Genomic DNA, 461,373 nt, shown 5'->3' on the forward strand with positions numbered 1-461,373 from the left:
CCGTCCAGACCGGCGCCGGATGGTGGTTCGTCAATCCTCAGAACGCCGTCTGTCGGGGAACCATCTCGGTCGTGCCCGGTAGGTGACCCGGACCCATCCCGTCTGATCGGTAGTCGCTAGACGCGGACCTGGCTTGCGTCCGATCCACCCGCCCGATCACGGTCGGGACCGCTGTTCACGAATGTGTCTGGAGCACCATGTTTCTTCCCGAGTTCCGTCGGTCGATCGCGATCAGTGGACTGGTGCTGGCCGGGATGTTCGCCACCAGCAGCCCTGCTGCGGCGGATCAGACGCAAGACCGATGGGTGTACATCCCGGACACGGTGACCGCCGCGGACGGAGTCGCCTGCGGCGGCCGAATCGGGGGAGTCACCGTCGCGACGGACAGGCTGCCCGGGCTGGTCTACGTTCGGCTGAACGCGACGTTCGTCGGGATGTCGACGACGCCTGGTGTGCTGTGCTCGGTATCCGCAACGCTGCACTGGCGAAACGTGGATACCGGAGCAGTCGGAACGTGGTCCGCCGAGGTCAGTGGAGGGCTGATCGATTTCCCGGCGGAACCGTGGGCACACCTCGAGACCGGATCCGGTCGCGTCGAGGTCACGCTGACCACCGATCGTCCGCATATTCCCAGCGCCACCGACATCAACGTGTACTGAGCGGGTTCCGGAGACCCTTGCGCGAGGGGACGTCTGCACAGCGTGCGCGAGTGTCGTGGTCGGGGTCCGCACGGCGGTAAATGTGATGCTCACGCGCGTTGGTTGTTGTTACCGTCGGAACATGCACATTCGCTACCACGTCACCTCGGTCCTGAACCGTGCATCCATTTCGCGACACGGCCTGGACTGGAGCCGAATGGGCGCTGCCCCCGGTATTGCGGGAAGCCGTCGTCCGGAGCAGGAGGGCTGCTTTCTCGCGGCCGACGAGTTCGAATGCGACTGGTTCGTGCGGATGAACAACACGGGCGGAGCCGTGGACGTGTGGGAGGTCCGAAGCATCGACGCTGACGACCTGATCCAATCTCCGGAGGGCTACTACTACTTTCCCGGCGTCATCGCAGCCTCCGATCTGCGGTTGGTGCAACAGGATCTGCCGCCGGTTCACCACCATGCCTGACTCTTCACTGGGGGCGAATCGGATTGCAGCCGACGCTGACATAGGTGACGATCCCCTCTTGGAGTCCGCAGGTCGTGAAGGCGCCCGTCGCACCTCCGACCTCCCACCACGGGGCGCCGACCCCGCCGATGCACGATCCGGTCGACGGTATCCCGGTCGGTGTCCACATGCCCTCGCGGCGATATCCCTGGATCCACGGAATGTGCGAAACACCGCCGGGTCCGGGAATCGCCCGTGGCGTCAGCCCGAAGCACTCGACGGTTCCGATGTGGACCGCGGTCATCCCGGCGGGCACCCCGTGCGCCGTGCAATGAGACGCGCCGGAAGTGGGTGTGGTGGTGGTGTGACAGTCCGCCGACGGTTCGGCGTGGGCGGGTGCTGCGCCCCCCGCGACCACCGCGGCGGCGAGAGCGGACGATGCGGCCGCTCCGGCGAGGACTCTGCGGATCCTGTGGGTCATCGGATACTCCTCTGGGTCCAGCGGAACCCTCCTGATGGTGGGGTCCGTATGTGGTTGTGTCGGTTCGGCACCGGATTCTGTTAGCCGTGGGTGACGGCAACCTCTCCGTCGAGATACCGTGCCAGTGCTGTCCGTTACGGTGTCCCGGTGCCCATGATCGACCCCCGTCAGAGCCTTGCCCGTCGTCCACGGCGAGTCCTCGTCGCAGGAACCTCCGGCGCCGGCAAGACGACACTTGCCGCGCGCATCGCCACGCAGCTCGGTATCGAACATGTCGAGATCGACGCCCTGTATCACGGATCGAACTGGATACCGCGCGATCAATTCCTCACCGATGTGGAGGAATTCAGCTCGCAGCCGCAGTGGGTCACCGAATGGCAGTACGGCACTGTACGCGACCTACTCGCCGACCGTGCTGATCTGCTCGTCTGGCTCGACTTGCCCCGCGCCACCGTGATGCGCCAGGTCACCGCCCGCACCATTCGGCGGCGACTACGCCGCGAGGTGCTCTGGAACGGCAACATCGAGCCGCCCCTGCACCGATTCCTTCTCGACCGAGATCACATCGTGCGCTGGGCCTGGACCACCCACCACAAGAGCGAACTCAGAATCTCCGCACTTGCACAGCGACGACCCGATCTCCCCATCGTCCGGATCCGCAGCCGCGCCGATGTCGAACACTGGCTCGCAGGACCGCTTGTCGGCACTTTGGCGAACAACTCCGACAGGAAGTGATCGCTGTAGCCGGCGCCCGTTCGAAACTTGTTTCATTGGAAGATGTTTCGTGCTCGGCGCCAGACCTGCGTCGGGGGCTCGACATCAACTGCCGGCCGGCAGGCGATACACCCGCCGGGCGGTGTCGCCGAAGAACAGCGCTTGCTCTGTCGCCGACACGTCGCCGAGGGCCGCCTGGACGGTGGATACCATCGTTCGGCTGTCCCACAGCAGGTGGTCGATCGGGTAATGAGAGGCGAACATGCATCGCCGGGCACCGAAGATGCTCAGCGCCGTCCGTACCCATTTTCGGATCGCATCGAGAGATGTTCCGAATATGAGGGCAATTCCCTGCAACTTCAGGACGACGTTCGGAAACTGACTCACCGCCGTGAGGCGTTCTTCCCACCGGGAAAAGCCCTCGGCGGTGAGCTCGACCGGCCAACCGGCCGCCTCCAACACGAAGGTGGTGTCCGGAAAGGCAGCAATGAGTTCGTGTGTCGCGGGTAGCTGCTCGTCATAAACAAGAAGATCCCAGACCAGCCCCGCATCGGCGACCTGCTCGAAGCCGCGCAGCCAAGCCGGGTCCGACAGGTAAGTGCCGGATCCGCCCAGCCGCTTGACAGGGTCGGCCGCCCAGTACAGCGGCTGGCGCACCGCCCGGACCACGGGCAGATCCCGATACCGCGCGAGGGCATCGGCTACCTTAGGTGAATCGAGCCGCACGGCCGCGATGAAGGCGGATGGAATGCCGAAGCGGTCGGCGCAGTGCTGAACCCACACAGCTTCCGCGACACCGTCTGCTGCCCCGAATTCACATGCGACCGAGGCCGTGATGGGCGTCCCGGCAACCTCTGCGCGATAGTCGCGCGGCAGATACGGGCGCGCAGCGTCATAGTAGTTCGGCAGCAAAGCGGTCAGCGCGGGCGGGCGACTGTCGATCCATGGGTACTCGAGGTCGGGAAGGTTGATGAAATGGTGATGAGCATCGACAATGTCCACCTCAGACAGCGTATTTCACTTCGGCGGGTGGGTGAGCGATTTCGTCCTGGAGGTTCGGCACGGTGCACCCCATCGACGATGATCGTGGGCATGGAAAACACGAGCGCGCAACGAATTGATACCGTCCGAGCGTCCTACTCGGTCCGATCCCGGGAATACGTGGATCTCTTCGGCTCCATGGCCTCGACACACCCGTCCGATCGGGCTCTGGTGAGTGCCTGGGCCACCACTCTCACCGGTCCGGTGCTCGACGCTGGATGTGGTCCCGGACAGTGGACGGACTTCCTGGCCGAGTGCGGACTGGAGGTGAGGGGGATCGACCTGGTGCCCGAGTTCGTGAATCGAGCTCGCACGCAGTATCCGCACCTCGTGTTCGACGTCGGCGGCTTCGAGGCGCTGGACGCCGCAACAGGATCACTGGGTGGTGTGTTGTCCTGGTACTCGCTCATCCACCACGATCCGCACGAGATCCGGACTCCGCTCGCGGAGTTCGCGCGCGTCCTTCAGCCGGGTGGGGGGTTGTTGGTGGGCTTCGCCGAAGGAGCGACCGTGGGGACCTTCGACCATGCCGTCACCACGGCCCACCGATGGCCGGTTGCCGAACTCAGCCAGGTGTTGCTCGAGGCCGGCTTCGAGGTGCTCGAGGCACATACACGCACAGGGAGTGGCCACAGGCCGCATGGGGCAATCACCGCGCGCAGGCGAAGCGCCCGGTGATGGACGTCCCCGGCCCGCCCGCGGTCACGTCACATCCTCAGCCCTTCGGCGGCGTGTCCCTCGCAATGGACAGGGACCTCCGTATTGTCGAGTGTGGCGGTCGACGCGGATCGCTGTCGGTGCATGATGAGGAGTCGACGATGTTGCTGCGCATTCCCGGGGTGTATCCGCCGCAGGAAGATACCTGGCTTCTCGCCGACGTTCTCGACCGTCACGGGCTCGCGCCGGGGAGAAGCGTTCTCGACTTGTGTACCGGCACGGGCGTACTGGCACTGCGCGCGGCGCAGGCCGGTGCCCACTCCGTGACGGCGGTCGACGTCTCGCGCCGGGCACTGGTCACCGCATGGACCAACGCGCGGCTGCGCGGCCACCACATTCGGGTGCTGCGTAGCGACCTCGTTGCAGGGGTGCGCGGCGAACGCTTCGACCTCGTGGTGTCCAACCCGCCGTATGTGCCGGCGGCCGACGACGAGCTGCCCGACACCGGGATCGCCCGGGCCTGGGATGCGGGCAAGGACGGGCGGGCACTTCTCGACCGGATCTGCGTCGAGGCACCCGAAGTTCTCGGCGAGTGCGGAACACTGCTGCTCGCTCAGTCCGCATTGAGCGGGGTGGAAAAGACCCAGACGATGCTCGAGGAGCAGGGCCTGTCCGTCGACGTGGTGGCCCGCACCGAGATCCCGTTCGGCCCGGTCCTCGCCGCGCGGCGGGCCCTGTTCGAATCCAGGGGCCTCATCGCGCCCGGGCAGCGCACCGAGGAACTGGTGGTCATCCGGGCCGTGCGGTAGCCGCGCACGACGTCGGCGTCGGCCGTTCAGTCTCCCGGAAGGTACGGCTCGGCTTTCAAGGCACGCGCCAGGTGCGCCGCATTGCGCGCCAAGGTCGCGGTGGTCGACGCCACCGCCTCCGGCACCTCGTCGAGGTCGTTGTAGTCACCGGGTGTCATTGCCTCACCGTTCCAGTACGTGCAGCCCTGTGCGGGAATGGTGAAACCACAGTCGTTGAGGGCCTGGAACAGGTCGGCGACAATCGCGTGGGCCCCGTCCTCGTTGCCGACGACGGCCGCGATCGCGACTTTGTCGAACAGGATGGGACGCTGCCGCTCATCGGTCTCGGACAGTTCTGCGTCCAGCCGCTCGAGCGCCCGTTTTGCCACGCTCGACATCTGGCCGAGCCACGTCGGTGTCGACACGAGAAGGATGTCGGATTCGAGGATGCGTGTGCGGACATCCGGCCACTGATCGCCGTTTCCCATGTCGGTGCCGACTCCGGGGCGGATGTCGAGATCGACCAGTCGCACGGTGTCCCCGGTCACCCCGTGCTTGCCCAGCTCGGCGAGGACCTGCTCGGCCATCAGTTGACTACTCGAGGGTGCCGGAGAGGGTTTCAGCGAACAGGTGAGGGCGAGTGCGGTAAGAGGAGTCATGACAGCGAAGTACCCGGGCCCCCGCCGGGGTACGCACCTCCCGGTCGCCCGAATTCCTACCGGTCGGTTCCGCTGCCCGCGTGCTCGCTGGGGCTGTCGGTCGGTTGAGTAGTGCACTCCCTGGGTACGCTGCCGGAAGTCGAAGATACCGACGACAGACGTGGAGTGCAGATGGCCGAGGTCGACGAGGTTACGCAGATGAAAACGAGATCGGGTGTGCCCGTGGTGCTTCGTGTAGCGGCGGAGTTCGAACAGTTGCCCGTGGTGCGTGCGGTTGCAGAGACCCTCGCCGTCCTCGGTGACTTCACCCTCGACGACGTGGCCGATGTCAAACTCGCGGTCGACGAGGTGTGCTCGGAACTGATCGCGGCAGCGCAGCCGAGTTCGGAGTTGACCTGCTCCTTCGCGGTAGCGGAGAACGCTCTGCACGTCACCATCGGTGGGTTCCTCACCCGGGCCGGTGTGCCCAACCGGGAGAGCTTCGGCTGGCACGTCCTGGAAACGTTGATGGATACGGTGTCGGTGACCGAGGGCCCCCGTGACGACGCGATCGGTGTGCGAGGCGTCACCGTCGACCTCGTCAAACACCGGGGCACCCTCTAGTGTCGCCCGTGTCGGAACGCAGCGAGCGGCGCCGTCCCGGCAGAGATGACTACAAGGACGTGGCGCCGACCCTTGCGCGCCTCGGGGCGCTCGAGAGTACGTCCGCCGAGGCATCGGTGCTGCGCGACGATGTCATCACCCGGTGCCTGCCGCTGGCCGAGCACATCGCCCGCCGGTTCGGTGGCCGCGGTGAGGCGCACGAGGATCTGTTGCAGGTCGCGCGCCTCGGATTGGTGAAAGCGGTCGACCGTTTCGATCCGGACCGCGGCTACGACTTCGTCTCCTACGCCGTGCCCACGATCATGGGGGAGGTGCGGCGCTACTTCCGCGATGTCGGATGGTCGATGCGTGTGCCCCGGCGAATGCAGGAGATGCATGCACTGATCACCAAAGCGGTCGACGAACTGTCCCAGGATCTGGGTCGTTCCCCGTCCGCCAGCGAAATCGCGGCGGAACTGGACCTCGACGTCCGCGAGGTGTCGGAGGGGCTGCTCGCGAAGAACGCGTATCAAACCTTGTCGATGGATGCGACCATGGGCGACGATCCCGATGACCTTCCGCTCGCCGAGACACTCGGCGAGGAGGACCCCGAGTTGGCGAATGTGGAAAGTCATGCGGCGGTGCGGCCGGCCCTCGAGAAGCTACCTCCACTCGAGCGCCGTGTGCTGATGTTGCGGTTCTTCGGCTCGATGACACAGACCGAAATCGCGCAGCGGGTCGGCGTCTCCCAGATGCAGGTGTCCCGGATCCTCGCCCGGACTCTCGCCGGGCTGCGGGAGCAGCTGGGAGACGGCTGAGCAGTGGCCGTTCACCCGCCGAGCGACGCCACCGTCGACTCGAGCTCGGCGGCATGGAATTCGAGGTCACTGTCGCCGTAGTCCCTGTCTTTCGGAAGCCGATCGCGCAGGTCGTCCCGGGTGACGATGACGAACGGCTGCGCCTCGTCCTCGAGGTCCGCGGAGCCGACCACCCGAGGAGTCCCGTCGACGAGAATCAAAGTCGCGTCGGGCAGTGACGAGTCGAGCAGTTCGCGTAAGAGTTTCACCGTCACGTGGGTGTTCATCAGTCGCCTTCCCTCGGTTGGACAATCGATCCCGTCTCCTGCGTACCCAGAGGCTCGGGGGACGAATCTCCCGTTTCCCGGGAAGTGGTTGCGGGAACGCTGCAACGTATGGGTAAGAACATTTTTATTCTCGGCCTTACCGACCTGCAACGCGAAGAACTCGGCACCGTCCGTGACGCGGAGAGTTACCGATTCCACGGCTTGCTCGACTACCACACCCTGGTCGCCCCGGACGAGTACGTGTTCGAGGATCTCCTCACCAGGTGCCGCGAGAAACTCGACGCGTTTCCCGGAACCGTCGACGCGATCATCGCCCACTGGGACTTTCCCACCAGCGTTCTGGCACCCATCCTGGCCGCCGAGCGAGGCATTCCCGCGCCGCCCCTGCGCAGTGTGCTCGCCTGCGAGCACAAGTACTGGAGCCGGCTCGCCCAGCAAGAATCCGTGCCGGACGCGGTGCCCCGGTTCGCCTCCTTCGACCCGTTCGACGACCATGCCCTCGATTCCATCGGGCTCGAGTTCCCGTTCTGGGTGAAGCCGGTGAAGTCGCATTCCTCCCAACTCGGGTTCGAGATCGGTGATGCGGCCGCCTTCCATGAGGCAATCGCAGAGATACGCGAGAGGATCGGCCTGGTGGGGCATGCGTTCGATGAAGCGCTCCGGCGCGTCGACCTCCCCGAGGCGGTGCGGGGAGTGTCGGGCACGACGTGTCTCGCCGAGCAGGTGATCACCGGAATCCAGGCCGCCCCCGAGGGCACGATGTTCAACGGCGAGTTCTCGGTGCACGGGGTCTTCGACATGCACAAGGACGCCACGGGGCACAGTTTCGACCGGCTGGACTATCCGGCGAGCACGGTGCCGCCCGAGGTGCAGCAACGGATGATCGACATCACCGAGCGGTACCTGCGGCACGTCGGATTCGACAACGGCTGCTTCACCTCCGAATTCATGTGGGACGAGAAGGAGGACAAACTCTGGCTGATCGAGGTGAACACCCGCATCTCGCAGTCGCACAGTGACCTGTTCGCCAAGGTGGACGGCATGTCGAACCACGAGGTGGCGATCGACATCGCGCTCGGCACACCACCGCGCCTGCAGCGGCGGCACGGCACATTCGGCGTGGCCGCGAAATGCATCATCCCGCACTACGAGGACGGCATCGTGACGAGGGTGCCGAGCAATGAGGACATTGCCCGCGTGCAGAAGGCGGTGCCCGAGACGAAAGTCCTCATCGATGTCCGGCCCGGCGACCGCCTCGCCGACCTGCCGAACCAGGACGCCTACCGCTATGTGCTCGGGACCATGTACATCGGCGCCGACGACATCGCCCAGTTGGAAAAGCACGTCGACCGCGCGCTGGCGGAACTGCCATTCGAGTTCGAGCCGGTCCCGAACCAGCACTGAGAGGACGGTCCTTTTCATGCAGACGGTCACCGCGTTCCCCCGCGAGGTCCGCGCCATCGAGAACACCTTCATCACCATGCCGGACGGAGCCCGGCTCGCCGCCCGGATGTGGTTGCCGGTCGGTGCGGACACTGATCCGGTCCCGGCGGTGCTCGAATACCTGCCGTACCGCAAACGTGATTCCACCCGTGGGCGGGACGCCCTGAACCACCCCTATATCGCCGGCCACGGTTACGCCTGCGTGCGCGTCGACATGCGCGGCAGCGGCGACTCCGACGGCGTCCTGCAGGACGAGTACCTTCCCGCCGAGCACGACGACGCCTGCGAGGTGATCGCATGGCTGGCCCGGCAGCCGTGGTGCGACGGGAACGTGGGGATGATGGGCATCTCCTGGGGCGGTTTCAACAGCCTGCAGGTCGCCTCCCGGCGCCCACCCGCCCTCAAGGCGATCATCAGCGCCTCGGCCACCGAGGACCTCTACGTCGACAACATGCATTACATGGGCGGGTGCCTGCTCTCGGACAACCTGTCCGAGGCCACCGTGATGTTCGCCTTCAACAGCCTGCCACCGGATCCGGCGATCGTCGGAGACAGCTGGCGGGAAATGTGGTTGGAACGGCTCCGGGGCAGTGGATTGTGGATCGAGAACTGGCTCGAGCATCAGCATCGGGACGACTACTGGAAACGTGCCTCCGTCAACGAGGACTACAGCGCTGTGCGCTGCCCGGTTCTGGCGGTCGGGGGATGGGCGGACGGATACACCAACGCGATCTTCCGCCTGATGGAGCATCTCGACGTCCCGCGCAAGGGCCTGATCGGGCCGTGGGGCCACAAATACCCGCACCTCGGTGTGCCCGGTCCGGCGATCGACTTCCTCGCCGAGGTGGTCCGCTGGTGGGATCACTGGCTCAAGGGAATCGACAACGGTGTCATGGACGAACCGATGGTGCGGGCATGGATGCAGAACAGCGTGGAACCGAATCCTTCCTACGCGCAGCGGCCGGGCCGGTGGGTCGCCGAACCGTCCTGGCCGTCGCCCCACGTCGAGCAGCGCCGGTACACCTTCGGCCGGCACATCCTCACCGAAACCGGTGCGGCCGCCCAGGAGGGCGACGAACCCCGCCCGCTCTTCCTCCAATCGCCGATGAGCGTGGGCATGTTCGCCGGCAAGTGGGCGTCCTACGCGGCCACCCCCGATCTGCCGTCGGATCAGCGTGAAGAGGACGGCGGCGCACTGGTTTTCGAAACCGAATCGCTCGACGAGCCGCTCGAAATTCTCGGGCTACCGGAAGTCGAACTCGAGGTGTCGTCCGATACCCCCGTCGCCATGCTCGCCGCCCGCCTGTCCGATGTGGCCCCGAACGGCGAGGCCACCCGCGTCACCTACGGTGTCCTCAACCTCACGCACCGGGACGGCAGCGAACATCCCGCCCCCCTCACGCCGGGACGGAACTACCGGATCCGGTTGCCGCTCAACGGCGCAGCCCAGGTTTTCCCGGCCGGGCATCGCGTGCGGCTGTCACTGTCCACCTCGTATTTTCCGTTGGCATGGCCCCCACCCGAACCGGTGACCTTGACGGTTTCCACGGGCGGAACCCTCGTCCTGCCCGTCCGCCCGCCCCGCGACGAGGACGACGCCCGGTTGCGCGACCTCGGTGAACCCTGGGCCGCCGAAAAGCTGGCGGTGACCCGGCTTCGCCAGGGGGAGCACCACTGGCGCACCATTCGCGACCTCGAGAGCGGCACCTCCACGCTCGAGATCGTCGACGACCAGGGCTCGTTCCGCATCGACGAGATCGGGACCGTCGTCAGCAGGGCGACGCGGGAGTGGTTCAGTTTCCGCGGCAACGATGTCAATTCGGCGCGCGGCGAAACGCAGACCGTGCGCCGATACGAGCGGGACGACTGGCGGACCGAGGTCCGCACCCGCACGGTCCTGACGTCGACGGCCACGGATTTCGTGATCACCGCGGACCTGGACGCGTTCGAACTCGATGCCGCGCAAGGGGACCGACGGGTCTATTCGCAGAACTGGCACCGACGGATACCGCGTCAGCTGGTGTGACGGGGGGCCGGTTTCGCAGACCGGATGCCGGGCACACGAGAACTGTCGTACACGTGGATTGGAGAAGACTGTGCACGCCGAACGTTTCCACCCCCTGATCTCCGCGGAGGGACCCTTCGCCTCGGTCTACTTCGAGGACTCGCACGACACCGAGGACGCCGCCAAGCAGCTCGAGCTGAGATGGCGCGGCCTGCGCGAGCAACTTCGCGGTGACGGGGCGCCCGACCCGGTGCTCGACACCCTCGAGGAGGCCGTCCTCACCGCCTCCCCGGCGGTGGGTCGCAGCGGCCGCGGACTGGTCGCCGACGCCACCCGGGTCTACCTCGACGAACACCTGCTCCGGCCGCCTGCCGCCACGGTCTCTCGGTATTCCGAGTTGCCGTACCTCGTGCCGATCGTCGAGCACGGAGCCACCGGATCGCCCTACCTCGTCGTCGCCGTCGATCAGGAGGGTGCCGATCTGTCGGTGTACGACCCCCAGGGGCGAGCCGTGTGGTCGGAGACGGTGTCCGGCGCCGACGAGCCGGCACAGGCGGCCGCCGGGGCCGACACCCGCCGTTCCGGGGATCCGCAGCCGCCGGAAGAGGAAGCCGCGCGGCGGACCCTGTCCACCGTGGCCGATCGGTTGACCGTTCTCGCCGACAAACATCACACGGAGCCGATCTTCGTGATCGGGGAGGTGCAATCGCGCACCCAGTTGTTGGCCACCCTGCCCGAACGCTCCCGAGCGGCGGCGGTGGCCCTGGAATCGGGTTCTCGGTCCGCCGGCGCGGGCACGGTGGACGTGCACCGTGCCATCGACCAGGAACTGGCGCGCCGCCGACTGGCGGTGATCGACGACGCCGCCGACCGGGTGCGGGCCGAGAGCGGCCGAGCGTCGGGCCTTGCCGCCGAGGGACTCGATGCGGTGACGGCGGCGCTGCGCGCCGGACAGGTCGAGACGCTCCTCATCGGCGATCTCGAGAACCGCACCGTGCTGGTCGGGGACACCCCGACCTGGGTGGCTACCAACGCCGACCAGCTGTCCGAAATGGGCTCGACCGTGGAAGTCACGCGGCGGGCGGACGAAGCGCTGCCCTTCGCCGCCGTCGCTACCGGTGCAACCCTGATCCGGACCGACGAGCGGCTGACGCCCGCGGACGGTTGCGCGGCCCTGCTCCGCTACACGTGAGGGTGTTCCGCCGCCATCGCACGTGGAGGTCGGACGCCGATCGCGGCACCGTCCTGATCCAGGCGGTCAAAGCGGCCACGGCCGCCGTCCTGGCATGGGTGCTGGCAGCCGTGGTGTTCGCGCTGCCTCAGCCGTTCCTGGCGCCGTACGCGGCGGTGTTCATGATCGAGGCGACGGTGTCCCGCTCGCTGCGGGTGGCGGCCGAACAGCTCGCCGCCGTGTCCCTCGGGGTGGTGCTGGCCGCCGCCGTGGGAGCACTCGTCGACTCGATCACCGTCGGGGTCGGGATCGCGGTTCTGGTGGGCCTGCTCCTCGGGCGCTGGCGCCGACTGGGTTCGAGCGGCATCTGGGTGGCCGTGACGGCACTGCTCATGGTGACGTACGGCGCCGCCGAGGACCCGGATGTGCTCGGCTTCCGCATCGTGGAGATCGCCCTCGGCGCGGCAACCGGGGTCGCGGTGAACGCCCTGTTCCTGCCGCCGCTGTATGTGAAGCGGTCGCAGCGCGCGGTGACCGGGGTGGGGGTGACCGCCGCGAATCTGCTGGCCGAGGTGCCGGAGGAGCTGAAGGGCGGGGCCAGCGGCCGGGCAGCTGAGTGGAACGAGCGGTCGGCGCAGGTCCGCTCGCAACTCGACGAGGCGCTCGAGGCGGTGGCCTGGACCGAGGAGAGCGCCCGCGGCAACCTCCGGTCGGCCGCCTCCCCGGCGCTCGCCGCCAAGGAGCGGTGGGGCAGCGCCGTGGTCGCCCTGTCCGAGGCGTGGCCCCAATGTGCCGAGATTCTGCGCGCCGCAGAACTGACCATCGACCCGCACCCGCCGTTCGACCCTCTGCCGCCGCCGATCGGTACGGCGGCGGCCGAGTTCGTGCAGGCCCTCGCCGAGGTGATCCGGACGTCCTTCGGTGTCGACGCCGAACAGTGCGACCGGGCCGCCGCCGTGCGCACCGCTCGGCAACGCTTGCGCCGTTTCGAGGAAGTGGTCGCCCGGCACGACAGTCAGACCACGGGTTCCTCGATGAGCGCCGGAAGCCTCCTGCGGCCGTGCGGACCGGCGTTGAACTCGCTCGCCGGCGGGGACGACCAGCGGGTTCGCTGACCGGTGTGGGCGGCGTCCCGGCTGCGGGTATCGGTGGGCAGGAGGACATCCGCGGTCGAGTAAAGTCATCTCGACGGTAGAGACAGCTGCTGCGTTCGTTCAGTGGGTGTCCGTTCGGTTACACCCGGAATTTGAGGTGTATCCGAGAATGGTCGAGACTGCTGGTGAGTTTCCCGGGTCGATGCCTCCTACCCTCGACGGTGCCACGGTAGCGGCCCAATTAGGTTCCCTGGCAGTCGCACTCGACGAGTTCAACAGGAACTGCGGATCCGAGGTGGAGATGGACGTTCTCCTCCGGCGGGTGTGCGAGCAGGTGGTCGACGCGATCCCCGACGCCGACCTGGCGGGGATTTCTCTCGTGCGGGACGGCGAGGTGGTGACCGTCGCCTCGACCGGCGACGCGGTGCGCGCCGTCGACCCCCGGCACCTGGTACAGCACCGACCGTCCGCTCCGGCGGACGGTGCCCCCACCGCGGCGGCGAGGAAGGTTCTGCGGTTGCGGCTCGTCGACGCGGCCGTGCAGGCACCCACCCTGGCCGAGGAGCTCGCGCAGGCCGGGATGCGCAGTGTCCTGTCGGCAGCCCTCACGGTCGAAGAGAGCGTCGCCGGCACCCTCGACCTCTACGGGCGCGAAGACCACGGTTTCAGCGACTTCGACGCCGTCGTCCTACTCGTGTACACCACGGCGATCGAGGGGCTCCTCAGGAGCGCGAACAGCGTGACACAGGCCAGGAACGAGATATCGGGCCTGACCAAGGCGATGGAAACCCGTGCCGTCATCGAGCAGGCCAAAGGCATCGTGATGGCCCTACAAGGTGTGTCCGCCGATCAGGCCTTCGAGATCCTCGTCGTGCAGTCCCAGCAGGAGCATCTCAAGCTGGCCGAGGTGGCGCGTCGCATCGTCGAATCGGTGACCACTCCCACCGAGTGAGATCACCGCGGCACCCACCGCAACTTCGCCGCGTCGTAGTCGATCAAGCCGAGGGCCTCGAACGCCTCGAGCCATCCCCGCATCGGCCACCATCCCCACCTGCGGTGGAACAGGTGAGCATTGGCGAGGATGTCGCCCAGGTGCTCGACGGGCGGATCGGACACCGGATGGTGCTGGTGGAACGCGTCTGCGCCGCCGACCCACCGCAGACCGATGCCGGCCTCGGCCGCGGAACACGCGAAGTCGGTGTCCTCACCTCCGTATCCGCGGTATTCGGTGCAGAAACCGCCGATGCGGTGCCAGGTCTCGTGGCTCACGGCGAACGACAGAGACCAGAAGAGGGTGAAGTCGGTCCCGGTCAGGACGGTCCCGTCCTCGGGGGCGGGACGGGCGGGATGCGGATTCCGCAGCTCGGCGAGGCGGTCCAGGTCGTAGCCACCCGGCCCGGGCGGCGGGAGGTAGGTGACCGGCCCGCACAGCAGGGTGGAGTGGTTGCGCGGATGGTCGGCGGCCACCCGATATCGCCGCAGCAGCGCCGGGCCGGCGAGGCAGTCGACGTCGAGGAAGACGATCAGGTCGGCGCCGGCCGCCAGGGCAGCATCGGCGCCGAGATTGCGGGCAGCCGCCAGGGGGAGGGGACCGCCGTCGTGTTCGCACCACACACTGCGGGCGCCGCCGACCTCGGACACCACCTCGGTGGTTCTGCGGTCGCCGATCGCGACCACCACGTGATCGCCCACCCGCTCCGTCATCTGCCCGACGGAACGCAGATGCTGCCGGAGGTGGTGTTCGCGCCGGGCGGCGATCGTCACGACCGCCGTCTTCATCGCAGTCCCCCCGCCCGCTTGGCCACACTGTCGATGACCGCGGCGGCGCGGGCCGCCGCACCGGACGTCTGCCAGCGGACCCATCGCTCGCCGCCCAGTGCGAGCGCACGGTCGACGAGCTGCGGCCACTGCGACGTCTCCGGCCATCGGGGTATCGACACGGCGAGTCCCGCGTTCCCGAGGGCGCGTGCCGTCTCCACCTGCTCGTCGAACGGTCGTGGCTGACCGATGATGATCGCCGGACGACGCGCCGCGGCGATGTCGGCCACCGCGTTCTGCCCGGCATGCGAGACGACCACGTCGCAGCCGCACAGGTGCGGCCACGGGTCCTCGGCCCACGGCGCCCCCGGAATGCCGAGCGCCTGCCACCGGTAGTTGCGGTGCTCGTGTGCGCAATGCCGGATGTCGTCCATCGTCAGGGACGTTCCGCCCGCCCCGCTGAGTACGAGGATGCGGGTCTGCACGGACCGGTCGGGTGCGGTGACGGCGCGTCCCTCGAACCGGCTGATCCCGCCCACGAAGGTCGTCTTGTGGGCGAACTCGCGCAACCACCGGGGGTCGTACAGGTTTTGCGGCCATGCGGCGATGATGTGGTCGGCCAGTTGGTAACCGAGATGGTGCGGTGCGTCGGTGCGCTCGCCGGGCATGGCGATCAGCACGACCGGGACACCGAGCAACCGTACGAGCGCTGCCACCTCTACCGATACGTCCACCACCACCAGATCGGGGCGGGTCGCGTCGATCCAGGACACGATCCGGGCCATCCGTGTCCGCAGCCCGGTGTCGTGTGTGGGCGCCCAGTGCAGCGCGCCGTCGGCGGTGGGGTTGACGGGATCACTGCCGCGGTCGTCACGGGCCAGCGCGATGCTGTCGGCGAAACGTCCCGCGGGCGGTGGCGGCGCCGACGACAGCGTGGTGACCGGCGACTGCAACTGCGCGGAGATATTCGATGCCCGCATCCGGTGACCATGACCGTGATGGTGAATGTAGTAACCGATCACGGTGCGGCCTTCCCCTGCGCCCGGGGGCGGGTGTGGCCCCGCGCCAGTCGGTGGTACAGGCCGACGTACGTGTCGACCATCCTGCGCTCGGAGCACCGTTCCCTGGCGTGGGCGCGCGCCGCCGCACGCGAGCGCCCGACGACGTCCGGGATCGCCCGGGCCAGGGCCTGGACGTCGCCCGCGGCGACGAGACTGCCGCAGTCCGGGGTGAGTACCTCGGGGATCCCACCGCGGGCGAACGCCGCCACAGGCGTTCCACACGCCAACGATTCTGCGACCACCAGCCCATACGGTTCGTCCCACAGGGGAGTCACCAGTGTCGCCGCCGCCCCGCCGATCGCCGCCGCCAGCTCGGGCTGTGCCAGATGCCCGAGATAGGTGACCTCCGATCCCAGCCGAGGCCGGATCATCCGGTCGAAGTACTCGGCATCACTGATCGGACCCGCGAGCACGATCGGGAAACCGGCGCGCCGGGCGGCGTCCACCGCGACATGGGCGCCCTTCTCCGGCACCAGCCGGCCGAACCAGATGAGGTGCGGCCCACCGCGACCTTCGGGCCAGCTGTCCAGATCGACCCCGTTCGGCACCACCTCGATGTCATCGACGGCGTGCTGCCACGCCGCCGCAGTGTGTCTGCTCACGGCCGCGAAATGTGCCCCGGCGCCCGGACGCACTGCGAGCGCCGATTCCAGCCACGGAGTGGGCGGGGTGTGCAGCGTCGACAACACGGGTGCCGGAACGGCAGATGCCATGGCGACCGGCAGATAGTGCAAGCTGTGGTTGTGGACCACGTCGAACGACTCGGCGAGTGGGCCGGACAGGTCGAGCATCAGCTGCAGATAGGCGTGATGCTCCTGCATGAACCACATCGACGGCATCGAAACATCCTGCCGCGCAGCATGACTGACATCCAACGTCCGCACCTGCAGGTGAGCGCAGCCCAGCGTGCGGTCCGAACCCGGGCCCGCGAACAGGGTGACGTGATGACCGTCGCCGCTCAGGGTACGGGCGAGATACCAGACGTGCGATTCCAGACCCCCGGGGAACGGCTGGCGGATAGGGTAGCGACTCGATGCGATGAGGGCGATCCGTAGCGGGTCGGCCGTCACGGCAACACCCGCCAGGAGAGCGCCCGCTCGTAGAGTTCGTAATGAGCCCGTGCCAGGTTTCGCCGCTCCTGTTCGCGTTCACCCCAGGTGGCCCGCAGGTTCGACTGCTCGTAGAGGCCCTCGATGCAACGCTCGAGCGACGAGCCGTCGTAGGCGTTTTCATCGAAATCGTAGCTACCGCAGCGTTTTTGCTGGGCATAGAACCCGCAGGACGGCGCGGCCACCGCGGTGCCCAGGTCGTAGCAGGCCTCGAGCCAGCCGGAGTGGGTACCGAACCGGTACGGCAGCACGGACACCGACAGGGACGACAGATAGTCCCACAACTCTTCGTCGGAGAAGTAGGGGTGTACTCGCAGGTCGACGCAGTCCGACTCGGCGTAGCTCAGCAGCCGGGCTCCGGCGTCGGGGGCGTACCAATGGTTGGCCGGATCGAAAATTTCGTCGTGGACGTCGATCTGCAGGCGCGCCCCGTCCAGCGCCGATACGGTTCGGGTGAGGGTGTCGAGCACCGGGAACGGATCCATGTTCGCTCGAAGACTCTTCACGTGGACACCGACGACGAAGGCTCCCGAAGCGGGCCGAGCGCGTTCGATGAGGGGCCGCTCCACGACGTGCGGATGCGGAAGGACGGTGGCTGTGCGGGCCCAATTCGACTCGATCACCGCGGCCGCACCGGGAGTGAGGGTGACCAGCTCGGTGGCGGCGGGTACCAGCACGTCCAGAGCTTCGAGGTGCGGTTCGGGGTCAGGATGATGTGGGTTACGCAGGTCGTGGACCGTGTACACCAATGGTTTCCGCCGCGACGACAGCTCGTGCACGATGTCCTTCATCAATGCCGGTTCGATGGCGTCGAAACCGAAATGAATGTGGAAGACATCGAAACTTCGGTGATTTCTGCTGATCCATTTCGGGTCGAGCATCAACGGCGGCCACCACCCGCCGGGAACTTTCCGTCCGTCTGCAGGCACCGGATCCGGGAGTCGAACAACGGTGTCGTTGCCTCCCGGATCGGTCAGATGGCGAACGTACACATGAGACGCCGGTACGGAGGCGACCCGAATCACTCATTACTCCTTCGTCCGTGGGCGAGCGGTGCATCATGGTTCGGCGCCCTGTCGGCGCGCGCCGGATCACGGTGGCGTCAGCGCGCCCAGGAACGACTCGGCCCATCGATGCACATCGTGCTCGACAACCTGCTCGTGCAATTTCGTCATACGACGCCGCCCCTGCTCGGGGTCCTGTTCGAGGGCTTCGAGGATCGTGTTTTTCACACCGTCCAGATCGTGGGGGTTGACCAGATAGGCGCCGCGCAGTTCGGCGGCGGCTCCGGCGAACTCGCTGAGCACCAGCGCACCACCCAGATCGGTGCGGCACGCTACGTACTCCTTTGCCACCAGGTTCATCCCGTCCCGCATCGGCGTCACCAGCATGACGTCCGCGGCAAGGTAGAGCGCGATCAACTCTCGGCGGTCCACCGGCTGGTAGAGGTAATGCACCACAGGCTTGCCGATCTGACCGTGATCGCCGTTGATGTGGCTGACCTGCTCCTCGATGGAGCTGCGCATCTTCATGTAGTGCTCGACGCGTTCGCGGCTCGGGGTCGCCAGTTGCACCATCACGGTGTCGGATGGATCGAGACGACCCTCGTCCAGGAGTTCACCGAGCGCTGCGAGGCGCAGGTCGATTCCCTTGGTGTAGTCGAGGCGGTCGACCCCGAGCAGCACCTTCCGCGGGTTTCCCAGTTCGCGCCGGATCTCCGCTGCCCGCGCGACGACGGCAGGATCGGTCGCATCGTCGATGAGTTGCCGGGCGTCGACGGAGATGGGGAAGGCCCCCACCCGGACGACCCGATCGTCCAGCCGCACTTCACCGAGCCCGCTGCGAAGTCCGCCGCCCGCCGCGGTGGTGTCGAGCCCGAGCAGGCGCTCGGCGAGGAAAAGGAAGTTGTTGGCGCCGCCGGGGAGGTGGAATCCGATGAGATCTGCCCCGAGCAGTCCTTGCACGATCTCCTTGCGCCAGGGCAACTGCATGAACAATTCCACGGGCGGGAAGGGGATGTGCAGGAAGAAGCCGATGGTCAGATCGGGACGCATTTCGCGCAGCAGCCGCGGAACGAGCTGCAACTGGTAGTCCTGCACCCACACGGTCGCACCCTCGGCCGCCGTGCGCGCGGTCTCCTCGGCGAAATGACGGTTGACGTCCACATAGGTCTGCCACCAGCCACGATCGAACACCGGCGCGACCAGCACGTCATGGTAGAGCGGCCAGAGGGTGGCGTTGGAGAAACCCTCGTAGTAGCGGGTCACCTCGTGCGAACTGAGCTCGACCGGATACAGATGAAGTTTCCCCGACACGATCGGTTCGACCTTGGTGTCGGGGACACCCGGCCAGCCCACCCATGAGCCGCTCTCCCGATCGAGAATCGGTTCGAGGGCCGTCACGAGTCCCCCCGGGCTCCGCTTCCACCGGGTGGTCCCGTCGTCGAGTGTCTCGAGATCTACCGGGAGCCGGTTCGCCACGACGACGAAGTCGGATGTGCCCTGCGGCGTTTCATCGTTCACGCCGAAATCCCGTGGGTAGGGAGCCCCTCTGCGACAAGCCTGCATGCGTCGTCGAGGGAGGTGGAATACGGCACCACCGTGTCCAGCTTCATGGCGGTCAGAGGCCGGCGGACCGCGGTGTTTCCGGTGACCGCCCAGGGCAGGCCCAGCCTGCGGGCGCGGCCGGCGATGATCTCCAGCACCGAAAGTGCTGATGCGCAGAAGAACTGAACGTGGGTCAAGTCCAGAACGAACGGCAGGCGTTCGTTGATCGCCTCGTCCAGGTGAATACCGAAGAGAGGAACGGTGGTGACGTCGATGTCACCGGAGATACGGACGACCAGGACGCCGCCGGCACCGGGGGTGCACTCGACGGTGAGCTTGCCGTGCTCGGGCTCGGCGGCCCAACTGAAAAGCATGGTGTTTTCTGCAGAATCGTGGTGTCCCGAATGTGCACTGAGAACAGATTTCATGTCGGACTCCTCACGGTCGTAGCGACGAGGGAGACAGGCACGGGAACGGTGTGCGAACCCAGCCCGTCCTTTGCGGCTGGGGGCTCAACCGTGCAGGACACTGACGTTACCCCATCCTGTCAATTCCGGCCTCACCTCCTTCCCGGTGTGCACGCTGCCCGCGACGGCGGCGGGGTGCATAGGTTCCGGGAAGCCGGGTAAACGGGGGCTATGGAGCTCATTGCACTGGTGATACTGGTGGCTGTCGTACTGTTCGTCGTCGCACGTCAGCGTGCGAAGAAGCGGAACCAGGGCTGATTTCTCACGATGCCGCCGACCACGCCGCCATGGGGCAGACGACGATGACCGAGCGCGCATCCGACCTGCGCGCGAGATTGCAGGCGACGGCGCGGGACACATTCGGCTGGGACACCCTGCGCCCCACACAGCTCGAGGCGATGCAGGCGTTGATGACCGGCCGCGACGCGCTCGTCGTCATGGCCACCGGGGCGGGTAAATCGGCGATCTACCAGGTCCCCGCCGTCCTGCTCACAGGGACGACTCTGGTCATCTCCCCACTGATCGCGTTGCAGGAGGATCAGATCGCCGGCATCGACTCGGCGGGCGCACCCCGAGCGGTGGCGATCAACTCCACACGGTCCGCACGCGACCTCGAGGCCACCTGGCGTGCCGTCGAGAAGCAGGAGGCCGAGTACGTGTTCGTCGCCCCCGAACAACTGGCGAACAGCGACGTGATCTCCCGATTCGAGGCAGCGAACGTCTCCCTCATCGTGGTGGACGAGGCGCATTGCGTCGCCGCCTGGGGCCACGATTTCCGTCCCGACTACCTACGCATCGCCGATACCGTGCGAAGGCTCGGTCACCCACCCGTCCTCGCGCTGACCGCCACGGCGCCGCCCCCGGTCCGGCAGGAAATCATCGACCGGTTGGCGCTCGATGATCCCGCGGTGGTCGCAACGGGCTTCGACCGCCCCAACATCACCCTCGAGGTGGACCGCTACGTGAGCAGAGCGGACAAGGAACGCGCCGTACTCGACCGGGTACCGGACCTTCCGCAACCGGGATTGCTGTACACGGCGACCCGCAAGGACGCCGAATTCTATGCCGAAGAGCTGTCCGACCGCGGGCTGCGGACCGCCGCCTACCACGCCGGAATGAAAAAATCCGAGCGGGAAAACGTACACGAACAATTTCTCGACGGCCGCTTCGACGTCGTGGCTGCGACCTCCGCCTTCGGAATGGGTATCGACAAACCCGACGTGCGCTTCGTCGTCCACGCCTCCGTTCCCGACTCCCTCGACAACTACTATCAGCAGCTCGGACGGGCGGGCCGCGACGGGGAGAGCGCGTTGGCGCTGCTGTTCTACCGGCCCGAGGAGCTGTCACTCGGCAGGTTCTTTGCGTCTCACCGAGCGGACGGGAATTTTCTCGCCCAGGTGTTCGAACTGCTCCGCAGCGGTGGCCGCATGAAGATCAAGGACCTCCGCGCGGCACTCGACGCCGGGAGCCGCAAGGTGACGGCAGCGATCAACCTGCTCGAACAAGTCGACGCCGTCGCCGGAGAAGGAAGAGGCTTCACTGCCCGCGACCTGAGCACCGACGAGGCCCTGAGCCGGGCAACCGACCGTGCCGCCGCGGAGGAACGCCTGGCACGGTCGCGTGTCGAGATGCTGCGCGAGTACGCCGACAGCCGCAACTGCCGTCGTAGCTTCCTGCTCGGCTACTTCGGCGAGGCCTTCGACCCGCCCTGCGGCAACTGTGACCGATGCTGCGCGGCCGAGTCCACCGCACACCCGGAGCCCACCGGCGAGGCCGCCGCCTCCGACCAGGACGCACCCTGGCCAGTCGACACCGCGGTCGAGCATTCCGAATGGGGCCCGGGAACCGTCATGAGCGCCGCACCCGACCGGATCACCGTCCTGTTCGACGACCACGGCTACCGGACCCTCTCCGTCGCCGCCGTCGAAGAGTCCGGTGTGCTGCGGTCACGCTGAGCGGCGCACCGACCTCCTCTCCCTCGGCCGGCTGTTTGCGGTGCGCGGCCCCTCGGGTACCACTGCGGGGTGACCTCGAAGACGACCGTCGTGATAGTGACGCACAACCGGGCGACGAGCCTCTCGCGCACCCTCCTCGAATTGTCGAAACTTCGGCCCATACCCCCGATCGTCGTCGTCGACAACGCGTCCACCGACGACACCGCGAACGTCGTCGATGCGGCGCGCAGCGTCATTCCTGCCCTGACCACGATCACACGAACCCGCAATGAGGGCGCCGCCGCTCGCAACTACGGTGTGTGTGCCGCGGCGACGCCCTACATCGCGTTCTGCGACGACGATTCCTGGTGGGACCCTGACGCACTGCCCCTCGCGGAGAAGGTGCTGGACGAGCATCCCGCCGTCGCGCTGCTCGCCGCCCGCACCCTCGTCGGCCCCCAGGCCCGCAACGACCCGCTCAACGACCTCTTGGCCTGCAGTCCGCTCGGAACACGGCCCGGTGCCCCCGGCCCCTCGGTGCTGGGTTTCCTCGCCTGCGCGTCGGTGGTGCGACGATCCGCATTCGAAAACGTGGGGGGCTTCTCGCACGTGCTCGAGTTCGTGGGGGAGGAGGCGCTACTCGCACTCGACCTCGCCGCGCAGGGGTGGGAACTGTGCTACATGGAGGACCTCGTCGCCTACCACCATCCCTCCCCGGTTCGCGCGAACGCGAGCCGCCGACGCAACCGCGAGATCCGCAACGACACCCTGACCGTCGTGATGCGGCGACCGGTGCCGACCGTCGCGAGTGCCCTCATCTCCCTCATATTCGCGGCGGTCCGGACACCGTCCGCGGCGCCGGCGTTGTTCGACACGATCCGCAAGCTTCCCGCCGCGGTCGCACACCGGCGGGTTGTGCCCACTCACCTCGAACGCCGTCTCGAAGAACTCGAGAGGAGCCGGCCGTGAGCGTCGCCGAACCGCAGAAGCCGTCGCCGGTCACGGTGGTGGTCATGACCTACAACCGGTGCGCCGAGCTGCGCAAAACCCTCGCCCACATGACCACCCTGCCCGACCGTGCACCGATCATCGTGGCGGACAACGGCTCCGGTGACGGCACCACCGACATGGTGCGGCGCGAATTCCCGCAGGTCCGGCTCCTCGCGTTGGGGGACAACCTCGGCGCCGTCGCCCGGAACCGGGCCGTCGAGCTGGTGACGAGCCCGTATGTGGCGTTCTGCGACGACGACACCCGCTGGCAACCAGGTGCCCTGACCGTCGGCGCCGCGGTCCTCGACGCGCATCCGACGATCGGATCCGTGACCGGCAAGTGCTTGGTGGCACCCGACCTCGTCGAGGACCCGATCACTCCCGAGTTCCGGGACTCACCGGTACCCGGGCCGTCGTGGCTGCCGGGTCCGGCTGTCCTCGGCGTGATGGCCGGCCTCACGATGTTCCGGGTGGAGGCATTCCGTCAGGTCGGAGGCTTCTGCGAGAAGATGTGGCTGGGCGGCGAGGAGGAACTCCTCGCCCTCGATCTCGCCGCCGCCGGCTGGTGGACGATGTGGAACGAGGAAATGGTGATCCACCACGAGCCCTCGGTGAGCCGGGACGCCACCCGCCGCCGGCAACTCGGTATCCGCAACACACTGTGGACCCTCTGGTTGCGGCGTCCGGTGCGAAGCGCGGCGCGCCGCTCGCTGGTGATCCTGCGTAGCGCCCCGAAAGACCGCGCTACCGCGGCTGCCCTGCTCGAGGCCCTCAGGTCGACCCCGTGGGTTCTGCGTCACCGGCGCGTGGTGCCCGACACCGTGGAAGCCGGACTGGTGCTCCTCGAGGAACCGCAGTCCCGGTCGAAGGCGCGCCGATACATCGGCTGACCGAGCCTTGTCCGCGTCAGTCGGAGTCGCCATCACCGGCGGCGACGGTCTCAACCACCTCGTGCGCCACGGTGACCAGCTTGAGGTTCCTGCGCTGCGAGTTCGTCACCAGCATCCGGAACGCCTCGTCGGCCGAGATCCGCTCCGCCGCCATGAGGATCCCCTTCGCCTGCTCGATGACACCGCGCGTGACCATGGCCTTCTTCAACCCGGCCACCTCGTCGTGGGCTGCCGCCGCCTCACGCGTCATCCTGGCCACCACCTCGGCGAGACTGGTGAAAATCCTCAGCATCGCCACATCGAGATCGCCGAATCCATGGCTGCCGAAACTGTACAAATTCAGTGCACCGGCGTGCGCCTCACCCAGCCGCAACGGCACCGACAGGTAGCTGGCAGCACCGATGTCGTGCACGTCGGCCGCGAACGCCGGCCACCGTTCGACAACCTCGTCGACCCGCACCTTGACGATCTGCCCCGTGGTGGCCGCCTCCAGGCAGGGGCCCTCACCGTTGCGGTATTGGTTCAGGTCGATGTCCACTGCGCGCCGATCGGTGCACGCCGCGGTCTCGGCATGCCCATCCTCGTCCACCAGGGTCACACCGGCCATGTCCGCTTCGACAATCGTCGACACCACACAGTCGCACAGTTCCTGCAAGAAACCCTGCAGCTGCGCGGGGGTGGCCAGACGGCGCTGCAGGTTGTCCAGCGCTCTCGCAACTGCGTCGACACGTGCGGTGGTGTCGACGTCGGCACGGGGGTGCCGCAGAGTGTCGTCGGCACCGAGATCCTCGGGCAATGGCACTACTCTCCCTATTTCAGGCGAGCGAGTACCCATGCACCCGCCGCCACTTCAGCGGTATGGCAGGTGTCTCTACCGAACAAACATCCGAATAATACCGCCTCGCCGCGCCTCCTCCGATTCGAGACCGCAGTCGCAGCATCCGGAATGTCGTCACCGCTGGTGACGCGGTGGGAGGACCTCCTGGGCCTTCATCTTCGCCCCCTGTACGACGAGGTGCCATGCGTTCGCGTCACCCGCGAGTACCGCCTCCGCCGTCGACTTCATCTGCTCATAGGTGGCGTGCGGGGGAATCGGTGGAACCTCGGGGTCACAGCGAACATCGAGGACCACCGGCACGGAGGCGGACAGAGCGCGATCCCAGGCGGCGCCGAGCTCGTCGGGCGAGCCGACGGCCACGGCCTCGAGTCCGATGGTCCGTGCCAGGTCGGCGTACGACACGTCCGGGAGAGTCTGCGATTCCTCGAACTTCGGTGCGCCGCCCATCGCGCGTAACTCCCAGGTGACCTGATTGAGGTCGTTGTTGTGGAAGATGCACACGATCAGGCGGGGGTCGGTCCACTCCCGGTGGTAGCGGGCGATGGTCAGGAGTTCGGCGAGCCCGTTCATCTGCATCGCCCCGTCACCGACGAGCGCGACAACCGGACGGCCGGGATGCGCGAACTTGGCGCCGATAGCGTAGGGGACACCCGCACCCATGGTGGCCAGCGTGCCGGACAACGATCCGCGCATGCCTTCCCGCAACCGCACGCACCGCGCATACCAGTTGGTGGACGACCCCGAATCGGCGGTGAGAATGGCACCTTCCGGCAAGCGCTCCGACAACTCCCACGCCACCCGCATCGGATTGACCGGCTGCGCCGACACCATGCACTGGCGCTCGACGGTGTCCCACCACCGCCGAACACCCCGTTCGATCTCCTCCCGCCACGACCGGTCGACCTTGTGTTCGAGCAACGGGATCAGCGCCGCCAGAGCAGCTTTCGCGTCGGCAACGATATTGACCTCCGTGGGGTACCGCATCCCTATCCGGGTGCCGTCGATGTCGATCTGCACGGCCCGCGCCCGGTCGAATGCGGGCAGGAACTGTGAGTAGGGAAAATTCGACCCGACGATCAGCAGCGTGTCGCAGTCCCGCATCAGCTCGTAGCTGGGCCGGGTGCCGAGCAAGCCGATCGCGCCGGTGACGAACGGCAGATCATCGGGAAGCACATCCTTCCCGAGCAGCGCCTTCGCCACGCCCGCACCGGTCCGGTCCGCCACCTCACACACTTCGGCAGCGGCGCCGCGTGCGCCCTGTCCGACGAGAATCGCCACCTTCGTCCCCGCATTGAGAATGCGAGCGGCACTGTCGATCTCTTCGGCCGCAGGCTCCACCCAGGATCCGCTCACGCCAGGCGGACTGGACGGCACCTGCTTGAACTCGTGCGCCGGGGGAGTGTATTCCTCCTCCTGCACATCAGCGGGGATGATGACCGCCGTCGGCGCCCGCCGTGCCAGAGCGGTGCGGAACGCCCGGTCGAGAGCGTTGGGAATCTGAGCGGCCACATTGACCTCGACGAGATAGTCGGCGGCCACATCCTTGTACAGCGACTGCAGGTCGACCTCCTGCTGATAGCTGCCGCCCATCGCGCTGCGCGATGTCTGGCCGACGATGGCCACGACCGGAACATGATCCAACTTGGCGTCGTACAAGCCATTGAGCAGATGGACCGCACCCGGCCCGGACGTCGCCATGCACACACCGACCCGGTCGATGAACTTGGCGTAACCCGTCGCCTCGAACGCAGACATCTCTTCGTGCCGCGCCTGTACGAAACGAGGGTCGTTGCCGGAGCGACCGAACGCCGCGACCAACCCGTTGATGCCGTCCCCGGGATAACCGAAGACGTACTCGACGCCCCATTCCCGTAAGCGGGACAACACCTCGTCGGCAACCGTGCGAGACATACCGTTCTCCTTCGTCGCGGGCACTCGTCGAAATACCCAGCACTGCGAGACCGAATCCATCCGTTCCGCTTCTCATCGACGTCGACGAAAAGCGAAGGCTGATCGGGTCGTTTAACGCCTACAGTTTCCGAGCCGAGGCGTTCGACCCACTCGACCAACGGCTGATGACGCTACTGACAGCAGCCGCGGCCACCGCAATCAGCAACGGGTGGCGGTGGCAGAATGCCCGGGACCACATCGAACAGATGAAGCTCGCCCTGACCTCCCGCGCCGAGATCGATCAAGCCAAAGGCGTGCTCATGGCCCTGCACGGAATAGACAGCGACGAGGCATTCCGCCGGCTGGCGCACATCTCGCGACACACCAACACGAAGCTGCACGACGTGGCCCGCGACCTCCTGCGGTCCTGCACGGGCAACCTCTGACACCGCGGTTCGCGCGCACCACGGACGGTCGTCGACCGGCATCCACGCGGGGCTGGCGTAGCGCCGCAACAGAGAGGACCGTGGAGTCATGAGCAAGGAATCCGACCTGACGCGTGTGCTCGCCGCAGCGGGTCGCATCCGCGAGGCAGTGCGATTGCGCGCCGTCCGGGGGGAGAGCGTCGGCATCCTGCAGGCGTGGGGCGGATGCACGACGGCACAGGCCGGCCGCGCCTTCGATCAGAATTCGAGCGCAGACGGATGTTCGGTGGAGGCAGCGCGGCTGCGGGAGCTGGTGGATTCGGCGGCCAACGGCCGAAACGATCCCGACTGGGATTGACTGCCGCCGTCAGCTTTGTCGGACGAGCAGTTCTGCCGGCCGGACTGAGCCCTCGGTGATCCGGCGGGCAACATCTCGCAACGCGACGCCGTTTCCCTGTGCGTAGTCCTCGAGCGCGGCGCGTGCCGCCGCCGGGGCAATGCCCAGCGTGCCCGCGACCAACCCGGTGGCATGACCGACATGCACCCGATCGTTGAGCAACGACATGGTCCGCTCCGCCAGGCGCCCCGTACGCGGTTCACCACGCTCCTGAGTGAGGCCGAGAACCGCCAGCCGGGCCAGAATCACGGACAGCCCGCGGTCGTGGGCTGAAATGGCCTCCGTCTGCGTGTACAGCAAATTCAGTCCGCCTACCGTGCGCCCGTCGAGGCGCATCGGTACGGCGAGCACCGACCGGTACCCCGCCTCGAGTACGGCGGAGGTGAAGTCCGGCCACCGACCGGTGAACTCACGCAGATCGCTCGCCTCCACCATCTCCGAGGTTCGGATGCAGTCGATGCACGGGCCCTGGTCGATCTGAGTCTGCAGCAACTCGACCAGCCTGGCGCGCTCGTCGGACGCGGCGACCACGGCGACGCCGCCCCGCGGATCGACGACCATGATTCCGGCGGCATCGGCATCGAGCACGTTCACGCAGGTGCCGGCGATCTGATACAGCGTTGAACCGCTGTCAGAGGAATCGTCGACGAGTTGCGCTGTGATCGCGGAAAGCGCGTCGACCAGATGAGAAGTCGCGTCCGGCACATCTTCGAGCATACGGTGTCACCTCCTCATGGTGCGGAATCGTCAGTCGTTGAGGTCGTCGACACTCCTCAGTCGTTGAGGTCGTCGACACTCCTCAGTCGTTGAGGTCGTCGACACTCCTCAATCGTTGAGGTCATCGACACCGATGCGTTGCTCCAGCACGTCGCGCGCGACGTCCAGGACGGACCGGTTCTTCATGAACGCGTGCCCGCGCAATCGCACGAACGCATCGGCCAGGCTGATGTGCAACCGGGCCGCAAGGATCCCTGTGGCCACGTTGACATCCTGATACGAACCGTCCCGGCTCCAGAGTTCACCCGCCGCAGCATCCCGTTCGGTGTGTTCGAGCAGCGCCACGGTAATCAAGTCGGCCAGCACGGCCGCATCACCGAGAGTGCGCGGCGTAAGCCCACCCACCCGGCGGCGGTAGAGGTCGAGGGTGCCGAGCATGATGCCGCCGATTTGTAACGGAAACGCGAACACCGCGGCCGCCCCGACCGCCCGCGCAGCCTCCGAGAAGCCCGGCCAACGATCCTCGTCGACACTGAGGTCGCTGACGAGTACGGGGGAACCCGAGGCGAAGGCGAGCACGCCCGGACCCTCACCCAAGGTGTACTGCTGATCGTCGAGGGTCCCCGCCCATTCGTCGCTCGCCCCGAGCATGTCCTGGGCCGAGGCGGTCGCGCGGATGGTGAGCGCCGCCGAGTCGATTCCACCAAGCAGTTCGACCGCCGCGCAGCACACAATCTCGGCCCAAGCGCCCTTCCCGCGCACCTCGGACGCCGCGGCGACCGCACGCCACAACGACCGCCGTCGCTGCTCGTCCACGACCTACCCCTCACCGCCGTCGATTGCCTGTGGTGTCCAGCCTACGAGTTCCACCGTCGTACGGGTGTCACCCCAGCAACATGACACGTCGCGTGAACGGGTTTGGCCCGCGCAGTCCGGGGCATAGCTACAACAGTGGGTCCGTCGAGGACACACGCTTCGCAGCGCTGTCGAGGAGGAATCATGGGTACCGAACCAGGCGAGCAGCTCCAAGAGGAGCCGCAAGCCGAACGGGGTCCCGTCGGCTCACGCGACTCGGGTCCGGACGAAGCCGGGGCGGGTCCGTCGGACCGGGAGCCGGGAACTTTGGATCAGGAGGAAGTGGCCACGACGGGTGAAGGCCCCGATCCCGGTCGGGAACACGTCGCCGGGCCGGCCGGCGGCTCCACTCCACCGGGAGACGCCCAGCCCGCAACACCGCCCTACGACGGCCGCACCACCAGCACGGCCGAGGGCCGTCCGGAGCACGACGAGCACGTCGACGCGAACCGGCTCCAGGACAAGGATCCCGACGACACCGCCCGCGGAGCGGTAGCGTCACCGTCGGAGGAGAAGCCGGCGGCCGACACCGAGCAGGCGGAGTCGAGCGACGAGGGCGTCGGACCTGCACACGAAACTGGTGTCGGTAAGGGCGAAGACAAGAAGTGAACCGGGCCGCCGCCTCTACGGACGGCGGAGTTTCTTCTTGTGGGAGCTGTCACAAAAGGGCGCAATGCCGGTTCTTCCACACCGGCACAGCGCCACCGTGGCCCGGTTCGACGGTAACGGGTTACCGTCGGTATCGAACAATTGCGCCGAACCGCGGACGAGAAGTGGCCCATCCGGGCACACCGTGATGGTCACGTCGGATCCGTCGGTTCCCGTTGTGAAATTGGAGTCCATATGACCACCTTGCACTCTCGGTCGTTGTCGGAGACAGTGGCCCCTTCCGGATCCGCGATGCCGTTTCCTGCATCGCGCGGCCCCGTGAGTGAGCTCTTGTTCTCCATTCTGCGCGGAGACGTCGAGGACAGCGAATCGTTGGTGACGGCGGCGCGTTCCCTCGCAGAGACTTCCGCGGACACGACGGTCGACGGGCGTCCCGCCATCCTCTACGACGAGGACGCCCAGATCTGTCTCACCGCCCTCTACGAACTGCATCTGCAGGGCATTGCGGGCGTCGGAGACGACTGGGAGTGGAACACCGATCTGCTCGCGGCGCGGGAAGCTCTGGAGGTTCCGTTCGAGGCGGCCATCCGGATCGTCGCGAACCCGCCGACCGATACAACAAATGTGGTGGCGGAACTGTGGAGAATGACCGCACCCACCGCCGGACCCGGTCTGTCCACCTTCATGGCACGCGACGCCGACCGCCAGCACTTCCGCGAACTGCTCGTCCACCGCTCACTGAACCAGCTCCGCGAAGCCGACGTGCACACGCTCGGCATCCCGCGACTCGCCGGCGCACCGAAGGCGGCGTTGGTCGAAGTGCAATCGGACGAATACGGCGGTGGCCGCCCCGAACGCATGCACTCCGCGCTGTTCGCTACCACCATGCGGGAACTCGGGCTCTCCGACCGCTACGCCCACTACATCGACGCCGTTCCGGCGATCACCCTGGCGTCCCTGAACGCGCTCTCGCTCTTCGGTCTTCACCGCCGCCGTCTGGGTGCATTGGTCGGGCACCTCTGCGCGGTCGAAACCACCTCGGCGTTGCCGAGTAAGAAATACAGCGCCGGACTGACCCGGCTCGGCTTCGGCAAGGCCGCCACGCTGTTCTTCGACGAGCACGTCGAAGCCGACTCCGTGCACGAGCAGATTGTCTGCCGCGACCTCGCGGGCGGTCTGGTGTCCGCGCGCCCGTCGACCGGCGACGACATCCTGCTGGGCGCCGCGGCGTGCCTCGCGTTCGACGACCTCGTCGGTGACCACGTGACCCGATGCTGGGAACAGGGCATCAGCTCACTGCGGCAGGCGATCGAGTAGACGCCGAACCGCGCCTCAGGTTCCGGATGCCGCGACCGCGCTCTCGAGGTCACTGAGCGACGTCTCGAGATGCGTGATGATGCGCTGCAGGTGGGGGACCGCGTGACGGTCGCCGACCACGCCGACATCGAGTTGCCCCGCCCGACTGGTGACCGTGATGCTCAGCGCCTGACCGCCGAGGATCGTCGGCACCGGATACACGGCGTCCAGGCGGGCGCCGTTCCAGTACCGCGGCCTCGACGGGCCCGGCATGTACGAAATCATGACGTTGAACGGCGGGGGAGTGTCGTCGACGAACCTCCGCACCGGTTCGAGCAGTATCGGACTGATCGCGAGCGCGCTCATCAGCTGGAACTGGTTGTGGCTGAGCGCACCGAACACCCTGTGCGTGTGTTCCATGGCGTCCGTGATGCGCGCCAGACGCGCTGCCGGACTGCGTTCATCGGTGGCCAGGCCCACGACCATCGCACCCACACCATGATCCCGCCCGCGCGGTCCGATCGCAGGACCGCCGAGGTCGAGTGGCACCGGCAGCATCGCCGTCAACGGCGCATCCGGTAGGGCGTAATTCTCGAGCAGATAGCTGCGGAGCGCGCCCGAACACATCGCGAGAACGACCGTGTCGATGGTGGTGCGGGCGGCCGATGCGACGGCCAGCAGGCGACGAATCGGCCACGAACGCGCCGCCACCTTCCGGGCCCGGCCCACCGGCACGTTCAGCATGGTGGGGGGCGACTGCAGGGGGAGGGTCAGATGCTGTTCACGGAGGCCGTCCAAGGTGGCCTTCGCGGCCGCCGGGACCACACCCACCAGGCTGGTCGCCGCCCGCCAGCCCGCACGGACGGCCGCCACCGGGAAGGGTGAGGTGCGCTGTGACATCGCCGCGACACCGGGTGTCCACGGCGCCGGGCAGTTCGTGTCGTCGGGCTCACTCGACAAGGCATGATGGAGCAACCGCAAACCCGCCGGACCGTCCATCAGCGACAGGTGAATCTTCGAGTACACGGCGGTCCGCCCGTCGGCAAGTCCTTCGATCACATGCATCTCCCACATCGGATGCTGCGGATCGAGCGGTATGCCGTGCATTTGGGACACCAGAGACAGCAAATCGTCCATCCGTCCGGCGCCCGGCACCGCGCTGTGCCGCACGTGATACCCCAGATCCAACCGATCGTCGACCGACCACCACGGATAACCGACTCCTCGAAGCGGGCGAACCGCCCGCTTACGGAACAGCTGGGACGACTCCTCCTGGGAAGTCAACGCCTCGAACATCGTCCGAGCGTGGTCCGCACCGGCCTCGGCCGGCGGATCGAACAGTTCGAGCGCCCCCACGTGCAGCGGATGGGACGGTGTCTCGAACAGCACGAACAGCGCCTCCATGGGGCTCATCACCAACATCCGCACCCCCGTTCGGGCGACCACGAGCCGCACTGGCACGTCGACGTGTCCATCGATGGGATCCTGCTGATCCGGACCGGACGGCAGAGCCCCACACCACGGCAGTAAGCAGACCACGAAAAGGCTGTCGCCATGCCCATTTCGGTGCCGCCGATTCGAAATTCCGTCACCACCGCACACCGCATACGGCCCGGAACATGCCCGGCAACGGCCACGAATGTGGCGATGATTCGACTGCTACCGCCTCGGGTATGCGGTCAGCACGTCGCAGTCATACCCGGGTACGACTTCGGCCAGGTCTTGTCGGTTGAGCCCTACAGCCGACGAGGCCGTGCTTCGGCACGACACCGGTCTTCCGGGTCGGCGGACGCGGCGATCAGGGACGCTTCACCACCCGGTCGCGGCGCCCGCGCCAGGCAGTCTCCGTACCGATCCGCGAACAACGATCGTGTTCTATCGACGAAAGGCTCTCTGCGGTACCACGGTTCGGATCGGAGTCGTCCATCTGCGTCGGCGTCGACCGGAAGTATCCGTCGATCAACTCGAGGGCGCGGTCCGAACACAGCGCGGGCGGTGGGGTCCGCCCGATCCCGAGTCCCTCGATGACGACGATGCTGCCGCGCCCGACCCCCTCCGCACCGAGCGACCACCCGAAGCGCCGGTTCCACACCAGAACCGCATTGCGCCCCGGCAGGTAGCGCAACCGCAACGGCAGGACCAGAACGACATCGACGCCCTCGGAGTCCCACCAATCGATCGAATCGGCATGAACGCACCGGGCGACCGCGTTGATGTAATCCCGAACAGTTCGCCCGTCGGCAACACCTGTTCCAGTTTTCATCGTTCACCGCCTCAGCTGTAGAAACACGACATACCCTGGCCGGTTGCGGTTGAAACTTCACGCACAGCCCGTCTATTCGACGGGTGCTCGCCGCCGCCGTTGGGTAGCCTCGCGGCATGCCTTACTTGGAGCGGTCCGAAGACGTGTTCGTTCTCTACCTGGGCGAGCGGGGAAGTCGCGACAGCGAAAATGCCTTCCACCCGGACTGGCTCGAGCAGGTCGCGGATCTGCTGGACGAGGTCGAAAGCACGGACGGTCCCGGCGCGCTCGTCACCACCGCCGTCGGCAAGTTCTATTCCACCGGCCTCGACACCACGTGGGTCGTGCAGAACACGGACAAGCTGAACTCCTACATCGACCGCGTGCAGGAACTGTTCGCCCGGATCCTGACGTTCCCGCTGCCCACCGTCGCAGCCCTACCCGGACACACTTTCGGTGGCGGCGCCATCCTGGCCACCGCCCACGATCACCGGATTATGCGCGAAGACCGCGGCTACTTCTGCCTGCCCGGGATCAGCATCGGCGCCAGCTACGCGCCCGGCAGCATTGCCCTCCTCGCGGCGCGATTGCCTGCGCCTGCGGCGCACACCGCCCTCGTCACCGGTCACCGCTACGGCGGTGCCGAAGCGCACGCCGCGGGCCTCGTCGACAACGTCGCCGCCGAGGACGTCGTCCTCCCCAGAGCAATCGAACATGCCCGCGGGCTGGCCGCCACCCGCGGCCGCACCCTGCGCGAGATCAAAACCACCCTCTACTCCGACGTCGTCGCATCCCTGCGCACCCCTGTGCAGAATCTCCAGGCTCAGGAGGCACTCAGCGCAGACTGACGCCCGTGGATGTGCCGGATCGGCGGGTGCGTGTCCACTCGTCGAGGAGGAACCCGAGCCCCATCCCGAGCATCCATACGTCCTTACTGACCGCTAACCCGTTCTCGTTCGGCCAGATACTTCCCGGGTTACGCAGTCCTGGTGTCCGCGCATACATCGCGACCAGACCACTGGAAAAGGCGGTGAGTGCCGCGCCGGCCAGCGCGGTCGGCACGAGCGGCACCAACAGTGCGGCACCGGTGCCGATCTCCGCCACCGACAGCATCTTCAGAAATCGTGCCGGCGGCACTCCGTTCAGAAAGGGAAAGGCGCCCGCGGCCATGCCATGGATACCCGCGGCCGTCTGCTCGTCGCCGGGCCACTTCTGAAGTCCCGAATGCAGGATGAAACCTCCGGTCGCTATCCGTCCGGGCAGCTGTCCGAGTGTGGGAAGTCGCATTGGTTATCTCCTGCCGAGTACGAGGAAACGCCGGAATGGCTCCCTTCAGCCTCCCATCCGGCCGCCCGGCCGGGGAAGCCTCGGCCGGACCCTCGAGCGGGTGCAGGGTGTGCGGAGACGAAGTCGTCGATGATGCTGACAACCTCACCAGGCGCCTCCAGATGCGGATAGTGGCCGACACCATCGAGGACGGCGAGCCGACTGCCCGGCATTGCCTCGTGCGCCGCATAGGCGTGAGCGACGGGAATGATTCGGTCCGAGTCGCCCCAGATCAACTGGGTGGGCCGGTCGGCGTTCAAATAGAGGCGGCTCAGCGCACTGACGGCCTGACCCCGGTAGTCGACGACGGCGCGCAAAGTACGCAGAAATGCCTGCCGCGTATCCGGATCAGAGAGCGATGCGTAGGACTGCCACATCTCGTCACCCCGCACCGACCGCAGACCCGCCGCCCCCAGCCACGAGCGCACTGTGTTCCCCGCCTCACGCACGACCCCCGGCGCGATCAGAGGCAGGAGAAACTCGGCTCCCGGCGCAGCCAGCAACCGGAGCGTCCAATTGACATCGCGTCCCAGCCCACCGCTACCGATGAGCACCAACCGATTACACAGTTCCGGATGCTGGTAGGAAAATTGCATCGCCACTCCGCCGCCCAACGACTGCCCGACGACCGTCACCCGTGGGATGCCGAGTTCGTCGAGGAGATCGCGCAACCACGCGGCGAATGCGCCGAGGGAGTAGTCACCGCGCGGTTTGGCGGACCTGCCGTGGCCCGGCAGGTCCGGCGCCAGAACCTGATACCGGCGCGAGAGCTGGGGGATAACCGCACGCCAGGTGTCGGAGCTGCCGGCCATGCCGTGTATCAGCAGGAGCGTCTCACCCTCACCGGAGAGGTGATAAGCAGCTTCGTCCCCGTGCAGTTCAGTGCGTTGGAGGCGAGACATCAACGCAACCTTCCCTTCGAATGGCGCCGAAGGTCGTATGGTACCCAACCTCGCCGAAGCCGCAAGGTCTCCGCGCTGGCCTATCCGCGTGATGGAATGCAGGTCAGGGCAGGTCGAGGCGTGCCTGCTCCGGCGCAGCGGCGTTGTCGACGACACAGAAGAGGTTGCCCTCGGTGTCGGCGAGGACCACGAAATCGGAGTCGTCGGGGTAGCGGTCCCAAGGCACCCGTCGTGCGCCGAGCCCGACGAGTCGTTCGATCTCGGCCGCCTGGTCGTCGCTGTCCCTGGCATAGAGGTCGAGGTGCATTCGCGGTTCGGGCTCGGCATCGTGGTCGCTCTGCTGGATCGACAGCAGTGGCCGCCCGTCGGGCAGATACAGGTTGGTGAAGCCGTTGCCGCCGAACGGATCGCCGGCGGTCAGCCCGAGTGCCCCGGCCCAGAACGCGGTTGCCCGGCGGATGTCGCGTGCCCCGATGACAGTGGTCCCGAAAATCAGCATGCGCAAAATCTATGTCGATCGTCCCCGTCCTGTGGCCACGTTCGCCCGAAGAGCACCGCTCAGTCGGCGACGTCGCGGTGTGCCAGGACCTTCCCGATCCGCAGGCGTACCAGCAGTTCGCCTGCGACGCCATTGCGTTCGCCGAACTCCTCGGCTCGGTCGACTCCCATGTACCGGCCACCGAGCCGCGCCGCCCACCGGCGCAGCTCGGCAGGATCCTCGGACACCTCGGCTGTGCCGGTGATCACAACGTACGCGAACGGTGGACGGTCGTCGTCGACACACAGCGCGGCACGCCCGTCTCGGAGGAGGTTGCGTCCTTTGACGGTGGTCTTGCCGGTCGTGAACACGGGGTCGTCACCGTCCAGGACGAACCAGATGGGGGCCACGTGGGGGCTGCCGTCGGCGCGGACGGTCGACAATTTGCCCGTGCGTGTTCCCGCCGAGACGAAGATGCGCCATTCCTCGTCCGACATCCGTTCAGCCATTCCGTCATTCTCACACCTGAACCATCCCGGCAGCGGTACAACGCGACGACGCGCGTGCGAGCGCGAATGCTAGGCCATGGGTTGACCACAGTGGACGCCGTACCACTGGCCGCCATTACGTCACAGTGACGAAATGCGGTCAGGTGGCTGGAAGTTCGGGCGCACGGGGCAGCGGGGTCTCAGGCTCGCACGGGCACGTATGCGGCCGACTCGTCGCAACCCGTCCACATATCGGGACGCTCGCTGGGGCTGCATATTATCCAACGGCATGAATCATCCGGACGTTCCGGCGAGCGCCGGTTCGGATGTCTCGCGAGTGCGCTCCAGCGCAGGTGTGCAAGTCCGGCCAGACAAACGGGAGGCCGACCGACAGCCGGCCGTGAGAGAAAGCGTCCACAGGTATACCTGCAGACCACTTCGGGCGACGTGAGTGGTAAAACTCCAGGTGGAAAATTTGCCGATAATCGACATTATGTCAACTAGCGCGCGGACGGGGCACCCCCGGCGTCCGTTGTCGCGCTCCCCGTCGGCAACCCTTCCGGCTCACTGCGGGTTCACCGACGAATGATGATGGGCGATCAGCCACTTACCCTCTTCGTACCGATACACCCACGTCACCCTGGCTGCCGCATCTTGGCCATTGGCATTGATGACCCAGCGACCCACGTCGTACGCGAGATTGCAATCCGAGTATTTGACGCTTTCCTCCATGCGGATCTTGGGATCGGCTTTGATCAGGTTGGCGAAATACTCCGTTATCTCCCCCGGAGCATCTGCGATGGGCACCGACAGTGTCGGCAGCAGCACCGCGTCCGACCGGTACAACTCAGCCACCTTGCGCTGCCTGCAGATGCAGAACTCCCACAATGGAATGCTTCAAGCCTGAGTCGCGGCGACCGACTGCCGTCAACACATGCTGACGGTGGCGCGACGGCCTTGGTTCTGAACGGGTCGACCTCGTTCTATCGCGATGTCGCAGTGGGGTTCGGAACAGCCGGTTTCCGATGACGTCTCCGGTACCAGGCGTGGGCGGATTGTTTGCTCATCCCGAGAACACGTCCGATGTCGGACCAACTGGCTCCCTCAGCCAATGCGCGCCTGACGACGTCGAATCGCGCGTTGTGCAGTTCATTTTCGAGGTGGATGCTGATCGCCAGGGCGTCGAGATGACTGGGCGCCGGCGATCGCAGCTGAGCCCGTTCTGCGAGTTCCCTCCGCCGGGCAGCAGTTTCCTCGTCGCCCCGTTCGGCCGCCGCCACGGCTGCTTCGCTCATGTTCTGCACACTGTCGTAGTGAACCCACAGCGCTGAGAGCCCCTCGACTCCCCTGACGCCCTGCTGTTCGCCGCTTTCCACGCCGTCAGCTTAAGCTGACGGCGTCGTCGGCGGTGCAATCGACCAGGCGGCTCGTGGCGAGAGACGGCGCATGCGATACCAGGGTGGCCGACCAGCACCCTGCGGTGCCTATTTCCTGTGTCGGGGATGGCGCAAGCTTCTAGTAGCGGCACACAGGCCGCCAACAATCAAGGAGCAGCATGATCCGAACGACGACAGCCCGCGCCACCGTTGCCGCCCTCGCCGCGCTCGCGATCTCACTGACCGGCGCCGCCGGATTCGCCTCCGCCAAGCCTGCCTCGCCCGGATCCGGGCCCAGCACCGTCTCCCCCAGCCAGAACGTCGAAATCCCCGGCCAGTGGGTGTGTTTCCCGGATGGCGTCTGCATCTGGGTTACTTCGAAGTAGGGTGACGGTGCCCGCCAGTGCGCCTCTCGGCAAGTGGTCGCTCGCAGCGACAATATTGATGTGGTACCCGGGGCATTGGGTCGAACACCGTCGGACTCTTCAACCCCGCCGGTCCCCCGCATATTCCCGCACTCCTGCACACGCGAAGGTGTGAGGCCGGCCACAGCTCGGTCAACCTCGCCGAGCGGAGCGCTGCTACTCACCGAGTCGGCACAGTCCTGCGCGAAGGTGGCCACCGCAGGATTACAGCAACTCGGTGAGCCATGAGGATGCATGATCGAGGGGTGTTATTTCATCTCTGCGCCACGTGCGGCGTCGAACAGGACCCCACAACGCCCCTTCCCGACGAATGCGCAATCTGTGCGGACGAACGCCAGTACATCCCGCTGGGTGGTCAGGAGTGGACGACCGCCGAGGACCTCACCCGTTCCGGTCACCGCATTGTCGAGCGCGAACTCGAACCCGGGCTGCGCGGACTGTCGGTGGAACCGAAGGTCGCGATCGGCCAGCAGTCACTGGTGCTGAGCACCCCGGCCGGATCGCTGCTGTGGGATCCGATCGGCCATATCGACCCGTCCGCGGTCGAGGCCGTGGCCGCCCACGGGCCCGTACTCGCGGTCGCGGCGAGTCATCCGCACATGTTCGGCGTCCAATCCCAGTGGTCGGAGGCACTCGGAAATGTTCCGATCCTCGTGGCCGACGCAGATCGTGCATGGCTGGCGCGCGCCGACGGCCCGATCGAGTTCTGGTCCGGCACCCACGAGGTCGCGCCGGGGCTGACGTTGCATCAGATCGGTGGGCACTTCCCGGGTAGTGCCGTGGCGCATTGGCGCGACGGCGCGGACGGGAAGGGTGTTCTACTTACCGGGGACGGTGTCTTCCCCAATCCGGACCGCCGCACGGTGTCGTTTCTACGCTCGTATCCCAACCGACTGCCACTCTCGGCCGCCGTGGTCAGGAGGATCGCCGACCAGCTGTCCCAGCTCGAATTCGACCGCATCATCGGCAATTTCGACAATTCCATCGACACCGATGGTCGGGCGGCGCTCGAGTACTCGGCCACCCGCCACTGTGCCTGGGTGAATGGCGAGTTCGACGACCTGACGTGACCGCCACTCATGACGTCGGAGGTAATGGCCGCGACCACCCCGCCACCCTAGGCTGGCCTGCATGACGACCCTGGACGATCGGCATACTTCGCACGTCGGCATCCACTTGCGAACCTGGCGGGAACGCCGCCGGTTGAGTCAGCTGGAGCTGGCGAATCGGGCAGAGGTCTCGGCGCGGCACGTCAGCTTCATGGAGACCGGGCGATCCAAGCCGACGCGGGTGATGCTGCTGCGGCTGAGTGAGCATCTGGACATTCCCCTGCGCGAGCGGAACGAACTGCTGCTCGCGGGCGGATTCGCTCCGGAGTTCCCCGAGCACCGCCTGTCGGATGTGTCGATGGCGTCGATTGCGGACGCGATCGAGAAGATTCTCACCGCGCATTCGCCGTATCCGGCGGTGGTCGTGGACCGGCACTGGAACATGGTCGACGCCAATGACGCGGCGGCGATCTTGACGGACGGCTGTGCGCCGTCGTTGCTGGAACCGCCGGTCAACGTGCTGCGCCTCAGTCTCCATCCGGGCGGGATGGCGCCGCGCATCGTGGATCTGGCCCAGTGGCGCGGGCATCTTCTGCATCGGCTCGCACACCAGATCGCGGTGACCGGCGACGACCGGCTCCGGGACCTGCTCGACGAGTTGAGGGGCTACCCCGGCGGTATATCGGAAGCCAATGACCCAGCCGGTTCCCTCGTCGTACCGCTCCGTATACGCCACCGCGGCGCCGAGCTGACCTTCCTCAGCACAACGACGATGTTCGGCACCCCACTCGACGTGACCGTGGCGGAACTCGCCATCGAATCGTTCTTTCCCGCTGACGCCACGACAGCGGCTACCCTGCGCAGTAGCGTGAGCAGCGACTGAGGAGGTGCGTCCGATGGACTGGGCAGCAATAGGTGTGGGATTCGGTTACGTGGTGGTCGTGCTGACCATTCTCGTGGTGGTCGTGGGCGTCATCGCACTGTTCGTCTACTCGATCAAGTCGGATTACATCGTGCCGACCGACGAGAAATCGCGGCCGACGCGGCGGATCGAGCGAGCGCGGTAGTTGCGTCAACCGCACAGGCGGGTGGTTCCCTCGGCGAGGGAACCACCCGCCTGTCGCTGTTCGCGGGCACCGGCCGGTTCTCTGGATCGATTCCGTCCGAAGCAAGCCTTACTGAGACGCCCGTGGGCAAGACGACTACCGTTACACACGTCGCCTAGATTCGAGGAGCACGGAATGAGTATCCAGTCGGTTGAGTCACGCCGCCATCGCGTCGTGGTCATTGGATCCGGCTTCGGTGGTCTGTTCGGCACGCAGGCCCTCAAGAAGGCCGACGTCGACATCACCATGATTGCGCGCACCACTCACCACCTGTTCCAGCCCTTGCTGTACCAGGTGGCCACCGGCATTCTTTCCGTCGGCGACATCGCGCCCGCCACCCGGCTCGTGCTGCGTAAGCAGAAGAACGCTCGGGTGTTGCTCGGCGATGTCGAGTCGATCGACTTGGAAACGAAGACCATCACGTCCCGCTTCCTGGACCGGACCACCATCACTCCGTACGACAGCCTGATCGTGGCGGCGGGGGCAGGCCAGTCCTACTTCGGTAACGACCATTTCTCCGAGTTCGCGCCCGGAATGAAAACGATCGATGACGCGCTCGAGTTGCGTGGTCGCATCCTGGGCGCCTTCGAGCAGGCGGAGCTGTCCCACGATCCGGAAGAACGCGCCCGGCTGCTGACGTTCGTGGTGGTGGGTGCGGGTCCGACGGGTGTCGAGTTGGCGGGGCAGATCGCCGAATTGTCGCGCCGCACTCTGTCCGGCGCTTTCCGGAACATCGACCCGCGCGAGGCCCGAGTGATTCTCCTCGACGGCGCCGGGGACGTGCTGCCGGTGTATGGCGGCAAGTTGAGCCGCAAGGCAGCCGAGCAGCTCGAGAGGCTCGGCATCGAGATTCAGCTGGGCGCGATGGTCACGGACGTCGACGTCGACGGACTCGTGGTGAAGGACAAGGATGGAACCCAGCGGCGCATCGAGTCGCAGTGCAAGGTGTGGTCGGCCGGTGTGCAGGCAAGCCCGCTGGGTAAGCAGATCGCCGACCAGTCCGAGGCCGAGGTCGACCGGGCGGGCCGGTTGCTCGTGAACCCCGACCTGTCGGTGCCGGGTCACCCCGAGGTCTTCGTCATCGGCGACATGATGTCGCTGGACAAGCTGCCGGGGCTGGCACAGGTCGCCATGCAGGGCGGTAAGTACGCGGCCAAGCAGATCATCGCCGGCTTACACGGTCACAAGCCCGAGGATCGCCCGCCGTTCAAGTATTTCGACAAGGGCAGCATGGCCACGATCTCCCGGTTCAGCGCCGTCGCGAAGGTGGGCAAGCTCGAGATCAGCGGCTTCATCGGCTGGGTGGCCTGGCTGGCGATCCACCTGATGTACCTGGTCGGCTTCCGCAGCCGGTTGTCCACTCTGCTGTCGTGGACGGTGACGTTCCTCGGTCGTGGACGCGCACAGATGGCGTCCACCGAACAATGGGTGTTCGCCCGCAATGCCATGGAACAGCTGGAACGCCACGAGCGCGAGAAGCAGGCTTCGATCGAACCGTCGACCGCTACAGGGCAGCGCAAGGCCGCGGGCTAGTTCCCGACCACAGCGAACACAGGCGGAGGGCACCCGGCTACTGGGTGCCCTCCGCCCGTTCGTGTCACTGAATGGTCCGCTGGTTCATCCACGGTGATGGTCTGGCCGAGCCGCCAGCTTGGGATGTCGTTCTGACCTCGGGCAGGATCGCCTCGAGCGCCGGGTAGCCGGTGATCCCGCGCGGAAGTGTCGACCCACTCCGCTGTACCGGATTAGACTCGCGGGTTGGAAGGTCATTTCTTCGGCATCCCACAGCACCCGGAGAGCGCCAGTATCGGGCTGGCGGACTAGTAGGCGCGCATGAACGACGCGAGAGTACTGGCACATCGGTACCGCTTGGACGCGGTGCTCGGCATCGGTGGAATGGGTCGCGTGTACCGCGCGTGGGACTCTGTTCTGGACCGTCCGGTGGCGGTCAAAGTGCTACGAACCGAACTTCTCGAAGAGGATCCCACGGGGAATTGCCTGGAGCGATTTCGTCGGGAAGCGCGAATTGTTGCCAGCTTCGACCACCCAGCGATCGTCCATGTGTACGACCTGGGTGAGGATATGCTCGGCGGCGAGCGAGCGCATTTCCTCGTCATGCAACTCGTTTCGGGGACGACCTTGCAGCAGCGTCATCGCACGGATGGCCCGCTTGCGCTGCCTCTCCTCGTCCACGTCATGGGTGACGTGCTGAGTGCGCTGCAGCACGCTCACGAACGCGGAGTTGTTCACCGAGATGTGAAGCCGGCGAACGTTATGCTCACTGATTCCGGAGCGGTGAAGGTGATGGACTTCGGGATTGCGCACCTGAGGGGTTGCAGTAACCTGCTGACGGGAACCGGCAACATTATCGGCACCGTCGCCTATCTGGCACCTGAGCAGGCTCGCGACAGCCGACTCGTCGATGCGCGCTCCGACGTGTACTCCGTCGGATGTATGTTGTATCACCTCCTCACCGACCGGCTGCCCTTCCCTGGTGATAACCCGTGGCAGATCCTCGCCTCGCAGCTGGAGCGTCGTTACGTTCCGGCTTCTGAGGTGAGACCGATGCTCGGCACCGTCTTCGACGACGTGCTGAAGCGGGCCCTTGCCCTCGAGCCAGACCATCGCTACTCCAGCGCCGCCGAAATGTGTGTGGAGCTGCTCGCCCTGAAACCCAGCCTCTCGGCCGAACCGGGCCAGTTCGCGTCCGACCGCACCTCGGCCACCGCATCCGCATCCGTGACGATGTTGTCGGGACCGGACGACACCGAAACGCAGGTTGCGAACCTGCCCAGCGAATTCCACTCCAGAGCGCCGGCTTCGGGACCCGTAGGTTTGCAGACCGGATCGTCGCCGGAAGTGCGCCATCCGTCCTTCGACAGTCTGGGGCCGCCACCGCTCACACCGGCATCTCCGCCGACGGATCAACCGTTGGTCGGCAGAACCGGGCCGAGCCGCCGGGAAGTCCTGGCCGGTTTGGGTGCAGGGGCAGTGCTTGTGGCCGGTGGGGCCGCGATCTGGTTGTTCACGTCCTCCTCGGACGGGAAGTCCTCTTCTCCCACGCTTTCCGGTCGACCCGGAGCGGTGCTGTGGACTGCTTCGGCTGGCACCGTGATCATCTTCTCGGCGCCGACCCTGGGTGCCGGCCTCGTCTACATAGGCGGCTACGACAACAACGTGTACGCGTTGGACGCAGCGACCGGGGTGGAGCGCTGGACAGCTGCCACCGGGGACCGGGTCAGGCCGTCGCCGGTCTTCGCCGACGGACTGGTCTATGTCGCGAGCTGGGACGGGAACGTCTACGCACTCGAGGCGAAGACGGGAGAAGAGCGCTGGAAGACCGCACCCGGCAACCCGGGCGACACGTTCCCGGTTTCACCGGTGGTGTCCGACGGGACGGTGTACTTCGGTGCTACCGACTGGTACGTCTACGGGCTCGACTCGGCCACCGGTGCGATGCGCTGGAAGACCCGCACCAACGGTGCCGCCGCCGCGGCCCCAGCGGTCGCAGATAATGTGGTGTACCTCGGAACCGAGGGGTACGTGTACGCGCTGGATGCCCACACCGGCACGGCGCACTGGGCAAGCCAAGTGGGGGGCCAGGTCTGGTCGTCGCCGGCCGTTGGGGACGGACGCGTCTACCTCGGCAACGAGGACTTCGCGGTGTATGCGCTCGACGCCGGCTCCGGCGAAGTCCGCTGGAGGACCCTTACCGGCGGCGAGGTTTATTCGTCGCCGGCGGCAGCGGGGGGCCTGGTTTACGTCGGCAGCTACGACAAGAACGTGTATGCGCTCGACGCCGGCTCCGGCGAAGTCCGCTGGAAGACCCTTACCGGCGGTCAGGTTCATTCGTCACCGGCCGTGGCAGACGGCGTGGTGTACGTCGCCAGCTGGGACGGCTACCTCTATGCCCTTGGCGCGCAGGACGGCGCGGTACGGTGGAAAACTCCTATGGGCGGGCAGGTCTGGTCCTCGCCGACCGTCTCCGACAATCTGGTCTACCTCGGCAATGACAACGGGAAGGTATACGCCGTCGAGAGATGACCGCGGTTACCTCGGTACGTACTCCTCATGCCAAACGATCTCGCGGGTGGCGTAACTGACGTTGCCGAGCAGCGGCAGGTAACGTTCGTACCGCGTGCGATCGGCGAAGACCGCTGCGGGATTCGCGTTGTCCGCTATGTAAGTGTCTACGCTGCCTGGCGAATCGAGCACGATCGGTTTTGCCACGATAACCCGCGGGATCTGCTTGCCCTCGATCCAGTCGGCGGCGAATTGTCCCAGACCGTATCCCATCAGGTGCCACGGGAACGCAATGCTGGCGCGGTAGGGTCCGTCGTTCTTGACGAGTGCCAGCGCCTCCTTATCGCCGTCGACACCGGAGAAGTACATGTCGTCGGCAAGCTTGCCGGACTGATCCAATGCCCTGTAGGCGCCCACCACCAGGGTGTCACCACCGAGGATGATCCTGATGTCGGGCTGCTCCGCGATGACGGTGCTCATGATCGCGGCACCATTGGCGGTCGAGATGTCGGGCGCATCCACATCGCTGACCACACTCAAGCCACTGCCTGCGCTCCGCAGGCCATCCAGTACGCCGGCGTGCCTCAGCTGCAGCTGCGGTGAGGCGGAATCCAGGTTGAAGTAGTGCACTTTCGCGTTCCCTTGGAGGCGCGCGGTCGCGAAATCCGCTGCTGCCTTACCCTGCGTGAAACCGATGTCGTACTGGTTGGCGGCGACCTGGAGCGTGCTCGGCTGAGTGATGATGCCTTGCACGCAGACGCCTTGCCGCAAGGCGGCATCGAGGATGGGCCGTTGAATTACCGCGTTGAGCGGTTGGAATGCCAGTGCGCCGACGCCACGCGCAAGGAACGTTTCGAGCTGGCGGAGATTTTTCGTCGGGTCGTCGCCAGAGAAGGCGGTGAGGTATTGCAATCCCCGTTCCCCCGACGCGGCTTCCACCCCGGCGCCGAGGGCGAGGAAGAATTCTGCGGCCGCGGTGCTGGCCCAAGCGGCGCGCCGGGGTAGTCCAGTGGGCGGTCCGCTTGGCAACGAGGGATCGAATTGGCCGAGTTCCTCCGGCGGCGCAGGCGATGTTGGGCGGCCGGTCTCCGAATTGCCGTTCTTCGACGCACACGCCGCCGAGAGCGCGGCGCCGGCCATGCCAGACCCCGCCAGCGCCCCTAGTCTGAGCAGGTCACGGCGGCTCAGTCCGGGCAGGTGCCGCTTCGCGAACGGCATGGCTCGACGATAGCAAGCGAATCAGTTCGTGGCGATCGAGATGGCGTTGCCCGGTTGACGGATGCGCGAGTTGTCGGCGGACCCCACCCGCACCGAGCCGACTAGTCGAGCTCGGTCACTTGCCCAGCGAGGCTGTGTCCGTGATGTTCGCCAATCGGACCTGACCCTTCGAGACCAGCCGATCGCTCTCGTCGGTGATCCGGACCTCCCACAATTGCTGGGTGCGGCCGCGGTGAATCGGGCTGGCCTCGGCGGTCAGCGTGCCGTCGCGTGTGGCGCGGAGAAAGTCAGTGTTGTTGTTGACCCCCACCACGTGTCCCCGACCGCCCAACCACATCATTCCGGCCGTGCTTGCCACCGATTCGACGACCGCGCAGTACACGCCGCCGTGCTGAATTCCGGCGGGCTGTTGCAGGTCCGGGGTGACCGTCCACTGGGCGCACACGCGATCCGGACCGAGTTCGGTGTACTCGAGACCGATCACACCATCGAATCCCTTGCCCAATCGCTGAAGCATCGCGTCGGTGCCGATCTGACCGTCGCCGTTCGTGGCCTGCCGTTCGGGGGAACCCACCATCACACACTCCATTGGATCACTGGGCGCTGTCGCAGCGCATTCGTTTCTCCTGCCTACACGACGTCGGTGTGGGAGCGGGAAGCAGGTGGGCCGAAAACAGATCGGCGGGCCCCACACCCTTCGGTGTGAGGCCCGCCATGAGTGGACCGGGAGTCGCTGCAGCCCTCAGGACTCCGGTACGGTCCGGCAGTTCGGCTCGAAATGTTCGTGCTTGCCGACGTGGCCCCTTGACTATAGGCAAGGCTGCCCTAATTTCGCAACCGCTTCAGTGGATCCGTGTCAGCCGGGTCTTCCACCGGACCGGCGCACCGGCGGCCACGAAGGCGTCCAATATGCCCTGACCGCGGCGCTGAGCGGCCGACTCCCCCTCGCCTGCGAGGATCGGCACGTATGTCGAGGCGCCGAGTACTGCTTCCCCGACCAGACCCCAGAAGCGGGAGGCGTCGATCGGCGTGCACCGCGCGATCGCGTCGAAAATCGCGTGTAGCGATGTGAGGCACCGGTGAACGGTCCAGACCAGGAGTGCTCGTTCGCACGGCACTGTCACCGTGCCCCGCGTGCCGGCCCACGGATCGTCGGGTAGAACCCGCATCGTGTCGTCGGCGAGCCCCGCCCAATCGATGCCGCCGTCGCTGTCCATGTGAATCCACAGATTCTCGAGGCCCGGGTCCCAGGCGCGCCCTTCGAGGACGACGAGCGCGGTGACTCGCCCGACCACGGCGTGGATGAGCGAGGTGGCGACCTGCATCGCGGCGACGTCGGGGTCCGGAACGTCTTCGAGGGAGCGGGCCCACATACGCGGAACGCGGTCACCGTCCAGATCGTCTGCGAGCGACCACCACCGCCGTTTTCCCTCGTCGGCCATCGATGCGACGGCATACATGCGCGGATAGTCGGGATTCAGTGAGCGAAGGCGCGCGCAGGACGCGTCCAGAGCGGTCGCGGGGGCAGACAGGGTAGAAGTCACCGTGCACTCCAATCGGTCGGGGTGGAACCCTTCTCAACATAGGTGAGCCTAACCAAATTACAAGAGTTGCTTTCCTGTGATGTAGAGCACCCACTGCAGCGCGCCGGAAGTGGACATACCGCCCGGAGGAACATCAGAGATAGGGTTCCGTAACCTAAGTAGTTGAATCGGTGCAGATTCGGTTCCGGTGCACACACGTCAGGAGCTTTTCCCGCAGTGACGACGACGCGACAGTTCGGCAGCGACTTCCCGCACCTGCCGACCGACGAGGAGTACGGGAAGCGCGACATTCCGCGCGGTCCGGCTCCCCTGCCCCTGCGGGCACTCGCAGGATTCCTGGATGCGGTCGTGGTAGCCATTCCCCTGGTTCTCGGCTGGTACCTCGTCGATGCGCTCAGTGACAGCAACGGCGGCGGTCAGGCAGACCGGGTCGTCTTCGGTGGTGCAACCGTCGCAATTGCCGTCGGACTAGCGGTCTGGAACAAAGGGTTTCGGGAGGGCAACACCGGGCAGAGCTCGGGCAAGGGGTGGGTCGGTCTCGTGACCCGGGATGCGACGAGCCTCGGCGCGATCGGCCCGAAGCGCTCGTTGCGGCGCCTGGTTCAGCGGTCCGGTACCGAGGTGGTCCGCGACCGTACAGCGGACGACGAGGGATTCGTGGCCCGCGAGAAGGACGGGTCCGTCGCCGCGATCCGCCGCCGCCGGCTGATCGGACTGGGCGTCCTCGTGGTCTTGCTCGGGCTCGTGCTGCTCGCCAGCATCGCGGTCGGGGCGCGCCCCCTCTCGTTCACGGAGATCTTTTCCGCGCTGTTCGACGCGGACGGGTCCCAGGCAGACATCATCGTCCGTACGTTGCGTGGCCCCCGCACGATCCTCGGCCTCGTCGTCGGAATGGCACTGGGGGTTGCGGGTGCGCTGATCCAGGGTCACACCCGTAATCCCCTCGCGGACGCGGGCCTTCTCGGCCTCAACGCGGGCGCCGCGTTCCTGGTCGTCCTCTCGATGTACCTGTTCGGATTCAGCGCCCCGAGTGAGTACCTCTGGTTCGCCTTCGCCGGATCGTTCCTCGCGAGCGTGGTGGTGTTCGGCCTGTCATCGATCGGCAACGGAGCCGCCAGCCCGTTGAGCCTCGCCCTGGCCGGGGCCGCGGTCGCCTTCTTCCTGCAGGCGATGACCAACGCGATCATCATCGTCGACCAGGCCAGCCTCGACTCCTACCGGTTCTGGGTGGTCGGTTCCGTGGCCGGACGCGGATTCGATGTGCTCTGGCAGGTGCTGCCGTTCCTCGTGATCGGTCTGCTGCTGGCCCTCGCCAGCACCCCGGGCCTCAATGTGTTGAGCCTCGGCGAAGACGTGGCCCGCTCCCTCGGCACCAACATCGGTGCGAGCCGCGCCCTCGGCATCGTGGCGATCACCCTGCTGACCGGGGCGGCGACCGCCGCCTGCGGTCCGATCGCCTTCATCGGGCTCGTCGTTCCGCACGTGGCACGCGCGATCACCGGCCCCGACTACCGCTGGCTGGTGCCCTACGCGGGACTCCTCGGCGGCGTGATGCTGGTGACCGCGGACGTCATCGGACGTGTTGTCGTGCGCCCCGGCGAACTTCAGGTCGGGATCGTCCTGGCTGTCTTCGGAGCCCCATTCTTCATTGCGTTGGTGCGGCGCAGAAAGCTGGCAAGCCTGTGACCGTCGACGACCAGACCCGCCCCGATCCGGTCGCGCCGGCGAAGTCCCGGGTCCCGGCACGACCGCCTTTCCGGCTCGGTCCGCTTTCCCTCGTCCTGCGTCCCCTCGGCATCGCGGTGAACGTTGCGCTCCTCGCGACGCTGTTCCTCGTGCTGTGCCTGAACATCGGCCGCGGTGACTACCCGCTGTCCATTCCCGAGGTCACCACGGTCCTCTTCGGCGGCGGCACCAAGGCGCAGAGCTTCATCGTCATGGATTTACGACTGCCGCGGTCGCTGACCGGGGTGTTCATCGGCATGGCCCTCGGACTCGCCGGCGCGCTGACCCAGTCGATCGCCCGCAACGCGCTGGCCAGCCCCGACATTCTCGGGATCACCTCGGGTGCGAGTGCGGCCGCGGTCGCCCTCATCGTCCTCGGCGGAGGCGGCAGCTTCGTCGGGCTCCTCGCCACCCTCGGAATCCCTCTGGCCGCGTTGTGCGGTGCACTCCTGACCGCGCTGACCATCTATCTCCTCGCGTGGCGCGGCGGGGTCGAGGGCTACCGGCTGATCCTCATCGGAATCGGCATCAACGCCATGCTCATCGCCGTCACCGGGTGGCTTCTCATCTCCGCGGACATCAACGACGCCTCCCGCGCCCAGGTGTGGCTCAACGGGTCACTGAACGGTGCGTCGTGGAGTCAGGTGTGGCCGGTGATGGTCGCGGTCGTCCTCGTCGGCGGTTATGCGATCGGATCCTCGTTCACGATGGGTGCGCTGCGCCTCGGCGACGACAATGCCGTGTCGCTGGGCGTGCGACTGCAGTGGTCGCAGGCCCGGTTACTGCTCATGGCGGTGGCCCTCGCCGGAATCGCGACAGCGGCGGCAGGCCCGGTCGGGTTCGTCGCACTCGCCGCCCCGCAGGTGGCGCTGCGGTTGGTGCGGTCGGCCGGGCCACCCCTCATCGCGTCCGCGTTGACGGGTGCGGTGCTCGTGGTCGGCAGCGATGTGATCGCGCGGACGATCCTGCCGGTCGAGTTGCCGGTCGGTATCGTCACCTCGGCCCTCGGTGGGCCGTTCCTGCTCTACCTGTTGGTTCGCAACAATCGGAAGGTTTCGGCATGACCGTGCAGACCGACTCTCGGCTGAGTGCCGAGGACCTGAGCCTGGGATACGGCGACCGCATCATCGTCGAGAACCTGAATCTCGAGGTGAAGACCGGGGTGATCACCACCGTGATCGGCCCCAACGGGTGCGGAAAGTCCACCTTGCTGCGGGCGCTCGGCCGGCTCCTGAAACCTCGGTCCGGTTCGGTGGTCCTCGACGGCAAGGCGATCGGTTCGCTCCGCACCAAGGATGTCGCCCGCATCCTCGGGATGCTCCCCCAGGCGCCGATTGCGCCGGAGGGGCTCACCGTCGCCGACCTCGTGGCCCGCGGACGGCATCCGCATCAGTCGTGGATTCGGCAGTGGTCGTCCGACGACGAAGGCGAGGTCGCGGAGGCGCTTGCGTTGACCGGAGTCTCCGAACTGGCCGACCGCCCCGTCGACCAGCTGTCCGGTGGGCAACGCCAACGCGCCTGGATCTCCATGGCGTTGGCGCAGGGCACCGACATTCTGCTGCTCGACGAGCCCACCACCTACCTGGATCTGGCGCATTCGATCGAGGTGCTCGACTTGGTGGACCGGATGCACGAGGAGATGGGCCGCACCGTCGTAATGGTGCTGCACGACCTCAACCTGGCGATCCGATACAGCGACCAGCTGATCGTGATGCGTGACGGCAAGGTCGTCGCCGCCGGCGCACCGAAGGACATCATCTCTGCCGAACTCCTCCTCGAGGTGTTCGGGCTCGAAGCGGCGGTGATCGGCGACCCCGTGTCCGACCGTCCGCTGGTGGTGCCGATCGGCACCCGCCACGTGTACGGCGCGGTGGGCGGCCCGGAGCGGGCCTAAGTCACCGCCCGGGTCGGCGACCACCGATCATCGTGCGCACCAACCGCACACCCTGCCCCAGAGACACGGTGGGCAGGTACGCCCGTCCGACGGCGTTTCCGATGCTCGGCAAGGCGGCCGGGTCCGCGAAGGTCATGTGCATCGCCACGTAGCGGGGCTGGAACTTCGACTTGAATGCCAGGAGCGATCGGAACCCGTACACCGGTTCGAGGGTGCGCCCGAGGAGATCGAGCACGCTGTCCATGACGGTAGACAGACTCGACGATTCGGCCTGTTCCGCGGCGTCCGCGTCGCGGTCGGGTTGTTCGACCTTCGCGAGTGGAGCGCCGGACAGGCTGAGGAATTCGGCTCTCTCCACTTCGAGTTTCAGCGCGGCAGACGCGATGAGGAACTCCATTGCCGGCCGGAATCCCTCGGAGCGGCGGCGCATGAAGTCGAGGGTCCAGCCCACCACCTTCCCCTCCCGGTACACCGGCAGCCACGAGGTGACCCCGTGCACGGTGCGGTCGCAGTCGACGGCGATCAGGCAGCGCACCTCGGGGTCGTCGACCTCGTCGAGGCCGCCGAGGGTGAATCCCATTTCGGGCATCCCCTTGTCGGCCACCCATTCTTCGGATATCGCCGTGATTTGATCGGTGATCGACAACGGGGCGCTGGGGAAGCTGACCCATTCGGCGGTGATGCCCGACTTTTTCGCCTTGTTCAGGGCGGTGCGGATGTCCTGGAAGCGTTTGCCCGTGAAGGCGATGGTGCCGAGGTCGAGCACCGTCTCCTCCGCGACTTGGATGCCACTCCAGCCGAGGTCGTCGGTGACGGCGCGCACGGCGGAGGTCACCGAGTAGAAGCAGGGAATCCACCCGTTGGCGGAGGCGAATTCGGCGAACCCGGTGACGGTGTCCCGTAGCCGTTCCGGGGGGCCGACCGGATCCCCCGTGGTCAATGCGACCCCGGCGATGACGCGGTACGCGACGTAGCTGGTGTCGTCGGGGGCGAACCAGTAGTTGTTTCCCCGCCACGTCGTCATCCAGGACAACGGACTGCCACTCCCCGACTTCAGCAGGGCCCGCGCGCGGGCGGCGGCGTCCGAGTCCGTACCGAGCGCCGGTCGCAGGAAGGTGGCCGCCACCAGTCCGCATGCGGTCAGCCAGAACACCACCCCGGTCCATTCGTACAGCAGGGTCGCGGGAACGTTGACCGGTAGCAGGCGTGGGTCGAGCCACTGCAGATAGACGGGTGGGATCAGGCGCTCCGGGAAATTGGCGAGCAGGGTGGTGGCGGAGGGCCGATGATCGAAACCGTTCCGGGCCCACAGGCCGCCGACGACGTAGAGGACGGCGAGCCCGACCGTCACCGCCGCCAGCGTGACAGCGAGGCGGCGGTAGGTTCCGGCGGGGGCGGTGACGTCGAAGAATCGCCGGGTGGCGAGGAGGACGATCAGGATCACCAACGGGGTCAGGAACGGCACCAGCGTTCGATACAGGTTGGGGTCCGCCAGCCCGTAGAACAGCGATTCCTCCTCGAACGAGCCGATGAACCGGACGGCGAAGTTGAGCAGGGACAGCACCAGCAGGACCACCTGCGCGACCACCGCCCCGACCCAGGCGAAGCGTCGGCCGCGCCGCAGTCCGTCGCTGAGGGTGAGCAAAAACAGCGACGGCATGAGACTGAGCAGTGTCGGCCCGACCCCGGACAGTCGCAGTTCCAGTAACCCGCGGCGGCATTCGGGGTCGGCGGCGTTCACCTCGCAGAGGTCGCGAACCTCGGTGGCGGTGTACGGAATTCCCCGGAACAGATCTCGCAGCACGGCCAGGGGTCCGACCGCTTCCGCCGAGAGCGCTGCGATCATCGGTCCGACGGCGCTGGCGGCCACCACGATGGCAACGAGCACCCGGCCCTCTCGCTGGGTGCCGGCGATCCGCTCGCCCCGCGCCGAGCGGCCGACGATCCAGGGTCCGGCGACCAGGCCCACGACAGCGGCGGCGAGCCGGACCACGTCCTGCAGGGATCCGCTGAACAGGGCCAACGTGATGGTGAAGGCGAGCACGCCGACCCGGATTCGACGGCGCCACAGGGTGCCCATGTCGGAACTCGCCACCATGGCCGCACCGATGATCCAGGTGCTCGGCCCGACCGCCATACCTACATGGAGCCGGAAACCCCAGTCCGCGTCCACAACCTTCGCGACGGCGGCGACCGCCAGCGCGAGCAGCCCACCGACCACCTGTGTCACCACTGCCGCCAGGGCGAACCGCGCCGAACCCATCCGGCGCTCCAACGGCGCCGCGGCCAGGAAGACGAGAACGGTGGTGGTCAGATAGGCAAGGATGTCGTCGCCCCACAGCCCCGCCGACAGCAGGGTCCAGACCCATCCGTGCTCGAACGCCCGGATGCCGAGGGCCACGTGCTGCGACAACGCGTGGGAGGGTCCGCCGATCACACTTGAGGTCGCGAACGCCACCAGCCAGATCGCAACCAGGAGGGCGATGCTGACCGGTGCGCCGGCCACGCCGAAGCGCACCCATTCCGCTACCCGACCCGGTGCCCCGCTGACCTTCGCCGCCGCACTGTCCCCAGTGACTGCATTGCCGTCGATACTCATCCGCCAGGTCCCCACTCTCCCGCGATGTCGAGAACGAAAGCCCGCCCGGCGACACAGCCGCCGAAGTCGACGGCCGGTGGCCGTCCACCGACCGTAAACCACCTGTTCGCGCTATGACCATTACCACACGACTTCGCGCGGTTTTACTACTACTAGTAGTACGCATCCGCGTCGTTGTATCCGTAGAATCGGACCATGGCTGGACTCGGCGAACTCGAACGCGCAGTGATGGATCACCTGTGGTCCACTTCGGAACCGCAGACGGTGCGGCAGGTGCACGAAGCTCTGGCAGAGCGTCGCGAACTCGCCTACACCACCGTCATGACCGTGCTGCAGCGACTGGCGAAGAAACACCTCGTCATCCAGCAGCGCGATGATCGCGCCCACCGGTACCTGCCCGTGCATCAGCGCGAAGAACTGGTCGCCAGCCTCATGGTCGACGCCCTGCAGCAGGCCGACAAGTCCGGCAGCCGGGCCGCAGCCCTCGTGCACTTCGTCGGCCAGGTCGGTGCGGACGAGGCGGACGCTCTCCGGGAGGCACTGGCTGCGCTCGAAGCCAAGGAACGGTCCGGCGACGGCAACGAGACGGGAACCGTTCGCGCCGTCTGACGTTCGTCATGCATGATGAGTGGGACATGGACGCCACCACCGCGCTGGTATTCGGCATACTCGCCCTTCTTCTCGCAGGACCGGTTCCTGCGTTGCTCAGCCGTGCCCGGTTGCCGCACCGGGCTCCGCGGGCAGCGCTCGTGCTGTGGCAGGCGATCGCCCTCGCCGCCGTCCTGTCCGCCTTCAGTTCCGGCCTCGCGATAGCCAGCCAGCTCCTCGTGCCCGGTCCGGACGGACGGCCCACCACCGCGCCGGTGGAAGAGATCGACGCGCTCGGCCTTCCCCTCTGGCTGCTGTACGTGGTGGTGTTCGCCCTCACCCTGCTGGTCGGCGCCAAGCTGATGTTCGCGGTTGTTCAGGTGGGGTTCCGCACCCGGCGCCGACGTGCCCGGCACCGCATGCTCGTCGATCTGCTGGACCGATGTGACTCGACGTCCCCGCTGGCCCGTACGCCCGACCTGAGAATCCTCGACGTCACCGAACCCATCGCGTACTGCCTGCCCGGCCTGCGTCAGCGGGTCGTGTTGAGCCAGGGCACGTTCGCCAATCTCGACGACGCCGAGATCACCGCGATCCTCACCCACGAACGTTCGCATCTGCGCGCCCGCCACGACCTGGTCCTCGAAGCGTTCACCGCGGTCAACGCCGCGTTTCCCACCGTGGTCCGCAGCAAGTCCGCCCTCGGCTCCGTGCAGTTGCTCGTCGAGATGCTCGCCGATGATTCGGCGGTGCGTGCCACCGGGCCGACAGCCCTCGCTCGTGCGCTCGTCGCCTGCTCCGGCTCCACGGCGCCGAAGGGCGCGATGGCTGCGGGCGGTCCGAGCACGTTGCTGAGGGTGCAGCGACTCGCCTCCTCCGAATCGGCCGTGCCGGTCGCCATCGCCGCCTACACGGCGTCGGTGGCCATCCTGGTGGTTCCGACGGTCGCGGTGGCAGTTCCCTGGCTCACCGAACTGAGCCGCCTGTTCTCGGCGGCGTAGTCACTCACGTCACAACTCCGCCGGTTCGGTATCCGGGCGCCCGTCCCGTACACTGGTTCACGGTCGCCACTGCGGCCCATCAACACTGAAACGGCACACAGCCCAATTCCCCGCACTTCCGCGAATGGATTGACCAGGTGACATGTGCCCTGGCTCGTCCCTTTGTGCGTGCTGCATGACAGCCCCGCTCCGCGACGCGCCCTAATGCCCGGAGAGGTATCCCGCGTGACCAACGCTGTGCAAATGACCGCTGTCCCAGTGACTGCTGTCCCCATGACGTCTGCAGAAGACGTCAGCTCTGTTTCCGAGGAGAACACCACCGAGACGGTGACGTTCGCCGAGATCGGCCTTCCCGAATCCCTGGTGCAGGCTCTCCTCCGGAATTCCATCGCCACCCCGTCGCCCATTCAGGCCCTGGCCGTTCCGGACGCGCTGGCAGGCAAGAACGTTCTCGGCCGTGCACAGACCGGATCGGGTAAGACGCTGGCCTTCGGCCTGCCCATGCTCACCCGTCTCGCCCGCCACGAAGACCGGCCGGCGCCCAAGCGTCCCCGCGCCCTGGTTCTCGTTCCCACCCGCGAACTCGCCTTTCAGGTCGTGGATTCCCTCAACTCGTACGCGGGTGCGCTCGGTCTGACCGTGCGCCCGGCGGTCGGCGGCACCCCGTTCACCAAGCAGGTCGACCAGCTGCGCCGTGGCGTCGACATCCTCGTCGCCACCCCCGGGCGCCTCGGTGATCACATGCGTCAGGGCACCTGCGTCCTCGACTCCATCGAGATCACCGCGCTCGACGAGGCCGACCAGATGGCGGACATGGGCTTCCTGCCCGAGGTGCGTTCCATCCTCGGTGAGACCCCGGCCGACGGTCAGCGGCTGCTGTTCTCGGCCACCCTCGACCGTGAGGTGCAGTCGCTGGTCCGGCAGTTCCTGCCCGACCACGTGCAGCACTCCACCGAGGACGGGCGCGCCAGCGTCGACACGATGGCGCACTACGTCCTCCTCGTGGACCGCGGTCAGAAAGACAATGTTCTGGCGGAAATCGGTGCGCGCGAAGGCCGCACCATCATGTTCGCCCGCACCAAGCTCGGCTGCGAGGGCATCACCGACCGGTTGCGTGCGGTCGGGATCGCCGCGGAGTCGCTGCACGGCGGCAAGGCGCAGAACCAGCGGACCCGCGTCCTCGAGCGTTTCAAGAACGGCCGCACCCCTGTGCTCGTCGCGACGGACGTTGCGGCGCGCGGTATCCACGTCGACGGTATCGACCTGGTTGTCCACGTCGATCCGCCTGCCGATCACAAGGATTACCTGCACCGTGCCGGGCGCACGGCCCGCGCCGGTGAGAAGGGCACGGTCGTCGCGATCGTGCTTCCGAATCAGAAGCGCACCTTCCGGAAGCTGACGGGGATGGCCGGGGTCGACGCCACGGCAGTGCCCGTCGCGCCCGGATCCGAGGTCCTCACCACCATCACCGGCGCGAAGGTCCCTACCGGGCAACCGGTGAAGGATCCCGCCTTCCGCAGTGACCGTGGTGGCGACCGCCGCTTCGGCGACCGCGGACCCCGCCGTGAAAGTGGGTTCGGCGGCCGAGACGGTGGCTACCGCGGAAACCGCAGCTCCTCCGAGGGACGCGGTGACCGCCCCTCCGGCGGCCGCAGCTTCGGTGACCGCCCGTCCGGTGGCCGCAGCTTCGACGACCGTGGACCCCGCCGGGACCAGTCGGACACCCGCTCCGGTGGTTACCGGGGCGACCGCCCCCAGCGCGACGGCGACAACCGTGGTGGCGACAACCGGAGCAGCGGCTACCGCGGTGACCGGGACAACCGCACGTTCGGCGACCGGGCCCCGCGCAGGGACTTCGGGGACAGCGCGCCGCGCCGCGAGTACGGCGGCAGCAGCAGTGGCGCACCGCGCCGCGACTACGGCGACCGCGGTGAGAGCCATCGCGGCACCGGTGAGCGGAGCTTCGACCGCAGCGCACCCCGCCGCGACTTCGCGGACCGCGACAACCGTGGTGGCGGATTCCGCCGGGACGATCGCCGTCCCGCGGCCTCACCGGACCGGCGTCCCGCCGCAACCGGTGGTGGTTTCCGTAGCCGCACCGACCGCCGCTCGTACGACGGTTTCGACGGACCCCGTCGCGAACAGCGCAGCTGAGCGGTGCGTGCAGGACACAACTGAACATCGACTTCGTTGACACGAGGCCGGCCCGCGCGAATGCGCGGGCCGGCCTTCGTATGTGTGTCTGGGACGGCTCATTCGTCATACGCCGATTTCACAACCGCCGAGCGAGAGGGAATGCTGTATTCATGACTATCACCAACGAGGGCGCCCGCGCCCAGATCGGCGTGACGGGACTGGCCGTCATGGGCTCGAACATCGCCCGCAACCTCGCCCGGCACGGGCACACCGTGGCTCTGCACAACCGCAGCATCGCCAAGACCGATGCGCTCATCGCGGAGCACGGCGGCGACGGCGACTTCGTCCGCACCGAAACGGTCGAGGAATTCGTGGCAGCGCTGCAGAAGCCGCGCCGCGTGCTGATCATGGTCAAGGCCGGCGACCCCACCGACGCGGTCATCGAGGAGCTCGCTGCGGCGATGGAGCCGGGTGACATCATCATCGACGGTGGCAACGCCCTGTACACGGACACCATTCGGCGGGAGGCGTCGCTGCGCGAGCGCGGCCTGCATTTCGTCGGCGCCGGCATCTCCGGCGGTGAAGAGGGGGCGCTGAACGGCCCGTCGATCATGCCGGGCGGCCCCAAGGAGTCGTACGAGGCTCTGGGACCGCTGCTCGAATCGATTGCCGCGCAGGTCGACGGGACCCCGTGCTGCACCCACATCGGCCCCGACGGCTCCGGGCACTTCGTGAAGATGGTCCACAACGGCATCGAGTACGCCGACATGCAGCTGATCGGTGAGGCGTACAACCTTTTCCGTGACGCACTCGGGTACGACGCCGACAAGATCGCCGAGGTGTTCACCGAGTGGAACTCCGGCGATCTCGAAAGCTATCTGGTGGAGATCACCGCCGAGGTGTTGAAGCAGAAGGACGCGAAGACGGGCAAGGCCCTCGTCGACGTGATCGTCGACGCCGCCGAGCAGAAGGGCACCGGCCGCTGGACCGTCAAGTCCGCTCTCGACCTCGGTGTGCCCGTCACCGGGATCGCCGAGGCCGTGTTCGCGCGCGCCTTGTCCGGCTCCCGGGAGCAGCGCAAGGCCGCTGTCGGTCTGGCGTCCGGTCAGCTCGCCGACAAGCCCGCCGATGCCGCTCAGTTCACCGAGGACATCCGCCAGGCGCTGTACGCGTCGAAGGTGGTGGCTTACGCGCAGGGCTTCGACCAGATCGCTGCGGGCAGCGCCGAATACGACTGGGACCTGCACCCCGCCGATCTGGCCACCATCTGGCGCGGCGGCTGCATCATCCGGGCACGTTTCCTCAACCGCATCAAGGACGCGTACGACGAGAACCCGGCGCTGCCCAGCCTGATCCTCGCGCCTTATTTCCGGGACGCCATCGAGACCGCCATCGACAGCTGGCGTCGGGTGGTGTCCACCGCGACCCTGCTCGGTATCCCGGTCCCGGCGTTCGCCTCGTCGCTGTCCTACTACGACGCCCTGCGCGCGGAGCGGTTGCCCGCGGCGCTGACTCAGGGGCAGCGTGACTTCTTCGGCGCCCACACCTACGAGCGGACCGACGCCGAAGGTAAGTTCCACACGCTGTGGAGCGGTGACCGCAGCGAAGTGCAGGCCTGACATTCCTCCGCCTCGGCCGTGACGCAGTGCGCTGACGTCGCGGTCGAGGCGTCGGGCGTGCCTTCTCGCAGGCGGTAGCCTTCTGGGCATGCCCGAACACGAGAACACCTCCGCACCGGTGGGTGAGACGTTCCTCGGGCTCGGTGTGCCCGCGGTCATGACCCATGCCCTCGACCGCAGCGGCATTCGCGCGCCGTTCCCCATCCAGGCTGCCACCATTCCCGACGCCCTCGCCGGCAAGGATGTGCTGGGCCGCGCCCCCACCGGGTCCGGCAAAACGCTCGCGTTCGGGTTGCCCATGCTGGTGCGCCTCGCGGGTGCGGCCAGTCGCCGCGGATTTCCCCGCGGGATCGTCCTCGTTCCCACCCGGGAACTGGCATTGCAGATCGAACGGGCGCTCGACGAACCGGCACTGTCGATGGGACTGCGGGTGGCAACGGTGGTCGGCGGCATCCCGATCAAGCGCCAGGTGGAGGTGTTGTCGCGGGGAGTCGATCTTCTGGTCGCGACACCCGGGCGCCTCGCCGACCATCTCGGTCAGGGTTCGGTCTCCCTCGACGACGTTGCCGTGGTGACGGTCGACGAGGCCGACCACATGGCCGAGATGGGTTTCCTCCCCCAGGTCGTGCGGATCCTGGACGAAACACCTCCGGGAGGGCAGCGACTTCTGTTCTCCGCCACCCTCGACGGTGAGGTGGACAGCCTCGTCCGGCGCTATCTGCGCGACCCGGTCACCCATTCGACGGCGCCCGCCTCGGCCGCGGTGACGACGATGGTCCATCACCTTCTCTACGTCGACCGGGACGACAAATATTCGGTGGTCGCACATATCGGTGCGCGGTCGGGGCGCACTCTGATGTTCGTGCGCACCAAGCACGGGGTGGACCGGGTGGCGAAGGAATTGCATGCCGCCGGCATCTCGGCGGGCGCCTTGCACGGCGGCAAGACCCAGAACCACCGCACCCACACCCTCGCATCGTTCGCGGACGGAACGACCCCGGTGCTGGTGGCCACGGATGTCGCGGCCCGCGGCATCCACGTCGACGACATCTCCCTGGTGGTCCACGTCGACCCGCCCGCCGAACCGAAGGCCTACCTGCACCGCGCCGGGCGGACCGCGCGGGCCGGTGAGGCCGGGGTGGTGGTCACCCTCGTGACGGAGGACGAACGCGCCGCCGTCGAGCAGATGACGCGCACGGCGGGGATCGACGTGGCGGGGGTGCAGGTGCGCCCCGGCGACCGGCTGTTGACCGAACTCACCGGCGCCCGCCGCCCCAGCGGTAAACCGGTGCCCGCACCGGACACTCGGGCACCCGCCCAGGACACCCCGAAGAAGGGTCGCCGGGCCGCCGATACCGGCGATCGCCCGTCCCGGCGCGGCCGCGTCGGTGAGGTGCCGGCCCGAGCCGGAAGTCGGCGTGGGCGCAATCCCGGACATGGCTCAACTCCGCACGGACACCGCAGTCGCGGAGCACACTGAGAGGCATGTCCCTGCCGCTCGCGTCGGTCCTGTGCGCATTGGTCGCGGCCCTGCTCTTCGCGTGTGCCTCGGTCGCGCAGCAGAGCGCCGCGTCCGCGGTCCCCGAGGATGCGGGCCTGATGACGTCGCTGGTGCGCAGCCCCCGGTGGTGGGCCGGTGTCGCCGGTGACGGTGGCGGCTACATCATGCAGGCCGTCGCCTTGGCGCTCGGGTCGGTGCTCGTCGTGCAACCTCTCCTCGTCACCGCCCTGCTGTTCGCGCTCCCCCTGTCGGCGAAATTCTCGGGCTACCGGCTCAACCGGACCACCTGGGTTCTGGCCGTCGCCCTGGCCGCCGCTCTCGCACTGTTTCTCGTCGTCGGTAATCCCACCGAGGGAAACATCGACGCCCCGTTCCGGGAATGGGTCATTCCCCTGGCGATCGTCGTGTCGGTGGTGGCCGTCGCCGCGGTCGCCGGGATGACGAAGATCGACCCGGGGTGGCGGGCCCTCCTCCTCGGCGCCGCCAGCGGCATCCTCTACGGTGTCGCGGTCGCGTTCACCAAGTATGTGGTGGAACTCGTTCCCCGCGGACTGTGGACGGTCCTGAGCAGCTGGCAGACGTGGTCACTGGTCGCCGCCGGACTCGTAGGGGTGTACCTGCAGCAACGCGCGTTCCAGGTGGGCCCGCTGTCGGCGTCCCTGCCGGCGCTGACCATCGCCGAACCCCTCGCGGCCGTCTTCCTCGGCATGACGGTCCTCGACGAACGCCTGCGCGTCGACGGGCCCGGACTGATCGTGGTCGGGTGCGCGGTCGCGGTGATGCTGATCGCCACCATCGGGCTGTCCCGGTCGCAGGCGCAGCGCACGGCAGGCACCGCCGCAACTTCCCCGGTATCGTCGTGAGACGTGCAGTTTCTCGACGGGCAACGCCCTCCCTATGACCTGACGTACGACGACGTGTTCCTGGTGCCCAGCCGCACCGAGGTCACCTCCCGGTTCGACGTCGACCTGTCCACCTCGGACGGCACCGGGACCACCATTCCGATCGTCGTGGCCAACATGACCGCCGTCTCCGGCCGCCGCATGGCCGAAACGGTGGCGCGCCGGGGCGGTCTCGTCGTACTTCCGCAGGACCTTCCGATCCCGGCGGTCGCGGAAACCGTGTCGTTCGTGAAGAGCCGGCATCTGGTGGCGGACACCCCCGTCACCCTCGGTCCGGATGCCGCCGTGTCCGACGCCCTCGCGCTGCTTCCCAAACGGGCCCACGGCGCGGTCGTCGTCGTCGACACCAACCGGCCCGTCGGCGTGGTCACCGAGGCAGCCTGCTCGGACGTCGACCGATTCGCCCGACTGCGGTCCGTGGCGCTCACCGACTTCGTCACGGCCCCGGTCACCGCCACCCCGCGCGAGGTGTTCGAACTGCTCGAGGGCCGGCACGATTCGCTCGCCGTGATCGTCAACCCCGACGGCACCCTGGCCGGGGTCCTCACCCGCACCGGCACGATCCGGGCCGGCATCTACCAGCCCGCGGTCGACGAGGCCGGGCAGCTGCGCATCGCCGCCGCCGTCGGCGTCAACGGAGACGTCGCCGCGAAGGCCCGCGCGCTCGTCGACGCCGGCGCCGACCTCCTCGTCGTCGACACGGCGCACGGTCACCAGCAGAAAATGATCGACGCACTCGGCGCCCTGAAGAAGGCCGACCTCGGTGTGCCGCTCGTGGCGGGCAACGTCGTCTCCGCGGCCGGAACCCGTGATCTGATCGACGCGGGCGCGGACATCGTCAAGGTCGGTGTCGGACCGGGCGCCATGTGCACCACCCGGATGATGACCGGGGTGGGCCGCCCCCAGTTCTCGGCCGTCGCGGAATGCGCCGCCCAGGCCCGGGCGCTGGGTGCACACGTCTGGGCGGACGGAGGCGTCCGCCACCCCCGTGACGTGGCGCTTGCGCTCGCCGCGGGCGCGTCGAACGTCATGATCGGATCCTGGTTCGCCGGCACCTACGAGTCCCCCGGCGACCTGCACGTCGACCAGGCCGGCAACGCGTACAAGGAAAGCTTCGGGATGGCGTCCAAGCGTGCGGTCGCCGCGCGCACCGCCACCGACACCGCCTTCGACCGTGCCCGGAAAGGACTGTTCGAGGAGGGTATCTCCAGTTCCCGGATGCGGTTGGACCCGGAACGCCCCGGAGTCGAGGACCTGATCGACCACATCTGCTCCGGGGTGCGCAGCACCTGCACCTACGCCGGCGCCCGCACCCTCGAGGAACTGCACGCCCAGGCGGTGCTCGGGGTGCAGTCGGCGGCCGGATTCGCCGAGGGCCGCCCCCTTCCGGCCGGTTGGTGACCGCAGCGCCGTGAGGTGCCGGTGGATGTCCTGTTCCACGGAACCGGACATCCACCGGTATCATGGGTCGCTGAACCACACCAGTTCTCGGTGCCGGACTTCTCCGGACGCCGAGGCCGAACGGAAGGACTCCGGTGCCCGCGGCACCCACACACGCAGCAAGCGCTCCACCTGTCATTGCCTCAGCAGAATCAGATTCTGATTCCGCCGGTTCGGAGGGCTCCTCTAGCGAGCCGGGCGACAAACCCGGCGGCCTCCCCTCGCTTCCCTGGTGGCGATGACAGATGGACATCGCACTCAGCATTCTCGCTCTGCTCGGCTTCCTCGCCTTGACCGCAGGCACCGCACTGTTCGTCGCAGCGGAATTCTCCCTCACCGCACTCGAACGCAGCACCGTCGATTCGCAGGCCCGCGACGGTGACCGGCGTTCGAAGCAGGTCCAGCACGCCCACCGCACGCTGTCGTTCCAGTTGTCGGGCGCGCAGCTCGGCATCACGATCACCACACTCGTCACCGGCTACCTGTCGGAACCGGTCCTGGCCCGGTTCATCACCCCGGTGCTGTCCGCGGTCGGGTTCAGCGAATCCGCCGCCGCGGCAACGTCGTTGGTGATCGCCCTGGTCCTCGCCACCTCGTTCTCCATGGTGTTCGGGGAACTGGTCCCCAAGAACCTGGCCATCGCCCATCCCCTGCCCACGGCACGTGCGACGGCAGGCATGCAAGCGGCGTTTTCCCTGATCTTCAAGTGGGCGATCAACGGGCTCAACGGAACGGCCAACTGGCTGGTCCGGCGCCTCGGCATCGAGCCTGCAGAGGAATTGCGGTCGGCGCGGTCACCGCAGGAACTCGGTTCCCTGGTCCGCACCTCCGCCCAGCGCGGCGCCATCGACAAGGGAACAGCGTTGCTGGTCAACCGCTCCCTGCGATTCGGTGAACGCACCGCCGAGGAATTGATGACACCGCGGGTGAAAATCGAGTCGCTGGCCACCACCGACACGGTGGCCGATCTGATCGACACCGCCGCCCGCACCGGGTTCTCCCGATTCCCCGTCGTCGACGGCGACCTCGACGACTCCGTCGGGATCGTGCACATCAAGCATGCGTTCGCGGTGCCTGCCGGGCGTCGCCGCACCACCCGCCTCAACACCCTCGCGCAGAAGGTCCCGGTGGTGCCGTCGAGCCTCGACGGTGACGCCCTCATGGAGCGGATCCGTTCCGACGGAATGCAGGTGGCGCTGGTGGTCGACGAGTACGGCGGCACCGCGGGCATGGTCACCATGGAGGACCTGATCGAGGAAATCGTCGGTGACGTCCGCGACGAGCACGACGAACCGGAGATCGACGTCCAGCGCATCGGTGACGGCTGGTCGTGCTCCGGTCTGCTGCGTATCGACGAGGTGTCCGAGACCACCGGCTACACGGCACCGGAGGGCGAGTACGAAACCCTCGGCGGCCTGGTCCTCACCCATCTGGGCCGGATTCCGGTAGACGGCGACAAGGTGGAACTGCCCGTACCCGACACGGCGCTGTACCCCGATGGCCGGTGGATCGCGACGGTGACCCACATGGACGGACGGCGTATCGACCGGGTGCTGCTCACACCGGTTCCCGTGGAGACGGACGAGGAGGAGGCCGACGATGAGTGATCTTTTCGGAATGCTGCTCACCTTCGTGCTGCTCGCCGGCAACGCGTTTTTCGTCGGCGCCGAATTCGCCCTCATTTCCGCCCGCCGTGACCGCCTCGAGGCGCTCGAAGCGCAAGGAAAGAAACGTGCCCGGACGGTGATCCTGGCCGGCGAGAACCTGTCGCTGATGCTGGCGGCCGCCCAGCTCGGCATCACGATCTGCTCCATCCTGCTCGGCAAGGTCGCCGAACCGGCGATCGCGCACCTGCTCGAAGTGCCGCTCCATGCCGTCGGCCTGCCCGACGGATTGCTGCATCCGGTGGCGTTCACCGTCGCCCTGGCACTCGTCGTGGTGCTGCACATCCTGCTCGGGGAGATGGTGCCGAAGAACATCGCTCTCGCGGGACCTGAACGGTCCGCGATGCTGCTGGTGCCCGTGCATTTGATGTTCATCACTTTGGCCCGGCCGCTGATTTCCTTCTACAACCTGTGCGCCAACGCCACGCTGAGGTTGATGCGCGTCGAACCCAAGGACGAACTCGACGTCACCGTCTCGGCCGTGGAGTTGTCGGAAATGATCGGCGAGTCCCGCTCGGAGGGACTGATCGACGCGGAGGAGCACCGTCGGCTCACCCAGGCGCTCGAGACGACCGACCGCACGGTCAGCGAGGTGATGATTCCTCTCGACAAGGTCCGCACGGTGCCGCTGTCGGCGGGCGGCACCCGCCTCGGCGCCATCGAGGAAGCGGTGATCGAAACCGGGTACTCCCGCTACCCGGTCCGCGCCGACGACGGTTCCTTGTTCGGGTATTTGCACCTCAAGGACGTTCTCGACGACATCCTCGACGAGGACGCCGGCCCGGACACCGTGATCCCCCGCTCCGATATTCGTCCGCTGCCGCGCATGGCGACCACCACACCGCTCGCCGAGGCACTCGCGGGTCTGCGCCGGGCCAGTTCCCACCTCGGTGCGGCCGCGGACCCGTCGGGCCGGATCGTCGGGATCGTCGCACTCGAAGACCTCGTCGAGGAGTACGTGGGCACCGTGCGTGACGGCACCCACCGGGTGAACGGGATGAACCCGGGGCAGCGGACGAGTTGACCGTGCGGCCCCCCGACAACACGGTCACCGGAGGCCCGCTCGCGGTGCTGGCGTCCGGTGACTGGACGGCTCGACGGACCCGCCACCGCGATCGGGTGGCACGAATCGTCGAGCCGTATCAGGAACGCAAGGCGGCCGGAATCAGCCATCCGGTGCACGACTTCCTCTTCACTTACTACAGCTTGCGCCCCAACCAGTTGCGTCGATGGCACCCGGGTTACGGGACGGCGCTCACCGGTCCCGGGTCCGACGACTACCTCCGCTACACCGGTTACCGGTCGCAAGCCGTCGACGGAGACCCTGTTGTCACCGTCGACCCCGCGGTGCTCGAGCATCGCCGAAGCACCGTCGAATTCGTGGCCGGTCTTCTCGAGGCCACGGAAGCCCGCACTCCACGCCTGAACTGCTTCGGCCTGCACGAATGGGCGATGGTCTATCGGGGCGGCGCCGAGGCGATCCGCCACCAGAGGGTGCCGCTGCGCCTCGGGTTCGACGGCACCGACGCGGTGGTCGAATCGATGCCTTTGCGCTGCACCCACTACGACGCGTTCCGGTTCTTCACTCCTGCGGCGGTGACCCGCAACGAGTCCGCACTCGACCGGGACGGCCAGATCCGCCGCGAGCAACCCGGCTGCCTGCATGCGGGCATGGATCTGTACAAGTGGGCGTACAAACTTGGGCCGCTCGTCGACTCGGACCTGGTGATGGACTGTTTCGAGCATGCACTCGCCGCACGCGAACTCGACATGCAGGCCAGCCCGTACGACTTGTCCGAGTACGGATACGCCCCCGTGCCCATCGAGACTCCCACCGGGCGTGCAGAATACGTACGACGGCAGCAGCACCTCGCGCAACGGGCCGCCCCGCTGCGCGCCGGCCTGCTCGAGCGGTGCCGTCAACTGCTGTCGTAGAGTTCGCCGTTCGAGGCTGGGGGGTTCGGTGACCGGGTTTCGACGGCTGCTGGGCGAGTACGAGCGCAATGTCGGTGTGCCGCCCGGCTCCCACCGCATCGAGTGCCCCGACCCGGGCGCCTTCCTCGCCGCTCGGCTTCCCGTCTTCGACCTGGCGGCGGGGTCGCTCGCGGCCGTCGCTACCGCCGTCGACAGATACCGGGTGTCCTGCGGGTGGGGTCCGCGGTCGTGGCGGCTCGACCCCGAGCGGATCGCAGCAGCATTCTCCAGCGACCGGCTGTTGCGGGTGGCGGGGGAACCGGTGTCCGGGTTCGCTGAGCTGTCCGGCTTCTTTGCTGTCTCCGACGGTTGGGTGCGTACCCACGCCAACTATCCGCACCACCGTCGCCGGCTTCTCGGGGCGATCGACCTCGCCGAGGATGCCGGCCGGGAGGCGGTGGCCGGCCGGCTCCGCGAATTCACCGCGGCCGAGGTCGAGGAACGGGCGTTCGCCGCGCAGGCCGTGGCGTCGGCCGTCCGCACGCAGGAAGAGTGGGCGGCCACCCCGCAGGGCGCGGCCGCGGCAGCGGGAGACCTGGTCCCCACCGTCGTACATCCCGCTCATTCGCCGGGGGCGCTGCGGTCCGGGCAGGCCTCCGCGACGACACCCTTGAGCGGGATCACGGTTCTCGATCTGACCCGGGTGATCGCCGGCCCCGTCGCCACCCGCACGCTGGCGCTCCTGGGCGCCGAGGTCCTGCGCATCGACCCGCCGTTTCTCCCCGAAATTGCCGTGCAGCATCTCGATACCGGGCAGGGTAAACGGTCGACGCTGCTCGATGTGACGTCGGTGGCGGGCCGCAGGCGGTGGGAGGAGCTTCTTGCCGACGCGAATGTGGTCGTCACCGGCTACCGTCCGGGCGCCCTCGACACCCTGCTCGATCGCGCACCCGCACAGGTGGTGCGGGGCAGGGTGAGTGCGTGGGGCCGCACCGGCCCCCGGGCGGGTCGGCGGGGCTTCGACAGCATCGTCCAGGCCGCATCAGGTATCTTGCTCGTCGAGGGTGGGCACGCCCCCGGCGCGCTGCCCGCGCAGGCTCTCGATCACGCCAGCGGATACCTGCTCGCCGCCGGCATCGTCGACGCGCTGACCCGCACCGATCCGACGGCTGCGGCCGGACCGTCGACGTCTCCCTCGCGCGCACTGGTGCGTGGTTGCTGAGTGCACCCGGCCGGTCCGCCGACCCGCCGGCCGCCGCCGTTCCCGGACCGAACTGCGTAGTGTCCCAAGGAACTTCGGTTACCCGCCGCCCGGCACTGGCCGAGTACGACGACTACCCTTTCCCTGCCCGCCCGTGGGGCGAGGATCCAGCGGTGTGGGCAGCAACCACCTGACCGGTCCCGTGGAGACAGACCACGGTCCACGCGCACGGTCCTCGCCGTGCACTATGGACGCGTGAAGACACATCACTACTCCCTGGCTGTCACCTGGACGGGCAACCACCGCCCCACCGTCCGCGTCGCCGGATGAGCGCCCCCGCGCAGCGCCTGATCGTCGACGTCGACACCGGCATCGACGATTCGCTGGCCCTGCTGTATCTGCTGGCCAGCCCGGAAGCGGAGATCCTCGGGATCGCCAGCACCGCCGGGAACGTGCCCGTCGAGCAGGTCGCAGCCAACAATCTGAACTGGCTCGGGCTGTGCCGTGCACCCGACATCGAAGTGGCCCTCGGTGCGCGGGTGCCGCTCGACTGCCCGTTGCGGACCACCGAGGACACGCACGGGCCGCAGGGCATCGGGTACGCCGTCCTCCCCGACTCCGGCCGGTCCCTGTCGGAGCGGGACGCGACCACGATGTGGGTCGAACTCGTCCGCGAGCATCCCCGTGAGGTCACCGGACTCGTCACCGGACCGCTGACCAATCTGGCGCTGGCGATCCGCGCGGAACCCGAACTTCCCCGACTGCTGCACCGACTGGTGGTGATGGGCGGCGCCTACAACCATCCTGGCAACACCACCCCCACCACCGAATGGAACGTCTCCGTCGACCCCGAGGCCGCGAAGGAGGTGTTCGACGCGTTCTCCGGGCTCCCGGAGGGCCGGCGTCCCATCCTCTGCGGGCTCGACATCACCGAGACCATCGAAATGACACCGGACCATGTTCGCCGTCTCGCCGAAGCGGCGGGAAGTGTTCCCGCCGAAGTGATCTCACCGGAGGATGCACCGCACATTCGGTCACGCACCAGCAACCCGGTGATCCGTCACCTGTCGGACGCCATCCGGTTCTACATGGATTTTCACCGCAGCCACAACCAGGGCTTCATCGCACACATGCACGACCCGTTCGCTGCGGCGGTGGCGTTGAACCCGGATCTCGCCCGGACACGTCCGGCCACCGTCGACGTCGAACTCCAAGGAACGCTCACCAGGGGCACCACCGTCGCCGACTGGGTCGGCCACTGGAACCGGGAACCCAACGCCGACATCGCGGTGAGCACCGACCCCGCCACGTTCTTCGACGACCTCGTCGACCGGGTCGGCCGCTACGCGAAATCGGTCGGCTGACACCGACGGCCGCGTCTTCCCGACTCGCGACATCTCTGCCGCCAGAAAAGGGGGTGCGCGCCGGCCCGCGGGCGCGCAGACTGGTAACAGGAGGTCATCATGCGCTTACTCAATGGCCTGCTCGGCGTGGTGACGGGGATTCTCACGGCCCTGCTCGGCACAGTACTGGGAATCCTCGCGGCCGTAGTGTGGCTCGTCGGTGGGGTGCTCTGTGTGACGGTCATTCTGTTGCCGCTCGGAATCCCCGTTCTGAAGCTCGGCCGTCGACTGTTCACTCTTGCCGGGCAGCTGATGCATCTTCCCTGAGCGACCGCCGCCGCGACGCGGTGATTCTGCGACCGATGACGCCGTGACGAGGCGCGAAAAGGTACGCCAGGGCGAACGCTGCACCCTGGGACAGCACGACCATGCCGCCGCTGGCAGTGTCGAGGTGATAGCTCAGGTACAGCCCTGTGACGGCGCAGACCGCCGAGATCGCGGGTGCGATGATCAGCATGCGGTGAAAGCTGTCGGTGAGCAGGTAGGCCGTGGATCCGGGGATGATGAGCATGGCCACCACCAGAATCACACCCACCGCTTGCAGGGCCACCACAGCGGTGAGCGCGAGTAATCCCAGGAGCGCGGCCCCCAGCAGCCGGGGATTGAGACCGATGGCGTGGGCGTGGGTGCGGTCGAAGGCGTAGAGCGTGAAGTCGCGGCGTTTGACGATCAGAGCGATGAAGACGACGGCCCCGAGGATCGCGATCTGGATGAGATCGGAGCGGCTGACGCCCAGCAGGTTGCCGAAGATGATGTGGTTGAGGTCGGTTTGGCTCGGAGTCACCGAAACCAGGACCAGGCCGAGGGCGAACAAGGTGGAGAACACGATTCCGATCGCGGCGTCTTCCTTGACACGACTGGTGTCGCGGACCACCCCAATCAGTGCCACGGCAAGGAATCCGAAGATCACTGCGCCGAGGGCGAAGGGGGCGCCGACGATGTAGGCGAGGACGACGCCGGGCAGGACGGCGTGCGAGACGGCATCGCCCATCAGCGACCAACCGATCAGCACCAGCCAGCACGACAACACCGCGCACACCACCGACGCGATCAGAGTGGTGATCAGTGCGCGGACCATGAAGTCGTAACGCAGCGGGTCGACGAAGAAGTCGATCACGTTCATGGGGTGTCAGGTCCTTGTCATCACGTCGAGGCCGAAGGCCGACGCCAGGTTCGCCGGTTGCAGAACGAGCGTCGGGTCGCCGTGCGCGAGCACCGTGCGCATCAGCAGGATCGCCTCGTCCGCCAGCGCCGGCAGCGCGTGTAGGTCATGGGTGGAGACGAGGATGGCCGCACCTGCACCGGCGAGTTCCCGCAGCAACGTGGTGATGGTGGCTTCGGAGCGTTTGTCGACCCCGGCGAACGGTTCGTCCAACAGCAGGATCGTTGCCTCTTGGGCGATTCCCCGGGCCACGAAAGTACGTTTCTTCTGGCCGCCGGACAATTGCCCGATCTGCCGGTCCGCCAAGTCGGTGAGTTCCACGCGTTCGAGGGCGTGGTCGACGGCCGAACGATCAGCTTTCCCGGGCCGCCGGGTCAGGCCCATGCGACCGTAGCGGCCGGTCATCACCACATCTCGCACGGACAGTGGAAAGGCCCAGTCCACCTCCTCGCTCTGCGGAACATAACCCAGGACACCGGTTTTGCGCGCGGTGGCCGGGGCCTGGCCGTTGATGCGGACCGTGCCGGTATCGGGTTTGACCGTTCCCATGATCGTTTTGAACAGTGTGGATTTGCCGGAGCCGTTCATCCCGACCAGCCCGCACACCCGTCCTGCCTGCAGGGAGAGGGAGACCCGGTCGAGGGCAAGAACGTCACCGTAGTGGACGGTGACGTCCTGCACCTCGACGGCCGGCTGGGGAGTCACGGCCGTTGTCCGTTCAAAGCGGACGTGAGGGTTTCGGCGTCGTGCCGGATCAAATCAAGGTAGGTCGGCACGGGTCCGTCCTGCTCCGACAGCGAATCGACGTAGAGGGTTCCGCCGAAAGCGGCGTCGGTGGCTTCCACCACGCGTTGCATAGGCGCATCCGACACCGTCGACTCACAGAACACCGCGGGTACCCGGTTCTGCTTGACGAACTCGATCGTCGACGCGATCTGCTGGGGGGTGGCCTGCTGTTCGGCATTGACCGGCCAGATGTACTTCTCTGTCAACCCCGCATCGCGCGCAAGATACGAAAACGCTCCTTCGCACGTGACCAGCGCCCGTTCATTGACCGGCAACGCGCTCAACTCGGCAACCAATTCGTCCTGCACCTGCTGCAGTCGGGCCTTGTAGGCATCACCGTTGGTGCGATAGTCGCTCGCGTGTTCGGGATCGAGGTCGCTGAACGCGGTGACCATGTTGTCGACGTAGATCTGCACATTCAGGGGTGACATCCACGCGTGCGGATTCGGTTTGCCCGCGTAGGCATCTTCGCCGATGCCGATCGGCTCGACCCCGTCGCTGGCGACCACATGCTCGACCTCCAGCCCCTCGACGAATTGGGCGAACCAGGCCTCCAGATTCATCCCGTTGTCGAGGATCAGGTCGGCCTCGGCCGCCTTCCTGATATCGCCCGGTGTCGGCTCGTAACCGTGAATTTCCGTACCGGCTTTGGTGAGCGACTCCACCGTCAGGTGCTCCCCCCCGACGTTCTCCGCGATGTCGGCGAGAACAGTGAAGGTGGTCAGCACCACCGGTTTGCCGTCGGCGGGCCCGGCCGCACCCTCGGCGCACCCGGACAGCATCAGCGTCGCGGCGAGAGCTGTCAGTATCGCCGCGACCGTGGTTGCCCGTCGCCGCCTGCCCACCCCGAGGTCCGTTGTTTTCACAGTCGAATCATAATGTTCGGTCTTCCGAAACTACAAGTGTGGGTCATCCCGCCGCGGTAGGTACGCGGCTGAGCGCCGATCGTCACTGCGCCGAGCCGCGCACCGTGAGCGGTCCCGAGATGTTGCACCTGACGTAGCGTGAGGTTCTACGGTGGCCTGCATGACCGCGAACGACCCGGAAACATCAGCTCTCACGCAGAAACACATCATTGCGGTGGCTCTCGAACTGCCTGGGGTCACGGTGGTGACGGCCAGTGAAGAGGGCGGCGCTCCGCCGAGTTCCTGGGGAGACACCTTCTTCTCATACAACCCTGATGGCGACCCGCCGGCGGAGCAGCGTTTCCCGTTCGCCACCATCGTGACGAACGACGTCGAGGGGTGGGACACCTCCTCGAACATGAACCGGCAGGGCGTATTTCGTCTCAATGTCTCGGTCGGCCGGGACCACTTCCGCGAACTACTCGGCTTCTCACCGGCCGAACATGCGCCGCGCAGCAGCGGCATCGATTACAGTGCACTGGACCGACTGCTCCCTCACCCGAACTACGCAGCCCAATCGTGGATATCGATCCTGAACCCGGGAGCGGCGACGGCGCACTCCGTGCCGGGTCTACTTGCCCTCGCGCACGGACGAGCGAGGGCCCGACACTTCCGGCGAAGCGCACGATGAACGCCGTCTTCCCTCCGAGTTCGCGCACGCCCCGCTGCGACGATGCATGATCGCGAGATGGACGGGTACACAGTCGGACAACTGGCGGCGCTGTCGGGCATTTCCGTCCGTACCCTCCATCATTACGACAGCATCGGCCTCCTGAAGCCGCACGGGCGCAGCGCGGCCAACCACCGCGTGTACTCCCCCGACGACGTGCAGCGTTTGCGGCTCATACTCTTCTATCGAGAGCTGGAGTTCGGGCTCGACGAGATCGCCGACATCCTGGCCGAGCCCCACGCCCGCGTCGACGATCACCTCCGCCGACAGCACCGCCTCCTGCGGCAGCGTCAGGCACGCACGGACGAATTGCTCGACGCCATCGAGAAGGAAATGCGCGCTCGCCACATGGGGGTGGCACTGTCCCCGGAAGAGCAGCTCGCCATTTTCAGCACCGACAGTTTCGGTGAACGACTACGCGAGGCCGAGCAGCGGTGGGCCGAGTCGAATCAGAACCAGGACCTACCGCGGCGAACCGCCGCCTATACCAAGGACGACTGGGTGGCGATCAAGGCAGACGCCGATGCCAACATCCAGGAATTCGTCGACGCGATAGCCGCGGGTGAGCCGGCCACCGGCGCAGTCGCGATGCAGGCGGCCGAAAACCACCGTGCCCACATCGCACGGTGGTTCTTCGACTGCACCCACCGACAGCACCGGGACGTGGCTGCTCTCTACCTCGCCGACCCGGCGGCGGCCGCGCACTGGAACGAGATGGCACCCGGGTTCGCGCAATACGTTCACGACGCGATAGTGGCGAACGCCGACCGCGCCGGCTGACGACCCGACGACCACAGGACTTCTCGGTTGCTCAGGAACCGTTGACCAGTAGGTCGAGGATCCACACCAACCACGGAATCCCACCTTCGATCGGCAACTCCCACATCGTCGACACCCCCTGCTCGCATCCACTGTCCGGACGTCGCCATTGTGCACGACTGCGCGACATGTGCCCGCCAAAGCGCTCACAACCCGACTCGAACCGGCGTGTCGACGCACGGGAGGAGTTCGGCGGTCAGCCGGAGGAAGCGCCGAACCACTGGGGCAACTGACTGAGCAGCTCCTGCTGATCATCACCTACCCATGCCACGTGGCCGTCCGGCCGCAGCAGCACGGCGGGCACGTCGAGTTCCTCGCTGACATCGACGACGTGGTCGACCCGGTCGGCCCAGCCGGCCACCGAGAGCCGGCCCGTCTGGTCGAGCAGGAGTCCGCGGCCACCATGCATGAGCGCGTAGAGGCGCCCCCGCTTCAGCTGAATGTCCCGCAACCGCCGGCCGAGCAGTGGGTGCCCCTCCCCGAAGTCGTAGCGAACCCCGATCGCGGTGACCTTCTCGGTCAGGTACCGGTTCACGTCGTCGATGTCCATCAGTTCCGACAGCAACCGGCGCACGGCCCGCGGACCCGGCTCGGTGGACATCAGTTCCGACTGCACGCGGGTGTTGTTCAGCACGTCGGCGGCTACCGGGTGCCGTTCGCTGTGGTAGCTGTCCAGCAGCCCCTGCGGGGCCCAGCCGCCCACCTCGGCGGCCAGCTTCCAGCCCAGATTGAACGCGTCCTGGACGCCGAGGTTGAGGCCCTGCCCGCCCAGCGGTGGGTGGACGTGCGCCGCGTCGCCGGCCAGCAGTACCCGGCCGACCCGATAGCGTTCGGCCAGCCGGGTGGCATCACCGAAGCGGGACAGCCACCGCGGTGAATGCACGCCGAAGTCGGTGCCGGCGAACACGCGGAGCTGTTGCTTGAATTCCTCGAGGGTCGGCGGGACCGACCGGTCTTCGGCCACCCCCTCGGCGGGCACGACGACGCGGTACACCCCGTCCCCGGTGGGACCGGCGCCGAAATTCTTGTGGGTCTTGCGGACCTCGCTGATCACGGCGTCCAGTGTCTCGGGCGGAGCGGTCACCTCCATTTCGCCCAGCAGCGACTCGACCCTCGTAGGTTCGCCGGGGAAGCCGACCCCGAGCAGCTTGCGCACCGTGCTGCGGCCGCCGTCGCAGCCGACGAGGTAGCGCGAGCGCAGCTGCGTGCCGTCGGCCAGCTCGATGGTCGCCCCGTGGTCGTCCTGGCTCAACCTGACCAGTTCGCTGCCGCGGCGGATCGGGGTGCCGAGTTCCGTGGCGTGCTCGGTCAGCAGGCGTTCGGTGACGGGCTGCGGAATGCCCAGGACATACGGATGTGCGGTGTCGAGCCGGTCGGGTTGCGGCTTGGTGATGCCGGCGAAAAAGCCGCTGAGCGGATACTGCTTGCCGTGCGCGAGAAACCGTTCCAGCAGACCGCGCTGATCCATCACCTCGATGCTGCGCACGTGCAGGCCGAGCGACCGAACATGCCTGGTCGGCTCCTCGTCCTTCTCCAGCACGAGCGCGTGTACGCCCTGCAGCCGCAACTCGCAGGCCAGCATCAACCCGGTCGGTCCGCCCCCGGCAATGATGACGTCGAACATGACACTCCCCCATTTCGCCACAGTGGTTTTCGAAGCCGGCCGCTCCGCTCGTGCACACGAGAGCGCACTTCGCAATTTCCGCAGGTTGCGGCTTCGACCGGAGATTCTGCAGCACTACCCGGGTCTTGCCGCAAGGCCCCTTGTGCGTTATATGTTGGAAGTGGCAAGGAGTGAACGACTCCTTGCCGTTCTCAGGTGTACAGCCGGTGCGGATGCCGGACGTCGAGTCAGGTCATACGTCGGCGAGAAGCATGGTCACGAAACTGCGGGTGCTCGCCGTCTGGGGTCGACCGGCGACCTGGACGAGCGAAATGGTGCGTTCGACCGTCGGCTGGAGCGGTATGTGGACGAGACCGGCGAACGAGATCATGGGAAGCACGAGTTCGGGTACCGCAGTGACACCGAGCCCGGCCGCCGCCAATCCCGCTACCGCGCCGATGTTCTGCGCCTGCATGACAGGTCCGAGTTCGATGCGTGCGTCCTCGACGGCCCGGCGGACGGGCGCCGCGATGCTGCTCTCGGGTCCGAACGCGATGAACGGCTGTCCGGCGAGATCCGACCACCGGAGTACTTGCCGATCGGCGAACGGATGTGTCGGCGCGACGGCGCAATAGAAGGAGTCGCTCGTCAGAACGTCCTGTTGCAGGCCGGGCAGAATTCCCGAGGTGGTGACCAGGGCGAGGTCGACCGTGCCCGAGTACACGGCGTCGAGAACCTCCTGACGTAGTCCGTCCCGGATCTGGAGGCGCACGTCGGGGTGCTGCTCGCGGAAGCTCACCACGTACGGAGGAAGGAACGTGGCCGCGAGCGAGGGCAGGCATGCCACCGTCACGATTCCGCGGTCACCGGTGACGAATCGTTCGATCTGCGTGAGCCCGTCGTCGAAGTCGTGGAGCATCCGCCGGGCGTGTTCGATGATCTCGTGCCCGTGCGTGGTCAGCTCGACACGGCGCGTGGTGCGTTCGAACAGTGTGATGTCGAGCCTGCGCTCGGCCTCGGCGACCGAGCGGCTCAGCGAGGACTGAGACACGTCGAGTGCGGAGGCCGCCGCGGTGAAGCTCGCGTAGTCGGCGATGGCGACGATGCTCCTCAGGTGAGAAATCCCGAGATTGATGCTCATGCGCATCAGTATGGCCGGTATTCAGGGCCTATTCATGATTTCCACTCATCAATAGATCAGGTATTGATATTTGACGCGCAAATGTGAGGGGCGCGACACTGAGACTCCATTTCGAAGGAGGTCACATGGTTGCCGCGCTCGGGTTCGCCACGATCGCTTGTTTCCTGGCGCTGGCGTTCAGCCGTCGGGTCTCGGTGCTGGTCGCCCTGATCCTTGTTCCCGTCGCGTTCGCGATCGTGGGCGGATGGGCGCCCGACCTCGGGGAGATGGTGGGCGACGGTCTGCTGAAGGTCGCGCCCGTCGCCATCATGATCGCCTTCGCGGTCCTGTATTTCAGTCTGATGGTCGACGTGGGACTGTTCGACCCGGCGATCCGCCGGATCGTCCGCTGGGCGGGTGGCAATCCCACCAAGATCGCCGTCGGAACCGCGGTGCTGACCCTGCTCGTCGCGCTCGACGGCGACGGAACCTCGACCTTCCTGATCACCATCTCGGCGTTGCTGCCCATCTACCAGAAACTCGGCATGCGCCCGGTCGTCCTGACCGGCATCGTCTGCCTGGCTGCGGGACTGATGAACATGATTCCGTGGGGCGGCCCGACCGTCCGTGCGATGGCCGCACTCGACCTGACCAGCGCCGACATTTTCACGCCGGTCCTGCCCGCGATGGGCGCCGGGATTCTGTGGGTCCTGTTCGCCGCCTACATGATCGGCCGCACGGAACGTAAACGGCTCGGTGTCACCGAACTGGCGTTTCCCGGTGGCGGTGGTCCCGGCACGCCGCATATCGCCGATGCGCCGGTGCGTACCGGTCGCCAACGGGCGGTGATGGCGTTCAATACCGTGCTCACCCTCGTGCTGATCGTGATCCTGCTGTTCCAGCTCGTGCCGCTGGAGGTGGCATTCGCCATCGCATTCGCACTCGCGCTCGCCGTCAACCGCCCGAAGTGGGACGACCAGCAGGCCCTGTTCGCCAAGCACGGCGGCAACGTCACCATGGTGGTGGCGATGATCCTCGCGGCAGGCGTGCTCACCGGAATCCTCAACGGGACCGGGATGATCACCGCGATGGCGCAGACCTTCGTCTCCTGGATTCCGCAGTCCGCCGGTTCCCTGATCCCCGTCATCACCGCCGTCACGTCGATGCCGCTCAGCTTGGTCTTCACCCCGGACGCCTACTACTTCGGTGTCGTGCCGGTGCTCGCGGAAACCACCGCCTCATTTGGAGGCGACCCCGCGGAGATCGGCCGCGCCGCCATCCTCGGCCAGATGACCACCGGATTCCCGCTTAGCCCGTTGACCGCCGCGACGTTCATCCTGATCGGACTGAGCAAGGTGGACCTCGGCAAGCACCAGCGGTTCATCTTCGGCTGGGCCTTCGGGACCACGATCGTGATGACCGTTGTAGCGCTACTCACCGGCGCCATCTCGCTGTAATCGTCCGCGCCGCCACACACCACACGTCGAACAAGCAAAAGGATTTTGAGACCGTGACACCATCGAGCACCCGCGGCAGCGCCTCGCGGAGCGTGCGACTCGGCGCCGGATCCGGGTTCTCCGGGGATCGCATCGACCCCGCCGAGAAACTCGCCCGGCAGGCCGATCTCGACTACCTGATCTTCGAATGCCTCGGCGAACGCACCGTCGCCGCCGGAAACGCCCGCCGACTCGAGAACCCGGACGACGGATACGATCCGCTCCTCGCCGCACGCATGCGCGCGGTTCTCCCGCACACGCTCGCGTCCGGAACCACGGTGATCACCAATGCCGGTGCCGCGAACCCTCTCGCCGCGGCCGAATTGGTCTCCGGCATCGCGTCCCGGTCCACCGACCGGCAGGTGCGCGTTGCTGCCATCACGGGCGACGCGGTGCTCGAGCAAGTGCTGCGCCACGACCCCGTCGTGTGGGAAACCGGGAAACGCCTGTCGGAGCACGACGAGGAACTCGTCTCCGCGAACGCGTACATCGGCGCGGAGGCCGTGATCCCCGCGCTCGAACTGGACGCCGACGTCGTCGTCACCGGGCGTCTGGCCGACCCCTCCCTCTACGTCGCCCCACTCGCCCACCACTTCGGATGGGACCTGGCCGACCACGACACCATCGGCGCCGCAACCGCGATCGGGCATCTGCTCGAATGCGCCGGACAACTCACGGGCGGATACTACGCGGACCCCGTCACCAAACCGGTGAAGGGAATGGCCGATCTCGGCTTCCCGTTTGCCGACGTCCTCGCCGACGGATCGGCCACATTCGGCAAACTCGACGGATCCGGCGGGATACTCACCGAACGAACCTGCGCCGAGCAACTCCTGTACGAGGTGGGAGATCCCACGTCGTACCTCACCCCGGACGTCACCGCGGACTTCGGCAACGTGTCGTTCACCAGCGTCGGACCCGACCGGGTCGCCATCACCGGTGCAACGGGGCGCCCCCGCCCACAGCAGCTGAAGGTCACCCTCGGATTCCGTGGCGGCTGGCTCGGTGAGGGGCAGATCAGTTACGCGGGACCACGCGCCTACCCCCGTGCCCAGCTCGCCGCGGACATCGTCACCGAACGTCTCGTCGAGGTACACGGTTTCGCCGAGGGCGCCGTCTCCGTCGAATACATCGGCGCCGGTGCCGCTTTCCGCGGACTCGACACCGACACCGCTGCCCACGAAGTGCGCGTGCGGGTCACTGCCCGCGCACGCACCCGGGAGGAAGCCGACCTCGTCGGCTGGGAGGTGGAAAGCCTGTACACCAACGGACCGGCCGGCGGAGGCGGCGCCCGGCGCTCGTCGACCGAGGTGCTCGCGATCCGCTCGTGCACCCTCCCTCGCGACCTCGTGTCCACCCGGGTGCATCTCACGGAGGTTTCGACATGACCACACCCGCAGCTGTTCAGAAGATCGACACCCTCGCAGACGTCCGCGCCGGCGACAAGGGAGACACGCTCATCCTCGCCGTGCTGGCCAGGGACCGGGCCGCCTACCTGCTTCTCACGCAGAGACTGACCGAGGACGTCGTCGCCGCCCACTACGGTGAGCTGGTCACCGGACCGGCCCGGCGCACCTGCCAGCCGAACCTCATGGCGATGGTGTTCGAGTTGCCCGGCGTCCTCGGCGGCGGGGTCACAGGCTCACCCGCACTCGACGGACACGGCAAGACGCTGGGCTACCACCTGCTGAGCCTCGAAATCTGACCGGCTACGCGGGATTTCGGTCCCGCGACGCCGACAGGGTGGCGGCGAGCGTCCGCCGATCGAGTTTGCCGCGCGGGGTGCGCGGCAAACTGTCGACCGCGAGTACCTGAACCGGCATGCTCGGGCTGGGCAGCGTGGCGCGCAGATGCCGCCAGATCTCGCTGGAACTCGGCCCGCGGCCGTCGACCACGATCGCGGCGGCCGGTGCCTCGCCCATCCGGCTGTCCGGTACACCGACGCACGCAGCCTCCGTGATCCCGGGAAGCGCGGTCAACGCCGCCTCGATGGCCGCGGGTTCCACATTGAGTCCCGCCCGGATCACCGTGTCGCTGTCGCGGCCGAACAACTGCAGGCTGTTGCCTGTCACGCGGCCGCGGTCCCCTACCGTCATCCACCCGTCGGCGGGGCCGTTCACCACGCCGTCCTCGGTGAGGTAGCCGTCGAACAGCATGTCGCTGCGCACGTGAACGAGGCCCGCGCGCATCTCTGCGTCGACGCCGTCGAACAGTTCGCCTGCCGCATGCTCGTCGGCGGCGCCGAGACCCCGGTCGAACGATACGAAGCTCAGTTCGGAGGCGCCGTAGAAGTGCACGAGCGATGCGTTGGGCAGCACCTCCTGCAATGCCTCACGCCCGGTGCGCGGCCACCGGGCCGCCGAGGACAGCACCTCGCGGACGCTGCCGACCGGACCGATCCCCGACCGCACCACATCCCACGCGATGGTGGGTACCGAGTACAGATGTGTCGCCGCGTCGCGCAGCGAGTGCGTGACCGGGCGCAGATCCACCGTCGCCCCGCGGGTGAGGCCGTGCAGCGCGCCGTACAGGAAATGGGTGTGGTCGAGGACTCCGGGCACCGCCACACGATCCCCGCGACCGATGTCGAAGGTCGCGTCCGAGCGGTCGAGGGTGGTGGCCCACGATCGCTGGTTGCGCACGAACAGTTTCGGCTCACCGGTGGTGCCGGACGTGATGCCGACCAGCAGTTCGGTGTCGGGACGCGCCCGGTCCGCGGCGCCGTCGGATTCGAGGCTCTCCGCCGTCTCGACGGTCCCGTCGAATCCCAGTCTCCGCAACCTGGCGTGCTGCTGCGACGCGGCCACCACGGCACCGGGTTTCGCGAGCTCGAGCACCCGCGTCAACTGCGCGGGCAGGAGGTGGCGGTGCAGCAGCACGACGCTGACTCCCGCGTGCATCGCCGCCGTCACCGCGACCAGCGACCCCACATCCGACGTCGGCAGCACCGCCACCCGGTTCATGCCGTCGAGCCCGGCGGCGGTGCGCGTGACCCGCGACCAGAACCGGCCGTAGTCGACGATCTCGCGTGCGGACACGACCGCTGTCGTCTCCGGGTTCTCGGCGGCCCGTCGAGCGACACGCTCGGCGAGCAGTTCAGTCATCGTCCACTCCCCGTGCGACGAGGGCGTCGCCCATCGCATCCGCGGTCCGGAGTGCACGCACCAGAACCGGTGTGGCCAGCGCCGTCATCGACCATTGCAACCCGCGTGCCTTCCGCGCCTGCGCCACCTCCTGCACGATCCCCGTCAGCAGCGGGATACACCGGATTGCCAACGCGAGCAGAAGCCCGATCCGGTCCGGGTCGACCCCGAACCTCCGCAACGGCCCGAGTGCGCGCGACACCGTGTCGAGCATGTCGGTGACCCGGGTGGTGAGCGTGACCAACGCGGCGAGCGCCACCGAGATCAACAGCACCCCGCACACGACGACCGCCCGCGCGGGCGACGTGATCAGCACCTGAAAGATGGCGATGATCACCAACATCCACACCACCGGACGCAACTGCGCCACGGCGACCCGCCACGGAATGGAGGCCACCGCGAACAGCAGGCCCACCACCAGGACGACGACACCGACCTCGAGCGGGGTGCGCACGAACACGGTGGCCGCGACGATCGACGCGATCAACAGCAGCAGTTTCAGCCCTGCGGGCATCTTGTGCAGGAGTGAGTCGCCCGGGCGGTACAGGCCGATCATTCGACCAACTGCCGGTACGCGGGAACGGCGTCGTCCGGACTGCCGTCGAACGCGACGAGACCGTCGTCGATGACGATGACGCGTTCGAAGCTCTCCAGCAACGCCAGTTGGTGGGTCACGACGATCACCTGCTGGTCCATCGAATCGAGTGCTTCGGCGACGACGCGGGCGTTCCGCAGATCCAGCAGTGTGGTCGGCTCGTCGGCGATGACCACCTCGGGCCTGCGGATGAGGACGGCACCGATGGCGAGCAGCTGCTTCTGGCCCCCGGACAGCAGGTGCGCGGGGTGATCGGCGTGCTGGTCGAGCCGGAACCGCACCAGGATCTCCTCGACGCGACCGGCGATCTCCTGTTTGCTCAGACCGGAGCGGCGCAGCGAGAACGCCAGGTCCTCGGACACCGTGGGCATGACGATCTGAGTGTCGGGGTCGGTGAACACGAACCCGACCTTGCGTCGCACCTGCGCGCCCTTTCTGGCGGCGTCGACACCGTCGACCGTGACGGTGCCGGAGGTGGGCTTCAGCAATCCGTTGATCATCCGCGCCAGCGTCGACTTGCCGGAACCGTTGGAACCGATGATGCCGACCCGGCGCTCGGAGAAACGCAGGTCGACGCCGCGCAGCACCGGACGGTCCCCGAAGGCGTGGGTCACCGAATCGAAGACGATCTCACTCACGACACACGCTCCACGAGCATCGCGATGCCCTGTCCGCCGCCGATGGCGCAGGCCGCGAGCCCGAGCGTGGGTCCGCCCTCGCGCAACATCTGACTTGCCAAGCGCACCAACAAGATCGCACCCGACGCGCCCCACGGATGTCCCATGGCGATGGCGCCGCCCTGAGGGCAGATCACCGACTCGTCCAGGCCGAGTTCGTCCGACACCGCCAGCACCACCGACGCGAAGGCTTCGGTGATCTCGACGACGCCCAGATCCGCCACGTCGTATCCGGTTCTGTTCAGAAGTTTGCGGATCGCGGGAACCGGTCCGAGTCCGGGCAGCGCCGGGTCCGATCCCGCGACGGCGGATCCGAGGATTCGCAGCGCAGGCAGTCCGGCGGCCAGCGACTCCGTCGTCACCGCCAGCACGGCGGCGCCGTCCGAGATGCCGCAGGAGTTGCCCGCCGTGGCCGTTCCGCCGGCACCGAAACTGGGGCGCAGCCGCGCGAGCCTGGTCTCGGTCATGCCTGCGCGAATGCGCTGGTCCCGCACGATGTCACCGATCGGGACGATTTCCGACGAGAAGTCGGCGGCGGCCGCGAGCGTGTGCGACCGCGCCGCGTACGCGTCCTGCCGTTCACGGCTGATGCCGCGCACCCGCGCGAGATCGTCGGCGGCCGCTCCCATGTCGGGGTCGGGAAAGCCTTGCGGCGCAAAGGGAGCGCGGGTGTACCGCACCGGATCGGCGCCCACCACCGGCGGCCAGAACCGCCACGGCGCCGTGCTTGCCGATTCGACTCCTCCCGCCAGGATCAGCTCGTCGGCGCCGCTGCGCACACGGAGCGCTGCCTGCATCACCGCGTCGAGGCCGGAACCGCACTGCCGGTCGACGGTAACTCCGGGAACTTCCACACCCATCCCCGCCTGCAGCGCCGCGACCCGCGCCGGGTCACCGCCCGGTCCGAGGCAGTTGCCGAGGACGACATCGTCGGCCTCGGCATCGATGCCCGACTCCCGTAGCGACGTCAGAACCTCGCGCAGCACTGGGGCCGCCAGATCAGTGGTGGTCAGATCGGCGAACCCGTGCCCGGCATTGCCGATCGGCGTCCGACGCGGCGCCACCAGAACAGGGTCAGAGCTCATGCCAGCCAGTCTCTCACTCGGCCTCGGGCGACCTTGCCACTGGCGGTCCGCGGCATCGACTCGATCGGCACCCAGCGGCGGGGCAGCGCTTCCTTCGTCAGCGTGCGGCGCGCGCGGGAACGGATCTCCCCGATCTCCGCAGTGCCGTCGAGTTCTACCACGGCGGTGACGGTCTCGCCGAGCACCGAATGCGGCGATCCAACGACGGCGGCCGCGGCGACACCGTCGAGCGTCTCGAGGATGCGCTCGACATCCTCGGCGACCACCGTGGTGCCGCCGACGTTGATCGCGGATTCGCCCCGGCCGCGCACCGTCAGCTCACCGTTGTCGCCGAGTTCGGCCAGGTCACCGACGCCGAACCACTCCGGGACTCCGATCACGCAGTACGGCGACCGGACGTAGAGCAGACCGTCGCGGATGTCGGCGTCGACGCCGTCGAGCAGCCGGAGCGGTTCGGGCACCCGGCGCGCCGCAACGAGGGACAGTTCCGCGGCGCCGTAGTACTCGACGATGTCGATGCCGTCCGCCACCGCGCGGGCGCCGTCGTCCAGGGCGGTGCCGGCGACGATCGCCGTGCGGAGTTTGGGCGCCTTCCCGACCACGTCCCGCAGGACGGCGGGAACGGCGTGCACCACCGTCGCCCGGGATGGGTCGTCGGTGACGCACGCACCTCGCCAGAGTGCGTGCACTGCGCCGAACAGGTGCATCGTGGCGTGCAACGGGCCGGTGATCAGCACATAGTCGGTCGCGTCGATGCCGGTGATCGCCGTGAATGCCGGAAAGCTGTCGAACCAGGATGCCGCGGTGCGCGCGAGCGGACGCGGCCTGCCGGTGGAGCCGGACGTCGCGACCAGCAGAAAAGCGGACAGTGGAATCACCGAGCGGTCCGGACGCGCCTCGGGGTCCTCGACGATGACTGCCGTCCCCTGCCGCGCCGCCGCGCACACGCAGATCAGCGCATCCGGGACCGGCAGCGTCGACGCGTCGTACGCAGGCGTACCCGGGCCGTGCTCGAGGATCCATCGGTCGATGGCACGGTCGAGTTCGGCGTAGGTGTAGGTGCGGTCTTCGAAGTCGAGAGCTGGCTGATCGCCGGAGCCGCCGAGCTCGAAACTCACGTACGGATGAGGCCGGGGTACGCGCGATGCACGCTCTTGGCGACCACGGTCGCGACGACGACCTTGAGCAGGTCACCGGGGATGAACGCGAAGTTGGTGGTGATCGCGGCGCCGACACCCAGATCGGTGCGGAGCAGAAGTCCGACGGTGCCGAAGACGTAGATGACGACGATCCCACCGAGGGCGTTGATCAGAAGGCCGAGCGCGATCGGATACTTCGGGAGGATCCGGGCGGTGAGGAGGCCGATGACCAGCGTCGCGGGAATCCAGCCGACGAGGTATCCGGCGCTGGGGCCCGCGAGTGCGGTCAGTCCGGTGCGGCCACCGGACAGCAGGGGCAGACCGATCAGGGTCAGTGCGATGAAGACCGCGACCGCGGCTGTGCCCTTGCGCGCACCGAGCACCGCGCCGGCGAGGATGACACCGAGTGTCTGCAGTGTGATCGGCACTCCGCTGAAGCCGACCGTGATGGCGCCGGGCAGTCCCAGTGCCGCGATCAGCGCGGCGAACACCGCGATCTGCGCCATGTCGCGCGCTGAAATACCCAGCCTCGACACCCGAGCACTTCCGACATCCGTCATGACGACTCCTCCACCTGAACTTGAACGACGTTCAAGGTAGCAGGTCGACGCGGGCAACGATGCGGCCGGCTCCCCCGACCCGGATGCGGCGTCGCCCGGCGCATGCGTCGTCCACCGTCATCACAGACATGCGGGGCTGCCGGCTACCGCTTGGCGTAATCGGCGACGCCGGTCCAGTCGATGAACACGCAGGGCTCATCGCCGAGAATCCACGCGTCGTGACCTGGCGGGCAGACCATGAGATCACCGGGACCGAACTCCATGTCCTCGCCGTCGTCCATGACGATCTTCATGCGACCCGAGATGACGTAACCCATGTGAGCCGCTTGACAGCTGTCTGTCTTTGCTATCGGTTTGACGTGCTTGGACCACTGCCAGCCGGGCTGGAAGGTGGCCCTACCCACAGCGCCGGAAGGGACGTTGACGAGTTCGAGTTTGCCCTTGTCATCCTCGAAGGGGCGGGTTTCCTCTGGTGAATCGAGACTCTTACGGATGAGACCGGACATCATTGTCCTCCCACGTCGTTGTGGCGGCACCCGCGATGCGGCGGACCTTCGCCCTGGCAAACGCAGGGAACCATAGGTGAAGCGGATTCCTGGCACTTTCAATTCTGAGCGGCGATCCGGGTTCACCGCAATATCGAGCGACCGCGTCCGCTCGGATCAGCCCTCTCGCCTCCGCCTTCTCGCATACGCCGAGTGGGCGTCAGGGGGTCGACGGTACCGAGGTCTCGGTATCCGGTTCGCTCTCGTCGGTGGGAGTGGGTTCCGGTGTTTCCGGTGCTGCGGTCGGGTCGGGTTCGGGCTGTTGCGTGGTCGGATCGGGGGTGACCGGCGGCTCTGGATGCGACGCCGGCTTCGGGCCGAACGATGATGTTGACCCGGCGGTGCCGCCGTGGTGCTGGTCGTGCTGTCGGAGTCATCTTGGTGGGCATCTGCAGGGGCAGCAAGGGCGGCGGGCACTACCGCGACCGGTGCGCGGACGATGACCGGGACGACCGCCGCGAATCCATGTTCCGGCAGCACGGGTTCCTCCACTGCGGCAGGAGGGGTTGATGCGTCGCGGGTCATGCGCCGGGGCGCCACGTGCGGTCGTGCGCTCGGGTGCGGCGCAACGCGGCCGGGCCACCGAGCGCCTCTTCAGCTAAGACGGTGGTCAGCCATTCCACCGTGGCCTGGTGTGCGGTGATCAGCCGGAACGCGAGATTTTCGATGTCTTTCCTGCCGGCGGCGGTGGCGAGGGCTTTGATGTAGCGGGTGCGGTCGAGGAGTTGGTGTTCGAGGGCCAGGTCACCGAGTAGCGCTTCGTCGAACGGTTGGGCCTGCTCGACCACCGTCTTCACCGCGGCGGCGGCACGTCCCAGGAACGGCCCGATCAGCTCGGGGATTCCGCCGAGGTCGCGGATCGCGGCGTCGATGGCCTCGGCCCGGCCGCGGGCGTTGTCGGCGTTCTCGAGCAGTTCCCGCCGGACTGCTTCGATTCTGGCCTGGGCGACCCGGGTCTCGGCGACCTGGATCTCGGTGTTGGTCAGGTCCAGGATGGTGCGCAGCCGCGCCAGCAGTGTGCTGGTGTCGGTTGTGCTCATACGTGTTCACCTTCGACGTGGACGATATCGGTCGGCGCAGGGTGCACCGCCCGTGACTACCCCGCCCTACCCTCCGGCAACCCGTCGCGCGTGTCGGATCGTTCGGCGCTGGTGCGGGTCAAGCCCGGAAACACGAGTGCGAAGCTACCGGCGCCTGTGACCGGTAGCCGTGGGTGCGACGGTAGCGGTGGGTGCGGGTGCTGGTCCGCTGTCGTGGGGCACGAGTGGTCCCCCGTGTACCGATGGGCCATCGCCCTCGGCGACGGACGCCTGGCCTTCGCCGACCCCGAGGACCTCACCCTCGATCCCGGCACACCGGCACACCGTAATCCGGGCCGCGTGCGACGTGCCGCTGACCAGCTGGCCACAGGCTATGCATCACTCTGGAGGGGAACGCCCGTCTTCGCATCGAGCGAGGGTGTCAACCAGACGGTGTCACTTCACGGTTTCTATCCCGATGAAGAAGAACGGCGTCTTGGTGGTCGCGTCTGGGCGGTTGTTACTGCGTGCCGCGGTAGGCCTCGGTGTGGCGAAAGCGGGTTCTGTGGGTGGTCGAGAGTCCTAACCCACGATCAGCAGCATCCCGACGGCCGCGACCACGAGAACAGAGCCAGTGATACAGACCGCAAACGCCCGTACCGCGACTCGGTGCCAGTCCCGAACACGGTCAACCACCTCGATGGTCAGCAGCGGGGGCTTCGAGTCTGAGGCCGCAACCTCGACCCCGTCCGGTCCGTGCCTGCGTCGAGAGATCGCATCCGCGGTGACCGCCGCAGCAAGAGACACAGCGACCACGAACAGCGTGGCCTCGAGGACCGCGATCACCCAAAACATGTTCATACCGAACTCGACCTTCCTCGTATTCGGGCACCCGTCACAGTCGGCGATTTCGCAGCCCCATCGGTCGGCCCACCATTCTTGCGGTTTGTTCCGTTTACCTGAGATATCGCTCGAGCAATGGAGTACCAGTATCCATCGACGGGAGGGTCTGAGGCCGACGGTCGACGACTTTGGGTTGCTTCGTTAAATTGATCAGTTGTCCAAATTCATTCCGCTCTTGTCCCCATTGATTTGGGCGTTTGTTCAGTACGCGGCTATTCCAATTCTCGGGCTACGCGCGCAGTGTCTGGTGGACACGAGTTTCGGCGCCCCGGAGACTCCGGGGCGCCGAAACGCTCGGGCACCTTCTATATCCCTGGTCAGCCCACGCCGATGTCGATCCCGAGCGCGATGCTGAGGAACTTGAGGAACGCGTCGATAGCCACACTGAAGTCGATTCCTGCAGAACCCATATCGGGTCACCTCTTTCCGTTGAACGTTGTTCTCTGTGGATCCCCAACCTATTGCGTCTATCGCCATCAACAGTCCCGGACGTTTCACCTTTCGGCGAATACATTCGAAGTAACTTTCTTGAACACTCGCCCAAATTTACTGGACGTCCGACTGGGTGAAGGCGCGGAAATACGCGGTTCCAGAAACAGCAAATATGTGTTTAATCTCGTGTTTACAGGGAAATTCGAGAATGTCATGCGAGCGGTGGGAGGCCCCGAAATGAAAACACTCGGGGTCGTTACTCGCTCGCCCCGGAGTCGGGGATGTGCGAGACGAGGTGGGCACGATGAGGAAGATGGCAGTGCGGACGGCTGTGGCGTCGGCCGTGATCGCTCCGGTGATGGCATTCGGGGTGGGTACCGCTACGGCGGTACCGACCCTAGGTGCGGGAGTCGCCGGTGAAGTGACGGTGGTGGTGCCGGCCGGGGAGAGCTGGACCTGTTTCGGGTTCGACTCTGCCTTCAATTTCAAGACCGGTGCGTTCGGGGCGGGACCCGGAAAGCTCAGCGGTTTCGCGAAAGGCAATGCCACCGTGTTCTGCTTCGGTAATGCGGCGCCGTTCTTCTTCACTGGGAGCGTGATGGTCAAGTAACCCAGATCGCACTGCACCGTACGTTGATGGCCGGCGGTTGGTGATTCCGGCCGTCAACGGGATCGGTCCGGGGCAACACCGACGAAGCAGTCTGCTCGATATCTCCCCCTTGCGCGTGCCCCTCGTCGAGGTGTCGTGCCCACGAGGTTCCTCGAGTAGGGTGCAGATACTGGTCATCATCACCCCGCCCAGTTGATGTCACGACGGTGCGAGGTCGCACAGGAGGCCGTCATGATCGAGGTTGAGGACAGCATCGTTATCGCGCGTCCGATCGGCGAAGTGTTCACCTTTGTAGCGGACCAGACCAACGCACCCCGATGGCAAGAGGGACTGTCGGAGGTCCGCCGAGTTACAGAAGGACCGCCGGGGGTGGGTACCAAGCATGTTGTTGTCCGCAAATTCATGGGGCGGAAGCTCGAGCTGACGAACGAGTACGTCCACTATGAACCGAACACGAAGATCACCTTCACTGGGGCTTCGGGACCGAGTCGTTTCGAGGCGGAGTATCGGGTCCAGGCAACTGCCGAGGGAACCCGATTGACGTGTCACATGCAGATGGAGCAGAAAGGCCTCTTCAAACTCGGTGACCCGCTGGTCGCGGCCAGCCTCCGCCGAGAATTCGCCGCGAACCTCCACAAGCTCAGGGTCCTTCTCGAAACCACGGCAGATTAGCGCGCGAATGCCCGGACCCGCACGACAGACGCGATGATGCCCGCTCAGCGTTTGGCAAAAACGAATCACGAAGGAAGAGAGGGGCGTACGGCAGGATTGCTCAGCTCGGCTCGTCAGCTGAGCGGTGGTGAACGACGACAGCCGAAAGCGCCCGTGTCCGGCCCGGGTGTCGAGGACATCGACCAAAGGCTGTCGCGGTCACGCTCAGTTGATCAACGAGCTGACTGAGCCGGTGGTCTTACCTGCGGCGACGTTCCGTAGAACCCGTAAATGGTCTGGTATGTGGTACCGAGCAGCTTGTTTGATGCGTCATACACCTTGCAGGATTCTTCCCGGTTGTTGCCGACCTTCTTAGCAGCGTGAACGCCGAGCACCGCCCCACTGGCATATGCCCCGGGATGGGCGACGCATGTTTCCTGGAATGTTGCTGCCTGGGCGGCGGGCGCGGTCACGGCCATCGAGCCGACTGTCGCGGCGGTGGCGATCAGGGCGCTCGCCGCGACTCGACGCCAACGTGAGGAGGAGGTGTTGGCGGCGGTACGGACGGTGATGTTGGGGATCATGTGGTGGCTCCGTAGGTTCGGCGGCCATGTGGTCGCTGCAGCAAGCATGCGGCACACTCGGTAGCTGCGACAGGTACCCGAGGGTGACCGTCGCGCACCCTACGAAAGGCCTAGGAATGTCACCGCTGCGCCTGCTCGACTGTGGGCATTCACGCGAGCTCACGTAGGCGGGAGGCCGCCCAGTGATGGATCGGCGACATCGGCGCCGGCCCAGAACTCCTACTGCCGTGCGGCCGGATCTATGGGACCAGGGAGTCGGCCGACACCTGACGGACCCGATCATGGGCCGATTCGAGGCGTGGAATACCCGTCATGTCGACCTCTTCACATGAGGGCGCATCGTTCGACGAGTTGTATGCCGTTGTGCCAGTTAGTGTTTGCTCGTCACCGTCTCGGGATGTCTTTCCGGGTGTGCCGTTGTCCGCGGGCGGCGGAAAGGCGGCGGCGAGTTGGTCTGCGTCATATAGGCGGCGTCGGCGACCACGAAGGATTTCCCACAGTTTGTCGACGAAGCGTGATGTCGACATGCCGAAGTGGTGGAATGTCTCGTCGGCGGGGGCTCCACCGTATGGCGCCCAGATTCGGGCGAAGCGGAGGATCTCTTCAACCTCCCGATCGAGCGGTGGTGGTGACGCTGAGCTGATCGGCCATCGACGATGGCTGCGCGTGCTGCGATTATGGCGATTGTCGGCCACTGTGTCGTGTGGCTGGTTGGGTGATGGGTGTGGTCGGGGGTGTGGGTTCACTGCGGTTCCTTCCTGGTCCGGTTTCGGGCTGTCTCTGCCCGACACGTTCTTCGGTGGTGTAGCCGCGTCACCGCCCTATCGGTGTGTGCGCAGCCAGACGGCGGTGTCCGGTGGCAGATAGCCGACATCGGTCAGGTCGGCGGAGGCGAGCAGGACGGTGGTGTCCGGATCGATTGCAAGCGGTTGTCGAGACAGGTTCACGACGCATCGAAACGACGGCCCGCGGTCGAAGGCGAGGACATCGGTGGGCATCGGTCGCCAGGCGAAGCAGTCGCCGCGTAGGGCGGGCAGTGTGCGTCGGAAGTGAAGTGCGGTGCGGTAGAGGGTGAGCATCGAGTCGGGGTCGTTGGATTCGGCGGCCACGGTCTTCGATTTCCAGATGTCGGGCTGCGGAAGCCACGGTTGGGTCCCGCTGTTGCAAAATCCGAAGGGTGGGAGGTCACCGTCCCACGGCAGCGGGACCCGGCATCCGTCGCGGCCGCGGATGGTGTGCCCGGAGCGTTCCCAGGTGGGGTCCTGCAGCAGCCCTTCGGGGAGATCGGTTACTTCCTCGAGGCCGAGTTCTTCGCCCTGGTAGAGGTAGGCGCCGCCGGGCAGGGAGAGCATGAGAAGTGCTGCGGCGCGGGCGCGTCGGGTGCCGAGAACGAGGTCGGAGTCGGTGCCGGCGATCAGGGTCATGGGCAAGGTGCTGGTGTCGGCGCGTCCGAATCGGGTGAGGTGGCGGGTCTCGTCGTGGCTCGACAGCACCCAGGTGGCGGGCGCGCCGACCTCGCGGAGCGCGTTGCGGCTGCGGTCGATGGCCTCGCGCAGCGCTGCCGGGTTCCAGCCCGCTCGGGGAAAGTCGAAGTTGAAGGCGGTGTGCAGTTCGTCCGGGCGCACGTAGCGGGCGAGGCGCTCGGGGCTGCGGACGATCGCTTCGGCGACGAACATGCGGTCGGGCCCGTATGTGTCGGCGATGATGCGGAATTCGCGCAGGATGCTGTGAAGTTCGTCGACGTCCCAGTGTGGGTTGTCGACCCATGTGCTGGATTCGAATCGGGCTCCGGGCGGGTGGCCCGCGTCCGGGAGTCCGGGGACCTTGGCCATGGCCGATACGGCGTCGATGCGCATGCCGTCGACGCCGCGGTCGAACCAGAACCGCAGGATGTCGGTGAATTCGGAGCGAACCTCAGGATTGGTCCAGTCGAGGTCGGGTTGTTGGGGTGCGAACAGGTGTAGATACCACTGGCCAGGTTGTCCGTTGGGTCTGGTGGTGCGGGTCCATGCCGGTCCGCCGAAGGCGCTGATCCAGTCGTTCGGAGGAAGTTCGCCCTCGTTGCCGCGCCCGTCGCGGAAGAAGTACCGGGCGCGCTCTCGGGAATAGGGAGCGGTGTGCAGGGCGTCCTGGAACCAGGGGTGCATGTCGGACGTGTGGTTGGCGGGAAGGTCGATGATGACGCGGAGTCCGGCGGCGTGGGCGGCGGCTACCAGGGTGTCGGCATCGTCGAGGGTGCCGAAGAGCGGGTCGATGTCGCGGAAGTCGGCGATGTCGTAGCCGCCGTCCGCCATCGGTGATCGGTACCAGGGGGTGATCCATACGGCGTCGACGCCGAGGTCGACGAGATAGGGCAAGCGGTTCTGGAGGCCTTTGATGTCTCCAATCCCGTCTCCGTTGGCGTCGGCGAAGCTGCGCAGGTACACCTGGTAGATGACGGCGTCGTGCCACCACTGACGTGCTGTGGGCATGATTTCCCCTGAAGGTGTTTGTGGGAGTGGGCGTTCGAAATCCGGAGGTGGTCAGCCCTTCACGGCGCCGGCGATCATCGCCTTGACGAAGTGGCGCTGAAACAGCAGGAACACCACGACAGTTGGTGCCATGATCAGTAGCGATCCAGCGTTGAGGAGGACGACGTCGGTGGAGTATTGGCCGACGAAATTCTGCAGTGCGCCCGCCATGGTGCGTTTGCTGGGGTCGTCGATGAGGACGATGGCCTGGAGGAAGGTGTTCCAGGTCCACAGGAACAGCAGTAGGCACAGTGAGGCCAGCGCCGGGACGGCGAGCGGAATTTGGATGTGCCGGAAGGCCTGCCAGGGGCCCGCCCCGTCGAGGTCTGCGGCCTCGGTGAGCTCTTTCGGCATCGACAGGAAATGGGCACGCATCCAGAAGACGGCGAACGGCATGAACGTGCCGATCAGCACCAGGATGAGTCCGAGTCGGGTATTGAGCAGGTTCATCTCGCGCAGCTGGTAGTAGAGGGGAACGATCGTTGCTTCCTTCGGGAGGGTCAACCCGAGCAGCAGGAGCAGAAAGACGACGCTGCCGCCGGGGATCTTCAGCTGGCCGAGCGCGTAACCGGCCATGGCAGCGAACAGAGCTGCGACCGGGACCACGCCGGCGACGAGGATGATGCTCGAGACCAGAAGGGGGGTCACCTCGGCGACGCGCCAGGCGTCGAGGAAGTTGTGCCATTGCGGGTTCGCCGGCCACGACAGCCCGAGTGGGACGGTGCCCTGGGGCTGCAGTGCCGCCGTCAGCATGCTGAGCAACGGCAGGATCGAGAAGATCATGGTGCCGAACAGCAGGACGAGTCCGGGTATGCGTTCACGAACGGAGGTTTTCATGATCATTTCTCTCTGAAGAATCGCTGGATCGGCAGGATCACCAGCAGAATCAGCCCGGTAAGGACGACGGCGAGTGCACTGGCGAGTCCGACCCGGGATTCGGTGAAACCGAGTTGGTAGACGAGGACACCGGGAACGGTGGTCGCGTAGCCGGGTCCGCCCTGGGTGGACATGAACACGATGTCGAAGCTGGCGAGAGCGGCGATGATGGTGACGGTGACGCAGACGCCGATTTCGGCGCGGAGGGCGGGAACAGTGACGTATCGGAAGGTGCTGAAGAAGCCGGCGCCGTCGATCCGGGCGGCTTCGTAGATCGAGATGTCGATTTTACCGATGCCCGCCATCAGCAGGATGGTGCAGAAGCCGAGTCCCAGCCAGGTGCCGATGATCCCGACGGCGGGCAGTGCCCAGTCGAAGTCGCCGAGCCAGGAGCGGGTGAGTCCGCCCAGACCGACGGCGGAGAGCAGTTGGTTCACGGTGCCGTTGCTCGAGAACATCCACACCCAGGCAACGGCCGCGGCCGCGCCGGGGATGATCTGCGGCAGGAAAAGCATGGTGCGGGTGAGGGTTCCGAGGCCGCGGATGCGGATTTCCTGGAGCAGAGCGGCGACGAGAAGGCCGCCGATCACCGGAAGGACTGTGAAGAATGCGATGAGGAAGAACGCGTGCCCGATCGAGGACAGCAATTGCGGGTCGGTGAGTACCCGGCGATAGTTGCCCAGCCCTACCCAGCTGCCGACAGATATCCCATCCCAGTTGTAGAGGGAGTACCAGATCGTGGTCAGCAGCGGACGGAGCACGAAGACGGTGTACACCGCCGCGGCGGGCAGGACGAACAGCCATCCGGTCAGTGCCCGTTTGGCGTGGGAGTCCCGCCTTGCCCGGGTTGCTGCACGGTGCGGGAACGCCCTGGCAGGGGCTGCCTGGGGGGTATGTGCTGTGGAGGTCATCTCAGGAGGTCCTGCTCGTAGGCGGATTGGACGGCGGCCATCATCTCGTCGGGCGTCGTTCGTCCGGCGACGAGCATCTGGACCTGCGGTAACCAGGTGCCAGACATGCCGTTGGTCGCGTTCTGGACGAACTGCACCTGACCGCCGGAGGCGACCAACCTGCTGAAGGCCACCTGGATCTCGGAACCCAGCGAGCCGGGTGCGGTGGCCGGGACGTCGCCGGTGCCGGACGGGGCGAAGCCGGCGTCGACCGCGACCTGCCGGCCGGCGTCGGAGCGGAGGAAGTTCAGGAAGGCCGCTGCGGCATTCTTGTCGTCCGACCCCGCGGGAATCGCGAAGTTCGACACCGGGTCGGACATGGCAAGGACGGGTGCCCCGGCAGGCGCGGGTGGGAGGGTGAAGCCAACGTTCTCGCCCATCTTCGTCTGCAGGGTCGCGGCATCCCAGTTCCCGGAGACGTAGAACAGTGCTTCGCCGGCGGCGAAGCGTCCCGCGGCGGTGGTGGCGTCGGTGCCGTTGGTGTCGCTGGGGAAGTAGCCCTTCGCCGCCCAATCGGCCACGACCGCAGCCGCGTCGACCCCGGCGGGGGTGTCGAGGGTGGCGCCGGGAGCGTTGAAGACCCAGTCGTTGACCGTGTCCTGACCGAGGGCGCTGTTCAGCATCATCTGCACCAGGAATGTGACCTGCGCGCTCTTGTTGCCGGCCATGACAGGGATCAGTCCGGCAGTCTTCGCCGACGCCAGAGCCTGCTCGAATTGCTCGACGGTGATCGGCGGTGAGGTCATTCCGATGCGGGTCGCGAGGTCCTTGTTGTAGTAGAGCCCCGTCAGAGTGAACCCGCTGGCCATCGTGTACTGCGGGCCGGTGCCGCGCACACCGTTCGCGCCGACGCGGTACATGGCCATCTGCTCCTCCGGTAGCTCGTTCCAGCCGTAGGCGTCGGCCCACGGATCGAGTTCGGTGAGCTGGTGGTTGGCCACCGCGGCGGGCAGCGCGATGATCCGCGCGATGTCCGGCGGATTCTCCGACGCGAGCACCCGCGGGGCGTTGACGGCCTGAACCTCGTCTGGGTCGTAGCGCGCCGTGATGGTCACGTTCGGATGGCGTTCGGTGAACGCCGCGATCATCGCCTCATCGATCTTTTTCAAGCCTGCCCCGTCGTACAAGGTCAACTCGATCGGGTCGGTGCCGAGATCGATATTCACCGGTATCGGGTCGGTCGGTGCGGTCACGGTGTTGCCGCTGCCCGGCGGCGCGCACGCCACCACAGTCGGCAGTATCGCAGCGCCCGCGAGGGCGACGAACCTGCGCGCCCACCGGGGCCGGGTCGAGTGGTGTGAGTCCATAACTCCTCCGCATTGAGACGCGCATCACATTTCGGAAGCGCTTCCGCAGCATATGTCGGAAGCGCTTCCGAAATCAAGGTCGTTCGCGCTACCATCAGCCTTGTGTCCGAACGACCTGCACCTTTGAGCCTCAGTGACGTCGCCCGCGAAGCCGGGGTCTCGCTGACCACAGCCTCACGCGCCCTCAACGACTCCTATGGCGTCTCCGCGGCCACGAAGGCGAAAGTTCTCGCCACCGCCCGCCGCCTCGACTACGTCATCTCCCCGGACGCGGTGCGCCTGGCCGGTGGCCCGACGCGGCGGGTGGCGTTGGTCGTTCCCCATATCGAGCGCTGGTTTTTCGGCGAGATGGTCAATGGAATCGAGAGTGTGCTCGCATCAGCAAACTTCGACCTGCTGCTGTACCAGGTCGGCGGACCCGAGGATCGCCAGGACTTCTTCACCCGGTTGCCCGCTCGGCGGAAGGTCGACGCAGTAGTGGTGGTCGCGTTTCCAGTCGACCAACGCGAACGCGAACGGCTCGCACTGATGGGCGTCGGTATCGTCGCCGCCGGCGGCCAGAACGCCGACTACCCCTACGTCTGCATCGACGACAACCACGCCGGGCGGCTCGCCGTCGACCACCTCCTGGAGTTGGGCCACCGGCGGATCGCCATGATCGCCGCCCATGATCCCGATCAGCCTGGGTGGCCGGCACGTTCGGGTCGATCGGACGCGTATGTCGACGCACTGACCGCCGCGGGCATCGCTGTGGACCACGCGCTCGTCCGCGACGTCGACTGGGGCGGCATCAACGCCGCAGAGGCGATGGCCGACATCCTCGAGGCCGCCCCGGAAGATCCCCCGACCGCCGTGTTCGCGCACAGCGACGAACTCGCCCTCGGAGCGATCCGAACACTGCGCCGCCGAGGCCTGCGGATTCCCGAGGACGTCTCAGTCGTCGGAATCGACGACCATCCGCTCGCCGCACTCACCGACCTCACCACCGTGCACCAATCCGTCCGCGAACAGGGCGAGATCGCCGCCCGACTCGTCCTCGACACCCTCGCCCCCACCCCAGGCGGAGACGCCCCCACCGCCGTCACCGCACCGACCACACTCGTCGTCCGCGGCAGCACCGGACCCGCACCGGATCACGCTCGGTCACTCGCGGCTTCTTCCGACGACCCACACCCCGAACGTTCCGGTCGCCGCCCCGCGGTTCCCGCGCACCCCAAGGAGACATGATGCGACTCGCCCTTCCCGATCACTGGGTCTGGGACAGTTGGATGACCGACGACGGCACCGATTACCACCTGTTCTTTCTCCGCGCCTCACGCGCCCTCCAGGACCGCGAACGCCGCCACTACCGCGCGACCATCGGTCACGCGACGTCTCCGGACGGCGAGGCATGGACCCTCACCGCCGACGCGCTGGTGCCCTCGGATGCCCCGGCCTTCGATGACCTTGCCACCTGGACCGGCTCCGTCGTCCGCGGCGCGGACGGGCACTGGAGCATGTTCTACACCGGGGTGAGCCGGGCCGAGAACGGCCTCAAACAACGCATCGGCCGGGCGACCTCCACCGACCTGCTGAGCTGGACCAAGGACCCCGACCTCGTCCTCGAGGCCGACAGCCGCTGGTACGAACTCCTCGGCGAGGGCACCTGGCCGGACGAAGCGTGGCGCGATCCGTATGTCTTCGAACATGCCGGTCAGTGGCACATGCTGATCACCGCCCGGGCCGGTGTCGGCGATCCCGAGGGCCGCGCCGTCGTGGGCCACGCGACCAGCGACGACCTGAGCCACTGGCGCATCGAACCCCCACTCTCGACTCCAGCCGGGTTCGGCGAGATGGAAGTCCTGCAGGCGCACACCGTCAACGGGAAGCCGATCCTGCTGTTTTCCTGCGCACCCAAGAACACCAGCCTTCACGCGGGGCACGATGCGGGGACCTGGATCGCCGAGGGACAGTCCCTGCTCGGACCGTGGACAGTCACCGACGCGACGAATGTCGATACCGCGGACCTGTACGCGGTGCAGATGCGGCGGACACGAAACGGCAGCTGGATGACCTGGGGATTCGACAACGCCGACGGGCCGCAATTCGGCACCATCACGTCCTCGCGCTACTCGCCGCACACCGACACAGAAAGCCCGACACCGGCGACCTGACACCACCCATACCCCACGCGCTACAGGCGCACCAACCCACCTCACTCACTCGGATCGTCCGGCACGTTCCTGCCGGTGGAGGGATTCATTTCTCATGGCAACAATCACCTATGACCGCGCGACCAGACTCTTCCCCGGGTCCGACGTCCCCGCGGTCGACCAACTCGACCTGCATATCGAGGACGGCGAGTTCCTTGTTCTCGTCGGCCCGTCCGGCTGCGGCAAGTCCACGTCGCTGCGGATGCTCGCAGGCCTGGAGGAGGTCGACGGCGGCCGGATCCTGATCGGCGGCCGCGACGTCACGAATTCCGAACCCAAGGACCGCGACATCGCGATGGTCTTCCAGAACTACGCGCTCTACCCGCACATGAGCGTCGCCGAGAACATGGGTTTCGCCCTCAAACTCGCCGGCACAGACAAGTCCGAAATCCGCAGGCGGGTCGGGGAAGCCGCCGACATGCTCGACCTCCGCGACTATCTGGACCGCAAACCCAAGGCGCTGTCGGGTGGGCAGCGGCAGCGAGTTGCCATGGGGCGAGCCATCGTTCGCCAGCCACAGGTATTCCTCATGGACGAGCCGTTGTCCAACCTCGACGCCAAGCTGCGCGTACAGACCCGCACCCAGATCGCACAGTTGCAGCGGCGTCTCGGCACCACCACCGTCTACGTCACCCACGACCAGGTCGAGGCGATGACGATGGGTGACCGGGTCGCCGTGCTCAAGGGCGGCATCCTGCAGCAGTGCGCGAGCCCCCGCGAGTTGTACCGGCGCCCGGTGAACGTGTTCGTCGCCGGATTTATGGGCTCTCCCTCGATGAACCTGTTCACGTTACCCGTTACCGATGGGGGAATCAGCTTCGGCGATCAGCTCATTCAGGTGCCCAGGAACACGCTGGCGGCCGCAGGCCGGGAGGTGGTCCTCGGGATCCGACCCGAGCACATCGAACTCGCCGACTCCGGGCACGAAATCGAGATCGACGTAGTTGAAGAACTCGGCTCGGAAGCCTTCATCTTCGGACGCACTCGGGTGGGCCGACGGCACGAACCAATTGTGGCCCGAGTCGACTGGCGCAACCCCCCGGAGAAAGGCCAGGTCGTGCACGCCCGCATCGACGCCTCCCACGCCCACGTCTTCGCTACCACCCCCGACGGTGCACGGCTATCGCAATAACAGACGCCGCAACTGAGGGCTTCATGCCTCCTCGTCACACACGCCATCGACTACCTGAGCGGCACCGCGGGCGGCCAAGTATCCGACTCCCGCAGTGACCTTCGCTGACCAGTCGATCTCCCCGGCGGGCGGCCCCTGCCGCCCGCCGGGGCATCAGACCGAGGTGGAGTCTCACGACGCCGACTTCCCGAACTCGATAGGGATCGTCAACGACCGTTGGGTGGGACGGCGACGGGCCCAGGCCAGCAGGTGAAGGACGGTCTTTGCCAGACTGTCTTCATGAATGCTGTCTGGCCGATGGTGCATGCGGAGCGTGCAGCGCTGATCGATGACCTCACCGCCCTCACCGACGACCAATGGGCCCTGCCCTCGCTGTGCGGCGACTGGACCGTGCACGACGTCGCCGCACACCTCATCAACAACGCGAAGACCACCCGACTCGGCATCGTGCGCAACATGGTCCGAGCGCGTTTCGACTTCGATCGCCAGAACGCCCAGGGCGTCGAACGTGAACGCGGCGCCACACCCCAGCAGACGCTCGCCCGACTTCAGCAGGTAGCCAACTACACGTCGACGCCGCCGGCACCGCTGGACAGCAGACTGGTGGAAGAGGTCGTCCATGGCGAAGACATCCGACGGCCGCTGGGCATCAACCGCACGTATCCGTCGGAGGCGGTCGTCAGGTCGTTGCAGTACCAGGCGCGGACCCCGGTGTCCCTGGGCGGTGCGAAACAACTCATTGCCCCCGTCCGATTGCGGGCCATCGACGCAGACGTGTCGATCGGTGATGGCCCAGAAGTCTGTGGCCCGGCACTCTCCCTGCTGTTGGCGATATCGGGGCGCAAGTCGGCGCTGGGTGACTTGGACGGACCCGGAGTACCTGCGCTGGAGTGATCACGCCCGTGGCGTCCCCAGTACAAATCCGCTTGCGGAACAACCCGTCCGCGCGCGCAAAGTCGGCCTGGTTGCCCCACTGATGGTTCCGGACCAATTCCTTTCTCAGTCAGAGCGTTTCGGCTGAATGACGGCTGCGGGTGCTCGTGGGCATTATCGTTGCTCGCGTGGGCAAGCTGATCTATTCGTTCCTGGCGTCGCTCGACGGCTACATCGCCGACCTGGCCGGCGCCTTCGATTGGGCCGTCCCCGACGAAGAAGTACTCGACTTCATCAATGTCGCCGAGCGGGAGGTAGGGACCTACCTCTACGGCCGCACTATGTACGAGATGATGACCGGCTGGGAGAATGATCCGGCAGTGGCCGCCCAGTCACCCATGAGCGCAGAGTTCGCCCAGATCTGGCAGGCGGCCGAGAAAGTCGTCTTCTCGCGTAGTCTCGATTCGGTTTCCACGACACGCACGCGGATCGAGCGCACCTTCGACCCGGGCTTGGTCCGGGACCTCAAGGCCAGTACGGCGCAGGACCTCAACGTGTCCGGCGCCACCCTTGCTGCCTCCGCATGGAAGGCACAGCTGATCGACGAGTGCCACCTGTACCTTGCGCCCATGCTGGTCGGGGGCGGTAAACGGATGTTCCCGGACGACATCCGACATTCGCTGGAACTGCTCGACGAACGCCGATTCGGCAACGGCATGGTCTTCCTCCGCTATGCCGTACAGACCTGAGTCAGCGCTGAGGGTTCCATGCCATGTGGTGACAAATTATGTCGAAGCCGTTGCGCAAGTACGATTTGTGAGCCGTATGCCGGGTGTGCCCGGCGTCCAGGTGCAGTTGGGGGCAGCCACGAAGGCCGGTTCGTAAAAGGAAAGGCGCTCCCCCGCCCACGCTCATCCGAGAATCGACCACCCCTTGCACATACAACCGATCGGTTGTATATTTCGGGTGTGTCAGAAACAGACGAGGACCAGGCCGATGCCCTGTTCCACGCGCTATCCGACCGAACGAGGCGCGACATCATGCGTCGCGTACTGGCCGGCGAGCATTCCGTCTCGGCACTCGCAGCGAAGTACGACATGAGCTTCGCTGCGGTACAAAAGCATGTAGCCGTCCTCGAGAAGTCCGGTTTACTCGTGAAACGACGCAGTGGCCGTGAACAACTCGCCAGGGGCGATGTCGAAGCAGTGCGCGCGGTGTCGTCCATGCTCGCCGAGCTGGAACAAGTCTGGCGTGGGCGGATCGCACGCATCGACGAACTGATCGCAACGCAACCTCAACGGAAGGAATGAACGATGCCTGTCACCAATGTCAGCCACGACATCGATGCACTGACCCTGACCATCACCGCCGAGTTCGCGGCGCCTCGGGAGCGAATCTGGCAAATCTATGCCGATCCTCGCCAGCTCGAGAAGATTTGGGGTCCGCCGACGTACCCGGCAACGGTGGTCGACCATGAGTTCACCCCGGGCGGTCGGGTCACCTATTACATGACCGGCCCCGAGGGCGACAAGCATGCGGGCTACTGGAACATCATCTCCATCGATGAGCCGACCGGCTTCAGCTTCACCGACGGATTCGCCGATGCGGATTTCACCCCGATCGAATCGATGCCAGTGTCCACCAACGAGTTCTCCTTCCGTGAGGAGCACGGCAGCACCATCGCCACCTACGTGAGCACCTACGCAACTGCCGAAGGTCTCCAGCAGGTGCTCGACATGGGCGTGGTCGAGGGTGCTTCGCAGGCGATCGGCCAGATCGACGACCTCATCAAAAGTTGAGCTGCCTGGTCACCACAGTGGCCGATCTCGTCGCCTCGCCCTTCGCGTGCGAGGCGACGAGCCGGCACGACGAGTTGCATCGTTCAGGTCGCACGAACCTCAGATGCGGCGCATCACCGATACCACCTTGCCCAGGACGACTGCGTCGTCACCGTCAATCGCGGCATAGGCGGGATTGCGGGGCTCGAGGAGGACGTGGCCGTCGCGGCGCCGGAGCACCTTGACCGTGGCCTCGCCATCAATCATCGCGGCGACGATCTCGCCGGAGTGGGCTTCGTCCTGGCGGCGCACCACGACGACATCGCCATCGCAGATTGCGGCGTCGACCATCGATTCGCCCCGTACCCGCAACCCGAAGACGGTGCCTGAGCCGACGAGCTCGCGAGGGAGTGTCAGTGTCTCGTCGGCGTGCTCTTCCGCGAGGATCGGTGCGCCGGCGGCGATGTCGCCGACCACCGGTACCGTCACATTGTTGTCGGACGAGCGACCCTGCTTCGCCTCGGTGAGGAACGGGCGTACGTCCAATTGCCGAGCCATGGCCGAACCGCGGCGAAGAAAGCCCCTCTCCTCGAGACTTTTCAGATGCTTGGACACCGACGACGTCGACCGAAGGCCCACCGCATCCCCGATCTGCCGGGTGCTCGGCGGGCATCCATGTGCAGCCACCCAGTCCCGGATCGTTGCCAGGATCCGCTGCTGGCGGGGTGGCAGGGTGGAGGCGTCAAGGCCGCCGAACATGTCGAGATCGTCGTAATCGGTCACCGGAGAATGGTAGGGGGTGGCCACTGATCGTCGCGAAGGCCACTACTTCTCTCCCCGATCGCTCCGGCCGCATTTCCACGCCGGACAGCGGCTAACGTGAACCAATGAGCCGTGCCGCCGGACCGCCCATTCGCGCGCAGAGTGACGTCAAGTTGAACAAGCCTCCCGGACCGATCCATCTGGCCGTGACCGCTGCCTCACTGCTGATTCTGGTGTGTATCTACTGCGACTGGTGGCCCTCTCGCTACGGCAGCTCGAGTTGGGCCGATCCGATGTTGTTCGGTGCAGCGGCGCTGCTGATCCTCGCCGTCCAAGCGCTGGTGTGGGCAGTGAAGACCTTGTATGTCATCGGCCAAGACCGGCGGTGGTCATGGTGGATCGCGGCTGCGCCGGCGGTCCTACTCGTCGCTGTCGCCACGGTGATGCTGGCGCCACGGCCGTCATTCGACGACATCCGCGCAGAGTTCGAGCGGGTGGCGCTCGAGTTGCTGGCAGATCCGGAGCCGCTCCACAGCCACCTCGAGATCGGCCGGTTCGATATCCGCACCGCCATGTCAGGCGACGATGGCGTGGTCTACTTCATCGAGGACGGCGGACTCGGACTGACGGTGAGCAGCGGGTGGGCCTACAGCCCGCACGGTGTGCCCGCCGGGTTCGATGATTTCACTGCGACTCACCTAGGCGGGCCGTGGTACGAATTCATTTCAGTGTGGCGAACTTGACCGCCCATCCTGTCCCATCGTCTTCCGGGCCTCGCGACGAAGATTCGCCGGGATGACCACTTCCCGACGTCTCCGGCAGGTAGCGTCCGAACGACGGTCACCGTGGCACCTGCCCGGCTTCGACAGCATCGGTGGCACACCACGACACCGGAGCGGTCACACTGGTCGCATGAGCATCACACGGTGTGTCGATGTGTCGGCTGCGCGCTGGCTCGAACAACGAGACGAGGAGTGGTCGCGGTTGGCGGCTCGGGGGCCGGTCGCCTTCGACAAGTACGCGCGCTTGCGGTTCATCCCGGACCCCAGCAATCCGGGCCAGAGGGAAGGCGATGCCCAACGCGATCCGGAGGGGCGGTCCGACAACGAGCAACTCGGCGTCGTGCTGGCCGACCTCGCCCCCTACACCGGCACACCTGACGACTGCTATTTCTGTATCTGGGACGGGTGGCCGAATTTCGCAGCCGACGATGCGTTTCCCAAGATCTCGATTCCGAACCGCGACTACTTCCTGTTCCACGGAACCGTTGGCGACTGCGCCGACTGGGATGCCCAGCTCGAGACACTGTTGCAGGACATCGGCGCACCCACGCCCGCGTTCGTGTGGCCTGCCGATTTCGCATGGTGCGTGACCTGCGACATCGATCCTCACTTCGCGTCGATCGGTGCCGGCTCGGATGCCATCGATCGGCTCCTGGTCGACCCGCGGGTCGACGTCGTCGTCGATGATCCCGACCGGGAGCCCCCGTACTACTCCTGAATGGACCGCGGACCCTTTCAAGCATGCAGGGTGGGCCGGTAGATGAGCTCTTGGATGTTGCCGTCGAGCGTCCGGCTCTCGATCAGCTCGAGGTCGAAGTCGGCCGCACCCTGAAAGATCGGGTCCAGCCCGGTCTGACCGGTAATGACGGGGAAGATCGTCACCTGGACGCGGTCGACCAAACCGGCGGCCATCAGCGCTCGGTTCATCGAGAGACTGCCGTGTGAGCGCAACGGCACCTCGGACTCCTCCTTGAGCAGGGCGACGACGTCGACGGCGTCACCGCTCACGAGGGTCGCGTCTGGCCAGTCGAGCCGTCCTTCCAGGGTGGTCGATACCACCGTTGCCGGCAGACTCCTCATCCGGGTGACCCAGGGATCACGAACCTCGGACTCCTCCGTGCTCGAAGCCAACATCTGCGCGAACGCGCGGTAAGTGTTGGCGCCGAATACCATCCGCTGCTCGGTGCCGTACAAGGCGAGGCGGTGGTCGAGCAGTTCGGGGCCTTGCTTGCCCCAGTAACCGGTCCAGTTGCCGCTGGCGGCGCCGAAGCCGTCGAGGCTGGAAAAGACGTCGAAGGTGTAGGTGGCGGTCATGATGCTCTCCTCGGGTGCGGTCGATCGGGTATGTGGATACAGACTGGAACTTTCGGCGAAACTCATCACGCTCTGTCCCGCGGGAAGTCCGAGCTTCGACGTTATTCCGTCCAGCCGACCGATGAATTCCGGTTCGTGTTGCAGTCTGCATTGATGAAGGTTCCTTCCGCACCTGCGGGACGCTCGAGACTGGTGACAAGGAGCGTGCACACCGTGGACCGAGAGAACGTCTGCGCCACCGTGGCCGTTGCCGCACCCGCCACCAGGTTGTTCGCGCTGCTGGCCGACCCGAGGACCCATGCTGCGATCGACGGCACCGGGTGGGTGCAGGACGCTGCCGACCAGGCGCCGCTCACCGAGGTGGGACAGATCTTTCGGATGGACATGTATCACCCCCACCACCCGAACGGTGACTACAGAGTGGCCAACCAGGTCCAGGTGCTCGACCCGCCACGGGCCATTGCCTGGCGGACCGGGCAGGAGAAGGAAGACGGTCAGCTGGAGTTCGGCGGCTGGGTCTGGCGTTACGACCTGGTGCCGCTCGGTCCGTCCGAGACCGAGGTCACGCTCACCTACGATTGGTCGGCGGTGCCGCAGTTCATCCGGGAGTACCTTCAATTCCCGCCGTTCGGTCCCGATCATCTCACCAACTCACTCCATCACCTGGCAGAGCTTGCGGCACCTAGGGGTTGCGGTAGTCCTGGCCGAGAATTGGGCGGATATGCCTGGGAGACGTTCGGAATACCGCGCGGTGCAGGTCGCGTCGTCAATCGTCCGTCGGACGAGGCGGAGCGCGGAAGCATGCTGTGCAATGCAGCGGAGCTGAGCGGTTCCATTGCCATTCGGGATATCGGCGTAGAAGGTAACTCGACTGTTCCAGCTGCTGGACCCTAGCGAGCACCCGACACCGCCCCGTAGAAGTTGATGGCAAAGGTGGACGAGGAGTCCCTCGGGGAGTTCGGCGTCTGCCAACGCAATCGGCACGACGTGCCGATCAGGGCAGGCGCGGGGCCGGTGGTGAACATCCCCTACGGCGGGCCGCGTCGCTCATCATGCCTGCTCCTCGAGAAACTGCTGCAGAGGCTGAAAATTCGGGCCGCTGCTCGACGGAGTCCTCATTTGCTGGTGAATCCCGCATCAACGGGGAGCGTCACACCGGTGATGTATCGTCCGGACTCACCCGTAAGATAGAGCACTGCCTCGGTGATGTCGGAGACGTCGACCATCGCGACGGGCATCGGATTCGACATGGTCGTACCCCGCTGAGGGTCGGCAGCCACCCACTCCATCATCTCAGCGTGCTCGACCATCGCAGTGTGCACACCCGTTGGGTGAACGGTGTTGACTCTGATCGAGTGGGGAGCCAGCCAAGCCGAGAAGGATCGCATCAAGCCGACGACACCGTGCTTGCTTGCCGTGTAGGCGCTTGCTGCACCGGACCCGTCGCCCCCGCGTCCGATCAGGCCCTGGGCGGAGCTGGTAATGACGATCGCTCCCCCGTCGCCTCGGGTGATCATCATCGGCGCGACGATGCTGATCGTGTTCCAGACCCCCACCAGATTCGTTTCAATCGTGTCGAGGAATACTTGCTGAGGATCCGGCTCGGTTGCACGCTGAGGGGAGATCCCGGCGTTTGCGAGAACGACGGTAGGCACGCCGAGTCGCGCCACACCCTCGGTGAGTGCTTTCTCCAGCGCAGCCCGATCGCGGACGTCCGCAACGGTCGCGTAGATTTTTCCGCCAAGGGCTTCCACCAGATTCACGGTCTCACGGAGATCGTCCTCGGACGCCATTTCGTACGGTACAGAGGCTATTTGTCCGCAGATGTCGACCGCAATGATCGACGCGCCTTCGGCCGCGAGGCGCACCGCGTGGTTGCGTCCTTGGCCGCGGGCAGCTCCGGTGATGAATGCAACGTGACCTTCGAAACGTCCAGTTCTCATGATTCCTCTACTCGTGGGGGACCAGGATCCGACACTGACAACCGGCAAACCAAGGCAGGTTGCTTTCTTCGAATCCGTAACGTCTGGGTCGCTCTCAGCACTACCCCGGTTGAATCAGACAGGTACCAAGCAACCGCTTGGTGAATTCACACTACGAGGCTGCGGGCAGAAGTCAAGATCTTGTTTGATCCGCCCCGTCACCGCACGTATCACAAGCGACCCGAAAGGAATCCCATTGTAGGCGGCAGTGTCCAGACTTCGTCGACCATGCCTAGCCGGCTCCGCTGTAGAGGACGCGCAAGCGCAGGCCGTCGCTCAGTTGCGGGCCCAGGAAATCCGCACCTGGTCAGATCTGGTCCTACAGGCGGTCTGACCACCGATTCGCCCGGCATCAGCGGGTGCGTCCTCGCTTAATCTGTCGATGATCGCCGCACCGGTGCGTGCCGGTGTCGACCCGTGAAGCACCCAGCAAACTTGGAAATCCGGGGACGGTGGTGCCGGGGACTGTCCGGTAATTGGTGGGTTGAGTCTGGCCGGGACACGCCGAGTTTTGCTTGGCGGGAAGCGGAATCATGAGGCGTCAGAAGCTTGATCTTCAGTCAGCTACCGGCCTGCAGTGGGCAACTTGATTGCCAGCGCAACCCGGAATGTCAATGCTACGCTGCAAACAAGCAAGCGTTTGGTCAGAAGGGTGGATCGTGCAGACTATTTTGATAACAGGGGCAAGCAGTGGGTTCGGGGCACATGTCGCCGCCAAGCTGGCGGCGCGTGGGTGGCGGGTGATCGCGTCGATGCGCGACACGACGAAAACGAAACAACTTGACGAGCTAATGGGAGGCGCCGGCACGAACACAGCACTCCTCGAGATTATTCGCCTGGATGTCGCCTGCGACGAGTCCCGCGCCTCGGCCGTGGACTACGTACGCGACTCGACTCCAGATGGCTTGACGGCCGTTCTCCATTGCGCGGGCTACACAACCGCAGGCTTCTTCGAACACCTCGCTCCGCAGACGATTCGAGATTTGTTGGAAGCCAACTTCATCGGTGCAGTCGACCTTACACAGAGACTCCTTCCAACGATGCGCTCACAGGGGCACGGAACCATCGCCGTTATCTCCTCGAACGCTGTTAACGTTGCCCATCCGATGTACTCCATCTATGCCGCAGCAAAGTGGGCGCTCGAGGGCTGGGCTGAAGCCATCGACATTGAACTGGCACCGTTCGGCCTCGACGTGAAGATTCTGCAGCCGGGCAATCACGACACCCCATTCGGGAGCAATGTACAGCCAGTGCTGCCGCATGACAGCCCATACGCGCCGTTAGCAGCGAAGGCCCTGCCAAGGATGACCAAACTCGGACATAGAGCTCGACCGACGGAGAAGGCTGCGGTTGAAATCTGCGACGCATTGGAATCGGATTCGCATCAACTGAGAATTCGACTCGGCAACGACGACAAAGTCATGGCAGCACTATCGCGTTGGGCGCCATACACGGTCAGGCGCCGTATCGTCGAGCGAATTACTGGAATCGATAGGATGACGCTATCTCCTGCCCGATGATTCTTTGGGGAGGCACCCTTTCCCAGGCGCCGGTTGAGCACCGTCTGTTCGCCGCGGCGCGCGCAGGCTTCCACGCGATATCGGTAGCACCGATGGATTTCGGGCCTCCGGACCGTATTCTGCAGCGGGCGGACTCCGTTGCGGAGTTAGCGAACAGACTCAACATATCTGTTGCCTGCATTGATCCGGTGACGTCGTGGCTACCGCTCCCCTTACAGGCGGGATCAATCCCCACAGCGAACCCGGCGCAACGGCGTTACGGGGATCTCTTCGGCCGGTATTCGGTGAGCGAATGCCTCAGACTGGCGGAAAGGCTGGGTTCGACAACAATCTCCGCCATCGAACCGTACGGAGTCGATTTCGGCCATCAACTTGTCGTCGACTCGTTTGCCGCACTGTGCGAGAGTGCCGCTGACCGTGGCCTTACCATCCAGCTAGAGCCGATGCCATTCAGTTCGATCTTCGACCTCGCAACGGCGCACCGCATAGTCGCCGACTCCTCTGCAAAGAACGCAGGGATAGTGTTCGACACCTGGCACTTCGACCGTAGTGAAGGTACTCGAGACCAGCTGCGAGCGCTGCCCCGGGGAATCGTCACATCGATACAGCTCAATGACGGTCGCAGGTCCGAAGCCGAGGACTTGTGGGAGGAGGCGTCGACGCAACGCCTGCTACCCGGTGAGGGGTCGTTTGGTATCGCAGAGTCGATCGATGCCCTGGCCGGAAAGCTCGCTGATGCGCCTTTGATCGGTCCAGAAGTAATCTCTGCCGATCACTCCCTCTCGCCGGTCGACTACGTGGCACAGATCGCCTATACTGCATGCCTTCCGTACGCACAGCGAGCGGGACTCGATATCGGTCCGGTCTAAAATGCCCCGAGCCCGCGCCGCGGCAGGTTCTGTTTCTCGTTGAATGGGAGTCCGAAGAGGCGTTCAACAGCTTCCGAGGCGATCCCGCCTTGGCCGATTTTCATCCGCTGAGAGAGAGCTCGACGGCATCTTATATCTGGCAGACGTTCGATGGCCTCGACATGAACGACCCCAACCTTCCGCTCGACGATGTTCTGAAGGTCCTCGAGCCTCGAGTCTTCCAGTAGCGTGTGCGGGTTGAACATGCCAGGTGGGTAGATCGTCAAACGGTCGGGGTCGTCTTCCACGTTACCGAGCACCCGGGCGCCGAGTGTGACACCAAGCCCTGATCGGAGTGGTAGAGGCCGGCGCCCGGTGTGCCGTGATCAGGTAGGGCGCTTATGCAGTGTCGGCTTTTTCGACCGCGTCACGAGTGAGATCAGTGAGTTTTCCGAAATTCTCGGCATTAGCCGGGTAGCCGGCCGAGGTCACGCCGATGACGTACTCGCCTGCGAGGGCGCCGTATCCGATGTGCGTTTCTTCACCCTGCGTGACGGTGCCGGCGAACGCCTTCTCCCCCACACCGGATGGTGTCGATAGCGCTACGAAACCCTGAACAACTTCGCTTTTGTCGATCGCTTGCTCGAATGCGGTCGATGCCGAGTCGGGGCTGGAATACTGATCGACCGACACGGTGACCCGCCTGCCGTCAGCGCCTTCGTAGATCACCATTCTCGTCGCCTCGGGGACACCGGCGGCACTGGCGTTCGCACTTGTCGTGGCCTGTCTATCTATCTCCGGGAAATACTTCTGAACGACTTCCAACCCGACCAGGACCTCCTGAGGCACGAGGTTCGTGGTGGAGGTCGTCGCGTCCTGCTGCGATTCCCCACCAGGCTCCGTGCGTTGTTGTCCACACCCGCCCGCCGTCAACGCTCCGATCACAACGATCGAGAGAATGGCGAGAGACGCGCGACGGCCGATGCGGCGCGGCCGGTATTTCTCCGTTGGTTGCGCCACGCCGGGAATAAGCATGACACCAAGTATCACCGCTCCCCCGTCCTCGGACCGCGATTCGTTGGACGAACGCTCAAATTCGGTGCCAATGCGATTGCGGTCGGAAGGTCTCTTTGGAAACCTCGAAGAACAGGTGTCGACCGAACAACGTGGAAGGTGACCTCCGATTCATGACGCTGTCGAATGCCTGTGAGCTGTATCGAGGCACAGGCTTCATCGGTCAGCCGGCGGCCGCTGTCACCAGCCTGGCCTTCGTGGTTGCCGGCGTCGCGGTGATCGCGCGCCGTCGGAACGGTGCGCCGACCGTGATCTACGGCCTGCTCGTCGTCGCTGTGGGTGCCGGGTCACTTGTGCAGCACGGACCCAACCCGTCGTGGCAGGCCTACGCACACGACCTGCCGATCGCGACTCTGCTCGCCTACGTCGCCGCCGAGGCCGCGTCCGACCGGTTCGGCCGTCGGGCGTCGCCCGGGTGGTGGCTCGTTGTTCCGCTCGCGATGGTTCCCACCGTGGCTGCCGGATCGACCGTATCCACGATCGTGCAGGCAATGCTCGCCGCGCTGGCTATAGGACTGAGCATGGAACGCGCGCGCGTCCATCCGCAGTTGAGGCGGGCGACGGTCGCCGCAGCAGTACTTCTGGCGTCCGGCGCTCTGCTCGGCGCCATCGGTGACCGGACGTCGATCTGTCGGCCGAGCAGTGTCGTTCAGGGACACGCGCTATGGCACGTTCTGGCCGCCGCCGGATTATGGCGACTCGCGTCCACGATCGGTGCATCCGCCGAAAAGGCGCCGAGGCGCCGGGCGCCGGATTCGCCGCCGACCAGTTCCGACGGCACGTTTCGTCGACCGCCGACGTGACGGGCGTCGCCCCGCGAGTGAGAGAAAGGCGCGGTGGATCAGGACTTGACGAAGACGGCGTTGATCACGACACGGGTGGCGAGGCGCGAGCCCTTCTTCGTGTAGGTCATGCCCCAGTTGCTGCGGTCGAGGTCTATTTCGGCGCTGACCGTGGCGGTGTCGTCGGTGGCGACAACCTCTGCGGGCACGGTGAGCGGTCGAGTCTGCCCGTGAACGGTCAGGGCGCCGTCGAGATGTACGTGTCCCGGATCGGCGGGTCGCGCTTCTGCCGCGGTGAAGACAATGGTGGGGTACTTCTGGACATCGAAGAAGTCAGCGGAGCGCAGGTGCTCGTCGCGTTTACCGTTCTTGGTATTCAGCGAGGTGGCGTCGACGACCAGCCTTCCGGTGATACCTCCGTCGTCACCGACCGTTGCGGTGCCCTCGACCGCGTGGAAGCTGCCGGTGACCCCGAAGATCCACAATCCCTTCGTGTGGAAGGTGATCGAGGTCCGGGAAGGGTCCAAAGTCCAGGACCCGGCGAGCGTAGACAGTCGCGGGACGGACTCCATGGGCGATGTCATGTGTACCTCCGGTAGGTGATGATCGGTAGCCAGACACGGTTTCGAGAGAGCGCGGGGGACTCCATCCCCAACGGACACCCTCTGGCAAGCATGGTAGTTGCGGGGCCGGCTGTCTCGTGGAAGTTCTGGAGGTAGCCGCAACCGAGTGCCGACTGAGACCATTACGTGTGTCCTACGAGAGGAGACGAACGATGACAGCGTCCGATCCACAGGTCACCACCCGTGAGCAATGGCTCATCGCGCGGCGTGAGCTACTCGCACAGGAGAAGGAGCTGACCCGACACCGCGACCGGGTCAACGCCGCCCGACGCGCGCTACCCATGGTCGCGATCACCAAGAAATATGTATTCGACGGTCCCCACGGCAAAGTTGAACTCGAGGACTTGTTCGACGGCCGCAGTCAACTCCTCATCTACCACTTCATGTTCGAACCCGACGCCGACGAGGGTTGCCCGTCCTGTTCGTTCACGATGGACAATGTGGGCGACCTCCGCCACCTGTACGCCCGGGACACCTCGTTCGCGGCCGTGTCACGCGCACCGCTGCTCGAGCTCGAGCGCTACCGGCAGCGGATGGGTTGGGCCCTCCCCTGGTACTCCTCGCACGGCAGCGACTTCAACTACGACTTCCACGTCACCCTCGACGCGGCGGTCGCACCGGTGGAATACAACTACAAGGATCAGGCCGAGCTGGAGCGGATGAACCCCGCCTGGAAGGGCTGGTCCGGCGAAGAGCACGGTGTCAGCGCCTTCCTCCGCCACGGTGAGCGAATCTTCCACACCTATTCCGGCTACGCGCGCTCGACCGAAACGCTCCTCGGTACCTACCAGTGGCTCGACCTCACCGCCCGCGGCCGGCAGGAGGACTGGGAACAACAACCCCGCCGCGGCGACGACCCCGCCATGAGTTGGCTGCGCCGCCACGACGAATACGACGCAGACGTGATCGCAGGAGCGAAGAGCCCGGAGTGACCTGCCCGGTCATTCCTCGGAGGCGTCGGAACCGTCGAAGGCGTCGAGGATCTGGGCCGCGGCCAACGCCGCTGTCAGGGAACCGTCACGCACCTGTTGCTCGACCTGCCCGCGAATGTCCTTGACCCGCGGGTTGGATGCCAGTCGACGCAGCAGCTGATCGTGGACCATGGTCCACGTCCAGTCGACCTGCTGGCGACGACGGTTCTCCTCGAACCGTCCGGCCTCGGTGAGCACCTCACGGTGATGCTGGACGGTGTTCCAGAACTCCTCGAGCCCGACACCTTCGAGACCGCTCATCGTGATGACGGGCGGCTTCCAGATGGCGTCGTGGGGGTAGATCAGCCGCAGTGCACCCGCCAATTCGCGGGCAGCTCCCTTCGCTTCGCGTTCGTGCTTGCCGTCGGCCTTGTTGACGGCGACGAGGTCGGCGAGCTCGAGTACACCCTTCTTGATGCCCTGCAACTGGTCACCGGTCCGGGCGAGCGTGAGGAAACAGAAGCAGTCGACCATGTTCGCCACCGTCACCTCGGACTGCCCGACCCCGACCGTCTCGACCAGGATGACGTCGAATCCGGCTGCCTCGAGGAGCACGATGGTTTCCCGGGTCGCCTTCGCGACACCGCCGAGGGTGCCCGAGGTCGGCGACGGCCGGATGTAGGCGTCCTTCTCCACGGTCAGCCGCGCCATGCGTGTCTTGTCGCCGAGGATCGACCCGCCGGTGCGCGTCGACGACGGATCCACCGCGAGGACCGCCACCCGATGACCCTTCCCGATCAGGTACATCCCCAGTGCGTCGATGAACGTCGACTTGCCGACGCCGGGCACACCGGTGATACCCACCCGGTGCGCGTTGCCCGACTCCGGAAGCAGTTCGAGGAGCAGACGCTGCGCCGCCTCCCGGTGGTCGGTGCGTGTCGATTCGACCAGGGTGATGGCCTTCGCCAGGCCGGCGCGCTGATTGGCGCGCACGGCCTGGGCGAGGGCATCGATGTCGACTGGAGGGCGCCCCATGCTATTCCGGGGTGCCCGTCAGGTCGTGCCCGAGCTGGGCGGCGAGCTTCTCGAGCAGACCGGTGGCCGCCTCGGCGATCACCGTGCCGGGTGGGAAGATCGCGGCGGCGCCCGCCTGGTAGAGCTCGTCGAAGTCGCCGGGCGGAATGACACCGCCGACCACGATCATGATGTCGGGACGCCCCACCGCCGCGAGCGCATCCCGCAGTGCAGGCACCAAGGTGAGGTGACCTGCAGCCAACGACGACACACCGACCACGTGGACGTCGTTGTCGGCCGCCTGGTTCGCGACCTCTTCCGGGGTCTGGAACAGCGGTCCGACGTCCACGTCGAAGCCGATGTCGGCGAAGGCGGTGGCGATCACCTTCTGTCCGCGGTCGTGCCCGTCCTGGCCCATCTTCGCGATGAGGACACGCGGGCGGCGGCCTTCCTCCTCGGCGAACTTCTCGACGAGTTCCGTTGCGTTACTGATGTTGTCCACCTTCCCGGCCTCGTCCCGGTACACCCCGCTGATGGTGCGGATCTCGGCCTGGTGACGTCCGAACACCGTCTCGAGTGCGTCGGAGATCTCGCCGACGGTGGCGTGCGCACGGGCAGCGTCGATGGCGAGTGCGAGCAGGTTGTTCTCCATGCCGCCCTCCGACGAGGCGGCGGCGCGGGTGAGCTCGGCGAGTGCCGCCTGCACCGCGACGGGGTCGCGTTCCTCACGCAGGCGTGCGAGCTTCTCGAGCTGTTCCTTGCGGACCCGCGAATTCTCGACCTTGAGGACCTCGATCTTCTGATCCTCTTCGGCCCGGTACTTGTTGACACCGATGACCGGCTGACGACCGGAATCGATGCGCGCCTGAGTGCGGGCGGCGGCCTCTTCGATGCGCAGCTTCGGGATGCCCTCGCTGATGGCCTGCGCCATGCCGCCGGCCTCCTCGACCTCGGCGATGTGCGCCCGGGCGCGGTTCGCCAGCTCGTGAGTGAGCCACTCGACGTAATGGGAGCCGCCCCACGGGTCGATCGGGCGGACCGTCCCCGATTCCTGCTGCAGCAACAACTGGGTGTTGCGGGCGATGCGGGCGGAGAAGTCCGTCGGCAGCGCCAGCGCCTCGTCGAGGGCGTTGGTGTGCAGAGACTGGGTGTGCCCCTGCGTGGCGGCCATGGCCTCGACGCAGGTGCGGGCCACATTGTTGTAGACGTCCTGGGCGGTGAGCGACCAGCCCGAGGTCTGCGAATGTGTGCGCAGCGACAGCGATTTCGCCGACTTCGGCTCGAACTGGGCAACCAGTTCACTCCACAGGAGACGACCGGCCCGCAGCTTTGCGACCTCCATGAAGAAGTTCATGCCGATGGCCCAGAAGAACGACAACCGCGGCGCGAACTTGTCGATCTCCATGCCGGCGTCGAGGCCGGCGCGGAGGTACTCGACACCGTCGGCGAGCGTGTACGCCAACTCCAGATCGGCTGTGGCACCGGCTTCCTGGATGTGGTACCCGGAAATGGAGATGGAGTTGAACCGCGGCATCTTCGTGCTGGTGTACGCGAAGATGTCCGAGATGATGCGCATCGACGGCTTCGGCGGATAGATGTAGGTGTTGCGGACCATGAACTCTTTCAGAATGTCGTTCTGAATGGTTCCGGCCAGCTGTTCCGGAGCGACACCCTGCTCCTCCGCCGCCACCACATACAGGGCCAGGATCGGCAGAACGGCACCGTTCATGGTCATCGACACACTGACGCTGTCGAGGGGAATGTGGTCGAACAGCTGCCGCATGTCGAGGATCGAGTCGATGGCCACACCGGCCATGCCCACGTCACCGGCGACGCGCGGGTGGTCGGAGTCGTAGCCGCGGTGGGTGGCCAGGTCGAACGCCACCGACAGACCCTTCTGCCCCGCCGCAAGGTTGCGGCGGTAGAAGGCGTTGGACTCGGCGGCCGTCGAGAATCCGGCGTACTGACGGATGGTCCACGGCTGGTTGACGTACATGGTGGGGTACGGCCCACGCACGAACGGCGCGGCACCGGGGAAGCTGCCCACCGGGTAACCCTCGGACTCGGCCGCGTCGCGGTCGGCCTTGGTGTAGACCGGTTTGACGTCGATTCCCTCGGGGGTGGACCACACCACCTGTTCCGGGGTGTAGTGGTTCGCCGCCGCGGCGGCGGCGATCAATGCGTCCGTCTGTTCCGCGGTCGGTGCGGCCGGCTGCGGAAACTGAGGATCCTCCAGCGGCACGTCGGCGAAGCTGCCGATCGTGTGCTTGACCTCGCGAGTAGTCACTTCTTGCTCCCTGTGTCGCCCGAGGTGTTCCCCGCGCTCTCGATGATGTCGAGCAGATCGGACAGGACCGAGACTGCATCGATGCGTGCTGTGACGAATCCGTCGGGGCGGGCAGCCCCGTCCACGTCGGCAACGACCTTCTCCGGACCCGCCAGGAGAACGGTGCCCACACCCGCAGCGCGCAGTTCCTCGACTGCGGCCGCGGCGTCGGCGGTGTACCGCTTGTCGGTACCGCAGATCACCGCGATACCGGCCCCGGACTGTGCCGCTGCGGCCGCGATGCTGCCGTCACCGACCGCGAGGGGTCCGGGATTGACGGCAGCGATGCCACCCGATGCCAGCAGGTTCGTGCTGAAGGTGGTGCGCACGTTGTGTTCGGCGACCGGTCCGAGCGGAGCCAGGAACGCGGTGGGCCGGACCCCGTGAACCGCCAGATAGGTGTCGGAGCGGTCGCGGAGCCTTTCGAAGGCAGCGGCGTACCGGGCCACCCGTCCGGCGTCAGCGGCACCGGGAGGCAGTGGCGCCTCTTCCAGATTCGGATACTCGTTGACCCCGGTGACCGCGGTCTTGCGGTGCGCGATGTCCGATTCGCGTTGCGCCCGCGTCGAGTTGATCCGCTCGGTGATCTGTCCGGCGCCCAGGCCCGCGAGATACCCGCCGGCCGACTCGATCTGCTGGAAGAATTCCCACGCCTTCTCCGCGATCCGCTGCGTGAGATCCTCGACGTACCACGATCCGGCGGCGGGATCGAGTACGCGGCCGAGGTGCGATTCCTCGAGCAGCAACAACTGGGTGTTGCGGGCGATCCGATCGGCGAAGGTCTGCGAGACCCCCAGCGCCCCCGCGGGCAGCGCGGCATCGAACGGCAACACCGTCACCGCGTCGGCACCGCCCACCCCGGCGCCGAACGCGGCGAGGGTCGTGCGGAGCATGTTCACCCACGGATCACGCTGCGACATCATCGCGGCGGACGTGACCGCATGCTGCGGCGCGCCGCCGAAGTCGGAGGCACCGCACACCTGGGCGATCCGGGCCCACACCAACCGGGCGGCGCGGAACTTGGCGATGGTCTGGAACTGGTCGTCGGTCGCCGCGAACCGGAAATCAATCTGGCCGAACGCTTTTCCGATCGGCAGCCCACTCGCGGTGAGCGCCCGCAGGTACTCGAGCCCGGCGGCGACGGACGCACCGAGCTCCTCCGAGTCGGAGGCACCCGCGTCGTGGAAGACGGTGCCGTCCACGGTGATCGCGCGCACCTGTTCCGGTCGGGTCGACGCCTCGGTGGCCAGTGCCACCGCGTCACCGAGATCGATATCCGTCACACCGGCGAAGGCGCTCGTCAGCGGCGCCGCACCGAGGTGGACGCGCACCGTGGTGCGATCGGTGACGCCGTCACCGGCCGACGCACGCGCGTCGAGCAGTGCGAACAATGCGCGGGCCGCGGCTGTCACCTCGGTTCCGGCGTCGAGGGTGAGCGGGGCGAGGTCGAGCAGCACGCCGTCGAGCGCCGTCTCCAGCGACCTGACGGGCAGCGTGTTCTCACCGACGGTGAGCCAGACCGCGCTGACCCCGTTCTCCAAGGCGTCGAGGATGGACCGGTTGACGTCCGCCGGATCGGCGCCCGCACCGAACCGGGCGCTGACGAGCCAGCCGGAGTTGACGTCCCGAGTGGCGTCGACGCCCCGAACGTAAGGGAACGCGCCGGGAAGCGGCTGCTCGGGACGCTCGTCCCGGGGGCTGTAGAGCGGCGCGACGGTGACACCGTCGTAGGTGGTGGTCTCGAGGAGCTTCTCGGGTTCCGGACCGAGGTCTGCCGCGTCGACTCGCCGCGATTTCGCGAGGACTCCCGCCACGGAGCGCTGCCAGTCGGTATATGCCCGCGCAGCTTCCTCGGTTTCTGAAGCTAATGACACGGTGTCCGCTTCCTCTCCCTGCATGGCCCTGATGAGCGATCGATCAATATGTTGTGTTGGTGTGATGCTAGCCGCAGACTCCGCTCTCCTATCGTGAGGATCACCACATGATGGATAACCTCAGGTCATGAGCATGACGCCGGAACCGTTCGGCGCCCGGGGCGCCGTGACTCAGCGGTTCTTCGGGCTGACCGTGCCCGTCAGGGGAAATCATTTTCCGCGGCGAACTACTCCATCGTAGGAGGATGGCCGCCGCCGCGCTGGCCCGAATTCTCGGCCCGCGGGCCGGGGTCGCGCCTGGGCGGCCGCGGTGTCCGGATGAGACGGTCTCCGCTACGACCGTGCTCTCGACGGTTTTCCTCGCACGACTCTTCGCGGTCCGGCCGGGTAGCCTGGTGCCCTGTGAAGAGACGCCTGGGGAACCGCAGGGTCGTCGGCGTCGCCGCACTGGCAATCGTGCTGGTGGTCGTCGCGGTGGTGGCACCCCATCCGTCCGTTCTGCAGATCCGGGAATGGGCGCAGTCGGTGGGCCCGGCCTTTCCGCTGGTCTTCTTCGTCGCGCATGCGCTGGTGACGATATTCCCGTTCCCCCGCACCGTGTTCACCTTGAGTGCCGGGTTGCTGTTCGGGGCCTGGCTCGGCATCGCGATCACCGTCGCGGCCGCAACGGTCAGCGCGGTGCTGGCTCTATATCTGGTGCGCGCCATCGGCCGGGACGTCGTGTGGCAACGCATCTCCAGCCCGACGATCCGGCGGGTGGACGAGCGGATCGCCCGACGGGGGTGGCTCGCCGTCGGCTCTCTCCGGCTGATCGCATTCGTCCCGTTCTCCGTGGTCAACTACTGCAGCGGCGTCTCCTCCATCCGGCTGCTCCCCTACGTGCTCGCCACGGTCGTGGGCATCCTCCCCGGAACGGTGGGGATCGTGGTTCTCGGGGACGCCCTGAGCGGTGAGACGAATCCAGCCCTCCTCCTGCTGTCCGGTGTGTGCGTCGTCGTCGGCATTCTCGGGTTGATCGTCGATTCTCGGCGGCCCGTCGATCGATCCGACGCCGAGGAGTTGCCGCTGACCGAGGGTGTGTCTATCCCTCGTCCTTGAACACAGGATGTCAAGTTCTGAGTCTTGACAGGAAAGTTTCCAGGTTCTAGCCTTGACGAATGTTCGTCCTCACCGTCGATCAGCGCGGAAGTCGCCGTGACATCGACCGTGTCGGCGACCTGATCGCCGAACTCGGCGATCACCGCCTCGTCCGCCCGTTTCAGCGCACGGCCGGCGACGAGATGCAGGCGGTCGTGGCAGATCCCGCGACCGTGGTGGCTCTCGCCCTCGACCTCGTCGGTCGCGAACACTGGAGCATCGGCATCGGTGCCGGAGCCGTGGAAGAACCGCTCCCCGACGAGACGCGGGCCGGCCGAGGACCGGCGTTCGAACTCGCCCGCGTCGCCGTCGAGCGTGCGAAAAGTGCCCCGGGCCGGGTTGCGGTGGAGGGTTCCGACACCGACTTGTCCGCGGACGCCGACACCGCTCTCACCCTCGTCGCCGTTCTCCTCACCCGCCGTACAGACGAAGGCCGCGAAGCCGTCGCGCAGATGCGGCGCGGGCTCACCCAGACGGAGGCGGCCAAAAGCCTGGGCATCAGCAAGCAGGCCGTCTCGCAACGCCTCGCCACCGCGGGGTGGCAGGTCGAGACGGCAGGCCGCCGACTGGCCGAACGACTCCTACAGAAGGCGGATTCATGACGGCGGTCGCGCTCCTCGCCCTCGGCGTCGCGGCGCTGGCACCGTTGGTGCTTGCCACGCAGCGTGTTCCCCGCTGGGTGTCCCAGTGGGCGGCCCCACTCGTCGGGCTCGCCGCCCTCGCTACGGCCGCGGTCGCCGGCTCCGCCACCACACCGGTGAAGGGATTCGCACTGGGTGCGACGCTCGTGCTGTGTGCGGCGGCGGCCACCACCGGTGGGGCGCCGATGGTGCTCGCCGCCTTCCGGATCGCCCGGCGCCAGCCCGATTCCGGTGCCGACCCCCGCCCCGAGGCGGGCCCGTTGCGAGGCGGCCGGGTGATCGGACTGCTCGAGCGTGCCGCCGTCGCCGCTGCGATCCTCGCCGGGTGGCCGGAGGGTATCGCCGTGGTCCTGGCTGTCAAGAGCTTGGCCCGCTACCCCGAACTGCGCGAACCACACGCCTCCGAGCAGTTCATCATCGGCACGTTCACCAGCGTGCTCTGGGCCATCGCCGTGTGCGGCGTCGGCCGGGCGCTCATCACCTAGCCCCGGTCCTCATCGAAAAATCCTGCGGCACAGAAAGATAAACCTCCCCGAGGCACTCCAATACCCGGTGACACTGCCCATCCCACGGTGATGCGCGACCAACCGGAGGTGGGGGTGATTCCACCCCTGGGGTTGATGGAATCCCCCGGCGATGCGGACGAGAGTAGGAATCGTCCACTTCGAGGGAGAAGATCAAGTGCATTCCGACTTCGTGTCACACGTTCGAGCCCAGGCCGCCACCTACGGTGAGGAACGCTCCTACACCTACCATCGCGAGGTCGGCCGCGAACTCGTCGAAGAGGTTCTCACCTACCGCCAGTTGGACCAGGATGCGCGGGCGATCGCGTCGTGGTTGTCGACGCGGCCCGAGGCCCACCGCCCGGTGATGCTGCTGTACGTCGACGGCATCGACTTCCTTCGCGCATTCCTCGGCTGCCTGTACGCCGGTGTCGTCGCAGTACCGGCCCCCGTGCCGCACGACGCCCGCAGCATGGCGCGGGTGGCCACGATGTTCGAGGACGCCGACGTCGGTCTGGTGCTCACCACGTCCGCGATCGAAGAACTGCTGACGGCGTGGATCGGCAACTCCGGACTCACCGGCACGGTCACCGTCGCGTCGACCGACGCCGCCGAACTCGGCGACCCCGACGAGTGGCAGATGCCCGAACTGGACGGCGACACCCTCGCCTTGCTCCAGTACACCTCGGGATCCACCAGCGAGCCCAAGGGCGTGATGGTGACTCACGGGAACCTCCTGCACAACGCCGCGGCCATGGTCGAGGCCATGTCTGCGGCCATCAGGGACGGCGAGGCAGGCAGCGTTGTGGGCTGGCTTCCACACTTCCACGACATGGGGCTGATCGGCATGCTGCTGCTCCCCCTCTACGCCGGCAGCAACCTTGCGTTCATGTCGCCGATGACCTTCCTCAAGCGCCCGGTGCGCTGGTTGCAGTTGATCGATCGCTACCGCGCCGACATCACCGTCGGCCCGAACTTCGCGTACGACCTTCTCGCCCGACGGATCCCCGACGACCAGTTGACCGGCCTGGACCTCTCCTCGGTGCGGGTCGCTCTCAATGGGGCAGAACCGATCCGCCCCCGTACCCTCGAGGCCGTCCTCGACCGGCTCCGGCCCTACGGGTTCCGGGCGGACGCGTTCTTCCCGGCTTACGGAATGGCCGAGGTGACGTTGCTCGCCACCGCCGGAGCCGTGGGCAGCCCGCCGGTGTACCTCGACGTCGACCCGGCCGCACTCGAGCGCAACGAGCTCACTCCGATGGCCGGTGGCACCCGACTGGTGAGCAGCGGCCGCGCATTCGGTGTGGACATTCGCGTCGTCGATCCGGACACCACCGACGAGCTGCCCGAGGGCCGGGTCGGGGAACTGTGGATCCGCGGGGGCAGCGTCACCGCCGGCTATTGGAATCGGCCCGAGGACACCGAGGAGAAGTTCCACGCCACCACCCTGGGCGGGGACGGGCCATTCCTGCGCACAGGTGACCTCGGCGCTTCCGTCGGCGGTGAAATCTTTGTCACGGGCCGGCTCAAGGACCTGCTGATCGTCAACGGACGCAACCTGTACCCCCAGGACATCGAGGAGGCGGTGCGCGACCTGCATCCAGCCCTCACCGGATCGGCCGGAGTGGTGTTCTCCATGGACACCGGACGCCACGAGCGCCTACTGGTGATCCACGAGGTCAAGACCGGGTTGCTCGATCACGGTCACGGAGAGAACGACACCGTGACGATCTCGGACCTCGCCCGAAAGATCAAACTCTCCGTCGCCCGGGCCTTCGACGTGCCGGCGCCGAGCGTCGTCCTGGTCGACCGGCACGGGGTGCACCGCACCACCAGCGGAAAGGTTCAACGCCGATCGATGCGCGCGTCGTTCCTCGAGAACCGGGTGGATGCGGTGCTGCACGAAGAAATCGATCCGGCGGTCCAGGGCCTCCGCAGCCGAACCGCCACACCTGCACACGCCTGACCTCCACCCCCACCCCCGCCGACAAGGAAACGTCCCCATGCCTGCTTTCGTGAACCCCACCCGCGACCTCACCCCGGCTATCGACTGGCTCACCCGAAGGGTGGCATTCTATACAGAGCAGCCGGTGCACAATGTCGACCCCGACATCCCGCTCGCCGAGCTGGGAATCGAATCGGTGTCTGCGGTGAGCCTGTGCGGCGAGATCGAAGACCAGTGGGAACTCGAACTGGACCCCACTGTGGTATTCGACTACCCCACCATCGCCGAGATGGCTGCCTTCATCGCCACCGAAGTCGAGGACCGGTACGAGAGGGCCGCATGACCGACATCGCCATCGTCGGCCTCGACTGCCGATTCCCGCAGGCAACGGACGCCGACGCGCTCTGGAGGCTGCTGATGGCCGGCGGCGACGGAATCGTCGACGTCCCCGAAGACCGGTGGCATGCGAACGACTTCTACAACGAAGCGGGTGGACCGGGCGCGATCAACAACCGTAGCGGCGGATTCCTCAGCGACGCAGACGCTTTCGATCACGAGTTCTTCGGCATCGCCCCCCGCGAGGCCCAGGCGATGGACCCGCAGCAACGCCTGCTCCTGCAGACGGCGTGGCGTGCCCTCGAGGACGCCACCCTGGATCCGCGGGGCCAAGCCGGTTCGAACACCGGCGTATTCGTCGGCGTGATGGCCAACGAGTGGAATCTGCAGATGAGCGACCTCTCGCGGATCACGCCGCAACTCGGAAGTGGCAACGGCTACTTCATGACCGCCAATCGAATCTCGTATCAACTGGACCTCGAGGGCCCGAGTATCGCCGTCGACACCGCGTGTTCGTCGTCCCTGGTCGCCGTCCACCTGGCCTGCGCGGCGCTACGAGCCGGCGAGTGCGACCAAGCGCTCGCCGGCGGCGTCAACATCGCCCTCACCCCCGCCCTGAACGTCTTCTACACCCAGGCCGGGCTGTCGGCACCGGACGGACGGTGCAAACCGTTCAGCGCCAAGGCGAACGGGATCGGCCGGGGCGAAGGTGCCGCCGTGCTCGTGCTGCGCCGGCTCGCGGACGCGCAGGCCGAGGGGTTGCCGATCTACGCGGTGATCAAGGCGAGCGCGGTCAACAACGACGGCCGCAGCAACGGAATCACCGCACCCAACCGGTGGGCCCAACAGCAGGTCATCGGCGAAACCTATCGGCGCGGCGGGGTGACGCCGGACCGCGTCGCGTTCGTCGAAGCGCACGGCACCGGAACCGTGCTCGGCGACATGATCGAGATCAAGGCACTCGGTCACCTCCACGGCGTTCCCCGCCCGCAGCCGTGCGCGATCGGATCGATCAAGGGCAACCTCGGTCATACGGAGGGTGCGGCCGGGGTGGCCGGGGTGATCAAAGCAGCGCTGGCCCTGCACCACCGTGTGGTACCGCCCACCCGCTGCGCGGAGGACGAGAACCCTCGACTTCGACTGGCCGACAACGGGCTTCGTCTCGCAAAGGAGCCGATGAGCCTGCCCGACGGCGACGTCTACGGTGCGGTCAGCAGTTTCGGGCTCGGCGGCACCAACGCCCACCTGCTCCTGGCCGCCGCGCCCGCCGACGAGGCCGTCCCGGTGGGCGTCGGCGGCGGCGGCGTACTTACCCTGGCGTCGAACAACAGGGAGGGCCTGCGACGCAACGCCGCCGTCCTCGCCGACCATCTCGCCACCCGCCCCGCTACCGAACTGGCCAGGGTGTGCTGGACCTCCAACCGGGTGAAAGCCTCCGGACGCCACCGCCTTGCGGTGCCTGTACAGGACCGCGACGACACAGTGGCCGCCCTGCGCAACCTTGCGACCGACCCCAGCCTGCTCGAGGTGTCGTCCGGAACCGCACGGCCGGTGAGCACCGGCTGGCTCTTCACCGGTCAGGGCGCACAGTACCCGGGAATGTCGCGTCAGCTGCACGAGCAGTCGGCGCCGTACCGACTCGCATTGGCGGACGTGGACGAGCAGATGGCATCACATCTGGGCCGATCGGTCCGCGCGCTGCTGCTCGACGCCGGCGGCGACGACATCCGTCGAACCGAGTTCGCGCAGCCCGCTCTCTTCGCCGTGGAGTACGCGCTGGCGCGAGTGCTCACCGAGATCGGCATCGAGCCCGCGTGGCTGGTCGGCCACAGCGTCGGCGAATACGCGGCCGCGGCGCTGGCCGGGGTATTCGACCTGGACGACGCGTGCCGCCTCATCACCGCCCGGGGGCGGCTCATGCAGCAGTTGCCGGAGGGTGGTGCGATGCTGGCCGTGCGCGCCGCCCGGGAGGAGGTCGCCGATCTCCTCGCCGGTGAACCGTCGGTCGCGTTGGCAGCGGTGAACGGGCCACGGGACCTTGTGTTGTCCGGGTCGGCGGGCGCACTCGAGGCGATTCGAAAGTCTCTGGCCGGGAGGGGTTTCGCGGTCCGGCCTCTCGCCGTCTCCCACGCGTTCCACTCGCCGCTGATGAGGCCCGTGTCGGACGCCTTCGCCGAGGTCGCGGCCGGCTGCACCTACCGGCCATCGACCATCCCGATCTTCTCCACAATGCACGGACGGCTACTCGACGTGGACGAACCGATGGATGCCGCCTATTGGACCGACCACATCGAGGCGACCGTGCAGTTCGCGGACGCGGCGGCCGCCGCGGTGGCGTCCGAACCGACGCATCTGATCGAGGTGGGACCCGCACGGGTCCTGGCGCCGATTCTCACCCGTGCTCATCCCGAACTCGCCGCGAAGTACCTCCTACCGTGCCCCGGCCCGGCGGCCACCGGTCACGAGCTCACCGACACCGTCGCTGCCCTGTACCGGGACGGTGTCGACCCGAACTGGGATGCGCTCTACGAACCGGGCGCGCGTGTGCGCCGACGACTGCCCGGTTACTCCTTCGCAACCACCGCCCGCTTCTGGACGTCGGTTTCCGCCACTGTCGGGGCGACCCCAGTGACCGAGGCGGCCGATACTCAACCGCCCACCACGCCGACCGCCGACGCACCGAAAGCGGAGGACCCCACCATGGAGCACCTGATTGCACTGTTCCGGGAGCAGGCCGCCGTCCTCGCCGCCGTCGCTCATAACGGCGCCGACATCTCGACGCCCGCACCGATGACGCCCCACGCCGACACCGCCACCCGGGAACGCGTTTCCGGAGAGATTGCCGAGGGAATCCGCGGCGAGGCGGCGCGTGTCAGCGGGTTTCCGGCCGGGTCGTTGCGGACCGCACACACCATCGTCGGCGACCTCGGATTCGACTCGATCATGGTCGCCGACCTCTTCAGCGGGCTGAGACGAACCTTCCCGGAACTCGTCATCGACCCGGAGTGGTTCTCGCCGTCGAAGACCCTCGGCGACCTGATCGACCACGTGAGCACGCGATTGCAACCCGCAACGTCGCCGGCCGCTGCCCCGACCCCCGAACCTGCGGTGGCATCGGCGGGCCCCGCAACCGCCCCCCGCATGGTCCGGCCCGAGTACCGCATCGCCGACTTCCCTGAGGTCAAGGCACTTTCCGAGCGCCTGACCATGACCGAAGGGTTCGGCGTCACCAACCCCTACTTCCTGATCAACGACGGGGTCACCCGCGACACCTCGATCATCGGCGGGAACGAAGTTCTCAACTTTTCGAGCTACAACTACCTCGGCATGTCCGGCCATCCCGCCGTGGTCGCCGCCGTACAGGACGCCGTCGCCCGCTACGGCAGCTCGTGCTCGGCCAGCCGGCTGCTCTCCGGTGACAAGCCGGTCCACCGCGAGCTCGAGACCGAACTCGCCGCACTACTCGGCACCGAGGACGCCATCGTCCTGGTCAGTGGGCACGCCACCAACGTGACCGTGATCGGGCACCTCGTCGGTCAAGGTGACCTCGTCATTCACGACAGCCTGGCGCACGACAGCATCCTGCAGGGCTGCACACTGTCCGGCGCCACACGCCGCCCGTTCCCCCACAACGACCACGACGCGCTCGACGCCCTGCTCACCGCGATCCGTCCGCAGTACCGGCGGGTCCTCATCCTCATCGAGGGCGTGTACAGCCAGGACGGCGATATCCCCGACCTTCCGGCCATGATCGCGGTGAAGAAGAAGCATCAGGCGCTGATGATGATCGACGAGGCGCACAGCATCGGGGTGCTCGGGGCAACCGGCGGCGGTGTCGGCGAACATTTCGGCGTCGACCGCGGTGATGTCGAGTTGTGGTCCGGCACCATGTCGAAAGCCTTGGCCGGCTGCGGCGGATACGTCGCCGGGAGTTCCGAGCTGATCCAGTTCCTCAAGTACACCACCCCCGGCTTCGTCTACAGCGTCGGCATGACACCTATGAACGCCGCGGCGTCGCTGGCAGCGATTCGTCAGATGCGCGCCCAGCCGGAGGTGCTCGACCTTCTGCGACACAATGCGCAGCTGTTCCTCTCGCTGGCCACCGAGGCCGGCATCGATACCGGTGACACGCGGGACACGCCTGTCATTCCCTGCATCGTCGGTGACTCGCTGAAAACACTGAAGTTGTCGAACAGGCTGCTGGAGCGCGGAATCAACGTGAACCCCATTCTCTATCCCGCCGTGCCCGAGGATTTGGCGCGGCTGAGATTCTTCGTCACCTCATGCCACTCCGAGGACCAGATCCGCTACACGGTGAAGACCCTGGCCGAAGAACTCGCTGCACTCCGGGACGGCGACTAGTGCCATGCGCAGCCGCTATCTCGACCGGCCCGGGGCCGACGCGGCACTACGCCTGTTCTGCTTCCATCACGCCGGTGGCGGGTCGTCGATGTACCGCCCCTGGCATCGTGCACTCCATCCCTACGCCTCGGTGTGGCCCGTGCAGCTGCCCGGGCGGGAGGACCGCGCCGGGGAAACTCGATTCGTCGACCTCGAGTCACTCCTCACCGACCTGGAGTCCGAACTCGACGACGCCCTGACGGTTCCGCATCTCTTCTTCGGACACAGCCTGGGCGCGCTCGTGGCCTATCGGCTGGCCTGCCGGCGTCGATCCCGGCATCGTCTTGTGCCCCGGGCCCTGCTGCTGTCGGGGTACGGGGCGCCGCACCTTCCCGCACCGTTCCCGCCGGTCGACAGCCTGGACGACACCACCTTGATCCAGTTCCTCCGCGATGTGGGTGGTGTGCCGCCCGAGTTCCTGGACTGGCCCGATTGGGTGCGGCACTGGCTTCCGGTGGTGCGCGACGATCTGCGCGTCTGTTGCAACTACGTCGACCCCGGTGACCCACCGCTCGCATGCCCGATGCATCTCTTCGGGGCGGACGCCGATCCGCTCGTCAACGAACACGACCTGCACGCATGGAACCGTCACACCACACAGCCGTGCGAGGTACAGATTCTCGCGGGCGACCACTTCTACCTCACGCAGTCCCCCGAACAGCTGTTCCGTCTGCTGCGGCCGTTACTGCGGCGCTACGCCCCGGTGACCGGCCGTGACGAAGCGGTAGCGTCGTGCTGAGGCGCCTCGCCACCCTCATCGTGTCCTTCCCGCGCCGCGTCCTGGCTGTCGCGGTGGCCCTCCTCGTACTGTCCGCAATTTTCGGGGCGGGGGTGTCCGAGCACCTGAAAGTGGGCGGTTTCGACGACCCGGGCTCCGAGTCTGCGCAAGCGGAGCGATTCCTCGAGGCGGAGTTCGGCACCGCGAGTCCGAATCTGGTGCTCCAGGTCACGGCGCGCAGCGGCGACGTGAACACCCCGGACGTCACCGCAGCGGCACAACAACTGCGGCGGTCGATCACAGCGGAACCGGACATCACCGAAGTGGCCTCCTACTGGGTGGCGAATTCCCCCGAGCTCCGCAGCAACGACGGACGCTCGGCCCTGTTGCTGCTGCACGTCGGAGGCAACCCGGAGCACGCGGCGCGGCGCACCCACACGCTCGTCGAGGCACTACCCTCCGACGACCCCTCGGTCGAGGTGGTGGCCGGCGGCAAACTGGGCCTCGCCGACGCCATCGAGCAGCAGGTCGCCGACGATCTCCTCCTGGCCGAATCGATCGCCGTTCCGGCAACACTCGTCCTCCTCGTGGTGGCGTTCGGCAGCGTGGTGGCCGCGCTCCTGCCGTTGACCCTGGGTGTCATCTCGATTCTCGTGACGATGGTGGTGCTCTTCGGCCTCGCCCAGATCACCGATGTCTCGGTGTACGCGCTCACCGTGGCCACCGCGTTCGGGCTGGGCCTGGCGATCGACTTCGGATTGCTCCTGGTCTCTCGGTTTCGTGAAGAACGAGCCGCCGGCAGCGATCCGCAGAAATCGGTCGTCGACACGGTGACGACGGCCGGGCGCACCATCGTGTTCAGCGCCGCGACAGTCATGGTCGCGATGACCGGAATGCTGGTGTTCCCCACCTACTTCCTGCGATCAGTCGGTCTGGCCGCGATGGCGGTGGTCGCCGTCGCGGCGTTGGGCGCCGTCGTGGTGTTACCCGCGCTGCTGGCTGTGCTCGGAACCCGGGTAGACCGGCTGACGGTGCTCCGACGAAAGAAGACACCGGCGTCCGACTCGCTGTTCTGGCGGCGAACCGCGGCTGCCGTCACCCGTAGACCGGTGCGAACAGCGCTTCCCGTCGTCGCACTCCTGCTGGTGCTGGGAATCCCGTTCCTCCACGCGCAGTATGCGACACCGGACGAGCGCGCCCTGCCCAGCGGGTCGGCGGCCCGCCAGGTCACCGTCGACATCCGAGAGAACTATTCCGCCGGCGGCGCCGACGCCGTGACGGTGACAACCCTTCAGGACGGAACGTCCCTCGAGCCACTCGCCCGGGAGATCTCCACCATGACCGACGTCGCCCGGGTAGACGGCGTATTCGGCCGCTACGAGGAGGGGAATCTCGTCCTCGGCCCGGGACCTGAGAGCGCTCGGTTCGCGGCGGGAGAGGCCGGTTTCCTGCTCGTGCAGCCCTCGGTCGGCGCACAGTCGGACGCCGCCCAGGACCTGGTCCGCGCGATCAGAGAGCTGCCCGCGGTAACCGGAGACCACCTTGCGGTAGGCGGACCCACCGCCACGCTCATCGACAGCCGCACCGCCATCATGGACCGGCTACCCCTGGCCATCGGTCTGATGGCGGTCGCGACTTTCGTGCTGTTGTTCTTGTTCACCGGAAGCGTCATCCTGCCGCTGAAGGCGTTGGTGCTCAACGTGTTCACCCTGTCGGCCGTCGTGGGTGCGATGGTGTGGGTGTTCCAGGACGGCCACCTCGCCTGGCTCACCGGCGCGACACCCGCCCCATTGAACATCGGCATGGTGGTGCTGTTGTGCTGCATCGCCTTCGCGCTGTCCGTGGACTATGAAATCTTCCTACTCAGCCGCATCAAGGAAGCCCACGACACCGGCGCGAATACCACCGAGGCGACCATCGAGGGACTCGGCCGCGTCGGTCGCATCGTCACCAGCGCGGCCGCACTGCTCACCGTGACGCTGCTGTCGTTCTCCACCGGTCTGACCTTCATGCAGATGTTCGGGATCGGCACCGCGCTCGCCATCATCGTGGATGCCACACTGATCCGCGGTGTCCTGGTACCGGCGTTCATGCAGATCGCCGGCGACCTGAACTGGTGGGCGCCGCGCCCGCTGCGGTGGGTGCATGCCCGCATCGGGCTGAGCGACACCCCGGGGTCCGGTCCGCCCGAGGTCACCGATCCTGCGGCGGCACCGGCGGCGGAAGCTGTCCCGGCGCCGCACTCGACCCGAGCGAATGTTCCTCGGCCCCACCAATCTTCGTGAGCGGACCGTCGACGGGCTGACGCGCCTCCACCTCTGCGGCGCGCACCGCCTGGGCAATGGCCGGGTCGGACTTGGTTTCGAACCACTCGGCGACCTCGTCGGAGTCGTCCTCCGGCTTCGGTAGATCCTCGTCCGCCGTGGACGGCTCGTACCGGAACACGCCGTCCTGGCCCTGAGCTCCGAGGGTCTTCGCGAATCCCTTGAGCGCGTCGCCGAAGTCGCTGGGCACCAACCACACCTTGTTCGCGTCGCCCTGCGCCATCTGCGGCAGCGTCTGCAGATACTGGTACGCCAGCAGCTCGGGGGTTGGTTTGCCCGCCTTGATCGCGGCGAACACCTTCTCGATGGCCTTCGCCTGACCCTGCGCCTGAAGGTATTTGGCCGCCCGTTCACCCTGGGCGCGCAAGATCCGGGACTGCCGCTCCCCCTCGGCGGTGAGGATCGACGCCTGCTTGGCGCCCTCCGCGGCGAGGATGCGGGACTGCTTGTCGCCCTCGGCGGTCTTGATGGCCGACTCGCGGTGTCCCTCGGCGGTCAGAATGGTGGCCCGCTTCTCGCGGTCAGCCTTCATCTGCTTTTCCATCGACTCCTGAATCGAGGGTGGCGGATCGATACTCTTGAGCTCGACTCGGGCCACCCGAAGCCCCCATCGGCCGGTGGCCTCGTCGAGCACACCCCGTAGCTGCCCGTTGATCGAGTCCCGCGACGTCAGCGTCTCTTCCAGAGTCATGCCACCGACGACGTTGCGGAGCGTGGTGGTGGTCAACTGCTCGACACCGACGATGTAGTTGCTGATCTCGTACACCGCGGCCTGCGGGTTGGTGACCTGGAAGTACACCACCGTGTCGATGGACAGGGTCAGGTTGTCCTGGGTGATCACCGGCTGCGGCGGGAACGACACCACGCGCTCGCGCAGATCCACCTTGGCCCGGATGCGGTCCGCGAACGGGATGAGGAACGTCAGCTGTCCCGACACCGTCCTCGAATACCGGCCGAGCCGCTCGATCACTGCGGCCTCGGCCTGCGGCACCAGTGCCACCGATTTGGCCACCACCAGGGCGACGAACAATACGAGCACGACCAACACGATGAGTGCTGCCATCTACGGTCCCCTCCACACGACGGCGGTAGCGCCGTCTATTTGCATCACCGTCACGGTCGTTCCCGGTGGATATACCTCGGTGCTGTCGAGCGGCCGCGCAGTCCACACGTCACCGCCGAGCTTGATCTGTCCCGCGTGCTCCGCGACTTCCTCGAGAACCAGCGCCTGTTTTCCGGTGAGCGCCTCGATCCCCATCGGCGTCGACGGCGGGGTCGCGAACTTACGCAACAACACCGGCCGCACTCCGAGGATCAGCACGAGAGACAGAACGCCGAACAACACCGCATCGACCCACACCGGGAAGTCGGTGACTGCGGTGACCCCCGCCGTGGCGAGAGCACCCCCGGCCAGCATGAGGAGGAAGAAGTCCCCCGTCAATGCTTCCGCTGCAGCGAGCAGGACACCCGCTACCAGCCAAATCAATGCAGCCACAACACCATCTAACCAGAACCCGGGTGTGAGGCGGTGACGAAGTCGACCAGCTGTTCGACCGCCCCGATCAGCGGGGCTTCGAGGTCACGGAAACTGTCGACCGCCGAATAGACCCGACGCCAGCCGTCGCGCGGCGTGCCCCAGCCCAGCTCGCGGCACACCCCGGTCTTCCAGTCCTCACCGCGCGGGATCTTCGGCCATGCCTCGATCCCGACCGCGCTGGGGCGCACCGCCTCCCACACGTCGATGAAGGGATGCCCCGTCACGAGCACATTCGGGCCGAGTCCCTTCGTCAGCTGTGTTTCCTTCGACCCGGTCACCAGATGGTCGACCAGAACGCCGACACGCCGGCCGGGCCCGGGCCGGAACTCTGCCAGCCGTTCCGCGAGATTGTCCAAGCCCTCGAGATGCTCGACGACGACACCCTCGACGCGCAGGTCGTGGCCCCACACCCGCTCGACGAGTGCCGCGTCGTGGACGCCCTCCACCCAGATCCGGCTGGCCAGCGCGGTGCGGGCCCGCAGCCCTTCGACTTTGGTCGATCCCGATGCGGACCTCGTTCGCGCGGGCCCGGCCGGTTTCGCCGCGGGCCGCACCAACGTGACCGGCTTCCCGTCGATCAGGAAGGCGGCTTCGCGCATCGCGAACAACCGGGTACGCCGCGCTCCGTCCTCCAGCCGGACGAAGTCACCGTCGTAGGTTCGCTCGAACCCCACCACCGCCCCGCAGAACCCGGTGCCCGCGTCCTCGACCACCAGATCGCGTTCGGCGGCCACCGTGGGCGTCACCGGCTTCCTGGTCCGCGGGTGTCCGGAAAAGATGTCGCCGTATCTGTCGCCTCCGCTCACGGGCGCTGACGCTATGCCAGAGGTGCCGTTACACACACCCCGCCACGCCGACATATGCTCGTTTATCGTGACTTCACCCAGCGCCACTCTCACCGTGTGGGCCAGTGCCTGGCTCGCCGGGAACAGTGCACCCGACGACGTCATCGACGCTCTGCATGCGTGGGCGCCGATGCATCTGGTCTGCGCGGGTGACCATGTGACGGCCGGCCGCACCGGCCTGCCCTGGCCCGACCCGCAGGACCGGGGTGCCGCGGCGTTGTTGCAGACGATCCGCCGCGCCGTCTCCGAGCCGGACACCGAGATCCGGCTCGTTCTACCCGGCCCGGGCGACGTGCGCGGCATTCCCGCGGGAACCACCTTCGCGGCCGCAGCGGTCAGTGCCGGCGAAGGCATCCTCATCGGGCCCCAGGGCCGTCCCGGGACGGGTCTGGTACCCCACGTGGAAGGACCCGACGTGCTGCGCTGGACCGTCTCCTGCCTCGAACAGCTCCCCGTCGACGCTCATCACACCGGTCTCGGCGAGGCCGAGTTCACCATGCGGGAAACGGTGCGCGACGCCGCGGCAGCGCTCGAAACCCTGCACATGCTCGATTCCGGCTTCGGCGCCGACCCGCGTGCCCTCATCGCGGATGCGTTGGCCGAGTCGGCGCTGCACCGGTACCCGGCCACCATCCCGGCCCGCGCCCTCCGAATCCTGGACTCCGCGGATCAGGTGGCCGCCATCCTCACCGTCGCCGAGCAGATGGCGCCGGCCCGGACCGTCACCGCATCGGCCGCAGCCTCCCTCGAGGACCTGCTTCGCCCACTGCGTTCCGCCGTGCGTTCGGCCCGAACCGCCGCAATCAATGCGTGTGCGCGGGACGCCCGGCCGGCCTGACCATGGCCTTGCAGCAGTCGGCAGCACAGGACCTGCCGTCGGAAGTGGAACCGAGGAGCGGTTCGGTACCGAGACGCCGGGCCTGTCTACCGTCGAGGTGCTCGCCCATCAGCTCCAGCACGAGTTCAGCGAAACGAGGATCCGTACCCGGAGTGGCCGCGCGCACGAAGTCGATACCCACGTCGGCCGCCCTTTCGCGGGCCTCGGTGTCGAGGTCCCACACGACCTCGAGATGGTCCGAGACGAAACCCACGGGGCAATTGATGACCGAACGCACTTCCTGGGCGGCCAGAGCCTCGAGGTGATCACAAATATCCGGCTCGAGCCACGGCACCTGGGGTGGGCCGGACCGGGACTGCCACACCAGGTCGAAGTCGCCGAAGCCGGCGGCGTGCGCGATCAGGCGCGCCGCCTCGGCCACCTGCCTGCTGTACAGATTGCCGCCCTCATCGGGAGGGCCGGCGTTGGCATCCGCGGCGGCAGGTACCGAATGCGCCGTGAAGACCAGACGGGCGCCGGCGCGGGTTTCGGCCGGAAGCTGCGTGGTCGCCTCCCGCACTGCATCGGCGAACGCGTCGATCAGGAGGGGATGGTCATAGTACTGGCGCAGTTTCACCAAGTGAGGTGCCGCGTCCCCGAAGGCGGCGCGCGCCCGCGCGATGTCCTCGTGATACTGACGGCAACCCGAATACCCGCCCCACGCGGACGTGGGAAACACCAATGCCGACCGGACACCGTCCGCAGCCATCTGCGCCACCGTGTCCTCGACCATCGGATGCCAGTTGCGGTTCCCGAAATAGACGGGCAGATCGACACCGGCTTCGGACAGCGCCGCCTCGACCCGGGCGATGATGTCGCGATTGAGCGCGTTGATCGGCGACACACCGCCGAAGTGAAGGTAGTGCTCGGCCACCGCGTCTAGCCGCTCCGGTGGCACTCCCCTTCCCCGGGTCACATTCTCGAGAAAGGGGCGCACGTCCTCAGGCTTCTCGGGACCGCCGAACGACAACACGAGAAGGGCATCGAACTGTGTTTCCCGTTTCTGGACCATGGTGCCAATCCTGCGCGCTGCCGTCGGTGACCCTTACTGCGGGTCCTGTTATCCGGCCATCGCGTGGGCGCCGCCGTCGACGTAGATGATCGACGCCGTGGTGCCGGGCAGCCAGTCGGACAGGACGGTGCACACGGTCTTCGCGACCGGCTCCGGATCGTCGACGTTCCAGCCGATCGGCGCCCGCTCGGACCAGGCGGTGTTCAGCTTGTTCATCTCTTCGGCCGGTCCGGTGGCGGTGCCGGCGATCGCCTTGGCGGCGAGCGTCTTGATCGGTCCTGCGGCGACCAGGTTGGAGCGAATCCCGCGCTCGCCCACCTCCTTGGCCACATAGCGGTTGACCGACTCGAGCGTCGCCTTCGCCACACCCATCCAGTTGTAGAACGGCACGGCGCGCGCCGGGTCGAAATCCATGCCGACGATCGAAGCGCCGTCGTTCAGCACAGGAAGCAGCGCCTTCGCCACCGACGCGTACGAGTAGGCGGACACCTCGAATGCGACCCCGACGTCCGACCATGGTGCATCGAAGAACGGGCTGCCCAGGCAGGACCGCGGCGCAAAGGCGATGGAGTGCACCACACCGTCGATGCCCTCCGGGGCGAGTTCGCGAACCCGGTCGGCGAGCGACTCGAGGTGAGCGGGGTCCTGCACGTTCAGTTCGACGGCCGGCGGCACCGGCTGCGGCAGGCGTTGCGCGATGCGGTCGATCAACCGGAGACGGTCGAACCCGGTGATGATCACCTTCGCGCCCTGCTCCTGCGCCACCTTCGCCACGTGAAAGGCGATGGACGCGTCGGTGATGATGCCGGTGACGAGAATGGTCTTACCTTCGAGCAATCCGCCCATGAGGTGTCCTCCTGTAGGAAAAGTCCGGGAAGTGAAGTGGGTGGGTCAGTGACCCATGCCCAGGCCGCCGTCGACGGGGATGACCGCGCCGGACACGTAGGCCGAATCGTCGGACGCCAGGAAGCTGACCACCGCGGCCACGTCCTCCGGCTGGCCGACGCGCTGCAGCGGGATGGCCTGCACGGCCATGTCCCGGTACTTGTCCTCCATCGCTGCCGTCATGTCGGTGTCGATGAACCCCGGGGCGACCACATTTGCGGTGATCGATCGAGAACCCAACTCGCGGGTGAGGGACCGCGCGATGCCGACCACACCGGCCTTGGAGGCCGCATAGTTCACCTGGCCGGGTCCGCCCGCGAGACCGACGACGGAACCCAGGAACACGAAACGGCCCCAACGCGCCCGCAGCATCGACCGGGTAGCCCGCTTGGCGACCCGGAAGGCCCCGGTGAGGTTGGCGTCCACGACGCTCGTGAACTGCTCCTCCGACATCCGCATGATGAGGGTGTCGTCCGTGATCCCCGCGTTCGCGACCAGTACCTCTACCGGACCCTGATGCTCCTCCACTTCCTTGAAGGCGCGATCGATCGACTCGGCGTCGGTGACGTCGCACTGGACGGCGAAGAGCCCGTCGGGCGCACCCGAACCGCGGTGCGTGACGGCGACCTTGTGGCCGTCCGCCGCGAGACGCTGCGCGACGGCGAGACCGATCCCGCGGTTACCGCCGGTGACCAGCACCGAGCGAGGAGAGGACACCGTCCTTACCGACGAGTCAGTAGATTCTGGGTTAGACATGGGGAACAACCTATCTGTTCGAAATCGCTGGAAGAAAACGCCGGTCCGAATCGAACGTCAGGGCAGGCGTTGACGCAGAACAAGTGCAAGGATCAGCCCGGCGGTCGCCGACAGGACCCCGAGCACCAGCCAGGGCCGGCTGGCATCGCCGCGGGTGGTCTCGAATCCGATCTGTTCCTCGAGGGTGTCGTAGACGTCACGCAACTCCTCGAGGCTGGACGCGGTGAAGAAACTTCCCCCGGACAGGGAAGCGATCTCCCGCAGAGATGGGTCGTCGACCGGCACCGGAATCCGCTCGTCCTCGATCTCGACCTTGCCGTAGCTGGTCCCGAAGGAGATGGTCGAAATCGGCACGTCCTTCTCCTTGGCCTGACGCGCCGCAGTGAATCCACCGCGGGGATCGTCCGGATTCTCGGGCACCGTCTGCTTACCGTCCGACAGCAGCACGATGCGGGCCGGCGGGGCCTGATCGCTGCCGCCGAGCACCGCTGCCAACGTCTCGATCGACTGCAGCGACGTGAAGATCGCCTCCCCCGTCGCGGTGCGCTCACTCAACTGCAGATTGTCGATGGCAACCTTTGTCGCTTCCCGATTGGTCGTCGGCGAGACGAGCACCGACGCCGTACCCGCGAAGGCGACGAGACCCAGGTTGATGCCCGGGGTCAGGCCGTCGGCGAACGACTTCGCCGCATCCTGGGCGGCGGCCAACCGGGTCGGTTCCACATCGGTTGCCTTCATCGAGAGCGAGACGTCGATGACGAGAATCACGGTGGCCCGGTTACGCGGAACCCGTTTGTCCTCGGTGGGTCCGGCGAGCGCGACGCTGAAGAACACCAGCGCCAGCACCATCAGCAACGCCGGAACGTGGCGAATGCGGCCCGGTCTGGACGGCGCCACCTTCTCGAGCAACGCGAAGTTCGTGAACCGCAGGGTGTGCTTGTGCCGTTGCCGCTGCACCCACACGTACCCGGCCACCAACGCAGCCACGACGAGGAGGAAAAGCAGCCACCAGGGCGAGGTGAATTGAGAAAGGCTCACCGGCGAGCCCTCTGCGTCGTCGCGGTTCCGAAACTGTGCTTACGCGCCGAGACGAACCGGACGACGTCCGCGATCCAGTCCCGGTCCGTCCGCAGACTGAGCACCGGTGCGCCGCAACGTCGCAACGATTGCTGCACCTGCAGGCGATGTTCTTCCGCGGCCCGCGCGAAATCGGCGCGCAGCTGCGGTGTGATCGAGAATTCGCGGGTCCGTCCGGACTCCGGATCGTGCAGCACCACATCCCCTATGTCGGGTAGTTCCAGATCTCGCGGATCGAGCACCTCCACGCCGAGGACGTCATGGCGACCCGAGATTGCCCGCAGTGACCGTTCCCAGTCGATCGGCCCCAGAAAGTCGCTGATGACGACGGCGAGGCCCCGGCGCCGCTGAGGCCGGCGCAGCGACTCCACCGCGCTCTGCAAGTCGCCCCGGACACCGTCCGGGGCGTGCGGGGTGGTCGCGATCTGCCGCAACATGGCCTGGGCGTGAATGCGGCCACCGCGTGCAGGGATGCGGGTGGTCTGTGCACCGGTGGCCACGATGGCACCGACCCGGTTGCCCCCACCACTGGTCAAGTGGGTGACAGCCGCAGCAGCGGCCACGGCGAGGTCCCGTTTCTCGCACCCGGCCGTGCCGAAGTCGAGGCTCGAGGACAGGTCGATCACCATCCACGTCTCGAGTTCGCGGTCGGCCACCGACTGGCGAACATGCGGATGCGTGGTCCGTGCGGTGACCGACCAGTCCATCTGGCGGACGTCGTCGCCGGGCTGGTATTCGCGGGCATCACCCGGCTCGGAGCCCGGCCCGGGAATCAGACCGAGATGATCCCCGTGCAGTACCCCGTCGAGGCGTCGACGAACGGTGAGCTCCAAGGTTCGCAGCGCGGCGGACAGTTTCGGGTCGCGCAGCTCGCCGGAACGAAAGGACGGCGGTGGGCCGGCGCTCTGCGCGCCGGCAGTACGCGCACTCACCGTGGCTGGCTCATTGCCGTCGGTCCGGGCACCGACGCAACCGGACCGGGTCCGGGATGCCCGGCCGGAGCGACCTGCGCGGTGGGCTGAGCGGCGATCTGCGGGAGCCCCACGGTCTGCAGAACCCGTGAGATGACGTCGTCCGGGGACACCTCGTCAGCCAGGGCGTCGTAGGACAGAACGAGGCGGTGACGCAGCACGTCCGGAATGACCTCCAGAACGTCCTGCGGCACGACGTAGTCACGCCCCCGCAGAAGTGCCAGTGCGCGCGCCGACGAGATGATGCCGAGAGTGGCACGGGGCGAAGCTCCGTACGCGATCCAGCCGTCGACATCGGCGAGGCCGAACTGTGCCGGGGTACGGGTGGCCGCGATTACCCGGACGACGTAGTCGACGAGCGCATGATGCACGAACACACCACTGGCCACCTTCTGCAGACGGACCAATTCCTCGGGATCGAGTACCTGTTGCGGCTCCGGCGCCGCGACACCCATGCGGTAGACGATTTCGCGCTCCTCCTCCACCGAGGGGTAGTCGACGAGAATCTTGAACAGGAACCGGTCGCGCTGCGCCTCCGGCAGCGGATAGACACCCTCGTTCTCGATCGGGTTCTGGGTGGCCATCACCAGGAAGGGGTCCGGCATGTGGTACCGCTTGCCACCGATCGAGACGTGCCGCTCCGCCATGACCTCGAGAAGGGCCGATTGCACCTTCGCAGGCGCCCGGTTGATCTCGTCGGCGAGTACGAAATTGGCGACGACCGGACCGAGTTCGGTGTCGAATTCCTCCCGGCCCTGCCGGTAGATGCGCGTACCGATGAGGTCGGTGGGCACGAGGTCGGGCGTGAACTGGACGCGCGAGAAGGAACCGCCGACCACCTTCGCGAACGTCTCGACGGCGAGCGTCTTCGCGACGCCCGGCACACCTTCGAGGAGCACATGCCCCTTGGCGAGCAGACCGACGAGGATTCGCTCCACCAGCCGGTCCTGACCCACGATCACCCGCTTGACCTCGTAAATCGCGCGTTCCAACGTCTGAACGTCCGCGGCGAGGCTGGGCGCGACGGCGTTTGCCGCAGTCTTCGGGGCGGCGTTCTGCACGGATGCACTCGCCGCGCCGGGAGCGGTCTGGGGGCCCGACCCATTGGCCGTGCCACCATTCTTCACTCCGTCCGGCGACGCTTTCGCGAGCGTCTCCTTCCGGGCTGCGCCCTCCGATACCGCATCATCACGTGAGGTCACCAAGAATCCACCGCTTTCACCTAGATCGTTCCGCCCGTTCACGTACTTGCTCAACTATTCCAGGTGCAAGCAACCCCCGCCGCAACCAAGCACGATCCGCACTGCGAACTACTTCGTCGACACCATGGCTTACGAGACCATACGCACAGCGTAGGGGGTCATGCCATCCCACCGCACGGGCGAAATTCGGACGGTGGATCCGGACTGCGGAGCCTCGAGCATCTCGTTGTCACCGAGGTACAGGGCTACGTGCTGACTGGCGTTGGGGCCGTAGAAGATCATGTCCCCGCGCTGCATCTCCTCCGAGGGCACTTGTTCACCGGCCGTGTACTGATACCCCGTGTAGTGCGGCAAAGAAATTCCGATGCCGGCGAAGGCGTAGATCATCAGACCCGAGCAGTCGAAACCCACCTTGTTGAAATCGCCGTAACTGTCGGCGACACCCCCGTCGCGAATGCCTTTCGTCGGCCCGTTCTCGTCACCGCCGCCCCACGCGTACTCGACACCGATCTGGGAAAGCCCCCGGTCGATCACCGTCTCGATCGCGGCGCTGCCGGTAAGGCCGGAGCCACTGTTCGACGACTCGCTGTCGGACTCGTCAGTCGTGGTCTCTTCGTCGTACTCGCCGGTCGACGTCTCGTCGTCGGCGGAGTAGTCCTCGCCTTCCTCGGTCGAGTCCTCCTCGATGGCGGTATGCGCCCGCTGACCGGCGGCGAGGGCCGCTGCGCGTTCGCGCGCCGCTTCGTTAGCCGCCACCCGGGCGGCGGCCTGCGCGGCCGCCTCACGGGCCGCCGCGGCGACAGCTGCCCTCTGAGCTTCCTCGGCCCGCCGCTGCTCGTCCCACGCCGCGTAGGCCTCACGCTGGCCTTGCAGTCCCGTGACGTTGCCGCGAGCCGCTTCCAGCTGGGCCTGCGCGGATGCTCGTTCGCTTTCGATCTGCGCCTTCTTGGCTGCCTGATCTTGCAAGGCCGCCCGGGCGATGGCGATGGCCTGCTCGGCGAGTGACTTCTTCGTCTCGGCCTGCTTGGCTGCGACATCCGCCTGCTGCTTCGCCTCGCGGGCCGAGGAGTCCCTGTTCGCCTGCTCCGTCCGCGCCCTCTGCAGTCCTTCGAGTACGGCGTTCTGGCTCGCCGCCAGAAGCTTCAACACCTGTGCACGGTCCAGGACGTCGCCGGGCCCCTTCGCCCCGAGATAGGTCGAGATCGACGAGACGTTGGTGCCCTGGGTGTAGCTCGACCGGGCGTACTTGTCGAAGTCCTTCTGGGCGAGCTCGATCTGCGCGCCCGCGTCGCGCAGTGCCTGCTGTGACGCCCCGACGACCCGCGCCGCAAGGTCGGCGGCACCACGCGCGTTCTGCAAATCCACGAGAGCGCGATTGACGTCTTCCCGTTTGATCGCCACCTCGTTGTCGAGCTGGGCGAGTTGCTGGTCGGCAGAAGCCACCCGGTTGATGAGATCGCTCACCTGCCCGACGCCCGCGGCTACTCGAGCGCCGGCCTGGGCGAGGTCGGAATCGGACGGATTGGGCGGCGGAGGAGGAACAGCGGCCGCCAAGCCCGGAGTGCTTCCCACCAGCGCCGCGACGATGCCCAGCCCGATGAGGAGGCGTACAGCTCGATGTCGCCTGCGGGAGAAGCCACGGTGCCCCAGTCCACCTCGTGCTTGTCGCTTCACAACTCTCTCCCTCGGTTCTGCACCGAACACGCAACCGCGCTCCACGCGAAGTGGCGCGCCGCGCCGTGCTCGTTGGGGGGAAGGAGATCCGGCAAGCCACATCGTTTCCGTGACTCGGACGACACCGATCGACACGAAAATTGCCGTCACCAATGACGTCAATGCACCGCCTGCGACACTTCTTCCCCAAGAGCGCCAAATGCACCGTACGACACTTGCGGACTCTATGGAAACTTTAGTCACAAATAACACATGGGTAATTTGACCAGCGGAAATGTGGAAAGAACGCGATCGGGGGCTGCTGTCGGCCATCGGTGCAGGCAGAGACGATCGGCGCCGAAGCGGATCGAATGCACCGCCGCGAACAGGTGAATCTATGCGTCGGTCACGGTTTCGGATGCTCTACAGGTGCGGACGTCGACGCGGCGGCGCCACTTCGGTCCCGCGGCGCCGAGTCCGGCGAGGCGCGCCGGCGTGATTTCGCGTAGAACGTCGCTGCCGCGGCGACAGCGACAACGGCCACGATCAGTGCCGTCATCAGCGCCCACGGCGGTCCGGGCGCGACGATCTCGTCCACGAATTGATCGGCCGCCACCACCGAGTCGCTGGTATAGGTGCGGTCCTGGCCTGATTCGAGCAAGACCCGGCTGATCGAGTCGCTGTACGTTCCGACCCAGCTAGGACTCAGAACGAGAACGGTGCCGCCTTCTTCCTGACCGACCTCGGTTGCGAGGTCGCGTAGTTGCGAGACGCGTTCCGGATCCTCGTCCAGAACCACGATGCTCAGCTCGATGCCGTGATCGGCGGCACGATCGACGACAGCGACGAGGTCGCTCACTTCGTCGGCCGGCGCCGAGACACCGTCATCGGACACATCGGTGACCACGTCCGCCACATCGAGGTCTTCCGGAAGATCCGCTGACAACGGCAGAGCCGTCGGAGCGGGAAATGCGGCACTGGAGGGAAGCACGGTGGCGACTGGGGCAGACATCTCTCATCCGGGTTTGCTGTAGGAACGTGGAGCCTCGCGTGAACACTACGTGAGGACAGGGCGATGTTTCGTTCCATCCGGCTGCACGGCTCGGCGGTGTCTGCTGAGATCGGGAGGTGACGGGAGTTTTCCCGCCCCGAATTCTCACAGGACAAGCGTACTGTTAGACTATCGGAGGTACCGCGGTATCAGCCGAGTCCGTTCATCGCTAGCACCACAGCGCGCCCGGATCAGCCTGCCCGCAGTGCCTCCAGCCGTCGACACAGCCCCGTCGGCGGCGACCCTCATAGACGAGTGGAGCTGACGTGAGCACGAGTATTGATTCGTTCGGCGCCAAAGGCACCCTCGAGGTCGGTGAGAACTCCTACGAGATCTTCCGCCTCTCGGCCGTGCCCGGTACCGAAAAACTTCCCTATGCACTGAAGGTTCTCGCCGAGAACCTGCTTCGTACCGAAGACGGCGCGAACATCACCGCCGACCACATCCGCGCCATCGCGAGCTGGGACCCGTCGGCTGAGCCGAACGTCGAGATCCAGTTCACGCCTGCCCGCGTGATCATGCAGGACTTCACCGGCGTTCCCTGCATCGTGGACCTCGCCACCATGCGCGAAGCGGTCACCGCACTCGGCGGCGACCCCGACAAGGTGAACCCCCTTGCGCCCGCCGAGATGGTCATCGACCACTCGGTCATCATCGACGTCGCAGGCCGCGCCGACGCCTTCGAGCGCAACGTCGACATCGAATACCAGCGCAATGGTGAGCGCTACCAGTTCCTGCGCTGGGGTCAGGGCGCATTCGACGACTTCAAGGTCGTCCCCCCGGGAACGGGCATCGTCCACCAGGTCAACATCGAGCACCTGGCACGCACCGTCATGGTCCGGAACGGCCAGGCGTACCCCGACACCTGCGTCGGCACCGACTCGCACACCACCATGGTCAACGGCCTGGGCGTGCTGGGCTGGGGCGTCGGCGGCATCGAGGCCGAGGCGGCCATGCTGGGCCAGCCCGTGTCGATGCTGATCCCGCGCGTCGTCGGCTTCAAGCTGACCGGTGAGATCAAGCCGGGCGTCACCGCCACCGACGTGGTTCTCACGGTCACCGACATGCTGCGCAAGCACGGCGTCGTCGGCAAGTTCGTCGAGTTCTACGGCAAGGGTGTGGCCGAGGTTCCCCTCGCCAACCGCGCAACTCTGGGCAACATGAGCCCGGAGTTCGGTTCCACCGCCGCGATCTTCCCGATCGACGCCGAGACCGTCAGCTACCTCCGTCTCACCGGCCGCACCGACGAGCAGCTCGCGCTCGTCGAGGCTTACGCCAAGGAACAGGGCCTGTGGCACGACGCCGACCGTGAGCCCGAGTACTCCGAGTACCTCGAACTCGACCTCGGTGACGTCGTCCCGTCCATCGCCGGCCCGAAGCGCCCGCAGGACCGGATCCTGTTGTCGGAGTCGAAGACTGCGTTCCGCAAGGACATCCACAACTACGTGGAAGAGAACTACCCCACGGGCCACTCGCAGCTCGACGAGGCCGTCGAGGAGTCGTTCCCCGCGAGCGACCCCGCCGCCCTGTCGTTTGCCGACGACGGTGCCGTCGACGTGCAATCCGCAGCCAACGGGTCCCAGGGACGTCCGAGCAAGCCGATCAAGGTCGTCTCCGAGGAGAAGGGCGAATTCGTCCTCGACCACGGTGCCGTCGTGATCGCCTCGATCACCTCGTGCACCAACACCTCCAACCCGTCGGTCATGCTCGGTGCGGCACTGCTCGCCCGCAACGCCGTCGAGAAGGGGCTGTCCGCCAAGCCTTGGGTCAAGACGTCCATGGCCCCCGGTTCGCAGGTCGTCACCGACTACTACAACAAGTCGGGCCTGTGGCCGTACCTCGAGAAGCTCGGCTTCTTCCTGGTCGGCTACGGCTGCGCCACCTGCATCGGTAACTCCGGACCGCTCGACGAGCAGATCTCGCAGGCCATCCAGGACAACGACCTGACGGCGACAGCCGTGCTGTCCGGTAACCGCAACTTCGAGGGACGCATCTCCCCCGACGTGAAGATGAACTACCTCGCGTCTCCCCCGCTGGTCATCGCCTACGCGCTGGCAGGCACCATGGACTTCGACTTCGAGCACGACGCCCTCGGTCAGGACACCGACGGCAACGACGTGTTCCTGAAGGACATCTGGCCCTCCCCGCAGGAGATCCAGGAGACGATCAACTCCTCGATCAGCCAGGAGATGTACGTCAAGGGTTACGCCGACGTCTTCAAGGGCGACGAGCGCTGGCGTGGTCTGCCTACCCCCGAAGGCAAGACCTTCGAGTGGGCAGAGGATTCCACCTACGTGCGGAAGCCACCGTACTTCGACGGAATGCCGAAGGAGCCGACCCCGGTCAGCGACATCAAGGGCGCCCGCGTCCTTGCGCTCCTGGGCGACTCGGTCACCACGGACCACATCTCCCCTGCCGGCAACATCAAGGCGGGAACGCCGGCGTCGCAGTACCTCGACGCGAACGGCATCGACCGTAAGGACTACAACTCCTACGGCTCGCGTCGCGGCAACCACGAGGTCATGATCCGCGGAACGTTCGCGAACATCCGTCTGCGCAACCAGCTCCTCGACGACGTCTCCGGTGGCTACACCCGCGACTTCACCCAAGACGGTGGACCGCAGGCCTTCATCTACGACGCGTCGCAGAACTACCAGGCCGCGGGTATCCCACTCGTCGTCCTGGGCGGCAAGGAGTACGGCTCCGGATCGTCACGTGACTGGGCGGCCAAGGGCACCAGCCTCCTCGGCGTCAAGGCCGTCATCACCGAGTCGTTCGAGCGCATCCACCGCTCCAACCTCATCGGCATGGGCGTCGTTCCGCTGCAGTTCCCGGCCGGCGAGTCCGCCGCTTCGCTGAAGCTGAACGGCACCGAGGTCTTCGACATCGAAGGCGTCGAGAAGCTCAACGAGGGTGTCACGCCGAAGACCGTCAAGGTCACGGCAACCCGTGAGAACGGCGAAAAGGTCGTCTTCGACGCTGTCGTTCGTATCGACACCCCCGGTGAGGCCGACTACTACCGCAACGGCGGCATCCTGCAGTACGTGCTCCGCAACATGATCAAGAGCTGAGGCGCACTAGGCGCTCCGCGCCTGTGAGCACTTTCGGCCCAGACCGGCACAAAGCGCTCACGACCACCGATAGTCGACCGTCTTGCCGACGGAGTGGTCGTGAGCGCTTTGCGCACGACGTGAGTAACCTCGCCCACGGCCGAAGGTGCTCACAGGCACCCAAACGAAGGAAGGGTGCCTGTGCCCAAGGTCAGTGAAGACCATCTCGCGGCACGGCGCAGTCAGATTCTGGACGGCGCCCGCCGATGCTTTGCGGAATACGGTTACGACGGTGCCACGGTCCGCAGGCTCGAAGAAGTGACCGGCCTGTCGCGCGGAGCGATCTTCCACCACTTCAAGGACAAGGACGGATTGTTCCTCGCGCTCGCACACGAGGACGCAACGAGGATGGCCGACGTCGTCGCGCAAGAGGGCCTCGTTCAGGTCATGCGCGACATGCTCGCTCAACCCGACCAGTTCGACTGGCTCGGCACCCGGCTCGAGATCGCCCGCCGCCTGCGCAACGACGCCGATTTCCGCCGAAGTTGGTCACAGCGCTCAGCTGAACTGACCGAGGCGACGATGGCGCGCCTCGCACGGCAGAAGTCGGCCGGACGTCTGCGTGACGACGTGCCCACCGACGTCCTGATCGGATATCTGGATCTCGTTCTCGACGGACTGGTCGCACGAATCGCGTCGGGACAGGCAGGCGACAATCTCTCCGCCGTCCTCGACCTCGTCGAGGAATCGGTCCGGCGCCGGGACTGAACCCCAGGAGCCCTCAGGTCGGGCGGCGGTGCGCTCCACCCCTCCCCCGAAGCTCTACATGCGACTCGGCGAGCATGTTCCGTACAAACCCGTACGAACGTCCCATCTCCCGGGCGAGCGAGCGAATACTCGCACCGGCCTGGTACCGATCCTTCAACTCCGCCTGCAGATCGGCGCGGGGCGACCCCGTGATGCGAGCACTCTTGGCGAAAACACCGATGTCAGCCATGAATTCCTCCAGTCGACGAGCGACGGTGGTGGCTTCCACGGTAGAACGTCGCCGCGACGGGATCAACGCACGTCAGGCGAGCTGGATCAGTTCCAGATACTCCTGAGACCAGTGGTCTTCGGTGCCATCCGGTAGCAGGATGACCCGTTCCGGGTCGAGCGCCTCCGCCGCACCCGGGTCGTGTGTCACCAGCACCACAGCGCCCGTGTAGCTGCGCAGGGCATCCAAAACCTGCTCGCGCGACACCGGATCGAGGTTGTTGGTGGGCTCGTCGAGCAGCAGCACATTCGCCGACGACGACACCAGACCCGCCAACGCGAGACGGGTCTTCTCACCACCGGACAACGTGCCTGCGGGCTGCTCGAGCTGCGGACCGGTGAACATGAACGCCCCGAGCAGCGAACGCAGCTCCTGCTCCCCCGTGTCGGGCGCCGCGTGGCGGATGTTCTCCCACACCGAGGCATTGTCGTCGAGTGTGTCGTGCTCCTGCGCGAAATACCCGATCTTCAACCCGTGCCCGGGGACGAGCCCGCCGGCGTCCGGTGTCTCGACGCCACCCAGAATGCGCAGCAACGTGGTCTTACCGGCACCATTCAGGCCCAGGACCACCACGCGGGAGCCCCGGTCGATCGCGAGATCCACTCCGGTGAAAATCTCGAGGGAACCGTAGACCTTGGTCAGGTTCTCCGCCATCAACGGCGTCTTCCCGCAGGCAGCGGGTTCGGGGAACCGAATGCGAGCAACCTTGTCGGAAACCCGTTCGGCATCGAGCTCTGACATCATCTTGTCGGCGCGCTTCGCCATGTTCTGGGCAGCAACGGCCTTCGTGGCCTTCGCGCCCAGCTTCGCGGCCTGAGCGCGCAGGGCACCGGCCTTCTTCTCGGCATTGGCCCGCTCACGACGCCGACGCTGCTCGTCCGTGGCCCGCGCGTCGAGATACTTCTTCCAGGTCATGTTGTAGACGTCTGCCTCACCGCGCACGGCGTCGAGGAACCACACCCGGTTGACGACGTCGTTGAGCAGTTCGACATCGTGGCTGATCACGATCAGTCCACCCTCGTGGCTCTGCAGGAACCCGCGCAGCCACGTGATGGAATCGGCGTCGAGGTGGTTGGTCGGCTCGTCGAGCAGAAGCGTCGTGTCCGACCGTCCGCCGCTGCCATCCGAGGCCGCGAACAGAATCCGGGCCAACTCGACACGGCGGCGTTGCCCGCCCGACAGGGTGTGCAGCTGCTGGCCGAGGATGCGGTCGGCGAGACCGAGACTGTTGCAGATACGCGCTGCTTCACTCTCCGCTTCGTATCCGCCCAGCGCGGAGAACCGTTCCTCGAGATTCCCATACTTGCGCACGGCCTTATCCCGTTCGGCGTCGTCGACCACTTCGGCCATCAGAATCTGCTGCTTCTCCATGTCACGCAGCAACGCATCGAGGCCCCGCGCCGACAGAACGCGATCTTTCGCGAGAACGTCGAGATCGCCCTCCTTGGGATCCTGCGGGAGGTAACCGAGGTCGCCGGTCCGGACGACGGAACCGGCGTAGGGTTCGCCCTCCCCGGCGAGGATGCGAAGCGTCGTCGTCTTACCGGCACCGTTACGGCCGACCAGACCGATCCGGTCGCCGGGCTGCACCCGCAAGGCCGGCCCGGGCGCAGACAGCAACGTCCGCACTCCGGCTCGAACTTCCAGGTCGGTAGCGGTGATCAACAAGACTCCTAGGAAAAGCTCACATTTCGATGAGAAATACGCGCACAGAACGCACGAACCCCCGATTTTACCTCGAGCTTCTACCCAGCTAGAACACGCGTACCAGTGATTCCGCTAACGTTCGCCCATGGCTACGGACACAGGAGTGAACTCCTCGGCGGATCTACACGGACTCACCGCCCTCGTGACGGGCGCGAGCCGGGGAATCGGCAAGGCGATCGCGGCAGAGCTGCTCGGCCGCGGCGCCGACGTCGTGATCACCGCCCGCAAACCGGAACCGCTGGAGGACGCAGCTCGGGAACTGCGGGCCCTGGGTCACACCGGCAGGGTCGCTACCTACCCGGGCAACGCCGGCGACGCCGCAGCGCGGACCGCAGCCGTTGCGCTTGCAGTCGAACAATTCGGCTCACTCGACATACTCGTCAACAACACCGGCATCAATCCCGTGTTCGGCTCGCTCATGGACGCCGACCTCGACGCCGTCCGCAAGATCTTCGACATCAACGTGGTAGCCGCGCTCGGCTACGTGCAGGAAGCACACCGCGCCTGGATGGGCCGGCACGGCGGCGCCATCGTCAATCTCGCCAGCGTCGCGGGCATTCGTTCCACCGGCGTAATCGCTGCGTATGGCGCGTCCAAGGCTGCGCTCATCCGGCTCACCGAAGAACTCGCGTGGCAACTCGGGCCCGGTATCCGCGTCAACGCCGTGGCGCCGGGAATCGTCAAAACGCAGTTCGCCGCCGCGCTCGTCGCCGCCGGCGAACAGCAGGTGTCCGCCGGCTATCCGATGAAGCGGCTCGGCACACCCGAAGACGTCGCGGCCCTCGTAGCATTTCTCGTCTCACCTGCCGCAGCCTGGATCACCGGTGAAACCGTCCGCGTCGACGGCGGTCTCCTCGCTACCGGCTCGATGTAGCCCATCAGATCGGTGCCGGTACATCTCCCCCACGACGTCAGCATTCCGTAGGTGCGCACGGCGTAGGCCGATCGCAGTCCCCACATCTCCGAGTGCAGATCGACTCCGCCCGCGCGGACAGACCTGGTCGGCTGTCTTGTGCTGATGCTGGCGGTAGTACGTCGAGTCAGAAACTGGGTTCTGAGGGTGATGACGATGTTGCAGGAATAACGGACCATGGACTAAATTCTGGATATTCCAGTGTTCCGTCCCGTTCCGAGTCGTATCGTGGATCCCACGGAGTTACCTCCGCGGGAATGCCTTCTTGCGCTCGCCGTGCCGACGCCCGGGAAGCGCAAAGGGCCGGCTATCACGGCGGCGCGACTACTGCACTGCCGACTCCCCTACCCCGCCGGCAATGCAGCGCGTGGGGCGTTCGGCCTCCCCCATTTCAGGTTCGGCACCGGCAATGGCCTTTCGGACCGGTGATGTACGTGGGGTGCAGTGATGCTGGAGGGGTGCCACTACTGCCCCGCGTCTATGCCGCACATCTGCCCGAATTCGGATAATTGTGCGTTTCCGTCCTGGTCGGACTCGGAAGCACGTCTACCTCCATGTTCGTGAAAAGCTGGTCATCGTGGCAGCAGCATCGCATCCGCCGAACTGGGACGTCGCGATCGTCGGGCTCGGCCCTGCCGGCCGCGCACTCGCCCACCGGGCCGCACTCCGTGGCCTCGCCGTGGTGGCGATCGACCCCCACCCCCGCCGTAGTTGGACCGCGACCTACGGCGCATGGGAGGACGAACTCCCCCACTGGTTGCCGGAAGCGGCGATCGCTACCCGGACCAGGCTTCCGACGGCATGGACTACGCGTCGGCAGTCGATATGTCGCACCTACTGTGTCTTGAATACACCGATGCTGCAGTCAATGCTGTCAGACGGAACAGCGACCGTAATCGCAGGTAGAGCCGTCGACCTCTCCCCCACTGCCGTGTTCCTCGGTGACGGGACGACCGTGACAGCGCGCGTGGTGGTGGACGCGCGGGGCACCGGGGACAGCCCCGACCTGGCCCAGCAGACCGCGTACGGCGTTGTAGTCGACACCGGCACGGCCGCCGGCGCTCTGGACGGCGAGCACGCCCTGTTCATGGACTGGCGCACCGACAACGGCACCTCGCCGTCAGATCCGCCGTCCTTTCTCTACGCAGTGCCGCTGTCCGCCGATCGGTTCCTTCTCGAGGAAACATGTCTCGTCGGCCGTCCGGCTCTACCGGTGTCGGAGCTCGCGACAAGGCTCCACCGGCGGCTGCGACACCGCGGAGTTTCCGTTCCGTCACGCTCCGACGTGGAACGCGTCCGGTTCGCGGTCGAACCGCCCCACGACGCCAGCCGTACGGCGGGATCGGGGCAGGTGCGTTTCGGCGCCCGCGCAGGCTTGATGCATCCGGGCACCGGTTACAGCGTTGCCGCGTCGCTCAGTTGCGCGGACGCCCTGACCCGCGACCTCGTGGACGGCACCTCGGGCCGGCTCTGGCCCTGGAGGGCACGAACAGTGGCGTCGCTGCGGTCGATCGGGCTACGCGCACTCCTCCAGCTCAACCCGGAATCGGTACCGGAATTCTTCGAGCATTTTTTCGATCTTCCCGCGCATGTGCAGGCGGCCTATCTGTCCGACCGTGCACATCCGGCCGCGACGTTGTCGGCCATGCGACGCATGTTCCTCGCTTCGTCCGCGGATATTCGCGGTGCAATGCTGCGCTCGGCGCTTCACCGGGAAGTTCGATGAAGTGTCGCGCGAAGTCTGAAAGGGGACCATTATGGAACGCATGCGGTCGATATGGAAGGGCTCGATAGCGTTCGGTCTCGTCAACGTGCCGGTCAAGGTGTATTCGGCAACCGAGGATCACGACATCAAGTTTCACCAGGTCCATGCCAAGGACGGCGGGCGGATCAAATACAACCGGGTGTGCACTGAATGCGGCAATGTCGTTCAGTACGCCGATATCGACAAGGCCTACGATTCAGACGACGGTGTCCGAGTAGTCCTCACGGACGACGATTTCGGGAAGCTTCCTGCCGCCGAGAAACACGAAATTCCGGTTTTGCAATTCGTGCCCACCGACCAGATAGATCCCATTCTGTTCGAGAAGAGCTACTATCTCGAACCGGATTCCAGCTCACCGAAGGCGTACGTGCTGCTGGCGACCGCGCTCTCCGAAAGCGACCGTACGGCGCTCGTGCACTTCACGCTGCGTCAACGCACTCGTCTGGCGGCGATGCGCTCCCGGGACGGCGTCCTGGTCATTCAGACGCTGCTGTGGCCCGACGAAGTACGTGAAGCGTCCTTTCCGTCGCTCGACAACGTCGACAAGCCGAAGGCGAAAGAACTGGCGATGGCGGAAACGCTGGTCGACAGCATGGCCGAGGATTTCGATCCCACCGAGTTCACCGACGACTACCAGGTTCAGCTACGGGAACTGCTGGACGAGATGATCAGCTCGGGTGGCAAGAAAGTCATTCCCGTCGCGGAAACCGAGAAGGCCGGTGAAGACGCCGAGGTGGTCGACCTGGTAGCAGCGCTACAACGCAGTGTCGACGCCGCCGGCAAGAAAGCGGCTCCCGCGAAGAAGAAGCCTGCCAAGAAAGCCCCTGCGAAGACCGCCGCCAAGAAGACCGCGTCGAAGTCCACTGCCTCGGAACGCAAGCGCGCTTGAACGGGCACACACATGCAGGGCCCGGCGAGATCTTCTCGCCGGGCCCTGCATGTGTGTGGCGGTACCGTCAGACGGTGAAGCCGAGAGCGCGTAGTTGCTCGCGCCCGTCCTCCGTGATCTTGTCCGGACCCCACGGCGGCAGCCACACCCAGTTGATCCGCAAGTCGTTGCACAAGCCGCTGCGCACGAGTGCGCCACGCGCCTGATCCTCGATGACGTCGGTCAGCGGGCACGCCGCCGAGGTGAGGGTCATGTCGAGAATGACCACGTCCTCGTCTTCGGTGATGCCGTAGACGAGTCCCAGATCGACGACGTTGATGCCGAGCTCCGGATCGACGACGTCGCGCATCGCCTCCTCGAGTTCCTCGAGCCGCTCAGGGGCGGGAACCACCCCTGCGGTGGAGGTTTTCTCGGCCTGGTCGGCAGTCGGCTGCTCCGTTCCGGCAGCGACATCCGTTTCCGGGGTCTGCGTCTCGCTCATGATGCCTGTCCTCCGATTCGAGCTGGTTCGCCGTCTTCTGTCGCGACCGAATCCTGGTCGGCCACAATCTGAACAACGGCGTCCTTGAATGCCATCCATCCCAGCAGCGCGCATTTGACGCGGGCCGGGTACTTCGAGACGCCGACGAAGGCGATGCCGTCACCGAGGACGTCCTCGTCTCCCTCGACGGTACCGCGACTGCCGACCATCTCGCTGAACGCCGCGACCGTCTGCAACGCCCGGTCCACCGGCATTCCCACGACCTGATCGGTGAGAACGGAAGTGGATGCCTGGCTGATGGAACAACCCTGGCCGTCGTAGGACACGTCGGCGACCGTGCCGTCGTCGGTCACGTGCACCCGCAGAGTCACTTCGTCGCCGCACGTGGGGTTTACGTGGTGCACCTCCGCACCGAACGGCTCCCGCAGGCCGCGACCGTGTGGATGCTTGTAATGGTCCAGGATCACTTCCTGGTACATCTGTTCCATTCTCACGCGGGCGCCTCCCCGAAGAAGTCCTGCGCTCGACGGATCGCAGTAGCCAGCGCCGCGACCTCGTCGAGTGTGTTGTACAGGGCGAACGACGCACGGGCGGTGGCCGCGACTCCGAACCTCCGGTGCAGTGGCCACGCGCAATGGTGTCCGACGCGGATGGCCACGCCCTCGTCGTCGAGAATCTGACCGAGGTCGTGTGCGTGGATCCCGTCGACCACGAATGAGACGGCGCCACCCCGGTCCGCTGACGAGGTCGGACCGATGATCCGTACTCCGTCGATGGCTCCGAGAGCCTCGAGCGTGGCTTCGACGAGCGTGTGCTCGTGCGCCGCGACGGCGTCCATCCCGATGTCCTCGAGGTAGCGCACCGCTGCGCCGAGACCGACTACCTGCGACGTCATGGGCACGCCCGCCTCGAACCGCTGCGGCGGTGGCGCGTATGTCGTGCGCTCCATGGTGACGGTCTCGATCATCGATCCGCCGGTGATGAACGGCGGCATCGCGTTGAGCAACTCGCGCCTGCCGTAGAGAACGCCCACCCCGGAAGGCCCGAGCATCTTGTGACCGGAGAACGCCGCGTAGTCGACACCGAGCCCATGAAAGTCGACAGCCATGTGCGGCACAGACTGACATGCGTCCAGCACGACGAGAGCGCCGACGGCGCGGGCACGCCGGACCAGCTCCTCGACCGGCGCGACTGCTCCCGTGACATTCGACTGGTGCGTGAACGCGATGACCTTGACGGCCTCGGTCAACTCGAGGGAGTCCAGATCGATCCGGCCGTCGTCGGTGACTCCGTACCAGCGCAGCGTCGCGCCCGTGCGCCGGGCAAGTTCCTGCCAGGGCACAAGGTTCGCGTGGTGTTCGAGTTCGGTGATCACGATCTCGTCGCCCGGTCCGACGTGCCGATCGAAACGGTCGTCACCGAGCACGTGCGTGACGAGGTTCAGCGACTCCGTCGCGTTCTTGGTGAACACCAATTCGTCGCTGTCTGCACCGACGAACGCCGCGATGGCCGCACGCGCGTTCTCGTAGGCATCGGTGGCCTCCTCCGCGAGTTGGTGCGCGCCGCGGTGCACCGCCGCATTACAGGTCGTCAGAAACTCCCTCTCGGCGTCGAGCACCTGAGTCGGGCGCTGCGATGTCGCGCCCGAATCGAGGTACACCAGCGGTTTTCCGTCGCGCACCGTTCGAGCCAGGATCGGGAAATCCTCCCGGATCCTGGTGACGTCGAACACGCTCACCGAGGTGGTCATCAGCGTTTATGCTCCTTGCGTTGCGGCAGCCTGGGTGAAGCGCTCGTAGCCGTTGGCCTCGAGCTCGTCTGCCAGTTCCGGCCCGCCCGACTCGACGACACGTCCGCCGACGAACACGTGCACGTACTCGGGCTTGATGTACCGCAGAATGCGGGTGTAGTGCGTGATGAGCAGGATTCCGCCGTGGTCGCGCTCCTTGTAGCGGTTGACTCCCTCGGAGACGACGCGCAGTGCATCCACGTCGAGGCCGGAGTCGGTCTCGTCGAGAATCGCGATCTTCGGCTTCAGGAGACCGAGCTGCAGAATCTCGTGGCGCTTCTTCTCGCCACCCGAGAACCCTTCGTTGACGCTGCGCTCCCCGAAGGACGGGTCGATGTCGAGCTCGGTGAGAGCCTCCTTGACTTCCTTCACCCAGTGGCGCAGCTTCGGCGCCTCGCCGCGCACGGCGGTGGCCGCGGTGCGAAGGAAGTTGGACATCGACACTCCGGGAACCTCGACCGGGTACTGCATGGCGAGGAACAGGCCGGCGCGGGCACGCTCGTCGACGGTCATCTCGAGGACGTTCTCACCGTTGAGGGTGATCGACCCGGAGGTCACCTGGTACTTGGGGTGCCCCGCGATGGCGTAGGACAGCGTCGACTTGCCGGAGCCGTTGGGCCCCATGATCGCGTGGGTCTCGCCGGAGCGCACCGTCAGGTTGACGCCCTTGAGGATGTTGATGGGTTCCGCGTTCTCGTCGGTGTTCGCAACGTCGACGTGGAGGTCCTTGATTTCCAGGACGGAGATTTCGGGGGAAGCGTCAGGGGTAGACATGGGAATCCTTCGAAGAAATGGGCAGTAGTGGTCGAGCCGCGTCAGACGCCGACAGCGGCGAGTTCGGCCTCGACGGCGGCTTCGAGACGCTCGCGGATCTCGGCGACGGCGATCTTGTTGATGATTTCGTGGAAGAACCCACGCACGACGAGTCGCCTCGCCTGGTCTTCCGGGATACCCCGGGCGCGGAGGTAGAACAGCTGCTCGTCGTCGAATCGACCGGTGGCACTCGCGTGCCCGGCACCGACGATCTCGCCGGTCTCGATCTCGAGGTTCGGGACCGAGTCGGCTCGCGCTCCGTCGGTGAGGACGAGGTTGCGGTTCAGCTCGAACGTGTCCGTACCCTCGGCAGCTGCCCGGATCAGCACGTCGCCGATCCACACGGTGTGCGCGTCGGGCTTGCCCGAGTTCGGGTCGCCCTGCAGCGCACCCTTGTACACCACATTCGACTTGCAGTGGGGCTGTGAATGATCCACCAGCAGGCGCTGCTCGAAGTGCTGTCCGGCATCGGCGAAGTACAGGCCGAGCAGTTCGGCGTCGCCACCGGGACCGTCGTACTTGACGGTTGCGGACAGTCGCACCAGGTCTCCACCGAGGCTGACCGCGTTGTGCCGCAGCACCGCATCGCGCCCGAGGCGCGCGTGGTGCGCTGCCACGTGGACGGCGTCGTCGGCCCAGTCCTGCACGGCGACAACGGTGAGGCGGGCGCTGTCGCCGAGAATGAACTCCACATTCTCGGCGAAGGTTCCGCTGCCCCGTTGGTCGAGCACGACAGTGGCCTTGGCGAACGCCTCGAGCCGGATCTGCAGGTGACCAAACGCCACGTTGCCTTCACCGGGACCCGTGACCGTGATGTTGATCGTCTCGGGAACCTCGACCTCACGGCCGACGGTCACGACGGTGGCCGACTCGAATCCCGAGTACGCCTGCGCGGCGACACGGTCGGCGGGCACGCCTGCCTTGCCGAGCCGGGAATCGTCTCGGCCGACGGTCTCGACCTGCACCGTGTCCGGACCCGCGACATCAACCGTGACGGCACCGTTCGCTACGGCCGTTCCGTCGTGCAACCCGCGCAGGCGACGCAGCGGAGTGAATCGCCAGACCTCGTCGCGACCCCCCGGAACTTCGAAGGCTTTGACGTCGAAGGAGGTGAAAACCTCACCCTTGTTGACGATCGGCGAGCCGGTCGCGGTTCGCTCTATCCGCGGATTCTCTCCCGCGACAGCGCCTTCGACGCCAAGCTTCTCAACACCGGTTTCTGGCGTGGTCACTAACCCACCGCCCCTTCCATCTGCAGTTCGATCAGGCGGTTCAGTTCCAGGGCGTACTCCATCGGGAGCTCCTTGGCGATCGGCTCGACGAAGCCGCGCACCACGGTTGCCATGGCCTCGTCCTCGGTCAGCCCGCGGCTCATGAGGTAGAACAGTTGGTCGTCGCTCACCTTGGAGACGGTCGCCTCGTGGCCCATCGTCACGTCGTCCTCGCGGATGTCGACGTAGGGGTAGGTGTCGCTACGGCTGATCTGATCGACCAGCAGCGCGTCACACTTGACGGTCGACTTGGACCCGTACGCTCCCTTGTTGACCTGAACGAGTCCGCGGTAGGACGCACGTCCACCGCCGCGAGCCACCGATTTGCTGATGATGGTGGACGACGTGTGCGGCGCGAGGTGGAGCATCTTCGCACCGGTGTCCTGGTGCTGTCCCTCTCCCGCGAACGCCACGGAGAGAACCTCACCACGAGCGTGCTCGCCCATCATCCACACGGCCGGGTACTTCATCGTGACCTTGGAGCCGATGTTGCCGTCGACCCATTCCATGGATCCGCCGGCCTCCACCTTGGTGCGCTTGGTCACCAAGTTGTAGACGTTGTTCGACCAGTTCTGGATGGTCGTGTAGCGGCAGTGGCCGCCCTTCTTCACGATGATCTCGACCACGGCGGAGTGCAGAGAATCCGACTTGTAGATGGGCGCAGTGCAACCCTCGACATAGTGCACCGACGCACCTTCGTCGACGATGATCAGTGTTCGCTCGAACTGGCCCATGTTCTCCGTGTTGATACGGAAATACGCCTGAAGCGGGATGTCCACGTGCACGCCCGGCGGCACATAGATGAACGATCCACCCGACCAGACGGCCGTGTTCAGGGCGGAGAACTTGTTGTCACCGGCGGGAATGACCGTGCCGAAGTACTCACGGAAGAGCTCGGGGTGCTGCTTCAATCCGGTGTCGGTGTCGAGGAAGATGACACCCTGCGACTCGAGGTCTTCACGGATCGAGTGGTACACCACCTCGGACTCGTACTGTGCTGCGACACCCGCCACGAGGCGCTGCTTCTCAGCCTCGGGGATCCCCAGCTTGTCGTACGTGTTCTTGATGTCCTCGGGCAGGTCTTCCCAGCTCTCGGCCTGCTTCTCGCTCGAGCGCACGAAGTACTTGATGTTGTCGAAGTGGATGCCCTCGAGGTTGGAACCCCAGTTCGGCATCGGCTTCTTGTCGAAGGTCTTCAGCGCGCGCAGGCGGACGTCCAGCATCCAGTCGGGCTCGCTCTTCTTCGCGGAGATGTCGCGCACGACGTCCTCGGACAGACCGCGCTTGGCGCTGGCACCTGCCGCGTCCGAATCGGACCAGCCGTACCCGTAATGCCCGAGCGAGGCGATGGTCTCTTCCTGCGTGAGCGGTTCGGCATTTGCCGACGCAGCGGATGTCACCTGGTCTGATGTGACGGTCATGCGAGCTCCTTCCGGAGTCTTGTTACGTGACCGGCGAGGGCTGGTCGCCGGGGATCGGTGGCTATGGGGTGTATCGGCGGCACTATTTCGGCCCCGCCGGCGGTACGAGTGGAACGTGCGTCGTGCAGGCGCAATCACCGTTCGCGATGGTGGCGAGCCGCTGAACGTGCGTGCCCAGTAATTGCGCGAACGCTTCCTGCTCGGCGTCGCACAATTCGGGGAACTCCTCGGCGACATGCGAGACCGGGCAGTGGTGCTGGCAGATCTGGACACCGTTTCCGACCGGGCGCGTGGACGCCGCGAATCCGGCGCTCGTGAACGCATCCGCAATGGCATCCGCGGTCTGTTCGAGATCCTCGGGAGTCTGAGCGGAGGCGGGCTCGACCTCACCGACGATTGCCTGGACGCGGCGCCGGGCGAAGTCGGTGATCGCAGCATCTCCACCAACTTCGCGCAGTTGACGCATCGCTGCACCGGCAAGATCGTCATAGGCGTGGCCGAGCCGCCCGCGACCCTTGGCGGTGATCTGGAAGTATTTGGCGGGGCGTCCGCGACCACGATGGCGTGCCGCACCTGCGGACGCTTCCCGGGCCTCGCCCGACTCCAGCAGCGCGTCGAGGTGGCGACGGACACCCGCAGCACTGAGACCGAGCCGAGTGCCGATCTCCGACGCCGTAATGGGCCCATCCTCGAGCAAGAGTTTCACCACGGCCGCCCTGGTGTGACCTTCGTGGCCGGCGGCGACGGGAGATGCGGTGCCGGCCGGCAACGCAGAGGAACGCGCCTGAACAGCGCTTTCCTTGCTCGCTCGAGTGGTCGCATCCGTTTTCACAACACCAGTGTGACGGAATTCCGATCGCAGGTCTACTAAGGGTGCCCTGCCTTACACCTGTGATTATGTACCCGTTCCCGGCGGGAATATTGGCCGGACGAACTGTGTTCGAACCACCGCTACGCTTCCTGTGTGCCGCAGATCCCCGAGAACCCGGACTCGTCCCGCGTCCAGCCGATCCGCGCGGCTCGCGTCGCTCTCCGACACTCCACCGCATTCGGACGCCGGGCACTGGGAATCGACGGCCGGTCGCCGCGCCCGTCCGTCGCGGCCGTTCTCCACGGTGACGAGGTGGAAACCGCCGGACTCAACGCGCAGGAGACCGCACAGCTGCGCGGAATCCGCAGATTCGGCGCCACCGGGGCCGTGTTGATGGCGGTGGGTGCGCTCGGCGCCGGCGCCCAACCGGTGTTGCAGAACCCAGTGCAAGGGCTGCGATTCATCGGCCTTCCGGCGAGAATCCCGAGTGTCGCACTGACACTGACCATGACCGGAACCGTGATGATCGTCCTCGCGTGGCTGCTGCTGGGGCGATTCGCGATCGGCAACCTGCAGTCGGGTCCGGTCCGGCGGTTGAACCGCTCGCAACTCGATCGCACCCTGCTCTTGTGGGTGATTCCACTGTCCGTGGCGCCCCCGATGTTCAGCAAGGACGTCTACTCCTACCTCGCGCAGAGTGAGATTGCGTCACGGGGGCTCGATCCGTATGCCATCGGTCCGGCGGGCGCACTCGGCGTCGACCACGTCCTCACCCGGACCGTTCCCACCATCTGGCGCGACACCCCCGCACCGTACGGTCCCCTGTTCCTCTGGATGGGCCGGGGAATCAGTGCTCTGACCGATGACAACATCGTCGCCGGCATCTTCCTGCACCGGCTGCTCGCACTGGCCGGCGTAGCGATGATCGTGTGGGCACTGCCGCGGCTGGCGCGGCGCTGCGGCGTCGCCGAGGTGAGCGCGTTGTGGCTGGGCGCGGCCAATCCACTCCTGCTGTTCCACCTCGTCGCCGGCATCCACAACGAGGCCTTGATGCTCGGCTTGATGCTCGCCGGCATCGAACTCGCGCTGCGGTCCATCGAACACGCCGGACCGATTCGTGGCCGATCGCTACTACTGCTGCTGTCGGGAGCGGCGCTCATCGCCCTGTCGTCGACGATCAAGATCCCGTCCCTGCTGGCACTGGGCTTCGTCGGGATGGCGTTGGCGCGGCGCTGGGGTGCGAACCTGCGAGCGGTACTCACCGCGGCAGCCCTGCTCGGCGGCGTCGCACTCGTCGTCACACTCGCCATCAGCACATCCAGCGGGCTCGGGATCGGGTGGGTCCACACGCTCGGGACGGCGAATGCGGTTCGCAGCTGGATGTCGATCCCCACCCTTCTCGGCCTGGGCACCGGACTCGCCGGGGTCCTCCTCGGCCTCGGCGACCACACGACCGCGGTGTTGAGTCTCACTCGGCCGATCGCGTCGGTAGTGGCCGCGTTCATCACGCTCCGCATGCTGGTGGCCGTCCTCATGGGGCGCATTCACCCGGTCGGCGCACTCGGTGTGTCGCTCGGGGCGGTGGTATTGCTGTTCCCGGTGGTCCAGCCCTGGTATCTCCTGTGGGCAGTCCTCCCGCTCGCGGCGTGGGCGACGGCACCGGCCTTCCGGGTGCCTGCCATTGCGTTCTCCTCGGTGGTCAGCGTCATCCTGATGCCCAACGGCGGCGAGTACCAGCCGTTCGTCATCGTCCAGGCGGCCATCGCGACCGTGTTCACGGCGGGAACTTTGATCGTCATCACGCGCAACCGGCTGCCCTGGCGTGTCGGGCCGGAACCTGTCCGCGCCGTCGCTGACACACTCCGACAGCCCGCCGCAGGCGCGGACGCCGAAAGCCGGGGCACCGGCCGGGTCACACCAGGCCAAGGCTTACGCTGATTCCCCGTGACCTCGCGAACGCCCGGATCGGCGCAACCCGCTGTACGCCTGGAAGGCGTGGTGAAGACCTTCGACGGCGTGCGGGCAGTGAACAACCTCGATCTGCTCGTCGAACAGGCGCAGGTCGTTGCGTTGCTGGGTCCGAACGGGGCAGGCAAGACCACTACGGTCGAGATGTGTGAGGGCTTCGTCCGGCCTGACAGTGGACGCGTCCAGGTACTCGGCCTCGACCCGATCGCCGACGCGGGGAAGGTTCGCGCACGGATCGGCGTGATGCTGCAAGGTGGCGGCGCCTACCCGGGGTCGCGGGCCGGGGAGATGCTCGACCTCGTCGCCGCTTACTCCGCGGATCCGCTCGACCCCGACTGGCTGTTGCGCAGCCTGGGTCTCGAGGATTCCCGTCGTACCCCGTACCGCCGGTTGTCGGGTGGGCAGCAGCAACGGTTGTCGTTGGCGTGTGCCCTGGTCGGTCGCCCCGAACTGGTATTCCTCGACGAACCGACCGCCGGGCTCGACGCCCAGGCGAGGCTGATGGTGTGGGAACTCATCGACGCCCTGCGCCGCGATGGAGTCGGTGTGCTGTTGACGACGCACGTCATGGACGAAGCCGAAGAACTCGCGGATCAACTCGTCATCATCGACCACGGGTCGGTCGTGGCGGCCGGCACGCCCAGCGAGGTGACGAGCCGCGGCGCCGAGGGTCAGCTCCGCCTTACCGCGCCGGCCGGCCTCGATCTCGCCCGGCTCACACTTCCGGACACGTTCCGTGTCTTCGAGTCCACACCCGGGACCTACCTTGTGGAGGGTCCGATCGATCCGGCGGTGGTGGCCGCGGTCGCCTCCTGGTGCGCTGATCTCGGCGCATTGATCCATGACATCCGGGTCGACCAGCGCAGTCTCGAAGACGTGTTCCTCGAACTGACCGGCCGGGAACTGAGGGGATGACCATGAACGCCAGCGACCGTCTGACGGACAACCGATTCGCGCCGGGCACTTTTTCCCCCGATCCGCGTCCCAGCGCGGCCGCAGTCATGCTTCGAGCACAAACCGCTCTCGAACTGAAACTTCTGCTGCGCAACGGCGAACAGCTTCTGCTGACGATGTTCATTCCGATCACCCTGCTGGTCGGTCTGTGTCTACTTCCTATCGGTGACCTCGGAGCGACCCGGGTCGACAAGGTGGTCCCGGCTGTGATGATGGTGGCCGTCATGTCCACCGCCTTCACAGGCCAGGCAATCGCCGTCGGCTTCGACCGCCGCTACGGCGCCCTCAAGCGGTTGGGCGCCACTCCCCTTCCGACCTGGGGAATCATCGCGGGAAAAAGCGCCGCGGTCGTCCTCGTCGTGGCACTGCAGTCGGTTCTGCTGGGTGCGATCGGCGCCGCCCTCGGATGGCGGCCGAGCGTGTGGGGTCTGGCACTCGGGGCGGTGGTCATCGCGCTGGGCACGGTGACCTTCGCCGCCATGGGGCTACTCCTGGGCGGAACGCTGCGGGCCGAGATCGTTCTGGCGTTGGCGAATATTCTGTGGTTCATCATGGTCGGCGTGGGAAGCGTCGTCTTCGTCACCGGTGAGCTCTCCGTGTTCCTTCACACAGGCGCCAGGCTGATCCCGTCCGGCGCTCTGGCCCTGGCGTTGGACGCCGCGCTCAGGGGAGCGATCGACGGAGTCAGCGTCATCGTTCTCCTGGTATGGGGCGTCGCCGCCGGGGTTCTCGCGGCGAGGACGTTTCGGTTCACATGAGGATGTTCGCGCGCCGAATCTCAGGTCGGGCCCGTTCCGCTGCGACAGTTCTCGTGGTGCTGGGTGCGCTGCTGGCCTGTGTCGCTCCGCCCGCCGGTTCCGCACCTCACTGGGGGCCGCCGGCCCCACCGAATCCGTATCTGGGCCCAGCAGGCACCTCGACCATGCATGGTGACGCCGGTTCCACCGACGTCACCCCGCTTCCAGGCCCCGGCACCGGTCGGCATTCGCTCTCCGCGTATCCGCTGGTATCGGCCTGCCCGACCTTGCTCCAGGGGTCCGATCGGCTCGTCGTCGCACTCTGCACCGCAGTGGCCGGGCAGGTTCCCACGGTTCACCTCATCGACCCGGTGGCCCCGGCTGCACCATTCGGTCGCTCGCTCGCTCGATTCGAACTCGCGAAAGGAAGTCTCCTCGGCGGCGTCTACGCGTATCTCGACAACGACAATCGCCTGGTCGTGGTCGACGGTAACCGGCAACTCCTACGACTCGGCCACTCGAGGGACGCCGGCGGCGCCTGGCGGCTGACCGTTGATTCCCGGGTCGACCTGTCCGGCAGCGTCCCCCCGGGCGACAACGTGACCGGCCTGACGCCCGACTGGAACGGCAACGTGTGGTTCGCCACCGGAGGCGGAGTGGTCGGTGCGGTGGACCGCGCAGGCATCGCCCATGCTCGCGCCCTTCCCGCCGGCGAGGAGGTACAGAACAGCATCTCCAGCTCACCCGCCGGAACCGCCGTGGCCAGCACACACGCGCTGTACCAATGGTCCTTCCGGGACGGTGACCTTCACCTCGACTGGCGGCGCGACTACGACCGAGGCGGCTCCCGCAACCCGGGTCAGCTGAGCTGGGGTACCGGTTCCACTCCCACCTACTTCGGGCCGTCCACCGGCAGCGATTTCGTCGCGATCGTGGACAACGCCCAGCCCCGCGCGCAGCTGCGCGTGTTCCACACCGAGTCCGGCGACGAGGTGTGCACCCTGCCCGTGCTGGCCGATCCCGGCGGAAGCGAGAACTCTCCTGTCGGTGTCGGCAACTCGGTGTACGTGGCCGGAACCTACGGTTACCCGTATCCGGTGGTTCCCGACGGTGTCGGTCCGGCCGAACCCGCGAGTGCACCCTTCACCGGGGGTATGGCCCGAATCGACATCGATCCCATCGGTTGTCACGAGGTATGGAGCAACGACGTCCGCAGCGCTGCGGTCCCCCGCCTCTCGACCGGCGACGGTCACCTGTACACGGTGATCCGTGAAGGTCCTGCGGTCACCACACCGCTGGACGGCTTCTCCTTCGCCGTGATCGATCCCGCCGACGGGTCGCTCGAGCACACCAGTCCACTGCCGGGCACAGCCGTCAACGACACCCTCCAGATGTCCGGTCTCGTCACCGACACCGGCGACTTCTGGCAGGGCACCGTGACCGGCATACTGCGGATACGCGCGGAGTAGTTCGCCGTCACCGAGATGCCGCGCGAAAGCGGACGCGAGATGAATCGAGTTCTCGACCCCCCAGCCCAACGACAGCGTGTAGTTGATCGCCCTCTACCATCGACATCGTGCTATCTCGCGGGTTTCTGAGCCTGGTCGACCGACTCCCACTTCCGTCGCTCGCCGTGCAGCGTGTCATCGCCTTCGCGGTGATCCTCACGCAGGGTGGAATCGCCGTCACCGGCGCCGTAGTACGGGTGACGGCCTCAGGCCTCGGTTGCCCCACCTGGCCGCAGTGCTTTCCGGGAAGTTTCGTCCCGGTCGGGCACGGTGAGGTCGCGGTGCTCCATCAGGCCGTCGAATTCGGCAACCGGATGCTCACCTTCGTCGTCGTGGTCGCCGCCGCACTGATCGTCCTGGCAGTGACTCGCGCACGCCGCCGCAAGGAAGTGCTTGTGTACGCCTGGCTCATGCCGCTCGGCACGGTGGTGCAAGCCGTCATCGGCGGCGTGACCGTCTTGACCGGCCTGCTCTGGTGGACGGTCGCAGTGCATCTCCTCGCCTCCATGGCGATGGTCTGGGTGGCCACCGTGATGTATGCCAAAATCTCCGAACCCGACGACGGCCACGTCATCGCCGTGATTCCCGCGCCGCTGAGGTGGCTCACGGCACTGTCCGGTGTCGCGCTGGCCGGAGTGCTGGTCGCCGGAACCCTCGTCACCGGGGCCGGCCCGCACGCTGGCGACAAGAGCCTGGATCGCGTCGTTCCCCGCCTCGAGGTCGAGATCGTCACCCTCGTACACCTGCACTCGCAGTTGCTGGTCGGCTACCTGGCCCTGCTGGTCGGCCTGTGCTTCGGCCTCTATGCCGTGGGGGCCGACCGCACGGTGAAGGTCCGACTACAGGTCCTGCTCGCCCTCGTGGTGGCGCAGGCACTGATCGGAGTCGTGCAGTTCTTTACAGACGTTCCCGCCGCCCTCGTCGCCTTCCATGTGGCCGGGGCTGGGCTGTGCACCGCAGCCACGGCCGCGGTGTGGGCTGCGGGACGCACCAGGGAGCACGTTCCGCAGCCCGCGACTGCAAGCGTCTAACGCTCGTTACGCGCCTTGGGGAATCGCGTCTGCCGCGCAACCCAGCCGGCCATCTTCTGGAAGTGTCCCTTCCGGGGAGTCACGATGCTGGTGAGGGACCGGTCCCATTCGCCGATCGTCACGTTGTCGACAGCGGCGACCACTGCGTTGGCGGTCGCCAGATCGTTCACCAACTGATCGCCGAGGATGCCATCGGCTCCGACGAGCGTGATCCGGACACTGGCGAGACCGACCGGCTGGATCACGGCGCTGGCGGATCCACCGTGCTCGCTGACGAACTTCTTGATTGCATCGACCGTGTGGGACGGCAGTGAAGGCGCCGCGCCGGCAGACGCCTCTTCGGCGTGGGTATCGGTACTCATGCCCTGAGAATACTGGGCGGTAGCCGCCACCTGCCCGTCAGGTTCCGGGCGGGTCGCACGTGTAGAACAGAAACCATGCGCGCAATACAGGTTTCACGTCTCGGTGGTCCCGACGTCCTCGAACCGGCCGACGTCCCCGAACCCCGGATCGGGCCCACGGATCTCCTCGTTCGCACCGAGGCGATCGGCATCAACTACATCGACACCTACTTCCGGTCCGGCCTCTACCCGCGCACGCTTCCCTACATTCCCGGTGACGAAGGCTCCGGTGTGGTGGAGTCGGTGGGCACCGAGGTGACGGACTTCGAGCCCGGAGACAGAGTGGCCTGGTGCACCGCTCCCGGCAGTTACGCCGAAAAGGTGCGGGTACCGGCCGCAGCAGCGATCGCCGTCCCCGACGTCGTGCCGGCATCGCAGGCTGCGTCCGCGTTGTTGCAGGGCATGACGGCGCACTACCTGGCGTACTCCACTTACCCCATCCGCGAAGGGGACATTGTGCTGGTGCATGCCGGAGCGGGTGGTGTGGGCCTGCTGCTGACCCAGATCGCGACCCGTCTCGGGGCGCGCGTCATCACGACGGTGTCCTCGGATACGAAGGAAGAGCTTTCCCGGAGCGCGGGCGCGCAGGAAGTACTGCGATACGACGAGGACATCGCCGCCCGGGTGCGGGAGCTGACCGGCGGTGAGGGCGTCGCGGCCGCCTACGACGGCGTCGGCGCCTCGACATTCGAGGCGAGCCTGGCTTCGGTTCGCATCCGGGGCACGCTCGCACTGTTCGGTGCCGCGAGCGGTCCGGTGCCGCCGTTCGACCCGCAACGGCTCAATCCGGCAGGCTCGCTGTTCCTGACCCGCCCGACACTGGCACACCACATCCGCGACCGCGAGGAATTGGTGTGGCGAGCGGGCGACGTCTTCGAGGGTGTGGCGGACGGCGCGCTGACAGTGCGGGTCGGTGCCGAATACCCGCTCGAGCGAGCGGCAGATGCACACCGCGATCTGGAGGGACGGGCGACGACGGGGTCGATCGTGCTTCGGCCCTGACCGGACGGATCAGGTGAACAAGCTGCTGACGGTCGGCAGCCCGAGAACGGAATCGACAGCCAGACCGACGAAGACGACGGCCAGGTAGTTGTTGGACTGCAGGAAGAGCCGGAGCGGCTTTACGGCCGCTCCGCCTCGCACGCTGCGATACAGCTGGTGCGCCATCAGAAGGAACCAGGCGCCGGCGACGAGGGTGACGGCCGCGTAGACGACCCCCGCTGCGGGTACCAGCGCAAGGGACGTAACGACCATTGCCCAGCTGTACAGCAGGATTTGTTTGGTGACGTGCTCCTCGGTCGCGATGACCGGGAGCATGGGCACGCCCGCCGCCTTGTAATCCTCCTTGTAGCGCATCGCGAGCGCCCAGGTGTGCGGCGGGGTCCAGAAGAAGATGACGAGGAACAGGACGAGTGGTTCCCAGTCGAGCGAGCCGGTGACGGCCGACCAGCCGACCATGACGGGCATGCAGCCGGCCGCGCCGCCCCACACGACGTTCTGCCAGGTCCGACGCTTGAGCACCATCGTGTAGATCAGCACGTAGAACGCGATGGTGAGAACGACCAGGCACCCGGAGAGGAGATTGGCCCGCCACCACAACCACAGGAACGACGCGACACCGAGGGTCATGCCGAACACGAAGGCGTGCGACGTGGGCACAGCTTCGCGCGCCAGCGGGCGGCGGGCCGTGCGTTTCATGACCTTGTCGATGTCGGCGTCGACGACGCAGTTGAGTGCATTCGCGCTCGCCGCGCCCATCCAGCCGCCGAACAGTGTGCTCAGGATGAGCAGGATGTCGACGTTGCCGCGGTCCGCGAGGAGGATCGCGGGAATGGTGGCCACGAGGAGGAGCTCGATGACCCGCGGTTTGGTGAGCGCGATATAGGCCAGGACCTTGCCCGTGGCGCGGCCGATCACCGTGCGAGTGTTGGTCACGCGGGGGGCGGCGCTGGGGCTACCGAAGCCGTGTCCGCTCGGCTGATGCCCTGTCCGCACGTTCTCTCCTCGCACCACGCGTAATTCCACATCTGATAGCCGGTGTCTGCCCGCACGCCGCCCAAGGACAGCCGGGGTCTACTACAACCGATGGTAGACCGCCCCAATACACGAACCGAATCGACCCGGATAGGACTGCACACTAGGCTGGGGTGGCACAAGAGGCTCACGCATCCTCAGGCTCCACGTTCACCCATGTCAGGAGACTTCTGCCCGTGTCGATCACAGACGACATCCACGTCCTCACGCAACCGGTTCACCCAGCAGACTGGACCGAACTGGACACCAAGGCCGTCGACACCATCCGCGTACTCGCCGCGGACGCGGTGCAGAAGGTGGGTAACGGCCACCCAGGCACGGCCATGAGCCTCGCACCCCTCGCTTACACGCTCTTCCAGCGCGTCATGCGCCACGACCCCACCGACGCCGACTGGATCGGCCGCGATCGTTTCGTCCTCTCCTGTGGGCATTCGAGCCTGACGCTCTACATCCAGCTCTACCTCGCCGGCTACGGCCTCGAACTCGACGACCTGAAGCAGCTGCGCACGTGGGGCTCGAAGACCCCGGGACACCCCGAGCACGGTCACACCCGCGGCGTGGAGATCACCACCGGTCCACTCGGTCAGGGTCTGGCCTCTGCCGTCGGCATGGCGATGGCGGCTCGCCGCGAACGTGGCCTGTTCGACCCGGAGCCCGCACCCGGTGAGAGCCCGTTCGATCACCACATCTACGTCATCGCCTCCGACGGTGACATCGAAGAAGGTGTGACCTCCGAGGCGTCGTCGATCGCCGGCGTTCAGCAGCTGGGCAACCTCACCCTGATCTACGACGACAACAAGATCTCCATCGAGGACGACACCGCGATCGCCTTGTCCGAGGACACCGCCGCCCGCTACGAGGCGTACGGCTGGCACGTCCAGGTCGTCGAGGGCGGCGAGAACGTCGTCGCGATCGAGGAAGCGCTCCAGAAGGCTCGCGACGTCCTCGACCGCCCGTCACTGATCCTGCTGCGGACCATCATCGGATACCCGGCGCCCACCAAGATGAACACGGGTGCCGCCCACGGTGCGGCGCTCGGCGCCGATGAGGTTGCCGCAGTGAAGACGGCACTCGGCTTCGACCCCGACAAGACGTTCGAGGTCACCGATGCGGTCATCGCGCACACCCGCAAGGTCGTCGAGCGCGGCGCCCAGGCGCACAAGGAATGGCAGGCCGGCTTCGACGAGTGGGCTGTGCGCGCCCCCGAGGGCAAGAAGCTCCTCGACCGCCTCACCGGTCGCGACCTGCCCGCCGGCTGGGCCGACGTACTTCCGACCTGGGAGCCGGACCCCAAGGGTGTCGCCACCCGCAAGGCGTCCGCAGCGGTCCTGAACGCTGTCGGACCGGTGCTCCCGGAACTCTGGGGCGGTTCCGCCGACCTCGCCGAAAGCAACAACACCACCATCAAGGGCTCCGACTCGTTCGGCCCCGCCTCCATCTCCACGTCGATGTGGAACGCCGACCCCTACGGCCGGACCCTGCACTTCGGTGTCCGCGAGCACGCCATGGGGTCGATTCTCAACGGCATCGCCCTGCACGGGCCCACCCGCCCCTATGGCGGCACCTTCCTGGTGTTCAGCGACTACATGCGTCCCGCCGTGCGGCTTGCGGCGATCATGAAGACCCCGGTCACCTACGTCTGGACTCACGACTCCATCGGTCTCGGCGAAGACGGCCCGACCCACCAGCCGATCGAGCACCTCGCCGCGCTGCGCGCCATCCCGGGCCTGAATGTGGTGCGCCCCGGTGATGCCAACGAAACCGCCCACGCCTGGCGGGCCGTCCTCGAGAAGGGTGCCGACGAGGCAACCCGCGCGCCCTCCGGCCTGGCCTTGACTCGCCAGGATCTGCCCGTCCTCGAAGGAACCAGCTACGAGGGAGTGTCCCGTGGTGGCTACGTCCTCGCCGATGCCTCCTCCGGTGTTCCCGAGGTCATCCTGATCGGCACCGGTTCCGAACTCCAGATCGCCGTGGCCGCCCGCGAGACCCTCGAGGCCGAGGGCATTCCCACGCGGGTGGTGTCGATGCCGTGCGTCGAGTGGTTCGACGCACAGGACGAGGCCTACCGGGACGGTGTGCTGCCTCCGACCGTCAAGGCCCGCGTCGCAGTCGAGGCCGGCATCGCGATGCCGTGGTACCGCTTCGTCGGCTCGGATGGCGAAATCGTCTCGATCGAGCACTTCGGCGCCTCTGCCGACTACAAGACCTTGTTCCGCGAGTTCGGTTTCACCGACGAAGCCGTCACCGCGGCCGCACAGCGCTCGCTCTCCCGAGTGAAGGGATAAAAAAACGTCATGACTCAGAATCCGAATCTTCAGAAGCTCTCCGAGGCCGGGGTCTCCGTGTGGCTGGACGACCTCTCGCGTGACCGCATCGAGTCCGGCAACCTGGCCGAACTCGTCGCCACCAAGAGTGTCGTCGGCGTCACCACCAACCCGTCCATCTTCCAGGCCGCGCTGAGCAAGGGCCACGTCTACGACGCGCAGGTCAACGAGCTGGCCGAGCGCGGCGCCGACGTCGAAGCCACCATCCGCACGGTCACCACCGACGACGTGCGCGCCGCCTGCGACATCCTCGCCCCGCAGTACGAAGCGAGCCACGGAGTCGACGGCCGGGTCTCCATCGAGGTGGATCCGCGGCTGGCACACGACGCCGACAAGACCGTCGCGCAAGCGGTGGAGCTGTGGAAGATCGTCGACCGGCCCAACGTGTTCATCAAGATCCCGGCCACCGAGGCCGGGATCCCCGCCATCGCGAAGGTCATCGGCGAAGGCATCAGCGTCAACGTCACCCTGATCTTCTCGGTCGAGCGGTACGAACTCGTCATGGGCGCCTACCTCGACGGGCTCGAGGCTGCCAAGGCAGCAGGACACGACCTTTCCCGCATTCACTCGGTCGCGTCGTTCTTCGTCTCCCGCGTCGACACCGAGATCGACAAGCGACTCGAGGCGATCGGTACGCCGGAGGCACTCGAACTCCGCGGCAAGGCGGCGCTCGCCAACGCACGACTGGCGTACGCGGCCTACCAGCAGGTGTTCGAGGTCCAGCCGCGGTTCCAGGGGCTCCTGGGCGACGGCGCGCGGCCCCAGCGTCCGCTGTGGGCGTCGACGGGTGTCAAGAACCCCGACTACTCCGACACCCTGTACGTCACCGAGCTGGTGGCACCGAACACGGTGAACACCATGCCCGAGAAGACGCTCGACGCCGTCGCCGACCACGGTGACATCACCGGTGACACGGTGTCCGGCACCGGAGCCCCGTCGCAGGAGGTCTTCGACAAGATCGCCGCCGTCGGCGTCGACTTGACCGACGTCTTCCTCGTCCTCGAGAACGAGGGTGTCGACAAGTTCGAGGTGTCGTGGAACGAGCTGCTCGAGGCCACGGCGGAGCAGCTCCGTACAGCAGGGCAGAAGAGCTGATTCGTGAGGGTGCCCGCAGCGTCAGACGATTGGGTCAATCCGCTCCGCGACGGTAGGGACAAGCGCCTACCGCGCATCGCCGGGCCGTGTGCGCTGGTGATCTTCGGTGTCACCGGCGACCTCGCACGGCGCAAGCTGATGCCGGCCGTCTACGACTTGGCCAATCGTGGTCTCCTCCCCCCCGGCTTCGCCCTCGTCGGGTTCGCCCGGAGGGACTGGGACGACCAGGATTTCGGCAAGGTCGTGCACGACGCGGTCCGCGAGCATTCGCGCACCCCGTTCCGGGAAGATGTGTGGGATCGGCTGTCGGAGGGCCTGCGGTTCGTGCAAGGCTCCTTCGACGACCCGGCATCGTTCTCGCAGCTTGCGTCCACCCTCGACACGCTCGACCGCGAACGTGGGTCCGGCGGCAATCACGGGTTCTACCTCGCGATTCCGCCGGCCGCGTTCCCGGTGGTTCTCAAACAGTTGTCGGAAGCCGGGCTCGCCCAGTCCGACGACGGCCAGTGGAAACGAGTGGTCATCGAGAAGCCGTTCGGCCACGATCTCGACAGCGCTCGCGAGCTCAACGCGGTCGTGAACCAGGTCTTCCCCGAGGACACCGTCTTCCGGATCGATCACTACCTGGGCAAGGAAACCGTTCAGAACATCCTGGCACTGCGATTCGCCAACCAATTGTTCGATCCGATCTGGAACGCCCACTATGTGGACCACGTCCAGATCACGATGGCCGAGGACATCGGTCTCGGTGGACGGGCCGGCTACTACGACGGAATCGGGGCGGCGCGCGACGTCATCCAGAACCATCTCCTTCAACTCCTCGCCTTCACCGCGATGGAGGAGCCGATCAGTTTCGAACCGTCCGAACTGCAGGCGGAGAAAATCAAGGTTCTCTCAGCAACCCGGCTCGCGGAGCCGCTCGACGAAACCACCGCCCGCGGCCAGTACGCCGGCGGCTGGCAGGGCGGGCTTCCGGTGGTCGGTCTGCTGGAGGAGGAGGGCTTCGCTACCGACTCCACTACCGAAACCTTCGCCGCGATCACGCTCGAGGTCGATACCCGGCGGTGGGCGGGAGTGCCCTTCTATCTGCGAACCGGAAAGCGACTGGGCAGGCGGGTCACCGAGATCGCCGTCGTGTTCAAGCGTGCACCGCACCTCCCGTTCGACCAGACGATGACGGAGGAACTCGGCCAGAATGCTCTCGTCATCCGGGTGCAGCCGGATGAGGGTGTGACCATGAGATTCGGGTCCAAGGTTCCCGGGTCGAGCATGGAAGTCCGGGACGTCAACATGGACTTCAGCTACGGACAGGCCTTCACCGAGTCGTCTCCGGAAGCGTACGAACGTCTCATTCTGGACATGTTGCTCGGTGAGCCGTCGCTCTTCCCCGTCAATGCGGAGGTCGAGCTGTCGTGGGAGATCCTCGATCCGGTACTCGCGCACTGGGCCGCGGAAGGCAAACCGGAACCCTACGAGGCCGGAACGTGGGGCCCACACTCGGCGGACGAGATGATGCGCCGCACCGGCCGCGAATGGAGAAGGCCGTAGATGATCATCGACATTCCCTCGACTACCACCGGCCAGGTCAACAAGAAGCTGGTCGAGCTGCGTAAGACCGGCGGTGCTGTCACGCTCGGCCGCGTGCTCACCCTCGTGGTGTGCACGCGCGACAGCGACAACTCCGAGGACATCATCGATGCCGCCAACGAGGCGAGCCGGGAACATCCCTGCCGTGTGATCGTCGTGGCCCGCGGTGAGCGGGAAGCGGCGCCGCGGTTGGACGCGCAGATCCGTGTCGGTGGCGACGCCGGCGCATCCGAGGTCGTCGTGCTCCGACTCTTCGGCGAATTGGCCGATCACGAAAGCAGCGTGGTGGTCCCCTTCCTCCTGCCGGACACACCTGTGGTCGTCTGGTGGCCCGAGATCGCTCCGGCCGTTCCTGCACAGGACCCCGTGGGCAGGCTTGCGATCCGCCGCATCACCGACGCCACAGGCCGCGACGATCCGACGGCGGAAATCAAGGGCCGGCTCACGTCGTACACGTCCGGTGACTCAGATCTCGCGTGGAGTCGCATCACGTACTGGCGCGCGCTGCTCGCGTCCGCGGTCGATCAGCCGCCGCACTCGGCGATCACCTCCGCGGTGGTGTCGGGTCTGGTGGACGAACCCGCTGTCGATCTGATCGCCGGGTGGCTGGCGAGCCGGGTCGACATGCCGGTGAGTCGCAGGACCGGACGGCTGTTCGTGGAATTGAGCTTTGCCGACGGCGGATCGCTGACCATCAGTCGTCCGCAAACGGGAACGACCGCAACACTGTCGCGGACCGGGAAACCGGACGCGCTGGTGGCCCTGGGCCGACGGGAAACGCGTGACTGCCTGGCGGAGGAACTGCGCCGACTCGATGCCGACGAGGTCTACGAAGCCGCATTGTCCGGCCTGACGAAGGTGACGTATGAGTGACATTCACGTAGAGGTCCATCCCGACACGGACACGCTGGTGGCTGCGGCCGCCCGGCGTTTCGTCGACACGGTCGTCGCCGCCCAGAAATCTCGTGGGTCGGCGTCGGTGGTTCTGACCGGTGGCGGTACCGGGATCGGGATGCTCGAGGAGGTGCGGAAGAATCCCGGTGACATCGACTGGCGTGAACTCGACATCTATTGGGGAGACGAACGATTTCTGCCCACCGGTGATCCGGAACGCAACGACGTGCAGGCGCGGGCCGCGCTCCTCGACCACGTCGATGTCGACCCTGACCGGGTCCACACGATGCCCGTGTCCGACGGTATCTACACCGACGACCCGGAGGCAGCTGCGGTCGCCTACGCGCAGGTATTGGGCGCGCACGCCGACGGCAAGCAGGTTCCGGTGTTCGATGTCCATCTCCTCGGCATGGGCGGCGAGGGTCACGTCAACTCCCTCTTCCCCGACACCGACGCGGTACGTGAAGAACACCGATTCGTCGTTGCGGTGACCGACTCCCCCAAGCCGCCGCCCGTCCGCATCACCCTTACCCTTCCCGCTGTGCGACACGCCGACGAAGTCTGGCTGGTCGTCTCCGGGGAAGCCAAAGCCGAGGCCGTGGCCGCCGCCGTCGCGGGCGCACCCCCGGTGGAGATACCGGCCTCCGGCGCGCGGGGACTGACCGCCACACGTTGGCTGCTCGATTCTTCGGCCGCATCCCGACTGCCGAGCTGATCCATTCACAGGTGGGGGTCCTCGTCGTCCTCGGCAGGCAACGTCGCCGAGGGACGAGGGCCCTTCTCCGCCTCGATCCGCGTCACGTGGCATGCGGTACTGATCCGGCCGCCGCGGTGCGCGCTCGACCGGCCCGTCCCCCTCTGTCCGAAGCCCCCTCGCCAGTGCTGAGGTTTCCCCGCGCAGCGCCCCATCCTGTAACCCCATTCCACCTCGAGAGGGTCACGGTCTGTCCCGTTTCGACCCCTTTCCCCGTTTGACGCAGTGGGCCGACAATCGGTTCCCCCGGACCGAAAGTCGCGTGGCGGCGTCGGTGCAGGACAGCTAACCGCTGTTCCGGAGCGCGGTGGCCAGCCCGTTCATCGTGAGCTGGATACCGCGGCGGGTCTGGTCGCTGTCGTCGCCGGCACGGTATCGGCGCAACAACTCCACCTGGAGGTGGTTCAGTGGTTCGAGGTACGGAAAGCGATTGTGCACCGACCGTTCGAGCCCCGGGTTGTCGGCGAACAACGTGTCGTTTCGGGTGATCGTCTTGTACATCCGGATGGTGCGTTCGTGCTCCTCGGTGATCATCCCGAACACCCGTTGTCGCAGCCCCTCGTCGGGAACCAACTCCGAATAGCGTGCCGCCAGACCCATGTCGGATTTGGACATCACCATCGCCAGGTTGGACAGGACCGTGCGGAAGAAGGGCCACGTGTCATAGAGCCGTGACAGGGTGGCAACCTTCTCGGGGTCGCCGGCGGTCCACTGCTCGAACGCGGAGCCGGTGCCGTACCACCCTGGCAGCATCACCCGCGACTGGCTCCAGGACAGCACCCAGGGGATCGCGCGCAGGTCGGCGATCGACGTCGTCTGCTTCCGGGACGCGGGCCGGCTGCCGATGTTGAGTGCCCCGATCTCCGCGACGGGCGTCGACATCTCGAAGTACTGAACGAATCCTGGTGTGTCATGGACGAGTTCGCTGTACGCACGGCGCGCGAGTGCGGCGAGTTCGTCGAGGACGCGATAGGCGGGTTCGGCGGCGGCGCCGAGTCCCTCCACGTCGAGCAGGGTGGCCTCGAGGGTTGCCGCGAGAAGGGTTTCGAGGTTGCGTTGCGCGAGGCGGGGTTCCGCGTACTTGGCGGCGATCACCTCGCCCTGCTCGGTGATGCGCAGCGAGCCTGCGACGGCTCCCGGCGGTTGCGCGAGGATCGCCTCGTAGCTGGGTCCGCCGCCACGCCCGACGGTGCCACCGCGACCGTGGAAGAGGCGCAATCGTATTCCCGTTTTCCGGGCCGCCTCCACCAGGTCGAGCTCGGCCCGGTACAGCGCCCAGTTCGCAGCGAGATACCCGCCGTCCTTGTTGGAGTCGGAGTATCCAAGCATCACTTCCTGCGAGTCGCCCCGGGACGCCACGAGGGCCCGGTAGAGCGGAATCGCGAGGGTCGCCTCGAGCGTGGATGCGCCGTGCTGAAGGTCCTCGATCGTCTCGAAGAGCGGCACGATCCCCACCGGACACGACGGGTTCTCCCCCGGCCCGGGATCGAACAGCCCCACTTCCTTGAGCAGGATCGCCGCCTCGAGCATGTCGCTGACCGAGGTACACATACTGATGATGTAGTTGGGCACCGCTCCGGACCCGAGCGTCCGCACCGCCTCGGCCCCGGCTTCGAGGATGGCGAGCTCCTTGGTGGTCAGTTCGCTGAACTCCGCCTTCGCTGCCGTCAGCGGGCGCCTCGTCGAGAGCTCCGCGGTGAGCAAGTCGACCCGTTCGTCCTCGGACAGCGACGTGTAGTCGGGATGCACCCCCGCCCAGGCGAGCAGCTCGGCGACCACCGTTTCGTGCACCTCCGAGTTCTGGCGCATGTCGAGGCCCGAGAGATGGAACCCGAACACGTCCACCGATTCGCGGAGTCGGGCGAGGCCGTCGTCGGCGATCGTGCCGTCGCCGCCGCGGCGCAGGGACTCGTCGACCACATCGAGTTCATGGAGCATTTCCGGCGGTGAGTCGTAGGGCGCGAGCCCGAGGTCGAGGGCGTACGCGGGCATCTCCCCGAGGATACGGAGCGCGGTGGCGGTCAGGCGGCCGCGGATCCCGCGGACCGCACGCCGGTACGGCTCGTCGGCACGAAACGGTGAGTCGTCCTGCGAGGCCGCCGCCAGAAGATCGAGGTCGGGAGTGACCGTTACCAGGCGGGCAGACATCGACAGTTCCCGTTCGAGCGTCGCCAGTTCGCACAGATGATGCTCGACGGCGGTTGCGGCGGCGCGGCTCGTCGCCTGCCTTACGACGTCCGCGGTGACGTTGGGATTGCCGTCCCGGTCGCCACCGATCCACGACCCCGGCCGGAGAATGGGTTCCCGCCCGAGATCGGTGTCGGGCCACCGGGCTTGGAGGGCGTTGCGGAGTTCGGCATTGATCGCGGGCACGACCTCGAAGAGCGCGGCGTCGTAGTAACGCAGCCCGACTTCGATCTCGTCCTGAATACGCAAGCGAGACAGCCGGATCAATGCGGTCTGCCACAGGGTAAGGATTTGGCGCCGAAGCCGCACATCGACGTCGGCGATCTCCGACTCGGTGAGCGCGGTCCGCTCCCGGAACCGCATCAACTCAGTGATCCGCGTCTGGGTGTCGAACACCGTCCGTCGACGCGTTTCGGTGGGGTGGGCAGTGATCACCGGTGAGACGAGCGCCCCACGTAGGGCTGTCGCGACCACTTCTCGGTCGAGGTCGGCGGCATCGAGCTTCGCGAACGTGGCCGCGAGAGTGCTGTCGGGAGCTGGTTCGCCCGCTGCCACGTGCACGGCCCGGCGGCGTTCCCGGTGTATGTCCTCGGCGAGATTTGCCAGAAGAGCGAAATGGCTGAAGGCGCGGATGACGGGGATGGTGTCCCCGGTGGCGACGTTCGTGAACATGTCGGCCAGTTCGGCGCGGTCGATTTCCGAACGCCGAACACGGAACGATTCGACCCGGGCCTTCTCCACGAGATCGAAGATGTCGTCGCCGGCCTGTTCGCGGACGATCTGACCGAGAATGCCGCCGAGCAGCCGAATGTCTTCGCGGAGTGGTTCGGTGGCTTCACGGGGGGTTTCGGTCATGCACCCAGTATCAACTGCCACTGCGGGGTCCGCACGATGAAGCTGCGGGGTCCGCACGATGAAGCTGCGGGGTCCGCACGATGAAGCTGCGGGGTCCGCACGATGAAGCTGCGGGGTCCGCATGATGGAACGGCTGGGTCCGCGTGGGGAAGGTTGATCAGCCGAACTTGATCTCCAGGCCGATGCCGATGATCGAGATCAACCAGATCAGACCGGTGAAGACGGTGAGGCGGTCGAGGTTCTTCTCGACCACGGTGGAACCGGACAGGCTCGACTGGACGCCGCCGCCGAAGAGGCTGGACAACCCGCCGCCCTTACCGCGGTGCAGGAGCACCAACAGAATCAGCAGCAAGCTGGTGGCAACCAGCAAGATATCCAGGAACAGTTCCATGTCTGTCTACGTCCACCCATCGAGTAGCAACAACTACGACCTCGTACACCCTACAGGCGCTTCGCGCTCGTGCGCCTTTCTGGTAGCCGTGGCTACCAGAAAGGCGCACGAGCGCCGGAGGCGCCTCAGGGCAGGGGGCCGCCGGCAGCGATCGCCGACAGCGTCGCGAACTCGTCGGCCTTGAGTGAAGCGCCGCCCACGAGGGCGCCGTCCACGTCGGACTGCCCGACGATCTCGCCGACGTTCTTGGCGTTGACGCTTCCGCCGTAGAGCACACGGACCGTGGAGGCCACCGCAGGGGTGGCCAGTTCGCCGAGGGCGGCACGGACCGCAGCACACACTTCCTGCGCGTCCGACGCACTGGCGACCCGGCCGGTGCCGATGGCCCACACCGGCTCGTATGCTATGACGACCTTGGCGACGTCTTCGGCGGACAGCCCGGCGAGCGAACCCCGCAACTGTTCGACGTTGTACGCCACGTGCTCGCCGGCCTCACGAATGTTGAGACCCTCACCGATGCAGACGATCGGGGTGAGTCCGTTCTTCAGTGCTGCCTTGGTCTTGGCCAGCACGGTGTCGTTGTCCTCACCGTGCAGGGTCCGACGCTCGGAGTGTCCGACGACGACGAACGTGCACCCCAGCTTGGCCAGCATGGAACCGCTGATCTCGCCGGTGAAGGCACCCGAGTCGTGCGCCGACACGTCCTGCGCCCCGTAGGTGAGCAGGAGCTTGTCACCCTCGACGAGGGTTTGGACACTGCGGATGTCGGTGAACGGTGGGAGCACCGTCACGTCGACCTTGTCGAAATACTTGTCCGGCAGCGAGAAGGCAATCTTCTGAACCAGCGCGATCGCCTCGAAATGGTTCAGATTCATCTTCCAGTTGCCGGCGATCAGCGGCTTGCGCGCCATCAGCCCTCCAGAACCGAGATGCCGGGCAGTTCCTTGCCCTCGAGGTATTCGAGGGAGGCTCCACCACCAGTCGAGATATGCGAGAAGCCGTCCTCGGGGAGATCCAGCTGACGCACCGCGGCCGCGGAGTCGCCGCCACCGACGACGCTGAAGGCGCCCTTGCCGGTGGCCTCGATGATGGCCTCGGCAACACCCTTGGTGCCCGCCGAGAACTTCTCGAACTCGAACACACCCATCGGGCCGTTCCAGAATACCGTCTTCGCGCTGGTGAGGATCGCCGCGAATCGGCGCACCGACTGCGGTCCGATGTCGAGGCCCATCCAGCCGTCCGGGATCTCGAGTACCGACACGGTCTTGGACTCGGCATCCGCCGAGAAGGAGTCCGCGATCACCACGTCCTGCGGGATGTGAATGACGTCGGCGTACCGGTCGAGTAGCCCCTTGCAGGTCTCGATCATCGACTCCTCGCACAGCGAGTTGCCGACCGAGACGCCTTGCGCGGCCAGGAACGTGTAGAACATGCCGCCACCGATGACGAGGGTGTCGACCTTGGGCGCCAGTGCCTCGATCACCGCGAGCTTGTCCGACACCTTCGACCCGCCGAGCACCACCGCGTAGGGCCGTTCGGCGTCCTGGGTCAGCTTGCCGAGAACCTCGACCTCGGCGGCGACGAGTGTGCCCGCGTAATGCGGAAGCAACTTGGCCACGTCGTAGACGGACGCCTGCGCGCGATGGACGACACCGAAGCCGTCGGAGACGAAAGCACCGTCGTCTCCGACGAGCTCGACGAGCGCCTCGGCGAGTTTGGTGCGCTCCGCCTCGTCCTTGCTCGTCTCGCGCGCGTCGAAGCGGATGTTCTCGAGCAGGAGCACGTCGCCGTCGGTGAGACCCTCGGAGCGGGCCAGAGCGTCCTGGCCGACGACGTCCCCGGCGAGCTGGACGTTGCGGCCGAGTACCTCCGCCAGCTTCACTGCCACGGGTGCGAGCGAGAACTTGGGATCGGGTGTGCCGTCGGGACGGCCCAGGTGGGCGGTGACGATGACCTTGGCCCCGGCTTCCGCCAACGCCTTCAACGTGGGGGCGGACGCGATGATGCGGCCGGGATCGGTGATCTTGTCACCGTCGAGCGGAACGTTGAGGTCGGAGCGCACCAGCACGGTGCGCCCCTCCACCCCAGCGTTCAGCAGATCCTGGAGAGTCTGAACTGCCACTGTTATTTGACCTTTGCTCAGAGAGACTTGGCGACGAGACCGATGAGGTCGGCCAGGCGGTTGGAGTAGCCCCACTCGTTGTCGTACCAGGACACGACCTTCGCCTGATCCTCGATGACCTTGGTGAGTCCCGAATCGAAGATGGAGGAGTGCGGATCGGTGACGATGTCGGAGGACACGATCGGCGCGTCGGTGTACTTGAGGATGCCCTTGAGCGGTCCCTCGGCCGCAGCCTTCATCGCGGCGTTGATGTCCTCGACGCTCGCCGACTTCTTCAGGTTTGCGGTGAGGTCGGTGACCGAACCCGTGGGGATCGGCACGCGCAGCGCGTAGCCGTCCAGCTTGCCGAGGAGCTGCGGAAGCACGAGGCCGATCGCCTTGGCCGCACCGGTACCGGTGGGAACCACGTTGAGAGCGGCGGCGCGGGCCCGACGCAGGTCGCTGTGCGGGCCGTCCTGCAGGTTCTGGTCCTGGGTGTAGGCGTGAACCGTGGTCATGAGCCCCTTGACGATGCCGAACTCGTCGTCGAGCACCTTGGCGATGGGCCCGAGGCAGTTGGTGGTGCACGAGGCGTTGGAGATGATGTTCTGGCTGCCGTCGTACTTGTCGTCGTTGACGCCCATCACGATGGTGATGTCCTCGCCCTTTGCCGGGGCGGAGATGATGACCTTCTTGGCGCCCGCGTCGAGGTGACCCTTCGCCTTCGCGGCGTCGGTGAAGATACCGGTGGACTCGACGACGACGTCGACGCCCAGGTCACCCCACGGAAGTGCCGCGGGGCCTTCCTTGATCGCGAGAGCCTTGATCTTCTGGCTTCCGACCACGATCGTGTCTTCGCCCTCGAGCGAGACGTCGTGCGGAAGACGACCCAGGATGGAGTCGTACTTCAGGAGATGCGCGAGCGTTGCGTTGTCCGTGAGGTCGTTGACCGCCACAATCTCGATGTCGGTGGTTCCGAGCGCCTTCTGCGCATCCACCGCCCTGAAGAAGTTACGCCCGATACGGCCGAAACCGTTTACGCCTACCCGGACAGTCACAATCTGCTCCTTTGCGCATGATTCTGGTGTACAGCTCTGCTGCCCCGCACCACTCGAATCCACGTGTGCATGGCCGGGCGCGAGGGTCCATCGGTCGATGTGTTTCTTACCCTAGTGCTCAGGATCGCCCGGCGCGCACTCCACCCACGCCCAGCACAGTCCCGCACTCGGGCATGCGGGCCGGACAGCTACGCGTCGTCGAGAAGGTCTGCGGTGACGGCCGACTCGGTGTCGGGGATCCCGGTTTCCTTGGCTTTGCGGTCCGCCATGGACAAAAGACGCCGAATCCGCCCTGCGACAGCGTCCTTCGTCATCGGCGGGTCGGCGAGCTGGCCGAGCTCTTCCAGCGACGCCTGACGGTGCTCGACGCGCAGATGCCCGGCCGCCGCCAGGTGGTCCGGCACCTCGTCGCCCAAAATCTGGAGTGCCCGCTCGACGCGGGCTGCGGCTGCCACTGCCGCACGGGCGGAGCGCCGCAGGTTCGCGTCGTCGAAGTTGGCCAGCCGGTTGGCGGTGGCCCGAACCTCACGGCGCATCCGGCGTTCTTCCCACACGAGGCGGGTGTCCTGCGCCCCCATCCGCGTGAGCAGAGCCCCGATGGCCTCGCCGTCGCGAATGACGACACGGTCGGTGCCGCGGACTTCTCGTGCTTTCGCCGAGATCCCGAGCCGGCGAGCAGCGCCGACGAGCGCGAGCGCGGCCTCCGGACCGGGGCAGCTGACTTCGAGTGCCGAGGATCGTCCCGGTTCGGTGAGCGAGCCGTGCGCGAGGAACGCACCTCGCCACGCCGCCTCCGCATCGGCGACACTGCCGCCGACGACCTGGGCCGGCAGACCGCGCACCGGACGTCCCCGCAGGTCGAGGAGCCCGGTTTGACGGGCGAGGGCCTCACCCTCCTTCGCGACACGCACGATGTAACGCGACGACTTTCGGAGTCCTCCGGCGCTGAGGACATGGACGTCGGCGCTGTAGGTGAACAGGTCGAAAATTTCCCGGCGCAGTCGCCGAGCCGTGGAGCCGAGGTCGACTTCGGCCTCCACCACCACACGGCCACCGACGATGTGCAATCCCCCGGCGAACCGCAGCAGCGACGAAACCTCGGCCTTCCGGCAACTCACATGAGTGACGACGAGACGACTGAGTTCGTCTTTGACCTCTGCTGTCATTGCCACGAAGCGCTCTCCCTTTCCTCTGGTGTCTCGGCCACAACGCTCCCCCGAGACCCCGGGTCGGGGCCGCTCCAGAGCTGTTCGAGAACGGACGCAAGTTTGCCTGCATGGTGCGTGTGGGTGCCGTGTTCCGACACGTCGGCGTAGACGACGCGGGCCCGGAACTGCTCCGCGGCGCGGTCGAGATGCTCGCGTTCCCGGCCCGGGGGGACGGACGCGGAATCGACGACCACGAAGTCGACGGTGAGCCCCGGTGCGTGCCGGGACAGCACGTGTAAGTGCCGTTCCGTGGAGAAACCTGCGGTCTCACCGGGCTCCGGTGCGAGGTTGAGCACCAGCACCTTCCGGGCGACGGTCGCGATCAGGGTGTCGAGAAGTTCGGGTACCAGGACGTGCGGGATGACACTGGAAAACCACGATCCCGGACCGAGGACCACCATGTCGGCGGCCTCGATCGCTCGCACCGCGTCGGGACATGCCGGTGGGTTCGCGGGCAGCAACCGAACGCGCCGCACCTTGCCCGGGGTGGTCGCGACCGCGACCTGCCCGCGGATGCAGCGGCTGACTCGCGGGTCGGCCTCGAGGCCTTGCACGTCGGCTTCGATATCGAGTGCGATCGGCGACATCGGCAGCACCCGGCCGTCGATGCGGAGCAACCGGGCGAGTTCGTCCAAAGCGGCAACGGGGTCGCCGAGGACTTCGGTCAGGCCGGCCAGCATGAGATTTCCCACCGAATGCCCGGCCAGAGCGCCGATACCCCCGAACCGGTGCTGGATGGTATCCGTCCAGTCCTGCACGTCCGGGTCGTCCGCAGCGAGCGCCGCCAGCGCCATCCGAAGATCTCCGGGCGGGATGACGCCCAGTTCCGCGCGCAGGCGACCCGACGAACCCCCGTCGTCCGCGACGGTGACGACGGCAGTGACGTTCCGGCTGAGCCGGCGCGCCGCACTCAGCGTGGCGAAAAGCCCATGACCTCCACCGAGCGCGACCACTGCGGGGTAGGCGTGCTCCGCCGTCATTCGCGCCCCAGATCACGGTGAACGACACGCACGCCGAGACCGGAGTCGTTTCCGAGCCGGCCTGCCAAGGCCTCGGACATCGCGACACTGCGATGCTTACCGCCGGTGCAACCCACCGCGATGGTCATGTAACGCTTCCCCTCCCGACGATATCCCGCGATCGTCAGATCCAGCAGATGGTGATAGGTGGTCAGATAGTCGTCCGCGCCGTCCTGCGACAACACGTAGTCCCGCACGTCCGGGCTCTGTCCCGTGTGCGGGCGCAGTTCGGGGATCCAGTGCGGATTGGGAAGGAACCGGACGTCGCAGACCAGGTCCGCGTCCATCGGAAGACCGTACTTGAAACCGAACGACTGGACCGTCACCTGCATCGTGCGGTGCTCGGCGTCCCCAAAGGCGTCTTCGATCTTCTGCCTCAGCTGGTGCGCGGCGAGGGACGAGGTGTCGATCACCAGATCCGCGGCGGCCTTGACCTTGGCGAGTTGGTCGCGCTCGGCGGCGATGCCCTCGGACAGGGTGCCCTGGGCGCCGCCCCCGGACAGCGGATGACTTCGCCGCACCTGCTCGAAGCGGCGCACCAACACCTCGTCGGACGCATCGAGGTACAGCACCCGGGTGTGCACCGGCTTGCACTCCAGCTCGGTGAGAACCCAGCCGAGGTCTCCGGTGAACAGCCTGCTGCGCACGTCGATGACCACCGCGAGGCGTTCGAGTCGCGAATCGGATTCCAGACTCAGATCCACCATGCGGGAGATCAGTTCCGGTGGCAGATTGTCGGCGACATACCAACCGAGGTCTTCGAGAACCTTCGCGGCGGTTTGCAGTCCCGCCCCCGAAAGCCCGGTGACGAGAAGGAAGTCCATCGGCCGAACCGTGGGTGGACGGTCGCTCTGCGCGTGCTGATCGTTCACTCGACACCTGTCCGTTGCGAAGCGTGTAGCCCTACTGTGTCGCGCTGTGCCGGCGGCTCCTGCTCTGCGGCCGGGTCCTGCTGTGCTGCCAAGTCGTGCCGGATGTCTGCGCCGTTCTCTTCTGTGCTGCCGGTTCCATTGCGATCGGCTTCATCATCCCCCACTCCCGCCACCGCCGCAGACGGTTCCCCGGCCCCGAGGGCGCTGAGGACGGCCTTCGCCGTGGTCGTGCCGATCCCGGGCACCGCCGTGATCTCCTCGACAGTGGCCTGCTTGAGGCGGGCGACGGAGCCGAAATGGGTGACCAGCGCCTTGCGGCGGGTATCGCCGAGACCGCGTACGGAGTCGAGCGCCGATGCCGTCATCCGCCGCGAGCGCTTGCTGCGGTGGAAGGTGATGGCGAACCGGTGCGCTTCGTCCCGCACCCGCTGCAGGAGGTACAGGGACTCACTGGTGCGGGGCAGGATCACCGGATCCTCCTCCCCCGGTACCCAGACCTCTTCGAGTCGCTTGGCGAGCCCTATCACCGCGACATCGGTGATCCCGAGTTCCTCGAGAACGGCGGATGCGGCCGCCACCTGCGGCGCACCCCCGTCCACCACGAAAAGGTTGGGCGGATACGCAAAGCGTCGCGGACGCCCGGTCTGAGGGTCGATCGCCGCCTCGGGTGCGAGATCGCCGCCTTCGGAGCCTTCACCCGCCGCCTCGGCCTCCGCCCTCAGCACACCGACGTCGCGGTTGTGCCGCAGGAAACGCCTGCGGGTGACCTCGGCGATACTCGCGACGTCGTCGGAGCGGCCGTCGCCGGCGGCCTCCTTGATCGCGTAGTGGCGGTAGTCGGACTTGCGGGGCAAGCCGTCCTCGAAGACGACGAGTGATGCCACGACGTCCGTGCCCTGCACGTGGCTGATGTCGACACACTCGATGCGCAGGGGGGCGGAATCCAGATCGAGAGCCTCTTGGATGCCCTGCAGTGCAGCCGACCGGGACGTGAAGTCACCAGCGCGTCGCAGCTTGTGTTGCGCCAGCGCCTCCTGCGCATTGCGCTGCACCGTCTCGGCGAGGGCCTTCTTGTCGCCGCGTTGCGGCACTCGCACGCGGACTCCTGATCCGCGTAACCCGCTCAGCCACTCCTGCACCTGCTCGGTGTCGTGTGGCAGTACCGGAACGAGCACCTCTCGCGGGACGCCGTTGCTTTCGCTCTCGCCGTCGGCGCCGCCCGCCAACGCTGCCTGCTCGCCGTAGAACTGAGTGAGGAACTGCTCGACGAGAAGCGGTAGGTCCGAACCCGCCTCGGAATCGACCGTTGCCCAGTCGATGACGTCTCCGGCTTTCTCGACCACCCAGCCGCGCTGCCCGCGGACCCGGCCACCGCGCACGTGGAACACCTGGACCGCCGCTTCGAGTTCGTCGGTCGCGAAGGCGACGAGGTCGGCATCGGTGCCGTCGCCGAGCACCACCGCCTGCTTCTCGAGTGCCCGCCGTAGCGCGCCGACGTCGTCACGCAGCCGCGCCGCCAACTCGAAGTCCAGCTCTTCCGACGCCTTCTGCATGCGTGCCTCGAGCTCGCGGACCAGCTTGTCGGTGCGGCCGGACAGGAAGTCGCAGAAGTCCTCCACGATCTGCCGGTGTTCCGCCGCCGACACGCGCCCCACACAGGGCGCCGAGCACTTGTCGATATAGCCGAGCAGACAGGGCCTGCCGATCTGGTTGTGCCGCTTGAACACTCCGGCCGAACATGTCCGGGCCGGGAACACGCGCAGCAGCAGATCCAGGGTCTCGCGGATAGCCCAGGCGTGGGAGTAGGGACCGAAATACCGCACCCCCTTACGACGCGGACCGCGGTAGACGAACAACCGCGGGAACTCCTCGTTCAACGTGACCGCGAGCACCGGGTAGGTCTTGTCGTCACGGTACCGGACGTTGAACCGCGGATCGAACTCCTTGATCCAGTTGTATTCGAGCTGGAGTGCCTCCACCTCGGTGCTCACCACGGTCCACTCGACGCTGCCCGCAGTGGTGACCATCTGACGGGTACGCGGATGCAGCGTCGTGACGTCGGCGAAATAGGAGTTCAACCGCGAACGAAGACTCTTCGCCTTCCCCACGTAGATGACCCGGCCGTGCGGATCGCGGAACTTGTATACCCCCGGCGCCACCGGAATCGTTCCGGTCGCGGGGCGATATGTCGAAGGATCGGGCACCCCTCCACGTTAGTCGGCGCCACCGACCAACCCCGCATCCGCGACGGCCGGAACAGGCCGGCCCGTCAGGACGGTGCGTACTCCGACACGAGGTCACGGAAGCGGTGCACGGCGTCCACCGCGTAGTCGCGGTCGTTCGACTGGATCGCCATCACGGGAACGTATTCGTCGTCGGGGAGTTCTATCCGCGCCCATGCGGCGCCGTCGGGAAACGAGAGTCCCTCGTACAGGTCCCAGTCGACGATCCGTTCGCCCAGGACGTTGCGGACAGCGATGCCGCGGGGGCCGACGCGCAACCGCGGACGTGTGAGCAGAAGCACCGCCCCGGCCAGCAGACACCCGATGCCGACGAAGGCCACCTGATCCGCGAGCCGGAAGTAGACGCCCGTCGAATCACCGCGCAGGAGAATGGCGAACGTCACGTGTAGGACGACCATGAGAATCGCCACGCCGATCGCGTACCGACTCGACTTGCGTGGTCGCGAGACGAACTGCCACTCGGTTTCCGAGGAGGTCATGCGAGCGCATCTTCCGTTCGTTTCCGGCGCAGGCGCGCCAGGGTGACCGCGGTGTCGAGCGCCGCAGCGCACGCCTGCCCGCCCTTGTCCTCCACCGCACCGGGCAGGCCGCTGCGGTCGATCGCCTGCTGTTCGGTATCGGTGGTGAGAACACCGTTGCCGACGGGAGTGCTCTCGTCGAGGGACACCCTCGTCAGGCCGGCGGTCACCGCGTCGCAGACGTATTCGAAGTGCGGGGTTCCTCCGCGGATCACGACACCGAGGGCGACCACGGCGTCATGAGTGCGGGCCAGTTGCTGGGCCACCACCGGCAGTTCGATCGCACCGGCCACGCGCACGAGGGTGACTTTCTTCACCTTCGCGTCCGCGGCGACCCGCTGGGCACCGGCGATCAGCGCCTCCGAGATCTCCGCGTGCCAACTTCCCGCCACGATCGCCAGCTCGAGGTCCTGAGCCTCACCGAGTTGCAGGTCGGGCAGACCTTCACCACTCACAGCAGCTCTCCCGCTTCGAAGTCGTCGAGCCCGATCAGGTCGTGCCCCATCCGGTCGCGCTTGGTGCGCAAGTACGTCAGGTTCTCGGCGTTCGCGCGCAGCGGCATCGAGACACGCTCGGTGATCTGGAGGCCATAACCGTCGAGACCGACCCGCTTGGCCGGATTGTTGGTGAGCAGCCGCATCGACGAGATGCCGAGATCGACCAGGATCTGCGCACCGATCCCATAGTCGCGGGCATCTGCCGGCAGACCCAGCTCGAGATTGGCGTCGACGGTGTCCGACCCGGCGTCCTGCAACTGGTAGGCCTGCAACTTGTGCATCAGTCCGATGCCGCGACCTTCGTGCCCCCGCATGTAGAGCACCACGCCGCGACCTTCCTGCGCCACCATGTCCAGCGCGGCGTCGAGCTGGGGACCGCAGTCGCAGCGCAGTGACCCGAACACGTCACCGGTGAGGCACTCCGAGTGCACCCGCACCAGGACGTCGCTGCCGTCACCGTCGGGACCCGGCAGGTCGCCGCGGACGAGCGCGACGTGCTCGACGTCGTCGTAGATGCTCCGGTATCCGACGGCGGTGAACTCGCCGTGCCGGGTGGGGATCCGTGCGGCCGCGACGCGTTCGACGTGCTTTTCGTGCTTGCGACGCCAGGCGATGAGATCGGCGATGGAGATCAGCGCGAGATTGTGGTCGTCGGCGAAGACCCGCAACTCGTCGGTCTGGGCCATGTGGCCCTCGTCCTTCTGGCTGACGATCTCGCAGATCACGCCCGCCGGCCGGAGGTCGGCCATCCGGGCCAGGTCGACGGCGGCCTCGGTGTGGCCGGGGCGGCGCAGCACCCCGCCCTCCTTGGCGCGCAGCGGCACGACGTGGCCGGGACGGGTGAAGTCCTGGGCTCCGCTGGACGGGTCGGCGAGCAACCGCATGGTGGCGGCGCGGTCGGATGCGGAGATCCCGGTTCCGATGCCCTCACGGGCGTCGACGGTCACCGTGTACGCCGTGCCGTGCTTGTCCTGATTGGTGGCGTACATCGGGGGCAGACCCAGCCGATCGCAGTCCGCACCGTCGAGGGGCACACACAGGTAGCCGGAGGTGTATCGAACCATGAAGGCAACCAACTCGGGGGTGGCCTTCTCCGCCGCGAAGATGAGGTCTCCCTCGTTCTCCCGGTCTTCGTCGTCGACGACGACGACAGCCTTGCCTGCGGCGATATCCGCAACGGCGCGCTCGATACTGTCGAACCTGGTCACGTGCTCGGTCTCCAAAGTCTTGACTTACGCATCTTCGAATACAGCAATCGCATCCGTCGGATGCTTCTCAACAGTACGACTCAGCGGCCGGCGGCTTGCAGGCGCTCCACATACTTGGCGATCACGTCGACCTCCAGATTGACGGGTGTGCCGACCGGCGCCGCTCCGAGTGTGGTCAGGTTCAGCGTGGTGGGGATCAGCGAGATTTCGAAATACTCGTCGCCGCGCTCCCCGCCGAGCGCCGACACGGTCAGCGATACCCCGTCGACCGTGATCGATCCCTTCTCCACTACATACTTCGAGATCGCGTCGGGCAGAGCGATCCGCACCACTTCCCAGTTGTCGGACGGGTTCCGGCTGATGATGTGACCGGTGCCGTCGACGTGCCCCTGAACGAGGTGACCGCCGAGCCTGCTGTTCAGTGCTGCCGCCCGCTCGAGGTTGACCCGGCTCCCGACATCGATCTTCTGCAGACTCGACCGGTTCAAGGTCTCCTGCATGACGTCGGCCGTGAACGACCCGTCGGCGAGCACTTCGACGACGGTGAGGCACACACCGTTCACGGCAATCGAGTCTCCGTGCGACGCATCGGAAGTGACCACCGGACCGCGGACGGTAAACCGTGCGGCGTCGGCCAGCTCTTCCTTGGCGACGACCTCACCCAATTCTTCGACGATTCCGGTGAACACGGTGGCTACTCCTCGTTTTCAGGGCTGACAGTGATATTCAGGGCTTGCTGGACAGGGCGGGGTGCTCCGACAGTGCCGGAATCAAACTCAACAACAAATCGGGGCCGATTGTTTCGACGGACTCGTGGTGGAACCGCAGTGCGCCGTCGATCGTGGACACCCCCGCCTCCGACACCGCGGGCCTGCCGGCACCGAGTACCAGCGGAGCGAGGTAGGCCTGGATCCGGTCGACCCGGCCTGCGGCAAGGAAAGCACCCGCCAACCGGGGCCCACCTTCGAGCAGAACGTCGGTGTACTCGGCGAGGGCGGCGACGACGTCGTTCACATCGTGGGTGCGGAGCAGCAGCGTGGGGGCCGAGTCGTCGAGAACCCGAGCGCGCGGTGGAAGCTCGGTCCGGCCCACCACCACCCGCAGCGGTTGGTGGGCCGCGAGAGACCCGTCGGGCAGCCGGGCCGTCAACCGTGGGTCGTCGGCGAGCACGGTCCCCGTGCCGACCACGATCGCGTCGAGCTTCGCGCGGTCGGCGTGGACCCGCGCCCGGGCGTCGGGACCGGTGATCCACTTGCTGGTTCCATCAGCTGCGGCACTACGGCCATCGAGGGACGCCGCGTATTTCCAGGTGATGTGCGGCCGGCCGGTGCGTTGCCGGTGCAGCCAGGCCCGGAGCGGCCCGCGCTCGACTTCCTGGGCGCGCAGTCCGGAGGCGACGGCGACGCCGGCGGCCGCGAGAGTTTCGGCGCCACCGGCCGCCTCGGGGTTGGGATCAGCCACCGCATAGTGGACGGCCACGACCCCGGCCTCGATCAGCGCGGTGGAGCAGGGCCCCGTGCGGCCGTGGTGGTTACACGGTTCCAGAGTGACCACGACCGTGCCTCCGCGCGCCGCGTCACCCGCCTCCCGCAACGCCACGACCTCGGCGTGGGGACCGCCCGGGGGCTGGGTCATTCCCACCCCGGCGATACGCCCGCCGGCGTCGAGCACGACAGCACCGACCGCGGGATTGGGGCTGGTGAAACCACGGGCCGACTCCGCGGCGCCGATGGCGATCAGCATCGCGGCGTCGAGGTCTGCGGCGGAATTCTCGTGGGGCACGTTCACGGCGCGGCTGGGCCGTTACCGCGAGATGCTCAGGTGCGGAGAGGCTTTGGCCGCACTGGCTCGGAGCGCCTGCACCGCTTCGGCGGGATCGGAGGCGCCGTACACGGCGGACCCGGCGACGAAGCAGTCGACTCCCGCCTCGGCGGCGGCCTCGACGGTGTCGGCGTTGATGCCGCCGTCGATCTCCACGATCAGCGTCAGCTCACCCGAGTCGACCAGACGGCGTACTGCCTTCGCCTTGGACAACACCTCCGGAATGAAGGACTGTCCGCCGAATCCGGGCTCCACGCTCATGACGAGAAGTGTGTCGAAATCCTTCAGGATTTCCAGGTAGGGCTCGATCGGCGTTCCCGGCTTCACACTGAGTCCTGCTTTAGCGCCGGCCGCCCGAATGTCGCGGGCCACCGACCGCGGGTCGTCGGTGGCTTCGGCGTGGAAGGTCACGTTGTGTGCGCCGGCTTCGGCGTAGGGCGGTGCCCAGCGTCCCGGGTCGTCGATCATGAGGTGGCAGTCGAGCGGAATGTCCGTCGCCGCGAGCAGGCTCTTCACCACGGGAAGACCGAGCGTGAGGTTCGGGACGAAATGCGCGTCCATCACGTCGACATGAAGCCAGTCGGCACCGGCGACCGCGGTCGCCTCCTCGGCGAGACGAGCGAAATCTGCAGACAGGATGGACGGTGCGATCATCGGGGTTGCCACGCGCCGGAGTTTAGTCGCACGCGGAAATGTCGCGGACCACGCGGTCGGACCACGCGAGAAACGTCGTCGCCCGCCGTCACGATTCCGCCATACTGGGGCCATGGCGACCTGGGCGGACGTGGTGGACATCGGGAGGTCATTGCCCGCAGTGGAGGAAAGCACGTCCTACCGGACCCCGGCGCTGAAAGTGGCCGGCAAGCTGATCGCGAGACACCGCACGGAGTCGGACGGCGGGCTCATGGTGGTGTGCGGTCTCGACGAGAAGGCCGCTCTCCTCGAGGAGGGAAACGCTTTCTACACCACCCCCCACTACGACGGGTACGGCGCGATTCTGGTCCGTCTCGACGAGGTCGGCCTCGACCAACTCACGGAGCTTCTGCAGGATGCTTGGCGGATCAAGGCCTCTGCTCGGCTCCGCAAGCAGGTCGACCGTCCCTGATCGCCGAGTCCGGGGGGGATCGTAGGGCGTGGTGCGACGCCGGCGCGAAACCCGGTACGCAGACTCAGACCCCCAGCTTGAGACCCGCTCCCGCGTCGACGCGGAGCTGCTGTCCGGTGACGAACCGCGACTCGTCGGACGAGAGGTATACCACCGCGTGGGAAATATCCTCGGGCTCCACCCACGGCGTCGGCATCGCCTGCATGAAGGGGAACGTCACCTTCGCGTCTTCGGCCGTCGGGTTCTCGAGGTCGGGCCGGAACGTGCGGAACATCGGCGGGCTCTGGAGCATGTCCGTGTTGCAGTTGGTGGGATGGATGGCGTTGACGCGAATGGACTTCGGGCCCAGGGTGAGCGCCAGCGAATGCGTGTAGGTCTGCAGCATCTTCTTGGCCAGACCGTATCCGTCTCCGCCCGGCCCCTGGAGTGCCTGCTGACCGTTGAGGCCGGTCTGGGGGACGAGGCCGGCGACCGAACCGGTGGCGATGATCGACGCGCCACCGCCGAGATGCGGCAGAGCGACGTGGATGGTGTTGACCACACCCACGAAGTCGACGTCGAATGCGTCCACGAATCCTTCGACCGGCACATCGTTGCCGAGTGGGGCGATACCCGCGTTGGCGACCACCACGTCGAGCCGCCCGAGTCTGGCGACGGCGGCGTCGAGTTCCCGTTTCAGCGCCGCGCGATCACGCACGTCGACCTTCGCCGTGACCACGCGACGTCCCGCCTTCTCGACGAGCTTCCCGGTCTCTTCCAGATCGGCCGGCGTCGCGAGGGGATACCCGTTCGATGCAATGTCCTCGCAGAGGTCGAAAGCGATGATGTCGGCGCCCTCGTCGGCGAGGTGGACGGCATGACTGCGCCCCTGCCCCCGTGCTGCGCCGGTGATCAGAACTACTTTCCCCGCTACCCGATTCATCGTGAGTCCTCCACTCGCTTGTGACAGACGACCTTCGTCGCGAGAAAAGTAGAACACGTTTTAGCACAAATGGGAACAGGTTCTAGTTATCTGAACGAGCGTCCGATCACGGTCACTCCATCGGCTTCCGCAGCGCAGCGAGAAACATCGCGTCGGTGCCGTGACGGTGCGGCCACAGTTGCACACTCGTACCGTCACCGAGTCCCGGAACGCCCGGGACCAGTGCCCTCGTGTCGAGCGCTGTCACGCCATAGCGACGTACCGCATCCGCCACCACCGCCACTGTCTCCGACAGGTGCGGAGAACACGTCGAATACACGACGACACCACCCGGGCGCACCAACCCCAGCGCCGAGGCGAGCAGTTCCCGCTGCAATTTCGCCAGACCGGCCACATCGGACGGCTGCCGACGCCAGCGTGCCTCGGGGCGGCGCCGCAGGGCACCGAGACCGGTGCACGGCGCGTCGACCAGGATTCGGTCGTAACCACCGGCAAGCCCGGGATCGCGCCCGTCCGCGACATGCACGTCGACCGGGAGTTCCCGCGTCGTCTTACGAATGAGGTCGGCGCGGTGCGCCACCGGCTCCACCGCATCGAGTCGCCCGCCCTCGATACCTGCGAGTGCGCCGAGAAGCGCGGCTTTACCACCAGGTCCGGCACAGAGATCGAGCCAGCGCCCGCCGTCCGATCCCTCGAGTGGGGCCAGGGCGAGTGCCCGGGCCACCAGCTGACTGCCCTCGTCCTGCACACCGGCCAGACCCTCGCGCACAGCGTCGAGCTGGCCCGGGTCGCCACCGTCGAGATACACCGCATACGGCGAGTACCGGCCGACCTCTCCCCCGGTGACCAGAGCCAATTCTTCCGCCGAAATCTCACCCGGACGCGCGACGAGGTGAACGGCCGGACGGGAATCGTCGGCGATCAGGGCATCCTCGAGTTCGCCGGCGTCGGGCCCCAGCGCATCCGCGAACACCTGCGCGATCCAGGCCGGGTGCGCATGCTCGAAGGCCAGCCGCCCGATCGGGTCGGACGGCGCCAACCGCTCCACCCACTCCGCTTCCGACCGCTCCGACACCCTGCGCAACACGGCGTTGACGAACCCGGCCTTGCCCGGACCCGCCTCTGCGCGTACGAGGTCGACGGAGGTGGCGACGGCGGCGTGCGGGGCCACCCGCGTACGGAGAAGCTGGTAGGCGCCCAGCTGGAGCACATCCAGCAGAGGGCCGTCGACCTCCTCGATCGGGCGGCCCGCACAGTCCGCGATGACCGCGTCCAGCAGTCCCCGCGCTCGCGCCGCACCGTAGGCCAATTCCGTGGCCAGCGCGGCGTCCCGGCCGTCGAGTCGCCGTTCCCGCAGCAGTCCGGGGAGGACCAGGTTCGCGTAGGCGTCCCGTTCACGCACTGCCCGCAACACGTCACGCGCAGCGAGCCGAGGCTGATCCAGACCCGCTTGGGCGGCATCGGGCCGACGCGCCTGGCGCGGCCGATTGTTGCTCGCGCCTGTTCCTGCCCTCTTGCCGCGTGCGGGTCTTCTCGAGTCGCTCACTGTGCCCGTACCTTCGCGTCGAGTCGTGCGCCCCGCGCCCAGTCGAGAGCGGACATCTGTTTTTTTCCTTGAGGTTGGATCCGGTCCAGCCGGACTGCCACCGTGGAGGTTCCGACGAGGAATTCGCTCTTGGTCACGGAGATTTCTCCGGGCTCGAGCCTGTCGTCGGTGAGGGTGAGCGGGCCGACCTTGACGCGAACGTCCCCGATCGTCGTCCATGCTCCCGGTGCAGGTGTCACCGAGCGGACATGCCGATCGATCACCACAGCTGTTCTGTCCCAACGGATTCGAGCTTCCTCCACGGTCACCTTGGGTGCATACGAGACGCCGTCCCCCGGCTGCGGAACCGCGGTGATCGTGCCGTCTGCCAGTCCGTCGAGAACGGATTCGAGGAGAACCGCCCCGCTGTCGGCCAATCGGCCGAGAAGGTCACCTGCGGTATCGGTAGCGCGGATTCGCTCGGTCACGACCCCGTATACCGGGCCCGTGTCCATTCCAGCCTCGAGCCGGAAGGCGCTGGCGCCCGTCATGTCGTCGCCGGAAGCGATTGCCGCCTGCACCGGCGCCGCACCCCGCCAGGCGGGCAGCAGCGAGAAGTGCAGGTTGACCCAGCCGACGGCCGGAATGTCCAGCACCTTCTGCGGAAGCAACGCACCGTAGGCGACGACGGGAGCACACTCGGGTGCCAGGTCGGTCAGTCGTGCGAGGAACTCCGGATCGGAGGGTCGCTCGGGCGTGAGCACCTCGATACCGTGCGCGTCCGCAAGGGCACCGATCGGCGATCGGACTACCTTCCGCCCTCGCCCGGCCACCGCGTCCGGCCGCGTGATCACGGCGACCACCTCGTGACGGGCGGAACGGATGAGTCGCTCGAGAGACGGCACAGCGGGTTCGGGTGTACCGGCGAAGACTAGGCGCACGTCGGCGACCCACACAGCTGACGACGGACCGCGGTGCGGGCCGAAACGATACTCACGAAAAAAGCTCCCCTTGGGTCGACGGTGTGACGACCAGTCTAGGGAGTCGTGCGCCTCACGATGACACTGCGATGCGCAACCACGACAAACCGGCGGGCTCCAGGAAAATGTCGCGGCACGATGTCGAAATCGCGAGCGCAGCTCCGTCCCAGGGTTGAAATACGGCCACAATGGGCCCTACACCACACCGAGGAGAAGACGATGGCCAAGTACCTGCTGCTCAAGCACTACCGAGGCGCACCGGCACCGGTCAACGACGTACCGATGGATCAGTGGACGCCAGAGGAGGTTTCGGCCCACATGCAGTACATGGAGAACTTTGCCGCTCGGATCGAAAGCACCGGCGAATACGTCGACAGTCAGGCACTGTCACCGGAAGGCACGTTCGTCCGGTACGACGGCGAGGGGCGTCCGCCGGTGACCGACGGCCCGTTCGCGGAGACCAAGGACCTGATCGCGGGCTGGATGGTGATCGACGTCGAGACCCGCGAGCGGGCGCTCGAACTCGCCGGTGAATTGTCTGCAGCTCCGGGCGCGGGCGGGAAGCCGATCCACGAGTGGCTCGAGGTGCGCCCGTTCCTGACCGAGCCGCCCACAATCACGGAGTGACCGAGGTGGACGAGGTCGTGCTGCGGACCCTCACCCCCACGGTGATCGGGATCCTCGTCCGCCGCGGAGCCGACTTCGCGGCGGCCGAGGACGCCGTGCAGGACGCTCTGGTGGAAGCGGTGCGCGTGTGGCGGGCCGATCCGCCGCGAGATCCCCAGGGCTGGCTGATCACCGTCGCCTGGCGCAAGTTCCTCGACGCCACCCGCACCGATACCTCCCGGCGCCGACGCGAGGCGCTCGTCGAGGTGGAGCCCGTACCGGGCCCGGCACCGTCGGTCGACGACACACTCCAGCTGTACTTCCTGTGCGCGCATCCTTCCCTGGCACCGGCGTCGGCCGTCGCGCTCACGTTGCGCGCGGTCGGCGGCCTGACCACGCGTCAGATCGCGCAGGCTTACCTCGTACCCGAGGCGACGATGGCCCAGCGGATCACGCGGGCCAAGCGGACCATCTCGAAAGTCCGGTTCGACCAGCCCGGTGACGTCGCCACGGTGCTGCGTGTGCTCTACCTCGTCTTCAACGAGGGTTACTCCGGCGATGTCGACCTCGCCGCGGAGGCGATCCGGCTCACCCGCCAACTGGCGGCCGAGGTCAGGCATGAGGAGGTGGCGGGCCTGCTCGCGCTGATGCTGCTCCACCACGCCCGACGCCTGGCACGGACCGCCGCCGACGGTAGCCTCGTGCCTCTCGCCGATCAGGACCGCAGTCTGTGGGACACCCGCCTGATCGCCGAGGGCATCGACGTGCTGCAGGCAGCCCTCGCCCGCGACCGATTGGGCGAGTTTCAGGCCCAGGCCGCCATCGCCGCGCTCCACGCCGATGCCCGGACCGCCGAGGAGACCGACTGGGTGCAGATCGTCGAGTGGTACGACGAACTGGTGCGCCTCACCGACAGCCCGGTAGCGCGCCTCAATCGGGCTGTCGCAGTCGGCGAGGCCGACGGTCCGCGGGCCGGCCTGGCTGCCCTCACGGAGATCGATCCCGCCCTGCCCCGGTACGCCGCCGTCGCGGCATACCTCCACGAGCGGGACGGTGACACCGTGACCGCTGCACGGCTCTACGCCGACGCTGCCCGATCGGCGTCCAGCCTCGCCGAACGCGACCACCTCACGCGACAGGCGGCACGCCTCAACGCGCAAAAGCGCCGGTGATCCCCGGCGACAGGCCCCACTCGCGTCTGGGATTTCAGAAGTTACTGTCGACGACTACCTGGGGAATGTCCGCGCCGATCGGAACGAACTCGCATCGCGCAATCGGAATGGCGTTGGGGTCCAGAGCCGTTCGGATGAGATCCAACGCGAACGGATCGTACGGTGCCCGGAAATGCCCCGACCCGTCCTGCGGACACAGGTCCTGGATGACGAGGTTCACCGCCCCGTCGCCGTGCAGCGCCATGTTGGAATACGGCTGGATCATTTCGTCGTAGCGCGAACTGACGGTGGTGTAGGAGACACCGGGAACAGTGTCGCCGCCGGCATTCAGTTCGGTCATGAACGGTGACCCCTGCATCTGCTGACCGACCGCCACAGAGGTGAGCTCGGTGACCACGTCCGGCCCACCGGGGAGCGCCTGGAACATCGGGGCGAGCCCGAACATCACACCGCCGTAACTGGGGGAAGCGAGCCCTACCCACTGGTCGACGAAGCGCGCACCACCGAGCTTGTTCACGTAGTACCGGCTGACATTCGCTCCTTGCGAGTATCCGACCACGTCGACTTTTTCCGCACCCGTCGACTCGCGGACCTGGGCGACGAATCGGCCGAATTCTCCGGCGCTGTCGACGATGTCTTCGGTGCCGTACGTGTCGGCGCCGGGTTTGCCGCCGTAATTGAGGGCGAAGACGCAGTATCCGTCCGCCGCGAGCAAGGGGGACAACGCCGCCCAGTCGGTGTAGGCGCTGGCGTCGGTGCCATGCGCGAGAACGACGGGCTCGGGATGCTCGGGCGCGGGCGTACAGGAGAAGTCGTTCGATCCGGCGGGAGCGCTGCCCGGATGCGCTTTCGCGTACGCGGCGGCCGCGCTGCGCGCGCTCTGCGGGACCCCGACACCCGCGGGCACTTCGAGTCTCGACGCCGGAACGTCTTCGGCCTGGGCTGTGGTCGGCCCGGCGGAAGACAGCAAGGCAACACAAGCAGCGACCGTGACAACACCTCGAAGGTTCATGATCTCTCCCCGACACCGCGGTTATTCCCTGTGAACTTTCCCAGAGTGTGCCCGTGGTGTCGCGACGAGAGTGGGACCCTACGCGCGGTGTGTCGCTAGGAGTCGGCGCTCTTCGTGTCGCCGGAGTCCTGTTCGTCCTCCGCGAGAAGCCGGTACAACGCACGCCGGGTTTCGGTGAGAATTTCTCCGGCGCGCCGGATCTGGTCCTCATTCCCTACAGCGGCGACCTGCCCTGCCGCGCCCATGAGCTGCCCGATCAGGCCGCGGAGGTCTTCCGCCGGCCGGCCGACACTCTCGCGGACGTCGTCCCAGGGGGTGCCGAGCTCAGCGGTGTTCGCCTCGACGAACGTCTTCCCTTCCTCGGTCAGTCGAGCGGTCTTGCGTCCCGCGACCTTCTCGATGAGAACGAGCCCCTCGTCCTCGAGCTGAGACAGCGCGGGGTAGATCGATCCGGGGCTGGGCTTCCACACCCCACCACTGCGGTCGACGATCTGCTGGATGAGCTCGTACCCGTGCATCGGTTCCTCCGCGAGCAGCAGGAGGATCGCCGAGCGGACATCACCGCGTCGCCCCCTGCCACCGCGGCCCCGGCCTCGGCCGAACGCCATACCCGGACCGAATCCGGGATCTCCGTCCGGACCGAACGGCCCGCGACGGTGCCCGTGACGGTGCGGGCCCTCCGGGCGGCCCGTCCGCTGGTGCGCGAATCGGTCCCTGTGGGAACCGCGGTGTCCGAATCGAAAGTTCTGCATGTCAGCCTCCTCAGGCTTATCGATGATGCATCAACGATATATCGTCAAAACGCTCGCGCAACCATCGGGGATGAGTTCATTGGGCATCAGCCGATGTGGATGGGGTCGATCTGGACTCGCACCGGATGCGATTCCCGCCGGGCACTGCGGACCGCTTGAGCGGCAGACAGCGCCTCCGCCAACGGTTTTCCCTCACCACGGGGTACGCGCACCAGCATCCGCTCGATATCGGCCGGCTCCGGCGATTCACCGGCGACAGGCAATCGGGCCCCCGCCGGCAGTTCCACAGGGCCCAACAATTCCGCGTTATCGGGGAGTTCGGCCAGGTCCAGGAGCTCCGAGACAGCCTTTGCGCTGCCGTCGACGGCCGCCAGATGAATCGCCGGCGGAAACCCGACTTCTGCCCGTTCTTCGTACTGCGCGCGGGCGTGACCGACCGGATCCCAGCGGACCAGTGCTTGCACCGTCGGAATACCCGAATCGGCTACGACGACAACCTGGCCACCGTCACCGAACGGCTTCACGAGGGCCGAAGCCGTCATCCAGCGCCGCAGGGTCTCCTCAGCCGCTCGCAGATCCGGACGTCCGAGCAACGCCCAGCCGTCCAGGAGCAGTGCGGCGCCGTATCCGCCGGTCATCACCGGTTCGGCGCCGACGGTGGAGACCACCAGCGCCGGCCCCTGCTCGACGACGTCGATGACATCGCTTCCCCCGGACATCCGGACCGGTACACCGGGAAACGCTCGCCCGAGTTCCTCCGCCGTCCGGCCCGCTCCTACCACCACGGCCCGCAGCGCTCGGGCGCCGCAGGCGTGACAGCGGTGCGCGGCGTCCGCGACTCCGCACCATCGGCATGCCGGTGTGCCCGCCCCGTCCGGACCGGCGGCCGACGGAAGCGCCAAGGGCCCGTTGCACCGTCTGCAGCGGGCAGGAGCGCGGCATTTGCCGCACGCGAGACTCGGGACATACCCCCGGCGGGGCACCTGGACCAGCACTCCCCTGCCTGCACCGAGCGCCTCGCGTGCCGCGGCGAAGGCAATGGCAGGCAGGCGGGCAGCGCGGGCTCCCGGGTCTCTGGCGAGCGCGTGATCGCTGTCAGCGAGGGCGGTGATCTTGGGGGCGCGGGCCCGGACCACGTCGCGGGACGCGACCAGGTCGTGTGCCCATCCGGAGTCGACGAGGGCCTGCCCCTCGGCGGTGCGGGCATGCCCCGCCACCACCATTGCGCTTCCGCCGGCGTACGCCCGTAGGAGCGCCACCTCGCGAGCGTGGGGGTAGGGCGCCCGCGGCTCGGAGTGACTGTCGTCGCCGTCGTCCCAGATGACGATCAGACCTGTCCGAGGCGTCGGCGCGAACACGGAACTTCGGGTGCCCACGACTACTTTGGCGGTCCCGCGCAGGGCGGCAAGCCAACGCCGGTACCGCAGCGCGGGGCCGAGACCCGCGGCGAGACCAACGACCCGGCTACTGCCCAGCAGGGACTCCACGGCCGCAACCACCCGATCCAGATCGCGCTGATCGGGCACCACGATGACCGTGCTGGTGTCGGCACCGGCGGCGATTGCCGACAGTTCGGCCAGTCGTGCCGGCCAATCTTCGCCGGGCAGCGCCTGCCAGACGGCCCGCGGACTCCGCTGCTCCGCAAGGGCGGTCAGGAACGCCTCACCGTGAACGTACTGGGCCCACGCTTCTCGGTCGACGGCGTGTTCCGGTGTCGGTGCGGATTCCGGCGCGGCCTCGGCTTCTGCCCGGGCATGCCGGGGCGGGATGGCCAGGCGCAGCACATCCGCTCGGGTACCCGCGTACCGAGCGGCAACGAGTTCCACGAGCCGGGTGATCTCCGGAGTGAGTACTCGCTCCGGGGAGATCACCCGTTCGAGCCAGCCGAAGCGTCCCTGGTGATCGCTGGTCGCCGTCCGGGAAACCACGAAACCGTCCACGAGACGCCCCGCAAATCGGATGCGCACGCGCACACCCGGCTGTGCCTGCTCGTCGAGCTCGCGAGGAACGAGGTAGTCGAACTCACGGTCGAGGTGCGGGAGCGGCAGCATCGGCAGCACCCGCGCCACCGGATCGACCTCCGCCGCAAGCTTGGCTGACGTCACAGCCTGCCCTCCACCGGGAGGGCGCCCGCAGCAGGGCGGCTACCGATCAGAGACCTGCAGCTGCGCGCAGCTTCTCCGCCCGGTCGACGCTCTCCCAGGGAAGATCGATGTCGGTACGGCCGAAGTGCCCGTACGCGGCGGTCTGTGCGTAGATAGGGCGCAGCAGGTCGAGGTCGCGGATGATGGCGCCCGGACGCAGGTCGAAGGTTTCGGTGATCGCCTGTTGAATCCGCACCGGATCGGTCTTCTCGGTTCCGAACGTCTCCACGAACAGCCCGACGGGCGCAGCCTTGCCGATCGCGTACGCCACCTGAACCTCGATGCGATCCGCGAGACCTGCCGCGACCGCATTCTTGGCGACCCAGCGCATGGCGTAGGCGGCCGACCGGTCCACCTTCGACGGGTCCTTGCCGGAGAACGCGCCACCACCGTGACGGGCCATTCCGCCATAGGTGTCGACGATGATCTTCCGCCCGGTCAGCCCGGCATCACCCATCGGGCCACCGAGGACGAACTTGCCCGTCGGATTGACGAGAAGTCGAATGTTCGACGTGTCGAGCTCCGGCATCCGGAGGTCGGCGAGCACCGATCCGAGAACCTTCTCCCGCAGATCCGGTGTGAGGAGGTTGTCGAGATCGATGTCGGCAGCGTGCTGCGTAGAGATGACAACGGTGTCGAGGCGGACGGGCTTGTCCCCGTCGTACTCGATGGTGACCTGCGTCTTTCCGTCCGGCCGCAGGTACGGCAGGACGCCGGACTTACGGACCTCGGTGAGGCGACGTGAGAGCCGATGAGCCAGCGCGATCGGCAGCGGCATCAGTTCCGGGGTGTCCGTGGTGGCGAACCCGAACATCAGTCCCTGGTCGCCGGCCCCCTGCCGGTCGATGTCGTCGTCGGTCAGGCCACCGGTCCGGGCTTCGTGTGAATGGTCGACGCCCTGCGCGATCTCCGGGGACTGCGCACCGATCGCCACGTTGACGCCGCAGGAGTTGCCGTCGAAACCCTTCGCCGAGGAGTCGTACCCGATCTCGAGCACGGTGTCGCGCACGATCTTGGGGATGTCGGCGTAGGCGGTGGTGGTCACCTCGCCGGCGACGTGGACCTGTCCTGTGGTAACCAGGGTCTCGACTGCGACCCGGGCGCGTGGGTCGTCCGTGAGGAGGGCGTCGAGGATGGAGTCGCTGATCGCATCACAAATCTTGTCCGGGTGCCCCTCGGTCACAGACTCACTGGTGAATAGCCGACTACCGGACTGGCTCACAGAATTCCCTCTCGACAGTTGTCTTCTGGACAGCGCTTGGAAACAGCTTAGCTATGTACCATCGCGAACGACCCTAGCGGCACCCCGGTGTGAGTGACACCTTTACGCTCACCGAAACAACCGAGGATCCATCCTCAACGGGCCCGGAACAGTTGCTCGACGGCATCGAGCACCCGGCTCGCCATCAGTGCCTTCGAGCCGTGCTCGAGGGCGGACTCCGAACCGTCCGCGCCGAGTAGCCATCCGTCGTTGTGGTCGACCTCGAAGGCTTTGCCCTCCCCTACGGCGTTGACGACCAGGAGGTCGCATCCCTTCCGGGCGAGCTTCGCACGCGCATAGGTGAGGACGTCTCCGTCCGCGTCACCGGTCTCGGCGGCGAAACCGACGATCACGGTGGCCGACGGAATCTCGCCTTCGGCCCGGGACTGCACCAGACCGGCCAGGATGTCCTCGTTCTTGGTCAGTGCGATGGAGTCGGGTTCTCCGGCGCCCTTCTTGATCTTGCTGGCCACCGTGGTGGACGGCCGGAAGTCGGCGACCGCGGCCGCCATCACGACCGCATCGAACTCGGGTGCGTGTTTGGCGACGGCAGCACGCATGTCCTCGGCCGTGCGCACGTGAACGACGTCGACGGCGGCCGGATCAGCGAGGCCTGCGGTGTATCCGGACACCAGCGTGACGTCGGCGCCGCGCTGCACCGCGAGGCGGGCGATGGCATAGCCCTGCTTCCCGGAGCTGCGATTGCCGAGGAAACGGACCGGATCGAGCGGTTCCCGGGTGCCACCGGCCGAGACGAGGATCCGACGCCCTTCGAGATCGCGCGGCAACGCGTCGGGCCGCTCGAGGAGCAGCGAGGCGAGTCCGACGATCTCGTCCGGTTCGGGCAATCGGCCGGCGCCGGTGTCCTTGCCTGTCAGGCGACCGGATGCCGGCTCGATCACCGTGGCCCCACGCAGGCGAAGGGTTGCCACATTGGACACCGTGGCGGGATGCTCCCACATCTCGGTGTGCATCGCGGGCGCGAACACCACCGGACATCGTGCGGTGAGCAACGTCGCGGTGAGCAGGTCGTCGGCCCGCCCGGCGACGGCACGGGCCATCAGATCCGCGGTGGCAGGCGCGATGACCACGAGGTCCGCTTCCTGCCCCAGGCGGACGTGCGGCACCTGCGGAACGTCGGCGAATACTCCGGTGTGCACCGGATTGCCGGACAGCGCCTCGAACGTCGCCCGGCCCACGAACTCGAGGGCGGACTCCGTCGGGATGACGCGCACGTGGTGGCCGCTCTCGGTGAACGCGCGGATGATCGCGCAGCTCTTGTACGCCGCGATACCGCCGCCGACACCGACGACGATTCGCTTACGTGCGACTGCGGAGGGGGCTGTTTCGGAGAGACCCGTCGCGAGCCCGGGGCTCGCCGCCTTGTCGGGCACGGCAGTTCCTCCGCTCACTCGCCTTCGGTGTGCTCGAGCAGATCGGAGTGGATCTCACGCAGCGCGATGGACAAGGGCTTTTCCTGCAGGCCCGGCTCCACCAGGGGGCCGACGTACTCGAGGATGCCGTCACCGAGCTGGTTGTAGTAATCGTTGATCTGACGGGCACGCTTGGCCGAGTAGATGACCAGCGCGTACTTCGACGAGGTGCGTGCGAGCAGCTCGTCGATCGGAGGATTCGTGATTCCGAGCGGTGTGTCATAGGCAGGCAGGGCGCCATGGCTGGGGGTTGCGGACGCGACTGCGGGGGTGCTGCTCACTCGGTATCTCCTGAAATAGTTCTGGCTAGTGGATGTGAGAACTAGTGGTCTACCCGGACTGTTCCCGGGGTCCAACCAACAAGGATACCAACTCGTCGCACGATCGGCTGACATCCTCGTTGACGATGACCTCGTCGAACTCGTCCTGAGCCTCGAGCTCGACCTTCGCGGTGGCGAGACGACGCTCCACCACTTCCGGCGATTCGGTGCCCCGGCCGGTCAAGCGCTCGACCAGTGCTTCCCAACTGGGCGGGGCCATGAAGACCAGAAGCGCCTCCGGCATCGCAGCCCGCACTGCCCGGGCGCCGGCGAGATCGACCTCGACCAGCACCGGTTTTCCCTGCTCGATGGCGCGGCGGACCGGTTCGGCGGGGGTCCCCGACAGCTGGAGGCCACCGTGGATCTCCGCCCACTCGAGCAGCTCGCCCGACTCGATCATCCGCTGGAATTCGTCGCGAGAGGTGAAGCGGTAATCCTTGCCGTCCACCTCGCCCGGGCGTGGGTCCCGTGTCGTCGCGGACACGCTGAAGACGAGCTCCGGCAGCCGTTCCCGCAACAATCGCACCACGCTGGACTTACCGACAGCCGAGGGGCCGGCCAGGACAACCAGCCGACCCCTCCGCACTGCGGTCTTTCTTTCTGACACTCGAGCGTCAGCTACCACTGTCGTGCTCAGGCCTCGAAGTCGAACCTGGCGAGCAGGGCCTTACGCTGCCGATCGCCGAGGCCACGCAGGCGACGGGTCGGAGCGATCTCCAGCTCGGTCATGATCTCCTGCGCCTTGACCTTGCCCACCTTGGGCAGTGCCTCGAGCAACGCCGACACCTTCATCTTGCCCAAGATCTCGTCGTCCTCGGCGTCCTTGAGAACCTGCTTGAGGTCGGTGCCGCCACGCTTCAGGCGCTCCTTGAGCTCAGCCCTGGCTTTACGGGCAGCAGCTGCCTTCTCCAAAGCAGCAGCGCGCTGCTCATCAGTCAACTGGGGAAGGGCCACGGTTCCTCCGTCTCGTCGTTGGCAAATAGTCCAAACCACTGGATAACCAGCAGCGATAGCGACCGTACTCACGCCCGGCGCCGATTGCGAACCCACCCCCCGAGGTCAAAGCCGGATTCCGGTGGGCTATGAGAGTGCGGACTCGACCTCGTCACGAACCTTCACAGCGGCCGCACGCAGGGCCGTCACCGACGGACCCTCACGGAGAATACCGCGAGAACTGTTCGGCAGCAGCAACTTCCGGGAATCGGGAAAAATGTCCGCAAGGTCACGTGCTGTGGCACCCTGGGCACCTAGTCCCGGCGCCAGAATTGGTCCAGAAAAGTTCGACAAATTCAGACCGTGTCCGCGTGTCGCACCGACGACCAGCCCGACCAGGTCGGATTCCGCCGCATTGTGCTCGGCCGCCGCATTCACCACGGACTGCGCCACCGACACGCCCCCGGCAACGTCAGCGCCCTGCAACTCCCTGCCCTCGGGATTCGAGGTGCGAGCAAGCACGAACAGCCCGCGGCCCTGCTCCGCCGCCAGCGAGAGGGCCGGTTCGAGCGCACCGAACCCCAGATAGGGCGAGACCGTCACCGCATCGGAGGACAGCGCCGAGTCCGGGCCGAGCCACGACTGCGCGTAGGCGGACATGGTCGACCCGATGTCACCGCGTTTGGCATCCGCGACGACGAGCGTCCCGGCCTCCCGGAGGACACAGATGGTGCGTTCGAGCACCGCGTACCCGGCCGAGCCGTACGCTTCGAAGAACGCCACCTGGGGCTTCACGACGGCCACCTCACCGACGAAGGCCTCCACGCAGATCTCGGCGAAGGCCTCGAGCCCCTCCGCATCGACGGGAAGGTCCCACGCCTCGAGCAACCCCGGGTGCGGATCGATGCCGACGCACAAGCGGCCGCGGTGCTCGACCGCTGCCCTCAGCCGAGCACCCCACGCCTGGTCGTGGTGCCGGTCCGTCACGAGGTGAGCGAACCGGTGTCGGAACCCTCGAACGGGGCCGGTGAGCGCAGCCGGGCATGCAACGCCTGCAGCGACTGAACGCCGATGTCGCCGCGGATCGCGGCCTCGATGCCCTGGACCGCAGCGGACGCGCCCTGCACGGTGGTGACGCAGGGGATGTTCACGCCGACGGCCGCGCTGCGGATCTCGTACCCGTCCACCCGGGGACCGGAGTTGCCGTACGGGGTGTTGATCACCATGTCGACCTCACCGTCACGGATCTGGTCGACGATGGTGCGGGCGCCCTCCTCGAGGGGCTCGCCGGAGTGCTTGTGCACGTCCTCGCAGACGATGCCGTTGCGGCGAAGGACCGCCGCGGTGCCCTCTGTTGCGAGGATCCGGAAACCCAGGTCGGCCAGCCGTTTGACCGGGAAGATCAGCGACCGCTTGTCCTTGTTCGCGACCGACACGAACACCGACCCGGAGATGGGGAGTGACCCGTACGCAGCTGTCTGACTCTTGGCGAACGCGGTGCCGAAGTCGGCGTCGATACCCATGACCTCGCCCGTCGACTTCATCTCGGGACTCAGCAGTGTGTCCACCCCGGTGCCGTCGGCGCGCCGGAACCGGTTGAACGGGAGAACGGCCTCCTTGACGGCGACGGGTGCGTCCGCCGGGGTGAAACCACCGTCACCGGTGGCCGGAAGGAGTCCGGTTTTCCGCAACTCCGCGATGGTCTCGCCGAGCATGACGCGGGCGCAGGCCTTGGCCAGTTGTACGGCCGTGGCCTTCGACACGAACGGCACGGTCCGGCTGGCACGGGGGTTGGCTTCGAGGACGTACAGGATGTCGTCCTTGAGGGCGTACTGCACGTTGAGCAGACCCTTGACGCCGATACCCTTCGCGAGCGCCTCCGTCGAACGGCGGACGTTCTCGAGATCGGCGCGCCCGAGGGTGATCGGGGGCAGTGCGCACGCCGAGTCGCCGGAGTGAATGCCGGCTTCCTCGATGTGTTCCATCACTCCCCCGATGTACACCTCGTTCCCGTCGCAGAGCGCGTCGACGTCGATCTCGATGGCGTCTTCCAGGAACCGGTCGACCAGTACGGGCCGGTCGTCGGAGATTTCAGTGGCGCGGGAGATGTAGCTCTCGAGGGAGGCCTCGTCGTAGACGATCTCCATGCCTCGGCCACCGAGCACGTACGACGGTCGCACGAGCACCGGGTATCCGATGCCGGCGGCGATGTCGCGGGCACCGGCGAACGTGGTCGCCGTTCCGAACTTGGGCGCGGGCAATCCCGCCTCTACCAATACCTTGCCGAACTCGCCACGGTCCTCGGCGAGGTCGATGGCCTCGGGGCTGGTCCCGACGATGGGCACTCCTGCGGCTTTCAGCCGTTTCGCCAGACCCAGCGGTGTCTGTCCGCCGAGCTGCACGATCACGCCGGCGACGGTGCCGGACAGCGACTCCGCCCGGTACACCTCGAGCACGTCCTCGAACGTGAGCGGCTCGAAGTACAGCCGGTCGGCGGTGTCGTAGTCAGTGGAGACGGTCTCCGGGTTGCAATTGACCATCACCGTCTCGTAACCGGCCTCGGACAACGTCAGGGCCGCGTGGACACAGGAATAGTCGAACTCGATGCCCTGACCGATGCGGTTGGGGCCCGAACCGAGGATGAGGACCTTCGGACGCTCCGTCTGCGGAGCCACCTCCGACTCGGCCTCCGGATCGAGCTCGTAGGTGGAGTAGTGGTACGGCGTCTTCGCCTCGAATTCGGCTGCACAGGTATCCACGGTCTTGTAGACGGGGTGGATGTTCCACTGCTCGCGCAGGGCCCGAACGGAATCTTCGTCACCCAGCTCGGGCCGAAGCGCCGCAACCTGCCGGTCGGAGAACCCGTGGTGCTTGGCGCGCCGCAGCACGCGCTCGTCCACCTCCTCGACCTCGCGCAGCTCGCTACCGAGCTCGTGGATCTGCAACATCTGGTCGAGGAACCAGGGATCGATTCCCGTGGCGTCGAACAGCTGCTCGAGGGTGGCACCCAGACTCATGGCCTTCTCGATGCCGTACAGCCTGCCCTCGTGCGGCACGGCGAGCTCGGCGAGCAGCGTGTCCAGGTTCTCGGTGGCCACCTGCGGCCCGGTCCAGAATCCGGTCTGCTTCGTCTCCAGCGAGCGCATGACCTTCCCGAGCGCCTCGGTGAAGTTGCGGCCGATCGACATGGCCTCACCGACCGACTTCATCGTGGTCGTGAGAGTCGCGTCGGCACCGGGGAACTTCTCGAACGCGAAGCGGGGAGCCTTCACCACCACGTAGTCGAGCGTGGGTTCGAAGCACGCCGGAGTTTCCTTGGTGATGTCGTTGACGATCTCGTCGAGGGTGTAGCCGATGGCGAGCTTCGCCGCGATCTTCGCGATCGGGAAGCCCGTCGCCTTGGACGCCAGCGCACTCGACCGCGACACCCGCGGATTCATCTCGATGACGACGAGGCGGCCGTCGGCCGGGTCCATCGCGAACTGAATGTTGCAACCACCGGTGTCGACGCCGACCTCACGCAGGATGTCGATCGACAGGTCGCGCATCGCCTGGTACTCGCGGTCGGTGAGAGTCATCGCGGGAGCGACGGTCACCGAGTCACCGGTGTGCACGCCGACGGGATCGACGTTCTCGATGGAGCAGACGATGACCACGTTGTCGCGGCCGTCGCGCATCAGCTCGAGTTCGTATTCCTTCCACCCGAGGATCGATTCCTCGATGAGCACGTTGGCGGTGGGCGACGCAGCCAGTCCGCCACCGGCGATGCGGGCGAGGTCCTCGTCGTCGTACGCCATGCCGGACCCCAAGCCACCCATGGTGAACGACGGCCGGACCACCACGGGGAAGCCGAGTTCGGCCACCGTGTCGCGGACCTCGTCCATCGTGTAGCAGACCCGGGACCGAGCCGACTCGCCACCGACCTTGGCGACGATGTCCTTGAATTTCTGGCGGTCCTCGCCGCGCTGGATCGCTTCGAAGTCGGCGCCGATCAGTTCGACGTCGTACTTCTTGAGAATCCCCTGCTCATGCAGGGCCACTGCGGTGTTGAGCGCGGTCTGACCACCGAGGGTCGCGAGAACGGCGTCGATGGGATGACCGTTCGCGGCCTCGAGTGCGATGACCTTCTCGACGAACTCCGCCGTGATCGGCTCCACGTAGGTGGAGTCGGCGAACTCGGGGTCCGTCATGATGGTGGCCGGGTTCGAGTTGACGAGGCTGACCCGCAGGCCCTCTTCGCGCAGCACCCGGCACGCCTGCGTACCGGAATAGTCGAACTCGCAGGCCTGGCCGATGACGATCGGGCCGGAGCCGATCACCAGGATGTGGGAGAGATCTGAACGGCGTGGCATTACTTCTTGACTCCCTCGAGCAGGCTGGTGAATCGGTCGAACAGGTAAGCAGCATCGTGCGGGCCGGCGGCGGCCTCAGGGTGATACTGCACCGAGAAGGCCGAGCCGTCGAGCAGACGGACTCCTTCGACGGCGCCGTCGTTGGCGCAGGTGTGGCTGATCACCGCCCTGCCGAAGGGCGTGTCGAATTCCTGCCCGGCCTCGCCTTCAAGCGCGAACCCGTGATTCTGTGCGGTGATCGCGATGCGTCCGGTTTCGTGTTCGATCACCGGGACATTGATTCCGCGGTGACCGAATTTCATCTTGTAGGTGCCGAGGCCCAGCGCGCGGCCCAGGATCTGATTGCCGAAGCAGATACCGAACAGGGGCAGACCCTGCCCGATTACTTCCTTCGTGAGATGTACGGCGCCGTCAGCGGTGGCCGGGTCGCCCGGACCGTTCGAGAGGAACACGCCGTCGGCCTTCAGGTCGAGGATCTGCTCGAGCGTCGCATCGGACGGCAGAACGTGTACGCGGATACCCCGCTCGGCGAACATGCGCGGGGTGTTGGTCTTGATACCCAAGTCGATTGCGGCGACCGTGAAGCGGGCCTCTCCCCCGGTCGGCTCGACGACATACCCGCTGGTGGTGCTCACCTCACCCGCGAGATCGGCGCCGAGCATCGATGGCTGGCTCTTCACGCGCTCCAGCAACACCTCCGGCTCGGCGAGCGCATCTCCGGAGAACACTCCGGCCCGCATCGACCCCCGGGTGCGCAGGTGGCGCACGAGGGCGCGGGTGTCGATGCCGGCGATCCCCACGACACCCTGCTTCACCAGTTCGTCCTGTAGCGACCCGGTCGCGCGCCAGCTCGAGGTGCGGCGCGCAGGATCGCGGACCACGTAACCGGCGACCCAGATCTTCGCTTCCGCACTGCTGCCGGTGGGACCGACGGACTCGTCGTCTTCGTCGTTCCAGCCGGTGTTGCCGATCTGGGGCGCCGTGGCCACCACGATCTGGCGGTGATAGCTGGGGTCGGTCAGTGTCTCCTGGTAGCCGGTCATGCCGGTGCTGAAGACGGCCTCGCCCAGTGTCTGCCCGACGGCACCGAACGTGGTGCCGCGAAAGATCCGGCCGTCCTCGAGGACCAGTACTGCCGAGTCGGTGTCATAGCCGCTCATGCGTTCTCTCCGTTCTGCTCGACCTCGCCAGAGCTCGCCGCATTCGCTGAATCTTCACTGTCTGTGGTGCCGCCCGACTCGCCCGAGTTGACCCAGGCGGGGTAGACGGACTTGTCGTCGCTGCGGAATCCGGTGTCGATCTCGGTGCCGGACGGCAGTGCCCATCGGATCACCAGGAGTCCGTCCTTGCTCATGACCTTGCCGGCGAGGCCACGCTCCGTGCGCACCGCACGAATCGCGTCCTGCGGGATCCAGATCGCCGAGGCGCCGTCCCTTTCGAGCAGGATGCCGGAGTGGTACCGCGAGATTTCACCGGTGGCCCGGAACCCGAGGTCCCCGACCGCAATTCGGTCCTGCCAGCTGGGTGCAAGCGTGCTGCCGACGTAGAGTCCGGTGGCCGGCGCGATCGTCTGCGCACCGAGGTGGGCGGGAACGGACGGCAGCTGACCGATGCGGTCGGCCTGCCGACGGGCCCGGCCACGCCACCCGACGTACATGAGGTAGATCGCCAGCGCCCAGAAGGCGGCCAGCCCGACGATCCAGAGGATTCTCTCCATCACTGTCCTCCGCCGCTGCGTACGGGAGTGCGGACGTCACTGTTCCGCGCGGTGATCCGGCCCCGGAGGATTGTGGTGGTGACCCGCGCCGGCAGCGTCATCGACTCGTACGGCGTGTTGGACGCCACGCTGGCGAGTGCGGGCCCGTGCACAGTCCATTCGGCATCCGGATCGACCAGCACCAGGTTGGCCGGTTCACCGACGGCGATGGGCCGCCCCTGGTCGTCGAGTCCGACGATCTCTGCGGGACGTTCGCTCATCACGCGGGCCACCCCACGCCAGTCGAGCAGGCCCGGCCGGACCATGGTCATCGCGACGATCGACAGCGCCGTCTCCAGACCCAGCATGCCGGGACGGGCCGCGGCGAATTCGCAGCACTTGTCCTGCTCGGCGTGCGGGGCGTGATCGGTGGCGACGCAGTCGATGACCCCCTCGGCGAGACCGGCGCGCAACGCCGCGACATCACTGGCTTCGCGCAGCGGCGGGTTCACCTTGTTGACGGCGTCGTACGTTTCGAGGCGTGAGTCGTCGAGGAGCAAATGATGCGGCGTCACCTCGGCGGTGATCGAAATGCCCTGCCCTCGCGCCCATTTCACCAACTCGACCGTTCCGGCGGTGGAGGCGTGGCAAATGTGGACACGGGCGCCGGCATCGCGGGCGAGCAGCGCATCACGGGCGACGATCGATTCCTCGGCTGCACGAGGCCAGCCGGCCAGGCCCAGCCGGGCCGCGGTCGGGCCTTCGTGGGCGACGGCACCGACGGTCAGCCGGGGTTCTTCCGCGTGCTGGGCGATGAGCACACCGAGTGAGCTCGAGTACTCGAGGGCGCGGCGCATGAGCAGTGGGTCGTAGACGCAATGACCGTCGTCCGAGAACATCCGGACCCGGCCGGACCCTGCGGCCATCGTCGCCATCTCGGCGAGTTGCTTCCCCTCGAGCCCGACGGTGACGGCCCCGACCGGATGCACGTCGACGAGCCCGACTTCCTGCCCCCGGCGCCACACGTGGTCGGTGACGACCACCGAGTCGGCGACGGGGCTGGTGTTGGCCATGGCGAACACTGCCGTGTACCCACCGAGCGCAGCCGCAGCCGAACCGGAATCGATGGTTTCGGTGTCCTCGCGGCCCGGCTCACGCAAATGTGTGTGCAAATCGACGAATCCGGGCAGCAGAATCTGGCCGGCCGCATCGATGACCTCGGCTTCTGCAGCAGCGGACTTCGCGGCGTCCGCGCCGAGGGCAGCGACGAGTCCGTCGTCGAGCAGCACATCCGTGGGTTCGCCCTCGCCGTACAACAACGCGTTCTTGATGAGCACTGTCTCTCCTGTTCCTGTCGAGTTGCTCATCCGGCAACTTCCTCGGCACCGACCAGCAGTCGGAACAGCACGGCCATACGCATGTGCACTCCGTTGGTGACCTGTTGCAGCACAGCGGCTCTCGGGGAGTCCGCGACTGCGGAGGCGATTTCCATACCGCGCAGCATCGGGCCCGGGTGCAGCACGACGGCATGCTCCGGGAGCAGAGCGAGGCGCTTCTCGGACAGTCCGTAATTGATCGAGTACTCACGCTGGGACGGGAAGAATCCTCCGTTCATCCGTTCCGCCTGCACGCGCAGCATCAGGACCGCATCGAGCCCGGGGAGTTCGGCGTCGAACGAGTGGGCAACCGTGACCGGCCAGGACGAGGCCCCGACCGGAAGCAGCGTGGGCGGTGCCACGAGAACGACCTCGGCACCGAGCATCGACAGCAGCAGCGCGTTGGACCTGGCCACCCGGCTGTGCAGGATGTCACCCACGATGGCGATGCGCTTGCCCTCGATGTCCCCGAGGCGCTGCCGCAGAGTCAGTGCATCGAGCAGCGCCTGAGTGGGATGCTCATGGGTGCCGTCCCCCGCGTTGATGATCGCCGGTCCGCCGTCGTCCTGGCCGGCCGTCCACGAGGCGATCTGGTGAGCGGCGCCCGAAGCCGGATGGCGCACGATCAGCGCGTCGGCGCCCGCGGCACGCAACGTCATCGCCGTATCACGCAGCGATTCGCCCTTCGAGACCGACGAGCTCGAGGCGCTGACATTGATCACATCCGCGCTCATCCACTTGCCCGCGACCTCGAAGGACACCCGGGTCCGTGTCGAGTTCTCGAAGAACACGGTCATGACGGTCCGGCCGCGCAGGGTAGGCAGCTTGTGAACCTCGCGCCCGAGGAGGGCCTGTTCGAAGCGCTCCGCCTCGTCGAGAAGCTCGACCGCCGATCCTCGGGTCAGGTCCGCAATCGACAACAGGTGCTTCACTTAGCTCTTTCCCCCGGAGATCATGACCGCGTCACGGCCGTCGTGTTCGCCCAGGAGAACCTTGACGTCCTCGGTGCGGGCGGTCGGCACGTTCTTCCCCACGTAGTCGGCGCGCAACGGCAGCTCCCGATGGCCGCGGTCGACGAGGACCGCGAGCTGAACAGCGCGTGGCCGTCCCAGGTCACGCAGGGCGTCGAGAGCCGATCGGACGGTGCGACCTGAAAACAGCACGTCGTCGACCAGCACCACCAGCGCGTTGTCGACACCGCCCTCGGGGACGGAGGTCCGCTCGAGGGGGCGGTGCGGCTTGGTGCGCAGGTCGTCGCGGTAGAGGGTGATGTCGAGTGAACCGACCGGCGGACGCACACCCGAAAATTCTTCGATCTTCGCAGCAAGACGCGCCGCGAGGGTCGTGCCGCGGGTGGGTATCCCGATGAGGACGACGCGAGGCGCTTCACCGTCGGCGGCGTCGATCGCGGTCTTCTCGATAATCTGATGCGCGATACGCGCAATCGTGCGGCCTACATCCGCTGCGGACAACAACTCACGCGCGGGCTCGACTACCGGTGACGACTTCGGTGTTGCTTCTGCCGGTTCCTCGGCAGGGCGGGACCCTTCGGGCACGCGCATACAACGACCTCCTTCTCCGCCTCACTGGACGGATCGTTAAAGGATGCCTGACGCGGCCAGCTTAGCAGCGCGCCGAGTTGCGCCAGGCCGGGGCCCCGGCCTCCGGTTCCCGCCCGCCGCTCGGCCTGAGGGACGCCGCGGGACCGGAGTGAGGCAGATCAACCTACGAACGCGGATCGTCCGGCTCGTCGTTTCCTGGTTCGGCACGCCGGGAGGTGGCCGCGGCAGCCGACCGCACCTGCGGGGCAACCAGCACCACCTGGCCGAGGACGCCGTTGACGAATCCCGGCGAGTCGTCGGTGGAAAGCTGTTTGGCCAGCTCCACCGCTTCGTCGACCGCCACGACCGGCGGGACATCGGTGGCATGGAACAGCTCCCACACGGCGATCCGCAGAATCGCCCGGTCCACCGCCGGCAGCCGCTCGAGCGTCCAGTCCTGCAGGTGCGAGGAGATCACCGCATCGATCCGGTCGAGGTTTTCGGCCACGCCGGTGACCACGGTGACGGTGTACGGAGCGACGGGCGCAACGGACTCGTCCTTGCCGGACATGTCCGCCCGCTCGGTCGCGAGATCGACCGGGTCGAGGTCGCGCGCTTCCGCTTCGAAGAGGAAGTCGACGGCGCGCTTACGGGCCTTGTGCCGTGCGCCGAGCTTCTTATGGGTACCGGACACTCAGGAATTCACACGCCCGAGGTAGTTGCCGTCGCGGGAGTCGACCTTCAACTTGTCGCCGGTGTTGATGAACAGCGGCACCTGGATTTCGGCACCGGTCTCGAGAGTCGCGGGCTTGGTGCCACCGGTGGAGCGGTCGCCCTGCAGACCCGGATCGGTGTGCTTGACCTCGAGCTCCACCGTGACGGGCAGCTCGACGAACAGCGGGACGTCCTCGTGCACGGCAACCTGGACCGCCATGTTTTCGAGCATGAAGCGTGCACCGTCGCCGACCGTCGCCTCGTTGATCGAGATCTGGTCGTAGGTGTCACCGTCCATGAAGATGTAGTCGCTGCCGTCGTGGTAGAGGTACGTCATGTCGCGTCGGTCGACGGTGGCAGTCTCGACCTTGACGCCGGCGTTGAAGGTCTTGTCGACGACCTTGCCCGACAGCACGTTCTTCAGCTTGGTTCGCACGAATGCGGGGCCCTTGCCCGGCTTGACGTGCTGGAACTCGATAATCGTCCACAGCTGGCCCTCGATCTGCAGGACCAGGCCGTTCTTGAAATCACTAGTGGAAGCCACTTGCTTCGCGTCTCCTCGATAAGGTCGAAACCGTCTACACGACAGTCAGGTCTTTGGTGGTGAGGGTGAGTAGCTCCGGACCCTGCTCCCGGACCACGAGCGTGTCCTCGATCCGCACGCCTCCGCGCCCGGAGAAATACACGCCCGGCTCGACGGTCACCGCCGCACCGTCCAGAAGTGTACCGGTGCCCAGCTTGCCGATTCCGGGTGCTTCGTGGATTTGCAGGCCGACGCCGTGCCCGAGCCCGTGCAGGAACAGCTCTCCGTAACCCGCTTCCTCGATCACGCCGCGGGCTGCCGCGTCGACGGCGGTGACCTCGGCGCCCGGTCGCAGGGCGGCACATCCGGCCGCCTGCGAGCGGGCGACCAGGGCGTACACCTCCCGTTGCCACTCGGCTGCCTGTTCGAGGATGTACGTGCGCGTCATATCCGAGTGGTAGCCGCCGACCTCGGCCCCGAAATCCAGTTTTACGAAGTCGCCGCGCTGCAGCACCGCCGAAGTGGGACGGTGGTGGGGAATTGCGGAATGGGCACCCGCCGCGACGATCGTCTCGAACGAAATACCGTCGGCACCGTGATCGAGCATCAAAGCCTCGAGCTCGCGCCCCACCTCTTTCTCGGTGCGTCCCGGCCGGAGTCCGCCACGCTCGAGAAGGTCGGCGAGCGCGGCGTCGGCGGCAGTGCACGCAGCCCGGAGCAACGCTACTTCGTAGTCGTCCTTCACCATGCGTAGCTCCTCCACCAGCCCGGGAACCGGTTCCAGGCGCGTATCCGGTGCGAGCAGCGACCACGCGGCGAACTCGTCCACCGTGACGACATGACTTTCGAAGGCGAGCGACGACGCCGTCCGGCGGGCGACCGACTCGACGAGGTGGGCGGCGCTGGCGCGGGCGATTTCGGCCCGGAGGTCGGGTACCTGTTCGGCCACCTGGGTGAGGTAGCGCCCGTCCGTGCAGATCACCGTGCGTTCCTCGGCGCCGTCGGCGTCCGCCGCGTCGACGAGCACTGCGGCATTGGACCCGGTGAAGCCGGTGAGGTACCGCACGTTCACCAGGTCCGTCACGAGAAGTGCGTCGAGATCGCGGGCGGCGAGCGCCGCGCGCAGTGCCGCGCGCCGCGAACCATGATCAGCAGGCATGTCAGCAAACGTACCGGCATTGCCACCCGCCCCGCTGACGAGGGACACGACCCGCGCGACGGCGCCGCGATCGACCACCATCGGCGGTGAGAACAGGTTGCAGACAGCGCGTCTGTGGGTTAGACCACACGCCGGAAAACCTTCTCGTTACGCTGTGCCCATGAATGCGTGGGTGGTACGCGGCCTCGGGATGGCCCTGATACATATTTTGGTTCGTGTGTTGCTCGGTGCGGCAATCACACAGTGGCCCCTCCAAGGTTCGATCCTGAGGTGGGTGGCTCTGCTGGTCGTGGTGTTGGTGGCGTTGATCTGGGCGGGTATCGACGGCATCCGGGACCGGCATCGCAACCCGGACCCCGACCAGGGTGCCGACCTCACCATGCTGTGGCTGAAGGCAGCGTTGCTCGGCGGCATCGTTGCGGGGGTCGGCAGCTGGCTGGCCGATCTGTTGCCCTCCCTCAACGTCACGCAGAACTCGTTCTTCTTCGAAATCACCTCCGGTGCCGCCTTCACTGTCCTGCTCATCTTCGTTCCGGCCATGCTGGCCGTCTACCTGGGCCGTTTCTTTGCCGGGCGTGACGCCAAGAAGGCATCGCAGGGGCGTGGCGGCGACCGAGATGCCCGGCGGGGTGCCGGATCGGCGGCAGGCGCAGCAGCGGGAGGTACGGCAGCCGCTGCTGTCGCCGACGACAACGGCTATGGACAGCACTATCCGGACGGAACGTACGACCAGAGCGGTTACGCCGATCCCGATGCCGACACTGCGGTTTTCGAACCGGTACACAACTACCGCCAGGACACCTCGGACCTCGATGCCGGGGAGGAGCAGGACACCACCTGGCAGGAACCCGTCGACCTCGGCAAGCGCAACCCCGAAGAGCCGAAACGCGGCGAGTAGACCGCACTGGTCGGTCTGGTCCGAAGACACCGCCGCGGCGGAGGTGAGCAGGGTGCTCGCCTCCGCCGCGGCGTGTCTCGGCGTCAGAGAAGTGTGGTGTTCCTGGGTCAGAGAAGGACTGCGCCGCCGGCGGTCTCCTCGCGGGCGACGGCCGAGTACGCCGCGACGAGCAAGGATGGGTCCGGGCCCTCCAGACGTCCGGGCTTTGCCAGTCCGTCGAGAACCACGAACCGCAGCACGCCGGCGCGATTCTTCTTGTCGGTCTGCATTCCCTCGACCAGCTGACCGAACGCGTCCGCGTCGTACGTCGTGGGGAGCCCGACCAGTTCGAGGATCCGGCGGTGCCGATCGGCGGTCTCGTCGTCGAGCCGGCCGGCCAGACGGCCGAGCTCGGCCGCGAACACCAGTCCGACCGACACCGCGGCGCCGTGACGCCAGCGGTAGCGCTCGCGCCGCTCGATCGCATGACCCAGCGTGTGCCCGTAGTTGAGAATTTCCCGCAGATCGGATTCGCGGAGATCGGCCGCCACAACCTTGGCCTTCACCTCCACCGAACGCTTGATCAGTTCCGGCAGCACGGACCCGGTCGGGTCGAGCGCCGCCTCGGGATCACTCTCGATGAGGTCGAGGATCACGGGGTCGGCGATGAATCCGGTCTTGATGACCTCCGCCATCCCGGCGACGATCTCGTTGCGGGGCACGGTTTCCAGTGTCACGAGGTCGATGAGCACGGCCGACGGCTCGTGGAACGAACCGACAAGGTTCTTGCCCGCCTCGGTGTTGATTCCTGTCTTTCCGCCGACCGCGGCGTCGACCATGGCGAGCAAGGTCGTCGGCACATGGACCACCCGCACTCCGCGCATCCAGGTGGCTGCGACGAATCCGGCGAGGTCGGTGGCCGCGCCGCCGCCCAGGGAAACGACGGCGTCACTGCGGGTGAGTCCGATCCGGCCGAGCACCTCCCAGCAAAAGCCGGCCACGGCCAGGTCTTTGCCGTCCTCGGCGTCCGGAATTTCGATCCGGTGAGCGTCGATGCCCTTTTCGGCGAGTGCCGCCCGCACTGCCTCCGCCGTTTCAGCCAGCGGCGGCTGATGGAAGATCGCCACCGTCCTGGTTCCGGCGAGCTCGTCCAACAGCTCACCGAGCAGACCACGCCCGATGATCACCGGGTAGGGGTGTGCCGTCTGCACCTGTACACGTACCGGTTCGGTCACCGTCTGCTCCGCTCCGTCTCGTCCGATGTTCTCGGATCACCTGTTTCGCCGGGGTCGCACCTCATCCGGCAAGCTTCGCGACCAACTGCTGCACCACCCGCGCAGGGCTACGTCCGTCCGTCCGTATCCGAATGGACGCCACCTCGCGGTACAACGGCCGACGTCTGCGCATCAACTCGGCGTACTTTTCGCGGGGGTCGCCACCGGCGAGCAGGGGACGTGCAGTGCTCGTTCCTGTCCGTTTCAGGCCCTCACCCACGCTGATCTCCAGATAGATCACCGTGTGGCCCTTCAGGAGTGCCCGAGTGCGCTCGGACAGTATCGAGCCGCCTCCGAGCGAGACGATACCCTCGGAACTCTCGATCGCCTTGCGGACGATCTCCTCCTCGAGGGCACGGAATGCGGGCTCGCCGTCTTCGACGAAGATCTCCGCGATGGTGCGCCCCGCTTCCTCCTCGACCGCCGCATCGGTGTCGAAGAGCGGCAGGTCGAGGGCCTGCGCAAGACGTCGGCCGATGGTCGACTTACCCGCTCCCGGGGGGCCGACGAGCACAGCTTTCGGTGCCACGGCCCGTCACCGCCTCGTTTCGACGGCGGACGCGGCGGTCATCGCGCGAGCCGCGCAGCGACACCGGAGGCGTAACGCTCGAAGTTTGCGGCCGTCTCGGCAATGGAGTCGCCGCCGAACTTCTCGAGTGCAGCCTGGGCCACAACCAGTGCGACCATGGCCTCCGCCACGACACCTGCGGCGGGCACGGCGCACACGTCGGAGCGCTGATGAATCGCGACGGCTTCTTCACCCGTCGACATGTCGACGGTGGAAAGGGCGCGGGGAACGGTCGAGATCGGCTTCATCGCGGCGCGCACACGCAGTGCCTCACCGTTGGTCATGCCGCCTTCGAGCCCGCCGGCGCGATTGGTGGATCGCAGAATGCCATCGGGACCCGGGCGCATCTCGTCGTGTGCCTGGCTGCCGCGGCGGCGGGCGGTCTCGAAACCGTCGCCGACCTCGACACCCTTGATCGCCTGAATGCCCATGAGCGCCGATGCGAGGCGGGCGTCGAGACGATCCGCGCCACTGATGAACGAGCCGAGACCCACGGGGAGCCCGTGCACGACCACCTCGACGACCCCGCCGAGGGTGTCGCCGTCGCGCTTGGCCGCCTCGATCTCGGCGATCATCGATTCCTCGGCTGCCTTGTCGAATGCGCGCACCGGGCTGGCATCGATCGCCGCGATGTCGAACGCCGTCGGCTCCACACCGACGTACGGATCGGACGCACCGATGGAAATGACGTGTGAGAGCACCTCGACGCCGAATACCTGGCGGAGGAAGTTGCGGGCGAAGGTCGCAGCCGCGACGCGCGCCGCGGTTTCACGCGCACTCGCCCGTTCGAGAACGGGACGGGCGTCGTCGAAACCGTACTTGAGCATGCCGGAGTAATCGGCGTGCCCGGGTCGCGGTCGAGTGAGGGGTGCGTTCCGCGCCTGATCGGCGAGCAGGTCGGGATCCACCGGATCGGCAGACATGATGGTTTCCCACTTGGGCCACTCGGTGTTGCCCACCTCGACCGCGATGGGCCCGCCGAGCGTCCGTCCGTGGCGCACACCTCCGACGATGGTGACCTTGTCGGCCTCGAACTTCATGCGTGCGCCGCGCCCGTAACCGAGACGCCGTCGCGCGAGTTGAGTCGAGATGTCCTGGGACGTCACTTCGACGCCCGCAACCATTCCCTCGAGCATCGCAACGAGGGCGGGACCATGGGATTCTCCGGCAGTTATCCAGCGCAGCACGACCAATATCCTTCCACGTCGCCGCGACCGGCAGTGACGGTGGTCCTCCCAACCCGGCGCGGACCGAAGACGGCGCTCACGGAAGGTGCGTGGCCAGCAGCGCGAGGATGGTCGCAGCGCACATGGCCGGCCCGTGGGGAACACTCGTCGGAGAAGCCGCGTCCGACCCCCGGCGCGAAGGGCGCGACCGTGCCCTGACCAGTGCGACGCACCCCGCAGCGGCCGTGAACGCCGGTGCCAGGAAGGCGGCCCACACCCACGCTCCTCCCCCGCCCAGTGCGGCCAGCGCGCCCACACCCAGGGCGAGCTTGACATCGCCCGCCCCCAGCGATCCGGGCGCGCAGAGATACAGAAGGAGATACGCCGCCGCGAGAAGTACGCCCCCGATCACTGCGGCCGGCGCCTGACCGGAAATACCAGCAAGGACGACGACCACCGCGAATCCGGGCAGAGTCAGGATGTTCGGCAATCTGCGCGCACACCAGTCCGTGGCGGCGAGGCTGACGCACCACCATCCCAGCAGGACGGCGACAGGAACCAACGCGGGTTCCGGTTCCCGGCCCGAGGATCCGCACCACACCGCGACCGCCACGCCCGCAGCGCACGAACTTTCACACCATCCGGGTCGCACGGCCGCGTCGCCGACGAACCTCTTCGCCGTACGCCGCGCGCACCAGCCTGCGCCTGCGCCGGCGAGTACGCCGACCGAGATAAGCAACCACATGTACACAGCGTGACCGGCGCACGGGAAGCCTCGTCGACGACGACCTGCAGAAATCCCCTGGCCTGTGGAGAAACCGGGGCCTGTGGACAACTAGCCCAATGCGGCCGCCATGGCCTCTCTCGGCGCAGGCCGGCCGGTAAACTGCTCCACTTGCCCGAAGGCCTGGTGGAGGAGCATCGACAACCCGCCGACGACCGTTCCACCGGCAGCTTCTACTGCTGCGGCCAACGGTGTCGGCCAGGGGTCGTAGATCGCGTCCAGCACGAACGGCGCCTGTCCGAGGACATCCGCACAGTCGATGATTGCGGCGGACGGCACGGTGCTGACAAGGGCGGCCGCTCCGGCGCACCGCGCGGCAAGTTCGCGGCTGTCGAAGCCGAGGAGTCGAACCTCGAGACCGATCGCCTCGGCACATGCCAGCGCGCCCGCGGCCCGACCCTCGTTCCGGGCCACCACGGTGACGCTCTTCACACCCATGTCGGCGAGTGCCACCAGCGCCGGCCTCGCCGTCCCGCCCGCGCCCACGACCACGGCGTCGGCTCCGGCAATCGTGCCGATCCCGCCCGCGGTCAAAGCACCCCGGACGCCATCCACATCGGTGCAGTCCGCACGCCATCCGCCCTCGATGCGAACCAGCGTGTTGGCGGAGCCGATCGTCACCGCGCGCTCGGTCCGCTCGGTGGCGAAGTCGAGCGCCGCAATCTTGCCCGGCATCGTGACCGACAGGCCCACCCATTCCGGGCCGAGACCGGACACGAGACCCGGAAGACGTTCCCCGTCACACTCGATGCGCTCGTAGGTCCAGTCGGTCAGTCCCAGCGCCCGATACGCCGCGAGATGCAGCTGCGGAGACCGGGAGTGGGCGATCGGGCTTCCCAGGACAGCAGCCTTGCGTGCCGACCTCACGTCACCGTCCACTGTCGAGGATCCCGTTGTTCAGCGCCTGGTCGATGTTGGACAAGTGCTCCTCATAACTCTTGGTGAACAGCGTCGTTCCCTTCGCGTCCACGGTCACGAAGTAGATCCAGTCCCCCGGCTCCGGGGATTCGACGGCCTGCAGGGCAGCGATACTCGGCGACGAGATCGGGGTGGCCGGCAAGCCGGGGCTGGCGTAGGTATTCCACGGGGTGACCGTCGCCCGATCCGCATCGGTGGTGGCCAATTCCGTCGTGTCGAGCGCGTAGTTGACCGTCGAGTCGAACTGCAGCGCCTGGTTGACTGCCAGCCGGTTCAAGATGACGCGCGCCACCTTCGCGAAGTCTTCGGGCATCGCCTCCCGCTCCACCAGCGACGCGGCGATGAGCATCCGGTAGGGGGAAAGGCCCACCACGTTTCCCGCGGTGAGGATGCCCGTCTCCTCGTAGCTCGCCGCGCTCTCGGTCACGAGCTTCCGTAGGATCTCGGCAGCACCGGCCGTCGGGTCGAAATCCCAGCTGCCGGCGGCGATGAGACCCTCGAGCTGCCGGTCCCGGTCGGGTACGCCGGCAACGGCATCTCTGGCCCAGTCCGGTACGCCGAGTGCGCCGATGTCGCCCGCACCGGCGTTGTTCAGTTCGTCGTAACTGATGCACCGTTCCTGCCCGGCCTCGCCCAGGCAGCTTGCCTCCGAGATGAGGGTGTAGATCCCCTTCTTCACTGCACCCGTCTGCACGTCGGTGGTGTCGTGGAGCTGACGGCCCTCCGAAATGATCATCTGGCCCACACGCGACGCCGGATCGACGAGTTCTCGGACGGCGTCCACGGCAGGGATCTGTGTCGAGAGACTGTAGAAACCGGGCTGCACCGAATTCATCGCAGTGTTCTGGACCGCGGCGTTGAAGAAGGCCGATCCGCTGGCCACCACGTCTCGCTCGGCCAGCGTGGTCGCGATCTCCTCCGCGGTGTCCCCCGCATGGACCTGGACCACAACTTCGGGTCCGCCCGGACCTGCGTAGTCGGCCGGGGCGTCCGGGCCACCGAAAAAGAGCTTGCCGCCGACGAAGACCATTCCCGCCAAGACGACCAGTACGACTGCGGCCGCCAGCACTCCGAGGATCTTGCCCCTGCGTGCCCGGCCGCGGGACTTCTGCTCGCGTCGCGCGTGCACGCGCGACGGCGGGGCGGGACGCTCGACAGGAATGGCGGCGATGACCTGTGTTTCGGCCTCGTCGAACGCGCCGTCGGCTCTCTCGTACGGTGCGTCATGTCGCCCCTCGACGGAGACATGGTCATCGACCGGCAGGCTGTCGTACTCGCGTTCGTGAACTTCGCGCTCGTCATACGCCACCTCGTCATACGCCGCCTCGCCATACGCCTCCTGGTCATACGCGGACCGGTCGTACGTGTGCTCGTGGGCGGGCTCGTCGAGGGGGTCCTCACGGTAGCGATGCACGGACTCGTGGTGCGCAGGTTCCGAGTGGGCCGCATCCTGGCGCGCGAGGTAGTCGGGAGCGGGCGGGTGGTGGCCGTACACACGATCATCGAGCGCGGAATCGTCGTAGCCGGTGCGGTGGTAACCGAGTTCGGCTGCTTCCGCATGGTCCGGAAAATCAGAGCGCTCGGGAATGGACTCGTACTCGTACTCGTACTCGTACTCGACCGGTTCGTCTTCGTCGAGATAGCGGTGTCGCCGCGGTTCACGGGGAGGATAGTCGAAACCAGGCTGTTCCCCTGCCGGCCGCCGATGATTGCTCACTGGCCCGCCTCCGGTTGCTGCCTGTCCCCGACTGAATCCCCTGCATTCACCGACCTGCTCCGCTCGTCCAACCACCCCTGCAAGATCGCCACCGCCGCGGCCTGGTCGATCACCGTACGCTGGCTTCTCGCACTGACACCGCTCTCGCGAAGCGCCCGCGTGGCGGTGACGGTGGTCAGACGCTCGTCCGCCATCCGCACCGGGATCGGATCCACCGCCCTTCGCAATCGCTTCGCGAACACAGTAGCGATCGAGGCGGCCTTGCCTCGTTCGCCCCGCAAGGTCTGCGGCAGACCGACGATAACCTCCACGGCCTCGTATTCCTCGACTATGTCGGCAATGCGCCGGATATCCGGCGCGTCGGGGCCGCGTTCCTTCGACCGGGGAACCGTTTCGACCGGGGTGGCGAGAACCCCGTCGGGGTCGCTCGAGGCGACCCCGATCCGGACGCTCCCCACGTCGATACCGATGCGCCGACCGCGCCCAGGGTCGTCGACGCCCGGTCGATCCGGACCGCCCTGTTCCGCGCGATGCACCGCTACTGGTTCCCTACCTTGTCCGCCACGGCCCCTCGGACCGCATCGAGGGCCGCCGCGATGCCGGTGGTGTCCGAGCCGGACCCCTGGGCCATGTCCGCCTTGCCGCCGCCGCGACCCCCGATCAGGGGGCCGAACTCCTTCACGAGGTCACCGGCCGCGACCCCGAGTTCCTGCGCCGCCTTGTTGACGGCGACAACGAACGGAACCTTGCCGTCGGCATCACCAAACAGGGCGACCACAGCCGGCTGCGTGCCGAACCGTCCGCGAATGTCGGTGACGAGACTCCGGAGGTCGTTGCCACCGACACCGGCGGGAGCCGAGTCCGCCACCAGCAGCACCGGTCCCACGCGCTGAGCCTTGTCGAGGTATGTGCCTGCGGAGGCCAGAACTGCTTGTGCCCGAGCCTGTTCGAGCTCCTTCTCTGCAACGCGAAGCCGTTCGACCAAGGCCTCGACACGGGCAGGCACCTCTGCGGAGGGCACCTTCAGCGAGGACGACAGTCCGGCGAGCAGCGCCCGTTCCTTGGCCAGGTAACGGTACGAGTCCAGCCCGACATAGGCCTCCACACGCCGCACACCCGAGCCGACGGACTGCTCACCGAGGAGAGTCACGTTGCCGATCTGCGCTGAGGTTCCCACGTGTGTTCCGCCACACAGCTCCATGGAGAACGGTCCACCGATCTCCACGACACGTACCTCGTCGCCGTAGTTCTCGCCGAACAAGGCCATGGCGCCCATCGCCTTTGCCTTGTCGAGGTCGGTGACGAACGTGTTGACCGCGTAGTCGGCGGCCACGGCCTCGTTCGCCACGACCTCGATGTCCTGCTTCTGCGACTCGGTGAGCGCACCCTGCCACGAGAAGTCGAACCGCAGATATCCGGGCTTGTTCAACGAACCGGCCTGAACGGCGTTGGGCCCCAGGACCTGTCGGAGGGCGGCGTGGACCATGTGCGTACCGGAGTGACCCTGGGTGGCACCCTTACGCCACCCGGCATCGACCTGCGCCAGAACGACGTCGCCTTCGGTGATCTCGCCTTCTTGAACGGTGACCTTGTGAACCCACAGCTTTTTCGCGATTTTCTGGACGTCGTTGACCTTCACGCGCAGTCCCGGCCCGGTCAACGCGCCCAGGTCTGCGATCTGGCCGCCCGCTTCCGCGTACAGCGGGCTGCGGTCGAGAATGACCTCGACGTCCTGGCCGGTGGCGGCGACGGGAACGCGCTGCCCGTTGGAGATCAGGGCAAGGACACGAGCCTCGGACACCAGTTCGTGGAAACCGGTGAACTCGGTGGGACCGCGGTCGAGAAGTTCCTTGTAAACGGTCAGGTCGGCGTGCGCGTGCTTGCGTGCCTGGGCGTCGTCCTTGGCACGCTGACGCTGCTCCGCCATCAGCGTGCGGAATCCGTCTTCGTCGACCGACAATCCGGCCTCGGCCGCCATCTCGAGGGTGAGGTCGATGGGGAAGCCGTAGGTGTCGTGCAGCGCGAAGGCTTGATCGCCGCCGATGACCGACTTCCCGGAGGCCTTCACGGACTCGGCGGCACCCTCGAACAACTTGGACCCCGAGGTGAGGGTCTTGAGGAACGCCGTCTCCTCACCGACCGCGACCGTCTCGATGCGGCCGAAGTCGCTGTCGAGAACCGGGTACGAGGGGGCCATCGTGTCGCGTACGACGGTGATGAAGTCACGCATGCTCGGCTTGTCGGCACCGAGCAGCTTCGCCGAACGCACGATGCGCCGCAGCAGTCGGCGCAGCACGTACCCGCGTCCGTCGTTGCCCGGATTCACACCGTCCGCGATGAGCATGGCCGCCGTACGCGCGTGATCGGCGATCACCCGGAACCGGACGTCGTCGTCGTGATTGACGCCGTACCTGCGGCCCGACAACTCCTCGGCCTTCGCGATCACCGGGCGGACGAGGTCGGTTTCATACACGTTGTCGACGCCCTGCAGCAGGAACGCGACGCGCTCGACTCCCATGCCGGTGTCGATGTTCTGCTTCGGCAGCGGGCCGAGGATCTCAAAATTGTCCTTGCTGATGCCGAGTCCGCGCTCGTTCTGCATGAACACGAGATTCCAGATCTCGATGTAGCGGTCTTCGTCGGCCTCCGGGCCGCCTTCCTTGCCGAACTCGGGGCCGCGGTCGTAGTAGATCTCCGAGCAGGGCCCGCACGGCCCGGGGATGCCCATGGACCAGTAGTTGTCGGCCATGCCCCGGCGCTGGATCCGCGCCTCCGGAACGCCGACCTCGTCACGCCAGATGTCGCGGGCCTCGTCGTCGTCGAGGTAGACGGTGACCCAGATCCGCTCGGGATCGAATCCGTAGCCGCCGTCGTCGACGCTGCCGGTCAGCAACGCCCAGGCATGCTTGATTGCTTCCCGCTTGAAGTAGTCACCGAAGGAGAAGTTTCCGGCCATCTGGAAGAACGTGTTGTGCCGGGTCGTGATGCCCACGTTTTCGATGTCGAGGGTGCGCACACATTTCTGCACACTGGTCGCCGTCGAGTACGGCGGGGTCTGCTGGCCCAGGAAGAACGGCACGAACTGGACCATTCCCGCGTTGACGAACAGCAGGTTCGGATCGTCGAGAATCAGCGAGGCGCTGGCTACCTCGGTGTGGCCTGCCTTGACGAAATGGTCGAGGAAGCGCCGGCGAATCTCGTGGGTCTGCACGTCAGTGATCCTTATTGTCTGTCTCGAGGGCAACTGCGGGGTGGCTGTCCTGCCGGGCACACGGGAGCCCGGCAGTTCGGCAACAATCAGCTTAACCGGCCACCCGGACGGGTCTTGCCACGGACGATGGCACGCAACTTGTCGACCCGGGCCGCAATGTCGCGCTCACCACCGTGCGTGGTGGGCTGGTAGTAGTCGACGCCGACCAGTTCGTCCGGCGGATATTGCTGTGGCAGCACGCCGTCCGGATGGTCGTGGGGATAGCGATATCCGACGGCGTTGCCGAGTTTCGCCGCACCCGCGTAGTGCCCGTCGCGCAGATGCGGGGGCACCAGGCCTGCGTTGCCCGCGGCGACGTCGGCCATCGCCGCTCCGAGCGCGGCGATCACCGCCCCCGACTTCGGTGCGGTGGCGAGGTGGATGGTTGCCTGGGCGAGCGCAAGGCGGGCCTCGGGCATGCCGATCAGCTGCACGGCCTGGGCGGCCGCGGTGGCGGTCTGCAGTGCGGTCGGATCGGCCATCCCGATGTCTTCACTCGCGTGGACCACCAGTCGACGCGCGATGAAGCGCGGGTCTTCCCCCGCGGTCAGCATCCGCGCGAGATAATGCAGTGCGGCATCGACGTCGGAGCCACGGATCGATTTGATGAAGGCACTGATGACGTCGTAGTGCTGGTCACCGTCACGGTCGTAGCGGACCGCCGCCTTGTCGACGCTGGCCTCTACCGTGGCGAGGTCGAGCAGAATTGGCCGATCCGCATCGCCCGCCTGGTCGAGGGCGGCCCCTGCGGCCGCCTCGAGCGCCGTCAGCGCTCGACGCGCATCGCCCGCCGCCAATCGGACCAGATGATCCAAGGCATCGCCCGCGATTTCGATCTCACCGCCGAAGCCACGCTCGTCGGTGCGCGCCCGCTCGAGGAGTTCCTCGATGTCGCCGGGCGTCAACGACTGCAGTTGCAGCACCAACGACCGGGACAGCAGCGGTGACACGACCGAGAAGGACGGGTTTTCGGTGGTCGCGGCAACGAGGAGCACGATCCGGTTCTCCACAGCAGCGAGCAGGGCGTCCTGCTGGGTTTTCGAGAACCGGTGTACCTCGTCGATGAACAACACCGTCTGTTCCCCCGCGAGGAGGCGCCGCCGCGCGAGTTCGATGACGCCGCGCACTTCCTTCACACCCGCGGACAGCGCGGACAACGCCTCGAATCGGCGGCCCGTCGCCCCCGAGATGAGTGAGGCCAAGGTTGTCTTCCCGGTACCAGGAGGGCCGTACAGCAGCACCGACGCTGCTCCGGAACCCTCGACCAGACGCCGTAGCGGCGCCCCGGGCCCCAGGAGGTGCTGCTGTCCGACCACCTCGCCGAGAGTGCGCGGGCGCATCCGCACCGCGAGTGGTGCGTGAGGGTTGACAGCCACGTGTCCGGGACCGGATTTCGGCGCGGGTTCCACCTCGGGCCGCACGGTCTCGAACAGTCCGGCCGACTCGTCCTCGCCCAACTCCGAACCGAAAAGATCGCTCACAAGTTCGACGCTACTCGGAAGGCGTCGCGGAAACCCACTCCGGTCTGCCGGTCGGCGTCACCCGACAGACAAACCTCGAAGCTTGTCGGCCACGAGGCGGGCGTGGTGGGCGACCACCGTGTTCCCGGCGTGGTCGGCGCTCCGGGCCAACCTGTCCCAGCGCTGCGTCAGGGCTTCGGACCGCGGAACCGACAGGTGATGCTCGCGCACGGCGGCGATGCGACTGTGATTCTCCGGAAGGAACAGATATGTGCTGACCCACACCCAGATGAGCTGCGCTTCGACCATGCGGGTGGCCAGCACGTTGTCGTCGGCGAGCGCGGGCCACATCCCCACGACCTCGGCGCGCCAGGCCTCGATCATGGCCTGCGTCCGCTCGTCGGACAGTTCCACGGTGCAGAGGCATCCCGGGAAGGACACCAGTGCATACGCGATGTCGAGCATCGCGTCGCGGAAGCCACCCCACTCGTAGTCGAGGAAACGAACACCCTCGTCGTTGACCATGATGTTGTCCGGGCACAGGTCCGAGGGGCTGAACGCCCGGAATCGGCCACTGTCGAACAGCTTCGCGGCGCGCGCCACCTGCGCCGTCATGTCCGCGGACACGTCGACCCCCAGGATCCGGGACAGAAGGCGGGGCACCTCCGGAACCGCGCGGTGAACCTGCTCGGCGACGGTGTCGTCGCAGTGCGCCACCTCGGCGCGGCGAAGAAGGGCGGTGAAGTCCTCTTCCCGTCCCACCGTGGCCGCGTGCATCCGACCCAGCGCCTGTGCCATGGCCATCAGCGTGTTGGTGACCGTATCGGCGTCGGAATGCTCGAGCAGGGCACTGATCGGCGAGGCATCACCGAGGTCGCTGAGAACGAGGAGTCGCGCCTCGAGGTCGGAGGCGAGCAGTTCGGCACCCGGCCTGCTGTCGGTCGCCAGTGCAGTGGCGAACTGATACGACACGGCTTCACGGAGGAACGCGCTGCTGCTGTCACCCGACAGGTCGTCGGGATCGACCGTCCGTGAGCCGGACACACCGACGTCCTCACGCAGTTGCTTGATCACCAACGTCCGCGGAAGGGAAAACGGATTCTCGGCCACGCGGACGCGGAGCACGATGGTACGACCACTACCGCCGAGGTCGACGGGGTCTACCAGTGTCACGGGTGCCCCGGTACGACGCGTGAGCAGCTTCTCGGCTGCGGCAACTACCTCGGAAACGGGGTCGGCCAGTATTGCAGTCATCGCGGTCCAACTTACCTGCTAGTGACACGGATCATCGAGTCCTCCGCCGGAAGCCTCGGTGAATTTCAGCATTTCGGCTGATCGGGCGCGAGCGGATGGAGGGGTGCCACGTCAACCGACACCGCAATGGTGCTGTTTCGTGCCTCTGTGTATATGACTCCGCGCAGCGGCGGCACATCCGCGTAGTCCCGGCCCCACGCCACCACGGTGTAGCGCTCGTCGACGAGTTGATCATTGGTCGGGTCGAAAGCCAGCCAGCGGTCGCCGGGCATCCACACGGCGGCCCACGCGTGGGTGGCGTCGACCCCGATCAGTCTTTCCTGGCCGGGCGGCGGCTGCGTTTCCAGATATCCCGACACGTACCGGGCGGCGAGCCCGTGTGAGCGCAGGCAGGCGATCGCGAGCCGAGCGAAATCCTGGCACACCCCGGACCTCTTCTCGAGCACCTCGGTGACCCGGGTGGACACGGACGTCGACCCCGATCTGTACTGGAAGTCGCGGTGGATGCGGCTCGTGAGGTCGAGGACGGCGTCGAGGAGCGGACGTTCCGGCGGAAAGCTCACGGCCGCGTAGTCGCGCACGCCGTCACTGATCTCGGCCGGCTGCACGTCCAGCACGAAGTCCTGGGCCAGCGCCCCGTCCGTCCCCACCGGTCGGGACAGCTCCCACCGCGAGTTCGCGGGTGCACTGACGAGCCGGTGTGGTTCCGGCCCGTACACCTCTACTTCGGACTCGGCGGTGACGATCAGCTCCTCGTGCGCTGCGCTCACCTGGAAGTAGAAGTCGCGATTGCCGTATACGTCTACACCCACCGACCGATCGGCGGGCGCGGGCGAAATGTCGACGGCCGATCGGACACAGCGCTGATCCTCGGTGTCACGCGGAAGCAGGTAGCAGCGGCCGTAGGACGAGGACACCGGTCCTGAATAGGTGTAGGTAGTGCGGTGGGTGATCCGGTATCGCCGGAGTGCGGGGCGCTCGCTGGTCGAATCAGCTGGGGTCGAGGGGTCGATCATGCGGGAACTTCGCCCCCGACCGTCCACGAGGCCGTGGTACCCCACAGCGGTTGCATACCGCCGGGCAACGACAACGGCCCCTTCGACATGACTTCGGACAACCGGCCGAGAAGTCCGTCGATCTCGGTGGTCAGTTCGCCCACTTCGGTGCGTACTCCGGTGTCGTCGATGCGCTCGAGCCGGGCAGGGTCGACCCGGCGAACCGTGTTGAGCATGTCCTCGGCGAGCCGCTCCGCCGGCGAGGATCCGGAGGCGTCGGGTAGGGCCGCCAGGTCGGTCCGCAGCGCCTCGAGCTGGAAGACGAGCGAGCGGGGGTTGCCGATGTCGAACAGCAGCAACTCGGCCACCGCGGCAGGGCGGATACTTCGATTCCGCCGGCGGTACACGACCGAACTCTCGGTGGCGATCAGAAGTGATTCGATCAACGCTCGTTCGGTCGCGGGATCCCGCTTCCGCCCCATGGTGGACGCCACCAGGGTGGTGAGGGTCGAGGCCCGTTCGATCCGCTTGCCGATGTCCATGATGTGCCAGCCGGTGTCGCGGACCAACGATTCCGCTGAGACACCGGACAGCGCTAGCATGCCGCCGAGCACTGCGGATTGCGCCTCGAAAAGCCGGGAGCCATCGTCGATCGACTCGTCGGAGACCTCACCGAGAGCGCGTTCCACCGTGCTCAGCACGGCCCAGATGTCGTTCGACAACTGGCCGCGTACCGCCCGCGCGGCCTGCTCCACGTCCCGAACGGCTCGAGCGAGTGATCCGTCGCGGTCGGGATCGACGGTGAGAGACCGTAGTTCCGCCCGCACTTGCTGGAGATCCGGGGTGTGAACGGGGCCCGCAGTTCCGTCGGGAACGTTCGCCGACCGTGTCGGCGCGCCCCCTCCCCCCGGTGCATTTCCCTGCTCCGCGACGGTGAGGACGGCGTCGAGCAGAATGGGAAGACACCCGGCACCCGGCAGCCACGGGCGGAGCCGATAGTCGCGGTACTTCTCCCCCACGGCGATCATCAGCCGTGCCGAACCCTCGGCCCGCTCCGCGCATCGCCCTATCGAGAAGAGTTCGGACAGCGCGCGGGGCGAGGCCAGCAGATCGGACGAGGTTGCTGCGTAGGTGGGCAGCGACTCGACGTCACGGGCGGCGCCCTCACCGGTATCTGCCGGGCCGAGCCGCGGCGCGAAGCGCACCCAGACGTCCTTGGCTCCCGCATGCCGGCGATACCCGCCCGCGGCACCCGGAATCAGGGTCGTTCCCAGGCCGCCGGACATGGGTACGAAGCCCACCCGTTGAGCTACGGAGAACAACCGGACGCCGACGGGCGAGAGGTTGACCTCTCCCCCGGCGCCGGCCGACGGCGCATACGACGAGTCGGGGATGATCTGCCCCACCCAGTTGCCGGGATCCGCGCGTACCTGTTCGAGAAACTCCGTGCGCCGGGCGTCATCGAGTGCGGAGGGGACGACGGGCGGCCCGCCGCGGACGGCGCGGAGCACCATCGATGAAACGTTGGCCAGGATGTGCGTGAGTTCGGAACGGTCACCTCCCCAGAACGTCGGCACGGACGGCAACAACAGATCCTCGTCGAGCAGTCGCCGCGAGAGTACCGGCAGCAGGCGGGTGAGTGCCGGATTCTCCAGGACTCCGCTGCCGAGGGTGTTCACAACGGTTACTGCTCCCCGACGCAGCACCTCGACGAGGCCGACGACGCCGGACCGGGAGCCGGGGCGCAGATCGAGGGGGTCGGCGAGTTCGGCGTCGACCCGCCGGATGATGACGTCGACCTGTTCCAACCGGCCCAGTGACCGCATCCAGATGCGGCCGTCACGGACCACCAGGTCGGCGCTTTCCACGAGCGGGAACCCGAGGACGGTCGCCAGGTAGGCCTGGTCGAACGCGGCACCCGACCTGGTGTGCGGACTGAGCACGACCACCAGCGGGTCTTCCGAACCGACGGGCGCCGCGTCGATTGCCGCGAGTCGCATCGACTGGGCGAACGAGGACAACGGCCGGGGGCCCACGGTCTCGTAGATGCCCGGAACCGCCCGGGCGATCACTCGGCGGTTCGCCATCGCGTAGCCGGCCCCGCCCGGAGACTGGGTGTGGTCGCGAACAGCGTGGAAATTGCCGTCCGTGCCGCGGCCGACGTCGAGAGCGTGGAAGAACAACTGGTGCCGACCCGGGATCGACATGCCGTGCGCAGGCCGAAGATATCCGGGATGACCGAACACGAGGCGGGCGGGCACGGCACCACTCCGCAGCAGCGTCATCGGCCCGTACAGGTCGGCGAGGACGGCATCGAGAAGCCGGGAACGCTGGAGGAGTCCCGCTTCGAGGTGCTCCCATTCGTCGGCCGCGACGAGAAGCGGTATCGCGTCGATCTCCCACCGAGACGGTCCGGTGGCGAGATCCGATCCGTCGAGGGGGTTGTAGGTGATGCCGTGGTTGTCCACGAGGAGCCGGATGCGGGACTGCAGCCGGCGCACGGAGCCGCTGTCCGCGCCGAGGAGGCCGTCACCCAACTCGGACCACGGCGCACGGACCTTCCCGTCGGCGTCGAACAGTTCGTCGTATTCCGGGCCGCGGTGCGGCGCCGCGGTCACCGAAGTCTCCGGACTTGCTGGACGCGTTCTTTCCGTGCCTCGGCGAGCAGGCGATCGGCGCCGTTGCCGGCTCGCAACCGCAGCGCGAGGACCAGCACCCCGGCCACCACGATTCCGACCATGTTGATGCCCAGTTGAAGTGCGGACAGTGCGGCGATGCGCCACTCGCCGACCGTTACGGCGACGACGGCGAAACCCGCCGCCGGCACGGTGGTGACCGAGATGAAGACACCGACGAGTGCCGCGGACTTCGCGGACACGAGCGCGAGCATCCCGGCTGCCCCCGCGAGGACGGCGACCACCAGCGACAGGGGTCCGACCTTGTAGATGTAGTCGACCTGATCCTGGGCGTCGAGGCTGTCGAGAGCCATCCACCCGATCCGTTCCATCACCAGCGTGGCAACCAAGGTGGCAGCCATGGCGAAGGGAAAGCCGAGGAGCAGCGCGAACAAGGAGCGTCGTGCGAGACCGAGTTTGCGCCGTGCCAGAGCCACGGCGAGTGCTGCCAACGGACCGAACTCCGGTCCCACCACCATGGCACCGACGATCGTGATCGGTGAGTCGGTCACAACTCCTACCGACGCGAGCAGACACGCGATCGTCAAGAAGGCGAGGAACGTTCCGTTGAGGGTCGACTCCTCGCGGGTGCGGCTGACAAGTTCCTCCCACACGACGCTGTCGGCCGGATCGCCGGGAGCCGCCTTCTCCGCCTTCCGTGCGGCCGTGGACAGGACCGTCTCGACCGGTCCCAAGGTGATCGCGCCCATGCGCTGGATGTCCAGCGCTTCGAGCGCGTCGATCACCTCGTTGGCCGCCTCGCGGGCCACATCTGCTTGGACCACGTCACCGGCCGGGTCGATCGCCGCACCGCGCAGCACCACCACGTGGGTGGCCCCGGGCTCCGCGGCGAGCACACCGAGAACGTCGTCGGTGTGCTCGGCGGGGCAGATCACCCGTAGATGCAGCATGACGTCCCCCTGCTGTCCGCGTCCGTCCCCGTCGATCGATCTACGTGCCGGCGACCGCGTCCTTCGCCACCGGGGCTGCGCCGGCCTGTGCGCCGGCGCCGCCCTTCGGCTCCGGCTTGGCGTCCACACCCGACTCCTTGCGCTGCTGCGCGGTGATCGGGGCGGGAGCCTCCGTCAGGGGATCGACGCCGCCGCCCGACTTCGGGAATGCGATCACCTCACGGATCGAGTCGACTCCGGCGAGCAGGGCCGTGATGCGGTCCCAGCCGAACGCGATGCCACCGTGCGGCGGTGCACCGAACGCGAACGCGTCGAGGAGGAAGCCGAACTTTTCCTCGGCCTCCTCGTGCGAGATTCCCATCACCTTGAACACTCGTTCCTGAATGTCCTTGCGGTGAATACGGATACTGCCGCCGCCGATCTCGTTTCCGTTGCAGACGATGTCGTATGCGTACGCGAGTGCCGAACCGGGGTCGGTGTCGAACGTGTCGATCGATTCGGGCTTCGGCGAGGTGAAGGCGTGGTGTACCGCCGTCCACGCGCTGTAGCCGAGTGCGACGTCGCCGCTGGCGGTCGCGTCGGCGGTCGGCTCGAACAGCGGCGCGTCCACAACCCATACGAAGGCCCAGGCGTCGGGATCGATCAGGTTCTGCTTGCGGGCGATCTCTCCCCGCGCCGCGCCGAGCAGCGCACGCATCGGCTTGGTGGCTCCCGCTGCGAAGAAGATGCAGTCTCCGGGCTTCGCTCCGACGTGGTCGCAGAGCCCGGCGCGTTCGGTGTCGGTGAGGTTCTTCGCGACCGGACCGGTGAGGGCGCCGTCCTCGCCGACGAGCACGTACGCGAGCCCCTTGGCGCCGCGCTGCTTCGCCCACTCCTGCCATCCGTCGAGCTGACGCCGGGGCTGGGCGGCACCACCGGGCATGACCACGGCGCCCACGTACTCCGCCTGGAACACCCGGAAGGTGGTGTCCTTGAAGAACTCCATGCATTCGACGAGCTCGATGCCGAAACGCAGGTCCGGCTTGTCCGAACCGAACCGCCGCATCGCCTCGGCGTACGTCATCCGTGCGATCGGGGTCTTGATCTCGTGGCCGACGAGCTTCCACAGTGCGGTCAGAACTTCCTCGGCGAGCAGGATCACGTCGTCCTGGTTGACGAAGCTCATCTCGATGTCGAGCTGGGTGAACTCCGGCTGGCGGTCCGCGCGGAAGTCCTCGTCGCGGTAACACCGCGCGATCTGGTAGTACCGCTCGATGCCACCGACCATCAGCAGCTGCTTGAACAGCTGCGGGCTCTGCGGCAGGGCGTAGAAGCTACCCGGCTGCAGTCGGGCGGGGACGAGGAAGTCGCGTGCACCTTCCGGCGTCGACCGCGTCAGCGTGGGCGTCTCGACCTCGACGAACTCGTGGTGCGCGAGAACGGAGCGGGCAGCGGCATTGACCTTCGAGCGCAGCCGGATGGCGTGGCCCGGGCCCTCCCGGCGCAGGTCGAGGTAGCGGTACTTCAGGCGCGCTTCTTCTCCGGCCTGGTCGTCGAGCTGGAACGGTAGCGGCGCGCTCTCGTTGAGAACCTCGAGGTCGGTCACGTTGACCTCGATGGCCCCGGTGGGAATCTCGAAGTTCTGGTTGCCCTCGGGCCGGACCTCGACGATGCCGGTGACCTTCACGCAGTATTCCGCACGCAGTCGATGCGCCTGGTTGGCAGCAGCTCCCTCACGGAACACCACCTGCGACACGCCCGAGGCATCACGCAGGTCGATGAAGATCACCCCGCCGTGATCACGACGCCTGGCGACCCAACCGGTGAGGGTAACGGTCTGCTGGGCGTGCTCGGCTCGCAATGAACCGGCGAGATGTGTGCGCAGCACGGGATTCCTTTCGAAACGTGGGGCAAGCTACTTCGTTGGCTGCGATCCTACGGAGACACTGTGCGTGAGCGGAAACTCATACCCGCTTCACGTGCAATGCTCGAGCTACCTGTACCGCGACACTCGGAGAGAAAGCGACGACACATGACCTTCAACGAGGGCGCCCGCATGGACTCCGGCCGGGTCTCGGTCGGGGGTGGCGGCGGAGGAGGTGGCCTCGGCGGCAAGTTCGCGATGGGCGGCGGAGCCGGGGGCCTGATCGTGCTTGTTCTCGCTCTGCTGCTCGGCGGCGACCCCGGATCCCTGCTCGGTGGACTGAGCGGTGCCACCGACCCGTCCGCCCAGAGTCCCGGTGCCAGCCTCGAAGGCTGTGAGACGGGTGCGGACGCCAACCGCGACGTGGACTGCCGGGTGGTGTTCACGGTCGGCAGTCTCGACTCCGTGTGGGGGCAGGAACTCGGTGCACAAACCGGAACCGACTACATCCCGCCCGAGGTGGTGCTGTTCTCCGGCGCGGTGAACACCGGGTGCGGAAACGCCACCAGCGAGGTCGGCCCGTTCTACTGCCCGGCAGACTCGACGGCGTACTTCGACACCAGCTTCTTCCAGCTCCTCGTCGATCGCTTCGGGTCGAGTGCCGGACCCCTCGCTCAGGAATACGTCGTGGCGCACGAGGTGGGACACCATATTCAGAATCAGCTGGGCGACATCGGCCGGGCGCAGACCGATCCGCGCGGAGCCGACTCGGCCGCGGTCCGCACCGAACTGCAGGCCGATTGCTACGCCGGCGTGTGGGCCCACTACGCCGACACACTTCCCGGGCCCGACGGGGGACCGCCGTTCCTGAACACCCTCACCGACACCGACATCCAGGACGCGCTGTCCGCGGCCTCGTCGGTGGGTGACGACCGGATCCAGCAGTCCGCGGGCGGCCGGGTCAATCCCGAAGGTTGGACGCACGGCTCCTCCGAGCAACGACAGAAATGGTTCGTCACCGGGTACCGGACAGGCCAGGTCGATGCCTGCGACACCTACTCCGCCCGCGAACTGAACAGCCCACCCGCCCTGCGCTGAGCCGCCTGGCGGCTCGCGTTCCGCGCAGGGCAACCTGGGCTCGCTACGCGAAAGGAGACGCCGTGTCATTCACGGACCAAGAGATCGCCTACCTCCGCTCACAACCCGTCGCACGGTTCTCCACTGTCTGCCCCGACGGGCAGCCCGACGTGGTTCCGCTTGCCTTCGAGTTCGACGGGACATACTTCTGGATCGGCGGTTCCGGGCCGGCCGTGACCCAGACGCGCAAGTTCCGCAACCTCCGAGCGGGCAACGTCAAGGTCGCCTTGGTGGTCGACGACCTCGAGTCGATCGAACCGTTCATCGCCCGATGCATTCGGGTTTACGGTATCGCGGAACAGCCGATCGAGCGGGTGGGCATCGTCGGCCCGGGCATGTATGCCCGCATCACGCCGACGATCTCATGGAGCTGGAACATGGGCGGTGAACCCGTCGGGACCGAATGGTATGAACCGAGACGCACGGTTCACCTGCCGCCCGACGAGGACCCCGAGGGAATTGCGATCAGAACAGAGTGAGAGTCGGTCCGGTACTGCCGGCTCGTACGAGTTCGCGGCGCTCGGCCTCTTCCCGACCTGCCGCTCCGGCGTCACGATGTTGCGCACGACCGGCCAGACCGTGACGCTCGACGAGCGGGTCGACGCGCGCCTTCAGCCACGACTTGTACTCGGCCGGCACGTAGGCGGATCGACCGTACAACTGCCGGTACTGCCGAATCAGTGCGGGATGTTCGGTGGAGAGCCAGTTCATGAACCAGCCCTTGGTACTCCCCCGCAGGTGCATCGGCAGCACGGTGACTTTCGACGCTCCTGCCTGCGCGATGGCCTCGAGTAAACCGTCGAGGTGCCGTGCCGAGTCCGTCAGGAACGGGATGACCGGAGCGACCATCACATTGCACGTCATGCCCGCATCCGTGATTGCCCGGATCAGATCGAGGCGCGCCCTGGGCGACGGAGTGCCGGGTTCGATCGACTTCTGAAGGTCGACGTCATGGATGGCCAGCGACACGCCGATACTCACCGCGACCTGCTGTGCAGCCAGTGTCAGGAGCGGAAGGTCGCGCCGCAGAAGCGTTCCCTTCGTCAGGATCGAGAAGGGTGTGGCCGATTCGGTCAGTGCCCGGATGATTCCCGGCATGAGTCGGTACCTGCCCTCGGCCCGCTGATACGGGTCGGTGTTGGTGCCCAACGCCACGTGCTCCTGCTTCCACGACTTACGGCTCAGTTCCTTCCGAAGCACCGCCGCGACATTCGTCTTCACCACGATCTGACTGTCGAAATCCCGGCCGGCATCGAGGTCGAGGTACTCGTGGGTGGGCCGGGCAAAGCAGTAACGGCACGAATGCGAACACCCCCGAAAAGCGTTGACCGTGTAGCGGAACGGGAGCTGGGACTCCTCGGGCGTCTTGTTGAGCGCACTCTTGCAGAGCACTTCGTGAAAGGTGATGCCCTCGAACTCGGGCGTCTGCACGCTGCGCACCAGACCTGCTCGCTCGAGCCCGGGCAACGCGCCGTCGTCCGCATCGAGCGCCTGCCCATCCCACCTCATGAGTACATGCGAACATGTGTTCTAACGGGTGTCAAGTGCAACCGGCGCGACAAGGGCGAAGCCGGCGTCGGGTAGCGCGTGAAGATGTTCCACTCGGGGTACTCGCGGGAGCGTCGACCGCCGACCACACCCCTTGCGAGGTAACCATGTCCACCGACGCGATTGTCCTCCTGCGCAACGACCACAAGGCAATCCGAAAACTCTTCCGCGAGTTCCGTAGCGCCGGCCCCGACGCCGAAGCGGAGAAGGGCCGGATCGTCGACCAGATCATCGAGGCACTGACCGTGCACACCTACCTCGAGAACGAGTGCATGTACCCGGAGGTACGCAAACTCGCCCCCGACCTCGAGGACGACATCTTGGAGTCGTTCGAGGAGCACCACGTCGCCGACGTTCTCGTAACGGAGCTGGCGGCCATGAAGCCCGACAACGAACGATTCGACGCGAAGGCCACCGTCCTCATCGAGAATGTCGAGCACCACATCGAGGAAGAGGAGCAGGAGTGGTTCCCGAAGGTGCGGGAAGAGCTGGGGCGTAAGCAACTTCAGGAAATGGGTGCGCGACTGCTGGAATTGAAGGAAAAGGCACCCCATTCGCCTGCACAACCGTCGGCGTTGAAGAAGACGGTGGACGCCGTCATCAAGTGATGCGCACGGTGGACCTGAAGTGATGGGTAGACCTCCGGCGACTCCACGAGCGTCCTCTCGCGGTGACCCGCTGGACGTCTGCCGGGTAGCGCGCGGACAGCACCTTCCTGTAGAACTGATCCGGATGCCGATTTGTGACGTAAACCACACCTGAACGTTACCGAACAAACCGGCTACCGGAAACCGAAGTCACCCCGCCCGGAGACACCGCAGTGGCAGTGCGGATCCGCCGTTCGGGAAGGAAGGACACCCCGCATGCTGCTGCCGATGTCGCCGACCGATTCACTGTTCCTGCTCGGCGAGTCGCGGGAGCATCCGATGCATGTGGGCGGCCTGGCGGTGTTCACACCCCCGGACGGCGCCGACGCCGCAGACATGCGGGCGATGTTCGACACGGCCACGGCCTCCACCGAAGTCGCTCCGCTGTTCCGCAAACGCGCCCGACGGTCGATGACCACCCTGGGACAGTGGGGCTGGGTCACCGACACGGAGTTGGACCTGAACCATCACGTGCACCGCCACGCCCTTCCCCGCCCGGGCGGCATGCCCGAACTGCTGGCGTTGTCGTCTCGGTTGCATGCGGGTCTGCTCGACCGCAACCGCCCACTGTGGGAGATGCACCTGATCGAGGGCCTCGCCGACGGGCGCTACGCGGTCTACACGAAAATCCACCACGCGCTTGCCGACGGCGCCTCCGCCATGAATCTGCTGCGCCGCAGCATGAGTGAAGATCCCGACCGACGAGGAATGCCGACCCCCTGGCAGCCGATGCCCACCGCGAGCGGTCGTGTCACACCGCCACCGGGAACGGCGGCGCCACACCTGCCCGGAGTTGCAGAGGTGCTGGGCCTGTCGAGACTGGCGTTGCACGGCGCCCGAGAAGTCGCAGGTCTGGCGCCGGCGCTGGCAGGCACCATGGACCGGGCCCTGCACGCCCGGGGCGGGCCGCTCTCGATGCGCGCACCGCACACCGTGCTCAACGTTCCGATCGGCGGGGCGCGCCAGTTCGGCGCCCGATCGTGGCCGCTCGAACGGATCAGGTTGCTGGCCAAGCACGCCGACGCCACCGTCAACGACATCGTCCTGGCGATGTCCGCCGGAGCCCTGCGCACCTACCTCGACGACCTGGGCGCCCTGCCGGACGAACCGCTCATCGCGATGGTCCCGGTTTCCCTACGCGCCGATGACGGCGAATCCCACCAGGGTGGCAATCGGGTGGGAGTCCTGATGTGCAACCTCGCCACCCACCTTCCCGAACACGGAGCGAGACTCGCCACGATTCGGACCTGCATGAGCGAAGGGAAGCAGGCACTGCGCGCGATGAGCCCGGCCCAGGCGTTGGCGATGAGCGCCCTCGGAGCAGCCCCCCTGGGCCTCGAGATGCTGGCCGGCCGGCGGGGACCACTGCGACCTCCGTTCAACCTCGTCATTTCCAACGTCGCCGGGCCCGCCAGCCCGCTGTATTGGAACGGCGCCCGCCTCGATTCCCTGTACCCTCTGTCGATCCCGGTGACCGGACAGGCACTGAACATCACTGTCACCAGTAGCGACGACCATCTCGTATTCGGATTGACCGGATGCCGCTCCGCCGTCCCGAATCTGCGCCCGATGCTCGATCATCTCGACACCGAACTCGACGCCCTCGAGCAGGCCGTCGGCCTGTAGCCGCCTCGACGGCGGTCGCACGCCTTCACGAAGTTCTCGATCACCGACGCGCGGTGTGGCTCGCGGTTTCGAGTTCGGTCAGGGAGGTGTCGAGGTAGCCGATGATCCGGTGCAAGTGGGGAACCGCGGTGCGATCGCCTACGACACCGACGTGTAACTCCCCGGATCGGCTGGTGAGGGTGATGCTCAACGCCTGTCCGCGAGCGAGGGCCGGTACCGGGTAGACCGCGTCGAGGCGAGCTCCGTTCCAGAATCGTGGGCGGGTCGGACCCGGTGTGTAGGAGATGGTCACGTTGAAAGGCGGCGGGATCTCCTCGAGCACCCGCCGGACCGGTTCCAGCATGATCGGACTCAACGTCAGCGCGCTCACCAACTGAAACTGTGAGCGACCGAGGGCGGCGACGACCCTGCTGGTATGGACGACGGAGTCGGCAATCCGCGCCAATCGCGCGAGGGGATCGGCTTCGTCGGTGGCCAGCGACACCACCATTGCCCCGACTCCACGGCCCGCGGCCCCGATGGTAGGGCCCTCACCGAAGTCGAGTGGGACCGGCAGCATTGCGGTCAACGGCGCCTCGGGGAGGGCGTACTGCTCGAGCAGATACTCGCGGAGGGCGCCCGCGCACATCGCCAACACCACCACCTCCAGCGGTGCGCTGGTGCAGGTGGCGAGCCGCCGCAGCGGCTTCAGTGGCCAGGACCGGGTCGCTACCTTGCGGGCGCGACCAGTCGGTGCGTTGAAGATCGTCGGCGGTGACTGCAGCGGCAACGTCAGACGTTCTTCGGTCAGCCCGCGGTAGCCCGTCCGCATCAAGGTGGGGAGAATGGCCGCGCACTGCCATGTCAGTTCCACACCGGACCGCAGTGTCACCCGCGGGTCGAGGGAGAGACGCCGCGCTGGGGCCGCGACCGACGGACTCCACGGCGCCGGGCAGTCCCGGATGCCCGGGTCGATCGAGAGCGTGCGGTGCAGTAGCCGTAGCCCGGAGGCGCCGTCGGTCAAAGACAGATGGAACTTCGTGTACACCGCGGTGCGCCCGTCGGTCAGTCCTTCGATGACGTGCATTTCCCACATCGGGTGCTGCGGATCGAGCGGCATCGAGTGCATCTGGGACACCAGCGAAAGTAGGTCGGTCATGGTTCCTCCGCCAGGAACTGCGGTGTGCCGCACGTGATAGTCGAGATCGACCTCCTCGTCGACGCGCCACCACGGATACCCGTGCATCAAGCGGACCGGGCGTTTGCGGAAAAGTTCCGAGATCTCGGCGTGAGCGCGGAGACTCCCGACCATATCGGCGGCGTGCGCGCCGGGCACGGTGCCGCTGGGTGGTTCGAAGAGCGTCAGGGTGGCCACGTGCATCGGGTGTGAAGGGGACTCGAACAACACGAACATCGCCTCGGTCATCCCCATCGGCGCCAGTCCGCCGAACGCAGTTCGCACACCGCACCTCCCGGCTCTGTGGTCCCAGCACAGCACACTCCGGCTCGCGAAGACTGCGTTTCCCGCAGAGACGAAGCACTGCGACCGGTCGGATGGCACCAGCGATCCTCGGCGCCGGCCACGGGCAAGTACGCATATCGGTTGCCGCGGGCCGATGAATAATCCCTTTTCTATCCGACCGAATAGACCATGCGCCGACGCATTCGATCGAGCGTCCAGTAAATAAAATGGGCAATTGTCCAAAAGTATCTGGGCATTCGTTCAATACGAAACCAGAAATTCTTTCCCGCCCGGTGAAACGTTGCGGAAAGTCTGGTCGATATTCGAGTTAAGCGTGGATCAACTGATCCCGTGGAATACAACAAAGGTGAGGAGTGACTTCAGATGGGTTCTGCAGGTATCGACTTCAGTGTCGCCTTCGACGCTTTCTTGAAGTGGTTGAGCGTCACATTCGGCGGCGGCATCGGCATCGGCTGACAGCGCCGGGCATATCCGAAGAACGACAGCAGCTCGACTCACCACACCAGTGGTAGCCGAGCCGCTGCCATGGTCGGCCCGACCCGCTGGTCCGCCACTCTCGTGATCGCCGGCCCTCTCGAGCACCGGCCCTTTCGCGCGAATTGGGCATTGCGGTGCATGGGCACACGCGCGTATATTGAGAAGTGCGGATCGAGATAGTAATCGGCAACGGTGAAAGACTCGTGAAGCAGAGATCCGGCCGAGAATGTGAGAGCATTCCCGGCCGAACCCCTGTCTGGGGTATTCCTGCCAGCGCGTCTGGCGACAGTTGTCGCCGCAACCTCCGAATACGCCGAGCGCACAGACGCCGCGCACGCCGCTTCCCTCGAGGAGAATCGGGTCGAGATGGCGTCCCTCCGGCCGAAGGGGTCAGGCGGCCGGAGGGACTGGCTGTCGCGGGTTCGCCGTCCGAGGTCGCGCGGCAGCACAGACATCGGATACCCGCATTCGCCTCAGTTACTCCTCGGGCCCAGACGCCGCGTTCCTCTCACGCTCTGCTGGTGTTCAGTGAGGACTCGGGCCGTCATCTGGGGTCGCGTGAATTCACCAGTTCGTGGTGCGCCACCACGCCGGCGGTGGCATATTCCTGACCATGCCGAAGTACAAGGTGACTCTTCGTGACGGAAGCTCGAGCGACAGAACCTTCGAATCAGACTTTCAGGCGATCAACGAGACCCATAGGCCGACCGAATCCGTGGCAAGCATCGTCCGGATCGACCGTTACGACGACGATGGGGATCCCCGCGGCGTGTGGTCGGCGGCGCCCACTCGCCAGACACGACGCGATTGACGCTCGGCCCTGGAAGGAGCTGATAACCGCCTCCTTTCTTTCGTCGGCGGGAGTTGGACAACCGACTTCAACAGACACTTATTTCTACCAAGGGTCGTGCGATTCGCGGTTGCCGAGTTTTCGGAAATGGGAAACGCTCACCAACGGGCAACCGCATCGCGCACAATGGCTACCGGACGAAGCACGATGGGTTGCCAGAGGTCGTTACCGCAACCGCGAACAGCCTTTTCCCACTACGGAATAGCTTCTGAGCCAGAGGAGCAGACCCAATGCCCGTTCCACAGCACAAATTGCTGCAATCCGTCCAGGATCGCACCATCGAGCTGCGGAGGTGGTTGGACGCCGACCACAACAGCGCGGCCCTCACGGCATATCTGCGCGATGAACCGGTCGACGACCGGTGGCTTGCCACCTATCTCCGGCTCCAACACGACCTCCTCCGAGCGGTCGGCCACGCGCACGAGCCGGAGGCGTCCCGGAAGAGGGCCGACCAGCATCGACACCGACGCAGTGGTGCCGCCACATCCTCACCACGCCGAGGGCGATGAGCGAGAGGACGAGCGGATCAGTGCCTGATACCGTCTCGACCGCTGTACCAACACTTTCCGGACGGCACGTCGGTCAAGCGTCGATCGTCGACTCCCGAGCACTTGGCCGCTCGTCCAACAGACCCGTCGGCGTCGTGTGAGTGTCGCCCGAGTGCAGAAGCCGGATTCGACCGTGAGTCACCGCGATATCCGCCCGCGAGTCGATGGCCCTGAGTAGCATCTAGATCATCTCGCTCGAATCCCTTTCGGAGGCCGACGTGCGTGGACTGGGTATCGATCTCGGAACTGCCAATACTGTCGTCGGCACACCGGAAGAGGGTGTCGTCCTGAACGAGCCGTCCTTCATGCTCGTTCGCACCAAGGAACCACACCGCGCCCTCGCCATCGGCCACGATGCTCGCAGCCTCGTCGGCCGCACTCCCATCGGCATCACGCAGGTGCGTCCGATGCACAACGGCGTGATCGTCGACTTGGAAACCGCCCGCACCTTCGTCAGTGCCGTCATCAAACGGGCATCCCCACACAGGCCGTACGGCGTGCGACCGAAGGGTGTCATCGCGGTCCCCGCGGGCGCCACACCCCTCGAACGCCGTGCTCTGCTGGAGGTCGGGCACGAGGCTGGCCTACGGAAGGTCGGTTTGATACCGGAACCTGTCGCGGGAGCACTCGGCTGCGGTATCAACCCGCTCGAGCCGCGCGCCCACCTCGTTGTGGATATCGGCGGTGGCACTTCGGAAGTCACGGCGATTTGTTTCGGTGGCATTCTCTCGCATCGCAGTTGCCGGCTGGCCGGGGACGAACTCACGCACGCGCTCTACCAATACCTACGGGCCGAGCACAACATCATCGTCGGTGAACTCACGGCCGAACGAGCGAAGGTGGGCGCGCCCGACACCGAGGACGGACAGTCACTCGTCGTGGAAGGCCGTGACGCCGTGACCGGCCGCGCACGTCTGGTCACGCTCGAAACCGAGGAAGTAGTCGATGCCCTACGCCCGACTATGTCGGGGATCGTTCAGACGCTGACCGAATGCCTGGAGGACCTTCCTGCCCAGGCGATCGGCGACGTGATGGCGGAAGGTGTGCTCGCCATCGGCGGTGGGTCGATGCTGCGTGGTGTGTCGGAGATGCTGGAGCAGGCCTTCGGATTCCCGGTGAAGACGGCCGAGCGGCCGCTCACCTGCGTCGCCGAAGGCGCTACGGCGTGCTTGGAGCACCCCGAGGTCGTGGCCGCGTACAGCAATTGATCACCGAATCGGCAGCACGCCGGGCGGCCGTGGGAAGTAGTGCTCGAGGATTTTCTTGACGACGGGCCCGGAGGTCGCGGACCCGAAACCACCGCCACGAACCAGCACCGACACCACGATCTGGGGAGCGTCGAAGGGTGCGACCGCGGAAAACCAGGCGTTGAGACCTTCGCCGGGCGCCGACGGATCCTCGGCCGTGCCCGTCTTTGCACCCGCCGGCACCGGCAGTTCCGCAAGCTGTCCGGCCGTGCCGGCCGCCGCGGATGCCCGCATCCCGGCCCGCACCGGGTCGAGTCTGTCCGCGAAGGGCAATCGCACAGGTTCCGCTGTCGGGATAGGGACGACGTCCGGCCCGTACCCTGCTGCGAGCTGGGGGGTGACCATCGCACCCGTCGCAATCCCCGACGTCCAGCGCGCCACCTGTATCGGGGTGGCATTGACGGTGCCTTGGCCGATTCCCATCAGAAGCGTAGATCCGGGATACCAAGTGGCGCCGATACTTCCGACATTGGCCGGGGTTCCGAGGAAGCCCTCGGCCTCACCGGGAAGGTCGATCCCCGATCGCCGGCCGACACCGAGTTGGTCGGCCACTGCGGCGATGTTCTCGGGACCGAGGAGTTCGCCGAGCTTGTAGAAGTAGACGTTGTCCGACCACTGGATGGCCTGGAGCAGATTGTGGGGGCCCATCGGTTGCCAGTTCCGAAAGGTATGGCCGCCGTACGTATAGGCGGCACCGGTTTCGATCACGGTCTCCGGCGCCAGGACCGGGTGCTGCGTATTCGCTGCGGCGACGACGATTTTGAATGTCGAACCGGGCGGCACCGCGGTCTGGGTCACGTTGTTCAGCAACGGGCTCGGGCCCGGGGTCTGGGCCTGAGCCGCCAGGGCAACGAGGTCGGCCGGGGGGCCGTAGACGTTGTTGTCGAATCCGGGAACGCTGGCCATCGCCAGCACTGCCCCGTTGCGCGCATCCATCACGATGGCAGCGCCGAGGTCGCCCCTGCTCTTACGCATCGCCTCGGTGAGTGCATCCGTAGCAAGGTTCTGCACGCCGACGTCGAGGTGCAACCGCAGGTCATGCCCTCGTACAGGGTCTACTCGCTCCCCGGTGGCGACGGGATGCCCGGAGGGATCCACGTAGACGCACTGCTTGCCGTCGCTGCCGCGCAGCAGGGCATCGTACTGCTTCTCGAGTCCCGCCTTGCCGACCCGCGATCCGAGGGCAAGGTGCGGCCAGCGTTCCATGTCGTGCTCGTCGGCCACCCCGACGTGTCCGAGGACGGAGGCGAGCACCGCGCCGTACGGATAGTGCCGGCGACCGGAAGGCACCACGAGAACCCCGGGCAGACGAGCGTCCACAACGCGCCGAGCGACTTCGGGGGCGACGGTCCCCACGACGACGTCCTGTTCGCCCTCGCCACGTTCCCGCACGACACTCGTCACCTCCTCGGGCGAGATACCGAGCAGTGAGGCGAGGCGGCGGCGGGAACCGGCGTCGTTCTCGTCGAACATCCGGGCGACCACCGCTACGGCATACTCCGCGACGTTCACTGCGAGGGGAACACCATTGCGATCGACGACGAGACCGCGCTCGGCCGGCAGGCGGATACAGCGCATCATCTGCTGGTCGCTCATCGCACGTAGGTCCGCGCCTCGGTCGTGCTGCAGCTGCCAGGTGAACAAGGACATCGCGACGAGCAGCGCAGTGACGGTCACTGCGCCGACGGACAGCCCTCTCGGCCGGCGGCGGCGTCGCGGCTCCGGCGCCCAGAGCGGTCGTGCTACACCGTCTCTACGCACGGCGAGCACCAGTCCGACGGCCACGAAGCCGACGATCGCCGCAGTGCCTCCGTAGCTGAACAGCGGAATCGGCATGCCGTTGTGCGGCAGCAAGGAGAGACTCGCACCGATCGACACGAGTGCGTGGATCCCGAACAGTCCACCGACGCCCGCTGCGACGAGTGCTGCTTCCCTCGTCCGTGCCGTTCTGGCTGCGAGTGCAGCCCGCCACACGATGACCGAACTCGCCACCACGACAGCGATTCCGGCGATCAAGCCCCATCCGTACACCAGGCTCGCGAACGCCAGGTCGTGTTCCGATTCGGGAAGGTATTCGGCACGCACCTCGAAGAGCGGGTCACGCGAAAGGCCCCACAACCCGCCGCTACCGATCGCGATGTTCGCCTGCATTTCGGCCCACCCCGCCCCGCTCGGGTCGGCATTGCTCGACAGGAACACATGGACGCGTTCGAGCTGATACGGCCGGAGAAAGAGCACGGCGAGTGGCAACGAGGCGATGCCCAGCATGAACAACGGCAACAACGGCAACAACGGAACCCGCGCCAGGACGAGCATGAATCCCGCGGTCACCACGAGGACGACGGCAGTCGACAGGTCGGGCTGCAGTGCGACCAGCGCCACGGGGATTCCCACGACCGCCAGCGTCGCAACGAATCGGCCGAGTGTGAACCCCGCAGCAAGCAACCCCGCCGACACCAGAACCACAGCCAGCTTGGCCAGTTCGGACGGTTGAATGGTGAATATGCCGAAGTCGAGCCAGCGCTGGGCGCCTTTGGTCGCGACCCCGGCAAGTGGGACGGCGGCCAGCATCGCGGTGGTGACAGTGAATATCGCCCAGCCGAATGCTCGCAGGTCACCCATCCGCAGGCGGGAGACGACGCGCATCAATCCGAGTCCGGCGGCAGCGAAGAGGGCATGGCGCACGGCGTGCGAGGTCATTCCCGTCGACGTCAGGTTGAGCAGTCCGAGCACCACGAGGACGACCGCTGCCGTGACGATCCAGGGATCCGATTCCCGCTTGTCTTCCTGCATGTCTCACCGCTCCCCGATGCTCAGCAGGATGCGTTCTCGGCAGGCATCAGCACCGGCTCCGAGGCGGCTGTCGCGGGGAAACTCGTGACCGCAGCGACGGCGAGGGCAGTGCTGGGGGGCAGATCTGTCCGGCCGATGCCGTATACCTGTTGCGCGCCGGGTGGGACGTGCAGCGACACCTCGTTGCCCGTCCGCACCTCGCCCGAGCATCGGTCGTACACATTCAGCTTCCAGACCACGGTGCCTTCATTCGGGGCCGAGTCGAGATGAACGTCGACCCTGATGTCGCACGCACGGCCCGACGTGCATTCGCCGTTGGCGAGTGTGGCGGTAACCAACGTGATGATCCCCGCACTTGCGGGCACCCCGACCTCCACCGATATCGGTTCCGCACGCTGTCCCCCCGGTGCCGGTGAACCCGGATCGCCGGTGGGTTCGGGTGGCGGCGGCGATACCGGGGCGATCTGATTCTGGTCCGACGGATTCACCGGATTCAGAACGGCATCCCAGCCGCGACGCAATTCCGACCACACCCGCGGTGCCGTCCACAGCGCTCCGGCGAGCACCACGATCGCGATGAGACCCAGCGCACCACGGCGACGCGAGAGCCGTCTTTTTCTGCGGTGCCACGGACTTCGAACCGGTGGAAACCAGTCGCCGGTGGCAAGTGATGCCCCGGCAACCCCCGGCCGGCGGCCGCGAGGGGTCCGTTCCTCCCCCGCCTCACGGCCGTCCGATAGTTGGCGCCCCAGCGTGGCGGAGACCAGCGCGCCGAGTTGTCGCCGCGTCCTCTCTTCGGCGGCCGGGTCGATGTCAGGTGCGATTGCACGACGAACTCGTTGCATCACATCGTCGAGATCTCTTGCTTCTGTGATTGATTCGTGTATCCGGTCAACCAGTGCGGACCCGCGGCAGTTCGCCGCGATGCTTCCCAACAGGTCGGCCATCGCATCGCTGATCTCGCGCCAGGACGCCGCACGCCCGGTGAACTCGATCGTGAGCTCTCCTTCTTCGAACACTGTGACGGCATCGTCTCGGAACAGGATCGGTAGGCGGCCTCGGCTGCGCGCCAGCTCGAGCTGGTCGAGCGCATCGGTGATGAGCCACGACGCCTGCGCCGGGGTCAACGCCGCAATCCCGAGCAGCCTTCGGAGTGAGACGCCGGTACCACGTGCGTCCTCATTTTGTCGTTCAGGAGGTACGGACCCGACCACGACGGGCTCGCCTCTCCCCGCGAGGAGCCCTGACACCACTTCGATCATCGCGCACCCCGAAACGCTATGCCTCCCGCACGGGTTGGAACAGAACCGGGCGGGCGGCGGACCTTGAGCTGGGCTTACTCGCTGTCGAACTCCCATATGCCTGTGAGAGTCAATTTAACTCTCATCCGCGCTCCCGGAACACCGATCCGCACTCCCGGCACATCCCGTTACTCATCCGAGATACACGGCGACAAGCACCTCGGCCCATCGCCTGGCCGTACTGCCATACGTGAACCGATCGCGGGTCAGCTTTGCCTCTCCTTCAAGAGATTCCGAATCTGTGCGAGATCCCGGACGATGAGAAGCCGAAGGCGTGAACTGACGCCTGATACGAAAGCGCCTCTGATACCGAAGGTCTGGACGAGCGACCAAGTCGAAAGTGACCTCCTCCGCTCGATGCCGCATTGCGCTTCAGTGTGGTTTCGCGGAAACACCCGGTTCGGCACCCACGGTCATTGGCGGGTTACCCCTGCTGCCTTCTCTCGATATCACTCGGCACCGGTGCATCCGTGGGAACATCTCAACTGGTCGAGACGAGACCGAGGGCGATCAGAGGAGGGGTGCGTCGTATGGAGTTGATTCCGCCCGGACGCGCGGTGGCGCTGGTAACGATTGCCGTCGCCTCCGTGCTGTTGCTTGCGGGATCAGGGAGTCGCGACGTGGACTCGTCGTCACCGAGCGCGTCGGCGGTGGTGGCGAGCGGGGCGGCCCCAGAGGTCGGCACCTCGGGCGAACCGCCCGGCAGCCGTGGAGCGCGACACGAGCGGTGTCGACCGGGAGCAGTATGCCGGCGGGGACCCGAGTGGCGCCTACGGCTTCGTCACCCCGTCAGGAAAATGGCTCTGCGCGATCACCCCGGCGAACGGGATGGTCGCCTGCGCGTCTCACACGCCGGGGACGCCTCCAGGAGTTCCCGGCCCGTTACAAATCCCCGTCCAGGCCCCCGCGCCCTCCGCCGAGGCAAACATCGTCGCCATCGAAGCCGCGAAGGGACCGAGTTTCCAGACCGCGAACCAGCCACTCTTTCCGGGTAACCCCAACGTCCTCCCCTACGGGTCGACCTTGTCTGCCGACGGCTTCACCTGCAATGTGCAGTTCTCGGGCGTCTCGTGCAGAGAGGACGCAACGAATCAGGGATTCACCATCTCGACCGGCGGCTACAAGTTCGAGTTCACCCCGATACCGGGCACCCCCGACGCCGGCCCACCGGAGCTCACGCCTACCGAGTCAACCGCACCTCCTCTTCCCCAGCTGGAAGGCGGATCGAATCAGTGTGGCCGCGTCGTCTACCCGCCGACAGGCGAACCCGCAACGGTCGTCATCGTAAAGGGAACGATCCGCTGCGACGCTGCTCACGCCATGCTCAACAAGTACTTCACCGCCCCCGACGCAACGGACGCGGTGTACGACGTCGACGGATGGAAATGCCGAACAAAGGGAGACCCACACTCCGCGGCGACTGGATACAGCATCACGTGCACGGATTCCGGCGGGAACATCGTGGTTGCACAGCCCTAGAACCGACTTTCCGCAGGTCGAAGGGGTAGACGAGGCGGAGGGCACGACACGGACTCCGCTGCCTGCGGCCCCCCGGGAAGGTACCGGGAGACGAAAAATAGGTATACCCACGGGCCATCCGGCCGATGTGGCGTAGCCGCACCCGGTGGCAGTCTGTGACTTGTCACACACACGCGTAACCCGGCGGCTTCCGGAACCGCGTCGATTGCAGGAGAGGTCCCGCACCATGAAGGCAGAACCGCTTACCTGCGGTGACTATGTCACCGCGACGTTCGCTCGCGACTTCGTCGCGGAGGGATTCGACTATGACACCGTCGAGCGAATCCATTCCGGCGACCTCGACGAATGGATGTTCGCACTCGCCCAATCGGGGCTGTTCACCAACCGCGTGGTCGCGCACGCCCGGCAGGCGTGGCAGGACGATCCGCGATCCCTTCTCGACAGCCTCTTGGCCGACGCGGACGAGATGACCGTCAAGCGGTACGACGTCGTCTGGCAAGCCCTGACCCGGACCGCCCAGTTCGGCACTTCCGGGGTCGCCGCCGAATACGCGTGATCGACTTCCTGCCCACCGAACAGTCCACATCGCCCACTGAACAGACCACAGCGAAGAACGAGAACCATGACCGTCAACACCTACCCCACCGCCGAGACGATCCGATTGGGCGTACGCGGTCACGAATGCCGTTACTGCGGCCAAACCGTCAGCGCGGACGGCAACCGCTTCCGGCATACCGCGACGGGGCAGTACCGGTGCGAACCGGCAAAGCGGGCGTCGTACGAGAAGTCGCTGTCCGACAGTCTTATTCGAAGCTGAATTCGACCTCCGGACCGGCCGGCATCACAATTCCTCTGACACCGATCGACCCTTCGCTGCGATGAGTACCACCGAGACGACTACCGTGACCACCACCAGGTAGGCGGCCCACATCAGGAGGAAGGGTTGCAGCCATCCCTTGTCGGTCGTCTGCCCCCGTTCTCCCACGCAGTACAGGGTGAAATTGGTGGACCGACCGTCCCCGGTGGAATAGGTATCCGACACGACGACCGCGTCGTGTCCGGGCTGTTCGCAGAACACAGGCGCAAGGTAGACGGCTTGTCCCGGCCAGATCAGCGAAGAGATCAGGGTGAGGAAGCTGACGCTCACCGTAATGCCGATTCCCCACAACAGGAGCGGCTTGGCCGCAAAGCGCTTCCGAGGTCGGGGATCTACACCCGGTTCCACCGGCTCGGTCATAGCGGATGCACCCCGACCACCGCTCCGTCGGCATCGAACACGACCACCGACCGCGACCGCGGCGACTCGACCATCGCTGTCGGCGAAATTCCGCCGGCCCTGGTCACCGAGATGCCGACTACCTGACCGCCCTCGAGACCGCTGCGGGACAGGGCTTCGTCTACCAGATGCTCGACTCGACCCAATGCCGGAACGTCGTCGAGGGTGAAGGCGCGGGCATCCAGGTCTTCCAGCGCAGAGACCACCACTGGACTGGGCTCACTTACATTCTCACCATCGAAGGTGTACTGGTCGAGCTGATCGGGATTCGCCGGATCGCGGACGGTGACAGCCAACTGCTCGACCGGCGCGATGTCCAGATTTGTCAACTGCACTTCTGCGACGCCGTAGCGAACCGCGAGCGCTGCTAAACCGTCGCCGACGAGGGCCGAGGTCATACCCCCGCCCCGGGATCGCATATCCGCGTCGAATTCAGCACGGTCGACAGCTCCGATACATGCCGTGGCACCGAAGACCACAGCCACCCCCATCGATGACCACACCGACACACGCAACACTGGCGAACGCAGCAGCGGCCGGGTCTTCATTGCACGAGACTATCCACGTCACGGACTTCTCAGGTGGTCCGGCGCGCGGTCAGGTGTCGGATGTTCTTTCCACCGAGATCCTCATAGTGGCTCTGCATCGAGTCGATCAGCACTGCGAACACGCGGTGGGCAGCAGCCAGGTCGGCATCGGGGACGTCCCGTAGGGCACGCGCCGTGCGCTGTCCGAGTGGGGCGAAGAACTCGCGGGCTACTTCCAGCCCGTGGTCGTCGTAACGCAGGATGACTTTCCGGCGGTCCGAAGGGTCTGCCTCCCGCCGAATATGCCCTGACGTCAGCATGCGCTCCACCAGATAGGTCACCGCCGCCGACGACAGCCCGAGCAGGCTCCCCAGTTCCCCGGCGGTCAGCGGCGTGCCATTGGTGTCGGCGACCATGACGTGCATCAGCGCCTGGAAGTCGTTGGGGCTGAGATCGTGCAGCGCACCGAAAGTGCGTCCGATCTGCTCCGACGCCACGGTCATCGCGCGGACATCTGCCGAAATGTCTGCTTCCAGTCTCGCTCTCGCGTCGGGACGAGCACTGTCCGGCATGTCGTCTGTCATCTCTAGGCCCTCTCAGCGGTCGGCCGACAGCCTATCCCCTCCGATCCTCTCAGTTGCTTAACTATTCAGTTTCTGAAATATTTTGAGGGTGAACACCGATGGGCATGCACCGACAGAACACCGTTCTCTCGCTATCTGGGATCGACTCGCCTCCGCCGTGACCGGACAGCGGTCGTGGGCAGTGGCCCTCACCGTCCTTGTCTTGGCCGGCGCTTTCATGGCGTTCGTCGGTGGCAACGACTCCGCGGGACAGTCACCGACCTCCCTGCCCGCGTCTGCGGAATCGGCCGAGGTGGACGGCCTCCTCGCCGACTTTCCCGAATCGGGGGTGACACCGGCGATTCTCGTCGGCAGTCGTGCCGACGGCGGCGTGTTGACCGACGCGGACCTCGCGGCATTCGACGCGGCCCGGAACCGGATGCTCGGTGTCGACCGCACCCTCGAACCGAGCCCAGGACCGGCACTCATCCCGTCACCGGACGGCAGAGCGGTGATCGGACAGGTTCCCGCCGATTCGGAACTCTCAGGTTTCGCGTTGAACGATCGCGTCGCCGAACTGCGGGCGGCGGCCACCGACTCGCTACCTCCGGGGCTTCTGGCGCAGGTGACAGGAGGTCCGGCATTCGGCGCTGATATCGCCGACTCGTTCTCGGGCGCAAATGTCACGTTGCTCGCGGTCACTGCGCTTGTCGTCGCGGTCCTGCTGATCGTCACCTACCGCTCACCGATCCTCTGGCTCGTGCCACTCGCCGTGGTCGGCTTCGCCGATCGGGTTGCGTCGACCGTCGGTACTGCCGTGGCCGAACTGACCGGGCTGACCTTCGACGGGTCGACGTCCGGCATCACGAGCGTGCTGGTCTTCGGTGCCGGAACGAACTACGCGCTACTCCTCATCTCCCGCTACCGGGAGGAACTCCGCGCGGAGCCGGACCACCGGGTCGCCTTGCGCCACGCCGTGCGCCGGGCCGGACCGGCGATCGTCGCGTCCAATGTCACTGTGGTACTTGCCCTACTGACCCTGCTGTTGGCGACCATTCCCAGTACCCGCAGCCTGGGTGTGCTCGCGGCCGCCGGCCTCCTGGTAGCGCTCACCTTCGTGCTGCTGGTCCTCCCGCCCGCTCTCGCACTCAGCGGAAAGCGACTGTTCTGGCCGTTCGTGCCCCGTGTGGGCGACCCGGACAGCACCACGCACGGCGCCTGGTTCCGGGTTGCCTCCGCGGTAGCACGACACCCGCGACGCACCGCAATTGCGTCGATTATGGCGCTCGGGGTCTGTGCGGCGGGGTTGATCGGCACCCACGTCGGGCTGTCCCAAACCGAACAGTTCCGGGTCGCAGCGGAATCGATCGACGGCCTGGACACTCTCGCTGCTCATTTTCCGTCCGGACTCTCCGACCCCACCACCGTGGTCGCCCGCACGCAAGCGACCGACGCCGTGCAGCGGGTTCTCGCCGATACCGAAGGGGTGGTCTCGGTGAGCGAGGCCGGCCGGTCGAACACCGGTCTGACGCGATGGGCCGTCGTACTCGACGCACCACCTGCAACGGAGGAGGCCTTCGCAACCATCGACACCATCAGGGCAGCCTTGACCGACATCGACGGTGCGGATGCGCTCGTCGGTGGCAGCGACGCCCAGGCGCTGGACAAGCGGGACGCCGCCCTCCGGGACCAAGTAATCGTCATTCCGGCGATCCTTCTCGTGGTCCTGGCCGTGCTCGTAGTGCTCCTGCGGGCCGTGGTCGCACCGCTGGTCCTCGTCGGGACGACGGTACTCAGCGCGGTCGCGGCGCTCGGGCTGGGCAGCTGGGTGAGCACGCGCATCTTCGGGTTCCCTGCGCTCGACGACACCGTTCCCCTGTTCGCGTTCCTGTTCCTCGTGGCACTCGGCGTCGACTACAGCATCTTCCTCGTCACCCGGGCCCGGGAGGAAACACCGGGGCGCGGCACGCGGGCCGCGATCGTGCGGGCTGTTGCCGCGACCGGCGGCGTCATCACCAGTGCCGGAATAGTACTCGCCGCCGTGTTCGCCGTCCTCGGTGTGCTGCCCCTGATCACACTGACCCAGCTGGGCATCGTCGTCGGCCTCGGCATCCTCCTCGACACGTTCGTGGTGCGAACACTCGTCATCCCGGCGCTGTTCACGCTCGTCGGGGACGCGGTGTGGTGGCCGAACTGCCAGGCCACCTCGACGCTCGACTCACCCGGCGAAGCAAGGAGCGCGGTTCCGTCAGAAATCTGAGCGTTCGCAGACCGGTCAGGAATCGAGAAGCGTCTCATCTCGGGCCGCATTAACGTCACTCACATGAACATCACCATTCACTCGGCCTTCCTTCCGCACACCGACCACGAGGCCTCGCTGGCCTTCTACCGCGACATCCTCGGGTTCGAAGTCCGCAAGGACGTGGGTTACAACGGGATGCACTGGATCACCGTGGGACATCCGGACCAGCCCGGCACCTCCCTCGTTCTGCACCCACCGGCGGCCGATCCCGGGATCACCGACGAGGAGCGCCGCACCATCACCGAGATGATGGCCAAGGGGACCTACGCCATCCTCACATTGGCCACCCCCGACCTGGACGCAACCTTCGCCCAGCTCGCGGCAAGCGACACCGAGATCGTCCAGGAACCGATCGACCAGCCGTACGGCATCCGTGACTGCGCCGTCCGCGATCCCGCAGGAAACCTCATCCGCATCAACGAGATCAAGGAGGAGCGCTGACATGATCACCATCAATAGTCTCACCCTCGACACTCCCGAGCCCACCGCTGCGAAGGCCTTCCACACCGCACTCGGCGTCGATGCCCACATCACTGCCCGGGACGCGGAGGCACCGACCACCGGATTCCGCGGTTTCACTCTCTCACTCGTCGTGTCCCAACCGAACATCGTCGACGCCTACATCGAGGCCGCCCTCGACAACGGCGGCGCCACGGTCACACCGGCCAAGAAGAGCCTCTGGGGGTACGGCGGCGTCGTACAGGGCCCCGACGGCGCCCTGTGGAAAGTCGCGACGTCGTCGAAGAAGAACAAGGGACCGGCCACCCGGCACTTCGAGGACCTCGTGCTGCTCCTCGGAGTCGGAGATGTCAAAGCCGGCAAGCAGTTCTACCTCGACCACGGTCTGGAAGTGACGAGAAGCTTCGGACGCAAGTACGTCGAGTTCGCCACCGGCCCGAAGGTCAAGCTCGCGCTCTACGGGCGCCACGCCCTCGCGAAGGACGCGGGCGTCTCCCCCGACGGCACCGGCGCCCATCGAATCGTCATCCGCAGCGACGCCGGCACCTTCACCGATCCGGACGGTTTCTCCTGGGAAACCGACTGAGTCGACACGCTTTCGAGGGCAGGACCCGCCGCAGCTGCACATCACCACCGCTGGCGGGCCTGTGAAAGAAGATGATCCCTCCGACGCGTCCGGTGCGGGGAGTCAACGCCCCCGCACCACTTCGAGCGCCGCGGCCTCGATCGTGTCTTCGGACAGCAGGACCTCGAGTGCGGCGTCGCCGAGGGGGATGAAGCTGTTCTCGCTCGCAACCCGGGCGAGGCGGCCGGTGAAGCGATGGTCCACCAATGCCATGACGACGCCCTCCCCCACACCACCCGCCGCCCGGGTTTCGTCGACGACGAGGACTCGGCCGGTGGCGTTCGCCTCGCGGACGATGTCTGGCACCGGCGGCGGCGCGAGCCACCGCATGTCCACCACCCGGGTCGAGATATCGGCTCGTTCGAGGCGACGCGCCACTCGCAGGCTCATGTGCACCCCGTTACCGAAGGTGACGATGGTCAGGTCCGTTCCCTTGCCATAGGTGCGCGCCCGCCCGATCTGTACGGAATTCTCGGCGCCCTTCAGTGGATCCGGGTAGGGGGCGAGCCACTGCTCGTCGCCGTCCTCGTGCAAATCCCTGGTGTGGTACAGGGCAATCGGTTCCAAGTACACGCACACCGCTCCGGCGGTGTGGGCGGCCGCAACACAGGTGCGCATCATGGCCGCGGCGTCGTCGGGCCTGGCCGGGGAGGCGATGATTATGCCGGGGAGGTCACGCAATGCTGCGACGGCATTGTCGTTGTGGAAGTGCCCCCCGAATCCCTTCTGGTACCCGTAACCGGCGATCCGCACCACCATGGGGTTGCGGTATTGACGATCGGAGAAGAATTGCAGGGTCGCGCCTTCACCGCGGATCTGGTCGGCGGCGTTGTGCAGGTACGCGAGGTACTGGATCTCCGGGATCGGCAGCAGCCCGGAGACTCCCGCGCCGAGTGCGAGCCCGAGAATCGCCTGTTCGTCGAGGAGGGTGTCGAAGACGCGGGCAACCCCGACTTTCTTTATCAGCCCGCGCGTGACCCCGTAGACGCCACCCTTCCGGGCGACGTCCTCGCCGAAGATCAGCGACTCCGGGTACTCGATGAGCACGTCGAGCAGGGCACGGTTGATCGACGAGGCCAGGGTCAGTGGGCCCTCTTCTTCGGGTAGCGGGCCGCCGAAGATGTGGGCGCGGCGCGCGGCTTGGGTTCGTTGGGGTTCGGCCGCCATCGCTTCGTCGAGGCCCTCCCTCAGTGGTCGCATCACCGCGGCGGGACTATCGAGTTGGGGTAGCTCGCTCACGTGCCGTGCGAGTCCGATGACTTCTGCGCGCTTCTTCTCGTAGAGCGCAAGCACCTCGTTCGGGCTGAGATGCCCGCGCTCGATCAGCAGTTGTGCAGTGCACAGCACCGGATCTCGGTCGAAGTCTGCGGTGATCTCGCCGGTGGTGCGGTAGGCGGCTTCGACGTCGGATCCGGCGTGGCCCATCAGTCTCACCGTGCGCAGATGCAGGAACGCCGGGCGCCTGTTCCTGCGGACCCAGTCGGCGGCACGCTGCGCGGTGGCGTAGGCCATCGGCAGATCCGATCCATCGACGGCGAAGTACTCGAGCCCTTCACGGTTTCCGAAGTTGGCGCCGATCCACCCTGCCGGGGTCTTGGTGCTGATCCCGATGCTATTGTCTTCGCAGACGAACAGCAGCGGAATGGGAAGGCCCTGAAACGCCGAGTAGACAGCGGTGTTGATGGCGCCGATCGCGGTCGAGTGGTTGGCCGAGGCATCGCCGAAACTGCACACTACGATCGCATCGTCGGGCCAGGGTGAGGGGACGTGTAGCTTGGCGGCGCGCGCGAGGGAGAAGGCAACGCCGACCGCCCGCGGCAGATGAGATGCGATCGTCGAGGTCTGGGGGATGATATTGAGGTCGTGGCGACCGAACACCTTGTGCCGGCCACCCGACATCGGTTCCTCGGCGGCGGCGACGACGCCGAGGAGCACATCGCGCAGCGGGTCGCTGCCCTGCACTTGCCGGGCGCGTTCCAGGAAGAACGCACCGGAGCGGTAGTGCAGCAACGCCGGATCGGTCAGACGGAGGGCGCGGGCCACGACGGCGTTTCCCTCGTGCCCGGATGAGCCGATCGTGTAGAAGCCCTTACCTTTCGAGCGTAACCAGCGCGCCGCGAGATCGAGATGACGGCTGCCCAATTGCGAATCGAACAAGTCCAGAATGTCCTGCACGGAAAGGCTCGACTGTGCCTCCACGGCTCCGTCGCGATCACGTTCCCCCATCGGTACCGCGCCGGCCATCTCGTTGATGGTGGTGGTGAAGTAGTCATCGATCTGTTCGGCCATGTATCCGGCTCCTGATAGGGCAGGTCATCCTCGTCCACGGGGCGGTCTGACGGGACGCGTGTCCCTTCACCAGGGTATGCATGTCACGGGCGCCTTCATGCGTCATTGTCGATGATCCGCGCATGCACCACTCACTACGCGCCGTGCCTCGCTCCAGATCCGGCCTTGTCCGCCGCGGACAAAACCTGGCGAGAACTCGAGCCTCGCGGAATATTTCGGAGCACCGCCCCCGCGCATAGTGTCGTGAATCACACGGCAACGAAGGGGATCGAAACAGTGTCCGACATCGGCTATTTCACCTGGGACCTCGCGACCGCACACGGCGACGCGCCGTGCCTGCGCGACGACCACAGCGACCTCACGTACCGGCAGTTCGCCGATCGGGTGGATGCGTTCGCGGCGCAACTGAGCGAACGAGGGGTCCGTGAGGGTGACGTCGTCGCAGTGATGCTGCCGAACCGGGTGGAGCTGCTCGTCGTCCTCATGGCGGCGTGGCGGCTGGGTGCGGCCGCGACACCGGTCAACCCCACCTTCACAACCGCCGAAGCGGAGTACCAGATCACCGACGCCGACGCCGCGCTGGTCGTGAACGAGGGACCGGACGCTCCGAGCGCCGGTCGTCCGTCTATTGCGGTCGACGAGATGCACGCATCCCTGCCTGCGGGGCCGGCCCTGGACTTCCGCCCGACGGGGAGCGACGTCGCGCTACTGATCTACACGTCGGGGTCGACGGGACGACCCAAGGGCGTCATGCTCACGCACGACAACCTGCAGTTCATGAGTTCTTCACTTGCCGAGCATCTTTCGCTCACCGCCGAGGACCACTGCCTGCTCATCCTGCCGCTGTTCCACGTCAACGCGATCTGTGTCAGCTTCCTCGCTCCGATGCTGGCCGGAGGGCAACTGAGTGTCACCGGCCGGTTCTCCCCGGCCCGGTTCTTCGACGACGTGGCCCGGCTGCGGCCGACATACTTCTCCGCAGTCCCGACAATCTACGCACTGCTCGTCTCCCAACCCGATGAGGTTGTCACCGACACGTCGTCGTTGCGGTTCGGAGTCTGCGGAGCCGCGCCGATCTCCAAGGAATTGCTCGAACGCGCTGAACAGCGCTTCGGCCTGGTGATCGTCGAGGGGTACGGGCTCACCGAGGGTACCTGCGCGTCGGCGTGCAACCCACCCGGCGGCGTCCGCAAACTCGGCACCGTCGGGCCCGCACTGCCCGGGCAGACCCTTGCGATCATGGATGAGTCCGGCGTCCTGCTGCCACCGGGAACTGTCGGCGAGATCGTCATCCGCGGCGCCAACGTGATGCACGGCTACCTGAGGCGTCCCGAGGAGACGCACCGGACCGTTGTCGACGGCTGGCTCCACACGGGCGACGTCGGTCGACTCGACGAGGACGGCTACCTCACCCTCGTCGACCGGATCAAGGACATGATCATCCGGGGCGGCGAGAACATCTACCCCAAGGAGATCGAGAACGCACTCGCCACCCACGACAGCGTCCTCGAGGCAGCCGTGGTCGGCGCACCTCACGAAGTGTATGGCGAGGTACCCGTCGCCTACGTGGTCCCCTATCCCGACAGCCCCGTGACCGACGGACAGCTCACCGACCACCTCCGTGAGCGGCTCACGAAAGTCAAACTGCCCGTGGCTATACATGTCGTCGACGCCTTGCCCCGCAACCCCGTCGGCAAGATCGACAAACCCGGACTGCGCAGCCGGCACCGGCTGTCCACCACTGCTCGCGGCTGAGCAACCCGCTCTCACCGCCACCACAGCACCCGTCGCAACTCGGGCCACACCCGAGGCGATGACCCCTACCCCCGCCCGCCCTATCCAGGAGACTTCCGATGGGATTCACAACCGGGAACTTTCCCGAAGTAGACCCCGCAACATTTCTCGACCGTCCCTTCTTCGACCGCATTCGCGCCATGTCGACGCACTGGGTCGACTACGGCTTCGGCACCCCGAAGATGGTGCACACCATCTACATTCTGAAACTGCTGGTCCTCTACATCGGCGCCGGACTGTCCATCGCGACATTCACCTCCGGCTACAACGTGCTCGACATCGGCGCGTGGTGGAACGCGCCGATCGTGTACCAGAAGCTCATCCTGTGGACGCTGCTGATCGAGACCATCGGCCTGGGCGGTTCCTGGGGGCCACTCGCCGGCCACTTCAAGCCGATGATGGGCGGCGCTCTGTTCTGGCTGCGGCCGGGCACCATCCGCCTACCACCCTGGCCGGGGAAGGTGCCACTGACAGCCGGCGACTCCCGCACCGTCTTCGACGTTGTCGTCTACGTCGCGATTTTGGTCGACATCGTCCTCGCACTCGGGCTCGCCGGTGTCCACACACCGTCCATCGACGCGGCGCTGCCCGGCAATCACGGCGTGGTGAACCCCACGCTCTTGTTGCCTCTGATCGCGCTGCTCGTCGTGATCGGGTTGCGTGACAAGGTCATCTTCATCGCCGCCCGCGGCGAGCAGTATTTCCCGGCCGTCGTCTTCTTCGGTGTTCTTCCGTTCGTCGACATGATCGTCGCGCTCAAGCTGCTCATCGTGTCGGTATGGGTCGGCGCCGGCATGTCGAAGCTGGGCCACCACTTCTCGATGGTGGTGCCCCCGATGCTGTCCAACACTCCCTGGTTGCCGTCGAAGACGATCAAGCGCGCCCATTACCGCAGCTTCCCGAACGACCTGCGGCCGTCCATCGTCGCCGGCGGTGTCGCCCACGTCCTGGGCACCGTCGTCGAGGTAGTGACGCCACTGGTGTTGCTGTTCACCACCAATGGAACCGTTACCCTGCTCGCTGTTGCACTGATGGTCGCATTCCACCTGTTCATCCTGTCGACGTTCCCGCTCGCAGTGCCCCTCGAATGGAACCTGCTGTTCGCTTACGCGGCAGTCTTCCTGTTCCTCGGATTCCCCAACGCCGCCGGTTACGGGCTGGGCGACTTCTCCTCACCGCTACTGCTCGCCGCGATCATCGCCGCGCTGGTGTTCTTCCCGATCCTCGGCAATCTGCGCCCCGACCTCGTCTCGTTCCTGCCCTCGATGCGGCAGTACGCCGGCAACTGGGCCTCGGCCACCTGGGCATTCGCGCCGGGCGCGGAAGACAAGCTCGACCAGTTCATCAAGCGCCCCAGCCAGAACACCCGGACTCAGCTACTCGCGACGTACCCGCCCGAGGTCGCCGACGTCGTGATGCACCAACTGCTGGGCTGGCGGTCGATGCACAGCCAGGGCCGCGCTCTGCTGTCGCTGATGAGTCGCCATCTCGGCGACGACATCGACACCTACTCGCTGCGCGAGGCCGAGTTCAGCTGTAACTCGCTGGTGGCCTTCAACTTCGGTGACGGGCACCTCCACAACGAGCACCTCATCGCGGCCATTCAGCGGCGCTGCAACTTCGCGCCCGGCGAGTTCCTGATCGCGTGGATCGAATCGCAGCCCATCCACAAGGGCGTCCAAGAGTACAAGGTGATCGACGCCGCCCTCGGCGTCATCGAACGCGGAACCTACAAGGTGTCCGACGCCATTGCCGAGCAACCGTGGCTGCCGAACGGTCCCATCCCGTTCGACGTACAGTGGACGTTGGACATCGACACCGACCGGGCAATCACCGATCCCGGAACCGTGACGGAACCGAGAGTGCGCAGCAGGCACGCTGATTCGCCGTATCGAGATGACGCAGGCACAGGAGTGCGGCAGTGAGCACAGCGGTCGTGGTCGGCAGCGGGCCCAACGGGCTCGCTGCCGCGGTCCACCTCGCCCGGCACGGCGTCGAGGTCCAGGTCCTCGAGGCGGCCGACACCATCGGCGGCGGTACCCGTTCGAGCGAACTCACCCTTCCGGGGCTTCTGCACGACGAGTGCTCCGCGTTCCACCCCATGGGAGCGGGGTCGCCGTACTTGCAGACGCTCGACCTCGAACGCTACGGCCTCAGCTGGAAGTGGACCGACGTCGACTGCGCGCATCCGCTCGACAGCGGGGAAGCAGGACTTCTGCACCGCTCCGTCGACGAAACAGCCGCCGGCCTCGGGGCCGACGGGCCGCGCTGGCAGCGGATGTTCGGGAACCTTGCCGACGGGTTCGACGATCTCGCCGCCGACCTCATGCGTCCGCTCGTGAACATTCCACGTCATCCGCTGAAGCTGGCGAGCTTCGGGCCCCGGGCGCTGCTACCGGCGACCACGACCGCCCGGTGGTGGCGCACCGAGAAGGGCCGAGCACTGTTCGGGGGTGTGGCCGCGCACGCGTACTACCGGCTCGACCGTCCAGCGACGTCCGCAGTCGGCCTGATGATCATCGCCGCAGGCCACCGCTACGGATGGCCGGTGGCCGAAGGTGGATCGCAGTCGATCACCAGCGCTCTGGCGGCCGTGCTCACCGACTGGGGCGGGAAGATTGCCACAGGTGTCCGGGTCGACAGTATCGCCGACATTCCTCCCGCGGACGTCGTCCTGCTCGACCTGTCACCGTCCGCCGCACTGAGCATCTTCGGCGAGCAGATTCCACAGAGAGTCGCGCGTGCGTATCGCCGGTTCCGGCACGGACCGGCGGCATTCAAGGTCGACTACGCCGTCGAGGGCGGGGTGCCCTGGCGCGACCCCGACTGCGGCCGCGCCGGAACCGTGCATCTCGGTGGCACATTCGCGGAAATCGCGGCCGCCGAAAAGGATGTCTCATCCGGCAGGATGCCACAGCGGCCGTTCGTCCTCGTGGGGCAGCAGTATCTCGCCGACGCCGGCCGATCGAAAGGGAATCTGCACCCGCTGTATGCGTACGCACATGTGCCGCACGGGTACACGGGCGATGCGACGTCGGCGATCACCGCGCAGATCGAACGGTTCGCCCCCGGCTTCCGTGACCGCGTCGTCGCGACAGTAAGCAGTGGGCCCGCACAACTTGCCCAGTCGAACGCCAACTATGTCGGCGGCGACATCATCGGCGGCGCCAACACCGAGACCCAGGTGGTACTCCGGCCGCGCATCGCCCTCGACCCCTACAGCACCGGCGTACCGGGAACCTACTTGTGCTCGGCGTCAACGCCGCCGGGCGCCGGCGCCCATGGAATGAGCGGATACAACGCCGCCCAATCCGCACTGCGTTACCTGCGCAGACACGGCGACGATGTGTTGTAGCCGCAGGTACTGCGCTTGAACAGGAAGGACAAGGCGGTCGAGCAGTTCGGAAGAAGCGATCACCGTGGTGCGGCGTTCCTGGAGCGACGCGGGTCGGTCGCAGTCATCACTCTCAATAGACCCGACTTGCGTAACGTCGTCGACGCGGCGGTCTCAGCCGGGGTCGCCGCGGCGATGGAGACCCTGGCTCGTTCTCCCGATCTTCGAGTCGGCATCATCACAGGCGCGGGAGACACCTTCTGTGCCGGCGCGGATGTTGCGGCATTGTCCGCCGGGCACAGTATCGACGCACCCGGACACCCGGAATGGGGCTTTGCCGGCTTCGTTCGCCACGAGATCGACAAGCCTGTGATTGCAGCCGTGAACGGTTCGGCCTCGGGCAGAGGCCTCGATCTCGTCCTGGCGTGTAACGCTGCCATCGTCAGTTCCCACGCCACCCTCGGGCCCCGAGAAGTGCGGCGAGTCGAGGACTGCAATTTCCGCTCCGGTGCACTTGGCGGCAGACTCCGGTTCGAGCCGGTTTCCCTCAGAGACACGCTCCACCCGGAGACCGCCCTGCGCTGCGGAATTATCGACCGGATCGTTCATCCGCACGAAGTATTGCCGGAGGCCATGCGGTTGGCGCGTGCACTGGCAACGACACGTCCGCGCCCGGACGGGATCGGCGCCGCAGTTCTGCGTCGTCGCGCCGACAAGGATAATCGCAGGCCGCAGCGATCCTGCGGTGCCCATGCGCACGGCCAACGACACTCACGAGGAGGAACCGACACACCATGCTGAATCGTCTCTACACCGCGCTTCTCACGGCAGCCGGACTGTCCTGCGACGGCTATATCACCCTCGACGAGGCTGTGAGCAGTTCCGGACACCCACCGCGGACAGGCACGGACTCGCCGACCGGGCCGCAACCGGAGGTCGTCAATACGGCCTCGAACTGAAGCGGGACCCGCCGCCCATGGCATCACTGCCCACCCTTCGCCTGATCCGGCGTCAGGACAGCCGGTCCCAACCATTGGCACACGAGCAAGGCGAGTTCGACAGACAGGCGGTCCCGAGTGAAATCCTCCCCCCGTTCCTCCGCAGCCCGCTTCACCCGATACTTCACTGAGTTGTAGTGCAAGTCGAGAACTTTCGCGGCCGCAACATTGCTGAGATTGTTCGCGAGGTAGACCTGGACGGTCTCGCGCAGGCGCGCCGCGTTCTCGTTGTCCGCCGCCAGGCCGCGCAAGACGCTTTGTACCCAAGTCCGGGTAGCCGCGGGGTCCTCGGTGAGCATCGCGACGGTCGACACTCCTGGTTCATCGTATGCGATTGCGACGGGGGCATTTTTTCCCGCAGCGATGGCAAGCGCTCGTGCGCGTTGGGCGCGCGCGTGGGACTGCCTGAATCCTTCGGGGCCGGAAGTTATTCCACCGACAGCCACAACTAGTCCCGAATGACGGTCGTGTAGGAATTCGCGCAGCTCACTGTAATCTCGCCGGGGAGCCGAGCGGGTACCGAGGGGAACCCATACCCATCCGGTGACGCGGTCCGCCGCCACGAACAGTGGATCGGTCACTGCCCCCATGAACCCGGAGAAGTCGTGTGCAGCCGATTCGATCTTGGCCAGCATGTCTCCTGCACCGGCATCGGGGGCCCACATGATCGCTGCCAGGTGATTCTGATTCAGGACGTAGTTGAGGGCAGCGCTGGCCCCTGCATCCGGATGTTCGTTGCCCGCCAATATTTCCTGAACTCGGACGGCACGCACGCTACTCTGGTGGGCCAACCACCGTTCCCGTTCACGCTCGTAGACTGCGACCACCTGCTGCGACACCCTGTCGATGTACACCGACATCACGGTGATGATGCGCTCGAGCACTGGAACGCCCAGTTCCGGCTCAACCGCTTCCCCACCCAACTCGTCGAAGACCAATTTGAGGAGATTGGTCTGCCCGAGTCGATATGCGCGTACGAGCGCATTGACCGGAACCCCCTGTTGAGCAAGGCGTCTCGCGTACTCCATCGCCGCGGCCGGCGCCTCCAGATTTTCCGGCGCAATGTTGTGCTGCAACGTGTGAAAGATGGTGTCGAGGTTTCCTTCGACACTCGCCCCGAGTAGTTCGAGCAACTGCCGATCGGCACGCAAGTCGGGTATCTCCGTGTACAGCACGTCGGTGATGTCTGCCGTCAGCGACACCAACCGCCGGTTGAGCGAGCTTGCGATTCTTGCGACCAACAGCGCGGTGCGCTCGTCGTGTGAAGCCATGCGAAGACAATAGAGCAGTTACCTCCCACGCATGACGAATCGCCTCGAAAGTCATAATCAGCGCTTCCACCTGCACCTTTCTGGCCAACCGGCGGTTGCGGCCCTCACCCGTCCGACACGAGCTTGTCCGATGAGAACAAACAACGCCTCATTCTTGATTCTTCGCGGACGTGGTCACCATCACAAGACTTCCCTATCGTGAAGGGGGCTCGGCCGCAGCGCCAACGATGAAGGGATCACGATGAACGACAAGAGCTTCCGTGGGAGAACCGCCGTCATGTCCGGAGGAAGTCGCGGCATCGGACTTGCTATCGCCCGGGCAATCGCGAGCCGCGGCGGAAACATCGTCCTGCTCGCCAAGACCGATACCCCTGACCCCCGACTACCCGGAACGATTCACAGCGCCGTCGCGGAACTGGCCGAGTTGGGCGGACACGCTGTCCCGGTGGTGGGCGACGTCCGCAACGCCGACGATATCGCCCGAGTCGTGGAGTCTGCCCGCGACAACTTCGGCGGCATCGACATCGTCGTCAACAATGCGAGCGTGCTGGACATCTCGAAGACCGAGGCACTGCCCCTGAAGCGGTTCGATTTGATGCAACAAGTCAACGTGCGCGGCACTTTCGTGCTGACCCAGGCGTGTCTTCCGTACCTGCGGAAATCTTCGAACCCACACGTACTGACGCTCTCACCGCCGCTCAACATGTCGAAATACTGGCTGGGCGCCCACCCGGGCTACATGTTGGCCAAGTATGGGATGACGCTGGCCGCGTTGGGTATCGCGGCTGAACACGCGGATGTGCCCTTCTCCAGCAACTGCCTGTGGCCGCAGACAATGATCGCGACAGCAGCGGTCGGGAACCTACTCGGCGGATCCGACAGCCTGCGACACTCACGCTCCCCCGAAATCATGGCCGATGCTGCAATCGAACTACTCGGCCGTCCCGCGGGCACCGACAACGGTCGCACAGTCCTCGACGTCGAAGTGCTCACCGAAGCCGGTGTCACCGACTTCACGACGTATGGCGGAAACGCTCCCCTGACCATCGACATCTTCGTCGACGAACCCAAGACCTCCGACAGCTCGGGAGCGTTCGACCGCACCGGCCAGGCCGTCCCGCGGACCAGTAGTTTCGCGTGACATCGGTGCCCGGATCACCGCGACCCTGCTGAACAACCTGCAGTCCAGCGACTAGCAGTTCGATGTCGAAACCATGTGCGTCGGCGGTGGCCAGGGCATGGCCATGGTCCTCGAACTGCTGTAGGCGGCTGCGCCGCCCGTGAGTGGTTAACGAGTGCAGAGACTCGTTAACCACTCACGGGCGCGGAGCTCCCGCTCACCGTGCTGACCGTTCGTGCGCTGATCGGCGCAGTCAGGGCGACGAGGTGGGTCAGCGATCGGGTTTCTGTTCGTGGACCCAGGCAGCAAGTTGCGTGCGCGAGGTGAAGCCGAGTTTGACGAGGGCGTGCTCTACGTGACCTTCAACGGTGCGTTGTGAAATTACGAGCCGGTCAGCGATAGCCCTGTTGCTCAGTCCTTCGGCGACCAATTCGGCTACTTGTTGCTCGCGCCGGGTCAGGGCGGAGTTTGCGCCACTTGCCGCGGGCGCTTCGGTCCGCGGGCGTTCACCCAAGGCATAGGCTACCGCCTCGTCCGCGCTCAGCGCTGCGCCCCTTTGAATCGAGGACTCGAATGCCTTGTCGCCGAGCGATGTCCGAGCGTTCTGCCAAGACTTCTCGTGCAACGTGGCCAAACTTGTCAGATCAGGAGCGCGACCGCCGATAGCCTTGAACAATTCGTCTGCAGCGCCCAGCAGCACCGCGGACCGCTCCGGTCTCTCTTCCCTGTTCAACTCATCTGGGGAGATCGCGACACGGTCATCCCCGTCGGCCACGTCCACGCCGCGCACGCGGCAATGCCGGGCTCGCGGCTGGAGATCTTCCCGGGCGCCGGTCACTTCCCCTTCCGGGACGACCCCATGCGCTTTGTCCACACCGTCGAGAGGTTCCTGTCCGATACGCGCCCATCGCCGTTCGACGAGGCCAGGTGGCGGCAACGGCTCACCATCGGAACCGTCGAATCAGCTCTCACCCCCGACGTCTCGACGCGTGCCCCCGTGCTCGACGCGGTGGGATCCGCCGAACGCAGCGCCACCTGATACGGACTCAGATGACCGACGCCGGGCACAAGACCCACCCGGTACCTGGTGTAGGTACCACGCCGCGGCAGTCACCGGTCTGCAGCACCGTGTTCGAAAGATTCACCACCTACCGACCGGGAATCAACCACGGCTATGTCACCGCCTCGCACACTCTCGATCCGGGCGGCCTGACCCCGTCCCCCCACGAGGCTGCCGGGGGCCGGCGATGAACGCGGTGGGGCGGGCGGGGCTCGAACCCGCGACCAATGGATTATGAGTCCACGGCTCTAACCGACTGAGCTACCGCCCCATCACCGCACTACCCCGCCATCGCGGGTGTGGCGATGCTACGGGGACCTGCCACACCGAGCTCGCCCCGGGCAGGTCCGGCACCTCCTCCGCCGCCGCGACCGGCGCCAGAAGAATGCTCGCGCCCTACCCGACACCCACTGCCGCGACCGTCCACCTCATATGTCGATGTGCCCGCATCCAGCCGTCCCCTGCTCTCCATCGGCGGCCCGAAATATTCGTGCCGACAACACTACCCGAGCACCCTGAACCGAGTCTGCTCCGGTCACAGTGTGGAATATGTTGAGCGCAAACGCTATTAGGTCGATCGTCCAGTCTCGCTGGGTCGCATGACATCCGGCCACCACTCGAACAGTGCGACCGCCAGCGCAGCCGAGGGGCTCATCCTGCGAATTCGATCAATACCGCCCAGAAATGTAACGCAAGCCACAGCCGGGGTTGCGGAGATGCCTTACCCTGCTGAGAAACACGCCACCTAGGGCTTCCCCCACGAATCGACAACACAGAGTGAATCGAAACCCGCGCCCACTCCAGTTGCCGCGACGTCGATGAACGCCAAATTAGGACTGTGCGCTCGAAAGGGTACGGGCCACGCGCGCGGTCCTTCGAACCGTCACGCCCGCCGAGCACACAGCGGTTTTCGGCCTTGGGTCGACCTGACACCTGTCCCTTGGCAACGGCCAAGACCGCAAGTCCCGTTCGTCGATCCTTCGGGTGCGGCGACCACTGCTCGATCTCCGCCAAGGCGAGGGTGTCGTGTTAGTCGTAGTCGGCGAGCAGTGTGACGAAGTCCCGCTCCCGGCCCTCGCGGGGCGGGTCACCGGTGGGACCTCCGATGCCCGGGCGCCGAGCACCCGCGGACATCCTTGTGCCTGAGTTCCCATGTTCCTGAGGTGCAGTCGGCGGCCGCCGCCCTGAACGCCGTCGCCCGTGCGGCTCACCCCTGGGGCAGTCCTTGTCGACGAAATCCGAAATCCGGGCGGCGGGTCATCTTCTACGAGGCCGGAAAGCCTTGCAGAATAGGGGCACACTGAACATCATGCGACGAACCTCCACATCGGGTACGCATGTGCAGTGCGTCGTTCAATCCCATTCAGGACGGTTCACGAACAGCCGTCCGGCCGATGATCTCGTTACGCGAAGGGCAGGTGAATGGCCACCCAGAAGCGGGCGGAAGTCACTCGTCGCGCATTGCTCCATGCCGCGGCCGAGGTGTTCACCCGCTGCGGCTACGCAGATACGAAGCTGAGCGAGGTCCTCACCCAGGCCCTGGCCACCAAGGGGGCGCTGTACTTTCACTACGCCTCCAAGGAAGAACTCGCCCGCGCCGTCATCGAGGAAGGCACGAGGCGGTTCACCGTCGTGTGCACCCGTATCTGGCCTCCCCTACGCCGGCATTTGAGGCCATGATCGGCATCTCGTTCGTCACGGTCGACGCCGCCCTCAACGACGCGGTGATGGGGGCAACACTCCGCCTCATCACCGAAATGGGCGACTACCGAAGGTCGGAGACGGACACCTTCACCACCTGGATATCCACCTACCAACTCCTGGCCCGCCGAGCAATCGACGAGGGTGACCTGCGCGAGAACACCGATCCGGACGCAGTCGGTCAGCTCCTGGTGGAACTCTTCGCCGGAGCACGCCTCCTGGCCGCCGACAACCCTGTCGCCCTGCCCACGCGTACCGCGATGGCGTGGGACCTGCTCCTCCCGGTGCTGGTGACCGCCCCGAAGGTCGACTACTTCCGACAATTCGTCACCCGGAGGCTGCCCACGGTGGGTCTGCCGTGAAGGGTTGCCATGTCAGGAAGCTCCGTCTGTAGTCGGTCGGACCGCCACCGAACGCAGCCACGGACACCGCCGACCGGAGTTCTCACGCGGGGTCCGCACCACCGACGCGGGGTCGGCGGCCGCGTTCGCGCCGAACCCGACTTCCTCACCACCACGGTCACCCGGATATTTCTGTGGCACAACACCGTCTATCAACCCAGCGCCGACGAGAACAGGCGCAGGCGGCCCACACGGGCGTGCACCCCTCCGCCGCGGGGCCTGCTGCGATACACCAAATGGATTGGATGCGCCCTGACCAACCCGGTGACCGACCGCAGCGGCGTGACGTGTTCCCCAAGGTGACCGACGACATGGAGTGGATCTTTCCCGCCCGCCGTCGTGGACTCCGACGCCATCCCTATACCCATCCCCCAGCGCTGTCGCTCATCTCCTGCGCACCCGAATCGACCTGCACCCATCTCGGTGCGGGACACCGAGAAGATTCTCGCCGACCGCGGACAGCCCAACCTGCGGCAGGGCACCGACCACAAATCCTCTCCCCCAGCCTGCGTGCTGCCCTGCGACTGGGAAACCTGTGACACCGGTGGCTCACTCGCAGTCAGACCAGCCCCAATGCGGCGGGCCGCACCGTCGACGCCGTCCCGCCCCCAGGGCTGTCGGTTCTGCATTTCCGCCGATCGATCCTGGAACCCGCACGATGTCAATGACATTCATCCAGGATTCCGGGCGTTGACCACGACGGCGCACTCCGGCCGGCACGTGGCCAACCGCTCGCTGTGATCCTGCACGACTTCCTCAATCACCCCACCCAGTACGTCGAGGCGAATTGCGTCGCCGCGGTTTGTGACGACTCCTCCTCGGCAGCTTGGCAGCACAGTCGACTTCGATGTCTATTCGGTGCGCGTTAGTCCACGTCCTATCTTCCGTGTCTGTCTCGGCCTCGGCCTCCGGACCGATGTCGTGTCACACACCGACGGTGCTGCTGTGGGCACGGTCGAGAAGGTCGGGTTGACCGCGGGAATGTGGAGCGCTGCCGATCCGTTCGTGCGGGCCCTTGACCGCGCATGATCGGCAACATCGTGCCCGAGCTTGCCATGACGCTCCGTCTTCGGTGGGACAAGCCTGGTCGAGATCCCGCTACTCCGGGCCGTCCTGAAGCGTTCGGGCAGGACGCCTTCGAATCAGCAGTGCCCGCACGATCACCACACTCACCGCCGATGCCCACCAGGCGACCGCAGCGATCAACACCGCCTGCGCTGCGGTCAGGAACACCGCCTGTCCTGTGATCGGGAAAACACGCTCCAACCAGGGCATATGGATATGTGACGCGTGTTGCGCAACGGTCACGGTGTTGTTTCGGGGTGCTGTCGTCGGCGCAGTTGGCGGGGTGAGCAAAGTGTAAGCGCCCCGACACCACCGGCCATCGAGCGGACATATTCCGCCCCTATGGTTCTGCGAATCTTCAATCTCAGGAGTTAAGCCGTGGTAACCATATCTCCGTCACATTCGAACTCATCGCCTCCCCCGGTATCGATCGGGCATCGGATCGACAGATGGGACCCCGAGGACGAGGCCGCCTGGGAGGCGGGCGGGAAGAACATTGCCCGCCGAAACCTCCTCGGCTCCATCCTCGCCGAGCACATCGGATTTTCGGTGTGGTCGGTGTGGTCGGTGATGGTGCTGTTCATGCCCACGGCCGTCTACCACATCGATGCAGCCGGAAAGTTCTTCCTCGTCGCCGTACCCACCCTGGTCGGAGCAGTTCTACGCCTGCCCTACACCTTCGCCACCGCCACCTTCGGTGGCCGCAACTGGACCATCATCAGCGCACTGGCCTTGGCGGTGCCGATGACCCTGACCCTGTACTTCATCTCACGGCCCGAAACGTCCTACACCACGTTCATGATCGTCGCCGCGTTCGCCGGACTCGGCGGCGGGAACTTCGCGTCCTCGATGACCAACATCAACGCGTTCTATCCGCAACGACTCAAAGGCTGGGCCCTGGGTTTGAACGCGGGGGGCGGGAACATCGGCGTTCCGGCCATCCAGTTGATCGGCCTGCTGGTGATCGCCACCTGGGGCAACCGCAGCCCCCAGATCGTCTGCGCGGTGTATCTGGTGCTCATCGGCATCGCCGCCGTGATCGCCGCCCTCTACATGGACAACCTCACCAACCAGAAAACCGACGCACGATCACTGCTCGACGTGCTCAAGTTCCGCGACTCCTGGATCATCTCGTTCCTCTACATCGGAACATTCGGATCGTTCATCGGATTCAGCTTCGCCTTCGGCCAGATCCTGCAACTCAACTTCCTCGCCGGACTCGCCAACGGCGCTCCGGCGACCCCCGCCATGCAAGCCACCGCCGCCCTGCACGCCGCCCAGATCGCCTTCATCGGACCACTTCTCGGGTCGCTGTCCCGCCCACTCGGCGGACGCCTCGCAGACAAGATCGGCGGCGGCCGGATCACCCTCTACAGCTTCGTCGCGATGATGGCAGCCGCCGGTGTTCTCGTCGTAGCCGGCACCGTCGACGACGCCAACGCCGAGGCCGCGAACACCGCGATCATGACCGCCTACGTCGTCGGTTTCATCCTGCTGTTCGTCATCTCCGGAATCGGCAACGGATCCGTCTACAAAATGATCCCGGCGGTCTTCGCCGCGAAAGCCGCAGCGCTGCACCCCCACGACGCACCCACCGCCGCCGTCTGGTCGCGCACCATGTCCGGCGCACTGATCGGCATCGCCGGCGCCGTCGGCGCCCTCGGCGGAGTCGCCATCAACCTCGTCCTGCGCGCCTCGTACCTCGGGGTAGACAAGTCGGCCACCACAGCATTCTGGGTGTTCGCCGCGTTCTACATCATCTGCGCCGTGATCACCTGGACCATGTACCTCCGGCGACCGACCGTCTCGACACCCACCCCGGCCGACGCCCTCACACCCATTCACTGACCGACAGCCGGGCACGCTGATCCACCCGCGGAACACGTTCCACAGACCACCATCCCCGCCTTTTCGCTGCCGCACAGCGCAGTGGGCAGTCCTCACCCCCAAAAGACAGCGATTGCGCACGGTCAGCCCGCGTCGACCGACGCCGCCGTCATCCGCCACCTTATGTCCAGCACAGCAGGGACCGTTCGGTCCCAGCCCACCACCGAGAAAGACATCCCAGCATGAGAATGTCCACACTGATGGCGGTCGCCGCCATGACCATCGCGTCGATGGGAATCGTCGCCGGCACCGCCCACGCGGAGCCCGCACCCGCCACCGCTCCCACCGTCGGGTGGCACCTCACCCGCAACGGTGACCAGGTCATCGTCGACACCACGGCCGGGTCACTGAGCAACGAGAACAACCACCTGGTCGTCCGCGACGCCTCTGGTGCGACAGTGGAGTCGGTGCCACTGTCGCTCGCCGTCGACGGCTTCGCGCACCCCGTCGCCGCACAGATCAACGGCCGCACCGCAACCCTGACCACCGATACCAGCCCGGCCGCCGCAACCCCGGTCGGCCTGCCCCTGAAGCAGGTCGACCTGCCCGCCGCCACCGCCGGAGTCAAGGACAACATCACCCTTACCGCGGCCGTCGGCGGCTTCCTCGGCGCGGCAACCGGTCTGGTCGGCGGCTGCCTCCTCGGCGCAGTGGCCGGGGCCGTGATCTCCGCACCGGCAGCACTGCTGTTCGGCGCGGGCCCCTTGGCAGGATGCATCGGCGGCGCACTACTGGTCGGCGCGGGCGCCTCCCTCGCCGGCACCGCGATCGGCGGCCTCGGCGCCATGGCCGCCAACGCGAATCCGTTCATCACACTGCTGAACGCACCCCCGGCCCCGAAGAAGTAACGCCACTCCGACCCGCACCATGCGCGGACGCCCATCGTGGGCGGGCCGCCTTGTGAGTAAGGCCGGCACCGATCGCTGGGTACGTGGAACGTGACGTCCGTCGGGGCACGGCACGTCCCACGGGTTCCCCGAAGCCGCGGAAACCCCCGATTCACTTCGACGCACTGGATGAAGGCGGCTCGGTCTTTCCGGCCGAGGCCAGGACCGCCGATAAGAACGGCTCATCGATCGTCGGCCACTCGCTGGGCCACTGGTTGTGCAGCAGCCGTTCTCGAAGCGAAGCCACCAGTCGTGTCAGTGTCGCCCCCTCGTCGCAGAGGAGTCGGATCAAGCCGAGGTGCGCGCATTTCGCCGCGAGGGGTACCAATGCCGCCGCAGCGTCTTCCTCGCTGTACACCGCGCGCCGTGCAGTCACCTCGAGCAGGCCCGCACGCAGCGCGACGCGAGGACACTGGTGCGAATTGCACCCTGGTTGCCAGTGCGGAGGCCCGCTCGAGTGTCTCGATCGCACTGTGCGGGGTCGTCTAGGTGAGCAGTGTGCGGATCGCGGTGTCTTCGTCGAGGTCGGCGGTCATTTCGAGGAAGCCGTTGACCGCGGAGGATGCGGATGCCGCCGCGGCAGGTTCCCTCTGGGCGGGCGGGCGGGCGGTGGGCCGCAGACCCCACCGTGTGCGTTCGTTCTCGATGCGGGCAGTCAGCCGTGGCAGTGACAGTGTCGCGGCGATCTCGGCGCCTTCGTCCAGACGTCGGCTCGCCGCCTCGAGGCTCTTCCCGAAACCCGCGGGCGCATGAATCAGCACCAACCGCCGCCGACCCGGGGCGGTCGCAACCCTGACACAGAGTCTTCGTCACCCCGGCGCTGGCGAACGCCAGTCGGGGCGTAGCCCACGGTCGCGGTCGGCTCGGGTCGGATCGGATCGGCGCAGAGCGTGCGTCCTCCTCGCCAGCCGTGAGCGCCATCTCGTCGACGGCGAACCCGTGCGCCCGTTCGATCTCGCGGAGTTGGTTGCCGAACTCCGCCGCGGTGCTCGGACGCCGTCCGGATCCCGCGCCATCGCACCCTCCACCACCGCACGGACGTCGCTGGGCAAATCCGCTGCCGGCAATCTCGGCGCCGACTCGGAGGCGATACGCAGGAACTGGGCGATGATCTGCTCACCGGAACGCCACTCGAAAGCAGCATGCCCAGTAATGAGCCAAAACAGGGTGGAACCGAGTCCATAGACGTCGGACGCAACAGTCGGCGGCTCACCCGAGAGAACCTCGGGCGCGGTGAAGGCGGGAGACCCGGTGATGGTGCCGGTGTCCGTCTCGAATCCGCCCGCAATACGCGCAATACCGAAGTCCGACAGCTGAGGCTCCTCGTAGTCGGTCAGCAGGACATTGCCCGGTTTCACGTCCCGGTGCAAGATGCCCGCCCGGTGCACAGCCCTACCAAACAACGTATTTAAAGCACGAAGAACTGAGTTCACCGAGGCTCCGACGGATCACCGGGCCACCGACTACGACGCAGCCCCACCCTGTCCGGCGAAGAACTCACCGTCCGCGCCCTCCCGAAGCAGGCCGACGAATTCGCCTGCACCAGTTGCTTCCTCGCCCACCCCGCAGTCGCCTCGCCGACGGTGCGCAGCTGATCTGCCGGGACTGCGCCTGAGAATGTCGGAGCATCAGAGGACCCGGACACCTCCAGACTGAGCGGCATCCGCCACTGTCACTGCATCGCACACACTTGCCCCGCCGGAGCGGCAGCCGGCCATCGCCCCTCGCCCGGCGACGCGGTGGGGCGGGCGGGGCTCGAACCCGCGACCATTGGATTCCGAGTCCACGGCTCTCACCGACTGAGCTGAAGCCCCATCACCGCACTACCCACCAATCACGGGACATGGCGATGCTCATGGCCACCCTGCAGGCCAGTCACCGCCCGTGCCGGGCGGCAGTCTTCATGCGCGGCCGAAGAGCTGCCGCACACCACCGTCCTCCTCGACCGCATACAGCGCCATCCCCCTACAGCGCCATCCCCAAAAGGTCCAGAATCCGTTGCGGTGCCCGCACCGCAACGTCCACCGATCGTGGCTCGTCCCGGACGACCAACGCAAACGACACCGACTGATCCGCCTCGCTCGGCATCCGCCGCACCAGCTGCCCGGTGGCGGTATCGACGTCCAACCCCGGCACGGTGGATGTGCCATTGACCTCGGCGTAGAGCAGGTGGCCGTCCTTTTCGGCAATGATGTCGACGACATCCGAATCGGTCACCACCGTCCACCCGTGAGATGACAACCACCTCGCGAAGTCCCGGGCCACGCGAGCCTCATCACCTCTCATACCGGACACGGTAAGCCAGAAGCCCCAGTTCCGAACAACACCACAGCGCGAATTACGTCCGGTGCGGCTTTGCCACGACTGAGGCATACCCCGACAGATCATGCAGTGAGATCGAAGTACCCCCTCCGGGACCTCACCCACATCATTCATGTAATCGACTGGCTGCTAGCGCAATTCGTATGCACGATGTGTGACGCCAACCAGAACCGGCCACGAAGCGGCTGCCGTCGATCACTGCCCCCGGTGTCGGCCGGGTGTCCGCACAGCCGAATCCTGGTCCGGGTTCGGGTTCGGGTCCGGGGCGGAGCGGTGGAAGCCCGGATCGATGGTCAGGTCTTCGGTGTCGGCAAAAACCAGCCGCCCGTCGTCGAGCGCGACCGCCCACCGATGCACCGGCGCCCACTGGTGCCCACCGCCGCCCGGGATCGGTCACCGCCGCATAATCCTCGACCACCTCACCGGTGAGATCGGCTCCGGCGCTCCCGCGGACCAGCACCCGGACACCGACCGTCAACTCCGGGCCATCGACCGGCCGGCTGCCGCTGTTTCGGGCCATGCTGCTGCACCTCTTCGCTCGGCGACACTCCCGAGATCGAGCATAAGCACCGACCGGCCCGGTACGCGAGGCGACCTGCGCGAACACCATCCGCGATCGAACCGCCCCGGAGCAGTCGACTGCCAACGCGCGGACCACGCGAGCATTCCTGGGTGCGGGTGCCGATGTGCATCGCGTAGGCGCCCGGACGTGGGCACTGGCTGCCTGCGAGACGCTGTCGAGTTCGGCGAGCTCGTCGACCGTGACCGCGAGGGCGCGGGCGCGGGCCGCTGTGCGGGACGTGAGGCCGACGCGATCGACCCCGTGACGCCCTGCGGGCGAGCAGCCACGCGGCGAGATGCACCTCGCGCTGGCGGCTCCCCTTTGTCTTTCCCACTCGACGACACACATAATTCGCATCGCGAGTTTCGAGTGCGATTCAGAATGTGATTGGGCCAGGTCAGGCGCCCGGGTCGACGGCCGGGGTGCCGGTGATCTTGGGGTCCAGCGCGGGAATCCGTGACATGGCGTATTCGGCCAGGGCGGTAATGGTCAGGGCTGGGTTGACGCCGGGATTGGCCGGCATCGCCGAACCGTCGCAGACAAGCATGTTGTGGTAACCGAAGACGTGCAGATCCTTGTCGATGACGCCGCTGGCTGGTTCCGCGCCGATGACGGCACCGCCGAGCATGTGTGCGGTAGAGGGGATGTTGCCCAGCGCTTCGAGCACGTTGCTTTGCGCGATGCCTCCGGTGCGTTCGGCAAGCCAGCGGGCGGCTTGATTGCCCTTGTCGATGTAGGTGGGGCTGGGGGTGTCGGCGTTCTGTTTGGTGGAGAGCCGGTAACCGCCACCCCACCGGCGCTTGCGGGCGCGGAACGTGATTGCGTTGTCCCGGGACTGCATCACCAGCAGCATCACCATGCGCCGGCTCCAGCCCACCGGCTTGAGCGTCTTGAGCCATTGCAGCGGGTGTCGCGCGATCGCGCCGAGCCACTTCAGGGGTCGTGTGACCCGGGTTCCGTCGCCGACTAGCACGGTGTAGAGCAGGCTCAGCATGTCGGCGTTGGGGCCGTAGGTGAGCATTTCGATGTTGGTGTCGGCGTCGACGTGCACGCTGCTGCTGGCGGTGACGTCGCGCCAGCTCCCGCGGTCCTCGGGCAGCAGCACGGTCAGGACGGATTCGCTGTTGGTTCGCACCAACTCGCCGAGGTGGTCGCTGATCCGGGGCAGTGAGCCGCCGTGTTTGCAGTTGGCCAGAAGTTCGTTGGTGCCGAGCGTCCCGCCGGCGAAGATCACCCCTCGTGCGGTGTGAGTGTGAGTCCGTCGGTCGCGACCGAACTTGGGGCCGGGGTGCTCGGTGGTCACACGATAGCCGTCGGCGCCGTCCGGGCTGCCGAGCGGAGTTACGTCGAGGACCTGATGTTCGGGCAGGATCTGCACGCCGTTTCGTTCGGCGAACCACAGATAGTTTCTCGTCAGCGAGTTCACCGCGCCCACGCGGCAGCCCACCATGCAGGCGCCGCAGCGGGTGCATCCGGTGCGGTCGGGGCCCTCGCCGCCGAAGTAGGGATCGGACACGGTCTTGCCCGGCTCTCCGAAGAACACTCCGGTCGGTGCGCGGGTCACAGTGTCTTCGGTGCCGAAGTGGCGTCCCATTTCTCGGATCCATTGCTGGTGAATTGAATCAAAGGGGACCGGGGCCGCGCCGAGCATTCGCTCGGCAGTGGCGTAGTGCGGTCGCAGTAGCTTCTCCCAGTCGCCGAGCGCGCTCCATTGGACGCCGTGGAAGAATTCCTTCTTGGCCCGGTATAGCACTCCGCCGTAAACGAGGCTGCCGCCCCCGACGCCACTCTGGGAGGGGAAGAAGACGTGGCGAAAGATCGACGTGCGCATGATTCCCAACTTTCCGAGCCGGGGCGCCCAGGTGTATTTGTTGGAATCCCAGGCCGACGTGGGCAGGTCCTCGGGGTCATAGCGGCGGCCACGTTCGAGCACTCCTACGCGAAAGCCCTTCTCGGACAGTCGCAACGCGGAGACGCTGCCCCCGAACCCCGATCCGATCACCAACCAGTCGTAATCGAAATCCGTGCTCATCATGGTAGGTCACCAGCCTCGTTCATCGTCACGGCCACCTTGCCTTCGGCGCGCCCGCTCTCGACGTAGGCCAGCGCGTCCAACGTCGCGACGAATGGGAGGACCCGCTCGATGATGGGACGAAGCGCAACCACGTCAGCGGGGCAAATCCTCCAGTCGCCCCACTGATCCGGGATCGCCAGCACACGGTCAGAGAATTGCGCTTTGGTTGACCTCAGGTCGTCGGAGACCGCGGGCCCGTGGGGATCGTGCTCGGCGCGGCGATCCGGCAACGAGGAAAGCTTCATGAGGGTCCTGCCTGTTCAGGGGCGGGGATGGCGAACAGATTCAGGGTCGCGCACACCGTGTGATAGATGCCGACGAGGAAGGCGATGTCGATCAAACCGTGCACGCCGAACGCTTCTTCGGCCTGGCGGTAGAGCGTGTCGTCGACACGGTGACTGGCTGACAGCTGCTGGGTGAGCCGCTGCGCGATAGTCTCCTGCTCGCTGAGCTCAGAGGGTTGTTCGCCGGCGGCGATCATCCGGACAGCGGCGTCGGACAACCCGGCGCTGCGGGCCACGGCAACGTGGGCGTACAGCTCGTAATCTGCCTGCCAGACGGCGCCCACGGCGAGGATGACCACTTCGCGGACCCGCTCGCTCAACGACGTGTGCGCCCGTTCGGTGACGTGCAAGTCCAACAGCGACGTGGTGACAGCGGGATTGAGCAAAGCGGGATTGAACGGCCCGATGAGCCGTCCGTTCTTCGCGGTGGTCTGAAATCCGGCATCATGGGCCCACGGCACGATTCGGGCGAACATGCGGTCGAAGAGCGCTCGTTGCTCGGCGGTGAGTGTTGCGGGGTCGGCCAGCGGCAACCGTCCGCCGAGTTCGTCGGCGCGCTCGGGGTTCACGACCTTGCTCCTGCCGGGAGCAGGTGGCGGGTCAGGAACTCGATCTGATCGCTCACCAGCTGCTCGAACGGCTCGCCGAGGTAGAACTCGAAGTGGCCGGCGTCGTAGTGCTTGATCTCTCCACGGGGCGCGGTGCGCGCGTATCGCTCGGTTTGCTCGGGCGGCGTGACTGTGTCGGTGTCACTGATGCAGAACAAGATTGGGTAGGCGATTGTCTTGACCGATCGCCCGGGCCGGTACGCCATGATCGTCGGCGCCACCCGGGCGGCAACCTCGTTGCGGAAGGTCGTGCCGGGCGGCAGCAGCGCCTGGTAGCCGGGCAAGGCATCTGGGGCGTTCATCAAGGCCAGCGACCCGGGGAGACCAGCCAGGGGGATCATTGCCGGTTCCCGCCGAGTGATCATCGACAGGCAGTCCCTGGCCACCAACGGCAACACCTTCAATGAAGCCAACGGGCCCAGCGCGACCGTGGAGGCCAGCCCATCGGTGAAAGGGCATTGGGCGACCGCCGCCTTCAATTCAGGGTGACGCGAGGCAACCGTGATGGAATGCCCACCACCAAAGGAGCTGCCCCAGACCGCTACTTTCGTCCCGTCGATGTCGCGGCGTCCCTTCACGAAGTCAATGGCGGCATCCCAGTCGGCTAGCTGACGTCTAATGGACAGCAATTGGCGGGGTTTGCCGCTGCTATCGCCGAAGTGCCGATAGGTGAAGGCCAGCGCGGCGATGCCAGCCTGCGCGAAACGCTCAGCGAAGGCGTCCAGGCGCATCTCGCGGGTGGCCCCGAGGCCATGTCCGAGGATTACCACCGGCGGCGAGGGCACCCCCGTGGGCAAGTAGAGCCACGCGGCGCAACTGTCCTTGCCTGAGGCGAAAGAGACGTCGTGACGGGTGAAGGACTCTGCAGGAACCATTCCTCGTCACCGCCGACTAGGTCGAACCGCGCCGGGAACTCTTCCTGATGCCAGCGCGTCGGCATAGGTGTCCGGGCTGTAGAGAGGTAGCTGACCGGTTGACTCGATATCCGCGAGGTACTGCAGCATCAGTTCCTGACCCTCCTCGGATTGATCGGTGCCAAGGAACTCGGTGCGCTCGACGTGTAAGCCTTCCGAGAGCGACATGGAACCGCCGAAGTAGACCGAGCGTTTGATCGCCTCGACGGCCTTCTTGGTCCGCCTGCCGAAGTACTCGCCCAGTTCGACCGCCCGCGTCACGACGTCCTCGGGCGCCACAACTTCGTCCACCGCACCGTTGGCCAGTGCCTGCGCAGGCGTGAATGGCTTGCCTTCCAGGATGGCGACCAGCGACTTGTGCGTACCGATCAGGCGGGTCAACCGTTGGCTGCCGCCACCGCCGGGCATGATTCCGAGGAGCACTTCCGGCTGGCCGATAAAGAAGTCACCGTCGGACATGATCCGCAGATCGCAGGCCCACGCGAACTCCGCGCCCAGACCTAGAGCCGAACCGTTCAGTGCGGCGACGAAGATGACACCGCTGGCGTTCATCCGTAGGAATGTGTCATGCAGCCGATCGAGCTGGGCGACTCCCTTGAGTGGGGTTCTCTCCAGCACGGGCCCGGGAACGTGGGCCCGATCCACACCGCGGGCCAGGCGCAGGGCAGCCGAGGCGCCGCGTCGGCTCAACTCGGGCACGGCAGCACCCTCGGCCTGCAGCCACCGCACGTCGGCGTGGCTGACGAACCTGCCCTCCCTTGCACCGGTGAACACGACGGCGTGCACGCCGGGGTCGCTGTCGACACGGTCCACCAGTGCGTCGAGTTGGTCGGCGATCTGCACGCCGAACAAGCTGTGCGGTCCGCCGTCAACCTTGACGACAAGAACCGTTCCACGGTTCTCGATCACGAGCTGGCCCGGTTCCTGATGTGTCATCGTCAACCCTCTCAATAAATCTCGAATAATGCGTATCTGCAAGTATAACGAAGTTACACGGCCTCGACAAGGTGCTGTACCGATCTACACGCCAGCCCCAGTGGCAGGAACCGACGTGGCGGAGATGCACGGGGAGGGGACGTGGATGGTGTGTCGGAACGGCTCATTCACGTCACCATCCAACTGCTGGCCGAACAGGACCCGTCGGCGATCAAAGCACGTGCAGTGACCGCGGCGGCCGGGCTCTCGACGATGGTGGTCTACAGCCACTTGGGCGGCGTTCCCCATTTACCCTCGCCGTCATCAACCACGGACTCTAGGCCCTCTCGGCAGAGTTGGCGATGGTGCCGGCAACAAATGATCCAGTCGCAGATCTGGCGTGCGGTAGTTGACAAGTGGTCGGCGCCGAGATCGGCGAGTCGGGCGAGTTTGTCGTCATGTGACGAGGTGGCGATGACCCTGGCACTGGAAGCTTGGCGAACGGCAGTGCGAAGATCGACACGCCGCCAATTCCCTCTTCGCGCAAGCCACCGGCGGTGCTTGTCGTATTCGTAGCATTGTCGGCGCAAAGCTTTTCGGGTTTGCGGCGACGCAGACCACGTCGGGACTTCACCGCCGGGATCGCACTGACCGCCGGTTGCAGCAGGGTGCTGTCGTGGGTGTTCCGCCGCGGACAGGTTGGGTTCAGGCAACTTCGGCACGGGCTGAAGTGCGGGCGCCGAGAAAGGCGGAGCGGAGAAGACTTTCGACCGGTTCTATTGACACCGATGGAACTTCATCGATTCGGCCGACACTGATCATGTGGCCAGTCGGAGGAGTTCCTCCCTCGCGCTCGCCGCCAAGCATCGAGAGCGAATCTCAACACGTGGTGCCTTGCCGTCACAGGGAAGCGCCCAGCGAGCGACGCGTCGCATACACAGTTCAATGCGTCTTTGTCTGCGCCGGTGGCGATCTCGGATCAAATGGAGGTTGGCCCGGTCACCGCCCGGTTCAGCCCACGTGAGATGCACCGAGCCGCAGCCCACGCACTGCAAGCGCGGCGTGGTCTGGTTGCCATTCAACACCTTTTGGTCTTTGGACGGCGGAGTTCGAAGATGCGCTATGCGGCCGTCGGCCGCATTCATCAAGGAGGTCTATCGGCGTGCGGTCATCCCGACGCTGGCCGAGGGAGGCACTCCCTGTCAGCAGGTGTTCGACGTCTCCCGAGCTTCGCGTTGCGCTTGGATCGTGATGATCAGATCGGTGAATGCGGCATTGACGGAATCCACGCTAATCCGGGCCGGGCGGCCGACCTGGTGTGCCGCGGGGAGCGCATGGGCTCGATGCTCGGTCTTTGATTGGATCTCACTGCGGGTCTGGTGACCGAGCCTGGGGTATACCTCACCGGCCCATACTCCAGTTGGATTTGTCGCGAGTGCGACCTCGTTTCGGCACGTGTCGATCACTGAGCACACTCGACAGTACGAAATCGCCGCACGGTGGCGGATGGAGCGCTGTGCCGGGGTCTCGACGCTCGTGTTCGCTGCGTCTGCGGTGTCGTCCCACAATTGCGGATTCCGGCGGCACAGTGCCCGGCTCCAGTCCGGTTCGATCACCAAGATTCTCCTGTCGGTGTCATCGTTGGGAGGGGTCAACAATCAGCTGGGGTGAGGGTGGCGTTCATCGGGTGCTCGACTCCTGCGGGGTGACGTAAGCCGGGGGTTGTCACCGTCAACGTCGCCGGGCAGGTAGTAAGCCTTGGGCATCGCCGACTGGTTGGCACCGCAACCCGCTGTCGGTGACATCGCCGTCGGTTGTTCGAGTATCTCGACCAGACCAGGCAGGAGTTTTCTGCCTCCGCCTCCGCTAGTCGCGGGCGTGGGCAGTTCGAAGATCGCGGACGCCGGGCCCAAGTTTCAACGTGCGCTCATGTCCGGTAATGATGTCGACACGCATCGACGAATTTTCTTTCCGTCACGGTTCGTTCAGAGTGATCGCTGAAAGACGGTGGGCTCGACTGCGCGGAGTGGCCCGTCACTGGTGGACTGTCATGGAATGCCCGGTTCACACACCTCGAGTTGTCGGGTCTGGGCCCTCGCGTAGTCCGCGCAGGGCCGAAGGTTCGTCGACGTGATGAATGCCTGCTTCGGACGCGCCGATTCCGAGGGTGTCGATCCCGAAGGCCGCGACAGGACCGTGCACGCCGGGCTCGAGAACGGCATCCGGTGCTGCGGCGTGGATGGCACCCCAGGCCAGGAGAGATGCCGTCATCTCATATGGATCGGGGCCGGCGAGGGCCGTCGTGGCCAGTGCCCGACCGGAGTCGTCGCGGGCGACGGCGATCACCAGCGAGCGGCCATCACTATTCGGTTCACGGTGCGATCCCGGGAGCCGCTCGGATAGCCAGGTCAGCGTGGTCCGCCCTGAACGCGTCCGCAGCAGGGGCGCCTGGAGTGCGGCGACCGCCTGTACCGGACGAGTCCATCGCCCGAACCAACCCATGCATACATCGACGCTCTCCAATTGAGGGAAGGCTTCCGGAAGTCCAAGATGCTCCGAGCCTGCGATGGTCATAGCAGCACGGTTCATACCGGCGTAGCGGAAGGTGCGGACACGTTTGCCGACGCGCTCATCGATCAGGCGGGCGGGAGCCCCGGCGTGCGGGCGGCGGTGGGCGAAGGCATCATCGGCCGCTGCACTGACCAGTGTCTGCCGTGTGCCCCCTGTTGTCAGAGTGAAGGCGTCGCGCAGGGTGCTCCGGTAGCGCAGCTCATCACCATGTCCAGAACGGGTGAGGAAGTAGCCGATCTCGATCTGGGTGGCCCGCTCCCCCGCGCGCGTTAGCGCGAGCGCACCGGCGAAGTTGCCCGGCACATAGTCGTAGCCGAACGCCGGCACGATGGTTGCTCCGCGGGCTGCCGCGACGGAGTCCGACTCGAAAACACGCCGGACGAAGGTGCCCTCACCGGTGGAGTCGAGGTAGTGAGCCCCCGCTTGCGCCGCCGCGGTCACCGTCGCCAGACCGAGCCGCATGAACGGCCCCACCGTGGAAATCACCACATCGCTGGGTTCCAGGAGCCGCGCGAGGTCGGCCGACGAGGTGATATCTACCTGGGCCACGGGAATATTCGCCGTGAAACGGTCGGTCAGAGCTACCATTTTGGTACGGTTTCGGCCAACCAAGGTCGGCGTCTCACCGCGGGCGAGTAGTTCTCGGAGCACTCGTTGCCCGGTATATCCCGTCGCACCCAGCAATACGATTCTGCGTCTTTCCACGGTTTCGTCTTTCCTTCACTTACCTGGTGCCTGCGGACGCCAGTCTCACCGAAAGGTGTCGATGGAACGTCTGTCGTGGCTGTGTTTGTCCGTCGGTGAACGTGCTGGGGGTCGAGCCGGTCCACCGCTTGAATGCTCGGCGGAAGGCCCGAGGGTCGGAGAAGCCCAGATCGAGGGCCAGCACCGTGATCGGTTCACCTCGGCGCAGTGCCTCAACAGCTCGTTTGGTGAGGTGATCATCCCGCAGCTGACGTAGTGATGTCCCGTCCCGACGCAACAACCGCCGCAGGTGCGACTGGCTGACGAACAAAGTTCTGGCGATGTCGGCGGCCGAGGCGGTACCGACTTCGTAGGCGTCGAGCACACGAAGTACTCGATCCCGGATCTGCGGGGCCGCGGTCGTCGCGGCGGGTCCCTTCTCCAACGTGGCGCTCCCTCCGCACCTTCTACCGTGCACCTGCTGCCGCATCAGAAGGTGATCTTCCCGAGTTCCATCAGCTCGCTGCGGTCGACGAGATGTGGGTGTGCACGGCAGCCCGATCAAGGAAGGAAGCCTCGGTCCTCGGCCTTGCATGACGTATAAGATTTTGATGACCGTCGGAGGCTGACCCTCTCCAGCTCTCCATGGGTTGGCAACCCTACCTTGGTGATCAATCCCTTTGCGCGTCGGTGTTCAACGTAATCCTTGTCTGCGTAGCCTGATTCGAAGGTATGGACCTGATCGGCGATCGGACGTTTTGGCGTCGAGATGCTTGGGCGGCTAAATGACGAACGTGCCCCTCGGGAGCCTAATTGGACCAGGCACTTCTGCCCCTCTTGTAGGTTCGTCATCTCAACCAGCACTTGCCACGCGGTGACGCCGACCTGAGGCCGCGAGGCCGCCTCTCCCATGTTGGATGCTCCTGGCTTGATCGGCAAGTCCGCTTCCTCCGTGGAGACGAATCCCGCGAACGTGCCGAACCGATCTTGCCGGGGCCGCGCGCGACTTCGCCGCCGGGCTGGTGTGATCGCCCCGTGGGTTCGACTCGAACGACAACACCGGCCAGGCCGTTGCCCAGGCCGATCGGTAAACGGCACGGCGAGATGGATTGAAACATCCCCTCTCTGATTTCAAGTTCCGGGGATCCAGACTCGCGAAAAGGCGGGAAGAGAGGAGTCATCATTTCGCAACTGCGGGCTGTATCCCGAATGCCCGCACACCGTCAGTGTTCCCGTACCGGATGAGAAGGACTGCTTGAACATGTTGCCTATCTCTTGTCCTCGTGCGGCCAACAGTGACTGCCGCTAGATGCGCGCCGGGCTGAGCTCGTCATTTTCGGTGGTGTGCGGCAACTCGGGAACGAGTTGGTCGTTGTGACCCAAGGCGGCAACTTCGGTCTCGAGCGCGGGAACTGTTGCGGCGGAGAACCGCCTCGTCCACGGCCAGACCAGCGGTGAGTTCAACAGTGCCTTCGCCCAGTTGGCGACGACGACGGCCCGCGGCACATAGACGCGACTGCGCCGGTAGGCGAGTCCGTCCACGATCGCCGAGGCCGCCCGCTCGACACTGGTCGTGACGTTCCCCGGATACGGCAGGCGGTCGCGCATCTGTTGGAAGGCCGGAATGTCGACCTCGACGCCTCGCACCAGGTCGGTGTCGATCCACGACGGATGAACCAGGCCGACGGTGATCCCGAGATGGGCCACTTCGCCGCGGTAGGCCAGCGCGAGCGCCTCCACCCCGGCCTTGCTCGCACCGTAGGAGGCAAGACCGCCTATCGAGGTGAAGGACAGTGCGGAGGCCACGATCAGCACGTGACCTCCGCTGCGTTGCAGATGGGGTGTCGCATGCTTGAGTGTGCGGAATACGCCGTTCAGGTTGATATCGACGACTCGCTCGAAGGACGCGTCGTCCGCGTGTCGCACTGTGCCGTAGGCGGCCACGCCGGCGTTGGCGACGACCATGTCCACACCGTTCATGACCTTGGCGCACTCGTCGATCGCGGACTGCAGCGCCGCGCTGTCGCGCACGTCCGCCTCGCACCAGTGCGCCGATGCACCGAGTTCCTCAGCGAGGGCGCGCAGCCTGTCGGGTTCGAGTCCGATCAGGGCGAGGCGGGCCCCCTGGGCCGCGGCGAGGCGTGCCACCTGCTCGCCGATGCCGCGCGCGGCCCCGGTGACGATCACTTTGCGGCCCACCAAATCACGTTTCATGCCCTGACTGTAACTTCGTTATAGTTCGAATGCAATACCTCTATTTCCCCCGAACTTCACTGGGTTCGACGGCTCCAACCTCGACGCCTCCCTTCGTCGCCGGACAGCCGACGCTGACGCGGTGCCTATCCCACCGGGCGGCATCGATGCTCACAGCGAGACTGATCCCCCATCGGCAAATGAGGCGCCAACACGTCGACAACTCAACCGCGGGAAGGCGTAGCGTTGCACAAACACCGGTAGTCGGGATGGCACGCATGCCGCCTTTCACATGGACCGCTCGCGATTACTGAGCCCACTGACTCCGGATCAGCTCGCGCGCAAAGCGACACCGCCTCATCGACACCGCCTCATCGACACCGCTGGATCCGCTCCCCGACGGGTGTGTCCGAACCCGAACAATGACCACCTACCCCGGGCACTGCGGTCTCAACTCGCCGCCCGACGAACTGTCCACCATAGGCCGGACCGAGCCGTACATGCGTAGGGCACGCTCGTGTGAGGCCTGGGCGAGTTCGCGGGTGTCGCCCAGGCCGACTACAAGATTCACACCCATCGGCAACATAACCTGCAGCACCGCGTCGTCGAACTCGGCGAAATGCTCGCCCAGCTCGAGGGTGATGTAGCCGTGCACGAAGCTCCACAGCTGCGCAGCGACAACCTCGGGGTCTTGCGACCCGACCCGGCCGGACCCCACCAGACGAGCGCACGCGTCGGTGACGTGAGCGTAGGCGCCCCGGAAGGCCGGAGAATGTCCGCTCAATCGCACGTGCGACTCCAGCGGCCGGTAGGTAGAGCGGGTGGACAGTCCGAACATCAGGTCGTATAGATGGGGGTTCGCGCGCGCCAGGCGCCGACACGTCAATGCCAGTGCGAACAGATCCACGACGGGATCCTCAGTCTCCGGCACCCGGGAAAAGGCGGTGCCGAGTTCCGTGAACCCATGATCGGCGACGGCGTGGATGAGCTCCGGGATACCACCGAAGTGGCTGTAGACCACCATGGTCGACAGACCGGCCGAGGACGCCACTGTTCGCGCCTTGATCGCGGACGGGCCCTGCTCGGCCAGCAGAGCGACAGTGGCCCGTACGAGCCGCTCCGGCACGCTCCCGGGTGTCGAACCCGCGCCTTTGTCTCCCACATCTCCACCTGACTCCACAGCCGTCTTGATACTGAGACGGATGACCCGCCGGGTGACGCTTGCCACCCGTCAATAACCTAGTTACGATCTTCTCAATAACGATGTTACCGGACGCCCGGGCACTTGCTCATTCGGCACACCTCCTTCACTTCCTCCGAACTCCACGGAAGCAGAATCGCATGACACACAAAACCAAGGGACATCTCGAGGTCGAGGACCGCGGAGAGGTGATGAGCGTGCGGGTCGACGGCCGCCCGCACAGCCTGTTCGGCATCGATATCGCCAACCAGCTCGAGCGGTCGGTGTATTTCGGCGGCTCGATGTCGCTGGCGGAGGGATTGCATGTCGAGCGCACCGAGTTCCTCGGCACCGATCAGTCCGACGACGGCCAGCAGTTGATGCTCGACTACCTCGAGAGCACCGATTCCACCGGTGAGCTGCCCCTCTACAACCCGGACATCTACAAGCAGGCGCTCGAATCCGGGCGCGTGCCCGGGACCCGCTCGACGAACGGACAGTGAGACCAGCCATGGCCACCAAGAAGCCCTACACCCGTCACGACGTCCTCTTCTCCTCCGGTGACAGTTCCTGCGCGGCATGGCTGTATCTGCCCACCGGCGTCACGTCGCCGCCCGTCGTCATCCTCGGGCACGGCCTCGGAGCCACCCGCGACATGCGCCTGGACGCCTTCGCCGAGCGTTTCGCCAAGGCAGGCATCGCCGCCTTCGCGTTCACCTACCGGCACTTCGGTGACAGCGGCGGCCATCCCCGTCAGCTGCTGTCGATCAAGAAGCAGCTTGCCGACTGGGATTCCGCCATTGCGTGGGTCAAGGCTCGTGACGGTCTCGACAGCACACGCATTGCCGTGTGGGGCAGTTCCTTCGGCGGTGGACACGCCATCACCGTCGCGTCACGGCATCCGGAACTGCGAGCCGCCGTCGCCCAATGCCCGTTCACCGACGGGCTGGCCTCCGCGCTCGCCCTCGGCCCGGCCGCCTCGGTGAAAGCCTCGCCTCTGATCGCCCGGGATCTGGCGGCCAAGGTTCGCCGCCGCGAGCCGGTCATGATTCCGCTCGCCGGCGCACCCGGTTCACTGGCCCTGATGAATGCCCCGGATGCACTTCCCGGCTACCGGGCTATCGTGCCGACCGGGGCGACGTTCCGAAACGAGGTAGCGGCCCGAGTGATTCCCCGCCTGGTCACCTACCGGCCGGGGCGCGCAGCACAGAACATCGACTTCCCGATCCTGTTCTGCATCAGCAACACCGACACCGTCACCCCACCCGCTCAGACCCTCCGATACGCGCGTACCGCACCGCACGGACAGATCAAGACCTACGACGCCGGACACTTCGACTTCTACCTCGGCGAACCCTTCGAAGACCTGGTCCGCGATCAAACCGAGTTCCTCACCCGCCATCTCGATGCAGCGCCCGCCACACCCGCACCGGGCCGGGCCGCATCACACCGAAGGTGAACACGACAACCATGACGTTCGCATCGCTGCCCGACCGCCGCGCCGATCTCGACCCGCACGGACCCGCGGTCTCCGACGCCAGGAGCGCACTCACCAATGCGCAGTTGCTCGACCGAGTACGCGCGGCCACCCGCCACCTCCATCAGCTGAAAATCGGGCAGGGAGACGTCGTTGCCGTGAAGCTGACCAACCGTACAGAGTTCGTGGTGCTGCTGTTCGCGACCTGGCGACTCGGCGCCACCGTCACCCCGATCAACCCGGCCCTGACCGACGTCGAGGTGGCTCGGCAGCTCGGCGACTCCGGCGCACGCTTGCTCGTCGTCGAGGACGCCCCGACTCCGGCGGGTGATGTCGTCACTCTGCGCGTCGCTGATCTGTACGACGCGCCCGTGGCGGCGGACCCCGCACCTCCCGCAGATACGTCGGCCCCCGCCCTCCTGATCTACACCAGCGGCACCACCGGAGTGCCGAAGGGGGTGATGCTCGACCACACCAATATCGACGCCATGGCCGAGATGGGCGCGCAGGCACTGCAGCTGGGCGAGGCAGACCGATGCCTGCTGATCCTGCCGCTGTTCCACGTCAACGGCATCGTCGTCAGTGTCCTCACCCCGCTGCTCGTCGGTGCCAGCGTCGTCATCGCCGGCCGATTCGATCCCCGGACCTTCTTCGATCTCGTCGAATCAGAACGCCCGACCTTCTTCAGCGCGGTGCCGACGATCTACAGCATCCTGGCGGCCCTCCCCGACGACGTCCGGCCCGACACGTCCTCACTGCGTTTCGGCATCTGCGGCGCCGCACCCGCCTCAGCGGAGTTACTGACCAGATTCGAGGACCGGTACGGATTTCCCCTCCTCGAGGGCTACGGGCTGTCCGAAGGAACCTGCGCGTCGACCCTCAACCCTGTTGCGGGGCCCCGGCGCGCCGGAACGGTCGGGATTGCCTTCCCAGGTCAAGAAATTCGCATCGTCGACCCGAACGGCACCGACATGGGTGTGGGTGTGGACGGAGAGGTCGTCGTGCGCGGCCCCAATGTTATGCGCGGCTACCTCGGCCGCCCGGACGACACCGCCCGGGTCCTCGTCGACGGATGGCTGCACACCGGCGATATCGGCCACCTCGATGCGGAAGGCTATCTGACACTGGTCGGGCGATCGAAAGACATGATCATCCGCGGCGGCGAGAACATCTACCCCAAGGAAATCGAGGACGTTCTCGCCGGCGACCCGTCCGTGCTCGAGGCCGCCGTGATCGGCGTACCCGACCACATTTGGGGCGAGGTCGTCGTCGCCTACGTGCAACCAGCACCCGAATCGACCGTCGATCTGGCTGCGCTGCACGCGCTGTGCACGCAGAAACTCAGCCGCTACAAGCGGCCGACGTCGATCGTCGTCGTCGAAGCCATCGCCAAGAACGCGGTCGGCAAGATCGACAAGAACGCACTGCGGGCCGCACATGCCCCCGCGACGTCGTAAGAATCAATCCCTGCGAAAGGTACTGCTTCATGGCCTCCCTGCACGATCCATTGCCGTTGCCCTGCGGTCAGATACTTCCGAACCGAATCATGAAGTCTGCGCTAAGTGAAGCGCTTGGTGATCGGCGGAATTCTCCTGACCACCGCCTCGAACAGCTTTACGCCACCTGGAGCCGAGGCGGCTACGGGCTGCTCGTCACCGGCAACGTCATGGTCGACCGCACCCAGCTCGGTGAGCCGGGCAATATCGTCATCGAGGACGAGCGTGATCTCGACGCGCTGACCCGTTGGGCGAAGACGACCAAAGATGCCGGTGTCCCGATCTGGGTTCAACTCAATCATCCCGGACGCCAGGCAAACCCGCTCGCCCTCGGAAACACTCCCGTCGCTCCGAGTCCGGTGCCGCTCGATATTCCCGGCGCGTCTACCCCGCGGGAGCTGACCTCCGGTGAAATCGAGGGCATCATCGAACGTTTCGCTGCTGCCGCGCTCGTCTGTGAGACAGCAGGTTTCGACGGCATCCAGATTCACGGCGCACACGGCTACCTCGTCGCCCAGTTCCTCTCACCGCTGGTGAACCGGCGGGATGACGAGTGGGGTGGTGACCCGCAGCGGCGGATGCGCTTCGTCCTCGCGGTCGTGCGTCGCATTCGCGCGCGGGTGTCACCGGGCTTCGCGGTCGGCATCAAACTCAACTCGGCCGACTTCCAACGCGGCGGATTCACCGAGGACGAGTCCCGCGCGGTGGTCGCGGCGCTGGCCCAGGAAGGCCTCGACCTGATCGAGGTCAGCGGAGGAAGCTACGAGTCTCCCGCCATGATGGGTAGTGCCGCGGCCAGTACCCGCGCTCGTGGGGCGTACTTTCTCGACTACGCACGCACTGTCCGCGCGCTGGCAGGAGATGTTCCGCTGGCGGTGACCGGCGGTTTCCGCTCCCGCACCGCCATGGAGGGGGCAATTGGGGCCGGCGAGTGCGATGTCGTCGGAATCGGACGGCCCACCGCGACGACCACCGATGCTGCCGACGTCATACTCGCCGGGCGCGCCGACGCCCTCACCACTCATCAGTCGCGATCCGGAATGCGGAGTGTCCTGGGTAGAGTGGTCGACGTCAAAGCCCTGGACGGGCTCCTCGACCTCGGCTGGCACACCGACCAGCTGCACCGCATCAGCGCCGGTCTCGAACCCGATCTGAATCGGGGACTGCTCGCCACCACGGTCGCACTGTTGCGTCGCAACGGCCGGACATCCTTTCGCCCCAAGCGCGGCGGCTAGGCCGGCCGAGGTGAACCGGTGGGCCGGCGACCTGGGGGCGGTGCTCACGGGGAGTTCGGCTCGGCGTGCTCCAGGAGCCGGCCCGCGCTGGCGATTCCAGACGCCAGTATCTCCGCCGACAGCTGTTCATCGGTTACGGCGCGGGCGAGCTGCATCGTCCCGACAAGTACGGCAATGAGGCCAATGGCTGTGCTTCTGGCGGAAGCTGATTCGTTGGCGCCGGCGTGGCTCGCCACCAGCTCGATAATTCCCGCGATTCCTTCGGTGTATGCACTGCGGATCTCGGTGCTCGAGCGCCCGATCTCATCCAGTAGGGCGGCCGACGGACAACCCTGATCTGGATGATCGCGATGGTCGCACGACAGGTACTCCTCGACGAATGTTTGGAGCGAACCGTCGTCGGAGAGCAGCGAACGCAGCGCTTCCTCCTGCGCTGTCAACTGATCCGTGACGGTAACGGCGACGAGCTGGTCTTTGGAACCGAAATGCGCGTAGAAAGCGCCATTGGTCAGACCTGCGTCCGACATGAGCGCACTCACGCCGGAACCATCGATACCGCTGCGCTTGAGTCGCCGACCCGCAGTGTCGAGTATCCGACGACGCGTCTGAGCCTTGTGCGCTTCGTCGTACCGCGCCATTTCTGCACCACCTTGCTTCGTAGGTCACCACGACGTCTTCCTTGCCAGCCGCGAGTCTACGGGATAGCCTGACGATCGTAATATTATGGTCGTACGCTAATCGGCTCGACGGTCCGTCGCAAGCGATCAATGTTCGAGCCTGAAGGAGTAGTGGAAATGTCTCTTCACAACGCACAAGAGAGCGACGCAATTGCTTGGGCAAAGGCGTCGACGAAAGTCATCGACGTCAACGGTGTGCCGTTCGCATACCGCGAACTGGGGCCCCGGGGCGGAGTGCCGGTGGTGTTCCTCCATCATTTCACCGCGGTCATGGATGACTGGGACCCCCGGGTGTTGGACGGCATCGCTCAGCACCACCATGTGATCGCGTTCGACAACCGCGGGGTGGGTGCCAGCGGCTCACGAGTACCCGCCGACCTCACGCAGATGGGCGTCGACGCAATCGCGTTCATCCGCGCTCTCGGCCACGACACCGTCGACTTGTTCGGTTTCTCGCTCGGAGGTGCGGTGGCTCAAGTCATCGCGCTGCGAGAACCTCGGCTCGTGCGACGAATGGTGCTCGCCGGTACCGGGCCGCGTGGGGGCAGTGGTATCGACAAGATGGCTCGAATCGTCACCAGTGCGTATCTGAAGGCAGCGCTCACGCGCAAGGACCCACGGCACTTCCTCTTCTTTCCCCGCACCTCTGAAGGCAAAGGTGCAGCGAACGACTACTTTGCACGTTTGGGCGAGCGAACCGACGGCCGCGACAAGCCGATTTCCATCCAAGCCAGGTTTGCGCAAATCGCGGCGATCGTACGAGGCGGAAAGGCGACTCCGGATGACCTGTCGGTGGTCACCCATCCCACCTTCGTCGCAAATGGCGACCACGACCTGATGGTCGCGAGCGAGCACTCGGAGGACCTGGCGCGGCGACTGCCGAATTCGCAGTTGACGATCTACCCCAACTCCGGACACGGCGGGGTCTTCCAGTACCACCAGCGATTCGTTCCTGAAGTGCTTGAATTCCTTGCCGAGCCCTGAGCTGGGTACGTTTCCTTGCTTACTCGTACCCGTTTGTGTACCGTCTAAGTGACCGCAATCACAGGATCCACACCCGGTGCTTACGCACACTCCAGGCGCGTTCCCGAGCGCCGGGTGTGCATCGAGTTGGTGTTCGAATGAAGGTAGGAAACCCGAAATGAGTCAGATCAGCATCGATCTCAACGTGGAGGTGCCGATGCGCGACGGCACGATTCTCAGGGCTGATGTCTATCGGCCGACGGCGCCAGGTTCGTATCCGGTGCTGATCCAGCGCACCCCGTACGACCGGACGGGATCGTTGAACGTTCTGATCTTCGACACCCTGGCCGCGGTGAAGCGGGGTTACATCGTCGTGCAGCAGGACACCCGCGGCAGATTCGACTCCGACGGAGAGTGGCTCCCCTGGGCCTGCGAGCAGAAGGACGGGTACGACACCGTCGTCTGGGCGAGTGGACTTCCCGGCAGCAACGGCAAGGTCGGCATGTTCGGTGGAAGCTATACCGGTCAGACGCAATGGGCCGCAGCTCTCGCTGCACCGCCAGGCCTGGCGGCGATAGCCCCGCAGATCACCTGGAGTGACCCAGCCGATGGTCTCATGTTTCGTGGCGGTGCAATCGAACTCGGTCTCAACGCGTGGTGGACGCTCGCCCAGTCCTTGGCGCAGTTGCCTAAGGTCGTCGAAGATCCCGACGAGTTGCTGGGTGCGATGGCAACCACGATTGCAGATTACGACTCATTGGCCACCAAGAGCTACTGGGAGCTCCCGGCGGCGCCGCTTCCGGCCCTGACCCGGGCCGGCCTGCCCGACATCGGTGTTCAACGCGGTCTGCAGAACCCCGACACCACCGAGGAATGCCGGGTCGCCGGCCACCACGACCAGGTCACGGTGCCGAGCCTGAACATCGGCGGCTGGTACGACGTCTTCCAGCAGGGAACGCTCGACAACTACATCGCGATGCGCGCACGCGGGGTGCCGACCCGTCTCGTGGTGGGCCCATGGCCGCATGTCAATGCCTTCACCTTCGGCCAGATCGGCGACATCAACTTCGGGCTGCTGTCGGAGGTCGCCCCCGGAGCCAAGACTATGACGGACTATCAGCTCGATTGGTTCGAGAACTACCTTCGTGACGGGTCGGACACCAACGATTCGGGTGCACCGGTGCAACTGTTCGTCATGGGAATCAACCAATGGCGCGACGAGGAAGAATGGCCGCTCCAGCGTGCGGTCGCCACACGTTTGTACCTTCACGGAGACGGCAGCCTGTCCTTCGACCAGCCCATCGATGAGCAATCACACAGCGACTTCACCTATGACCCCGCCGATCCGGTGCCGACGTGCGGCGGCAACCTCGTCATGTCTACCCAGTTCCCGGCCGGACCGAAAGACCAGGCAACCGTCGAAAGTCGTTCCGATGTGTTGGTGTTCTCGACTCCGGTGCTGACAGAAGACCTCGAAATCACCGGCAAGGTCACGGCCGAACTCTTCGCCGCCACCGACGGACCGACGACCGACTGGGTAGTCAGACTCTGTGATGTCGACGAAAACGGCATCTCCTACAACATCGTCGACGGAATCACCCGCGTGACGACCGAGCCCGAGAGCATCGACAAGGCCGATATCGATCTATGGTCGACCAGCATCGTGATCAAGGCCGGCCATCGTCTCCGAGTGCACGTCACCTCCAGTAATTTCCCCCGCTGGGACCGTAACCCCAACACCGACACCGAAGTTGACGACGCCAGCAAATTCCGCGTCGCACGCCAGAGCATTCACCACAACGCAGTCCACCCCTCGCACCTCGTACTCCCGGTCATCCCCCACTAACAAAACCCTCACCACGAACGATGACGGCCGGGCCGGCACGCGTTCACCTGTCACAAGGAAGCACGTGCCTTCCCGGCCGTCTGTCCGGGACTACTCATCGAAGTCTCGAAATCTATGGTCCTTGGTGTCGACTTGGGCGATCCAGCGTCGTAGTCACTCACGTCGGTTGCTTCTCCAACTCGTCGAGGTACTGGTTCAATCCGGTGGACGTGGCGGCGTCGGCGTGCTCGGGAAGATGTGTGCGGAGACGTCGTGCCAACCTGCTCACCGCGGGTCCGGCGTCCAGCACCGGTCGTACCAGGCCGAGTCGAGCACACTGCTCGGCGAGCGGCAACAGTTCCGTCAATGCCTCATCTTCCTGTCCCATGGTGGCCAACACTTCCACCTGCAACAGCGCGGCATTGAGGAATGCCCGCGGGCGAACCCGTCGATCGATCGACTCGATGAGGGCGTGTGCCCTTTCGTAGACGGGCGCGAGGTCCTGATCGTGGGCGGTCAGTGCTGACCGAATCGCCGAATCCTCATCCAGTTCGAAAGTCACGACGGCAATTCCGTTGTTCCGGTCGGGCATTTGTCGGCTCTCGAGGTCGATAACCGGGGCCCCGGAAGCCGCGTGTCCAATCCCGGCTCGAACTCGTTCGTTGGCAATGCGCGCTGCCAAACGGGGCAAGCCCAGTTGCTGCGCCAGCCGGTCACCCTCGTCGAGACGCGCCTTCGCCGCATCCTTTTGTCCGAGCAGGAGTTTCAGTCGGGCACCCGTGCCGTAGGTGGCAACCATGAAGTCGACGGTGCCACCCTCGGCACCCAAGGTGTGGCTACGGTCGAGGAGTTGATCCGCCTCGGCGAGGTGCCCCTGTTCGTACAGCAGATCGCCGAGTAGGGCAGCGGTGAGCCGGGTGCCGTAGCCGATACCCTCTTCGGCCTCCGAGGCCAGTGTCATAGCGTGCCGGAAACTGGCCTCAGCCGCCGGCAGATCGAGTTGTTCGCGTGCCGCGATCCCGGCCATGCAATATCCGTACAACACGCTGAAGGGCCCGGCGGACCGTTGGTGGAAGGGAAGGGCCCATTTCTGCCATCGGCGGGCTTCGTCGAAATCGAATTGGTAGATAGCGCGGAAGGACGCTACGTCAGCGGCTCCGCACAATACCCATGGCCGCAGTGTGTCCGCCCGGGCCATACACTTCTCGACGGTCTCATCGAGTCCGTCGATCTTGTCGTCGAACGCGGCGACAGCAGCCCGGATGGATGTCACTTCGACGCGCATATCTACGACAGTGTCGTCGCCATCGTCGCCGCTGGCCAGTGCGGTCTCCGCGACGGACAGATTGTGTTCGGCGTCGCGCGGATGATGCAGCAACGCGTGCGCCCACGCGACAGCGATGTGTAAGCGGGGCCGGTTGGTAGTTCCCTTCGCCGGCAGTTTCGCGGCGAGGCCCAGCAGCGTCCCCATCTGTGACTGCTCGAGCAAATCCATCGCGGCATCCTCGACGAGCGTGACGGCGTCGTCTTCTTCACCTGCGAGGAGGTAGTGATCGACTGCCTGGCTGAGAAGGTGTCGGTCCGCGAACCACCGACCTGCTCGACGATGAAGCTCGACAATCCGGTCGGGATCGTCACGCTCGAGGCGGTGTTGCAGGAACTCGGCGAACAGATGGTGGTAGCGGAACCATCGCCCTTCCTCGTCGAGCCGTCGCAGGAACAGATCACGGGACTCGATCTCCTCGAGCGTCGCCTGCCCTCCCCGGCTGTCGGTGAGCGCGCGTGCCAAGCTGCCGCAGATTTTCTCGGTGATCGAGGTCGCGAGGAGGAAATCGAGGGTGCCTCGATCGAGATTACCGAGGACGTTCTCGGCCAAATACTCGCCTATTGCCCGATTCCCTCCGGACAGGTGGTCGATCAGCCTCCGTGGGTCCGGGTGATCACGCAAGGCCAGTGAGACCAGCTGCAGTGCCGCTGCCCATCCGTCCGTCGACTGTTCGAGCTCGACGATGTCAGGTGCGTCCAGGTGGAGGCCGGAGCGGTCCACCAACAACTGGGTCGACTCCCGGACGTCGAAACGCAAAGCGGAGGAATCGATTTCGACGAGTTCGTTGCGCACACTCATTCTACTGAGCGGCAGACCCAGCCGGGTGCGGCTGGTGACGATCAAATGTAGATGGTGGCAACCGTGCTCGAGCAGGAATGCCAGCGCCGACCGTGTGTCCTCATTGCTGACGCGGTGCCAATCGTCGATGACCACTGCGACGTGCTGGTCGGCCGAATGAAGCTTGTCGATCAACGAGGTGAGAACATACCGTTCACGGTCCGCGCCGTAGACTTCGAGTTCACGAACCAGCTCTCGCCCGAAAGCTGGTTCCGCCACCGCAATGGACTCGATCAGGTGGGTGAGGAACCAGATGAGCGTGTTGTCGTCGTTGTCGATCGTCAGCCACGCAGTAGCCACCCCTTCCTCCCGCAGGGCCGCGAGCCGTTGAGCGGCGAGCGTGCTCTTACCGAACCCGACGGGTCCGTGAATGAGCACTAGACGCCGACGCCCGCTCCGGCGGAGGCGCTCGAGCAGTTGCGTGCGCGCCACCGCCGCACCCGGTGTGACCGGTGGACGATACTTGGTGGACGCACTCGGTGGCGGAGGACGATCCAGCCGGGTCCCGCTGCCCCGTCGGTATCGAAGGTATTCGGACACGCCGACCTCTACCTCATCCGAGGGTAGGAAGGGACGGTCTTCCTCGTCGACGATCGGAAGCGGGATGTCCCCTAGAACAAGACCGATGTATTCGCCCGCCCGTCGCAGCGCGGCGCCCAGGTCTGCAGCAGTGGTGGGGCGGTCGGCGGGGTCTCGGGCCATTGCCGACTCGACCACGTCGCACACCGCATCGGGGATTCCCGCCTCTCGCAGATCGGGCAGCGGCTCCGTGCCGATGCGCATCAGCTGGGCGAAGACCTGCTCGCCGCGGCGACGGGCATACGCCGGCCGGCCCGCCAGTGCCGTGAACAGTGTCGCCCCGAGGCCATAGATATCCGTGACCACCGACGCGTCGGCTCCGCTGAGCAGTTCCGGGGCGGTATAGGCGGGCGACCCTGCCACCAGACCCCGGGTGGTTTCCTCGCCGCCCGTGATGCGGGCAATGCCGAAGTCGGTCAGCTGCGGCTCGCCGTACTCGGTCAACAGGATGTTTCCCGGTTTGATGTCGCGATGCAGCACTCCCGCGCGGTGCGCGGTTTCCAGAGCACCAGCGAGTTTGACACCGACCGCCAGCACCTCTGCGGCCGTCAACGCGCCGTGCTTGGTGATCCAGGAGTCGAGGGAATCACGGCGGTGAAACGGCATCACAATGTAGGGGCGACCGGTGTAGGTGATTCCCGCTTGCAGCACATGGACGATGTTCGGGTGTCCGGACAGCCGCCCCATCGCCTGTTGCTCGCGCAGGAAACGGGCCCGATCCATGTGGTCCGGGTCGGGGCTCAGGACTTTGACGGCGACCACGCGGTCGAGCGTCGGTTGCCGGCACCGGTACACGATGCCGAAGCCGCCGCGGCCGACGATGCACGCGTCCTCGAAACCTTCAGCCGCCAACTCCGCGACGAGGTCTACGTCGACCTGTCGTTGCGTGCTCTCGGTGTCGTCGTCCGCCATGGCAAGCCTCAGCGCACTTTGCCCGGTCCGCCGATTCTCCACGCCCGGGCCCACCAACACCTGCCCATGAGGGCCTCCTCGCACTGCGCCTACCCCATTCTAGATACCGGCAACCACCTAGTCGCCGAAAAGTGTTTGCCGGCGTCAGGGTGGGAAGTATCGGGCGGACACCGGTCCAGAGACCGGTCGGCACTAGGGCTGGTTCGTCAACGTGCGGACGCTCATGATGCGGTGGGGGTGGGTGTAGATGTTCATGGTGGTGCGCGGATGATCCGATGAGGGTCAGGCCGGTGCCGTGGGGGCGTGTCGACCGCGTTGTGCCGGCCGACGTCATCCTTCACCGTCAGCAGGTCTCCGGTGACGGTGAGCAACCCGGCCGCGTGCAACCCGCCGGTGGTGTCGAAGTTGCATTCGATGCCGGTGTCGGGCAGGAAGATTCCCGAGGCGAGGCGAGGTCGACGTCGAGGACGTTGTAGGTGCTGATCCCGTGCTCGTCGACACTACTGCAGTACCGGATCGCCGCGGTATCCGCCTGTCGCCGATGATGCACTCGGTGATCAGAAAGCCTGCGCGAGTGTCACATCCGAACCCGCGAGGTGACCAGTTGCCATCCCCTGCGGTGGTGATGAATGAGCCCCTACAGATCTGTGATGTTGTCCAGTCGGCGCGTTGAGACGGCGTCGAGGACGGGTGGGTCGTTCCTGCCATTGACTCGAACACGCGTTCGATCTAGAATTGGAACATGGGGATCGGGGAGGATATCCAGGGGGCGTTGTCGGACGAGATTTTGGCGACTGCGGTCGGTGATGCGTGGCGTCTGGCCGAGGCCGAGTTGCTCGCATCGGTGGTTGCTGTGTCGGAGGAGATTCAGCGACTCGAGGCGTTGCGGGTCAGGCTGGTCGGTGCCGTCGACCACCGCTGCACGGTCGATGTGCTGGGCTTTCCGAACACCAAGATGTGGCTGGCCTCCAAGACGTTGCTCGAGGTGGATGCGGCGGGACGAATCCTGATGTTGGGACGCGGTTTACGTTCCCAACCGGAAATCGCGGACGCCTACTTCGGCACCACTATCTCGGCGGAGCACGCCGCACTGATCATGAAATTCTGCGAGCGGCCACCTCGAGGCATGCCACTCGAAGCGATGGACGACTGCCGAAACGCGTTGCTGTTCGCGGCGAGCGGTCCTACCGCCAACACCGACGCCGTGCGTGCCGTCATCGCTCGACTCGAACGCGCCTTCGAATCCGACGACCCGCCGCCCGCCGAAGACACCGAACTCAACGAATTCCACGCCTCCAGAACACTCAACGGACGCGTCGCCGTCAAAGGCGACCTCGACGCCGTCACCGGTGAAATGCTGCTCTCCGCGCTCTCCGGACTCTCCCAGCCGCGACCCGCGCAGGACGGAACCACAGACACCCGCACCCCCGGACAGCGCAGGGCCGACGGGTTCACCGAACTGCTGCGCCGGTACCTCAACGCCGCAATCGCCGGCGAAGAAGGCGGAGAACGACCCCACGTCTCCCTCCACATCAACATCAAAGACCTCGCCGAGCACGCCAACCACGCCAACCACGCCAATGCAGAAGATCAGCGCGGCGCCTGCGCGAGGGACGCGTCGCTGTTCGCGGTCGACGGGGTCGCGTGGACCGAGTGGATGGGACCGCTGAGCCTGCGAGCGGCTCGGCTCCTCAGCTGCGACTCGATCTACACACCGATCGTCCTCGACGACCACGGCGCGCCACTCGACCTCGGCACCACCACCCGGACAGTGACCAAACGACAACGAAAAGCGCTGGTCGCGCGAGATCGGGGATGCGCATTCCCGGGATGCGGTGCGCCACCCTCATGGTGCGAGGGCCACCACATCGTCCACTGGTCCAAGGGTGGACGATCCGACATGGATAACCTGGTGCTGCTCTGCGGGTTCCATCACCGACTGCTCCACCACAGTGACTGGGAAATCGAAATGGGAGCAGACCGACACCCCGTCTTCATTCCGCCCCGGCAAGTCGACTCCGAACGCACACCCATACCCGCGCACAACCAGGCCCGACCCCGAGCGGCCTGACCCCGGCGCGCGACACACATCTGCCGACTCCGCAACAGGACCACTCCTGTTGCAGAGCCGGCATGCCGTCGTGCCAAGTGCCAAGTGCCAAGTGCCAAGCGCCAAGCGACCAGCGCCAAGACCAGACGGCATCCGATCGCAGCCCTCACCATCCCCGCCGAGCCTGTTGCTATCAACCAGTTCTCGGCGTCGGTCTACCTCCGATGTCCCGGTCAGGACCGCCCCAGTCGTCGTGGGTCGAGGTCGAGCCGCCGCAGCAACTGGGCGTTGAGCGCGACGACGACGGTGGACACGGACATCAGGATCGCGGCCACTGCCGGTGAGATTGCGACACCGGCGAAGGCGAGCACACCCGCGGCCAGTGGGACGGCGATGATGTTGTATCCGGTTGCCCACACCAGGTTCTGCCACATCTTGCGATAGCTGGCGCGGGAGAGGTCGATGATCGACAGCACCGCTCGGGGGTCATCGGCAGCCAGGACGACACCGGCAGATTCGATGGCGACATCCGTTCCCGCGCCGATGGCGACACCCACATCGGCCCGGGCGAGCGCCGGTGCGTCGTTGACACCGTCCCCGACCATCGCCACCCGATGTCCCCGCTGTTGCAGTGCAGCGACTTCGGCGTCCTTGTTCTCGGGCAGTACGTCGGCGAGGGTTTCGTCGATGCCGAGGTCGGCCGCCACGGCGTCCGCCACCTGCCGGGCGTCGCCGGTGATCATCGCGACCTTCACGCCGCGGGCGTGGAGTGCGTCGACGGCCTGCCGCGACTCCGGGCGGACGGCGTCCTCGAGCGCGAGCGCACCCAGAACCGACCCGTCGCGGACCACGTGGAGTACGGAGGCGCCGCGATCGATCCATCCCGCGGTAGTGCGTGTAATCGATTCCGGGGCAACGATGTCGAGTCCGGCGAGCATGGCTGGTCCACCCACCGCGACCGAATGGTCGTCGACGACCGCGCGCACTCCCCGGCCGGGGTCCGAACGAAAATGTGATGCGGCGGCATACATGTTCGCGGGTACCCGGGCGGCGGCTTCGGTGACGATGGCGCGGGCCACGGGATGCTCGCTGTCTGCCTCGACCGCTGCTGCCAGAGCGAGCAGTTCGTTCTCCGTGGTGCCGGCGTCGGCGACGACTCCGGTGACCGCATGCCTGGCCTGCGTCAGCGTGCCGGTCTTGTCGAACAGCACGACGTCCACATTTCGCATGCGCTCGAGTGCGAGACGGTCTTTCACCAGCACACCGGCCTTCGCGGCGCGTTCGGTGGAAATGGCGATGACGAGGGGGATGGCCAGACCAAGGGCATGCGGGCAGGCGATCACCAGAACGGTTACCGAGCGCACGACCGCTTCGTCCACGTTTCCGAGAAGCGACCACACCAGAAAGGTGAAAACGCCGGCGAGCGAGGCGAAGTAGAAGAGGAACGCCGCGGCACGATCCGCGAGGGCCTGGGCGCGGGACGACGAGGCCTGGGCGTCGGCGACGAGACGCTGAATTCCGGCGAGTGCGGTGTCTGCCCCCACGGCGTCGACGTGGACACGGAGGGCGCTGTCAGTGGCGACGGTTCCGGCCACGACCCTGTCGCCGGTGGTGCGGAGGACAGGGGCGGATTCGCCGGTGATCATCGACTCGTCGACCTCTGCCTGCCCGTCCGCCACGGTGCCGTCGGCGGGGACACGGGCGCCTGCGCGCACCAGAACCAGGTCACCCGCTGACAATTCGGAGACGGGCACTTCGGTGATTCCGTCATCGGTCACCTTGTCGGCGGTGTCCGGAAGGAGCGCCGCGAGCGCGTCGAGTGCGCCGGACGCCGAGCCGAGGGCCCGCATCTCCAGCCAATGGCCGAGCAGCATGATGACGATGAGAAGCGCCAGTTCCCACCAGAAGTCGAGGTTGAACCCACCCAGTCCCAGTGTCGTCACCCAGGACGCCAGAAACGCCACCGTGATGGCCATGCTGATCAACAGCATCATGCCGGGCCGGCGCGACTTCAGCTCGGCCCAGCCGCCGGTGAGAAATGGGGCGCCGCCGTAGACGAAAATGGCGGTGCCGAGGACAGGGGGAATCCAGGACGCTCCCGGGAAGTCGGGAACGATGTAGCCGAGGAGGTCGGCGAACATGTGGCTGAACGCCACCACCGGCACCGACAGCAGAAGGCTGACCCAGAACTTCTCCCGGAACATTTCGCCGTGAGCCCCGTGTCCGGCGTGCCGGCCACCGTGTTCCTGGTGCCCGGCGTGCCCGACGTGCGCTTCTTGTTGATGTTGGTGAGACATGGCTGTTCCCTTGGAAGCTGTGCTCGTTTCGGTGGGTCAGGAACGCACCAGGCGCGCGATGGCGTCGGTGGCTTCCGAGAGTTGATCATCAAGCGGTCGCATCAGTCGTTCGCGCCGTGACGTGGCTGCGCCCGCCCGCAGCCGCCGTGCTACCGACCGCTTGATCTTCGCTTCGGCCTCCGGCCCGCCTGCGACGGCGGCGTCGACGACGCAGTGGCTGATGTGGTCGTCGAGCAGACCGAGCGCCACGGCTTGCAGCGCCTTGGTCATCGCGGAAACCTGGGTGAGGATGTCGATGCAGTATTTCTCGTCCTCGACCATCCGCTGAAGACCGCGCGCCTGACCCTCGATCCGGCGTAACCGCTTGAGGTACTCCTCCTTTCCGCTGATGTAGCCGTGTCCGGCATGCGCGTCGTGCGGGGTATCTGCGGAAGCCATGGTCATCGCTCTTTCGGGTCGGAGGTGAGTGGTTGGAATCGGCGCAGTCGTAAGCTGTTGCTGACCACGAACACCGAGGAGAACGCCATCGCGGCGCCGGCCAGCATCGGGTTGAGCAGACCAGCGGCGGCCAATGGCAGTGCGGCCACGTTGTAGGCGAAGGCCCAGAAGAGATTGCCCTTGATGGTGCTCAATGTTCTGCGGGACAGGCGAATCGCGTCGGCGGCCGCCCGTAGATCCCCGCGCACGAGGGTGAGGTCGCTGGCCTCGATCGCGACATCGGTTCCGGTGCCCATGGCCAGCCCAAGGTCGGCCTGGGTGAGGGCGGCGGCGTCGTTGACGCCGTCACCGACCATCGCGACCACTTTCCCTTCGGCCTGCAGTCGTTTCACCACATCGAGCTTGTCTTGGGGAAGGACTTCCGCGATCACCTCGTCGATGCCGACCTGGGCGGCAATGGCCTGTGCTGCCGATTCGTTGTCGCCGGTCAGCATGATCGGGGTCAGACCAAGTCGGCGGAACTGTGATACTGCCTCGCGTGAGGTCGGTTTCACGGAGTCGGCGACTACCAGTACACCGCGGGCCTCACCGTCCCAGCCGATCCCGACCGCGGTGCGGCCCTTCGCTTCCGCCGCGTCCACCACCTCGCGGAGCGCGGCGGGAAGGTGCAGTGACCAATCACGGAGCAACGTCGGTCGTCCGATGACCACCGCATGTCCGTCGATGACACCCTGAACGCCGAGTCCCTCGATGTTGGCGAACTGCTCGACCTCCGGCAACGTGCCGAGTCGGTCCCGCGCGGCGCGTGCGACGGCGCGGGCGATGGGATGCTCGGAGGCATCTTCCAAGGCGCCCGCGTACCGCAGGACGGTGCTCTCGTCCGTGCTTCCGTCGGTCACTACGTCGTGCAGCGACATCGTGCCGGTGGTGACGGTGCCGGTCTTGTCGAGCACGACGGTGTCGACGCGGCGGGTGGATTCCAGCACCTCCGGGCCCTTGATGAGTATTCCCAGCTGTGCGCCGCGCCCGGTGCCCACCATCAGGGCGGTCGGAGTCGCGAGGCCGAGGGCGCACGGGCACGCGATGATCAGGACGGCGACCGCGGCTGTGAAGGCTGCAGCGACGGAGCCGCCGGTACCGATCCAGAATCCCAGCGTCGCCACCGACAGCGCGATCACGATCGGCACGAAGATTCCGGAGATCCGGTCTGCCAGCCGCTGCACCTGCGCTTTGCCGGTCTGGGCGTCCTCGACCATTTCCGCCATCTGGGCCAGTTGGGTGTCGGAGCCGATCCGGCTGGCCTCGACCACGATTCGGCCCCCGACGTTCACGGTGGCCCCCGCGACCTCGGAGTCGGGCTCCACTTCCACGGGCACCGACTCCCCGGTCAGCATCGACGCGTCGACGGCGGAAGATCCCTCGATGACGACGCCGTCGGTGGCGATCTTCTCACCGGGACGAACCACGAAGCGGTCGCCCACGGCCAGCTTGTCGACGCTGATCAATTGTTCGACTCCGTCGCGCAGCACCGATACTTCCTTGGCGCCCATCTCCAGCAGTGCCCGCAGCGCTGCGCCTGCCCGGCGTTTGGCGCGGGCCTCGAAGTAGCGGCCGGCGAGGATGAAGGTGGTGACACCGGCGGCGGCTTCGAGATAGATGTTGCCGCTACCGTCGATGCGCGCGATCGTCAGCTCGAAGGGGTGTGTCATGCCCGGCATTCCGGCCGTTCCCCAGAACAATGCGTACAAGGACCAGCCGAACGCGGCGAGCGTGCCCATCGACACCAGGGTGTCCATGGTCGCGGTGCCGTGCCGGAGATTGGTCCAGGCGGCTTGGTGGAAGGGCCACGCACCCCAGACCACGACCGGTGCGGCGAGCGTGAGGGAGAGCCACTGCCAGTTGGTGAATTGCAGTGCCGGGACCATCGCCATCGCAATGACCGGAACGGTCAACGCGGCCGAAACCAGGAGTCGCTGTCGCAGGCTCGCGGCGGGATCCTCCTCCTCCATGACGGGTCGCCCGGTCTCGGGCAGGCGCGCCGTGTACCCGGCCTGTTCCACGGTGCTCACCAGGTCGTCGGGGGACACGTCGGCCGAGTAGTGCACCCGCGCCTTCTCGGTGGCGTAGATGACGGTGGCGGTCACCCCGTCGAGCTTGTTGAGCTTGCGCTCGATGCGGTTGGCGCACGACGCACACGTCATTCCGCCGATCGACAACTCGACCTGGGAGCCCACAGGCGCAGGAACGTCGGTGGTGCGGGTCATCATTCCTCCTCGGAATGTGCGGAGACCGTGAACTCGGCGGTGTGGACCGCCCCGGCATGCTGGAAGTCGAGGAACAAGCGGTACTCGCCGGAGCTGGGTGCGGTGACCGCGAAGTCGATACCGGGCCCCGCGGGGGTCGCACCGTCCCCGGGATGTCCCTCTGGGTGCACGTGTAGATAGCCGAGGTCAGCGGTGCGAAGCGCGACCAGGTGGCCATAGGCGCCGAGGTAGGGCTGCAGGTCGGTGACCGGCGATCCGTCACGACCGACCGCGAGGGTCAGGGTGGAGGTCTGTCCTAGTTCGAGGGTGCCGTTGAGGGTGACGGTGTAGCCGTCGACGGTGGTTGTCGTCTCCGTCGGAGGCAGGGACTGCGGGTCGTAGCTGCCGGCGACCCGCAGGTCGGTACCGAGGGTCAGCGCGTCCCCGCCCGCAGGCATGAAGTCGGCGAACACCCGGTAGTCACCCGCCCGGGCCAGATCGAGTGAGACGCTCCACGTGCCCGACTGGTCGAGGGTCGGGTGAACGTGCTGGTAACCGGTCAGATCGCGGCGCACGGCAATGAGGTGCAGCTGCTTCTCATGCTGGTCGGCGTATCGCGTCACGGGAGTTCCCGTGTGGTCGAGGACGCAGAACTGCACGGGGACGTCGGTGCCGGTGGTGGCGATCGGCGACGACAGTTCCAGGGTGTAGCCGTCCTGCGTTGGTTGCAGTCCCTTCGGTGTCGCGTCAGCGGCTTCCGGGTGTCCTCCGGTGTCGTGGCCTTCGGCGTCGTCGGCGGCCGAACCGTGTCCGGGGTCGTCGGCGGCGTGCGCTGCGGGTTCGTCGATGTCCGGTCCGACCAACGCTCCCACTCCCGTCGCGGCAGCGAAGACGGCGACGAGACCGAGGGTGAAACCGGCGAACTTACCGGTGGCGTTCATGATGGTTGCTCCTGCGGAAAGGTGGGCGGCGACTCAGCCGGCCACGGAATATCCGGCCTCTTCTACGGCGTCGGCGACAGCGCGCGGATCGAGATCGGTGGTGCTGCCGATGACGACCTTGCCGGTGGCGAGGTCGACGTCTACGGAGGTGACTCCGGGAATGGCGCCGATTTCTTCGCTCACCGATGCGACGCAATGGTTGCAGGTCATGCCGGTGACGATCACGGTCGAAGTGCTCACGGTTGTGCCTTTCTCTCTGGGCTCTCGATGTCCGACTCTGGTAGCTACCATACCCCCCTACGGTATTTACGCAAGGTCCCGTGTCGCCGGGTTCGGCGTTTTCCGTCACACGTCGGTCGCGGAAGGTATTGAGTTGTTCTCACCTGAGTCTCGCGCCACCGGGAAAGGAAGCCGGCGATGTCACTCGTCACGTTGCGAACCCAACTGCTGCGCCGCAAACCGCTCGAGGAGATCGAGGAGGACACGCCTGCCGACGAGCGACTCGCCAAATCGCTCGGGTTGTGGCAGCTCACCGCGATCGGGGTGGGCGGCATCATCGGTGCCGGGGTGTTCTCCCTCGCCGGATCCGTCGCGCACTCGGTGACCGGGCCGGCCGTGTTGATCTCCTTCCTGATCGCGGGAATCGCCAGCGCCGCCGCCGCGCTCTGTTACGCCGAATTCGCGGGCATGATCCCCAAGGCCGGTTCCGCCTACACCTACGGTTACGTCGCCCTCGGTGAAATAGTCGGCTGGTTCATCGGCTGGGATCTGCTCCTCGAGTACGTGGCGGTCGCCGCGGTTGTCGCGATCGGCGTGTCCGGGTACTTCCGGTTCCTACTCGAGCAGATCGGCATTTCCCTGCCCGACTGGATGATGGGTGCACTCGGCACCGGTGAGGGTCACGTCTTCGACGTCTTCGCCGCGTTGTTCTGTCTCGGCACGGCCTGGGTGCTCTCCCGTGGCATCAAGAGTGTCGGGCGATTCGAGACGGTCGCGGTCGCGATCAAGGTGGCGCTCGTCGTGCTGATCATCGTGCTCGGCGTGTTCCACATCGACAGCGCCAACTACACCCCCTACTTCCCGTTCGGCACCGCCGCGGTGATGACCGGAGCGGCGACCGTGTTCTTCGCCGTCTTCGGCTACGACGCGATGAGCACCGCCGCCGAGGAGTCGAAGGAAGCGAAGAAGCACCTGCCCAAGGCGATCCTGTACTCGCTCGGCATCGCCATGGCCCTGTACGTGCTCGCGACCCTGGTGCTCACCGGAATGCAGAAGTACACCGAGATCAGCCCTGACAGCGGCTTCTCCACCGCATTCGAGTCCGTCGGGATGCCCGGAGTCGCGAACATCATCGCCGTCGGCGCCATCGTCGGCATCATCACCGTGGTGCTCACCTTTATGCTCGGCGTGACCCGGGTGTGGTTCGCGATGAGCCGGGACGGCCTGCTGCCCGAATGGTTCGCCAAGACCCATCCGGTGCGGAAGGTGCCCACTCGGGTCACCTGGATCGTGGGCGTCGGCTCCGCACTGATGGCCGGCTTCCTGCCCATCAACACGGTGGCCGAGCTGACCAACATCGGCATCCTGTCGGCCTTCATCGTCATCTGCATCGCCGTGGCCGTCCTACGGCATACCCGCCCCGAGGTGCCCCGCTCCTTCCGGTTGCCGTTCATGCCGGTGGTGCCCATCGTCGGTGTGGTCTTCTCCGGGTGGCTCATCCTCTCCCTCCCCTGGGAGACCTGGCTGCGATTCGGAATCTGGCTGATTTTGGGCCTCCTCGTGTACTTCTTCTACTCCCGGACGCACTCGAAACTCGAGTCCAGCGAACCGGTGTCGCCGGCTTCATAGCCCGACGGCGCGCAATCCGACGGAACCCGCAGCACAATGGTGCGATGGCGGACCCCGGATTCACCCCGACACAGCTCGCAGCGCGTGCTGCGTATCTGCTTCGCGGCAACGACCTGGGCACGATGACCAGCGCGGCGCCACGCCTGTACCCACACATGTGGAGCTGGGACGCGGCGTTCGTTGCTGTCGGACTGGCGCCGCTGAGCGTCGAACGAGCCGTCGTCGAACTCGACACCCTGCTGTCGGCGCAATGGAAGAACGGGATGATTCCGCACATCGTGTTCGCGAACGGGGTGGACGGCTACTTTCCCGGGCCGGCCAGGTGGGAGACCGCGACGCTCGCGGCGCACGCCCCCAACGGGCCGCAGACGTCCGGCATCACGCAACCCCCGGTCCATGCCATCGCCGTCCAGCGCATCCTCGACCATTCACGCCGGCACGGGCGCACCACCCGCGCCGTGGCCGAGGAATTCCTCGACCGTCGCTGGCCCGACCTCGTCCGCTGGCACCGCTGGCTCGCGCACGCGCGGGACCTCGACGGCAACGGCCGGATCGCCCTGTTCCACGGCTGGGAGTCGGGCATGGACAACTCGCCGCGCTGGGACCTTTCGTACGCCAACGTGGTGACCGGGACGATGCCGAAGTACTTGCGGGAGGATCTGACCGTCGTTGCGGACACGTCGCAGCGTCCGTCCAACGGCGAATACGACCGCTACCTGTGGCTGCTCGAGGAAATGAAGAGCGTCCGCTACGACGACGAAGAACTGGCCACCGCCATGAGTTTCGCCGTCGAGGACGTGTTCGTCAGCGCGGTCTTCTCGATGGCGTGCGAAGTCCTCGCCACCATCGGTGAGGAGCACTCGATGCCGAATTCCGACGTGCGGGAGCTGCACGGCTGGGCCGGACGCTTCCGCCAGGGCGTGCTCACCACCACCGACGAACGATCCGGGGCCGCACGGGACTTCGACCTGCGGAGCGGAAAGTGGATTTCCACCGAAACCCTCGCCATGTTCTCGCCGCTGCTGTGCGGCGGTTTGAGCCGGGACGCCGAGCGAGCCCTGTTGCGCACCTTCGAGGGTCCGAAATTCTGCGGACACCCCGATCTCCGGTATGCGGTGCCGCCGTCGACATCCCCGGTGTCGCGCGACTTCCGGTCCCGTGAATATTGGCGCGGTCCGGTGTGGCCGGTGATGACCTGGCTGTTCTCTTGGGCTTTCGCACGGCGCGGGTGGGCGGAACGCTCGCACATGCTTCGATCCGAAGGCTTGCGACAGGCCAGCGACGGCAGCTTCGCCGAGTACTACGAACCGTTCACGGGCGAACCCCTGGGCAGCATGCAGCAGTCGTGGACCGCCGCCGCGGTGCTGGACTGGTTGGGCTGACCCAGCTGTGAGTACTTATTAACACTCCGCGGTTTGTTGAGTCTGGGGACATGTGAGACAGATGATGTCCACCCAGATGTGAGACACGCTGCTGTCGATTGAGGTATGAGGCACCTGACTGGTCGTGGACTTGGTTCATGACCGGAACGGAAGCCGTCATGGAACTGCTACACGCCCTGCTGGTGGTCTCGCAGACCACCGGCGCCGACATGTTCGACGGGAACTTCGCCCGCTGGTGCACCGACCACGGGATCTCCCGCGCCACCGCCTACCGGCACAAGAAACGGATCGAGGAGGACGGCCGGTGGACCGCCCGGTCCCGCCGGCCCACCTCCTGCCCACACGCCACCGCGTGGGAGGTGGAGGCCGAGATCGTGCGGCTTCGCCTCAACCTGCCCCATCACGAGCGCGGCGCCGACACCATCGCCTACCACCTGAACGCGGTCGCCGAGAAACAACACTGGTCCGAGCAGGGCTGGACCATCCCGTCCCGGGCCACGATCAACAAGATCCTCTCCCGCTACCACCTGGTCGTCCCCGAGCCGAAGAAACGCCCGAAATCGTCCTACCGCCGGTTCTGCTACCGCAAACCCCGCGACTGCTATCAGATCGACGCCACCGAAGTTCGGTTGGCGACCGGAGCCAAGGCCACCGTCTTCGAGGTCCTCGACGACTGCACCCGCACCCTGGTCGCCACCCGGGTCGCGGACGCCGAGACCGCCGCCGGGGCGATCGCGGCGATCACCGCCGCGTTCACCGACTTCGGGGTTCCGGCACTGGTACTCGCCGACAACGGCAGCGCGTTCACCTCCCGCCGCACCAAGGGCGGCACCTCGGGCTTCACCCGGGTCGTGAAGCGGGCCGGGGCGCGGCTGATCCACTCCACCCCATACCACCCACAGACCTGCGGGAAGGTCGAACGCCACCACCGCACCTTCAAGCAATGGTTGGCCACTCACCCCACCCAACCGACCACTCTGATCGAACTGCAGCAGCTCTGCGACACCTACCAGCGGTTCTACAACACCGACCGCCCGCACAGTGCGGTCAAGATGCCGCCACTGCAGGCCTGGCAGAACGCGCCACTCCTCGGTGGGCCACAAGCACTTCCGATCCAACACGACGCCACCGTGCACGCCCTGATCGTCTCCTCCGCCGGCACCGTGTGCATCGACTCCCACACCCGACTGAGCGTCGGCCGGCGCAGAGCCGGGCAGACCATCACCCTGCTCCACGACGACGACCACGTCACCGCCTACACCGCCGACGGCAACGTGATCGGACACCTACACCTCGACCACACCAAGCGCTACCAAGGACAACTCCAACCCGCCTAAAATCTGTCTCGCATCTACGTAGACACCCGTGTCTCATATCAACGTAGACAGCACAAACACTCCGCGGTTAACAAGTACTCACAGGCGCGAAGCGCTAACCTCGGGCGCATGGATATCGGGGAGAACGTCCGAAAGCTGTCCAAAATCGCACCAATTCTCGTCGCGGGGGCTGTTGCGGCGGCGGTGCCGGGGATTGCCGCCGCCGAACCCGTCAGGGGGCCCGACGTCGCTTCCTGGCAACATCTGGGCGGTTCGCCGATCGACTGGTTCGCCGTCCGCAACGCCGGCCACGACTTCGCAATGGTGAAGGCCACCGAGAGTTTGAATTACGTCAATCCGTTCTTCGTGCAGGACTGTCTGGCCATGCGGGTGGCAGGGGTGTCCCGCGGCGCTTATCACTACGCCGATCCCACTCAGTCACCGGAAGCGCAGGCCGCCTTCTATTCGACGGTGGTGCTGGGCATCAACGGCCCCGGCGACATGCCACCGGTTCTGGACATCGAGCATTCCGGTGGGTTACCGCCCGCCGCGTTGATCGATTGGACGCACCGCTACCTGAACACGGTGCGGGCGCTCACCGGACGCCAGCCGATCATCTACACGTATCCCAACTTCTGGCGCACGGCGATGGCCGACACCCACGAATTCGCCGGGTATCCCCTGTGGATCGCCGATTACAACGGGCAGAACGCCCCCGGACCGCTTCCGGGTGGCTGGAACACGTGGAGCTTCTGGCAGTACACCAGCACCGGCCGCATCCCTGGTGTCAACGGCAACGTCGACCTCAACGTCTACAGCGGAGCGCAGGGCGATTTCGCCCGGTACTCCAACAGCGCGTCGCCGTTCGGCAGTTAGGCACACCTGTCGGTTGACCCCGGGCGCCTCGGCGAGCCGCCCGGGGCCAACTTCCGGGGTCAGGCGCCGATCCTGCCGCCCGACTTCCACACGGCGACGACAGCGGGCCGCGGCTGCGAAGCTCCACCGTCGGGCCAGTGTGAGGCGGGGTTGTCGGCGCTGGCGTCGTCGGATTCACCCGGGTGCTGTACACACACGACCACCCGATCCTCGTCGACGATCGGCCCGCACGTCTCGGCGCCCTTCGGCACCGACAGGAACTGTTTGGTTTCGCCGCGGTTCGCGCCGTCGAGGGTGACGCTGAACAGTCCGTCGTTCGATTTCAGCGCGTTGCCGTCGGTGGAGATCCACAGATTGCCGTGGGTGTCGAACGCCAGGTTGTCGGGGCAGGAGATGGGGCTGACGTTCTCCTTGTCGAACCCCCCGAAGTAGGTGTCGGCTTCTTTCGGGTCACCGCAGACGAGCAGCAGATTCCAGGTGAACGACGTGCCGACGTGGTCGTCGGTGAGCTCGAGAACCTGGCCGTTCTTGTTGTTGTTGCGGGGATTCGCCTCGTCGGCGGCGGCAGCGCCGTCGACGCCTCGCTTGGTGTTGTTGGTCAGCGCCACATACACCTTGCCGGTCTTCGGGTTCGGCTCGAAGTCCTCGGGGCGATCCATCTTGGTGGCGCCGACCTTGTCGCCGGCCTCGCGGGTGAAAACCGCGACCTCCTCAGCGCTCATGCCGTCGACGAGGGACTCGCTCCTGCCGTCTTCGCCGGTGCGAAGCAACGGAATCCACTCGCCGGTGCCGTCGAAGGAACCGCTCGACGGCAGCGTGCCGGAGCCGTCGATCTCATCTGGGGAATTGCCGGTGAACTTGGCGACGTACAGTGTGCCGGCGTCGAGCAATGTCATGTTGTGGCGCACGGCCGCCTGGCTGTTGCCGTCCATCATCTTTCGGCTGGAAACGAACTTGTACATGTAGTCGAAACGCTCGTCGTCCCCGCTGTAGGCGACCACGGTGCCGTCGTCGGTGACGTGGATGGTCGCGGCCTCGTGCTTGAACCGGCCGAGTGCGGTGTGCTTGACCGGCGCGGACGCGGCATCCCACGGGTTCACCTCGACGACGTACCCGAAGCGGTTCACCTCGTTCGGGTCCTGCGTCAGGTCGAAACGGCGGTCGAAACGCTCCCACTTACGTTCGGAGGCAGCACCTTCCAGTCCGTAACGCTTCAAGCGCGCGGCGACGACCGGGTCGGTGACCAGTTCGGCGTTCGCGAAGTACTGGTTGAAGTTCTCCTCACCCGACAGCACCGTGCCCCATGGCGTGAGGCCGCCGGAGCAGTTGTTGAGGGTGCCGAGGACCTTGGTGCCGGTCGGATCGGCAGACGTCTTCAGGAAGTCGCTGCCGGCCGCGGGCCCCGTGACGACGAACTCGGTGGTCGCGGTGATGCGCCGGTTGTAGGGTCCGAATCCGGGAGTGAGCTTGCCGGAGCCGCTCTCCCCCTTCACCTGCAGCACGGACAGTCCATGGGCGGCGAGTGCGATCTGGAATTGTTCGGGAGACGGATTGTCGGCGTCGTACCCCTTGAACATGAACGGTTCGCTGCTGTACTCGTGATTGACCACCAACAGGAACGTGTCGGGCTGGCCGTCGACGGGGAGGAGTCCGGCGAAGTCGTTGTTGTATCCGAACTGTTGCGCCTGCGCGGCCGCGGTCTGATTGTCGAAGTCGAATGCGGGTGCGCCGGCGAGGACCGGGTCACCCCAGCCGATCACGACCGCCTGCTCGTATCCGTCGGGGACGACGACGGCGTCCTCGGTGTTCGGGGCCACGGCCGTGAAGTTAGTGCCGTTCGGCGCGGCATTGTCCGAGCCCCCTGTGCTCGAACTACTGCCGCTGTCCGAGTCGGTCGAACATGCTGCGAGCGCACTGCCCGCACCCACGGCGAGCACCGCCATCCCGGCACCGCGCAGGACGCCCCTCCGGGAGAGTGCCGCGCGGGCGATGTCGCGGAAGTACTCACCCTGCGAATCGTTGGGCACGTCGTGGGAGCAGGCGTTACCGCACTTGTACTGGCAGGTGACGGCGGCGCGCGACGACACGCCGTCGTGGGTGACGAACAGTGCGAGGGGTTTCAGGCTCACCGTGGCTCCCGATTAGAAGTGGAATAACTTCGGCACCGTAGAAGTCGTAAGCAAGGGAAAGGGAACACCTGCGTGAACGGGCGACGAACGAGGCGACCCTAAGTCGTTGCTTCTACGTCTGGCGGACGGCCTGTCGGCCGTGCACCATGGAGAGATGGACCCGGTGGAGGCGCTGCGGGAAATAGCGTTCTGGCTCGAGCGCTCACGTGCCGAGACCTACCGGATTGCCGCTTTCCGGCGGGCCGCGGACGTGGTCGCGAATCTGTCGGCCCGGGAGCGAGCCGCCCAGCAGAGCGACAACTGGAAGTCGCTACCCGACGTCGGGGCCGAAGCCGCCGCGATCATCCGGGAGTGCGCGGAGTCGGTGCCGCCCTATCTCACCTACCTGCGGAGTTCCGCCGAGCCGATCGGCCTCGGCGGCATGGAATTACTCGACGCCCTCCGCGGCGACCTGCACACGCATTCGGACTGGTCGGACGGCCGGTGCCCGATCAAGGAAATGATGCGCCGGGCGGCCACCCTGGGGCACGAGTACTGCGCGCTGACCGATCACTCGGCGCGACTGACGGCCGCCAACGGACTGACGTCGGAGCGCCTGCTCGCCCAGTTGAGCGTGATCGCCGAATTGAATGCGGAGCTCGCGCCGTTCCGCGTCCTCACCGGCATCGAGGTCGACATCCTCGACGACGGGTCCCTCGACCAGGACGACGATCTGCTCGCGGACCTCGATGTCGTCGTCGCCAGCGTGCACTCCCACCTCGACAGCGACCGCGCCACGATGACGAAGCGGATGGTGCAGGCGGTCAAATCTCCACACGTCGATGTTCTGGGGCATTGCACCGGACGACTCGTCGCGGGAAACAGGGGCACGCGGCCCGAATCAAAATTCGATGCGGAGAAGGTATTCGACGCGTGCCGCGAGCACCACACAGCGGTGGAGATCAACGCCCGGCCCGAGCGGCGGGATCCGCCCGGCCGCCTGATCGATCTCGCGCTCGCGAGCGGCTGCCTGTTCTCCGTCGACACCGACGCCCACTGCGCCGGTCAGCTCGCGTGGCAGGGCTACGCCTGTGAACGCGCCGCCGAACGCGGCGTCGAGCCGGCGAACGTGATCAACACTCTGCCCGTGACCGAGCTGCTGGCGTGGACCGGCTCATCCCACCGGCACTGACTCGTGGCCTGCTCATCGCGCTCACGGTCGCCGCGTTGCTGATTGCTGCCATGTGGGCGTTGCAGCGAAAGCTGATTTATTTCCCCGACGCCTCCCCGGTGCCATCGGCCCTACAGCTGTTCACCCGCGCCGAGGACGTCACCCTGACGACGTCGGACGGCCTCGAGCTGGGCGCCTGGTACGTGCCCTCGGTCGGTGCGAGCCGGGAGGTGACCGTGCTCGTCGCCAACGGGAATGCGGGTAACAGGGCGGATCGGGCGTTGCTGGCGTCCGACCTGGCGGACGCCGGTTTCGCCACCCTGCTCTTCGACTACCGCGGGTACGGCGGCAACCCGGGTGAGCCCAGCGAGAAAGGACTGGCACTCGACGTCCGTGCGGCCTACCGGCACCTGGTCGACGAGCGCCGGGTGCCCCGCGAACGGTTGCTCTACTTCGGTGAAAGCCTGGGCACCGGTGTGGTCACCGAACTCGCCACCGAGCATCCGCCGGCGGGGATGCTGCTGCGATCACCGTTCGCCGACCTGGCCTCGCTCGGGGCACGGCACTACCCGTTCCTGCCGGTCCGGTTGCTGCTGCGCGACCGATTCCCGGTCGCGGAGTCGGTGGCCCGAGTCGACGTACCCACCACCGTCGTCTACGGGACGGCCGACACCATCGTGCCTCCCGACCACAGCGAACGCGTCGCCGACGCCGCCCGCGGACCGGTCGAGCGGGTGGCACTGCCGGGGGTGGGGCACAACGACGCCGTGATGTTCGGCGGTGCCACCATCGTCGACGCCACCGTGGCCCTTGCCGAGAGGGCGCTCCGCGCCCCGTGAGCCTTTTTGGTAGCCCCGGCAACCAGAAAGGCGCACAGGCGTTAGCGCACGATCACGACGTCCAGGGTGCGGGGGCCGTGGACGCCTTCGACGCGGTTGAGCTCGATGTCGCTGGTGGCGCTGGGGCCGCTGATGAACGTGAGCGGCCTGGTCGGGTCGAGGGCGTGGAAGGCCTGCGGCACGGTGTCGACGATCTGGTCGGCACGGATGACGCAGATGTGGTGATCGGGGACCAGGGTCAGTGCCCGTCTGCCCTGACCGACGCCGCCGTCGAGAACAATTGTCCCGGTGGCCGCGATACCCAGAGTGCACCCGGTGACGACGACGTCGATCGCGTCGAGTTCGAGCGTCGACAATTCCGCGGGTGCACCGTCGACGACGACGCCACGTCGTGGTCGCCACGACTCCGGCAGATCCGCTGGGACGACGGCGCGCGCTCCTTCTGCGATCAGCCCGGTGACGATCTCGGCGACCATGGTCTCGTCGGCGCGATGGACCTGGGCGCGGTAGTCGTCGACGGTGTGGGCGAACTTCTCGACGTCTCCCGGACCGGACATCGGCTTCCGGTGATAGTCGCGGGACACAGGCTCGGGAGTGGGTGCATCACCGATCGCCGATCGAATCCTGGCCAGTATCACGTTGCGGGCGTCCATCATTCAGTGTCCTCGTGGGTGCGGGCCCACCACTGCCGGAAGGTTTCCTTCGGTGGGGAGGGCAGGTCTCGGCTCGACGTCCACTTCGATCCCGGGTACGGCAGCGACGTGATGCGTCCCTTTTTCCCGCCGAGCATTCGGCCGATCTTGGACGCCGTCTCGGCGGCGGCGAACCGCTTCTCCGATCCCATCACGAACCCGGCGGCCTTCATCGCGAGGTCCTGCCCGCCGGGGAGGCCGTGCCGTTCCGCATCGACTTGCTCGGCCCGCAGATGTACCAGGATGCTCGGGATGTCGATGCGTACGGGGCAGGCGTCGAAGCACGCACCGCACAGTGTCGACGCATAGGGCAGTGAGGCATTGGGGTCGTCGTGGCCGGTGGTGCCGGTGAGTTGCGGGCTGAGGATCGCGCCGATCGGCCCGGGATAGACGGAGCCGTACGCGTGTCCGCCTGCCCGCTCGTAGACGGGGCACACGTTCAGGCAGGCGCTGCACCGAATGCAGTGCAGGGCTGAGCGTCCCACGTCGTCGGCGAGAACGTTGGTGCGACCGTTGTCGAGCAGGACGACGTGGAAGTTCTGCGGTCCGTCACCGGGATGAACGCCGGTCCACATGGAGGTGTAGGGATTCATGCGTTCGGCCGTCGACGAGCGGGGAAGCAGTTGCATGAAGACTTCGAGGTCGGTGAACGTCGGGACCAGTTTCTCGATGCCCATCAGCGTGATCAGGGTGTCGGGGAGGGTGAGGCACATCCGTCCGTTGCCCTCCGATTCCACCACCGCGAGGGTCCCGGTTTCGGCGACCCCGAAGTTCGCGCCACTGATCGCCACCTTGGCGGAGAGGAACTTTCGCCGAAGGTGTGCCCGGGCGGCCATTGCCAGCGCCCGCGGATCGTCGGTGATGCCGGCATCGATGTCCGGCATCGACTTCAAGAAGATCTCGCGGATTTCGGCGCGATTGCGGTGGATGGCGGGGACCAGGATGTGGCTCGGCTTGTCGTGTCCGAGTTGCACGATCAGCTCGGCGAGGTCCGTCTCGATCGCCGCGATCCCGTTCTCCTCGAGGTACTCGTTCAGGCCCGTCTCCTGGGTGGCCATCGACTTGACCTTCACGACCTCGTCGGATCCGGTGGCCCGGACGAGGTCGGTGATGATCCGATTGGCCTCTTCCGAGTCGCGCGCCCAGTGGACGGTTCCGCCACGGGCGGTGACGTTTTCCTCGAATTGCACCAACAGTTCCGGCAGCCGGGACATCACCTGCGCCTTCAGTGCACTGCCCGCTCGGCGCAGCTCCTCCCAGTCGTCGACCTCGGCGACCGCGGCGATGCGCTTGTTTCGGATGGTGGTGGTTGCCGCCCCCAGGTTGGCACGCAGTTGGGTATCGGCGAGTGACTTCCGCGCTGCGTCGGGGAATGATTCTGTGCCCCGGATGTTTCCGGTGCCCGCATGGAAGGTGGGCGAGCCGAGGAACGTGGTCATGCGTTACTCCCGATCTTCTCGGTGCTAGCCAGGATCTCGGCGAGGTGGACGGTGCGCACTCCACTGCGTAGCCGGGACAGTCCGCCGCCGATGTGCATCAGGCAGGACGAGTCGCCGGCGCTGCACACCTCGGCGCCGGTACGGAGCACGTTGCCCATCTTGTCGGCGAGCATGGCCGTCGAGGTGTCGGAATTCTTCAGGGCGAAGGTTCCGCCGAAACCGCAACAGGAATCGGCGGCGGGAAGTTCGATCAGCGTCATTCCGCGAACCGCGCGGAGCAGTTGCAGGGGTTTGTCGCCCACCCGCAACATCCGGAGCGAGTGGCAGGTGGGGTGGTAGGTGACGCGATGCGGGTAGTAGGCGCCGACGTCGGTGACACCCAGGACGTCGACCAGCAGCTCCGACAGCTCGTATGTCCGGGCAGCGAGATCCTCGGCACGCGAGGCGAGGGACTCGTCCCCGTACCGGCGGGCGACCATCGCGTGCTGGTGCCGGACCGATCCGACGCAGGATCCGGACGGCGCGACCGCCACATCCCAGGATTCGCTCTCGAACGCCTCGACGTGATGGCGGACCAGCGGAAGCGCCTCGGCCTGGTAACCGGTGTTGACGTGCATCTGCCCGCAGCACGTCTGCTTCGGCGGAAACACCACCTGGTGGCCGAGACGTTCGAGCAGCCGGACGGTGGCGGTGGCGCAGTCGGGAAACAGGGCATCCGCCAGGCACGTAGCGAACAAGGCGATCTTCATCGGTCCTCCAACCGGGTGGGCTGTGGTCTGACCACAGTAGCGCACTGTGGTCAGACCACACCAGGTAAACTCCGACTGTGCGTACACACGAGGTGGTCCTGCAGCGGATCGAGCGGGATCTGTCGGACGGAAAACTCGTGGTCGGCGGCCGATTGCCCGCCGAACGTGCGCTCGCCGAAGAGCTCGGGGTCGGCCGCTCCTCCGTCCGGGAGGCCATGCGAGTGCTCGAGGCGATGGGCATCGTCCGGACGGCGGTGGGTTCGGGTCCGGACTCGGGGGCAATCGTGGCGGCAGATCCCGCCGCGTCCATCGGAGTGGCCCTGCGACTGCACATGGCGACGCACACCCTGCCGATCCGCGACGTCGTCCAGACACGCATCCTGCTGGAGTCGTGGGCGGTGCAGGAGGCCGCCGAACGGGCAGGCGAACTCGACCTCCAGGGGCTCGATGCACTACTCGACGCCATGGACGACGAAACCCTGACGCCGGAGGCCTTCCACCGGCTCGACGCCGATCTGCACGTCGCGATGGCCGCGCTCGCAGGCAACGTCCTCGTCGAGGCCATGATGGTCTCGCTCCGCGAATCGATTTCCGGCTACGTCATGCAGGCCGTCCCGCAGCTCGACGACTGGAACGAGGTCGCGCAGAACCTGCGCTGCGAGCACCGCGCCATCGTCACCGCCCTACGCCGCGGGCACGGCACCAAGGCGTCCACCCTCGTCCGCGAACACATCGAGGGGTTCTACGGGCTGATTCGATAGGCGGCTCCGCCGCCCGTGCGCCTTTCGGGTTGTCCCAGCTACCAGAAAGGCGCACGAGCCGCGCAGCGGCCTACAGCACCTGGGACAGGAACTGCTGCAGTCTCTCGGTCTGGGGTTTGTCGAAAAGCTGCTCCGGCGTACCGGTTTCGACCACAGCACCGTGATCCATGAACAGCACCGTGTCCGACACCTCACGGGCGAAGCCCATCTCGTGGGTGACCACGACCATGGTCATGCCGCCCTTGGCGAGGTCGGCCATCAACGCGAGAACCCCCTTCACCAGTTCGGGGTCGAGCGCGGAGGTGGCCTCGTCGAAGAACATCACCTCGGGTTTCATGGCCAGCGCCCGGGCGATCGCGACCCGCTGTTGCTGACCGCCCGACAGGTTGCCCGGCCGCGAATCGGCCTTGTGCGCCAGCCCCACGAGCTCGAGCTGTTCGAGCGCCAGCGTCCGCGCCTCCTCCTTGGACAAGCCTTTGAGCTTGCGTGGGCCGAGTGCGATGTTGTCGACGACGGTCTTGTGCGGGAACAGGTTGAACTGCTGGAACACCATGCCGATCTGCTGCCGCAACGTGTCCGGGTTGTCTTTCAGCACCGACTTGCCGTCGATCAAAATATCGCCCTGATCGGGTTCGTGTAGGCGGTTGAGCACTCGGAGCAGGGTGGACTTTCCGGAACCGGACGGGCCGATCACGGTGACGGTGTCCCCGGCGTCGACGTGGATGTCGACGCCGCGGAGCACCTTGTTGGTGCCGAATGCGAGGTGCAGGTTGGTGCCAGTGAGAGAGACGGCCATCGCCTTATCCCCTTTCCACGACGATGGACTGCTCCACCGGATCGAGCGTGCCGGACGTGTCGGCGCGGCCGGTGCGCAGACGGTGGTCGATGTAGTTGACGAGGTGCGTCAGCGGAATCGTCATGGCGAGATAGAACAGGCCGGCTGCGACGAGGGGTGACAGGTTTCCGGTTTGCGCGTTGAGATCGCGCCCCACTGCGAACAATTCGCGCTGCGTGACGAGCAGGCCGAGGAAGTAGATGAGCGACGAGTCCTTGATGAGGGAGATGAACTGGTTCATCAGTGCGGGCAGCACCCGTCGCACACCTTGGGGGATCACCACCAGCGTCATCGACTTGCGGTAACTGAAACCCAGGGCCCTGGCGGCCTCTAGCTGCCCCGGTTCGACGCTCTGGATTCCGGACCGGAAGATCTCACCGATGTAGGCGGACGCCAGCAGCGACAGTGCGGCGGCCCCCAGCCAGTACGGGTTGTTTCCGGTGAGGCCTCTCACCACCGGTCCCACACCGAGCCCGACGATGAGGATGATCACCACGGCGGGAAGGCCACGGAACACGTCGGTATAGACCCGCGCCGGCCACCGCAGCCACCGCGTGCGGGAAATCCCGGCCATCGCGAGCAGCATGCCCAGCACGGTGCCGACGATGCCGGACGCCAACGCGAGAATCAGGGTATTCGGCAGGCCGGTTTTCAGTAGATCGGGGAATGCCCGCGCGTACAGGTCCCAGTCGAAGAACGTGTCCTTCAGCTGTGCCAGTGTCGACTTCGGTTCGTTCACCGGGGTCTCGGCGTCGGTGTCGATGTTCTCGGCGGCGAGCGCCGCGAAGTCGGGCAGGTCTGGCATCGGCGCCGCCTTGCTGCCGGGCTTCCATCCTTCGGGCAGTTCGCGAGGCACCCAGTCCGAATACAGGTCCACCCACGTGCCGTCCTCGATGGTCGCGTCGAGACCGGAATTCAGCGCGTCGATCAGAGGCTGGTTCTCCTTCGCGACAGCCCACCCGACGAAATTGTTGACACTGAACGTGTTCTGCGCGATCGACGTCGGATCCCCCGGCGCGATGGCGCCTTCCGCCTGTTGCGACGGCGCCACCCATGCGTCGATCTGCCCCGACTTCAGGTTCGCGTACGCCGTGGCGTAGTCGGGAAACTTCACCGGGTCGAGCTTCAGTGTGTTGACGACGTAGTCGTCCTGCACGGTGCCCTGCACGACACCGATGCGGGTGGACGAGTTCAGGTCGTCGAAGCCCTTGATGGGTCCGCCGTTGGGGACGACAAGGGAGAAATACCCGAAGTCGTAGCCGTTGGTGAAGCCGACGGTATTACGCCGCTCGTCCGTCGTCGTGATCGAGGACGATCCGACGTCGAACCGTCGCCCCGACACCTGCGCGAGGAGTCCGGCGAATTCGGTGCCGACGAAGTCGACGCGCAGACCGAGCTTCGCGGCGACGGCCTTCAGAAGTTCGTTGTCGTATCCAGTGAACTGGTTCTCGGCGTTGACACAGATGCTCGGGGGTGCGTCCGACAGCGTGCCCACGGTCAGAACGCCGGGGGTGATGAGGTTCAGCTTCGACGTATCGATCTGGTTCAGCGGGGTGACATCGGGCGTCGTGTAGCGGTCTTCCGCGCCGGCGCCCGCCGATGCGTCGAGGTTGGTGGGCGCAGCGGTCGCGGCGCCGACACCCGGTGGTGCACACAGATCCTGTGGCGCCGCCCCCGAAGAACTGCTGTCGCTCGAACACGACGACAGGGTCAGCGCTATCAGGGTGGTCAGCAACAATGCCACCACCACACGGATCTTCGCTCCCACGGAAGAAAACATGGTGAGCAGCGTAACCCCGGCGGTGGCTGACGAGCGGGGTCGGAAGACGCGTGAGCGACGCCCGTCACTCCTCTCGTTTGGCAGACATACAAGAGAAAGCGGCTTCGCCGCCCGTGCGCCTTTTTGGGCTCTACTGCTGTGATCGTGGGTGGAGTTCGGTGCGGGTGAGGGCGCACGCCGTTGTCCCAGTAGCGTTCTGGCTTGTCTAGGGTCAGTCGGCTACATATGTGGGGAACGGCGTGCGCGAAGCCAGGATATGGCGTCAGGTGTTGGGTGTCGAAAAGACGGTGATCGAGGGCGTCGATTTCGACGACACGGCCGGGGCGGTGATCGTCGCGGTCCGGCCGCAGGCCCGGGCCCGGTCCCGGTGCGGGGTGTGTGGTCGTCGGAGCCCCGGTTACGACGGTGGCACCGGTCGGCGGCGGTGGCGCGGCCCGGACTGCGGCCTGGTCCGCACCTTCGTCGAGGCCGACGCACCGCGGGTGTGCTGCCGCGAACACGGAGTCACGGTGGCCGCGGTGCCCTGGGCCCGGCACCGGGCCGGGCACACCTACGCGTTCGACCAGACGGTGGCGTGGCTCGCCACCCATACCTCGAAGGCCGCGACGTGTGAGTTGATGCGCACCGCGTGGCGCACGGTCGGGACGATCGTGGACCGGGTGTGGGCCGACACCACACCCGCCCGGGACCCGCTGGCGGGGCTGCGGCGGATCGGGATCGACGAGATCTCGTACAAGAAGGGCCACAAGTATCTGACGGTCGTCGTCGACCACGACTCCGGCCGGCTGGTGTGGGCGGCCCCGGGCCGTGACGCGGCGACCCTGTCCGGGTTCTTCGACCTGCTCGGGCCCGAACGGTGCGCGAAGATCACCCACGTCACCTCGGACGCGGCCGGATGGATCGGGTCGGTGGTGACCCGGTTCTGCCCGGATGCGGTGCGCTGCGCGGATCCGTTCCATGTGGTCGCCTGGGCCACCGAGGCCCTCGACACGGTGCGGCGGGCGGCGTGGAACCGGGCACGGTCCACCGAGAACGCCTCCCGCGGCGGTGGGTGGAAACCGCGGCGTCGCCCGAAGGCCGGCCCGGCTCGGTCGGTCAAACGCAGCCGGTGGGCGTTGCTGAAGAACCCGGACGCCCTCACCGCGCAGCAGCAGGCGGTGCTGCGGTGGATCGAACTCCACGATCCGGTCCTGCACCGCGGCTACCGGCTCAAGGAGAGTTTGCGGTTGATCTTCCAGCTCCCGGTCGAGCAGGCCGCTGCCGAACTCGACCGCTGGATCGACTGGGCCCGGCGGTGCCGGATCCCGGCGTTCGTCGCGTTGCAGAAAAGCATCCTCGTCCACAGACCCGCGATCCTCGCCGCCATCGAGCACGGGCTCTCGAACGGTCGGATCGAATCGGTCAATACCAAGATTCGCCTCATCACCCGCCGCGGATTCGGGTTCCACACCCCCGAGGCCGTCATCGCACTCGCGATGCTCAGCCTCGGGGGCGCCCGCCCACAATTACCCGGCCGAATCCACCCACGAATGAGTCAGTAGAGCCCCTTTTTGGTAGCTGGGACAACCAGAAAGGCGCACGGGCCGCAGGCCTTGACAGGAATGAGCCCGACAGTCAATATATGCAAACGCTTAGAAAATAAGCATACGCTTAGAATCGAGTCGGTAGGAGTTCCTCATGCCCGAGGCTGTCATCGTTTCCATCGCCCGTTCGCCGATCGGTCGCGCCATGAAGGGATCGCTCAAGAGCATGCGCCCGGACGACCTGGCCGCGCAGATGGTGCAGGCGGCGCTCGACAAGGTGCCCGCCCTCGATCCCACCGACATCAACGACCTGATCCTGGGTTGCGGGCTGCCCGGCGGTGAGCAGGGCTTCAACATGGGCCGCAACGTCGCCGTGCAGTTGGGCTACGACTTCATTCCGGGCACCACCATCACCCGCTACTGTTCCTCCTCTTTGCAGACCACCCGCATGGCGTTGCACGCGATCAAGGCCGGTGAGGGTGATGTGTTCATCTCCGCCGGTGTCGAGACGGTGTCCCGGTTCACCGCGGGCAGCTCCGACTCGCTGCCCGACACCCAGAACCCGCTCTACGCCGACGCCCAGGCCCGCACCGAGAAGCTCGCCCAGGGCGGCCAGCAGTGGGTCGACCCCCGCGAGGAGGGCCTGGTCCCGGACACCTACATCGCGATGGGCCAGACCGCGGAGAACGTCGCCCAGATCACCGGCATCACCCGCGAGGAACAGGACCGGTGGGCGGTGCGCTCGCAGAACCGGGCCGAGGCCGCCATCAACAGTGGTTTCTTCGAGCGCGAGATCACCCCGGTGACGCTGCCCGACGGCACCGTGGTGTCGAAGGACGACGGCCCCCGCGCCGGCACCACCTACGAGGCGGTCAGCCAGCTCAGGCCGGTGTTCCGGCCGGACGGCACCGTGACCGCCGGTAACGCGTGCCCGCTCAACGACGGCGCCGCCGCCCTGGTGATCATGTCCGACACCAAGGCCAAGGAGCTGGGGCTGACCCCGCTGGCCCGGATCGTGTCCACCGGGGTGTCCGGGCTTTCGCCGGAGATCATGGGGTTGGGCCCGATCGAGGCCACCAAGCGGGCCCTGGCCATCGCCGGGATGGGTATCTCCGACATCGACCTGTTCGAGATCAACGAGGCGTTCGCGGTGCAGGTCCTCGGGTCGGCGCGGAAACTCGGCATCGACGAGGACAAGCTGAACGTCTCCGGCGGTGCGATCGCTCTCGGTCACCCGTTCGGCATGACCGGTGCCCGGATCACCGCGACCCTGCTGAACAACCTGCAGTCCAGCGACAAGCAGTTCGGTGTCGAAACCATGTGCGTCGGCGGCGGTATGGGCATGGCCATGGTCCTCGAACGGCTGTAGGCGGCTGCGCCGCCCGTGCGCCTTTTTGGTCGCTCCAGCTACCAGAAAGGCGCACAAGCGCGGAGCGCCTATGCGAGGCCAGACAGCGGCGGCGGGGTGTTCTCGTCCCGCCACGCGATGGCTTCCTTCAGCTCGGTGAGGTCGAAGTCGGGTCCGCTGGTGCCGACGGTGAACAGTGTGACCCCGGCGTCGACGTAGGCGGCGGCTTCGTCCGAGCCCGGCCAGGACGTGGAGTGCGCAATGGTGTCGGGGTTGCGACCGTGGTCGGCGCAGCGGTCGGCGAGGATGCCCGACTTCCGCGCGTGGGTTTCGATGTCGCTGAAGCTGTGCCAGATGTCGCCGTACTGTGCGACGAGGGGCAGTGTCTTCTTCTCGCCGCCGCCCCCGATGAGGATGGGGATGTGCCGCGTGGGTGCGGGTTCGAGCTTGTCGAACCGGGCGGTGATTCGTGGCAAGTACTCGGCCAGCAGGTCCAGCCGCGACCCCTTGGTGCCGAAGTCGTACCCGTATTCGTCGTAGTCGCGCTCGAACCATCCGGAACCGATCCCGAGGATCAGCCGTCCCCCGCTGATGTGGTCGACGGTGCGGGCCATGTCGGCGAGCAGGTCCGGGTTGCGGTAGCCGGCGCAGGTGACGAGGGCGCCGATTTCCACTCGTTCCGTCTGTTCGGCGAATGCTCCGAGCATCGTCCAGCATTCGAAGTGGGCACCGGCCGGGTCGCCGTACAGCGGGTAGAAGTGGTCCCAGTTGAAGACGATGTCGACGCCGGCGTCTTCGGCCCGCAGAACGGCGTCGCGAATCAGTCCGTAGTCGGGCGCGTGTTGCGGCTGAATCTGGACACCGATTCGAACTGAACGGGTCATACGTGGCTCCTCGAATGAGTGCGGCGGCCCTGTGTCGAGGGCCCGTGCGTGCAGGTCGTTTACGAATCCATCTTGCTCGCCTCGACGGGGTACGGCCACCGAGTCCGTGTGAACCGGTCACCTCCCGGGTACTTGACGGCAGGCCAGACCGTTGACGACCGAGATGAGGTTCGACCCCATGAGCGCTGTGTCCGCCTTCGTATTCGCACCGTCGCCCTTGCTGACGGTGACGATCGAAGCCGCCCCGGACGAGAGCACCGAACTGCACGTGCACGCCGGTGGGCAGGGGGTATGGATTGCCAGGATGGCGGCGACGCTCGGCCTGGACGTCACGTTGTGCGGGGTATTCGGCGGCGAGACGGGCGGCATCCTCCAGTCTCTCATCGAGCGTGAAGGTATAAAGGTCCGCGCGATTTCCACGGCCGGTGAGAACGGGTCCTATGTGCACGACCGCCGTGGGGGTGACCGGAAGCCGCTGGCCGAGGTTCGCCCACGAGTCCTGTCTCGGCACGAGGTCGACGACTTGTTCGGCGGGTCGCTGGCCGAGGGAATCACAGCGGATGTCGCGGTGCTCGGCGGCCCACACGAGAACAACGTGGTGCCGCCCGAGATCTACACCCGGTTGGTGGGAGATCTTCGGGCATTGAAGGTTCCGGTGGTCGCCGACCTGTCCGGCCCCACCATGACGGCGGCCCTCGAGGGTGGCCTGACCGTACTGAAGGTGAGCCATGAAGATCTCATCGAGGACGGGCGCGCACAGTCGGAGAAGCCGGAAGATCTCGCCGAAGCGATGCGTGCCCTTGCGGCGGAAGGAGCCGACCACGTCGTCGTCTCACGGGCAGGAGATCCGGCGATGGCCCTCGTCGACGGCGACATCTGGGAGGTGCTGATTCCGCCCATGAATATCGTCGACCACCGGGGCGCCGGAGACTCGATGACCGCCGGTATCGCCGCAGCCCTGGCCCGCGGCAAATCGATGAACGACGCATTGCAGTTCGGCGCCGCAGCCGGCGCTGTGAACGTGACGCGCCGTGGTCTCGCGACGGGACAACCGGACCTGATCGCGAAGATGGTGGAGAATATTCGGGTGCGGCGGATGACCGAGCCGGAGGGGCAGAAGCAGTGAGGGCTCTGGTCACCAATGACGACGGCGTGGACAGTCACGGTATTTTCCTGCTCGCCCGGTTGGCGTTCGCCGCCGGACTCGACGTGGTGGTCGCGGCACCGCACGAGGAGCGCAGTGGAGCGAGCGCGTCGCTGACAGCGTTGGAAAGCAACGGCCGGCTCCGGATGTCGAGGCGGGAGTTCCCGGACCTTCCCGGGGTGGCGGTCCACGCGGTAGAAGCGTCCCCCGCGCTGATCAGTTTCGTGGCGACGAGCGGTGCGTTCGGGCCGCCGCCGGACATCGTGCTGTCGGGAATCAATCACGGCCCCAACACGGGTCACGCGATTCTGCATTCGGGGACCGTCGGGGCGGCGCTGACGGGCGCCACGCACGGCACGCTGGCGTTGGCGGTGTCATTGGCCACGTCGAACCCCAGGCATTGGGACACCGCCGAAGTCGTGTGCCGGCAGGCGTTGGACTGGATCGTCGAGAACGGCACCCCGGGCACGGTGCTGAACGTGAACGCACCGGACATTCCGCTCGACGAGTTGAAGGGGCTGCGCCCGGCCCCGCTCGCGGCATTCGGCGCCGTCCAGGCGAACGTCGGTGAAGCGGACGACGGGTTCGTGACCGTCACGTTCGCCGAAATTCACGCCGACGACAACGAGAATTCCGAGGAGACCGATGCCGGTGTCCTCGTTCGTGGTTGGGCGAGCGCCACCGCGCTCAGGGCACCCTTCGAGGCAGTCGACGTGGACATCAGCACGTTGAACTGGACACGCTGACCGGGCGTTCGGCTGTGCTGGTCGCTTGTCGTCACGGGCGTCATCAACTCAGCCGCACACCACCCGCCAGCAGCATGGCCCTCAGGACGAACGCTGCTTCCGGGCCGATGATTTCGCCCACCAAGGTGAGGTAGCGGTCGACGTACTCCGGTCCGTGTGCTGCGCTGCTCGGATCGTCGGGGTCGGATGGGTCCAGGTGATGTGCGATCTCGTGCAGAACCACCAGTTCCCGGAATGCCCAGGCTTTGCCGCTGCGGTACTCGGGGACTGCCATGGTGGCGCAGTCGCTTTCGTAGTGCGCGGCGTTGTTGCCCGCCCTCGCACGCACATGGATCGGCGTGGCGGCTCGCGCCCACGTATCCCGCACCCAGTTGAGAGCGAGCACCCGGTTCACGTAGTCCTGTACCGACTCGATGGACGCGAATTTCCGTTCCACTGGCAGCGTTACCTGCGACCCCAGAACGTCGATGACGCGCAGCCCACGCTCGTCGGCCCGATCGAACATCGTGCGCACCAACGCTTCCGCCTCGTAGACGGCGGCACGCTGGGTGTCGCGGGTGCGCCTCACGACGGAATCTGTTTTCGTGCGGTCGACAGCTCGGGTGAATTACTCAACCGCGCCGTCCGTGCGGCCCGGTCCCCGGCCCGGCGAGCACCCGAGGCATGGCCCGCCGACGCGCGCGCTCCACGCCACGTCCCGCGTGCCTGTGAGTTCTCGGAGTAGTAATCCTTCAACTCGAGCTGCTTGTCGCGGAGTACCAGCGCCGTCTCGGCCGACGACTCCGGAACAGACGTCGCCTCGTGCTCGGCATCCTTCTTCGCGTCGGCGAGGCGCTGCCCGATGCGTGCTGCATAGGCGAGTTGGAAGTTGAGCCGGGCGGTCACACCCGCAACCGGTCGTCGCACCGTGGTCCGGACCCGACGCCGTCCGCGCTGCTCGACCTGGGTGCGCATCGTCGTCTCGTTCCGGTACTCGCCCGATTTGATGTAGGCGTCGGACGCCCTCACCATCTGGATCAGCAGGCTCGTGTACAGGGCCTCGCACACGTCGATGTCGCAGGCGAATCCGTAGGCGTAGATCACGGCCGACGTCTGTGCGATGTCGCATTGGACGTCGTTGGCGGCGGCGATCACCAGAAACAGCTGCGCGTAGGTGCGCAGTCCCTTCTTGCCCGGTTGCCCGATGGTGATCAGGCGTTGCGTAGGGGTAGCCCGCTTCTCCTTGCCCGCAGCGTGTGACCGGGCCACGGCCAGGTCGATGGAGGCGGCGGTCGCGAGCCGCTGCGCCGCGGCCATGAACGCTTCACCCTCGTGCGGGTTGTCGGTCGATTCCGCCTGCCGGAGCAGCCCACCGATGCGGGTCAGCATCTTGTCGGAACTCACCAGGGCAGGCTACGCCCGTGCGCCTTTTTGGTAACTCTGGCTACCAAAAAGGGGCTCTACTGACTCATTCGTGGGTGGATTCGGCCGGGTAATTGTGGGCGGGCGCCCCCGAGGCTGAGCATCGCGAGTGCGATGACGGCCTCGGGGGTGTGGAACCCGAATCCGCGGCGGGTGATGAGGCGAATCTTGGTATTGACCGATTCGATCCGACCGTTCGAGAGCCCGTGCTCGATGGCGGCGAGGATCGCGGGTCTGTGGACGAGGATGCTTTTCTGCAACGCGACGAACGCCGGGATCCGGCACCGCCGGGCCCAGTCGATCCAGCGGTCGAGTTCGGCAGCGGCCTGCTCGACCGGGAGCTGGAAGATCAACCGCAAACTCTCCTTGAGCCGGTAGCCGCGGTGCAGGACCGGATCGTGGAGTTCGATCCACCGCAGCACCGCCTGCTGCTGCGCGGTGAGGGCGTCCGGGTTCTTCAGCAACGCCCACCGGCTGCGTTTGACCGACCGAGCCGGGCCGGCCTTCGGGCGACGCCGCGGTTTCCACCCACCGCCGCGGGAGGCGTTCTCGGTGGACCGTGCCCGGTTCCACGCCGCCCGCCGCACCGTGTCGAGGGCCTCGGTGGCCCAGGCGACCACATGGAACGGATCCGCGCAGCGCACCGCATCCGGGCAGAACCGGGTCACCACCGACCCGATCCATCCGGCCGCGTCCGAGGTGACGTGGGTGATCTTCGCGCACCGTTCGGGCCCGAGCAGGTCGAAGAACCCGGACAGGGTCGCCGCGTCACGGCCCGGGGCCGCCCACACCAGCCGGCCGGAGTCGTGGTCGACGACGACCGTCAGATACTTGTGGCCCTTCTTGTACGAGATCTCGTCGATCCCGATCCGCCGCAGCCCCGCCAGCGGGTCCCGGGCGGGTGTGGTGTCGGCCCACACCCGGTCCACGATCGTCCCGACCGTGCGCCACGCGGTGCGCATCAACTCACACGTCGCGGCCTTCGAGGTATGGGTGGCGAGCCACGCCACCGTCTGGTCGAACGCGTAGGTGTGCCCGGCCCGGTGCCGGGCCCAGGGCACCGCGGCCACCGTGACTCCGTGTTCGCGGCAGCACACCCGCGGTGCGTCGGCCTCGACGAAGGTGCGGACCAGGCCGCAGTCCGGGCCGCGCCACCGCCGCCGACCGGTGCCACCGTCGTAACCGGGGCTCCGACGACCACACACCCCGCACCGGGACCGGGCCCGGGCCTGCGGCCGGACCGCGACGATCACCGCCCCGGCCGTGTCGTCGAAATCGACGCCCTCGATCACCGTCTTTTCGACACCCAACACCTGACGCCATATCCTGGCTTCGCGCACGCCGTTCCCCACATATGTAGCCGACTGACCCTAGACAAGCCAGAACGCTACTGGGACAACGGCGTGCGCCCTCACCCGCACCGAACTCCACCCACGATCACAGCAGTAGAGCCCAAAAAGGCGCACGGGCGCGGAGCGCCTCGGGACCCGGAAAGGTACATTCGCACGCACGTGCGCGCGCTGCGCCGGGTAAGAAGGGACTTCGACGTTCATGGCCACAGTGACCTATGACGGTGCCACCTGTTTGTTCCCCGGCTCGGACAAGCCGGCCGTCGATCAGCTCGATCTGAAGATCGAGGACGGTGAGTTCCTCGTGCTGGTCGGACCCTCCGGCTGCGGCAAGTCCACATCACTGCGCATGCTCGCGGGACTCGAAGACGTGCACAGTGGGCGAATCCTCATCGGCGACCGGGACGTCACCGGCCAGGAGCCGAAGCAGCGGGATATTGCGATGGTGTTCCAGAACTACGCCCTCTATCCGCACATGTCGGTGGCCGAGAACATGGGCTTCGCGTTGAAGCTCGCCGGGAAACCGAAGGCCGACATCCGGCAGCGCGTCGAGGAGACGGCCAAGCTGCTCGACCTCGAGCCGTACCTCGACCGCAAGCCCAAGGCGCTGTCCGGTGGTCAGCGTCAGCGGGTCGCGATGGGCCGTGCGATCGTCCGGCAACCTCAGGTGTTCCTGATGGACGAGCCGCTGTCGAACCTCGACGCCAAGCTCCGCGTGCAGACGCGAACGCAGATCGCGCAGCTGCAGCGCCGCCTCGAGACCACGATGGTGTACGTGACCCATGACCAGGTCGAGGCGATGACGATGGGCGATCGGGTCGCCGTGCTCAAGGACGGGGTGCTGCAGCAGTGCGCCTCCCCGCGCGACCTCTACAGCAAGCCGGCCAACGTGTTCGTCGCCGGCTTCATGGGTTCGCCGTCGATGAATCTGTTCACCTTGCCGATCACTCCGGACGGGGTCGTACTCGGCGACGCGACGATTCCCCTGCCGCGCCAACTGCGCTCGGAATCGTCCGAAACCCAGGTGGTGGTGGGCATCCGTCCCGAACACCTCGAGCTGTCCACCACGGGCATCCCGATGGAGGTCGCGGTGGTCGAGGAGCTCGGATCCGACGCCTACATCTACGGTCGCAGCACCGTCAACGGCGAGACACACCAGCTGGTGGCACGCGCCGATTGGCGGAACCCCCCGCGCAAGGGCGACCTGGTGAAACTGCACGTCGATCCCGCCGCGGTGCACCTGTTCTCGGCGTCCGAGGGATACCGGCTGAGCTAGCCGCGGAGTCCGCGCCGCCGTTCCTGAACGATTCAGGTCGGGGGTAATGCGGCACTTCGGCCGTGTTCCGTGCCACAGTATGTTCCGACACCGCACCGGTGCCGCCGGGTTTCGTGCGCAATGTGCCGGAATCCCGGTGCCGGTGGCGGGTTCATCCACATCTACCTACGGGGAGACTCCATGGTTCAGATTTCGAGAGCGGTCCGGCGCGCCGCGGTGCTTGCCACTGCTGCGTCGCTGGTCACGCTCACCGCGTGCTCGAGCGACAGCGGCAGCGACTCCACGTCGGAGAACCTCGACGGCCGCGGACCCATCACGTACGTCGAGGGCAAGGACACCACCGAGACCGGGGTCGTCCGCCAGATCATCGACGCGTGGAACGCCGAGCACCCGGACGAGCAGGTGACGTTCAAGGAGCAGTCGAACGACGCCGATCAGGCGCACGACGACCTCGTCCAGCACCTGCAGGCCAAGCAGTCCGACTACGACGTCGTGGCACTCGACGTGCCCTGGACCGCGGAGTTCGCGGCCAAGGGCTGGCTGCAGCCGCTGACCGGTGAGTTCGCGGTCGACAACACCGGAATCCTCCCCGCCACCGTGGAAAGTGCCACCTACAACGGCACCCAGTACGCGGCACCCAAGAACACCAACGGTGGTCTGCTGTACTACCGCAGCGACCTGCTCCCCGCCGCCCCGAAGACGTGGACGGAACTCGCCGCCGCGTGCGAGGTGGCCAAGACCAACAACATCGACTGCTACGCCGGTCAGTTCGCGCCCTACGAGGGCCTGACGGTGAACACCGCCGAGGTCATCAACGCGTTCGGTGGTTCGTTCGTCGGTGAGGACGGCAAGACCCCCACCGTCGACAGCCCGGAGTCCCGCGCGGGTCTGCAGGTTCTCGTGGACAACTTCAAGAACGGTGACATCCCGGCTCAGGACACCACGTTCAAGGAGCCCGAAAGCCAGAAGGCGTTCGAGGACGGCAAGGCGCTGTTCCTGCGCAACTGGCCGTACGTGTACGCCAACGCCGAGAAGGACTCGTCCGCGGTGAAGGGCAAGTTCGCGGTCGCCCCGCTGCCCGGCAAGGACGGCATCGGCACCTCGACGCTCGGTGGCTACAACGCCGCCATCAGCGCGTTCTCGGAGAACAAGGCAACCGCTCGCGACTTCCTGACCTTCCTGCAGGGCGAGCAGGCGCAGCGCATCATGGCGATGGACTCGCTTCCCCCGGTCCGCGCCGCGCTGTACGACGACCCGGAGATCGTGGCGAAGTACCCCTTCATGCCCACGTTGAAGGTGTCGATCGAAAACGCTGTTCCCCGCCCGGTCACCCCGTTCTACCCGGCTGTGTCGAAGGCCGTGCAGGACAACGCCTACGCCGCCATCAAGGGTGAGAAGTCCGTCGACCAGGCGATCACGGACATGCAGTCCGGTATCCAGTCCGCGGGCTCGTAGCAACACCGGCTCGTAGAACACAGGAGTGAAGATGGCCGTTCCGACTGGGACCACCAGTGGGGCGCCGGCCCGTACCGCGGCCGGGGATTCCGATCCCGGCCGCGGTTCGCGTGCGGAGAGTGAGAACGGGCGACGCTTTGGGCTGAGCGGTCGCCGCGCGTGGCTGTTCGTCCTTCCGACGCTGGCGGTCCTGGCGGTCGTCATCGGGTACCCGGTGATCCGGGCCGTGGTGATGTCGTTCCAGAAGGATGCCGGCCTCGACCCGTCGACGGGCATGTTCGTCGAGGGCGGTTGGGCAGGTTTCACCAACTACACGCACTGGATCCTGCAGCAGTGCACCTCTCCGGGAGGCGCGGTCGTGGCGTGCCCCCCGGGCACACTCGGGTCCCAGTTCTGGTCGGCGGTCGGTAACACCGCCTTCTTCACAGTCGTCACTGTCGGCATCGAGGTCGCGATCGGCCTGTGGATGGCGATCATCATGGGCAAGACATTCAAGGGTCGCGCACTGCTGCGCGCCGCCGTCCTGATCCCGTGGGCCATCCCGACCGCGGTCACCGCCAAGCTGTGGTACTTCATCTTCGCCTACGACGGCATCGCCAACCGGTTACTCGGCACCCAGATCCTGTGGACGTCGGACGAATGGCCTGCCCGCTTCGCCGTGATCATCTCCGACGTCTGGAAAACCACACCGTTCATGGCACTGCTGATCCTCGCCGGTCTGCAAATGATTCCTCAGGACGTCTACGAGGCAGCCCGCGTCGACGGCGCCTCGGCGTGGCAGCGGTTCCGCCGGATCACACTCCCTCTGGTCAAGCCCGCTCTGATGGTGGCGATCCTGTTCCGCACCATGGACGCCCTGCGCATGTACGACCTGCCCGCCATCCTGACGGGCGGCAACCCTGCAACCACCACCGTGTCGATACTCGTGGTCGACCAGGTGCGGCAAGGGTTCAACAGTGCTTCGGCGCTCTCGACCATCACATTCCTGATGATCTTCGCGGTCGCATTCGTCCTCGTGAAGTTTCTCGGTGCCAATGCCGTCGAAACTCAGGAAGCACAGCGAAAGGGGCCGAAGCCGTGACGCATCGCGCACCGGAACCCGACGTCCCCGACACCTCGGCGCGGCGCAAGCGTCCCCAGCGATTCGCTTTCAAGAACACCCGCATCTACGTCGGCGTCGCGATCATCCTGGTCTGGGGTCTCGCCCCGTTCTACTGGATGATGGTGACGGCGTTCCGCGACCCCGACTACACCTTCGACACCACACCGTGGCCGACGCACCTGACCCTCGAGAACTTCCAGAACGCGTTGTCGACGAGCAGCGGCAACAACTTCACGCGGGCCCTGATCAACAGCATGATCGTCGGCGGCGTCACCACCGCGGTGGCTCTGGCCGTCGGCATCTTCACCGCCTACGCCCTGGCTCGTATCGAATTCCGATTCAAGTACGTGGTGGTCGGCATCGTGCTCGGCGCGTCGATGTTCCCCGTCGTCGCACTGGTCACGCCCCTGTTCCAGTTCTTCACGAACATCGGCTGGATCGGCACCTACCAGGCGATGATCGTCCCCAACATCTCGTTCGTCCTCCCGCTCACCATCTACACCCTGACGTCGTTCTTCAAGGAACTCCCGTGGGAGCTCGAGGAGGCGGCCCGGATCGACGGCGCCAACCGGGGCCAGGCGTTCCGGCTGGTGATGTTGCCGCTGGCCGCGCCCGCGCTGTTCACCACCGCCATTCTGGCGTTCATCGCCACCGTCAACGAGTATCTCCTCGCCAGCCAGCTGTCGAGTGATGCCACCGAACCGGTCACCGTCGCGATCGCCCGGTTCTCCGGCAACGACCCGCATGTCGTGCCGTACGCGGCGATCATGGCAGCGGGCACCATCGTCACCATTCCGCTGGTGATCATGGTGTTGCTGTTCCAACGCCGCATCGTGTCGGGGCTGACGGCGGGCGGCGTGAAGAGCTAGCGGTCGAGCGGAGCGAGGGGAATCTGTCGGGCATGCATCCAGTGGCGAAGCGGCAGCGACTCGAGGTTCTCATCGGAATCCTCGGGTTCTTCACGGTGATGGCGTTCATCGCCGCGGTCGTGGAGGTGGTGAACGGTGATCCCGGTGTCACACCGGCGCTGGTGTTGCTGGGTTGTCTGCTGTTGTCGGGGCTGGCAGTGGTGGCGCGCGCCCGCGTCCGCTGAAACAGGACAAGTGGTCGGATTATTTGCTGATCGGTAGCGCGGTGCGCGTCACACTCGGGGCAATCACATAACATACGTACGGGGTGGGTGCGATGATCCTCCGTGACCGGATACCTGACCGGGAGTGTGTAAGTGAGTTCTGGCAACGACGCGACGGGCGATGGCACCGCCGAGTCCGGTGGCACGCCTGTCGGTGACGACGGCGTAGCAGCGACAAGCACGCCGCGAGCGGGGAAGAAGAAGTCCCGCCGCTGGCGCACGGTCCGCCGCGTCGGTCTGGGCGTGATTGCGCTCGTGCTGGTCATTCCGCTCGTGATGTTCCTGGTGAGTTACGTCCAGGCCGAGGTCCCGCGCCCGTCGGACATGAAGACCAATCAGGTGGCGACGGTGCTCGCCGCGGACGGCGCCACCGAGTTGGCCAAGGTGATTCCACCGGAGGGGAACCGCACCGAAATCGCGCTCGGGGAGATACCGCAGCACGTCCGGGACGCTGTGCTGTCTGCGGAGGACCGGAACTTCTACTCCAACCCCGGCTTCTCGATCACGGGATTCGTGCGAGCCGCCCGCGACAACGTCCTCGGCAAGGAAAGCGCAGGCGGCGGGTCGACGATCACCCAGCAGTACGTCAAGAACGTGCTGGTCGGCGCCGACCGAAACGTGTATCGGAAGATGCGCGAACTCGTCATCTCCACCAAGATGGCCCGCGAGTGGTCGAAGGACGAGATCCTCGCGGCGTACCTCAACACCATCTACTTCGGCCGCGGTGCCTATGGCATCGAGGCGGCGTCGCGGGCGTACTTCGACAAGCCGGTCGGTGAGCTGTCGGTGGCCGAAGGCGCCGTGCTGGCCTCGGTGATCCAGAGCCCGTCGTACCTCGACCCCGAAGCGAACGTCGACCAGTTGCAGGCCCGGTGGAACTACGTGCTCGACGGCATGGTCGAGATGGGTGTCCTCACCTCCCAGGAGCGCAGCGAGATCGAGTTCCCGGCCGCGGCGCCGGCCAATCGGCCCACCGACGCCAACTCCGCGCCCGGCCCGGAGGGTCTGATCCGGAACCAGGTGCTCCGGGAACTGTCGGACGCCGGGATCTCCGAGCAGACTCTGAACACCGAGGGTCTACAGATCACCACGACGATCGACCCGAAAGCGCAGCAGGCCGCGATCGACTCCGTGCACGAAACCCTTGAAGGGGAGGATCCCGGTCTGCGCACCGCGGTGGTGTCCATCGATCCGCGCACCGGCGGTGTCCGTGCCTACTACGGCGGTGAGGACGGTGCCGGATTCGATTACGCGCAGGCTCCGCTGCAGACGGGCTCGTCGTTCAAGGTGTTCGGCTTGGCCGCCGCGCTCGAGCAGGGCATTCCGCTCTCTGCCCGCTTCAGCAGCGCCCCGCTGACCGTCGGCAATGTGCAGATCGGCAACGTCGAGGGTGAATCCTGCGGCACGTGCACCATCGCCGAGGCCACCAAACGGTCACTGAACACCAGTTTCTACCGGCTCATGATGTCCTTGGACAACGGTCCGCAAGCCATTGCCGACGCCGCCCACAAGGCGGGGATTCCCGAGTTCATCCCCGGGGTGCAGGGCAAAACCTTGAGTGAGAATGGCGGCGAACCGGAGGGCGGCATCGTTCTCGGTCAGTACTTGTCTCGTCCGATCGATATGGCGTCGGCGTATGCGACGCTCGCCGCCTCCGGCATCTACCACCCGCCGTACTTCGTCCAGCGCGTGGTGACCGCGGATGGAGTTGTCCTGTTCGATCGGGCGCCGAGCCCCGGGGAGCGTCGACTCGAGGCCGCGGTCGCCGACAACATCAGCCAGGCCTTGATGCCGGTGGCTGCCTATTCCCGTGGTCACGCACTCGCGGGAGGACGTCCGTCGGCGGCGAAGACGGGCACCGCGCAGCTGGGCGATACCGGTGAGAACAAGGACGCCTGGATGGTCGGTTACACGCCGTCGTTGTCGACGGCGGTGTGGATCGGTAAGGCCGACGCCACCGCGATCAACAACAGCTGGGGTGGGCTGATCTACGGGTCCAGCCTGCCGTCCGACATCTGGAAGGGAACGATGGACGGTGCCCTCGAGGACACCGACTGGGAAGAATTCCCCTGGCCGGACCCCATCGGCGGGCAGGCGGGTGTTCCCTCGTGGAGCGGCGTTTCGAGTAGCGGCAGCGGGTCCGGAAGTGGCAACGGGTCCGGAAGTGGCAACGGCCAGACCGCCAGTCCGGCGCCGGCGCCCGTAGAGGCGCCGCCGCCGGCACCGCTACCGCCGATCCAGCCCCCGCCGCAGCTCCAGCTACCGGCGCCCACGCAGATCGAAATTCTTCCGGGCGTGATCATTCCGCTGCCGGGCTAGGGTCGGGCGAACTTTCAGCCCAGGCTGCGGTACCCACCGCCCGGTGGTGCACGATGCGGGAGCACCACGACCCGCAGCGCTGCTCGTAGGCTGTCGGACGTCTTGGCCCAGGACTGGGCTTCGCTCTCACACATGTCCGCTTCTTCGGAGTCGTTCTCGCGGGCGAGTTCCGCGTTGTGGCGCCACTCGACTTCCTGATCGGAGCAGAGGCGCAGGAATTCGAGGATCGTGTCTCGATCGCGACCGCAGATTTCGGCGACATCGTCGGCGTCCAACCCGCTGTCGGAGTCCAGATGAATCAGCGTCATCAGCGCCGCGGGCAATTCGTGGCTGCCGTGCTCGTCGGTGCCGGTCGGACTCGTGGCGGTGGTGTTGAGGGTGCCGCCCAGTCGTTCGGCGAATGCCTCGTCGGCGGTATCGACGAGGTGCTCGAAAGTGCGGAACACCGACAGCAGATGTTCGGCCGCGAAAGGTGAACCGTCGATTCGCATGACGGCGACCACGTTGTCGACTATCAGCAGGAATTTGATGTCGGACCACTGACGGTTGAGATCGGCCAGCGCTTCCGCGGCGCGGGTCCGGTCACTGACCGAATGGACCACGCGGGCAAACACCTCGACCCGGGCGTCGTCGTCGAGCACCCTGACGTAGGTGGGCATGTCACCGACCCAGACGAGAATGTCTCCGTCCCCGTCCTTCTCCGGTGCCTGCCCGAGCATCGATTCGACGGCCGTGTCGACGAGTTCCCGTAGACCTGATCCGTTGCGCTGCCGAGCCGGTGTCTCGTCGGGAACGTCGAGCGGCGGGACATCGTGTCGACCCCGGGTGATCGCGTGCAGGAACGACGGATGCATCAGGTCCCAGACCTCCCGGAACACGGCGATGGTCATCGTCGCCAGCAGTGCGGCCTCGGTGCGGTGCCCGTCGAGATAGAACGAAGCGGAGCCGTTACCCTCGTCGACGTCCGCCACCGCGTCCGGGCGGTTCCACCCGAGTTCGATCAGCCGATCGTGATCTTCCTCGGAAAGTTGACGCGCCGGATGCAGGAAAAGGTTGGACGGCACCTCGCACCGCACCGTGTCACCGGCCCAGGCGAAGAATCGCACGCACGCGGCCGTCTCGGTGAGGCCGTCGTCGGTGCTGTCGTAACGCGACACCAGCACCAACTCGTCGTCGTTCTGCATCGCGCGCACATACCGGGTCAGACGGTCTTGGAACTGCGTCCATGCGTCGTCGATCTCCCGATCGAAAATGTTCTCGGACATCACGCCTCCCTCGATGAATCCTGGGTGTCACCGTAGAGGGCGGGTACGACAAGTATTCGAACACAAAGGCGAATGCCCCTTACGGCGCGATGAAAAGCGTCGAAAGGGGCATTCGCCTCGGGAACGGTCCTACGCGTCGATGATGAACGCCTCGAGCTCGGTGCGAGCCTTGTCGTCCGCCATCTGAACCGGCGGGGACTTCATCAGGTACGCGGAAGCCGGGTAGACGGGTCCACCGATGCCGCGGTCCTTGGCGATCTTGGCGGCGCGGACGGCGTCGATGATGATGCCGGCCGAGTTGGGGGAGTCCCAGACCTCGAGCTTGTACTCCAGGTTCAGGGGCACGTCGCCGAACGCACGACCCTCGAGGCGCACGTACGCCCACTTGCGGTCGTCGAGCCAGCCGACGTGGTCCGACGGGCCGATGTGCACGTTGCCGGGACCGAGGTCGCGGGTCAGGTTCGACGTCACAGCCTGCGTCTTGGAGATCTTCTTGGATTCGAGGCGCTCCCGCTCGAGCATGTTCTTGAAGTCCATGTTGCCGCCGACGTTGAGCTGCATGGTGCGGTCGAGCTGCACGCCGCGGTCCTCGAACAGCTTCGCCATGACGCGGTGGGTGATGGTGGCACCGACCTGCGACTTGATGTCGTCACCGACGATCGGGACGCCGGCGTCCTTGAACTTCGCAGCCCACTCGGGGTCGGATGCGATGAACACGGGCAGGGCGTTGACGAACGCGACACCCGCGTCGATGGCGCACTGGGCGTAGAACTTGTCGGCATCCTCGGAACCCACGGGCAGGTACGACACCAGCACGTCCACCTCGGCGTCCTTCAACGCCTTGACGACGTCGACGGGCTCGGCCTCGGAGATCTCGATGGTCTCGGCGTAGTACTTGCCGATGCCGTCGAGGGTGGGGCCGCGCAGCACCGGCACGTCGGCCGGCGGAACGTCCGCGATCTTGATGGTGTTGTTCTCGCTGGCGAAGATGGCCTCGGAGAGGTCGAATCCGACCTTCTTGGCGTCGACATCGAAAGCGGCGACGAACTGGACGTCGCGAACGTGGTACTTGCCGAACTTGACGTGCATGAGGCCGGGAACGGTCGCCGTCTCGTCGGCGTCCTTGTAGTACTGCACGCCCTGAACCAAGGACGAGGCACAGTTCCCCACGCCCACAATGGCCACGCGCACCGCGGTGCTGTTCTCACCCATGGTCGGGTTCTCCTTCTTTATTAGGTGTTGCTGTCGATTGCTCGGCGGCGATCAGCTCGTTGAGCCAGCGCACTTCGCGCTCACTGGATTCGAGACCGAGCTGGTGAAGCTGACGGGTGTAGCGGTCTATCGACCCGCTGGCCCGTCCCACGGCTTCGCGGAGCCCCTCCCGGCGCTCCTCGACCTGGCGTCGTCTGCCTTCGAGAATGCGCATCCGCGCCTCTGCGGGTGTGCGGCTGAAGAAGGCGAGATGAACACCGAAACCGTCATCGGTGTAGTTCTGCGGACCCGTGTCGGCGACCAGTTCCTTGAACCGCTCCCTGCCGACCGGCGTGAGCTGATAGACGCGGCGGGCACGACGCTTGACGGTGCCCGGGGCACCTGCGTCCTCGGCGATCAGACCGTCCGCCTGCATGCGTCGCAGAGTGGGATAGAGGGAACCGTAGGAGAACGCGCGAAACGCACCCAACAGTCCCGTCAACCGCTTCCGCAGCTCGTATCCGTGCATGGGTGACTCGTGGAGCAGCCCGAGAATTGCCAATTCGAGCACTTGTCCACCCCCTGAGTCGCCAGACCTAACCGTGTGATGCGATGCCGAACTATATCGCACCGATATATACGACGATACGCGTGGGCGATACATGGGACAAGTCGTCACAGATTGTTTTGTGGGTGGCTTCTGCGGCCGGTTCGCGGGTCAGCCGCGCCGTTTCCAACCTCTGTAGGAACTACGCCTAGTCACCGAACGGGTAGACGGCGATGATCTCACCGTCGAAGGTGACGTTGAAGTATCCGGCGTTGCCGGCTTTGTTGTTCGCGTACACGGAGATGATCGGCGGCCCTTGTTCCTCGCCGGGCTCGAAGCCGAAGGACAGGTGATCCACGGTTCCGTTGGGCACTCGGACGCTTTCCGGTGCGCCTTTCAGCAGGCCCGCGAGGGCCGGAAGGTCCACGGCGGCGAGGTCGAACGACCGCTCGTCGGCGTCCCGGGTGGAGACGCTTCCCCAGCTGTCGAATTCTCCGTCGTAGTGGTAGGGGTCGGCCTGGGACGGGTTTCCGGTTGCCTGCCGGTCGAGAACGGCATGTTCGGGGAAGAGATCGACCTCATCTGCGATGGTGTCACCGAACTCTGCGCGGTACTCGTCGATGAAGTAGTGAACCCCGCTGCCGGTGGTCAGGGTGGGAAGCGACTTCGACGGTCCGGCGTCATCCCCGACCGACCCCGCGATTGCGCCGACTACCGCAGCGCTCGCGACGATCGCACCGGCGGCGATCCACCGTCGCCGGGACCTGCGCTGTTTCGGGCGGACGACGGGAGCATTGGCCAGTCGGCTGGGAATTTGCAGGTCACCGACGAGCCGGTCGAGTTCGTCGAAGGTCTTCGCGCTCATCGCCCGGGCTGTGCGGTAGCTGTGTTCCTCAGCCGAGATCTGACCGTCGGCCTGAGCCGCGTCGAGGACTCCGCATGCGTCGGCCCGATCGGAGTCGCGGGCCCGTAGCCCGGCGAGACTTGTCTTGTTCATCGTGTCCTATCCACTGAACGGCGAGACGCGGAGGACCGAACCCGCCGGCGTGACCACGATCATGCCGCTCTCGTCGAAGTCGTTGCTCGCGTAGATCCGCACGATGGGCGTGCCGCCGTCGGTGTCGACTCCGAGGTAGTCGACCTTTGCGTCCGGAACATTGATAGCCGTGGGCGCCGCCGCCACGACGTCCGCCAGGGCATCCACATTCAGGCCCGCGAGGTCGATGATCGGGGTGTCGACCTTCCGAGTGGTCGCCGGACGTGACGTCGAGAACCCGCCTCGGTAGTCGTACGAGACCAGCCGATTCGGCTCCAGCGGTTGTGCGCGCTCGAAGTTGGCGTGTTGTGGATACAGGTTCAACTCGTCGACGACCGTGTCACCGAACTTGGCGCGGTACTGATCGATGAAGAGGGTCATCCCTTCCCGCGTGGTGAGGTCCGGCGTCGGTATCACCAACGGCGCCACTGCACCGAGATCAATCGAGGCCGGTTGCGCGGCGGGTGCGGGGGCCTGCACGTCGTCGCTGTCGGTGAGGGCGAAGGCCCCGACAGCGGCAATGACGGCGGCGGCCGCGACTGCTGCGGTGAACAGGTGGCGGCGGGTTTCGCGGGGAGGCCTGGCGTCGGGCGGTGCATCCGCGGGACGCTGCAGGTCGCCGACGAGGGTTTCGAGTTCGTCGAGTGGGCGCGCTCCGGCGGCGAGTTCCGACATGGCCCGGTGCTCGTCCTGACTGAGCTGTCCGTCCCCGAAGGCGCCGTCGAGTATCGCCGCGGTGTTGGCGCGGTCGACGTCACGCGCGCGCGTGTTCGCTGGGTATCGGCTGGCCACGCAGAGATCTTAGTGTGCGGACCGCTATTGCGCTGGGACGATCTGCAGAACTTCGCCGCCGAGGCCGGCCTTGACGTACCCGCCCCCGAGGTTGTCGGCGCCGTTGACGTAGATGTTCATGGTCGGGCCCTTGCCACCGTCGGCAATGAGGACGTGGCCGATGCTGCCTTCGGGGGCGCCGACGAGCCGAGGAGCATCGCCGAGCAGCGCCCCAAGCGCAGCGACGTCGACCTGCCGCAGATCGACGTCGGCCGTGCCAGGCAACCGCCCGCTGCGCGGTCCCCACGGGGTGAAGCCGCCGCGGAAGGAGTAGGTGTCGGCCTCACCGGGTGCCTCCGCCACCGTTCTCTTTGCGAGGGCATAGCCCGGGTACAGCGCCATCTGATGAGCCGTGAGGTCGCCGAACGTGCGCTGATAGGCGTCGAACACCGCAGCGATACCGTCCGGTGTCAGCGGCTCAACCACCCCGGTGATCGGCGAGTCGGCGACCGCCACCGGCGGCTCTTGGACGGGAAAACCGACGGGCCGCTCGACCTGGACGGGGACAGAACCGCCGGCCGGCTCGGGGTCGTCGTGCTGCGTCAGTGCGACTGCAACAATTCCCGCTCCCACCGCCGCCGCAATACCCACGGCGATCCGCAGAACTGTTCTAGGGGGTCGGGCCGAGCGAACGGGTACTTCATCGGTGAGGCTGGCGGGCAATTGCAGGTCGCTGATCAGGAGGTTCAGTTCTGCCAGCGTCTTCGCCGACATGGCCTGCGAGGTGCGGTCGTGGTACTCGCCGGCGTCGAGCTGTCCGTCGGCGTAAGCGGCGTCGAGCTGGCTGCACGCATTGACGCGGTCGAGGTCGCGTGCGCGGGTGCGCGAGGACGGTCCGGAGGCCACATCGGCATCGTAGTGGGGGAACGGCGTTTGACCAGCGTCACTCGACCGACCCCTTTCCTCCTGACGCCACGCACGTACTCTGGTCTCCGTGCGGATACAGCGGCAGGTGGTGGACTACGCGCTTCAGCGCAAGTCTCTGCTGGCCGAGGTCTACTCGGGCAGGACAGGCGTCACGGAGGTCTGTGATGCCAGCCCATACCTGCTTCGAGCCGCGAAATTCCACGGCAAGGGCAGTGACGTCGTGTGCCCTATCTGCCGGAAAGAGCAGTTGACCCTGGTTTCCTGGGTCTTCGGCGACAAGCTGGGCCCGGTGTCGGGTTCGGCTCGGACGGCCGAGGAGCTGGTGCGTCTCGCAGCCACTCAGGAGGAGTTTTCGGTTCACGTGGTCGAGGTGTGCAGAACCTGTAGCTGGAACCATCTGGTTCAGTCTTATGTTCTCGGTAATGTGCCCGCACCGAAGAGGCCGAGGCGATCGTCGCCGAGGCCTCGGCCGCCGAGTCGGCGGACCGCGAGCGAATAGAACGCCCGAACACGGACGAGGGCCGAAGGCTGCCCACTGACGTGACGCCGGACTGAAACAGGTCCACAACCACTGGAGATTTGTACGTGAGTTCCCCCCGCAGCAACGCCCCGGGTGATCGACCGAACGGACCGAGACGACCGAGTGGCCCCCCGCCACAGGGGCGCCCCGGAGGTCCACCACCCCGCGGCGGACAGCCTGCAGGTGGGCCGCCACCGCGCCGTATGCCTCCCCCGCCGCAGGGCGGCGGCCGTCCTCCCGGACCGCCGCCGCGTCGTATGCCTCCTCCGCCGCAGGGTGGGGGCCGTCCTCCGGGGCCGCCGCCGCGTCGTCCCGGTCCCCCGCCGGGCCGTCCCGGTCCCCCGCCGGGCCGTCCGGTTGCCGGTCCTCGCAGTGCGCCACCCCCTGGTGGGCGTCCTCCGGGGCCGCCGCCGACGGGCGGTCGCCGGCCGGGAGGCAACGCGGGTGGACCGCCGCGGAAGCCGCCGGCGAAGAACAAGTCGAGGTGGAGGATTGTGCGCCGCGCCGCCTACACATGTGTCGCGCTGGGCCTGATCATTCCGATCCTGCTGTTCATGGCCGCCTACGTTGTGCAGGAAGTTCCGCGTCCCGGCGACTTGAAGACCAACCAGGTGGCCACTATCTACGCCGCGGACGGCACGTCGGTGCTGAGCAAGGTCGTGCCGCCGGAGGGTAACCGCACCGAGGTCAGTCTCGACCAGATCCCGAAGCACACCCGGGACGCGGTGCTGGCAGCCGAGGACCGCGACTTCTACTCGAACCCCGGCTTCTCGGTCGGCGGTTTCGCCCGCGCCGCCCGCGACAATGTCCTGGGTAAGGACAGCGCAGGTGGTGGCTCGACCATCACCCAGCAGTACGTGAAGAAGACGATGGTGGGTTCCGAACGGTCGCTGACGCGAAAGATGAAGGAACTGGTCATCTCGTCGAAGATGGCCCGCGAATGGTCCAAGGACGACATCCTGGCCGCCTACCTGAACACCATCTACTTCGGCCGTGGTGCCTACGGCATCGCGGCGGCGTCGAAGGCGTACTTCAACAAGCCCGTCGACCAGCTCACCGTCGAGGAGAGCGCGGTTCTGGCGTCGTCGATCCAGTTGCCGTCGCTGCTCGATCCGGAGACGAATCCCGAGGGTGCGCAGTCGCGGTGGAACTACGTCCTCGACGGCATGGTCACCGCAGGCACGCTCGAGCAGTCGGCTCGCGCAGGCATGCAGTATCCGCCCTATGTGCCCCTCGCCCAGGTCGACAACGGTAACCAGGACACCGGTCCGGAAGGCCTGATCAAAAACCAGGTCCTGCGGGAGCTGGGTGACGCCGGAATCAGCGAGCAGCTGCTCAACACCGAGGGACTGCAGATCACGACGACGATCGACCCGGTCGCGCAGGCCGCCGCGGTGGACTCGGTGCGTTCCAACCTGGAGGGTGAACCGGAGAACCTGCGGACCGGTGTGGTGTCCGTGGACCCGAAGTCCGGCGCGGTACGGGCCTACTACGGAGGCGAGGACGGCGGCGGCTACGACTTCGCCAACGCCGGACTGCAGACCGGTTCGTCGTTCAAGGTGTTCGGCCTCGCCGCGGCCCTCGACCAGGGCATCCCGCTGTCGCAGATGTACGACAGCTCGGAGCTCACAGTCAACGGCATCACGATCAGCAACGTCGAGGGCGAGGGTTGCGGCACCTGCACCATCGCCGAGGCCCTCAAGCGGTCGCTGAACACGAGCTTCTACCGTCAGCAACTCGAAATCGACGGCGGGCCGCAGGCGATCGCCGAGATGGCCCACCGGGCGGGTATCCCGGAGGAGATCCCCGGTGTCGGGCCGACGCTGACCGAGCCCGACGGCAGCGGTCCCAACAACGGCATCGTGCTGGGTCAGTACCAGTCGCGCGTGCTCGACATGGCGTCCTCCTATGCCACGTTGGCGGCGTCGGGTGTCTATCGCGCCCCGCACTTCGTGCAGAAGGTGGTCAGCGCGGACGGCACCGTGTTGCTCGACCGCGGTGTCGATCCGGGCGAGGAGCGCATCGACAAGGACGTCGCCGACAACGTGACGGCCGCGATGGAGCCGATCGCCGGTTATTCGCGCGGCCACAACCTGGCCGGTGGACGGCCGTCCGCGGCCAAGACGGGTACCGCGCAGCTCGGGGACACCGGGCAGAACAAGGACGCTTGGATGGTGGGGTACACCCCGTCGCTGTCCACAGCGGTCTGGGTGGGCACCACCGATGGTCAGGCTCTCGAGAACAGCAACGGTGCCATGATCTACGGCTCCGGCCTGCCGTCCGACATCTGGAAGGACACGATGGATGGAGCCCTCGAAGGCACCCCCGTCGAGAAGTTCCCGAAGCCGGGTCCCATCGGAGGCCAGTCGGGTCTGCCGGCGTACTCCGCCCCGGCGCCTCCCAAGACGTCTGCACCGCCGACGAGTACCTTCCAGCTGCCGCCGCAGCTCGTGCCGCCTGTGGTGGTGACGCCGTCTCCGGTCGAAATCCTGCCCGGCATCACCATTCCGGTTCCGGGTCTGGCGCCGAGACCGACCACCCCGGCACCGGTGGTGCCGGCCGAACCGGAGATCACCACACCACCGAACGCGGGCAACGGTCAGCGGCAGATTCCGACGGGTTAGCGGCGACCGGTAGCCTCGCCTAGTGGCCGAAAACCCGAACGCGCACGTCGTCCGAGACGCGGGCGAGGCGGAATTCGTCTCGCCCGCACCAGTGGCGGAGGATCAGCGTTCGGCGGACTGGCGGGATGTTCCCGGCCGCACCGACCCGCTGGTGTCGGAGCTGTCCGGGGTGATCGGTGGCCCGGTGGGTCGGCACGCGGTGGTGGGGCGCAATCGGTTCTTCACGCCGATGCGGGCGATCCTGTTGTTGGCGGTCGTTTTTCTCGCGCTAGGCTGGTTCGCCAAGGCGCCCTGTATCCAGCAGGCTCCGGTGGGCGCGAACGGTGCGCTGGGTCTCGACTGGAGCGGTAGCCGGCAATATGTCGCGATGTGTTACTCCGACACCGTGCCGCTGTATGGGGCCGAACGGCTGAACGAGGGCGCCTTCCCCTACAAGAAGTGGTGGGAGGAAGACGCCGGCAACGGCCAGATGCAGCGCCGCTACATGGAGTACCCGGTGGTGTCGGGTCTGTATCAGTACGGCGCCATGGCGGTGGCCAAGGCGTGGGACGCCGTCCACTGGCTACCGGGCGCCCTGCAGGTCGCCATCTATTTCAATGTGGTGGCGCTCGGGCTGGCCGCGGCGTGGCTCGTCACCGTCTGGGCCAGTGCGCTTCTGGCCGGTCGCCGTGTCTGGGACGCCGCGCTGGTGGCCGGTTCACCGCTCGTGATCGTCCATGCGTTCACCAATTTCGACCCGCTGGCAACAGCTTTCGCTACCGGTGGCCTGCTTGCGTGGTCGCGGAAACGTCCCGTGCTCGCCGGTGTCCTGCTCGGCCTCGGCGGCGCGGCCAAACTGTATCCGCTGCTGCTCCTCGGACCACTGCTGGTGTTGTGCGTGCGCACCGGCAAGACGCGGTACTGGTCGATGACCGCGTTGACCGCGATAAGCACGTGGCTCGCCGTCAATCTGCCTATCGCCCTGCTCTTCCCGCGCGGGTGGGCCGAATTCTTCAGACTCAATTCCGAACGCGGCGCCGACCCCGACTCGCTGTACAACGTCGTCACTTCGTTTACTGGGTGGACCGGTTTCGACGGCGTTCTCCCGGTAGGGCAGGCACCCACCATCCTCAACGCGGTGTCGTTCGTGCTGTTCGCTCTGGTCTGTGTGGGCGTGGGTTATGTCGCGCTCACCGCCCCGCAGCGTCCCCGGCTGACCCAGCTGTGCTTTCTGCTGGTCGCCGGTTTCCTTCTCACCAACAAGGTGTGGAGTCCGCAGTATTCGCTGTGGCTCGTCCCGTTGGCTGTGCTCGCCCTGCCGCACCGTCGAATTCTTCTCGCGTGGATGACCGTCGACGCCCTGGTGTGGGTGCCCCGCATGATGTACTACCTCGGCGTCTCCAACAAAGGTCTTCCCGAGCAATGGTTCACCTCCGCGGTGGTGGTTCGTGATGTCGCGGTGGTTGCACTGTGCGTTCTGATCATCCGTCAGATCTACCGGCCCGACGAGGACCTCGTGCGGTACGGGTTCATCGACGACCCCTCGGGTGGGGTACTCGATCAGGCACCGGACGCACAGCCGCGCTGGTTGCCGGTCTGGTTGCGGCCGCGAGCGTCGAAAAATGCACCAGCCCAGGAAACCTGGACGACGAGCGGCTAGGGGTTCGCGAGCACGTACGCGGCGCCGACGAGGAACACGGCGATAGAGACGCCGAGCGAAATGGCTCTGATCGACCACTGGCGGGCGTCGGCGGCGGCCCGCACCGAACGGTCGTACTCCCCCTGCTCCCACAGTCGGTGGACGGAGAGCGCGCGGAGTAGAGCGACGATGCCGAACGGAACGAAGGCGACCACCGCCAGGATTGCAAGTGGCAGACTGCTTGCGGGCGGCGGCGCCAGCGGGCCGTCGAAGTCTGCCGAGGTGTCCTGATGCTGCGCCGTCATGCATGCCTCCCCGTGGTTAAGCCCACCACCGTGGGCGCCGTCGTGGAGTATAGACCCGCCGAGATGTCTGGACGTACACCACCTTTCGAGCAGATGGTGGTTACGTTCCGGCTATCCGCCGGCCTGCCCGATGCGTGGGTGTGCACGGGCCGCGACCCAGGCCGCGACCTGGGTGCGCGAGCTGACGGCAAGCTTGTCGAGGATGTGTTCGACGTGGCCGTCGACGGTACGCCGTGAGATCACCAGTGCGTCGGCTATCTGACGATTGCTGAGCCCTTCGGCGAGGAGTTCGGCGATCTGCTGCTCCCGACGGGTCAGCGGTGAGGCTTCCGCGGGTGGCGTCGGCGCTGCGTCCGGCCTGGTACCGAGGGCCAGGTCGACGGCCTGATCGATGGTCAGCCCGACCGCGGGTGCCGCGAGCCGGGCGAACTCGTCCGCTCCGATTGTGCGAGCTGCCTTGTGCTCCGAAGTCAGTGAGTCCTCGGTGATGTGCGGACCGAACGCCACGACGGACGTGCCGAGCCGGCGCCACACCCCCTTTGCCGCACCGCTGAGTGTGGCTGCTGCGCCGGCATCCCCGCTGGACGCCGCCACCCACGACAGCAGCTCGATGGACAGGGCTGTGCAGATTTTGTCCTTGAAGTCGTGCTGAATGCGCAATGCCTGCTCGGCCGCCTCGACGGCGTCATCGTGGCGGCCGAGGTGGAAGTACGCGACGCTCGACACCCACAGGGCGTAGGCCTTGTTCCACTTCTCACCGTGTGCGTCCGCTACCGCGATCACCTCACCGCACGTCCGGAGGGCACTGTCGAGCTGACCGTCGTAGGTTTGAGCCATGCCCAGTTCGAACGATGCGGTCAGCACGGACGCGAGATCGCCCACCGAGCGGTGAACGGCGATGGCGTCATGGAACAGGCGGATGGCATCTGCGGGTTTGCCGGAGAACACGGCATGAATGCCGCGCCAGTGGTCGGCGTGTGCCCGCAGCCGATCGTCGCCCAGTGCGGTCGCGAGATCGGTGCACTCGTCGAGGTGTGCGAGGGCAGCGTCATGATCACCCTGGATGAGGGCGGTCCAGGCGGTCACCCAGAGCACATCCCCCCGCTCGCGGGTGGGCGCGGTGAGGTGCTGGAGGATCCGTTCGAGTCGGGTCCGGCCGTCCGACAGGTAGCCGCCCGCGATCCAGTGGTAGCGCAGCGCGACGGCCAGCCGCGCCGCGGCGGCCCGCAGCGAAGCGTCCCGAAGCGACCAGTCGAGTGCCGCGACGAAATTGGGGTGATCGATGCGGAGTCCGGCGAGTATCTCGGATTGTCCTGGCCCACACCAGTGGATCGACGAACGGTCGGCTCGCGTCGAGTAGTGCTCGAGATGGCGGTGAAATAAATTCTCGCTGTCGCCACTCTTTTCGAGAAGTTCATGACCGTATTCACGCACGGTCATCAACTGCGAGTAGCGCAGCTGCTCGGTCGTACGGTCGACGGCGACAAGGCATTTGCCGATGAGCCGGTCGAGGACGTCGATGACCGGGGTGTCCGACAGATCTCCGAATCCGCAGATTGCCTCCGCGGCATCGAGATCGAAACTACCCGAGAAGACGGAGAGCCGCGCCCACAGCAACCGCTCGGTGTCGGAACAGAGTTCGAAACTCCAGTCGATGAGGGCGCGCAGCGTTTGCTGCCGGGGCATCGCCCCCCGGTCGCCGCCGGTGAGGAGTGCGAACCTCTTGTCGAGGCGTTCGACGAGCTGGGACGGCGACAGCGACCGCAACCGCGCCGCGGCGAGTTCGATCGCGAGCGGGATGCCGTCGAGCCGGTTGCACAGCTGGGCGACGGCACGGGCGTTGATGTCGGTGAGTTGGAAGTCGGCGACCACGCTTTGCGCGCGTTCCACGAGTAGCGACACCGACTCGAAGTGCGCGATGTCGGCGGCCCGGCAGTCTTCGATCTCCCCTGGGGTGCTCAGGGGCGGAAGCATATAGACGTACTCACCGGCGATGGAGAGTGGTTCGCGGCTCGTCGTGACGATTCGTACCTCCGGCGCCGCCGCGAGGACTGTGCTCACCAATTCGGCTGCAGCGGACAGCAGGTGTTCGCAGTTGTCGAGAACGATCAGCATGTGCCGCGACTGCACGTGATCGATCACCTTGTCCATGACCGCTCGGCTCGACTGGTCGGTCACTCCGAGGGCGACGGCCGCGGCGGACGGCACGGCCTCGGGCTGCCGCACGGAAGCGAGATCGATCCACCGCACGGAGTCGCGGAAGGCGCGGGCGGACCGCACGGCAAGCTCCTCGGCCAACCGTGTCTTACCGACGCCGCCGACACCCAGGAGCGATACGAGCCGAGATTGCTGTAGGCGTGCGCGGGCTTCCTCGATCTCGCGTCGTCGACCGATGAAGCTGGTCATCGATCTCTTCAGTTCTCTGCTGCGGGTCAGTGGATGCCTCCCATCCCGGAGTGACCAGGTGTGGGACGAACCTACCCCGCGGTGATGTGACGGCCAACACAGGTAACGAAGGGGGTGTTTTACCCCGTGTGGGGGTGATGTGACGTGGGCCATTGTCGTTGCATACCCCGGTTACCCGCTCGAGTCCCGCCGGGACCGCACGTCTACGAGGAGCCCATCACCATGTCACAGCCCATTTCTTCTCCCGATGTCGACGTCGTTGTCGTGGGTGCCGGGTTCGCCGGCCTCTACGCGCTCCACAAGCTGCGCGACACGATGCAGCTGTCGACCCGCGTCTTCGAGGCCGGCTCCGACGTCGGCGGCACCTGGTTCTGGAATCGGTACCCGGGTGCGCGCTGCGACATCGAGAGCATCCACTACTCCTACTCGTTCGACGAGGACCTCCAGCAGGAGTGGCAGTGGAGTGAGAAATTCGCCGGCCAGCCGGAGATTCTCCGCTACCTCGAGCATGTCGCGGACCGCTTCGATCTACGCAAGGACATCACCTTCGGCACGCGGGTGGTCGGTGTCCACTGGGACGACGAGAACTCGCTGTGGACCGTGCACACCGACACCGGCGAGATAGTGCGGAGCCGCTACTTCATTTCCGGGGCCGGCAACCTGTCCGTGCCGAAGACGCCGGAGTTCGGCGGCATCGACAGCTTCCGCGGGGAGGTGCTGATGACCGGTAACTGGCCGCACGAGGGCGCTGACTTCACCGGCAAGCGGGTCGCGGTGATCGGTACCGGAGCCAGTGGCATCCAGGCGATCCCGTTCATTGCTCAGGAGGCAGCCGAACTGACGGTCTTCCAGCGCACACCCAACTTTGCGACACCTCTCGGCAACGGCCCGAGCGACTCGGACGAAGTCGCCGAGATCAAACGCAACTACGGCAAGGTGCGGAACGCGGCCCGCAACCACTTCCTCGGCGTGCCCTTCGATCAGGTCCAGCCGTCGGCGCTCGCCGTCGACGCGGAAGAACGGCGCCGCACATTCGACGCTCGCTGGAACGCCGGCGGTTTCCGGCTGTTCATCGACTCCTATCAGGACATCCTGTTCGACAAGAAGGCCAACGACACGATCGCCGATTACATTCGCGACCGGATCCGCGAGCGCGTCCAGGACTCCGATAAGGCCGCCAAGCTGGCACCGACCGGATACTCGTACGGCACCAAACGCCCTCCCCTGGAGACCAACTACTACGAGGCGTTCAACCGGGACACCGTGAACATCGTCGACGTGAAGACCACGCCGATCGACGAGATCACCGCTACCGGTGTGCGGGTGGGTGACCGCGTCTACGAGGTGGACACGATCGTTCTGGCGACCGGATTCGACGCGATGACCGGTCCCCTCATGGCCATGGACATCCGCGGTCGGGGTGGCCTGCCGTTGGCCCAGAAGTGGGAGCACGGCCCCACGACCTATCTCGGCATCATGGTCCACGAGTTCCCGAACCTGTTCCTCATCACCGGCCCGCAGTCGCCGTCGGTGCTCTACAACATGCCGCTCGCCATCGAGGACCACGTCGACTTCGCTACCGATGCGATCGATTACCTCAAGCAGCGTGGGCTCGATGTCATCGAGCCCACCGGAGAAGCCGAAAAGTCCTGGGGCGCACTGACCAATGACATCGCCAATCAGACCCTGCTGCCGGAGACGAACTCGTGGTACATGGGTGCGAATATTCCCGGTAAGCCGAGGGCGTGCATGGTCTACCTCGGCGGAGCTCCTGCTTATCGCGCCACCTGCGCGGAGGTCGTCGCCGACGGCTATGCGGGTTTCACTCTCACCCGCATCGATTCACCCGTCACCGTTTCCTGAACCGAACCACCGATCCCGAACACCATCACACAGAGGAGAGTCGCATGGCACTCGACGCCAACGCAGCAGAACTGATCGCCGGACTACGAGCACAAGGTATGAAGCCATTTGCGGAGATGTCCGTGGAGGAGGCCCGCGCAGTCGTGTCGACTTTCACGGGACTGCAGGCGCCACCCGAACCGGTCGACCGCGTCGAAGACGCGCACTACGACAGCGCCGGAACAACACTGCCGCTGCGGGTTTACGTCCCCACCGGGCCGTCGCCACACCCCGTCGTTCTCTACTTCCACGGCGGTGGGTTCGTCGCCGGTGACCTCGATGTCATCGACGAACCGGCGCGCGCCGTCGCGAACGGCACCGGCGCGATCGTGGTAGCCGCCACCTACCGCCGCGCACCGGAGCATCGCTTCCCCGCCGCTGCCGACGACGCATCTGCGGCACTGCGCTGGGTGTCCGACAATGTGGAAGGCTACGGCGGTGACCCCGGCAACGTCATCGTGATGGGTGACAGCGCGGGCGGGAACCTGGCCGCAGTCACCGCGCTGCGGGCCCGTGACGAAGACGGCCCCCGGGTGCGAGGCCAGGTTCTCGTCTACCCCGTGATCGATCCGCACGCGACACTGCCCTCACGTGAGGAGTTTGCCGAGGGCTACGTCATTTCCGCCGGTGACCTCGACTGGTTCTGGAGTCACTACCTGTCGTCGCCGGACGACGCCGGCAATCCGTACGCCGTGCCCAGTCGTGCCGCCAGTCTGTCTGGGCTGCCACCGGCGCTCGTGCTCACCACTGAGAACGAGGTGGCCCGTGACGAGGCCGAAGAATACGCCGGTCTCCTGCGGAACGCGGGCGTCGACACCGAGGTCATCCGGTTCGACGGACTTGTCCACGGAGCCTTCTGGATGTCCGGTGCTGTTCCGCGTAGTAGCGAAATGCGGTCGGCAGTAATCGAATTCGTCAGGAAGATCTCGTCCGCCGCGCCCGTGGTGTGATCACCGCAGCGTCAGCCCTCGACTCTCGCCTGGAGTCGGGGGCACACGCGTGGCCAGTCGTCGTCGGTCATGGAGAACAGTGCCGTGTTGCGCCAGGAACCGTCACGCCGTCTTCGATGTTTACGCAGTATGCCTTCGAACTCGGCGCCCAACTTCGCGATGGCACCGCGGGAGTGGGCGTTGCGTTCGTCGGTGTGCCATTCCACGCGCACCGCGCCGAGGTCCTCGAAGGCGCGGCGAAGCAAGAGCAGCTTCGAGTCCGCGTTGATCAGCGTTCCCTGCGCGGATCGCGACAGCCAGGTGTGCCCGATCGCGAGACAACGGTTCCGCGGATCGATCAGGTAGTAGGAGGTGGACCCGACGAGGATGCCGGTGGCCAGGTCGATCTGTGCGTAGGCGAGTCGCGTCGGGTCTTCGTTCGCGGTTCGGACGAATGTCGCTGCATCCTTCCGGTCGGAGATGTCCACCGAGGTCCAGTGAAAGATTCGCGGGTCGTCGACGGCCGTGAGCAGCGCGTCGACGTGGTCGTCGCACAGTGGCTCGAGACGGACGTGGGTTCCGGTCAGGGTGGGCCGGGCAAACCAGGACTCGCTCATCTGGCGGGCTCCGGTGACTTGGTGAGGGCGAGTTCGGCGTCGTCGTCCGGGTGCGTGGTCGGCGAGGTCCGTCGGAGGGGCGCCCGGAGGAACACGAAGAACAGCACCACCAGTAACCCGGCCCGTCCCCACACGCCGAATTGCACCAGCCACTCGAAGGTGTGCGGGTCCTCCCCCGCGGCCAGCGCACCGAAGTACTTGAAAACGCCGATACCCATCGCCAGGTCGGCCACCAGATAGGCCGCCACCAGTCCCCACGGCACCCGCAGCAGCACGAAGAACGGGATGAGCCACAGTGTGTACTGCGGGGAATGCACCTTGTGCAGCAACAGGAATCCACACAGCATGGCGGCGCTGACCGCGATCCACGGGAAGGTGCCGTTCCGCAGGAACCGCAGCCAGCCCAGACGCAGGGCGAGCGCGAAGGCAGCGCAGACGAGAAGCGGCGACAGGAGACCGACCGTCTGGTCGTAGGCAGGCACGGGGGTGTCGAGGCCGATCGTGCCGAAGTGTGGCCGCAGACCCCAATACCAGATGGAGTTGGTGGTCATGTCGGCCTGACGGTTCTCCTGGAAGGTGAACGACGCCCGCCAGCCGCTGTAGGAGATGAGGGCGAACGGCAGATTGACGGCGACCACCGTGCCGATCGCGGCGGCCGCGACCGTGAAGGCGCCCCGGACGTCGTACCGGCGGTCCGCCGTGCGGTTCTGGGTGAGGACATACGCAATGAGGGGAAGGACGAACGCGCCGGGGTACAGCTTCAGGCAGAACCCCACGGCAAGGAGGACCGCGGCGACCACCGCGCGGGAGCGGAGGGGGAAACGCTCGATGCTCATCACGAAGATGGCGGCCACCGATGTGGCCACAACCGGAAGTTCCCAGTTGTGGAATGCGTAGAGCGTGAGCGGCGGGGTGGCCGACCACAGCAGTGCCCACCAACCACCGAGACGACCCAGCATCCAGGCGGTGAGCAGACCGAACGGTGCGAGGATCAGGGCCGAATGCAGAAGGAAATCGGCGTCGGTGTGCGAACCGATTCCGCCCAGCCACATGAGGATCCCGCTGAGAACCGGATACTCCACGGTGCCGCCGGTCAGCATGCCGTCGGCATTGATTCCCCCGCTGACATACGGGAAGACGTGCAGGTTGATGTCGCGCCCGACCCACAGGAACTGGATGTCGGAGTAGCAGACCTGGGTGTCCTTGATGCGGTCGAAGATCAGGCTGCGGCCCGCGGCGTCGAACGGCGCCCCCGTGCACCGGGCTTTGTTCAGGTATCCGGCGAGCATGGACAGGCCACACAACCCGACGACGACCGCCGTGATCGACGTTCCCTGCCGAGCTCCGATGTGCATGAATCCACACTAGGGCGCGCCGGGCCCCCTGTGCGACGACAAACCGGGTCACTCCTTCAGCGGATCGTGGCCCCAGTTCATCAGCGAGTAGCGCCAGTGGGTGTCCCGGACGTCACCGGACGGTCTCTGCGCGAGGTGCCGGTGCACGTATCCGACGACCTTGCGCATGTGCTCGTAGTCGGGCTGCTCGAGGTCGGCCCTCTTCGTCCGGGTCACCTCGACGATCCGCCGGCCGCTGGCGTGCCCGGTCGACTCGCCGCCGCCCGATTTCTGGCCGACGGATTTCGCCTCCTCCGTCTCGAGCCACTTCTCGAGTTCGCCCGGGGTCATGTTGACGGCGTCGCGGAATTCCTTCCACGTTTCCTCGTCGTCCGCCATCGTCAGTCGTCCTTCCGGTCGAGTGCATCCGGCTTGTGGACGGCGTCCTTCCCTCTCTTGTCGCTGCGCACCCGGTACTGCGGGTCGTCCTCGGAGGCGCGCACCGTCCGTCCGGCGGCTTCGGTATCCTCCGTGATCTTCTCCTCGACCTTGCCGGACGTGGTGGTGCCGTGCGTTTTCCACTCGACCTCGTCGCCCTTGTCGAACTTCTTGTCCGATGTCATGCGTGCCTCCCGTTGTCGACGTTCCCGCCTGATACCCCGTCGCGACCGCTGCCACACCTGCGCTCTGATTTCGCTGGTCAGGGGCTCGTCATGTAGCCTGCAAAGGTTGCTGACGCAACGACCCTCCTGCCACGGACAGCCCGTGGCCGTTTCACTAGTCCATAGGAGGTGATGAGGTCTTATGCGTCATTACGAATTGATGGTCATCCTTGACCCCAGCCTGGACGAGCGCACTGTCGCTCCTTCGCTGGATACGTTCCTCAATGTTGTTCGCCAGGACGGCGGCAAAATCGACAAGGTCGATGTCTGGGGTAAGCGTCGTCTCGCCTACGAGATCCTGAAGCACAGCGAAGGCATCTACGCGGTGATCGATATCAGCGCTACTCCCGCCACCGTTGCGGAGCTCGACCGTCAGCTGGGTCTGAACGAGTCGGTGCTGCGTACGAAGGTTCTGCGCCACAACAAGTGATTTCTGTCGGCCACCAGCCCTAGGCTCGTGACCAACCGAACTCCACATTCTGCAGGAGGAACCATATGGCAGGCGACACCGTCATCACCGTCATCGGAAACTTGACGGCTGATCCGGAGCTTCGATTCACCCCCGCGGGTGCCGCGGTCGCGAACTTCACCGTTGCGTCCACGCCCCGCACCTTCGACCGTCAGACCAATGAATGGAAAGACGGCGAAGCGCTGTTTCTGCGTTGCAACATCTGGCGCGAAGCAGCCGAGAACGTGGCGGAGAGCTTGACCCGCGGCTCGCGAGTAATCGTGAGTGGCCGGCTCAAGCAGCGCTCCTACGAAACTCGTGAAGGTGAAAAGCGCACTGTCGTCGAGCTCGAGGTCGACGAGATCGGCCCCTCGCTGAAGTACGCCACGGCCAAGGTCAACAAGGCCAACCGTGGTGGCGGCGGCGGTGGTGGCTTCGGTTCCTCCGGCGGTTCAGGCGGCGGACGTCCGCAATCCAACACTGGCGGAGACGATCCGTGGGGTAGTGCGCCGCAGGCGTCCGGCTCCTTCGGAGGCTCTGGCGGTGGGAGCGACGAGCCCCCGTTCTGATCCGTACCTGATCGGAACATCCAGAAAAGAGCGAACAAATGCCGAAGCCGCCCTTGCGCGACAAGGTAATGAAGAAGAAGGTCTGCGCTTTCTGCAAAGAAAAGAACACGCAGATCAACTACAAGGACACGACGCTTCTGCGTAAGTACGTCAGCGACCGCGGCAAGATCCGCGCGCGCCGTGTCACCGGCAACTGCGTCCAGCACCAGCGCGACGTTGCCATTGCCGTCAAGAACTCACGTGAGGTGGCGTTGCTGCCTTACGCCACCGTGGCTCGCTAAGGAAAGGGAGGGAAGACATGAAGCTCATCCTCACCGCTGACGTGGACAACCTCGGTGCGCCTGGCGACACCGTCGAGGTCAAGGACGGCTACGGCCGTAACTACCTGCTGCCCCGCGGCCTGGCGATCGTTGCCAGCCGTGGCGCCGAGAAGCAGGTCGAGGGCATCCGTCGTGCTCAGGAAGCTCGCGCTGTGCGTGGCCTCGACCATGCCAAGGAGCTCAAGGCTGCCATCGAAGGTCTCGAGAACGTGTCGCTGACGGTCAAGACCGCCGGTGACTCGGGCAAGCTGTTCGGCTCGGTCACCGCGGCTGATGTCGCCGGTGCCATCAAGGCCGCAGGCGGACCCGTCGTCGACAAGCGCAGCCTCGAGCTGCCGAAGGCTCACATCAAGGCGACCGGCAAGCATGCCATCGTCGTGAACCTGCACCCCGACGTGGTTGCCAAGTTCCACCTGAACGTCGTCGCCGCCTAGTCGACTCGTTCGCTGCACGGGCCCCCGCGCGCTTAGGCGTGTGGGGGCCCGCGTCTGTCCATGCGGATTTCTCGGACATCTTGGGTCGTGAAACTGCGCGGGGCCATGCATTCCACGGTGTGTCTGGAAGTTAGCCGCGCATTCTGCGTCGAGTGACCTGGATCATACGCGTGCGCGGTGGAGACGAACTCAACACGCCCGACTCGTCGACGCGAGAGACACGCCGAACGGGTTTTCATCCACAGTGGGGAAAGCGTGAAAAACGGCACTGATCTGTGGGTATGGGAATGTGGTGGGTACTTATCCTCAGGTTATCCCCATGGGGTTAACAAACGTACCCAGCGGTTTCCACATTTTGTCCCCAGCTGTGTACACAGGCTGGTTTGTACACGGCTTGGCTAATCCCTAACGTCGTCCCGGCGTGTCTCACGATTCCGGAGCCGGCTCTCGCGAAGAGCCTGCGAAGGTTGTCGGTAGGGCCGAGTACAAAAGGTTCGTGCACCACGGGGACTGCAGTTTCCGAGCGGCGCAACAGTGATGGGGAAGGTCGGTCGAGTGGCTGTAGTAGACGATCGGGGCCGTTCCGAATACCCGGGGCCGCCCGACGCGGAACCCGGTGAAGAGTTCGGTCGCCAGCCACCTCAGGACATGGCGGCGGAGCAGTCGGTCCTCGGCGGCATGCTACTCAGCAAGGACGCCATCGCCGACGTGCTCGAGGTGCTTCGTCCCGGCGACTTCTACCGTCCCGCCCATCAGTCCGTGTACGACGCGATCCTCGACCTCTACAGCCGCGGTGAGCCCGCCGACCCCGTGACGGTGTCGGCGGAACTGGACCGTCGTGGTGAGCTCCGCCGGGTGGGTGGTGCTTCCTACCTGGTGACATTGACCCAGACCGTGCCCACGGCTGCTAACGCCGGTTACTACGCCGAGATCGTCGCCGAGAAAGCCATCCTGCGGCGCCTCGTCGATGCCGGCACCCGCATCGTCCAGTACGGCTACACCGGCGCCGACGGGCAGGACGTCGCCGAGGTCGTCGACCGCGCACAGGCCGAGATCTTCGAGGTCACCGAACGCCGCACCACCGAGGACTTCGTCCCCCTCGAGGAACTCCTGCAGCCCACGATGGACGAGATCGACTCCATCGCCAGCCGCGGCGGCATCTCCCTGGGCGTGCCCACCGGCTTCGTCGAACTCGACGAAATCACCAACGGCCTACACCCAGGACAGATGATCATCGTCGCAGCGCGGCCCGGTGTGGGTAAGGCGCTGGCGCTCGACACTCCCCTGCCTACCCCCACCGGCTGGACCACCATGGGCGACGTCCGAGTGGGCGATCACCTCATCGACGCCGACGGCAAGCCCACCCGGGTCGTCGCCGCCACCGAGGTCATGAACGACCGCCCCTGCTACGAGGTGGAGTTCTCCGACGGAACCGTCCTCGTCGCCGACGAGCAGCATCAGTGGCTGACGGACATCGACGGGCATAGCGCTGTCCGGACCACCGGTGAGATCGCCGACTCGATCGGCGCCCGTCATCACGTGGCAAATACTGGCGCGTTGCAGTTCGCTTCGTCGAATGTGCCTGTCGGCCCGTACGCATTGGGGGCCTCGCTGACGGTCGGCGCCACCGTTGATCCCGAGCTGCGCGTCGGTGTGGCCGATCTCGTCGTTCAGGCCGAGAACAAGAGGATCCCGGCGGAACTGCTCCGCGGCTCCGAGTCCGAACGCCGCGAATTGCTGGCCGGGATGCTCGACACCGCCGCGTCCGTCGCGGCAGACGGCGAAATTCGTCTCGATACCCGCGACCCATCGCTGTCGGACGATGTCGCCGAACTCGTCGTCGGTCTGGGATACGACTGCCACCGCGCGGAAAGTGGCGTCGCCTTCTACGCTGACGATGACGTGTTCCAGGTGCACCGGAAGGCCCTCCGCCACAAGCAATTCCGTGGTGATGTGCACCGATCGCGGCGCATCGTCGATGTGCGCAAGGTCGACAGCGTTCCCGTGCGCTGCGTCGAGGTAGACAACGCCGATCATCTGTACCTCGCCGGTCGTTCGATGATTCCCACGCACAACTCCACGCTCGGCATGGACTTCCTGCGTTCGTGCTCGGTCAAGCACGGCATGGCCAGCGTTATGTTCTCGCTCGAGATGAGCAAGACCGAGATCGTCATGCGTCTGCTGTCGGCGGAGGCGAAGATCAAGCTCGGTGACATGCGTTCCGGCAAGATGACGGACGACGACTGGACGAAGCTCGCCCGGCGCATGAGCGAGATCAGTGAGGCGCCGCTTTTCATCGACGACTCGCCCAACCTCACCATGATGGAGATCCGCGCAAAAGCCCGGCGGCTCAAGCAGAAGCACGACATCAAGCTCATCGTCATCGACTACCTGCAGCTAATGAGTTCCGGCAAGAAGGTCGAATCCCGTCAGCAGGAAGTCTCCGAATTCTCCCGTAGCCTGAAGCTTCTGGCGAAGGAACTCGAGGTTCCGGTGGTGGCGATCTGCCAGCTCAACCGTGGCCCCGAACAGCGCCAGGACAAGCGTCCTCAGGTGGCCGACCTTCGTGAATCCGGCTCCCTCGAGCAGGACGCCGACATGGTGATCCTGCTCTACCGTCCCGACGCCACCGAACGCGACGACCCCCGCGGCGGCGAAGCCGACCTGATCCTCGGCAAACACCGTAACGGCCCCACCGCCACCATCACCGTGGCGCACCAGCTCCACCTGTCCAAGTTCGTGGACATGGCGCGGGGGTAGTTTTGCGATAGTGCCAGCAGCTTGCCTGCTTGCTGCCGCGCCCCTCTCTCGTCCTGTACTCGGCCTTTTGCCTGGCCGGATGCTCGTCCCGCCGGACGCTTCGGCGACCGGCTTGTCGGCCCGAAGAAACGCTTCCTTATGATGAGGCGTCGGGCGCGCCGGTGTCCGCGAGTCACGAAACCGGCTCCGGTGATCCAGGTCACTGCTGGTGGAAGGGTGTGCGCTCGCCGGCATCCGATCCAAGGACACATGAGCCGGGAAGGCAGACAAGCGCAGTGAGCACAGTGGAACTGGCCCAGTGGAACTCCGAGGAAGCTCTCGCGGAGGCGATGATCCCGATCATCGGCGGCCTGCACCGCAGACGCTCGGTGACGATCTTGCTTCACAGCCGCTCCCTGGTGAACAAGTCGGTCATCAGTATTCTGCGGACCCATCGTTTCGCCCGGCAGATCAGCGGCGACGAACTGTCCGTCGAGGAGACGTTCCCCTTCCTCGAAGCGCTGACTCACCTCGACCTTCGGCCCTCGAAGGTCGATCTCGGACTGCTGGTGATGGCCTATCGCGCCAACGGTGACGGAGCAACGGTCCCGGAGTTCGTTGCACGGAGCCTCGCCGACCTGGTCGGCGGCGCCCACACGAGTCCCGCGCAGCCGCAGGACGTGGTCCTGTACGGATTCGGGCGTATCGGTCGCCTCGTCGCTCGACTGCTCATCGAGAAGGCCGGTTCGGGCAACGGGCTGAACCTGCGTGCCGTGGTGGTCCGCAAGGGTGGCAGCGACGATCTGATCAAGCGCGCATCGTTGCTGCGCCGTGACTCCGTCCACGGGCAGTTCAACGGCACGATCAAGGTCGACACCGACAAAAACACGTTGATCGCCAACGGCAACGTCATCAAGTTCATTTACAGCAACGACCCGGAGAGCCTCGACTACACCGAGCATGGCATCGACAACGCCATCCTGATCGACAACACCGGAATCTGGCGCGACCGCGACGGCCTGTCGAAGCACCTCCGCCCCGGTGTCGCGAAGGTGGTGCTCACCGCTCCCGGCAAGGGAGACGTCCCGAACATCGTGCATGGCGTCAATCACCGCGACCTCGACCCGAACGAGCAGATCGTGTCGTGCGCGTCCTGCACCACCAATGCCATCGTCCCGCCGCTGAAGACCATGGACGACGAATTCGGTGTGTCCCGAGGACACGTCGAGACCGTGCACTCGTTCACCAACGACCAGAACCTCCTGGACAACTACCACAAGGCCGACCGTCGTGGTCGTTCGGCGCCGTTCAACCTCGTGCTCACGGAGACCGGAGCCGCGTCGGCGGTCGCCAAGGCGCTCCCCGAGCTGAAGGCGAAGATCACCGGCAACTCGATCCGCGTTCCCACTCCGGACGTGTCCGTCGCGATCCTCCACCTTCAGCTGGGTCGTGAGACCACCCGGGAGGAGGTGCTCGCGCATCTCAGCCAAGAGTCGCTCACCGGAGCGCTGAGCCGGAACCTCGACTACACCGCTGCAACCGATGCCGTGTCCAGCGACTTCATCGGTTCGCGCGCCGCGTGCATCGTCGACGCGAACGCGACGATCGTCGACGGCGACACTGCCATCCTCTACGTCTGGTATGACAACGAGTTCGGATACTCGTGCCAGGTGGTGCGCACTGTCCAGTACCTGTCCGGTGTGGAGTACCCCATCTACCCCGCGGTCGACGCCGCTGATGCGGTGTCCGTGGTCTGACCGGCGGCACCGTAGGTTCGCGGCGCCCGGGCTGAGCAGTGGCTGCTCTCCCGGGCGTTGCGACGGTTCGTGCGTAGGGTTCGTAGTGCTGTGCGTAGCCCGATGCGCGTAGCCGGAGTCGCCGCGACCGGCACATGCACGGCGCGGAATTTCACTTCGGAGGCCGTCTCGGGGGCGTCGTCGGCGGTCGCACGCAGAAACCGGTCGGACAGTGCGAGTTTGTGGATGGTGCGCAGCGTCAGCAGATACTGCCGACCGAGGGATCAGTGGTGTACGACAGGTCGTATTTCTTGCACAATGCGTGCACCTTGGTGGAGATTTCTGCGTAGCGGTTACTGGGCAGGTCGGGGAACAAATGATGCTCGATCTGGTAGCACAAGTTGCCGCTGAGAAACGCCATCACCGGGCCGGCACGGAAGTTGGCCGCGCCGAGCATCTGCCGCAGATACCACTCCGGCCGTGTCTCGTTCTCGAGTTCCGTGACGGTGAACTTTTCGGCGCCGTCCGGGAAGTGCCCGCAGAAGATCACTACGTACGCCCACACGTTCCGCAGCAGTTTCGCGGTCAGGTTCGCTGTGAGCGTTCGTCGCCATCGGCGTAAGGGCGGGAAAGAGTAAGTTGCGGCCGAAGGGCCGATCAACTCGGCTTCGAGGCTGCGGTCGTGGCTGGCTCTGCCAAACACCTTCTTCACCGAACCCTTCGTGGCCTCGGCAGAATGAGAATGCTACTTACCGATGCTCATGACCGGTGTCTCTTTTCTGGTGTTTCGCCTGGCTCGGACATGTCGGGCACAGCGATCGCGGTGCCATCCCCTGCTTAAGGAGTGACGCCGTGGTTGGTGGCGACTCTATCCGAGCGGTGGCCGAACGGGTGACGCCAGTCACGTCGCCCGTCTCGCTGGACACGGGGAGTTGGACTGTGCGCGGTCGTGTCGACTGTCGCCGGGTCCGCGGCGGCCACGTCGCGCTGCTCGGCTAGGCGGTCCCGGTCCTGATAGGCATCGGCTGTTTCGCGGCGAGAATCCTTCAGGTCGTGGCGGGCGAGGCGGCCGCGACGGGAAGTCCGCCGAGCGCCGGCTAGAAGCAGGCTCAGTCCGAGCAGGCCGACCGCGCCGACGACGATGCCGTAGAGAAACAGGGTTCCGGTGGACCCGGTGACGTGGTAACCGAACACCGCGAAATCGTCGGTCAGGGCGTGCGCGTCGCCGCTGTTGATCAACACGCCCGCGAGCCCGATTATCACGGCGGCGAGCAGAATGACGAGTCCGAAGATAATGATCATGGCGGCCTCCCGGGCCTACGTTGTAGTACCTAGTCAACGCTGAAGCACGCGGGTTGTCAACGGTGTAGACCTACGCGTTAGGCCTACAGTAGAGGGGAACGAGAGGAATCTGTGATGGCGAAGGTGCCCGCTCGTCGCACGGCCGACCCCGAGGCCGACGATTCTGGAAGTGGTTTGCTGACCAGGGAGCTGATTCTTTCGTGCGCGCTGGCTATTATCGACCGCGACGGCATCGAGGGACTCACGATGCGACGCCTCGGCAAGGCTCTCGGCCGGGATCCGATGATCTTGTACCGGCATGCGCCGAACAAGTCCGCTCTCCTCGATGGCATCGTTGAGATTGTTCTCGAGCAACTCGTCGTCGATACCGCGGACGGTGACTGGGTGACTCAGCTACGCGCCGTCGCCCGGAGCTTCCGCCGCCTCGCGCTCGATCATCCCCACGTCGTCCCGTTACTGGTCACGCGGCCTCTGGCGACGCCCCTCGGGCTGCGGCCCCTGGGAACTCTGCGTCCACTCGAAGACGTCCTCACGCTGCTTACCCGCGCCGGCCTCAACGGTGCCGACGCCCTGCACGTCTACCGGGCCTTGTTCGGCTTCCTTCACGGTCACGTCCTCAACGAACTACAGGAACTCGTCGAACGGCCCGAGGAAACCGACGATCTGCTTCGCCTGGGACTGCATCGGTTACCGATCGGCGAGTTCCCGCTCCTGCGCGGTCTCGCGCCGGTTCTGGCCTCCTACGACGGCGCCGCCGAGTTCGAACGTGGTCTCGACATCCTTTTCTCCGGCCTGACCGCAACGTTGACCTCGACAGTTCAACCTTCCGTGTGAGCTAAGGCTGAAAGCGTCTGAATACTGGTCGATCGACTCCAAAATATCTGTAGCGGCGACTGTAGACATTGGGGCGTCGCCGTTGTAATGTTCCTGTCGTTGCAAGGAGAGAGTTCACGGGGTGCGGGAGAGAATGAACTGCCCGCAGAGCAGTACCGCAAGAAACGGCCGTGACGGGGCAAGCGTTATGTAGGTGTGTGAGGCCCCGGCACCTCCGGCCTGCAGTCGAGCAGCACGATGAGCCCGACTGCGGAAAGTGCAGTGAATAAGGAAGTGAAAACCGCTCCGGCCCCCGGTGCCTCACGGCGCCGGGGGCCCTGTCCGTCCGAAAGGTGTTATCCCATTCCGGAAGATTCCCCCGACCGCGGCCCGGCAGGGGACAAGCTCGACGACGAGGACTACCCGGCCTACAGCATGGGCCGCGCCGCCGAGATCCTTGGCGTGACGCAAGCCTTCCTCCGCAGCCTCGACGCCGCGAAATTGCTCGCCCCTGGACGCTCGGAGGGCGGCCATTGCCGCTACTCCCGATACCAGCTCCGCCTCGCCGCCCGAGCTCGCGAACTAATCGACCAGGGCACCGCACTCGAGTCCGCGTGCCGCATCATCATCCTCGAGGACCAACTCGCCGAGGCCCGCCGCATTAACACCGAACTCCAGCACAGCCACCGCCCGTCGATGGGCGGACCCGGCCGCGCATCCGGCTGAAACACTTACCGAGCGTTGCCGAACGCCTGACACGATGCGGCCAGGCCGGCTCTTGGCTGAACCGACGAGGCCTGGACACGACCGGTACTCCGGGATACCGGGCACGTCTGAAAAGTTAGTACCCCAGCGGGCGGCGCCCGACACTGCCCAGGCGGGACCGATCGAGTTGAGGTCGATGGACCAATCATGGGCTCGATCCCGAGGGTGAACCGGGATTTCTAGGTCCACGACGTAAGAAGCACAGTGACGGCGCAGACAGCGACAAGACCGGGCTGTGGGGGTCCTGGGTCTCGGGGGGTTGCTGGGTCTCGCCGGGCTCGAGCGTCGAAACGAGCCGACCGCGCGCACCGGCGTCGCGACCGACCCGACCCGCCGCCCCTGAAAACCATGATGTTCCCCGGCCGCGTGGCGGGGCACCGCTCTAGACGCAATCTCTCGCGACGAATCTCAATAACCTGGCGGAACCAAGGCTCCGCATAGGGAACGTTACCTGTGCGGAAAGCGTTCGGGGAGAATAGTTTCGGGCTGGTCGCTCGCGTCCGCTTATCGGTGCGTCGGTCAGTCCAACGGCGTTGGCAGAGGGCGGTCAGCAGTAGGTGGTCGAACCGGGCGCGAAACGACTCGGGGAAAGTCGTCTCGCTGAGGGCGGCGACGAAGCGTTCGGCGCGGGACCCATGAGGCGCTCGACCTCACGTCGAGTGAGGGTCTGACATTGCTCGTCCACACGGAGGAGCCGGACAATGCGACGCAGGACTCGCTCGACCTCCTCGCGAGTTGGGCAGCGACCCTCACTCCGAGAACAGCTCGACCGGACCCAGCGCGCGCATGACGTGTTGTCGTGACTGCCAGTGGCGGATAGCGCCGTGCTTCTGAGGCGGGTGTTCATGGCCGCTTGGCACAGTTGATCAGGAGTGGATTGCTAGGTCGACGCCTTCGACACCGGTGTCCGTGGCGGACTCGAACCCGAGCAGATCACCCGACAGACCTCCGCACTCAAACAATCGGAAGGCTGATCGCCGGTGACATGAACATCGACCACCACGGCAGGCACGACGGTATCTATTCAGCCCTACATTCAGTTTCCGGCCGGAGAGTGTGCACGATGGACCGCGTGGATCAGAGCCTGTGCGGCAAGTTCAGCGCTTCGATTCGGTGCGGCTGGTCGGGGGCATCAGCTCGGACCGTCTCTGGACTGCTCCGCGATCCATGCGGCGATCTGGGCTCTGGACGTGAAGCCGAGTTTGGTGAGGATATGTTCTACGTGTCCCTGGGCGGTGCGTTGTGCGATGACGAGCCGTGCGGCGATCGCTTTGTTGGTGAGGCCCTGCGCAACCAGGTCGGCGACTTGGCGTTCGCGGCGGGTGAGGCTCGTAGCGGCACCAGCGGCTTGTGGAGCCGGGGCGGGTGTTGGTTCGTCAAGGGCGTAGGCGACGGCGTCCTCGAAGCTCATGTTCCGACCATGGCGGAAGGCCGCCTCGAATGCGCGTTTCCCGAGCCCGCTCCGCGTGTGGCGCTCGCACTTTTCCTGGTGTGTCCTCAGATCGGGAACGAGGACGGTGGCTGTTCCCATGACTTGCCGTAGCGCCTCGGTGGCACCCAATAGTACTGCTGCGCGTTGGAATTGGTGCTTGTCTGCTGCGATCCATGCCAGCGCCTGCAGGCACCAGGCGGTGCCGACCGGGTCATCCGTCAGGCGTGTCAGCTGCAAGCCTTCGTCGAGCAGTCTCATCGCCCGTCCGGAGTCGCCCTGCTGCCAGACCATCAGCGCGAGGATCCAGACCGAACGTGCCCGGTATTCGGATTCCCCGTGGGCTTCGGTTATTGCGAGCACCTCTTCCTGGCAGGAAGCCGCCCGCGCCGTGTTTCCGAACAGCCCGCAGGCCAATCCGAGGCCTTGGAGGGTCCCGATCTGTCGATGGAGATCGCCTTCGGCGCGAAAGCGTTCGAGTGCGCGCTCGAACTGCTCGATTGCTCCCGGAAGGTCACCCTTGAACAGGGCGAGCCGCCCGGCGCTGTGCGCGAGGAGCGCGTCCGTGTGGGCGTTCCCAAGTTGTTCGGTGTCTTCACGTTCCTGCTCGGTCAGTGTGTACGCGGCCGGAAGGTCTCCCTGCACCCCGGCCAGCAAGCTGTCTGCGTAGAGCGCCATGACTCGTTCGGCGGTCGGCCGCGGGGACGCGAGCGACAAAGCACGGTCGAGCCAGCGCCTCCCCTCGGAGAGCAAGCCACGCGACCACCACAGTGGATAAAGTGCGGTGGCGATTCGTAGACCCGCTTCCGCGTGGCCTCCGTTGGATTCGGTGAGACTGAACTGCAGGGCTTCTCGCAGATTGGGCAGCTCGCGGGTGAGGCGGTCGATCCACCCCAGCTGCCGGGAGCTGATCCAATCAGCCTCCGCCCGCACCGCCAGCTGCTCGTACCAGTCCCGGTGCCGGCGTCGCAGCGCTGGGTACTCGCCGGTGTGCTGCAGCTTCTCGAGGCCGTAATCACGCAGGGTCTCGAGCATCCGGTACCGCACCACCGCACCCGGCTCTTCCCGGATCAGAATCGACTTGTCTACCAAGGACGCAACCACGTCCAACAGTTCGTCCGGTGAGTGGTCTCCGGCGCACACACCCTCGGCCGCGTCGAGTTCGAAACCTGCGGCGAACACCGACAGTCGGCCCCACAGTTGCTGCTCGGCCGCTGTACACAGCTCATGGCTCCAGTCGATGCACAGCCGCAGGGTCTGTTGCCGTGTCGGCGTGCCTCGGTTACCCACGGTCAGCATCCGGTACCGGTCGGTCAACCGCTGTGCGATTTGATCCGCGGTCATCGCCCGCAGCCGCACCGCCGCCAGCTCTATCGGCAACGGCAGACCTTCCAGTCGCGCACAAATCTGAGCCACTGCGCCCTGATTGTCCTCGGTGAGTTCGAACTCGGGCGTCGCGGCGGCGGCTCGTTCGAGGAACAGGGTCACTGCTTCGTACTGGGGAAGTCCCTTCAGCGACGGCAGGTCCGGGTCCGGCACCGTCATCGGCGGTACCCGCATCGCCGCCTCCCCACGGATGCCCAGCTGCTCGCGGCTGGTGGCCAGGATCCGTAACTCGGGGCAGGTCCGCAGCAGTGCTTCCGCGAGCTCGGCCGCCGCCTCGATCAGGTGCTCGCAGTTGTCGAGCACCAACAGCAGGCGTCGCTCGGCGAGATGCTCCACCAGCACGTCCTGCACCGCTCGCGCGGACTGGTCCCGCAATCTCAAGGAGGCGGCGACAACCTCCGCCAGCAACGATGCATCCCGTAACTGACCGAGCTCGACCAGCCAAACACCGTCGTCGAACACCCGCCGCGCGTCGGTGGCGACCCGCAACGCCAGCCGGGTTTTGCCCACACCGCCGATCCCGGTCAATGTCACCAGGCGCGAGACGGACAGCAGGCGCCTCGCCTCGGACAGCTCGCGGCGTCGGCCGATGAAACTGGTCAGCTCCGAGGGCAGGTTCCCTGCCGTGCTCCGCCCAGTGTGCGGCGCCCGGTCCACATCTTCGGGTGTTGCGGGGTGAGGTGGGACCGGGGCCGAGTCGGAGGGCGCGGGGTTTTCGCGAAGATGGTCCCGCAGTCCGTGATTCGTGCCGGTCCTGGTATGCACCGCCATTTCGTCGACTGCACAGTTGTTGCGGCGTTGAACCTGCCGAAGTTCGTCACCGAACTCGGCGGCGGTGCTGGGGCGATCATCCGGATTTGCGGACATGGCCCGCTCGAGGAGGGCGCACAGATCATCGGGGATCCCCTCCTCGCGAAGGTTCGGGACGGGCTGAGTGGTGATCCGCAGGAACTGGGCAACCAATGCCTCGCCACTGCGGCGTTCGAATGCGGCGTGACCGGTGACTGCGCAGAACAATGTCGCGCCGAGGCCATAAATGTCGGATTTGGGGGTCGGAGGCCGGCCCGTCAGTACTTCGGGGGCGGTGAACGCCGGTGAGCCGGTGACGATGCCCGTGGCGGTCTCGAATCCACCTGAGATATGGGCGATGCCGAAATCGGCCAACTGGGGCTCGTTGTATTCGGTGAGCAGGATGTTGCCCGGCTTCACGTCGCGATGCAAGATTCCGAAGTGATGGGCGGTCTCCAGTGCACCGGCCATTTTCACGCCCAGTCGAAGCGCATCGCGCCACGACAGTGGACCCTCGCGGCGGATCAGGGCCTGCAACGAAGACTGTGGGTTGTACGGCATCACGATGAAGGGCCGACCGCTGTCGGTCATGCCGACGTGAAGCACGTTGACGATGTGCGGGTGCCCCGTTAGTCGGCCCATCGCTCGCTGTTCGCGGAAGAACCGATCGAGATTATCGGAGTCGAGTTCGGAGGTGAGAACCTTGACCGCGACTGTGCGGTCCAGGGAATCTTGCCGGCAGCGATACACGGCACCGAAGCCGCCGCGGCCGATCTCGTCGGCATACTCGAATCCGGCCGCGCGTAGCTCGTCCGCCACCGGCTGGGCGACATCACGCTGGGTCTCCAACGGATCAAATTCGGCCATCGGCGACTTCGCTGTCACGTGGAGGCATTCGAACGATCGAGAACGTCCCGGCCGATCGACTGCACAGAGGATCGAGGGATCGATCGGACCGGCACAACCCTCGAAGACCCATGGAGTATCCACCTCATGATGCTCTGTGATCAGGATACCGTTGGCCGTGGTTACGCCTAGTCCTCGAGCGGCGGTCATGTCGAACAGACCACCCAGGGACGGTTTCCATGTAGCGCCGGGCCGCGTCGGGTGAAAATGGCGGCCTCGTCGTTTGCCGAATGGACGACGAGGCCGCCCGCCCCCCGAGCGGGAGCCAGAGCGCACGGGGAACGCCTGCTGCCGTCGGGTGGCAGCTGGTTCAACGGGCACCTAGCCCGACTGGTGATGCCTCCTACCCGCGCCGGGCGGCGGACAGGCGTGCTCCGGCAATGCTGTCGGCTGCCTGTCCGGGGGTGATCGATTCCGCTCTCGACCTGTCGAGGATGGCGATGACGGTGTCATAGATCTGTTCGACGCGATCGCGTATCCGGTCGGTGTTCGCGCCTTCGCGTTCGCCGGCCACCTGGATGAGGCCTCCGGCGTTGGCGACGTAGTCCGGGACCCACAGTACGTCCCGGTCATGGAGTTGCCGGGCTACCCCGGGTGTCCACAGTTGGTTGTTGGCAGCTCCGCAAACGATGGATGCGGTCAGCCTTGGCACGGTATCGGTAGTGAGGGTTCCGCCCATCGCACACGGCGCATAGACGTCGATCCGCTCACCAAGGATGTCCTCGGTGACGGTGATGTCGGGAAAACGTTCGGCGACACGGGTGAGGGAGGCGTCATGCACGTCGGCGGCGACGACGCGTGCTCCGTCTGCGAGAAGGAGGGCGATCAACTCGGAGCCGACCTTGCCCACACCCTCGACACCCACGGTTCGACCCGACAACACTGGTTTGCCCCAGGTGGTCGCGGCGGCCGCGCGGAGCGCCTGGTAGACACCGAGGGCCGTCATGGGACCGCTGTTGCCGGAACCCCCGGCCGCAGCGGAGCGTCCGACGACGTGATCGGTCGCCTCACCGATCACATCGAGGTCGTCGGTGTTGGTGCCGACATCGCCGGCGGAGATGTACCGCCCACCGAGGGTGTCGATGAACCGGCCGTACGCACGCAGCAGGTCGGGCGTCTTCACCTGCTCCGGATCGCCGATGATTACTGCCTTGCCGCCGCCCAGCGCCACACCCGCGATCGCCGCCTTGTACGTCATCCCTCTCGACAGACGCAGGACGTCGGTCAGTGCGCTGCTCTGATCGGGATACGGGTAGAAGCGGGTGCCGCCCAGCGCGGGACCGAGCACTGTCGAATGTATGCCGATGATCGCACGCAGTCCGGTGGCGGCGTCTTCGCAGAAGACGACTTGTTCGTGGGGAAGCCCGGGTATCGCATCTGTACGGCCGAAAACGTTGTTGTAGTCGGAAGTCGCCACGTCGCCCGGGGCGTCGGTGGTCAGTGTCATGTGGTGTTCCTTCTCGTAATGATGTGTAGGGAGGGCGTGGTCAGCCGTGCGTATGCAGAGGTTGTCCGGCGAGTGCCAGATGTGCTTCACCGAGTGCTTCCGCCTGGGTGGGGTGGGCGTGCACGAGTTGGGCGACCTCCTGGGGGTGGGCACCCCAGGCGACGATCAGTTGGGCTTCGCTGATCAGCTCGCTCACCCGTGCGCCGACCATGTGCACGCCGACAACCGGACCGCCGGCGGATCCAGCGCCGGCGCGGATGACCTTGATGCCGCCGCTGGCGCCGAGTATCTGGCTCTTTCCGTTTCCGGCGAGGTCGTAGACGATCGTCGAGACCTCTCGGTACTTCTCGCGCGCGGCGGCCTCGGTGAGCCCGACGGAAGCAATCTCGGGGTTGGTGTAGGTGACCCGCGGAATGGTCGATTCGTCGCCTCGGGTGGGGTCTAGCCCCGCGATGTGTTCTGCGACGAACAGTCCTTGCTGAAAGCCGCGGTGAGCGAGCTGAAGACCCGGGACGATGTCGCCGACGGCGTAGACGCCGTCATGGTTGGTGCGCAGGTGCTCGTCGACGGCGACGAAGCCCCGATCGAGTTCCACCCCGGCTTCAGCGAGACCGCTGTCGGCCGTTCGGGGACCGCGTCCGACCGCCACCATGAGAAGGTCGGTTTCGATCTTCTCGCCCGAGTCGAGTGTGATCGACACGGTCTCGCCGATTTCGGTGGCCTCGACGAACTTCGTCGACGTCATCGTCGTGATGCCACGCTTCCGGAATACCCGAGTCAGCTGTTTCGAAGTCCACTCGTCTTCGGCGGCGACCAACCGCGGGAGCGCTTCGATGATCGTCACCTGCGACCCGAATGACGACCACACGCTCGCGAACTCGACGCCGATGACACCGCCGCCCAGAATTGCCACCCGCTCTGGAACTTCCTTGCGGGTGAGGGCTTGGTCGCTGGTGACGATACGGCCACCGATGTCGAGGCCGGGAAGCGTGTGTGCGTACGATCCGGTCGCGACGACTACCGATCTGCCGGTGATCATTTCGCCGTCCACGTCGACGGTCCGGTTGCCTACGTAGCGCCCGTGACCGGCGACGACCTCGATGCCGTGGTGTGTGACGAGTCCTTGCAGACCCTTGTACAGCTTGGTGACGACGCTGTCCTTGTACTGGTGCACCTGGTCGGTGTCGATCCCGTCGAAAGTGCCACGCACCCCGTACCGATGGCCGTCGCGCACGGTGTCCGCGACTTCGGCCGAGTGCACCAGCGCCTTGGTGGGTATGCATCCGCGGTGCAGGCAGGTTCCACCGATTTTGTCCTTCTCCACGAGGGTGACGGACAGGCCGAGTTGGGCGGCTCGGAACGCGCAGGCATAACCGCCCGACCCACCTCCGAGGACGACGAGGTCCGGGGTCCGAATCATTGCTGATCTCCTCTCTGCGTTGGTGTTCCGTCGAACGTGCTCATCCGAGCGCGACAAACTCGAGTGGATCAGACAGGATGCGGCCGATGTCGGCGAGGAACTTCGACCCTTGCTCTCCGTCGACCAATCGGTGGTCGAAGGACAGACTCAATGTGGTCACTGATCGCAGTGCGATGTCGCCTTCGAATTCCCAGGGAGTTTTGCGAATGGCTCCGAAGCACAGGATCGCCGCTTCGCCGGGGTTGAGAATCGGTGTACCTGCGTCGACGCCGAACACTCCGACATTGGTGATCGTGATGGTGCCCCCGCTCAGGTCTGCGGGTCCGGTCTTGCCTTCCTTGGCGGTGAGAGTGAGGTCGACCAACGCATCGGCAAGCTCGCGCAGACTCAACTGGTGTGCGTGCTTGATGTTGGGGACCATGAGGCCTCGTGGCGTGGCGGCCGCGATGCCGAGGTTGACATAGTGTTTCGTCACGATCTCCTGGGCTTCGTCGTCCCAGTGCGAGTTCAGGCTGGGGTTTCCCCGGAGGGCGATGAGCAGTGCCTTGGCGATCAGCGCCAGAGGGGTCAGCCGCACGCCGGTGAATTGTCGGTGGGCACGCAGGTTGTCGAGGAGTTCGAGCATGGGGGTGACATCTACAGTCACGAACTCGGTAACGTGCGGAGCAGTGAACGCGCTGGTGACCATCGCGGCTGCGGTGTGCTTGCGGACGCCCTTGATCGCGACTCGGGTTTCGTCGCCGGTGGCGCTCCCTGCGACCACTGGCGCGGACGAGACCGATTCCGGTGAGGTCTCTGTTGCCTGGCGCGCCGCTAAATAGTCGGTGATGTCGTCACGGGTGACATCACCGTGTGGACCGGTGGCGGTGACCTCAGCGATGTCGACACCGTGCTGGTTCGCGTAGAACCGCACCGGTGGCTTGGCGAGCGGACGTCCTCGAACTCCGTGTCCACCAACCACTTCACGTCGTCGCTCACCGGCAGCTGCGGGGCGCGAATGCCGTCGGCTACGGCCGTCCCCGGCCACACCGTAACCGACCAGGACCGGTATGCGCTCCGGCGTGCCCGTCTTCGCGGCAGCGGAGATTTGCTTTGTGGGGACTGCCGGGGCGGCGGCGCTGTCTTCGCCGGTGTCGATATCGATGATTGGGGTGCCGACGTCGATGGTCGCTCCCTCCGCGGCGTGTAAGGCGGTTACCGTCCCGGCGTACGGGGAGGGAAGCTCTACAGAGGCCTTGGCCGTTTCCACCTCTGCGATGATCTGATTGAGCTCGACGGTGTCCCCGACGGCCACGAACCAGGAGACCAGTTCCGCGTCGGTCAGTCCCTCCCCGAGATCGGGAAGCGGGAAACTCTTCACTTCAGGCATGGTGTGTTCCGTTCTGGCGCGTCACGCGGCAATCGATCTGTCTACGGCGTCGAGGATCCGGTCGACATCGGGCAGATAGAACTCCTCGAGTTTCGCCGGTGGATAAGGGAGAGTGAACCCGCCGACCCGCAGGACCGGGGACTCGAGGTGGTAGAAGCAACGTTCCGTCACTCGCGCTGCGATCTCGGCTCCGACTCCGAGGAACACCGGTGCTTCGTGGGTGACGATCAGCCGTCCGGTCTTCCGCACCGAGGCCTCGATCGTGTCCATGTCGAGTGGCGAGAGCGAACGCAGGTCGATGACCTCCAGCGATGTGCCCTCTTCCGCCGCTACCGTTGCGGCCTGCACGGCCGTCGTCACCAGCGGGCCGTACGCAAGCAGGGTGGCATCGTTGCCGCTTACGACAGTCCGAGCTTTGTGCAGCGGGAAGGTGTTCGCGCCGGCGTCGAGGTCGACCGCGCCCTTCTCCCAATACCGTCGCTTGGGTTCGAAGAACAGCACCGGGTCATCGCAGGCAATGGCCTGGCGGATCATGAGATGTGCGTCGGCGGCGTTGCCGCAGGTGACCACTCGCAGACCGGCAGTCTGGGCGAAGTAGCCCTCCGGTGACTCCGAGTGATGCTCGATGGCTCCGATACCACCGCCGTAGGGGACACGGATGGTGATCGGGACCTTGACGTTTCCACCGGTCCGATAATGCAGCTTGGCAACCTGGGAAACGATCTGATCGAATGCCGGGTAGATGAATCCGTCGAACTGGATTTCACAGACGGGGCGGAAGCCGCGCATTGCCAGTCCTATTGCGGTGCCGAGGATCCCCGATTCGGCAAGCGGTGTGTCGATCACCCGATGTGTGCCGAAGTCTTTCTGAAGACCTTCGGTGATGCGAAAAACGCCGCCGAGCTGTCCGATGTCCTCTCCCATGAGAAGAACCTTCGGATCGTCCTCCATGGCGCGCCGTAAACCGGCGTTGAGTGCCTTGCCCAGGGGAAGTGTGGTGGTCGTGGTGGTCATCGCGTGGGTCCTTCGAAGCTGGCGAGGTAGGTTTCGAACTGGCGGCGCTCGTCGTCGACGAGAGGATGTGGATCGGCGTACACGTGATCGAACAGGGACATGGGGGTGGGCTCGACGGTCTCGAGGCATCCGCGGCGCAATTCGGCTGCGGTGGCGTCGGCTCGTTCCTGTACGCGTGTGAGGTAAGTGTCGTCGAGCGCACCTTCTCGCTCGAGCAACTTCTCGAGCCGATCCAGTGGATCTTTCAGTTTCCACTCGTCGTCGAGTGCCGAATTCCGGTAGCGGGTGGGGTCGTCCGAGGTGGTGTGCGGACCCATACGGTAGGTGACCGCTTCGATCAACGTGGGGCCGTTGCCCTCTCGCGCATTGGTGAGGGCGGCCCGGGTGACGGCCAGAACGGCGAGGACGTCGTTGCCGTCGACGCGGACGGACGGAATCCCGAACCCGCGACCTCGTTCGGCGATGGTCACCTTGGTCTGCAGCGACACCGGTTCGGAAATCGCCCATTGGTTGTTCTGGCAGAAGAAGACGACGGGAGCTTGGAAACTGGCCGCGAAACCGAATGCCTCGGAGATGTCGCCCTGACTGGTTGCACCGTCACCGAAGTACGTGATCGTCGCTGCTGCGGCACCTTCGAGCTGAGTTCCCATCGCGTACCCGGTGGCGTGCAGGGCCTGGCTCCCGACGATGATCGCCGGAGTCGTCATCCGGTATTGCAGCGGATTCCATCCCGAATGCGTTGAACCGCGCCAGAATCGGAGCATGTGTGTCGGATCCACTCCGCGGCAGTACGCGACCCCGTGTTCCCGGTAACTCGCGAAGACGAAGTCGTCCTCGGCGAGCGCCCGACCCGACCCGACCTGTGCTGCTTCCTGGCCGAGAAGCGGTGCCCACAAACCGAGTTCACCTTGGCGCTGCAGCGCTGTCGCCTCGGCATCGATGCGTCGCACAACCACGAGATCTTCATACAGATCCTGCAGTCGTAGGGTGTCGATGTCCGCGATCAGCGGCGCGAGCTCCTGGTCGTCGACGCGTATCCCCTCCTCGGTGACAAGTTGCACGGGTGCGATGGTGTGGTCGATCACGGGATACCTCCGGAGTGCGGCGATGCCGCATAGGCATGTTGTCGGTACAGCGAAGCATTGCTCGGCATCATGCGCAAGACTTGGACTGGAAATTGAGCAATATGCCCACTTTTGGCGTGGATGGGCACGTCAAGGTGCGCGCTGTGCCGTCCTTCTCGGTCACGGCATCATTCACGGTGTGCTGAACGCGGATTTCGCGTCGCGGAAACAACGCGAAGGCCAATTCCGGCCCCAGGCAGGCTCAGCGGCGGCCGATGCGGACGTGTCCGATCACCGTGACCGCGACTGTGAGAGTCGCGGCGATGGCCATTGCGACGCCGAGGTGACTGTGCCGCAGGGCGATTGCGCCAACTACTGCGCCGATGAGGATTGCGAGGATGGCACCGATCCGGCGATTCCACAGTGCCGATCGTCCACCGGACATCCAGGACTCGCTGGCGAGTGAGGTCAGTGTTGAGGTCACCACGACGGTCGTCATGTCTTTGACCCCGACCTTACGGGCGACTGCGGCCTGTGCCCCCATCGTGGCGGCGGTCACGGCCGCGATGACGAGTTGACCAGCGGTGTTGGCGGCAGTGTCGATCATGAAGATGGCAATCGTGCAGCCCACCAGCGCAGCAGATCCCGCCACCAGGCACAAGCTCACTCGACTCGTCCAGCCGGACGGCTGGGTGCGCAACGCCAAGCCCGTGACGAAAGCCGCTGCAGTGAAGGCGACGAGCGCCATCGCGGGGCCGAGTACGGGCAACTCGTCCGCACCGGCCAGACCCATCCCGAGGATGACGATGTTACCGGTCATGTTGCCGACGAAGACCCGGTCCAGCCCGAGGTAGCCGACGGAGTCGACGACGCCGGTGACGAAGGTCAGGACGAGCATGAGAGGCAGGGTCATCGATTCCGGGGACGACTTCACGGGCGCAGTCGATTCCGACGCGGATGTACCTACAGACATGGCGGAACTCCTCGATGGAAAGAAGCTGGAAGGCGGAGGCTGATCGAGGCATGGTCGGTCAGGACGCGGCGAGTTGTTTGAACGAGCTCGCGTGAAAGACCAGCGGATCATCTGCTGTCTCCGCGAGGGTGAAGTCGTGCACGGCGAACAAGGCGATGGCGTGGTCGCCGGCATCGATCTCGGCGTGCAGGGAGCAGTCGAGCATGGAGATTCCGTCGTCGATGTGTAATGCCCCCCGCATCGTGGTCGACCACCGAACACCCGCGAAGCGATCGCCCTCGCGCAGTGAAAGCTGTCGGCAGGTCGAGGCCTGGGACCGAGCCAGGATCGTGATCCCGATTCGAGGCGCCGTGCGAAGGACCTGCCAGGTACGGGAGGTGTTCTGGACGGCAACCGACACCAGTGCGGGATCGAGTGAAACGGAGGTGAACGAGCTCGCGGCCATGCCGACCGGTGTCCCTTGGACGTAAGCACCGACCGCTGCGACACCGGTCGGGAATGATCCATACAGCGCCCGCAGGCCCGCGTGATCGAGTATGGGTTTGGTAGTCACGTGCATTCTCCTGACGGTGAGCGACTGCGCGTCTTTCAGCCGCAGCGCTCGATGAGATACAGGCGCGCCACGCGCGCCAGTTCGGTGGCATAGGTGCCGGAATCGGGTCGACCGGCATAGGTGGGTTCGTCGGCCGTGACACTGCCGGCTGTCGTGACGCGCATCAGCAGGCTCTGCATGATGACCTCGTAGACGATATCGACGGCCGCATCAAGGTCATCCCCGGACACTTCGCTGCACCGCCGAACCGCCTCCAGCAGCATCTGTTTCATCCGGGTATGGAAATCGAACCCACGCCGCCGCATAGCGCTGTCATCGGCGCTGTGGACGAAGATGAAGGCAAACAGCCGGCTTCGCGCGAAGTATTCGGTAGACAAGACCCCGGTGAAGGTGTCGAGAACCTCGGTGAGGTGGTGTGGTTCTGAAGCCAGACGCTCTTCGACCACGGCCTCCAAGTCGCTCATCACCTCTTCCTTGACCTGCCGAAGAAGGGCCTCGCGATTCGGGAAGCGTCGATAGACACCGCCGATCGACACTCCCGATTCATCCGAGACCGACGACATGGTGAATTCGGAGAATCCCTCACTGGTCAGCAGGGCAACCGCCGCTGCAAGGATCTGCTGTTCCGAGCGCATGCTGCGCTTCTGCTTGGGCGCGGTACGTTCGGGCGTAGGTATCGAGGTCATCCGCTCATTCTCCCGCCTCGGTGCCGGTCCACACACGTTCGAGGAATCGAACGACGTCCGAGACCAGCGGATCGTGTGCGAACACAGCGTCACCGTGGTCCGCGCCGGGAACTACCACCATCTCCGAACGTCCACCGGAGTCGGAGACGGCCTCGTGGAGCCGCCGGCTCTGTCCGATCCCGACCCGCCGATCATCGTCGCCGTGCATGATCAACAGCGGCGGAAGCCGCGCCCCTTGCCGGACGAGACCAGGTATCGAGGATGCTGCGTCACTGCATCGGTGCTCATCACCGAGAAAACGGCGGATCACCTCGTCGAAATCGTCGACGCTGACGGCCGGGTCCGCATGAGCATCGGCGCGCAATGCAGCGAGGTCGGTGACACCGTAGTGGTCGACCACCGCGGAGAGCTGCGCCGACTCGTCGAGGTGCTCGCCCATGGGGCGACCCACCGGGCTCGGACCATCGAGCGCGGCCATCAACATCAGGTATGCACCTGCAGAACTACCCCATCCGGCTACTTTGCCGGCGTCGAGGTTGAATTGGTGGCTGTGCGCGCGAACCCAGCGAACTGCGGCGCGGATATCTTCGATCGGCTCGGGGAACTGCGCCTCCCCTGACAGTCGGTACTCGACGGACGCCACAGCGATGCCCTGCCCGGGAAGCGAGTGCCAAGGACCCATCTCTTTGATACCGGCGAGGAAGCTGCCCGCGTGGGCGTAAACCACGACGGGGGCCACCTCGGTTCCCGTGGGCACGTGCAGATCGAGGCGCAGCGGTCGCCAGCCGGCATCCGAGGCGAAGGGCAGGTCGAGGTAGCTCACTGCCCCCGGCAGCACATCACACGGGCGAGGTTCGACCAGCGCAGGCGGAGCGAACTGACGGTAGTCCACGGGCGGTACCAAATCCGTGATGTGCTGCGCAGTCGATGGTGCTGATTGTGCACTCATACGATCCTCCTGGTGTGGTCCTCGTCGAGCAGGTTCGGGCTCGTACCCGAGCCGAGAGGCGTTCGGGCAGATCAGTTAGATGCGGATGTAATCGGGAATCGCCGGCAATGCGCCGGCAAGATCGAACGCACCGATGAACGCGTTTTTCGCATCGATCGAGTCGTGACTGCCGAAAGTGCGTGCATTGCGCCAAAATCGATCGAGACGGTACGTGTTCGACGTACTGCGTGCGCCTGTTAGATCGTGGATGCGGGAGGAAACCTCGAGACCGGCGCGCGTGCTCGCGACCTTGGCGCGGAATCCGCGAATCGCCATCTCGGCGGGCTCGGCATCCCGGGCCGGGGACTCTAGCTGCTCTGCGACGGTGACCATCAGTGCACGCGACGCGGCGAGCTCGCTCGACATCTCACCGAGTTGCCGGTGCATCAGCGGATCATTGGTAGCCGTGCCGAACTTCGGCATACTCGGGCGGTTGAGCTTCTGCAGGTACGCGATCGCTGCGTCGTAGGCGCCCTCCCCGATGCCTTGCAGTAGTCCGGCGTGCAAAAGCATTGCAGCGCAGAAGAAGTAGGGATCTGCAACGTGGGCCGGGAAGTGCCACCCGTCGGGCACGAAAACCTCGCGATAGTCGATGGTCTGGCTGTATGTGCCGCGCTGGCCCATGTTGTCCCAGTCGTGATGCAACGTAAGTGCGGGATTGTCGAGCCGGATCAGCGCGTGGTGGCGGGTGCTCGATTCGAGCTGCTCGTCGTCTCCGAGAAGTGCGAAGCTCACGCTGGTGATGTCCTGGCCTCCGCCGCCACTATTGGTGTTGAAGGTCTTCGTGCCGTCGACGACGATGCCGCCGGGAACCCTGCGCCCGACGACGCGTCCATTTCCACCCGTTTCCGCGTTCGAGGCCACAAATCGACGCCCGCTGCGGAGTACCTCGTCGGCCAGCTGCTCGCGCGTCTCGGACGGTAATTCCTGTGATTGAAAGACTTCGCGAGCGACCAAAGCGCCGCTGAGCCAACACTGGCCGGTCGAACCGTCGCCGGCTGAGATCTCCGTGAGTGTCTCGATCGTGTGGCGCCAGCCCCCGAACGACGGCCCCTCCCACAGTCCGCCGAGATCGGCCGGGACGTTCAAGGCTTGCAAACCTGCCTCGCCGAGCAGGCGCATGTTGTGGGTGGGATCGGACCCTTCGGCGTCGATCGTCGGACCCGCGTCGGCGAGGAACGGACGCAGTTCCTTGGCTCGTCGGACGACCTCATCGCGATCGGTGGGCAGTGCACCGGCAATGGAGGGTGCAGAAACGGTCATCGTGAACTCCTGTGGTTGGTGTCCTCGTCGTCCGGCTGTGCGAGAAAGCGCGGTGCCGATTCGAGGTGTGACAGCTACCATAGTGGAATGAGTATTCGCATTCCACTATTTGGTGTGAGAAATTTGTTCGCAAGGCGGCGCTCCGGTGGGAAAGCAACCGTTTCTGCAGCTACAGCCCACCGCATCGGATCTGCGTTACGGGCGCTCGCCGCGGGTGTGCCCGTCGTTCTCATCTGCACCGACCGGGCCGATGCCGTGGAAGCGGAGCTCGTCTGCGCCGGCGTGTCGGTATCGACAACCACGATGGACTTCCTCGTCCGGCACAGCTCGGGTTTCGTGACGATCGCTCTGCCGTCGGCGGAGTGCGATCGCTTGGGACTCCCCCCGATGCACTACTCCACGACCGGCGTCGAGTACGCGGTATCGGTGGATGCCATCGACGGCGTCGGCACGGGCATCTCGGCCCATGACAGGGCAGTGACGTCGCGAGCACTCGCGAACCCGGCTGCCCAGCCGGAGGAGTTCACTCGTCCGGGTCACACCGTGCCGATCCGCGCCGCGATCGGTGGTGTACTGGAACGACCGCGCCGCGCCGAGGCGGCGCTCGACCTCACCCGTGAAGCCGGCCAGATACCGGCGGCGGTCATGGCCACTCTCGTCAGCACTGTCGACGAGCGGCGCATGGCCGATTTCGTTGAAGCAGTCGATTTCGCCGACCGCCACCACCTGACCTGGTTGACGGTGTCCGAAGTTCATCAGTGGCGGACCACGGGGTCGGGTCCCACGGGACATGCGGCTGCTTAATTCCCCGGCGAAGGAGCGGGGAATCCGTGATCTCGACTGTGCTCGTCGAACTCGGCAAGATAGGGCAACGACGGCGGCCGGACCGTCGAGTGGGCGATGACACCCTGGCGGTGCCAGTGTTCTTTCCGGATCGCAATGCTGGTGCGCGCCTGAGTCTCGAAGTTGATCAAGCCCGCTGCCCGGCCGATCACACCCTGCGCAGCGCCCACCTCGCCCGCCGCCAACAGGTCGACCGCGTCGACGAGGACCTCCGGCACCGAAACTCCCGCCGCGACGGTGTCGGCACCGGCCAGCACATCGTCGACCAGACCGAGGCCCCCGAAACCCGCCATGAGATGGACCTCCGTGACCTCCCTCAACCGGCGGATACGCCAGAATGTCGGGGGGCACTCGCACTTGATTCCGTACAGGAAATCCAGTCCCGTCACCGCCTGCTGGAGGTGATCGATCGCGATCGTGACCCCGGTCGCAGCGGGAAGATCCTGTAGGAGCACGGGCAAGTTCGTGATCGAATGCGTGGTGGCAAGAGCGCGGCGCAGCTCCACGGGGTCCGGCGACAGGACCGGAACCATCACGGCGTGCAGGCGGCCACCGAATTCATCGGTAAGTACGGCGAGTTCCTTCGCGGCGTCGGCGGGGTTCCGATTCATGATCGCAGCGATGACGGGTGCGGGTCCGGCGCTGTCCAGGATGACCCCCAACGCCTGCGACTTCTCCGCCGGCGAGAGGGAGTCGGGTTCGGCGATGACCCCTAGCGCGATGATCCCCGAGCAGCCTCGTGTCAGCGACTCTTCGGTAAGGGCGCGCAGCGATCGCTCGCAAATCCGTTCGGCATTCGCATCGAAAGGGGTGGCCATCATGGCCCACACAGGAATCCTCGACATGTTTTCAACCTTCCGTGAGTAACGCGTGACGACTGGGCTCAGATCACCCGTGATCCGATTAGAGTGACAAGGGATCCAATAAGGATCTGGGCGAGAGGAGGGATAGGCATGGCAGATCAGGTCGTCGGCGGCACCGAGGAAGGCGCGGCGACTTCGCCTCTGGTTCAGCAGCTCGTCGAGACCATCCAGGACCGCATCAGTCGCGGTACCTACAACTTCGGGACGTGGATCAGGCAGGAACCACTCGCCCAGGAGCTGGGGGTCAGCCGGATGCCCATTCGTGAGGCCCTTGCGCAGCTACAGGCCCTGGGGGTGGTGGAAATCGTCCCGAACCGTGGTGCTCGGCCGAAGCTCCCCTCGATGCGTGAGCTGCTCGAAGTGTTCGAGGTGCGGGCGGTACTGGAGGGGCACGCAGCCCACGAGGCCGCCCGCCAGATCACCTATGTACAACTACGTGAGCTGTTCGATGCGGTCGAATCCTTCCGCGGGGTGGTTGAGCAGGCGCTCGCGGGCGACGCCGATCCGGAAAAACTGCGGGCCGGCTGGGTTCACGCCAACAATGCCTTCCACGACACCGTCCTTGCCGCCTGTGGGAACGATCAACTGCGCGCGACCGTCGCCTCGCTCCACCACCGCATTCCTCGAAATCTGACGTGGACGGCGCTGGATGCCGATCCACGGCTTCTCGACGAGAACGCGGCCGCGCATGCGGCGATAGCCGAGGCGATCGACCGACGTGACGGAAACCTCGCCCGGGATCTGATGGTCGAGCACTCCCGCCGGGCCCGAGAGTTGATCATCAAGCGGTCGCATCAGTCGTTCGCGCCGTGACGTGGCTGCGCCCGCCCGCAGCCGCCGTGCTACCGACCGGCGGCGTAACCATGGGCACCGCGCGCGTTGGCCGCGGCACCCAGCACGCCCGTCGTGGGGTCCCTGGTCACCGTGCTGAGCCTGCCGAGGGTCCAATCTCCCGCGAGGGTGATCAGGTGCCCACGCTCTCGGAGCTCGGTGATGACGTTTTCACCCAGGCGGTCCTCCACGACCGCTCCGCCAGGGGTCCATCGGCGCGGCCAGAAGGAGCTCGGCATCGAGGTCGTGTGGAGTGTGGGAGCGTCTATTGCCTGTTGTGGCGTGTACCCGCCGACCAGTGTGCGCAGCAGGTAGGACAGCTGCCACTGATCCTGCTGATCGCCGCCCGGGGTGCCGAGGGCGGCGACGACCTCCGTCCCACGGAGGAGCATCGTCGGTGTCAACGTGGTCCGCGGACGGTGACCCGGCCGCAGTGCGGACGGACTCGCCGGGTCGAGCCACGTCATCTGGAGCCGGGTACCCAATGCGAATCCGAGTTCGGGGATCGTCGGTGAGGACTGGAGCCACCCACCAGAGGGTGTGGCAGACACCGCGTTTCCCCAACGATCGATGATGTCGAGGTGGCACGTGTCACCTCGGGTTTCACCGGTCACTGACACGGTGGGCTCACCGGACGAGCCCCCGCGCGGAGCGCCGGTATCTTCGACGAGTGGCGGAAAGAACGGATCGAGGCCGCAGGCTCCGGGGCGGAACTCGTGGGACGCCGTCTCGCTGATCTCCTTCCTGCGGACAGACGCGTACTCGGGCGAGAGGAGAAGTTCCAGCTGTTCTGACGACAGATTCTCGCCGTAGTACGCGTCCCGGTCTGCCATCGCGAGTTTGAGCGATTCCAAAACGTGGTGAGCACCGAGTGCGGTGGAAGGATCGATCTGTTCGTCGGGGAAGCCGTCGAGAATGGCGAGTGCCTGCAGGAGCGCCGGTCCCTGCCCCCACGACGAACCTTTCAGGACGGTGTGTCCTCGGAACTCGAAGGCGACCGGGGCTTCGTAGTGGGCACTGAACCCCGCCATATCGTCAGCCGTCACGACTCCGGCATGGTCCGATTCGGACGAATGCCGGTGCGGTTGGCGGGCGAACGACTCGATCGCCTCGGCGATGAATCCGCTCTTCCAGATTGCGCGAGCAGACTCGATACGCGCGTCCCGAGTCGGTGCGTGCCGGCTTTCCGAAACGAGCCGGCCGAGCGTGTTCGCGAACGCCGGGTTGCGGAACATCACATCGCCGGCCGGTGGCGCACCGTCAGGCATCCACAATGCCGCCGAGGTGGGCCAATGTTGGGTGAACATCTCTGCCACCGTGCCGATCACGGCACCGACGCGCTCGGATAGGGGATGTCCGTTGCCGGCGTAGTCGATCGCATACGCGAGCACATCCGCGAGTTCCCACGTGCCGTAGTCGCGTAGCAGTAACAGCCATGCGTCCACCGCCCCGGGCACCGCGGCGGCCAACGCCCCCGCGGCCGGAACCATGCCCAGTCCCTCGGCGCGGAAGTGGTCGATCGTCGCGCCGGCAGGTGCGGGGCCCTGCCCGACCAGGATGGACGGATCCCCCGAGGCAGGTGCCACAATGGCCACCAAATCTCCACCCGGCCCGTTCAGGTGCGGCTCGACTACGTGCAGCACGAATGCGGCCGCCGTCGAGGCATCGAAGGCGTTGCCCCCGCGTTCGAGGACCGACTGCGCAGTCTGAGTTGCCAGCCAGTGCGTGGAAGCGCACATACCGAACGTGCCCCGCAGATCGGGACGGGTGCGGAAGTCGGACGGGGGAACGAAACTCATTGAGCCTCCCTGAGCGGATGCATGCCGGTCGCCGCAGACGAACTGGCCAAATAGGATCCAGTAGCCAGCGATGTGGATGCAGTCTAGGGCTTCAGCGTGCAGGATGGCTACTGCGACCGCTTTCGGCGGCCATTTGGGCGTCCGCTCTGCGCCCAGCCGAGGGGGTTCGAAGTACGGCGATACTTAGCCGAAACATCGATCTGACGTGCACGTAGCCGGATGAACCAGCCATTGACTCCAGGCGACCTCGGTGGCATGCTTTCGACCCACGAGATCCAAAAAGTTCATTTTGAATCCAATCAGCGGACTTCAAGGAATACTCGATCTGACCGATGGCCCATGATCGTTGCGCGCCGCATGTGCAGAAGGTTCGGCACGACGCCACCAAGATTCACAGGAGAGTCCATGTCCGAGAACCCCAATCCGATCCCCCCGACTCCCGGCGACACCCTCATCTTCGAGAACGACCGGGTTCGGGTGTGGACAATGACCCTTCCCCCCGGGGGGATGTTCGACTTTCATCAGCATCATCATGATCACGTCGTGATCTGGCCGGACGCCGGCCAGGTGCAGGGGCAGGAACTCGGGGACGAGGAGTGGGGAATCGTGCAGAACGCGGAGCCCGGCTTCGTGCTGTACAAGACGGTCGGAAGCACCAAACCCCTCAATCCACACCGGATTCGGAATCTACGCAACGAGACCGTCACCCACTACGTGATCGAACTGCTCGAAACCTCCCCGAGTCGGGAGGAGCTGCCGTGGACGTACAACGACCACGGTGAGTTCATCTTCCCGGGCCGCACTGAACACTGAATCAGCCATCACAGACTCAGCCACCAAGCGTCGCTCGCGACTCATTCCCGAGCCTCGGCAGCTCGGCGCAATCACGCTCGCGCCTCTGCCGCGTTCGGTACGCCCGGTCTGCGAGTCCGTCACGACGTAGACGCGTCCCTATCGTAGGAGACAACATTGACCGTCCAACAAGAACACGCAGCGGGAGAGTCTGCAGCCGGCCATCTCAAACCGAACACCATTGGTATTCCCGGAATGGTCTTCATGGTCGTGGCTGCCGCCGCACCGCTCACGGCCATGGCCTCGAACCTGTCGCTGGGCCTTGCCTTCGGTGTCGGTGGTGGAATGGTCGGGCTCCTCCTGCTCGTCGGCGCACTCCTGGCAATCTTCACCGCTGGATACGTCGTGCTCAGTCGGCGGGTCTTCAACGCCGGTGCCTACTACGCCTTCATCGGATTCGGGCTCGGCAAAGCTACCGGCGCTGGAGCCGCCTTCGTCGCCGCCATTGCGTACAACCTCGCAGCCGGTGGAATGATTGCGGCGACAGGATATTTCACGGACATCGCTGTCAGCACCTATGCGGGCATCCACCTACCATGGTATGTCTATGGCGCTGTCGCTCTGATCGTCACCGCCGCCCTCGGCTACATCGGCGTCGGGATCGCGAAGACAGTCACGACGGTCATCTCGATAGCACAATTCGCCATTATCATCTGGCTGGGTATAGCCATCATGATCCAGCGTCCCGGTGGCTTCTCCATGGACGTCTTCAGCCCCGACCGGATGTTCGACGGCAACATTGCTCTGTCGCTGGTGTTTTGCATCCTGTCATTCTCCGGTTTCGAGGCTACCGCCATCTACGGTGAAGAGGCCAAAGCGGCGCGGCGGAGTATCCAGGTCGCGACCTACAGCGCGCTGGTTCTCCTGGTCTTGGTGTTCATGGGATCGACATGGTCGATAGTCGCGGCATTCGACGACGTCCAAGCTGTTGCTGCGGAAGATCCGGGCAGCCTCATCTTCCGAACCGCTGACATCTATCTCGGTAGCTGGGCCGGCGGCGCGTTGAGCATCATCGTCGCCTTCAGTTTCTTAGCGTCCGGAGTTGCGTTCCACAACATGGCCTCTCGCTATATGTTCGCGCTGGGCAGGTCGCGCCTGCTCCCGTCACGGTTCGCCACGGTCCACCGTCGCTACGGAACGCCCTACATCAGCGGCGCGGTGCAGATAGCGATCTCGATAATTGTTCTGGCGCCGTTCGTGATCGCCCAGTCGGATCCGATCATCAATCTATTCCCGGCGGTCTCCGGAATCACGTCGCTGTCGTTGACCGCATTGATGATCGGCTGCTGCATCAGTGTCGTGGTCGCGTCATTCAAGGGTCTGGTGAACGAGGGTATCTGGTCTTCGCGGCTTGCCCCTACCTTGGCCGGAATCGGGCTGACAAGTATTTGCACGATTATCATCGCCCACTATCAGGAAGTCACTGGAAGTGACTCGCTCGTCGTGGCACTGATGCCACTGCTACCTGTGATCGGCGCAATCTACGGAGCTGTGATCTACCGGCGCGGCCGGGGTCGGGACCTGGAACAACACTTGACCGAGTGATCGAGTGCGCCAGACGGAAAAGGGGGACCTCCGCGGTCCCCCTTTTTCGTCGTTCGGATCTGCGCCACTATCAGTGTGCGCGCCGGGCAGGTGACGGCGGCCCGTTGGAAGCAGCGTGGTGGCAGTGGTCGTCAGTTCATGGACCGACTGCACAATCAACAGGGCGGCCCCGAGCCGAGCCCGAGCCTCACCCGGACACGAAACCCGGCGCCGCCTTCGCCGACGAATCGCGGATCAGTGAGAACCTGAGTAAATGGAGTTGCTCATTGCTTCCAATCCGGACCCGGATTCTAAGCTGCCCTATCTGCTCCGGCTGCCCATCGACGGCGGCCTCGTGCTGCGCACCGCAGGAACTTGGCCCCGCACCAAAGCGCTGTACTGCCATCCCGTTCCGGTCAGCGAGTGGCCCGAACACCCCGAGGTTGTCGAACGCGTACGACTGCGGTCGTGCGCCCGGCGCGGCGCCGCCATCGACCTCATCCTCGACCGTGGAAGGGAGAACCGGTCCCAGATCGTCTTCACCACCGCCCGCGGCCGTGACATGGTGTTCTGGCAGTCCCCGCGCACCCGTAAACAAGCCAGACCAAAGGTCAGCACGCCCACCGCCCGCGCCGCCGGGATCGCCGACCTGCACATCGTCGTCGACTCGCACGAGCGATACCCGTATCGGTTCGCCGACCAGCAGGTCACCACGGTCAAACGCGCCCTACCGTGTGGAGATTACGGACTGCTGCGCGAGGACACCTTGATCGCCTCGGTCGAACGCAAATCACTCCCCGACCTGGTATCGAGCCTTACCAGCGGAAAACTGCGCTATGCCCTCGCCGAACTCGCTGCGCTACCCCGCGCCGCCGTCGTGGTGGAGGACCGCTACTCGGCTATCTACGCCCTCGACCGGGTCCGGCCCGCCATCGTCGCGGACGGGCTCGCCGAACTCCAGATTCGCTGGCCGAACGTGCCGCTCGTCTTCTGCGAAACCCGCGCCCTCGCCGAACAATGGACCTACCGGTACCTTGCGGCCGCCCACATCTGGGCCGATGTCGACACCGCAGCACCCGCCCCGGGCGCACCGGCGGACAACGACACTGCCGCCGAGGCGTCCGCGCCGTCCACCTCCGAGGTCCGCGCGTGGGCCCGCGGCCAGGGCCTCCCCGTGCCCGACCGCGGCCGATTACGCCCCGAGGTCTGGGAGGCCTACGCCGCCGCACACGCCGAGCAATGACACCAATTTCGGCTGTGCACGATGAACGGACGCGTCGGCAACCGCGCGTATGCTCGACTGACGGGTCCGCTGAGTGGACCGTGCCTGTCGGAGGATGTACATGAACGCGTCGTTGCTGGAGAAGGTGCGACTGCTACTCGACAGCTTCGATACGGAGTCCGGAGCGCTGTCGTTGACCGAGCTCTCGCGGCGGAGCGGGGTGGCGAAGGCGACCGTGTACCGCCTTGCCGGGGAGATGGTCGAGATCGGGTTCCTGGAGCGGGTGGGAACCGACTACCGGCTGGGACTGCGCCTCTTCGAACTCGGCCAGCTGGTCCCGACACAACGCATCATCCGGGATGCCGCGGTTCCGTTCATGCAGGACCTGCACACTCTCACCCTCGAGACGGTGCATTTGGCGATCCGGGACGGCCTCGACGTCATGTTCGTGGAGAAAATTTCGGGTCACCGCAGCGCCCCGCTCCCGTCGCGGGTCGCGGGCCGATTGCCGATCGAGGCCACGGCGACAGGCAAGGCGATCCTCGCGTACTCGCCGTCGAGCATGTTCGACGAGGTCGTCGCGCGTGGATTCGCTGCCCTGACCACTCGGACCGTTTCCTCTGCTCTCCGCCTTCGCCGGCAACTCGATCGGGTCCGGCAAGAAGGGTTCGCATTGGAGGTCGAGGAGGTCGGACTCGGTCTGACCAGTATCGCGGCACCCGTCTTCGCCGGCTCGATGGTGGTCGGTGCAGTCAGCGTGACCACCACGACGTCGCGGATGAACGTCGCGCGGACGGCGAAGCCGTTGACGGCCGCGGGTGCGAATATCAGTCGCGCCCTCCATGGCGTCGCGCGATCGGCCTGACACCGAACCCGAGCGCGAGAACGGCCAGGACAGCACAGCCGGTCATCGCGACGGCCACGGCCAGCGCGGTGTTTCCCAGGACGCCGACGACCGGAGCCACCACGGCCGCTGTGCCGAACTGCGCGAACCCGACGACTGCCGCCGCCGTGCCGGCCGCCTCGCCGTGCCGGGTCAACGCCAGAGCCGGCGCATTCGGCATCACGAAACCTGTCGCACACAGCAAGATCAGCACCGGTACCGCGAATCCCGCAAATCCCGCATCGCCATGGAGAGCCACCGCGATGAACACGACTCCCACGGTGACGCTGACGGCGAGCGCGACGATGCAGATGCGGGCGGGGGACCAGCGGTCCAGCAGCCGAACGTTGACCTGCGCCGCCCCGATCAGGACGACCCCGCCGGCCGCGAATGCCACTCCGTACACGGTCGGATCCAGTTCGAACTCCCTCTGCATGACGAATGAGGATCCGGCGATATACGCCCACAGGACCGCACGGCTCAGTCCACACACGAGGACGAGCGTCGTGAAGCGGCGATCGCGGACAAGCCGGGTGTAGGTCCGGAGTGCAGGGGCAAGTCCCCGTCGGCTCCGGTGCTCGGGCGGAAGCGTTTCGGGCAGTGCGACGGCACCGATCAGCATCAGCAGAGCCGCGAGCACGGCCAGCACGAGAAACACACCGTGCCACGACATGGTGGTCATGAGGAGTCCGCCGATGCTCGGCGCCAGGATCGGGGCCACACCCATGACCAGCATCAGATGGGAGAACATGACAGCGGCGGCACGACCTGAGAAGAGGTCCCGGACGACGGCGGTCGCGATGACCACAGTCGCCGCGGCACCCACCCCTTGGACTGTCCGGAACGCACCCAGCACCGTGATGGTCGGCGCGAAATAGCACGCCACGGACGCGACGACATGGACTGCCGTCCCCAGCAGGAGTGGACGCCGCCGACCGTAGCGGTCGGAAACCGGGCCGATTATCAGCTGTCCGAAAGCGAGACCGATCAGTGTTGCGGTGAGTGTCAGCTGCACCGTCGACTCCGAGGTCTCGAAGTCGACGGCGATGGCCGGTAGTGCCGGTAAATACATATCCACCGTGAAGGGGCCCAGTGCGGTGAGCACACCGAGGACGAGGACGAGCCGGATGCGTGTCATACCCGCGGGTGGTGCGGGGTGTAGCTCCGAGCAGGTGCTGCTCGTCGTCACGGGTGTCGCTGTTCGAGGAACCCCGTCACGAGGGAGTAATAGTCGTGCGGACGTTCCTCCTGCAGGTGGTGAGACGCGCGGTCCATCACGTAGAGGTGGCCGTGCTTGATCATTCGGGCCAGCATCAGCGGATAGTCCGGGGTCAGGAAGGCGTCGTGCATTCCCCACGCGAACAGAACCGGCGCCTCGATCATTCCGAGTTCGGTTGTCAGATCCTGCCAGTCCCCACGCGGATTGTCCGACGCCGCGGCCAGCGCCATCTCGTCGGGATCGAGACTTTGCCGGTACCGCATCTCGAGGGTCTCGTCGGGCAGCTGGTCTCCGTCGAACCATTCGAGGCGAGTGATCAGTTGCCGCATCTTCTCCCGGGTGGGACCGTCGCCGCCGTAGTACACGTCGCGGGCGTTGCGGCCACGACGGCCGTCCTCCGGCAAGGGGGCGAGCGGTCCGTAGAAGACCGGCATGCTTCCAGTGATCACCAGTGCACGTACCCGATCCGGGTACTTCGCCGCGAGATTCAGTGCGATCGTCCCGCCCCAAGAATTACAGACGAAATCCGCTCGGGCGATGCCGAGTTCGTCGAGGAGGGCGACCACCTTGGCGGCGTGGAAGTCCCACATCGGTCCGATGATGGTGCACTTGTCGGACTTGCCGTATTGGAGGATGTCGACGAGCACGGCTCGACGATCGTCGGCGAAGAGTGGTGCGACGGGACCGAAATCGGACCACGCGGTGCAGCCGGGGCCCCCACCGTGCAGAAAGATCGTGGGAAACCCCTCGCCCATGTCGTGATAATGGAATTTCACACCTGAGGCGGTGGCGTAGAGACTGTTCGGTGGATGTGCCATGAACACACCTGACCCGATCGGTGGCGGCGACGGAAGTATCTCGGTCCGCTGGACGGTCCGGGACCGTGGTGACGCCGCGACCCCCGGATCTAGTGTCCGCCCATGCGAACTGGACTCGATTCAGCCTTCGAACACGCCCACCGGATGATCGGTACCACCACGCGCCGCAACCTCGGGACGCTGAGAGCAGCAGAGTCCGTGGCATTCGCACGGGCGTCGGCGGAGCGCGATCCCCGATTTCTCGACCCCGGACGAGACGACTTCCAGGTCCACCCGATGTACCTGCCCAGTATTCTGCGAGGACCGGACGGCGCCGACAGCGAGGAGTATCGGCCCGACGGCATGTTCGCCGATGAGGTGCCCGGCACGGCGGGGCTGGACGTGCGCCTGCTGGCGGGAGGACAGAACATCGAGTTCTGTTCGGCTCCTCCGCTCGGCGAGCCCATCGAGGTCACCCGCACCGTGTGCGGTGTCGACCGGAAGGGCAGTGACGGCCGCGAGTTCCTACTGATCACCGTGTCCAAGACCTACCGCGTCACGGAATCGGTCACGTTGGCAATTGTCACGGAACGGTTCATCGTCCGATGACGCCCATTGGCCGATGGAAGGTCGGAGACGCTATCGAACAGGTTGCGCTGCAGTCTGATCCGATCCGAGTCTTACGTTTTGGTGCTGCCACGCACAACGCGCACCGCATCCACTACGACACCGACTATGCCCATGTCGAGGGCCTCCCCGAACCGGTGGTGATGGCCCAGTTGCAGGGGGTGCTGTTCTTCCGGGCGGCCTCCCATGTGGCCGGGGAGGGCGGTGCGGTGACGTCCGTGATGTGGCGCAACCGAGCACCCGCCCCCGTGGGGTGTGTCCTCACGGTCAGCGGAACTGTCACCCGTATCGAGGGTGACCGGATCGAGGTAGCCCTCGTCGAACACGCCGACGACGGGTCCTTGTGCGCGGAGGGTAGCGCGGTGATCACGACGACACTGCCATCTCGGCGACAGTGAACCCGGTCTGCTGAGCGAACCGGATTTGTTGAGGTACAGGGCAGTCGATCGGAAGATTCACTGCATCACTTGATCTCATCTCGAGAGGACTTCACATGACTGGTGTCGAGGCGCCGGAGAACCCGCAGGTTCTCCCGGAGAGGCCGCGCGCGGCCGGTCGGCAGGACTGGACCGCCTGGCCTCGATACAACGAGGCAGGCAGTGGTTACCGCGGATACTGGTATCCGGTGACGTGGGCGAACCACGTAACTGGTGATCCGACGAGCCACACGATCTGCGGCGAGAAACTCGCGCTCATCCGTGACGCAGGCAAAGTCTATGCACTGCACGACCGCTGCCCCCATCGTGGCGTCCCGCTGTCGGAGGGTGATCAGCAGTTCCCGGGAACCGTCAGCTGTCCCTACCATGGGTGGACGTTCCGACTCGCCGACGGCAAACTGGCCGCCGTCATCACCGACGGTCCGGACTCGAAGATCTGCGGCAAACTGTCCGTGCAGACCTACTCGGTGGAAGAACGCTTGGGCCTCGTCTGGGTGTATATCCCGATCGCCCACGAGCCCGTGCCGCCGATCGACGAACAGTTGCCCCGTGAACTCGTCGAGAACGAAGGCGTCGTCGGTGGCCGGATCCAACCCCGCGGCGGCAATTGGCGATTCGCGTGCGAGAACGGATTCGACGAAGGGCATGCGAAGTACTTGCACCGCACCGCATTGTGGCGGTTGTTCAAGCCGATGCCGACGTGGAATATCACGAGCATCGTCCCGGAGGGCAGGTGGATCTACCGGGTCCAAGAGGAAGTCTACTGGGAGGCCGACTTCCCCGGCGTCGGGAAGTGGACCAACAAGCGCTGGTGGAAGAAGAAGCCCGACGAGAGCCAGATCTCGCAGATCGGAAACGTCGGCGCCGGCCTGAAGGTGAATCCGGTGATCGCAGCCCAGAACTTCCCTGGCTTCGCATCGTTGTCGATGCCCGGTGTGCTGCGGATCGCCTATCCCAACTTCATCCACTACGAGTTCTATGTCCCTGTCGACGAGGATCATCACCAGTACGTCGGGCTTATGGTCAACTTCGAGACCGGGGTGAAGAGTCTCGGCTTCTACGCCAAATACCTCGGTGCGGTGCGGTGGTTGTTCCACGGCCAGTTCTCGGGACAGGACGAGTGGATGGTCAGCGTCACCGACGCTCCGCCGGAGAAGCTGTACCGACCCGACGTCTCGCTCACCACCTGGCGTAATCTCGCCGAAGAGGAGTACGGCGAAAAGATCTCGGCTGCAGCTGCGTTCGCGCCGCCAACACCTGATCGACCGGTTCGTGAGCGCCGCGCCTCCGCGGCGCGGAAGATTGCGCGGCCGGCTACATCCACCGAGTCGGCCAACGGGTCGAGCGCACCCGCCGCGGCCGACGCCGACTAGAGGAGAATTCGATGGTCAAGACTCTGACCGGCGTCACTTTCGGCGTCCTGCTCGCCACCGGCGTGCCGAGGGCATGGCGTTTTCTCGCCGCGCGCAGCAACACCCAGGTACACCGGATCAACTCGTGACGGCCGCGACCGCCACCCCGCTCGCCGGCCTCGACGTGCGGCGCCGCACCTGGACCGAACAGGCGTGGGCGACGGTCGACCGTGAGCGATTGCGGGAGCTGATCACCGGTCTGGTGGACATCGCCAGTCCGACCGGCGACGAAGCGCCACTCGCTCGGCACATCACGGAGACTTTCGCAGCCGGGGGTATCGAAGCGCACACGATGGATCTCGACGACCGCCAGGCCAACTCGTGGGCACGGCTGCGCGGTGACGGGTCGGGGCCGGACCTCATGCTGTACGCCCCGATCGACACCGTCACCAGTGGCAACAGCGAGGAAGACCTGCCCTGGGCGGCGGAGACGCTCCGCCCCGACATGACGGCGCGGGCCGACAGCCAGGGCGACTACGTCATCGGTCTCGGTGCGTCGAATCCCAAGGGGCACGCCGCCTGCGTCATGGCGGCGATCGAAGCAGTGCACGCGGCGGGAATACCGCTGACGGGTAACTTGATCGCGGCTTTCGGCGCCGGCGGGATGCCGACGAATCCTCGACCGGGCGTGGGAAACCCACGTCGCAATACCGGCCAGGGAGTGGGCTGTTCGTTCCTCCTCGAACAGGGAGTCTGGACAGATTTCGCGCTCATCGCCAAGCCAGGGTGGACGGTGTCCTGGGAGGAGGTGGGCCTGGCCTGGTTCGAAATCACGGTGCACGGCACCCACACCTACGTCGGATCCCGGCACCGATTGCCGTACCGCAACCCCGTCGCGCTGGCGGGTGCGGTGGCAGGACGCCTGGAACAATGGTTCCCGCAATACTCGCAGGCGCACCAGGATGGGCTGGTGCTGCCCCAGGGCATGGTCGCGAACATTCGGGGCGGGTGGGAGCGGACCGCCTCGTTCACCCCGGCTCAGGTGCGGATGATGGTGGATCTGCGTCTGAGCCCACGGACCACACCTACCGCCGCCAGACGCGAGTTGGTCGAGGCCGTGCGGCAGATTGCCGCCGAACTGGACGCCCGCATCGACGTCGAGCAGATCCTGTCGATCCCGGGCGAGACGTCGGACGAGCGGATGTGGCTCTGCCGCAGCGCCGTAGCGGCCTGGGAGGCGGTCGAGGGTCAACCGCACCGAGTGGTCCGCGACGGCAGTGGCGCCACGGACGCGAACATTCTGCGCAATCGTGGCATCCCGACCGTCCGCGTCGGCATGCCCAAGGTCGTGGACGCACCGTTCGAGATGGACTTCGCCATGGGCATGAACACCGTCGACCTTGCCGAGGCCGAGAAGCTGACCCGGTACCTGATCCGGGTCGCCGTCGACACGGTCACCCGCACACTCGAGGAAGTAGGAGCCGGCTGATGGCCGAGATCGTCTTGGGGGTGGGTGCTTCGCACAGCACCCTCATGAACACCCATTGGGAGGAAACGACACACAAAGCCGAGGCGGAACGCTTCCGGTCGGCGCTGTTCGCGGCGCGGGAACGGATTGCCGCGGCGCGGCCCGATGTAGTGATTCTCCTGGGGTCGAATCACTTCAGAGGATTCTGGCTCGACCTCATCCCGCCCTTTACACTCGGCGTGGGCGAATGCATCGCGAGCGGCGAGTCGGGTACCCCGAAGGGTCAACAGCGTGTCGACGTGGACCTGGCCGGGCACCTCGCCGCCCAAGTAGTGGAGAGCGGCCGATTCGATCTCGCGTACTCCGCTCGCCTGCAGATCGACCACGGTCAGTCGCATGCCATCCAGTACCTGCTGGCAGACATCGACGTGCCGATCGTGCCTTTGGTCGTCAACGTCTTCGCGCCACCGCTGCCGACCTTCGGGCGCTGTGAGGCTCTCGCACACGCGCTTCGCGAGGCGATCACCTCGTATCCGTACGACAAACGGGTGGTCGTGATCGCGTCCGGTGGTCTGTCGCACCGGCTGCCGTGGCCGGACTGGCGTGACCCGCACGGTGAGAACGACGACTTCATGGTGCAGGCCTGGCTCGACGGTCGCGAGAACTGGTCGGACTACGACGTGCGCCGGCGGGAGATCATCCGTGCGGCCGAGGCGGCCATCTCACCGGAGTTCGACGACCGGATACTCGATCTCTTCGAGACCGGCAAGGCGGCCGAACTCGCGGAATTCTCGACCGACGAGGTCGACACCGAGGCAGGTAACGGTGCGCAAGAACTCCGCACCTGGCTCATGATGGCCGCGATGGTGAACTATGTTCCCGCGGAACGCCTCGCCTATGAGCCGATGCCGGAATGGCTCACGGGGATGGGCGTCGTCGTCCTCGATCCGACCACACGGGCGCTCGCGCCGTAATTTCCTCAACTCTCTACTCCCGACAAAGGACACAGACATGACAATTTGGAATGAACTCGCCGGACTCGACTTCGCGGTGAAGACGGTCGATGCAGCCGGAATTCCCACCCGGTCGCTACAGGCCGGCACAGGCGAGGAGGCGGTGATCTTCCTCCACGGCACCAGCGGCCACCTCGAGGCCTTCGCGCGTAACATCGCCGCACACGCTCCGTACTACGAATGCCACGCGATCGACATGCTGGGCCACGGCTACACGGGCAAACCGGACTACCCGTACGAAATTCCGCGCTATGTAGAACATCTCGTGAACTATCTCGACGCGGTCGGGTTGGACAAGGTGCACCTCGTAGGAGAATCGCTGGGCGGCTGGGTCGCCGCGTACCTCGCCAGTGAACAGCCCGAGCGAGTGCTGTCGCTGCAATTGCTCGCCGCCGGAGGCACCGTCGCAAACCCCGACGTGATGCAGCGCATTCGCACCTCGACCACCAAGGCCGTCCAGAGCGATGACATCGAACTGACCCGGGCCCGGCTGCACCTACTGATGCACGATCCGGTCGACGCTACCGAGGAACTGGTGGAGGCCCGGCACCGGATCTACCATCAGCCTGACTTCGTCGCGAACATTCACAATCTGCTGTCGCTGCAGGACATGGACACGCGCCAGCGAAATCTGCTCCGGCCCGATCGGCTCGCGCGCATCCAGGCACCGACACTGGTCGTATGGGGCCACGACAACCCGTTCGGTGACGTGCCCGAGGCCGAGAAGATGGCCGCGGACATCGCCGGTGCGCAGCTGCAGCTGTATCCGGAATGCGGTCACTGGCCCCAGCACGAGCAGGCGGCACTGTACAACCCCCTGAGCCTGGAGTTCCTGGCGAAGGCATCGGCGCGCGCGAAGAGCGTCGTCTGACCGGAGCCGACAGCATCACCGCGAAGCCGGCCGCGTCCTCGGGCGTGGCCGGCTTCATGCATTCGAAGGGCCGGGTGGCTTGTGGTCATCGCGGCGGCGGCCCTAACCGGAGCGCCGATTTGTTTCCTTTGCGTTTCGAACAAGTCGCTCCTACCAGCCGCTATGTTCCCCGCAGGTAAGTTTTGCGGCCCGGTCCGCACGGTGGACCCGGTTGATTCACCCCGCACCGAGGTGCCATTAGGTTTCTCACCACAACGCCACGATGAGGCCTGGATCACAAGAGGAGATGTACGAGCATGGCTTGGAGATCGATACTCGGCAGGGTGACACTTGCCTCAGCGGCGGTGATCCTCACAGTCACGACCGGGGCGTGCAGCCGTCCCGCCACGCAGTCCGTCGCCGACGCCGCCGGCGGCCCACTCCGGATAGCCGTGGGTATCGACGCGTCGTACGCGCCCTTCTTCGTCGCCGACGAGGAGGGCATGTTCGCCGATGCCGGCCTCGACATCGAGCTGGTGCAGTTCGGCCGAGGTGGCGAAGCCGTCGACGCGCTGGCTTCCGGCCAGGTCCAGCTGGCCGGCAGTTCGGACACCACGACGATCGCGCAGCTACGCCAGAATCCTTCCCTGCGGGCGATGTACTCGTACGAGGTGTCGGGCGACTACCTCAAGGTGGTGTTGCGCAACGGGGTCGACACGGCCGCCGACATCCGCAAGATGGGCATCGTCCCGGGGCTGAGCCAAATCTCGACCGACAAGTACCTCGCTTCCAACGGAATTCCCGCAGACTCGGTCGAGATGGTCTCCGCCACTCCCACAGACATGCCGGCGCTCCTGGATCGGGGCGACATCGACGGATACGTCCTCTGGGAACCGTGGCCGGCCACCGCACTCGCACAGGGCAGCGGGCACGTCGCAGCCGTCACCGGAGACTTCGACTGGTTCTACCACCACTGGGCGATCACGACCGAGCCCTGGCTCGACAAGAACGAAACCACCGCCCGTGCGATTGCCCAGGTGCTCGTCGACGCCACCGCGCGGGTGGAGTCCGATCCCCGAACTGCCGCCGCCGCGACGAGGAAAGCCGTCAACGTCGCCGATGACCAGACGATCACCGCGGTCGACGAAATCGACTTCGGCGTCGAGAACCTGACCGACAAGAGCATCGAGTCCGCACAGTCGATCGTCGACTTCTACAGGAAGATCGGCGTTCTCTCCGAGCAGCCGGATCTGGCCTCGGCCATGCTGCTCGATTGGTACCAGGAGGAGAAGAAATGACCGCAACCACAGACAGGACAGTTACGGGTGTGCCCGTCGAGGTCCGCGATCTGGGCATCAGTTTCGGAGCTGCCGAGATCGTGTCGGGAATCGACCTCGAGGTGCGACCGGGTGAGTTCGTGTGCCTGCTCGGCCCGTCGGGGTGCGGCAAGTCGACACTGCTCTCCGCGATGGCCGGCTTCATCGAGCCCGGCGCCGGCGAGATCACGTGCGATGGCGACGAGGTGAACGGCAGCAACCCACACGCCGGCATGGTCTTTCAGAGTTCCGAGGCACTGTTCGAGTGGATGACCGTGACCCAGAACGTCGCGTACGGGCCCAGGATGCACGGCGCCGGCAAGGCCGAACAGGCGCGCATCGCCGCCGAGTACCTCGCGATGGTCGGTCTCCCACATGCGGGGAAGAAGTTCCCGGCACAACTGTCGGGCGGTATGCGGCAACGCGTTCAGATCGCGCGAGTTCTGGCCAACCAACCGTCGCTGGTGTTGATGGACGAACCCTTCGGCGCGCTCGACGCGCAAACGCGGCAGGTCCTGCAGGTCGAGCTCGACAGAATCTGGCGGCACACCGGGTGCACCGTCGTGTTCGTCACTCATGACATCGACGAGGCCTTGACGCTCGCCGACCGTGTCGTGGTGATGTCGGCCGGACCCAAGGCGCGAATCAAGAGCATCTACGAGGTGCACGCACAGCGTCCGCGGGACAGGGCGCATCCCGACGTGATCGACATGTACGAGAAATTGCGTGACGACATCCGCGCCGAGGTCGTGGCGTCACTCCGCAACCAAGGCATCGAGGAGGACCAGCTATGACCACAGTGGTACAGAACACCGTCCACACCCGCGGCGAACGAGTGCAACCGGCCCGAAAGAGACGGTCGAGCGCAGGTGGGGCCGCCGTGCGCACGGCGGCGCTGTGGGTCGCGTCCGCGGTCATCGGTCTGGGGGTGTGGTCGTTTCTTGCCTGGTGGTACGGACCGACGACCATCGCCTCTCCTGTTCAAGTGGTCACAGCAGCGAGGGAACTGGCGGAAAGCGGTGTCCTCTGGACCTCGATCTGGGCGTCTGCTCAGCGCATTCTTGTCGGGTGGAGTCTCGGCGTCGTGATCGGCGCACCCGTCGGCATTCTCATGGGCCGCGTCAACCTCGTGCGTCAACTGCTCGATCCGTATATCGAATTCTTCCGGTTCATTCCCCCGATTGCGTTCGTGACGTTGGCCGTGGTGTGGTTCGGGATCGGTGAGACGTCCAAGATCGTGCTGATTTTCTACACGTCGGTGTTCATCGTCACCGTGAGCACGATTGCCGCGACCGTCGCGATCAGCGAGAACAAGCTGCAGGCCGCCGCCAACCTGGGGGCAGGCAAACTGCAGATCATGAAGACGGTTGTGTTGCCGTCGTCGGTACCGGGCATCGTCACCGGCGCCCGCCTCGCGATGGGCAACAGCTTCCTGACCATCGTCTCAGCCGAGATCGTGGCAGCCGATCACGGCATCGGTTCGATGATCTGGCAGGCCCGGAACTACGGGCGCATCGACTGGACTTTCGTGGGCATCATCGTGCTCGGAATCATGGGCTTTCTGTTCGATCGTGTCCTGAGACTGTTGTCGGGCCGATACCTGACCCGGTACGGGGTCAAGTAGTAGTCCTTCGCCGGCCCGGGTGCACATAAGCACTGGGTGACAACAGAATTCGAGTACAGGCGGGTCCGCCGGCATGGTGTCGGTCGACCCGCCTTTCCATGTTCATGGGCAGGGCCGAACACAGTCTGCTGACCGGACCGGTTTCATTTATCCGGTGGCGCAACATGATTAGCGTTGCCGGCATGAACGCTTCGCTCAACGCGTCGACCGGCACGGACCTCGACGTCGACATTCTCATTATCGGTGCCGGCCCCGCCGGTCTCTACGGTGCGTACTACGCCGGCTTCCGCGGACTCCGCGTCGCCGTTCTCGACGCTCTGTCCGAGCCCGGTGGCCAGGTGAGCGCGATGTACCCGGAGAAGGCGATCCTCGACATCGCGGGCTTTCCATCCGTCAAAGGGCGAGATCTCGTGAATGGATTGCTCGCGCAGGCCGCGCCGTTCGACCCGGCATATCTGCTCGGCGAGCAGGCCCGGTCACTGGAACACACCGAGGACGGACGTGTCGTGATCGGGACGAGCAAAGGTCGCACCGTCACCGCCGGTGCGGTCGTGATCACCGGCGGGATCGGGACATTCACGCCGCGCCCTCTGGTGAAGGGACAGGAATTCGTCGATCGCGGTCTCAGCTACTTCGTGCCCGACCTGTCCGCGCACACCGGTAAGGACGTGGTGATCGTGGGCGGCGGCGACAGCGCCTTCGACTGGGCGGTCCATCTCGAGCCGATCGCGTCGTCGGTGACCTTGGTGCATCGTCGCGACAAGTTCCGTGCACACGCGGCGACGGTGACGAAGGTCCGCGAGAGCACCGTGCGCATGCTGGTCAATGCGGACATCGCCGCAGTCCGCGGCAACGGCTGGGTCGCAGAGGTGGACGTCGCGCACAAACTCGACGAGACCACCACGACACTGCCGGCGCAATCCGTCATCGCCGCTCTCGGATTCACCGCCGACCTCGGGCCGATGACGGAGTGGGGACTCGAAATCGATTCGCGTCACATCGTCGTCAATACCCGAATGGAGACGATCGTGCCGCGCGTGTATGCGGCCGGTGACATCACCGACTACCCGGGGAAGGTCCGGCTCATTGCCGTCGGATTCGGCGAGGCCGCGACCGCGGTCAACAACGCCGCGGCCGTCCTCGATCCGGATGCAGAGATCTTCCCGGGTCATTCCACCGAAAAGGAGAGCTGACAATGGCATTCGTCATAGGCGAGGCGTGCATCGACTACATGGACCGCTCCTGCATGGAGGAGTGCCCGGTCGATTGCATCTACGAGGGTGAGCGCAAGCTCTACATCAATCCGAACGAGTGCATCGACTGCGGCGCCTGCGAACTCGCCTGCCCGGTCGAGGCGATCACGGTCGATCGGAAGGCAGACCCCGACTTCAAGGAGGACGGGAAGCGTTTCTTCCTCGAGGTTCTGCCGACCCGGGCGGAACCGGTCGGCAATCCGGGCGGCGCCGCGAAGATCGACGTGATCGGCGTGGACACACCCATGGTCGCGGCTTACTGATGGCGATACGGTTCGGCTACGCCGACACGTCGTTCGGGCAATTGCACTATGCGGAATCGGGCAGTGGGCGGCCGCTCCTCCTGCTGCATCAGACTCCGCGGTCCTGGGACGAGTTCCGTGAGTTGATCCCGCTCCTGGACGACGAGTTTCGCGTTCTCGCTCTGGACATGGTGGGGTTCGGAGCGAGTGCGTCCCTCGCTGCGCCGCAGACGATCGAGTCGTTCGCCGACGCCGCCTGGGAATTTCTCGACGCCGTGAACGCCGGACCGGTGGCGGTCCTCGGTCATCACACCGGCGCCGCGGTCGCGATGGAGATGGCTGCCGGCCGCCCCGGTGAGGTCGATGCTGTGGTGTTGTCCTCCTGCCCGTGGACGGAGGGGAGTGACCGTAACGACGAATCGGGTTCGGGAGGCGTGGACCGCGCCGTCCGTGAACCCGACGGCAGCCACCTGCAGACCCTCTGGAATTTGAGACGACCGTATTACCCGGCCCCGGTGACGAATTTGCTCGACCGCTTCCTGCGCGACGCCCTTGCGTACGGTGTCGATCCGGCCGAGGGACACCGCGCCTGCGCTCGCTACCTCATGGCGGACCGCATCGGAGCGGTCAGGGCACCGGTGCTCTTGCTCGCCGCCGGCGCAGACCCGTTCTCGATGCCCCACGTACCAATGTTGAGGAAGGGCCTTACCGGGGCACGGGTTGTGCGTGAAGAGGTGATCGAGGACGGGACCGTTGCGTTGATCGAGCGTGAGGCACCGCGGGTGGCCGCAGCGGTCCGGTCCTTTCTGAACTCACCGGACGTTCGGGCCGTACCCGAAGATCTGAGACGGGTCCGGTGACCGGACCCAATCCCGTGCGTCTCGCCGACGTCCGGCCCTAGCGTGGCTGTGAACGGGACGAATGCCCCGCCGATCGCCAGGAGGCAGCAGTGACTACAGAGGCGCAGCATTCGGTCGGCCTCGGCCACGTCGTACCGATCCCGTCGGCACACCGTGCTGTGGGACAGGACATGTCGTCCGTTCTCGGCAAGGCGCGGCTCATTCTCGACGCGTTCGGGAGTGAGCACAGCGACCTCTCGCTCACCGAGCTCGCACGTCGAAGTGGTGTCGCGAAGGCGTCCGTGCACCGGCTGGCCGGTGAACTCGTCGAATGGGGGCTCCTCGAGCGGGCGGGCACGAAGTACCGCTTGGGCCTGCGGCTGTTCGAACTCGGACAGCTCGTCCCCCGGCAGCGCATCCTGCGTGACGCCGCCCTGCCGTACATGGAAGACCTGCTGCTGGCAACGCAGGAGACGGTGCATTTCGCGGTACGGGACGGAATCGACGTGCTCTACATCGAGAAGATCGTCGGACACCGCGGATTGCAACAGCAGTCGCGGGTGGCGGGCCGATTGCCGCTGTACTGCACCGCGACCGGAAAGATGATCCTGGCGTTTTCACCGCAGTCGGTGTTCGACGAGGTGATCGAGCAGGGATTCACAGCCCTCACCACCCGCACCACGATGTCGGTCGCGGTCCTGCGCCAGCAACTCGACCGCATGCGCAACGAGAAACTTGCAGTCGAAGTCGAAGAGACCCGCATCGGTTACATGAGTGTTGCGGTGCCGGTGTTCAGCGGACCCCGAACCCTCGCCGGTGCCCTGTCGGTAACAGGTCCGACGGCGCGGCTCAACGTCAGCCGGGTCACCGGTGCACTACGAACCGCGGGCATTGGAATTTCCCGAGCACTGCACGCGATGCGCTGCGGATATTCGGCGACCGACATCTCCGGCGGCGAGCCGTGCACGCCCGCGATGTGCTCGTTCAACGGGTGCGGCCGCTAACCGGTAGTTCGAGGCGGTTGCCGGGTCACCGGGACGGGACGGCGTCGGCATCCCAGGTGTTGCTGCCGACCCCACGCGCACGAAGTACTTCCTTACGGACCTTGCCGGTCTCCGTCAACGGAAGCTCACCGACGAAATCGATGAATCGCGGCAGAGCAAAGTACGCCAGCTGGTGTGCCGCATGGTGGCGTAAGTCGAGGGGGCTCGACTGTATTCCGTACCGGAGGACCACAGCAGCCATCACCTCGTCCTCGGCGAGTTCCGAGGGCACGGGGAATACCGCGACCTGCTCTACCGCCGGATGCCGGGACAGCGCCTCCTCGACCTCGGCCGAGGAGATGTTCTCGCCGCGCCGACGAATCACGTCGCGCGCCCGATCGACGAACCGATACCAACCGTCGGATTCCCGGACCACCCGGTCACCGGTGTAGAACCAGTCGCCCACCCCGCGCGCATGCTCGGAGAGGTATCCAGTGGCAAATCCTCCGGGAAGGTCTGTGCGGACGACCAGTTCGCCGGCGACACCGTCCACGACGGTGGCACCTGCGTCGTCGACGACCTTCGCGTCGTAGCCCTCGCGCACGATTCCGAGATAGCCGGGACGGCGGTCGCCGGGGACAGTTCCGAGGACGAGATTCGTTTCGGTGGTGCCGTAGCCGTCGACGAGTTCGACGCCGAAACGCTCACGAAAGGGGGCCCACAGGCGGGCCGGCGTCGCCGGTGCCAGGGCACGGGTGGCTCGGTGCTTCTTGTCTTCCAGGCCGGGTTCCCTGCCGGTGAGCATCGCGACCATCGCACCGAGCAGGTAGATCACCGTGGCGTCGCTGTCGGCCACCTGCTGCCAGTACCGACGCACCGAGAAATGCTCGCCGAGCACGAATGTTCCTCCCGCAACCAGCGCCTGGAACAGTGTGTTGAGCGCATTCGTGTGGAACAGGGGAAGGCCGTTGTACAGGACATCGTCGGGCCCGAGCCCCAGGGACGCTCCCACTCCCGCTCCCCACCAGAGTGATTGAGCATGAGGGCAGCGCACACCTTTCGGCGGACCGGTCGTCCCGGACGTAAACAACACCACCGCCGTGTCGAGTGCGGTCACCGCGGGGTCGGCCGCTCGCCCGGGAATTCGGCGGTCATCCGGCCCGGGAACGGACGACGTGCCGAGTACCCACTTTTCACCGGTGAACCGAGTCTGGTCGAGCCGGGGCAGGAAGGCCGGGTCGATCAACAGGTGGCGCGCCCCGGACTGCTCGAGCACGCTGTCGAGGGCGGCGCCACGCAATGCTGTATTCAGTGGAACCGTGACCGCTCCGAGCCAACTACACCCGAGCAGCAGGTCGATCAATTCGATGCGGTTGGCACATATCGCGGCCACCGCGTCACCCCGGCATATTCCGCGCCGCGAGAGCTCCTCGGCAGTCATTGCGGCACGCTGCACGAGTTCACGATAGGACACCTCCATGTCCCCGGCCCGGACGGCGAGATGATCACCCCGCTCGGTGGCACGCTGGGCGAGCAGAGACGGAATCGTCATCGCCGCCGGCAGGGGCAGAGAATCGGATTCGGGCGTCACGGGTGTCACCTTCCTTCGGCGAACATGCGATGGAGGCCGGTCACGGGATGACTACCGCGCGGCCGGCGACCTTCCCTTCCCGCATCATCTGCAGTGCGAACGCGATGTCGTTGAGCGGAAACTCCTGAACCGCCATTCCGATCTCGCCCTCGACGAGACGCCGGATGAGGTCGGGTGCGAGTTCTGCCTGTCGTGCACTCTTGCGAATCATGTTGACCGGCAGCAGTTGAACATCTCTGAGCAGCCAGTTCGGCAGATCGATCGGAAGTTCGGTCCCCAGCGTGTACCCGATCAGTGCGGCCCGCCCGCCCGGTACGATCCGCTCGAGCAGGTAGGGCAGCGAGTCGCCGCCGAGGGTATCGACGAGCACGTCCGCCACTGGATCAGGTCCAAGGGCGTCGGCCAGTTCAGATCCGCGGCCGACGACCGGTCGAACACCGTTGGGCACGAGCGGTACCTGATCCGCTCGCGGCACCACACCGATCACGTCGGCGCCCGCGAGAAGCGCGAATTGTGCCGCCATGGACCCGACCGCGCCGGCGGCTCCGGACACGACGACCCGCTCACCGGCGGTGACGCGGGCGACGTCGTGGACCGCGACGAAACCGGTTGTGCTCGGGAGGAAGAACGTGGCCGCGATCGCCGGTTCGAGGGCGGAATTAAACGGCGTGAAGACCTTGTCGGCGGCCACGACATACTCGGCCCAGCAGCCGGGTTTGAAGAGGCCGACTCCGCCTCCCCGCACCAGCACCCGGGTACCGGCGTCGAAGATATCCGATTCGATCACCGTGCCGGCCCCGTCGGTACCTCCGACGTGTGGCAGCGCCGGCTTGATGTCGAAGTTCCCGCTGCCGACGGTGAGATCGAGGTGCCCCAGTGCCGCCGCGTCGATCCGGACGAGGGTCTGTCCGGATTCTCGGGTCGGCACCTCGACGTCGTCGATGATCGGGTCGTGGCCGAATGTGTGAAAGCGGGCTGCGCGCATGGTCTGTCCTTCGGGAGTGATGTCGAGTGGAAAGCCGGATCGAAGTGACCGGCTCAGGTGAGAACCGAGTCGGCTCGCAGCCGCGACACGGCCTCCGCGGAGTAGCCGGTGACCTCGCGGAGTACGGCATCGGTGTCCGCGCCCAGCACCGGCGCCGGTCGCCGGATCGTGACGGCTTTCCCGACCCGGATCGGAGCGCCCTGGTGGAGAAAGGTTCCCGCACGGGGATGGGCGGCGGGCACGTAGTAGCCGCGGGCACGCAGGTGAGCATCGGCTTCGACGAGATCCCGTCCGTTCTGTACGGTCCCGGCGGGAACACCCGCGTGCTGGAGCTGCTCGGTGACGAGATCGGCCGGTAGCGGCAACGTCCAGGCTGTGATCGCCGCCGCGATGTCGGCCTCGTGCGCCCGTCGCCCACCGGGTGTGCGGAAACGCTCGTCCGTCGCCCATTCCGGGCGGCCGATTACCGCGCACAAGCGAGTCCAGTCCGCGTCGTCACGAACGGTGATCGCGCACCAGCGGTCGGGTCCGAGGCAGCGGAAGACGCCGTGGGGAGACATGTCGGGATGGGCGTTGCCGAGCGGAACCGGGCGTTGTCCGGCGCCCGTCGCCTGCACCACACTGGTGCCCATGTGTGATGCCATCGCCTCGAGCTGGGAGAGATCGATGTGCTGACCGCGACCGGTGCGTTCTCGGTGCTCGAGGGCGGCGAGAACGGCTGCGGCGCCGTGTAATCCTGCGACTATGTCGCCATGACCGTAGATCACTCCGACGACGTCATCGGAGCTCCATCCTGTGAGAGCGGTCAGTCCAGTGGCGGCGGAGACGATGTCCGCGTAGGTGACCCAGTCGCGTCGCGGTCCGGTGTGGCCGGTCCCCGACATGGACACGTACACGATGTCCGGGCGTAGGGAGCGCAGCCGTTCGTACCCGAAGCCCATCTTCTCCATCACCGAGGAACTGAAGTTTTCGACCACCACGTCGGACTGCGCGACGAGGTCGGCGAGCACGGCCAGCCCTGCCTCGGAACGAGTGTCCAGGGTGATGCTGCGCTTGTTCCTGTTGACGTCGTTGAAGTACCCGCTGGTGTTCGGGTCGTCGTGTGGCCCGCGGGACAGGTGCATGAACGGCGCGAACCGGGTGGGGTCCGGTCGGCCCGAAGACTCGACCTTGATGACGTCGGCGCCGTGGTCCGCCAGGATCTGAGTGCAGTAGGGACCGGCGAGAACCCAGGTGAGGTCCAGGACCCGGACGCCCGACAGGGGGAGCAGGTCCGGTTCTGACTCGGCCGCGGTCGGTTCGCGACGTTCCGGTTCCGACTCGTCGAGGAGGAACTGGTGCGCACCGATCGGCGGAACCGGCAGAGCCTGGGTCCTCGCTCCTTCCAGGAAGGGGAAGGAGAAGCCCAGATCCCGCACGGTGGTCCCTGCCTCGTCGACGTCGACGAAGAAGTCGCGTTCTCGGAGTTGGGGATTCGACAACAGTTCGTCCGGCCGGACGACGGCAGACCACGGCAGCTTGCGTTGCTGCGCCGCCTGCGCGAAGTCCTCCTTCGGCCACTTGTCCAGGAAACGCTGCAGCACGGCGAAGATGTGGTCCTGGTGCGCTTTACGCTCGATGGGGTCAGCCCATTTCGGTTCGTCCAGATCCTCCTGGGCGCCCTCCTCGACCAACCAGGAGACAAGTGCATCCCACATCCGGGGACTTCCGCCGAGCCCTCCACCGACGTAGCCGTCGGCGGCCCGGAACAGGCCGTGCGGCACCAGCGGGTGCACCCGGCCGGGGCGGTCGGGGACGCGATCCTCATGGAGATAGGCGAGGGCGCCGGCCTCCAGCCCGGCCGCCACGCATTCCTGTGCGGAGACGTCGATCTGGGGGACCGGTCCTCGACGCCGCGTCCGGAGACCGAGCAACACCGCGATCGCGGCGTTCACTCCTGCGAGTTGTTCAGCCTGGCCCTGAGGAAGAGACAGCGGGGGCCCATCGGGTTCACCCACCTGGGCGAGCATCCCGCCGAGGGCCGCGAGCGTCAGGTCGGTGGCGCACCACTGCCGTCGCGGACCTTCGAGGCCGAAGGGTGTGACTCGGACGTGCACCGGGCCCGGTGCCGGCTCGATCGGCTCCTCGCCGACGGCGCTGCCATCGAGATAGACGTCCGATCCGGCCACCAGTCGCGCCAGTTCCGCACGGCCCGCGGTTGTTTCGAGGTCGATAGCAACGGACTTCTTCCCGGCGTGCCAGTGTGAAAATGCGTGTCCGTCGAGTTCCCGTCGCGTCGGATCGCCCTCCGGCGGTTCGACCAGAATGACCTCGTATCCCAATCCGACCAGGATGCGGCCGGCGAATCGGCTCAGCGGGCTGGACAACTCCATTACGCGAATTGCGCTTTCCACCAGAAGAACTCCGTTTCTTTGTTCCCAGCGGGCGGCCGCCCGTTCACTGAAACCGAACCTACGTCGCGGTCCCGTACCAGTGAATCGATCTGTTCTGCTGACCGAACCGGACGGGCGTTTCGTCGCCGAGCGTCAGGCCGGGGGCTGGTTCAGGTGGTCTGTGACCCACCCGCGGAGCAGAACGCTCGAGGTGTCGACTTCTCCGGTGATCTTGCCCTGGCCCTGGAAGAAGGTGACCAGTTGATGTGCTCGGGCCACGTCGTCGTCCGTGAAGTCGCGCGCTCCGAAATCGATCTGGGAGACGGTACGACGGGCAGCGGCGGGATCCATCTGGATCGAGTCGGAGATCGCCCTCGCAGCCCGGTCGGGGTCCGAATCGGCGATCGCAGCTGCCTCGGCGATCACGTCGAACACCCGGGCCGCGATGTCCTCGTTCGCCGACAACCACGAATCGGACGCCAAGATCCACTGTGAATACTTGGCACCGAAGTCACCGGTCGTCGCGGCGACACGACCACCGTTCGCCACGGCCTGCTCCACCCACGGATCGAACGAGAGGAACCCGTCGATGTCACCGCGGGTCAGCAGCGCCGGCTGCTCGGGTGGACTGGTGTTCACCAGCTTGACCGAGGCCGGATCTCGACCGAGGCTCCGCAGATACAAGTCGGTGAAGTAGAGACCGATACCGGGGAACACACCCATCGTTTCGATGTCCTCGGGCGCCACACCCTCGCGGAGGACCACCTGGAAATAGCGGTCGGAATCCTCGAACACACCGAGCGCGCGCAGCGACGGATTCGCGGCCATCACGGTCAGCGCGGTGGAGTCGGCGTTGCCGGACAACTCCGAGGTCCCTGCCACGACGTTCTGCGCGCCGGCAGCGCCGCCTTCGGTTTGCATCACCTGAACGTCCAGTCCGGCGTCGTCGAACATGCCCTCGGCATCGGCGAGGAAAATCGGCGCGTACGACGGGTCGACGCCCACGGAGATGCGGATGAGCCCGCTCCCCTGCGCTGCTTCGGTCGCGGGCCGCGTACAGGACGTCGAGGCGACGGTGAGAGCGGCCAGTGCCGCGACGGCGAGAAACGTTCGCCGTCCGATCGAATGTGTCATGAGCATCCTTCGGGTGAGGTGGCGAGCAAGGTCAGCGGCCAGTGAAATGCGGCGGCCTCTTGTCGAGGAAGGCCTGTAGACCCTCGGCGGCGTCGGCCGTGCGGATGAGGTCGAGGACGCCTGCAAACTCCGCGTCCAATGCTTGATCGAGTGGAAGTGTTCGCCCCGCTTCGACTACCCGCTTGAGGAGGCCGATTGCGGCCGTCGGTCTTGCCGCCCAGTCTGCAGCGAGACGGTCTATCCGCTGGTCGAACTCGTCGTCGGCTACCACCTCGTCCACCAAACCGATTTGCCGGGCCTCCTCTGCGGACAGGCGCCGGCCCTCCATCATGAGGAGCTTTGCTCGATGCGCGCCGAGCAAGCGGGGCAAGCGCTGACTGCCGCCCGCCCCGGGAAACAGTCCGAGGCCGATTTCCGGGAACCCGATCGACGCCGACGCCGCCATCACCCGCACGTCACAGGCCAGGGACAACTCCGCTCCGCCGCCGAGTGCGTGCCCGTTGAGGGCTGCCAACACCGGTTTCGGAGCGGTCTCGAGAACCTGTTGCACTTCGATCCAGGGCCGCATCGCGTGCTGCGTCTCCTCCGACAGTTCACGCATCACTCGGATGTCGGCGCCGGCCACGAAGAAGCGTCCCGTTCCGCGCAGCACGATGCACCGCACGTCGGGGTCCGCCGCCAACGGCTTCAGGGTGTCGAGCAACTCCGCGATCAAAGCAGGATCGAACGCGTTGGCCGGCGGTCGCTCGATGCGCACGACCGCCACGGCGTCGGCCACATCGGCATGTACCGACGTTGCGAGCGGAGGGAAGGAAGGCGTCATCTGTACTCCAGGGTCGGTCGGCTGGGACTGAGGATTCGAGTATCAGTACGCGCACGCCTCGGCACACCTCCAGCGGTTCGGTAGGCGAACCCGCGGTAGAAAACAGTGACCGCGCATGCGAAGCAGTCCGTTCCGACGGGATTTGTTTGAGTGGAGGGCAACGCGGCCATCATGACCGGATGGTTGACTCGGTAGGCGAACGAGCTCGTCGACCGACTGGGACCGGGGCGCCGGCGCCGCGCCCTGAAGTCGTTAATCAGCGGGTCGCACAACCAGTTACCGGGTTGGTCGAGATCCGCCACCGTCCGAAACCTGCGACGCGGATCCCCAGCGCCGTTCAGTTAGGCGATTTGTGCGGTCCTGAGGAGCGTCGCGGGATCAGGGTGGGCAGAGCACGCCGGATCGGATCGCTGCTCGCTGCGGGAGAGAACAACAGATCGAGGGCAGTGGCGGCGATCTGGTCGAATGGGGTGCGCACCGAAGTCAGGGGAACCGGCAGTCGCTGTGCGAGTGGGATGTCGTTGTAACCGACCAGGGCCAGATCCTCACCGACAGACAGCGACCGTTGGTGCGCTGCGGCCATGACTCCGAGGGCGAGGTTGTCGTTCGCGGCGAAGACGGCTGTCGGACGAGTCGAGGAGGCGAAGAGCCGACGTCCGGCTTCCTCGCCGCTCTCGATTCCGAATCCGGACTCGATGATCCAGTCCGGATCGAGGGTGATCCCTGCTTCGCGAACGGCTTTCATCGCGCCGGCGAGGCGCCCGGTGGCGGTCGAGGTGAACAGCGGGCCGGACAGGACCGCGATGTCGGTGTGTCCCAAGTCGATCAGATGTCGGGTGGCGAGGTAGCCACCGGCCTCGTCGTCGCCGATCGAGGAAGGGCTGACGCCGTCGGTGCGCAACACCAGCGCGTGCGGCACGCCTTGCTCTCTCAGGTGCCGTGGAAGGGGGTCTTCGCGGCGGCTGGAGGCGATGATCAGGCCGTCGACATTGCGACCGAGGAGAGTCTGCGCCGCCTGTTGCTCGTCGGCGGGGTCGTCCCCGGTGGTCGCTACGACGGTGAAGTAACCGAGCCGATGTGCAGCCCTCCCGATCGCCTCGAACATCAGCGCCATGACCGTGTCGCTGAGCCGCGGCACCAGCACCCCGATGGTGGCGGTGTGGCCGCGCCGGAGGCTGGAGGCGAAGGTGTTGCGCCGGTAGCCGAGTTGATCGGCGACCGCGCGGACGCGTTCGGCCGTCGCCGATCGTGACGGCGGCACCCGGTCGTCGAGCACGCGGCTCACCGTGGAGGTGCTTACCCCCGCGGCCTCCGCGACCTCACGGAGAGTCACTACCCGGTTCTTGCCGTGTGCGTTCGCTTCCACAATCTTCCTGTCTACCGCCCCGGCGCCGCCGCGACCCACGGTGACGTCCCGTTCACATCGCCACGGTCACGTGACGCTTGACACAATCGCCGATTCTACTGCACGATGAAATCGTTCACGGGAACGTTCCCGGGAACGTTTGCAAAACGTCGATCGGAAAGAGAATCATGAGCACACTCGACCTTCGCGGACTCACCCCGGCGCCGGTAACACCCTTCACTCGTGACGGCGACGTCGACTACGACGCCATCGCGCGCCTCGGCTCGTGGCTCGGCAGCGTCGACGGCGTCAAGGGCCTGGTCGTGCTCGGCCACGCCGGTGAGGGAACCTTCCTCACCCAGGACGAGCAGGTTCGCGTCATCGCCGCTTTCAAGGACTCCGTGGACGGCCGGCTGCCCATCATCGCCGGCATCACCGGCGAAGGGACCGCCGTCTCCGTGGAAGAAGCGCGCCGTGCGGTCGACGCCGGTGCCTCCGCCGGCCTGGTCTACCCCTCCCATGGGTGGTTGCGGTTCGGCTACCAGGAGGGTGCACCGCAGGATCGCTACAAGTCGATCTATGAAGGGTCGGGCTTGCCGTTGATCCTGTTCCAGTACCCGGACGTCACCAAGGCCACGTACAACCTGGACACCCAGCTCGAGATCGCCGCTCAGCCGGGCGTGTTCGCCACCAAGAACGGGGTGCGGAACATGCGCCGGTGGGACCGTGAGATCCCGGTCCTGCGCCGCGAGAACCCCGACCTGCAGATTCTGAGCTGCCACGACGAGTACCTGCTGCACACGGTGTTCGACGTCGACGGCCTGCTGGTCGGCTATGGCGGCCTCGCTCCCGAGCCGCTGGTCGAGCTGATCGCAGCCGGGAAGGCCAAGGATTACCCCGCGGCCCGGGCCATCCACGACCGCCTGCTGCCGGTGACGGCCAATGTCTATCACCGCGGCTCGCACATGGAGGGCACCGTCGCGCTCAAGGAAGGTCTGGTGGCCCGCGGCATCCTCGAGCACGCCACCGTCCGGCCGCCGCTGCTTCCCTTGGCCGAGGGTGCCGGTGCCGAGATCGCCGCGGCCCTGCAATCGGCCGGCTTGTCCTCGGTCACCGTTCCCGCCTGACCCAGCCACCCGTCGGACCAGTTCCCGGGCCTTTCCCGGAATCTGCCGTGCGCGTTCCCGCCGGCCCGGCCCGGATGTTCCGGGCCGGGCAGCGCCCCCAGTAGCCCCGGCCCACCGCGGCCGTAGGTCGCCGTAGCTTCCCTTCGAGCCGGCGGCGCCGGCCACACGTCAGCGCCGCACACCGCATCGGCGGTTCGAACACCAGAAAGTAGGCTCACATGAGTCAGCAATCTCGTATGTCAGTCGAATCGGCCGGAGGCGATGCTGTGGTCGCGGACACTCCTCGACCACCCGCCGGCTCACCCCGGGCGCAACGCACCTGGGTCCGCACCCTGGCGATGGCGGGGCCCGCGTTCATCGCCGGCGCGTGGCAGTTCGGTCCCGGCAACCTCGCCAGCGCCGTCCAGGCCGGCAGCGAATACAGCTATTCCCTGATCTGGGTCATCGCCCTCTCGACCGTTTTCATGCTCGTCTACGCGGACATGAGCGTCCGACTCGGTATCCGCACGCCGGTGTCCATGATCAGCTCGGTGAAAGACGTGCTGGGTCGCCGTGTCGGCATCGCCGCCGGAGTCGGCGTCTTCATCATCACCCTGTGTTTCTCGGTCGGTAACGCCGTCGGTTCCGGTCTGGGTCTGTCCATGGTCTTCGGTGGTTCCCCGCTCATCTGGTCCGCGGTCTGTACCACCTTCGTCGGTCTGATCTTGTTGTTCCGCAACGTGTACCGCACCGTCGAACGCGTCCTGCTGGTGATAGTCGCGCTGCTGGCGGCCACCTTCGTCATCAGCGCCGTCATCGCCCAGCCCAACTGGTTCCAGGCCGTGAACGGGCTCGTCCCCTCCATCCCGCCCGGCGGACAACTCCTCGTCGTCGCACTGGTCGGCACCAACTTCTCGCTCAACGCCGCCTTCTTCACCTCGTACGGCACACACGAACGAAAGCGCACCGCGGCCGAATACCGGCAGACCACCATCGCCGACACCGTTCCGGGCATCGTGGCACCGGGCATCATGACTTCGCTCGTCATCATCGTCGCGGCCGCCGTCCTTGGACGGGCAGACACCGAAGCAACCACTCTCGCCGGCCTGGCAAAGATTTTCGAACCACTCGCCGGCCCCGTCGGATCGACGATCTTCGCCCTCGGCCTATCCGGGGCCGCGTTCTCCGCGATGGTTGCCAACGCCACCGCCGGCGGCACCATGCTCTCGGACGCGCTCGACAAAGGACCCTCGCCCAGCACTCTGACGGCCAAACGCACCAGCGCCGTGATCCTCGGCTTCGGTCTCGTCATCACGATCCTGTTCACGAAGTCGCCGGTCCAGCTCATCATCGTGGCTCAGGCGCTGACTGTCCTGATCGCACCGTTCCTCGGGTTCCTGCTCTTCGTGATGAGTAACAACTCCCAGCTGATGGGCAACCTCCGCAACACCTGGTGGAAGAACGTCATCGGGGCGCTCGGTTTCGTCTCGATCCTGTCCCTGTCCGGCCTGCTGATCTACGAACTGCTCAGCTGAAACAGGCGAGACGACGGGTCGGCACACCACACGGTGCGCCGACCCGCCTCTGGTGAAGTAGTCAGTTGCCGGCGAGGGTGCGGCTGATCACCAATCGTTGGATCTGGTTGGTGCCCTCGAAGATCTGGGTGATCTTCGCTTCCCGCATGTACCGCTCGACGCGGAAGTCGCGGGTGTAGCCGTAGCCGCCGAGGACCTGGACGGCGTCGGTGGTGACCTTCATGGCCGCGTCGGTGGCGACGAGTTTGGCCACCGACGCGTTGCGGGAGTACGGCAGGCCGGCATCACGGCGGCGTGCTGCGTCGATGTACGTGGCGCGCGCCGAGTCGACTGCGGCGGCCATGTCGGCGAGCAGGAACCCCAGCCCCTGGTGGTCGATGATCTTCTTGCCGAATGCCGACCGTTCCTTGGCATAGCTCACGGCTTCGTCGAGCGCGGCCTGGGCGAGACCGACAGCGACGGCGGCGATACCGAGGCGCCCGGAATCGAGTGCACTGAAGGCGATCTGCAGACCCTGTCCCTCCGCGCCGATCCGCCGTTCGACCGGGACGAAGGCGTCGTCGTAGTGGGCCGACGTCGTGGGTACCGCGTGCAGGCCCATCTTCTCCTCGGGCTTGCCGAAGGAGAGCCCCTCGGTGCCCTTCGGCACCAGGAAGCAGGAAATGCCCTTCGACCCCTCGCCGGTGCGGGCGAAAAGATTGTAGAAATCGGCAATGCCGCCGTGGGTGATCCACGCCTTCGCGCCGTTCACCACATATCCGCCATCGGTCGCGGCGGCCTTGCACGCCAGCGCGGCAGCATCCGATCCGGCTTGCGGCTCCGACAGGCTGTACGCGCCGATGGTGTTACCGCCCAGCATGTCGGGAAGCCACTGCTGCTTCTGCTCGTCGGTGCCGAAGGCCATCAGTGGATGGCAGGCGAGGCTGTGGACGCTGACCGCCACCGCCACCGCCGCCCACCGGGCGGCAATTTCCTCGAGAACCTGTAGGTACACTTCGTAGGGCTGTCCGCCGCCGCCCCACTCCTCCGGATACGGCAGGCTCAGCAGTCCGGCCTCACCGAGGGTGGCGAAGACCCCTTCGGGATACGTTTCGGACTTTTCGTGCTCGTCGACGATCGGCGCCAGGACCTTGTCGGCGACATCGCGCGTGAGCTGGATCAGGTCACGAGCTTCGTCGGTGGGCAGCAAACGATCGACGGCCACGAAATTTCTCCTCGAGAAGACGACAGAAACAGTACTGAGCTACGGCTCACAGTACTGATGGCAAAGTAGTACTGCAAGGGTCGCGCCAGTACTATCCGGTGTATGGAGCAGATCACCCGACCGGGATTCGCGACGCGACGGCGCACCCAGCTCTTCGACGCGCTGGTCGACCTCTTCCTGGCCGAGGGGTTCGCCCATCTGACTCTCGACGAGATCGCCGCGCGGCTGCGGTGCTCCAAATCCACCCTCTACACCCTCGCCGACAGCAAGGAGCAGCTCGTCCGGGAGGCCACAGTGCACTTCTTCCGCCGCGCCACCGAAGACGTCGAGTCGCACATCGCAGAAATTTCCGGGGCCCGTGAGCGGATCAGCGCCTACCTGTCCGCGGTCGGTACCGCACTTACGGCCGCATCCGACCAGTTCATGGCCGACCTCGACGCCTTCCCGCCGGCCCGCGAGGTCTACGAGCAGAACACTCAGATCGCGGCCGGGCGCGTCAAGGCTTTGATCGACGACGGTGTGGCCGGCGGAGACTTCCGCGACGTCCATGCCGCCTTCGCCGCCGATCTCGTGACCACCATGATGGTGCGCATTCAGCAACGCGGGGTCCGCGACAGCACCGGCCTCGACGACGCCCACGCCTACCGCGAACTCGCCGCCATCCTCACCGCAGGAATCAGTGCCTAAACAGTTCGTCGCATCCTGGAATGATCGGGAACGGTGCACAGGGTCAAACTACCTGCACCCCAGTGTCATTCGTGTGGACCCCGGACCTACCGGCCGCGAGGACCCGTAGGGGGTTGCCCGCCACCCGGACCACCGGCCGGCGGGGCTGCGGGAGCGGACTCGGTGTTCGCCGACTTCTCCGCGACACCGATCGTGATGGAAATCGTCACTCCGCCGGCGGGTTCACCCGTCACGGTCGCCAACTCGGCGTCCCAACCGTCACCGAAGACGTTGTCCGATTGCAGAGACACGTCCGACAAGTTGCTCACGCTCTTCGCGTATCCGGTGTCGTAGGCGAAGACTTTCTCGCACGCGTCCTGCGGTATCGCGATCTGCGAGGTCAACCGCGGATCCTCTCCCGCCACCGCGGCTTCCAGGGAGTCGAACACTTCGAAATGGATATGTGGCCAGCGCCCCGAGTAGCAGGCCGGGAAGATGGACGTGAACGACACGGCTCCGGCAGAGTCGGCCACCTGGACGCCGCGCAGATAGTTCTGCCCGGTGATGTCCTGGCCATAGAGGGAGTACTCTCCGTCCCGGTCACAATGCCATAGATAGACGGCCATGCTCGTCCCGGCCGCGCAGTCGTTCGACAAATCCTGCAGTGATAATTCGATGGTCGTCGGGACGCCCTCCGCGGTGCCCGAGTACGACCCGAAGCTGCTGCGGATGTCCTGACGCACCACGCCCGACTCGATCAGAACGTTAGGCCCGTTGGAACCGTCACCCGGGTAAGGCCCGGCTGTTTCCTGCGGCGCCGCTGCCACACAGGTGCCGTCGGTGGCGACGGTCGACGACGCTGCCTCTTCGCTCGACGCGGACGTCGTAGTGATGGTCGATCCGGAGGACGAACACGCGCCGAGTGCAGACGCGCCCGCCGCTCCGAGCACGAACAAGGCGCGGCGGCGCGAGAGCATCGTCCTCAGGTCGTGGGTGAGTCCGCGGTCGTGTTCGTGCGCGTCCGCGGAGTGATGGCGTGCGTTGTCGGTCATGAGCCCTCCATAGCTGCTTCCGTGTGAGGTCCATGCAAACAGCGGCACGTGCAGACAACCTCGAGACGAGCTGTGCGAATGCTGTATGTCGGTTCACTCGGCCTCGGCGGAACGGTGCGGGTGGCATTGATCTGAGCAAAGACCGCTCAAATATTGCTGAGATCAGTAATTACCTGATCGAATGCACCGGTGCGTCCGGGTGAGATGACCTTGTGGAATATCGTCAGCACGCCCTCGTCGAGGGCGTCTGTTACCGCCAGGGTCTTTCGGGTGACGATGTTGCTTCGGGACCACCGGCCACGTGCCATATGTGCCAACGCGATTCCGTCACGCAGTGCTGTCGCTCTTCGGCTCGAAGAATGAGTGAAGAGATACGTTCTGCCCGCGATCACCACGTCACATCGTTTGTTTTTTCGGCGCATCGCCTGTGGTTTCTGGTCGGTTACGGTTCCGATCGTCCCGTCGGCGAGGCGAAGCGTGGCGGGATGACCTTTGCGCAAGACGAGCGTGTCCCGGTCGTCACGATCGGCCACCGGGGAATCCCCGCCTCGCCGCCTCGGACCACCATTGATTCCAGCGTCGGGGGTCGGAAACAGTTCGCCCCACAAGATTCCGGACGGGTTCAAGATCGCTACTGCCAGACCGTCGTCCGAACTCTTGACGAACCACCCGGTTTTTGTCGGACTGTTCCAGTTCATGCGGACGATTATCGTTCACCACGATCCGCGTAGTGCCGCCGGTTGCGCCAGTCGACACGCGCCACCAGAGTTTCGGCCGTGGACTATCAGTCCCGTCCGTGCCACGGTGGAAGAGCAACGATTTCTCTCAGAAAGCGCAGCGCCATGGAAAATACAGCCGAATCCGGTCCCGCCTCCTCGGAGTGCCCCGACTGCCACGCCCTCACCGCCGACCTCGAGGCACACAAACACTGGCACTCCCGGCTCGTCCACGACATCGCCACCGCCGTCGACAAAGACATCGACAGGCGAACACACACTTCGTAACCCGAGGTAACCGTTCTCGGCGACACCGAACGGATCTCATGAGGGGATTGAGCATTCCACCCAATCCGGCTCATGGCGGGTGCTAACTTAGCCTTGCCTTGTTCCGCTGCGGTGCCCTGAGGAGGACCTTATGGAACGGATGCCTCGCACGTTCATGACCCTTGCTGCCGTCGGCGCAGTGACGCTCGCTTCTGCCTGCGGTGACAGCGGCACCGGCTCGGCCGATGCGACTGCTGGTCCGAGCGCCTCAGCCGCAGCGGAGGCCGTGCCGGCCGGCGTGGCAGAGCAGTACGAGACCCTCGAGGAAGAGATCGCCGCCGAGGGTGGTGAGACGGATTCCGGGGCGTGGCGGGTGGCGTACATCGTCGAGCCGGCCGAGCCGTGGTACGAGGCGGACGGTCCCGGTCAGCGTTTCCGTGAGCCGGCGCCCGGAGAAACGCACCACATCGAGATCATCCCGTTCGAGGCGGCCACCGGCCGGATCGTGCCGAATGTGCCGATCACGCTCGAGGTGGTGGCCGCCGACGGTCGAGTGGTGGAGACGAAGCCGCTGAATTTCTATTACAGCACCTTCTACCACTATGCCAACAACTTCTCGGTCCCGGATCCGGGGCGCTACACCCTGCGGGCAGCGCTCGGTGTCCCGACGTTCTTCCGGCACGCCGAAGCCGGAGAGGTCCCACCGATGGCGGAGGGTGTGACCGTCGAGTTCCCCGATGTAGAACTGGCACAAGAGAACTGAGCACTGTCAATGCACTCGCTCGACTCGTCGTACGAACTGGGTGATCAGCTGAGCTGGCACTGGCAGCAGCAGTTGCGAAGCAGGCTGGCGGGGCTGAGTGACGACGAATACTTCTGGGAGCCGGTACCCGACTGCTGGAGTGTGCGCCCGCGCGGTACTTCGCACGCGCCCGTGCAGGCCGGCAGCGGAGCCTTCACGATCGAATTCGCCTTTCCTGCACCTGATCCGCCGCCGGTCACCACCATCGCGTGGCGTCTCGGCCACATCATCGTCGGCGTCTTCGGAGCTCGGGTCGGCAGTCATTTCGGGGGTCGTCCGGTCGACTACCAGAGCTTCGACTACGCCGGTACGGCTGCGGAGGCGCTCGACCAACTCGACGAGATGTACGACTTGTGGGTGCGAGGAGTCGCGAGCCTGACAGATGATGCCCTTGCCCGTCCCTGCGGTCCCAGTGAGGGGCCGTTCGCGGATCGTTCGATGGCGGCCCTCGTGTTGCACGTGAACCGGGAAGTCATCCATCACGGCGCGGAGATCGCCTTGCTCCGCGATCTGTACCTGCGTAAGGCAGCAGTCACTTCCGACGCGGAGGCGGAAGTCGAGCCGTGATGGGGTGTTCGTCGGCTGCTAGCGTGGAAGGTCGCGACGTGCTGAGGGGGATGCTGTGCCGAGTCCTACTGTGGTCGAGGTCGAACAGAATGTGTTCTGTGTGACCGGTACCGACGTCAATTGGGTCCTGTTGCGAGAGGGCACGGACCTGACGCTGATCGACGCGGGTTACCCCGCCGACGTTCCTGCCGTGGAAGAATCCATTCGTTCCATCGGTCGCCGGCCGGAGGATGTTCGCGCAATCCTCCTGACACACGCGCACATCGATCACATCGGAGCGATCAACCACTTCCGCGACAAGTACGAAACGCCCGTGTACATGTCCGCGGTGGAGACATCACACGCCAAGCGGGAGTACCTCGAACAGGCGGGTGAGATGGACGTCGTCAAGAACATCTGGCGGCCGGGAATGTTGCGGTGGTCCCTGCGCATCGCCCGGGCGGGCGCGACACGTCACGTCACCGTGCCCCATGCCGCCGAGTTCCCCGCCGCGGGTGCTCTCGACCTTCCCGGCACCCCTCTCCCGGTGGCAACCACCGGCCACACGTCCGGGCACACGTCGTACTACCTACCGTCCGTCGGCGCGGTGGCGACCGGGGACAGCCTCGTGACGGGGCACCCCACTTCCCGCACAGTGGGTCCGCAGTTGCTGCTCCCGATGTTCCATCACTCCCAGGAGGAGGCCCTTGCGTCGCTCGACGCCCTGGCCACCCTCGACGCGGATCTGCTCATTCCGGGACACGGCCGAACACAGCGCACCCCGATCCGCGACGCCGTCGCTACGGTTCGCGAGCGAGCCGCCGGCAAGAACGGGTCCGCCCGCACCTGAACGAATTTCCATCCGGGTCAGGCGATGAACCGTCCGAGCCGGCCGGCCTGTTCCTGCAGCGTCGGGACGTGCCTCAGCATCAGGTGGTGGTGATCGACGTGCCCGGACAGCGCGATGCTCGCTATGAGCGCGCCCGTATCGGATCGGATGGGGACGGCGATGCAGGCCGACGCGTCCCGGAGTTCGGCGAGTTGGGTGGCGAAGCCCTGGCTCCGGATCAGGTCCAGATTCGCGAGCAGCTCGCTCCTCGCGACGATCGTACGGGCCGTCAGCGACCGTGGCTCCCAACGGGGAATCACGGATTCGAGTTCCGACTTCTCCGCGAGGAGGAGCTTGCCGACCGCGCACGCGTAAAGGTGCTGGTTGAGAAACGACTCGTCCTCCGGCGGCGGGTATTCGGGGTCGGCGTCGGCCGTGCGGACGGCGACGTTGGTGTAGAAGAACAGGTGGACCCCGAAGCGCACCGACAGTCGCAGTTCGGCGAGAGCCTCACGCGCCGCCGCACATACGGTGGGCACGACGGCCGCGTCGACGAGGATCCCGACCTTCTGTCCGAGCGCGAACCCGGACAGGTCGGGGAGCCGCACCACATAACCTTCGCCCACGAGGATGTTGAGCAGTCGGTACGTCGTCGCCGACGGCATCGACAGGCGGGCGGCGATGTCTTTCGCTGTGACACCCGAGCCGGCCCGGGCCACCTCCTCGAGCACCCGCAGTGCGCTGGTGACGGCCTTCGGCTGACGCCCCGACAGGGCTCTGTCGTCGGCACTCATCGGCGGACCTCCCACGGTCGGTACCGCCCCAGCAGGTCTTCGGCCACGGCCTCGTCGTACACACCCATCCGTTCTTCGATTCCGGGGGACCGACGCGCGCGGATCGCGAAGACCGCGGCGCCGACAAGCATCAGAAACAGGTAGACGGCGGTCGCCGCGCCCGCGACATATGTCCGCGAGAACGCCGCCCACCCGACCGGTGCGACCATCGCGGTCGCCGTCAGCACGCCGACGATCACGGGAAGTCGAGTCAGTTCGCCGATCCGCCGGAGGAACGCCGGCGTCGCGACACACAGCAGGACGTACGCGAGGACGTAGCCGTGGGCGGACACGGCGAGGAGTCCGATCAGGACGTCGCGGCTCGAACCGCTGACGAACAGGTAGAAGACGGGCACCGCGACGACGACCGGCATCGTGGCCGTCAACGCCACATGCGGAGTATGGAACCGATGGTGCGTCCGGCCGAACACGTTCGGAACCACCCCTTCGCGGCCCATCGCGAACAGGGTGCGCGACAGCGCCGTCGTCGAACCGAGGACGCACGCGAACCACGAGGCGCTGATACCGAGTTCCATGACGATCGACAGCGTCGACGAACCTGCGCCCGACGTGTCGGGCAACGTGAGGACGATCGGCAGCGAGTCGACTCCCTGCCGCACCGGCTCCGGCAACTGCAGGGCGGCCGCGAACACGTACAAAATACCCAGGGCGATCGGGGTCCACCGGATGGCGCGGGGAACGGCGACGAACGGGTTGCGGGCTTCCCGCGCCACCGTGCCCGCGCTTTCGAATCCGACGAACGACGTGATCGCGAGCAGTAAGGCGAACCCGACCGCGGAACCTGATTTCGCGCCGCCCGCGGATGGGGTCGCGCCCTCGCGGACCGATTGCACGAACGCGACCACCAACGCGGCGGAGGCGGCCACGATCGCGAAGACCTCGATGGCGAGCATGATCCGCGCCGACAATTGCACGCCCCGGACCATGAGGAGAAGGGCGAGTAGTCCGACGATCGCCGCGAGGACCGCGATGAGGGGTGACCCCGCCGGAAGCCCGACTCGGCCGAGTAGCGCGGCGAGGTAACTCGCGGCACCGAGCGTGCTCGCCATGGCCGCGGCCGCGTAACCGACGAGCAGCGACCAGCGTCTACGTAGATCTCATACTATCTGCCACTTGCGTGGCGGGCGTGGGAGATGGACGTGTGTCACGGCTACCCACATCACCGTGCGGTGGTGTGGGTTTGACCGTGTCCCACACCGACGCTTGTGGTGCAGGAACATGCTGTTTCGGAGTCACCCCCAACCGCTGAGGTGCGGCGGGCTGGCTGCGGCGGACCCGGCGGTGTCGCGGCCGACGCGGTGTGGGTCCGTTCTTGTCGCGGCACTTACGCACCGGCGTGTGTTCGGCGACCAGGATCGCGGGCATCTGCCCACGCCGGCGGGTGACGTTGTTCTTGCCGAGGAGCGCGCGTTTGGCCAGGTTCACCCCGGCGATGTGGTCGCGGTTGCCGCCGACCTGGCAGCGGGCACACCACGCGTCGTGATAGCCGGCGGGGCGGGCAAGTGGTTCGTTGCAGCCCGGACACAATGCGGACGACCCTCGGGCAGGCACCGAGACCACCGTGACACCGACCTCCGCGGCGGTGTGGGCGAGGGCTGCGACGGCTTTGCGGCGGGCGGACTGCGCGGCCCGATTGTTGTTCACCCGGCCGTGACCCCGGGTTTCGAGGGTGGTGAGATCTTCCACCGCGATCATCTCCGCGCCCGCTGCGGCGGCGTAGTCGGTGACCTGACGGCCGAAGTGGAACGCCAGTTCCCGGTTGATCTTCCCCCGCTTGACGCCCACCGCCTCGCGGTGGAGGTCGAGGACGGTGATCTTCGCCTCCAACCGGGCACGGACCTCGGGTGGGGCGGTGGTGGCCAGTCGGGTCAACCGGGCCGCCTTCCGGTGCAGCAGTTGACCTTCCTGCTGAAGGCGGGCCAGTTTGATACCGAGACCCCGATCGTCGTAGGTCCAGCCCCGGTAGTCAGAGACCAGCCCCTTCGGGCCGTCGGCGGTGATGGCGGCGGCCCCGAGTGTGGACGGGGACCAGTCCACCCCTACCGCCGTCGTTCCCGATGTCACATCAGCGGCTGGGACTGCTTCGGTGGCAGCGCACCGCAACAACAGACCCCGGTGGTCGAGGACCAGGGTCGGCAGATGCCACTCGCTGATCGGCCGCCGGTGCAGGTGCGGTGGGATCGCGGCGGTCACCCGAACCCGTCGCCACTGCGCGCGTCCCGCCGGGGTCGGGCTGGTGGGCAGCTTCACCGTCAACACCAGCTCGTGGTCTGTTGCGGCTATCTGTGCGAGTTGCCGATCGGCGGCCGAGAGTCGGGCCATCGCGCTCGTCTGTGGTGGTCCCTGGACGTCGGTGATTCGCAACCGCGCCGACTGCGCCCCGTCGGTGCGGCGAGAGCGTGCAATCAGCTGGCGTCGCACGCCGCGGGCGAAACCCAATGGCACATAGTCGCCCGGTTCGGTCGGCGGCGCGAGAGTGCCGGTGGCCGGGTCGAACCGCTCGGACAGTGCCGCGATCGCCGCATCCCGATAGGCGAGGGTCCGCAGGGTGGCCAGCACCTGCGCCGTCACCACTCGCGTGACCCGGGAGGGCACGTAGATTCCGTCCGGGTAGTGCGGGTTCCAGCCGAGGCGGGCGGCGGCGACGTGACCCTGGGCGGGCAGCCTGCGACCCGCACGGTCCCGTCCGGCGGTGAGCACGTCGAACGTGACCGGCTGCCACAGCCGTGCCGTCAACTCGGTGCCGGCCGCCGTAATGAGGTCGAGCAGCCACCGCATCCGGGTGTCGACGTCGTCGAGTCCAATCTGCTCGCCGGTCGCGTCGTCGACCGCCACATGGGCGCGGGTGGTGAACGCGAACTGCCGCTGCGCAGTCGATTCCGGCCCGGTCATGCCGGCCGACCCGGCGCCAGGCACAACCCGAACAAACCCGGGCCGATCGGTCTTCCGAGATGAGCTGCCATCTCCGAGAAGCTCATCGATCACCCCCCTTTCCCCGCCCTCTGCCACGCCACCTCTCGTAGGGCCTCGACTGTAACGCCGACCTCCGACAAGAACCGCTCGATCCGCGCCACCGGTGAACCGAGCCAATCGATTCCGCAACACCACACCACATCACACCAGGTGTCGGCCCTCGGGCCGCGTCGTCGAGCATCCGGCCGCGCCCCGCCCGCTGCTCCCTCGAGACACGAACCGCGATCCTTGCAGATCCGATACATCGCACCAATATTGCTCTTCCGCAACATCTTGCTGATCGGCTGGCGACGCCTGCCACCCTGCCGAAACCGGCACCCCAATAGCGCCTTCGTCCTCTAGGGAGTCGCTCCCGCGCAACATGATGCAGTCCTGCATAGATCGGCACCCCGGTCCGCTCGGCTATAGAGTTGGGGACCCGAACCCCGCGCGCCGAGAAGGCAACCGACCCTCCATCGGCGTCCTTGCTCACCTCAACGACCGGCAGCCCACGAGTTCCGGAGACGCCAATCAGAGATGACAGACAGTGCCAGAAACTGATAGCGAGTGTTAGATACATTGGCAACAGATGAGAGCCTCCGCCGAAACCGGGCACCGCCCCGAGTCCCTTCACGATGTAGCTGTAGAAACCACTGACGGCCACCATCCGGGTGGCGAACTGTCCGATGCAGTAGCCGACCGCCGTCATCAGAATCGCCGCCGCGACGAACACCGCAATGGTCGCCCACCGCGTCGGGTATGACGAGAGCAGGCAGCGTGACCATCACGGCCGACGGTGCGACCGCGGAAACGGACTGCCCGAGCACCTGGACGAAACTCAGACGCGCCCGCTCGAGACCGGCGACCGGTGATCTACTTCTAATTCTCGGTGTACCGGACACCACGCACCTGCTCTCCACACTTTCCGGCCGGCCCCACGCGAGCGTTCAACCCGGGGCTGCATGAGTTGCACGCTAGCGCAGGAGACGAGCGCGATGCGCCGATCGGAATTAATTTTCGATCACCTCGAATGAGAATGGCCGGAGATATTCGTTCCCGACTCCCGTGCCCACGTTGGCGCATACCGCGGATCAGCTGCGCCGACCCGAAAAGCCGGAATGAGAATCGGCGGTGTCGTGGCCGGAAAAGTCGAATGAGGATGCCGCAGTCGCTGATTCCAATCCCGATTCAGTAGTGACCGGAGACACTTTCGAAGTTATCGTGGGTTCAGGCCGCAGCGCGACGAAGTAATAAACTTCCGCCAAAAGCGTTCTGCAGAGGCCGGATTCATCCCAGATTGATTCACTCCATCGAAGAGGGCCTGATGACCGCAGTCGTGCACCGGCGACCTCGTCCAGATCTTCCTGATCACGCGCCTGTTCGCGGCCCTGCTGTCCCTCCGCAACGGGCCGATCGGCATGTGTCGAAACCCCACACAGAGGTTGTGCGACATAGTTTTTCTGACACGAGTTTCCGACGCCTTTTCAGGCAATTTTCGCAGTTCGTAGACGTGTGTGAAATAAACCAATGGTTCTCGACAAACGATCTTGGTGACGGCAGTAGCGCACCTCTGACGGTTCAGACGATTCTTCGTTCGGAGTTGCGCGGCGCGGCTTCGATAGGTCGACGCTGCCACGCCGCCCAGTCGGTCGTGGTTTCGGCGGCGGCGTCGAGAAGGAGCGGGAGATATTTCTCGGTGAGGGTCTCGACGGATGTTTCGGCGCGACCATCGGGCGTCACCACTGATGGTGTTGCTTACGGTTGGCATGCTCCTCGGATGCCTCCACTGCGCCCGACACTTGTGGATGAGAGATAACTCCCGCGACTGGGGATGGGTCGCGATCATGAGCGTCGGAATGATCGCGCTGCATACAGTGGACTTCGGTCCGTCCGTGAGCGGCCACCACGGCCACATGACCCGTGCCGCGAACCCGACGGCGGTCGGGCATGCACTGTCCCTGCCCGTGGCAGCAGCTCTTCTCACCGCAGCACTCGAAGCGGTCATTGCTCTGTCCATGGTCTTCTATCGCACGCGGAACACAGACCCGTTGGCACCGAACCGGGACTGATCTTCCTCAGATCGCGGGCCGGTGCATTCTCCACACCTCGAGTCCGTCGTCGAGGACGACATGGTCGGCGACAGCGAAGTTGTGACGTTCGTACAGCGGCAGGTTCCGGTGTGTCGAGGTATCGAGCCAACATGCCGCGTTGCGTCGGTCGAGTTCGGCCAGTCCGACTTTCAGAAGGTCACCGCCCAGTCCTCGACCTCGCGCTGCACGGGATACTCCGGCGGTCGCCAAGCACCAGGCGTTGCCCGGAACGTCCATCGCGGACAAACGCTGTTCCGCTTGGGCGGCGTGCTCGAAACGATCCCCATGGAGTTCGACGATCTTCGCTACGAGCGATTCTTCCGGGTCGGGCAGGTCCGGCGGGATGAACGCTACGACCCCGTTGTGCTCTTCGTCGATGTACGCGAGACCGTGTGGCAGCGCCATGTGCCCGAGATACAGGCGCTGAAGCTCGGTCACACGCTGCTGGTGTGAGTCCGCGGCGACGCACCAGTTGGTCCATGGGTAGTCGGCGAAGGCGTCACCGAGGACGGTCGCGGCACGGTCGACGTCCGTCGTCATCATCCGGCGAATGGAGGTTGGCATGACCGCACTACATCACGTCCGCTCAAACCGAAGCCAGTGATTATCGGCCCACGAAGCCGCAGTCGATCGCTCACTATTGACAGATTGCTGTCATTATGACAGCATTCTGTCATGACTGAAACAGTGCACGTCGCCGTATACGACACCTTCGCCGACTGGGAGGTAGGCCACGCGATCGCCCACATCAACAAGCCCACCTGGCACAAGCAGCCCGGTCGCTACGCCGTCAGTACGGTCGGGTCCACCCCGGATCCGGTCACCACGATGGGCGGCATGCGCGTAGTCCCGGACACCGCGCTGGACAAGATTCGGCCGCAGGACAGTGCGATGTTGATTCTCGCGGGCAACGACATCTGGCCCACCGAGCAGTTCGCGCCCTTCGCCGAGAAAGCGCGCGAATTCCTCGCCGCCGGGGTTCCGGTGGCGGCGATCTGCGGTGCAACAGGGGGCCTCGCGCTCGCCGGGTTGCTCGACGATCGTGAGCACACCAGCAACGCCGCCGAGTTCCTCGAGGGAGTCGGATACGCCGGTGGAAGTCTCTACCGTGATGAGCCGGCCGTCACGGATCGCGATCTCATCACCGCCAGTGCCACTGCGCCGGTAGAGTTCGCACGCGAAATCCTCGCACGGCTGGATGTATTCGAGCCCAGCGTTCTCGCGTCCTGGTTCAAGCTCTACGGCCACCGCGATCCGGCCGGATTCTATGAACTCATGGCCGTATGAGTGAGCGGCCCGAACAGGAACTGCTCAGCGGGGCAGCCCTCGCAACGTTCCGGCTCAACGGTCAGTTTCTCGCTGTGGCCGAGGAATTGGCACGTCCGGCGGGGCTCACGGCCGCGTGGTGGCAGGTTCTCGGCGCCGTACTGAACCAGCCGCTGACGGTTGCCGGCGTCGCACGGGAAATGGGCATCACGCGCCAGAGCGTGCAGAGGATCGCCGACCTGCTCGTCGATCGTGGACTCGCCGAGTATCAGCCGAATCCCGCTCATCGACGAGCCAAGCTCATTACTCCCACGCCGGCGGGACGTGCAGCGGTGACCGGCATCGACCCCGCGCACGCTGCCTTCGCCGCTCGCCTGGCCGAGGCCATGGGACCCGACAAGTTACGTGATGCGCTCGCAGCGATGCGCCGGCTTTCGGCCGTTCTCGACGATCTTGCCGACCAGGAAGGTCCGTAGTTGTTCGATCTCACGGCCTGCGTGCGGGAAGGATGTGGGGGTTCAGGATCCCGGCGGGGTCCAGCGCTGCCCGTATCGACCGCATGATGTCGAGGTCGACCGCACTTCGTCCGAGTGTCATCCAGGGGGCCTTGGCCCGCCCGACACCGTGTTCGGCGCTGATGCTCCCGTTGTGGTCGGTGACGAGATGAAAAACGAAGTCGGACAGAGTGTCCCGCTGTTCCGGCGCGGCGTCGAGAAGATTGACGTGGATGTTGCCGTCGGCCACGTGCCCGAAACAGATCGCCCGCACTCCGGGGAAGCGTCGATCGAGGCCGGTGGTCAGCTCGTTCAGGAAGGCCTCGATGTCGCGCAGCGGCGTCGAAATGTCCAACTTCACGGGTGGCGTGGACGAAGCGGCGCCCACCGACTCGGTGTGGCTCTCCCTGTATTGCCACAGCCTGTGCGCCGGTCCTTCCTCCACGACGGCGTCGAGCACGACTTCATGGCTGTCGTCGAGAACCTCGAGGAGTGTGGTCTCCGCATCCTCGCGACCGGACACCTCCACCAGGACACAGAACGGTGCGTCGGCCGAAAGTGGCCGCCGGAGTTGCTGATGTTCGCAGACCAGGTCGATACCCGACCTCGTCATCAGCTCCGCGGCGTCGAGCGTCAGCCCGGCGCGCTCGAGGTGATCCACCACCATCAGTGCGTCACCCACCGAACCGACTGCGACGAAAGCGACCCGAGTTGCGCTCGGGGGTAGTACGAGTCGCATCAGGACGCGAGTAATCACGGCGAGTGTGCCCTCGGAGCCGGCGAGAAGGCCTGGCAGGCCGTACCCCACGTTGTCTTTCGTCAGCTCTTTCCAACGGGTCAGAACGCGCCCGTCGGACAGCACCGCCTCGATGCCGAGCAGCTGAGACCTGGTGTCGCCGTTCTTGATGACCCGGATGCCCCCGGCATTGGTGGCGACGATCCCGCCGAGGGTTGCCGATTCGCGGGAGGCAAGGTCCACACCGAGCTCCACTCCGTGTTCGCGGGCCGCGTCGCGGGCGCGGGCAATGGTCACACCCGCTCCCGCGGCAATGGTGCGGCCGATCGGGTCGACGTGTTCGATGACGGAAAGCCGGGTAGTGCTGAGCACCACCTCCCCGTCCATCGGGATCGACCCACCGACCAGACCGGTGTTGCCGCCCTGGGGAACCACGGCGACGCCGGCGCGGGAGCAGAGGGCGAGAACCGCCGAAACCTGCCCGGTGTCGGCGGGCCGGACCACGGCGGTGGTGTTCCCCTGCCAGTGCCCGGTCCAGTCGGTGACATATCCGGCAACCACGCCGGGATCGGTGAGCACGTGGGACGCACCGACGATGTCGGCGAGCTCGTCGAGGAACGACTGCATCGAAACGGTCATGATTGCCTCCTCTCGACGAGATGTCGCAGTCCATCATCGGCGATGTGAAGGGGGTTCGGGAATCAGCGTTCGAAGGTGAGCACCCAGCGTCCACGCGAGCCGCCCGCATCGAGGGCCGCCAACGCCTCATTCGCCTTCTCGAGCGGATAAGTTCCGGCGATCCGTACCGCGAGCGGGGCGCTCTCGCTTCCCGTACGTGCGACAGAGCTGAGCAGTTTCTCGAGCCTGGCTCCGTCGTGGTGGACCATCACGGCCTGAACGCCGACGCCGCGCACGGCCCCGGGCTTTGCCGGCGGCACGACGCCCACATAGGTTCCGCCGTCGACCACCGCGGAAACCGCCGCGTCTCCGAGTACCGCGGTATCGAACACGGCGTCGAACCGGGTCGGCGGAATTTCGCCGAGAACCTGTACCGCACCCGCGGACCGCAGAAAGTCGGTGTCGGTGGGGCGGCCGAGTGCGCTGACCGTCCATCCCCTCTCGACCGCGAGCGGGACGGCGAATCCGCCCACTCCACCGGCCGCGCCGGTCACCAGCAGCGTTCTGCTCGCGGGGTCACCGAGGAGATCGAGTGCCTGATCTGCGGTCAACAGGTTGAGGGGCAGCGTTGCCGCCCCGGCGAAATTCAGGCCATCCGGAATGCGGGCCACCGCAGTGGCCGGAACGACGACATAGTCCGCGAAGGCGCGGAGCGGCGCATCCAACCGGTCGTGCAGGGCGACGACCCTCGTGCCGACGGCGGGTCCCACCACGCCATCACCCAGCGCGTCCACGATCCCGGCCGCATCCCAGCCCAGGCCCGCGCCGTCGGGCTGATCTATCCATCCGAGCCGGTGATAGATGCCTTGCCTGGTCTGAGAGTCCACCGGATTGACCGCCGCCGCGCGGAGTTCGATTCGGACTTCCCCGGGTCCCGCCTCCGGCACTGCCACCTCGATGGTCTTCACGTCCTCGGCCCCGGTTGTCACGATTGCTCGCATGGTGCTCCCCTTCGGTAGTCGCTGTTGCCGGTTCAGAATCGCCTGACTACTCTCCGTTGGGAAGTAGGCACCTGAAAGTGCGCAACGAAGCAAAAGGGGCGCCCGATGGCGACGACAACCGCAGGACAAGCGCGACATGCGGCAAAGCGAGAGTATGACGTGTATCTGGCGAACTGCCCGAGTCGTCAGCTCCTCGACCGCATCAGCGACAAGTGGGTGTCGCTCATCCTCGTCGCGCTGGGTGAGGGTTCGCGAAGGTACTCCGAACTGGCGCGCGAACTCGCCGGGGTCAGTCAGAAGATGCTGACCCAGACGCTTCGAGCGCTCGAACGGGACGGTCTCGTCGCACGCGAAGTGACTGCGGCGGTGCCCGTCCGCGTCGACTACGAGCTCACCGAACTCGGTAGGTCGCTACTGCCGATCCTCAGAGCGGTCAAACAGTGGGCGGAACACAACATGGACGACGTGACCACGGCTCGCGAGAGGTACGACGGCCGCGCGCAGTAGTCGCGACCTACTGCTGCGACGGGGGAATAAGACGGCTCACTCGGTGACGCGGCCTACCGTCCGATCCGGGAGCACACCCGCCGCCACGAGTTCGTCGTAGATGCGCTGCTGCTCGGCGTCGAGACCCGAATACAGCAGGTCGTAGGCGCGTTCCTCTTCCGCGAGGACGGCGACAGGGTCCCAGTCGTCCCCGATCGCCTCGAGCACTGCGGTACGCCGTCGTGCTTCGTCGAGCGTGAGATCGAGCGCGAATGACAGTTCGGAATGGCCGCTCATCGGATCACCTTCGTTTTCGCAGTCGATATCGAAGGGCACAGGGTTACTCGAGCAGGTCCAAGATCACAATGACCTGGATCACGATCGGGACGATCGCCCACTCGGTGACGTCGAGCGCGGACATGCTGCAGGCCGACGCGGCGTGGCTGTCGGGTACCCTGCCGCATCGTTGGCAATATGACGGGTGCCACACGAATCCGGGGCTGGCTTCGGGAGAGGACCGATGGTCGAGTGAATATCGTCGAGACTCCGGAACGGCGGCGCGGAGCCGGTCGTCATCGCCCCGATCGTGGAGCGCCGGAGCGTCCAGACAATCGGCGAGCACCCGGCACCGGGTTCCGCACCGACATCGAAGGCTTGCGGGCCGTCGCAGTGCTGGCAGTCCTGTTGTTCCACGCGGGCGTTCCCGGCCTCGACGGCGGATTCGTGGGCGTCGACGTGTTCTTCGTCGTCTCCGGCTTCCTCATCACCGGGCTGCTGTGGCGGGACGTGACCGCCACCGGAAATGTGCGGCTCGCCCGGTTCTACGCGGCGCGGGCCAGGCGGCTGCTGCCCGCCGGTGTCACCGTGCTGGTGGTCACCGCGGTCGGTGCGGCCATGCTCCTGCCACCGCTGCAGGCCCGGGCTGTTCTGGGTGACGGGATAGCCAGCGCGCTCTACGTCGGCAACTACCGGCTCGCCCTTCAGGGCACCGACTACCTGTCCGCCGATACACCTCCGTCGCCGTTTCAGCATTATTGGTCACTCGGCGTGGAAGAACAGTTCTACCTGCTGTGGCCTGCGCTGATCATCGGCACGGTCTGGCTGGTCCGGCGCGCGCGAAGGCGTGCCGACGGCGATGCTGCACCCTCCGTGTGGCCGTTTCTGTTCGGTCTCGCACTCGTGACGGCCGTGTCGTTCGCGATTTCGATGGCCTGGACGAGCACGCTGCCACCGTGGGCGTACTTCTCCCTGCCCTCGCGAGCGTGGGAATTGGCCGCCGGCGGACTGGTCGCGTTGTCCGTCCCGTTGTGGCGCCGTTTGCCGGCGCTTCCCGCTGCCGTCGCCGGGTGGGCGGGACTGGTCCTGATTCTTCTGGGCTGTTTCGCGCTGGACGAGACGACGCCCTACCCCGGGACCGCCGCACTGCTGCCCGTGCTCGGCACGGTGCTGGTGATCGGCGCCGGCTGCGCCGAACCCCGACTGGGCGCAGGCCGCGGCCTCTCGCTTGCCCCGATGCGGGCGATAGGACGGGTGTCGTACTCCTGGTACCTCTGGCACTGGCCCGTGCTGCTGCTCTTGCCGCCCCTGCTCGGCCATTCCCTGAGCCTCTTCGACCGGCTCGCGGCGGTCGCGCTGTCGGGCGGCCTCGCAGTCCTCACGCTGCGACTCATCGAGAACCCCGCACGGTTCGCTGCTCCACTGCGTCGGTCGGACACGCGCAGCCTGGCTCTCGGCGGCGCCGTCACCGTGCTCGCCGTCTGTGCGGCGCTCGTACTGCTGGTATTGCGACCTATTCCGGTGGGTCAGGGTGCTGCGGCGGAGGCGCTCACGGTCACCGCGCCGGAGGTCACTGCGGTCCCCACCGTCGACCCGCACGACGCGGCGGTGCAGCAAGTGACCGCACAGGTGGCGGCCGCGGTCGCGCACTCGGCCGAGTTGCGCGCCGTCCCGTCCAATCTGACCCCGCCGCTCGCCGACGCCCCGGCCGACAAGCCGGCGGTTTTCAACAACGGCTGCGTGCGCTCCTGGCTCGAGGTCGGCCTGGAGGACTGCGTGTCGGGTGATCCTGCCTCGACCACCACGGTGGCCCTCGTCGGTGACTCGCATGCCGCGATGTGGCACCCGGCGTTCGAGCCGGTCGCCGAGCAGCGGCACTGGCGGCTCACGACGATGGGCAAGGTCACCTGTCCCTTGATGGAGCTGCCCATCACCAGTCCTTATCTCGGCCGGGCGTACTCCGAGTGCGAGCAGTGGCGCGGCGAGGTGACCGCCCGGTTACAGGCCGAGCGTCCGCAGTTGATTGTGGTGAGCATGTCCCGGCGGTACGGCGGCGACTTCGGATTCACCACCTACGACCAGGCCTGGATCGATGGCGTGACCCGCATGGTGGCGCAATTGCGGTCCACCGGCGCGGCCGTTCTCGTTCTCGGGCCCATCCCCGATCCGCGCTCCACTGTGCCGACCTGCCTGTCCGGCCATCTCGACGACGCCACGGCCTGCTCGCCGCCGCACGGTGCCGCGGTGAACTCCGCCGGTATCGCGGCCGAGGCGGCGGCGACCGCGGCCGGCGGGGGTCAGTACGCCGACCTCACCTCACTCTTCTGCACCCCCGACCGCTGTCCGGTGATCGTCGGCAACGACCTGGTGTACCGCGACGACAACCATCTGACGCTCGGGCACGCCCAGAACCTTGCTCCCGTCGTCGGTGCCCTCGCCGACCGCGCTCTCGCCCGGCGCTGAGCGGTAGTTTCCTACTGCACCGGCGACGGTGGGACGGTCGTGGTGGTCGGGATCGTCGTCGTTTCCGGTTCGGCCACCTCTACCGTCGTCGGGACCTCTTGCTGGGTGGGCGGGGTGCCGGTGGCTGCCACCGCGGCGGACGGTGACGGCTCCTCCGAGAACGCGGCCGACGTGTCGGGCGCGACCACTGCCGCCGTGGGTGCCAGGGGAGCGGCGGTGGGGACGGTCGACGATGTCGTCGTCGGCACGGTGGACGAATCAGTCGAAGACAGAAGCTCTTTCGTCGCGGTGGATGTCATCGAGGTAGTCGACGCGGTGTCGCTGGGGTCCGCTGTCGAGGCGGACGATGCGACGAGAGCGGTCGCGGACGCGGCGGTGGTGGCCGGCTGTCCCTTCTCTGCTTCCCGGGCCAGATGAGTCAGCCAGGCGGCGGCGTATTGCGAAGAGGTCAACGGCTTTCCGCCCGCGGGGTCGGCGTCGCGCCAATAGTCGAAGTGATGACCTGTTCCCGGACCGAGGGTCTGCTGATAGGGATCGCTCATCACTACGGCGACGGTGTTCTCGTTGTCCGCGATGAATCCGATGATCTCGTTGCGAACCTTGGCAGGCAGGTAGACCAGATCGATTGACTGGTTCGGCGAGAGCGGTCCGGCGGGTGTATTCGACTGTGCCACTGGGGTACCGGGCTTGTAGGCGGGGTCCGACACCTTGATGAGAACGTCGAGGAACGTCTCGTCCGACTGCATCCAGTTCTCCTGCGACTGGATGTCGGCAAACGCGGCGAGGGCGATCTGTCCGAGGACCGTCGCCATGTCCTGTGCTGTCGCGATGGTCAGCCCTTCGCGTTCGAGCGCATCGACGTTCAGTTGTCTGCCCACGTTGACGGCGAGCTGCAGCAGGGCGATGTTGTCCGGCGCGGAGCAGGTCAGATCTCCTTCCGAACAGAAGGACGCCACTTTGCCGTCCAGTGCGCCGAATCCGCCGGATGTGCCCGGGAGGGCGCCCCGCCCCGGAGCGCTGTTGCCGCCGGATTGGTAGGCGAGATCGAATCCGTCGGGATTGCGGAATTCGTTCTCGGCGCCGGGGAAGGGGCCCCCGCCGACTTCACGTCCGGCATCCGCCAGGATCACCACGCCGACCACGGATGCCGGGTCGACGATGTCGTAGCCGTCCTCGCCGACTTCCTGGTTGCCGACTTCCATCGCGACCCGGCGCGCCACATCGGCGCCCTCGCTGTAGCCGACGATGGCGAACTTCGTGTCCGGGCAGGAGGCGGCGATCGTGCGCATCACGGTTTCGGTGTTGTCGACACCGACATTCACCGCGTCCTCATACGACGACATGTTCGCCGGATAGTCGATGTAGACGGCGGCGTAGGAACCCTCGCCGACGGCCTGACCGGGTGCGTTGACCACCGGATCGACCCAGTCGCTGCTGTACTCGCTGGACAGAGCCGCCGGGAGAGGCGTGCCGTCGGGCGCCACCAGCATCTGGTGCGTGCCCGCGTGCGGCGCGTCGTTGCGCCCGGCCACTGCGATGCTCACCATGTCGTAACAGGCGGTCGAGGCTGCAGCAGTCAGGGCCGTGGCCGTCGTCGTCGGCGCCCCGGGGTTCGACCAGGGGGCGGCAAGCAGCGCGGCAAGTCCCAGCACGCCAGGCGCCAGCAGCCCCGACGCCATCCGGCGTCGGTGTGCCGCACGTGTCGTTACGCCATGTTTCATGGTCAACCTCATTCGGTCCGGCCCCGACCAATGACAATGCGTTACCAGGCACGTCGGAATCCGACACCGATGCGTTACACAGCCGACGTCCGGGCTAGCAGGGCGCAGGCACCCGGTGTCGAGTTGTAAGCGGACCGGCGAGACGGCCCGTCGAGTGAGCGTCGATCATCCGCTGCTCGCCTCGTTGAGCGAAACGTAGTGACGGGGACACGGCGGCACCCGCGTCGAGGAGAGCGCGAAGCGCCGGTTGTTCGGCGGCCAAGTGGAACCACTCGTCCTCCAGCGGAGTGCCGTCCTCGAGAGCCTGATCGAGTTTCGCGGCGAGGTGATTGCTCCATCGATGCTGCAATGCAAGGAGGAGATTGTCCGCACGCCCGAAAAGCCGTAGCGCGTCTGGACTTCCGCTGGCCTCCAGGGCTGCGTGCACGTCGAACTGTGCTACCGACAGCACATCCTCCAGCACCGCCCGCCGTTCGTGGAAATTCCTCCAGGACATTTCGCCACCTCCGTCGAATCTTGTGATGCGGGAAACGCTACGGGGATGTGGAGGCGATTTCGCCGTGCCAGGGTCGCGATTACTTCTCCTACTACGGGCGGAGAAACGGCTCCGCTCTCGGAACGATGTTCCGGGGAACCTCACCCGGCTACGCTGGTGAGGTGCAGGTCATGGAGTACTTCCGCCGCCGCATGACGATGAGTGAGTACGACTACCCGCCCGGTGTCCCGATCTTCGGGCATGTCGCCATCGTTGCCGTGGCCGGTGTCGCCGTCGCGCAGCGAGATGCGTTTGTGCCCCCCGGATGGGCGTTGCCGGTCGCGCTGGTGGCCGCGGGAACATCGTTGGCAGGAGATCTGGTGAGACCTGGATCCATGATTCCGCGGCCTCTCCTGGCGGTCGTGGTCACCGCAGCGACGGCACTGCTGTTGGTGCAACAAGTGATCGGTCAGTTCGACGTGGCCCCGTTCATTCTCGTGTTCATGGTCGGCGAAGTCGCGGCGACGGCGAAGCTGGCCGTCAGCCTTGCCACCGCGGCGGGTGCCGTCGCGGTGCTGTCCGGATTCGCCGTCGCCGACCGGCTGGGTGACGTGCCCTGGTACATCGCCGGTGTCGCGGTGGGGTGGATCATCGGACATCTGCTGCAGACCCAGCTCCGCCTCCTTCACCAGGAGCGCGCATCCCATGTCATCCAGACCGAGCAGGCCGCCACTCGCGAACGCCAACGCATCGCCCGGGAAATACACGACGTGGTGGCCCACTCGTTGAGTATCACCATGCTCCATCTCACCGGGGCCCGCCGCGCCCTCGAAGAGGATCGCGACGTCGACGACGCGGTGGAGGCCCTCGCCGACGCCGAGCGCCTGGGCCGTCAGGCAATGGCAGACATCCGGCGCACGGTCGGGCTGCTCGAGGTGAAACCGGCCGGAACCCGGCCCGAACCCGCCATCGGTGACATCCCGAATCTGATCGACGACTTCCGCCGCGCAGGACTCGAAGTTTCTCTCGAGATGCGAGGGGACCCGGGCGCGGTGAGCAGCGCGACCGGTCTCGGTCTCTATCGGATATCGCAGGAGTCCCTGGCCAACATCATCAAACATGCGCCGGGCGCCGGCGCCGAGGTGACACTTTCGATCGCGCCGGAGTCGATCACGCTGGTGGTGCGCAATCCGACCGCTGCTCCCGCAGCGTTACCCATGGACTCGAGTGGTTCGGGGGTGCGTGGAATGCGCGAGCGCGCCGAACTCCTCGGTGGCACGTTGCAGGCCGGCCCGGATGATCAGGGGTGGTCGGTGCGCGCCGAGATTCCCCTCCCCACCGACTCCTGCCCGCTGTCGCTCCGGTGTCGTACCCCGGAGCAGTCGTGACCGCCCCCGAGATCAAGGTGTTGCTCGTCGACGACCAAGAATTGGTGCGCTCGGGGCTCCGGCGGATCCTGCGACGCAAGGACGGTTTCGTCATCGTTGCCGAATGCGCCGACGGCTCGGAAGTGCCCGACGCCGTGGCTCGCCACGCACCCGACGTCGTGCTGATGGACCTACGCATGAAGGGCGTAGACGGGATTACGGCCACCCGTGAGCTCCAGGCCGGTGATCGACCCCCGCCGGTATTGGTTCTCACCACCTTCGACGACGACGAACTGCTGTCCGGCTCACTGCGCGCAGGCGCCGCCGGTTTCCTTCTCAAAGATTCACCCGCCGAGGAATTGATTCGTGCCGTACGAACGGTCGCGGAGGGAGGATCCTGCCTCGATCCGGCGGTGACCGGCCGGGTGCTGACCACCTATCGCACCGCCGCCCAGCCGCCCAACGGCGCGGGTCGCAGCGTCGACGAGCTGACGGCGCGGGAACTCGATGTGCTCGCGCTCATCGGCCGGGGATACAGCAACAGTGAGATCGGCCGCGCGCTGGGCATCTCGGGAGTAACCGTGAAGAGCCACATCGGGCACATCTTCGTCAAACTCGATCTTCGTGACCGCGCCGCTGCCATCGTCTACGCATTTGACCACGGCATCGTCACGCCCGGCCACGCAACTTGACCGATGTCCAGTTGTGCCGGTCGAGGGCGCTCGGCTCTGTTGGGCGCGATCACAAGTGGCATTCGTCTTTTTGATGATGTACAACTAACGCCATGACCGAATGTGATCCAGCGCACACTTAACCGTGACCGCGGAAAACGTCTACTTCCACGTCATTGCAGTCGACCCGATCCGGAAAGGACCCCGGCGTGCACACCACCCACAACACCCCGCTTCCTGACGAGTCGACGACCTCACTGGTGCGCTCGGGCGCTTCGATAGCGCTCGGGGCGGCGGCAGCAGCAGCGGCACCCGCCGTGGTAGTGACCGGGTCCGCGCTTCTGGCTGGTGTCGCAGCAGTCGCGACGCTTGCCTGCGTCGCCGCCGCATCGGTAATGATCTGACCTTTCTTCCACCATCAACATCGCATCGACAGGACACCTACATTCGTGAGCCTTCCCGTTTCAGGATCAACGACCCATGCACGCTCATCCCGCCGGGCGGGGTCGATCAGTACCGAGGAAATCAAGATGCGTATCGAGGCGATGTTCGCCGGTGAACGCTCCGAGCCCCGACCACTCCGGGGTGATCACACCGCACCGGAGAGGATGGCGGTATGACCAACGTGGCACTGCTACTGGGCCTGTTGGCTAGCGCAATCGGCGGCCGCACGGTACTCCAGCGCATCCTCACCAAGCCCAGCTCGCGCCGGGCACCCGGTGCACTGTTCTACCCGAACGGGTGACGTCGACCGCCGCGTTGTAAGCGTCCAACGGGGGCTGGAGCATCGTGCAATCCCCGCGGACGAGGAGTTGCATCGTCACTGTTCGTGCGCGGTGTCACGCTGGCGTTGGCGGAGCTGGGGTTGATTGCTGGCGGTTGCGCACTCGTCGAGGACCGCGAAGATATCGCGTGGTATCGAGGAGGCTGTCATGCCCGACGTTTTGATCCGCAACTTTCCCGCCGAGGATCTGGCGCTGCTCGACCAGCACGCTGCCCGTCTCGGGATCTCGCGAACTGAATTCCTGCGCCGTCAGCTGCAGCAGGAGGCGCGTCGCACCGCCACCTCGGTGTCGACCGCCGACCTGATGCGGTTCTCGCAGGACTTCCCCGACCTGAACGACGACGAGGTCATGCGCGGCGCCTGGTCATGAGTGGCTCCACGTGGCTCATCGACAAGTCTGCGATGGTGCGCCTGGGCACCAGCCCGGACGCCGAACAGTGGGCCAAGCTGTAGCTGGAGATCCCCGTGCGCGACAGTCAGACCACTTGGTATCCCAATTCCACTGCCGCGCTGTCGATACGGCGTTGAGTCCAACGTGGGACAGTGGCAGTGAGAGCGCTGGGTTGGTGGGGAAGGCGTCCGCGGCGCGCTCGAACAGCGCCACGCACAGCTCACCGGCGAATCTGCCGCGGTACGCGATCCCGTCGAGGTTCGGGTAGGCGCGGTGGATCGTCCTGGCCCACGCCTGGGATTGGGAGTGCGGGCCGGAGTCGAGAGAGTGATTGCATCCGAGCCGGGTCGGCCAGGTGCCGCCGGAGAACCCTCCGAGATCGAGCAGGGTGAGTGGGCGGTCGAGGGTCAGTGCTGAGAGATACGGGGTGCCATGGAATCGGTCGATCACTCGGGTTTCCTGGAAGACCTCGGCGAGGGCGCCGCGCGGGCTACTGGCTCCGTACCAGATTCCGTACTTGGGGTGGTCGGCTCGCGGCCGTGGGTGATGGTCGAAGCGCAGCAGTGGCCCGTGTGTGCGGAAACCGTGCCACGGCAACACGTGCGTGCCGTGGGTGGGGTGGAGACGCCAGAGACGGCGGGTGGTGGCCGCGATGGTGACCAGTTCGTCGTCGCGTATCCCCTGATCGCGCATGTCCGCGATCGAGGGTGGGGTGGTCGTGGCCACTAGCCGAGGCTCGTCGCGCGTTCGACGACCTCGAGGACGTTAGGCAGGTCGTGCTCTGCCGCGGCGGAGGTGAGGAACTCGACGACCGATGCGGGGTGACCGTCGACGGTGAGGTCAACGCGGGGCAGGGTCAGCACCGCGTTGACGGTGAGGGGGTGCAGATCGGCGGGGAGTTGGGGCAGGATCTGGTCTAGGTACGGCACCATCCCGGTGTCGGTAAATTGCACCTTCGGGTATAGGCGTCCTCGTCGATCGACGTCGTCGAGGGCCCAGAGTTTGTGTTCGATCGAGGTGAGTTGGCGGACCCGGGGCGCCTTCACCTTCAGCAGGTCGGCGACCTCGGCGGCGGTGAGCGCGGTGCGACGGAGGTCGCTCATGGTCTGTGCCCGTCCCAGTGCGACGGAGAAGCTGGCTCGTTCGCCGTCGTCGGTGAAGCCGGCTTCGTCGAGTAGGTCGGCGTCGTGACGCGAGAGCGCGCCTTGCGGTTGCAGGGCACCCAGGGACGCGAGGTAGCCAAGTGCCGTGGCGACCGTTGCTCTGTCGATCGGGTGTCCGATGGTGCGGGTCAAGGCGTCCTCGAACGACAGCGCGCCAGCGGCGTACTGCTCTGCGGCAACGCGGGCCTGACGATCGTCTGCGACAGCCACACATAATCCCCTAACGCTCACTAACAGTGTAATTCAGTGTTGATTCTTGGCTACGGGAGGCCCGGAACTGACATGGCCCGTTGCGATCCACCACGATCGGGACACCGGGACCAGGCAAGACCCGGACGGAGAACCGGCACGGAGCATCAGCGGTGGCGAAGACGCTGTCGTGGCATCTGTACCCATCCGGGACGGTGATCCCGCTGTTCGTCGCACCCGCGCTCGCAGTCGAGTCCCGCGCGAGGTCCTCGGACACCGTAAGAGACGCGCATTCGCGCGGCCTGGCCCGGCGACCGGCTGAGTGGCCGAGGTTTGCTCACCTCTGCCCGACCGCGGCACCACCAATGGTCGCCGATCAGCGTCGGCAGAAACAGGTCGCGTCGCTGTGGTCGGTGCCATCACGGCCCGAGCCGTGGCGGCAACGGTGGGATTCAGTGCCGTTGTGTCGGTGCACCACCGTGGTGCGATGAGCCGTTTGCGCAAGATTGCTGACAAAAATCAAGCAGTATGCGCAGCATGGTTGAGTCGCCTGGTGGCATACTCCGCTACATGACGAGACTCGATCGGACCGACGCCCGCCTGCTCCTTGCGCTCTGCGACGTCCCGCGCGCGACCGGCGTGCAGTTGGCGTCTTTGTTGGGCATGGCGCGTAATACTGTGCAGGCGCGGATGTCCCGCTGGGACGAGCAGAAGGTACTGGCGCCGGTCGACCGGTGCGTGGCGCCCCGGGATCTCGGCTATCCCTTGCAGGCCTTCGTCACTGCGGTGGTCGATCAGCATCGTCTCGAGGAGGTCATCGACCACCTCAGAGACATAGCCGAGGTCACCGAGGTCGTCGGCATCTCCGGGGCTGCGGATCTCCACATCGGCGTAGTCGCCGTCGATGCCGATGATCTGTACCGGGTAGCTGGGCTCATTCTGGCCGTCCCTGGGATCGAACGTACGACGGTGTCGGTCGCGATGCGCGACGCCATTCCCTACCGAACCCGTCCGCTGCTCGAACGTATCGCCGGGGAGGCTGGGTAAGCGCCGACGAGGCGATCCTCACCGGCCTGGAATCGGCGGGTGCGAAGCCGCTTTCAAGGAATGGCCTCCCCGAATCGTGCCATTGACGTGAGCTCCGACCGCCCGTGTCCCGGCTCACAACACGACGGTAAGCTCGGTGTCGTGAGTGCAACCAGTTCGACGCCTGAACGGCTCCTGGCTGTCGGTTCGGGTGTGAATCTCTCCCGGCACGCACAAGTGTTGAGCGAGGTGCACGACGCGGTACTGTCCGGGCAGAAGCCGCCCATGCCTCCGCGTGAGGTCGTCGCCCGGTCGTGGTCGCGACTTCAGGCCGAGGGTGTCAGCCCCGCCCGGTGTGAAGATGTCGTATTCGCGGACTGCTCCGAACTCGAATCTCGCCGTACCCGAACTGCCCTCCGTTCGGTTCTTCCGGAGCTCCGCAGCACGTTGACCGAGGTGGCCGACGATGCGAAGTTCATCGTGGTGATCGCGGACACCGATGGGGTGGTGCTGTGGCGAGACGGTTCCCGCGCCGTGCGCAAGGCCGCTGATGCGCTCGGCTTCATGGAGGGTGCACGCTGGTCCGAGGACTTGGTCGGTACCAATTCCGTCGGCACCGCACTGGTCGAAGGGGCTCCGGTGCAATTATTTTCGGCCGAGCACTATGCGCGGTCGCACTCCGGTTGGTCGTGTACCGGGTCGCCGGTCCACGATCCGCGGACGGGTGAGGTGCTCGGCGTGGTCGATATCAGCGGGTCGGCGATGTCGGTTCATCCGGCCACCATGGCGCTCGTGCGGACTGCGGTGCGCTTGGCCGAGTCGACGTTGTGGCGGGAGCACACCGTCCAACTCGACAAGCTCCGTGCGCAAGCGGCGCCGGTGCTCGCCGCTGCCGGTGGACCCGCACTCGTCGTGGACCGGCACGGCTGGGTTGTGGAAGCCGGCGGAATCGCTGTACCTGAACGGTTGGCGCCTCCGTGCGCCGAAAAGCCGCTACTCGTGCCGGGTCTGGGATGGTGCGTGCCGGAGCCGCTCGGGGCGGGGTGGTTGGTACGTCGCCGAGAGGATCGGGCAGACATCGACCTCGAGCTCGACCTCGGTGCGTCGCCCCGCGCGACGGTGCGCGGAGATGTGAACTGGACCCGGGCCTTGTCGCCGAGACACGCTCAGATTCTGCGTGTCCTCGCGGACGCAGGGCCCGGCGGTACTGACGCCGCCGCGATGAGCGAGGCGCTGTTCGGCGACCGTGACCACGTCGTCGCCGTCCGCGCCGAGATCTCTCGTATCCGAAAAAGTCTGGGCCCGATATTGATTGCTCAGCCGTACCGGTTCGCAGATAATGTTCAGGTTCGGATGTTCGGCTGAGCTGTGGTGCGCACGGCCTGAATACGTGTGTCGACGAAGCTGCGTAGGTCCGCGCGGAGTTGGGGGTCGAGGTGCCAGCCGGCGGGACCGTCGAGAATTTCTCCGAGCCTGGCGATGTAGCCGGCGGGTGTCATCCCGAATTCGACGAGGAGATCACCGGTGTTCCCACCCCCGTAAGGTAGCCAGCGGCGGGCGAACTCGAGGATCCGCGAGTCTTCGATGATGGAACGGTTACTCATGGGCGAGGCTCCTGACGGGGGTGTGGTTGGCTGCGAGATGAAGGAGTCGGTCCGCAATTTCGCGGCGGTGGTGGGCCATCGCCTGCGCGTAGAGTCGGCTGGCCCGGTAGGAGGAGCGGACCAGTGGTCCGGCCATGACGCCGGCGAAGCCGATTTCTTCGGCGGTGGTGGAGTGCGCCACGAATTCCTCGGGCTTGACCCACCGCTCGACGGGGTGATGCCGCGGCGAGGGACGCAGGTATTGGGTGATGGTGATGATGTCGCAGCCGGCGTCGTGCAGGTCGTGCAACGCCTGGGTGACCTCGTCGGGGGTTTCGCCCGTTCCCAGGATCAGGTTCGACTTGGTGACGAGTCCGTCTTCGCGGGCGGCGGTGATCACGTCGAGGCTGCGCTGGTAGCGGAACGCGGGACGGATGCGCTTGAAGATGCGGGGGACGGTTTCGACGTTGTGGGCGAGGACCTCGGGGCGGGTGGCGAACACCTCGGCGAGTTGCTCGGGGTTGGCGTTGAAATCCGGGATCAGCAGTTCGACGCCGGTGCCGGGGTTGAGCTGGTGGATCAGCCGCACGGTTTCGGCGTAGAGCCAGGCGCCGCCGTCGGGGAGGTCGTCGCGGGCGACACCGGTGATGGTCGAGTAGCGCAGGCCCATGGCCTGGACGGACTCGGCGACGCGGCGGGGTTCGTCGCGGTCGAGGTCGTCGGGTTTGCCGGTGTCGATCTGGCAGAAGTCGCAGCGGCGGGTGCATTGCTGCCCGCCGATGAGGAAGGTGGCCTCGCGGTCTTCCCAGCATTCGTAGATGTTGGGGCAGCCGGCTTCTTCGCAGACGGTGTGCAGGCCCTCGCGTTTGACGAGGCTTTTGAGCTCGGAGTATTCCGGGCCCATCTTCGCTCTCGTCTTGATCCAGTTCGGCTTGCGTTCGATCGGGGTCTCCGCATTTCGGATTTCCAGTCGAAGGAGTTTGCGGCCGGGCGGGGCCTGCGCGGCGTCGGTCGGAGTTCGTGGTGTGTCAGTCACGTGTCGATTCCTGGGTGGTGGTTCCCGCCGAACCGCGGGGCAACCGCGGTTCGGCGGGGGTTGCTACATGTTGATCGGGCGACCCAGCGCAGCCAGTACCGATTCGTGCATGGCCTCGGACAGCGTCGGGTGCGCGAAGATCACTTCCGCGAGGTCGTCACCGGTGGCCTCCAGCGATCGGGCGATGCCGAAGCCCTGGATCTGTTCGGTGACATCAGGACCGACCATGTGCGCGCCGATGAGCTCGCCGCTGTCGGCGTCGAAGATCGTCTTGACGAACCCGTCGGCCTCGCCGATGGCGAGCGCCTTGCCGGACGCCTGCAGATCGAACTGCCCGATTTGCAAACGACGACCGGTGCCGCGCGCCTGGTCCTCGGTGAGCCCGAGGCTGGCCACCTGCGGCCGCGCGTACGTGCAGCCCGGCACGTAGTCCTTGTCCAACGGGATCACGTGCTCGGCACCCGCCAGCTTGTCGACACACAGCACACCTTCGTGGCTGGCCTTGTGCGCCAGACACGGACCGCCCGCGACATCACCGATCGCGTAGACCCCGAAAGCGGTGGTGCGGCACCACTGGTCGGTGGTGACGAAGCTCCGGTCCACCTCCACTCCGATGTCCTCCAGCCCGAGGTCCTCGACGTTCCCCTGGATTCCGGCGGCGACGAGAACCCGGTCGACGGTAACTTCTTCCACCGTGCCGTCTGGCGACGTCACAGTTACCGCGACCGAATTCGTTCCGACCGTCAGGTCGGACACCGCGGCGCCGGTGCGGATCGTGATACCTCGCTTCTCGAACTGCCGTCGCACGTGTGCGGCGACGGCGGCGTCCTCGACGGGCATGATCTGCGGTGCCACTTCGACAATGGTCACCTCGCTGCCGAGGTCCCGGTAGAGGCTCGCGAACTCGACACCGATGGCACCGGATCCGATGACCAGCAACGACTTCGGGAGTTCCGCCGGGACGAGGGCATCGAAGTAGGTCCAGACCCGTTCGCCGTCAGGGGTCACTCCGGGAATCGACCGCGGGCGCGCACCGGTCGCCAGGATGATGTGATCGGCCCGGTACTCGGTGGCCGGCACCGACTCGTCCTTCCCGGAACTGACGCCGACGACGCCCTTGTCGATCAGCTTGGCGGTGCCGGTGATGACGTCGACGCCGTTCTTCTTCATCAGGTAGCCGATGCCATCGGACAACCGGCCTGATACCCCACGGCTGAACTCGACGAGCTGCGTGATGTCGAATTCGATTCCGCTAGCGGTGAATCCGAGCGGCTGCAGGTTCGCCAGGGTGTGTGCGACGTCGGCGCCGTGAAGCAGGGCCTTGGTGGGAATGCACCCCCAGTTGAGGCAGATGCCGCCGAGTCGGTCCCGTTCGATCACCGCGGTGCGGAGTCCGTGTTGAGCGGCGCGGATGGCGGCGACGTAGCCGCCGGGACCGCTACCGATTACCAGGACGTCGTATTTGTCAGTCATCGTTGCTCCCTAGACCAGCATCAATGCCGGCGACTCGACAAAGCGCTGCAGCTCCTGCAGGAACGTCGCGCCGAGAGCGCCGTCGATCACCCGGTGGTCGCAGGACAGGGTGACGGTGAGCATTGTGCGGGTCACTATCTGACCGTCGACGACGACCGGGCGCTGCTGTCCGGCACCGACCGCGAGAATGGCGCCCTGCGGAGGGTTGATGATCGCGTCGAATTCGCGCACACCGAACATCCCGAGGTTGGAGACGGTGAACGTTCCGCCCTGGAACTCGTCGGGGCTCAGCTTCCCGGCCTTGGCCTTCGTCACCAAAGAGTGCACTTCTCCGGAGATTTCCGCGAGTGTCTTGCTCTCTGCGCCCCGGACGATCGGCGTGATCAGGCCCGACGGGAGGGCGACGGCCACCGAGATATCCGCGCTCGCGTACCGCAGCACCGACTGCGCCGCTTCGTCGAACTGCACGTTGACATCGGGCACCTTGCGCAGCGCCGCCGCGCACGCTTTGACGACGAAGTCGTTGACCGACAACTTGACCGCGGGAACGGTCGCGTTGATCTGTGTGCGCAGTGCAAGGAGGTTGTCGATCTGCAGGTCGGCGGTGAGCCGGAAGTGCGGGGCGTTGCGCTTCGACTCCTGCAGTCGCCGACCGATCGCCTTGCGCATCGCGGTGAACGGAATCGTCTCGTATCCGGGTGCAACCTGCGCGGTGTCCTCGCCGGCGAGGGGTGTGATTACCGGGTCCGGCAGCAACCGGAACTTCCGCTCGGCTTCCCGGATGTCCGCTTCACAGACCCGGCCGCGGGATCCGGTTGCCCGGCAATCATGCAGATTGATGCCGAGGGTTCTCGCCAGGCGCCGAGCCACCGGTGTGGCGTCGATCGTGCTGTCGTCCTGGGTGGAGCGGCCGGGCACACCCGAACGCGCCGGAGTGGGTGCTTGCGCGACGGTGCCGCCCGCCGCACGGATCGCGTCCTGAACGTCCTGGACGGAGATCCGGCCTTCTCGACCACTACCTGCGACGAGTCCCAGGTTTATCGTCAGCTCGTCTGCCAACCTGTGCGCGTGCGGGGTGGCGAACACGTCATCCTCGGTCCGACCCCGCAGCGACTGCGGAACGGTCGTCGTCCCGCCTGCAGTTGCTCCGGTGTTCGTGCCGGCAGCCGGCGCAGATTCCTGTGCCGCGGGTGCGGACGGGGTGCGCTTGACATCCGGCTCGGCAGGTGTGGGCTGCCCGCCCGGGGACCGCTCGGACTCGGTGGGCACCGGTACCTGATCTGCCCCGATACTGGTCAGGACTTTCTCGATCTCCGCATCGGACACGGCGGCCTCTGCCGATACCGCCAGCACCGCACCGACCGGCAACGTCTCACCCGGCTTGGCGACCACCCGCCTCAGCACGCCGTCGAACGGCGCCTCCAATTCGTTGGTGATCTTGCTGGTCTCGATCTCGCAGAGCAGGTCGCCCTTCGCGAAGGAGGTTCCCTCCTCGATCAGCCACTCCGTCACGGTGCCCTCGTCCATGGACAGGCCCCATTTGGGAACTTCGATCAGTTTGATGTCACTCATGTCAGGCACTCACGACCTTGCGGATGGCTGCCTCGATACGGGCGGCGTTCGGCAGCCACGCCTGCTCGAGCACCGGAGAGAACGGCACCGGCGTGTGCGGCGGGGTGACCAACTCGATGGGGGCCTTCAACGAGCCGAACGCCTGCGTGGCGATCAGGGCGGCGACGTCGTGCCCGAATCCGCATCGTGCCGCGGATTCGTCGACGATGACCACCCGGCCGGTTGAAGCGACCGATTCGAGGATGCCCTCCTCGTCCAGCGGTGAGACGGTGCGGGGGTCGACGACCTCGACGGAGATGCCTTCGGTGGCGAGTTTGTCGGCGGCGGCATTGGCGGCATTGACCATGGCCGAGAGCGCGACGACCGTGACGTCCGTGCCTTCACGGGTGTAGTTGGCGACGCCGAACGGGATCGTGTACGGGGCGTCCGGCACCTCACTCTTGAGGTCGTACAGGGTCTTGTGTTCGCAGAACACGACCGGGTCGTCGTCGCGGATCGACTGGATGAGAAGACCTTTCGCGTCGTACGCGTTGGACGGTGCGACGACTTTCAGACCGGGGACGGCGGCGAACACGTTGTACGGGGACTGCGAGTGCTGGGCGGCTGCGGAGAATCCGGCACCGATCATGCCGCGCACCACCATTGGGGTGCGTGCCTTGCCGCCGAACATGTACCGGAATTTGGCGGCCTGGTTGTAGAGGGCGTCGTAGCAGACTCCGAAGAAGTCCATGAACATCAATTCCGCGACCGGACGAAGTCCGGTGAGCGCGGCACCCGCGGCCATACCGATGATCGCGGACTCGGTGATCGGGGTGTCGATGACACGCTCGGAACCGAATTCCGTCCACAACCCTTTCGTCACACCGAGCACACCACCGAACGCTTCGACCTTCCCGGATTCGAGTTCCGGGTTGGTACCCGCCTGGCCACCGCGCAGATCCTCACCGATCTGCACTACAGTCGCGTCGCGCTCCATCTCCTGGGCGAGTGCGGCCTTGATTGCTTCGCGATACGTCGTTTTCGACGTGGTCATCTCTGTTCTCACTCTCAGTACGACACGTAGACGTCGGTCAGAAGGTTTTCCACCGGGGGATAGCTCGCGGCGCGCGCTTTCGCGACGGCGTCGTCGACCCGCGCTCGGGCATCGGCCTCGATCGCGTCGAGTTCCTTCGCGGAGACCTTCTTGCTGTCGTCGTGGTTGCGGAAATTGAGCAGCGGGTCCTTGGTCTGCCGGATCTCGGCCACCTGGTCCGCCGTGCGGTAGAGCTGCGCATCGCCCTCGAAGTGACCGTGCCAACGGTGCGCGACGGCCTCGATGGTGGATGGTCCCCCACCACTGCGAGCTCGCTCGACGGCCTCCCGCGTCGCCTCGTACACGGCGAAGAAGTCGGTGCCGTCGACCGTGGCCGCCGGCATGCCGAATGAAGACGCCCGGTCCGCGATGCTCGGGGCGCCCACGGCGTAGTCGCGTCCGGTGGCCTCGCCGAATCCGTTGTTCTCGATCACGAACACGATCGGGAGGTCGAGAACCACGGCCATGTTCATGGCCTCGAACACGGTGCCCTGATTGGACCCGCCGTCTCCGGTGAATGACGCTGCGACGCCACCATTGCCGAGGGTCTTGGCGCTCAGCGCGGCTCCGATCGCAAGAGACGGGGCACCGCCGACGATGGCGTTCGCTCCGAGCATGCCCACCGACAGGTCGGCGATGTGCATCGACCCGCCCTTGCCGTGACAGAGCCCGTCGTCCTTGCCGAAAATCTCCGCCATCATTCCGTGGAGGTCACAGCCCTTGGCGATGCAGTGACCGTGCCCGCGGTGGGTCGACCCGATGTAATCGGTGTCCTCGAGGTTCTCGCATACACCGACGGCAATGGCTTCCTGCCCCGAGTACAGGTGGATGAACCCCGGGATGTCGCCCGTGGCGTTCTCTTCGTGCAAACGGTCTTCAAACGCCCGGATCTCGGCCATCTTCCGATACGCGCTCAATAGTGCACTTTTGGTCAGCGCCATTGCTCTCCTCTGTTTCTGCGTTGGGGCCGCTGTTGCTGGGCCCGCCTCCGATTACGACGACGCTGCAACTTCGTTGTCGCCCGCGACCTCGTGTAACCCGGGTCATGAATGTAGGGCGATATGACGCACGTAATAAAGGTTGCAGCGGATTGCAATCAGGACGCCGCCCAGCCGAAGGAGGCGCCGGGCGGATTCGCACAGAGGCCGCCCAGGAGATCAGAACGAGACGGCGGCAGAACGCAGTGACTCCGCGGAAAGGAGCCGTCGACCCCTTACGTCGAGGTGACGCGGAAGCGGAGCCCGAAGTTGTTCAGGGTCGGGGGCAGTGGCTGCCCCGGCGTCAATGCGGGGGTGGAGGTGAGCTGGAAGTCGGCGGCCTCCAGCATCAACGCCAGCACGGTGCTCGTCACGAACAACACGAGGTTGCGGCCCGGGCATTCGGCGGGGCCGGCGCTGAAAGGCACCAGTTCGGGGCGTGACTGCGCAGTCCCGTCGAGCCAGACCTCCGGCGCGAAGCCGTTGGCGAACGGAAACGTTCGGTCATCACGGTGGAAGGCGGGGGCGAGGATCATGAAGGCGGTTCCAGCCGGAATGGTGAACTCGCCGTCGCCGGAACCCCACGTGGTGTCGCGGGTGGAGTCCCGCAGAATGGTTGGCGTCGTCGGCCACAACCGCACCGACTCGAGCACGCACGCGCGAAGATACGGGTACTGCTGGGGCACTGTCGTATCCCAGGCGGCAACCTCCTCGCGGGCGAGCCGACGCTGCTCCGGGTGTGTGGACAGCAGTGCCAGAGCGCGACTGGCGGCGATGCCCGCCGCATCGAAAGCGAAGAGCCAGTGCGGTATCTGGCCGACCGGGTCGATGGCCCCTCCGGCCGGTAGGGCGGCCAGGGAACTGACCACGGATCCAGGCTCGGCCTTGTCGACGTAGGAGTACAGGCTTTCGATGAACCGGTCACGGAGCTTGCGTGGCGGTGGAAGGAAATACGACCAATTGCCGTTGGCCCGAAGCTTGTGTAGCTGATCGGTGACTGCGTGGTCGTCGCGAGCCGACTTTCCGAGGACGATCTGGCGGACCATCCGCCACCAGGTGCGGGTGAACTCGTCGTTGTCGAGTGTTCCCTTCGACTGCGCGGACGCCAGCAGGGCGGCAATCTCGTGCCGGATCACCTCGACCATCGGATCGGCCAGGTGATGCATCGCGTGTGAGGTGTCGAGAGCCTCCTCGTTGATGCGCCTTCGTTGCTGTCGAACGTGTCCCTCCGAGATCAGCACGCCGTGCGGTTGGAAGGGCGACAGTGCACCCTTCTTCTCCCGGTTGGCGGGGTTGAACGGTTCGGGTGTGCCGTCGAGGACTCGACCCGCATCGTCGCCGGTCAACACTACTGCCAGCCGCCGCTTCGGAAGCTGTAGTTGCAGCGGTCCCGGCCCATAGCGCTCCCGCAGCCGGCGCACGAAGGGCACGGTCGGCGCATCGGCACCGAGTCGCTCCAGGACGGCCATCATCGAGGGACGCCGCGCGATGACACCGGCAGCGATCGGGGTGAAGCCGAGTACTGCCGCGATGCGAAGTGCCTCGAGTCCCGAAACCGTCGGACCAACCCCGGAGGTGGCGGTCTCGGAGGCACGGTGCTCAACGTCTCGCGCGGTGTTGGTCGCCATGGAGGTCGTGGTACCCGCAGCCGTCATGGGTAAACAGAAGGGGTCCTCGCTCAGGGTCCGTCCGGGCAGGAACTGGCCACCGCGCCGAGTCACACCCCGGGGCAGAGGAACTGACGTGCGCGGTTCCAGAAGGGGAACACCTGGGGGCTGCCGGCCTCCGGATGGTCACGTCGAGCGAGTTCGACGAACTCGAGGATCGTCTTTCCCGAGGTCTCCGAGAGTCGGCAGGCTTGGAGGCTCAGCTTCGCCGACGCCGCGAACCCGATGTCCCGCGCGTAGGGCCCGAGGTCGCTGGTATCGACGAAACTGTCGAGCCGTTCTCCCCACTGGTTGTACGAATACTGCAGGTCGAAGTCGCAGCCCGGCGGAAAGAGTTCACGGCAGGTCATCGGTCTGCCGTCGATCATGAACGCCTTGTCCTCCATCGGCCGCGCGGCGGTGTCCTGCGGCGTCCGGGACGTGAAATAGAACAGGGCAACCGCCACTGCGCACAGTGCAAGCACCAACAGCAATGTCGACGCGAAACGCCTCATGGCCGTACCGTCCGTTCGATCGTCGTAGTTCGAGATCGTGTATCCATCCTGACGGATGTGACGCGGCGCCGGTAGCGGTGCTCGACGCCGGTGCGGGTGCTCTGCTGGGCGGCTCCGGGTGGCGCGCTCCACCACCTCGTCCGTGCCGGATCATCGGCGAAAGCAACGCGATCCGGCCGTAGCCGGCCGGTAGCATCGGGTCCGTGACCGACGCGACCGCCCGTCCCAGCCGCCCCACCTCGCTGCGCGTCCTCGTCTACAGCGACGACGCGAACACACGTCGGCAGGTCGTGTCGGCTCTGGGTAAGCGTCCGCATCCCGATCTGCCGGATATCGAGTACGTGGAAGTGGCGACCGGACCGGTGGTGATCCAGCACTTGGATGCGGGCGAAATCGATTTGGCCATCCTGGACGGTGAGGCATCCCCGGCAGGCGGAATGGGGATCGCCAAGCAGTTGAAAGACGAGATCGACCCGTGCCCGCCCGTGCTCGTGCTGACCGGGCGAGCTGACGACGCGTGGCTGGCCAACTGGTCGCGGGCCGAGGCTGCGGTTCCTCACCCGATCGACCCGATCAGGCTCGGCGAGGCGGTCGTCGCGCTGCTCCGCACGCGTATCTCGTCTTAGGGTCGGCTCTCCGAACCTCGCTTCTCGGGGACGGGTGCCATCAGTGCGTGAAATCCGCTTGACCTGCATCTTTGCTTTGTAACCTGCCCTGCGTGAGCTGTCCTGTGACCGATGCGGCTCGAGGGAATTACACCCGCGTAAATCTCTGGGGAACTGCGGGCGCTGAAACCGAGACAAGATCGCCGAAACCGGTAGTCTGTGTCTCAACTCACATATCTACGCGCTGAGGGATTCTCGGCTCGAGGAGATGGGGTATCGCGGCCAGGCTTCGCAGGGAGGTGCTCAGCGCATGAACGTCTACGTGCCGATTCTCGTGCTCGGAGCAATTGCTGTCGCATTCGCGGTCGTATCGGTGATCTTGGCGTCGGTTGTCGGTCCGAAGCGCTACAACCGGGCCAAGCTCGACGCCTACGAATGCGGAATCGACCCCACCCCGCAACCGGTGGGTGGCGGCCGTTTTCCCGTGAAGTACTACCTGACCGCCATGTTGTTCATCATTTTCGATATCGAGATCGTGTTCCTTTATCCGTGGGCGATCCATTTCGATGCCCTCGGCTTCTTCGGTCTCGTTGCTATGGCTCTCTTCATTTTCAGCGCTGCGGTGGCCTATGTGTACGAGTGGCGGCGGGGCGGTCTCAGTTGGGATTAGGTGTCTTTTCGATCGCTCGCAGCGCTCGCATCTGACGGGCCGCGAAGCGGATGAATAGCGAAACCGGAAGTAGGAAGAGTCGGATATGGGTATCGAGGAGAAGGTGCCGAGCGGCTTTCTGCTGAGCACGGTGGAAGGTCTGGCCGGTTACGTACGGAAGGGCTCCCTGTGGCCCGCGACTTTCGGCCTCGCGTGCTGCGCGATCGAGATGATGGCCACCAGTGCCGGCCGGTTCGATATCGCCCGTTTCGGGATGGAAGCATTCCGGGCGTCTCCGCGGCAGGCCGACCTGATGATCGTCGCCGGTCGGGTCAGCCAAAAGATGGCGCCGGTGCTGCGCCAGATCTACGACCAGATGGCGGAGCCGAAGTGGGTGCTGGCAATGGGTGTCTGCGCCTCCTCGGGGGGCATGTTCAACAACTACGCCATCGTCCAGGGAGTCGACCACGTGGTGCCGGTGGACATTTATCTGCCGGGCTGCCCTCCGCGGCCGGAGATGTTGCTGCACGCCATCTTGAAGTTGCACGAGAAGATCCAGGAAATGCCGCTGGGCGTGAACCGTGAAGAGGCGGTACGTGCGGCGGAGGAGGCCGCCCTGGCCGTCACTCCGACGATCGAGATGAAGGGCCTACTCCGATGACCGCAGAAAGCGAACCGAGCCGTGTGGCGGTGTTGTGCTCGGCCCGCGGAGCCGCGGCTGGGGTGTTGTGCGCGGCCCGCGGAGCCTGGACTGAGGAGCGAGGGAGCGAAGCGAGTGAGTGACGAGGGAAGGGTCCGCGATACAGGCCGAGCACCCGCGAGCGGAGCGAGCCATGTAGCTGGGGTGTTGTGCGCGGCCCGCGGAGCCTGGACTGAGGAGCGAGGGAGCGAAGCGAGTGAGTGACGAGGGAAGGGTCCGCGATACAGGCCGAGCACCCGCGAGCGGAGCGAGCCATGTAGCTGGGGTGTTGTGCGCGGCCCGCGGAGCCTGGACTGAGGAGCGAGGGAGCGAAGCGAGTGAGTGACGAGGGAAGGGTCCGCGATACAGGCCGAGCACCCGCGAGCGAAGCGAGCCATGTTCCAGCGAGGGAGCGTAGCGAGTGAGTGACGAGGGAAGGGTTCGCGATACAGGCCGAGCACCCGCGAGCGAAGCGAGCAGTGTTTCTGAAGTGATCAGCGTTCGCCGGGGGATGTTCGGTGTGCGGGGCAGTGGGGATACGTCGGGGTATGGGCGGTTGGTGAGTCCGGTGGCGTTGCCGGGCAGTTCTCCTCGCCCGTTTGGTGGGTATTTCGATGAGGTGGCGGATGCCCTTGGGGCGGCGTTGGTGGAGCGGGGTGTGGGGGAGGCGATCGAGCGGGTTGTCGTTTTCCGGGATGAGTTGACGTTCCATGTTCGCCGGGAGTTTTTGCCGGAGGTGGCGCGGGCGTTGCGGGATGATCCGTCGTTGCGTTTCGAGTTGTGTTTGGGGGTCAGTGGGGTGCATTACCCGCAGGAGGTGGGCCGGGAGCTGCATGCGGTGTATCCGTTGATGTCGATTACGCATAATCGCCGGGTTCGTGTGGAGGTGGCGATGCCGGATGCGGATCCGCATGTGCCGTCGTTGTATGGGGTGTATCCGACGAATGATTGGCATGAGCGGGAGGCGTTCGACTTTTTCGGCATTGTGTTCGATGGTCATCCGTCGTTGACTCGGATCGAGATGCCTGATGACTGGTCGGGTCATCCGCAGCGGAAGGACTATCCGCTGGGCGGTATTCCTGTGGAGTTCAAGGGTGCGGAGATAGCGCCGCCCGATGAGCGGAGGGGGTACAACTGATGGGCGAGGGTGGGGCGCGGACGGAGCGACCGGATGTGATGGTCACTGTCGCCGGGCAGGATTGGGACGAGATCCTCGCGGCGGCGAGGGTGCCTGCGGAGGGTACCGCGCAGGGGACGGGCGAGGAGCGGATCGTCGTCAACATGGGACCTCAGCATCCCTCTACGCATGGTGTTTTGAGGCTCATCCTGGAGATCGAGGGTGAGACGGTCACCGAGGCGCGCTGTGGAATCGGCTACTTGCACACGGGGATCGAGAAGAACCTGGAGTACCGCAATTGGACTCAGGGTGTCACGTTCGTGACGCGGATGGATTATTTGTCTCCGTTTTTCAATGAGGCGGCGTACTGCCTGGGTGTGGAGAAGTTGCTGGGGGTCACCGACGAGATCCCGGAGCGGGCCACGGTTGTCCGGGTGATGCTGATGGAGCTCAACCGCATTTCGTCGCATTTGGTGGCGTTGGCGACGGGTGGCATGGAATTGGGTGCCGTCACCGCGATGTTGTTCGGTTTCCGTGAGCGTGAGCTGATCCTCGATGTTTTCGAGACCATCACTGGTCTTCGGATGAATCATGCTTTCATCCGGCCGGGTGGGTTGGCTCAGGATCTTCCGGCCGGTGCTGTCGAGAAGGTTCGTGAGTTGCTGACGGTGCTGCCGTCACGGATTCGGGATATGGAGAACCTGCTCAACGAGAACCGGATCTGGAAGGCCCGCACCGAGGGCATCGGCTATTTGGATCTCACGGGTTGTATGGCGCTGGGGATCACCGGTCCGATGCTTCGTGCCACCGGTTTGCCGCACGACCTGCGGAAGTCGGAACCTTACTGTGGGTACGAGAACTATGAGTTCGACGTCTGTACCCATACCGGTTGTGATGCTTACGGCCGGTATCTGATTCGGGTGGACGAGATGAAGGAGTCGCTCAAGATCGTCGAGCAGTGCCTCGACCGGCTACGCCCCGGCCCCATCATGATCGAGGACAGGAAGATCGCCTGGCCGGCGGATCTGGCGTTGGATCGTGACGGATTGGGAAACTCCACCAAGCACGTGCGCAAGATCATGGACACCTCGATGGAGGGGTTGATCCACCATTTCAAGTTGGTGACCGAGGGTTTCCGGGTGCCGCCCGGCCAGGTCTATGTGGCGGTGGAATCGCCGCGAGGAGAACTGGGCGTGCACATGGTCAGCGACGGCGGCACCCGCCCGTATCGGGTGCACTACCGCGACCCCTCGTTCACCAACCTGCAGGCGGTGGCCGCCATGTGTGAGGGCGGCATGGTGTCGGACGTGATCGCCGCGGTCGCCAGCATCGACCCCGTCATGGGCGGAGTGGACCGATGAGCTCCCTGCCGAGAAGTCAGAGTCCGGCGCCCGCGACCGCAGCAAGCAAGAGCACACCGGTGTTCGTCGAGTTCGGACCACGGCCCGAGGAGAACAACCAACTCGTGTGGCCGGGTGCGCGGGAGAGTTATCCGCCGGAGGTGCGGGCCAGGCTGGACGGAGAGGCCGCGGAGATCATCAGCCGCTACCCGAAGCCCGGGGCGGGGCCAGGAGAGCGACCGCAGAACACTGCGCGGTCCGCGTTGCTGCCCCTGCTGCACCTGGTGCAGGCCGAGGACGGGTACATCAGTCCGGCGGGTGTGGACTTCTGCGCCGATCAGCTCGGTCTCACCGGGGCCGAGGTGGCGGCGGTGGCCACCTTCTATTCGATGTACCGGCGCTCTCCGACCGGTGACTACTTCGTCGGGGTCTGTACCAACACGTTGTGCGCGATCATGGGCGGTGACGCGATCCTTGCGGCGCTCGAGGATCACCTCGGTGTGCGACCGGGTGAGACGACGCCGGACGGCAAGGTCACGGTGGAGCACATCGAATGCAACGCGGCCTGCGATTTCGCTCCTGTCGTGATGGTCAACTGGGAATTTTTCGACAACCAGACCCCGGAGTCGGCCCGCACGCTGGTGGATTCCCTGCGGTCCGGTGAGAAGGTGACACCCAGCCGGGGAGCGCCGCTGTGCACGTTCCGCGAGACGGCTCGCGTGCTCGCCGGATTCCCCGACGAGCGACCAGGAACGTTGGAAGCCGGCGGCGGCGCCGGTCCTGCCACCCTGGCGGGGTTGCACGTCGCCCGAGAACTCGACATGGATGCGCCTTCCCCGCCGGCCGGGCCGTCGGGGTCGGGGCCGCACGCCGAGATCGGCAAGCCGTTGGCGACCGAGTCGACGAAGGACAAGCCGGCTCCCGCACCGTCCGAGCCGACGCCGCCGCACCAATCCACCTCCGGAACCGACCCGACACGCAAGGGAGACTGAGGTGCCGCTGACTCCTGTCCTCAGCCGGTACTGGGACGATCCCCAGTCCTGGACTCTCGACACCTACCACCGCCACGACGGGTACGAGGCGCTGCGCAAAGCGCTGAAGATGCAGCCGGACGAGGTCATCGACACGATCAAGGACTCGGGACTGCGGGGGCGTGGTGGTGCCGGATTCCCGACCGGGGTGAAGTGGGGTTTTATTCCGCAGGACGACGCCAAACCGCACTATCTGGTGGTCAATGCGGATGAGTCCGAGCCCGGCACCTGCAAGGACATTCCGTTGATGCTGGCCACCCCACACGCACTCGTCGAGGGCGTCATCATCGCCGCGTACGCCATTCGCGCCGGTCACGCCTTCATCTATCTGCGCGGTGAAGTGGTGCCTGTGCTGCGTCGCCTGCAGGCCGCGGTTTCCGAGGCGTACGCCGCCGGGTACCTGGGCCGCAACATTCTCGGCAGCGGGTACGACCTCGACCTCGTCGTCCATGCGGGCGCCGGCGCGTACATCTGCGGTGAGGAAACTGCTCAACTCGATTCCCTGGAAGGCCGTCGCGGACAGCCCCGTTTGCGCCCCCCATTCCCGGCGGTGGCCGGGTTGTACGCCTGCCCGACGGTCGTCAACAACGTCGAATCGATCGCGAGCGTGCCGCCGATTCTGCAGAACGGGGTCGAGTGGTTCCGTTCGATGGGCACCGAAAAGTCACCCGGTTTCACTCTCTATTCGCTGTCCGGACACGTCAGCCGGCCCGGGCAGTACGAGGCGCCGCTCGGCATCACGTTGCGGGAGCTCTTGGAATATGCGGGGGGAATACGCGCCGGGCATCAGCTGAAATTCTGGACCCCGGGTGGTTCGTCGACCCCGATGTTCACCGACGAGCACCTCGACGTTCCGCTCGACTACGAAGGTGTGGGTGCTGCAGGATCGATGCTCGGCACCAAGGCTTTACAGCTGTTCGACGAAACCACCTGTGTGGTGCGCGCGGTGCTGCGCTGGACCGAATTCTATGCCCACGAATCATGCGGCAAATGCACGCCCTGCCGGGAAGGTACGTACTGGCTGGTGCAGATTTTGCAGCGACTCGAAAGCGGGGGAGGTTCCGAGACCGACCTCGAGAAGTTGCTCGACATTTCCGACAACATCCTCGGAAAGTCGTTCTGTGCCCTCGGTGACGGAGCGGCAAGCCCGATCATGTCTTCCCTGAAGTACTTCCGGGACGAGTATCTCGCGCACTTCGAACAGGGCGGCTGCCCATTCGACCCGCACCAGTCAACTCTCATGGCAGGAGTTCCCGCGTGACAGCCCAGGTGCCTGCGAGCGCAGCGAGCAAAGACGCACCCCCAGTGCCCACGAACGAGGTGAGCCTTGTCATCGACGGCGTCGATCTCAGCGTTCCCAAGGGCACGTTGGTCATTCGTGCCGCCGAGCTGGCCGGTATCCAGATTCCGCGTTTCTGTGATCACCCGCTGCTCGATCCGGTGGGCGCCTGCCGACAGTGTCTGGTCGACGTGGAAGGGCAGCGGAAGCCGTTGGCCTCCTGCACGACCACCGTCACCGACGGCATGGTGGTTCGCACTCAGCTCACCTCGGCTGCCGCCGACAAGGCGCAGAAGGGTGTGATGGAGTTGTTGCTGATCAACCATCCGCTCGACTGCCCGGTCTGCGACAAGGGCGGCGAGTGTCCTCTGCAGAATCAGGCCATGTCGAACGGGCGTACGGAGTCTCGTTTCGAAGAAGTCAAACGCACCTTCCCCAAGCCGATTCCGCTGTCCTCGCAGGTGTTGCTGGACCGGGAGCGGTGCGTGCTCTGCGCCCGGTGCACGCGTTTCTCCCAACAGGTTGCCGGCGATCCGTTCATCGAACTTCAGGAGCGGGGTGCGCTGCAGCAGGTCGGCATCTATGCCAAGGAACCGTTCGAGTCGTATTTTTCCGGCAACACCGTACAGATTTGTCCGGTCGGTGCGCTGACAGGTGCCGCCTACCGGTTCCGGGCGCGTCCGTTCGACCTCGTCTCCAGCCCGAGTGTCTGCGAGCACTGCTCGAGCGGTTGCGCGCAGCGCACCGACCATCGCCGCGGCAAAGTGCTACGACGGTTGGCCGGTGACGATCCGCAGGTCAACGAGGAATGGAACTGTGACAAGGGGCGGTGGGCCTTCACCTACGCCACCGAGAGCGACCGTCTCACTACCCCATTGGTTCGCGATGACACGGGTGCTCTAGTGCCGGCTTCGTGGCCGGAAGCCCTTTCGGTCGCGGCCCGGGGGTTGGCGGCCGCGCGCGGAAATGCGGGGGTTCTCGTCGGCGGGCGGGCCACGGTAGAAGACGCGTACGCCTACGCCAAATTCGCCCGGGTTGCGCTCGATTCCAATGACATCGACTTCAGGATCCGTGCGCATTCGGCAGAAGAGGCCGAGTTCCTGGCGGCACGGGTCGCGGGCCGCGGACTGGAAGTGACCTACGACGATCTGGAGAAGGCACCGGCCGTCCTGCTCGTCGCGTTCGAGCCCGAAGAGGAGTCGCCCATCATCTTCTTGCGGCTCCGCAAGGCCGTAAACAGGAGCGGGCACAGCGTGTACTCGATGGCGCCCTTCACCACCCGCAGTCTGACGAAGATGTCGGGCCGGTTGCTGCGTGCGGTGCCGGGAGAGGAGGCGGCGTTGCTCGACGCGCTCGTCTCCCATCCGGAGACGAGACTCGACGAACAGGGCGCGGCACTCGCGGAGGCGTTGCGCCAACCCGGTGCGGTCATCCTGGTCGGTGAGCGCCTGGCGACCGTTCCCGGTGGGCTTTCCGCCGCCGCGCGCCTCGCCGACGCCACGGGAGCTCGCCTGGCATGGGTGCCGCGGCGGGCCGGTGAACGGGGTGCGGTCGACGCAGGTGTCCTGCCCACACTCCTGCCCGGGGGTCGGCCTCTCGACGATCCGGAGTCCCGTCGACAGGTGGCGGAGATGTGGAACGTGCACGAACTGCCGTCGACTCCCGGTCGTGGAACAGCAGAAATTCTGGCCGCGGCGGCAGCCGGCACGCTCGGTGCACTGGTGATTGCCGGGGTAGAGGTCAGCGATCTGCCCGATCCGCAGACCGCCCTGTCGGCGGTCGAGGCGGCGGACTTCGTCGTCAGTCTGGAATTGCGCAGCAGCCAGGTGACCGAACGGGCGGACGTGGTCTTCCCCGTGGCACCAGTGGTGGAGAAACCGGGCACCTTCCTCGACTGGGAGGGCAGGCCGCGCGTGTTCGAGGCGGCCCTGCGTGGGACAGGGGCCATGCCCGACCAACGGGTCCTCGATGCCCTTGCTTCCGAGATGAACATCCGGCTCGGACTGCCGGATGCTGCGGCGGCACGCGCGGAGCTGGGGCGGCTCGACCGCTGGGACGGGGAGCGACCGGCCGGGCCCGCGTATTCTCCGGGGGCGACGCCCCAGGCCGGACCCGGTGAAGCGGTTCTGGCGACTTGGCGGATGCTCCTCGATTCCGGACGTCTGCAGGACGGGGAACCCCATCTGGCCGGGACCGCTCGAACACCGGTTGTCCGGTTGTCGGCCGCGTCGGCCGCCGAAATCGGTGCCGCCGAGGGTTCCTCGGTAACCGTGAGCACCGACCGGGGATCGGTCACCCTGCCGCTGGTTGTCACCGATCTGCCCGATCGAGTGGTGTGGCTTCCCCTCAACTCGCCAGGATCCGCAGTCTTCCGGCAACTCGCAGAGCCGATGGGAAGCGTCGTCCGCGTCGCGAACGCCGTCGGTGCCGAGGCGACGCGGTCGTCGCCGACGAATGCGCCCGAGGAGGTCTCGTGACCGTTCTGTCGCTCGACTATCCCGACCCGACGTTGTTCGGCCACGACCCGTGGTGGCTGACCCTCGGGAAGGCCCTCGCCGTCTTCGTGTTCCTCATCCTGACTCCGCTGATCGCGATCCTCGCCGAGCGCAAGGTCATGGCCCGGATGCAGATGCGGATCGGCCCCAATCGGGTGGGACCCGGGGGCATGCTGCAGAGCCTCGCCGACGGGGTCAAGCTGGCGCTGAAGGAGGGCATCACCCCGAAAGGCGTCGACAAGCCTGTTTATCTGCTTGCGCCGATCATCGCCGCGGTGCCCGCGTTCATGGCCTTCGCCGTCATCCCGTTCGGCCCGGAAGTCTCGATCCTCGGCCACCGCACGGCACTTCAGCTGACGGACCTCCCCGTGGCGGTCCTCTACGTCCTGGCAGTCACCTCGGTCGGCGTCTACGGGATCGTCTTGGCCGGGTGGGCGTCGGGCTCCACGTACCCACTGCTCGGTGGGCTGCGCTCGACCGCCCAGGTGATCTCGTACGAGATCGCGATGGCGCTGTCGTTCGCCGCCGTGTTCCTGCATGCGGGCACGATGTCCACGTCGGGGATCGTGGCGGCGCAAGACCGCATCTGGTACGTATTTCTCTTGCTCCCTTCGTTTCTCATCTATATCACCTCGATGGTGGGGGAGACGAACCGCGCCCCGTTCGACCTGCCCGAGGCCGAGGGCGAACTCGTCGGCGGATTCCACACCGAGTACTCCTCGCTGAAATTCGCCATGTTCATGCTCGCCGAATACGTGAACATGGTGACGGTGTCAGCGCTCGCCACCACCTTGTTCCTCGGTGGCTGGCATGCGCCGTGGCCCTTCAACATGTGGGACGGCGCCAATTCGGGCTGGCTGCCCGTGCTGTGGTTCACCCTGAAGGTCTGGGGATTCCTGTTCGTGTTCATCTGGTTGCGGGGCACGCTTCCGCGACTGCGCTACGACCAATTCATGAACATGGGCTGGAAGATACTGATACCGGTGTCGCTGGTGTGGATCATGATCGTCGCGACGGTGCGGGCCTTCCGCAACGAAGGGTACGGGTTCTGGCCGGTCGCTCTCGTCGCCGCCGGCGTGATCCTCGGGCTCGTCGTGCTCGCCATGTTGTGGAATCGGCTACGACGCAGGCAAACCCGTGTACCCGACCACGAGGCGACCCGCCGAGCCGGAGAAGACGTTCCTGCGGCCAGCACGTTCGACCCCATGGCCGGAGGTTTTCCGGTGCCGCCGTTGCCCGGCCAGCGCTCACCGGTGCCCCCACGCACCCCCGTCACCGTGGGTCGTTCCGCAGGCTCCGCTCGAATGAACAGGGAGGACAGCGATGTCTAAGTTCCTCGACCCCATTGCCGGTTTCGGAGTGACGTTCTCGACGATGTTCAAGAAACCGAATACCGAGTACTACCCGGAGGAGAAGACCCCGACCGCTCCCCGCTACCACGGCCGGCACCAGCTCAACCGTCACCCGGACGGGTTGGAGAAGTGCATCGGGTGCGAACTGTGCGCCTGGGCGTGCCCCGCCGACGCCATCTATGTGGAGGGTGCCGACAACACGGCGTCGGAGCGTTATTCGCCGGGTGAGCGGTACGGCCGGGTGTATCAGATCAACTACCTGCGCTGCATCGGTTGTGGGCTCTGCATCGAAGCGTGCCCCACACGGGCGCTGACGATGACAAATGAATACGAGATGGCCGACGACAACCGGGCCGATCTCATCTATGACAAGGACCGGCTACTCGCGCCTCTCGAGCCGGACATGACGGCACCGCCGCACCCGATGGCTCCCGGCATCACCGCGGAGGACTACTACCGCGGCACCGTGACGGCGGCGGCGTCCGCAGACACGCCTGCCGCGGAAGCCGAAGACGACGAACGGCAGGTCGAGGTGAGCGAGACGATCAGGAAAGAAGAGGCGCGGTGGTGACTACCCTGTCTTCCGCCATCCTGGCCGCGGAGCCCCTCACCCGGACGTCGACGGGGGAGGCCGTCCAATTCTGGATCCTCGGCGCGGTGGTGGTCATCGGTGCTGTGGGAATGGTCATTGCGCCGAAGGCGGTG

General features: G+C 66.1%; 422 protein-coding genes, 2 tRNA genes and 13 pseudogenes (2 of these 437 only partly in view). 202 read left to right on the plus strand and 235 right to left on the minus strand.

The window, feature by feature from the left end; genetic code table 11:
* The 3 genes from GFS60_RS15105 to GFS60_RS15115 all read left to right on the plus strand — a co-directional run.
* A protein-coding gene (locus GFS60_RS15105; protein ID WP_159922394.1) for a hypothetical protein crosses the window boundary here: on the plus strand, window positions 1-86 show its 3' end. Its footprint begins 457 nt before the window's first position; only the last 86 of its 543 coding nucleotides appear in the window; its start codon lies off the left edge, out of view; it ends in the stop codon at window positions 84-86.
* Between the two features lie 111 nt (window positions 87-197).
* Window positions 198-659, plus strand: coding sequence for a hypothetical protein (locus tag GFS60_RS15110; protein WP_159922396.1), 462 nt, complete (start codon window positions 198-200; stop codon window positions 657-659).
* A 121-nt stretch (window positions 660-780) separates the two neighbouring features.
* Window positions 781-1,116 (plus strand): hypothetical protein, encoded by a 336-nt coding sequence (locus GFS60_RS15115; RefSeq protein ID WP_201453580.1) that lies wholly within the window; start codon window positions 781-783, stop codon window positions 1,114-1,116.
* A gap of 4 nt (window positions 1,117-1,120) precedes the next feature.
* Here the strand turns inward: GFS60_RS15115 and GFS60_RS15120 are convergent, their stop codons facing one another.
* The gene (locus GFS60_RS15120) at window positions 1,121-1,576 is read right to left on the minus strand and encodes a hypothetical protein (protein ID WP_159922398.1); all 456 of its coding nucleotides are present in this window, start codon (window positions 1,574-1,576) and stop codon (window positions 1,121-1,123) included.
* Between the two features lie 147 nt (window positions 1,577-1,723).
* On the opposite strand from GFS60_RS15120, the gene GFS60_RS15125 reads away from it, so the two are divergent.
* Window positions 1,724-2,311, plus strand: coding sequence for an AAA family ATPase (locus GFS60_RS15125; protein ID WP_159922400.1), 588 nt, complete (start codon window positions 1,724-1,726; stop codon window positions 2,309-2,311).
* 84 nt (window positions 2,312-2,395) lie between these two features.
* On the opposite strand, the gene GFS60_RS15130 is transcribed toward GFS60_RS15125, so the two are convergent.
* Window positions 2,396-3,301, minus strand: coding sequence for an amidohydrolase family protein (locus tag GFS60_RS15130; protein WP_159927208.1), 906 nt, complete (start codon window positions 3,299-3,301; stop codon window positions 2,396-2,398).
* Between the two features lie 81 nt (window positions 3,302-3,382).
* Between GFS60_RS15130 and GFS60_RS15135 the strand changes: the two genes are divergently transcribed.
* Window positions 3,383-4,009, plus strand: a complete 627-nt coding sequence (locus tag GFS60_RS15135; protein WP_201453581.1) for a class I SAM-dependent methyltransferase — start codon at window positions 3,383-3,385, stop codon at window positions 4,007-4,009.
* Window positions 4,010-4,149: 140 nt separating this feature from the next.
* On the plus strand, window positions 4,150-4,797 hold the full coding sequence (locus GFS60_RS15140) for a HemK2/MTQ2 family protein methyltransferase (protein WP_159922404.1): 648 nt from the start codon (window positions 4,150-4,152) through the stop codon (window positions 4,795-4,797).
* A gap of 26 nt (window positions 4,798-4,823) precedes the next feature.
* Here GFS60_RS15140 and GFS60_RS15145 read toward each other — a convergent pair whose 3' ends face one another.
* Window positions 4,824-5,435, minus strand: a complete 612-nt coding sequence (locus GFS60_RS15145) for a flavodoxin family protein (RefSeq protein ID WP_159922406.1) — start codon at window positions 5,433-5,435, stop codon at window positions 4,824-4,826.
* A gap of 171 nt (window positions 5,436-5,606) precedes the next feature.
* Here GFS60_RS15145 and GFS60_RS15150 point away from each other — a divergent pair, with 171 nt between their 5' ends.
* Together GFS60_RS15150 and GFS60_RS15155 are read left to right on the plus strand one after the other, a co-directional pair.
* Window positions 5,607-6,038, plus strand: coding sequence for an ATP-binding protein (locus GFS60_RS15150; RefSeq protein WP_159922408.1), 432 nt, complete (start codon window positions 5,607-5,609; stop codon window positions 6,036-6,038).
* Window positions 6,038-6,835 (plus strand): SigB/SigF/SigG family RNA polymerase sigma factor, encoded by a 798-nt coding sequence (locus GFS60_RS15155; protein ID WP_159922410.1) that lies wholly within the window; start codon window positions 6,038-6,040, stop codon window positions 6,833-6,835. The genes GFS60_RS15150 and GFS60_RS15155 overlap by 1 nt, the downstream gene beginning before the upstream one ends.
* An 11-nt stretch (window positions 6,836-6,846) precedes the next feature.
* Here the strand turns inward: GFS60_RS15155 and GFS60_RS15160 are convergent, their stop codons facing one another.
* Complete coding sequence (locus tag GFS60_RS15160) at window positions 6,847-7,101, minus strand: hypothetical protein (protein WP_159922412.1); 255 nt, start codon at window positions 7,099-7,101, stop codon at window positions 6,847-6,849.
* 108 nt (window positions 7,102-7,209) lie between these two features.
* Here GFS60_RS15160 and GFS60_RS15165 point away from each other — a divergent pair, with 108 nt between their 5' ends.
* From GFS60_RS15165 to GFS60_RS15185, 5 genes are all read left to right on the plus strand, one after another.
* The gene (locus tag GFS60_RS15165) at window positions 7,210-8,505 is read left to right on the plus strand and encodes an ATP-binding protein (protein WP_159922414.1); all 1,296 of its coding nucleotides are present in this window, start codon (window positions 7,210-7,212) and stop codon (window positions 8,503-8,505) included.
* Window positions 8,506-8,521: 16 nt separating this feature from the next.
* Complete coding sequence (locus tag GFS60_RS15170; RefSeq protein ID WP_159922416.1) at window positions 8,522-10,570, plus strand: CocE/NonD family hydrolase; 2,049 nt, start codon at window positions 8,522-8,524, stop codon at window positions 10,568-10,570.
* A gap of 70 nt (window positions 10,571-10,640) precedes the next feature.
* Entirely contained in the window at window positions 10,641-11,741 is a 1,101-nt protein-coding gene (locus GFS60_RS15175; protein ID WP_159922418.1) for an Rv2629 family ribosome hibernation factor, read from the plus strand.
* A complete protein-coding gene (locus GFS60_RS15180) occupies window positions 11,738-12,835 on the plus strand; it encodes an FUSC family protein (RefSeq protein WP_236603474.1) in 1,098 nt (365 codons plus the stop codon). Before GFS60_RS15175 ends, GFS60_RS15180 begins: the two co-directional genes overlap by 4 nt.
* 148 nt (window positions 12,836-12,983) lie before the next feature.
* Window positions 12,984-13,766, plus strand: coding sequence for a GAF and ANTAR domain-containing protein (locus GFS60_RS15185; RefSeq protein WP_159922420.1), 783 nt, complete (start codon window positions 12,984-12,986; stop codon window positions 13,764-13,766).
* 2 nt (window positions 13,767-13,768) lie between these two features.
* Here the strand turns inward: GFS60_RS15185 and GFS60_RS15190 are convergent, their stop codons facing one another.
* From GFS60_RS15190 to GFS60_RS15215, 6 genes are all read right to left on the minus strand, one after another.
* Window positions 13,769-14,593: a glycosyltransferase family 2 protein gene (locus GFS60_RS15190; protein WP_159922422.1), complete on the minus strand. Its 825-nt coding sequence runs from the start codon at window positions 14,591-14,593 to the stop codon at window positions 13,769-13,771.
* Window positions 14,590-15,594 carry a glycosyltransferase gene (locus GFS60_RS15195; protein ID WP_159922424.1) on the minus strand — a complete coding sequence of 335 codons (1,005 nt, stop codon included), beginning with the start codon at window positions 15,592-15,594 and terminating at the stop codon, window positions 14,590-14,592. The genes GFS60_RS15190 and GFS60_RS15195 overlap by 4 nt, the downstream gene beginning before the upstream one ends.
* Window positions 15,591-16,718 carry a glycosyltransferase gene (locus tag GFS60_RS15200; protein ID WP_159927210.1) on the minus strand — a complete coding sequence of 376 codons (1,128 nt, stop codon included), beginning with the start codon at window positions 16,716-16,718 and terminating at the stop codon, window positions 15,591-15,593. Before GFS60_RS15200 ends, GFS60_RS15195 begins: the two co-directional genes overlap by 4 nt.
* Window positions 16,700-17,767 (minus strand): glycosyltransferase family 1 protein, encoded by a 1,068-nt coding sequence (locus GFS60_RS15205; RefSeq protein ID WP_159922426.1) that lies wholly within the window; start codon window positions 17,765-17,767, stop codon window positions 16,700-16,702. The genes GFS60_RS15200 and GFS60_RS15205 overlap by 19 nt, the downstream gene beginning before the upstream one ends.
* Before the next feature lie 66 nt (window positions 17,768-17,833).
* Window positions 17,834-19,264, minus strand: a complete 1,431-nt coding sequence (locus GFS60_RS15210; protein ID WP_159922428.1) for an alpha,alpha-trehalose-phosphate synthase (UDP-forming) — start codon at window positions 19,262-19,264, stop codon at window positions 17,834-17,836.
* Window positions 19,261-19,716 (minus strand): STAS domain-containing protein, encoded by a 456-nt coding sequence (locus tag GFS60_RS15215; RefSeq protein ID WP_159922430.1) that lies wholly within the window; start codon window positions 19,714-19,716, stop codon window positions 19,261-19,263. Before GFS60_RS15215 ends, GFS60_RS15210 begins: the two co-directional genes overlap by 4 nt.
* 341 nt (window positions 19,717-20,057) lie before the next feature.
* On the opposite strand from GFS60_RS15215, the gene GFS60_RS15220 reads away from it, so the two are divergent.
* The 3 genes from GFS60_RS15220 to GFS60_RS15230 all read left to right on the plus strand — a co-directional run bounded on the left by GFS60_RS15220 (window position 20,058) and on the right by GFS60_RS15230 (window position 23,569).
* Complete coding sequence (locus GFS60_RS15220) at window positions 20,058-21,710, plus strand: RecQ family ATP-dependent DNA helicase (protein ID WP_159922432.1); 1,653 nt, start codon at window positions 20,058-20,060, stop codon at window positions 21,708-21,710.
* Between the two features lie 69 nt (window positions 21,711-21,779).
* Window positions 21,780-22,658 carry a glycosyltransferase family 2 protein gene (locus GFS60_RS15225; protein ID WP_159922434.1) on the plus strand — a complete coding sequence of 293 codons (879 nt, stop codon included), beginning with the start codon at window positions 21,780-21,782 and terminating at the stop codon, window positions 22,656-22,658.
* Window positions 22,655-23,569, plus strand: a complete 915-nt coding sequence (locus GFS60_RS15230) for a glycosyltransferase family 2 protein (protein WP_236603144.1) — start codon at window positions 22,655-22,657, stop codon at window positions 23,567-23,569. The genes GFS60_RS15225 and GFS60_RS15230 overlap by 4 nt, the downstream gene beginning before the upstream one ends.
* 16 nt (window positions 23,570-23,585) lie before the next feature.
* On the opposite strand, the gene GFS60_RS15235 is transcribed toward GFS60_RS15230, so the two are convergent.
* The gene (locus GFS60_RS15235) at window positions 23,586-24,371 is read right to left on the minus strand and encodes a GAF and ANTAR domain-containing protein (RefSeq protein ID WP_159922436.1); all 786 of its coding nucleotides are present in this window, start codon (window positions 24,369-24,371) and stop codon (window positions 23,586-23,588) included.
* A gap of 150 nt (window positions 24,372-24,521) precedes the next feature.
* Window positions 24,522-26,318, minus strand: coding sequence for a thiamine pyrophosphate-requiring protein (locus tag GFS60_RS15240; protein WP_159922438.1), 1,797 nt, complete (start codon window positions 26,316-26,318; stop codon window positions 24,522-24,524).
* A gap of 164 nt (window positions 26,319-26,482) precedes the next feature.
* Here GFS60_RS15240 and GFS60_RS38610 point away from each other — a divergent pair, with 164 nt between their 5' ends.
* Both GFS60_RS38610 and GFS60_RS15250 read left to right on the plus strand, forming a co-directional pair.
* Window positions 26,483-26,743 (plus strand): ANTAR domain-containing protein, encoded by a 261-nt coding sequence (locus GFS60_RS38610; protein WP_201453382.1) that lies wholly within the window; start codon window positions 26,483-26,485, stop codon window positions 26,741-26,743.
* Between the two features lie 88 nt (window positions 26,744-26,831).
* A complete protein-coding gene (locus tag GFS60_RS15250) occupies window positions 26,832-27,080 on the plus strand; it encodes a hypothetical protein (RefSeq protein ID WP_159922440.1) in 249 nt (82 codons plus the stop codon).
* A gap of 9 nt (window positions 27,081-27,089) precedes the next feature.
* On the opposite strand, the gene GFS60_RS15255 is transcribed toward GFS60_RS15250, so the two are convergent.
* Both GFS60_RS15255 and GFS60_RS15260 read right to left on the minus strand, forming a co-directional pair.
* Window positions 27,090-27,836, minus strand: a complete 747-nt coding sequence (locus GFS60_RS15255; RefSeq protein ID WP_159922442.1) for a GAF domain-containing protein — start codon at window positions 27,834-27,836, stop codon at window positions 27,090-27,092.
* Window positions 27,837-27,944: 108 nt separating this feature from the next.
* On the minus strand, window positions 27,945-28,652 hold the full coding sequence (locus GFS60_RS15260) for an ANTAR domain-containing protein (protein WP_201453383.1): 708 nt from the start codon (window positions 28,650-28,652) through the stop codon (window positions 27,945-27,947).
* 183 nt (window positions 28,653-28,835) lie between these two features.
* Here GFS60_RS15260 and GFS60_RS15265 point away from each other — a divergent pair, with 183 nt between their 5' ends.
* A complete protein-coding gene (locus GFS60_RS15265) occupies window positions 28,836-29,300 on the plus strand; it encodes a hypothetical protein (RefSeq protein ID WP_159922444.1) in 465 nt (154 codons plus the stop codon).
* A 15-nt stretch (window positions 29,301-29,315) separates the two neighbouring features.
* Here the strand turns inward: GFS60_RS15265 and GFS60_RS15270 are convergent, their stop codons facing one another.
* Window positions 29,316-29,534, minus strand: a complete 219-nt coding sequence (locus GFS60_RS15270; protein WP_109330043.1) for a CDGSH iron-sulfur domain-containing protein — start codon at window positions 29,532-29,534, stop codon at window positions 29,316-29,318.
* Here GFS60_RS15270 and GFS60_RS15275 point away from each other — a divergent pair, their 5' ends adjacent.
* Window positions 29,535-30,617 carry an iron-containing redox enzyme family protein gene (locus tag GFS60_RS15275; protein WP_159922446.1) on the plus strand — a complete coding sequence of 361 codons (1,083 nt, stop codon included), beginning with the start codon at window positions 29,535-29,537 and terminating at the stop codon, window positions 30,615-30,617. It abuts the gene before it with no gap.
* Between the two features lie 15 nt (window positions 30,618-30,632).
* Here the strand turns inward: GFS60_RS15275 and GFS60_RS15280 are convergent, their stop codons facing one another.
* Window positions 30,633-32,018 (minus strand): WS/DGAT/MGAT family O-acyltransferase, encoded by a 1,386-nt coding sequence (locus GFS60_RS15280; protein ID WP_159927218.1) that lies wholly within the window; start codon window positions 32,016-32,018, stop codon window positions 30,633-30,635.
* A gap of 376 nt (window positions 32,019-32,394) precedes the next feature.
* Window positions 32,395-32,859: a DUF6292 family protein gene (locus GFS60_RS15285; protein ID WP_159922448.1), complete on the minus strand. Its 465-nt coding sequence runs from the start codon at window positions 32,857-32,859 to the stop codon at window positions 32,395-32,397.
* Between the two features lie 116 nt (window positions 32,860-32,975).
* Between GFS60_RS15285 and GFS60_RS15290 the strand changes: the two genes are divergently transcribed.
* Complete coding sequence (locus GFS60_RS15290) at window positions 32,976-33,686, plus strand: enoyl-CoA hydratase/isomerase family protein (protein WP_159922450.1); 711 nt, start codon at window positions 32,976-32,978, stop codon at window positions 33,684-33,686.
* Here GFS60_RS15290 and GFS60_RS15295 read toward each other — a convergent pair.
* From GFS60_RS15295 to GFS60_RS15320, 6 genes are all read right to left on the minus strand, one after another.
* The gene (locus GFS60_RS15295) at window positions 33,673-34,125 is read right to left on the minus strand and encodes a DoxX family membrane protein (protein WP_159922452.1); all 453 of its coding nucleotides are present in this window, start codon (window positions 34,123-34,125) and stop codon (window positions 33,673-33,675) included. The two genes, GFS60_RS15290 and GFS60_RS15295, sit on opposite strands and share 14 nt — an antisense overlap.
* Window positions 34,086-35,066 carry an alpha/beta fold hydrolase gene (locus GFS60_RS15300; RefSeq protein WP_159922454.1) on the minus strand — a complete coding sequence of 327 codons (981 nt, stop codon included), beginning with the start codon at window positions 35,064-35,066 and terminating at the stop codon, window positions 34,086-34,088. Before GFS60_RS15300 ends, GFS60_RS15295 begins: the two co-directional genes overlap by 40 nt.
* A 103-nt stretch (window positions 35,067-35,169) precedes the next feature.
* On the minus strand, window positions 35,170-35,565 hold the full coding sequence (locus tag GFS60_RS15305) for a VOC family protein (protein WP_159922456.1): 396 nt from the start codon (window positions 35,563-35,565) through the stop codon (window positions 35,170-35,172).
* Between the two features lie 59 nt (window positions 35,566-35,624).
* A complete protein-coding gene (locus GFS60_RS15310; RefSeq protein WP_159922458.1) occupies window positions 35,625-36,053 on the minus strand; it encodes a PPOX class F420-dependent oxidoreductase in 429 nt (142 codons plus the stop codon).
* Between the two features lie 543 nt (window positions 36,054-36,596).
* Window positions 36,597-36,887 carry a nuclear transport factor 2 family protein gene (locus tag GFS60_RS15315; RefSeq protein ID WP_236603145.1) on the minus strand — a complete coding sequence of 97 codons (291 nt, stop codon included), beginning with the start codon at window positions 36,885-36,887 and terminating at the stop codon, window positions 36,597-36,599.
* A 128-nt stretch (window positions 36,888-37,015) separates the two neighbouring features.
* Entirely contained in the window at window positions 37,016-37,408 is a 393-nt protein-coding gene (locus GFS60_RS15320; RefSeq protein WP_236603146.1) for a hypothetical protein, read from the minus strand.
* Between the two features lie 179 nt (window positions 37,409-37,587).
* Between GFS60_RS15320 and GFS60_RS15325 the strand changes: the two genes are divergently transcribed.
* From GFS60_RS15325 to GFS60_RS15350, 6 genes are all read left to right on the plus strand, one after another.
* Window positions 37,588-37,794, plus strand: a complete 207-nt coding sequence (locus tag GFS60_RS15325) for a hypothetical protein (RefSeq protein ID WP_159922462.1) — start codon at window positions 37,588-37,590, stop codon at window positions 37,792-37,794.
* A gap of 284 nt (window positions 37,795-38,078) precedes the next feature.
* Window positions 38,079-38,903, plus strand: a complete 825-nt coding sequence (locus GFS60_RS15330) for an MBL fold metallo-hydrolase (RefSeq protein ID WP_159922464.1) — start codon at window positions 38,079-38,081, stop codon at window positions 38,901-38,903.
* 61 nt (window positions 38,904-38,964) lie between these two features.
* Entirely contained in the window at window positions 38,965-39,765 is an 801-nt protein-coding gene (locus tag GFS60_RS15335; protein WP_159922466.1) for a helix-turn-helix domain-containing protein, read from the plus strand.
* Between the two features lie 13 nt (window positions 39,766-39,778).
* On the plus strand, window positions 39,779-39,949 hold the full coding sequence (locus GFS60_RS15340) for an adenylate cyclase (protein WP_159922468.1): 171 nt from the start codon (window positions 39,779-39,781) through the stop codon (window positions 39,947-39,949).
* A gap of 174 nt (window positions 39,950-40,123) precedes the next feature.
* Window positions 40,124-41,521 carry an NAD(P)/FAD-dependent oxidoreductase gene (locus GFS60_RS15345; protein WP_159922470.1) on the plus strand — a complete coding sequence of 466 codons (1,398 nt, stop codon included), beginning with the start codon at window positions 40,124-40,126 and terminating at the stop codon, window positions 41,519-41,521.
* Window positions 41,522-41,884: 363 nt separating this feature from the next.
* Entirely contained in the window at window positions 41,885-44,032 is a 2,148-nt protein-coding gene (locus GFS60_RS15350; RefSeq protein WP_236603501.1) for an outer membrane protein assembly factor BamB family protein, read from the plus strand.
* 6 nt (window positions 44,033-44,038) lie between these two features.
* Here the strand turns inward: GFS60_RS15350 and GFS60_RS15355 are convergent, their stop codons facing one another.
* From GFS60_RS15355 to GFS60_RS15365, 3 genes are all read right to left on the minus strand, one after another.
* Window positions 44,039-45,229 (minus strand): sugar ABC transporter substrate-binding protein, encoded by a 1,191-nt coding sequence (locus GFS60_RS15355; RefSeq protein ID WP_159922474.1) that lies wholly within the window; start codon window positions 45,227-45,229, stop codon window positions 44,039-44,041.
* A 115-nt stretch (window positions 45,230-45,344) separates the two neighbouring features.
* Window positions 45,345-45,806 (minus strand): PaaI family thioesterase, encoded by a 462-nt coding sequence (locus GFS60_RS15360; RefSeq protein WP_159922476.1) that lies wholly within the window; start codon window positions 45,804-45,806, stop codon window positions 45,345-45,347.
* Window positions 45,807-46,071: 265 nt separating this feature from the next.
* Complete coding sequence (locus GFS60_RS15365; RefSeq protein WP_159922478.1) at window positions 46,072-46,785, minus strand: hypothetical protein; 714 nt, start codon at window positions 46,783-46,785, stop codon at window positions 46,072-46,074.
* A 204-nt stretch (window positions 46,786-46,989) separates the two neighbouring features.
* Here GFS60_RS15365 and GFS60_RS15370 point away from each other — a divergent pair, with 204 nt between their 5' ends.
* From GFS60_RS15370 to GFS60_RS15380, 3 genes are read left to right on the plus strand one after another with little or no spacing between them, the layout of a single operon-like run.
* Window positions 46,990-48,459, plus strand: coding sequence for a FecCD family ABC transporter permease (locus GFS60_RS15370; protein WP_159922480.1), 1,470 nt, complete (start codon window positions 46,990-46,992; stop codon window positions 48,457-48,459).
* Window positions 48,456-49,562: a FecCD family ABC transporter permease gene (locus GFS60_RS15375; protein ID WP_159922482.1), complete on the plus strand. Its 1,107-nt coding sequence runs from the start codon at window positions 48,456-48,458 to the stop codon at window positions 49,560-49,562. Before GFS60_RS15370 ends, GFS60_RS15375 begins: the two co-directional genes overlap by 4 nt.
* Complete coding sequence (locus tag GFS60_RS15380) at window positions 49,559-50,392, plus strand: ABC transporter ATP-binding protein (protein ID WP_109330083.1); 834 nt, start codon at window positions 49,559-49,561, stop codon at window positions 50,390-50,392. Before GFS60_RS15375 ends, GFS60_RS15380 begins: the two co-directional genes overlap by 4 nt.
* A gap of 1 nt (window position 50,393) precedes the next feature.
* Here GFS60_RS15380 and GFS60_RS15385 read toward each other — a convergent pair whose 3' ends face one another.
* On the minus strand, window positions 50,394-52,991 hold the full coding sequence (locus tag GFS60_RS15385; RefSeq protein WP_159922484.1) for a bifunctional lysylphosphatidylglycerol flippase/synthetase MprF: 2,598 nt from the start codon (window positions 52,989-52,991) through the stop codon (window positions 50,394-50,396).
* A 195-nt stretch (window positions 52,992-53,186) separates the two neighbouring features.
* On the opposite strand from GFS60_RS15385, the gene GFS60_RS15390 reads away from it, so the two are divergent.
* The 13 genes and pseudogenes from GFS60_RS15390 to GFS60_RS15450 all read left to right on the plus strand — a co-directional run bounded on the left by GFS60_RS15390 (window position 53,187) and on the right by GFS60_RS15450 (window position 68,627).
* On the plus strand, window positions 53,187-53,600 hold the full coding sequence (locus GFS60_RS15390; RefSeq protein ID WP_109330087.1) for a BlaI/MecI/CopY family transcriptional regulator: 414 nt from the start codon (window positions 53,187-53,189) through the stop codon (window positions 53,598-53,600).
* A gap of 26 nt (window positions 53,601-53,626) precedes the next feature.
* Window positions 53,627-54,580: a M56 family metallopeptidase gene (locus GFS60_RS15395; RefSeq protein ID WP_159922486.1), complete on the plus strand. Its 954-nt coding sequence runs from the start codon at window positions 53,627-53,629 to the stop codon at window positions 54,578-54,580.
* Window positions 54,581-54,853: 273 nt separating this feature from the next.
* Window positions 54,854-56,734 (plus strand): DEAD/DEAH box helicase, encoded by a 1,881-nt coding sequence (locus tag GFS60_RS15400; RefSeq protein WP_236603148.1) that lies wholly within the window; start codon window positions 54,854-54,856, stop codon window positions 56,732-56,734.
* Between the two features lie 152 nt (window positions 56,735-56,886).
* Complete coding sequence (gene gndA / locus GFS60_RS15405; RefSeq protein WP_159922488.1) at window positions 56,887-58,335, plus strand: NADP-dependent phosphogluconate dehydrogenase; 1,449 nt, start codon at window positions 56,887-56,889, stop codon at window positions 58,333-58,335.
* A gap of 88 nt (window positions 58,336-58,423) precedes the next feature.
* The gene (locus tag GFS60_RS15410; RefSeq protein WP_159922490.1) at window positions 58,424-59,815 is read left to right on the plus strand and encodes a DEAD/DEAH box helicase; all 1,392 of its coding nucleotides are present in this window, start codon (window positions 58,424-58,426) and stop codon (window positions 59,813-59,815) included.
* A gap of 5 nt (window positions 59,816-59,820) precedes the next feature.
* Complete coding sequence (locus GFS60_RS15415) at window positions 59,821-60,699, plus strand: DMT family transporter (protein WP_159922492.1); 879 nt, start codon at window positions 59,821-59,823, stop codon at window positions 60,697-60,699.
* Between the two features lie 3 nt (window positions 60,700-60,702).
* On the plus strand, window positions 60,703-62,139 hold the full coding sequence (locus GFS60_RS15420) for a GuaB1 family IMP dehydrogenase-related protein (RefSeq protein ID WP_159922494.1): 1,437 nt from the start codon (window positions 60,703-60,705) through the stop codon (window positions 62,137-62,139).
* Window positions 62,140-62,423: 284 nt separating this feature from the next.
* Window positions 62,424-63,785 (plus strand): hemolysin family protein, encoded by a 1,362-nt coding sequence (locus GFS60_RS15425; RefSeq protein ID WP_159922496.1) that lies wholly within the window; start codon window positions 62,424-62,426, stop codon window positions 63,783-63,785.
* On the plus strand, window positions 63,778-64,866 hold the full coding sequence (locus GFS60_RS15430; RefSeq protein WP_109330098.1) for a hemolysin family protein: 1,089 nt from the start codon (window positions 63,778-63,780) through the stop codon (window positions 64,864-64,866). Before GFS60_RS15425 ends, GFS60_RS15430 begins: the two co-directional genes overlap by 8 nt.
* Before the next feature lie 2 nt (window positions 64,867-64,868).
* A complete protein-coding gene (locus GFS60_RS15435) occupies window positions 64,869-65,777 on the plus strand; it encodes a 3-methyladenine DNA glycosylase (protein ID WP_236603149.1) in 909 nt (302 codons plus the stop codon).
* Window positions 65,778-65,853: 76 nt separating this feature from the next.
* A pseudogene (locus GFS60_RS15440) lies at window positions 65,854-67,151 on the plus strand (CoA transferase).
* A gap of 132 nt (window positions 67,152-67,283) precedes the next feature.
* Window positions 67,284-68,321, plus strand: a complete 1,038-nt coding sequence (locus GFS60_RS15445) for a nucleoside hydrolase (RefSeq protein WP_159922498.1) — start codon at window positions 67,284-67,286, stop codon at window positions 68,319-68,321.
* Between the two features lie 99 nt (window positions 68,322-68,420).
* On the plus strand, window positions 68,421-68,627 hold the full coding sequence (locus GFS60_RS15450; RefSeq protein WP_109330106.1) for a hypothetical protein: 207 nt from the start codon (window positions 68,421-68,423) through the stop codon (window positions 68,625-68,627).
* Here the strand turns inward: GFS60_RS15450 and GFS60_RS15455 are convergent.
* Genes GFS60_RS15455 through GFS60_RS15465 form a run of 3 tightly spaced genes read right to left on the minus strand, consistent with a single transcriptional unit; the run spans window position 68,593 to window position 71,090 of the window.
* Window positions 68,593-69,483 (minus strand): metal ABC transporter permease, encoded by an 891-nt coding sequence (locus GFS60_RS15455; protein ID WP_159922500.1) that lies wholly within the window; start codon window positions 69,481-69,483, stop codon window positions 68,593-68,595. The two genes, GFS60_RS15450 and GFS60_RS15455, sit on opposite strands and share 35 nt — an antisense overlap.
* A gap of 6 nt (window positions 69,484-69,489) precedes the next feature.
* Entirely contained in the window at window positions 69,490-70,227 is a 738-nt protein-coding gene (locus tag GFS60_RS15460; RefSeq protein WP_159922503.1) for a metal ABC transporter ATP-binding protein, read from the minus strand.
* Window positions 70,224-71,090, minus strand: a complete 867-nt coding sequence (locus tag GFS60_RS15465; protein ID WP_201453622.1) for a metal ABC transporter substrate-binding protein — start codon at window positions 71,088-71,090, stop codon at window positions 70,224-70,226. The genes GFS60_RS15460 and GFS60_RS15465 overlap by 4 nt, the downstream gene beginning before the upstream one ends.
* Window positions 71,091-71,334: 244 nt before the next feature.
* Between GFS60_RS15465 and GFS60_RS15470 the strand changes: the two genes are divergently transcribed.
* The gene (locus tag GFS60_RS15470; RefSeq protein WP_159922505.1) at window positions 71,335-71,844 is read left to right on the plus strand and encodes a DUF6194 family protein; all 510 of its coding nucleotides are present in this window, start codon (window positions 71,335-71,337) and stop codon (window positions 71,842-71,844) included.
* Between the two features lie 57 nt (window positions 71,845-71,901).
* Window positions 71,902-72,663, plus strand: coding sequence for a MerR family transcriptional regulator (locus tag GFS60_RS15475; RefSeq protein ID WP_159922507.1), 762 nt, complete (start codon window positions 71,902-71,904; stop codon window positions 72,661-72,663).
* Between the two features lie 31 nt (window positions 72,664-72,694).
* Here the strand turns inward: GFS60_RS15475 and GFS60_RS38615 are convergent, their stop codons facing one another.
* From GFS60_RS38615 to GFS60_RS15485, 3 genes are all read right to left on the minus strand, one after another.
* A complete protein-coding gene (locus GFS60_RS38615) occupies window positions 72,695-72,832 on the minus strand; it encodes a hypothetical protein (protein ID WP_201453384.1) in 138 nt (45 codons plus the stop codon).
* A 66-nt stretch (window positions 72,833-72,898) separates the two neighbouring features.
* Window positions 72,899-74,326: a rifampin monooxygenase gene (gene rox, locus GFS60_RS15480; protein WP_159922509.1), complete on the minus strand. Its 1,428-nt coding sequence runs from the start codon at window positions 74,324-74,326 to the stop codon at window positions 72,899-72,901.
* Window positions 74,327-74,558: 232 nt separating this feature from the next.
* Window positions 74,559-75,452: a LysR family transcriptional regulator gene (locus tag GFS60_RS15485; RefSeq protein ID WP_159922511.1), complete on the minus strand. Its 894-nt coding sequence runs from the start codon at window positions 75,450-75,452 to the stop codon at window positions 74,559-74,561.
* Between the two features lie 119 nt (window positions 75,453-75,571).
* Here GFS60_RS15485 and GFS60_RS15490 point away from each other — a divergent pair, with 119 nt between their 5' ends.
* Genes GFS60_RS15490 through GFS60_RS15500 form a run of 3 tightly spaced genes read left to right on the plus strand, consistent with a single transcriptional unit; the run spans window position 75,572 to window position 78,626 of the window.
* Complete coding sequence (locus tag GFS60_RS15490) at window positions 75,572-76,882, plus strand: CitMHS family transporter (protein WP_159922513.1); 1,311 nt, start codon at window positions 75,572-75,574, stop codon at window positions 76,880-76,882.
* Between the two features lie 53 nt (window positions 76,883-76,935).
* Entirely contained in the window at window positions 76,936-78,309 is a 1,374-nt protein-coding gene (locus GFS60_RS15495; protein ID WP_159922515.1) for an acyclic terpene utilization AtuA family protein, read from the plus strand.
* Entirely contained in the window at window positions 78,306-78,626 is a 321-nt protein-coding gene (locus GFS60_RS15500) for an AtuA-related protein (RefSeq protein ID WP_159922517.1), read from the plus strand. Before GFS60_RS15495 ends, GFS60_RS15500 begins: the two co-directional genes overlap by 4 nt.
* A 4-nt stretch (window positions 78,627-78,630) precedes the next feature.
* Here the strand turns inward: GFS60_RS15500 and GFS60_RS15505 are convergent, their stop codons facing one another.
* From GFS60_RS15505 to GFS60_RS15545, 9 genes and pseudogenes are all read right to left on the minus strand, one after another.
* Entirely contained in the window at window positions 78,631-80,025 is a 1,395-nt protein-coding gene (locus GFS60_RS15505; RefSeq protein ID WP_159922519.1) for an AMP-binding protein, read from the minus strand.
* The gene (locus GFS60_RS15510; RefSeq protein WP_159922521.1) at window positions 80,018-80,620 is read right to left on the minus strand and encodes an energy-coupling factor transporter transmembrane component T family protein; all 603 of its coding nucleotides are present in this window, start codon (window positions 80,618-80,620) and stop codon (window positions 80,018-80,020) included. Before GFS60_RS15510 ends, GFS60_RS15505 begins: the two co-directional genes overlap by 8 nt.
* Window positions 80,617-81,297, minus strand: coding sequence for an energy-coupling factor ABC transporter ATP-binding protein (locus GFS60_RS15515; RefSeq protein WP_159922523.1), 681 nt, complete (start codon window positions 81,295-81,297; stop codon window positions 80,617-80,619). The genes GFS60_RS15510 and GFS60_RS15515 overlap by 4 nt, the downstream gene beginning before the upstream one ends.
* Window positions 81,294-82,421, minus strand: a complete 1,128-nt coding sequence (locus GFS60_RS15520) for a thiolase family protein (protein ID WP_159922525.1) — start codon at window positions 82,419-82,421, stop codon at window positions 81,294-81,296. The genes GFS60_RS15515 and GFS60_RS15520 overlap by 4 nt, the downstream gene beginning before the upstream one ends.
* Window positions 82,418-83,539 (minus strand): class I adenylate-forming enzyme family protein, encoded by a 1,122-nt coding sequence (locus GFS60_RS15525; protein WP_159922527.1) that lies wholly within the window; start codon window positions 83,537-83,539, stop codon window positions 82,418-82,420. The genes GFS60_RS15520 and GFS60_RS15525 overlap by 4 nt, the downstream gene beginning before the upstream one ends.
* A complete protein-coding gene (locus tag GFS60_RS15530) occupies window positions 83,536-84,120 on the minus strand; it encodes a biotin transporter BioY (protein ID WP_159922529.1) in 585 nt (194 codons plus the stop codon). Before GFS60_RS15530 ends, GFS60_RS15525 begins: the two co-directional genes overlap by 4 nt.
* Before the next feature lie 143 nt (window positions 84,121-84,263).
* A complete protein-coding gene (locus GFS60_RS15535) occupies window positions 84,264-84,626 on the minus strand; it encodes a cupin domain-containing protein (protein ID WP_109335112.1) in 363 nt (120 codons plus the stop codon).
* A gap of 596 nt (window positions 84,627-85,222) precedes the next feature.
* Window positions 85,223-85,705: pseudogene (locus tag GFS60_RS15540) on the minus strand (ferritin-like domain-containing protein); the annotation flags it as partial.
* 561 nt (window positions 85,706-86,266) lie between these two features.
* Window positions 86,267-86,545, minus strand: coding sequence for a hypothetical protein (locus GFS60_RS15545; RefSeq protein WP_159922531.1), 279 nt, complete (start codon window positions 86,543-86,545; stop codon window positions 86,267-86,269).
* A 778-nt stretch (window positions 86,546-87,323) separates the two neighbouring features.
* Between GFS60_RS15545 and GFS60_RS15550 the strand changes: the two genes are divergently transcribed.
* Window positions 87,324-87,629, plus strand: coding sequence for a hypothetical protein (locus GFS60_RS15550; RefSeq protein WP_159922533.1), 306 nt, complete (start codon window positions 87,324-87,326; stop codon window positions 87,627-87,629).
* A gap of 231 nt (window positions 87,630-87,860) precedes the next feature.
* Entirely contained in the window at window positions 87,861-88,301 is a 441-nt protein-coding gene (locus tag GFS60_RS15555; RefSeq protein ID WP_159922535.1) for an SRPBCC family protein, read from the plus strand.
* Between the two features lie 212 nt (window positions 88,302-88,513).
* On the opposite strand, the gene GFS60_RS15560 is transcribed toward GFS60_RS15555, so the two are convergent.
* The 5 genes from GFS60_RS15560 to GFS60_RS15580 all read right to left on the minus strand — a co-directional run bounded on the left by GFS60_RS15560 (window position 88,514) and on the right by GFS60_RS15580 (window position 94,507).
* Window positions 88,514-88,864, minus strand: a complete 351-nt coding sequence (locus tag GFS60_RS15560) for a hypothetical protein (protein ID WP_159922537.1) — start codon at window positions 88,862-88,864, stop codon at window positions 88,514-88,516.
* An 821-nt stretch (window positions 88,865-89,685) separates the two neighbouring features.
* A complete protein-coding gene (locus GFS60_RS15565; protein ID WP_159922539.1) occupies window positions 89,686-91,335 on the minus strand; it encodes a glycoside hydrolase family 13 protein in 1,650 nt (549 codons plus the stop codon).
* A 51-nt stretch (window positions 91,336-91,386) separates the two neighbouring features.
* The gene (locus GFS60_RS15570; RefSeq protein WP_159922541.1) at window positions 91,387-92,211 is read right to left on the minus strand and encodes a carbohydrate ABC transporter permease; all 825 of its coding nucleotides are present in this window, start codon (window positions 92,209-92,211) and stop codon (window positions 91,387-91,389) included.
* A gap of 2 nt (window positions 92,212-92,213) precedes the next feature.
* Window positions 92,214-93,161 carry a carbohydrate ABC transporter permease gene (locus GFS60_RS15575; RefSeq protein ID WP_159922543.1) on the minus strand — a complete coding sequence of 316 codons (948 nt, stop codon included), beginning with the start codon at window positions 93,159-93,161 and terminating at the stop codon, window positions 92,214-92,216.
* Window positions 93,158-94,507, minus strand: a complete 1,350-nt coding sequence (locus tag GFS60_RS15580; RefSeq protein ID WP_159922545.1) for an ABC transporter substrate-binding protein — start codon at window positions 94,505-94,507, stop codon at window positions 93,158-93,160. The genes GFS60_RS15575 and GFS60_RS15580 overlap by 4 nt, the downstream gene beginning before the upstream one ends.
* A 102-nt stretch (window positions 94,508-94,609) precedes the next feature.
* On the opposite strand from GFS60_RS15580, the gene GFS60_RS15585 reads away from it, so the two are divergent.
* The 7 genes from GFS60_RS15585 (at window position 94,610) to GFS60_RS15615 (ending at window position 100,503) form a co-directional block, all read left to right on the plus strand.
* Window positions 94,610-95,734, plus strand: coding sequence for a LacI family DNA-binding transcriptional regulator (locus GFS60_RS15585; protein ID WP_236603151.1), 1,125 nt, complete (start codon window positions 94,610-94,612; stop codon window positions 95,732-95,734).
* Complete coding sequence (locus tag GFS60_RS15590) at window positions 95,731-96,660, plus strand: glycoside hydrolase family 68 protein (protein WP_236603152.1); 930 nt, start codon at window positions 95,731-95,733, stop codon at window positions 96,658-96,660. The genes GFS60_RS15585 and GFS60_RS15590 overlap by 4 nt, the downstream gene beginning before the upstream one ends.
* 94 nt (window positions 96,661-96,754) lie before the next feature.
* Window positions 96,755-97,831 carry an ABC transporter ATP-binding protein gene (locus tag GFS60_RS15595; protein ID WP_159922547.1) on the plus strand — a complete coding sequence of 359 codons (1,077 nt, stop codon included), beginning with the start codon at window positions 96,755-96,757 and terminating at the stop codon, window positions 97,829-97,831.
* A 279-nt stretch (window positions 97,832-98,110) separates the two neighbouring features.
* Window positions 98,111-98,725, plus strand: coding sequence for a maleylpyruvate isomerase family mycothiol-dependent enzyme (locus tag GFS60_RS15600; RefSeq protein ID WP_159922549.1), 615 nt, complete (start codon window positions 98,111-98,113; stop codon window positions 98,723-98,725).
* A gap of 167 nt (window positions 98,726-98,892) precedes the next feature.
* A complete protein-coding gene (locus tag GFS60_RS15605; RefSeq protein ID WP_159922551.1) occupies window positions 98,893-99,453 on the plus strand; it encodes a dihydrofolate reductase family protein in 561 nt (186 codons plus the stop codon).
* A gap of 219 nt (window positions 99,454-99,672) precedes the next feature.
* The gene (locus GFS60_RS15610; RefSeq protein ID WP_201453385.1) at window positions 99,673-100,014 is read left to right on the plus strand and encodes an ArsR/SmtB family transcription factor; all 342 of its coding nucleotides are present in this window, start codon (window positions 99,673-99,675) and stop codon (window positions 100,012-100,014) included.
* 3 nt (window positions 100,015-100,017) lie between these two features.
* Window positions 100,018-100,503, plus strand: a complete 486-nt coding sequence (locus GFS60_RS15615) for an SRPBCC family protein (protein WP_159922553.1) — start codon at window positions 100,018-100,020, stop codon at window positions 100,501-100,503.
* A gap of 99 nt (window positions 100,504-100,602) precedes the next feature.
* Here the strand turns inward: GFS60_RS15615 and lexA are convergent, their stop codons facing one another.
* The gene (lexA, locus tag GFS60_RS15620; RefSeq protein WP_236603502.1) at window positions 100,603-101,241 is read right to left on the minus strand and encodes a transcriptional repressor LexA; all 639 of its coding nucleotides are present in this window, start codon (window positions 101,239-101,241) and stop codon (window positions 100,603-100,605) included.
* A gap of 128 nt (window positions 101,242-101,369) precedes the next feature.
* Here lexA and GFS60_RS15625 point away from each other — a divergent pair, with 128 nt between their 5' ends.
* The gene (locus GFS60_RS15625) at window positions 101,370-101,987 is read left to right on the plus strand and encodes a DUF1109 domain-containing protein (protein ID WP_159922557.1); all 618 of its coding nucleotides are present in this window, start codon (window positions 101,370-101,372) and stop codon (window positions 101,985-101,987) included.
* A 169-nt stretch (window positions 101,988-102,156) separates the two neighbouring features.
* Window positions 102,157-102,744, plus strand: a complete 588-nt coding sequence (locus tag GFS60_RS15630; protein WP_159922559.1) for a hypothetical protein — start codon at window positions 102,157-102,159, stop codon at window positions 102,742-102,744.
* Window positions 102,745-102,761: 17 nt separating this feature from the next.
* Here GFS60_RS15630 and GFS60_RS15635 read toward each other — a convergent pair whose 3' ends face one another.
* A complete protein-coding gene (locus tag GFS60_RS15635; protein WP_159922561.1) occupies window positions 102,762-103,340 on the minus strand; it encodes a dihydrofolate reductase family protein in 579 nt (192 codons plus the stop codon).
* Between the two features lie 153 nt (window positions 103,341-103,493).
* On the opposite strand from GFS60_RS15635, the pseudogene GFS60_RS15640 reads away from it, so the two are divergent.
* Window positions 103,494-104,024, plus strand: a pseudogene (locus GFS60_RS15640) (SRPBCC domain-containing protein); the annotation flags it as partial.
* A 431-nt stretch (window positions 104,025-104,455) separates the two neighbouring features.
* Here the strand turns inward: GFS60_RS15640 and GFS60_RS15645 are convergent.
* On the minus strand, window positions 104,456-105,283 hold the full coding sequence (locus tag GFS60_RS15645) for a mycofactocin-coupled SDR family oxidoreductase (protein ID WP_159922563.1): 828 nt from the start codon (window positions 105,281-105,283) through the stop codon (window positions 104,456-104,458).
* 698 nt (window positions 105,284-105,981) lie between these two features.
* On the opposite strand from GFS60_RS15645, the gene GFS60_RS15650 reads away from it, so the two are divergent.
* Both GFS60_RS15650 and GFS60_RS15655 read left to right on the plus strand, forming a co-directional pair.
* Complete coding sequence (locus GFS60_RS15650) at window positions 105,982-106,842, plus strand: SDR family NAD(P)-dependent oxidoreductase (RefSeq protein ID WP_159922565.1); 861 nt, start codon at window positions 105,982-105,984, stop codon at window positions 106,840-106,842.
* Window positions 106,839-107,711 (plus strand): sugar phosphate isomerase/epimerase family protein, encoded by an 873-nt coding sequence (locus GFS60_RS15655; RefSeq protein WP_159922567.1) that lies wholly within the window; start codon window positions 106,839-106,841, stop codon window positions 107,709-107,711. Before GFS60_RS15650 ends, GFS60_RS15655 begins: the two co-directional genes overlap by 4 nt.
* Here the strand turns inward: GFS60_RS15655 and GFS60_RS40125 are convergent.
* A complete protein-coding gene (locus GFS60_RS40125; protein WP_159922569.1) occupies window positions 107,708-107,998 on the minus strand; it encodes a hypothetical protein in 291 nt (96 codons plus the stop codon). The genes GFS60_RS15655 and GFS60_RS40125 overlap by 4 nt on opposite strands.
* Window positions 107,999-108,089: 91 nt before the next feature.
* A complete protein-coding gene (locus GFS60_RS15665; protein ID WP_284708314.1) occupies window positions 108,090-108,725 on the minus strand; it encodes a hypothetical protein in 636 nt (211 codons plus the stop codon).
* 152 nt (window positions 108,726-108,877) lie between these two features.
* Here GFS60_RS15665 and GFS60_RS15670 point away from each other — a divergent pair, with 152 nt between their 5' ends.
* Window positions 108,878-109,567 (plus strand): hypothetical protein, encoded by a 690-nt coding sequence (locus tag GFS60_RS15670; RefSeq protein WP_159922571.1) that lies wholly within the window; start codon window positions 108,878-108,880, stop codon window positions 109,565-109,567.
* Window positions 109,568-109,605: 38 nt separating this feature from the next.
* On the opposite strand, the gene GFS60_RS15675 is transcribed toward GFS60_RS15670, so the two are convergent.
* Window positions 109,606-110,130 carry a YceI family protein gene (locus GFS60_RS15675; protein ID WP_159922572.1) on the minus strand — a complete coding sequence of 175 codons (525 nt, stop codon included), beginning with the start codon at window positions 110,128-110,130 and terminating at the stop codon, window positions 109,606-109,608.
* 191 nt (window positions 110,131-110,321) lie between these two features.
* On the opposite strand from GFS60_RS15675, the gene GFS60_RS15680 reads away from it, so the two are divergent.
* Entirely contained in the window at window positions 110,322-111,101 is a 780-nt protein-coding gene (locus GFS60_RS15680; protein ID WP_159922574.1) for a DUF899 domain-containing protein, read from the plus strand.
* Window positions 111,102-111,110: 9 nt separating this feature from the next.
* Here GFS60_RS15680 and meaB read toward each other — a convergent pair whose 3' ends face one another.
* The 3 genes from meaB to mutA are packed head-to-tail and all read right to left on the minus strand — an operon-like array spanning window position 111,111 to window position 116,294.
* Window positions 111,111-112,115: a methylmalonyl Co-A mutase-associated GTPase MeaB gene (gene meaB / locus GFS60_RS15685; RefSeq protein ID WP_159922576.1), complete on the minus strand. Its 1,005-nt coding sequence runs from the start codon at window positions 112,113-112,115 to the stop codon at window positions 111,111-111,113.
* A gap of 1 nt (window position 112,116) precedes the next feature.
* The gene (gene scpA, locus GFS60_RS15690; RefSeq protein ID WP_109330158.1) at window positions 112,117-114,381 is read right to left on the minus strand and encodes a methylmalonyl-CoA mutase; all 2,265 of its coding nucleotides are present in this window, start codon (window positions 114,379-114,381) and stop codon (window positions 112,117-112,119) included.
* Window positions 114,378-116,294, minus strand: a complete 1,917-nt coding sequence (gene mutA, locus GFS60_RS15695) for a methylmalonyl-CoA mutase small subunit (RefSeq protein ID WP_159922578.1) — start codon at window positions 116,292-116,294, stop codon at window positions 114,378-114,380. Before mutA ends, scpA begins: the two co-directional genes overlap by 4 nt.
* Window positions 116,295-116,696: 402 nt before the next feature.
* Between mutA and GFS60_RS15700 the strand changes: the two genes are divergently transcribed.
* The 8 genes from GFS60_RS15700 to GFS60_RS15735 all read left to right on the plus strand — a co-directional run bounded on the left by GFS60_RS15700 (window position 116,697) and on the right by GFS60_RS15735 (window position 128,260).
* On the plus strand, window positions 116,697-117,392 hold the full coding sequence (locus tag GFS60_RS15700) for a TVP38/TMEM64 family protein (RefSeq protein WP_236603153.1): 696 nt from the start codon (window positions 116,697-116,699) through the stop codon (window positions 117,390-117,392).
* Between the two features lie 59 nt (window positions 117,393-117,451).
* Complete coding sequence (locus tag GFS60_RS15705; RefSeq protein WP_159922582.1) at window positions 117,452-118,033, plus strand: hypothetical protein; 582 nt, start codon at window positions 117,452-117,454, stop codon at window positions 118,031-118,033.
* Window positions 118,030-118,557, plus strand: coding sequence for a hypothetical protein (locus tag GFS60_RS15710; protein ID WP_159922584.1), 528 nt, complete (start codon window positions 118,030-118,032; stop codon window positions 118,555-118,557). Before GFS60_RS15705 ends, GFS60_RS15710 begins: the two co-directional genes overlap by 4 nt.
* Window positions 118,558-118,768: 211 nt before the next feature.
* Window positions 118,769-120,541, plus strand: a complete 1,773-nt coding sequence (locus tag GFS60_RS15715; RefSeq protein ID WP_236603154.1) for a fatty acyl-AMP ligase — start codon at window positions 118,769-118,771, stop codon at window positions 120,539-120,541.
* Window positions 120,542-120,578: 37 nt separating this feature from the next.
* Window positions 120,579-120,863, plus strand: a complete 285-nt coding sequence (locus tag GFS60_RS15720) for an acyl carrier protein (RefSeq protein ID WP_159922588.1) — start codon at window positions 120,579-120,581, stop codon at window positions 120,861-120,863.
* Entirely contained in the window at window positions 120,860-125,218 is a 4,359-nt protein-coding gene (locus GFS60_RS15725; RefSeq protein WP_159922590.1) for a type I polyketide synthase, read from the plus strand. The genes GFS60_RS15720 and GFS60_RS15725 overlap by 4 nt, the downstream gene beginning before the upstream one ends.
* 4 nt (window positions 125,219-125,222) lie before the next feature.
* Complete coding sequence (locus GFS60_RS15730) at window positions 125,223-125,996, plus strand: thioesterase II family protein (RefSeq protein WP_159922592.1); 774 nt, start codon at window positions 125,223-125,225, stop codon at window positions 125,994-125,996.
* Window positions 125,990-128,260 (plus strand): MMPL family transporter, encoded by a 2,271-nt coding sequence (locus tag GFS60_RS15735; RefSeq protein ID WP_159922594.1) that lies wholly within the window; start codon window positions 125,990-125,992, stop codon window positions 128,258-128,260. Before GFS60_RS15730 ends, GFS60_RS15735 begins: the two co-directional genes overlap by 7 nt.
* Here the strand turns inward: GFS60_RS15735 and GFS60_RS15740 are convergent.
* The 3 genes from GFS60_RS15740 to GFS60_RS15750 are packed head-to-tail and all read right to left on the minus strand — an operon-like array spanning window position 128,169 to window position 130,642.
* Window positions 128,169-129,362 (minus strand): SPFH domain-containing protein, encoded by a 1,194-nt coding sequence (locus GFS60_RS15740; RefSeq protein WP_159922596.1) that lies wholly within the window; start codon window positions 129,360-129,362, stop codon window positions 128,169-128,171. The two genes, GFS60_RS15735 and GFS60_RS15740, sit on opposite strands and share 92 nt — an antisense overlap.
* The gene (locus GFS60_RS15745) at window positions 129,363-129,794 is read right to left on the minus strand and encodes an NfeD family protein (protein ID WP_159922598.1); all 432 of its coding nucleotides are present in this window, start codon (window positions 129,792-129,794) and stop codon (window positions 129,363-129,365) included.
* A gap of 8 nt (window positions 129,795-129,802) precedes the next feature.
* A complete protein-coding gene (locus GFS60_RS15750) occupies window positions 129,803-130,642 on the minus strand; it encodes a DUF3097 domain-containing protein (RefSeq protein WP_159922600.1) in 840 nt (279 codons plus the stop codon).
* A 67-nt stretch (window positions 130,643-130,709) separates the two neighbouring features.
* Between GFS60_RS15750 and GFS60_RS15755 the strand changes: the two genes are divergently transcribed.
* Window positions 130,710-131,519, plus strand: a complete 810-nt coding sequence (locus tag GFS60_RS15755; RefSeq protein ID WP_159922602.1) for a hypothetical protein — start codon at window positions 130,710-130,712, stop codon at window positions 131,517-131,519.
* Here the strand turns inward: GFS60_RS15755 and GFS60_RS15760 are convergent.
* The 8 genes from GFS60_RS15760 to GFS60_RS15795 all read right to left on the minus strand — a co-directional run bounded on the left by GFS60_RS15760 (window position 131,485) and on the right by GFS60_RS15795 (window position 140,126).
* Window positions 131,485-132,570, minus strand: a complete 1,086-nt coding sequence (locus tag GFS60_RS15760; RefSeq protein ID WP_159922604.1) for a ferrochelatase — start codon at window positions 132,568-132,570, stop codon at window positions 131,485-131,487. The genes GFS60_RS15755 and GFS60_RS15760 overlap by 35 nt on opposite strands.
* 48 nt (window positions 132,571-132,618) lie before the next feature.
* Entirely contained in the window at window positions 132,619-133,416 is a 798-nt protein-coding gene (inhA, locus tag GFS60_RS15765) for an NADH-dependent enoyl-ACP reductase InhA (protein ID WP_109330181.1), read from the minus strand.
* A gap of 45 nt (window positions 133,417-133,461) precedes the next feature.
* Entirely contained in the window at window positions 133,462-134,211 is a 750-nt protein-coding gene (gene fabG1, locus GFS60_RS15770) for a 3-oxoacyl-ACP reductase FabG1 (RefSeq protein WP_109330183.1), read from the minus strand.
* 57 nt (window positions 134,212-134,268) lie between these two features.
* A complete protein-coding gene (locus GFS60_RS15775) occupies window positions 134,269-135,249 on the minus strand; it encodes a VWA domain-containing protein (RefSeq protein ID WP_159922606.1) in 981 nt (326 codons plus the stop codon).
* Window positions 135,246-136,220, minus strand: coding sequence for a DUF58 domain-containing protein (locus tag GFS60_RS15780; RefSeq protein ID WP_159922608.1), 975 nt, complete (start codon window positions 136,218-136,220; stop codon window positions 135,246-135,248). Before GFS60_RS15780 ends, GFS60_RS15775 begins: the two co-directional genes overlap by 4 nt.
* Complete coding sequence (gene moxR1 / locus GFS60_RS15785) at window positions 136,217-137,386, minus strand: chaperone MoxR1 (protein WP_159927236.1); 1,170 nt, start codon at window positions 137,384-137,386, stop codon at window positions 136,217-136,219. The genes GFS60_RS15780 and moxR1 overlap by 4 nt, the downstream gene beginning before the upstream one ends.
* A 204-nt stretch (window positions 137,387-137,590) precedes the next feature.
* Window positions 137,591-139,111 (minus strand): NlpC/P60 family protein, encoded by a 1,521-nt coding sequence (locus GFS60_RS15790; protein ID WP_236603504.1) that lies wholly within the window; start codon window positions 139,109-139,111, stop codon window positions 137,591-137,593.
* 409 nt (window positions 139,112-139,520) lie between these two features.
* Complete coding sequence (locus tag GFS60_RS15795) at window positions 139,521-140,126, minus strand: Rv1476 family membrane protein (protein ID WP_159922611.1); 606 nt, start codon at window positions 140,124-140,126, stop codon at window positions 139,521-139,523.
* 305 nt (window positions 140,127-140,431) lie between these two features.
* On the opposite strand from GFS60_RS15795, the gene acnA reads away from it, so the two are divergent.
* Complete coding sequence (gene acnA / locus GFS60_RS15800; RefSeq protein ID WP_159922613.1) at window positions 140,432-143,236, plus strand: aconitate hydratase AcnA; 2,805 nt, start codon at window positions 140,432-140,434, stop codon at window positions 143,234-143,236.
* Between the two features lie 180 nt (window positions 143,237-143,416).
* Window positions 143,417-143,983: a TetR/AcrR family transcriptional regulator gene (locus GFS60_RS15805; RefSeq protein ID WP_109330192.1), complete on the plus strand. Its 567-nt coding sequence runs from the start codon at window positions 143,417-143,419 to the stop codon at window positions 143,981-143,983.
* 13 nt (window positions 143,984-143,996) lie between these two features.
* Here the strand turns inward: GFS60_RS15805 and GFS60_RS15810 are convergent, their stop codons facing one another.
* Complete coding sequence (locus tag GFS60_RS15810; RefSeq protein ID WP_109335127.1) at window positions 143,997-144,212, minus strand: helix-turn-helix domain-containing protein; 216 nt, start codon at window positions 144,210-144,212, stop codon at window positions 143,997-143,999.
* A gap of 72 nt (window positions 144,213-144,284) precedes the next feature.
* Entirely contained in the window at window positions 144,285-145,916 is a 1,632-nt protein-coding gene (locus tag GFS60_RS15815) for an ABC-F family ATP-binding cassette domain-containing protein (RefSeq protein WP_109335128.1), read from the minus strand.
* A gap of 127 nt (window positions 145,917-146,043) precedes the next feature.
* Here GFS60_RS15815 and GFS60_RS15820 point away from each other — a divergent pair, with 127 nt between their 5' ends.
* From GFS60_RS15820 to ku, 3 genes are all read left to right on the plus strand, one after another.
* On the plus strand, window positions 146,044-146,832 hold the full coding sequence (locus tag GFS60_RS15820; RefSeq protein WP_159922615.1) for an SDR family oxidoreductase: 789 nt from the start codon (window positions 146,044-146,046) through the stop codon (window positions 146,830-146,832).
* Window positions 146,833-147,448: 616 nt separating this feature from the next.
* The gene (locus GFS60_RS15825; protein WP_159922617.1) at window positions 147,449-148,597 is read left to right on the plus strand and encodes a lycopene cyclase family protein; all 1,149 of its coding nucleotides are present in this window, start codon (window positions 147,449-147,451) and stop codon (window positions 148,595-148,597) included.
* Between the two features lie 40 nt (window positions 148,598-148,637).
* Window positions 148,638-149,525 carry a non-homologous end joining protein Ku gene (ku, locus tag GFS60_RS15830; RefSeq protein WP_442972200.1) on the plus strand — a complete coding sequence of 296 codons (888 nt, stop codon included), beginning with the start codon at window positions 148,638-148,640 and terminating at the stop codon, window positions 149,523-149,525.
* Window positions 149,526-149,592: 67 nt separating this feature from the next.
* Here the strand turns inward: ku and GFS60_RS15835 are convergent, their stop codons facing one another.
* The 7 genes from GFS60_RS15835 to GFS60_RS15865 form a co-directional block, all read right to left on the minus strand.
* Entirely contained in the window at window positions 149,593-150,006 is a 414-nt protein-coding gene (locus tag GFS60_RS15835; protein WP_159922621.1) for a metal-sulfur cluster assembly factor, read from the minus strand.
* On the minus strand, window positions 150,003-150,500 hold the full coding sequence (gene sufU, locus GFS60_RS15840) for a Fe-S cluster assembly sulfur transfer protein SufU (protein ID WP_159922623.1): 498 nt from the start codon (window positions 150,498-150,500) through the stop codon (window positions 150,003-150,005). The genes GFS60_RS15835 and sufU overlap by 4 nt, the downstream gene beginning before the upstream one ends.
* Window positions 150,497-151,756, minus strand: coding sequence for a cysteine desulfurase (locus tag GFS60_RS15845; RefSeq protein WP_159922625.1), 1,260 nt, complete (start codon window positions 151,754-151,756; stop codon window positions 150,497-150,499). The genes sufU and GFS60_RS15845 overlap by 4 nt, the downstream gene beginning before the upstream one ends.
* Before the next feature lie 6 nt (window positions 151,757-151,762).
* Window positions 151,763-152,569 carry a Fe-S cluster assembly ATPase SufC gene (sufC, locus tag GFS60_RS15850; RefSeq protein WP_159922627.1) on the minus strand — a complete coding sequence of 269 codons (807 nt, stop codon included), beginning with the start codon at window positions 152,567-152,569 and terminating at the stop codon, window positions 151,763-151,765.
* Window positions 152,570-152,610: 41 nt separating this feature from the next.
* Window positions 152,611-153,840 carry a Fe-S cluster assembly protein SufD gene (gene sufD / locus GFS60_RS15855; protein WP_159922629.1) on the minus strand — a complete coding sequence of 410 codons (1,230 nt, stop codon included), beginning with the start codon at window positions 153,838-153,840 and terminating at the stop codon, window positions 152,611-152,613.
* The gene (gene sufB, locus GFS60_RS15860) at window positions 153,840-155,300 is read right to left on the minus strand and encodes a Fe-S cluster assembly protein SufB (RefSeq protein ID WP_159922631.1); all 1,461 of its coding nucleotides are present in this window, start codon (window positions 155,298-155,300) and stop codon (window positions 153,840-153,842) included. The genes sufD and sufB overlap by 1 nt, the downstream gene beginning before the upstream one ends.
* Window positions 155,301-155,382: 82 nt before the next feature.
* Window positions 155,383-156,132, minus strand: a complete 750-nt coding sequence (locus GFS60_RS15865; protein ID WP_269467584.1) for a helix-turn-helix transcriptional regulator — start codon at window positions 156,130-156,132, stop codon at window positions 155,383-155,385.
* A 132-nt stretch (window positions 156,133-156,264) separates the two neighbouring features.
* On the opposite strand from GFS60_RS15865, the gene mptB reads away from it, so the two are divergent.
* The 5 genes from mptB to GFS60_RS15890 all read left to right on the plus strand — a co-directional run bounded on the left by mptB (window position 156,265) and on the right by GFS60_RS15890 (window position 162,309).
* A complete protein-coding gene (gene mptB, locus GFS60_RS15870) occupies window positions 156,265-158,049 on the plus strand; it encodes a polyprenol phosphomannose-dependent alpha 1,6 mannosyltransferase MptB (protein WP_159922633.1) in 1,785 nt (594 codons plus the stop codon).
* A gap of 6 nt (window positions 158,050-158,055) precedes the next feature.
* A complete protein-coding gene (locus tag GFS60_RS15875; RefSeq protein ID WP_109330210.1) occupies window positions 158,056-158,994 on the plus strand; it encodes an ABC transporter ATP-binding protein in 939 nt (312 codons plus the stop codon).
* Window positions 158,991-159,791 (plus strand): ABC transporter permease, encoded by an 801-nt coding sequence (locus GFS60_RS15880; RefSeq protein ID WP_201453386.1) that lies wholly within the window; start codon window positions 158,991-158,993, stop codon window positions 159,789-159,791. Before GFS60_RS15875 ends, GFS60_RS15880 begins: the two co-directional genes overlap by 4 nt.
* A 2-nt stretch (window positions 159,792-159,793) precedes the next feature.
* Window positions 159,794-161,239, plus strand: coding sequence for a hypothetical protein (locus tag GFS60_RS15885; RefSeq protein WP_159927238.1), 1,446 nt, complete (start codon window positions 159,794-159,796; stop codon window positions 161,237-161,239).
* Window positions 161,240-161,346: 107 nt separating this feature from the next.
* On the plus strand, window positions 161,347-162,309 hold the full coding sequence (locus tag GFS60_RS15890) for a COX15/CtaA family protein (protein ID WP_159922637.1): 963 nt from the start codon (window positions 161,347-161,349) through the stop codon (window positions 162,307-162,309).
* Here GFS60_RS15890 and GFS60_RS15895 read toward each other — a convergent pair.
* Window positions 162,306-162,671: a hypothetical protein gene (locus GFS60_RS15895; RefSeq protein WP_109330218.1), complete on the minus strand. Its 366-nt coding sequence runs from the start codon at window positions 162,669-162,671 to the stop codon at window positions 162,306-162,308. The genes GFS60_RS15890 and GFS60_RS15895 overlap by 4 nt on opposite strands.
* A gap of 75 nt (window positions 162,672-162,746) precedes the next feature.
* Between GFS60_RS15895 and GFS60_RS15900 the strand changes: the two genes are divergently transcribed.
* Complete coding sequence (locus GFS60_RS15900; protein WP_159922639.1) at window positions 162,747-163,712, plus strand: quinone oxidoreductase family protein; 966 nt, start codon at window positions 162,747-162,749, stop codon at window positions 163,710-163,712.
* A 9-nt stretch (window positions 163,713-163,721) separates the two neighbouring features.
* On the opposite strand, the gene GFS60_RS15905 is transcribed toward GFS60_RS15900, so the two are convergent.
* On the minus strand, window positions 163,722-164,705 hold the full coding sequence (locus GFS60_RS15905; protein ID WP_159922641.1) for a heme o synthase: 984 nt from the start codon (window positions 164,703-164,705) through the stop codon (window positions 163,722-163,724).
* 215 nt (window positions 164,706-164,920) lie between these two features.
* On the opposite strand from GFS60_RS15905, the gene tkt reads away from it, so the two are divergent.
* Genes tkt through pgl form a run of 5 tightly spaced genes read left to right on the plus strand, consistent with a single transcriptional unit; the run spans window position 164,921 to window position 171,359 of the window.
* Window positions 164,921-167,029 carry a transketolase gene (gene tkt, locus GFS60_RS15910; RefSeq protein ID WP_159922643.1) on the plus strand — a complete coding sequence of 703 codons (2,109 nt, stop codon included), beginning with the start codon at window positions 164,921-164,923 and terminating at the stop codon, window positions 167,027-167,029.
* A gap of 9 nt (window positions 167,030-167,038) precedes the next feature.
* Window positions 167,039-168,163: a transaldolase gene (gene tal, locus GFS60_RS15915; protein WP_159922645.1), complete on the plus strand. Its 1,125-nt coding sequence runs from the start codon at window positions 167,039-167,041 to the stop codon at window positions 168,161-168,163.
* A 3-nt stretch (window positions 168,164-168,166) separates the two neighbouring features.
* Complete coding sequence (zwf, locus tag GFS60_RS15920) at window positions 168,167-169,711, plus strand: glucose-6-phosphate dehydrogenase (protein WP_159922647.1); 1,545 nt, start codon at window positions 168,167-168,169, stop codon at window positions 169,709-169,711.
* Window positions 169,712-170,623, plus strand: coding sequence for a glucose-6-phosphate dehydrogenase assembly protein OpcA (gene opcA / locus GFS60_RS15925; protein WP_159922649.1), 912 nt, complete (start codon window positions 169,712-169,714; stop codon window positions 170,621-170,623).
* The gene (pgl, locus tag GFS60_RS15930) at window positions 170,616-171,359 is read left to right on the plus strand and encodes a 6-phosphogluconolactonase (protein ID WP_159922651.1); all 744 of its coding nucleotides are present in this window, start codon (window positions 170,616-170,618) and stop codon (window positions 171,357-171,359) included. Before opcA ends, pgl begins: the two co-directional genes overlap by 8 nt.
* A gap of 324 nt (window positions 171,360-171,683) precedes the next feature.
* Here the strand turns inward: pgl and ppc are convergent, their stop codons facing one another.
* The 15 genes from ppc to rpe all read right to left on the minus strand — a co-directional run bounded on the left by ppc (window position 171,684) and on the right by rpe (window position 188,042).
* Window positions 171,684-174,440, minus strand: coding sequence for a phosphoenolpyruvate carboxylase (gene ppc / locus GFS60_RS15935; RefSeq protein WP_159922653.1), 2,757 nt, complete (start codon window positions 174,438-174,440; stop codon window positions 171,684-171,686).
* Between the two features lie 157 nt (window positions 174,441-174,597).
* A complete protein-coding gene (secG, locus tag GFS60_RS15940; protein ID WP_109330234.1) occupies window positions 174,598-174,831 on the minus strand; it encodes a preprotein translocase subunit SecG in 234 nt (77 codons plus the stop codon).
* A 125-nt stretch (window positions 174,832-174,956) separates the two neighbouring features.
* Complete coding sequence (tpiA, locus tag GFS60_RS15945; protein WP_109330236.1) at window positions 174,957-175,742, minus strand: triose-phosphate isomerase; 786 nt, start codon at window positions 175,740-175,742, stop codon at window positions 174,957-174,959.
* Window positions 175,742-176,953 carry a phosphoglycerate kinase gene (locus tag GFS60_RS15950; protein WP_159922655.1) on the minus strand — a complete coding sequence of 404 codons (1,212 nt, stop codon included), beginning with the start codon at window positions 176,951-176,953 and terminating at the stop codon, window positions 175,742-175,744. The genes tpiA and GFS60_RS15950 overlap by 1 nt, the downstream gene beginning before the upstream one ends.
* Window positions 176,954-176,970: 17 nt before the next feature.
* On the minus strand, window positions 176,971-177,990 hold the full coding sequence (gene gap / locus GFS60_RS15955) for a type I glyceraldehyde-3-phosphate dehydrogenase (RefSeq protein WP_109330240.1): 1,020 nt from the start codon (window positions 177,988-177,990) through the stop codon (window positions 176,971-176,973).
* A 188-nt stretch (window positions 177,991-178,178) separates the two neighbouring features.
* Window positions 178,179-179,156 carry a DNA-binding protein WhiA gene (whiA, locus tag GFS60_RS15960; RefSeq protein ID WP_201453625.1) on the minus strand — a complete coding sequence of 326 codons (978 nt, stop codon included), beginning with the start codon at window positions 179,154-179,156 and terminating at the stop codon, window positions 178,179-178,181.
* Complete coding sequence (locus tag GFS60_RS15965; RefSeq protein WP_159922657.1) at window positions 179,153-180,178, minus strand: gluconeogenesis factor YvcK family protein; 1,026 nt, start codon at window positions 180,176-180,178, stop codon at window positions 179,153-179,155. The genes whiA and GFS60_RS15965 overlap by 4 nt, the downstream gene beginning before the upstream one ends.
* The gene (rapZ, locus tag GFS60_RS15970; RefSeq protein ID WP_201453626.1) at window positions 180,175-181,041 is read right to left on the minus strand and encodes an RNase adapter RapZ; all 867 of its coding nucleotides are present in this window, start codon (window positions 181,039-181,041) and stop codon (window positions 180,175-180,177) included. The genes GFS60_RS15965 and rapZ overlap by 4 nt, the downstream gene beginning before the upstream one ends.
* A gap of 44 nt (window positions 181,042-181,085) precedes the next feature.
* Complete coding sequence (gene uvrC, locus GFS60_RS15975; RefSeq protein ID WP_236603155.1) at window positions 181,086-183,293, minus strand: excinuclease ABC subunit UvrC; 2,208 nt, start codon at window positions 183,291-183,293, stop codon at window positions 181,086-181,088.
* A gap of 65 nt (window positions 183,294-183,358) precedes the next feature.
* Window positions 183,359-183,811: a PH domain-containing protein gene (locus GFS60_RS15980; RefSeq protein ID WP_109330248.1), complete on the minus strand. Its 453-nt coding sequence runs from the start codon at window positions 183,809-183,811 to the stop codon at window positions 183,359-183,361.
* Window positions 183,808-184,305: a 6,7-dimethyl-8-ribityllumazine synthase gene (ribH, locus tag GFS60_RS15985; protein ID WP_159922661.1), complete on the minus strand. Its 498-nt coding sequence runs from the start codon at window positions 184,303-184,305 to the stop codon at window positions 183,808-183,810. The genes GFS60_RS15980 and ribH overlap by 4 nt, the downstream gene beginning before the upstream one ends.
* Complete coding sequence (locus tag GFS60_RS15990) at window positions 184,302-185,555, minus strand: bifunctional 3,4-dihydroxy-2-butanone-4-phosphate synthase/GTP cyclohydrolase II (RefSeq protein WP_109335132.1); 1,254 nt, start codon at window positions 185,553-185,555, stop codon at window positions 184,302-184,304. The genes ribH and GFS60_RS15990 overlap by 4 nt, the downstream gene beginning before the upstream one ends.
* Window positions 185,556-185,635: 80 nt before the next feature.
* Window positions 185,636-186,244 (minus strand): riboflavin synthase, encoded by a 609-nt coding sequence (locus GFS60_RS15995; RefSeq protein WP_159922663.1) that lies wholly within the window; start codon window positions 186,242-186,244, stop codon window positions 185,636-185,638.
* A 37-nt stretch (window positions 186,245-186,281) separates the two neighbouring features.
* Entirely contained in the window at window positions 186,282-187,337 is a 1,056-nt protein-coding gene (gene ribD / locus GFS60_RS16000) for a bifunctional diaminohydroxyphosphoribosylaminopyrimidine deaminase/5-amino-6-(5-phosphoribosylamino)uracil reductase RibD (protein WP_159927240.1), read from the minus strand.
* A 21-nt stretch (window positions 187,338-187,358) separates the two neighbouring features.
* Window positions 187,359-188,042: a ribulose-phosphate 3-epimerase gene (rpe, locus tag GFS60_RS16005; RefSeq protein WP_109335134.1), complete on the minus strand. Its 684-nt coding sequence runs from the start codon at window positions 188,040-188,042 to the stop codon at window positions 187,359-187,361.
* 100 nt (window positions 188,043-188,142) lie between these two features.
* Between rpe and GFS60_RS16010 the strand changes: the two genes are divergently transcribed.
* Window positions 188,143-188,481, plus strand: coding sequence for an MmcQ/YjbR family DNA-binding protein (locus GFS60_RS16010; RefSeq protein ID WP_159922665.1), 339 nt, complete (start codon window positions 188,143-188,145; stop codon window positions 188,479-188,481).
* A gap of 64 nt (window positions 188,482-188,545) precedes the next feature.
* On the opposite strand, the gene GFS60_RS16015 is transcribed toward GFS60_RS16010, so the two are convergent.
* The 3 genes from GFS60_RS16015 to fmt form a co-directional block, all read right to left on the minus strand.
* Window positions 188,546-189,403, minus strand: a complete 858-nt coding sequence (locus tag GFS60_RS16015; protein ID WP_159922667.1) for a mycofactocin-coupled SDR family oxidoreductase — start codon at window positions 189,401-189,403, stop codon at window positions 188,546-188,548.
* A gap of 112 nt (window positions 189,404-189,515) precedes the next feature.
* Window positions 189,516-190,949: an RsmB/NOP family class I SAM-dependent RNA methyltransferase gene (locus tag GFS60_RS16020; protein WP_159922669.1), complete on the minus strand. Its 1,434-nt coding sequence runs from the start codon at window positions 190,947-190,949 to the stop codon at window positions 189,516-189,518.
* On the minus strand, window positions 190,946-191,869 hold the full coding sequence (gene fmt, locus GFS60_RS16025) for a methionyl-tRNA formyltransferase (RefSeq protein WP_159922671.1): 924 nt from the start codon (window positions 191,867-191,869) through the stop codon (window positions 190,946-190,948). Before fmt ends, GFS60_RS16020 begins: the two co-directional genes overlap by 4 nt.
* Before the next feature lie 258 nt (window positions 191,870-192,127).
* Between fmt and GFS60_RS16030 the strand changes: the two genes are divergently transcribed.
* Window positions 192,128-192,535, plus strand: coding sequence for a YciI family protein (locus tag GFS60_RS16030; protein WP_109330259.1), 408 nt, complete (start codon window positions 192,128-192,130; stop codon window positions 192,533-192,535).
* A 5-nt stretch (window positions 192,536-192,540) separates the two neighbouring features.
* Complete coding sequence (locus GFS60_RS16035; RefSeq protein WP_159927242.1) at window positions 192,541-193,686, plus strand: RNA polymerase sigma factor; 1,146 nt, start codon at window positions 192,541-192,543, stop codon at window positions 193,684-193,686.
* Window positions 193,687-193,720: 34 nt separating this feature from the next.
* Here the strand turns inward: GFS60_RS16035 and GFS60_RS16040 are convergent, their stop codons facing one another.
* From GFS60_RS16040 to GFS60_RS16125, 18 genes are all read right to left on the minus strand, one after another.
* A complete protein-coding gene (locus tag GFS60_RS16040; RefSeq protein WP_159922675.1) occupies window positions 193,721-194,698 on the minus strand; it encodes an esterase/lipase family protein in 978 nt (325 codons plus the stop codon).
* A gap of 95 nt (window positions 194,699-194,793) precedes the next feature.
* Complete coding sequence (locus GFS60_RS16045; RefSeq protein ID WP_159922677.1) at window positions 194,794-195,450, minus strand: PadR family transcriptional regulator; 657 nt, start codon at window positions 195,448-195,450, stop codon at window positions 194,794-194,796.
* 86 nt (window positions 195,451-195,536) lie between these two features.
* Window positions 195,537-197,501, minus strand: a complete 1,965-nt coding sequence (locus GFS60_RS16050; protein WP_284708363.1) for a primosomal protein N' — start codon at window positions 197,499-197,501, stop codon at window positions 195,537-195,539.
* Between the two features lie 100 nt (window positions 197,502-197,601).
* Window positions 197,602-198,816: a methionine adenosyltransferase gene (gene metK / locus GFS60_RS16055; RefSeq protein WP_109330265.1), complete on the minus strand. Its 1,215-nt coding sequence runs from the start codon at window positions 198,814-198,816 to the stop codon at window positions 197,602-197,604.
* Between the two features lie 134 nt (window positions 198,817-198,950).
* Window positions 198,951-200,249: a bifunctional phosphopantothenoylcysteine decarboxylase/phosphopantothenate--cysteine ligase CoaBC gene (gene coaBC, locus GFS60_RS16060; RefSeq protein ID WP_159927246.1), complete on the minus strand. Its 1,299-nt coding sequence runs from the start codon at window positions 200,247-200,249 to the stop codon at window positions 198,951-198,953.
* A 14-nt stretch (window positions 200,250-200,263) separates the two neighbouring features.
* The gene (rpoZ, locus tag GFS60_RS16065) at window positions 200,264-200,569 is read right to left on the minus strand and encodes a DNA-directed RNA polymerase subunit omega (protein ID WP_109330269.1); all 306 of its coding nucleotides are present in this window, start codon (window positions 200,567-200,569) and stop codon (window positions 200,264-200,266) included.
* A 49-nt stretch (window positions 200,570-200,618) separates the two neighbouring features.
* The gene (gene gmk, locus GFS60_RS16070) at window positions 200,619-201,233 is read right to left on the minus strand and encodes a guanylate kinase (RefSeq protein WP_109330271.1); all 615 of its coding nucleotides are present in this window, start codon (window positions 201,231-201,233) and stop codon (window positions 200,619-200,621) included.
* 8 nt (window positions 201,234-201,241) lie between these two features.
* A complete protein-coding gene (gene mihF, locus GFS60_RS16075; RefSeq protein ID WP_005262298.1) occupies window positions 201,242-201,562 on the minus strand; it encodes an integration host factor, actinobacterial type in 321 nt (106 codons plus the stop codon).
* Between the two features lie 126 nt (window positions 201,563-201,688).
* Window positions 201,689-202,528, minus strand: a complete 840-nt coding sequence (gene pyrF, locus GFS60_RS16080) for an orotidine-5'-phosphate decarboxylase (RefSeq protein WP_159922679.1) — start codon at window positions 202,526-202,528, stop codon at window positions 201,689-201,691.
* Window positions 202,525-205,893, minus strand: a complete 3,369-nt coding sequence (gene carB / locus GFS60_RS16085) for a carbamoyl-phosphate synthase large subunit (RefSeq protein ID WP_159922681.1) — start codon at window positions 205,891-205,893, stop codon at window positions 202,525-202,527. The genes pyrF and carB overlap by 4 nt, the downstream gene beginning before the upstream one ends.
* Window positions 205,893-207,053: a glutamine-hydrolyzing carbamoyl-phosphate synthase small subunit gene (carA, locus tag GFS60_RS16090; RefSeq protein ID WP_159922683.1), complete on the minus strand. Its 1,161-nt coding sequence runs from the start codon at window positions 207,051-207,053 to the stop codon at window positions 205,893-205,895. The genes carB and carA overlap by 1 nt, the downstream gene beginning before the upstream one ends.
* Entirely contained in the window at window positions 207,050-207,610 is a 561-nt protein-coding gene (locus GFS60_RS16095; RefSeq protein WP_159922685.1) for a PH-like domain-containing protein, read from the minus strand. Before GFS60_RS16095 ends, carA begins: the two co-directional genes overlap by 4 nt.
* Complete coding sequence (locus GFS60_RS16100) at window positions 207,610-208,956, minus strand: dihydroorotase (RefSeq protein WP_159922687.1); 1,347 nt, start codon at window positions 208,954-208,956, stop codon at window positions 207,610-207,612. The genes GFS60_RS16095 and GFS60_RS16100 overlap by 1 nt, the downstream gene beginning before the upstream one ends.
* Window positions 208,953-209,897, minus strand: coding sequence for an aspartate carbamoyltransferase catalytic subunit (locus GFS60_RS16105; protein ID WP_159922689.1), 945 nt, complete (start codon window positions 209,895-209,897; stop codon window positions 208,953-208,955). Before GFS60_RS16105 ends, GFS60_RS16100 begins: the two co-directional genes overlap by 4 nt.
* Window positions 209,898-210,527 (minus strand): bifunctional pyr operon transcriptional regulator/uracil phosphoribosyltransferase PyrR, encoded by a 630-nt coding sequence (gene pyrR, locus GFS60_RS16110; protein WP_159922691.1) that lies wholly within the window; start codon window positions 210,525-210,527, stop codon window positions 209,898-209,900.
* A gap of 163 nt (window positions 210,528-210,690) precedes the next feature.
* Window positions 210,691-211,200 carry a transcription antitermination factor NusB gene (nusB, locus tag GFS60_RS16115; protein ID WP_159922693.1) on the minus strand — a complete coding sequence of 170 codons (510 nt, stop codon included), beginning with the start codon at window positions 211,198-211,200 and terminating at the stop codon, window positions 210,691-210,693.
* Entirely contained in the window at window positions 211,201-211,764 is a 564-nt protein-coding gene (efp, locus tag GFS60_RS16120) for an elongation factor P (RefSeq protein ID WP_109330289.1), read from the minus strand.
* 34 nt (window positions 211,765-211,798) lie between these two features.
* Entirely contained in the window at window positions 211,799-212,902 is a 1,104-nt protein-coding gene (locus GFS60_RS16125) for an aminopeptidase P family protein (protein WP_159922695.1), read from the minus strand.
* 160 nt (window positions 212,903-213,062) lie between these two features.
* Between GFS60_RS16125 and GFS60_RS16130 the strand changes: the two genes are divergently transcribed.
* Window positions 213,063-213,800 (plus strand): B-4DMT family transporter, encoded by a 738-nt coding sequence (locus GFS60_RS16130; protein WP_159922697.1) that lies wholly within the window; start codon window positions 213,063-213,065, stop codon window positions 213,798-213,800.
* A gap of 107 nt (window positions 213,801-213,907) precedes the next feature.
* Here the strand turns inward: GFS60_RS16130 and aroB are convergent, their stop codons facing one another.
* The 14 genes from aroB to aspS all read right to left on the minus strand — a co-directional run bounded on the left by aroB (window position 213,908) and on the right by aspS (window position 232,618).
* Window positions 213,908-215,014 (minus strand): 3-dehydroquinate synthase, encoded by a 1,107-nt coding sequence (gene aroB, locus GFS60_RS16135; RefSeq protein WP_159922699.1) that lies wholly within the window; start codon window positions 215,012-215,014, stop codon window positions 213,908-213,910.
* 61 nt (window positions 215,015-215,075) lie between these two features.
* Window positions 215,076-215,582 carry a shikimate kinase gene (locus GFS60_RS16140; protein WP_159922701.1) on the minus strand — a complete coding sequence of 169 codons (507 nt, stop codon included), beginning with the start codon at window positions 215,580-215,582 and terminating at the stop codon, window positions 215,076-215,078.
* 38 nt (window positions 215,583-215,620) lie between these two features.
* Window positions 215,621-216,808: a chorismate synthase gene (gene aroC / locus GFS60_RS16145; protein WP_109330297.1), complete on the minus strand. Its 1,188-nt coding sequence runs from the start codon at window positions 216,806-216,808 to the stop codon at window positions 215,621-215,623.
* 76 nt (window positions 216,809-216,884) lie between these two features.
* Entirely contained in the window at window positions 216,885-217,532 is a 648-nt protein-coding gene (locus GFS60_RS16150) for a prepilin peptidase (RefSeq protein ID WP_159922703.1), read from the minus strand.
* A 90-nt stretch (window positions 217,533-217,622) separates the two neighbouring features.
* Window positions 217,623-218,438 carry a shikimate dehydrogenase gene (locus tag GFS60_RS16155; protein WP_374434552.1) on the minus strand — a complete coding sequence of 272 codons (816 nt, stop codon included), beginning with the start codon at window positions 218,436-218,438 and terminating at the stop codon, window positions 217,623-217,625.
* A gap of 1 nt (window position 218,439) precedes the next feature.
* A complete protein-coding gene (locus tag GFS60_RS16160) occupies window positions 218,440-220,206 on the minus strand; it encodes an endolytic transglycosylase MltG (protein ID WP_159922707.1) in 1,767 nt (588 codons plus the stop codon).
* The gene (gene ruvX / locus GFS60_RS16165) at window positions 220,203-220,742 is read right to left on the minus strand and encodes a Holliday junction resolvase RuvX (RefSeq protein ID WP_109330305.1); all 540 of its coding nucleotides are present in this window, start codon (window positions 220,740-220,742) and stop codon (window positions 220,203-220,205) included. Before ruvX ends, GFS60_RS16160 begins: the two co-directional genes overlap by 4 nt.
* A 2-nt stretch (window positions 220,743-220,744) precedes the next feature.
* Window positions 220,745-223,417 carry an alanine--tRNA ligase gene (alaS, locus tag GFS60_RS16170; protein WP_159922709.1) on the minus strand — a complete coding sequence of 891 codons (2,673 nt, stop codon included), beginning with the start codon at window positions 223,415-223,417 and terminating at the stop codon, window positions 220,745-220,747.
* Between the two features lie 86 nt (window positions 223,418-223,503).
* Window positions 223,504-224,937 carry a replication-associated recombination protein A gene (locus tag GFS60_RS16175; RefSeq protein ID WP_159922711.1) on the minus strand — a complete coding sequence of 478 codons (1,434 nt, stop codon included), beginning with the start codon at window positions 224,935-224,937 and terminating at the stop codon, window positions 223,504-223,506.
* 57 nt (window positions 224,938-224,994) lie between these two features.
* Window positions 224,995-226,170 (minus strand): phosphotransferase family protein, encoded by a 1,176-nt coding sequence (locus tag GFS60_RS16180; protein WP_159922713.1) that lies wholly within the window; start codon window positions 226,168-226,170, stop codon window positions 224,995-224,997.
* Window positions 226,171-226,235: 65 nt separating this feature from the next.
* On the minus strand, window positions 226,236-227,186 hold the full coding sequence (locus tag GFS60_RS16185) for a transglutaminase family protein (protein WP_159922715.1): 951 nt from the start codon (window positions 227,184-227,186) through the stop codon (window positions 226,236-226,238).
* Complete coding sequence (locus tag GFS60_RS16190; protein ID WP_159922717.1) at window positions 227,183-229,783, minus strand: circularly permuted type 2 ATP-grasp protein; 2,601 nt, start codon at window positions 229,781-229,783, stop codon at window positions 227,183-227,185. The genes GFS60_RS16185 and GFS60_RS16190 overlap by 4 nt, the downstream gene beginning before the upstream one ends.
* On the minus strand, window positions 229,780-230,751 hold the full coding sequence (locus tag GFS60_RS16195; RefSeq protein ID WP_159922718.1) for a DUF389 domain-containing protein: 972 nt from the start codon (window positions 230,749-230,751) through the stop codon (window positions 229,780-229,782). Before GFS60_RS16195 ends, GFS60_RS16190 begins: the two co-directional genes overlap by 4 nt.
* 40 nt (window positions 230,752-230,791) lie before the next feature.
* On the minus strand, window positions 230,792-232,618 hold the full coding sequence (aspS, locus tag GFS60_RS16200) for an aspartate--tRNA ligase (RefSeq protein WP_159922719.1): 1,827 nt from the start codon (window positions 232,616-232,618) through the stop codon (window positions 230,792-230,794).
* A gap of 144 nt (window positions 232,619-232,762) precedes the next feature.
* Here aspS and ypfJ point away from each other — a divergent pair, with 144 nt between their 5' ends.
* A complete protein-coding gene (gene ypfJ, locus GFS60_RS16205; RefSeq protein ID WP_159922720.1) occupies window positions 232,763-233,692 on the plus strand; it encodes a KPN_02809 family neutral zinc metallopeptidase in 930 nt (309 codons plus the stop codon).
* A gap of 62 nt (window positions 233,693-233,754) precedes the next feature.
* Window positions 233,755-234,210: a PPOX class F420-dependent oxidoreductase gene (locus tag GFS60_RS16210; protein ID WP_159922721.1), complete on the plus strand. Its 456-nt coding sequence runs from the start codon at window positions 233,755-233,757 to the stop codon at window positions 234,208-234,210.
* Here GFS60_RS16210 and GFS60_RS16215 read toward each other — a convergent pair.
* Entirely contained in the window at window positions 234,197-235,240 is a 1,044-nt protein-coding gene (locus GFS60_RS16215) for an Rv2578c family radical SAM protein (RefSeq protein WP_159922723.1), read from the minus strand. The two genes, GFS60_RS16210 and GFS60_RS16215, sit on opposite strands and share 14 nt — an antisense overlap.
* 146 nt (window positions 235,241-235,386) lie before the next feature.
* On the opposite strand from GFS60_RS16215, the gene GFS60_RS16220 reads away from it, so the two are divergent.
* Together GFS60_RS16220 and GFS60_RS16225 are read left to right on the plus strand one after the other, a co-directional pair.
* Window positions 235,387-235,887, plus strand: coding sequence for a hemerythrin domain-containing protein (locus tag GFS60_RS16220; RefSeq protein ID WP_159922725.1), 501 nt, complete (start codon window positions 235,387-235,389; stop codon window positions 235,885-235,887).
* A 255-nt stretch (window positions 235,888-236,142) separates the two neighbouring features.
* On the plus strand, window positions 236,143-237,552 hold the full coding sequence (locus GFS60_RS16225) for a WS/DGAT/MGAT family O-acyltransferase (protein ID WP_159922727.1): 1,410 nt from the start codon (window positions 236,143-236,145) through the stop codon (window positions 237,550-237,552).
* 40 nt (window positions 237,553-237,592) lie between these two features.
* Here GFS60_RS16225 and GFS60_RS16230 read toward each other — a convergent pair whose 3' ends face one another.
* Window positions 237,593-238,963 carry a wax ester/triacylglycerol synthase family O-acyltransferase gene (locus GFS60_RS16230; protein WP_159927248.1) on the minus strand — a complete coding sequence of 457 codons (1,371 nt, stop codon included), beginning with the start codon at window positions 238,961-238,963 and terminating at the stop codon, window positions 237,593-237,595.
* 1,608 nt (window positions 238,964-240,571) lie between these two features.
* Between GFS60_RS16230 and GFS60_RS16235 the strand changes: the two genes are divergently transcribed.
* Both GFS60_RS16235 and GFS60_RS16240 read left to right on the plus strand, forming a co-directional pair.
* Window positions 240,572-240,850 (plus strand): hypothetical protein, encoded by a 279-nt coding sequence (locus GFS60_RS16235; RefSeq protein ID WP_236603156.1) that lies wholly within the window; start codon window positions 240,572-240,574, stop codon window positions 240,848-240,850.
* 257 nt (window positions 240,851-241,107) lie between these two features.
* Window positions 241,108-242,097: a rod shape-determining protein gene (locus GFS60_RS16240; protein ID WP_109330329.1), complete on the plus strand. Its 990-nt coding sequence runs from the start codon at window positions 241,108-241,110 to the stop codon at window positions 242,095-242,097.
* Here GFS60_RS16240 and GFS60_RS16245 read toward each other — a convergent pair whose 3' ends face one another.
* The 3 genes from GFS60_RS16245 to GFS60_RS39130 all read right to left on the minus strand — a co-directional run bounded on the left by GFS60_RS16245 (window position 242,098) and on the right by GFS60_RS39130 (window position 246,915).
* Entirely contained in the window at window positions 242,098-244,929 is a 2,832-nt protein-coding gene (locus tag GFS60_RS16245) for an FtsW/RodA/SpoVE family cell cycle protein (protein WP_159922729.1), read from the minus strand. It abuts the gene before it with no gap.
* Window positions 244,930-244,949: 20 nt separating this feature from the next.
* The gene (locus tag GFS60_RS16250) at window positions 244,950-246,191 is read right to left on the minus strand and encodes a hypothetical protein (RefSeq protein WP_159922731.1); all 1,242 of its coding nucleotides are present in this window, start codon (window positions 246,189-246,191) and stop codon (window positions 244,950-244,952) included.
* Between the two features lie 520 nt (window positions 246,192-246,711).
* Window positions 246,712-246,915 (minus strand): hypothetical protein, encoded by a 204-nt coding sequence (locus tag GFS60_RS39130; protein WP_236603157.1) that lies wholly within the window; start codon window positions 246,913-246,915, stop codon window positions 246,712-246,714.
* A gap of 23 nt (window positions 246,916-246,938) precedes the next feature.
* Between GFS60_RS39130 and GFS60_RS16255 the strand changes: the two genes are divergently transcribed.
* From GFS60_RS16255 to GFS60_RS16265, 3 genes are all read left to right on the plus strand, one after another.
* Window positions 246,939-247,709, plus strand: a complete 771-nt coding sequence (locus tag GFS60_RS16255) for a hypothetical protein (RefSeq protein ID WP_236603158.1) — start codon at window positions 246,939-246,941, stop codon at window positions 247,707-247,709.
* 226 nt (window positions 247,710-247,935) lie between these two features.
* Window positions 247,936-248,265, plus strand: a complete 330-nt coding sequence (locus GFS60_RS16260; protein ID WP_159922733.1) for a hypothetical protein — start codon at window positions 247,936-247,938, stop codon at window positions 248,263-248,265.
* A gap of 66 nt (window positions 248,266-248,331) precedes the next feature.
* The gene (locus GFS60_RS16265; RefSeq protein WP_159922735.1) at window positions 248,332-248,526 is read left to right on the plus strand and encodes a hypothetical protein; all 195 of its coding nucleotides are present in this window, start codon (window positions 248,332-248,334) and stop codon (window positions 248,524-248,526) included.
* 24 nt (window positions 248,527-248,550) lie between these two features.
* Here the strand turns inward: GFS60_RS16265 and GFS60_RS16270 are convergent, their stop codons facing one another.
* Genes GFS60_RS16270 through GFS60_RS16280 form a run of 3 tightly spaced genes read right to left on the minus strand, consistent with a single transcriptional unit; the run spans window position 248,551 to window position 250,096 of the window.
* Entirely contained in the window at window positions 248,551-248,946 is a 396-nt protein-coding gene (locus GFS60_RS16270; protein ID WP_236603159.1) for a hypothetical protein, read from the minus strand.
* Window positions 248,943-249,533: a hypothetical protein gene (locus tag GFS60_RS16275; RefSeq protein ID WP_159922737.1), complete on the minus strand. Its 591-nt coding sequence runs from the start codon at window positions 249,531-249,533 to the stop codon at window positions 248,943-248,945. Before GFS60_RS16275 ends, GFS60_RS16270 begins: the two co-directional genes overlap by 4 nt.
* 29 nt (window positions 249,534-249,562) lie before the next feature.
* Window positions 249,563-250,096 carry a MarR family winged helix-turn-helix transcriptional regulator gene (locus GFS60_RS16280; protein ID WP_236603160.1) on the minus strand — a complete coding sequence of 178 codons (534 nt, stop codon included), beginning with the start codon at window positions 250,094-250,096 and terminating at the stop codon, window positions 249,563-249,565.
* Window positions 250,097-250,313: 217 nt separating this feature from the next.
* On the opposite strand from GFS60_RS16280, the gene GFS60_RS16285 reads away from it, so the two are divergent.
* The 3 genes from GFS60_RS16285 (at window position 250,314) to GFS60_RS16295 (ending at window position 253,422) form a co-directional block, all read left to right on the plus strand.
* On the plus strand, window positions 250,314-252,335 hold the full coding sequence (locus tag GFS60_RS16285; protein WP_159927254.1) for an MMPL family transporter: 2,022 nt from the start codon (window positions 250,314-250,316) through the stop codon (window positions 252,333-252,335).
* Between the two features lie 63 nt (window positions 252,336-252,398).
* Window positions 252,399-252,818 (plus strand): VOC family protein, encoded by a 420-nt coding sequence (locus tag GFS60_RS16290; protein ID WP_159922739.1) that lies wholly within the window; start codon window positions 252,399-252,401, stop codon window positions 252,816-252,818.
* 1 nt (window position 252,819) lies between these two features.
* Window positions 252,820-253,422 carry a glyoxalase gene (locus GFS60_RS16295; RefSeq protein ID WP_201453388.1) on the plus strand — a complete coding sequence of 201 codons (603 nt, stop codon included), beginning with the start codon at window positions 252,820-252,822 and terminating at the stop codon, window positions 253,420-253,422.
* A 102-nt stretch (window positions 253,423-253,524) separates the two neighbouring features.
* On the opposite strand, the gene GFS60_RS16300 is transcribed toward GFS60_RS16295, so the two are convergent.
* Window positions 253,525-255,705 (minus strand): thiamine pyrophosphate-dependent enzyme, encoded by a 2,181-nt coding sequence (locus GFS60_RS16300; RefSeq protein WP_442972201.1) that lies wholly within the window; start codon window positions 255,703-255,705, stop codon window positions 253,525-253,527.
* A gap of 321 nt (window positions 255,706-256,026) precedes the next feature.
* Here GFS60_RS16300 and GFS60_RS16305 point away from each other — a divergent pair, with 321 nt between their 5' ends.
* The 5 genes from GFS60_RS16305 to GFS60_RS16325 all read left to right on the plus strand — a co-directional run bounded on the left by GFS60_RS16305 (window position 256,027) and on the right by GFS60_RS16325 (window position 261,837).
* Entirely contained in the window at window positions 256,027-257,505 is a 1,479-nt protein-coding gene (locus tag GFS60_RS16305; protein ID WP_159927258.1) for a class I adenylate-forming enzyme family protein, read from the plus strand.
* Window positions 257,506-257,603: 98 nt separating this feature from the next.
* Window positions 257,604-259,469 carry a DUF3556 domain-containing protein gene (locus tag GFS60_RS16310; protein WP_159922743.1) on the plus strand — a complete coding sequence of 622 codons (1,866 nt, stop codon included), beginning with the start codon at window positions 257,604-257,606 and terminating at the stop codon, window positions 259,467-259,469.
* A complete protein-coding gene (locus GFS60_RS16315; protein WP_159922745.1) occupies window positions 259,466-260,899 on the plus strand; it encodes a phytoene desaturase family protein in 1,434 nt (477 codons plus the stop codon). Before GFS60_RS16310 ends, GFS60_RS16315 begins: the two co-directional genes overlap by 4 nt.
* Window positions 260,900-260,914: 15 nt before the next feature.
* Window positions 260,915-261,679 carry an enoyl-CoA hydratase-related protein gene (locus GFS60_RS16320; RefSeq protein ID WP_159922747.1) on the plus strand — a complete coding sequence of 255 codons (765 nt, stop codon included), beginning with the start codon at window positions 260,915-260,917 and terminating at the stop codon, window positions 261,677-261,679.
* Window positions 261,673-261,837: a hypothetical protein gene (locus GFS60_RS16325; RefSeq protein WP_159922749.1), complete on the plus strand. Its 165-nt coding sequence runs from the start codon at window positions 261,673-261,675 to the stop codon at window positions 261,835-261,837. The genes GFS60_RS16320 and GFS60_RS16325 overlap by 7 nt, the downstream gene beginning before the upstream one ends.
* A 23-nt stretch (window positions 261,838-261,860) precedes the next feature.
* Here the strand turns inward: GFS60_RS16325 and GFS60_RS16330 are convergent, their stop codons facing one another.
* Window positions 261,861-263,147 (minus strand): PucR family transcriptional regulator, encoded by a 1,287-nt coding sequence (locus GFS60_RS16330; protein ID WP_159922751.1) that lies wholly within the window; start codon window positions 263,145-263,147, stop codon window positions 261,861-261,863.
* A 241-nt stretch (window positions 263,148-263,388) separates the two neighbouring features.
* Between GFS60_RS16330 and GFS60_RS16335 the strand changes: the two genes are divergently transcribed.
* Window positions 263,389-264,288 (plus strand): SDR family oxidoreductase, encoded by a 900-nt coding sequence (locus GFS60_RS16335; protein ID WP_236603161.1) that lies wholly within the window; start codon window positions 263,389-263,391, stop codon window positions 264,286-264,288.
* Between the two features lie 250 nt (window positions 264,289-264,538).
* On the opposite strand, the gene GFS60_RS16345 is transcribed toward GFS60_RS16335, so the two are convergent.
* Window positions 264,539-265,105, minus strand: coding sequence for a helix-turn-helix transcriptional regulator (locus GFS60_RS16345; protein ID WP_328799768.1), 567 nt, complete (start codon window positions 265,103-265,105; stop codon window positions 264,539-264,541).
* Here GFS60_RS16345 and GFS60_RS16350 point away from each other — a divergent pair.
* Window positions 264,992-265,306 (plus strand): annotated as a pseudogene (locus tag GFS60_RS16350) (alpha/beta fold hydrolase); the annotation flags it as partial. The gene GFS60_RS16345 and the pseudogene GFS60_RS16350 overlap by 114 nt on opposite strands.
* A gap of 218 nt (window positions 265,307-265,524) precedes the next feature.
* Here the strand turns inward: GFS60_RS16350 and GFS60_RS16355 are convergent.
* Window positions 265,525-265,598 (minus strand) — tRNA-Ile (locus GFS60_RS16355).
* Between the two features lie 1,151 nt (window positions 265,599-266,749).
* Between GFS60_RS16355 and GFS60_RS16365 the strand changes: the two are divergent.
* Window positions 266,750-267,390, plus strand: a pseudogene (locus tag GFS60_RS16365) (ScbR family autoregulator-binding transcription factor).
* A 1,137-nt stretch (window positions 267,391-268,527) separates the two neighbouring features.
* On the opposite strand, the gene GFS60_RS39135 reads toward GFS60_RS16365, so the two are convergent.
* Entirely contained in the window at window positions 268,528-268,704 is a 177-nt protein-coding gene (locus GFS60_RS39135) for a hypothetical protein (RefSeq protein ID WP_236603163.1), read from the minus strand.
* A 177-nt stretch (window positions 268,705-268,881) separates the two neighbouring features.
* Here GFS60_RS39135 and GFS60_RS16370 point away from each other — a divergent pair, with 177 nt between their 5' ends.
* The gene (locus GFS60_RS16370; RefSeq protein ID WP_236603506.1) at window positions 268,882-270,342 is read left to right on the plus strand and encodes a nitrate/nitrite transporter; all 1,461 of its coding nucleotides are present in this window, start codon (window positions 268,882-268,884) and stop codon (window positions 270,340-270,342) included.
* A gap of 221 nt (window positions 270,343-270,563) precedes the next feature.
* Complete coding sequence (locus GFS60_RS16375; RefSeq protein ID WP_159922753.1) at window positions 270,564-271,229, plus strand: hypothetical protein; 666 nt, start codon at window positions 270,564-270,566, stop codon at window positions 271,227-271,229.
* A gap of 151 nt (window positions 271,230-271,380) precedes the next feature.
* Here GFS60_RS16375 and GFS60_RS16380 read toward each other — a convergent pair whose 3' ends face one another.
* The 3 genes and pseudogenes from GFS60_RS16380 to GFS60_RS39145 form a co-directional block, all read right to left on the minus strand.
* Complete coding sequence (locus GFS60_RS16380) at window positions 271,381-271,644, minus strand: hypothetical protein (protein ID WP_159922755.1); 264 nt, start codon at window positions 271,642-271,644, stop codon at window positions 271,381-271,383.
* 109 nt (window positions 271,645-271,753) lie between these two features.
* Complete coding sequence (locus tag GFS60_RS39140) at window positions 271,754-272,029, minus strand: hypothetical protein (RefSeq protein ID WP_236603543.1); 276 nt, start codon at window positions 272,027-272,029, stop codon at window positions 271,754-271,756.
* Between the two features lie 127 nt (window positions 272,030-272,156).
* Window positions 272,157-272,653 (minus strand): annotated as a pseudogene (locus tag GFS60_RS39145) (serine/threonine-protein kinase); the annotation flags it as partial.
* A gap of 96 nt (window positions 272,654-272,749) precedes the next feature.
* Here GFS60_RS39145 and GFS60_RS16390 point away from each other — a divergent pair.
* Window positions 272,750-272,883 (plus strand): annotated as a pseudogene (locus tag GFS60_RS16390) (DUF4193 family protein); the annotation flags it as partial.
* Between the two features lie 125 nt (window positions 272,884-273,008).
* Here the strand turns inward: GFS60_RS16390 and GFS60_RS16395 are convergent.
* From GFS60_RS16395 to GFS60_RS16450, 14 genes and pseudogenes are all read right to left on the minus strand, one after another.
* A tRNA-Pro gene (locus tag GFS60_RS16395) sits at window positions 273,009-273,082 on the minus strand.
* A gap of 87 nt (window positions 273,083-273,169) precedes the next feature.
* Window positions 273,170-273,533: pseudogene (locus tag GFS60_RS16400) on the minus strand (hypothetical protein).
* Between the two features lie 252 nt (window positions 273,534-273,785).
* Window positions 273,786-274,110: pseudogene (locus GFS60_RS39150) on the minus strand (hypothetical protein).
* 439 nt (window positions 274,111-274,549) lie between these two features.
* The gene (locus GFS60_RS16405; protein WP_159922757.1) at window positions 274,550-276,187 is read right to left on the minus strand and encodes a GMC oxidoreductase; all 1,638 of its coding nucleotides are present in this window, start codon (window positions 276,185-276,187) and stop codon (window positions 274,550-274,552) included.
* Window positions 276,184-276,471: a hypothetical protein gene (locus GFS60_RS38620; RefSeq protein ID WP_201453389.1), complete on the minus strand. Its 288-nt coding sequence runs from the start codon at window positions 276,469-276,471 to the stop codon at window positions 276,184-276,186. The genes GFS60_RS16405 and GFS60_RS38620 overlap by 4 nt, the downstream gene beginning before the upstream one ends.
* Window positions 276,468-277,079 carry a carboxymuconolactone decarboxylase family protein gene (locus GFS60_RS16415; RefSeq protein ID WP_236603164.1) on the minus strand — a complete coding sequence of 204 codons (612 nt, stop codon included), beginning with the start codon at window positions 277,077-277,079 and terminating at the stop codon, window positions 276,468-276,470. Before GFS60_RS16415 ends, GFS60_RS38620 begins: the two co-directional genes overlap by 4 nt.
* The gene (locus GFS60_RS16420) at window positions 277,076-277,993 is read right to left on the minus strand and encodes an alpha/beta hydrolase (RefSeq protein ID WP_159922759.1); all 918 of its coding nucleotides are present in this window, start codon (window positions 277,991-277,993) and stop codon (window positions 277,076-277,078) included. The genes GFS60_RS16415 and GFS60_RS16420 overlap by 4 nt, the downstream gene beginning before the upstream one ends.
* Before the next feature lie 6 nt (window positions 277,994-277,999).
* Window positions 278,000-278,968, minus strand: a complete 969-nt coding sequence (locus GFS60_RS16425) for an enoyl-CoA hydratase/isomerase family protein (protein ID WP_159922761.1) — start codon at window positions 278,966-278,968, stop codon at window positions 278,000-278,002.
* Window positions 278,969-279,456: 488 nt separating this feature from the next.
* A pseudogene (locus GFS60_RS38625) lies at window positions 279,457-279,632 on the minus strand (IS5/IS1182 family transposase); the annotation flags it as partial.
* A gap of 517 nt (window positions 279,633-280,149) precedes the next feature.
* On the minus strand, window positions 280,150-280,563 hold the full coding sequence (locus GFS60_RS40370; RefSeq protein ID WP_159922763.1) for a WhiB family transcriptional regulator: 414 nt from the start codon (window positions 280,561-280,563) through the stop codon (window positions 280,150-280,152).
* Window positions 280,564-281,011: 448 nt separating this feature from the next.
* The gene (locus tag GFS60_RS16435) at window positions 281,012-282,223 is read right to left on the minus strand and encodes a saccharopine dehydrogenase NADP-binding domain-containing protein (RefSeq protein WP_201453390.1); all 1,212 of its coding nucleotides are present in this window, start codon (window positions 282,221-282,223) and stop codon (window positions 281,012-281,014) included.
* A 19-nt stretch (window positions 282,224-282,242) separates the two neighbouring features.
* On the minus strand, window positions 282,243-282,647 hold the full coding sequence (locus GFS60_RS16440) for a helix-turn-helix transcriptional regulator (RefSeq protein WP_159922765.1): 405 nt from the start codon (window positions 282,645-282,647) through the stop codon (window positions 282,243-282,245).
* Window positions 282,648-283,507: 860 nt separating this feature from the next.
* Window positions 283,508-284,416 carry an SDR family oxidoreductase gene (locus tag GFS60_RS16445; RefSeq protein WP_159922767.1) on the minus strand — a complete coding sequence of 303 codons (909 nt, stop codon included), beginning with the start codon at window positions 284,414-284,416 and terminating at the stop codon, window positions 283,508-283,510.
* Window positions 284,417-284,825: 409 nt separating this feature from the next.
* A complete protein-coding gene (locus GFS60_RS16450) occupies window positions 284,826-285,557 on the minus strand; it encodes a TetR/AcrR family transcriptional regulator (RefSeq protein WP_159922769.1) in 732 nt (243 codons plus the stop codon).
* A 179-nt stretch (window positions 285,558-285,736) separates the two neighbouring features.
* On the opposite strand from GFS60_RS16450, the gene GFS60_RS16455 reads away from it, so the two are divergent.
* The 4 genes from GFS60_RS16455 to GFS60_RS16470 are packed head-to-tail and all read left to right on the plus strand — an operon-like array spanning window position 285,737 to window position 289,783.
* The gene (locus GFS60_RS16455; protein WP_236603165.1) at window positions 285,737-286,078 is read left to right on the plus strand and encodes a hypothetical protein; all 342 of its coding nucleotides are present in this window, start codon (window positions 285,737-285,739) and stop codon (window positions 286,076-286,078) included.
* A gap of 8 nt (window positions 286,079-286,086) precedes the next feature.
* Window positions 286,087-287,034: an alpha/beta hydrolase gene (locus GFS60_RS16460; protein ID WP_236603166.1), complete on the plus strand. Its 948-nt coding sequence runs from the start codon at window positions 286,087-286,089 to the stop codon at window positions 287,032-287,034.
* 11 nt (window positions 287,035-287,045) lie between these two features.
* A complete protein-coding gene (locus GFS60_RS16465; protein WP_159922771.1) occupies window positions 287,046-288,509 on the plus strand; it encodes a class I adenylate-forming enzyme family protein in 1,464 nt (487 codons plus the stop codon).
* A 29-nt stretch (window positions 288,510-288,538) separates the two neighbouring features.
* The gene (locus GFS60_RS16470; RefSeq protein WP_159922773.1) at window positions 288,539-289,783 is read left to right on the plus strand and encodes an NADH:flavin oxidoreductase/NADH oxidase family protein; all 1,245 of its coding nucleotides are present in this window, start codon (window positions 288,539-288,541) and stop codon (window positions 289,781-289,783) included.
* A 44-nt stretch (window positions 289,784-289,827) separates the two neighbouring features.
* Here the strand turns inward: GFS60_RS16470 and GFS60_RS16475 are convergent, their stop codons facing one another.
* Window positions 289,828-290,421 (minus strand): TetR/AcrR family transcriptional regulator, encoded by a 594-nt coding sequence (locus GFS60_RS16475; RefSeq protein WP_159922775.1) that lies wholly within the window; start codon window positions 290,419-290,421, stop codon window positions 289,828-289,830.
* 156 nt (window positions 290,422-290,577) lie between these two features.
* Between GFS60_RS16475 and GFS60_RS16480 the strand changes: the two genes are divergently transcribed.
* Together GFS60_RS16480 and GFS60_RS16485 are read left to right on the plus strand one after the other, a co-directional pair.
* Entirely contained in the window at window positions 290,578-291,444 is an 867-nt protein-coding gene (locus GFS60_RS16480; RefSeq protein WP_159922777.1) for an alpha/beta fold hydrolase, read from the plus strand.
* A 157-nt stretch (window positions 291,445-291,601) separates the two neighbouring features.
* Window positions 291,602-293,269, plus strand: coding sequence for a CocE/NonD family hydrolase (locus GFS60_RS16485; protein WP_159922779.1), 1,668 nt, complete (start codon window positions 291,602-291,604; stop codon window positions 293,267-293,269).
* A gap of 157 nt (window positions 293,270-293,426) precedes the next feature.
* Here the strand turns inward: GFS60_RS16485 and GFS60_RS16490 are convergent, their stop codons facing one another.
* Both GFS60_RS16490 and GFS60_RS40375 read right to left on the minus strand, forming a co-directional pair.
* A complete protein-coding gene (locus GFS60_RS16490; RefSeq protein ID WP_159922781.1) occupies window positions 293,427-296,903 on the minus strand; it encodes a serine/threonine-protein kinase in 3,477 nt (1,158 codons plus the stop codon).
* Between the two features lie 251 nt (window positions 296,904-297,154).
* Entirely contained in the window at window positions 297,155-297,289 is a 135-nt protein-coding gene (locus tag GFS60_RS40375; RefSeq protein ID WP_442972161.1) for a formate dehydrogenase accessory sulfurtransferase FdhD, read from the minus strand.
* A 356-nt stretch (window positions 297,290-297,645) separates the two neighbouring features.
* Between GFS60_RS40375 and GFS60_RS16500 the strand changes: the two genes are divergently transcribed.
* Entirely contained in the window at window positions 297,646-298,974 is a 1,329-nt protein-coding gene (locus GFS60_RS16500) for an HNH endonuclease signature motif containing protein (RefSeq protein ID WP_159922783.1), read from the plus strand.
* A 212-nt stretch (window positions 298,975-299,186) separates the two neighbouring features.
* On the opposite strand, the gene GFS60_RS16505 is transcribed toward GFS60_RS16500, so the two are convergent.
* Genes GFS60_RS16505 through GFS60_RS16525 form a run of 5 tightly spaced genes read right to left on the minus strand, consistent with a single transcriptional unit; the run spans window position 299,187 to window position 305,112 of the window.
* Window positions 299,187-301,250, minus strand: coding sequence for a copper-translocating P-type ATPase (locus GFS60_RS16505; RefSeq protein ID WP_159922785.1), 2,064 nt, complete (start codon window positions 301,248-301,250; stop codon window positions 299,187-299,189).
* Window positions 301,251-301,286: 36 nt separating this feature from the next.
* Window positions 301,287-301,694: a metal-sensitive transcriptional regulator gene (locus tag GFS60_RS39155; RefSeq protein WP_442972162.1), complete on the minus strand. Its 408-nt coding sequence runs from the start codon at window positions 301,692-301,694 to the stop codon at window positions 301,287-301,289.
* On the minus strand, window positions 301,691-303,952 hold the full coding sequence (locus GFS60_RS16515; protein ID WP_159922789.1) for a heavy metal translocating P-type ATPase: 2,262 nt from the start codon (window positions 303,950-303,952) through the stop codon (window positions 301,691-301,693). The genes GFS60_RS39155 and GFS60_RS16515 overlap by 4 nt, the downstream gene beginning before the upstream one ends.
* Entirely contained in the window at window positions 303,952-304,872 is a 921-nt protein-coding gene (locus GFS60_RS16520; RefSeq protein ID WP_159922791.1) for a hypothetical protein, read from the minus strand. Before GFS60_RS16520 ends, GFS60_RS16515 begins: the two co-directional genes overlap by 1 nt.
* A gap of 33 nt (window positions 304,873-304,905) precedes the next feature.
* A complete protein-coding gene (locus GFS60_RS16525) occupies window positions 304,906-305,112 on the minus strand; it encodes a heavy-metal-associated domain-containing protein (RefSeq protein ID WP_159922793.1) in 207 nt (68 codons plus the stop codon).
* 177 nt (window positions 305,113-305,289) lie between these two features.
* Here GFS60_RS16525 and GFS60_RS16530 point away from each other — a divergent pair, with 177 nt between their 5' ends.
* The 4 genes from GFS60_RS16530 to GFS60_RS16545 all read left to right on the plus strand — a co-directional run bounded on the left by GFS60_RS16530 (window position 305,290) and on the right by GFS60_RS16545 (window position 310,294).
* A complete protein-coding gene (locus GFS60_RS16530; RefSeq protein ID WP_159922795.1) occupies window positions 305,290-306,720 on the plus strand; it encodes an amino acid permease in 1,431 nt (476 codons plus the stop codon).
* A 44-nt stretch (window positions 306,721-306,764) separates the two neighbouring features.
* Complete coding sequence (ggh, locus tag GFS60_RS16535) at window positions 306,765-308,102, plus strand: glucosylglycerate hydrolase (protein ID WP_159922797.1); 1,338 nt, start codon at window positions 306,765-306,767, stop codon at window positions 308,100-308,102.
* A gap of 137 nt (window positions 308,103-308,239) precedes the next feature.
* Window positions 308,240-309,439, plus strand: coding sequence for a DDE-type integrase/transposase/recombinase (locus tag GFS60_RS16540; protein ID WP_236603167.1), 1,200 nt, complete (start codon window positions 308,240-308,242; stop codon window positions 309,437-309,439).
* Between the two features lie 108 nt (window positions 309,440-309,547).
* On the plus strand, window positions 309,548-310,294 hold the full coding sequence (locus tag GFS60_RS16545) for a glycoside hydrolase family 25 protein (protein ID WP_159922799.1): 747 nt from the start codon (window positions 309,548-309,550) through the stop codon (window positions 310,292-310,294).
* A 59-nt stretch (window positions 310,295-310,353) separates the two neighbouring features.
* Here the strand turns inward: GFS60_RS16545 and GFS60_RS16550 are convergent, their stop codons facing one another.
* Window positions 310,354-312,423: a PhoX family protein gene (locus tag GFS60_RS16550; protein WP_159922801.1), complete on the minus strand. Its 2,070-nt coding sequence runs from the start codon at window positions 312,421-312,423 to the stop codon at window positions 310,354-310,356.
* A gap of 154 nt (window positions 312,424-312,577) precedes the next feature.
* Between GFS60_RS16550 and GFS60_RS16555 the strand changes: the two genes are divergently transcribed.
* Window positions 312,578-313,594, plus strand: coding sequence for a PHP domain-containing protein (locus GFS60_RS16555; protein WP_159922803.1), 1,017 nt, complete (start codon window positions 312,578-312,580; stop codon window positions 313,592-313,594).
* Window positions 313,595-313,644: 50 nt separating this feature from the next.
* Complete coding sequence (locus tag GFS60_RS16560; protein ID WP_442972202.1) at window positions 313,645-314,412, plus strand: alpha/beta hydrolase; 768 nt, start codon at window positions 313,645-313,647, stop codon at window positions 314,410-314,412.
* A gap of 41 nt (window positions 314,413-314,453) precedes the next feature.
* Here GFS60_RS16560 and GFS60_RS16565 read toward each other — a convergent pair whose 3' ends face one another.
* From GFS60_RS16565 to GFS60_RS16575, 3 genes are read right to left on the minus strand one after another with little or no spacing between them, the layout of a single operon-like run.
* Window positions 314,454-315,065, minus strand: coding sequence for a LutC/YkgG family protein (locus GFS60_RS16565; protein ID WP_159927272.1), 612 nt, complete (start codon window positions 315,063-315,065; stop codon window positions 314,454-314,456).
* A complete protein-coding gene (locus GFS60_RS16570) occupies window positions 315,065-316,543 on the minus strand; it encodes a LutB/LldF family L-lactate oxidation iron-sulfur protein (protein ID WP_159922805.1) in 1,479 nt (492 codons plus the stop codon). Before GFS60_RS16570 ends, GFS60_RS16565 begins: the two co-directional genes overlap by 1 nt.
* Window positions 316,540-317,292, minus strand: a complete 753-nt coding sequence (locus GFS60_RS16575; protein WP_159922807.1) for a (Fe-S)-binding protein — start codon at window positions 317,290-317,292, stop codon at window positions 316,540-316,542. Before GFS60_RS16575 ends, GFS60_RS16570 begins: the two co-directional genes overlap by 4 nt.
* Before the next feature lie 77 nt (window positions 317,293-317,369).
* Between GFS60_RS16575 and GFS60_RS16580 the strand changes: the two genes are divergently transcribed.
* A complete protein-coding gene (locus tag GFS60_RS16580) occupies window positions 317,370-318,053 on the plus strand; it encodes a FadR/GntR family transcriptional regulator (RefSeq protein ID WP_159922809.1) in 684 nt (227 codons plus the stop codon).
* Window positions 318,054-318,123: 70 nt separating this feature from the next.
* Here GFS60_RS16580 and GFS60_RS16585 read toward each other — a convergent pair whose 3' ends face one another.
* Both GFS60_RS16585 and GFS60_RS16590 read right to left on the minus strand, forming a co-directional pair.
* Entirely contained in the window at window positions 318,124-318,849 is a 726-nt protein-coding gene (locus GFS60_RS16585) for an amino acid ABC transporter ATP-binding protein (protein WP_109334636.1), read from the minus strand.
* Between the two features lie 4 nt (window positions 318,850-318,853).
* A complete protein-coding gene (locus tag GFS60_RS16590; RefSeq protein ID WP_159922811.1) occupies window positions 318,854-320,668 on the minus strand; it encodes an ABC transporter substrate-binding protein/permease in 1,815 nt (604 codons plus the stop codon).
* Window positions 320,669-320,907: 239 nt separating this feature from the next.
* Here GFS60_RS16590 and GFS60_RS16595 point away from each other — a divergent pair, with 239 nt between their 5' ends.
* Window positions 320,908-322,209, plus strand: coding sequence for an ISL3 family transposase (locus GFS60_RS16595; RefSeq protein ID WP_159918917.1), 1,302 nt, complete (start codon window positions 320,908-320,910; stop codon window positions 322,207-322,209).
* Window positions 322,210-322,345: 136 nt separating this feature from the next.
* Entirely contained in the window at window positions 322,346-323,560 is a 1,215-nt protein-coding gene (locus GFS60_RS16600) for an acetyl-CoA C-acetyltransferase (RefSeq protein ID WP_159922813.1), read from the plus strand.
* Between the two features lie 68 nt (window positions 323,561-323,628).
* Here GFS60_RS16600 and GFS60_RS16605 read toward each other — a convergent pair whose 3' ends face one another.
* On the minus strand, window positions 323,629-324,423 hold the full coding sequence (locus tag GFS60_RS16605; RefSeq protein ID WP_159922815.1) for an LLM class F420-dependent oxidoreductase: 795 nt from the start codon (window positions 324,421-324,423) through the stop codon (window positions 323,629-323,631).
* A 178-nt stretch (window positions 324,424-324,601) separates the two neighbouring features.
* On the opposite strand from GFS60_RS16605, the gene GFS60_RS16610 reads away from it, so the two are divergent.
* Entirely contained in the window at window positions 324,602-325,549 is a 948-nt protein-coding gene (locus GFS60_RS16610; RefSeq protein ID WP_236603168.1) for a 1-phosphofructokinase family hexose kinase, read from the plus strand.
* On the plus strand, window positions 325,546-326,313 hold the full coding sequence (surE, locus tag GFS60_RS16615; protein ID WP_159922819.1) for a 5'/3'-nucleotidase SurE: 768 nt from the start codon (window positions 325,546-325,548) through the stop codon (window positions 326,311-326,313). The genes GFS60_RS16610 and surE overlap by 4 nt, the downstream gene beginning before the upstream one ends.
* Before the next feature lie 43 nt (window positions 326,314-326,356).
* Here surE and GFS60_RS16620 read toward each other — a convergent pair whose 3' ends face one another.
* From GFS60_RS16620 to GFS60_RS16630, 3 genes are read right to left on the minus strand one after another with little or no spacing between them, the layout of a single operon-like run.
* Window positions 326,357-326,881, minus strand: a complete 525-nt coding sequence (locus GFS60_RS16620) for a TIGR04338 family metallohydrolase (RefSeq protein ID WP_159922821.1) — start codon at window positions 326,879-326,881, stop codon at window positions 326,357-326,359.
* Window positions 326,878-327,696, minus strand: coding sequence for a DUF2786 domain-containing protein (locus GFS60_RS16625; protein WP_159922823.1), 819 nt, complete (start codon window positions 327,694-327,696; stop codon window positions 326,878-326,880). The genes GFS60_RS16620 and GFS60_RS16625 overlap by 4 nt, the downstream gene beginning before the upstream one ends.
* Before the next feature lie 56 nt (window positions 327,697-327,752).
* On the minus strand, window positions 327,753-329,054 hold the full coding sequence (locus GFS60_RS16630; RefSeq protein WP_159918917.1) for an ISL3 family transposase: 1,302 nt from the start codon (window positions 329,052-329,054) through the stop codon (window positions 327,753-327,755).
* A 211-nt stretch (window positions 329,055-329,265) separates the two neighbouring features.
* Between GFS60_RS16630 and GFS60_RS16635 the strand changes: the two genes are divergently transcribed.
* The 6 genes from GFS60_RS16635 to GFS60_RS16660 all read left to right on the plus strand — a co-directional run bounded on the left by GFS60_RS16635 (window position 329,266) and on the right by GFS60_RS16660 (window position 336,347).
* Entirely contained in the window at window positions 329,266-330,339 is a 1,074-nt protein-coding gene (locus GFS60_RS16635; protein WP_109334628.1) for an ABC transporter ATP-binding protein, read from the plus strand.
* 180 nt (window positions 330,340-330,519) lie between these two features.
* A complete protein-coding gene (locus tag GFS60_RS16640; protein ID WP_159922825.1) occupies window positions 330,520-331,794 on the plus strand; it encodes an ABC transporter substrate-binding protein in 1,275 nt (424 codons plus the stop codon).
* A gap of 31 nt (window positions 331,795-331,825) precedes the next feature.
* Window positions 331,826-332,875, plus strand: coding sequence for a carbohydrate ABC transporter permease (locus GFS60_RS16645; RefSeq protein WP_159922827.1), 1,050 nt, complete (start codon window positions 331,826-331,828; stop codon window positions 332,873-332,875).
* Window positions 332,872-333,765: a carbohydrate ABC transporter permease gene (locus GFS60_RS16650; protein ID WP_159922829.1), complete on the plus strand. Its 894-nt coding sequence runs from the start codon at window positions 332,872-332,874 to the stop codon at window positions 333,763-333,765. Before GFS60_RS16645 ends, GFS60_RS16650 begins: the two co-directional genes overlap by 4 nt.
* 32 nt (window positions 333,766-333,797) lie before the next feature.
* On the plus strand, window positions 333,798-333,989 hold the full coding sequence (locus GFS60_RS16655) for a hypothetical protein (RefSeq protein ID WP_159922831.1): 192 nt from the start codon (window positions 333,798-333,800) through the stop codon (window positions 333,987-333,989).
* 132 nt (window positions 333,990-334,121) lie between these two features.
* The gene (locus GFS60_RS16660) at window positions 334,122-336,347 is read left to right on the plus strand and encodes a transglycosylase domain-containing protein (RefSeq protein WP_159922833.1); all 2,226 of its coding nucleotides are present in this window, start codon (window positions 334,122-334,124) and stop codon (window positions 336,345-336,347) included.
* A 14-nt stretch (window positions 336,348-336,361) separates the two neighbouring features.
* Here GFS60_RS16660 and GFS60_RS16665 read toward each other — a convergent pair whose 3' ends face one another.
* The 6 genes from GFS60_RS16665 to GFS60_RS16690 form a co-directional block, all read right to left on the minus strand.
* Complete coding sequence (locus GFS60_RS16665; RefSeq protein ID WP_159922835.1) at window positions 336,362-337,612, minus strand: T3SS (YopN, CesT) and YbjN peptide-binding chaperone 1; 1,251 nt, start codon at window positions 337,610-337,612, stop codon at window positions 336,362-336,364.
* A gap of 129 nt (window positions 337,613-337,741) precedes the next feature.
* Window positions 337,742-338,824 carry an inositol-3-phosphate synthase gene (locus GFS60_RS16670; protein WP_159922837.1) on the minus strand — a complete coding sequence of 361 codons (1,083 nt, stop codon included), beginning with the start codon at window positions 338,822-338,824 and terminating at the stop codon, window positions 337,742-337,744.
* Entirely contained in the window at window positions 338,817-339,374 is a 558-nt protein-coding gene (locus GFS60_RS16675) for a PadR family transcriptional regulator (protein WP_109334622.1), read from the minus strand. Before GFS60_RS16675 ends, GFS60_RS16670 begins: the two co-directional genes overlap by 8 nt.
* 184 nt (window positions 339,375-339,558) lie before the next feature.
* Entirely contained in the window at window positions 339,559-340,347 is a 789-nt protein-coding gene (locus tag GFS60_RS16680) for a DUF1707 SHOCT-like domain-containing protein (RefSeq protein ID WP_159922839.1), read from the minus strand.
* A gap of 6 nt (window positions 340,348-340,353) precedes the next feature.
* A complete protein-coding gene (locus GFS60_RS16685; protein ID WP_159922841.1) occupies window positions 340,354-341,178 on the minus strand; it encodes a DUF1707 SHOCT-like domain-containing protein in 825 nt (274 codons plus the stop codon).
* A 24-nt stretch (window positions 341,179-341,202) separates the two neighbouring features.
* Complete coding sequence (locus GFS60_RS16690; RefSeq protein WP_159922843.1) at window positions 341,203-342,063, minus strand: DUF1707 SHOCT-like domain-containing protein; 861 nt, start codon at window positions 342,061-342,063, stop codon at window positions 341,203-341,205.
* An 88-nt stretch (window positions 342,064-342,151) separates the two neighbouring features.
* On the opposite strand from GFS60_RS16690, the gene GFS60_RS16695 reads away from it, so the two are divergent.
* The 3 genes from GFS60_RS16695 to GFS60_RS16705 all read left to right on the plus strand — a co-directional run bounded on the left by GFS60_RS16695 (window position 342,152) and on the right by GFS60_RS16705 (window position 346,867).
* Window positions 342,152-342,583, plus strand: coding sequence for a DUF5318 domain-containing protein (locus GFS60_RS16695; RefSeq protein ID WP_109334618.1), 432 nt, complete (start codon window positions 342,152-342,154; stop codon window positions 342,581-342,583).
* 278 nt (window positions 342,584-342,861) lie between these two features.
* Complete coding sequence (locus GFS60_RS16700) at window positions 342,862-345,228, plus strand: transglycosylase domain-containing protein (RefSeq protein ID WP_236603169.1); 2,367 nt, start codon at window positions 342,862-342,864, stop codon at window positions 345,226-345,228.
* Between the two features lie 22 nt (window positions 345,229-345,250).
* Window positions 345,251-346,867, plus strand: coding sequence for a glycosyltransferase family 87 protein (locus GFS60_RS16705; RefSeq protein WP_159922845.1), 1,617 nt, complete (start codon window positions 345,251-345,253; stop codon window positions 346,865-346,867).
* Here the strand turns inward: GFS60_RS16705 and GFS60_RS16710 are convergent.
* Together GFS60_RS16710 and GFS60_RS16715 are read right to left on the minus strand one after the other, a co-directional pair.
* Window positions 346,864-347,151 (minus strand): CD225/dispanin family protein, encoded by a 288-nt coding sequence (locus GFS60_RS16710; RefSeq protein WP_159922847.1) that lies wholly within the window; start codon window positions 347,149-347,151, stop codon window positions 346,864-346,866. The genes GFS60_RS16705 and GFS60_RS16710 overlap by 4 nt on opposite strands.
* Before the next feature lie 111 nt (window positions 347,152-347,262).
* Complete coding sequence (locus GFS60_RS16715; RefSeq protein ID WP_159922849.1) at window positions 347,263-349,557, minus strand: ATP-binding protein; 2,295 nt, start codon at window positions 349,555-349,557, stop codon at window positions 347,263-347,265.
* 222 nt (window positions 349,558-349,779) lie between these two features.
* Between GFS60_RS16715 and GFS60_RS16720 the strand changes: the two genes are divergently transcribed.
* Window positions 349,780-351,420 (plus strand): flavin-containing monooxygenase, encoded by a 1,641-nt coding sequence (locus GFS60_RS16720; RefSeq protein WP_159922851.1) that lies wholly within the window; start codon window positions 349,780-349,782, stop codon window positions 351,418-351,420.
* 44 nt (window positions 351,421-351,464) lie between these two features.
* Window positions 351,465-352,409: an alpha/beta hydrolase gene (locus GFS60_RS16725; RefSeq protein WP_159922853.1), complete on the plus strand. Its 945-nt coding sequence runs from the start codon at window positions 351,465-351,467 to the stop codon at window positions 352,407-352,409.
* Window positions 352,410-352,420: 11 nt separating this feature from the next.
* Here GFS60_RS16725 and GFS60_RS16730 read toward each other — a convergent pair whose 3' ends face one another.
* Genes GFS60_RS16730 through GFS60_RS16745 form a run of 4 tightly spaced genes read right to left on the minus strand, consistent with a single transcriptional unit; the run spans window position 352,421 to window position 354,962 of the window.
* Window positions 352,421-353,005, minus strand: coding sequence for a GNAT family N-acetyltransferase (locus GFS60_RS16730; RefSeq protein ID WP_159922855.1), 585 nt, complete (start codon window positions 353,003-353,005; stop codon window positions 352,421-352,423).
* Window positions 353,002-354,360 carry a glycosyltransferase family 87 protein gene (locus tag GFS60_RS16735; RefSeq protein WP_159922857.1) on the minus strand — a complete coding sequence of 453 codons (1,359 nt, stop codon included), beginning with the start codon at window positions 354,358-354,360 and terminating at the stop codon, window positions 353,002-353,004. Before GFS60_RS16735 ends, GFS60_RS16730 begins: the two co-directional genes overlap by 4 nt.
* A 48-nt stretch (window positions 354,361-354,408) precedes the next feature.
* Complete coding sequence (locus GFS60_RS16740; protein ID WP_159922859.1) at window positions 354,409-354,738, minus strand: DUF3140 domain-containing protein; 330 nt, start codon at window positions 354,736-354,738, stop codon at window positions 354,409-354,411.
* A gap of 2 nt (window positions 354,739-354,740) precedes the next feature.
* Window positions 354,741-354,962, minus strand: a complete 222-nt coding sequence (locus tag GFS60_RS16745) for a DUF2945 domain-containing protein (RefSeq protein WP_159922861.1) — start codon at window positions 354,960-354,962, stop codon at window positions 354,741-354,743.
* A gap of 181 nt (window positions 354,963-355,143) precedes the next feature.
* Between GFS60_RS16745 and rpsF the strand changes: the two genes are divergently transcribed.
* From rpsF to GFS60_RS16775, 6 genes are all read left to right on the plus strand, one after another.
* Complete coding sequence (gene rpsF, locus GFS60_RS16750; RefSeq protein ID WP_005249677.1) at window positions 355,144-355,431, plus strand: 30S ribosomal protein S6; 288 nt, start codon at window positions 355,144-355,146, stop codon at window positions 355,429-355,431.
* Between the two features lie 65 nt (window positions 355,432-355,496).
* Window positions 355,497-356,018, plus strand: coding sequence for a single-stranded DNA-binding protein (locus GFS60_RS16755; protein ID WP_109334607.1), 522 nt, complete (start codon window positions 355,497-355,499; stop codon window positions 356,016-356,018).
* Between the two features lie 38 nt (window positions 356,019-356,056).
* The gene (gene rpsR / locus GFS60_RS16760) at window positions 356,057-356,299 is read left to right on the plus strand and encodes a 30S ribosomal protein S18 (RefSeq protein ID WP_109334606.1); all 243 of its coding nucleotides are present in this window, start codon (window positions 356,057-356,059) and stop codon (window positions 356,297-356,299) included.
* Window positions 356,300-356,316: 17 nt separating this feature from the next.
* Window positions 356,317-356,772 (plus strand): 50S ribosomal protein L9, encoded by a 456-nt coding sequence (rplI, locus tag GFS60_RS16765; protein ID WP_109334605.1) that lies wholly within the window; start codon window positions 356,317-356,319, stop codon window positions 356,770-356,772.
* 555 nt (window positions 356,773-357,327) lie between these two features.
* Window positions 357,328-359,532: a replicative DNA helicase gene (gene dnaB / locus GFS60_RS16770; RefSeq protein WP_159922863.1), complete on the plus strand. Its 2,205-nt coding sequence runs from the start codon at window positions 357,328-357,330 to the stop codon at window positions 359,530-359,532.
* A gap of 275 nt (window positions 359,533-359,807) precedes the next feature.
* Window positions 359,808-361,268, plus strand: coding sequence for a glyceraldehyde-3-phosphate dehydrogenase (locus tag GFS60_RS16775; protein ID WP_159922865.1), 1,461 nt, complete (start codon window positions 359,808-359,810; stop codon window positions 361,266-361,268).
* Here the strand turns inward: GFS60_RS16775 and GFS60_RS16780 are convergent.
* Window positions 361,226-361,878, minus strand: a pseudogene (locus GFS60_RS16780) (fatty acid desaturase family protein); the annotation flags it as partial. The gene GFS60_RS16775 and the pseudogene GFS60_RS16780 overlap by 43 nt on opposite strands.
* 206 nt (window positions 361,879-362,084) lie before the next feature.
* Window positions 362,085-362,549 (minus strand): hypothetical protein, encoded by a 465-nt coding sequence (locus GFS60_RS16785; protein WP_159922867.1) that lies wholly within the window; start codon window positions 362,547-362,549, stop codon window positions 362,085-362,087.
* Between the two features lie 114 nt (window positions 362,550-362,663).
* Here GFS60_RS16785 and GFS60_RS16790 point away from each other — a divergent pair, with 114 nt between their 5' ends.
* Window positions 362,664-363,383 (plus strand): TetR/AcrR family transcriptional regulator C-terminal domain-containing protein, encoded by a 720-nt coding sequence (locus GFS60_RS16790; RefSeq protein ID WP_159922869.1) that lies wholly within the window; start codon window positions 362,664-362,666, stop codon window positions 363,381-363,383.
* A gap of 261 nt (window positions 363,384-363,644) precedes the next feature.
* Complete coding sequence (locus tag GFS60_RS16795) at window positions 363,645-364,088, plus strand: MerR family transcriptional regulator (protein ID WP_236603170.1); 444 nt, start codon at window positions 363,645-363,647, stop codon at window positions 364,086-364,088.
* Window positions 364,089-365,259: 1,171 nt separating this feature from the next.
* On the opposite strand, the gene GFS60_RS16800 is transcribed toward GFS60_RS16795, so the two are convergent.
* From GFS60_RS16800 to GFS60_RS16850, 11 genes are all read right to left on the minus strand, one after another.
* Window positions 365,260-368,598 carry a protein kinase domain-containing protein gene (locus GFS60_RS16800; protein WP_159922871.1) on the minus strand — a complete coding sequence of 1,113 codons (3,339 nt, stop codon included), beginning with the start codon at window positions 368,596-368,598 and terminating at the stop codon, window positions 365,260-365,262.
* A gap of 382 nt (window positions 368,599-368,980) precedes the next feature.
* Complete coding sequence (locus tag GFS60_RS16805) at window positions 368,981-370,084, minus strand: Glu/Leu/Phe/Val family dehydrogenase (RefSeq protein ID WP_159922873.1); 1,104 nt, start codon at window positions 370,082-370,084, stop codon at window positions 368,981-368,983.
* Between the two features lie 40 nt (window positions 370,085-370,124).
* Window positions 370,125-371,504 (minus strand): dihydrolipoyl dehydrogenase, encoded by a 1,380-nt coding sequence (lpdA, locus tag GFS60_RS16810; protein WP_159922875.1) that lies wholly within the window; start codon window positions 371,502-371,504, stop codon window positions 370,125-370,127.
* A 40-nt stretch (window positions 371,505-371,544) separates the two neighbouring features.
* On the minus strand, window positions 371,545-372,873 hold the full coding sequence (locus GFS60_RS16815) for a dihydrolipoamide acetyltransferase family protein (protein ID WP_159922877.1): 1,329 nt from the start codon (window positions 372,871-372,873) through the stop codon (window positions 371,545-371,547).
* Window positions 372,874-372,894: 21 nt separating this feature from the next.
* On the minus strand, window positions 372,895-373,887 hold the full coding sequence (locus GFS60_RS16820) for an alpha-ketoacid dehydrogenase subunit beta (protein ID WP_159922879.1): 993 nt from the start codon (window positions 373,885-373,887) through the stop codon (window positions 372,895-372,897).
* Window positions 373,884-374,957: a pyruvate dehydrogenase (acetyl-transferring) E1 component subunit alpha gene (gene pdhA, locus GFS60_RS16825; RefSeq protein ID WP_159927278.1), complete on the minus strand. Its 1,074-nt coding sequence runs from the start codon at window positions 374,955-374,957 to the stop codon at window positions 373,884-373,886. Before pdhA ends, GFS60_RS16820 begins: the two co-directional genes overlap by 4 nt.
* Before the next feature lie 256 nt (window positions 374,958-375,213).
* Window positions 375,214-375,924: a YoaK family protein gene (locus GFS60_RS16830; RefSeq protein WP_159922881.1), complete on the minus strand. Its 711-nt coding sequence runs from the start codon at window positions 375,922-375,924 to the stop codon at window positions 375,214-375,216.
* A 58-nt stretch (window positions 375,925-375,982) separates the two neighbouring features.
* Window positions 375,983-376,477: a flavin reductase family protein gene (locus GFS60_RS16835; protein ID WP_236603171.1), complete on the minus strand. Its 495-nt coding sequence runs from the start codon at window positions 376,475-376,477 to the stop codon at window positions 375,983-375,985.
* 35 nt (window positions 376,478-376,512) lie between these two features.
* Window positions 376,513-377,112 (minus strand): TetR/AcrR family transcriptional regulator, encoded by a 600-nt coding sequence (locus tag GFS60_RS16840; RefSeq protein ID WP_159922885.1) that lies wholly within the window; start codon window positions 377,110-377,112, stop codon window positions 376,513-376,515.
* A 55-nt stretch (window positions 377,113-377,167) separates the two neighbouring features.
* Complete coding sequence (locus GFS60_RS16845; RefSeq protein WP_159922887.1) at window positions 377,168-378,112, minus strand: alpha/beta hydrolase; 945 nt, start codon at window positions 378,110-378,112, stop codon at window positions 377,168-377,170.
* A gap of 75 nt (window positions 378,113-378,187) precedes the next feature.
* A complete protein-coding gene (locus GFS60_RS16850; RefSeq protein ID WP_159922889.1) occupies window positions 378,188-379,414 on the minus strand; it encodes an acyl-CoA dehydrogenase family protein in 1,227 nt (408 codons plus the stop codon).
* Between the two features lie 114 nt (window positions 379,415-379,528).
* Here GFS60_RS16850 and GFS60_RS16855 point away from each other — a divergent pair, with 114 nt between their 5' ends.
* Window positions 379,529-380,218 carry a 3,4-dihydroxy-2-butanone-4-phosphate synthase gene (locus GFS60_RS16855; protein ID WP_159922890.1) on the plus strand — a complete coding sequence of 230 codons (690 nt, stop codon included), beginning with the start codon at window positions 379,529-379,531 and terminating at the stop codon, window positions 380,216-380,218.
* Here GFS60_RS16855 and GFS60_RS16860 read toward each other — a convergent pair.
* Window positions 380,215-381,102 (minus strand): dihydrodipicolinate synthase family protein, encoded by an 888-nt coding sequence (locus GFS60_RS16860; RefSeq protein WP_159922892.1) that lies wholly within the window; start codon window positions 381,100-381,102, stop codon window positions 380,215-380,217. The two genes, GFS60_RS16855 and GFS60_RS16860, sit on opposite strands and share 4 nt — an antisense overlap.
* Window positions 381,103-381,210: 108 nt before the next feature.
* Here GFS60_RS16860 and GFS60_RS16865 point away from each other — a divergent pair, with 108 nt between their 5' ends.
* Complete coding sequence (locus GFS60_RS16865) at window positions 381,211-381,933, plus strand: GntR family transcriptional regulator (RefSeq protein WP_159922894.1); 723 nt, start codon at window positions 381,211-381,213, stop codon at window positions 381,931-381,933.
* Window positions 381,934-381,962: 29 nt separating this feature from the next.
* On the opposite strand, the gene GFS60_RS16870 is transcribed toward GFS60_RS16865, so the two are convergent.
* Window positions 381,963-383,750, minus strand: a complete 1,788-nt coding sequence (locus GFS60_RS16870; RefSeq protein ID WP_159922896.1) for a gamma-glutamyltransferase family protein — start codon at window positions 383,748-383,750, stop codon at window positions 381,963-381,965.
* A gap of 405 nt (window positions 383,751-384,155) precedes the next feature.
* On the opposite strand from GFS60_RS16870, the gene GFS60_RS16875 reads away from it, so the two are divergent.
* The 4 genes from GFS60_RS16875 to GFS60_RS16890 all read left to right on the plus strand — a co-directional run bounded on the left by GFS60_RS16875 (window position 384,156) and on the right by GFS60_RS16890 (window position 388,213).
* A complete protein-coding gene (locus GFS60_RS16875) occupies window positions 384,156-384,563 on the plus strand; it encodes a hypothetical protein (RefSeq protein ID WP_159922898.1) in 408 nt (135 codons plus the stop codon).
* Between the two features lie 156 nt (window positions 384,564-384,719).
* Window positions 384,720-386,147, plus strand: coding sequence for an APC family permease (locus GFS60_RS16880; protein WP_236603172.1), 1,428 nt, complete (start codon window positions 384,720-384,722; stop codon window positions 386,145-386,147).
* Window positions 386,148-386,400: 253 nt separating this feature from the next.
* Window positions 386,401-387,369 (plus strand): ERCC4 domain-containing protein, encoded by a 969-nt coding sequence (locus GFS60_RS16885; protein ID WP_159922900.1) that lies wholly within the window; start codon window positions 386,401-386,403, stop codon window positions 387,367-387,369.
* 100 nt (window positions 387,370-387,469) lie between these two features.
* Complete coding sequence (locus GFS60_RS16890) at window positions 387,470-388,213, plus strand: IclR family transcriptional regulator (RefSeq protein WP_159922902.1); 744 nt, start codon at window positions 387,470-387,472, stop codon at window positions 388,211-388,213.
* On the opposite strand, the gene GFS60_RS16895 is transcribed toward GFS60_RS16890, so the two are convergent.
* Window positions 388,176-389,369 (minus strand): multidrug effflux MFS transporter, encoded by a 1,194-nt coding sequence (locus tag GFS60_RS16895; protein WP_236603173.1) that lies wholly within the window; start codon window positions 389,367-389,369, stop codon window positions 388,176-388,178. The genes GFS60_RS16890 and GFS60_RS16895 overlap by 38 nt on opposite strands.
* Window positions 389,370-389,416: 47 nt before the next feature.
* Window positions 389,417-390,268, minus strand: a complete 852-nt coding sequence (locus GFS60_RS16900) for an alpha/beta fold hydrolase (RefSeq protein WP_201453391.1) — start codon at window positions 390,266-390,268, stop codon at window positions 389,417-389,419.
* A gap of 102 nt (window positions 390,269-390,370) precedes the next feature.
* Between GFS60_RS16900 and GFS60_RS16905 the strand changes: the two genes are divergently transcribed.
* From GFS60_RS16905 to GFS60_RS16965, 13 genes are all read left to right on the plus strand, one after another.
* A complete protein-coding gene (locus GFS60_RS16905) occupies window positions 390,371-390,856 on the plus strand; it encodes a hypothetical protein (protein ID WP_236603174.1) in 486 nt (161 codons plus the stop codon).
* The gene (locus tag GFS60_RS16910; RefSeq protein WP_159922908.1) at window positions 390,853-391,272 is read left to right on the plus strand and encodes an acyl dehydratase; all 420 of its coding nucleotides are present in this window, start codon (window positions 390,853-390,855) and stop codon (window positions 391,270-391,272) included. Before GFS60_RS16905 ends, GFS60_RS16910 begins: the two co-directional genes overlap by 4 nt.
* 95 nt (window positions 391,273-391,367) lie before the next feature.
* Entirely contained in the window at window positions 391,368-392,684 is a 1,317-nt protein-coding gene (locus tag GFS60_RS16915) for a Rieske 2Fe-2S domain-containing protein (protein ID WP_159922910.1), read from the plus strand.
* Window positions 392,685-392,808: 124 nt separating this feature from the next.
* Window positions 392,809-394,152, plus strand: a complete 1,344-nt coding sequence (locus GFS60_RS16920; protein ID WP_159922912.1) for a M20 family metallopeptidase — start codon at window positions 392,809-392,811, stop codon at window positions 394,150-394,152.
* Window positions 394,152-395,105, plus strand: a complete 954-nt coding sequence (locus GFS60_RS16925; protein WP_159922914.1) for a catechol 1,2-dioxygenase — start codon at window positions 394,152-394,154, stop codon at window positions 395,103-395,105. Before GFS60_RS16920 ends, GFS60_RS16925 begins: the two co-directional genes overlap by 1 nt.
* A 37-nt stretch (window positions 395,106-395,142) precedes the next feature.
* Complete coding sequence (locus tag GFS60_RS16930; RefSeq protein ID WP_159922916.1) at window positions 395,143-396,015, plus strand: alpha/beta fold hydrolase; 873 nt, start codon at window positions 395,143-395,145, stop codon at window positions 396,013-396,015.
* Window positions 396,016-396,338: 323 nt separating this feature from the next.
* Entirely contained in the window at window positions 396,339-397,292 is a 954-nt protein-coding gene (locus GFS60_RS16935; protein ID WP_236603175.1) for an ABC transporter substrate-binding protein, read from the plus strand.
* Window positions 397,289-398,104 carry an ABC transporter ATP-binding protein gene (locus GFS60_RS16940; RefSeq protein WP_159922920.1) on the plus strand — a complete coding sequence of 272 codons (816 nt, stop codon included), beginning with the start codon at window positions 397,289-397,291 and terminating at the stop codon, window positions 398,102-398,104. The genes GFS60_RS16935 and GFS60_RS16940 overlap by 4 nt, the downstream gene beginning before the upstream one ends.
* Window positions 398,101-398,934, plus strand: coding sequence for an ABC transporter permease (locus tag GFS60_RS16945; RefSeq protein WP_159922922.1), 834 nt, complete (start codon window positions 398,101-398,103; stop codon window positions 398,932-398,934). Before GFS60_RS16940 ends, GFS60_RS16945 begins: the two co-directional genes overlap by 4 nt.
* A gap of 182 nt (window positions 398,935-399,116) precedes the next feature.
* Complete coding sequence (locus GFS60_RS16950) at window positions 399,117-400,127, plus strand: NAD(P)/FAD-dependent oxidoreductase (RefSeq protein ID WP_159922924.1); 1,011 nt, start codon at window positions 399,117-399,119, stop codon at window positions 400,125-400,127.
* Between the two features lie 2 nt (window positions 400,128-400,129).
* Window positions 400,130-400,450 carry a DUF362 domain-containing protein gene (locus tag GFS60_RS16955; RefSeq protein ID WP_159922926.1) on the plus strand — a complete coding sequence of 107 codons (321 nt, stop codon included), beginning with the start codon at window positions 400,130-400,132 and terminating at the stop codon, window positions 400,448-400,450.
* Window positions 400,450-401,289 (plus strand): alpha/beta fold hydrolase, encoded by an 840-nt coding sequence (locus GFS60_RS16960; RefSeq protein ID WP_159922928.1) that lies wholly within the window; start codon window positions 400,450-400,452, stop codon window positions 401,287-401,289. The genes GFS60_RS16955 and GFS60_RS16960 overlap by 1 nt, the downstream gene beginning before the upstream one ends.
* 89 nt (window positions 401,290-401,378) lie before the next feature.
* A complete protein-coding gene (locus GFS60_RS16965) occupies window positions 401,379-402,272 on the plus strand; it encodes an IclR family transcriptional regulator (protein ID WP_159922930.1) in 894 nt (297 codons plus the stop codon).
* Between the two features lie 25 nt (window positions 402,273-402,297).
* On the opposite strand, the gene GFS60_RS16970 is transcribed toward GFS60_RS16965, so the two are convergent.
* The 6 genes from GFS60_RS16970 to GFS60_RS16995 all read right to left on the minus strand — a co-directional run bounded on the left by GFS60_RS16970 (window position 402,298) and on the right by GFS60_RS16995 (window position 410,522).
* Window positions 402,298-403,842, minus strand: coding sequence for an AMP-binding protein (locus GFS60_RS16970; protein WP_159922932.1), 1,545 nt, complete (start codon window positions 403,840-403,842; stop codon window positions 402,298-402,300).
* A 40-nt stretch (window positions 403,843-403,882) separates the two neighbouring features.
* Window positions 403,883-404,827, minus strand: a complete 945-nt coding sequence (locus GFS60_RS16975) for a quinone oxidoreductase family protein (protein ID WP_159922934.1) — start codon at window positions 404,825-404,827, stop codon at window positions 403,883-403,885.
* 53 nt (window positions 404,828-404,880) lie between these two features.
* On the minus strand, window positions 404,881-407,199 hold the full coding sequence (locus GFS60_RS16980; RefSeq protein WP_236603176.1) for a CaiB/BaiF CoA-transferase family protein: 2,319 nt from the start codon (window positions 407,197-407,199) through the stop codon (window positions 404,881-404,883).
* A gap of 153 nt (window positions 407,200-407,352) precedes the next feature.
* On the minus strand, window positions 407,353-408,333 hold the full coding sequence (locus GFS60_RS16985; protein WP_159922936.1) for an ABC transporter substrate-binding protein: 981 nt from the start codon (window positions 408,331-408,333) through the stop codon (window positions 407,353-407,355).
* A gap of 31 nt (window positions 408,334-408,364) precedes the next feature.
* Entirely contained in the window at window positions 408,365-409,156 is a 792-nt protein-coding gene (locus GFS60_RS16990) for an enoyl-CoA hydratase/isomerase family protein (protein WP_159922938.1), read from the minus strand.
* A 337-nt stretch (window positions 409,157-409,493) separates the two neighbouring features.
* The gene (locus tag GFS60_RS16995; RefSeq protein WP_236603177.1) at window positions 409,494-410,522 is read right to left on the minus strand and encodes a LacI family DNA-binding transcriptional regulator; all 1,029 of its coding nucleotides are present in this window, start codon (window positions 410,520-410,522) and stop codon (window positions 409,494-409,496) included.
* Window positions 410,523-410,689: 167 nt separating this feature from the next.
* On the opposite strand from GFS60_RS16995, the gene GFS60_RS17000 reads away from it, so the two are divergent.
* Window positions 410,690-411,628 carry a dihydrodipicolinate synthase family protein gene (locus GFS60_RS17000; RefSeq protein ID WP_159922940.1) on the plus strand — a complete coding sequence of 313 codons (939 nt, stop codon included), beginning with the start codon at window positions 410,690-410,692 and terminating at the stop codon, window positions 411,626-411,628.
* Window positions 411,629-411,966: 338 nt separating this feature from the next.
* The gene (locus GFS60_RS17005; RefSeq protein ID WP_159927288.1) at window positions 411,967-413,142 is read left to right on the plus strand and encodes an Nramp family divalent metal transporter; all 1,176 of its coding nucleotides are present in this window, start codon (window positions 411,967-411,969) and stop codon (window positions 413,140-413,142) included.
* A gap of 61 nt (window positions 413,143-413,203) precedes the next feature.
* Here GFS60_RS17005 and GFS60_RS17010 read toward each other — a convergent pair whose 3' ends face one another.
* Window positions 413,204-414,346, minus strand: coding sequence for an acyl-CoA dehydrogenase family protein (locus GFS60_RS17010; RefSeq protein WP_109334601.1), 1,143 nt, complete (start codon window positions 414,344-414,346; stop codon window positions 413,204-413,206).
* Between the two features lie 102 nt (window positions 414,347-414,448).
* Here GFS60_RS17010 and GFS60_RS17015 point away from each other — a divergent pair, with 102 nt between their 5' ends.
* Window positions 414,449-415,033, plus strand: a complete 585-nt coding sequence (locus tag GFS60_RS17015; RefSeq protein ID WP_159922942.1) for a TetR/AcrR family transcriptional regulator — start codon at window positions 414,449-414,451, stop codon at window positions 415,031-415,033.
* An 86-nt stretch (window positions 415,034-415,119) separates the two neighbouring features.
* Here the strand turns inward: GFS60_RS17015 and GFS60_RS17020 are convergent, their stop codons facing one another.
* Window positions 415,120-416,064, minus strand: coding sequence for a dioxygenase (locus tag GFS60_RS17020; RefSeq protein WP_159922944.1), 945 nt, complete (start codon window positions 416,062-416,064; stop codon window positions 415,120-415,122).
* Window positions 416,065-416,210: 146 nt separating this feature from the next.
* Window positions 416,211-416,762, minus strand: a complete 552-nt coding sequence (locus GFS60_RS17025) for a hypothetical protein (RefSeq protein ID WP_159922946.1) — start codon at window positions 416,760-416,762, stop codon at window positions 416,211-416,213.
* A 144-nt stretch (window positions 416,763-416,906) separates the two neighbouring features.
* On the opposite strand from GFS60_RS17025, the gene GFS60_RS38630 reads away from it, so the two are divergent.
* The 4 genes from GFS60_RS38630 to GFS60_RS17040 all read left to right on the plus strand — a co-directional run bounded on the left by GFS60_RS38630 (window position 416,907) and on the right by GFS60_RS17040 (window position 419,245).
* The gene (locus GFS60_RS38630; RefSeq protein ID WP_201453392.1) at window positions 416,907-417,068 is read left to right on the plus strand and encodes a hypothetical protein; all 162 of its coding nucleotides are present in this window, start codon (window positions 416,907-416,909) and stop codon (window positions 417,066-417,068) included.
* 130 nt (window positions 417,069-417,198) lie between these two features.
* The gene (locus GFS60_RS17030) at window positions 417,199-417,810 is read left to right on the plus strand and encodes a hypothetical protein (protein ID WP_159922948.1); all 612 of its coding nucleotides are present in this window, start codon (window positions 417,199-417,201) and stop codon (window positions 417,808-417,810) included.
* 9 nt (window positions 417,811-417,819) lie between these two features.
* Window positions 417,820-418,416 (plus strand): DinB family protein, encoded by a 597-nt coding sequence (locus GFS60_RS17035; RefSeq protein WP_159922950.1) that lies wholly within the window; start codon window positions 417,820-417,822, stop codon window positions 418,414-418,416.
* A 55-nt stretch (window positions 418,417-418,471) separates the two neighbouring features.
* Entirely contained in the window at window positions 418,472-419,245 is a 774-nt protein-coding gene (locus GFS60_RS17040; protein WP_159922952.1) for an MBL fold metallo-hydrolase, read from the plus strand.
* Between the two features lie 17 nt (window positions 419,246-419,262).
* Here the strand turns inward: GFS60_RS17040 and GFS60_RS17045 are convergent, their stop codons facing one another.
* The 5 genes and pseudogenes from GFS60_RS17045 to GFS60_RS17065 all read right to left on the minus strand — a co-directional run bounded on the left by GFS60_RS17045 (window position 419,263) and on the right by GFS60_RS17065 (window position 424,773).
* Entirely contained in the window at window positions 419,263-420,018 is a 756-nt protein-coding gene (locus GFS60_RS17045; protein ID WP_159922954.1) for an IclR family transcriptional regulator, read from the minus strand.
* A pseudogene (locus GFS60_RS17050) lies at window positions 420,015-421,160 on the minus strand (APC family permease); the annotation flags it as partial. The pseudogene GFS60_RS17050 and the gene GFS60_RS17045, both read right to left, overlap by 4 nt.
* A 4-nt stretch (window positions 421,161-421,164) precedes the next feature.
* Window positions 421,165-422,970, minus strand: coding sequence for a zinc ribbon domain-containing protein (locus GFS60_RS17055; protein WP_159922956.1), 1,806 nt, complete (start codon window positions 422,968-422,970; stop codon window positions 421,165-421,167).
* 562 nt (window positions 422,971-423,532) lie between these two features.
* A pseudogene (locus GFS60_RS39160) lies at window positions 423,533-423,932 on the minus strand (amino acid transporter); the annotation flags it as partial.
* Between the two features lie 676 nt (window positions 423,933-424,608).
* Window positions 424,609-424,773, minus strand: a complete 165-nt coding sequence (locus tag GFS60_RS17065) for a hypothetical protein (RefSeq protein ID WP_159922958.1) — start codon at window positions 424,771-424,773, stop codon at window positions 424,609-424,611.
* A gap of 62 nt (window positions 424,774-424,835) precedes the next feature.
* On the opposite strand from GFS60_RS17065, the gene GFS60_RS17070 reads away from it, so the two are divergent.
* On the plus strand, window positions 424,836-425,099 hold the full coding sequence (locus GFS60_RS17070) for a hypothetical protein (RefSeq protein WP_159922960.1): 264 nt from the start codon (window positions 424,836-424,838) through the stop codon (window positions 425,097-425,099).
* 6 nt (window positions 425,100-425,105) lie between these two features.
* On the opposite strand, the gene GFS60_RS17075 is transcribed toward GFS60_RS17070, so the two are convergent.
* Window positions 425,106-425,684 carry a GNAT family N-acetyltransferase gene (locus GFS60_RS17075; protein WP_159922962.1) on the minus strand — a complete coding sequence of 193 codons (579 nt, stop codon included), beginning with the start codon at window positions 425,682-425,684 and terminating at the stop codon, window positions 425,106-425,108.
* Between the two features lie 111 nt (window positions 425,685-425,795).
* Between GFS60_RS17075 and GFS60_RS17080 the strand changes: the two genes are divergently transcribed.
* Together GFS60_RS17080 and GFS60_RS17085 are read left to right on the plus strand one after the other, a co-directional pair.
* Window positions 425,796-426,407, plus strand: coding sequence for a type 1 glutamine amidotransferase family protein (locus GFS60_RS17080; RefSeq protein WP_159922964.1), 612 nt, complete (start codon window positions 425,796-425,798; stop codon window positions 426,405-426,407).
* The gene (locus GFS60_RS17085; RefSeq protein ID WP_159922966.1) at window positions 426,404-426,862 is read left to right on the plus strand and encodes a MarR family winged helix-turn-helix transcriptional regulator; all 459 of its coding nucleotides are present in this window, start codon (window positions 426,404-426,406) and stop codon (window positions 426,860-426,862) included. Before GFS60_RS17080 ends, GFS60_RS17085 begins: the two co-directional genes overlap by 4 nt.
* A gap of 10 nt (window positions 426,863-426,872) precedes the next feature.
* Here the strand turns inward: GFS60_RS17085 and GFS60_RS17090 are convergent, their stop codons facing one another.
* Both GFS60_RS17090 and GFS60_RS17095 read right to left on the minus strand, forming a co-directional pair.
* The gene (locus GFS60_RS17090; RefSeq protein WP_442972163.1) at window positions 426,873-428,255 is read right to left on the minus strand and encodes an FAD-binding oxidoreductase; all 1,383 of its coding nucleotides are present in this window, start codon (window positions 428,253-428,255) and stop codon (window positions 426,873-426,875) included.
* Window positions 428,256-428,317: 62 nt separating this feature from the next.
* Window positions 428,318-429,235, minus strand: a complete 918-nt coding sequence (locus GFS60_RS17095) for an NADP-dependent oxidoreductase (protein WP_159922968.1) — start codon at window positions 429,233-429,235, stop codon at window positions 428,318-428,320.
* A gap of 105 nt (window positions 429,236-429,340) precedes the next feature.
* Here GFS60_RS17095 and GFS60_RS17100 point away from each other — a divergent pair, with 105 nt between their 5' ends.
* The gene (locus GFS60_RS17100; protein ID WP_159922970.1) at window positions 429,341-429,742 is read left to right on the plus strand and encodes a winged helix-turn-helix transcriptional regulator; all 402 of its coding nucleotides are present in this window, start codon (window positions 429,341-429,343) and stop codon (window positions 429,740-429,742) included.
* A gap of 36 nt (window positions 429,743-429,778) precedes the next feature.
* Here GFS60_RS17100 and GFS60_RS17105 read toward each other — a convergent pair whose 3' ends face one another.
* The gene (locus GFS60_RS17105; protein WP_159922972.1) at window positions 429,779-430,018 is read right to left on the minus strand and encodes a DUF6400 family protein; all 240 of its coding nucleotides are present in this window, start codon (window positions 430,016-430,018) and stop codon (window positions 429,779-429,781) included.
* A gap of 231 nt (window positions 430,019-430,249) precedes the next feature.
* Here GFS60_RS17105 and GFS60_RS17110 point away from each other — a divergent pair, with 231 nt between their 5' ends.
* On the plus strand, window positions 430,250-432,460 hold the full coding sequence (locus tag GFS60_RS17110; RefSeq protein ID WP_159922974.1) for an acyltransferase family protein: 2,211 nt from the start codon (window positions 430,250-430,252) through the stop codon (window positions 432,458-432,460).
* Between the two features lie 11 nt (window positions 432,461-432,471).
* On the opposite strand, the gene GFS60_RS17115 is transcribed toward GFS60_RS17110, so the two are convergent.
* Together GFS60_RS17115 and GFS60_RS17120 are read right to left on the minus strand one after the other, a co-directional pair.
* Window positions 432,472-434,181, minus strand: coding sequence for a cutinase family protein (locus tag GFS60_RS17115; RefSeq protein ID WP_159922976.1), 1,710 nt, complete (start codon window positions 434,179-434,181; stop codon window positions 432,472-432,474).
* Window positions 434,182-434,275: 94 nt separating this feature from the next.
* A complete protein-coding gene (locus GFS60_RS17120; protein WP_159922978.1) occupies window positions 434,276-434,677 on the minus strand; it encodes a hypothetical protein in 402 nt (133 codons plus the stop codon).
* 170 nt (window positions 434,678-434,847) lie between these two features.
* Here GFS60_RS17120 and GFS60_RS17125 point away from each other — a divergent pair, with 170 nt between their 5' ends.
* The 5 genes from GFS60_RS17125 (at window position 434,848) to vapB (ending at window position 437,848) form a co-directional block, all read left to right on the plus strand.
* Window positions 434,848-436,044 (plus strand): sensor histidine kinase, encoded by a 1,197-nt coding sequence (locus tag GFS60_RS17125; RefSeq protein ID WP_236603179.1) that lies wholly within the window; start codon window positions 434,848-434,850, stop codon window positions 436,042-436,044.
* Window positions 436,041-436,715, plus strand: a complete 675-nt coding sequence (locus GFS60_RS17130; protein ID WP_236603180.1) for a response regulator transcription factor — start codon at window positions 436,041-436,043, stop codon at window positions 436,713-436,715. Before GFS60_RS17125 ends, GFS60_RS17130 begins: the two co-directional genes overlap by 4 nt.
* Before the next feature lie 188 nt (window positions 436,716-436,903).
* Window positions 436,904-437,098 carry a hypothetical protein gene (locus tag GFS60_RS17135; RefSeq protein WP_159922980.1) on the plus strand — a complete coding sequence of 65 codons (195 nt, stop codon included), beginning with the start codon at window positions 436,904-436,906 and terminating at the stop codon, window positions 437,096-437,098.
* 212 nt (window positions 437,099-437,310) lie between these two features.
* On the plus strand, window positions 437,311-437,439 hold the full coding sequence (locus tag GFS60_RS39945; RefSeq protein ID WP_268962516.1) for a hypothetical protein: 129 nt from the start codon (window positions 437,311-437,313) through the stop codon (window positions 437,437-437,439).
* Window positions 437,440-437,626: 187 nt separating this feature from the next.
* Window positions 437,627-437,848: a type II toxin-antitoxin system VapB family antitoxin gene (gene vapB / locus GFS60_RS17140; RefSeq protein ID WP_159922982.1), complete on the plus strand. Its 222-nt coding sequence runs from the start codon at window positions 437,627-437,629 to the stop codon at window positions 437,846-437,848.
* A 15-nt stretch (window positions 437,849-437,863) separates the two neighbouring features.
* Here vapB and GFS60_RS17145 read toward each other — a convergent pair whose 3' ends face one another.
* Window positions 437,864-438,595: an RES family NAD+ phosphorylase gene (locus tag GFS60_RS17145; protein ID WP_442972164.1), complete on the minus strand. Its 732-nt coding sequence runs from the start codon at window positions 438,593-438,595 to the stop codon at window positions 437,864-437,866.
* Complete coding sequence (locus GFS60_RS17150; protein ID WP_159922984.1) at window positions 438,595-439,242, minus strand: hypothetical protein; 648 nt, start codon at window positions 439,240-439,242, stop codon at window positions 438,595-438,597. The genes GFS60_RS17145 and GFS60_RS17150 overlap by 1 nt, the downstream gene beginning before the upstream one ends.
* 549 nt (window positions 439,243-439,791) lie before the next feature.
* On the opposite strand from GFS60_RS17150, the gene GFS60_RS17155 reads away from it, so the two are divergent.
* Both GFS60_RS17155 and GFS60_RS17160 read left to right on the plus strand, forming a co-directional pair.
* The gene (locus GFS60_RS17155; protein ID WP_159922986.1) at window positions 439,792-440,268 is read left to right on the plus strand and encodes an Lrp/AsnC family transcriptional regulator; all 477 of its coding nucleotides are present in this window, start codon (window positions 439,792-439,794) and stop codon (window positions 440,266-440,268) included.
* Window positions 440,269-440,496: 228 nt separating this feature from the next.
* Entirely contained in the window at window positions 440,497-441,612 is a 1,116-nt protein-coding gene (locus GFS60_RS17160; RefSeq protein ID WP_442972203.1) for a GAF domain-containing protein, read from the plus strand.
* Here the strand turns inward: GFS60_RS17160 and GFS60_RS17165 are convergent.
* The 8 genes from GFS60_RS17165 to GFS60_RS17200 all read right to left on the minus strand — a co-directional run bounded on the left by GFS60_RS17165 (window position 441,591) and on the right by GFS60_RS17200 (window position 450,121).
* Window positions 441,591-441,851 (minus strand): DUF3263 domain-containing protein, encoded by a 261-nt coding sequence (locus tag GFS60_RS17165; RefSeq protein ID WP_109334512.1) that lies wholly within the window; start codon window positions 441,849-441,851, stop codon window positions 441,591-441,593. The genes GFS60_RS17160 and GFS60_RS17165 overlap by 22 nt on opposite strands.
* Complete coding sequence (gene lipA / locus GFS60_RS17170; protein ID WP_159922990.1) at window positions 441,844-442,866, minus strand: lipoyl synthase; 1,023 nt, start codon at window positions 442,864-442,866, stop codon at window positions 441,844-441,846. The genes GFS60_RS17165 and lipA overlap by 8 nt, the downstream gene beginning before the upstream one ends.
* A 63-nt stretch (window positions 442,867-442,929) precedes the next feature.
* Window positions 442,930-444,339, minus strand: a complete 1,410-nt coding sequence (lpdA, locus tag GFS60_RS17175; RefSeq protein WP_159922992.1) for a dihydrolipoyl dehydrogenase — start codon at window positions 444,337-444,339, stop codon at window positions 442,930-442,932.
* A 9-nt stretch (window positions 444,340-444,348) separates the two neighbouring features.
* The gene (locus tag GFS60_RS17180) at window positions 444,349-445,911 is read right to left on the minus strand and encodes a 2-oxo acid dehydrogenase subunit E2 (RefSeq protein WP_159922994.1); all 1,563 of its coding nucleotides are present in this window, start codon (window positions 445,909-445,911) and stop codon (window positions 444,349-444,351) included.
* Window position 445,912: 1 nt separating this feature from the next.
* Window positions 445,913-446,944 carry an alpha-ketoacid dehydrogenase subunit beta gene (locus GFS60_RS17185; protein ID WP_159922996.1) on the minus strand — a complete coding sequence of 344 codons (1,032 nt, stop codon included), beginning with the start codon at window positions 446,942-446,944 and terminating at the stop codon, window positions 445,913-445,915.
* Between the two features lie 14 nt (window positions 446,945-446,958).
* The gene (locus GFS60_RS17190) at window positions 446,959-447,924 is read right to left on the minus strand and encodes a thiamine pyrophosphate-dependent dehydrogenase E1 component subunit alpha (RefSeq protein WP_109334502.1); all 966 of its coding nucleotides are present in this window, start codon (window positions 447,922-447,924) and stop codon (window positions 446,959-446,961) included.
* Window positions 447,925-448,196: 272 nt separating this feature from the next.
* Window positions 448,197-449,588 carry a cytochrome P450 gene (locus GFS60_RS17195; RefSeq protein ID WP_159922998.1) on the minus strand — a complete coding sequence of 464 codons (1,392 nt, stop codon included), beginning with the start codon at window positions 449,586-449,588 and terminating at the stop codon, window positions 448,197-448,199.
* A gap of 89 nt (window positions 449,589-449,677) precedes the next feature.
* Window positions 449,678-450,121, minus strand: a complete 444-nt coding sequence (locus tag GFS60_RS17200) for a hypothetical protein (RefSeq protein ID WP_159923000.1) — start codon at window positions 450,119-450,121, stop codon at window positions 449,678-449,680.
* 203 nt (window positions 450,122-450,324) lie between these two features.
* Between GFS60_RS17200 and GFS60_RS17205 the strand changes: the two genes are divergently transcribed.
* From GFS60_RS17205 to GFS60_RS17255, 11 genes are all read left to right on the plus strand, one after another.
* On the plus strand, window positions 450,325-450,747 hold the full coding sequence (locus tag GFS60_RS17205) for an Rv3143 family two-component system response regulator (RefSeq protein WP_159923002.1): 423 nt from the start codon (window positions 450,325-450,327) through the stop codon (window positions 450,745-450,747).
* A 289-nt stretch (window positions 450,748-451,036) separates the two neighbouring features.
* On the plus strand, window positions 451,037-451,396 hold the full coding sequence (locus GFS60_RS17210) for an NADH-quinone oxidoreductase subunit A (protein ID WP_109335456.1): 360 nt from the start codon (window positions 451,037-451,039) through the stop codon (window positions 451,394-451,396).
* Window positions 451,397-451,481: 85 nt separating this feature from the next.
* On the plus strand, window positions 451,482-452,036 hold the full coding sequence (locus GFS60_RS17215; RefSeq protein WP_109334497.1) for a NuoB/complex I 20 kDa subunit family protein: 555 nt from the start codon (window positions 451,482-451,484) through the stop codon (window positions 452,034-452,036).
* A gap of 439 nt (window positions 452,037-452,475) precedes the next feature.
* On the plus strand, window positions 452,476-453,192 hold the full coding sequence (locus tag GFS60_RS17220; RefSeq protein ID WP_159923004.1) for an NADH-quinone oxidoreductase subunit C: 717 nt from the start codon (window positions 452,476-452,478) through the stop codon (window positions 453,190-453,192).
* Complete coding sequence (nuoD, locus tag GFS60_RS17225) at window positions 453,192-454,532, plus strand: NADH dehydrogenase (quinone) subunit D (RefSeq protein WP_159923006.1); 1,341 nt, start codon at window positions 453,192-453,194, stop codon at window positions 454,530-454,532. The genes GFS60_RS17220 and nuoD overlap by 1 nt, the downstream gene beginning before the upstream one ends.
* Entirely contained in the window at window positions 454,529-455,503 is a 975-nt protein-coding gene (gene nuoE, locus GFS60_RS17230) for an NADH-quinone oxidoreductase subunit NuoE (protein ID WP_159923008.1), read from the plus strand. Before nuoD ends, nuoE begins: the two co-directional genes overlap by 4 nt.
* A 1-nt stretch (window position 455,504) precedes the next feature.
* Window positions 455,505-456,803 carry an NADH-quinone oxidoreductase subunit NuoF gene (gene nuoF, locus GFS60_RS17235; RefSeq protein WP_159923010.1) on the plus strand — a complete coding sequence of 433 codons (1,299 nt, stop codon included), beginning with the start codon at window positions 455,505-455,507 and terminating at the stop codon, window positions 456,801-456,803.
* Between the two features lie 8 nt (window positions 456,804-456,811).
* Window positions 456,812-459,298 (plus strand): NADH-quinone oxidoreductase subunit G, encoded by a 2,487-nt coding sequence (locus GFS60_RS17240; protein ID WP_159927292.1) that lies wholly within the window; start codon window positions 456,812-456,814, stop codon window positions 459,296-459,298.
* 5 nt (window positions 459,299-459,303) lie between these two features.
* Window positions 459,304-460,647, plus strand: coding sequence for an NADH-quinone oxidoreductase subunit NuoH (gene nuoH / locus GFS60_RS17245; protein WP_442972204.1), 1,344 nt, complete (start codon window positions 459,304-459,306; stop codon window positions 460,645-460,647).
* On the plus strand, window positions 460,640-461,239 hold the full coding sequence (nuoI, locus tag GFS60_RS17250; RefSeq protein ID WP_159923014.1) for an NADH-quinone oxidoreductase subunit NuoI: 600 nt from the start codon (window positions 460,640-460,642) through the stop codon (window positions 461,237-461,239). The genes nuoH and nuoI overlap by 8 nt, the downstream gene beginning before the upstream one ends.
* Window positions 461,233-461,373, plus strand: the beginning of a protein-coding gene (locus tag GFS60_RS17255) for an NADH-quinone oxidoreductase subunit J (protein WP_159923016.1). 744 nt of this gene lie beyond the right edge of the window; 141 of the gene's 885 nt are visible here — the first part of the coding sequence; the start codon lies at window positions 461,233-461,235; the stop codon falls past the right edge of the window. Before nuoI ends, GFS60_RS17255 begins: the two co-directional genes overlap by 7 nt.

The sequence above is a fragment of the Rhodococcus sp. WAY2 genome (assembly GCF_009859915.1).
Taxonomy (GTDB): domain Bacteria; phylum Actinomycetota; class Actinomycetes; order Mycobacteriales; family Mycobacteriaceae; genus Rhodococcus_F; species Rhodococcus_F oxybenzonivorans.

Coding starts and splice junctions, on each gene's coding strand:
- GFS60_RS17125 (WP_236603179.1), top strand. CDS start 434,848: ATGGAGTACTTCCGCCGCCGCATGACGATGAGTGAGTACGACTACCCG.
- GFS60_RS15240 (WP_159922438.1), bottom strand. CDS start 26,318: ATGTCTCGCACGGTTGCCGACGAGGTGTTGTCCCGCTTACGGGAATGG.
- GFS60_RS17005 (WP_159927288.1), top strand. CDS start 411,967: ATGGCGGGGCCCGCGTTCATCGCCGGCGCGTGGCAGTTCGGTCCCGGC.
- sufB (WP_159922631.1), bottom strand. CDS start 155,300: ATGACCGTCACATCAGACCAGGTGACATCCGCTGCGTCGGCAAATGCC.
- rapZ (WP_201453626.1), bottom strand. CDS start 181,041: ATGGACTTCCTTCTCGTCACCGGGCTTTCGGGGGCGGGACTGCAAACC.
- GFS60_RS15110 (WP_159922396.1), top strand. CDS start 198: ATGTTTCTTCCCGAGTTCCGTCGGTCGATCGCGATCAGTGGACTGGTG.
- GFS60_RS16515 (WP_159922789.1), bottom strand. CDS start 303,952: ATGACCCGCACCACCGACGTTCCTGCGCCTGTGGGCTCCCAGGTCGAG.
- GFS60_RS16560 (WP_442972202.1), top strand. CDS start 313,645: ATGTGGGCGTTGCAGCGAAAGCTGATTTATTTCCCCGACGCCTCCCCG.
- GFS60_RS16570 (WP_159922805.1), bottom strand. CDS start 316,543: ATGACCACGTTCCTCGGCTCGCCCACCTTCCATGCGGGCACCGGAAAC.
- GFS60_RS16030 (WP_109330259.1), top strand. CDS start 192,128: ATGGCCAAGTACCTGCTGCTCAAGCACTACCGAGGCGCACCGGCACCG.
- GFS60_RS16455 (WP_236603165.1), top strand. CDS start 285,737: ATGACACACAAAACCAAGGGACATCTCGAGGTCGAGGACCGCGGAGAG.
- GFS60_RS16955 (WP_159922926.1), top strand. CDS start 400,130: ATGGCATTCGTCATAGGCGAGGCGTGCATCGACTACATGGACCGCTCC.
- GFS60_RS16095 (WP_159922685.1), bottom strand. CDS start 207,610: ATGGAGAGAATCCTCTGGATCGTCGGGCTGGCCGCCTTCTGGGCGCTG.
- tal (WP_159922645.1), top strand. CDS start 167,039: ATGACTCAGAATCCGAATCTTCAGAAGCTCTCCGAGGCCGGGGTCTCC.
- GFS60_RS15170 (WP_159922416.1), top strand. CDS start 8,522: ATGCAGACGGTCACCGCGTTCCCCCGCGAGGTCCGCGCCATCGAGAAC.
- GFS60_RS16665 (WP_159922835.1), bottom strand. CDS start 337,612: ATGTCCGAGAACATTTTCGATCGGGAGATCGACGACGCATGGACGCAG.
- GFS60_RS15505 (WP_159922519.1), bottom strand. CDS start 80,025: ATGACTGAACTGCTCGCCGAGCGTGTCGCTCGACGGGCCGCCGAGAAC.
- GFS60_RS15600 (WP_159922549.1), top strand. CDS start 98,111: ATGAATGCTGTCTGGCCGATGGTGCATGCGGAGCGTGCAGCGCTGATC.
- GFS60_RS16915 (WP_159922910.1), top strand. CDS start 391,368: ATGACTGGTGTCGAGGCGCCGGAGAACCCGCAGGTTCTCCCGGAGAGG.
- GFS60_RS15270 (WP_109330043.1), bottom strand. CDS start 29,534: ATGGACTCCAATTTCACAACGGGAACCGACGGATCCGACGTGACCATC.
- GFS60_RS16285 (WP_159927254.1), top strand. CDS start 250,314: ATGGCGTTCGTCGGTGGCAACGACTCCGCGGGACAGTCACCGACCTCC.
- GFS60_RS17180 (WP_159922994.1), bottom strand. CDS start 445,911: ATGAGTGACATCAAACTGATCGAAGTTCCCAAATGGGGCCTGTCCATG.
- GFS60_RS15655 (WP_159922567.1), top strand. CDS start 106,839: ATGATTCTTTGGGGAGGCACCCTTTCCCAGGCGCCGGTTGAGCACCGT.
- GFS60_RS16530 (WP_159922795.1), top strand. CDS start 305,290: ATGTCACTCGTCACGTTGCGAACCCAACTGCTGCGCCGCAAACCGCTC.
- GFS60_RS16490 (WP_159922781.1), bottom strand. CDS start 296,903: ATGGCGGACGACGACACCGAGAGCACGCAACGACAGGTCGACGTAGAC.
- GFS60_RS16730 (WP_159922855.1), bottom strand. CDS start 353,005: ATGAGCGAGTCCTGGTTTGCCCGGCCCACCCTGACCGGAACCCACGTC.
- GFS60_RS15615 (WP_159922553.1), top strand. CDS start 100,018: ATGCCTGTCACCAATGTCAGCCACGACATCGATGCACTGACCCTGACC.
- GFS60_RS15630 (WP_159922559.1), top strand. CDS start 102,157: ATGAGCATCACACGGTGTGTCGATGTGTCGGCTGCGCGCTGGCTCGAA.
- GFS60_RS17020 (WP_159922944.1), bottom strand. CDS start 416,064: ATGACCGACAACGCACGCCATCACTCCGCGGACGCGCACGAACACGAC.
- GFS60_RS16010 (WP_159922665.1), top strand. CDS start 188,143: ATGGCGACCTGGGCGGACGTGGTGGACATCGGGAGGTCATTGCCCGCA.
- GFS60_RS15795 (WP_159922611.1), bottom strand. CDS start 140,126: ATGTCTGCCCCAGTCGCCACCGTGCTTCCCTCCAGTGCCGCATTTCCC.
- GFS60_RS15410 (WP_159922490.1), top strand. CDS start 58,424: ATGCCCGAACACGAGAACACCTCCGCACCGGTGGGTGAGACGTTCCTC.
- GFS60_RS16790 (WP_159922869.1), top strand. CDS start 362,664: ATGGCGAAGGTGCCCGCTCGTCGCACGGCCGACCCCGAGGCCGACGAT.
- GFS60_RS17080 (WP_159922964.1), top strand. CDS start 425,796: ATGACTGAAACAGTGCACGTCGCCGTATACGACACCTTCGCCGACTGG.
- GFS60_RS15980 (WP_109330248.1), bottom strand. CDS start 183,811: ATGACCTCCTCGGAAACCGAGTGGCAGTTCGTCTCGCGACCACGCAAG.
- GFS60_RS15295 (WP_159922452.1), bottom strand. CDS start 34,125: ATGCGACTTCCCACACTCGGACAGCTGCCCGGACGGATAGCGACCGGA.
- GFS60_RS15285 (WP_159922448.1), bottom strand. CDS start 32,859: ATGAAAACTGGAACAGGTGTTGCCGACGGGCGAACTGTTCGGGATTAC.
- GFS60_RS17055 (WP_159922956.1), bottom strand. CDS start 422,970: ATGACCGGGCCGGAATCGACTGCGCAGCGGCAGTTCGCGTTCACCACC.
- GFS60_RS15355 (WP_159922474.1), bottom strand. CDS start 45,229: ATGCCGTTCGCGAAGCGGCACCTGCCCGGACTGAGCCGCCGTGACCTG.
- GFS60_RS16845 (WP_159922887.1), bottom strand. CDS start 378,112: ATGAGTGCACAATCAGCACCATCGACTGCGCAGCACATCACGGATTTG.
- meaB (WP_159922576.1), bottom strand. CDS start 112,115: ATGGGGCGCCCTCCAGTCGACATCGATGCCCTCGCCCAGGCCGTGCGC.
- GFS60_RS16990 (WP_159922938.1), bottom strand. CDS start 409,156: ATGACGCCTTCCTTCCCTCCGCTCGCAACGTCGGTACATGCCGATGTG.
- GFS60_RS15895 (WP_109330218.1), bottom strand. CDS start 162,671: ATGAGTACCGATACCCACGCCGAAGAGGCGTCTGCCGGCGCGGCGCCT.
- nuoD (WP_159923006.1), top strand. CDS start 453,192: ATGGGCGAGGGTGGGGCGCGGACGGAGCGACCGGATGTGATGGTCACT.
- GFS60_RS16280 (WP_236603160.1), bottom strand. CDS start 250,096: ATGACAGACGACATGCCGGACAGTGCTCGTCCCGACGCGAGAGCGAGA.
- GFS60_RS16465 (WP_159922771.1), top strand. CDS start 287,046: ATGACGTTCGCATCGCTGCCCGACCGCCGCGCCGATCTCGACCCGCAC.
- GFS60_RS16445 (WP_159922767.1), bottom strand. CDS start 284,416: ATGAAACGTGATTTGGTGGGCCGCAAAGTGATCGTCACCGGGGCCGCG.
- GFS60_RS15500 (WP_159922517.1), top strand. CDS start 78,306: ATGACCACACCCGCAGCTGTTCAGAAGATCGACACCCTCGCAGACGTC.
- GFS60_RS16885 (WP_159922900.1), top strand. CDS start 386,401: ATGGAGTTGCTCATTGCTTCCAATCCGGACCCGGATTCTAAGCTGCCC.
- GFS60_RS15555 (WP_159922535.1), top strand. CDS start 87,861: ATGATCGAGGTTGAGGACAGCATCGTTATCGCGCGTCCGATCGGCGAA.
- GFS60_RS15380 (WP_109330083.1), top strand. CDS start 49,559: ATGACCGTGCAGACCGACTCTCGGCTGAGTGCCGAGGACCTGAGCCTG.
- GFS60_RS16405 (WP_159922757.1), bottom strand. CDS start 276,187: ATGATGAGCACGGATTTCGATTACGACTGGTTGGTGATCGGATCGGGG.
- ppc (WP_159922653.1), bottom strand. CDS start 174,440: ATGACCGAAACCCCCCGTGAAGCCACCGAACCACTCCGCGAAGACATT.
- GFS60_RS16215 (WP_159922723.1), bottom strand. CDS start 235,240: ATGAGGTGGGATGGGCAGGCGCTCGATGCGGACGACGGCGCGTTGCCC.
- GFS60_RS16805 (WP_159922873.1), bottom strand. CDS start 370,084: ATGACACTGACCACCGACGCCCCGGGCGACGTGGCGACTTCCGACTAC.
- GFS60_RS16150 (WP_159922703.1), bottom strand. CDS start 217,532: ATGTGGTTGCTTATCTCGGTCGGCGTACTCGCCGGCGCAGGCGCAGGC.
- GFS60_RS16480 (WP_159922777.1), top strand. CDS start 290,578: ATGTCTCTTCACAACGCACAAGAGAGCGACGCAATTGCTTGGGCAAAG.
- GFS60_RS16545 (WP_159922799.1), top strand. CDS start 309,548: ATGGATATCGGGGAGAACGTCCGAAAGCTGTCCAAAATCGCACCAATT.
- GFS60_RS17165 (WP_109334512.1), bottom strand. CDS start 441,851: ATGAGTAACCGTTCCATCATCGAAGACTCGCGGATCCTCGAGTTCGCC.
- GFS60_RS15290 (WP_159922450.1), top strand. CDS start 32,976: ATGCCTTACTTGGAGCGGTCCGAAGACGTGTTCGTTCTCTACCTGGGC.
- vapB (WP_159922982.1), top strand. CDS start 437,627: ATGCCCGACGTTTTGATCCGCAACTTTCCCGCCGAGGATCTGGCGCTG.
- GFS60_RS15300 (WP_159922454.1), bottom strand. CDS start 35,066: ATGTCTCGCCTCCAACGCACTGAACTGCACGGGGACGAAGCTGCTTAT.
- GFS60_RS16335 (WP_236603161.1), top strand. CDS start 263,389: ATGAACGACAAGAGCTTCCGTGGGAGAACCGCCGTCATGTCCGGAGGA.
- GFS60_RS15885 (WP_159927238.1), top strand. CDS start 159,794: ATGTTCGCGCGCCGAATCTCAGGTCGGGCCCGTTCCGCTGCGACAGTT.
- GFS60_RS16740 (WP_159922859.1), bottom strand. CDS start 354,738: ATGGCGGACGACGAGGAAACGTGGAAGGAATTCCGCGACGCCGTCAAC.
- GFS60_RS16250 (WP_159922731.1), bottom strand. CDS start 246,191: ATGATCGAAGTGGTGTCAGGGCTCCTCGCGGGGAGAGGCGAGCCCGTC.
- lpdA (WP_159922992.1), bottom strand. CDS start 444,339: ATGACTGACAAATACGACGTCCTGGTAATCGGTAGCGGTCCCGGCGGC.
- GFS60_RS15340 (WP_159922468.1), top strand. CDS start 39,779: ATGGACTGGGCAGCAATAGGTGTGGGATTCGGTTACGTGGTGGTCGTG.
- GFS60_RS15845 (WP_159922625.1), bottom strand. CDS start 151,756: ATGACCACCTCGGTGAGCGTGTTCGACGTCACCAGGATCCGGGAGGAT.
- GFS60_RS15720 (WP_159922588.1), top strand. CDS start 120,579: ATGCCTGCTTTCGTGAACCCCACCCGCGACCTCACCCCGGCTATCGAC.
- GFS60_RS15430 (WP_109330098.1), top strand. CDS start 63,778: ATGAGTGATCTTTTCGGAATGCTGCTCACCTTCGTGCTGCTCGCCGGC.
- GFS60_RS16850 (WP_159922889.1), bottom strand. CDS start 379,414: ATGACCGTTTCTGCACCCTCCATTGCCGGTGCACTGCCCACCGATCGC.
- GFS60_RS15725 (WP_159922590.1), top strand. CDS start 120,860: ATGACCGACATCGCCATCGTCGGCCTCGACTGCCGATTCCCGCAGGCA.
- GFS60_RS16605 (WP_159922815.1), bottom strand. CDS start 324,423: ATGACCCGTTCAGTTCGAATCGGTGTCCAGATTCAGCCGCAACACGCG.
- GFS60_RS16910 (WP_159922908.1), top strand. CDS start 390,853: ATGACGCCCATTGGCCGATGGAAGGTCGGAGACGCTATCGAACAGGTT.
- GFS60_RS16265 (WP_159922735.1), top strand. CDS start 248,332: ATGACCGTCAACACCTACCCCACCGCCGAGACGATCCGATTGGGCGTA.
- GFS60_RS16050 (WP_284708363.1), bottom strand. CDS start 197,501: ATGCTGCCGCTCCCGCACCTCGACCGTGAGTTCGACTACCTCGTTCCT.
- GFS60_RS15120 (WP_159922398.1), bottom strand. CDS start 1,576: ATGACCCACAGGATCCGCAGAGTCCTCGCCGGAGCGGCCGCATCGTCC.
- GFS60_RS17100 (WP_159922970.1), top strand. CDS start 429,341: ATGGCGACGACAACCGCAGGACAAGCGCGACATGCGGCAAAGCGAGAG.
- GFS60_RS15385 (WP_159922484.1), bottom strand. CDS start 52,991: ATGAGTATCGACGGCAATGCAGTCACTGGGGACAGTGCGGCGGCGAAG.
- GFS60_RS38630 (WP_201453392.1), top strand. CDS start 416,907: ATGGAAAATACAGCCGAATCCGGTCCCGCCTCCTCGGAGTGCCCCGAC.
- GFS60_RS16555 (WP_159922803.1), top strand. CDS start 312,578: ATGGACCCGGTGGAGGCGCTGCGGGAAATAGCGTTCTGGCTCGAGCGC.
- GFS60_RS17035 (WP_159922950.1), top strand. CDS start 417,820: ATGCACTCGCTCGACTCGTCGTACGAACTGGGTGATCAGCTGAGCTGG.
- GFS60_RS16295 (WP_201453388.1), top strand. CDS start 252,820: ATGATCACCATCAATAGTCTCACCCTCGACACTCCCGAGCCCACCGCT.
- GFS60_RS39135 (WP_236603163.1), bottom strand. CDS start 268,704: ATGCCCTGGTTGGAGCGTGTTTTCCCGATCACAGGACAGGCGGTGTTC.
- GFS60_RS16565 (WP_159927272.1), bottom strand. CDS start 315,065: ATGGACGCCCGCAACGTGATACTGGCCAGGATTCGATCGGCGATCGGT.
- GFS60_RS16045 (WP_159922677.1), bottom strand. CDS start 195,450: ATGCAGAACTTTCGATTCGGACACCGCGGTTCCCACAGGGACCGATTC.
- rplI (WP_109334605.1), top strand. CDS start 356,317: ATGAAGCTCATCCTCACCGCTGACGTGGACAACCTCGGTGCGCCTGGC.
- GFS60_RS16520 (WP_159922791.1), bottom strand. CDS start 304,872: ATGAACGCCACCGGTAAGTTCGCCGGTTTCACCCTCGGTCTCGTCGCC.
- GFS60_RS15545 (WP_159922531.1), bottom strand. CDS start 86,545: ATGAACATGTTTTGGGTGATCGCGGTCCTCGAGGCCACGCTGTTCGTG.
- GFS60_RS15490 (WP_159922513.1), top strand. CDS start 75,572: ATGGTTGCCGCGCTCGGGTTCGCCACGATCGCTTGTTTCCTGGCGCTG.
- GFS60_RS16895 (WP_236603173.1), bottom strand. CDS start 389,369: ATGACACGCATCCGGCTCGTCCTCGTCCTCGGTGTGCTCACCGCACTG.
- GFS60_RS15710 (WP_159922584.1), top strand. CDS start 118,030: ATGACGGCGGTCGCGCTCCTCGCCCTCGGCGTCGCGGCGCTGGCACCG.
- GFS60_RS16505 (WP_159922785.1), bottom strand. CDS start 301,250: ATGTCTCACCAACATCAACAAGAAGCGCACGTCGGGCACGCCGGGCAC.
- GFS60_RS15310 (WP_159922458.1), bottom strand. CDS start 36,053: ATGGCTGAACGGATGTCGGACGAGGAATGGCGCATCTTCGTCTCGGCG.
- GFS60_RS15325 (WP_159922462.1), top strand. CDS start 37,588: ATGATCCGAACGACGACAGCCCGCGCCACCGTTGCCGCCCTCGCCGCG.
- GFS60_RS15345 (WP_159922470.1), top strand. CDS start 40,124: ATGAGTATCCAGTCGGTTGAGTCACGCCGCCATCGCGTCGTGGTCATT.
- GFS60_RS16330 (WP_159922751.1), bottom strand. CDS start 263,147: ATGGCTTCACACGACGAGCGCACCGCGCTGTTGGTCGCAAGAATCGCA.
- GFS60_RS16585 (WP_109334636.1), bottom strand. CDS start 318,849: ATGGCCGTCTCTCTCACTGGCACCAACCTGCACCTCGCATTCGGCACC.
- GFS60_RS16125 (WP_159922695.1), bottom strand. CDS start 212,902: ATGCCTGCTGATCATGGTTCGCGGCGCGCGGCACTGCGCGCGGCGCTC.
- GFS60_RS16905 (WP_236603174.1), top strand. CDS start 390,371: ATGCGAACTGGACTCGATTCAGCCTTCGAACACGCCCACCGGATGATC.
- GFS60_RS15190 (WP_159922422.1), bottom strand. CDS start 14,593: ATGAAGACGGCGGTCGTGACGATCGCCGCCCGGCGCGAACACCACCTC.
- tpiA (WP_109330236.1), bottom strand. CDS start 175,742: ATGGCGCGCAAGCCGCTGATCGCCGGCAACTGGAAGATGAATCTGAAC.
- GFS60_RS15255 (WP_159922442.1), bottom strand. CDS start 27,836: ATGCTCGAAGATGTGCCGGACGCGACTTCTCATCTGGTCGACGCGCTT.
- GFS60_RS17075 (WP_159922962.1), bottom strand. CDS start 425,684: ATGCCAACCTCCATTCGCCGGATGATGACGACGGACGTCGACCGTGCC.
- GFS60_RS16865 (WP_159922894.1), top strand. CDS start 381,211: ATGGCAGATCAGGTCGTCGGCGGCACCGAGGAAGGCGCGGCGACTTCG.
- GFS60_RS17015 (WP_159922942.1), top strand. CDS start 414,449: ATGGAGCAGATCACCCGACCGGGATTCGCGACGCGACGGCGCACCCAG.
- GFS60_RS15550 (WP_159922533.1), top strand. CDS start 87,324: ATGAGGAAGATGGCAGTGCGGACGGCTGTGGCGTCGGCCGTGATCGCT.
- GFS60_RS17030 (WP_159922948.1), top strand. CDS start 417,199: ATGGAACGGATGCCTCGCACGTTCATGACCCTTGCTGCCGTCGGCGCA.
- GFS60_RS16180 (WP_159922713.1), bottom strand. CDS start 226,170: ATGACTGCAATACTGGCCGACCCCGTTTCCGAGGTAGTTGCCGCAGCC.
- GFS60_RS16470 (WP_159922773.1), top strand. CDS start 288,539: ATGGCCTCCCTGCACGATCCATTGCCGTTGCCCTGCGGTCAGATACTT.
- GFS60_RS15520 (WP_159922525.1), bottom strand. CDS start 82,421: ATGAGCTCTGACCCTGTTCTGGTGGCGCCGCGTCGGACGCCGATCGGC.
- GFS60_RS17045 (WP_159922954.1), bottom strand. CDS start 420,018: ATGAGTGCCGACGACAGAGCCCTGTCGGGGCGTCAGCCGAAGGCCGTC.
- GFS60_RS15680 (WP_159922574.1), top strand. CDS start 110,322: ATGACAGCGTCCGATCCACAGGTCACCACCCGTGAGCAATGGCTCATC.
- GFS60_RS16475 (WP_159922775.1), bottom strand. CDS start 290,421: ATGGCGCGGTACGACGAAGCGCACAAGGCTCAGACGCGTCGTCGGATA.
- GFS60_RS17120 (WP_159922978.1), bottom strand. CDS start 434,677: ATGTCCTGGAGGAATTTCCACGAACGGCGGGCGGTGCTGGAGGATGTG.
- GFS60_RS15760 (WP_159922604.1), bottom strand. CDS start 132,570: ATGGTCCAGAAACGGGAAACACAGTTCGATGCCCTTCTCGTGTTGTCG.
- inhA (WP_109330181.1), bottom strand. CDS start 133,416: ATGGGCGGATTGCTCGAAGGTAAGACCATTCTCGTCACCGGCATCATC.
- nuoI (WP_159923014.1), top strand. CDS start 460,640: ATGTCTAAGTTCCTCGACCCCATTGCCGGTTTCGGAGTGACGTTCTCG.
- GFS60_RS16290 (WP_159922739.1), top strand. CDS start 252,399: ATGAACATCACCATTCACTCGGCCTTCCTTCCGCACACCGACCACGAG.
- GFS60_RS17105 (WP_159922972.1), bottom strand. CDS start 430,018: ATGAGCGGCCATTCCGAACTGTCATTCGCGCTCGATCTCACGCTCGAC.
- GFS60_RS16015 (WP_159922667.1), bottom strand. CDS start 189,403: ATGAATCGGGTAGCGGGGAAAGTAGTTCTGATCACCGGCGCAGCACGG.
- GFS60_RS39945 (WP_268962516.1), top strand. CDS start 437,311: ATGACCAACGTGGCACTGCTACTGGGCCTGTTGGCTAGCGCAATCGGC.
- fabG1 (WP_109330183.1), bottom strand. CDS start 134,211: ATGTCTAACCCAGAATCTACTGACTCGTCGGTAAGGACGGTGTCCTCT.
- GFS60_RS38610 (WP_201453382.1), top strand. CDS start 26,483: ATGACGCTACTGACAGCAGCCGCGGCCACCGCAATCAGCAACGGGTGG.
- GFS60_RS15880 (WP_201453386.1), top strand. CDS start 158,991: ATGACCATGAACGCCAGCGACCGTCTGACGGACAACCGATTCGCGCCG.
- GFS60_RS15900 (WP_159922639.1), top strand. CDS start 162,747: ATGCGCGCAATACAGGTTTCACGTCTCGGTGGTCCCGACGTCCTCGAA.
- GFS60_RS16785 (WP_159922867.1), bottom strand. CDS start 362,549: ATGATCATTATCTTCGGACTCGTCATTCTGCTCGCCGCCGTGATAATC.
- GFS60_RS15415 (WP_159922492.1), top strand. CDS start 59,821: ATGTCCCTGCCGCTCGCGTCGGTCCTGTGCGCATTGGTCGCGGCCCTG.
- GFS60_RS15965 (WP_159922657.1), bottom strand. CDS start 180,178: ATGACGGCGGAGCACGCCTACCCCGCAGTGGTCGCGCTCGGTGGAGGT.
- GFS60_RS16610 (WP_236603168.1), top strand. CDS start 324,602: ATGAGCGCTGTGTCCGCCTTCGTATTCGCACCGTCGCCCTTGCTGACG.
- GFS60_RS15215 (WP_159922430.1), bottom strand. CDS start 19,716: ATGAAATCTGTTCTCAGTGCACATTCGGGACACCACGATTCTGCAGAA.
- GFS60_RS16195 (WP_159922718.1), bottom strand. CDS start 230,751: ATGCTGCATCTACGGGTGATCTGCCCCGCCGAGCACACCGACGACGTT.
- GFS60_RS38620 (WP_201453389.1), bottom strand. CDS start 276,471: ATGAAGCTTTCCTCGTTGCCGGATCGCCGCGCCGAGCACGATCCCCAC.
- GFS60_RS16540 (WP_236603167.1), top strand. CDS start 308,240: ATGACCGGAACGGAAGCCGTCATGGAACTGCTACACGCCCTGCTGGTG.
- GFS60_RS16270 (WP_236603159.1), bottom strand. CDS start 248,946: ATGACCGAGCCGGTGGAACCGGGTGTAGATCCCCGACCTCGGAAGCGC.
- GFS60_RS15220 (WP_159922432.1), top strand. CDS start 20,058: ATGACCGAGCGCGCATCCGACCTGCGCGCGAGATTGCAGGCGACGGCG.
- GFS60_RS15575 (WP_159922543.1), bottom strand. CDS start 93,161: ATGACCTCCACAGCACATACCCCCCAGGCAGCCCCTGCCAGGGCGTTC.
- GFS60_RS16235 (WP_236603156.1), top strand. CDS start 240,572: ATGCCCGTTCCACAGCACAAATTGCTGCAATCCGTCCAGGATCGCACC.
- lpdA (WP_159922875.1), bottom strand. CDS start 371,504: ATGATTCGGACCCCGGACCTCGTCGTCCTCGGAGGTGGGTCGGGCGGT.
- GFS60_RS16840 (WP_159922885.1), bottom strand. CDS start 377,112: ATGCGCTCGGAACAGCAGATCCTTGCAGCGGCGGTTGCCCTGCTGACC.
- GFS60_RS16300 (WP_442972201.1), bottom strand. CDS start 255,705: ATGGCCGGCGCGGTACCGATGGGGGAACGTGATCGCGACGGAGCCGTG.
- pgl (WP_159922651.1), top strand. CDS start 170,616: ATGAGTGACATTCACGTAGAGGTCCATCCCGACACGGACACGCTGGTG.
- GFS60_RS16245 (WP_159922729.1), bottom strand. CDS start 244,929: ATGCAGGAAGACAAGCGGGAATCGGATCCCTGGATCGTCACGGCAGCG.
- rpsF (WP_005249677.1), top strand. CDS start 355,144: ATGCGTCATTACGAATTGATGGTCATCCTTGACCCCAGCCTGGACGAG.
- GFS60_RS16820 (WP_159922879.1), bottom strand. CDS start 373,887: ATGACCACCACGACCACCACACTTCCCCTGGGCAAGGCACTCAACGCC.
- GFS60_RS15565 (WP_159922539.1), bottom strand. CDS start 91,335: ATGCCCACAGCACGTCAGTGGTGGCACGACGCCGTCATCTACCAGGTG.
- nuoE (WP_159923008.1), top strand. CDS start 454,529: ATGAGCTCCCTGCCGAGAAGTCAGAGTCCGGCGCCCGCGACCGCAGCA.
- GFS60_RS17095 (WP_159922968.1), bottom strand. CDS start 429,235: ATGCGAGCAATCGTGACAACCGGGGCCGAGGACGTGAAGACCATCGAG.
- GFS60_RS16375 (WP_159922753.1), top strand. CDS start 270,564: ATGAGAATGTCCACACTGATGGCGGTCGCCGCCATGACCATCGCGTCG.
- GFS60_RS16940 (WP_159922920.1), top strand. CDS start 397,289: ATGACCGCAACCACAGACAGGACAGTTACGGGTGTGCCCGTCGAGGTC.
- GFS60_RS17155 (WP_159922986.1), top strand. CDS start 439,792: ATGACGAGACTCGATCGGACCGACGCCCGCCTGCTCCTTGCGCTCTGC.
- GFS60_RS15675 (WP_159922572.1), bottom strand. CDS start 110,130: ATGACATCGCCCATGGAGTCCGTCCCGCGACTGTCTACGCTCGCCGGG.
- GFS60_RS16185 (WP_159922715.1), bottom strand. CDS start 227,186: ATGATCGACCCCTCGACCCCAGCTGATTCGACCAGCGAGCGCCCCGCA.
- GFS60_RS15835 (WP_159922621.1), bottom strand. CDS start 150,006: ATGAGCGAGACGCAGACCCCGGAAACGGATGTCGCTGCCGGAACGGAG.
- GFS60_RS16640 (WP_159922825.1), top strand. CDS start 330,520: ATGGTTCAGATTTCGAGAGCGGTCCGGCGCGCCGCGGTGCTTGCCACT.
- GFS60_RS17195 (WP_159922998.1), bottom strand. CDS start 449,588: ATGGCGACCAACACCGCGCGAGACGTTGAGCACCGTGCCTCCGAGACC.
- GFS60_RS15580 (WP_159922545.1), bottom strand. CDS start 94,507: ATGGACTCACACCACTCGACCCGGCCCCGGTGGGCGCGCAGGTTCGTC.
- GFS60_RS17210 (WP_109335456.1), top strand. CDS start 451,037: ATGAACGTCTACGTGCCGATTCTCGTGCTCGGAGCAATTGCTGTCGCA.
- GFS60_RS15335 (WP_159922466.1), top strand. CDS start 38,965: ATGACGACCCTGGACGATCGGCATACTTCGCACGTCGGCATCCACTTG.
- GFS60_RS17200 (WP_159923000.1), bottom strand. CDS start 450,121: ATGAGGCGTTTCGCGTCGACATTGCTGTTGGTGCTTGCACTGTGCGCA.
- GFS60_RS15275 (WP_159922446.1), top strand. CDS start 29,535: ATGACCACCTTGCACTCTCGGTCGTTGTCGGAGACAGTGGCCCCTTCC.
- GFS60_RS15360 (WP_159922476.1), bottom strand. CDS start 45,806: ATGGTGGGTTCCCCCGAACGGCAGGCCACGAACGGCGACGGTCAGATC.
- GFS60_RS16260 (WP_159922733.1), top strand. CDS start 247,936: ATGAAGGCAGAACCGCTTACCTGCGGTGACTATGTCACCGCGACGTTC.
- GFS60_RS15445 (WP_159922498.1), top strand. CDS start 67,284: ATGAGCGCCCCCGCGCAGCGCCTGATCGTCGACGTCGACACCGGCATC.
- secG (WP_109330234.1), bottom strand. CDS start 174,831: ATGGAACTGTTCCTGGATATCTTGCTGGTTGCCACCAGCTTGCTGCTG.
- GFS60_RS16710 (WP_159922847.1), bottom strand. CDS start 347,151: ATGACGGCGCAGCATCAGGACACCTCGGCAGACTTCGACGGCCCGCTG.
- GFS60_RS15510 (WP_159922521.1), bottom strand. CDS start 80,620: ATGATCGGCCTGTACCGCCCGGGCGACTCACTCCTGCACAAGATGCCC.
- GFS60_RS16930 (WP_159922916.1), top strand. CDS start 395,143: ATGACAATTTGGAATGAACTCGCCGGACTCGACTTCGCGGTGAAGACG.
- GFS60_RS16485 (WP_159922779.1), top strand. CDS start 291,602: ATGAGTCAGATCAGCATCGATCTCAACGTGGAGGTGCCGATGCGCGAC.
- GFS60_RS16900 (WP_201453391.1), bottom strand. CDS start 390,268: ATGGCACATCCACCGAACAGTCTCTACGCCACCGCCTCAGGTGTGAAA.
- GFS60_RS16945 (WP_159922922.1), top strand. CDS start 398,101: ATGACCACAGTGGTACAGAACACCGTCCACACCCGCGGCGAACGAGTG.
- GFS60_RS15570 (WP_159922541.1), bottom strand. CDS start 92,211: ATGAAAACCTCCGTTCGTGAACGCATACCCGGACTCGTCCTGCTGTTC.
- lexA (WP_236603502.1), bottom strand. CDS start 101,241: ATGTTCGGCGGCCTTGACGCCTCCACCCTGCCACCCCGCCAGCAGCGG.
- GFS60_RS17000 (WP_159922940.1), top strand. CDS start 410,690: ATGAGCACACTCGACCTTCGCGGACTCACCCCGGCGCCGGTAACACCC.
- whiA (WP_201453625.1), bottom strand. CDS start 179,156: ATGACAGCAGAGGTCAAAGACGAACTCAGTCGTCTCGTCGTCACTCAT.
- GFS60_RS16720 (WP_159922851.1), top strand. CDS start 349,780: ATGTCACAGCCCATTTCTTCTCCCGATGTCGACGTCGTTGTCGTGGGT.
- GFS60_RS16275 (WP_159922737.1), bottom strand. CDS start 249,533: ATGAAGACCCGGCCGCTGCTGCGTTCGCCAGTGTTGCGTGTGTCGGTG.
- GFS60_RS16425 (WP_159922761.1), bottom strand. CDS start 278,968: ATGACACATCAGGAACCGGGCCAGCTCGTGATCGAGAACCGTGGAACG.
- GFS60_RS15150 (WP_159922408.1), top strand. CDS start 5,607: ATGGCCGAGGTCGACGAGGTTACGCAGATGAAAACGAGATCGGGTGTG.
- GFS60_RS15560 (WP_159922537.1), bottom strand. CDS start 88,864: ATGATCCCCAACATCACCGTCCGTACCGCCGCCAACACCTCCTCCTCA.
- GFS60_RS16925 (WP_159922914.1), top strand. CDS start 394,152: ATGGCCGAGATCGTCTTGGGGGTGGGTGCTTCGCACAGCACCCTCATG.
- GFS60_RS16575 (WP_159922807.1), bottom strand. CDS start 317,292: ATGAAGATCGCCTTGTTCGCTACGTGCCTGGCGGATGCCCTGTTTCCC.
- GFS60_RS15635 (WP_159922561.1), bottom strand. CDS start 103,340: ATGACCGCCACCTACACCTTCGACGTCTTTTCCAGCCTCGACGGCTTC.
- carB (WP_159922681.1), bottom strand. CDS start 205,893: ATGCCACGCCGTTCAGATCTCTCCCACATCCTGGTGATCGGCTCCGGC.
- GFS60_RS15160 (WP_159922412.1), bottom strand. CDS start 7,101: ATGAACACCCACGTGACGGTGAAACTCTTACGCGAACTGCTCGACTCG.
- GFS60_RS38615 (WP_201453384.1), bottom strand. CDS start 72,832: ATGTCGCGCAGTCGTGCACAATGGCGACGTCCGGACAGTGGATGCGAG.
- GFS60_RS15535 (WP_109335112.1), bottom strand. CDS start 84,626: ATGTCCGGTCTCATCCGTAAGAGTCTCGATTCACCAGAGGAAACCCGC.
- GFS60_RS17115 (WP_159922976.1), bottom strand. CDS start 434,181: ATGAAACATGGCGTAACGACACGTGCGGCACACCGACGCCGGATGGCG.
- GFS60_RS15265 (WP_159922444.1), top strand. CDS start 28,836: ATGGGTACCGAACCAGGCGAGCAGCTCCAAGAGGAGCCGCAAGCCGAA.
- GFS60_RS15625 (WP_159922557.1), top strand. CDS start 101,370: ATGAGCCGTGCCGCCGGACCGCCCATTCGCGCGCAGAGTGACGTCAAG.
- GFS60_RS15485 (WP_159922511.1), bottom strand. CDS start 75,452: ATGCGCATGAGCATCAATCTCGGGATTTCTCACCTGAGGAGCATCGTC.
- GFS60_RS16310 (WP_159922743.1), top strand. CDS start 257,604: ATGGGATTCACAACCGGGAACTTTCCCGAAGTAGACCCCGCAACATTT.
- GFS60_RS16890 (WP_159922902.1), top strand. CDS start 387,470: ATGAACGCGTCGTTGCTGGAGAAGGTGCGACTGCTACTCGACAGCTTC.
- GFS60_RS16755 (WP_109334607.1), top strand. CDS start 355,497: ATGGCAGGCGACACCGTCATCACCGTCATCGGAAACTTGACGGCTGAT.
- pyrR (WP_159922691.1), bottom strand. CDS start 210,527: ATGCGCGTGCCCGAAGGGTCCCGCCCTGCCGAGGAACCGGCAGAAGCA.
- GFS60_RS15530 (WP_159922529.1), bottom strand. CDS start 84,120: ATGACGGATGTCGGAAGTGCTCGGGTGTCGAGGCTGGGTATTTCAGCG.
- GFS60_RS16220 (WP_159922725.1), top strand. CDS start 235,387: ATGTCCACCGACGCGATTGTCCTCCTGCGCAACGACCACAAGGCAATC.
- GFS60_RS16600 (WP_159922813.1), top strand. CDS start 322,346: ATGCCCGAGGCTGTCATCGTTTCCATCGCCCGTTCGCCGATCGGTCGC.
- GFS60_RS16225 (WP_159922727.1), top strand. CDS start 236,143: ATGCTGCTGCCGATGTCGCCGACCGATTCACTGTTCCTGCTCGGCGAG.
- GFS60_RS16725 (WP_159922853.1), top strand. CDS start 351,465: ATGGCACTCGACGCCAACGCAGCAGAACTGATCGCCGGACTACGAGCA.
- GFS60_RS16460 (WP_236603166.1), top strand. CDS start 286,087: ATGGCCACCAAGAAGCCCTACACCCGTCACGACGTCCTCTTCTCCTCC.
- GFS60_RS17215 (WP_109334497.1), top strand. CDS start 451,482: ATGGGTATCGAGGAGAAGGTGCCGAGCGGCTTTCTGCTGAGCACGGTG.
- sufC (WP_159922627.1), bottom strand. CDS start 152,569: ATGTCTACCCCTGACGCTTCCCCCGAAATCTCCGTCCTGGAAATCAAG.
- GFS60_RS15280 (WP_159927218.1), bottom strand. CDS start 32,018: ATGTTGGTGATGAGCCCCATGGAGGCGCTGTTCGTGCTGTTCGAGACA.
- GFS60_RS16870 (WP_159922896.1), bottom strand. CDS start 383,750: ATGAGTTTCGTTCCCCCGTCCGACTTCCGCACCCGTCCCGATCTGCGG.
- GFS60_RS39155 (WP_442972162.1), bottom strand. CDS start 301,694: ATGACCATGGCTTCCGCAGATACCCCGCACGACGCGCATGCCGGACAC.
- rox (WP_159922509.1), bottom strand. CDS start 74,326: ATGTTCGACGTCATCATTGCCGGGGGCGGACCGACCGGGTTGATGCTG.
- GFS60_RS16830 (WP_159922881.1), bottom strand. CDS start 375,924: ATGTCTGTAGGTACATCCGCGTCGGAATCGACTGCGCCCGTGAAGTCG.
- GFS60_RS15590 (WP_236603152.1), top strand. CDS start 95,731: ATGATGCGACTCGCCCTTCCCGATCACTGGGTCTGGGACAGTTGGATG.
- GFS60_RS16590 (WP_159922811.1), bottom strand. CDS start 320,668: ATGTTTTCTTCCGTGGGAGCGAAGATCCGTGTGGTGGTGGCATTGTTG.
- GFS60_RS15670 (WP_159922571.1), top strand. CDS start 108,878: ATGACGCTGTCGAATGCCTGTGAGCTGTATCGAGGCACAGGCTTCATC.
- GFS60_RS16655 (WP_159922831.1), top strand. CDS start 333,798: ATGCATCCAGTGGCGAAGCGGCAGCGACTCGAGGTTCTCATCGGAATC.
- GFS60_RS16680 (WP_159922839.1), bottom strand. CDS start 340,347: ATGAACAAGACAAGTCTCGCCGGGCTACGGGCCCGCGACTCCGATCGG.
- GFS60_RS15390 (WP_109330087.1), top strand. CDS start 53,187: ATGGCTGGACTCGGCGAACTCGAACGCGCAGTGATGGATCACCTGTGG.
- GFS60_RS15730 (WP_159922592.1), top strand. CDS start 125,223: ATGCGCAGCCGCTATCTCGACCGGCCCGGGGCCGACGCGGCACTACGC.
- GFS60_RS16960 (WP_159922928.1), top strand. CDS start 400,450: ATGGCGATACGGTTCGGCTACGCCGACACGTCGTTCGGGCAATTGCAC.
- GFS60_RS15115 (WP_201453580.1), top strand. CDS start 781: ATGCACATTCGCTACCACGTCACCTCGGTCCTGAACCGTGCATCCATT.
- gndA (WP_159922488.1), top strand. CDS start 56,887: ATGACTATCACCAACGAGGGCGCCCGCGCCCAGATCGGCGTGACGGGA.
- rpsR (WP_109334606.1), top strand. CDS start 356,057: ATGCCGAAGCCGCCCTTGCGCGACAAGGTAATGAAGAAGAAGGTCTGC.
- GFS60_RS15135 (WP_201453581.1), top strand. CDS start 3,383: ATGGAAAACACGAGCGCGCAACGAATTGATACCGTCCGAGCGTCCTAC.
- GFS60_RS17090 (WP_442972163.1), bottom strand. CDS start 428,255: ATGACCGTTTCGATGCAGTCGTTCCTCGACGAGCTCGCCGACATCGTC.
- GFS60_RS15740 (WP_159922596.1), bottom strand. CDS start 129,362: ATGGCAGCACTCATCGTGTTGGTCGTGCTCGTATTGTTCGTCGCCCTG.
- GFS60_RS15455 (WP_159922500.1), bottom strand. CDS start 69,483: ATGAACGTGATCGACTTCTTCGTCGACCCGCTGCGTTACGACTTCATG.
- ku (WP_442972200.1), top strand. CDS start 148,638: ATGCGGTCGATATGGAAGGGCTCGATAGCGTTCGGTCTCGTCAACGTG.
- GFS60_RS17085 (WP_159922966.1), top strand. CDS start 426,404: ATGAGTGAGCGGCCCGAACAGGAACTGCTCAGCGGGGCAGCCCTCGCA.
- GFS60_RS16815 (WP_159922877.1), bottom strand. CDS start 372,873: ATGCCTGAAGTGAAGAGTTTCCCGCTTCCCGATCTCGGGGAGGGACTG.
- GFS60_RS17025 (WP_159922946.1), bottom strand. CDS start 416,762: ATGAACTGGAACAGTCCGACAAAAACCGGGTGGTTCGTCAAGAGTTCG.
- carA (WP_159922683.1), bottom strand. CDS start 207,053: ATGAGCGGCTATGACACCGACTCGGCAGTACTGGTCCTCGAGGACGGC.
- GFS60_RS17070 (WP_159922960.1), top strand. CDS start 424,836: ATGAGAGATAACTCCCGCGACTGGGGATGGGTCGCGATCATGAGCGTC.
- GFS60_RS15810 (WP_109335127.1), bottom strand. CDS start 144,212: ATGGCTGACATCGGTGTTTTCGCCAAGAGTGCTCGCATCACGGGGTCG.
- ggh (WP_159922797.1), top strand. CDS start 306,765: ATGGCGGACCCCGGATTCACCCCGACACAGCTCGCAGCGCGTGCTGCG.
- GFS60_RS15400 (WP_236603148.1), top strand. CDS start 54,854: ATGACGTCTGCAGAAGACGTCAGCTCTGTTTCCGAGGAGAACACCACC.
- GFS60_RS17185 (WP_159922996.1), bottom strand. CDS start 446,944: ATGACCACGTCGAAAACGACGTATCGCGAAGCAATCAAGGCCGCACTC.
- GFS60_RS16325 (WP_159922749.1), top strand. CDS start 261,673: ATGCTGAATCGTCTCTACACCGCGCTTCTCACGGCAGCCGGACTGTCC.
- GFS60_RS15140 (WP_159922404.1), top strand. CDS start 4,150: ATGTTGCTGCGCATTCCCGGGGTGTATCCGCCGCAGGAAGATACCTGG.
- GFS60_RS16230 (WP_159927248.1), bottom strand. CDS start 238,963: ATGGGGATGACCGAGGCGATGTTCGTGTTGTTCGAGTCCCCTTCACAC.
- GFS60_RS16500 (WP_159922783.1), top strand. CDS start 297,646: ATGGGGATCGGGGAGGATATCCAGGGGGCGTTGTCGGACGAGATTTTG.
- GFS60_RS16980 (WP_236603176.1), bottom strand. CDS start 407,199: ATGGAGTTGTCCAGCCCGCTGAGCCGATTCGCCGGCCGCATCCTGGTC.
- GFS60_RS15820 (WP_159922615.1), top strand. CDS start 146,044: ATGGCTACGGACACAGGAGTGAACTCCTCGGCGGATCTACACGGACTC.
- GFS60_RS15705 (WP_159922582.1), top strand. CDS start 117,452: ATGTTCGTCCTCACCGTCGATCAGCGCGGAAGTCGCCGTGACATCGAC.
- GFS60_RS16875 (WP_159922898.1), top strand. CDS start 384,156: ATGTCCGAGAACCCCAATCCGATCCCCCCGACTCCCGGCGACACCCTC.
- GFS60_RS15350 (WP_236603501.1), top strand. CDS start 41,885: ATGGGTCGCGTGTACCGCGCGTGGGACTCTGTTCTGGACCGTCCGGTG.
- GFS60_RS15145 (WP_159922406.1), bottom strand. CDS start 5,435: ATGACTCCTCTTACCGCACTCGCCCTCACCTGTTCGCTGAAACCCTCT.
- GFS60_RS16860 (WP_159922892.1), bottom strand. CDS start 381,102: ATGTCGAGGATTCCTGTGTGGGCCATGATGGCCACCCCTTTCGATGCG.
- GFS60_RS16975 (WP_159922934.1), bottom strand. CDS start 404,827: ATGCGCGCAGCCCGCTTTCACACATTCGGCCACGACCCGATCATCGAC.
- GFS60_RS16635 (WP_109334628.1), top strand. CDS start 329,266: ATGGCCACAGTGACCTATGACGGTGCCACCTGTTTGTTCCCCGGCTCG.
- GFS60_RS15165 (WP_159922414.1), top strand. CDS start 7,210: ATGGGTAAGAACATTTTTATTCTCGGCCTTACCGACCTGCAACGCGAA.
- GFS60_RS15465 (WP_201453622.1), bottom strand. CDS start 71,090: ATGCTGTCCGGGTGCGCCGAGGGTGCGGCCGGGCCCGCCGACGGCAAA.
- GFS60_RS15475 (WP_159922507.1), top strand. CDS start 71,902: ATGGACGGGTACACAGTCGGACAACTGGCGGCGCTGTCGGGCATTTCC.
- GFS60_RS15395 (WP_159922486.1), top strand. CDS start 53,627: ATGGACGCCACCACCGCGCTGGTATTCGGCATACTCGCCCTTCTTCTC.
- GFS60_RS16420 (WP_159922759.1), bottom strand. CDS start 277,993: ATGGTTCCTGCAGAGTCCTTCACCCGTCACGACGTCTCTTTCGCCTCA.
- GFS60_RS15470 (WP_159922505.1), top strand. CDS start 71,335: ATGACCGCGAACGACCCGGAAACATCAGCTCTCACGCAGAAACACATC.
- GFS60_RS16715 (WP_159922849.1), bottom strand. CDS start 349,557: ATGACCAGCTTCATCGGTCGACGACGCGAGATCGAGGAAGCCCGCGCA.
- GFS60_RS16745 (WP_159922861.1), bottom strand. CDS start 354,962: ATGACATCGGACAAGAAGTTCGACAAGGGCGACGAGGTCGAGTGGAAA.
- GFS60_RS15185 (WP_159922420.1), top strand. CDS start 12,984: ATGGTCGAGACTGCTGGTGAGTTTCCCGGGTCGATGCCTCCTACCCTC.
- GFS60_RS16040 (WP_159922675.1), bottom strand. CDS start 194,698: ATGAACCTTCGAGGTGTTGTCACGGTCGCTGCTTGTGTTGCCTTGCTG.
- GFS60_RS16950 (WP_159922924.1), top strand. CDS start 399,117: ATGAACGCTTCGCTCAACGCGTCGACCGGCACGGACCTCGACGTCGAC.
- GFS60_RS15250 (WP_159922440.1), top strand. CDS start 26,832: ATGAGCAAGGAATCCGACCTGACGCGTGTGCTCGCCGCAGCGGGTCGC.
- GFS60_RS16645 (WP_159922827.1), top strand. CDS start 331,826: ATGGCCGTTCCGACTGGGACCACCAGTGGGGCGCCGGCCCGTACCGCG.
- GFS60_RS16700 (WP_236603169.1), top strand. CDS start 342,862: ATGCCTCCTCCGCCGCAGGGTGGGGGCCGTCCTCCGGGGCCGCCGCCG.
- GFS60_RS15305 (WP_159922456.1), bottom strand. CDS start 35,565: ATGCTGATTTTCGGGACCACTGTCATCGGGGCACGCGACATCCGCCGG.
- opcA (WP_159922649.1), top strand. CDS start 169,712: ATGATCATCGACATTCCCTCGACTACCACCGGCCAGGTCAACAAGAAG.
- GFS60_RS16800 (WP_159922871.1), bottom strand. CDS start 368,598: ATGGCCGAATTTGATCCGTTGGAGACCCAGCGTGATGTCGCCCAGCCG.
- GFS60_RS16130 (WP_159922697.1), top strand. CDS start 213,063: ATGAATGCGTGGGTGGTACGCGGCCTCGGGATGGCCCTGATACATATT.
- GFS60_RS15450 (WP_109330106.1), top strand. CDS start 68,421: ATGCGCTTACTCAATGGCCTGCTCGGCGTGGTGACGGGGATTCTCACG.
- GFS60_RS16100 (WP_159922687.1), bottom strand. CDS start 208,956: ATGAGCAACTCGACAGGAACAGGAGAGACAGTGCTCATCAAGAACGCG.
- GFS60_RS15645 (WP_159922563.1), bottom strand. CDS start 105,283: ATGAGAACTGGACGTTTCGAAGGTCACGTTGCATTCATCACCGGAGCT.
- GFS60_RS15595 (WP_159922547.1), top strand. CDS start 96,755: ATGGCAACAATCACCTATGACCGCGCGACCAGACTCTTCCCCGGGTCC.
- GFS60_RS16670 (WP_159922837.1), bottom strand. CDS start 338,824: ATGGGTGAGAACAGCACCGCGGTGCGCGTGGCCATTGTGGGCGTGGGG.
- GFS60_RS16735 (WP_159922857.1), bottom strand. CDS start 354,360: ATGCACATCGGAGCTCGGCAGGGAACGTCGATCACGGCGGTCGTCGTC.
- GFS60_RS15665 (WP_284708314.1), bottom strand. CDS start 108,725: ATGCTTATTCCCGGCGTGGCGCAACCAACGGAGAAATACCGGCCGCGC.
- GFS60_RS16985 (WP_159922936.1), bottom strand. CDS start 408,333: ATGACACATTCGATCGGACGGCGAACGTTTCTCGCCGTCGCGGCACTG.
- GFS60_RS15425 (WP_159922496.1), top strand. CDS start 62,424: ATGGACATCGCACTCAGCATTCTCGCTCTGCTCGGCTTCCTCGCCTTG.
- GFS60_RS17190 (WP_109334502.1), bottom strand. CDS start 447,924: ATGGCGCTGACCAAAAGTGCACTATTGAGCGCGTATCGGAAGATGGCC.
- ypfJ (WP_159922720.1), top strand. CDS start 232,763: ATGACCTTCAACGAGGGCGCCCGCATGGACTCCGGCCGGGTCTCGGTC.